Origin of the sequence: Hymenobacter sp. NBH84 (assembly GCF_014217645.1) — a bacterium.
GTDB classification, from domain to species: domain Bacteria; phylum Bacteroidota; class Bacteroidia; order Cytophagales; family Hymenobacteraceae; genus Hymenobacter; species Hymenobacter profundi.
This window is the reverse complement of record NZ_CP043644.1, coordinates 3,272,775-3,734,147: the sequence shown is the minus strand read 5'-3', so window position 1 is coordinate 3,734,147 and position 461,373 is coordinate 3,272,775. Positions and strand designations below refer to the sequence as shown.

Annotated in this window: 394 protein-coding genes, 7 tRNA genes, 4 pseudogenes and 3 riboswitches (2 of these 408 running past the window's edge); of the genes and pseudogenes, 223 read left to right on the top strand and 182 right to left on the bottom strand. The window is 55.8% G+C overall.

Annotated features, from left to right (window positions below; translation table 11 throughout):
- Positions 1–259, top strand: the end of a protein-coding gene (rfbC, locus tag F1C16_RS15635; protein WP_185281552.1) for a dTDP-4-dehydrorhamnose 3,5-epimerase. The gene continues 284 nt to the left of window position 1, outside the view; only the last 259 of its 543 coding nucleotides appear in the window; its start codon lies beyond the left edge, outside the window; its stop codon occupies positions 257–259.
- Positions 260–409: 150 nt separating this feature from the next.
- Here rfbC and F1C16_RS15630 read toward each other — a convergent pair whose 3' ends face one another.
- From F1C16_RS15630 to F1C16_RS15620, 3 genes are all read right to left on the bottom strand, one after another.
- Positions 410–1,150, bottom strand: a complete 741-nt coding sequence (locus F1C16_RS15630) for a ferredoxin reductase (protein WP_185281551.1) — start codon at positions 1,148–1,150, stop codon at positions 410–412.
- On the bottom strand, positions 1,143–1,757 hold the full coding sequence (locus F1C16_RS15625) for a sulfite oxidase-like oxidoreductase (protein ID WP_185281550.1): 615 nt from the start codon (positions 1,755–1,757) through the stop codon (positions 1,143–1,145). The genes F1C16_RS15630 and F1C16_RS15625 overlap by 8 nt, the downstream gene beginning before the upstream one ends.
- Positions 1,758–1,924: 167 nt before the next feature.
- Positions 1,925–2,623, bottom strand: a complete 699-nt coding sequence (locus F1C16_RS15620) for a DsbA family protein (protein ID WP_185281549.1) — start codon at positions 2,621–2,623, stop codon at positions 1,925–1,927.
- 138 nt (positions 2,624–2,761) lie between these two features.
- Here F1C16_RS15620 and F1C16_RS15615 point away from each other — a divergent pair, with 138 nt between their 5' ends.
- Positions 2,762–3,271 (top strand): YdeI/OmpD-associated family protein, encoded by a 510-nt coding sequence (locus F1C16_RS15615; RefSeq protein WP_185281548.1) that lies wholly within the window; start codon positions 2,762–2,764, stop codon positions 3,269–3,271.
- A gap of 162 nt (positions 3,272–3,433) precedes the next feature.
- On the opposite strand, the gene F1C16_RS15610 is transcribed toward F1C16_RS15615, so the two are convergent.
- Complete coding sequence (locus F1C16_RS15610; protein ID WP_185281547.1) at positions 3,434–6,325, bottom strand: hypothetical protein; 2,892 nt, start codon at positions 6,323–6,325, stop codon at positions 3,434–3,436.
- A gap of 277 nt (positions 6,326–6,602) precedes the next feature.
- Here F1C16_RS15610 and F1C16_RS15605 point away from each other — a divergent pair, with 277 nt between their 5' ends.
- Both F1C16_RS15605 and F1C16_RS15600 read left to right on the top strand, forming a co-directional pair.
- On the top strand, positions 6,603–7,061 hold the full coding sequence (locus F1C16_RS15605; RefSeq protein WP_185281546.1) for a hypothetical protein: 459 nt from the start codon (positions 6,603–6,605) through the stop codon (positions 7,059–7,061).
- A 173-nt stretch (positions 7,062–7,234) separates the two neighbouring features.
- Positions 7,235–8,233 (top strand): aldo/keto reductase, encoded by a 999-nt coding sequence (locus F1C16_RS15600; protein WP_185281545.1) that lies wholly within the window; start codon positions 7,235–7,237, stop codon positions 8,231–8,233.
- Between the two features lie 181 nt (positions 8,234–8,414).
- On the opposite strand, the gene F1C16_RS15595 is transcribed toward F1C16_RS15600, so the two are convergent.
- A complete protein-coding gene (locus tag F1C16_RS15595; protein WP_185281544.1) occupies positions 8,415–10,949 on the bottom strand; it encodes a TonB-dependent receptor plug domain-containing protein in 2,535 nt (844 codons plus the stop codon).
- A gap of 65 nt (positions 10,950–11,014) precedes the next feature.
- Positions 11,015–11,170, bottom strand: a complete 156-nt coding sequence (locus F1C16_RS15590; RefSeq protein WP_185281543.1) for a hypothetical protein — start codon at positions 11,168–11,170, stop codon at positions 11,015–11,017.
- 168 nt (positions 11,171–11,338) lie between these two features.
- Here F1C16_RS15590 and F1C16_RS15585 point away from each other — a divergent pair, with 168 nt between their 5' ends.
- Entirely contained in the window at positions 11,339–12,046 is a 708-nt protein-coding gene (locus F1C16_RS15585) for a hypothetical protein (RefSeq protein WP_185281542.1), read from the top strand.
- A 45-nt stretch (positions 12,047–12,091) separates the two neighbouring features.
- Here the strand turns inward: F1C16_RS15585 and F1C16_RS15580 are convergent, their stop codons facing one another.
- Entirely contained in the window at positions 12,092–13,075 is a 984-nt protein-coding gene (locus F1C16_RS15580) for a fatty acid desaturase (protein WP_185281541.1), read from the bottom strand.
- A 228-nt stretch (positions 13,076–13,303) separates the two neighbouring features.
- On the opposite strand from F1C16_RS15580, the gene xrtX reads away from it, so the two are divergent.
- Positions 13,304–13,846 carry an exosortase X gene (gene xrtX, locus F1C16_RS15575; protein ID WP_185281540.1) on the top strand — a complete coding sequence of 181 codons (543 nt, stop codon included), beginning with the start codon at positions 13,304–13,306 and terminating at the stop codon, positions 13,844–13,846.
- 84 nt (positions 13,847–13,930) lie between these two features.
- Here xrtX and F1C16_RS15570 read toward each other — a convergent pair whose 3' ends face one another.
- Entirely contained in the window at positions 13,931–14,509 is a 579-nt protein-coding gene (locus F1C16_RS15570; RefSeq protein WP_185281539.1) for a fasciclin domain-containing protein, read from the bottom strand.
- A gap of 230 nt (positions 14,510–14,739) precedes the next feature.
- Positions 14,740–15,345 carry a DUF4136 domain-containing protein gene (locus tag F1C16_RS15565; protein WP_185281538.1) on the bottom strand — a complete coding sequence of 202 codons (606 nt, stop codon included), beginning with the start codon at positions 15,343–15,345 and terminating at the stop codon, positions 14,740–14,742.
- 305 nt (positions 15,346–15,650) lie between these two features.
- Between F1C16_RS15565 and F1C16_RS15560 the strand changes: the two genes are divergently transcribed.
- Positions 15,651–16,103 (top strand): hypothetical protein, encoded by a 453-nt coding sequence (locus tag F1C16_RS15560; RefSeq protein WP_185281537.1) that lies wholly within the window; start codon positions 15,651–15,653, stop codon positions 16,101–16,103.
- A gap of 116 nt (positions 16,104–16,219) precedes the next feature.
- On the opposite strand, the gene F1C16_RS15555 is transcribed toward F1C16_RS15560, so the two are convergent.
- The gene (locus F1C16_RS15555) at positions 16,220–16,621 is read right to left on the bottom strand and encodes a hypothetical protein (RefSeq protein WP_185281536.1); all 402 of its coding nucleotides are present in this window, start codon (positions 16,619–16,621) and stop codon (positions 16,220–16,222) included.
- Between the two features lie 294 nt (positions 16,622–16,915).
- On the opposite strand from F1C16_RS15555, the gene F1C16_RS15550 reads away from it, so the two are divergent.
- From F1C16_RS15550 to F1C16_RS15540, 3 genes are all read left to right on the top strand, one after another.
- Positions 16,916–18,082: a methionine aminotransferase gene (locus F1C16_RS15550; RefSeq protein ID WP_185281535.1), complete on the top strand. Its 1,167-nt coding sequence runs from the start codon at positions 16,916–16,918 to the stop codon at positions 18,080–18,082.
- Positions 18,083–18,141: 59 nt separating this feature from the next.
- The gene (locus tag F1C16_RS15545) at positions 18,142–18,945 is read left to right on the top strand and encodes an amidohydrolase (RefSeq protein WP_185281534.1); all 804 of its coding nucleotides are present in this window, start codon (positions 18,142–18,144) and stop codon (positions 18,943–18,945) included.
- A 253-nt stretch (positions 18,946–19,198) separates the two neighbouring features.
- A complete protein-coding gene (locus F1C16_RS15540) occupies positions 19,199–19,663 on the top strand; it encodes a hypothetical protein (protein ID WP_185281533.1) in 465 nt (154 codons plus the stop codon).
- A 241-nt stretch (positions 19,664–19,904) separates the two neighbouring features.
- On the opposite strand, the gene F1C16_RS15535 is transcribed toward F1C16_RS15540, so the two are convergent.
- The 3 genes from F1C16_RS15535 to F1C16_RS15525 all read right to left on the bottom strand — a co-directional run bounded on the left by F1C16_RS15535 (position 19,905) and on the right by F1C16_RS15525 (position 28,995).
- Positions 19,905–20,876 (bottom strand): type IX secretion system membrane protein PorP/SprF, encoded by a 972-nt coding sequence (locus F1C16_RS15535; RefSeq protein WP_185281532.1) that lies wholly within the window; start codon positions 20,874–20,876, stop codon positions 19,905–19,907.
- A 145-nt stretch (positions 20,877–21,021) separates the two neighbouring features.
- Complete coding sequence (locus F1C16_RS23235) at positions 21,022–25,605, bottom strand: gliding motility-associated C-terminal domain-containing protein (protein ID WP_308461635.1); 4,584 nt, start codon at positions 25,603–25,605, stop codon at positions 21,022–21,024.
- Positions 25,606–26,694: 1,089 nt separating this feature from the next.
- Positions 26,695–28,995, bottom strand: a complete 2,301-nt coding sequence (locus tag F1C16_RS15525) for a T9SS type A sorting domain-containing protein (RefSeq protein ID WP_185281530.1) — start codon at positions 28,993–28,995, stop codon at positions 26,695–26,697.
- A gap of 60 nt (positions 28,996–29,055) precedes the next feature.
- On the opposite strand from F1C16_RS15525, the gene murF reads away from it, so the two are divergent.
- Positions 29,056–30,354: a UDP-N-acetylmuramoyl-tripeptide--D-alanyl-D-alanine ligase gene (murF, locus tag F1C16_RS15520; RefSeq protein WP_185281529.1), complete on the top strand. Its 1,299-nt coding sequence runs from the start codon at positions 29,056–29,058 to the stop codon at positions 30,352–30,354.
- A gap of 178 nt (positions 30,355–30,532) precedes the next feature.
- On the opposite strand, the gene F1C16_RS15515 is transcribed toward murF, so the two are convergent.
- Positions 30,533–31,615, bottom strand: coding sequence for an SMP-30/gluconolactonase/LRE family protein (locus F1C16_RS15515; protein ID WP_258048934.1), 1,083 nt, complete (start codon positions 31,613–31,615; stop codon positions 30,533–30,535).
- Positions 31,616–31,910: 295 nt separating this feature from the next.
- Here F1C16_RS15515 and F1C16_RS15510 point away from each other — a divergent pair, with 295 nt between their 5' ends.
- Complete coding sequence (locus tag F1C16_RS15510; protein WP_185281528.1) at positions 31,911–32,942, top strand: SMP-30/gluconolactonase/LRE family protein; 1,032 nt, start codon at positions 31,911–31,913, stop codon at positions 32,940–32,942.
- Between the two features lie 194 nt (positions 32,943–33,136).
- On the opposite strand, the gene F1C16_RS15505 is transcribed toward F1C16_RS15510, so the two are convergent.
- Together F1C16_RS15505 and F1C16_RS15500 are read right to left on the bottom strand one after the other, a co-directional pair.
- The gene (locus F1C16_RS15505; RefSeq protein ID WP_219733337.1) at positions 33,137–33,856 is read right to left on the bottom strand and encodes a copper homeostasis protein CutC; all 720 of its coding nucleotides are present in this window, start codon (positions 33,854–33,856) and stop codon (positions 33,137–33,139) included.
- Positions 33,853–34,881 carry an isoaspartyl peptidase/L-asparaginase family protein gene (locus F1C16_RS15500; protein ID WP_185281526.1) on the bottom strand — a complete coding sequence of 343 codons (1,029 nt, stop codon included), beginning with the start codon at positions 34,879–34,881 and terminating at the stop codon, positions 33,853–33,855. The genes F1C16_RS15505 and F1C16_RS15500 overlap by 4 nt, the downstream gene beginning before the upstream one ends.
- Before the next feature lie 316 nt (positions 34,882–35,197).
- Between F1C16_RS15500 and F1C16_RS15495 the strand changes: the two genes are divergently transcribed.
- A complete protein-coding gene (locus tag F1C16_RS15495; RefSeq protein ID WP_185281525.1) occupies positions 35,198–35,944 on the top strand; it encodes an energy transducer TonB in 747 nt (248 codons plus the stop codon).
- A 327-nt stretch (positions 35,945–36,271) separates the two neighbouring features.
- Here the strand turns inward: F1C16_RS15495 and F1C16_RS15490 are convergent, their stop codons facing one another.
- Positions 36,272–38,257 carry a hypothetical protein gene (locus tag F1C16_RS15490; protein ID WP_185281524.1) on the bottom strand — a complete coding sequence of 662 codons (1,986 nt, stop codon included), beginning with the start codon at positions 38,255–38,257 and terminating at the stop codon, positions 36,272–36,274.
- Positions 38,258–38,370: 113 nt separating this feature from the next.
- On the bottom strand, positions 38,371–41,865 hold the full coding sequence (gene mfd / locus F1C16_RS15485; protein WP_185281523.1) for a transcription-repair coupling factor: 3,495 nt from the start codon (positions 41,863–41,865) through the stop codon (positions 38,371–38,373).
- A 184-nt stretch (positions 41,866–42,049) separates the two neighbouring features.
- Between mfd and F1C16_RS15480 the strand changes: the two genes are divergently transcribed.
- From F1C16_RS15480 to F1C16_RS15470, 3 genes are all read left to right on the top strand, one after another.
- Positions 42,050–42,277, top strand: coding sequence for a hypothetical protein (locus F1C16_RS15480; RefSeq protein ID WP_185281522.1), 228 nt, complete (start codon positions 42,050–42,052; stop codon positions 42,275–42,277).
- Positions 42,278–42,378: 101 nt separating this feature from the next.
- Complete coding sequence (locus F1C16_RS15475) at positions 42,379–43,119, top strand: metal-dependent hydrolase (RefSeq protein WP_185281521.1); 741 nt, start codon at positions 42,379–42,381, stop codon at positions 43,117–43,119.
- A 599-nt stretch (positions 43,120–43,718) separates the two neighbouring features.
- On the top strand, positions 43,719–44,732 hold the full coding sequence (locus tag F1C16_RS15470; protein ID WP_185281520.1) for an NYN domain-containing protein: 1,014 nt from the start codon (positions 43,719–43,721) through the stop codon (positions 44,730–44,732).
- 144 nt (positions 44,733–44,876) lie between these two features.
- Here the strand turns inward: F1C16_RS15470 and F1C16_RS15465 are convergent, their stop codons facing one another.
- The 4 genes from F1C16_RS15465 to F1C16_RS15450 form a co-directional block, all read right to left on the bottom strand.
- Entirely contained in the window at positions 44,877–45,881 is a 1,005-nt protein-coding gene (locus F1C16_RS15465; RefSeq protein ID WP_185281519.1) for an EthD domain-containing protein, read from the bottom strand.
- 45 nt (positions 45,882–45,926) lie between these two features.
- Entirely contained in the window at positions 45,927–47,000 is a 1,074-nt protein-coding gene (locus tag F1C16_RS15460; protein WP_185281518.1) for an SDR family oxidoreductase, read from the bottom strand.
- Between the two features lie 146 nt (positions 47,001–47,146).
- On the bottom strand, positions 47,147–48,043 hold the full coding sequence (locus F1C16_RS15455) for an AraC family transcriptional regulator (protein ID WP_185281517.1): 897 nt from the start codon (positions 48,041–48,043) through the stop codon (positions 47,147–47,149).
- An 80-nt stretch (positions 48,044–48,123) separates the two neighbouring features.
- Entirely contained in the window at positions 48,124–48,570 is a 447-nt protein-coding gene (locus tag F1C16_RS15450) for a GNAT family N-acetyltransferase (protein WP_185281516.1), read from the bottom strand.
- Positions 48,571–48,700: 130 nt separating this feature from the next.
- On the opposite strand from F1C16_RS15450, the gene F1C16_RS15445 reads away from it, so the two are divergent.
- The 3 genes from F1C16_RS15445 to F1C16_RS15435 all read left to right on the top strand — a co-directional run bounded on the left by F1C16_RS15445 (position 48,701) and on the right by F1C16_RS15435 (position 52,756).
- On the top strand, positions 48,701–49,189 hold the full coding sequence (locus F1C16_RS15445; protein WP_185281515.1) for a YajQ family cyclic di-GMP-binding protein: 489 nt from the start codon (positions 48,701–48,703) through the stop codon (positions 49,187–49,189).
- 96 nt (positions 49,190–49,285) lie between these two features.
- A complete protein-coding gene (locus F1C16_RS15440) occupies positions 49,286–50,065 on the top strand; it encodes a TerC family protein (protein ID WP_258048933.1) in 780 nt (259 codons plus the stop codon).
- A 210-nt stretch (positions 50,066–50,275) separates the two neighbouring features.
- Positions 50,276–52,756 (top strand): T9SS type A sorting domain-containing protein, encoded by a 2,481-nt coding sequence (locus F1C16_RS15435; RefSeq protein ID WP_185281514.1) that lies wholly within the window; start codon positions 50,276–50,278, stop codon positions 52,754–52,756.
- 250 nt (positions 52,757–53,006) lie between these two features.
- Here the strand turns inward: F1C16_RS15435 and F1C16_RS15430 are convergent, their stop codons facing one another.
- Complete coding sequence (locus tag F1C16_RS15430; RefSeq protein WP_185281513.1) at positions 53,007–53,534, bottom strand: RNA methyltransferase; 528 nt, start codon at positions 53,532–53,534, stop codon at positions 53,007–53,009.
- 297 nt (positions 53,535–53,831) lie between these two features.
- On the opposite strand from F1C16_RS15430, the gene mutS reads away from it, so the two are divergent.
- The gene (mutS, locus tag F1C16_RS15425; RefSeq protein ID WP_185284358.1) at positions 53,832–56,507 is read left to right on the top strand and encodes a DNA mismatch repair protein MutS; all 2,676 of its coding nucleotides are present in this window, start codon (positions 53,832–53,834) and stop codon (positions 56,505–56,507) included.
- Positions 56,508–56,601: 94 nt separating this feature from the next.
- Here the strand turns inward: mutS and F1C16_RS23080 are convergent, their stop codons facing one another.
- The 5 genes from F1C16_RS23080 to F1C16_RS15405 all read right to left on the bottom strand — a co-directional run bounded on the left by F1C16_RS23080 (position 56,602) and on the right by F1C16_RS15405 (position 63,522).
- Positions 56,602–56,895, bottom strand: coding sequence for a RagB/SusD family nutrient uptake outer membrane protein (locus F1C16_RS23080; protein WP_258048932.1), 294 nt, complete (start codon positions 56,893–56,895; stop codon positions 56,602–56,604).
- Positions 56,882–58,309, bottom strand: coding sequence for a RagB/SusD family nutrient uptake outer membrane protein (locus F1C16_RS15420; protein ID WP_258048931.1), 1,428 nt, complete (start codon positions 58,307–58,309; stop codon positions 56,882–56,884). The genes F1C16_RS23080 and F1C16_RS15420 overlap by 14 nt, the downstream gene beginning before the upstream one ends.
- A gap of 19 nt (positions 58,310–58,328) precedes the next feature.
- The gene (locus F1C16_RS15415) at positions 58,329–61,508 is read right to left on the bottom strand and encodes a SusC/RagA family TonB-linked outer membrane protein (RefSeq protein ID WP_185281512.1); all 3,180 of its coding nucleotides are present in this window, start codon (positions 61,506–61,508) and stop codon (positions 58,329–58,331) included.
- Positions 61,509–61,747: 239 nt separating this feature from the next.
- On the bottom strand, positions 61,748–62,797 hold the full coding sequence (locus F1C16_RS15410; protein ID WP_185281511.1) for a FecR family protein: 1,050 nt from the start codon (positions 62,795–62,797) through the stop codon (positions 61,748–61,750).
- A 125-nt stretch (positions 62,798–62,922) separates the two neighbouring features.
- On the bottom strand, positions 62,923–63,522 hold the full coding sequence (locus F1C16_RS15405; protein ID WP_185281510.1) for an RNA polymerase sigma factor: 600 nt from the start codon (positions 63,520–63,522) through the stop codon (positions 62,923–62,925).
- 376 nt (positions 63,523–63,898) lie between these two features.
- Here F1C16_RS15405 and F1C16_RS15400 point away from each other — a divergent pair.
- Positions 63,899–63,974, top strand: a tRNA-Gly gene (locus F1C16_RS15400).
- An 82-nt stretch (positions 63,975–64,056) separates the two neighbouring features.
- A tRNA-Leu gene (locus F1C16_RS15395) sits at positions 64,057–64,139 on the top strand.
- A gap of 64 nt (positions 64,140–64,203) precedes the next feature.
- On the opposite strand, the gene F1C16_RS15390 is transcribed toward F1C16_RS15395, so the two are convergent.
- Positions 64,204–65,241 carry an LLM class flavin-dependent oxidoreductase gene (locus F1C16_RS15390; RefSeq protein WP_185281509.1) on the bottom strand — a complete coding sequence of 346 codons (1,038 nt, stop codon included), beginning with the start codon at positions 65,239–65,241 and terminating at the stop codon, positions 64,204–64,206.
- Positions 65,242–65,471: 230 nt separating this feature from the next.
- Here F1C16_RS15390 and F1C16_RS15385 point away from each other — a divergent pair, with 230 nt between their 5' ends.
- The 8 genes from F1C16_RS15385 (at position 65,472) to F1C16_RS15350 (ending at position 74,963) form a co-directional block, all read left to right on the top strand.
- On the top strand, positions 65,472–65,906 hold the full coding sequence (locus tag F1C16_RS15385; protein ID WP_185281508.1) for a hypothetical protein: 435 nt from the start codon (positions 65,472–65,474) through the stop codon (positions 65,904–65,906).
- Between the two features lie 151 nt (positions 65,907–66,057).
- Positions 66,058–66,306 (top strand): heavy metal-binding domain-containing protein, encoded by a 249-nt coding sequence (locus tag F1C16_RS23075; protein WP_185284420.1) that lies wholly within the window; start codon positions 66,058–66,060, stop codon positions 66,304–66,306.
- 87 nt (positions 66,307–66,393) lie between these two features.
- A complete protein-coding gene (locus F1C16_RS15375; protein WP_185281507.1) occupies positions 66,394–67,677 on the top strand; it encodes an efflux RND transporter permease subunit in 1,284 nt (427 codons plus the stop codon).
- A 175-nt stretch (positions 67,678–67,852) separates the two neighbouring features.
- Complete coding sequence (locus F1C16_RS15370; protein WP_185281506.1) at positions 67,853–69,742, top strand: efflux RND transporter permease subunit; 1,890 nt, start codon at positions 67,853–67,855, stop codon at positions 69,740–69,742.
- 158 nt (positions 69,743–69,900) lie between these two features.
- Positions 69,901–71,145: a TolC family protein gene (locus tag F1C16_RS15365; RefSeq protein ID WP_185281505.1), complete on the top strand. Its 1,245-nt coding sequence runs from the start codon at positions 69,901–69,903 to the stop codon at positions 71,143–71,145.
- A 46-nt stretch (positions 71,146–71,191) separates the two neighbouring features.
- Complete coding sequence (locus tag F1C16_RS15360; RefSeq protein ID WP_185281504.1) at positions 71,192–72,403, top strand: efflux RND transporter periplasmic adaptor subunit; 1,212 nt, start codon at positions 71,192–71,194, stop codon at positions 72,401–72,403.
- A gap of 126 nt (positions 72,404–72,529) precedes the next feature.
- A complete protein-coding gene (locus tag F1C16_RS15355; RefSeq protein ID WP_185281503.1) occupies positions 72,530–73,792 on the top strand; it encodes an efflux RND transporter periplasmic adaptor subunit in 1,263 nt (420 codons plus the stop codon).
- Between the two features lie 196 nt (positions 73,793–73,988).
- A complete protein-coding gene (locus tag F1C16_RS15350) occupies positions 73,989–74,963 on the top strand; it encodes a MoxR family ATPase (RefSeq protein WP_185281502.1) in 975 nt (324 codons plus the stop codon).
- 16 nt (positions 74,964–74,979) lie between these two features.
- On the opposite strand, the gene F1C16_RS15345 is transcribed toward F1C16_RS15350, so the two are convergent.
- Genes F1C16_RS15345 through F1C16_RS23070 form a run of 3 tightly spaced genes read right to left on the bottom strand, consistent with a single transcriptional unit; the run spans position 74,980 to position 77,449 of the window.
- Positions 74,980–76,266, bottom strand: a complete 1,287-nt coding sequence (locus F1C16_RS15345) for a lipopolysaccharide biosynthesis protein (protein WP_185281501.1) — start codon at positions 76,264–76,266, stop codon at positions 74,980–74,982.
- Positions 76,263–77,330 carry a glycosyltransferase gene (locus F1C16_RS15340; RefSeq protein ID WP_185281500.1) on the bottom strand — a complete coding sequence of 356 codons (1,068 nt, stop codon included), beginning with the start codon at positions 77,328–77,330 and terminating at the stop codon, positions 76,263–76,265. The genes F1C16_RS15345 and F1C16_RS15340 overlap by 4 nt, the downstream gene beginning before the upstream one ends.
- Positions 77,315–77,449: a hypothetical protein gene (locus F1C16_RS23070; protein WP_258048930.1), complete on the bottom strand. Its 135-nt coding sequence runs from the start codon at positions 77,447–77,449 to the stop codon at positions 77,315–77,317. Before F1C16_RS23070 ends, F1C16_RS15340 begins: the two co-directional genes overlap by 16 nt.
- Positions 77,450–77,573: 124 nt before the next feature.
- Between F1C16_RS23070 and F1C16_RS15335 the strand changes: the two genes are divergently transcribed.
- Positions 77,574–78,461: a YicC/YloC family endoribonuclease gene (locus tag F1C16_RS15335; protein ID WP_185281499.1), complete on the top strand. Its 888-nt coding sequence runs from the start codon at positions 77,574–77,576 to the stop codon at positions 78,459–78,461.
- Between the two features lie 376 nt (positions 78,462–78,837).
- The gene (locus tag F1C16_RS15330) at positions 78,838–79,332 is read left to right on the top strand and encodes a hypothetical protein (protein WP_185281498.1); all 495 of its coding nucleotides are present in this window, start codon (positions 78,838–78,840) and stop codon (positions 79,330–79,332) included.
- A gap of 153 nt (positions 79,333–79,485) precedes the next feature.
- On the opposite strand, the gene F1C16_RS15325 is transcribed toward F1C16_RS15330, so the two are convergent.
- The 11 genes from F1C16_RS15325 to F1C16_RS15275 all read right to left on the bottom strand — a co-directional run bounded on the left by F1C16_RS15325 (position 79,486) and on the right by F1C16_RS15275 (position 97,328).
- Positions 79,486–80,832, bottom strand: a complete 1,347-nt coding sequence (locus F1C16_RS15325) for a M28 family metallopeptidase (RefSeq protein WP_185281497.1) — start codon at positions 80,830–80,832, stop codon at positions 79,486–79,488.
- Positions 80,820–81,236, bottom strand: coding sequence for a VanZ family protein (locus F1C16_RS15320; protein ID WP_185281496.1), 417 nt, complete (start codon positions 81,234–81,236; stop codon positions 80,820–80,822). The genes F1C16_RS15325 and F1C16_RS15320 overlap by 13 nt, the downstream gene beginning before the upstream one ends.
- Before the next feature lies 1 nt (position 81,237).
- The gene (gene gcvH, locus F1C16_RS15315) at positions 81,238–81,618 is read right to left on the bottom strand and encodes a glycine cleavage system protein GcvH (protein WP_185281495.1); all 381 of its coding nucleotides are present in this window, start codon (positions 81,616–81,618) and stop codon (positions 81,238–81,240) included.
- A 263-nt stretch (positions 81,619–81,881) separates the two neighbouring features.
- Positions 81,882–89,330, bottom strand: coding sequence for a cell surface protein SprA (gene sprA / locus F1C16_RS15310; RefSeq protein ID WP_258048929.1), 7,449 nt, complete (start codon positions 89,328–89,330; stop codon positions 81,882–81,884).
- Between the two features lie 33 nt (positions 89,331–89,363).
- Positions 89,364–89,969, bottom strand: a complete 606-nt coding sequence (ruvA, locus tag F1C16_RS15305) for a Holliday junction branch migration protein RuvA (RefSeq protein ID WP_185281494.1) — start codon at positions 89,967–89,969, stop codon at positions 89,364–89,366.
- A gap of 133 nt (positions 89,970–90,102) precedes the next feature.
- Entirely contained in the window at positions 90,103–90,498 is a 396-nt protein-coding gene (locus F1C16_RS15300) for a hypothetical protein (RefSeq protein WP_185281493.1), read from the bottom strand.
- Between the two features lie 96 nt (positions 90,499–90,594).
- Positions 90,595–92,877 carry an NADP-dependent malic enzyme gene (locus F1C16_RS15295; protein WP_185281492.1) on the bottom strand — a complete coding sequence of 761 codons (2,283 nt, stop codon included), beginning with the start codon at positions 92,875–92,877 and terminating at the stop codon, positions 90,595–90,597.
- A 188-nt stretch (positions 92,878–93,065) separates the two neighbouring features.
- Positions 93,066–95,075: a LysM peptidoglycan-binding domain-containing protein gene (locus F1C16_RS15290; RefSeq protein ID WP_185281491.1), complete on the bottom strand. Its 2,010-nt coding sequence runs from the start codon at positions 95,073–95,075 to the stop codon at positions 93,066–93,068.
- Complete coding sequence (gene gatA, locus F1C16_RS15285; protein ID WP_185281490.1) at positions 95,075–96,514, bottom strand: Asp-tRNA(Asn)/Glu-tRNA(Gln) amidotransferase subunit GatA; 1,440 nt, start codon at positions 96,512–96,514, stop codon at positions 95,075–95,077. The genes F1C16_RS15290 and gatA overlap by 1 nt, the downstream gene beginning before the upstream one ends.
- Before the next feature lie 136 nt (positions 96,515–96,650).
- Positions 96,651–97,034 (bottom strand): twin-arginine translocase TatA/TatE family subunit, encoded by a 384-nt coding sequence (locus F1C16_RS23230; RefSeq protein WP_185281489.1) that lies wholly within the window; start codon positions 97,032–97,034, stop codon positions 96,651–96,653.
- 9 nt (positions 97,035–97,043) lie between these two features.
- On the bottom strand, positions 97,044–97,328 hold the full coding sequence (locus F1C16_RS15275) for a twin-arginine translocase TatA/TatE family subunit (protein ID WP_185281488.1): 285 nt from the start codon (positions 97,326–97,328) through the stop codon (positions 97,044–97,046).
- 322 nt (positions 97,329–97,650) lie between these two features.
- Here F1C16_RS15275 and F1C16_RS15270 point away from each other — a divergent pair, with 322 nt between their 5' ends.
- Positions 97,651–98,592: a GAF domain-containing DNA-binding protein gene (locus F1C16_RS15270; RefSeq protein ID WP_185281487.1), complete on the top strand. Its 942-nt coding sequence runs from the start codon at positions 97,651–97,653 to the stop codon at positions 98,590–98,592.
- Between the two features lie 267 nt (positions 98,593–98,859).
- Here F1C16_RS15270 and F1C16_RS15265 read toward each other — a convergent pair whose 3' ends face one another.
- The 7 genes from F1C16_RS15265 to F1C16_RS15235 all read right to left on the bottom strand — a co-directional run bounded on the left by F1C16_RS15265 (position 98,860) and on the right by F1C16_RS15235 (position 106,915).
- A complete protein-coding gene (locus tag F1C16_RS15265; RefSeq protein WP_258048928.1) occupies positions 98,860–100,083 on the bottom strand; it encodes a murein hydrolase activator EnvC in 1,224 nt (407 codons plus the stop codon).
- 127 nt (positions 100,084–100,210) lie between these two features.
- Positions 100,211–100,963, bottom strand: coding sequence for a DUF4292 domain-containing protein (locus tag F1C16_RS15260; RefSeq protein ID WP_185281486.1), 753 nt, complete (start codon positions 100,961–100,963; stop codon positions 100,211–100,213).
- A gap of 13 nt (positions 100,964–100,976) precedes the next feature.
- A complete protein-coding gene (locus F1C16_RS15255; RefSeq protein WP_185281485.1) occupies positions 100,977–102,788 on the bottom strand; it encodes a tetratricopeptide repeat protein in 1,812 nt (603 codons plus the stop codon).
- 111 nt (positions 102,789–102,899) lie between these two features.
- Positions 102,900–103,913, bottom strand: a complete 1,014-nt coding sequence (locus F1C16_RS15250) for a sugar phosphate nucleotidyltransferase (protein ID WP_185281484.1) — start codon at positions 103,911–103,913, stop codon at positions 102,900–102,902.
- 82 nt (positions 103,914–103,995) lie between these two features.
- Positions 103,996–104,430, bottom strand: coding sequence for a dUTP diphosphatase (dut, locus tag F1C16_RS15245; RefSeq protein WP_185281483.1), 435 nt, complete (start codon positions 104,428–104,430; stop codon positions 103,996–103,998).
- A 63-nt stretch (positions 104,431–104,493) separates the two neighbouring features.
- A complete protein-coding gene (locus F1C16_RS15240; RefSeq protein ID WP_185281482.1) occupies positions 104,494–105,996 on the bottom strand; it encodes an oligosaccharide flippase family protein in 1,503 nt (500 codons plus the stop codon).
- A 127-nt stretch (positions 105,997–106,123) separates the two neighbouring features.
- Positions 106,124–106,915 (bottom strand): enoyl-CoA hydratase/isomerase family protein, encoded by a 792-nt coding sequence (locus F1C16_RS15235; RefSeq protein ID WP_185281481.1) that lies wholly within the window; start codon positions 106,913–106,915, stop codon positions 106,124–106,126.
- A gap of 208 nt (positions 106,916–107,123) precedes the next feature.
- Between F1C16_RS15235 and mscL the strand changes: the two genes are divergently transcribed.
- The 3 genes from mscL to F1C16_RS15220 all read left to right on the top strand — a co-directional run bounded on the left by mscL (position 107,124) and on the right by F1C16_RS15220 (position 109,153).
- Positions 107,124–107,549, top strand: coding sequence for a large-conductance mechanosensitive channel protein MscL (mscL, locus tag F1C16_RS15230; protein ID WP_185281480.1), 426 nt, complete (start codon positions 107,124–107,126; stop codon positions 107,547–107,549).
- 133 nt (positions 107,550–107,682) lie between these two features.
- The gene (locus F1C16_RS15225; protein WP_185281478.1) at positions 107,683–108,612 is read left to right on the top strand and encodes a DUF3078 domain-containing protein; all 930 of its coding nucleotides are present in this window, start codon (positions 107,683–107,685) and stop codon (positions 108,610–108,612) included.
- Between the two features lie 94 nt (positions 108,613–108,706).
- Complete coding sequence (locus F1C16_RS15220; protein WP_185281477.1) at positions 108,707–109,153, top strand: hypothetical protein; 447 nt, start codon at positions 108,707–108,709, stop codon at positions 109,151–109,153.
- 451 nt (positions 109,154–109,604) lie between these two features.
- On the opposite strand, the gene infB is transcribed toward F1C16_RS15220, so the two are convergent.
- The 7 genes from infB to F1C16_RS15185 all read right to left on the bottom strand — a co-directional run bounded on the left by infB (position 109,605) and on the right by F1C16_RS15185 (position 119,104).
- Entirely contained in the window at positions 109,605–112,682 is a 3,078-nt protein-coding gene (gene infB, locus F1C16_RS15215; protein ID WP_185281475.1) for a translation initiation factor IF-2, read from the bottom strand.
- A gap of 121 nt (positions 112,683–112,803) precedes the next feature.
- Entirely contained in the window at positions 112,804–114,087 is a 1,284-nt protein-coding gene (nusA, locus tag F1C16_RS15210; protein WP_185281474.1) for a transcription termination factor NusA, read from the bottom strand.
- Positions 114,088–114,213: 126 nt separating this feature from the next.
- Positions 114,214–114,687: a ribosome maturation factor RimP gene (rimP, locus tag F1C16_RS15205; RefSeq protein ID WP_185281473.1), complete on the bottom strand. Its 474-nt coding sequence runs from the start codon at positions 114,685–114,687 to the stop codon at positions 114,214–114,216.
- A gap of 253 nt (positions 114,688–114,940) precedes the next feature.
- Positions 114,941–115,039, bottom strand: a complete 99-nt coding sequence (locus F1C16_RS23360) for a hypothetical protein (protein ID WP_374940582.1) — start codon at positions 115,037–115,039, stop codon at positions 114,941–114,943.
- Entirely contained in the window at positions 115,032–115,442 is a 411-nt protein-coding gene (locus F1C16_RS23060; protein ID WP_258048927.1) for a hypothetical protein, read from the bottom strand. The genes F1C16_RS23360 and F1C16_RS23060 overlap by 8 nt, the downstream gene beginning before the upstream one ends.
- On the bottom strand, positions 115,424–115,603 hold the full coding sequence (locus F1C16_RS15190) for a hypothetical protein (protein WP_185281470.1): 180 nt from the start codon (positions 115,601–115,603) through the stop codon (positions 115,424–115,426). The genes F1C16_RS23060 and F1C16_RS15190 overlap by 19 nt, the downstream gene beginning before the upstream one ends.
- A gap of 60 nt (positions 115,604–115,663) precedes the next feature.
- A complete protein-coding gene (locus tag F1C16_RS15185; protein WP_185281469.1) occupies positions 115,664–119,104 on the bottom strand; it encodes a gliding motility-associated C-terminal domain-containing protein in 3,441 nt (1,146 codons plus the stop codon).
- A gap of 63 nt (positions 119,105–119,167) precedes the next feature.
- Here F1C16_RS15185 and F1C16_RS15180 point away from each other — a divergent pair, with 63 nt between their 5' ends.
- The 3 genes from F1C16_RS15180 (at position 119,168) to F1C16_RS15170 (ending at position 123,290) form a co-directional block, all read left to right on the top strand.
- A complete protein-coding gene (locus F1C16_RS15180) occupies positions 119,168–120,427 on the top strand; it encodes an endonuclease/exonuclease/phosphatase family protein (RefSeq protein ID WP_185281468.1) in 1,260 nt (419 codons plus the stop codon).
- A 230-nt stretch (positions 120,428–120,657) separates the two neighbouring features.
- Positions 120,658–122,160 (top strand): cysteine--tRNA ligase, encoded by a 1,503-nt coding sequence (cysS, locus tag F1C16_RS15175; protein ID WP_185281467.1) that lies wholly within the window; start codon positions 120,658–120,660, stop codon positions 122,158–122,160.
- 107 nt (positions 122,161–122,267) lie between these two features.
- Positions 122,268–123,290, top strand: coding sequence for a M28 family peptidase (locus tag F1C16_RS15170; RefSeq protein WP_185281465.1), 1,023 nt, complete (start codon positions 122,268–122,270; stop codon positions 123,288–123,290).
- A 57-nt stretch (positions 123,291–123,347) separates the two neighbouring features.
- Here the strand turns inward: F1C16_RS15170 and F1C16_RS15165 are convergent, their stop codons facing one another.
- The 4 genes from F1C16_RS15165 to F1C16_RS15150 form a co-directional block, all read right to left on the bottom strand.
- Positions 123,348–124,250, bottom strand: a complete 903-nt coding sequence (locus tag F1C16_RS15165) for an LD-carboxypeptidase (RefSeq protein WP_185281464.1) — start codon at positions 124,248–124,250, stop codon at positions 123,348–123,350.
- 68 nt (positions 124,251–124,318) lie between these two features.
- Complete coding sequence (gene metX / locus F1C16_RS15160; protein ID WP_185281463.1) at positions 124,319–125,353, bottom strand: homoserine O-acetyltransferase; 1,035 nt, start codon at positions 125,351–125,353, stop codon at positions 124,319–124,321.
- Between the two features lie 237 nt (positions 125,354–125,590).
- A complete protein-coding gene (locus F1C16_RS15155) occupies positions 125,591–126,970 on the bottom strand; it encodes an O-acetylhomoserine aminocarboxypropyltransferase/cysteine synthase family protein (protein ID WP_185281462.1) in 1,380 nt (459 codons plus the stop codon).
- A 338-nt stretch (positions 126,971–127,308) separates the two neighbouring features.
- Positions 127,309–127,425: riboswitch (SAM riboswitch) on the bottom strand.
- A gap of 213 nt (positions 127,426–127,638) precedes the next feature.
- Positions 127,639–127,941, bottom strand: coding sequence for a LysM peptidoglycan-binding domain-containing protein (locus tag F1C16_RS15150; RefSeq protein ID WP_185281461.1), 303 nt, complete (start codon positions 127,939–127,941; stop codon positions 127,639–127,641).
- Between the two features lie 226 nt (positions 127,942–128,167).
- On the opposite strand from F1C16_RS15150, the gene F1C16_RS15145 reads away from it, so the two are divergent.
- Positions 128,168–128,575, top strand: coding sequence for a hypothetical protein (locus F1C16_RS15145; protein ID WP_185281460.1), 408 nt, complete (start codon positions 128,168–128,170; stop codon positions 128,573–128,575).
- Positions 128,576–128,685: 110 nt separating this feature from the next.
- Here the strand turns inward: F1C16_RS15145 and F1C16_RS23055 are convergent, their stop codons facing one another.
- Positions 128,686–129,069, bottom strand: a complete 384-nt coding sequence (locus F1C16_RS23055; RefSeq protein ID WP_258049142.1) for a hypothetical protein — start codon at positions 129,067–129,069, stop codon at positions 128,686–128,688.
- 109 nt (positions 129,070–129,178) lie between these two features.
- Positions 129,179–129,664 (bottom strand): annotated as a pseudogene (locus F1C16_RS23050) (lysylphosphatidylglycerol synthase domain-containing protein); the annotation flags it as partial.
- Positions 129,665–129,982: 318 nt separating this feature from the next.
- On the opposite strand from F1C16_RS23050, the pseudogene dxs reads away from it, so the two are divergent.
- Positions 129,983–131,927, top strand: a pseudogene (gene dxs, locus F1C16_RS15135) (1-deoxy-D-xylulose-5-phosphate synthase).
- A gap of 71 nt (positions 131,928–131,998) precedes the next feature.
- On the opposite strand, the gene F1C16_RS15130 reads toward dxs, so the two are convergent.
- On the bottom strand, positions 131,999–134,920 hold the full coding sequence (locus F1C16_RS15130; protein WP_185281459.1) for a PKD domain-containing protein: 2,922 nt from the start codon (positions 134,918–134,920) through the stop codon (positions 131,999–132,001).
- A gap of 137 nt (positions 134,921–135,057) precedes the next feature.
- Positions 135,058–138,732 (bottom strand): gliding motility-associated C-terminal domain-containing protein, encoded by a 3,675-nt coding sequence (locus tag F1C16_RS15125; RefSeq protein WP_185281458.1) that lies wholly within the window; start codon positions 138,730–138,732, stop codon positions 135,058–135,060.
- A 685-nt stretch (positions 138,733–139,417) separates the two neighbouring features.
- Here F1C16_RS15125 and F1C16_RS15120 point away from each other — a divergent pair.
- Positions 139,418–140,176, top strand: a complete 759-nt coding sequence (locus tag F1C16_RS15120; protein ID WP_185281457.1) for an alpha/beta fold hydrolase — start codon at positions 139,418–139,420, stop codon at positions 140,174–140,176.
- Positions 140,177–140,234: 58 nt separating this feature from the next.
- Here the strand turns inward: F1C16_RS15120 and F1C16_RS15115 are convergent, their stop codons facing one another.
- Positions 140,235–140,738, bottom strand: a complete 504-nt coding sequence (locus F1C16_RS15115; protein WP_185281456.1) for a hypothetical protein — start codon at positions 140,736–140,738, stop codon at positions 140,235–140,237.
- Between the two features lie 289 nt (positions 140,739–141,027).
- Positions 141,028–142,023, bottom strand: a complete 996-nt coding sequence (locus F1C16_RS15110; protein ID WP_185281455.1) for an aspartate-semialdehyde dehydrogenase — start codon at positions 142,021–142,023, stop codon at positions 141,028–141,030.
- A 153-nt stretch (positions 142,024–142,176) separates the two neighbouring features.
- Here F1C16_RS15110 and F1C16_RS15105 point away from each other — a divergent pair, with 153 nt between their 5' ends.
- The 3 genes from F1C16_RS15105 to F1C16_RS15095 are packed head-to-tail and all read left to right on the top strand — an operon-like array spanning position 142,177 to position 144,788.
- A complete protein-coding gene (locus F1C16_RS15105; protein WP_185281454.1) occupies positions 142,177–142,572 on the top strand; it encodes a hypothetical protein in 396 nt (131 codons plus the stop codon).
- A gap of 10 nt (positions 142,573–142,582) precedes the next feature.
- On the top strand, positions 142,583–144,031 hold the full coding sequence (locus tag F1C16_RS15100) for a lamin tail domain-containing protein (protein WP_185281453.1): 1,449 nt from the start codon (positions 142,583–142,585) through the stop codon (positions 144,029–144,031).
- Positions 143,964–144,788 carry a FlgD immunoglobulin-like domain containing protein gene (locus tag F1C16_RS15095; RefSeq protein WP_185281452.1) on the top strand — a complete coding sequence of 275 codons (825 nt, stop codon included), beginning with the start codon at positions 143,964–143,966 and terminating at the stop codon, positions 144,786–144,788. The genes F1C16_RS15100 and F1C16_RS15095 overlap by 68 nt, the downstream gene beginning before the upstream one ends.
- Positions 144,789–144,896: 108 nt before the next feature.
- On the opposite strand, the gene F1C16_RS15090 is transcribed toward F1C16_RS15095, so the two are convergent.
- The gene (locus tag F1C16_RS15090; protein WP_185281451.1) at positions 144,897–145,223 is read right to left on the bottom strand and encodes a hypothetical protein; all 327 of its coding nucleotides are present in this window, start codon (positions 145,221–145,223) and stop codon (positions 144,897–144,899) included.
- Positions 145,224–145,786: 563 nt separating this feature from the next.
- Here F1C16_RS15090 and F1C16_RS15085 point away from each other — a divergent pair.
- Positions 145,787–146,170, top strand: a complete 384-nt coding sequence (locus tag F1C16_RS15085) for a hypothetical protein (protein WP_185281450.1) — start codon at positions 145,787–145,789, stop codon at positions 146,168–146,170.
- A gap of 90 nt (positions 146,171–146,260) precedes the next feature.
- Here F1C16_RS15085 and F1C16_RS15080 read toward each other — a convergent pair whose 3' ends face one another.
- Complete coding sequence (locus tag F1C16_RS15080) at positions 146,261–147,121, bottom strand: transporter (protein ID WP_185281449.1); 861 nt, start codon at positions 147,119–147,121, stop codon at positions 146,261–146,263.
- A 306-nt stretch (positions 147,122–147,427) separates the two neighbouring features.
- Between F1C16_RS15080 and F1C16_RS22855 the strand changes: the two genes are divergently transcribed.
- The 4 genes from F1C16_RS22855 (at position 147,428) to F1C16_RS15070 (ending at position 149,620) form a co-directional block, all read left to right on the top strand.
- Positions 147,428–148,246, top strand: a complete 819-nt coding sequence (locus F1C16_RS22855; RefSeq protein WP_219733336.1) for a hypothetical protein — start codon at positions 147,428–147,430, stop codon at positions 148,244–148,246.
- Positions 148,206–148,655: a hypothetical protein gene (locus F1C16_RS22850; protein WP_219733517.1), complete on the top strand. Its 450-nt coding sequence runs from the start codon at positions 148,206–148,208 to the stop codon at positions 148,653–148,655. Before F1C16_RS22855 ends, F1C16_RS22850 begins: the two co-directional genes overlap by 41 nt.
- A complete protein-coding gene (locus F1C16_RS22845; RefSeq protein WP_258048926.1) occupies positions 148,624–148,902 on the top strand; it encodes a glycoside hydrolase family 30 beta sandwich domain-containing protein in 279 nt (92 codons plus the stop codon). Before F1C16_RS22850 ends, F1C16_RS22845 begins: the two co-directional genes overlap by 32 nt.
- A 91-nt stretch (positions 148,903–148,993) precedes the next feature.
- Positions 148,994–149,620, top strand: a complete 627-nt coding sequence (locus tag F1C16_RS15070) for a DUF1349 domain-containing protein (protein WP_185281448.1) — start codon at positions 148,994–148,996, stop codon at positions 149,618–149,620.
- Positions 149,621–149,692: 72 nt separating this feature from the next.
- Here F1C16_RS15070 and F1C16_RS15065 read toward each other — a convergent pair whose 3' ends face one another.
- Entirely contained in the window at positions 149,693–152,155 is a 2,463-nt protein-coding gene (locus F1C16_RS15065) for a TonB-dependent receptor (RefSeq protein WP_185281447.1), read from the bottom strand.
- Positions 152,156–152,253: 98 nt separating this feature from the next.
- Positions 152,254–153,639, bottom strand: coding sequence for an Nramp family divalent metal transporter (locus tag F1C16_RS15060; protein WP_185281446.1), 1,386 nt, complete (start codon positions 153,637–153,639; stop codon positions 152,254–152,256).
- Positions 153,640–153,810: 171 nt separating this feature from the next.
- On the opposite strand from F1C16_RS15060, the gene F1C16_RS15055 reads away from it, so the two are divergent.
- Positions 153,811–154,803, top strand: coding sequence for a cation diffusion facilitator family transporter (locus F1C16_RS15055; RefSeq protein WP_185281445.1), 993 nt, complete (start codon positions 153,811–153,813; stop codon positions 154,801–154,803).
- Between the two features lie 126 nt (positions 154,804–154,929).
- Here F1C16_RS15055 and F1C16_RS15050 read toward each other — a convergent pair whose 3' ends face one another.
- Entirely contained in the window at positions 154,930–155,952 is a 1,023-nt protein-coding gene (locus F1C16_RS15050; RefSeq protein WP_185281444.1) for an aldo/keto reductase, read from the bottom strand.
- Positions 155,953–156,296: 344 nt separating this feature from the next.
- Between F1C16_RS15050 and F1C16_RS15045 the strand changes: the two genes are divergently transcribed.
- The 4 genes from F1C16_RS15045 to F1C16_RS15030 all read left to right on the top strand — a co-directional run bounded on the left by F1C16_RS15045 (position 156,297) and on the right by F1C16_RS15030 (position 161,855).
- Complete coding sequence (locus tag F1C16_RS15045; protein ID WP_185281443.1) at positions 156,297–157,976, top strand: amidase; 1,680 nt, start codon at positions 156,297–156,299, stop codon at positions 157,974–157,976.
- Positions 157,977–158,158: 182 nt separating this feature from the next.
- On the top strand, positions 158,159–158,617 hold the full coding sequence (locus F1C16_RS15040; RefSeq protein WP_185281442.1) for a GNAT family N-acetyltransferase: 459 nt from the start codon (positions 158,159–158,161) through the stop codon (positions 158,615–158,617).
- A gap of 50 nt (positions 158,618–158,667) precedes the next feature.
- Positions 158,668–159,303, top strand: a complete 636-nt coding sequence (locus F1C16_RS15035; protein WP_185281441.1) for a metal-dependent phosphohydrolase — start codon at positions 158,668–158,670, stop codon at positions 159,301–159,303.
- 92 nt (positions 159,304–159,395) lie between these two features.
- Positions 159,396–161,855, top strand: a complete 2,460-nt coding sequence (locus F1C16_RS15030; protein WP_185281440.1) for a prolyl oligopeptidase family serine peptidase — start codon at positions 159,396–159,398, stop codon at positions 161,853–161,855.
- An 80-nt stretch (positions 161,856–161,935) separates the two neighbouring features.
- Here the strand turns inward: F1C16_RS15030 and F1C16_RS15025 are convergent, their stop codons facing one another.
- Positions 161,936–162,766, bottom strand: a complete 831-nt coding sequence (locus F1C16_RS15025) for a phosphatase PAP2 family protein (RefSeq protein ID WP_185281439.1) — start codon at positions 162,764–162,766, stop codon at positions 161,936–161,938.
- 192 nt (positions 162,767–162,958) lie between these two features.
- On the opposite strand from F1C16_RS15025, the gene metK reads away from it, so the two are divergent.
- Positions 162,959–164,212 carry a methionine adenosyltransferase gene (gene metK / locus F1C16_RS15020; RefSeq protein ID WP_185281438.1) on the top strand — a complete coding sequence of 418 codons (1,254 nt, stop codon included), beginning with the start codon at positions 162,959–162,961 and terminating at the stop codon, positions 164,210–164,212.
- Positions 164,213–164,294: 82 nt separating this feature from the next.
- On the opposite strand, the gene hpf is transcribed toward metK, so the two are convergent.
- The 4 genes from hpf to F1C16_RS15000 form a co-directional block, all read right to left on the bottom strand.
- The gene (gene hpf / locus F1C16_RS15015) at positions 164,295–164,594 is read right to left on the bottom strand and encodes a ribosome hibernation-promoting factor, HPF/YfiA family (protein ID WP_185281437.1); all 300 of its coding nucleotides are present in this window, start codon (positions 164,592–164,594) and stop codon (positions 164,295–164,297) included.
- A 31-nt stretch (positions 164,595–164,625) separates the two neighbouring features.
- A complete protein-coding gene (locus F1C16_RS15010; protein WP_185281436.1) occupies positions 164,626–165,513 on the bottom strand; it encodes a tyrosine-type recombinase/integrase in 888 nt (295 codons plus the stop codon).
- 133 nt (positions 165,514–165,646) lie between these two features.
- The gene (gene rpsU / locus F1C16_RS15005; RefSeq protein WP_185281435.1) at positions 165,647–165,841 is read right to left on the bottom strand and encodes a 30S ribosomal protein S21; all 195 of its coding nucleotides are present in this window, start codon (positions 165,839–165,841) and stop codon (positions 165,647–165,649) included.
- Positions 165,842–166,015: 174 nt separating this feature from the next.
- Entirely contained in the window at positions 166,016–167,158 is a 1,143-nt protein-coding gene (locus tag F1C16_RS15000; RefSeq protein ID WP_185281434.1) for an acyl-CoA dehydrogenase family protein, read from the bottom strand.
- Between the two features lie 113 nt (positions 167,159–167,271).
- On the opposite strand from F1C16_RS15000, the gene F1C16_RS14995 reads away from it, so the two are divergent.
- From F1C16_RS14995 to F1C16_RS14950, 12 genes and pseudogenes are all read left to right on the top strand, one after another.
- Complete coding sequence (locus tag F1C16_RS14995) at positions 167,272–167,949, top strand: IS1595 family transposase (protein WP_185281262.1); 678 nt, start codon at positions 167,272–167,274, stop codon at positions 167,947–167,949.
- 185 nt (positions 167,950–168,134) lie between these two features.
- Complete coding sequence (locus F1C16_RS14990) at positions 168,135–169,070, top strand: polysaccharide biosynthesis/export family protein (protein WP_185281433.1); 936 nt, start codon at positions 168,135–168,137, stop codon at positions 169,068–169,070.
- Positions 169,071–169,132: 62 nt separating this feature from the next.
- Positions 169,133–171,595: a polysaccharide biosynthesis tyrosine autokinase gene (locus F1C16_RS14985; protein WP_185281432.1), complete on the top strand. Its 2,463-nt coding sequence runs from the start codon at positions 169,133–169,135 to the stop codon at positions 171,593–171,595.
- 13 nt (positions 171,596–171,608) lie between these two features.
- The gene (locus F1C16_RS14980) at positions 171,609–172,373 is read left to right on the top strand and encodes a tyrosine-protein phosphatase (RefSeq protein WP_258048925.1); all 765 of its coding nucleotides are present in this window, start codon (positions 171,609–171,611) and stop codon (positions 172,371–172,373) included.
- A gap of 73 nt (positions 172,374–172,446) precedes the next feature.
- Positions 172,447–173,463 (top strand): NAD-dependent epimerase/dehydratase family protein, encoded by a 1,017-nt coding sequence (locus F1C16_RS14975; protein ID WP_185281431.1) that lies wholly within the window; start codon positions 172,447–172,449, stop codon positions 173,461–173,463.
- An 87-nt stretch (positions 173,464–173,550) separates the two neighbouring features.
- Positions 173,551–174,219, top strand: a complete 669-nt coding sequence (locus F1C16_RS23045) for a tetratricopeptide repeat protein (RefSeq protein WP_258048924.1) — start codon at positions 173,551–173,553, stop codon at positions 174,217–174,219.
- Positions 174,158–174,283: pseudogene (locus F1C16_RS23355) on the top strand (tetratricopeptide repeat protein); the annotation flags it as partial. The gene F1C16_RS23045 and the pseudogene F1C16_RS23355, both read left to right, overlap by 62 nt.
- 6 nt (positions 174,284–174,289) lie before the next feature.
- Positions 174,290–174,949 (top strand): tetratricopeptide repeat protein, encoded by a 660-nt coding sequence (locus F1C16_RS23040; protein WP_374940581.1) that lies wholly within the window; start codon positions 174,290–174,292, stop codon positions 174,947–174,949.
- A 188-nt stretch (positions 174,950–175,137) separates the two neighbouring features.
- A complete protein-coding gene (locus F1C16_RS14965) occupies positions 175,138–175,968 on the top strand; it encodes a phosphosulfolactate synthase (protein ID WP_185281430.1) in 831 nt (276 codons plus the stop codon).
- A 219-nt stretch (positions 175,969–176,187) separates the two neighbouring features.
- Complete coding sequence (locus tag F1C16_RS14960) at positions 176,188–177,555, top strand: sorbosone dehydrogenase family protein (RefSeq protein ID WP_185281429.1); 1,368 nt, start codon at positions 176,188–176,190, stop codon at positions 177,553–177,555.
- 109 nt (positions 177,556–177,664) lie between these two features.
- Complete coding sequence (locus F1C16_RS14955) at positions 177,665–178,315, top strand: DedA family protein (protein WP_185281428.1); 651 nt, start codon at positions 177,665–177,667, stop codon at positions 178,313–178,315.
- 167 nt (positions 178,316–178,482) lie between these two features.
- The gene (locus F1C16_RS14950) at positions 178,483–179,226 is read left to right on the top strand and encodes a shikimate dehydrogenase (RefSeq protein WP_185281427.1); all 744 of its coding nucleotides are present in this window, start codon (positions 178,483–178,485) and stop codon (positions 179,224–179,226) included.
- Between the two features lie 174 nt (positions 179,227–179,400).
- Here F1C16_RS14950 and F1C16_RS14945 read toward each other — a convergent pair whose 3' ends face one another.
- Positions 179,401–181,905 carry an outer membrane beta-barrel family protein gene (locus tag F1C16_RS14945; protein ID WP_185281426.1) on the bottom strand — a complete coding sequence of 835 codons (2,505 nt, stop codon included), beginning with the start codon at positions 181,903–181,905 and terminating at the stop codon, positions 179,401–179,403.
- A 330-nt stretch (positions 181,906–182,235) separates the two neighbouring features.
- On the opposite strand from F1C16_RS14945, the gene F1C16_RS14940 reads away from it, so the two are divergent.
- The gene (locus F1C16_RS14940) at positions 182,236–183,366 is read left to right on the top strand and encodes a sensor histidine kinase (protein ID WP_185281425.1); all 1,131 of its coding nucleotides are present in this window, start codon (positions 182,236–182,238) and stop codon (positions 183,364–183,366) included.
- Positions 183,367–183,370: 4 nt separating this feature from the next.
- Complete coding sequence (locus tag F1C16_RS14935) at positions 183,371–184,114, top strand: LytTR family DNA-binding domain-containing protein (protein ID WP_258048923.1); 744 nt, start codon at positions 183,371–183,373, stop codon at positions 184,112–184,114.
- Between the two features lie 90 nt (positions 184,115–184,204).
- On the opposite strand, the gene wrbA is transcribed toward F1C16_RS14935, so the two are convergent.
- Positions 184,205–184,816 (bottom strand): NAD(P)H:quinone oxidoreductase, encoded by a 612-nt coding sequence (gene wrbA, locus F1C16_RS14930; RefSeq protein WP_185281424.1) that lies wholly within the window; start codon positions 184,814–184,816, stop codon positions 184,205–184,207.
- A 344-nt stretch (positions 184,817–185,160) separates the two neighbouring features.
- On the opposite strand from wrbA, the gene F1C16_RS14925 reads away from it, so the two are divergent.
- Genes F1C16_RS14925 through F1C16_RS14915 form a run of 3 tightly spaced genes read left to right on the top strand, consistent with a single transcriptional unit; the run spans position 185,161 to position 187,853 of the window.
- Entirely contained in the window at positions 185,161–185,841 is a 681-nt protein-coding gene (locus tag F1C16_RS14925) for an RNA polymerase sigma factor (protein WP_185281423.1), read from the top strand.
- A complete protein-coding gene (locus tag F1C16_RS14920) occupies positions 185,822–187,483 on the top strand; it encodes a hypothetical protein (RefSeq protein WP_185281422.1) in 1,662 nt (553 codons plus the stop codon). The genes F1C16_RS14925 and F1C16_RS14920 overlap by 20 nt, the downstream gene beginning before the upstream one ends.
- A gap of 34 nt (positions 187,484–187,517) precedes the next feature.
- Positions 187,518–187,853, top strand: a complete 336-nt coding sequence (locus F1C16_RS14915; protein WP_258048922.1) for a DUF6970 domain-containing protein — start codon at positions 187,518–187,520, stop codon at positions 187,851–187,853.
- A gap of 276 nt (positions 187,854–188,129) precedes the next feature.
- Here F1C16_RS14915 and F1C16_RS14910 read toward each other — a convergent pair whose 3' ends face one another.
- The gene (locus F1C16_RS14910; protein WP_185281421.1) at positions 188,130–190,463 is read right to left on the bottom strand and encodes an amylo-alpha-1,6-glucosidase; all 2,334 of its coding nucleotides are present in this window, start codon (positions 190,461–190,463) and stop codon (positions 188,130–188,132) included.
- Between the two features lie 303 nt (positions 190,464–190,766).
- Between F1C16_RS14910 and F1C16_RS14905 the strand changes: the two genes are divergently transcribed.
- A complete protein-coding gene (locus tag F1C16_RS14905; RefSeq protein ID WP_185281420.1) occupies positions 190,767–193,508 on the top strand; it encodes a response regulator in 2,742 nt (913 codons plus the stop codon).
- Between the two features lie 150 nt (positions 193,509–193,658).
- Here the strand turns inward: F1C16_RS14905 and F1C16_RS14900 are convergent, their stop codons facing one another.
- Positions 193,659–194,720, bottom strand: a complete 1,062-nt coding sequence (locus tag F1C16_RS14900; RefSeq protein WP_185281419.1) for a phytase — start codon at positions 194,718–194,720, stop codon at positions 193,659–193,661.
- A gap of 182 nt (positions 194,721–194,902) precedes the next feature.
- Positions 194,903–197,635 (bottom strand): TonB-dependent receptor, encoded by a 2,733-nt coding sequence (locus F1C16_RS14895; protein WP_258048921.1) that lies wholly within the window; start codon positions 197,633–197,635, stop codon positions 194,903–194,905.
- A gap of 212 nt (positions 197,636–197,847) precedes the next feature.
- On the opposite strand from F1C16_RS14895, the gene F1C16_RS14890 reads away from it, so the two are divergent.
- Entirely contained in the window at positions 197,848–198,309 is a 462-nt protein-coding gene (locus F1C16_RS14890; RefSeq protein WP_185281417.1) for a hypothetical protein, read from the top strand.
- 141 nt (positions 198,310–198,450) lie between these two features.
- Entirely contained in the window at positions 198,451–200,487 is a 2,037-nt protein-coding gene (uvrB, locus tag F1C16_RS14885; RefSeq protein ID WP_185281416.1) for an excinuclease ABC subunit UvrB, read from the top strand.
- Between the two features lie 184 nt (positions 200,488–200,671).
- On the opposite strand, the gene F1C16_RS14880 is transcribed toward uvrB, so the two are convergent.
- The gene (locus F1C16_RS14880; protein WP_185281415.1) at positions 200,672–202,789 is read right to left on the bottom strand and encodes an alpha-glucuronidase family glycosyl hydrolase; all 2,118 of its coding nucleotides are present in this window, start codon (positions 202,787–202,789) and stop codon (positions 200,672–200,674) included.
- A 485-nt stretch (positions 202,790–203,274) separates the two neighbouring features.
- Between F1C16_RS14880 and F1C16_RS14875 the strand changes: the two genes are divergently transcribed.
- Entirely contained in the window at positions 203,275–203,532 is a 258-nt protein-coding gene (locus F1C16_RS14875; protein WP_185281414.1) for a hypothetical protein, read from the top strand.
- Here F1C16_RS14875 and F1C16_RS14870 read toward each other — a convergent pair.
- Positions 203,529–204,113 (bottom strand): HD domain-containing protein, encoded by a 585-nt coding sequence (locus F1C16_RS14870; RefSeq protein ID WP_185281413.1) that lies wholly within the window; start codon positions 204,111–204,113, stop codon positions 203,529–203,531. The genes F1C16_RS14875 and F1C16_RS14870 overlap by 4 nt on opposite strands.
- A gap of 184 nt (positions 204,114–204,297) precedes the next feature.
- On the opposite strand from F1C16_RS14870, the gene F1C16_RS14865 reads away from it, so the two are divergent.
- Positions 204,298–206,979 (top strand): cyclic nucleotide-binding domain-containing protein, encoded by a 2,682-nt coding sequence (locus F1C16_RS14865; RefSeq protein ID WP_185281412.1) that lies wholly within the window; start codon positions 204,298–204,300, stop codon positions 206,977–206,979.
- Positions 206,980–207,151: 172 nt separating this feature from the next.
- Here the strand turns inward: F1C16_RS14865 and F1C16_RS14860 are convergent, their stop codons facing one another.
- From F1C16_RS14860 to F1C16_RS14835, 6 genes are all read right to left on the bottom strand, one after another.
- A complete protein-coding gene (locus tag F1C16_RS14860; RefSeq protein WP_185281411.1) occupies positions 207,152–208,198 on the bottom strand; it encodes an adenylate/guanylate cyclase domain-containing protein in 1,047 nt (348 codons plus the stop codon).
- Positions 208,188–208,583: a response regulator gene (locus F1C16_RS14855; RefSeq protein WP_185281410.1), complete on the bottom strand. Its 396-nt coding sequence runs from the start codon at positions 208,581–208,583 to the stop codon at positions 208,188–208,190. Before F1C16_RS14855 ends, F1C16_RS14860 begins: the two co-directional genes overlap by 11 nt.
- A 125-nt stretch (positions 208,584–208,708) precedes the next feature.
- On the bottom strand, positions 208,709–210,088 hold the full coding sequence (locus tag F1C16_RS14850) for a sensor histidine kinase (RefSeq protein ID WP_185281409.1): 1,380 nt from the start codon (positions 210,086–210,088) through the stop codon (positions 208,709–208,711).
- A gap of 58 nt (positions 210,089–210,146) precedes the next feature.
- On the bottom strand, positions 210,147–210,455 hold the full coding sequence (locus F1C16_RS14845; protein ID WP_185281408.1) for a hypothetical protein: 309 nt from the start codon (positions 210,453–210,455) through the stop codon (positions 210,147–210,149).
- Between the two features lie 385 nt (positions 210,456–210,840).
- Entirely contained in the window at positions 210,841–212,340 is a 1,500-nt protein-coding gene (locus tag F1C16_RS14840; RefSeq protein WP_185281407.1) for a S8 family serine peptidase, read from the bottom strand.
- Between the two features lie 380 nt (positions 212,341–212,720).
- Positions 212,721–212,793, bottom strand: a tRNA-Gly gene (locus F1C16_RS14835).
- 126 nt (positions 212,794–212,919) lie between these two features.
- Between F1C16_RS14835 and F1C16_RS14830 the strand changes: the two genes are divergently transcribed.
- From F1C16_RS14830 to F1C16_RS14815, 4 genes are all read left to right on the top strand, one after another.
- Positions 212,920–213,147 (top strand): hypothetical protein, encoded by a 228-nt coding sequence (locus tag F1C16_RS14830; protein ID WP_185281406.1) that lies wholly within the window; start codon positions 212,920–212,922, stop codon positions 213,145–213,147.
- Positions 213,148–213,155: 8 nt separating this feature from the next.
- Positions 213,156–213,371, top strand: a complete 216-nt coding sequence (locus F1C16_RS14825; protein ID WP_185281405.1) for a hypothetical protein — start codon at positions 213,156–213,158, stop codon at positions 213,369–213,371.
- Positions 213,372–213,384: 13 nt separating this feature from the next.
- Positions 213,385–213,921, top strand: a complete 537-nt coding sequence (locus tag F1C16_RS14820; protein WP_185281404.1) for a GNAT family N-acetyltransferase — start codon at positions 213,385–213,387, stop codon at positions 213,919–213,921.
- Between the two features lie 184 nt (positions 213,922–214,105).
- The gene (locus F1C16_RS14815; RefSeq protein WP_185281403.1) at positions 214,106–215,104 is read left to right on the top strand and encodes a hypothetical protein; all 999 of its coding nucleotides are present in this window, start codon (positions 214,106–214,108) and stop codon (positions 215,102–215,104) included.
- A 10-nt stretch (positions 215,105–215,114) separates the two neighbouring features.
- Here F1C16_RS14815 and F1C16_RS14810 read toward each other — a convergent pair whose 3' ends face one another.
- The 5 genes from F1C16_RS14810 to F1C16_RS14790 form a co-directional block, all read right to left on the bottom strand.
- Positions 215,115–217,187 (bottom strand): glycoside hydrolase family 65 protein, encoded by a 2,073-nt coding sequence (locus tag F1C16_RS14810; protein ID WP_185281402.1) that lies wholly within the window; start codon positions 217,185–217,187, stop codon positions 215,115–215,117.
- Between the two features lie 31 nt (positions 217,188–217,218).
- A complete protein-coding gene (locus F1C16_RS14805) occupies positions 217,219–219,036 on the bottom strand; it encodes an alpha-glucosidase (protein ID WP_185281401.1) in 1,818 nt (605 codons plus the stop codon).
- 140 nt (positions 219,037–219,176) lie between these two features.
- Positions 219,177–220,742: a RagB/SusD family nutrient uptake outer membrane protein gene (locus F1C16_RS14800; RefSeq protein WP_185281400.1), complete on the bottom strand. Its 1,566-nt coding sequence runs from the start codon at positions 220,740–220,742 to the stop codon at positions 219,177–219,179.
- An 18-nt stretch (positions 220,743–220,760) separates the two neighbouring features.
- Positions 220,761–223,808: a SusC/RagA family TonB-linked outer membrane protein gene (locus F1C16_RS14795; RefSeq protein ID WP_219159033.1), complete on the bottom strand. Its 3,048-nt coding sequence runs from the start codon at positions 223,806–223,808 to the stop codon at positions 220,761–220,763.
- A 355-nt stretch (positions 223,809–224,163) separates the two neighbouring features.
- Positions 224,164–226,395 (bottom strand): radical SAM protein, encoded by a 2,232-nt coding sequence (locus F1C16_RS14790; protein WP_185281399.1) that lies wholly within the window; start codon positions 226,393–226,395, stop codon positions 224,164–224,166.
- 99 nt (positions 226,396–226,494) lie between these two features.
- Between F1C16_RS14790 and F1C16_RS14785 the strand changes: the two genes are divergently transcribed.
- Positions 226,495–227,064, top strand: coding sequence for a hypothetical protein (locus F1C16_RS14785; protein WP_185281398.1), 570 nt, complete (start codon positions 226,495–226,497; stop codon positions 227,062–227,064).
- Between the two features lie 138 nt (positions 227,065–227,202).
- On the opposite strand, the gene F1C16_RS14780 is transcribed toward F1C16_RS14785, so the two are convergent.
- Positions 227,203–227,775: an AraC family transcriptional regulator gene (locus tag F1C16_RS14780; protein ID WP_185281397.1), complete on the bottom strand. Its 573-nt coding sequence runs from the start codon at positions 227,773–227,775 to the stop codon at positions 227,203–227,205.
- A complete protein-coding gene (locus F1C16_RS14775; RefSeq protein WP_185281396.1) occupies positions 227,772–228,131 on the bottom strand; it encodes a hypothetical protein in 360 nt (119 codons plus the stop codon). The genes F1C16_RS14780 and F1C16_RS14775 overlap by 4 nt, the downstream gene beginning before the upstream one ends.
- 123 nt (positions 228,132–228,254) lie before the next feature.
- On the opposite strand from F1C16_RS14775, the gene F1C16_RS14770 reads away from it, so the two are divergent.
- Positions 228,255–228,536, top strand: a complete 282-nt coding sequence (locus F1C16_RS14770) for a hypothetical protein (protein WP_185281395.1) — start codon at positions 228,255–228,257, stop codon at positions 228,534–228,536.
- A gap of 104 nt (positions 228,537–228,640) precedes the next feature.
- Here the strand turns inward: F1C16_RS14770 and F1C16_RS14765 are convergent, their stop codons facing one another.
- Together F1C16_RS14765 and F1C16_RS14760 are read right to left on the bottom strand one after the other, a co-directional pair.
- Positions 228,641–229,762, bottom strand: coding sequence for a DUF5074 domain-containing protein (locus F1C16_RS14765; RefSeq protein ID WP_185281394.1), 1,122 nt, complete (start codon positions 229,760–229,762; stop codon positions 228,641–228,643).
- Positions 229,763–229,788: 26 nt separating this feature from the next.
- Positions 229,789–231,768, bottom strand: coding sequence for a TonB-dependent siderophore receptor (locus F1C16_RS14760; RefSeq protein ID WP_185281393.1), 1,980 nt, complete (start codon positions 231,766–231,768; stop codon positions 229,789–229,791).
- 140 nt (positions 231,769–231,908) lie between these two features.
- Positions 231,909–232,141: riboswitch (cobalamin riboswitch) on the bottom strand.
- Positions 232,142–232,291: 150 nt separating this feature from the next.
- Between F1C16_RS14760 and F1C16_RS14755 the strand changes: the two genes are divergently transcribed.
- Entirely contained in the window at positions 232,292–232,900 is a 609-nt protein-coding gene (locus F1C16_RS14755) for a DNA-3-methyladenine glycosylase (protein WP_258048918.1), read from the top strand.
- Positions 232,901–232,909: 9 nt separating this feature from the next.
- On the opposite strand, the gene F1C16_RS14750 is transcribed toward F1C16_RS14755, so the two are convergent.
- Together F1C16_RS14750 and F1C16_RS14745 are read right to left on the bottom strand one after the other, a co-directional pair.
- A complete protein-coding gene (locus tag F1C16_RS14750) occupies positions 232,910–234,145 on the bottom strand; it encodes a class I SAM-dependent methyltransferase (RefSeq protein WP_185281392.1) in 1,236 nt (411 codons plus the stop codon).
- 27 nt (positions 234,146–234,172) lie between these two features.
- A complete protein-coding gene (locus tag F1C16_RS14745; protein ID WP_185281391.1) occupies positions 234,173–234,781 on the bottom strand; it encodes a hypothetical protein in 609 nt (202 codons plus the stop codon).
- A 264-nt stretch (positions 234,782–235,045) separates the two neighbouring features.
- Between F1C16_RS14745 and F1C16_RS14740 the strand changes: the two genes are divergently transcribed.
- Positions 235,046–235,750 (top strand): DUF4397 domain-containing protein, encoded by a 705-nt coding sequence (locus F1C16_RS14740; protein WP_185281390.1) that lies wholly within the window; start codon positions 235,046–235,048, stop codon positions 235,748–235,750.
- Positions 235,751–235,820: 70 nt separating this feature from the next.
- The gene (gene ahcY / locus F1C16_RS14735) at positions 235,821–237,149 is read left to right on the top strand and encodes an adenosylhomocysteinase (protein WP_185281389.1); all 1,329 of its coding nucleotides are present in this window, start codon (positions 235,821–235,823) and stop codon (positions 237,147–237,149) included.
- Positions 237,150–237,250: 101 nt separating this feature from the next.
- On the opposite strand, the gene F1C16_RS14730 is transcribed toward ahcY, so the two are convergent.
- The 3 genes from F1C16_RS14730 to F1C16_RS14720 all read right to left on the bottom strand — a co-directional run bounded on the left by F1C16_RS14730 (position 237,251) and on the right by F1C16_RS14720 (position 239,705).
- On the bottom strand, positions 237,251–238,291 hold the full coding sequence (locus F1C16_RS14730; protein WP_185281388.1) for an LLM class flavin-dependent oxidoreductase: 1,041 nt from the start codon (positions 238,289–238,291) through the stop codon (positions 237,251–237,253).
- A gap of 76 nt (positions 238,292–238,367) precedes the next feature.
- Positions 238,368–239,237, bottom strand: coding sequence for an SDR family oxidoreductase (locus tag F1C16_RS14725; RefSeq protein WP_185281387.1), 870 nt, complete (start codon positions 239,235–239,237; stop codon positions 238,368–238,370).
- A gap of 141 nt (positions 239,238–239,378) precedes the next feature.
- Positions 239,379–239,705, bottom strand: a complete 327-nt coding sequence (locus F1C16_RS14720; RefSeq protein WP_185284350.1) for a DUF805 domain-containing protein — start codon at positions 239,703–239,705, stop codon at positions 239,379–239,381.
- 120 nt (positions 239,706–239,825) lie between these two features.
- Here F1C16_RS14720 and F1C16_RS14715 point away from each other — a divergent pair, with 120 nt between their 5' ends.
- The 7 genes from F1C16_RS14715 (at position 239,826) to nadD (ending at position 245,144) form a co-directional block, all read left to right on the top strand.
- Positions 239,826–240,605: a glycosyltransferase family 2 protein gene (locus F1C16_RS14715; RefSeq protein ID WP_185281386.1), complete on the top strand. Its 780-nt coding sequence runs from the start codon at positions 239,826–239,828 to the stop codon at positions 240,603–240,605.
- Complete coding sequence (locus F1C16_RS14710) at positions 240,586–241,632, top strand: glycosyltransferase family 9 protein (RefSeq protein ID WP_185281385.1); 1,047 nt, start codon at positions 240,586–240,588, stop codon at positions 241,630–241,632. The genes F1C16_RS14715 and F1C16_RS14710 overlap by 20 nt, the downstream gene beginning before the upstream one ends.
- Before the next feature lie 26 nt (positions 241,633–241,658).
- Positions 241,659–242,930 carry an O-antigen ligase family protein gene (locus F1C16_RS14705; protein WP_185281384.1) on the top strand — a complete coding sequence of 424 codons (1,272 nt, stop codon included), beginning with the start codon at positions 241,659–241,661 and terminating at the stop codon, positions 242,928–242,930.
- An 84-nt stretch (positions 242,931–243,014) separates the two neighbouring features.
- On the top strand, positions 243,015–243,662 hold the full coding sequence (locus F1C16_RS14700) for a sigma-70 family RNA polymerase sigma factor (RefSeq protein ID WP_185281383.1): 648 nt from the start codon (positions 243,015–243,017) through the stop codon (positions 243,660–243,662).
- 16 nt (positions 243,663–243,678) lie between these two features.
- Positions 243,679–243,963 (top strand): hypothetical protein, encoded by a 285-nt coding sequence (locus F1C16_RS14695; protein WP_185281382.1) that lies wholly within the window; start codon positions 243,679–243,681, stop codon positions 243,961–243,963.
- A gap of 9 nt (positions 243,964–243,972) precedes the next feature.
- On the top strand, positions 243,973–244,557 hold the full coding sequence (gmk, locus tag F1C16_RS14690; RefSeq protein ID WP_185281381.1) for a guanylate kinase: 585 nt from the start codon (positions 243,973–243,975) through the stop codon (positions 244,555–244,557).
- Positions 244,554–245,144 (top strand): nicotinate (nicotinamide) nucleotide adenylyltransferase, encoded by a 591-nt coding sequence (nadD, locus tag F1C16_RS14685; RefSeq protein ID WP_185281380.1) that lies wholly within the window; start codon positions 244,554–244,556, stop codon positions 245,142–245,144. Before gmk ends, nadD begins: the two co-directional genes overlap by 4 nt.
- Positions 245,145–245,230: 86 nt before the next feature.
- On the opposite strand, the gene frr is transcribed toward nadD, so the two are convergent.
- The 3 genes from frr to F1C16_RS14670 all read right to left on the bottom strand — a co-directional run bounded on the left by frr (position 245,231) and on the right by F1C16_RS14670 (position 247,222).
- Positions 245,231–245,794 carry a ribosome recycling factor gene (gene frr, locus F1C16_RS14680; RefSeq protein ID WP_185281379.1) on the bottom strand — a complete coding sequence of 188 codons (564 nt, stop codon included), beginning with the start codon at positions 245,792–245,794 and terminating at the stop codon, positions 245,231–245,233.
- Between the two features lie 100 nt (positions 245,795–245,894).
- Positions 245,895–246,656 carry a UMP kinase gene (pyrH, locus tag F1C16_RS14675; RefSeq protein ID WP_185281378.1) on the bottom strand — a complete coding sequence of 254 codons (762 nt, stop codon included), beginning with the start codon at positions 246,654–246,656 and terminating at the stop codon, positions 245,895–245,897.
- 62 nt (positions 246,657–246,718) lie between these two features.
- Complete coding sequence (locus F1C16_RS14670) at positions 246,719–247,222, bottom strand: biotin/lipoyl-containing protein (protein WP_185281377.1); 504 nt, start codon at positions 247,220–247,222, stop codon at positions 246,719–246,721.
- 88 nt (positions 247,223–247,310) lie between these two features.
- Here F1C16_RS14670 and F1C16_RS14665 point away from each other — a divergent pair, with 88 nt between their 5' ends.
- The 51 genes and pseudogenes from F1C16_RS14665 to F1C16_RS14415 all read left to right on the top strand — a co-directional run bounded on the left by F1C16_RS14665 (position 247,311) and on the right by F1C16_RS14415 (position 286,438).
- On the top strand, positions 247,311–249,917 hold the full coding sequence (locus tag F1C16_RS14665; protein WP_258048917.1) for a M1 family metallopeptidase: 2,607 nt from the start codon (positions 247,311–247,313) through the stop codon (positions 249,915–249,917).
- Between the two features lie 237 nt (positions 249,918–250,154).
- Positions 250,155–250,234 (top strand) — tRNA-Tyr (locus tag F1C16_RS14660).
- 66 nt (positions 250,235–250,300) lie between these two features.
- Positions 250,301–250,373: transfer RNA gene (locus F1C16_RS14655), tRNA-Gly, on the top strand.
- A gap of 88 nt (positions 250,374–250,461) precedes the next feature.
- Positions 250,462–250,533, top strand: a tRNA-Thr gene (locus tag F1C16_RS14650).
- Positions 250,534–250,698: 165 nt separating this feature from the next.
- Positions 250,699–251,886: an elongation factor Tu gene (tuf, locus tag F1C16_RS14645; protein WP_149069446.1), complete on the top strand. Its 1,188-nt coding sequence runs from the start codon at positions 250,699–250,701 to the stop codon at positions 251,884–251,886.
- Between the two features lie 114 nt (positions 251,887–252,000).
- A tRNA-Trp gene (locus F1C16_RS14640) sits at positions 252,001–252,071 on the top strand.
- A gap of 51 nt (positions 252,072–252,122) precedes the next feature.
- Entirely contained in the window at positions 252,123–252,317 is a 195-nt protein-coding gene (gene secE, locus F1C16_RS14635) for a preprotein translocase subunit SecE (RefSeq protein ID WP_185281376.1), read from the top strand.
- Positions 252,318–252,329: 12 nt separating this feature from the next.
- Positions 252,330–252,890, top strand: a complete 561-nt coding sequence (gene nusG, locus F1C16_RS14630) for a transcription termination/antitermination protein NusG (protein ID WP_185281375.1) — start codon at positions 252,330–252,332, stop codon at positions 252,888–252,890.
- A 123-nt stretch (positions 252,891–253,013) separates the two neighbouring features.
- Entirely contained in the window at positions 253,014–253,457 is a 444-nt protein-coding gene (rplK, locus tag F1C16_RS14625) for a 50S ribosomal protein L11 (RefSeq protein ID WP_185281374.1), read from the top strand.
- Positions 253,458–253,477: 20 nt separating this feature from the next.
- Positions 253,478–254,173, top strand: coding sequence for a 50S ribosomal protein L1 (rplA, locus tag F1C16_RS14620; RefSeq protein WP_185281373.1), 696 nt, complete (start codon positions 253,478–253,480; stop codon positions 254,171–254,173).
- Between the two features lie 17 nt (positions 254,174–254,190).
- Entirely contained in the window at positions 254,191–254,745 is a 555-nt protein-coding gene (gene rplJ, locus F1C16_RS14615) for a 50S ribosomal protein L10 (RefSeq protein ID WP_185281372.1), read from the top strand.
- 64 nt (positions 254,746–254,809) lie between these two features.
- Positions 254,810–255,187, top strand: a complete 378-nt coding sequence (gene rplL / locus F1C16_RS14610) for a 50S ribosomal protein L7/L12 (protein ID WP_185281371.1) — start codon at positions 254,810–254,812, stop codon at positions 255,185–255,187.
- A gap of 219 nt (positions 255,188–255,406) precedes the next feature.
- Positions 255,407–259,273: a DNA-directed RNA polymerase subunit beta gene (gene rpoB / locus F1C16_RS14605; RefSeq protein ID WP_185284348.1), complete on the top strand. Its 3,867-nt coding sequence runs from the start codon at positions 255,407–255,409 to the stop codon at positions 259,271–259,273.
- Between the two features lie 338 nt (positions 259,274–259,611).
- Positions 259,612–263,961: a DNA-directed RNA polymerase subunit beta' gene (gene rpoC / locus F1C16_RS14600; RefSeq protein WP_185281370.1), complete on the top strand. Its 4,350-nt coding sequence runs from the start codon at positions 259,612–259,614 to the stop codon at positions 263,959–263,961.
- A 302-nt stretch (positions 263,962–264,263) separates the two neighbouring features.
- Positions 264,264–264,605, top strand: coding sequence for a DUF3467 domain-containing protein (locus F1C16_RS14595; RefSeq protein ID WP_185281369.1), 342 nt, complete (start codon positions 264,264–264,266; stop codon positions 264,603–264,605).
- A 231-nt stretch (positions 264,606–264,836) separates the two neighbouring features.
- On the top strand, positions 264,837–265,265 hold the full coding sequence (gene rpsL / locus F1C16_RS14590) for a 30S ribosomal protein S12 (protein WP_185281368.1): 429 nt from the start codon (positions 264,837–264,839) through the stop codon (positions 265,263–265,265).
- A gap of 92 nt (positions 265,266–265,357) precedes the next feature.
- Positions 265,358–265,825 carry a 30S ribosomal protein S7 gene (gene rpsG / locus F1C16_RS14585; protein ID WP_044515484.1) on the top strand — a complete coding sequence of 156 codons (468 nt, stop codon included), beginning with the start codon at positions 265,358–265,360 and terminating at the stop codon, positions 265,823–265,825.
- Between the two features lie 99 nt (positions 265,826–265,924).
- The gene (gene fusA, locus F1C16_RS14580; protein ID WP_185281367.1) at positions 265,925–268,069 is read left to right on the top strand and encodes an elongation factor G; all 2,145 of its coding nucleotides are present in this window, start codon (positions 265,925–265,927) and stop codon (positions 268,067–268,069) included.
- A 21-nt stretch (positions 268,070–268,090) separates the two neighbouring features.
- Positions 268,091–268,396 carry a 30S ribosomal protein S10 gene (gene rpsJ, locus F1C16_RS14575; RefSeq protein WP_185281366.1) on the top strand — a complete coding sequence of 102 codons (306 nt, stop codon included), beginning with the start codon at positions 268,091–268,093 and terminating at the stop codon, positions 268,394–268,396.
- A 315-nt stretch (positions 268,397–268,711) separates the two neighbouring features.
- Positions 268,712–269,332, top strand: coding sequence for a 50S ribosomal protein L3 (rplC, locus tag F1C16_RS14570; RefSeq protein ID WP_185281365.1), 621 nt, complete (start codon positions 268,712–268,714; stop codon positions 269,330–269,332).
- Positions 269,333–269,338: 6 nt separating this feature from the next.
- A complete protein-coding gene (gene rplD / locus F1C16_RS14565) occupies positions 269,339–269,977 on the top strand; it encodes a 50S ribosomal protein L4 (protein WP_185281364.1) in 639 nt (212 codons plus the stop codon).
- Positions 269,977–270,264 (top strand): 50S ribosomal protein L23, encoded by a 288-nt coding sequence (rplW, locus tag F1C16_RS14560; RefSeq protein WP_185281363.1) that lies wholly within the window; start codon positions 269,977–269,979, stop codon positions 270,262–270,264. The genes rplD and rplW overlap by 1 nt, the downstream gene beginning before the upstream one ends.
- 30 nt (positions 270,265–270,294) lie before the next feature.
- Entirely contained in the window at positions 270,295–271,122 is an 828-nt protein-coding gene (gene rplB / locus F1C16_RS14555) for a 50S ribosomal protein L2 (RefSeq protein ID WP_185281362.1), read from the top strand.
- A 3-nt stretch (positions 271,123–271,125) separates the two neighbouring features.
- Positions 271,126–271,404, top strand: a complete 279-nt coding sequence (gene rpsS, locus F1C16_RS14550; RefSeq protein WP_185281361.1) for a 30S ribosomal protein S19 — start codon at positions 271,126–271,128, stop codon at positions 271,402–271,404.
- A gap of 1 nt (position 271,405) precedes the next feature.
- Positions 271,406–271,873 carry a 50S ribosomal protein L22 gene (rplV, locus tag F1C16_RS14545; protein ID WP_185281360.1) on the top strand — a complete coding sequence of 156 codons (468 nt, stop codon included), beginning with the start codon at positions 271,406–271,408 and terminating at the stop codon, positions 271,871–271,873.
- Between the two features lie 5 nt (positions 271,874–271,878).
- Positions 271,879–272,724 (top strand): 30S ribosomal protein S3, encoded by an 846-nt coding sequence (rpsC, locus tag F1C16_RS14540; RefSeq protein WP_185281359.1) that lies wholly within the window; start codon positions 271,879–271,881, stop codon positions 272,722–272,724.
- 39 nt (positions 272,725–272,763) lie between these two features.
- Positions 272,764–273,186: a 50S ribosomal protein L16 gene (gene rplP, locus F1C16_RS14535; protein ID WP_185281358.1), complete on the top strand. Its 423-nt coding sequence runs from the start codon at positions 272,764–272,766 to the stop codon at positions 273,184–273,186.
- 6 nt (positions 273,187–273,192) lie between these two features.
- Positions 273,193–273,405, top strand: coding sequence for a 50S ribosomal protein L29 (gene rpmC / locus F1C16_RS14530; RefSeq protein WP_185281357.1), 213 nt, complete (start codon positions 273,193–273,195; stop codon positions 273,403–273,405).
- Positions 273,406–273,408: 3 nt separating this feature from the next.
- Positions 273,409–273,702, top strand: a complete 294-nt coding sequence (gene rpsQ, locus F1C16_RS14525) for a 30S ribosomal protein S17 (protein ID WP_185281356.1) — start codon at positions 273,409–273,411, stop codon at positions 273,700–273,702.
- A 1-nt stretch (position 273,703) separates the two neighbouring features.
- Complete coding sequence (gene rplN, locus F1C16_RS14520; protein ID WP_185281355.1) at positions 273,704–274,072, top strand: 50S ribosomal protein L14; 369 nt, start codon at positions 273,704–273,706, stop codon at positions 274,070–274,072.
- A gap of 3 nt (positions 274,073–274,075) precedes the next feature.
- Positions 274,076–274,315: pseudogene (gene rplX, locus F1C16_RS14515) on the top strand (50S ribosomal protein L24); the annotation flags it as partial.
- 39 nt (positions 274,316–274,354) lie between these two features.
- Complete coding sequence (gene rplE / locus F1C16_RS14510; RefSeq protein WP_185281354.1) at positions 274,355–274,909, top strand: 50S ribosomal protein L5; 555 nt, start codon at positions 274,355–274,357, stop codon at positions 274,907–274,909.
- The gene (gene rpsN, locus F1C16_RS14505; protein ID WP_185281353.1) at positions 274,909–275,178 is read left to right on the top strand and encodes a 30S ribosomal protein S14; all 270 of its coding nucleotides are present in this window, start codon (positions 274,909–274,911) and stop codon (positions 275,176–275,178) included. Before rplE ends, rpsN begins: the two co-directional genes overlap by 1 nt.
- Before the next feature lie 180 nt (positions 275,179–275,358).
- Entirely contained in the window at positions 275,359–275,757 is a 399-nt protein-coding gene (rpsH, locus tag F1C16_RS14500) for a 30S ribosomal protein S8 (protein WP_185281352.1), read from the top strand.
- An 18-nt stretch (positions 275,758–275,775) separates the two neighbouring features.
- Positions 275,776–276,330 carry a 50S ribosomal protein L6 gene (rplF, locus tag F1C16_RS14495; protein WP_185281351.1) on the top strand — a complete coding sequence of 185 codons (555 nt, stop codon included), beginning with the start codon at positions 275,776–275,778 and terminating at the stop codon, positions 276,328–276,330.
- Between the two features lie 9 nt (positions 276,331–276,339).
- Positions 276,340–276,690, top strand: coding sequence for a 50S ribosomal protein L18 (rplR, locus tag F1C16_RS14490; protein ID WP_185281350.1), 351 nt, complete (start codon positions 276,340–276,342; stop codon positions 276,688–276,690).
- A 4-nt stretch (positions 276,691–276,694) separates the two neighbouring features.
- Complete coding sequence (gene rpsE, locus F1C16_RS14485) at positions 276,695–277,222, top strand: 30S ribosomal protein S5 (RefSeq protein WP_185281349.1); 528 nt, start codon at positions 276,695–276,697, stop codon at positions 277,220–277,222.
- Positions 277,223–277,228: 6 nt separating this feature from the next.
- Complete coding sequence (gene rpmD, locus F1C16_RS14480) at positions 277,229–277,408, top strand: 50S ribosomal protein L30 (RefSeq protein WP_185281348.1); 180 nt, start codon at positions 277,229–277,231, stop codon at positions 277,406–277,408.
- A gap of 14 nt (positions 277,409–277,422) precedes the next feature.
- Positions 277,423–277,872, top strand: coding sequence for a 50S ribosomal protein L15 (gene rplO, locus F1C16_RS14475; protein ID WP_185281347.1), 450 nt, complete (start codon positions 277,423–277,425; stop codon positions 277,870–277,872).
- 13 nt (positions 277,873–277,885) lie between these two features.
- Positions 277,886–279,202 carry a preprotein translocase subunit SecY gene (gene secY, locus F1C16_RS14470; protein WP_185281346.1) on the top strand — a complete coding sequence of 439 codons (1,317 nt, stop codon included), beginning with the start codon at positions 277,886–277,888 and terminating at the stop codon, positions 279,200–279,202.
- A 5-nt stretch (positions 279,203–279,207) separates the two neighbouring features.
- Positions 279,208–279,978 (top strand): type I methionyl aminopeptidase, encoded by a 771-nt coding sequence (gene map, locus F1C16_RS14465; RefSeq protein WP_185281345.1) that lies wholly within the window; start codon positions 279,208–279,210, stop codon positions 279,976–279,978.
- Between the two features lie 4 nt (positions 279,979–279,982).
- A complete protein-coding gene (infA, locus tag F1C16_RS14460) occupies positions 279,983–280,201 on the top strand; it encodes a translation initiation factor IF-1 (RefSeq protein ID WP_185281344.1) in 219 nt (72 codons plus the stop codon).
- A 110-nt stretch (positions 280,202–280,311) separates the two neighbouring features.
- A complete protein-coding gene (gene ykgO / locus F1C16_RS14455; RefSeq protein WP_034256541.1) occupies positions 280,312–280,428 on the top strand; it encodes a type B 50S ribosomal protein L36 in 117 nt (38 codons plus the stop codon).
- Positions 280,429–280,446: 18 nt separating this feature from the next.
- Positions 280,447–280,824, top strand: a complete 378-nt coding sequence (gene rpsM, locus F1C16_RS14450; RefSeq protein ID WP_185281343.1) for a 30S ribosomal protein S13 — start codon at positions 280,447–280,449, stop codon at positions 280,822–280,824.
- Between the two features lie 70 nt (positions 280,825–280,894).
- Positions 280,895–281,287 (top strand): 30S ribosomal protein S11, encoded by a 393-nt coding sequence (gene rpsK, locus F1C16_RS14445; protein WP_185281342.1) that lies wholly within the window; start codon positions 280,895–280,897, stop codon positions 281,285–281,287.
- A gap of 140 nt (positions 281,288–281,427) precedes the next feature.
- On the top strand, positions 281,428–282,033 hold the full coding sequence (gene rpsD / locus F1C16_RS14440; protein ID WP_185281341.1) for a 30S ribosomal protein S4: 606 nt from the start codon (positions 281,428–281,430) through the stop codon (positions 282,031–282,033).
- A gap of 151 nt (positions 282,034–282,184) precedes the next feature.
- A complete protein-coding gene (locus F1C16_RS14435; protein WP_185281340.1) occupies positions 282,185–283,174 on the top strand; it encodes a DNA-directed RNA polymerase subunit alpha in 990 nt (329 codons plus the stop codon).
- 204 nt (positions 283,175–283,378) lie between these two features.
- Complete coding sequence (gene rplQ / locus F1C16_RS14430; protein WP_185281339.1) at positions 283,379–283,978, top strand: 50S ribosomal protein L17; 600 nt, start codon at positions 283,379–283,381, stop codon at positions 283,976–283,978.
- 195 nt (positions 283,979–284,173) lie between these two features.
- Positions 284,174–285,445, top strand: a complete 1,272-nt coding sequence (gene eno, locus F1C16_RS14425) for a phosphopyruvate hydratase (protein WP_185284346.1) — start codon at positions 284,174–284,176, stop codon at positions 285,443–285,445.
- Positions 285,446–285,607: 162 nt separating this feature from the next.
- Positions 285,608–285,922, top strand: coding sequence for a septum formation initiator family protein (locus tag F1C16_RS14420; protein ID WP_185281338.1), 315 nt, complete (start codon positions 285,608–285,610; stop codon positions 285,920–285,922).
- 120 nt (positions 285,923–286,042) lie between these two features.
- Positions 286,043–286,438 carry a hypothetical protein gene (locus tag F1C16_RS14415; RefSeq protein WP_185281337.1) on the top strand — a complete coding sequence of 132 codons (396 nt, stop codon included), beginning with the start codon at positions 286,043–286,045 and terminating at the stop codon, positions 286,436–286,438.
- Positions 286,439–286,581: 143 nt separating this feature from the next.
- Here the strand turns inward: F1C16_RS14415 and hscA are convergent, their stop codons facing one another.
- Entirely contained in the window at positions 286,582–288,441 is a 1,860-nt protein-coding gene (gene hscA, locus F1C16_RS14410) for a Fe-S protein assembly chaperone HscA (RefSeq protein WP_185281336.1), read from the bottom strand.
- 611 nt (positions 288,442–289,052) lie between these two features.
- Between hscA and F1C16_RS14405 the strand changes: the two genes are divergently transcribed.
- Positions 289,053–289,892 (top strand): murein L,D-transpeptidase catalytic domain family protein, encoded by an 840-nt coding sequence (locus tag F1C16_RS14405; protein WP_185281335.1) that lies wholly within the window; start codon positions 289,053–289,055, stop codon positions 289,890–289,892.
- A 78-nt stretch (positions 289,893–289,970) separates the two neighbouring features.
- Here F1C16_RS14405 and F1C16_RS14400 read toward each other — a convergent pair whose 3' ends face one another.
- The 3 genes from F1C16_RS14400 to F1C16_RS14390 form a co-directional block, all read right to left on the bottom strand.
- Positions 289,971–291,032 (bottom strand): Ldh family oxidoreductase, encoded by a 1,062-nt coding sequence (locus F1C16_RS14400; RefSeq protein WP_185281334.1) that lies wholly within the window; start codon positions 291,030–291,032, stop codon positions 289,971–289,973.
- A 178-nt stretch (positions 291,033–291,210) separates the two neighbouring features.
- Positions 291,211–292,158, bottom strand: a complete 948-nt coding sequence (locus F1C16_RS14395) for a phosphatase (RefSeq protein ID WP_185281333.1) — start codon at positions 292,156–292,158, stop codon at positions 291,211–291,213.
- A 97-nt stretch (positions 292,159–292,255) separates the two neighbouring features.
- Positions 292,256–293,137, bottom strand: coding sequence for a class I SAM-dependent methyltransferase (locus F1C16_RS14390; protein WP_185281332.1), 882 nt, complete (start codon positions 293,135–293,137; stop codon positions 292,256–292,258).
- 50 nt (positions 293,138–293,187) lie between these two features.
- Between F1C16_RS14390 and dapF the strand changes: the two genes are divergently transcribed.
- From dapF to F1C16_RS14335, 11 genes are all read left to right on the top strand, one after another.
- The gene (dapF, locus tag F1C16_RS14385) at positions 293,188–293,997 is read left to right on the top strand and encodes a diaminopimelate epimerase (protein WP_185281331.1); all 810 of its coding nucleotides are present in this window, start codon (positions 293,188–293,190) and stop codon (positions 293,995–293,997) included.
- Between the two features lie 129 nt (positions 293,998–294,126).
- Positions 294,127–294,690: a GNAT family N-acetyltransferase gene (locus F1C16_RS14380; protein ID WP_185281330.1), complete on the top strand. Its 564-nt coding sequence runs from the start codon at positions 294,127–294,129 to the stop codon at positions 294,688–294,690.
- Positions 294,691–294,828: 138 nt separating this feature from the next.
- Positions 294,829–296,088: a glycosyltransferase family 1 protein gene (locus F1C16_RS14375; RefSeq protein WP_185281329.1), complete on the top strand. Its 1,260-nt coding sequence runs from the start codon at positions 294,829–294,831 to the stop codon at positions 296,086–296,088.
- Between the two features lie 53 nt (positions 296,089–296,141).
- Positions 296,142–297,323: a UDP-galactopyranose mutase gene (gene glf, locus F1C16_RS14370; RefSeq protein WP_185281328.1), complete on the top strand. Its 1,182-nt coding sequence runs from the start codon at positions 296,142–296,144 to the stop codon at positions 297,321–297,323.
- 304 nt (positions 297,324–297,627) lie between these two features.
- Positions 297,628–301,032, top strand: coding sequence for a preprotein translocase subunit SecA (secA, locus tag F1C16_RS14365; RefSeq protein WP_185281327.1), 3,405 nt, complete (start codon positions 297,628–297,630; stop codon positions 301,030–301,032).
- Positions 301,033–301,181: 149 nt separating this feature from the next.
- A complete protein-coding gene (gene deoC / locus F1C16_RS14360; protein ID WP_185281326.1) occupies positions 301,182–301,862 on the top strand; it encodes a deoxyribose-phosphate aldolase in 681 nt (226 codons plus the stop codon).
- Positions 301,840–302,379 (top strand): SPOR domain-containing protein, encoded by a 540-nt coding sequence (locus F1C16_RS14355; RefSeq protein ID WP_185281325.1) that lies wholly within the window; start codon positions 301,840–301,842, stop codon positions 302,377–302,379. Before deoC ends, F1C16_RS14355 begins: the two co-directional genes overlap by 23 nt.
- Positions 302,380–302,421: 42 nt before the next feature.
- Positions 302,422–303,621: a M20 family metallopeptidase gene (locus F1C16_RS14350; protein WP_185281324.1), complete on the top strand. Its 1,200-nt coding sequence runs from the start codon at positions 302,422–302,424 to the stop codon at positions 303,619–303,621.
- Positions 303,622–303,649: 28 nt separating this feature from the next.
- Positions 303,650–304,471 (top strand): hypothetical protein, encoded by an 822-nt coding sequence (locus F1C16_RS14345; RefSeq protein WP_185281323.1) that lies wholly within the window; start codon positions 303,650–303,652, stop codon positions 304,469–304,471.
- A 228-nt stretch (positions 304,472–304,699) separates the two neighbouring features.
- Positions 304,700–305,152 (top strand): Hsp20/alpha crystallin family protein, encoded by a 453-nt coding sequence (locus tag F1C16_RS14340; RefSeq protein ID WP_185281322.1) that lies wholly within the window; start codon positions 304,700–304,702, stop codon positions 305,150–305,152.
- A 186-nt stretch (positions 305,153–305,338) separates the two neighbouring features.
- Positions 305,339–306,844, top strand: coding sequence for a Do family serine endopeptidase (locus F1C16_RS14335; protein WP_185281321.1), 1,506 nt, complete (start codon positions 305,339–305,341; stop codon positions 306,842–306,844).
- Positions 306,845–307,090: 246 nt separating this feature from the next.
- On the opposite strand, the gene F1C16_RS14330 is transcribed toward F1C16_RS14335, so the two are convergent.
- Complete coding sequence (locus F1C16_RS14330) at positions 307,091–307,495, bottom strand: hypothetical protein (protein ID WP_185281320.1); 405 nt, start codon at positions 307,493–307,495, stop codon at positions 307,091–307,093.
- A 192-nt stretch (positions 307,496–307,687) separates the two neighbouring features.
- Here F1C16_RS14330 and F1C16_RS14325 point away from each other — a divergent pair, with 192 nt between their 5' ends.
- The 12 genes from F1C16_RS14325 (at position 307,688) to F1C16_RS14270 (ending at position 323,810) form a co-directional block, all read left to right on the top strand.
- Positions 307,688–308,983: a zinc dependent phospholipase C family protein gene (locus F1C16_RS14325; protein ID WP_185281319.1), complete on the top strand. Its 1,296-nt coding sequence runs from the start codon at positions 307,688–307,690 to the stop codon at positions 308,981–308,983.
- Positions 308,984–309,285: 302 nt separating this feature from the next.
- Complete coding sequence (locus F1C16_RS14320) at positions 309,286–310,884, top strand: aldehyde dehydrogenase family protein (protein ID WP_185281318.1); 1,599 nt, start codon at positions 309,286–309,288, stop codon at positions 310,882–310,884.
- A 300-nt stretch (positions 310,885–311,184) separates the two neighbouring features.
- Complete coding sequence (locus F1C16_RS14315) at positions 311,185–311,754, top strand: RNA polymerase sigma factor (RefSeq protein ID WP_185281317.1); 570 nt, start codon at positions 311,185–311,187, stop codon at positions 311,752–311,754.
- Positions 311,755–311,851: 97 nt separating this feature from the next.
- Complete coding sequence (locus tag F1C16_RS14310; RefSeq protein WP_185281316.1) at positions 311,852–312,604, top strand: hypothetical protein; 753 nt, start codon at positions 311,852–311,854, stop codon at positions 312,602–312,604.
- 68 nt (positions 312,605–312,672) lie between these two features.
- Entirely contained in the window at positions 312,673–313,854 is a 1,182-nt protein-coding gene (locus F1C16_RS14305) for a hypothetical protein (RefSeq protein WP_185281315.1), read from the top strand.
- A 259-nt stretch (positions 313,855–314,113) separates the two neighbouring features.
- Positions 314,114–317,431 (top strand): toxin-antitoxin system YwqK family antitoxin, encoded by a 3,318-nt coding sequence (locus F1C16_RS14300; RefSeq protein WP_185281314.1) that lies wholly within the window; start codon positions 314,114–314,116, stop codon positions 317,429–317,431.
- Complete coding sequence (locus F1C16_RS14295; RefSeq protein WP_185281313.1) at positions 317,418–319,373, top strand: DUF3857 domain-containing protein; 1,956 nt, start codon at positions 317,418–317,420, stop codon at positions 319,371–319,373. Before F1C16_RS14300 ends, F1C16_RS14295 begins: the two co-directional genes overlap by 14 nt.
- A gap of 81 nt (positions 319,374–319,454) precedes the next feature.
- A complete protein-coding gene (locus F1C16_RS14290; protein WP_185281312.1) occupies positions 319,455–320,909 on the top strand; it encodes a DUF3857 domain-containing protein in 1,455 nt (484 codons plus the stop codon).
- Between the two features lie 25 nt (positions 320,910–320,934).
- Positions 320,935–321,444 (top strand): hypothetical protein, encoded by a 510-nt coding sequence (locus tag F1C16_RS14285; protein WP_185281311.1) that lies wholly within the window; start codon positions 320,935–320,937, stop codon positions 321,442–321,444.
- Between the two features lie 162 nt (positions 321,445–321,606).
- A complete protein-coding gene (locus tag F1C16_RS14280; protein ID WP_185281310.1) occupies positions 321,607–322,053 on the top strand; it encodes a PPC domain-containing DNA-binding protein in 447 nt (148 codons plus the stop codon).
- Between the two features lie 26 nt (positions 322,054–322,079).
- On the top strand, positions 322,080–322,592 hold the full coding sequence (locus F1C16_RS14275) for a PaaI family thioesterase (RefSeq protein WP_185281309.1): 513 nt from the start codon (positions 322,080–322,082) through the stop codon (positions 322,590–322,592).
- Between the two features lie 126 nt (positions 322,593–322,718).
- On the top strand, positions 322,719–323,810 hold the full coding sequence (locus F1C16_RS14270; RefSeq protein ID WP_185281308.1) for a glycoside hydrolase family 43 protein: 1,092 nt from the start codon (positions 322,719–322,721) through the stop codon (positions 323,808–323,810).
- A gap of 174 nt (positions 323,811–323,984) precedes the next feature.
- Here the strand turns inward: F1C16_RS14270 and F1C16_RS14265 are convergent, their stop codons facing one another.
- Positions 323,985–325,547, bottom strand: a complete 1,563-nt coding sequence (locus F1C16_RS14265; protein ID WP_185281307.1) for a diadenylate cyclase — start codon at positions 325,545–325,547, stop codon at positions 323,985–323,987.
- 104 nt (positions 325,548–325,651) lie between these two features.
- Positions 325,652–326,428, bottom strand: coding sequence for an energy transducer TonB (locus tag F1C16_RS14260; protein ID WP_185281306.1), 777 nt, complete (start codon positions 326,426–326,428; stop codon positions 325,652–325,654).
- 99 nt (positions 326,429–326,527) lie between these two features.
- On the opposite strand from F1C16_RS14260, the gene F1C16_RS14255 reads away from it, so the two are divergent.
- From F1C16_RS14255 to F1C16_RS14235, 5 genes are all read left to right on the top strand, one after another.
- Positions 326,528–328,363: a DNA mismatch repair protein MutS gene (locus F1C16_RS14255; protein WP_185281305.1), complete on the top strand. Its 1,836-nt coding sequence runs from the start codon at positions 326,528–326,530 to the stop codon at positions 328,361–328,363.
- Positions 328,364–328,573: 210 nt separating this feature from the next.
- Positions 328,574–329,542 (top strand): bestrophin family protein, encoded by a 969-nt coding sequence (locus tag F1C16_RS14250; protein WP_185281304.1) that lies wholly within the window; start codon positions 328,574–328,576, stop codon positions 329,540–329,542.
- Between the two features lie 78 nt (positions 329,543–329,620).
- On the top strand, positions 329,621–331,873 hold the full coding sequence (locus F1C16_RS14245; protein ID WP_185281303.1) for an FUSC family membrane protein: 2,253 nt from the start codon (positions 329,621–329,623) through the stop codon (positions 331,871–331,873).
- Positions 331,874–331,951: 78 nt separating this feature from the next.
- On the top strand, positions 331,952–332,185 hold the full coding sequence (locus F1C16_RS14240; RefSeq protein ID WP_185281302.1) for a hypothetical protein: 234 nt from the start codon (positions 331,952–331,954) through the stop codon (positions 332,183–332,185).
- Positions 332,186–332,351: 166 nt separating this feature from the next.
- Entirely contained in the window at positions 332,352–332,873 is a 522-nt protein-coding gene (locus F1C16_RS14235; protein ID WP_185281301.1) for a gluconokinase, read from the top strand.
- 144 nt (positions 332,874–333,017) lie between these two features.
- On the opposite strand, the gene F1C16_RS14230 is transcribed toward F1C16_RS14235, so the two are convergent.
- On the bottom strand, positions 333,018–333,200 hold the full coding sequence (locus F1C16_RS14230) for a hypothetical protein (RefSeq protein ID WP_185281300.1): 183 nt from the start codon (positions 333,198–333,200) through the stop codon (positions 333,018–333,020).
- A 134-nt stretch (positions 333,201–333,334) separates the two neighbouring features.
- Here F1C16_RS14230 and F1C16_RS14225 point away from each other — a divergent pair, with 134 nt between their 5' ends.
- The 5 genes from F1C16_RS14225 to F1C16_RS14205 are packed head-to-tail and all read left to right on the top strand — an operon-like array spanning position 333,335 to position 336,510.
- On the top strand, positions 333,335–333,580 hold the full coding sequence (locus F1C16_RS14225) for a hypothetical protein (protein ID WP_185281299.1): 246 nt from the start codon (positions 333,335–333,337) through the stop codon (positions 333,578–333,580).
- 27 nt (positions 333,581–333,607) lie between these two features.
- Complete coding sequence (locus tag F1C16_RS14220) at positions 333,608–334,342, top strand: hypothetical protein (protein ID WP_185281298.1); 735 nt, start codon at positions 333,608–333,610, stop codon at positions 334,340–334,342.
- A gap of 43 nt (positions 334,343–334,385) precedes the next feature.
- Entirely contained in the window at positions 334,386–335,426 is a 1,041-nt protein-coding gene (locus F1C16_RS14215) for a hypothetical protein (RefSeq protein ID WP_185281297.1), read from the top strand.
- A gap of 21 nt (positions 335,427–335,447) precedes the next feature.
- Complete coding sequence (locus F1C16_RS14210; protein WP_185281296.1) at positions 335,448–335,873, top strand: DUF3089 domain-containing protein; 426 nt, start codon at positions 335,448–335,450, stop codon at positions 335,871–335,873.
- Positions 335,860–336,510 (top strand): DUF3089 domain-containing protein, encoded by a 651-nt coding sequence (locus F1C16_RS14205; RefSeq protein ID WP_185281295.1) that lies wholly within the window; start codon positions 335,860–335,862, stop codon positions 336,508–336,510. Before F1C16_RS14210 ends, F1C16_RS14205 begins: the two co-directional genes overlap by 14 nt.
- A 103-nt stretch (positions 336,511–336,613) precedes the next feature.
- Here the strand turns inward: F1C16_RS14205 and F1C16_RS14200 are convergent, their stop codons facing one another.
- From F1C16_RS14200 to recA, 12 genes are all read right to left on the bottom strand, one after another.
- Complete coding sequence (locus F1C16_RS14200) at positions 336,614–336,985, bottom strand: hypothetical protein (protein WP_185281294.1); 372 nt, start codon at positions 336,983–336,985, stop codon at positions 336,614–336,616.
- Between the two features lie 48 nt (positions 336,986–337,033).
- The gene (locus F1C16_RS14195) at positions 337,034–337,369 is read right to left on the bottom strand and encodes a hypothetical protein (RefSeq protein ID WP_185281293.1); all 336 of its coding nucleotides are present in this window, start codon (positions 337,367–337,369) and stop codon (positions 337,034–337,036) included.
- Between the two features lie 466 nt (positions 337,370–337,835).
- A complete protein-coding gene (locus F1C16_RS14190) occupies positions 337,836–338,528 on the bottom strand; it encodes a carboxypeptidase-like regulatory domain-containing protein (RefSeq protein WP_185281292.1) in 693 nt (230 codons plus the stop codon).
- A gap of 547 nt (positions 338,529–339,075) precedes the next feature.
- On the bottom strand, positions 339,076–339,912 hold the full coding sequence (gene tsf / locus F1C16_RS14185; protein ID WP_185281291.1) for a translation elongation factor Ts: 837 nt from the start codon (positions 339,910–339,912) through the stop codon (positions 339,076–339,078).
- 208 nt (positions 339,913–340,120) lie between these two features.
- Complete coding sequence (rpsB, locus tag F1C16_RS14180; RefSeq protein ID WP_185281290.1) at positions 340,121–340,888, bottom strand: 30S ribosomal protein S2; 768 nt, start codon at positions 340,886–340,888, stop codon at positions 340,121–340,123.
- Between the two features lie 21 nt (positions 340,889–340,909).
- The gene (rpsI, locus tag F1C16_RS14175; protein ID WP_185281289.1) at positions 340,910–341,296 is read right to left on the bottom strand and encodes a 30S ribosomal protein S9; all 387 of its coding nucleotides are present in this window, start codon (positions 341,294–341,296) and stop codon (positions 340,910–340,912) included.
- Between the two features lie 41 nt (positions 341,297–341,337).
- Positions 341,338–341,790, bottom strand: a complete 453-nt coding sequence (gene rplM, locus F1C16_RS14170) for a 50S ribosomal protein L13 (protein WP_185281288.1) — start codon at positions 341,788–341,790, stop codon at positions 341,338–341,340.
- Positions 341,791–341,967: 177 nt separating this feature from the next.
- Positions 341,968–342,681 (bottom strand): RluA family pseudouridine synthase, encoded by a 714-nt coding sequence (locus tag F1C16_RS14165; RefSeq protein ID WP_185281287.1) that lies wholly within the window; start codon positions 342,679–342,681, stop codon positions 341,968–341,970.
- A 37-nt stretch (positions 342,682–342,718) separates the two neighbouring features.
- The gene (locus F1C16_RS14160; RefSeq protein ID WP_185281286.1) at positions 342,719–343,801 is read right to left on the bottom strand and encodes a cell wall metabolism sensor histidine kinase WalK; all 1,083 of its coding nucleotides are present in this window, start codon (positions 343,799–343,801) and stop codon (positions 342,719–342,721) included.
- 182 nt (positions 343,802–343,983) lie between these two features.
- A complete protein-coding gene (locus F1C16_RS14155) occupies positions 343,984–344,682 on the bottom strand; it encodes a response regulator (RefSeq protein WP_185284345.1) in 699 nt (232 codons plus the stop codon).
- A 215-nt stretch (positions 344,683–344,897) separates the two neighbouring features.
- Positions 344,898–345,725, bottom strand: coding sequence for a DUF3108 domain-containing protein (locus tag F1C16_RS14150; protein ID WP_185281285.1), 828 nt, complete (start codon positions 345,723–345,725; stop codon positions 344,898–344,900).
- A gap of 194 nt (positions 345,726–345,919) precedes the next feature.
- Entirely contained in the window at positions 345,920–347,014 is a 1,095-nt protein-coding gene (recA, locus tag F1C16_RS14145; RefSeq protein ID WP_185281284.1) for a recombinase RecA, read from the bottom strand.
- Between the two features lie 224 nt (positions 347,015–347,238).
- Between recA and F1C16_RS14140 the strand changes: the two genes are divergently transcribed.
- A complete protein-coding gene (locus F1C16_RS14140; RefSeq protein WP_185281283.1) occupies positions 347,239–348,381 on the top strand; it encodes a hypothetical protein in 1,143 nt (380 codons plus the stop codon).
- A gap of 3 nt (positions 348,382–348,384) precedes the next feature.
- Here the strand turns inward: F1C16_RS14140 and F1C16_RS14135 are convergent, their stop codons facing one another.
- On the bottom strand, positions 348,385–348,978 hold the full coding sequence (locus F1C16_RS14135; RefSeq protein WP_185281282.1) for a GNAT family N-acetyltransferase: 594 nt from the start codon (positions 348,976–348,978) through the stop codon (positions 348,385–348,387).
- Between the two features lie 165 nt (positions 348,979–349,143).
- On the opposite strand from F1C16_RS14135, the gene F1C16_RS14130 reads away from it, so the two are divergent.
- Positions 349,144–350,034, top strand: a complete 891-nt coding sequence (locus F1C16_RS14130; RefSeq protein ID WP_185281281.1) for an SDR family NAD(P)-dependent oxidoreductase — start codon at positions 349,144–349,146, stop codon at positions 350,032–350,034.
- 135 nt (positions 350,035–350,169) lie between these two features.
- Here the strand turns inward: F1C16_RS14130 and F1C16_RS14125 are convergent, their stop codons facing one another.
- The 8 genes from F1C16_RS14125 to guaB all read right to left on the bottom strand — a co-directional run bounded on the left by F1C16_RS14125 (position 350,170) and on the right by guaB (position 360,599).
- The gene (locus F1C16_RS14125; RefSeq protein WP_185281280.1) at positions 350,170–350,589 is read right to left on the bottom strand and encodes a hypothetical protein; all 420 of its coding nucleotides are present in this window, start codon (positions 350,587–350,589) and stop codon (positions 350,170–350,172) included.
- A gap of 91 nt (positions 350,590–350,680) precedes the next feature.
- Positions 350,681–351,643: a MoxR family ATPase gene (locus F1C16_RS14120; RefSeq protein WP_185281279.1), complete on the bottom strand. Its 963-nt coding sequence runs from the start codon at positions 351,641–351,643 to the stop codon at positions 350,681–350,683.
- A gap of 127 nt (positions 351,644–351,770) precedes the next feature.
- Complete coding sequence (locus F1C16_RS14115; protein WP_243900406.1) at positions 351,771–353,159, bottom strand: peptidylprolyl isomerase; 1,389 nt, start codon at positions 353,157–353,159, stop codon at positions 351,771–351,773.
- 277 nt (positions 353,160–353,436) lie between these two features.
- Complete coding sequence (locus tag F1C16_RS14110; protein WP_185281278.1) at positions 353,437–355,734, bottom strand: peptidylprolyl isomerase; 2,298 nt, start codon at positions 355,732–355,734, stop codon at positions 353,437–353,439.
- Between the two features lie 167 nt (positions 355,735–355,901).
- A complete protein-coding gene (locus F1C16_RS14105) occupies positions 355,902–356,315 on the bottom strand; it encodes an ATP-binding protein (protein WP_185281277.1) in 414 nt (137 codons plus the stop codon).
- 27 nt (positions 356,316–356,342) lie between these two features.
- A complete protein-coding gene (locus tag F1C16_RS14100; protein WP_185281276.1) occupies positions 356,343–356,672 on the bottom strand; it encodes an STAS domain-containing protein in 330 nt (109 codons plus the stop codon).
- Positions 356,673–356,686: 14 nt separating this feature from the next.
- On the bottom strand, positions 356,687–358,783 hold the full coding sequence (locus F1C16_RS14095) for a GAF domain-containing SpoIIE family protein phosphatase (RefSeq protein ID WP_185281275.1): 2,097 nt from the start codon (positions 358,781–358,783) through the stop codon (positions 356,687–356,689).
- A 343-nt stretch (positions 358,784–359,126) separates the two neighbouring features.
- Entirely contained in the window at positions 359,127–360,599 is a 1,473-nt protein-coding gene (gene guaB / locus F1C16_RS14090) for an IMP dehydrogenase (RefSeq protein ID WP_185281274.1), read from the bottom strand.
- A 186-nt stretch (positions 360,600–360,785) separates the two neighbouring features.
- Here guaB and galB point away from each other — a divergent pair, with 186 nt between their 5' ends.
- Together galB and F1C16_RS14080 are read left to right on the top strand one after the other, a co-directional pair.
- Entirely contained in the window at positions 360,786–363,269 is a 2,484-nt protein-coding gene (gene galB, locus F1C16_RS14085; protein WP_185281273.1) for a beta-galactosidase GalB, read from the top strand.
- 114 nt (positions 363,270–363,383) lie between these two features.
- The gene (locus tag F1C16_RS14080) at positions 363,384–364,229 is read left to right on the top strand and encodes an oxidoreductase (protein WP_185281272.1); all 846 of its coding nucleotides are present in this window, start codon (positions 363,384–363,386) and stop codon (positions 364,227–364,229) included.
- A gap of 78 nt (positions 364,230–364,307) precedes the next feature.
- Here F1C16_RS14080 and F1C16_RS14075 read toward each other — a convergent pair whose 3' ends face one another.
- From F1C16_RS14075 to F1C16_RS14065, 3 genes are all read right to left on the bottom strand, one after another.
- Positions 364,308–365,009 (bottom strand): hypothetical protein, encoded by a 702-nt coding sequence (locus F1C16_RS14075; RefSeq protein WP_185281271.1) that lies wholly within the window; start codon positions 365,007–365,009, stop codon positions 364,308–364,310.
- Positions 365,010–365,315: 306 nt separating this feature from the next.
- The gene (hrpB, locus tag F1C16_RS14070; protein WP_185281270.1) at positions 365,316–367,853 is read right to left on the bottom strand and encodes an ATP-dependent helicase HrpB; all 2,538 of its coding nucleotides are present in this window, start codon (positions 367,851–367,853) and stop codon (positions 365,316–365,318) included.
- A gap of 200 nt (positions 367,854–368,053) precedes the next feature.
- Positions 368,054–368,377, bottom strand: coding sequence for a rhodanese-like domain-containing protein (locus F1C16_RS14065; RefSeq protein WP_185281269.1), 324 nt, complete (start codon positions 368,375–368,377; stop codon positions 368,054–368,056).
- 101 nt (positions 368,378–368,478) lie between these two features.
- On the opposite strand from F1C16_RS14065, the gene pnuC reads away from it, so the two are divergent.
- The 4 genes from pnuC to F1C16_RS14045 all read left to right on the top strand — a co-directional run bounded on the left by pnuC (position 368,479) and on the right by F1C16_RS14045 (position 371,245).
- Positions 368,479–369,111: a nicotinamide riboside transporter PnuC gene (gene pnuC, locus F1C16_RS14060; RefSeq protein WP_185281268.1), complete on the top strand. Its 633-nt coding sequence runs from the start codon at positions 368,479–368,481 to the stop codon at positions 369,109–369,111.
- On the top strand, positions 369,112–369,648 hold the full coding sequence (locus F1C16_RS14055; protein ID WP_185281267.1) for an AAA family ATPase: 537 nt from the start codon (positions 369,112–369,114) through the stop codon (positions 369,646–369,648).
- Between the two features lie 131 nt (positions 369,649–369,779).
- On the top strand, positions 369,780–370,670 hold the full coding sequence (locus tag F1C16_RS14050) for an aldose 1-epimerase family protein (RefSeq protein ID WP_185281266.1): 891 nt from the start codon (positions 369,780–369,782) through the stop codon (positions 370,668–370,670).
- Between the two features lie 164 nt (positions 370,671–370,834).
- Positions 370,835–371,245 carry a GNAT family N-acetyltransferase gene (locus tag F1C16_RS14045; RefSeq protein WP_185281265.1) on the top strand — a complete coding sequence of 137 codons (411 nt, stop codon included), beginning with the start codon at positions 370,835–370,837 and terminating at the stop codon, positions 371,243–371,245.
- A gap of 126 nt (positions 371,246–371,371) precedes the next feature.
- Here F1C16_RS14045 and F1C16_RS14040 read toward each other — a convergent pair whose 3' ends face one another.
- Positions 371,372–371,608, bottom strand: a complete 237-nt coding sequence (locus F1C16_RS14040; protein WP_185281264.1) for a hypothetical protein — start codon at positions 371,606–371,608, stop codon at positions 371,372–371,374.
- Positions 371,609–371,821: 213 nt separating this feature from the next.
- Positions 371,822–371,929: riboswitch (TPP riboswitch) on the top strand.
- A gap of 64 nt (positions 371,930–371,993) precedes the next feature.
- On the opposite strand from F1C16_RS14040, the gene F1C16_RS14035 reads away from it, so the two are divergent.
- On the top strand, positions 371,994–374,474 hold the full coding sequence (locus F1C16_RS14035; RefSeq protein ID WP_185281263.1) for a TonB-dependent receptor: 2,481 nt from the start codon (positions 371,994–371,996) through the stop codon (positions 374,472–374,474).
- A 191-nt stretch (positions 374,475–374,665) separates the two neighbouring features.
- Here F1C16_RS14035 and F1C16_RS23035 read toward each other — a convergent pair whose 3' ends face one another.
- The 3 genes from F1C16_RS23035 to F1C16_RS14025 form a co-directional block, all read right to left on the bottom strand.
- Positions 374,666–375,322, bottom strand: a complete 657-nt coding sequence (locus F1C16_RS23035; protein ID WP_258048912.1) for a hypothetical protein — start codon at positions 375,320–375,322, stop codon at positions 374,666–374,668.
- On the bottom strand, positions 375,315–376,403 hold the full coding sequence (locus F1C16_RS23030; RefSeq protein WP_258048911.1) for an APC family permease: 1,089 nt from the start codon (positions 376,401–376,403) through the stop codon (positions 375,315–375,317). The genes F1C16_RS23035 and F1C16_RS23030 overlap by 8 nt, the downstream gene beginning before the upstream one ends.
- Before the next feature lie 146 nt (positions 376,404–376,549).
- On the bottom strand, positions 376,550–377,227 hold the full coding sequence (locus F1C16_RS14025) for an IS1595 family transposase (RefSeq protein ID WP_185281262.1): 678 nt from the start codon (positions 377,225–377,227) through the stop codon (positions 376,550–376,552).
- An 85-nt stretch (positions 377,228–377,312) separates the two neighbouring features.
- On the opposite strand from F1C16_RS14025, the gene F1C16_RS14020 reads away from it, so the two are divergent.
- Both F1C16_RS14020 and F1C16_RS14015 read left to right on the top strand, forming a co-directional pair.
- Positions 377,313–378,545 (top strand): acyl-CoA dehydrogenase family protein, encoded by a 1,233-nt coding sequence (locus tag F1C16_RS14020; RefSeq protein ID WP_219733335.1) that lies wholly within the window; start codon positions 377,313–377,315, stop codon positions 378,543–378,545.
- A gap of 88 nt (positions 378,546–378,633) precedes the next feature.
- Positions 378,634–378,984 (top strand): HIRAN domain-containing protein, encoded by a 351-nt coding sequence (locus F1C16_RS14015; protein WP_185281261.1) that lies wholly within the window; start codon positions 378,634–378,636, stop codon positions 378,982–378,984.
- Positions 378,985–378,988: 4 nt separating this feature from the next.
- On the opposite strand, the gene F1C16_RS14010 is transcribed toward F1C16_RS14015, so the two are convergent.
- Together F1C16_RS14010 and F1C16_RS14005 are read right to left on the bottom strand one after the other, a co-directional pair.
- Positions 378,989–379,450: a DUF4268 domain-containing protein gene (locus F1C16_RS14010; protein WP_185281260.1), complete on the bottom strand. Its 462-nt coding sequence runs from the start codon at positions 379,448–379,450 to the stop codon at positions 378,989–378,991.
- On the bottom strand, positions 379,434–381,122 hold the full coding sequence (locus tag F1C16_RS14005) for a glycosyltransferase family 39 protein (RefSeq protein WP_185281259.1): 1,689 nt from the start codon (positions 381,120–381,122) through the stop codon (positions 379,434–379,436). Before F1C16_RS14005 ends, F1C16_RS14010 begins: the two co-directional genes overlap by 17 nt.
- A gap of 329 nt (positions 381,123–381,451) precedes the next feature.
- Here F1C16_RS14005 and F1C16_RS14000 point away from each other — a divergent pair, with 329 nt between their 5' ends.
- Both F1C16_RS14000 and F1C16_RS13995 read left to right on the top strand, forming a co-directional pair.
- Positions 381,452–382,111, top strand: coding sequence for an HAD family hydrolase (locus F1C16_RS14000; protein WP_185281258.1), 660 nt, complete (start codon positions 381,452–381,454; stop codon positions 382,109–382,111).
- 4 nt (positions 382,112–382,115) lie between these two features.
- The gene (locus F1C16_RS13995; protein ID WP_185281257.1) at positions 382,116–383,147 is read left to right on the top strand and encodes a UbiA family prenyltransferase; all 1,032 of its coding nucleotides are present in this window, start codon (positions 382,116–382,118) and stop codon (positions 383,145–383,147) included.
- Positions 383,148–383,252: 105 nt separating this feature from the next.
- Here F1C16_RS13995 and F1C16_RS13990 read toward each other — a convergent pair whose 3' ends face one another.
- Positions 383,253–384,248, bottom strand: a complete 996-nt coding sequence (locus tag F1C16_RS13990; protein WP_185281256.1) for a hypothetical protein — start codon at positions 384,246–384,248, stop codon at positions 383,253–383,255.
- Positions 384,249–384,550: 302 nt separating this feature from the next.
- Here F1C16_RS13990 and F1C16_RS13985 point away from each other — a divergent pair, with 302 nt between their 5' ends.
- The 4 genes from F1C16_RS13985 (at position 384,551) to queG (ending at position 387,871) form a co-directional block, all read left to right on the top strand.
- Entirely contained in the window at positions 384,551–384,961 is a 411-nt protein-coding gene (locus tag F1C16_RS13985; protein ID WP_185281255.1) for a DUF4332 domain-containing protein, read from the top strand.
- A gap of 207 nt (positions 384,962–385,168) precedes the next feature.
- A complete protein-coding gene (gene ruvB, locus F1C16_RS13980) occupies positions 385,169–386,215 on the top strand; it encodes a Holliday junction branch migration DNA helicase RuvB (protein ID WP_185281254.1) in 1,047 nt (348 codons plus the stop codon).
- A gap of 221 nt (positions 386,216–386,436) precedes the next feature.
- The gene (locus F1C16_RS13975) at positions 386,437–386,784 is read left to right on the top strand and encodes a nuclear transport factor 2 family protein (RefSeq protein WP_185284342.1); all 348 of its coding nucleotides are present in this window, start codon (positions 386,437–386,439) and stop codon (positions 386,782–386,784) included.
- 100 nt (positions 386,785–386,884) lie between these two features.
- Positions 386,885–387,871, top strand: a complete 987-nt coding sequence (queG, locus tag F1C16_RS13970) for a tRNA epoxyqueuosine(34) reductase QueG (protein ID WP_185281253.1) — start codon at positions 386,885–386,887, stop codon at positions 387,869–387,871.
- Here queG and F1C16_RS13965 read toward each other — a convergent pair.
- The 7 genes from F1C16_RS13965 to F1C16_RS13935 all read right to left on the bottom strand — a co-directional run bounded on the left by F1C16_RS13965 (position 387,860) and on the right by F1C16_RS13935 (position 393,630).
- A complete protein-coding gene (locus F1C16_RS13965; protein ID WP_185281252.1) occupies positions 387,860–388,051 on the bottom strand; it encodes a hypothetical protein in 192 nt (63 codons plus the stop codon). The genes queG and F1C16_RS13965 overlap by 12 nt on opposite strands.
- A 208-nt stretch (positions 388,052–388,259) precedes the next feature.
- Positions 388,260–389,150 (bottom strand): ferritin-like domain-containing protein, encoded by an 891-nt coding sequence (locus F1C16_RS13960; protein WP_185281251.1) that lies wholly within the window; start codon positions 389,148–389,150, stop codon positions 388,260–388,262.
- Positions 389,151–389,170: 20 nt separating this feature from the next.
- Positions 389,171–389,914 carry a ferritin-like domain-containing protein gene (locus F1C16_RS13955; protein WP_185281250.1) on the bottom strand — a complete coding sequence of 248 codons (744 nt, stop codon included), beginning with the start codon at positions 389,912–389,914 and terminating at the stop codon, positions 389,171–389,173.
- Between the two features lie 163 nt (positions 389,915–390,077).
- Positions 390,078–390,908: a ferritin-like domain-containing protein gene (locus F1C16_RS13950; protein WP_185281249.1), complete on the bottom strand. Its 831-nt coding sequence runs from the start codon at positions 390,906–390,908 to the stop codon at positions 390,078–390,080.
- 22 nt (positions 390,909–390,930) lie between these two features.
- Positions 390,931–391,653, bottom strand: coding sequence for a ferritin-like domain-containing protein (locus F1C16_RS13945; RefSeq protein WP_185281248.1), 723 nt, complete (start codon positions 391,651–391,653; stop codon positions 390,931–390,933).
- A 262-nt stretch (positions 391,654–391,915) separates the two neighbouring features.
- Positions 391,916–392,848, bottom strand: a complete 933-nt coding sequence (locus tag F1C16_RS13940; protein WP_185281247.1) for a ferritin-like domain-containing protein — start codon at positions 392,846–392,848, stop codon at positions 391,916–391,918.
- 44 nt (positions 392,849–392,892) lie between these two features.
- Positions 392,893–393,630 carry a ferritin-like domain-containing protein gene (locus F1C16_RS13935; protein WP_185281246.1) on the bottom strand — a complete coding sequence of 246 codons (738 nt, stop codon included), beginning with the start codon at positions 393,628–393,630 and terminating at the stop codon, positions 392,893–392,895.
- A gap of 249 nt (positions 393,631–393,879) precedes the next feature.
- On the opposite strand from F1C16_RS13935, the gene F1C16_RS13930 reads away from it, so the two are divergent.
- The gene (locus F1C16_RS13930; RefSeq protein WP_185281245.1) at positions 393,880–395,388 is read left to right on the top strand and encodes a BatD family protein; all 1,509 of its coding nucleotides are present in this window, start codon (positions 393,880–393,882) and stop codon (positions 395,386–395,388) included.
- A gap of 109 nt (positions 395,389–395,497) precedes the next feature.
- Complete coding sequence (gene aroC, locus F1C16_RS13925; RefSeq protein WP_185281244.1) at positions 395,498–396,589, top strand: chorismate synthase; 1,092 nt, start codon at positions 395,498–395,500, stop codon at positions 396,587–396,589.
- A gap of 184 nt (positions 396,590–396,773) precedes the next feature.
- Here the strand turns inward: aroC and F1C16_RS13920 are convergent, their stop codons facing one another.
- Positions 396,774–398,102, bottom strand: coding sequence for an HTTM domain-containing protein (locus F1C16_RS13920; RefSeq protein WP_185281243.1), 1,329 nt, complete (start codon positions 398,100–398,102; stop codon positions 396,774–396,776).
- Between the two features lie 36 nt (positions 398,103–398,138).
- Complete coding sequence (locus F1C16_RS13915; RefSeq protein WP_185281242.1) at positions 398,139–399,479, bottom strand: sodium:proton antiporter; 1,341 nt, start codon at positions 399,477–399,479, stop codon at positions 398,139–398,141.
- A 242-nt stretch (positions 399,480–399,721) separates the two neighbouring features.
- Between F1C16_RS13915 and F1C16_RS13910 the strand changes: the two genes are divergently transcribed.
- Positions 399,722–400,342 (top strand): NifU family protein, encoded by a 621-nt coding sequence (locus F1C16_RS13910; protein ID WP_185281241.1) that lies wholly within the window; start codon positions 399,722–399,724, stop codon positions 400,340–400,342.
- A gap of 235 nt (positions 400,343–400,577) precedes the next feature.
- On the opposite strand, the gene secDF is transcribed toward F1C16_RS13910, so the two are convergent.
- The 4 genes from secDF to rdgB form a co-directional block, all read right to left on the bottom strand.
- Complete coding sequence (secDF, locus tag F1C16_RS13905; RefSeq protein ID WP_185281240.1) at positions 400,578–403,568, bottom strand: protein translocase subunit SecDF; 2,991 nt, start codon at positions 403,566–403,568, stop codon at positions 400,578–400,580.
- Positions 403,569–403,700: 132 nt separating this feature from the next.
- The gene (locus F1C16_RS13900) at positions 403,701–404,027 is read right to left on the bottom strand and encodes a hypothetical protein (RefSeq protein ID WP_185281239.1); all 327 of its coding nucleotides are present in this window, start codon (positions 404,025–404,027) and stop codon (positions 403,701–403,703) included.
- 273 nt (positions 404,028–404,300) lie between these two features.
- Positions 404,301–404,921 (bottom strand): uridine kinase, encoded by a 621-nt coding sequence (locus F1C16_RS13895; protein ID WP_185281238.1) that lies wholly within the window; start codon positions 404,919–404,921, stop codon positions 404,301–404,303.
- A 98-nt stretch (positions 404,922–405,019) separates the two neighbouring features.
- A complete protein-coding gene (gene rdgB / locus F1C16_RS13890) occupies positions 405,020–405,604 on the bottom strand; it encodes an RdgB/HAM1 family non-canonical purine NTP pyrophosphatase (protein WP_185281237.1) in 585 nt (194 codons plus the stop codon).
- Between the two features lie 241 nt (positions 405,605–405,845).
- Here rdgB and F1C16_RS13885 point away from each other — a divergent pair, with 241 nt between their 5' ends.
- From F1C16_RS13885 to F1C16_RS13860, 6 genes are all read left to right on the top strand, one after another.
- Positions 405,846–406,091: a type B 50S ribosomal protein L31 gene (locus F1C16_RS13885; protein WP_185281236.1), complete on the top strand. Its 246-nt coding sequence runs from the start codon at positions 405,846–405,848 to the stop codon at positions 406,089–406,091.
- A 285-nt stretch (positions 406,092–406,376) separates the two neighbouring features.
- A complete protein-coding gene (locus F1C16_RS13880) occupies positions 406,377–407,612 on the top strand; it encodes a GlmU family protein (protein WP_185281235.1) in 1,236 nt (411 codons plus the stop codon).
- 73 nt (positions 407,613–407,685) lie between these two features.
- Entirely contained in the window at positions 407,686–408,822 is a 1,137-nt protein-coding gene (locus tag F1C16_RS13875; protein WP_185281234.1) for an ATP-binding protein, read from the top strand.
- A gap of 210 nt (positions 408,823–409,032) precedes the next feature.
- Positions 409,033–409,968, top strand: a complete 936-nt coding sequence (gene hemC / locus F1C16_RS13870) for a hydroxymethylbilane synthase (protein ID WP_185281233.1) — start codon at positions 409,033–409,035, stop codon at positions 409,966–409,968.
- 34 nt (positions 409,969–410,002) lie between these two features.
- Positions 410,003–410,659 (top strand): peptidylprolyl isomerase, encoded by a 657-nt coding sequence (locus F1C16_RS13865; RefSeq protein WP_185281232.1) that lies wholly within the window; start codon positions 410,003–410,005, stop codon positions 410,657–410,659.
- Positions 410,660–410,674: 15 nt separating this feature from the next.
- Entirely contained in the window at positions 410,675–411,592 is a 918-nt protein-coding gene (locus tag F1C16_RS13860; RefSeq protein WP_185281231.1) for an SDR family oxidoreductase, read from the top strand.
- 528 nt (positions 411,593–412,120) lie between these two features.
- Here the strand turns inward: F1C16_RS13860 and F1C16_RS13855 are convergent.
- The 4 genes from F1C16_RS13855 to F1C16_RS13840 form a co-directional block, all read right to left on the bottom strand.
- Positions 412,121–412,783: an ABC transporter permease gene (locus F1C16_RS13855; protein WP_185281230.1), complete on the bottom strand. Its 663-nt coding sequence runs from the start codon at positions 412,781–412,783 to the stop codon at positions 412,121–412,123.
- A gap of 134 nt (positions 412,784–412,917) precedes the next feature.
- Entirely contained in the window at positions 412,918–413,961 is a 1,044-nt protein-coding gene (locus tag F1C16_RS13850) for an ABC transporter permease (RefSeq protein ID WP_185281229.1), read from the bottom strand.
- Between the two features lie 16 nt (positions 413,962–413,977).
- On the bottom strand, positions 413,978–415,690 hold the full coding sequence (locus tag F1C16_RS13845; RefSeq protein WP_185281228.1) for an ABC transporter substrate-binding protein: 1,713 nt from the start codon (positions 415,688–415,690) through the stop codon (positions 413,978–413,980).
- Between the two features lie 74 nt (positions 415,691–415,764).
- Positions 415,765–416,244 carry a hypothetical protein gene (locus tag F1C16_RS13840; protein ID WP_185281227.1) on the bottom strand — a complete coding sequence of 160 codons (480 nt, stop codon included), beginning with the start codon at positions 416,242–416,244 and terminating at the stop codon, positions 415,765–415,767.
- Between the two features lie 403 nt (positions 416,245–416,647).
- Between F1C16_RS13840 and F1C16_RS13835 the strand changes: the two genes are divergently transcribed.
- Entirely contained in the window at positions 416,648–418,171 is a 1,524-nt protein-coding gene (locus tag F1C16_RS13835; protein WP_185281226.1) for a hypothetical protein, read from the top strand.
- A gap of 34 nt (positions 418,172–418,205) precedes the next feature.
- Here F1C16_RS13835 and F1C16_RS13830 read toward each other — a convergent pair whose 3' ends face one another.
- The 3 genes from F1C16_RS13830 to F1C16_RS13820 all read right to left on the bottom strand — a co-directional run bounded on the left by F1C16_RS13830 (position 418,206) and on the right by F1C16_RS13820 (position 421,820).
- Positions 418,206–420,293, bottom strand: coding sequence for an OmpA family protein (locus F1C16_RS13830; protein WP_185281225.1), 2,088 nt, complete (start codon positions 420,291–420,293; stop codon positions 418,206–418,208).
- 26 nt (positions 420,294–420,319) lie between these two features.
- Positions 420,320–421,378, bottom strand: coding sequence for a tetratricopeptide repeat protein (locus F1C16_RS13825; RefSeq protein WP_185281224.1), 1,059 nt, complete (start codon positions 421,376–421,378; stop codon positions 420,320–420,322).
- 148 nt (positions 421,379–421,526) lie between these two features.
- Positions 421,527–421,820 carry a hypothetical protein gene (locus tag F1C16_RS13820; protein WP_185281223.1) on the bottom strand — a complete coding sequence of 98 codons (294 nt, stop codon included), beginning with the start codon at positions 421,818–421,820 and terminating at the stop codon, positions 421,527–421,529.
- A gap of 200 nt (positions 421,821–422,020) precedes the next feature.
- On the opposite strand from F1C16_RS13820, the gene F1C16_RS13815 reads away from it, so the two are divergent.
- On the top strand, positions 422,021–422,422 hold the full coding sequence (locus F1C16_RS13815; protein WP_308461634.1) for a BrxA/BrxB family bacilliredoxin: 402 nt from the start codon (positions 422,021–422,023) through the stop codon (positions 422,420–422,422).
- A gap of 164 nt (positions 422,423–422,586) precedes the next feature.
- Here F1C16_RS13815 and recQ read toward each other — a convergent pair whose 3' ends face one another.
- Complete coding sequence (recQ, locus tag F1C16_RS13810) at positions 422,587–424,785, bottom strand: DNA helicase RecQ (protein WP_185281221.1); 2,199 nt, start codon at positions 424,783–424,785, stop codon at positions 422,587–422,589.
- Between the two features lie 174 nt (positions 424,786–424,959).
- On the opposite strand from recQ, the gene F1C16_RS13805 reads away from it, so the two are divergent.
- Both F1C16_RS13805 and F1C16_RS13800 read left to right on the top strand, forming a co-directional pair.
- The gene (locus tag F1C16_RS13805; protein ID WP_185281220.1) at positions 424,960–425,937 is read left to right on the top strand and encodes an SIS domain-containing protein; all 978 of its coding nucleotides are present in this window, start codon (positions 424,960–424,962) and stop codon (positions 425,935–425,937) included.
- A 130-nt stretch (positions 425,938–426,067) separates the two neighbouring features.
- Entirely contained in the window at positions 426,068–427,156 is a 1,089-nt protein-coding gene (locus tag F1C16_RS13800; RefSeq protein ID WP_185281219.1) for a mannose-1-phosphate guanylyltransferase, read from the top strand.
- A gap of 68 nt (positions 427,157–427,224) precedes the next feature.
- Here the strand turns inward: F1C16_RS13800 and rlmB are convergent, their stop codons facing one another.
- The 5 genes from rlmB to F1C16_RS13775 form a co-directional block, all read right to left on the bottom strand.
- On the bottom strand, positions 427,225–428,139 hold the full coding sequence (rlmB, locus tag F1C16_RS13795; RefSeq protein ID WP_185281218.1) for a 23S rRNA (guanosine(2251)-2'-O)-methyltransferase RlmB: 915 nt from the start codon (positions 428,137–428,139) through the stop codon (positions 427,225–427,227).
- Complete coding sequence (locus tag F1C16_RS13790; RefSeq protein WP_185281217.1) at positions 428,103–429,308, bottom strand: GWxTD domain-containing protein; 1,206 nt, start codon at positions 429,306–429,308, stop codon at positions 428,103–428,105. The genes rlmB and F1C16_RS13790 overlap by 37 nt, the downstream gene beginning before the upstream one ends.
- 159 nt (positions 429,309–429,467) lie before the next feature.
- Positions 429,468–432,461 (bottom strand): DUF2723 domain-containing protein, encoded by a 2,994-nt coding sequence (locus F1C16_RS13785; protein ID WP_185281216.1) that lies wholly within the window; start codon positions 432,459–432,461, stop codon positions 429,468–429,470.
- 214 nt (positions 432,462–432,675) lie between these two features.
- Positions 432,676–433,074: a T9SS type A sorting domain-containing protein gene (locus tag F1C16_RS13780; protein ID WP_185281215.1), complete on the bottom strand. Its 399-nt coding sequence runs from the start codon at positions 433,072–433,074 to the stop codon at positions 432,676–432,678.
- A 326-nt stretch (positions 433,075–433,400) separates the two neighbouring features.
- On the bottom strand, positions 433,401–434,162 hold the full coding sequence (locus F1C16_RS13775; protein ID WP_185281214.1) for a biotin--[acetyl-CoA-carboxylase] ligase: 762 nt from the start codon (positions 434,160–434,162) through the stop codon (positions 433,401–433,403).
- A gap of 44 nt (positions 434,163–434,206) precedes the next feature.
- On the opposite strand from F1C16_RS13775, the gene rsfS reads away from it, so the two are divergent.
- The 8 genes from rsfS (at position 434,207) to F1C16_RS13735 (ending at position 444,286) form a co-directional block, all read left to right on the top strand.
- On the top strand, positions 434,207–434,593 hold the full coding sequence (gene rsfS, locus F1C16_RS13770; RefSeq protein WP_185281213.1) for a ribosome silencing factor: 387 nt from the start codon (positions 434,207–434,209) through the stop codon (positions 434,591–434,593).
- Between the two features lie 77 nt (positions 434,594–434,670).
- Positions 434,671–436,794, top strand: coding sequence for an ATP-dependent zinc metalloprotease FtsH (ftsH, locus tag F1C16_RS13765; RefSeq protein ID WP_185281212.1), 2,124 nt, complete (start codon positions 434,671–434,673; stop codon positions 436,792–436,794).
- A 243-nt stretch (positions 436,795–437,037) separates the two neighbouring features.
- Positions 437,038–437,691, top strand: a complete 654-nt coding sequence (locus tag F1C16_RS13760; RefSeq protein ID WP_185281211.1) for an LUD domain-containing protein — start codon at positions 437,038–437,040, stop codon at positions 437,689–437,691.
- Entirely contained in the window at positions 437,669–438,454 is a 786-nt protein-coding gene (locus F1C16_RS13755; RefSeq protein ID WP_185281210.1) for a UDP-2,3-diacylglucosamine diphosphatase, read from the top strand. Before F1C16_RS13760 ends, F1C16_RS13755 begins: the two co-directional genes overlap by 23 nt.
- The gene (locus F1C16_RS13750; protein WP_185281209.1) at positions 438,408–439,355 is read left to right on the top strand and encodes a hypothetical protein; all 948 of its coding nucleotides are present in this window, start codon (positions 438,408–438,410) and stop codon (positions 439,353–439,355) included. Before F1C16_RS13755 ends, F1C16_RS13750 begins: the two co-directional genes overlap by 47 nt.
- Before the next feature lie 125 nt (positions 439,356–439,480).
- On the top strand, positions 439,481–440,734 hold the full coding sequence (locus F1C16_RS13745; protein ID WP_185281208.1) for a DUF6600 domain-containing protein: 1,254 nt from the start codon (positions 439,481–439,483) through the stop codon (positions 440,732–440,734).
- 323 nt (positions 440,735–441,057) lie between these two features.
- Complete coding sequence (pta, locus tag F1C16_RS13740) at positions 441,058–443,151, top strand: phosphate acetyltransferase (protein WP_185281207.1); 2,094 nt, start codon at positions 441,058–441,060, stop codon at positions 443,149–443,151.
- 193 nt (positions 443,152–443,344) lie between these two features.
- The gene (locus F1C16_RS13735; protein WP_185281206.1) at positions 443,345–444,286 is read left to right on the top strand and encodes a DUF808 domain-containing protein; all 942 of its coding nucleotides are present in this window, start codon (positions 443,345–443,347) and stop codon (positions 444,284–444,286) included.
- A 3-nt stretch (positions 444,287–444,289) separates the two neighbouring features.
- Here F1C16_RS13735 and F1C16_RS13730 read toward each other — a convergent pair whose 3' ends face one another.
- Positions 444,290–444,802, bottom strand: a complete 513-nt coding sequence (locus F1C16_RS13730) for a hypothetical protein (protein WP_219733334.1) — start codon at positions 444,800–444,802, stop codon at positions 444,290–444,292.
- A gap of 163 nt (positions 444,803–444,965) precedes the next feature.
- Between F1C16_RS13730 and F1C16_RS13725 the strand changes: the two genes are divergently transcribed.
- Entirely contained in the window at positions 444,966–446,168 is a 1,203-nt protein-coding gene (locus tag F1C16_RS13725; protein WP_185281205.1) for an acetate/propionate family kinase, read from the top strand.
- Positions 446,169–446,296: 128 nt separating this feature from the next.
- On the opposite strand, the gene F1C16_RS13720 is transcribed toward F1C16_RS13725, so the two are convergent.
- A complete protein-coding gene (locus F1C16_RS13720; RefSeq protein WP_185281204.1) occupies positions 446,297–446,761 on the bottom strand; it encodes a MaoC family dehydratase in 465 nt (154 codons plus the stop codon).
- Positions 446,762–446,981: 220 nt separating this feature from the next.
- Between F1C16_RS13720 and ricT the strand changes: the two genes are divergently transcribed.
- Both ricT and F1C16_RS13710 read left to right on the top strand, forming a co-directional pair.
- Positions 446,982–448,652 carry a regulatory iron-sulfur-containing complex subunit RicT gene (ricT, locus tag F1C16_RS13715; protein ID WP_185281203.1) on the top strand — a complete coding sequence of 557 codons (1,671 nt, stop codon included), beginning with the start codon at positions 446,982–446,984 and terminating at the stop codon, positions 448,650–448,652.
- Positions 448,653–448,659: 7 nt separating this feature from the next.
- Positions 448,660–449,142 carry a gliding motility lipoprotein GldH gene (locus F1C16_RS13710; protein WP_185281202.1) on the top strand — a complete coding sequence of 161 codons (483 nt, stop codon included), beginning with the start codon at positions 448,660–448,662 and terminating at the stop codon, positions 449,140–449,142.
- 97 nt (positions 449,143–449,239) lie between these two features.
- Here F1C16_RS13710 and F1C16_RS13705 read toward each other — a convergent pair whose 3' ends face one another.
- Positions 449,240–449,431 (bottom strand): cold-shock protein, encoded by a 192-nt coding sequence (locus F1C16_RS13705; protein WP_185281201.1) that lies wholly within the window; start codon positions 449,429–449,431, stop codon positions 449,240–449,242.
- 268 nt (positions 449,432–449,699) lie between these two features.
- Here F1C16_RS13705 and F1C16_RS13700 point away from each other — a divergent pair, with 268 nt between their 5' ends.
- Positions 449,700–451,319 (top strand): hypothetical protein, encoded by a 1,620-nt coding sequence (locus F1C16_RS13700; RefSeq protein ID WP_185281200.1) that lies wholly within the window; start codon positions 449,700–449,702, stop codon positions 451,317–451,319.
- An 88-nt stretch (positions 451,320–451,407) separates the two neighbouring features.
- Here the strand turns inward: F1C16_RS13700 and F1C16_RS13695 are convergent, their stop codons facing one another.
- The 7 genes from F1C16_RS13695 to F1C16_RS13665 all read right to left on the bottom strand — a co-directional run bounded on the left by F1C16_RS13695 (position 451,408) and on the right by F1C16_RS13665 (position 459,325).
- Positions 451,408–452,685: a hybrid sensor histidine kinase/response regulator gene (locus F1C16_RS13695; protein ID WP_185281199.1), complete on the bottom strand. Its 1,278-nt coding sequence runs from the start codon at positions 452,683–452,685 to the stop codon at positions 451,408–451,410.
- A gap of 10 nt (positions 452,686–452,695) precedes the next feature.
- Positions 452,696–453,142 (bottom strand): response regulator, encoded by a 447-nt coding sequence (locus F1C16_RS13690; RefSeq protein ID WP_185281198.1) that lies wholly within the window; start codon positions 453,140–453,142, stop codon positions 452,696–452,698.
- On the bottom strand, positions 453,139–455,454 hold the full coding sequence (locus tag F1C16_RS13685; protein ID WP_185281197.1) for an ATP-binding protein: 2,316 nt from the start codon (positions 455,452–455,454) through the stop codon (positions 453,139–453,141). Before F1C16_RS13685 ends, F1C16_RS13690 begins: the two co-directional genes overlap by 4 nt.
- Positions 455,436–456,014 (bottom strand): biliverdin-producing heme oxygenase, encoded by a 579-nt coding sequence (locus F1C16_RS13680; RefSeq protein ID WP_185281196.1) that lies wholly within the window; start codon positions 456,012–456,014, stop codon positions 455,436–455,438. The genes F1C16_RS13685 and F1C16_RS13680 overlap by 19 nt, the downstream gene beginning before the upstream one ends.
- Positions 456,015–456,222: 208 nt before the next feature.
- A complete protein-coding gene (locus F1C16_RS13675) occupies positions 456,223–457,104 on the bottom strand; it encodes an SDR family oxidoreductase (protein WP_185281195.1) in 882 nt (293 codons plus the stop codon).
- A 263-nt stretch (positions 457,105–457,367) separates the two neighbouring features.
- A complete protein-coding gene (locus tag F1C16_RS13670) occupies positions 457,368–458,231 on the bottom strand; it encodes a hypothetical protein (RefSeq protein ID WP_185281194.1) in 864 nt (287 codons plus the stop codon).
- A 77-nt stretch (positions 458,232–458,308) separates the two neighbouring features.
- On the bottom strand, positions 458,309–459,325 hold the full coding sequence (locus F1C16_RS13665; protein WP_185281193.1) for a helix-hairpin-helix domain-containing protein: 1,017 nt from the start codon (positions 459,323–459,325) through the stop codon (positions 458,309–458,311).
- 145 nt (positions 459,326–459,470) lie between these two features.
- Between F1C16_RS13665 and F1C16_RS13660 the strand changes: the two genes are divergently transcribed.
- Both F1C16_RS13660 and F1C16_RS13655 read left to right on the top strand, forming a co-directional pair.
- Positions 459,471–460,082: a DinB family protein gene (locus tag F1C16_RS13660; protein ID WP_185281192.1), complete on the top strand. Its 612-nt coding sequence runs from the start codon at positions 459,471–459,473 to the stop codon at positions 460,080–460,082.
- 130 nt (positions 460,083–460,212) lie between these two features.
- Positions 460,213–461,373: the beginning of an alpha-2-macroglobulin gene (locus F1C16_RS13655; RefSeq protein WP_185281191.1), read on the top strand. Its footprint extends 5,127 nt past the window's final position; only the first 1,161 of its 6,288 coding nucleotides appear in the window; it begins with the start codon at positions 460,213–460,215; the stop codon falls past the right edge of the window.

The following is a 461,373-nucleotide window of genomic DNA, read 5'->3' as shown; positions in this document are numbered from 1 at the left end:
CCAGCACGTAGCCGTGGAGCTGGATGCCGAGCGCTACAATATGTTTTACGTGCCGGTAGGCTTCGCCCACGGCTTCACAGCGCTGGAAGACAATACGTTGTTTCTCTATAAGTGCACCAACTACTATGCCCCGCAAGCAGAAGGTGGCCTACGTTGGAACGACCCCGCACTAGGTATTGACTGGGGCGTGACAGATGCTACAGTGTCGGTCAAAGACCAGGTGCTGCCGCTGCTGAAGGATTTTGTAAGTCCCTTCTGAAGCTGTCATCCTGAACATTCCGCGCATCGAGCGGCGACGAAGGACCTTCTCACGTGAGTACGAGTCGTTGATACGCCTGTTGTTCTAGCGGGAGAAGGACCTTCGCCGCCGCTTGATGCGCGGAATGTTCAGGATGACAGGCAATTGTTATTACCTGCCCGTCGGCCCAAACCGCTCGGTTCTGATGTCCTCGGCGGGTAGGCCTAGATCCTGCAAGCCGGTAGCGACGCTTTCCACCAATCCCGTAGGGCCGCACACGTAGCATTCGGGCGAGGCAGCAAATCGCTTTACCACCTCTGTCAGCAGCGCCGTATCGATGCGGCGGTGGTAGCCCGACCAGCCGCTGGGGGCTTGGCGGGTATAGTCCAGTAGCAGGGTGAAGGTAGCGTCGGTGGCAGCCATTGCTTCCAGTTCCTGTTGATAAATAACCTCTTCCGGCGTGCGGATGCTAAACAGCAGCACCGTGGGGTTGCGCAACATCGCACGCTGGCGGTGGCGCAGCATGGCCATCAGCGGGACTATGCCTGAGCCGCCAGCAACAAGGAGCAGCGGCCGGGCCGCGGCCGTTGCGCGCCACACGAAGTAGCCACCAATCGGGCCGCGCACCTCTAGCTGGTCGCCTACCCCTACACCTTCGAAGAGGTAGCCCGATACTTCGCCTTCCTCCACGGCTTCTACCGTCAGCTCAATCTCGTCGGGTTGCTCGGGCGGGGAGGCTATGGAGTAGCTGCGCTCGGCCTGGTAGCCGTCGGGGGCGGTGAGGCGCAGGGTGTAGTGCTGGCCGGGTAGGTGGGGCGTCCAGTGGGGTAGGCTGAGCGTGAAGGTTTTCACGCGGGGCGTTTCGGCGTGAATGGCCGTGACGGTGGCCAGCTGCCAGTCCAACCTACTCATCGTCGTCGGCGTAGCGCTGGGCCTTCCACGGGTCGCCGTACATGCTGTAGCCGGCGCGTTCCCAGAAGCCTGGCTCATCTTCGGCCATAAAGCGTAGGCTGGTAATCCACTTGGCACTTTTCCAGAAATAGAGGTGCGGCACCACCAGGCGGGCCGGGCCGCCGTGCTCGGGCGTTAGGGGCTGGCCGTCGTAAGTGAGGCCGATGAAGGCCTTTTCCTCGCGTAAATCAGCCAAGGGTAGGTTGGTGGTGTAACCGCCGTACGACGTGGCCATTACGTAGCGGGCTTCCGGCCGTAGCTGCACGTGCTCCAACAGCGAGTCCAGGCTTACGCCGCCCCATTTAGTATCAAACTTTGACCACTGCGTTACGCAGTGAATATCGGGGTTGAAGTCCTGCTGGGGTAGGGCATTGAACTCCTGCCAGCCCCATTTTTTGGGTTCTTCCACCAAGCCTTCCAGCATGAAAGTCCACTTTTCCAGCGCAATGCGCGGGGTAGGCCCGGCCGACAGCACCGGAAAATCCTGGGTTTCGTACTGGCCGGGCGGCAGCTTGTGGTTGCTGGGCCGCTTACGCTGAAAGCCTTGGTTGAAGAAGGTAGGAGCCATGACGGTCTAAGAGGCTATTTAAGTTAGCTAAAAGGTAGTTAGAATGATGTAGAGACGCATACTTGCGTCTCGTCGTTGAACGACAGCTACCCGTATCGTTCAATGACGAGACGCAAGTATGCGTCTCGTCATTGTGCAGTGGTTACTCTAAACAGTTGCTTAGAAACCTAACAGTTTCCGTCCACATCGCACGCCGCGCCGTCCTGACCAGCTACCAGGGTAGGGGCAGGATGGTTTTCCTCCCACACTTTCTCCAATACTTCCTGAAACAGCTCGGCCGGCTGGGCGCCCGACACGGCGTATTTATCATCGAAAACGAAGTAGGGCACGCCGCGTACGTTGATTTGCTGGGCTTGGTACTCGTCGTAGCGCACTTGCTGGGCGTAGGCGTCGGTTTGGAGCGTGGCTTTCACTTCAGCGGCGTCCAGGCCGAGGTCGGCGCCCAGTTGGGCCAGCGTGTCGAGGTCGCCCACGTCTTTGCCCTCCGTGAAGTAGGCCGCAAATACGCGTTCTTCGGCTTCGTTGCCCTTGCCCTGAGCGGCAGCTAGGTGTAGGAAGCGGTGGGCTAGGAACGTGTTGGTGGGGATAACGCGGTCGAAATCGTACTGTAGTCCTACCTCGGCGGCGATGCCAGCCATGTGGTCGTTCATTTGCTTGCCTTGGGCCACCGATACGCCCTTGCGCTCGGCCAGCAGCTCATGAATGGTTTGGCCGGGCGTGTGCTGCATGTTGGGGTCCAGCTCGAAGCTGTGCCACTGTACTTCCACCGCGTCGGCGTGGGCAAACTCAGCCAGACCGGCTTCAAACTTCCGCTTGCCGATGTAGCAAAACGGACACATGATATCAGACCAAATTTCTACTTTCATATTCGTGTGCTTTCTTTCCGATGAATAAGTAGTTTGAAGGCGAAAAGTTTGCCTGCTGAAGCAGCGCGGCCGACCAAAGCCGGAGCGGTGGGCTTTCTCACGCTTACCTATTTACCCCATCTGCTACCCCCATCACCGATGGCTACGCCTATTACCTTCCGCGCCGTAATGCAACCCGGCGGCCCCAGCTTCATGCCGATGCAAGTGCTTGTTGTGCCCGTGGAGGTGATAGAGGCACTGGGCGGCAAAGCAGTGAAGCGCGTGGTGGTAGCACTACGGGACCATACCGTGCGTTTGGGCCTGCACCCGTTGAAATCGGGCGAGCGGTACCTGATGCTGAACCAAGCCCTGCTAACAGAACTAAGTCTGCGCTCCGGCGACGAAGTAACCGTCAGTATCAGCCCCGACCCTACCCCCAACCAGGTAGACCTGCCTGAGGAGTTAGCCGAAGGCCTAAGCAGTTGGCCCGAAGCCGAAGCTGCCTTCGAGCGCCTGACGCCCGGCACCAAACGCGCCTTAGCCTACCACATCGAAAGTGCCAAACGCCCCGAAACCCGCAGCAAGCGCGTGATTAGCGTGTTGCATCAGCTGGCTACCGGCGGTCATCCTTTTAAACCGTGGGAGGGGTGGGTGAGGGTAGGAAGGTAGAGGGTGTGAGGGTAAAAGGGTAGGAAGTGTGTCATCCTGAGCGCAGCGAAGGACCTTCTCACGCGTGAACGAGTCGTTGGTAAGTCAATCGTTCTACCGTGAGAAGGTCCTTCGCTACGCTCAGGATGACACACTTCCTACCCTTCTATCCTTTTACCTCTCTCATATCTGAATATTGAAGACCAGCGGAGAGAAGGACGCCTGGCGAGTGCGCGGATTGTATACAAAACGAGCGCCCAGCTCGAACGGCGTGCGTAGGTGCAACGCATTAAATAGCACAGCCCCATCGACGCCTACCGTGCGGTAGTCGCGTTGGATGAGTGCACCGGTGGTGAGAGAGCGGCTTTCGCCGTGGGCTACATCCATAAAGGCAGTCGTGCGCAGGCGCTGCACGTAGAGCACCCGGCCCACCGACCAGTGCACAAATGCCAGAGGTAGGGCATACTCGGTGGTGCCTACCCATAGGCGGTCGAAGCTCACGTAGCCGATACCACGCGGAAAGAAGATGCTGGGGCTGAATTGGTACTCGCGTTGCTGCTGCCACTGGTAGCCGCCGCGCAGCCGGATAGCGTGGTGCCGCCCGATGCCGGGCAAATACACGCTGGCCTGCGTGCCGAACTGCGCCGCATTCAGACCCGCGCCAAACGGTGTGGTGCGCCAGGTAGCCAACAACGAGCCGCCCCAGCGCGGGGCCACATCGCGGGCCGAGAGCTTGAGCTGGCGGACGTAGCTGAAGGAGGTTTGCACGGCATTTACAGGCCGGTCAGATGCGGGGTCGGTGCGGTAGCGCAGGGGCAGGTCGTAGCCGTTCACCTGCTCGCGGAGGTAGTAGGCGCTGAGCGTGAGGGCTTGCAGGTACTTGGAGCGCGTGAGCGTGAGGGGTAGGCGGCCGCCCACCGTGAGGCGGGTGTAGTTCCACCGGTCGCGTACGAGGCTGTCGAGGGGCGTGCGGCGGTCGACGTACACGCCGGTGTTGCGGCCGCCGTGCTCCACGCTCAGGTCGAGCACGGGGTAACGACCCTGGTAGCTGAGGCCGCCGAACACGTTGGCCGTGCGCTCGGCCTGGTTGTAGCCTACCCCCACCTGGGCCTGGGTGGTGTTCAGCAAGTCCTGGGAGCGCACGCCCACGTTCACGCTGTTGCCGGTAGGGCTTTGCACCACGCCCCAGCCAAACACATTAAACGCGTGCCGCAGCGGCGAATACGGCCGCACCGGGTAAGGCGTGGTGGCCGAGTCGGGCCTTACCAGCAATGGCCGAACTAATGCAGCGGCCGGCTCCTGGGCGCTTAGCTGCGCCGCGTAAGGGTCCGAAAGTACAGCCGTAGTTGCGGGTGCGGGTAGGGCACGCCAGGCCGTGGTATCTAGCGGTATTTCCAGTACGCGGCTGCCCGTGGCCTGGAATTCTTGGAAGGCCAAACGCTGACCATCCGGCGAAACCGCGGCGTGGTAGGCACCTACGGGCCGCGAAGTCACTTGCCAGGTCTGGCCCGAGCGTTGGCTCACAGCATATATATTATCAATCCCCGACTGCGGCGAGTTGTAAAACACAAACTCGCCCCAAGGCTGCGGGTTGGTGAGGTTGATGTTGGCAACGGGCAACAAATCCTGCTCTTGGCCGGTGGCGGGGTCCAGCACCGTGAGGGTTTTGCCGGCGCGGCGCAGGGCCACGGCCACCACCCGGCCATCGGGGAGCCAGCGGGGCTGCTGGTAGAAATCGTTGCGCGGGTTGGGCAAGATGCGCACCTCGCGGCCGGTGGCTACGTCCACAATCCGCAGGGAATGATGGTAGGACGAGTCGGTGAGCGTTACCACCAGCTGCCGGCCATCGGGCGAGAGGGCGGCGGCCGTGTAGCGGCGCTTGGTGAGGTGCGTGAGCCGGCCGGTGCTCAGGTCCAAGATGCGTAGCTCGGAATACACGCGCTGCCGCCAGCGCGGGTCGTAGCGGTACTCGGGCCACACGACCTTGCCGCCGCCTACTGATAGCATCTCGGGTAGGTTGGTCAGGCCCTGCACAAACACCTTTTGCTCGGGCGCGTGGCGGCGCAGCAGCACCAGCTGGGCAATAGTGCCCAAGCCAGTTTTCATGGCCAGCACGCTGCTGTCGGTTACGTACTGCGGATATTCGTACTGCGTAAACACGCGCTCCTCGGCCTTCACCCGAAACTCCCTGCCCGGCGTAATAGCCAGATTTTGCTGGCCAGCTTGCCAGGTAGAGTCCAGCTCGTGCATGGTGCGCTGGTAGAGGTCTTCCACACGCAGGCCCGTAGTGCGCCGGATGCTGTTGGAGAATGAAAACGGGTAAAAGGGAAACTGGTAGTACTTGTCTAGCACCGAGGCCCATACGTTGGGGCCGTAGTGCGTTTTCAGGTAGGAGGTCATGTAGTAGCCCAGCACGTACCAGTTGGGCACGTTGTCGCGGAAGGAGCCGTTTACGGCCTTTTGGTAACCAAAGTGGCGGCCGGCCAGGCGGTTAGCGCGCATCCCTACCCCAAAATACGGTACGCGGCCCCGGCCACTACGGCTAAGGGCGGTTTCACTGCCTACGGCATCGCCCTCAAAAAACCACTGCGGTACACCCACCGCGCCCACGCCCAGGCCCTGGTCGCCGAGCAGGGGCACCAGCAGGCGCCCTATTCCCTGTCGGGCTTTGTCGAATTGTCCCACATGGCGGTATTCGTGCAGCACTAGGCCATCCAGCCAGTCCATGGTGCCCAGGGCCTGGCCCTGTTCGGGTGTGGTGAAGAATTCGGCGTGCCGGGGCAGAAACGTGACGAAGGCGTTGCTGATGGTCGTCTGATTTTGCAACACAATAGGCAGGTGCCGGGGTACCACACCCAACGAGGCTGTGCCGGGCTGCTGCACCTGCTCCAGCCGGTGTGCGGTGCGCTGGGCGGCCGAGTCGAGGCCGCGGGGGTAGAGCAGCCGGAAATGCGGGGTGCGCACCTCCTGCCAGCGCAAATCGGGCGGGTTTTGGTCGAGCACGGGCAGGCTCTGGCTTGCGCCGGGTAGGGCGGGGAGCAGGCAACATACCAGGAAGCAAAGAAGCAGGCGCATGGGCAGGGGCTAGGGTTCTGCAAGAAACCGGTTGCCCAGGCGAAAAGCAATGGCTGCCGCGGCGTCTATCAGAGATTAAATTATGCAATTGGAGCCCAACAGCAGCTGTACTAACTCACAGTAGTAGTGGTAGTTCACCGCGATAATTGCCTGATATAGATAAATATAGATTCTTATAAGCACTAAATTATATTCAGTCATCTGCTGTGCGCTACGCGTAAGAGCCTGAACACGAGATTATAGTATCTCTACCATCCTTTCCTCAAAACAGATTCTTATGAAACGCGTCATTCTTTTTGCAGCAGCTCTTCTTGGTGGTATCTCGGTAGCCTCGGCTCAAACGACCACTGGCGGTATGACCACCGGCACCATGACCACCGGCGGCACCACGGCAGGTACTACCGCAGGCACCACCACGGGTACCACAGGTACAACTACCTCGGCCACTACAGGCACCACTACCTACGGCACCACCGCTGGTACCACTAGCGGCACCATGGGCACTACGGCCGGCACTACCACCACGGGCCGTCGCCGCACGGGCACTACGGCTGGTACGATGAGCACCACCACGGGCACGACCACCACGGGCCGTCGTCGTACGGGCACCACGAGCGGCACCATGCGTACTACCTCAGGTACCACCAGCGGTACCATGCGCACCACGTCCGGCACTACGAGCGGTACGATGCGCACTACCTCGGGTACCACGAGCGGCACCACTACTATGCGCTAATCGCGCTGGCTTACTTGCTTTCTTAATCAGCGCTGGGCTTTGGTCTGGCGCTGATTTTTTGTGAGGTAGGCCATTGCTTTTTCGCGAGACGGGCGGAAATCAGGCAGTCCACAACGCAGTGGAGGCCGTGCCCGTCAGCCTTTGTTCATAAAATCAACTATAGAATTTTAAAAATGGAATACCGGGAATTAGGTGACAGCGGGCTACATGTGTCGGCCATTACGTTTGGCAGTTGGGCTGCCGGGGGCTGGATGTGGGGTGGTACCGAGCAAAACGATGCCGTGGGGGCCATTCATGCAGCCTACGAGCATGGCGTTACCAGCATCGACACGGCCCCTATTTATGGGCAGGGCCTAAGCGAGCAGATTGTGGGTGAAGCCATCAAGAGCCTGCCTCGCGACAAAGTGCAGATCCTGACCAAGTTTGGCATGCGCTGGGACTTGAAAGAGCCCAAAGGCGACTTCGCTATGAAAACCAAAAACAACGAGGGCCAGGACATTGACGTGTATAAATACGCCGCTCCCGAAAGCATCATCAAGGAGTGCGAGGACAGCCTCCGCCGCCTCGGTACGGATTACATCGACCTGTACCAGATTCACTGGCCCGACGTAACTACGCCCATCCACGACACCATGGAGGCCGTGGCCAAGCTAGTGGAGCAGGGCAAAGTGCGCGCCGTAGGCGTGAGCAACTACTCGGTGGAGCAGATGCGCGAAGCGGAGAAAACAATAAAGCTGGCTTCCAACCAGGTGCCGTACAGCATGTTGCGACGTGGTATCGAGCAGGAGTTGGTGCCGTATTGCCAGGAGCACAACAAGGCTATTCTGGCCTATAGCCCTATGCAGTTAGGCTTGCTAACCGGCAAGTTCAAGCCCGGGCAGAAGTTCGAGGACAGCGACTTGCGCTCCACCAACAAGCTATTCACGCCCGACAACATCGAGAAGGTAAACGCCTTCCTGCACACGCTACAGCCCCTGGCCGACGACAAAAACGCCACATTGGCCCAACTCGTCATTGCCTGGACCATTGCGCAGCCGGGCATCACAGTGGCCCTGGTAGGTGCCCGCAACCCCGACCAAGCCACCCAAAACGCCAAAGCTGGCGATGTAAAGCTTTCTGGTGAAGATATTTCCTTCATCAACGATGAGTTGGCCAAGGTGCAGATAGGGTAGGAGGTAGAGGAGTGAGGTAGAAAAAACGGAGGTTGTCATCCTGAGCTTGCGAAGGACCTTATCACGCCAGAACGACAAGCGTAACAACGACTCGTTCAACGGGCATAAGGTCCTTCGCTCCGCTCAGGATGACAACCTCCGTTTTTTCTACCTCACTCCTCTACCTTCCTACACTCACACCCTATTTCCCCGTTACCACCAGGGTGCCGTAGCCGGTGCCGGGTAGGCCGTTGTTGGTCAGGCCTTCTAAGGAGAGGCGGTATTCGCCACCAATGTCGGAGGTATAGAAGGTGATGGTGGCCTGACCGTTGGCGTCTGTCACGATCTGAGGTGCCCAAAACAGCGTGGCGCTACGAGTATCATCGGGCGGGAGCTGGGCACCGGGTTTCTGGTAGGGCGGCTGGTAGAACTCGCGCGTGGGGTAATAGCGCGGCAGCGCGTAGGTAGCCATGCCGATGGGCGACGCCGCGTAGGGGTCGTTTGCAGGGTCGTAGTTGGGGTTGCCGCGCTTGGTGAAGATGGCAATGACCCCATTGCCGCCCCGCGAGCCATAAATAGCCGCCGACGCCCCTTTCAGGATTTCCACGCTTTCCACGTCCTGCACCGGAATGGAATTGACAATGCTGGCGTCTGTCTGCACGCCATCAATGATAAACAGCGGCGAGTTGTTACCCGAAAAGGAATTAACCCCCCGAATGACTACACTCATATTCGTTGGGCTACCCGTCACCTGCACGCCCGCCACCCGGCCCTGAATGAGTTGCAGGATATTGGTGTAGCTATTGGCCGCCGGAATATCGGCGGTGCGGACCACCGCATCGGCGCGGGAGTAGAGGCGCCGGCCGTCGGCAACCTCGCGGCGGCCCCGTACATCCACGTTTTGGAGCAAAATGCGCTTGCCATCGGGGCTGTACTGGCGCTCCATCACCTGCTGCCGCTTGCTGCTTCGCAGGTAGGCCACTTCCTCCGCCGACCCCACCTCCAACGGGATGGTAGGCAGATCTTTGGTGCCCTCGGCCACCTTCTGGTCTAGCCTGACGATGGGGTTGCGCAGGCCTTTCTGGGGCTGCACACGCACCAGCAGGCGGCTGGTGTCCTGCTCCGCAAACCCACTGAAAAAGAAGCGACCCGCCGAGTCGGTGGTGGTGGTCATCAGTTGGTTTTCACCCCCGAAGCGCAGCAACAGCACGGTGGCGTTGGCGGCCGGGGTTTCTTTGCTACCCAGTAGCTGCCCATTCATCACCTGTCCACTCACGCTCAGACTCTGTTCCAGGGGGTAGGGATAGTTGCCGAGGCGGTTGGCCAGCAGCTCCTTCCACACAAACCGCCGCCAGCCCTGGGTCAGCATCAGGTTGTCGAGAGCCAGGTTGGTATCGTAGGTAGGGTTGGTGAAATAATAGCCGGGTTCTTCCACGGTGCCGCGCAGCTCCGAGGTGAGCAATAGGTAGGAGCGAATGGTGCGCTGTTCCATAGAGGCGGGTACCAGCTGGGCATTATTCACAGCCAAGGAAAACTGCCCGGCCATGGGTTTGCCTTCGGCATCGGCCACGGCCACGCGCAGGGTCACTTTCTCGCGAGGAGCGTAGCGGGCTTTATCGGGTTGCAGCGTGATGCGCAGGTCGGGCGTGGTGGCGCCCACAAACGCCAGCCGCTCGCAACGCGCCTGGTTTTGACTATCAAACAAGGTGAAGTGGGCCACACCGGTCTGAAAGCGGCTTTTAGGAATGCGGGCGCTGAACGTGGTGCCCGCACCTACCTGCCCCTGCCCGGCGTAGGCCACTTGCCCGCGCACGTGCGCCACCAGCGTAATGGCCTCGGCAGCAGCAGCGCCCGTACCAGCCTGGCGCTGAATGTACACCTGTATCTGGTCTTTCAGCTCCATCACCTTCATGGTGAAGCCTGTAGGCAGTGCGGTGGGTAGGGGCGTAGTGAGGAAAGCGCCGCCCGACTGCCGCACCGTGGCCTGGTACGTCTGTCCCGGCTCGGGCTTCAACTGAAACCGACCCATGCCCGCGTGTTGGCTTTTGAAGGCCACCACATCGCGCCCGCGTCCGTCTTTAATAGTACCCGTTACGTCTACCCCTTGGCCGTTAGCATCCACGGCCTTGAAGCCAATCGTGCTTTCCAGGCCACTTACCAGGTTGCCGCCTTCCGGGAAAAACTGCACCGTGAGGCGCGCTGCCGCTGTTTTGCCCGATACGCGCGTGCGCCGTTCTCCAATGGCGGGCGCCACCGCATCTAGCGGCGTGTGCCACACCATAATCTGCTGATTGTAAAAGTAATCGGGACTGGTGTTGCGCATCCAGTTGGTGTAGGCGCGCACCGTGTAGCGGCCCTGCACCAGGGTGTCGGGGAGCAGAATGTCGCCGGTGGCGGTGCCGTTGCGCAGGCGCAGGAGCTGCTGGCGCACCAGCACTTGGTCGGGCGAGAGCAGGTCTACGTACAGTACCCGGCTCAGGGTGTCGGGGCGGTGGTTGCCGGCCTGCACCACGTAGGCTTTCAGCCACACGGTTTCGCCGGCGGCATACACGGTTTTATCGAGGTGCAGGTAGCTTTTCTCGGGGAAGGTGGCAGCGTAGAACCGGTTGAGCTGGCGCACCAGCTGCTGAAGAAAGCCATCGGCCTGGGGCGCCACCTGAAAGCCCACGAATAGCAGCACCACAGCTAGTAGGCCCGCTACTAGGCCCGCCCGCCGTTGTGTGAAGGAAGGTATCATAAGAAGTATAGTGAGTCAACAAGAGATACGGCCAACGCGGCCAGTTATTCTTTCAACGACGATTGTTACTGCATCCGTTCCTGTTCCTGCTTCACCTTCAGCGTGAGGTAGGTATGCAGCACCAACAGTACCCGCACCGCCAGTACAAATAGCACCAATCCGGCTATCAGGTAGAAAATGGGAATAAGAAACGCGAGTTGAAAAATCAGACCACTGTCCATAACGCGAAACAAAGTGAATAGAGAGAGAATAAAGAAAATTAGCTGCTTCTAATATAAGTAAACGCACAAGTAGTCATCACGTTGACAACTTTTGCCGTAATTTCCATTCTGCTTGCTCAATCTGCCCCCGGTTAGAGGTGAAGCTTTTCCGGGTAAGAACTCACAGGTATGTCGAAACTATATATCCTGCTGCTCAGCAGCTTGTTGCTGAGTGGGTGTGGCGCCCGCACCTACGCCACCCGCGACGTAAACCAGCCGGTGCTGGCCACGCACCGCACGGTGGCCATTCTGCCCTTCGAGGTGGAACTGGACCGCCTGCGTACGCAGGACATTCTATACCACGGCACCAGCGACCCTACCCCCGAGCAAATAGCGCAGCGCCAGCAGCAGTGGACCGAAAGTCAGCGGCAGGCGCGGGAAGCCCTGGCCTACGAACTACAACGCTGCCTGCACAACCAAGTGCAGACCATGCGGGGGCAAGGTAGTCGCTCCGTAGCGTTTCAGCCAGTGCGCGAAACCAACCAGCGTCTGCGCGCCGCCGGCATCACCTATGATAATCTGTTTGAGCACTCTATGACGGAGTTGCAGCAGGCGCTGGGCGTCGACGCAGTGCTGTCGGGGGCGGCTACGCTCTACCAGCCCATGCCCAACGGGGTAGCCGTGGCCGCGCATTTGCTCAGCAATACGCCTTTGCTGTTGGGCGGGCCGCTCACCGGCAACGTCACCACGGCCAACCTCACGGTGCACGACTGTCGCAGTGGGGAAATGGTCTGGCGCTTCAATTACGAGCGCACGGGCAGCACCACCGTGCCTACCGCCGATGCGCTGGTAAAGCAACTCCTGCGCCCTGCCGCCAAAACCTTTCCCTATCGGTAACAAGGTATTGCCGGGGTTGCGCAACGAAGTAGGGTAGGGCCAGTACTACACCTGCTCCGCTACCGAACCGGTGCGGGAGGTGCGGCCACGCTCTTTGCGCACCAAGCGTGCGTATAGGCTGATTTCCTGATCAAATAGAAAGCGGAAAAACAGCTTGGTGTAGGACGTGTGGTGCAGCAGCGGCTCGTAGAACTCGGGGGCTACCTGCTTCAGCTTGGGTAGGTTGTTCCACGGAATGCTGGGCAAATCGTGGTGCTCGTTGTGGAACCCTACGTTCAGGTTCACGCCGTTCAGGCGGCCGTAGTAGCTATAGGTTTCCTGGTTGGCATCCAGGGTGAGGTAGTGCTCCTGAATCCAGCGCGCCCCCAGCGGGTGCAGCCCCACCGAAAACCAGAAGCTGAGGGCCAGGTAGAGCAGCGCCGTCCACCCCAGAAAGTACACTACCGCCACATCAAATGCCAGCTGGCACACAACGTTGGCCACCACGTAGCGGTCTACGGCTGCCACTTCGCGGCAACGGAACGTGCGAATCACCTGAAAAACCGGGAAGAAAAACAGCCACACCGCTTTGCCTAGCGCGTAGTTGCGAATCAGCTTGGCCTCGTACCAATCGGGCAAGTCGGCATCCAACTCGTGCACGCCCTGAAACACATGGTGTTTGATATGGAAGTTTTTGAAGGAAATAGCTGTGGGCACCACCGAAGGAAAATTGGCAACAATACCTACCGCCACGTTTTGCCACAGCTTCTTGAACACCAGATTGTGCGCCGCTTCGTGAATAACGACAAACAGCGTATGCGAGAAAAAAGCCCCTACCAAGTAGGCCACCGGCACTACCCAGTACCACGCCTGCTGGCGTAGCAGGTAGGCCAGCCCCACCTGCGCCCCCACACAGGCCAGCGCTACCAACAGGGTAGCCGGCGTGCGGGTCATGAGGTGTTTCACCTCAGGATGCGCGTGTACAATCTGTCGGCCCCGGCCCCGGTGCGGTTCGGGAGTGGTGGTGGTGGTGAAGGATGTGGCGCTCATAGGTGCAAAATCAGCAGGAAAAGCCGCATGGTGAATGCCATCCGTAGAGCAAGGTAAGCCTATTTACCTGAGGCTAAGATGAAGAATACAGGCGGAATGACCGGAGCTATAAAAAATGCAAAAATCTTGTTTGACTCCAATTTAACCTAGGGCCTGATTCGATCTGGCGGGGCTTTTGCATTCAGGCAATGCCAACCGGCTTTTTCCGGGCGTGCATTCCTGCCAATTATGCTTTTTCCTGCTCCCAAGTTTAATTCCGGCATCTGGCGCCGCTTTCTGCTGCTGGCGGCTGGGCTCTATTTACTCTGGTTTTTTGGCTACGAGCAATGGCTGGGCCCCGATGGCCGCCTCGATGCCCTGCTCACGGCCAACATGGCCGGCAGTAGTGCTGTGCTGTTGCGCGTGGCGGGCTTTGCGGCTACGGTGGGCGCCAATCCCATGCTGGTGCTCATGGACACGCGGCCCTTTGTGTACATCGGTTCGCCCTACAACGGCTTGGCTATCTACGCGCTGTTTGCGGGCTTTATCTTGGCCTACCCTGGCCCTACCCGCACGCGGCTATGGCTGATTCCGGTGGGCATTGCCGGGCTCTACCTGCTCAACCTGCTGCGCGTGGGCGTGTTGGTCGTGAATCAATATTATGCTTACCACGCCGTAGCGTTCAACTATTATTATGGCATCCTCACGGTGCTGGTCTACGGCTGCATCTTTAGCCTGTGGCTGTACTGGATTCGGCAACAGCCCCAGCACCCGCCCACAGCCGAGGGCTAAGGCGCTGTGCTGCGTATCACTCTAACGCCAACGGCCCGCTGTGCACTGCACAGCGGGCCGTTGTGGTAAAAGGTGGGGCCGTTATTATTTCGGCATCAGCACCTTGTCGATTACGTGAATCACGCCGTTGCTTTGCAGCACGTCGTAGGTAGAGATGCTGGCCACGTTGCCGGCTTCATCCACCAGCACCACGTTTTTGGGGCCGTTCATCATGGCCATCAGCGTGCCGCCGCTCACGGTCTTCAGCGAAGCTTTGCCTTTGCCGGCTTTGATAGCGGCCATAATTTTGTCGGCCGTCATGTTGCCGGCTACCACGTGGTAGGTCAGCACTTTGGTGAGGGTAGCCTTATTCTCGGGCTTTAGCAGCGTTTCTACGGTGCCGGCGGGCAGGTTCTCAAACGCATCGTTCACCGGGGCAAACACCGTGAAAGGACCTTTGCCTTGCAGGGTTTCTACCAGGCCAGCGGCCTTCACAGCGGCTACCAGCGTGGTGTGGTCGGCTGAGTTCACAGCGTTGGCCACAATGTTCTTGGAGGGTAGCATGGCTTGGCCGCCTACCATCACGCTAGTAGGCGAAAGCTGGGCTTGCTGGGCCAAAGCAGAAGTAGCGGAAGCAGTGCCCAGCAGGGCCACGAAGGCGAGGGAAAACAACTGTTTTTTCATCACGAAGGGGGTAGGAAAATGAGGGTGAAGGAGAGAGTCTAAATTGGAAGAGTACCACTTGCAAGTCTGGTCTCACCTACGACGCCTTCCTACGCACCGGATTTAACGGCTTACCTAATTTCTTTTTCAAAAGCTCCGTGCGCGCCACTCAAGCGGCTATTTCGCAAATACAAAAAAGCCCCTTTCAACAAGTGAAAGAGGCTTTTACGGCGGAGGTTACTCTTGGAAAATTATGATTTTTGCGCCGGAAATTTATCCAGAATATCACGTGCCGATTCGGAGAACTGTTTGCCAAAGCTGCCTGGGTTGTTCACAGGGTCGGCAATGGAGCCGCGCCATACTAGGTCGTTGGTGCTGGCGTCGATGATGTCCACAATCATCGTCCCTTCCTTGTACTGCTCGGTGCGGTAGCCGGTGTTGTTGAAGTAAGCCGGCGAGTACCAATAGCCGTAATTGATGGGCAGGAAGCCCCCGCGGTACGACACAGCGTAGGGGTAGGCGAAGCCCGCGGCGGGCGGATTAGAAACCGTGCGCTCGGCGTCTTCCACATAGAGGTGGTAGGTGATGTAGAAATCCGGCTTGGCATTGCCGCTCACCTGCCGGATACCCCGATTGTTCAGCTCCTGGCTGATGGCGCCCTGAATCATCTCGTCGGCTAGGCTGCTTTTGTAGATGGGGTTGGCATCGCCAGTAGTTTTCACGTCGGTCTTGGCCCAGTCGTAGGTGCGGAAACGGCTGAAGTTGACGCCCTGCTTTTCCTGCACGTTCACGGAAGAGCAGCTGCTCAGCCAGCCAACCAGCAGTAGCAAGCACAAGGTACTTATGGAAATTTTCATGGTTTTCAGAGGGAATAGAATGAGAAAGAGTTACTTACCCAATACTCTTTTCAGCAAATGAGGTTACGTTGAGCTACCAAGCGTAGCTTTCAGAATAAACTAGTGCCGGACTATCCGCGTATGATAGCGCGCAGGGTAGTGTGCATTACCGCTTTGGTGGAGACGGCTCAGGGGCTGCCAGCGGGCGAGACAATTTTTTGAGTTGGAAACCAGTCGGTTACTACTGTTTACGCCTAGCCCTGCAACCATTGGCCTACAGCAGGGCTCTTGTTCATGGAAAATATTCAGTCTTACTATTTATTTCTATGATTATACCGTCGCGTCTACTGTTGTGTGCCTGCTCCTTCCTGGGAGTTGGGCTGTTTTGGACGGGCGACCAAGTGGCCCCTACCTTTACGGGGAAGCCCACTCCCGTGCAATGGGAGCTGCGTATGCTGGACGGGAAGCCCGTGGCCCGGCACCATCGCTACCTCGATAAAGCTCTGCTCCCTGCCTTGCCTACTGACACCGCACCGGCCAAGGCCAAGCTCCGCACAGGCACCTGCCTGCCCTCGTTCGGTACGCAGCTAGCCGGTACCATGCGCCTGATTGTGACGATGCTAGAAGCCGATAACTCAACCCTTGATTTTGGTCTGCGCTACCTCAGCCTACTCCAAGACGTCCGGACGTACGAGTTGCGCGGCAACCGGCTGTGCCTATATGATACCGACAACCCAGCTCCCCGGCTGATTTTTGTAGCCGCCTCCCCCTCGTCTTAGAAGGGTGTAGAGACGCTTCGTTGCGTCTCATTGAACTCAAACATCTTCTTAACCAAAACAAGAAGCGCCGGTACGAATTATTTCGCGCCGGCGCTTCTTGTTTATGTATTTGATTTCTAGTTGCTTTCGCCGGCCCAGCGGCGGGCGTCGTCCACGCTGGCAAAATACCTCGTGTCGAAGGGCACGTGAGCCGAGGCACGAGTCAGGATGTTGTCGATGCCCATTTGGTTGAGCGCATCGTTGGATACCACCACTGCCAGGCGGTCAACGCCCAACTTGGTGAACTCCGGAAACCACTCTTGATTCATCCAATCCTGATCGGTAGGCCGAATAGTCCGCATCTTGGCGTTGTTGCCGATCCAACCCCGCACCCGATGGTGCCGCCCCAGGCGTAAGGCTTCCATCAACGAGGAACGAAGCTGCTGGCTATTGGCAAAATCCAGCCATTCTGTTTCGAGCACCCGCGTCCGCTCATCCAACAGAATATTGAGGTAGGGGACAGCAAACAACACTTTCATAGAAGCAAAGCAAGCAAAAATAGATGCGAAAACAGGGTAGGCCAGCAGCCGTTGACGGCCGTACGCCGAAGCATGTACAAAGATGCACCCGCCTTTGTTGGAAAAAAACGGTTGTGTCAAGCCGAATGCAAATAGCGTGTCAAATAGGATAAGACGTGCTCAGTGGGCAAAAATAATGGTCTGTTGAGCGCGCTGAGGCGTCTATTCTAAGAACATGTGCCTACCCCAACTTCAGTCGCATCAGGTCAGGTTACGTATCTGATGCGGTCCGCAAAACGGCCCTACCTTACCGGCATGAAATTTTCGTCGAAGCTGCCCGATGTGGGCACCAGTATTTTCTCGGTGATGACCCAGCTGGCGCAGGAGCATGGCGCCATCAACCTGGCCCAGGGCTTCCCCGATTTCGACCCACCCGCCAACCTCACCGAGGCCCTGGTGCGCCACGCTGCTGCCACCGGACAGCAACAATATGCGCCCATGCCCGGCCTGTTGCGCCTGCGCGAGCTGATCAGCCAGAAAACCGCCGCGCTCTACCACGTACCCGCCCCCAACCCAGCCACCGACATCACCATCACCAGCGGAGCCACCGAGGGGCTGTACGCGGTGCTGGCAGCCACCGTGCGCCCCGGCGACGAAGTGCTGGTGCTAGAGCCAGCCTACGACCTCTACGGCCCTGCTATCCGGTTGCAGGGCGGCACGCCCGTGTACGTACCCCTGCTGCTCCCCAGCTTCCGCCCCGACTGGGACAGAGTAGCGGTCAGCCTCACACCGCGCACGCGCCTTGTCCTGCTCAACACGCCCCACAACCCCAGCGGCGCCGTGCTCACCACCCAGGATTTCGACACGCTGGCCGGGCTGCTGGAAAACACAGACACGCTGGTGCTGAGCGATGAAGTATATGAGCATTTGGTATTTGATGGGCAGGCGCACCGCAGCGTATTGCAGCACCCTGCCCTGGCAGAGCGGGCGTTTGTGCTGTCGTCGTTTGGCAAAACCTACCACGCCACGGGCTGGAAGGTAGGGTATTGCATTGCGCCGGCGCTGCTCACGGCCGAGGTGCGCCGGGTGCACCAGTTCCTGACCTTTAGTGTGAGCACGCCCACCCAACACGCCCTGGCCGACGTGCTAGCCCACGCCGACCACTACCGCGAGCTACCAGCCTTCTACCAGCAAAAGCGCGACCTGTTTGTGGACCTATTGCGCGGCACAGGCTTCGAGTTGCTACCCGCTGCTGGCGCCTACTTTCTGCTGGCGCGCTACGCGGCCCTAGCGCCGCACGAGTCGGATACTGAGTTTGCCCGTCGTCTTACCCGCGAGGCGGGCGTGGCTGTGGTGCCCGTGTCGGCTTTCTACCACGATGGGCGAGATGAAGGGCTAGTACGGTTTTGCTTTGCCAAAAAGGCCGAAACGTTGCAGGAGGCAACTGCACGGCTGCATGCTTTCAGCAAACGATACGTATAGGTATATATTCTTTATTATTGCATAATTTATCATAAATTAATACCAAAAAAAGATACTGTATGGCTGATTTCACATTATCGTTTGTGCAGACGGCGTTGCACTGGCACCAGCCCGCCACCAACCGGGCCTTGCTGGAGCATCATATCGACACAATTTCTCTATCCATTGACCTGATTGTGCTGCCGGAAATGTTTGCCACGGGCTTCACGATGGAGGCGGCTGCTTTAGCCGAAGACATGGATGGTCCTACTGTGCAATGGATGCAGCGTATGGCCGCGGCTCGCAATGCCGTCGTCACGGGTAGCCTCATCATCCGCGACAACGGCCAGCACTACAACCGCCTGCTCTGGGTGCGCCCCGACGGTACCCTGAGCTACTACGATAAGCGCCATCGCTTTGGCATGGCCGGCGAAACCAACGTGTATGCTGCCGGGCAGGCGCGGCTGCTGGAGGAGTGGCGTGGGTGGCGCATCTGCCCGCTGGTGTGCTACGATTTGCGCTTCCCGGTATGGAGCCGCAACGCCGCAACAGCCCCTTACGACCTGCTGCTGTACGTGGCCAACTGGCCCGCCGCCCGCCGCGACGCCTGGATGGCGCTGCTCCGCGCCCGCGCCATCGAGAACGTTGCGTATACCCTGGGCGTCAACCGGGTAGGCACCGACGGTAACAACCTGGAATACGCCGGCGACTCGGCGCTACTAGATATGCGCGGCGACTATTTGGTGGAAGTCGGTAACCAAGAAACCAGCATCACCCGTACCCTGCGCCGCAACGACCTAGACGCGTTTCGGGAGCAGTTCCCCGCCCTCTACGACGCCGATACATTCGAGGTGCGCCCTGATGACCCGGCGTCGCGCTGGTAGGGGTAGGGGTGTAGTTTAGTAAGCACAATCTGAATAATAAGTATTGAAAATATCGTGAGTTAAAAGAATAGGTTAGCAGCATTGGATCAATTATTTATAAAATTGATTCTTATGGGAGCTCTTGTAAATTTTCAATCGTAGTAGAGTTCTTAAACTCACCCTAAAGCGTAGGGAATAAGTGGCCATTAGGTGTGGAAAATATACACAAGTTGCCAAGCTACTATAGGTCAGAAAATAATATTGCCTTAACCTGATGCTAAAAGTAGACGCTTACTTTTATGTAAAAAAAGTGCAGATGATGAAAAATGGTATAGTGCTTTTTATGCTCTGCGCAGCGTTAGCTGGCTGTAAGAAATCCTCTGAGGAAGATGTCGCTCCAGATATCGCGGGGGTTTACGCCATCAGCACTCTGGAGAATCAGAACGGGGAGACCCTCACCTTTCCGAAGCGTTCCGCCGATGGGCAAGTGCTGATCACCTCTGAAGTAGAGATCATTAAGATGGACGACTATCAGATTAAGGTTTTACGAAAAGGTATCGGCTACGGGAAACCCTACACGGATCCACTCGGATTTTTTGAGATTCGCCGAGATGATAAAGGATACATGGTGTACCAAAACGATCTGTATGTGGGTAGCGTGCGCAGTCGAGAAGTCTACTTTCATTTTGATGGCAAAAGCAATAATACAATGATTGTGTCTCTCCGAGCTCAGCGATGAAAGGCGTCAAAACTGTATGTTTAGAAATGATGAGGCCTCGCTACTTCCATTAGTAGCGAGGCCTCATTCTAATTCTATAATAATAGCACTAGGACATATCTTCAACAGTTAAGTTATATGAAAAACCTGTTTTGCTTACTTAAGCAATAACTATAATAAGAAGCGGTTTCAACCTCTCTTATTTACGTATACCCTGGCAACAAGCCTGAATAGTGGTTGGTAAAAGCAGGATTGAAAAGCCTTACCAGAACCTGTTCGTACACACCACCTGCGCCTTTTTCTTCAGCCGCAAGCCCAGCAGTATCTCGTGGCTGCCGTAGTGGTAGTTGTTGAGCTTGGAAAGGCCAGCATCGTAGGAGTAGCCGATGGTGAACTGCTCGTAGCTGAGGCCTGCCAGCGCTATCACCGAATCGAAGGCGCGCCAGGAGGCGCCTACCCATAGCAGGTCGCGGTACTTGAGCTTAGCGTTGACGTCGACGGAGAGCGGGGCTGGGTTCACGGTCTTCACCAGCACCGACGGCACCAATGACCAGTCCTGGCTGAGCGGCACCCGCACCCCACCCGTGAAGAAGTAGTGCCGCTTTAGGGCGTTGCCGGGTGCGCCCGCACTCACTTGGTCGGGGCCGTAGGAGAAGTCGAGCTTGTTGCCCAGCAGCTGCGTGCTGGACACGCCCACGTAAAAATTGGAGCTGTATACCCACAGACCCACCGAGCCATCGAGCACCCGCGAGGCGGCACTGGCGGCCACGGTGGTAGGGTCGTAGAACTGGAGCTGGTTGCCATCTACGGCAAACTGCTGCATGCCTATGGATGCCCCCAGCGCCGCCCGGATTTTGGGCGTCAGCACTAGGTTGTAGGCGTAGGAAGCGTAGGCGCTGGTGCGGCTGGTAGGGCCAGTCACGTCGCGGTACACTAGGCCCCCGATGGCGTGGAACGGCCGGCGCCGGTCGTTCAGGGTACGTTTGCTGGTGCTGCGCCATTTGCCCAGCGAAGAGCTACCGCTGAGGTAGAACGTCTTGGGCGCACCTTCCAGCCCTACCCATTGGGTGCGGTAGCTGGCTTTGATATCAATGTAGTCCTCTACCCCAGTAGCGCCAGGGTTGAGGAGGTAGTTGTTGTTCATGTACTGGCTGTACTGCGCTTCCTGCTGGGCCAGCGCGGGCACAGCGGCTAGTAGCAGTGGAAGCAACAATAGAAGTAAAGCTCTTTTCATACCTGTGGGAGTTATTCAGTTGTAGTTCTGAGCGTCATGCTGAGCATGGCCGAAGCATCTCTACCGCTCCATTGCAGCAACGAAAAATTACTCACGGTAGAGATGCTTCGGCTGCGCTCAACATGACGTTCTAATTCTATCAAACTCAATACAAAATCGTAATCGAACCGCTGTACGACCGGCCCAGGGGGCCTTTCGTGACGACGACGTAGTAGTAGGTACCAACCGGAGCGGGCTGGCCGTTAATGTCGCCGCGCCACTCATTGGATCGGCCGTAGTTTTCGGCGGAGAAAATCTTGGTGCCCCAGCGGTTGTACACCGTCACGGTGTTGTCGGGGAATTGCTCGATGAACTCAATCTGCCAGGTATCGTCGCGGCCGTCGCCGTTGGGCGTAAAGGCGTTGGGAATGCGGATGGGTGGGCGCACGGTCACGGTTACCTCGTCCGAATCGGCGCAGCCACCGGAGCCGGCCGAAAGCGTGTAGGTAGTAGTGACGGTAGGCGAAGCCGTGGGGTGCAGCGGGTCGGCAGGCGATATGAAGAGACCGGCTGCTGGGGTCCAGGTGACGGGGTAGGTGCCATCGGCGCGGCCTTCCAGCGTCACCGAGCTACCAGCCAAAATCTCCTTGTCGGGACCGGCATCTACATCTACCGGCGGCTGAATCCGCACTGGTACGCCGTTGGAGGTCACCGTGACGGGTTGGCCGCAGCTATTAACGGTGCTCAAGCGTAGCGTTACAACCTGTCCCTCGCGCAACGTACTGCTTGTGAAGACCGGGCCCGCAGCCACGACGTTGCCATCTACCAGCCACTGATACGTGGGGGTAGGCCCGGCCTCCGTGACACTGGCAATACTGAACGTGATGGGTTCACCCACACAAACCGGCCCGCCCGGTTGCGCGGCAATGGCCAGGGTAGGTGTGGGGATAGGCGTGCGCGTAACCGTGACGGTTGCTACAGCAGGTCCAGTGCTGCACAGCCCTGCGGTGGGCGTCACCTCCACCCGCACCTGGTCGCCGGTGACGAGGGTGCTGCTGGTGAAGGTAGGGCCGCTGGCTACAGCTGTACCGTTCACGAACCACTGGAAGGTAGGCGCAGCACCGGCGTTGGTAGCTACTGCCGTGAAGGTCAGCGGCGTGCCGGGGCACAGCACGGGTGGCGTGGCTACAGTGACGGTCGGCGTTACAAGGGGCTGCACCTGGATGGTTACCACGTTGGATACCACCGTGGAGCAAGTGCCCGTGCCGGAAGTCACCCGGCGGCGGAAGTAGGTAGTAGCCGTAAGTGCGCCGGGGGCATAGGCCTCCCCGGTGGCACCGGCCACAGCCGTCCAGTTCGTGTTATCAGCAGAGGCTTCCCACTGGTAAGCAAACGTGCCCGTGCCGCCCACAGGAGCGCCTGTGCTGGTAAGCGGCGCAGGCGTGGCATTCGTGCAAATCGTTTGGTTGGCAGCAATGCTACCCGCGGTCAGAGTCGGTAGTACAGTCAGCGTCACCACATTGGATACTACTGGCCCGCACGCGCCCGACGTCACCTGGCGCCGAAAATAGGTAGTGGCCGTGAGTGCGCCGGGAGCGAAGGTCTCACCTGTAGCACCGGCAATAGCCATCCAGGTGGCATTATTGGCTGAAGATTCCCACTGATAGGCAAACGTGCCCGTGCCACCACCAACGGCGGTAGCGCTGATGAGTGGGGTAGGCGTAGCGCCTGGGCAGAGAGTCTGATCGGCAGCAATAGTGCCGGCCGTCAGCGCTGGCGTTACGGTGATGGTCACCACGTTGGATGCCACCGGCCCGCATGGCCCCGAGGTGGCCCGGCGACGGAAGTAGGTAGTGGCAGCTAGAGTGCCCGGCGTATAGGTGGCGCTGGTGGCCCCGCCTATGGCCGCCCAGGTGGCATTATCAGACGAAGATTCCCACTGATACTCGATAGTACCATTGCCACCCGTGGCCGCGCCAGCACTGGTGAGTGGAGCGGGCGTGCTGCCGGCACACAGCGTCTGGCTGGCGGCAATGGTACCGGCCGTGAGGGCTGGCGTGACGGTGATGGTCACCACGTTGGAAGTCACGGCAGCACACGCCCCGGAGCTTACTTGGCGGCGGAAGTAGGTGGTGCTGGTAAGCGTGCCAGGGGCGTACTCGGCGCCGGTAGCGCCGGGTATGGCCGTCCAGGTGGTATTGTTGGGGGAAGATTCCCATTGGTACGCAAACTGCCCGGTGCCGCCCGTAGGGGCAGCGCTACTGGTAAGCGGAGCCACGGCACTACCCGCGCACACCGCCTGATCGGCCGCAATGGTACCAGCAATCAGCGCTGGCGTGACGGTGATGGTCACGACATTAGAAGTCACGGCAGCACACGACCCGGAGCTTACCTGACGGCGGAAGTAGGTAGTAGCACTCAACACACCCGGCGCGAAGGTTTCGTTAGTAGCACCAGCAATGGCTGTCCAGGTGGTGTTGCCAGTGGAAGATTCCCACTGGTAGGCAAACGTGCCGGTGCCGCCCGTAGCTGCGGTGCCGGTGAGGGCAGCAGGCGTGCTACCCGCGCACACGGTTTGATCGGTGGCAATAGTGCCGGCCGTGAGGGCTGGCGTTACCGTGATGGTCACCACGTTAGACGTTACCGGTCCGCAGGCCCCCGCTGTTACTCGTCGCCGGAAGGAGGTAGTAACCGTGAGGGCGCCCGGCGCGAACGTCTCGTCCGTGGCCCCAGTAACCCCAATCCAAGTAGTGTTATCCGTTGAGTATTCCCATTGATACGCAAATGTGCCCGTGCCGCCCGTAGCCGCGCCGGTGCTGGTGAGCGGTGCCGGCGTGCTACCCGCGCAAATAGCCTGGCTGGCCGCAATACCGCCGGCTACCAACTCGGGCAGCACGGTCAGCGTCACCACGTTGGATACCACTGGCGCGCAGGAAGCAGACGTGGCCTGGCGACGGAAATAGGTGGTAACCGGCAGAACGCCGGGCGCAAACGTAGCGCCGGTAGCATTCGGTATGGCGGTCCAGATGTTGTTGTCAGTCGAGGATTCCCACTGATAACTCACCGCACCCGCGCCGCCACTGGCGTCGGTGGTGCTGGTGAGCGGGGCGGGGGTAGCACCGGCGCACAGCGTCTGGTCGGCGCCAATGGTACCAGCTACTAGCGCCGGTGCCACCGTGATAGTCACCACGTTGGACACAGCCGGGGCGCAGGCCGTGCCCGCATTCGCCTGCCTACGGAAGGAGGTAGTAGCTGTCAGGGCACCCGGTGCGAAGGTCTCGCCGGTAGCGCCGGGTAGGGCCGTCCAGGTAGTGTTGTCAATAGAGGATTCCCACTGGTAGGTTACTTGCACGTTGCCGCCCGTAGCCGGCGCAACGCTGGTGAGTGGCGCCGGGGTGGCACCCGCGCAAATGCTCTGCTCGGCCGCAATGCTACCCGCCACCAAGGCCGGTGTTACGGTGATGGTGATGGGGTTGGACGGCGCGTTGCAGGGACCGGAAATAGCCTGGCGGCGGTACAGGGTAGTAATCGTAGCCGGACCGGGCGTGAACGTTTCGCTGGTAGCGCCAGCAACGGGAGCCCAGGTAGTGCCGTTGTCGGTGGAGGATTCCCACTGGTAGGTGAACGTGCCCGTGCCACCCGTGGCGGCGCCGGTGCTGGTGAGCGGGGCGGGCGTGCTGCCCGCGCACACGGTTTGGTCGGCAGCAATGGTGCCGGCAGTTAGGGCCGGTATCACGGTGACGGCTACCGAGGCCGTGAACGTAGGCGTGCAATAAGGGCCTGAGCCGCTGGGCAGCAGCAACTGCACCCGCCGCCGGAAGTAGGTAGTAGTACCAGGCTGCAAACCGGTAGGCGTGTAGCTGGCACCAGTGGCTCCGCTAATTTCAGTGAAAGGGCCATTGCTATTGGCCGACGTTTCCCACTGGTATCTACCCGGCAAACCGGCGTCGCTGGTGGCATCGGTGGCGGTAATGGCAGCCGGCGCACTATCTGCGCACACGGTTTGGGGGCCGGCAATGGTGCCCGGCACGGGTAGGTTCGGCACCAGAATAGAACCCGAACTTTCGCGACAAAAGCATTCGGTTGTGATGCGTAACGTTACGGTGTAGGTGCCGGGAGTCGCATACACGTGCACAGGGTTTTCTTCTGCTGAAGTACCGCCGTCACCAAACTGCCAGGCGTAGGTTTTCCCGTCAAAGTCAATGTTCGGGGCCGTAAAAGTAATTTCACGGCAACCCGTTATCTCCGCACTAGGCCCCACACGCAGTAAGGTGCTTTGGTTGAAGTTAGGAAGACCCAATCCGCTACGGCCTGTTTTCAGTTGCAGGCTGTCTTCGACGTAGCCAATGGCCGCGCCCACCGAGTCGGCTGGGTAGGCAATAAAGCCCAACGCAGTCTGGTCGTTGCGGGCCACATAGATCTTCCCGTCTGGGGCGGCCTGCATAGAGCCCAAATCGGCGGATGTGGTCAGCGGTATGTCCTGTTTGTTAAGCGGATTGCGAGGAGTTATATCAAACTGTAGCAGCTTGGGTGGATTCATCACCGTGGCGTATAGCCTACTACCCGGTACAAATTCTACACCGTAGTATTTGCCTTCGCCGCTGTCGATGATAAACGGAATGTTCGGATTTTCACTCACATCGCCAGTAGCCGTATCAAAGTCGAACAACTCCACGGTGCTGCTGTTGTCGCCACTCCTCTCACTGTAGCGAGCTAAGGCCAACTGGTCTCCTTGAGGAGTTATTTTCATCTGGCCTTTGTAGCCCTGTTTTGCGATTCTTGAGGCGTGTAAGCTTCCGATAGTGGAAATCTTTGGAGATTCTATGCCGGTGGTCGTTACTTCGTAAGCAAGGAAGGAGTCACCACGGTTGTCGTTGCCGGACTTCGCATCACCCCAACCGTGCACAATAATCCAGATATGACAACCATTTTTGTGAAATACGCCCGTCATTTTTTCGGCTGTACCACGAGCCAAAAGATTATTTTTAGAAACTACTGTACCTTGCCCCCCACCAGCAGGAATCTCAATTTCTGAGTAGCTGAGGCCTATAGTATCATTCAGTGTGAAGATGAGGTAGCGCGTTGGCTTATCTGATGTGATGAAGCCGCTACCTGGTTTCTTAATAGCTAAAGGGCCGTCGGTTGTACTTCCACTACCGCCCAAGCCCGTGCCCATCACACTATGGTCTCCGTTCCAGATAGTATCGCCGTCGCTGTAGAAAAGAATCTTGCCGCTAGGATCAGACATTACCCCAGAACCAGCTGGTGCTGTCATCTTGCCATCAGTCAGCACGTTAGGTGGGATGGAATCGGTAGCTTGATTGAAGTCTAACCCCGCTTTATATCCGAAATACCAAATGTTGGCAAACTTCTCGTCCTGACTGCATGTAGGTGGCTCTGCTGGCGTGGGGTTAGTTGGTTGCGCCAGGGATTTGGTAGTTGCGCCGCTCAGTAACAGGAGCAACAATGTCAGAAGCCAGCCAACTGCCAATTGTCGCCTACCTATTCTACAGGGCTTGGCGCTGGGTAGTAAAGCAGGCGTAGGGCGGAGGGTAGAAGACAGTAGAGTTAGGGGCATAGTAGGGCGGGTAAGTAGGCGGACAGGTAACGTGCACTTTCAGAGAAAAGTACCTCGTGCCGCCTGCAAGGAGCAAAACCTGCTGGCAAGTTGCTTCGCTACCGCAAAACGCTGCCAGCCAGTCTCAGTAAAGCTACGCACTGCCCGCCAGGTTTGCGCAACGCAGGCGGCGAATAGTGGGGCGCTGAATACAATTTATTACTGCCAAAGGCCAACCCTGGCAGGGCTCCTAGTTCTTTCAGAGTTCAAAGGGAACCGCGCCTACTGCATCACCAGCCGCCGGGTGGTGCGCTGACCAGCCGCGGTTTCGGCTTGCACCACGTACACACCGGCGGCGCGGTCGTGCAGGTCGAGGTGGTGGGTACGGGCGGCGGTGGCGGAACGGTAGAGCAGGCGGCCGGTCACGTCGAACACTGCTACGCGCACGGGGTCGGGAGCTTCGAGGGTAGCCGTGCCGCGGGCGGGGTTGGGGTAGAGCTGCACGGCCGTGAGCAGGGTAGGGGCCATGGGCGCGTCCGTGACCACGATGCCGCGCACGCCGTAGGCCACCATGCCGCCGCTTTCGAGGCCAATGAACAATTCAGGGCGTTGGTCGCCGTTGAGGTCGGCCACGGCGAGTATCAGCTGGTTGATGCGGCCTTGTCCCAACCACACAGGCTGGTAGCGACCCAGCAACTCGTTGTAAAACGTTTCAGGAAGCGGCGTAAACGCGCCTTGTTGCGCCCGGAAATTGGGAAAGAGCTGGATCCGACCTTCACTATCGGTCACCAGTAAATCAGGCTGACCATCACCATCGAAATCGGCTACGGCGGGGTTCAGGTTGTAGGCGCGGTTGTCTGGCGCCGGTACGTTCTTGCTGTTCCGTATCTGCCCAAAATCGGCATTGGCCAGCACAAACGCCTGGCTGAGAGTGGCCGCGCCGTTGTTGCGGTAGTAGCGCAGGCTGGTAGCGGCTTGGTCGTTGATGTTGGTGCCGAGCAGCAAATCCAGGCGGCCGTCGCCGTCTATATCAGCAAAGCACGGCGCGTCGTCGATGTAGTTGGGTAGGTTCTGAATCACCTGCGCCGTGGCCGGGTTGAACACGGCCGGCTGCCCGGCCGGCGCGGTGTTCAGCAGCACCCGCAGCTGGCTGGTAGGCGCGGCCGTGCCGTTGACTCTCATCGGAATCACCATCAGGGCCAGATCGGGGCGGCCGTCTTGGTTGAGGTCCGCGAGCTGGGGCCGGATGCCGGCGTACCGCTGCGTGGAAAGGTTGAGGTAATCCTTGGTCATCAACTGAAACGCCGGCTGCGTGGCCGAGCCCACGTTGCGGTAGTAGGTCAGCGAAGCCCGGAAAAAGCCTTTGGCGTTGTTGCGGTTGGTGCTACCTACCAGCATGTCCACCAGCCCGTCGCCATCAATGTCAGCGAAGGTAGGGGCAGCACTCTCGCCGGTGTCAATCATGCCGCGCTGCAAAAAGTCGTTCTGACGGTAGGCAAAATTGGGCACCGCGCTGGCGCTAGTATTCTCGTAAAACATCACCGACTGCGTGGTATTAATCGTGTCCTGATTATCGAATACGCTAGGCGTCACCACCAAATCGGGGCGGCCATCGAAGTTTACATCGAGGTGGTAGGCGGTAGGGAAGTTGGCGATGCGCACGGGCGTGGTACCGCTGGGGAAGCTGGCGTTGAGGCCGGCACTGCTCATCAGGGCTTCCGACTTATTGCCGTCGTTGCGCAGGCTCACCAGCTCGGGGCAGTAGTCGCGGCCGATAAGCGCATCCTGGTCGCCGTCGCCGTCGAGGTCGAGCAGCGTGATGTTGTGGCCGCCGGTATGCGCCGTGCCCGCCGGGCGGCAATTGACATTGTTGAAGGAGAACGAAGTGCACGAAGTAGCACACGAAGCAAAGCCGCCCCACTGCTGGGTTACCAGCTCAAACTGCAACCCGCCGCAAGATTCGGGGCTGCTGTTGCGGTAGTATTGCACTACCGAGCTGTTATTGAAATCAAACGTGACGATATCCAGGCGCCCGTCGCCGTCCACATCGTGCAACGCGGGCATGTTGTAGCCGCCAGGGTATATATTGCCTTGCGAGGTGGGATTGTTAAAGTAACTGAGATGGTCTTTCACTAATTGAAAATCGGGCCGGCCACCACTGCCGGCCACGTTGCGGTACACGGCTATATCGCCGCCCGCCAGTGTAAACAAATCGGGCCGCCCATCGCAGTCGTAGTCACGCAAGAGTGCCCAGTTCAATAACGTACTGGGAAACAGCGCCTCGTACTCGGGGGCGTATCGGTACATGCGGCCACCGTTGGGGGAGGCCACGTTCAGAAACGTAAGCGAGCGGTTCGCGACGCGGTCGAACAGGTAGAGGTCCTGCTGTTGGTCGCCGTTGAGGTCGATGGCCGAAAATTGAGGCGAGTTCAGGCCGCCCGCCCAGGGGTTGGGTAGGGTTTCAGTGCCGTGCACTACTTTTACGAGGTCAGGCCTGCTGACCAGGCCAAACGGCACGCTGGTTTGAGCCGCGGCCACCAATGGACCCGCTATTCCGAATAAGAAAAGTAAAAAACGGTTCATTGGCAGCTGGTTTGGTAGTTGCAACGCACAATCACGTCACGAAAGTACTTCACTAGGTTCATGGTAGATACAGCGGCTCTTTATGCCCGGTTCCTTCAGTGCACCGCCGTCAGCACCGACTCGCGCCAAGCGCAGGACAATACCTTGTTTTTTGCGTTGAATGGTCCCAGTTTCTGGGGACGCGATTTCGCCCCGCAGGCCCTCGCCCAGGGCGCCCGTCACGCCGTGGTAGACGATGCCGCGCTGGCCGCCCAGGACCCCGACCGCTATACCTACGCGCCCGACCCGCTCGTGGCTTTACAGGAACTGGCACACTATCACCGCCAGCAGCTACAGATTCCGGTATTGGCCATCACCGGCTCCAACGGCAAAACCACCACCAAGGAACTGATAAATGCCGTGCTGAGCCGGCGCTATCGGGTGCAATACACGCGCGGCAACCTCAACAACCACATCGGCGTGCCGCTCACGCTGCTCAGCATCCGGCCGCAGGAGCACGAGTTGGCCATTGTGGAGATGGGCGCCAACCACCAAGGCGAGATTGCGCAGCTCTGCGAGCAGGCCGCGCCTACCCACGGCCTGCTCACCAACATCGGCCGCGCCCACCTCGAAGGGTTTGGTGGCGCCGAAGGGGTAGCCAAAGGCAAAGGCGAGCTGCTACTGTACCTGGCAGCGCACCACGGCACAGCCTTCGTGAACACCGCCGACGCCAAAATTGCCGAGCGGGCCGGAACTATATCGCAGCGCGTTTCCTACCCCGGCCCCGAGGATACCTACCCCGCCACGCTGCTCCCCGCCCCCGATTCTACCGTGCGCCTTCGCCTGTTCGACGGCACCGAGGTAACTGCCCAAATCACCGGCGACTACAACTTCCCCAACCTAGCCGCCGCCGCCGCCGTGGGGGCGTATTTCGAGGTGCCTACCCCAGAAATTGCCGCCGCTCTGGCCACCTATGCGCCCACCAACAACCGCTCCCAACTGGTGCAAACCGCTCGCAACGAGGTGGTGCTGGACGCCTACAACGCCAACCCCAGCAGCATGGCCGCCGCCCTGCGTAGCTTTGCGGCCCGCCCTACCCAGGCTAGCGGTAAGGTGGTTATCCTAGGCGATATGTTTGAGTTGGGTGAGGAGAGCGAAGCCGAGCACCGCGCCCTGGGTGAACTGCTGGCGGCTTTATCCATTGATACGGTGTTGGTTATTGGGCAGGAAATGCGCCACGCCGCGCAACCAGGCTTCCACTACTTCCCTACCAAAGCCGAAGCCGCCGACTGGCTGAAACAGCAGCCGCTTCAGAACCAGTTAATTCTGATAAAAGGCTCACGTGGTATGGGGTTGGAAACGTTGCTGGAGTTGGTATAAATTTATAGTTAGCCGTTGGCTATTGGCTGATAGCAATCCAAGAGTGTGTTTGTGTTACTACTGAACGGTGTAGAGACGCATACTTGCGTCTCATCGCCTGCGCCGCTAGGAATCGTTTAGGCGCCAGTCGTTCAACGATGAGACGCAAGTATGCGTCTCTACACCGCTCAGCTAATAGCTACTTCCCAATCTTCATCTTATACAGCCGGAACGGGTACTGCACCTTGTCCTCGCCGTTGTTCCACTTGGGTAGGAGGTTGATTTGGGCGGCGGTGAGGTAGAGGTAGCCGTCGGGGCCGAGGGCGAAGGTGTCGGGCCATTCTAGGCGCGGGTCTTGCGTTACGGTTTCGAGGTGGCCGGCAGGCGTTACGTGGCGCACGGCGTGGTTGGGCGAGTCGGTGAGGTAGACGTTGCCGGCCGCGTCGGCAAGCATGCCGTGCGAAATGCCGGTTTCGCCTACCGTTTCCACATGCTGCGCCACTTGCTGTGGGCTCAGGCTGGCGTCACGTAGGTACTCGGTTTTGATGCGGTAGAGCTTGGTTTGGTTGATGGCGCGGAAGTAGAAATACTCGAAATTGTGGGTCAGGGCAATGCCGTTGACGTTGCTGCTGAACGGCTTACCCGTTTTGTCCTTCACCTCTTTGCCATCAATGCGCAGTACAAAACCGGGCTCCGCCATTGTCGATTTATCACCTTGCAGTACCAGGCGGCTTTTGCCGCTTTTTAGGTCCAGCACCACAATGGCGGCCAGCTTGGGGTCAGAGAGGTAGGCCACCTGCCGGCGCGTGTCGATGCGCACGTCGTTGAGGCCGCTTCGTTCGCGCGGGATGTCCTCGAAACGGTAGATGCGTTCTACTTGGTTGGTCTTCAAGTTGATTTTCAGAAGTTTAATGCCGGCAATCAACGGGGCATCGTCACCGGGATTCGACGGATCCAGCACCCATAGGTTATCCTCCTGATCTACAAAAACCGTCTGCACGCTCACAAAGCGGTTGCGCGCTTGCAGGGAGTCCCACTGGTTCCACTCGGCGTTGGGGTAGGGGCGGCGCTGCCCGTTTACGATTTCTGCCACGGCGTAGTCGTAGTTCTTGTCCTTCTTCGGAAACGTTACGAAAATGCGGCCCTGCTGCGACACCGCCACGCCAATGGGCTGGTGCTTGCCAAACTCCGCCACTTGCAGCAACGGCGCGCCAGTCGTCTGGGCCGCGGTGGGTAGGGTAGACATAGCAAGGAGCAGCAGGAAAAGGAGCGTTGATTTCATGTAGGGGAAGGTCAGGAGAAGCAGTTTTGTAGCGTTATTATACTTTACTCTCTGTCATCCTGAGCTTGCGAAGGACCTTCTCACCCTAGAACGACAGGCGTACTAACGACTCGTTCACGCGTGAGAAGGTCCTTCGCAAGCTCAGGATGACAGGAAAAACGTGACAGTAACAGCCTTCTTCCTACGGCTGCCCTTTCCCTCAGGTTGATACAAGCTACGTTGCGCAACCTTCAGCGTAGTAGCAGGGTAGGGAAGAAGCGCCCCTCCTTCTACTGTTCTGCTAACTCTGTACCTAATGCGCTTCCTTCTTCTACTGTTACTCTGGCTGCCGCTGTTACCCGTAGCAGCCACGGCCCAGTCCTCCCCTAAGCTCACCAAAGGCCGCATCATCCGGCAAGACCCCGCCCTCGATCAGCTCCTCGGCCCCGACGCTCAACTTGAAATCGTAGGCTCCGGCTTTGCGCACATCGAAGGGCCGCTGTGGGTGGCTGATAGTAGTATGTTGCTGTTTTCGGATACAAAATCGCGCACCATCTACCGCTGGTCGGAGCAGAAGGGCTTGTCGAAGTTTCTGGAAAACAGCGGCTACACCGGCCGTATGCCCTACGGCGAGGAGCCTGGCAGCAATGGCCTCGCCCTGGACGGAAAAGGCAACCTGCTACTCTGTCAGCACGGCGACCGGCGCATTGCTATGCTACCCCTCGCCCAGAAAAGCGGGCTGCTCACCGTGACGGACCGCTACGACGGCAAGCGTTACAACAGCCCCAACGACGTGCTACCCCACCCCACCAACGGCGCCCTCTACTTCACTGATCCGCCCTTCGGCCTACCCCAAAAGGAAAAGGACCCCCTGCGCGAGCTGTCCGTGTGCGGCGTTTACCGGCGCGACGCGAAGGGAAAAATAACCCAGGAAATCATGGATCTGTCGCGGCCCAATGGGCTGGCTTTCACCGCCGATGGCCGCACGCTCTACGTGTCCAACTCCGACTCGCTCCGCCCCGTGATTATGCAGTACGATGTGCGCAGCAGCGGCAAGCTCCTCAATGGCCGCGTGTTTTTCGACATGAGCGCCCTACCCAAAGTGCGTCCCAAGGAGCTGCCCGATGGCCTGAAGGTGGACCAGGCCGGCAACGTGTACGCCACCGGTCCCGGCGGCATCTCCATCCTCTCGCCCGCCGGCAAGCTGCTCGGCACCCTCGACCCCGGCGAAGTAGCCGCCAACTGCGCCTGGGGCGACGACGGCCGCACGCTCTACATCACCGCCAACACGTTTTTGTGCCGCGTGAAAACGAAAGCGCAAGGGGTAGTGATGCGGAAGAAAAACTAGAGCTAGAAGCTAAAGGTTAATTCCCCTCCTTTTTTAAGGAGGGGTGCCCGCAGGGCGGGGTGGTAAACTCGTTGAACGATGCTAGTCCTAATTGTCTAATATTTAGATTTTTAGTTCTAGAAATCGCCCAGACGGTTTTACCACCCCGCCCTGCGGGCACCCCTCCTTAAAAAAGGAGGGGAGTTAGAATAGCTCTAGTCACTACCCTCCGCCAACAACTCCACCAACTCCCGCACCAGCCCGGCATCCGTCTGCCAGTGGGTCACATCAAATTGATTGGGCTGCGAGGGTAGGGAAATCAACTTTTTGGCGCTGGTGTGAAACTCCGTAGCACCCGTTGCTGCGGCCACGGGCAGCAGATTCTCAGCGTTGATGCCCGCGCCTGGCTGTATGCTGATGCGGCCGGCAGCCTGGGCTACCAGTGCCGCTAACTGCTGCTGGCCAGCCTCGGCGGAAGTGGCGCCACCCGAGGTCAGGATACGGGTACAGCCTAGCTGGATAACTTCCTCTAGGGCCTGCGCTTGGTCCTGGCACACGTCGAAGGCGCGGTGAAAGGTGACTTGCATGGAACCGGCCAGCGCTATCAGCGTACGGCAGCGGGCCATGTCCACGCGGCCAGCTTCGTTCAGAATGCCCAGCACTACCCCATCGCAGCCCAGTTCGCGGCAGGCTAGCACGTCGGTTTGCATGAGGGCAAATTCCTCGTTGTCGTACACGAAATTGCCCGGCCGGGGACGAATCAAGACAAATACCTGAATGCTGAGCAGCGCCCGCACGCGCCGGATAAGGCCGTAGGAGGGCGTGATGCCGCCCTGCTCTAGGTTCTGGCACAGCTCGATGCGGCCGGCCCCACCTGCCTGCGCCGCTTGGGCCGACTGCACCGAGTTGGCGCAAATTTCCAGGGTGTAGCTCACTTCAGCAGGTACTCGCAGTTGATGAGCTGCTTCTGGTCTTTGGCATCGCATACGGCGTAGCTGAAACCTTTTTGCAGGGCAAACGCGCCTACCTCGCCCTTGCTGCTTACGGCAATAAAGCCCACCTGAATGTCGCGGGCGGCCTTGTCGCCTTTGATCTTGAGGACACGCTCTACGGCGGCTTTGCAGGCCGCTTTCGGGGACATTCCCTGGCGCATCAGCTCCACCACCGTGTGCGAGCCCACCATCCGAATCACGTCCTCGCCCTGGCCGGTGGCGGCGGCGGCGCCTACCTCGTTATCCACGTACAGCCCGGCCCCAATGATGGGCGAGTCGCCCACGCGGCCGCGCATCTTGAAGCCCATGCCGCTGGTGGTGCAGCTGCCGCTAAGGTTTCCCTGCGCGTCCATAGCCAGCATGGCAATGGTGTCGTGGTTTTGGGGGCCGCCCACAGGGCCTACCTTCTTCTGGTTGCCCGAGTTTTCGATGTTGACGACGGGCTTGTACTCGCTGGTTTTCAGCCACTCTTTGTAGGCGTTGGCTGCATCGGCGCTGAGTGTTTGGGGTTCTAGCGGGAAGCCTTGGGCCACGGCAAACTGCTGGGCGCCTTCGCCTACCAGCATCACGTGGGGCGTTTTCTCCATCACGGCCCGCGCCACGCTGATGGGGTGCTTGATGCGCTCCAGCGCCGCCACGCTACCACAGTTGAACTTGTCGTCCATGATGCAGGCGTCGAGCGTCACGATGCCGTCGCGGTCGGGATTGCCGCCCAGGCCCACGCAGCAGTTCTGCGAGTCCTCCGTCACGCGCACGCCGGCTTCCACGGCATCCAGGGCACGGCCGCCTTTGCTGAGCACCTGCCAGGCGGCCTGGTTGGCGGGCACACCGTCGTTCCAGGTGGCAATGGCCACGGGTTTGTTCTTTACTTTGCCGGCGGGGAGTAGGGCCGTTGCGGCTACGGGTTTGGTTGCCAGCAGGGCCAATCCGGCCGCTGACGCTTTGATGAATTTTCTACGATTGGACATGCACAAGCAAAATGCGTTCGGCTAAAGAAACGCAAGATTTAGGCATTTCTGCGCGATTTGGATGCAGGCCACGCAGCACTAGCGCGAGCTTGCAGCTCGTGCCTATAGTATCGTGAGGCTGTGCCTCACCCGTAGGAACGAATACGTGTGGCCCGTTTCCGGCTTGCCGCGCTACGGCAGATGAGGTACAACCTCATCATCAAAGCAGACACGAGCTGCAAGCTCGCGCCAGAATTAGGATAACTATGCCAGTGAAGTCGTACTTTTCGCAGCGTCATTCTACTACATTACTTTTTACCGTTTTATCTCTACCCTTATGCGTACAGCCTCTACCCTAGTACTACCTCTCTTACTCCTTGGTGCGCCATTAAGCGGCTGGGCACAGGCCACGCAACCAATGACCGTCAGCCAGAAGAACCCTGCGGGTCGGGAAGAATTCAACGTATTAACAACTGACACCCAAACGAAGCAGGGTGCCTACCGGCACTATGGCGGCCGCAAAGGCAACGTGCTGCTCGCAGAAGGCTTCTACGCGGCCGGGCAGAAAGACAGCCTATGGACGGAGTACTTCGACCTGAGCAGCCAGCCGAAAGCCAAAGGCCGCTACCATAGCGGCCAGAAGGTAGACGAGTGGGAGTACTATACCCCCGAAGGCACCCTGGCCACCCGCTACGACCACACCACCAATCAATTACTATTTCGCTCACCCAGCAAGTGGCCAAACAAGCTGGTTATTCGCCCTTTGTCCAAAGATGTGGTGATTACCGAGCCCCCCATCGCGCTGGCCGGCAACGATGCCTTGGCGCGGTCCGTGGGCATGAGCGTGCGCTACCCAGTTATGGCGTTGCGCAATAGGGTAGGGGGCGAGGTGTGCGTTGCCTTCACCATCGACAGCAACGGCAACACCTCGAATCACCGCGTCGTGCGCGGCATTGGCTACGGCTGCGACGAAGAAGCCCTACGCGCGGTACAGAGCCTCAACGCCGAATGGATTCCGGCCTCCGCCAATGGACAGCCCGTAGCATCGGAATGTGAGATGCCGGTGGTTTTTGCGGTTAGGTAGAGAGTGCGTTTGGCTAAGATCTGTAAAGAAACTTCCTGACTGGTCTAACTGGCGCGAGCTTGCAGCTCGTGCCTGCATTGCCGTGAGGCTGTGCCTCACCCGTAAGCACGAACACGCGTGGCTCGGATCCACTTTGCCGCGTTGCGGCAGATGAGGTGCAACCTCATCATCAAAGCCCGGCACGAGCTGCAAGCTCGCGCCAGTAGGACCCGTGGCGTCGGAATGCGAGATGCCAGTTAGTTTTGAAATTGCAGGAAATTGATTCTTTGTAATATATGTAGGGGATTTCCTGACTACCAATAACTATAAGTTCACGCTGAAAAATTTCTAGTTGAGAACAATTTGCATGGCTTTGCTTACACCTGTTTTGAAGTATAAATATTCTTCGTTACTAACAATGAGTGCTTGCTTAGTATCTGAACCTGGGTGCGAAAACGGATTGTTATTTCTTCTGTCAAATAATGTTCTGATTTGATCTCTTAGGCTTGAATCCACTCCTTTACTCTTTAAAAATTCTATAACGTTAGCTGATGCATATTTATTTATGTCTTTGTATTTTTCTAAATGAAAACATACAAAATGTATTTCATTTAATAACAAATTTAAGCATATTGAAAAATTATCAATCATTTCATAATGTGTTCGTAGTCTAATTTGTTCTATAAGTGGAACACAGTTTTTTAATTTTTTAAGGCTTGAGAAGGATAAGTCATGGTAATTTGTAGATGGATAAACTACTCTCTGATTGTCATACATATTTATGATGGCAGATATAGTAGTATCTTTTCTTAATGCTTTAAATAAAGGATCAGATATAATAAATTTGTTATGGCATAAAAAATTTATTATATTATTTCTAGTTGGTATATTTATGGATTTTTCTTTTGATAAAAATGATATAAACTTTTTAGATATAATGTCATGCTGACTTATTAATAAAGTAATTGCTTTTGGAGATATATGTATTTTATTGAAATTTAGTTTATTAAGTTGCTTGATGATTATTGCTTTGTTAGAAGGTATTTTTATAAAATCTGGCATTTTTTGATTGAAAACACATTTAACTAATTCTTGAATAGTTTTGATGCTAGGGTCGTCGTTTAGTGTCTTGTTTAAGGCTAATTCGTTTAGCATCTTGATTCCTAAAGTCAATTTTTTAAATGATTCCTTTACGTCTCCATCATCAAAGGGACTTATCTCTTCATGCGAGAGTAAGGCTCTATTTAAAAATCTGGCTTTTTCAGAATCGCCTAATAAGTGAAATATTTTTGTTTTATTATTAACAGAAAGCCCCAATTGAATATAAAATTGGTTGGCAACATTGTTTAAAAGCTGATAAGGTATTTCAGATACCAATAAAGCTTCTTTGTCTGTATTAACGTGATTTATATCTGTAAATTGTTTTTCCGTTGTCGTTGTTGGTATATCTAAAAAGATATGAATATCATCTACATATCTAATTATTCTATAATTAGATATTCTACCTTTTGTCTCCTTGTTGATATTGTTAATTAAGTCTTCTATTATTAAATCTCCAAAGAATAAATATAAGTGACTGAGATATGCAGAAGCTATATTATTGTCTGCTTGAGGTATTCCGTTTTTACCATAAGCTAAATATTTAAAAAAGAATATAATCTGTTCTTTTGTAAAGTTGTCAAATTTATGATAGTCGCGGACTGATTTTTTTGTTCTTGTATCTATTAATGTTAATAGTTTGGAAATATCAATGTTATCGAAATAGTCTTTTATGTCTATTTTTATAGCCCATTTGCTTGGCCCAGTAACACAATTATCATCTATATTTTTCACAAAGTCTTTGTAATGCTTGTAATATGATGTGTTAGCTGGATTCAATAACAGATTGTAATTGGTGTCTCTTTCAAAAATAATTTCACCGCCATATCTAGAAATTATATTCTTAGAATGATTATCAATTAATAGTTGATTTGTTAATTTAGCTATATACAAGCTTACGCTCTGGTATAACGCCATCATAGGATAGCTTAAAAATGTAAAATTTCTAACACTTACACCGCTTTTAGGCACAGGGTATTTTGTAAAGGAGAATTCATTGCCTAAAGCATAAAATAGATTGTTTGCGACTTTGTCGCTGTAATACCTGTTACTCTTAATATTTTTGGTTTTAGTAAAAATTCTTTCTAAATAATAAAAATTAAAAGTGTTATAATATTTCTTGCCTTTTATTTTCTCATTTATTTGATAATCAACGAAGTTTATACCTGCTAACCAAATTTCGTAAGTTAGAAAATGGCTTAATAACAATTGTGAGGAACTAGATTTTTTTGGCATTTTATAAAAAATAAAGGTTTGTAAATGTAAATATATTTATATTGATACGAATAGCAATTCTCTAAGAATATATTCTTAGAGAATTGCTATTCGTAAACAAATTGGTCAATATTCTAAACCTCTACCTTCTCCTCACTTCCCAACTCACTCAATACCCGCTTCGCCGCTTGCACGTTCTTCACATCGTCAATCGTAATGATGAGCTGTTCTTTGCGCTCCTTCATGGTGGCGGTGCGGGGGTGGGTTTGCACGTAGTTGAGCACCGTGCCGAACTGGTCGCCTTGGAAGTAGGCCTCGTTGTTGGTGGCGGGCACGTAAGCTTTCAGCACGTTCTTCTTCAGCGTCACCTTCTCGAAGCCCACACGGCAGGCCTGCCAGCGTAGCTTCACGATGTCGGCCAGCTGCTCTACCTCGGCGGGTAGGGGGCCAAAGCGGTCCACGATGCTGGCCACCAGCTTGCGCAGGGCCTCGGGGTCCTTCACGCGGTCGAGCTTGCTGTAGAGTTGCAGGCGTTCCGACACGCTGCTCACGTAGCTGTCCGGAATCAGGATTTGCAGGTCGGTTTCCACGTTGCACTCCTTAGGGCCTTTGGCGCCGGCGGCTTCCTGGAGGCGGCCGGTGGTGTCGCCCAAAAACAGGTCGCGGAACTCGGTTTCCTTCAGCTCCTGCACCGCGTCGTCCAGGATCTGGTGGTAGGTTTCAAAGCCCAGATCGTTGATAAAGCCCGACTGCTCGCCGCCCAGCAGGTTGCCCGCCCCCCGAATGTCGAGGTCGCGCATGGCCACGTTGAAGCCCGCGCCCAGGTCCGAGAATTCTTCCAGCGTGCTCAGGCGCTTGCGGGCGTCGGAGGGTAGGCCGGCCACGGGCGGCGTGAGCAAGTAGCAGTACGCCTTCTTGTTGGAGCGCCCTACCCGGCCGCGCATCTGGTGCAGGTCGGAGAGGCCGTGCATGTGGGCGCGGTTGATGATGATGGTGTTGGCGTTGGGAATATCCAGGCCCGACTCAATGAGCGTGGTGCTCACCAGCACGTCGTACTCGCCGTCCACAAACTTCATCATGCGCTTTTCCAGCGAGTCGCCGTCCATCTGGCCGTGCACGTAGGTCACGCGGGCGTCGGGCACCAGGCGCAGGATCATAGCGGCCTGTTCCTCAATGTCTTTCACGCGGTTGTGCACGTAAAACACCTGCCCGCCGCGCTTCAGCTCCCGCGAAATGGCGTCGCGTACCAGCACCTCGTCAAACACGTGCAGCTCCGTTTGCACCGGCTGGCGGTTGGGCGGCGGGGTAGCAATAACAGACAGGTCGCGGGCACCCATCAGGGAGAAGTGCAGCGTGCGCGGAATGGGCGTGGCCGAGAGCGTGAGCGTGTCCACGTTCACCTTCAGCTCCTTCAGCTTGTCTTTGGTTTTCACCCCAAACTTCTGCTCCTCGTCAATCACCAGCAGGCCCAAGTCCTTGAACTGCACGTCTTTGTTGGTGAGGCGGTGCGTGCCGATGAGAATATCGGTTTTGCCCTCCGCCACCCTACCCAGCGTTTCCTTGATCTGCTTGGTGCTCTTAAAACGGTTCACGTACTCCACCGTCACGGGCAAATCGGCGAGCCGGTCGCGGAAGGTTTTGTAGTGCTGCATGGCCAGGATGGTAGTAGGCACTAGAATGGCCACCTGCTTGCCATCAGCCACGGCCTTGAAGGCGGCCCGAATGGCTACCTCGGTCTTGCCGAAGCCCACGTCGCCGCACACCAGGCGGTCCATGGGGTGGGGCTGCTCCATGTCGTGCTTCACGTCTTCGGTGGCCTTGCCCTGGTCGGGCGTGTCCTCGTAGATAAAGCTCGATTCCAGCTCGGCCTGCATAAACGAGTCCTTGGCGAAGGCGAAGCCCGGCGCAGTCTTGCGCTTGGCGTACAGCCGAATCAGCTCGGCCGCAATGTCCTTCACCTTCTTCTTAACGGCCTTTTTCTTGTTTTCCCACTCCGGCGAGCCCAGCTTGCTCATGGTAGGCGGCGTGCCCTCGGCCCCGCTGTACTTGGCAATCTTGTGCAGGGCGTGAATGCTCACGGTCAGCACGTCGTCGTCGCGGTACACCAGCCGGATGGCCTCCTGCAACTGCCCGTTGATATCTACCTGCATCAGCCCCGCAAAGCGCGCAATGCCGTGGTCTTGGTGCACCACGTAGTCGCCGGGTTGCAAGGTGCGCAGCTCCTTGAGGGTCAGCGCCTTCTTCTTGCTGAACTTGCGCGTTTCCTGGGCGCGGTAGTAGCGCTCAAACAGTTGGTGGTCGGTGTACACGGTCAGCTTCAGCGTATCGTCCACGTAGCCCTCGCGCAGGGCCAGCAGCAGGTGCTGAAACTGCACGTTGTTGTCCAGCTCGTCGAAAATGGTGCGGAGCCGGTCGGCCTGCCGCACCGAGTCGGCCGCGATGATGCTGGTATAGCCCTGCTGCTGGTAGTCGCGCAGGTTCTTGAGCAGGCGCGGAAACTCCTTGTTGAAGCTGGGCTGGGGCTTGGCCGTGAAGGCAAATTCCTCGGCCCCGGTCTTGAAGTGAAACCGCTTGCCAAACTCCACCACCGCAAAGTTCTCCAACTGCTTGCGGAAGGTCTTGGCCGTCTCAAACAAGTCGGCCGGCTTGCTCACAATCTGCGTGCCGCCCGCCGACTCTAGCAGCCGCTGAAAGCCCGCGTCGGCCTTATCGAACGACTCGTCTACCACGTCCAGGGTCAGGCGCACGTCCTTGGCCCACACCGTCAGGTTGCGGGGTAGGAAATCCAGGAAGGCCTCGCGGGTTTCTTGCAGCAGCTTGGTCTGCACGTTGGGGATGATGCTGATCTGCGCCTTGCGCTCCACCGAGAGCTGCGTTTCGGGGTTGAACGTGCGGATGCTCTCCACCTCGTCCCCAAACAGCTCGATGCGGTAGGGCAGCTCGTTGGCGTAGCTGAAGATGTCCACAATGCCCCCGCGCACGGCGTACTGCCCGGCCTCGTACACAAAATCCGTCCGCTCGAAGTCGTACTCGCCCAGCATCTCCCCGATGAAGTTCACGTCCAGCTTCTCGCCCGTCTGGATGGAAAACGTATTCGCCACCAGACTTTTGCGGTTGATGACCTTCTCGAACAGTGCCTCGGGGTAGGTAACGATGAGAGCACCGGTTGCTTCGGCATCTGGCTTCTTTTCCTCGACTTCCGGGGTAGGCTCCACCGGTTTCTGGCCTTTGCTACCCTTGCTGCCGCTGAGGCGGTTGAGCACCTCGGCGCGCATGAGCACGTTGGCGTTTTCTGTCTCGTCGAACTCGTATGGGCGCTTGTAGGAGCTGGGGAATAGCAACGGCTCCTGACCCGGAAGCAGGTGCTGCAAATCAGCCAGGAAGTACGATGCTTCCTCCTTGTCGTGCAGAATGAACAGGTGGTGCTGCTCGGGGTAGAGCGTGTGCAAGGTAGCGGCCAGCACCGCGTCCTGGCTGCCTACCAGCCCGCGCAGGTGCAGGCGGGGTAGGGGCGTGTCGGCGGCCTCGGCTTTCTTGAGGGAGCGAAGCGTGGCCGGATTCAGGCGGGCGCCTACCGTCAGCACGGTCGGGTCGAGGCGGTAGAGCTGGAGGAAATCAGTGACCTTCAAAACAGGATATAGCTAGGAGGGAGGGCAAAGGTAGAAGCCCGGCCGGAAGGATTTTCCGGTCGGGCGCGCTTAGCAAATGGTAGTAGCAATACCACAACCGCGCGCCGAAAGTTTCCGATATAGCCGATGGGCGCCGCCCCCGCAAATGCCGTATCTTAGCAGAACCGATTATCTGTATTCTACAATGGCTGATAATAACGAAAACCTTCCGCTGGGGGCAGCCGAAATCCTGGTCGAAATGCGGGCAATGCGGCGGGAGAATCAGGAAAACAACGACCGCCTACTCACGACCATGAGCCAACTCATCGGCACCCTGGCGGAGCACGTTGTTGACATTCGTCAGAGCGTCCAGCGCATAAACCAACGGCTGGAGAAAATAGTAAGGAAACTAGACGAGTTTACCGATTTCTAGCGCCGCCTGCGCACGCTCGAAGATATTGTGCTGCGCAAAGCCTCGTAATCAACTGCCACGCCGATATCTTCGTGGTTTATTTATAATAGTAGTATCTCTCCTTGCGCGGATCTTCTCACCTGGCCATTGGCCTGATTACCGGCGTGGCCGTCGCCGGACTTGTCCCCCACGTGCCCTTCTCGGTGGCCGGCATTGCGCTGGCGGGCTTCTCCTCCCTCGCCCCCGACCTCGACCACCCCAACTCCCGTCTCAGTAAGCGCCTGGGGTTTGTGCAGCAGTATGTGCGCTGGGCGTTTGTGCTGGCTGGCGCGGCGCTGGCTGTTTACACCCACTTTCTCCTACCCCTTGGCCCCGACCGGCGCATGGGCTTCACGGCGGCGCTGGCGTTTGGTCTGCTGGGTGCCGCCATGCAGGGCGGGTCGGCGCGGCGGTTAGCCCTGCTGTTCACAGGCCTGTGCACGGTGGTGGCGGGCTTCTACACCGAGTTTCTGTGGCTGAGCATGCTGGGGGCGTTCATTGCCGTGGCGCCCTTCACTAGCCACCGCTCCTGGACGCACACTATTTGGGCTGCGGGCCTCTGGACCTATATCGGGCACTTGGCCAACTACACGCTAGGCTGGCACGGCGTGGCGTGGTTTGCGGGGGCGGGATACGTCTCGCACCTCGTAGCCGATTCGCTCACCAAAGCCGGCGTGAAATGGTTGATGCCGCTCACCGATATCTGCTTTAGAGTTCCCCTAATTCGGACGGGCTCCGCGAGTGGCAACGCGCTGGAAGTGGCTATCTGCCTGGGCTATGCTGCGCTAGTATTAAGCATAGTAGTGGGCAATATGTCTTTTTAAACTGCGTTTGAGGCCTGTGCTAATCGGGTTAAGACACTTAATGCACACATAGCTTAGTGGAGCTGGAGTATGTGGAGTAAGCAGAATAAAGCAGAAAGGAGGGAACGGTTGTGTTGGAAACTGGATTTATACTGGAAAAGCTAAAAATATATTACTATAATAATACAGGAACCAGCTAGCTTTGTGGCCGATAGTGTAAAGAGAAGTCACGTGAAGTAAATTTATATATAACTAATAACATATACAGAATAGGTTGGAATTTGCTTTAATTTGCAGATTGCTAAGTGAATATACCTAGGGTAGTTATGAGACTGAATTTATGCGTGCTCTTTCATTCTTCATCCACGCATCATCTCGTATAGTACTCCTTACTATAGCATATCACTTCTGCTAGATATTTCAGACGACAAGCTGCAACGCAAGTAGGTAGCGTAGCTTGATATTTTACAGTAATTATTTAGTAATCAATATGAATAATTTTACACAATCGAACTTGTATATTTGACCTGGTACTTCCGCAACAAAAGTACCTTCTGTTGTTTGCCCGTTCTCTTTTTCTTACTCACACCTCATTTTGCGCACACACATTTTTTTGCTTTATGAATCAGATCAATAGCCCTCTGGTTAGGATAGGCGTCTTTTACGATGGCAATTATTTCCTTAAAATCAGTGATTACTACTACTTCCAGCATGACCGCAAGGCCCGCATTAGCCTGGAAGGATTGCATGAGTTTATCCGGCAGCAAGTAGCCGAAGAAGAAGACGTAGACGTACGCCTGAGTCAAATTATCGATTCGCACTTTTTCCGTGGCCGCCTGAGCGCCACCGAAGCCCGCGACAAGGACCGCCTGTTCCACGACCGGCTGTTCGACGATATCCTCATGAACCTGGGGATTAATACGCACTACATGCCCCTGAAAACCCGCGACGGCCGGTTGCAGGAAAAAGGCATCGACGTGTGGCTCTCGCTGGAGGCCTACGAACTGGCTATGTACAAGAGCTTCGACGTGGTAGTACTCATTGCCGGCGACAGCGACTACGCCCCCCTCATCAAGAAGCTGAATACCCTGGGCACCCGCGTGATGCTGCTGAACTGGGATTTCAAATACACCGATTACAAAGGCGAAAACCGCGTAACGCGCGCTTCGCAGCAGTTGCTTAGCAGTGCTACCTACCCAGTAGACATGCACGACATCATCGACCAAGGCCTGTCGACCAACGAGGAGCTGATCGAGAATATGTTTGTGGCTCAGTCGGAGCCCACAACCTACCCTACCTCTACCCTGAAGCCCGTACGCCCTACGGGCCCGACGGCAGCTGGTCCGGTAGGCACGGTGGGCATCAGCACCATCAAAAACCTGAAAAACGGTTTCGGCTTTGTCGTGATGCCGCCCAACAACCTGTTCTTCAGCTACGCTGATATGGCCGAGGGTGACTTCAACGACCTGAATGAAGGCGACTGGGTGGAATTCACCGTAGGCCGCAATCACCGCGACGAGGACTGCGCCCGCAACGTGCGCAAAGTGCAGCCCCCGCAAATGGAAGATGGCGACGAGTACGAAGATGACGAGGAGCAGGAGCACGAATCTGCCGGCTCGCCCGACCGCCTGTAAACATGTATTGGCTTTTAGCTGATGGCTTCTAGCTTCCAGCTTTCGTTATTCAGTTAAGAGCTAAAAAAAGCGCCGGCTTCCTAATGGAGGCCGGCGCTTTTGTGTATGAAGGCTTTGCATCTTTCTCGTTTGTTGGGTAGGAAGCTACAAGCTAGTTGCCAGCTCGGGTAGTAGTCGGTTGATAACGCTGTACGTAAGACCCGTCCAGAATTCCGATTGCTCAATGTCCGTGATGGAAGCCTCATCGACTTCAATTACGCGGTAGCCGTCACTGCTAAGATAGTCTTCTACATCATTCATGCTAGCAAAGGCTAGCACCGAAATGGCATCCATACGGCTGCCTTCGGGGTCGAACTGCGTGGAGCCGATATTGTGCAGCTGGGCGTAGCGCCGTACGTAGGCGTGCGTGGCAGGCTGTGCCAGTACCACCGCGGCGTGCTCCGTCAGCAAGCGCTGCTGAAACGCCTCACGGGAAAGGCTGGGGTGCCGGTAGTGAATCTTAACCAGGGTGATAGGGTCGCGATGTGAGGGGCTGGGCAGTAGGATGTACTCGCGGGTAATGGAGCGCGTAACCATGCGGAAGACCGTTTGCTCGTCGGCTACAATGCGCTTATCATACTGCGGCTGCTTCAGCACCTTGTCAATGTCGGCCTCTGTGGCGTAGGCAATGTAGGCAAACCCGTCCCAGCGCGGGCGCTGGTAGGTGGGCACCTGCGCGTGGGGGTCGCCTACCAGCTTGGCGTCGGCTGTAGTCATGGCGAGGTAGGGCGGCCGGAAGTACGACGATGGCCCGGCCGCTACGCGGTGAATTTGGTCATAGCGTAGCACCGGCTCGTTGTCGGTGCCGGGCTCCTCGTAGGCAAACTTAGGGCCGTGCACCTTGCGCCAATACTCATCCCAATGCTCATACGCCAGGTTAGCGTTGGCTTCCAAGGCAATTTTCGCCGGTTCGGCGGCAGGGTTGTCCAACGCCTGACCATCGCGGCTGCGCGTGAAGCCTTCGTCCTGCGGGCGCTCGGTGGGTTGCGTCCGGTCAGCGCGGGTCAGGAAGGTAGGCGTCACAATCAGCGGCGCGGTAGTGGTCTGGTAGGTGGCGCGGTACGGCGGCCGATGGCGGTTATCGGCCGAAGAATCAATGGAAGTAGCCATAAGAATAGAGTTTAGCGAGGAAAGAACAGGCTAGGCTGATAGCAACTACGGAATGATCTGATCGTCGCGGAGTTGCGCGAACAGATCGAAGAACGATGCTTCGGTGGGCTGATACACGTGAAAGCCCAGCTTGCGGCTTTTACTCATGTCAGTCATCACTTCCAAGGGGCGGCCCAGGTCGAGGTCGGTGTGCCAGGGCGAGGCTAGCTTGTCCAGTTCCGGTACGGTGAGCTGGTAGCGGGCGGCCATCGTGCGCCAGAGGTCGGCATCGTCGGCCATCTGCGCTTCCAGCGGGCGTACGGTGCCATCGTAGCCGGCGGCTTCTACCCCAAACCATGCAGCCAGCCGCGGCCACAACCAGCTCCAGCGAAAATAGTCGCCGTTCACAATGTTAAAGGCTTCGTTGCGGGCAGCCTCGGTGGTGGCGGCCCAGGCTAGCTGCTTGGCAATCACGCGGGCGTCGGTCACATCAGACAGGCCATGCCACTGCGCTTCGGAGCCGGGCCACTGAAACGGCCGGCCGGTTTCTTTGCAAATGCTGGCGTACACGGCCAGCGTGGTGCCCATGTTCATTAGGTTGCCCACGGCCTTGCCAATGATGGTGTGGGGACGGTGAATGCTCCAGGTAAACCCGTCGCGCTCGGCGGCGGCGTATACTTCGTCTTCCTGGGCATAATAGAAGTTGGCAATGTCGAGGCGGGGTTGCTCCTCCCGGAAGGGTGTAGCCGGCAGTGTGCCGCTCTTGGCATAGGCATCAAATGGCCCCAGGTAGTGCTTCAGGCCCGTTACCAGCGCCACGTGCTGCACGGTGCCCTTGGGCGAAAGCACCGCCAGGATGTTGCGCACTAGCGCACTGTTCACGCGGATATTTTCGGCCTCCGTGTCCTGCCGCATCCAGGTGGTAATGAAGACGTGGGTAGGATTCACGTCGGCTAAGGCAGCTTCCAGAGCGGCGGGCTCCAGTAGGTCGGCGGCTACGGGGTGCAGGCCGTCGAGGTGCTGCGGCGGGCGGCGGGCTAGGCCGTATACGGTCCAATTGGTGGCGAGTAGCTCGGTTGCCAGATTGCTGCCGATGATGCCGCTTGCGCCCACAATCAGGGCAATTTTATTGGTGCTCATAAGTAGAAAGTTGATGTTTGGTAAGTTGCTTTACGTAATACCACCGGTATTTTTAACGTGCCGGAACACGCAAGCATCGGGACCTCGCATAGCGAGTCAGCAAAGCTAGCAGCCTCACTTCCTGCCTCTTTGCACAGATTGCCTTACTATTTGTACGCTAGGGCCTGCAAGCGGTAAGCGGACGGCGTTTGGCCAGCGGCCTGCCGAAACCACCGCGAAAAATGTGCAACGTCGTAGAAACCCAAGCGGTAGCTCAGGTCGCCTATGGATAGGTGGGTGCCGGAAAGGAGTACTTTGGCTTCCGTCAGAATCTTCTCTCGAAGCAGGCTACCGGCGTTCTGGCCAGTGGCTTGGCGGCACAGGTCGCTGAGGTGTTTTGGGGTGAGGGCTAGGGCGTCGGCGTAAAACTCCAGACTAAGCGCGGGTTCGCCGGCTGCGAGGCGGGCTTCTGCCAGATGCAGGAATTGCTGTACTATAGTGGCGGGTTGGCCACGAGTAGCAGGCGGTGCTTGCCACTCGCGGAGGTCTGTGAGCAGCAGGCGTAGGTAGAGGCGGGCCTTTTCCAGGTGGTCTTGCTGGTGGTAGAGCTGTTCGCCGCTTTGCCGGAGTGTCGCGTATTCGGCTGGGGTGCAGGCGTGGTATACGTAGGGCGGCTGGCTAGCGAGTACCGCGTGTAGCTGATAGCCAGGCAGCAAGCCAGCATTGTAAAAATCAGCAGAGAAAAAGCAATATAGACCGGTTTGGGAGCCATCGGACAGCTGCCAGCGTAGCGCGGTGCCGGGCATCACCAGCAGCACGGAATAGGGCGCTACCGTTACGAGTTCGTCGTTGAGATAAAAAGTGCCGCCGCCTTCTTCCACCAACGAGAGCTTGAAAAACTGCCGGCGGTGCTGCTCCATATGCTGCCGACAGGTAGCAAACCGTTCCTCTCGTCGGTACATCACTACCTGTTCCAGTGCCTCAGGAGCAGCACCAGGTGGCGCCGGTTCCGTTGCCTGCGGGTAGTTGTCGAACCGAAAAACCGGAATCAGCGGAGTAGCCATACTTCCTACAACTGCTAGCGGTAGGAATGGTTACGCCAACGCCTGCCAGCGCCCGCACTGCCGCCGCTGGCAGGCGTTGCTTAGTGCAACGCCTTACGCATGAGAAAGTGCGGCACGTTGCCGAACAGCGTGTGCGAGGGCGCTACCACGGCGTAGCCGGCGGCTTCGTAAAACGGTACCGCCGTGGCGCGGGCGTGCAGAATGCACTCCGTAAGGCCCTGCTGCCGGGCGCCGGCTTCCAGAAACGCCAGTACCTGCCGGCCTAGCCCCCTACCCTGGTAGGCCGGATCGACGGCCATGAAGCGTACTTGCGCCTGCCCTGGGGCCGAGGGGTGCACCCTACCCACTGCTACCACGGGGCCATTGGGGGTAGCGTAGCGTAGCAGGGCGTGCAGGGTAGTAGGGTCGTCATCGTCGGGGGCGCGCTCCGAGCCGGGCGGCTGTTGCCAGGGCGCCCGCAACACGGTGTAGCGCAGCTGGTAGTAGGCGGCAAAATCGGCGGCGGTGCGGGGCGAGGAAACGGACATGGCAGCGAAGATAAAAATTACGTACAACGCATCATTCAGCCTACAGGCGGCCTGCGGGCAAACGCCTACCTTTGGCGCCCGTATGTAGCCTGTAGGCGCTTTTTCTTACCCTTCTAGTACCCATTTACTTATGCCTTCTTTCGACATTGTGAGCAAAGTAGATCCGCAAACACTCGAAAACGCGGTGAACACGGCCAAAAAAGAACTGCAAACGCGCTACGACCTGCGCGATACCAAAGGCGGTATCGAGCTGGACAAAAAAGCCAATACCATCCAGCTCAGCTCCGAAAACTCCATGCGCGTGAAGTCGCTGGAAGACATCTTGCTGGCTCGCGTGGTGAAGCAGGGAATCGACGGCACGTCCCTCGACTTTTCGGAAGAGGAACAGGCCAGCGGCGCGCTGGTAAAAAAAACCGTGAAGGTGCGTGCTGGCATCGACAAAGAAGCCGGCCGTAAAATCACGAAGGCCATTAAAGACGCCAAGCTGAAGGTAGAAGTGCAGATGCAGGACGACCAAGTGCGCGTATCAGGCAAGAAAATCGACGACCTGCAAGCCGTCATTGCCCTGCTGCGCCGCACTGATATTGGCCAGCCCCTGCAATTTGTGAACATGAAGTAGATAGGTTGATTAGAACGCCCTGCTAAGCGCAGCGCAGTCGAAGCAGGACGTTCTAATCAACCCATCGCCACATCAACTCATCAGCACATCATCCCCGTGTTTGACCTCTCCACCTTCGCCGAAGCCCACACCTGGGTCAGCCTGCTCACGCTGACGTTCATGGAAATCGTACTGGGCATCGACAATATTATCTTCATCTCTATTGTCGTGAACCGGCTGCCACGCGAGCAGCAAGCTCGCGGCCGCACCATCGGGCTACTGCTGGCGCTGGTGTTCCGTATTGGACTGCTGCTCAGTATTTCGTGGATTGTGGGGCTGAAAACGCCTTTGTTCCATTTGGATCTGCCGTTCCAAGAGCCTGACTTCGGGGTGTCGGGTAGGGACATTATTCTGTTCTTCGGTGGCCTTTTCCTGTTGGCCAAGAGCACCACCGAGATTCATGGCAAGTTGCAGGGCGAGGAAGAGGAACACGGCACGGGCAAGTACAACACCCTGTCGCGCGTGATTTTCCAGATCATCGTCATCGACATTGTATTCTCGTTCGACTCCATCCTGACAGCTGTGGGCCTGGTGAACAATGTATTGGTGATGATCCTGGCCGTGATTCTGGCCATGGGCGTGATGCTGGCCTTCTCTGGCTACGTGGCCGATTTCGTGAACCAGAACCCCACCATCAAAATACTGGCCCTGTCGTTTCTGATCATGATTGGGGCCATGCTGATCATGGAAGCCTTCCACCAGGAAGTACCCAAGGGCTACGTGTATTTCGCCATGGCCTTCTCGCTGGGGGTAGAGCTGCTGAACATGCGTGTCCGCAAGAAAGTACCGCCCGTAGAATTGCGCGACGTAGAAGCACAGTCGGCTAAACAGCCGTAAGCCATTCCTACCATACATAACACCCCTACTCTCCAAGTGGCCGGAGGGTAGGGGTGTTGTGTATATACGCCGTTGGCTAACAGACTTCTCGGACAATCAACTTGGCAGTACAAGACTAGATTTCATCCAAAATAAATCACGTAATACAGCCGGAGATTCCTAAATTTAGGAACTCCGTTGTGGTATCGAGCACTCCTCTTATCTGTGTTAATGAAAAAACTCTTACTCCTTTCTTTCCTGGCCGTGGCAACTGTGGCGCCTTCCTTTGGGCAGCAGCTGGTAAAATATGCGGGCCCCGGTATTCCTGATACCTGCTACGCCAGTTCCAAGGTTGTGCGTACGCGGGTGCTCCCGCCGGCAGCTTTTCTGGCAAATCGGCCATCGGCCACCAAGGCTACTATTATCGTTACCTATTCCGGCTTTACACCCGAGGCCCAGGCCGCTTTCCAATATGCAGTTGATATCTGGCAGTCGTTGCTGGTATCCAGTGTGCCCATTCGGATTAGTGCCACCTGGGAGCCACTAGAAGAAGGTGTATTAGGGTCTGCCGGTCCCAGCAGCTTATATACAATCAATGGCGGCGGTGAGCGGATTAGCAACTCGGTGTATCCTACCGCTTTAGCGGAAAAGATAGTAGGGGGAAACATTAATGGTGAGGCAGCTGACATCAACGCCAGCTTTGGCAGCACCTTCAACTGGTATCTGGGCACGGATGGCAATACGCCTGCCGGGCAGTATGATCTGGTATCGGTAGTGCTGCACGAACTGGGGCATGGCTTGGGCTTTCTGACCTCGAAAGGCTATGATGTGACTAGTAAACAAGGCGCTTTATCAACGCCGCCTAGTATCTATGCCGATTTCATGAAAACCGGTGCCGGACTGAGCGTAGCCGACACCCGCATCTTTGCCAATCCTTCGGTGGAATTGGGCACAGCCTTCACTACCAATGATTTGTATTTTGATAGTCCCCTGACGCGGGCCGCTAACAGTGGAGAGCGGGCGCGTTTGTATGCTCCTGCTCCGGACTTATACAGACCAGGTTCCAGCATATCGCACCTCGACGAAAATACCTATAGCTCCGGCGACCCCAACTCGCTGATGTCGCCGGAGTTTGCCTCGGGTGAAGCTATTCACTCGCCCGGCCCCATTGTGCTGGGTATGTTCAATGACATGGGGTGGTTTAATACTGCCGTGCGCCACACGCCTTACACCGACACGGAGACGCCCAGCACCTTCCCCGTCACGGTTCGGGTGGATAGCGACGGCACTATCACGCCCGGCTCGGTGAAGCTGAACTACTCCTTCAACGATGGTGCTCTCACCACGGTGACGATGACGCCCAACGGCAGCGCCAACCAATACACTGCCACTATTCCCAATCCTGGCCTCAACGTGCGGGTGAGCTACTACATAGAAGCTTCCGACAACGAAACCCGACGCATCTACACCGCCCCCGGCCGCAACGCCTTTTCCACGGTGTCTAACCGCTACTCGTTCTTCGTGGGTCCCGATGTGGTAGCGCCTACGCTCACGCACACGCCGCCTACTTACCTGTTTACCAGCAATCTGCCATATACCATCACGGCGCAGGCTGCGGACAACATCGGGGTAGCATCCGTTACGTTGGAATACAACGTGAATGGTACGGCCCGTCCTGCTATCCTTATGACCAGGGGCACCGGCAATAGAGCCAACACCTACACCGCCGCGCTCAGCACCGTTGCCGGCCCCATTGCAGCCGGCGACGTTATCAACTACCGCTTGGTGGTGCAGGATAACTCCTCCAAGTCTAACCGCACTACCCTACCCACTACTGGCTTCTTTGCGGTGCCGGTGGTAGAAGTACGCCCGCCCGCCGATATGTACGCCAACGAGTTTGAGCGTACCACGCCTATCGACTTTGTGGGCTTGGGCTTCTCCATTGCTACGCCCACGGATTTTACCAACGGCGCCATTCACTCCACGCACCCCTACGCCAACAACGTAGACTACACGTACCAGTTGCTGGTACCTATTCGGGTGAAGGCCGATCCGCAGATTGCACGGGTGCGTTTTGATGAGATTGTGCTGGTGGAGCCCGGCGAAACCGGCTCGGTGTTCCCCAACGAGGACTTTTACGACTATGTGGTGGTAGAAGGCAGCCTGAATGGCACCACCTGGACGCCACTGGCCCCCGGCTACGATGCCCGCGACAATGCCAACTGGCTCGATTTGTACAACCGTTCGAAAAGTGGCAGCAACTCGGCCGCTGTGGGTACACCGTCCCTTTATGCTTCCCGCACCATCAGCCTGCTGGATAAATATAAGGCCGGCGACGTGGTGCAGCTCCGCTTTCACCTGCACGCCGATGCAGGTGCCTACGGCTGGGGTTGGGCCATCGACAACCTGCATATTCAGGACAACACCGTGACGCCCACAGCCCAAGCGCTGCAAGGTGCCGGCGTAAGTCTGTTCCCGAACCCTACGGCCGGCCAGTTTACGCTGCAAACCCGCTTCGATAAGCCGGTGGCTACTCTGGAAGTAGTGGTGCGCAACGTGCTGGGCCAAGAGGTGTTGCGCAAGTCGCAAACTTCCGTGAAGGGCCAGCTCACCCTACCCCTCGACCTGACCAGCTACGCCAACGGCTTCTACAGCGTCAGCCTAACGGCCGACGGCGAAACCGCCACCCGCAAGGTGATGTTGAGCAAATAGAGGCGCGTTGCACGCGCCCGTCGTTGCTCCGAATGACAAACAGAATCGGCTGCTCCAAAAGGGCAGCCGATTCTGTTTGTCATTACTTCAGTTCTGTCATCCTGAGCGGAGCGAAGGACCTTATACCAGTTGAACGAGTCGTTAGTACAGCTGTCGTGCAAACGATTCGTTCTGACGTGAGAAGGTCCTTCGCTCCGCTCAGGATGACAAACCCTTTTTCAACTCACCATCTCACTACTCACAACTTCACCTACCTCATCTTCGAAATAAAATCCCACAACACCACTCCCGCCGCCACGCTCACGTTCAGGGAATGTTTGGTACCGAATTGTGGGATTTCCACGGCCGCATCGCAGAGGGCCAGCACTTCGTCGTCTACCCCAAAGACTTCGTTGCCCATCACCAGCGCATAGCCCTGGCCGGGGGTAGGGTGGAAGGCGGGTAGGGGCTGGCTTTCGGTGGTTTGCTCCACGGCTACTACCTGGTAGCCAGCAGCCTTTAGCTGCTCCACGGCCGCCACGGTGGTAGGCGCATATTCCCACGTCACCGACTCGGTGGAGCCCAGCGCCGTTTTGGTGATTTCGCGCTGGGGCGGGCGGCCTGTGATGCCGCAAAGCCAGATTTTCTCCACGGCAAAGGCATCGGCCGTGCGGAAGGCCGCGCCCACGTTGTGCAAGCTGCGCACGTTGTCGAGCACCAGGACGAGGGGGAATTTTTGCGTATTTTTGAAGTCTGCCACCGTCAGTCGGTTCAGCTCTTCCATTGAAAGTTTGCGCATTCGGCAAAGGTAGGAACACGCCGCCGGCTGGCGCGTGTTTGCTGAGTTATTGACAGAAAGGTCGTCATGCTGAGCTTGCCGAAGCATCTCGCTCGCATCGTTGAGTCACTTGCGCAACATCAGCACGCGAGATGCTTCGACAAGCTCAGCATGACGGTCTGATTGCCTGCCCCGCCTACCCCTATTACCCTCGTACTACCCCGCACACCCGTGAAAACGAAATCCGCCGACTCTACTAAGAAGCCTGTCCGCACGCACGGCTCACTTGGGCCCGCGCCCGTGGCCGATACGCCGCTGATGAAGCAGTATTACCAGCTCAAGCAGCAGCACCCCGGCGCGCTGATTCTCTTCCGGGTAGGTGACTTCTATGAAACATTCGGCGACGATGCCGTGAATGCCTCGCGCATTCTGGACATCGTGCTGACCAAGCGTGGCGCCGGCACGCCCTCGGAGGTGCCACTAGCCGGTTTCCCTCACCACTCCCTCGATACCTACCTGCCCAAGCTGGTGCGCGCCGGCCAGCGCGTGGCCATCTGCGACCAGCTAGAAGACCCCAAGCAAGCCAAGGGACTTGTTAAGCGCGGTATCACGGAGGTAGTAACGCCTGGCGTAAGCATGCACGACAACGTGCTGGAGCGTCGCCGCAACAACTACCTCTGCGCTATTCACTTCGGCAAGCAAGAGGCCGGCATCAGCTTTCTGGACGTAAGCACCGGCGAGTTTTTGGTGGCCCAGGGCGATGCAGCCTACCTCGGCAAGCTGCTGCAAAACTTCACGCCCGCCGAGGTGCTGTTCTGCAAGAAAAGCCGCCGCGAGTTCGAGGAAAACTTCGGCCCCGACTACTGTCACTTCGCCTTGGATGAATGGGTGTTTGGTTTCGACTATGCCCACGACACGCTCACGCGCCACTTCAACACGGCCTCGCTCAAGGGCTATGGTATTGATAATCTGAAAGAAGGCATCACGGCGGCGGGCTGCATTCTGCACTACCTCGCCGAAACCAAACACACCGACATCGGCCACATCGGCAGCATCGGGCGCTTGGAGGAAGACAAGTACGTGTGGCTCGACCGCTTCACGGTGCGCAATCTGGAGTTGGTGCATGCTCAGCACCCCGGCGGCGTGCCTCTCATCGACATCCTCGACCAGACCGTGACGCCCATGGGCGCCCGTCTGCTGCGCAAGTGGGTAGTCCTACCGCTAAAGGAGCCCGCCCAAATCCAGCGCCGCCTCGATACGGTGGATGGTCTCTTGCAAAACCCTGATCTGCTGGCCGAGTTAGACCAATACCTACGTCAGATCAACGACTTGGAGCGCTTGATTTCCAAGGTAGCCGTGCGCCGCATCAACCCGCGCGAGCTGGTACAACTGGCCCGCGCCTTGGAGGCCATCGAGCCGATACGGGAACTACTGGCCGTTTCGGGGCTGCGCGCCCTTCAAAAGTTGGCCGATCAGCTGAACCCCTGCGCGGCCCTGCGCGACGAAATCAAAGCCAAAATCAAAGTTGATGCGCCCTTGCTCATCAACCAGGGCAACGTACTCAACGATGGGGTAGACCCAGAGCTTGACCGTCTGCGCCGCATTGCGTTTTCGGGCAAGGATGAGCTGCTGAACATTCAGCAGCGCGAGCAGCGCAACACGGGTATTTCGTCGCTGAAAGTGGCGTATAACAAGGTGTTTGGCTACTACCTCGAAGTCTCGAACGCGCACAAAAGTAAGGTGCCCACGGAGTGGATTCGCAAGCAAACTCTGGTGAATGCCGAGCGCTATATTACGGAGGAGCTGAAAACCTACGAGGAAACCATTCTGAACGCCGAGGAAAAGCTGTTTTCCCTAGAAATGCAGCTCTACAATGACCTGGTGCTATCAGCGGCTGAGTCGGTGTCCCAAATTCAGCAAAATGCCCGCGCTATTGGCGTCACCGACTGCCTGTCTTCCTTCGCCAACACAGCCCGCCAGCATCGCTACGTGAAGCCCGTGGTGAACGACGGTACCGTGCTCGACATACGCGCCGGCCGCCACCCCGTAATTGAGCGCCAACTACCGGTAGGCGAAGCCTACATCCCCAACGACATCTGCCTCGACCAGGACGACCAGCAAATTGTGGTGATTACCGGCCCCAACATGGCCGGCAAATCGGCCCTGCTGCGCCAAACGGCCCTCATTGTGCTGCTGGCGCAAATTGGCTCTTTTGTGCCCGCCGATGCGGCCACTGTCGGTATCATCGACAAGATTTTTACGAGGGTAGGGGCTTCCGACAACCTGAGCAAGGGCGAAAGCACCTTCATGGTGGAGATGACCGAAACCGCGTCCATTCTCAATAATCTATCGGACAGAAGTTTGGTGCTGATGGACGAAATTGGGCGCGGCACCAGCACCTACGATGGCATCAGCATTGCCTGGGCCATTGTGGAACACCTACACAACTCGCCCAAAGCGCGGGCCAAAACGCTGTTTGCTACCCACTACCACGAGCTGAACCAACTGGCCGACGACTGCCCCCGCGTGCGCAATTACAATGTGGCCGTGAAAGAAGCCGACGGCCGCATTCTGTTTCTGCGGAAGCTGCAAGAAGGGGGTTCCGAGCACTCGTTCGGCATTCACGTGGCTCGTATGGCGGGTATGCCCACGGCCGTAGTACTGCGCGCCAACGAAATCATGCACCACCTGGAACAGGAGCGCGCCGGCACCGGCCTGGACACGGACGCACCCACCGAGTTCGATGAGGTGCTGGCCGGCCTGGACATCGAGCCGCCTACCGCCGAAACGGGCCGCCGTGCCCCCAAGGCCCAACCCGCCGCGGCCGTGCACAACGCCCCGCGCCCCAGCCTCCAACTCAGCATGTTCGAGCCCGCCGACCCGGCGCTGGAACGCCTGCGCGAACTGCTGGAGAAGCTCGATGTGAACACGCTCACACCCATTGAAGCGCTGCTAAAGCTGAATGAGCTGAAGCTGGCGGCAGGTAGTAAGTAAATAGACGCAAAAAAGCCCCTCGTACGATGTGCAGTACGAGGGGCTTTTGCTTGCTACCCGCTAAGGGGGTAGGCTACCAGATTAGAAAGAAAACCTAGTAGCCAGGGTTTTGCTTGAGTTGCGGCGACACGTTCAGCGCATTCAGCGGAATAGGGTAAATCTTGGTATGATCGTCGCCATCTGGCGATTTGTCCCACCATGCACTGTTGTTGAATTTGCCGAAGCGAATGAGGTCAATGCGCCGGCGACCTTCTCCGATAAACTCACGGCCCCATTCGTCCAGTAGCTCTTGCTCCGTAAGAACAGCCCCACCGGAACCGTACAGGCTGGCTGAGCCGGCAGGGTAATTCCGGCGCCGCACGTTGTTCAGCAGCTCAGCCGCCGCCATTGGGTCGCCCCGCCCGGAACTTACACTCGGCCAGCATGTAGTAGATTTCCGCTAGACGTATTTCGGCGTAGTCTGCTTCAATCTTGTTGGGGTCGGTGGAAGGATAGAAAGGGTACTTTACCATGAAGATGCCCGAATTTTGGTCGGCATTGTTCATGTTCGACGTTTTATCGGCTGGTACCTGGCCCGGCTTCGTGTATTTGAACAGGCCTACTTGGTCGCGCAAGTACAGTGTGTAGCCGCGGGTACTTTTGATAGTGTCCTTGCCGTCGTTATACAGCAGGTAGCCTTTTAAAAACATGCCCTCACGAGTGCTATTGCCCAGGTTCATGTAGTTTTTCAGGCGCACATCATCGGCGTACTTCTGAAACTTTACGAATGGCTTTCCCTGCACAAAGGGATATTCCTTGTTTTCAACATCGTGACCCGGCTGCAAAGCATATCGCGGATTGCCCCCACCGAAGTCAGTGAACTTAAAGTAGTTGATGGGCACATTGTAGGGAAGCCCCCAGAAGTACATACCGCCTTCGTATTGCCAGTGTGAGCGGCCGAAAGAGCCCGGAAAAGCAAAGATGGTTCCCGAAGATTGGTCGTTATTCCAGTCGAACGGGGCATCCCAGCGGCTCTCGATGGCATAAGGGCCGTACTTACCACTTATAATGTCCTGACACACAGTTGCGCAATCGGCATAGCGGTCTTGACCAATGTACACGTTAGCATTCAGGTAGAGGCGACCGAGTAGGGCAGCCGCGGCCGCCTTGGTCCAGCGTCCCTGAAACTGCGCGGTGCCAGGGTCTCCCTTCGCCAGCAAGGCTGGCATTGCTTCCTTCAACTCTGTTTCGATGAAGGTAAATGTTTCTTGGGGTGTTGACTGCGGTGGGCTCGCTAATTCCCCCTGGACCTTTTTGGTAATCTGAACATTACGGAACAGATCAAGCAAGCGTATATTATACCAAGCACGCATGACACGCAACTCTGCAATGAGCTGCTTTTGCTCTGCCTCAGTCATATTAAACCGAGATGGGTCAAGCGCTTGAATATCCTCGAGAGAGTTTGTACCCAAAACCACACCCTGATTAAGCAGATTCCATGTGTCGTTAATGTATCCTTCTTGTATCGTCCAAGTGTGGTAGTGCGCCCGTGCATACTGCCCGCCATCAAACCAGTCTCCCTCCCGGTTAGGCGTCATAAGCTGATCGGCACTCAATTCCTGTAATTGAAAGGGCGAACCTTGTATTGTGTTGTACCCGTGCTCAAACGTGCGTAGAAAATCACGGTACACGTCATTCTTAGTTTGCAGAAAGTTGGCCGGCGTAATACGGTCGTACAGGGTTTCATCCAGGTCCGTGCAGCCGCTCAACCCAGCAGCCACTAGCGCGAGCGAAAGGCCAGCGTATGTTTTGAAGTAGTTCATGGAATGCGAAAAGATGAGTTTAGAGGCCGAACTGAAGGCCAAACAAGACTTGCGTGGTGGCAGGGTAGTAGTTGCGGTTGCTATTAATGCCCGGATATAGCCCGTTAATGGGTAAGATATCAGGGTCGCCGCCGGTGTAGCCTGTTATCGTCAGGACGTTTTTGGCCGCGGCATACAGACGCAATGAGCGCGCATACTTCGAGGTGAATTGGAAAGTATAACCTACACTCACATTGTCAAGCTTCACAAAATCGCCCTTTTCCAAAAAGTAATCTGATAGCACATTGGTGGTAGCAGAGTTAGTGAGCTTAGAGTATTTGCTGCCATCGTAGGCAGACGTCAATACGTTGGCGTTGGACTGCGTGGATGGCGTACCTATGTAAAAAGCTCTGGTATTAAAAGCATCAAAACCCAGGACGCTCCGAATGAAAATAGAAGCGTCAAAGTTCTTGTAAGTGAATGTATTACCTAGGCTCAATGTGTATTTTGGTAAGCCATTGCCTACCACTTGTCGGTCGTCCAGAGTTGCCTGGTTGCCCGGAATAATAGTGCCATCCTTGGAATACACCAATAGGCGCCCATCCTCGTCAACACCAGCCGACTTCAACATGTAGAACGAGCCAATACGCTGTCCTTCCTGTAAACGCTGTGCGTTGCCAGGTGTGCCGGGGGAAGGTAGACCTACTACATCAATAAAGGGTTGTCCCTGGTAGGTATCGTTGGAGAAAGAAACGAACTGGTTGCCATTTGTTGCCCCAGCAAAGGAAATGGCATATTGAAAGTTCGGTTTGCTGATAATCGGGGCGTTTAGCTGCACTTCTACACCCGAGTTATCTAAGGTGCCTACGTTGGCATATGTTTCGTTCTGCGTACTAGGCGGTGTTGGTACCCTGTAGTAGCCCAACAGGTTTTTGTTTCGGCGGGTGTAGTAGTTTACGCTACCAGTAAGCTTGCTATTAAATAAGGCAAAATCCAACCCAACGTTAAAACTTTGTGCCTCCTCCCAGCGCAAATTAGCATTGAGATTTTGGTTCGGTCCATACACTTGGTAGTACGTGCCATTGAGCAGATAATAACCGTAGCCAGAGTAAGTATTGAGCGAAAGATAGTTGCCGAAATCTTGGTTGCCAGTCACTCCGTAGTCAGCCCGCAGCTTCAAATCGTTTATCCATTCCTGACCATCCAGAAAAGACTCTTCCCCAATGCGCCAACCCACAGACACGGCTGGGAAATTGCCCCACTTGTTGCTAGCACCGAACTTCGACGAACCCTCGCGACGCAAGCTAGCAGAGAAAAGGTATTTGTCTTTGAAGGAGTAATTGATACGACCGAAAAAGGCAATCAGCTTGGAGTCGTTTTTATAGCTGCTACCATCAGTACGTCCGGCTACCTGCCCATAAAGCCCGGAGCCAATGTTATTATATGTGAAGGCATCGGACGGAAAATCACGGTTGTAGATGGCATTGCCTTCTGAAACGAAGTACTGATAAGAATACCCTGCCAAGGCCTGCAAAGAATGATCCTGTACTGTAAGGGCATAATTCCCAATCCACTCAAGGCTGCGCTGGTCACTACGGTTGTAGTTGCGCCGAGCAGAGTTCATGCCCCCTTCGTTCTGTAAAGCGAACGTGGAAGTAGAAGGCCGGAAGAAGAAGTCGAAATAGTCGCTAGTGAACTGCCCATATGTTACCTGCGTGTTTAATGTAGGTAAGATGTTGAGCTTAAAGGTGGCATCGTAGTTCAGGATTTTACCTTCCGTACCGGCTAATTCCGTTTGTAGACGCTCCGCCGGGTTGAAACGGCCATCGAACCCGCTTTGAATGTTGTAGTACCGCGTCGGGTCGTCGGGGTTCCGTACCGGAATGGTAGGGTTCAGCGTGAGGGATTGCTCATAACTGCCATAGTCAGTATTGCGGGAGTTAATATAGCGAGGCGCAAAGTTTAGCCCGATGGAGTAGAGCTTGCTGGGCGCATTGTGATTCAGGGAAAGACGCGCACCATACTCCTGCCGGCCCGAACGCACGTCTATGCCCTCCGCATCGCGATAGTCCATCGTAGCACGATAGTTACTATTGTCGGATCCACCCGAAGCAGTAAGAGAATGTTTATGCGCGAAGGCATAGTTGCGGGATATTTCGTTCAGCCAGTTCGTTTGCCCGCCATAATCCGTGCCGCGTTCTTGCGCTAAAAACTCTTCAGGAGAAAGTACTTTGGGCTGTAAGGTAGCGTAGTCAAACGTTGTGTAAGTGTTGTACTCAAGCAAGTTGTTCTTCGTGCCCTTCTTTGTAGTGACCACAATTACACCATTGCTGCCGCGTGTACCATAAATAGCAGAAGCGGCGCCACCCTTCAGTACATCAATGGATTCAATATCGTTTTGGTTGATGTTTTCCAGATTACCGCCTGGCACGCCATTGATTACAATGAGTGGTCCCAGACCGGCATTACGCGACGATACCCCACGCAATTGAATACTTGGCTGCGTGTTTGGATCGGCGGCCGAAGTATTGGCGATGGTAAGACCTGCTACTTTGCCTTGCAGCGCCGTAAGCGGGTTGGTCGAGCCTACAGTCAGCAACTCCTTGCTGTCGATGTGGGTGACCGTGCTGGTTACTTCTTTTTTATCGAGGGTGCCGTAGCCCACTACTACCACGTTGTCAAGCGACTGGCTATTTTCCTGCAAGGAAACGCGCAAGGTTGTAGTGGCCTCCTGCACCGTCACTTCCTGCGGGTTATAGCCGATAAAGCTGAAGGAGAGCACACTACCCTGCGGCACCGTCAGCGAGAAGTTGCCGTCGGCATCGGTGGTGGTTCCAGTGGTGGTTCCTTTCACTACCACCGTTACGCCGGGTAGGCCCTGGCCGTTAGGCTGCGTTACGCGGCCCGATACGGGTACGTCGGCGACGCTGGCGCTAGTCTCAAGTGGTGCGTGGCTTAGAATCACGCGGCCTTTGCGCACCTCAAATTGCGCCTTGCGCGGAGCAAGCAACTCATTCAGGACCTTCTCTAATGGCTCGTCTGTCACCCGCAGGGTTACCCGCCGGCTAGAGCCGATAAGCTGTGGGCTATAGACGAAGTGTACGTCTAGTTGCTTTTCAAGCTGTTTCAGCACCGATTCAATCGTTTGCGATTCCGCTTGAAACGAAACGTGACGTTCCAGAACCACTTGCTGCGCCACAGCTGGGCGAGCAGTGGCCATAGTAGTCAGCGGAAAAGCTAAGGCAGATTGAATCGCTAGTATCCGGAGAGGATATCCAAAACGCTTCGAAAGAGGTAAGCGATTTTTCATAGATAGAAAACGATTGCGGTGGAGAGGTAAAAAAAAATTATTGTAGTAGTTGTGGGAGTGAGCGCGCTATTGTGCTGCTTAGCAGATAAGCATAGCAGTAATCAGAGGCAACAGAGAAGTGAAGGTCCATTGCGAGTTGTGTCGAAAACTTAAAGCGTGCAGCCATCACTGTGGAATAAAATTCGAGCATTGTCAGCAGGAGAATAGCTAGCGCCGAGCGCCTTGCTGAGCACATCCAATCTATCGTAGAGCGATTCTGACTCCTGATAGAAAGTAATGGTGATGGTGCAGTTAACTAGCTTGGCTTCATCATATATAATCTCAACTCCGTACGCCTTCTCCAACGCCTGCAATACTTTGCTCACAGGCTGTTTATCAAAGGTGAAGGTCTGTGGAGTAAGGATTGCAGGGTTTTGTACAAGCTGCTTACGCAGCGGGCGCGGCGTTAAAGCCGAATATGCTACCCGCTGGTTGGGCAGCAGTATGATGCCCTCAGCAGCGGGTTGCGCAGGCGTGGCACTCAGGTCGGCACCGCGGCGTAGTTGCACGGATACGCGGCCCTCGTGCACTGCTACCTCATTCTTATGCCCTGCATAGGCTTTCACCCGGAAGCTGGTACCCAGCACAGTCGTCACTAGCTGATCGGTATAGACCAGAAAGGGCGCATCAGGATTTTTGGCAACCTGAAAAAAAGCTTCGCCCTGCAACCGAACCTCGCGGCGCGGACCCGCTAAACCAGCCCTGTATTGCAGGCCACTGCCTGGGGATAGTGTAACGCGGCTGCCGTCCGCCAGCGTAAGTAGCTCAATGTTTTTTCCCTTGTTGTGGTGCTGCGTCCACTCAACGGCCATTGTAGAAGGTACAGGCGCCGATTCCCATTTCTGAGGCAATACGATTGCCAGCGCTACCCCAACTACTAGTAAGGCTGCCGCTACCCAACGCATTACTGGCAGGCGCCAAAGGGAGGTTGAAGGGTGGAGTTCTTTAACCGGAGGCGTATTACTGAGGCTGTCCTGCGTGAGGTGCTCAATCTGTTGCCATATAGCGGCACGCACTTGTTCATGTTGCGTGGGTGGCAAGACCAGATTCTCCGGCTCCCCAAGCTGGTTGCTCCACTGCTCTATCAACGCTCGTTCGCCGGGCCGGCTGGTGCCGTCGAGGTAGCGTTGGAGCAACTCTTCAAATTCAGCTTCAGTCATAAGAATAAGCCCGAGGTAAGCGTCTAAAAAGTAAGACGCCTATCTCGGGCTTACCCCTAAAGAGTAGGCAAACTTTTTTCAAGCAACTACGCCAGGTAGTATGGGCTTGTATACACAATTGCTTTTCAGCGAATAAAAAACAGGAGGGGCGCCAGCATAACCATGAACTCCCGCAAGTATAGGCGTAACAGCTTCAACGACTTAGTCAAATGATACTCTACTGTTTTAGACGTAACCCCCAAATGCGTTGCTATTTCCTCCACGGATTGGTGCTCCAATCGGCTCAGTTGGAACACTTGCTTTGATTTTTCGGGCAGGAGTTCTACACCTCGCAGGAAAGCGGCCGTTAAATCACTGGCAGCCAGCGCTTCTTCAGTTTCGTGCGTCGTCTCAATTTGTACGGTATGGCAGTAGGCTGCGTAGTGCGTTCGGACTCGATAAGCTCGAATGTAGCTTAGTACCCGATGGTTGATGGCTGCCAGCAAATAATGGTCTAGCTGTGCAATGGTCTGTTCGGCTCGCTTGTGCCAGAGGGCGGCAAACAACTCCTGTACTAATTCCTCTGCCGTTTCCCGCGATTTTAACTTTCGGTAAGCCAATGAGAATACCCGGTACCAGTACCGTTCATACACTTCAGCAAAAGCTCCCCGGTTGTCTAAGGCTACTGCTTGCAATAAAGCAGCATCGGTCCAAGAAGCATAAAACCGGATAGGTGGAGAACTCACAAATAGAGATGAGGAAGAGAAAAGTACGGAGAGAGAGATAAGGTGGTATGATAAATATACTGATTTATAATAAAATAGTAATAATGTTAAATGCAGCTTAGACACTGTAAATACTGGCTATTCGGAAAGCATAGAATACATAAACTCAATACATATCTATAACGATATGTATTGGCGACGTGTGGATACGCAGATAGTAGGAGAGAATTTTCAAGCACTTCTTTACATTTTTGGAAAATTTTTCTGCTTGAAAATCAGCTGAAAACAGCTTTTTTGCAGTGAAATAGAAGGCTTTTTTACAGCAGGCGCTTGACTTCAGAAATTCTTCTTCTACCTTTGTCACATCAAAACGCCGGTAACGGTGTTGAGACTAAAAGCGAGAGTAGCTCAGTTGGTAGAGCGCGACCTTGCCAAGGTCGAGGTCGCGAGTTCGAACCTCGTCTCCCGCTCCAAACAAAAAGACGTTGCTTTACCAGCAGCGTCTTTTTTGTTTGCACGTAGTAAGTATTGTTGCTGGTAGGTATAACTACTTGAGCCAGAGTGGTGTAATGGTAGCCACGAGGGACTTAAAATCCCTTGTCTTCACGGACGTACGGGTTCGAGTCCCGTCTCTGGTACTAGTAAAAAAGCCCTTTCATTGAAAAATGAAAGGGCTTTTTTGTGTCGCTTCTTCTACTGTTCCTAACCTGCTACTGCGTCAAGCGGCTGGCGAGTCACTATCTGAAGCGCATCGGCAAGCAACTGGTAGGAGTACACGCGCGCTTCATGGTCGAAGATATTGGAGACGGCCATCAGCTCGTTGACTTGCGTGCGGTCAACGAATTCTTGGAGCTTTGCTTGTAGCGTAGCTTTGCCGCCAATGAAGGAGTAGGCCAACATCTGCTCGACCATATGCTGCTGGGCCGGTGACCAGAAGGGCTGCATGTTTTTCACGGGTGGTTGTAGCGGGGCGGGATGGCCGGCTACCACGCTCAGCATAAAGCGCTGCAAGGAAGTAGATAGCCACTGGGCCTGGTCATCGGTGTCGGCGGCTATTATGTTCACGCAGGCAATAACGTAGGGTGCGGCCAGCGTAGCAGAAGGTCGGAACTGCTGTCGGTAGATTTCCAGGGCGGGCAGTAGCTGTGCCGGTGCAAAGTGGCTGGCAAAGGCGTAGGGTAGGCCCAACTCTGCTGCTAGGTAGGCGCTATCGGTGCTGGAGCCTAAGATGTAGATCGGGATGTCGAGGCCTTCGCCGGGCATGGCACGCACGGGGCTGGAGCTATTGGAAGCAGAGAAATAGGTTTGTAGCTGCTGGATATCGCGCGGAAAATCCTGCACGGCCCCAAAGCGGCTGCCCCGAATGGCTTGGGCCGTGCGTTGGTCGGTGCCGGGGGCGCGGCCCAGGCCCAGATCGATGCGGCCCGGATACAGCGAGGCCAGCGTACCCATTTGCTCGGCCACTACCAGCGGCGCATGGTTGGGTAGCATAATGCCGCCCGAGCCTACCCGTAGGGAGGTAGTACCCCCGGCAATATGACCTATCAGAATGGGCGGGGCGGAACTGGCCACGCTCACCATATTATGGTGCTCGGAAAGCCAGTAGCGGGTATACCCCATGGCCTCTACCTGCTGGGCCAGGTGCAGGCTATTGCGGAATGTGTCGGTAGGCGTGCTTCCGGCAAGGATGGGCGCCAGATCCAGCACGGAAAAAGCAACGGAAGAAGCATCGGCTGTCATAATTCGGAAGGAAAAGGAGGCTGGCGGACGGCATCCGAATAGGACCGCAGGCAAAGCCTCATGAAGGTTGTACCTGCTCAACAAAAAAGAGGCGCTACCGGTTGCCGGAAACGTTACGGGGCCAGATGTGGCCAAAGAGCTATACCACGTCAGCACAATTCCATACCCGCACAACCGGAACTGCTTACCTATCTTTGCGGTTGAGTACCGGGCACTGCCCCGCACACCCTATGTTCCAACTCTCAGCCCTTACGCGACGCCTGACGGCGGCTACTTTTCTGGTAGCCTTCCTCAGCATGTTCGCGGGGCGGTGTTTCTGTGCGCCGATAGGCAGTGAGGTGAAAGCGCCTAAGATGACGTGCTGCACCAAGATGGCCGGCAAGCAGTGCGAGGGGATGAGCAAGACAGGTCATCCGTCTGGCAGCACCGACAAGTCGGATTGCGAGACACCGGTGAAAGCCTTTTTTGCCGCGCTAGCCGGCCCGCCCAGCCACGATGTGAGCGTGGATGCGCCGCTGTGGATGGTGCTGCCACCTACCTTCAACTTCGAATTTGCGCGCTACGTGCGCTGGGAGCAGGCCCGGCCGGTAGCCTTGGTGCCCCGGCGGCACCTGAAGCCGAAGATTCCGGATATCCGGGTCTTTACCCATTCCTTGACTATTTAAGGTCGATTTCGCACGCGCTGCCGCCGTGGGTTTAGCTCTGCTATGCCCGCGGCGGCAGCGCGTTTTTGTGCGCTAAGACGCTGTAGTAGCAAGTAGGCGCTGTACGGCCTCCCTTTTCACATTTCTCATTCACTTTCAACCTTTTTCACTTATGCTGATAAAATCTGCATTCCTTTCTTTCGTGGCCGCTGGCCTATTCCTCGTGAGCAGCTGCGGCGCTGATAACAAGCCTGTAACGGTAGGCGCCGAAGGCCCTGGCGACAACATGGAAACCACCACAACCGATACCACGGCTACCCCCGCCACCGCCGGAACCTACGTGTGCCCCATGCACCCCGAAGTGACCAGCGAAAAACCCGGCGACTGCCCCAAGTGCGGTATGGCCTTAGTGAAACAATAAGATAGCCACTGGCTGATGGCTGCTAGCTATTGGCTTCTGTTCAACAAAAAGCTGATAGCTAATAGCTATCAGCCAACAGCTTAAAACATGGTAGAAAAGCTGATTTCGCTTTCGTTGCGCAACCGGGTGCTGGTGCTGCTGCTGGCAGCAGGGCTGTTTGGGTGGGGCGTATACGCCCTGCGCCGCAACCCCATCGACGCCATTCCGGACCTCTCCGAAAACCAGGTGATTGTGTTTACGGAGTGGAGCGGGCGTAGTCCGCAGGTGCTGGAGGACCAGGTGACCTACCCGTTGGTGTCAAACCTTCAGGGGATTCCGAAGGTGCGGAATATCCGGGGCACGTCGATGTTTGGGATGAGCTTTGTGTACCTGATTTTTGAGGATGAGGTAGACCTATACTGGGCCCGCTCGCGGGTGCTGGAGCGCCTCAATTACGCCCAGCGCTTACTGCCCCAGGGCGTGACGCCTACCCTCGGCCCCGATGGGACGGGGGTAGGGCACGTGCTCTGGTACACCCTGAAAGCGAAGGGTATGGACCTGGGCGAGCAGCGTGCCTTACAGGATTGGTACGTGAAGTTTGCCCTGCAAACGGTGCCTGGCGTGAGCGAAGTGGCCTCGTTTGGCGGCTTCCAGAAGCAGTACCAAATCACCCTCGACCCCACCAAGCTCAACTACTACCGCATTCCGTTGCCCGATGTGCTGCGGGCCGTGAAATCGAACAATAACGACGTGGGCGGGCGCAAGTTTGAGATGAGCGATATGGGCTACATCGTGCGGGGGCTGGGCTACATCGAGAATATCCAGGACGTGGAGAATATGCCTGTGGGCACCTACCGGTCTACCCCTATTCGCATCAAAGACGTGGCCACTGTGCAAATGGGCGGCGACCTGCGCCTGGGCATCTTCGATGTGAATGGCGAGGGCGAAGCTGTTGGCGGCATTGTAGTGATGCGCTACGGCGAGAATGCCGATAATGTCATTCAAGCTGTGAAAGCCAAGATGCAGGAAGTAGAAAAAGGCCTGCCGCCGGGCGTGACCTTCGACATTGCCTACGACCGGAGTACGCTCATTGAGCGGGCCATTGCCTCGGTGCGCGGCACGCTGGTGGAGGAAATGGTGACGGTGTCCTTGATTGTGCTGCTGTTTCTCTTTCATGCCCGCAGCGCGCTCATCATCCTCATCCAAGTGCCGCTGTCTATTGCCATTGCCTTCATTTTGCTGGAAGCGTTTGGCGTGTCGTCCAACATCATGTCGCTCACTGGCATAGCCCTGGCCATTGGAGTGATTGTGGACGATGGCATTGTGGTGGTTGAGAATGCCTACCGGCATTTGTCGGAAGCGCAGCAGACAGAAGAAGCTGCAAGCGGCTAGAGTTAGAAAACTAGAACTAGCTCCCCTCCTTTTTTAAGGAGGGGGTAGGGGGTGGTAAAAGTCGTTGAATCATTCAAATACAAACTAGCTCTAGCAACGTGCAAACCAGTTTTACCACCCCCTACCCCCTCCTTAAAAAAGGAGGGGAGCTAGCACTAGTTTTAGCTCTAATAACATGACCACCGAAGAACGCAACCGAATTATTGAGCGGGCCTGCCAGCAGGTAGGGCCGGGCGTGTTCTACTCGTCCATTATTATCGTGGTGTCGTTTCTGCCGGTGTTTTTGCTCACGGGGCAGGAGGGCAAGCTGTTCGCGCCGCTGGCTTGGACCAAGACCTTTATCCTGCTCGTTGATGCCTTTATTGCCATTACGGTAGGGCCGGTGCTGGTGAGCTTCTTGCTGAAAGGCAAGCTGAAGCCGGAGGGTAGCAACCCGGTAGGGCGGACGCTGGAGCGCGTGTACACGCCGGTACTGGCTTGGTGCCTGCGCTGGCGCAAAACCACGCTGGGCATCAACATCGTGGCCCTGCTCATCAGCATTCCGATGCTCCTGAGCCTGGGCACGGAGTTCATGCCGCCGCTCGACGAGGGGAGCATCCTGTTCATGCCCGTGACCCTGCCCGACGTGTCGAACCAGGAGGTGAAGCGCATTTTGCAGGTACAGGACCGCATCATCAAGCAAACGCCGGAGGTGGCGCACGTGCTGGGCAAGGCGGGTAGGGCCAACACGGCCACCGACAACTCGCCGCTGTCGATGATTGAAACCATCATTCTGCTCAAGCCCCGCGACGAGTGGCGCGCTGGCATGACCAAGGCCAAAATCGTAGACGAGCTGAACCAGAAACTCCAGATTCCGGGCGTGGTGAACGGCTGGACGCAGCCCATCATCAACCGCATCAACATGCTCTCTACCGGCATCCGTACCGATGTGGGCGTGAAAGTGTACGGCCAAAACCTGGATTCTATTTACCGGCTTTCCACCCAAATTCGGCAGCACTTGGCTGGTATTGAGGGGGTGAAAGACCTATATGTGGAACCCATCACAGGCGGCAAGTATCTTGACATTAAAGTGAAGCGTGATGAAATAGGGCGCTATGGACTGAGTGTGGACGACGTGAACCTGCTGGTAGAGTCGGCGCTGGGTGGCATGGAGTTGACCACCACCATTGAGGGTAGGCAGCGCTTCAGCGTGAATGCCCGCTTTGCCCAGGACTTCCGCAACAGCCTACCTGCCTTGCAGCGCCTGCAAGTGCAAACGGCCAGCGGCCCCATCCCGCTGTCATCGGTGGCCGATATCCGCATTGCGGAAGGTCCGCCCATGATCAACTCCGAAAACGCCCTGCTACGCGGTACCGTGTTATTCAACGTGCGCGACCGGGACCTGGGGGGCACCGTGGCCGAAGCCCGCCAGCGCCTAGAAACCATGATGGGCAAGCTGCCGAAAGGCTACTTCCTCGATTGGAGCGGGCAGTACGAAAACCAGCTCCGCGCCACCCAAACCCTCAAGCTGATTCTGCCGCTGGTGCTGGCCATCATCTTCGGGGTGCTCTATTTCACGTTCGGCTCGCTGAAGGAAGCCTTTTTTAACCTCGTTACGGTGCCGTTTGCGCTGATTGGCGGCGTGTTCATCGTGTATTTCTACGGCATAAATCTGTCGGTAGCGGTGGCGGTGGGCTTTATCGCGCTATTCGGGTTGGCCGTGGAAACCAGCATCCTGATGGTCATTTACCTCAACGAAGCCATGCAGAAGCTGGTAGCCGAAAAAGGCAACTCCCGCGACACTATCACGCCCGCCGACATCCGCAGGGCCGTGATGGCCGGCGCCGCCCAGCGCCTACGCCCCAAAATCATGACGGTTTCGGTGTCCTTATTCGGGCTGGTGCCGGTGCTGTGGTCCACGGGGGTAGGGTCTGATGTGATGCTGCCCATTGTACTCCCGCTGATTGGCGGCGTGTTCACGTCGTCCATTCACATTCTGCTGGTCACGCCAGTGGTGTTCGAGATGACCAAGGAATACGAATTGCGCAAACATGGCCGCATGGAAATCCCAGTGGCCCGGCATTGATGGAAAGAAGTAAGAACGTCATGCTGAGCGCAGCGGAGCCGAAGCATCTCGCGTGCTGATGGCAGATAGTAATTACCAGGAGCACGCGAGATGCTTCGGCTCCGCTGCGCTGCGCTCAGCATGACCGCCTTTTTTCTGCATTTCAGACGATTGTATATATGAAACGCTTCCTGCTTTTCTTGCTTTTCCTACCTCTCGCCACCCAGGCCCAACTGCCGGAGGTGTTGCCATTGGACACTATCCTGGCCAGGGTAGAGCGCGTGCACCCGCGCCTGCGCCAGTACGACGCCCAAGCTAAAGCCGCCGACGCATACGCCGCCGGCGCGCGGGTGTGGATGGCGCCCAGGGTAGGGGCCGGCCCCTTTATGGTGCCGTATAGTGCCAACCGCCGCGGCGAGGATATGGGTATGCAGTCGGGAGGCTCGGTGATGGTGATGGCCGAGCAAGGCCTACCCAACCGTGCCCGTCAGCGCGCTAACGAAAGCTACCTGCGCAGCCAGGCCAACGTGGACCGCGAAACCCGCGCTTACACGCGCAACCAGCTCCGCGCCGACGTGAAGCAGAACTATTACGACTGGCTGATGCTACAAAAGAAGCTGCACGTGCTGGAAAAAACCGAGCGCCTGATGGAGTTTGCGCTTCGTAGCATCGAGCTGCGGTACAAATACGGCGGCGAAAAACTTAGCGACGCCTACCGCGCCCAGGCCGCGCTTCAGTTGCACCACGTGGAGGAAATGGAGCTGGAAGGTCAACTGAAAGAGCGCCGCGCCAACCTGAACACCCTGCTGGTGCGCGACCCGCAAACCCTGTTCTACATCGACACCACCTACCACCTGCGCGCCCTCGACCGCAGCCTCGACACCACCGAGCTGGCCCAGGCCCGCAGCGACGTGCGCGCCCTGGATCAGTCGCTGGTACGTAACCAGTTGCAGCAGCAGTTGGAGCGCACCGCCGCCCGGCCCGAGTTTGCCGTACAGGCCCAGCACATGCAGGGGCTGGGCAGCATGCCCAACCAGTACACGGTGCTGGGTACCATGTCGGTGCCGTTTGTGCCGTGGGCCTTGCGCCAGTACAAGGCCAATGTGGCGGGCATGCAGCTGGAGGCCCAGGCCCTGCGCGAGCAACGCGCCGATTTGCTAAACCAAGCGGCCGGCAAAGTAGAAGCGCTGAACGCCCGCCGCCGCGCCCAGTACGAGCAGGTACTCTTATATAAGGAGAATGTGCTGCCGGCCGTGCTCAAAAGCTACCGCGCTACCCTGCTCGCCTATGAGCAAAACACCGAAACCTTCTCGGCGGTGCTGCAAGCCTGGGAAACCCTGCGCAACACCCGCCTCGCCGCCGTGGACCAGGAGCAGCAATTGTTGCAGCTACAGGTGGAGTTTGAGCGCGAACAGGAACAGTAGGGGCGCGTCGCACGCGCCCATCGTTGCACGATTTTGATTGAAAAAAATGGTCTATCTAGTTGATTTTCTGATGCGAACGGGTAGGCACGCGCAACGCGTTTCTACCGCCTTGCTCCTGTTGCTACTGGTTGCCGGCTGCTCTACCAAACAGCCCCATGAGCACACCCACGCCACGGCTGAAGAATATTACACCTGCCCCATGCACCCCGAGGTGGTTCAGGACAGCCCCGGCAAGTGCCCGGTATGCGGCATGTTTCTGGTGAAGAAAACCACCGGTCCGGCCGTTGATGCCGATACCAGTGCCCTCCCTACCCCCGCTAGTAGTGCTGCTACCCCCACCGACGTGCAACTGGTGCACCCTACCACCAGCGCAGAAACCACGACCATCACCGCCCCCGGCGTCATCAGCTACGACCCGCGCCAGTTCGAGCGGGTGTCGGCGAGGGTAGGGGGGCGCATCGAGCGGCTGTACGTGCGCTACCGCTTTCAACCCGTGAAAAAAGGGCAGAAGCTCTACGACATCTATAGTCCGGAACTGCTAACGGAGCAACAGAACTTGCTTTTCATCCTGAAAAACAAGCCCGTTGACGAGACACTGCTGACGTCCTCACGGCGCAAATTGGAGCTACTAGGCCTAACAACCGGACAAGTAAGGGCCGTTGAGAAAAGCGGCCGGCCGCAACTGCGCATCAGCGTATATAGTCCAGCTAGTGGCTACGTAACGGAAGTAGGACCAGCGGCTGAAGCTGACGGTGCATTGGAGCAAGCCGGTCCGCTGGGCATCCAAGAGGGCGACTACGTGCAAACCGGCCAGCCCGTGTTGCAACTCATCAATACCACTACGGTGTGGGCGTTGCTGCAAGTGTATGCCGCCGATTTGGCTCGTGTGCAACCGGGCCAGGCCGTGGAAATTACGCTGAATGATGCGCCCCAAGCCGCGTCGCGCCAGGGCAACGTAGCGCTGGTAGAACCACTCATTACCAGCAGCGCACCTACAGCTACGGCCCGTGTCTACCTATCAAACAGCGAGCAACAGCTCAAAATCGGGCAGCTTGTAACGGGCCGGATTCAACCCGCCACGCAAGCTACAGGACTATGGGTGCCCGCCGCGGCCCGTCCTCGACCTGGGTACCCGGCAGGTTGTGTTCCGGCAACAAGGCAATCAGCTACAGCCCGTAGCGGTGGTAACGGGTGCCCGCACCGGCAACCAAGTACAAATCACGCGTGGCCTGACTGCTCAGGACCAAATAGCCGCTAACGCGCAGTACCTAACAGATAGTGAGAGTTTTATCGAACCGGTTCTATAACTGAATTTCTGCAAGACCTTTTCGTCAGAACACTGCGAACCTCTGCGCCTACCTCCGCGAACCTCTGCGAGAAAAACATGAAATACACGCTGCTTCTACTGCTATTCTTCGTGGCCTGCCGTCAAGCCACGCCAGAGGCCGATTCTGCTACAGTGCCCGAAGCTGACCCCACGCCCAACCCAGCGCTGGCCGCCACGGCGGAGTCGTATTACACCTGCTCCATGCACCCGCAAATTCACGAGGACGAGCCCGGCGACTGTCCTATCTGCGGCATGGACCTCATCAAAGTGCAGCACCAGTCGGGCACTACCACGGCGCGCACCATCCGGCTCAGCGCCGAGCAGGTGCGCCTGGGCGGCATCAAGGTGAGAAAGGTAGGCGAGCAGCCAATGGCTACTGCGGCGGCCGGTACCGGCTTGGCACTCACAGGCCGCGTGGTGCCCAACCCCGAAAATACCACCCAGGTAAGCGCCCGCGTGCCCGGCCGCATCGAGCGGCTCTACGTGCGCAACCCCGGCGAAACCGTGCGCGCCGGCGCGCCGCTGTTTGCGCTCTACAGCGAAGAATTGCAGAAAGCGCAGCTGGATTTCCTGCTCGCCACCGCCCAGCAGCGCGAGCTGTCCGGCGCCGATAACATTGACTACGCCCCGCTGGTAGCCGCTGCCCGCAACCGGTTGCAGCTTTGGGGTTTCACGTCGAATCAGCTGCGGCAATTACTTCGGGCTGGCAAGCCGCTAAACCCGGTGCCATACTTCAGTTCAAAAAGTGGCGTAGTGCAGGAAGTAGCCTTGCGTGAGGGCGACTACGTGCAGGAAGGCACGCCCATCTTCTCTCTCGTCGACCTGAGTACAGTATGGGTGGAAGCGCAGCTTTACGCCACCGATGCCGCCGTGCGCGCCGGGCAGCCGGTTACAGTCACGTTTCCGTCGTTGCCGGGTAGGGAGGTGACGGGGCGCGTGAGCTTTGTGAATCCTGAGCTGGCCGATAGCAAAGTAACCTTGGTGCGCGTGGTCCTACCCAACCCGCAACGCGCCTACACGCCAGGCTTGCAAGCCGTGGTGCGCATGGCCCCTACCTCACCCCAAGCCCCAGCGGCGGTAGGCGCACTACGCGTGCCTATGGCTGCCGTGTTGCAGGAGCAAGCCGGTAACAGTCTGTGGGTGCGCCTACCCAACGGCAGCTACGAGAACCGCGAAGTAGAACTTGGTAAGCAGACAGGCAGGCAAGTCGAAATTCTCTCGCACCTGACAGCCGGGGAAGAGGTAGTGGTAGATGGGGCCTACCTACTGCACAGCGAGTATATCTTGCAGAAGGGTGCTTCCCCACTGACAAGGCAGTAAAGACACAAAATAGCGTGTCTAGTCGTTAGCTCCATTGTTGCGCATCTTCCGCTGAACCCTGACAGGGTTAGCTACCGCTGCCGTTCAACAACGAGACAGAAAATGTTGTGTCTCTACCAGCAATAGCGCAACTTTCTGCGTTACACGTTCTGCTGCCGTATCTTTCGCGCCTTCTTATTCCTGCCCTTCACCGCCTATGTCTACCCCAGATCCCGAATACTACCGCCAGAAAATTCAACAGGTTTTTGCCGAAGTGGGCAATGTGGTGGTAGGCCAGCAATACATGGTCAACCGGCTACTGATTGGCTTGTTTACCGGCGGCCATATTCTGCTGGAAGGCGTGCCGGGTTTGGCCAAGACGCTTACCATCAGTACACTATCAAAAGTGCTGCACCTGCACTTTCAGCGCGTGCAGTTCACGCCCGACTTGCTGCCTTCCGACCTCATCGGCACGATGATTTACAATCAGAATCAGTCGGAGTTTGAGGTAAAGAAGGGGCCTATTTTCGCCAACCTAGTGCTGGCCGACGAAGTGAACCGCTCGCCCGCCAAGGTGCAGAGCGCCCTGCTAGAAGCCATGCAGGAAAAGCAGGTGACCATCGGCGAAACCACCTACCCCATCGATCTGCCGTTTCTGGTGCTAGCCACGCAAAACCCAGTGGAACAAGAAGGTACTTACCCGTTGCCCGAGGCCCAGCTCGACCGTTTCATGCTGAAAGTGTACGTCGACTATCTTAAAAAGGCCGACGAGCTGGAGGTGATGCGCCGGATGGCCAACATGAGCTACGTGGAAGCCGTGCAGCCGGTGCTCACTAAAGAGGACATCTTCGCCATTCGGACGCTCATCAATCAGGTGCAGATTTCCGAGACATTGGAGAAGTACATCATCGAACTAGTGTTTGCCACCCGTAAGCCCGCCGAGTACGACCTGGCCGAATATGCCCAATACGTGCATTTTGGGGTGAGTCCGCGGGCCAGCATTGCCCTGCACCGCGCCGCCAAGGCCGTAGCTTTCCTCAACGAGCGCGACTACGTGCTGCCCGAAGACATCAAAGACGTGGCCACCGACGTGCTCAACCACCGCATCCTACTCAACTACGAAGCCGAAGCCGACGGCATTCGCACCCAGGATTTCATCGAAGCCATCCTGCGCAAAGTGCCGATCAGCTAACAGCAGTTCACTTTTTCTAAACCTTCGTACCGCGCTGCGCCAGAAGCCACTTGCGCCAGAGCGCCACGCCATACGCGGCGTCGGCGGGCCCGGGCAGTAGGTGGCGCAGGCCGGTGCCAGTATCGCGCAGAAACTGCCAGAGTAGGTAGAGAGCCGATACCGAATAAGAAAGCGACATCGCCAGTGCCGCTCCCCGAATCCCGTAGCGCGGAATCAGCCAGAAGCAAGCCGCCAGGGTCACCAGCACGCCTAACCCCGCCGCCACGTTGTTGACGCGGTAGCGCTCTAGGCCGCTGAAGTAGGTGCTGCACATAATATTACTAGCCACCGCTAGTATGCCCGGTGTGAGATACCAGAGCACGAGCCGCGCGGCCCCAAACTCGGGACCAAACAGGCGTGTAAGTACCACCGTGGGCAGCGCGCATAGCGCCAGCAAACCCGCGCCGGTTGCTAGCAGCGTGAGCCGTGTTGTGCGAAGGGTAGGGGCCAGTTGCGCCTGCTTATCGGTAGCGTGCACTAGGTCAACGTATTGAATAAGAGCAGTGCTGCGCGGAATCAACCACAACGCCTCGGCCAGCGACACGCCTACGCTTAGAACCCCTAAGGATCGTACGTTGGCATAATGCGCCACAAAGTAGTAAGCTAGGCGGTAGTTGATAAACGTGAGAATGTTGGAGAAATGCGCGCCGCGGCTATGATACGCCAACTCCCGCACCACCTGCCGTAGCGACTGTCCCGTGCGCCAGCGGTCAGGAAGTTGCCACAAAGCTCCAAAGCTGAGCAGTAAGGGTAGGCCATATGCCAGGTAGGCGGCATAGTAATAAGCATCTACTGTGCGTTGCCAGTTACCTACAAAAGCTATCAGCAGGCCACCAGCCAGGAGCAGCACTTGCCCGATAGTCAAGAGATTATATGCGGTTTCGCGCTTGCGCCCGAGCAGTAGAGAGGTGTTTGTTGATAATAGCGCCTGGCATATCGTCACTACTAATAAATGCGTTAAGTAGGCAGATGATACCGGTCGAAACAACCCTACGGCCAGGGTGCCCACGCCGCAAACTGCCACTGCCCAGCCATAAGCCGGTACCAACAGCTTCCAGCTACTATAGCGCGGCGAAAGGTAGATAAGCGAAGAGCCGCCCAACAGCCCAATAAACAACAACACCGCAGCACAGTCCGTCACAAACAAACTCACAGCCCCGCGTCCGGCCGCGCCCAGGTAGCGAGCCGTGAGCCATACCACCCCAAAGCTGAGCAATGCCGTCAGCAGGCGCGTCAGGAAATGGTAGGCGATGCGGCGGATCATGTGGGTAGTATGGCACGGTAAAGTAGTGCAAATTGCTGTCCTACGGCTCCATAGCTGAACTTTTCTTCTGCACGAGCCCGCATCAGGTCAGAGGAGAACTGTGTTGGGTTTTCTAGGGCCGAGAGAAGGGCGTCGGCCAAAGCAGCTTCGTCGCCGGGCGGTACTAGCAGGCCGAAGCGGCCGTCGGCGGGTAGTAGCTCGGGCACCCCGCCTACCCTTGTGGCCACGGCAGGCAACCCACTGGCCTGCGCTTCAATCAGCACACAAGGCAAATTCTCATAGTTGCTGAATAAAACCAGACAGTCGGCCTGCTGCATTTCGTGGGCGACGGCAGCGGAGGGAAGCTTCCCTAAAAACTCTACTGTGCCTTCCAGCAAGCCAAGCTGTTGCGCCGTCTGCAACATGTGCGCTTCATCGGGTCCGTAGCCCGCCACGCGTAAGCTGATATCTGGCTGCTCCTTCAGGCGCGCCAGTACTCGCAGCAAGCCAGTCAGGTTTTTGGCTGCTTCGTTGAAGGCTGCTACATGCAAAAGGCGTCGCCCGGCACGCCTGGGGTAGGGTAGGGACGGACGAAACAGCTGCGTGTCCACCACATTCGGAATCACAACGGTATGCGGATTCGAAATGCCCAACGCCTGCATCGCCTGACGTAGGTTATTGGATACCGTGTGCAGCGTCGCCGCCTGCGCTACTACTTGGCGGGTAAGCCACTTGCGGAGCTTGCCTATGCTTGCTGCCTTAGCCGGCAAGTACAGCGTCCAGTGCTCGGTGATGAGATAGGGAATACCATGTCGCGCCCGTAGCCACCACGCAAACAGACCCGTACGCAACAACACATGCACGTGCACCAGTTGTGGGCGTTGTCCGTTCCAGTGTTGCACAGCTTTTCGGTAGCCCTGCCCCACGCACCAGTAATATAGAATCAGCTTCAATAGCTTATCTATCAAACCCAAGCCTGTTGGCCGGGCGCGGTAGTAGTAGCGCCAGGTAGGGGTAGGGCCTGCCATATCGACTTCGCCGACAACGAGGTGGGGTAGGGGACCACGGGCTACGGCGGCAAACACCACGGCGGTCTGCGCGTGGGGGCAATGGCCGCCACGTGCCGCGCTACAAAATCACCGTCCTGGTCGTCGTAGCGGTGCGGGTACCACTTGGGTAGCATCAGCACGCGAAGTTTGGTCATATGCTGCAAGCTACAGGGTTTTAAACAGCCAAGGCAAGCCCACAGGACCCAGAAAAGACCAGCCCGGCGTAGTTAGAAGCGCCGCAGTACTTTTGCACCGTTTCACTCTAACTGTCTTCCTACCATGCTCCTGTCCATGACCGGCTACGGCATCGCCCACCGCGAAACCGACCGTTACACCGCCACCGTTGAAATTAAGTCGCTCAATTCCAAAACTTTGGACCTGAGCCTGCGCCTACCCCGCTTCCTGCAAGACCGCGAGTTGGAGGTGCGTAACTTGTTGGCTAAGAGTTTAATTCGTGGGAAAGTCAACCTGAATTTCGAAGTGAGCCGTACCGCCGGCGCCCGCGCTGCTACCATCTTCAACCGCGAAGCGCTACTGGCGGCCTATAAGGAGGTGAAAACCATAGCGGAAGAACTAGGCCTGCCTGCCAGCGAGGAAACCCTGTTGGCGGCTCTGCGCCTACCCGGCGTGCTGGCCGGCCCCGATCAACTGGCTGAGCCGGAAGTGGAAATCACTTGGGACGAGCTATTGCCGCTAGTGCACGAGGCGCTGGAGCGCATCAACCAGTTTCGCCGCGACGAAGGCCAGGCCCTGACCACCGAAATTCTGGGCTATATTGACCACATTCGCGTAGCCCTGGCCGACGTAGAGCGCCACGACCCGACGCGCATTACCCAGGTGCGGCAACGCCTGCAAAACCATCTGAGTGAGCTAGCTGCGACGGAAAATTTCAACGCCAGCCGCTTCGAGCAGGAGGTGCTGTACTACATCGAGAAGCTCGACATTGCTGAAGAAAAGGTGCGCCTCATCAACCACCTGCACTACTTCACCGAAACGGTGTATTTGCCCGAACCTACAGGCAAAAAACTCGCCTTCATTTCTCAGGAAATCGGCCGCGAAATCAACACCATTGGCTCGAAAGCCAATGATTCCACCATTCAGCATCTAGTGGTGAGTATGAAGGAGGAGCTAGAAAAAATCAAAGAGCAAATAAATAATATCCTATAAACTATAGGTTCTCTTGCACGGTTTAGATTGATTTTTATAGTACTTTTAAATGATAACAAGTTTATATTTTGATGCGTGTTTACAGTACTTTATTAATGTTGTCTACTATCTGTGTATAATTAACGTAAAGATTTATGTGCTTATGATTGACGTTTTTAGATGAAATTGGCAGGATTTTAGGAGATGAGGTGCAATAGCATAAAAATATTTCTTTTGGACAAAACTTGTCTTTAAGATTATTCGTAGTAAATTGTGCTAATCAAGCAGGAGTCGTTTTTATAACAGACCCATTATTCTTTTGAAATTCATCTTTTTTCAAGTAAACGTTATGAAAAAAGCTTTACTACTTCCGTTTCTCTGCCTGTCTATGCTTTTGATGGCAGCTCGCCCGTTCGCCGAGGTGGAGCTTATTAAGAAGCGCGTACTAAGCGAGCGGGTTGAAATTCTCATTCCCAAAGGCTTCGAGGTGATGAGCGAGCAGCAAATGGATTTCAACTACGGAAGTGCCCAAAGCCGCCCGAGTGTTATCTACACCAACAGCAAGGAAGCCAGCGTTGCCTTCACCTACACCGACAACGCAGCTGATCAGGACATGATCGACATGTACGCTGAAACGTTTTACAAGACATATACCAAGCAGTTCAAGAACGCTAAGTGGTTTTCAAACGGCGTGCGCGAAATCAATGGCCGTAAGATGGGCTACATGGAGCTGATGAAGCCGGAGCTGGGCCACGAGGTATATACGCTGGTGTTCTTCACCGATGTGGAGGGCAAGCTGCTCATGTGCACCTTCACCTGCGCCGACCGCCAAAAGCCCGAGTGGGAAACGGTAGCCAAGCAGATTATGGGTTCCCTGCGTACCAACGGCTAAGACTAAGCACGTCAGCCGAAGAGTGTAAAAACCACTAGCACGTCACCAATCGGTGATATGCTAGTGGTTTTTGTGCGTATCAGCATGACCGTAGCGCGTTTCGGCAGCTGCTTCAAATGATAAATCAATACGCTCTTGGGTTCGCCTGCTTACTTAAAATGAAGCCAGAAACCGAGTAATCAACCTGAACACGCCGGAAAAAGCCGTTAGGGGTAGGGCAGCAGCCTGGTCGTGCACATCGTGGTAGGCAGTAGGGCCGCCACGGGTGTAGAGGAAAAAGGCAGGCACACCGCTTTCGGTGAAATAATAATGGTCAGAATTGGCTGCCTTGCCGCGGGCTGCTACGGAAGGCACAAAATGCTCGGCCTCGTTGAGCTGTTGCAAGCGCTGAAAAGCATCGGGCAAAACACGGCCATTCACCACGGTAATGCCTTCTTCACCAGTACCCAACAAGTCTAGGTTGAGCAAGAACCGGATGCGGGTTAGGGGCACCAACGGGTGCTGCACGAAGTAGCGTGAACCAACTAAACCAGCTTCTTCACCACCAAAGGCAATGAATAATACGGAGTAAGCCGGCCGGTTTTCGGGTCGAGCATAGTAGGTGGCCAACTCCAGCAGCATGGCTGTGCCGCTCGCATTGTCGTTGGCGCCGGGAAAGTAGGCGCGGCGGCCCATTGTGCCCAGGTGGTCGTAGTGCGCCGTAACAACCAAGAACGAATCGGGCTGGGTGGTGCCGGGCAGCATCCCAATCAGGTTTTGGGTTTGGTAGTCGTGTTTCAGTTCTGCATCTACCCGCACAGCTACCTGCGCTGCTAGGTCATCTTGTTTAGCAGCATACTTCTGCCAAACTGATTCCAAAATATCTAGGCGTACTTGGCCAGCCTGCGTGGGAGCCAGTGAGGCCGTGAGCTTAGGTACTAGCGTGAAGCGTAACGCCGCCGAGTCGAGGTGCTGCTGTAGGGGTAGGGGAAGGGTAGCCAAGCGAGGTACGTCGGCGCTACGGATTGCCACGCCGCCCCCGTACCAGGGGCGTTTCAATAGGCGCTGCTGGGCCGCGGCATCTGTGAAAACCAGCGTATCGAGGCGAATAACGGGTGCCGCTGAAAACGGTCCGCCTATTTTGCCTGACCCTGATTCGGGAGCGGCAATAAACTCCTTGCCCGGCTGCAACTGGCGGGAGCGGCCCAGCATCGGAAACCGCAGCATGCCGAAACGAAGCTCCAGTTGCAGCTTCCCCGGAAAGGTATTTACATCCAGCGGAAACGACTGGGTATAGTCAGGTGCTAAGGGCTGCAAACCCAGCTGCTGGAACCGCTGCTGCAGATAGGCAGCGGCGCGCCGGTCGCCGCCTCGGACGTAACCGCGGCCGTGCATCTGGGGCGCGGCGAGGGTAGCAATGGTTTGGCGCGCGCGGGCCATGTCCTGCGCCAGTGCTCCAAAGGGTAGGAACCCTACCCCCAGCAGCAGCCAACGGCGCCCGGTAGCCATTAGGCCTGCCACCAGCGCCGCAGTAGCCAAGCCGCGCCCAAGCCCGCCACGGTACCCAGTGTGTCGCTAATGAGGTCGGACCATTCGCCGTGGCGGCCTAGGTTCATAGTCATTTGGAGCACCTCAATCAGCGCTCCAAATACAGTACAGCCAATACCCACCCACCACATTGCTTGCCTATGCAGTGTAGGGAAACGGCGCTGCCGCCGGGCCGAGATATAGCTGGTGAAAGACAGTACCGCGAAAACGCCTGCATGGGCAGCCGTGTCAAACGACAGCAACTCCCAGTGCGGCGTGTCGGGCATTTCTTGGGCTGGTGTGAGGGTCAGCACCAACACCAACGCCGCCCACGCGGCCGGCACGCCAGCAAAGGCGCGCGGCGACGCGGACGGCGTTATGCTTGTAGAAGCCGTCAACTTAAGCGCCTACGATTTCGCCATAGGACTCAGCCGTCAGCAGCTCGTCCAGTTCAGCGGCATTGCCTACCGACATTTTGATCATCCAGCCATCGCCATAGGGGTCGGAGTTCACCAACTCGGGGCTACCGTCGAGGGCGGGGTTGATTTCCAGCACGGTGCCGGTGAGGGGGCTAAATAGGTCCGAAACCGTCTTCACGGCCTCTACCGTCCCGAATACATCGTTTTGGGCTACGTCCTTGTCCAAGGTATCAATGTCCACATACACGATGTCGCCCAGCTCTTTCTGCGCGTGGTCGGTGATGCCTACATACGCTACGTCGCCTTCAACGCGCACCCATTCGTGCTCTTTGGTATACTTCAGTTCAGCGGGGAGATTCATGCAAAGCCAGGTTAAAATGAACAGCCCTCAAAAGTACGGGAAAAGGCGAAGAGTGAAATGGTGAAAGGGGGAGTTTGTGAAGTTGTGAAATAGTGAGTTTTGAAATGGTGAATGAAAAAGCGTCTGTCATCCTGAGCGCAGCGAAGGACCTTATGCCCGGAGAACGAGTCGTTGGTACGTCTGTCGTTCCCACGTGAGAAGGTCCTTCGCTACGCTCAGGATGACAGACGCTTTTTCATTCACCATTTCACAAAATCACCTCTTTACTGCGACAAGCTGTAGCGAAGCTGAATGCCGCCCTCGGTAGCTGCGTTGCGGAAGGAGTTCTGCACGCGCGGGGCCGTAACGGTGCGCGTGAAGTAGAATTGCAGGTTCAGGCGCTGGTTGAGGGTGTAGTCGATGGTAGGGCGTAGCAGCACCTGGCGGGTACCGCTAGTGACCAGGCTAAAGGGCGTGCCCACATCCGACCCGTCTACCACATCCTCGATAGTGCGCTGGATGATGGTATTGTCCCGAATAGACATATCCAGGCGGGCGTTGAGTTGGTTGCGCAGCACTTTTTGCTCGCCCCCAATGCGGAAAGGCAGTTTCAGGCGGTCCGTTACGTAGCCAAAGCCTATCACCATCTCGGTGGTGTGCAGCTCCGTTACCTGGGCGTTGATGGTGTTCAAGCCCACGTTGCGCGTTACGCGGTACTCCAGGTTGCCGGATACTTTTTGCAGGGTCTGGAAATTGATACCGATCAGCGGGGCCAGCTGCTCCGAAATCGTCACCTGTCCTAAGATATAGTAGGGAACAAACAGGTTGTTATTGTTGGTGACGGTCGAAAAATCATTGTCGTCAGGTGCAGCCTTATACAGAGTAGAGGTAGTATAGCTATTGATGCTGTACACCGAAGTATAGGCGTGCTTGAGCGTAACAGAGCGGAAGTAGCGCTGCACGAAGGGCAGTTGTGCCAGGCCGTTGTACTGAATAGTCCAGTTGGGCAGCGGAACGTTGAACTGCTTGGTAGGATTGAATCCCTTCGCCTCGTAACCATCCGACGACTTACCGCGGTAGGCATCCAGGAAAGCGGGTAGCAGCACGTCCTGCGAGTTGTAGCTGTACACGCCGGGGGCAGTATTGGCAGCAGTCAGACGGTCGTACACGAACGCCCGGTTCTGCACGAAGCGGTTGAAGGCCTTGGAAATCGTGCCCTCAGCAGATCGGTCACCAAATAGCGTTTGGATGGAGATGAACGAGGTGCTGAATGACCCCGACCCCAACGGGTTACTTGCTGTAGCTACAGCGCCTGGCACGGGCAGCAACGTTTCTTCATCAATAGCCCGACGGTAGAAGACCTCCCGGTTGCGGACGCGCTGCTGGCGGGCATCCAACTGAATGTTGAAGTCGCGGAAGGGTTGCAGGGAGGTGCGCAGTGTCAGATTATCGGTGAGCAGGGAGCTGAGCGGCGTATTCAGCAGGTCGCTGCGCTCGGTGTACCACCCGTTGCTGGCGGCGCGCTGGTACAGCATATCCAGTTCTGTAAACTTACTGTACTGCTTGCCCAGGATGAACGGAATACCCGGCGCATCAAACGAGTTGTTCATTCCAAAAAACTGCGTGCTGGGCAGGTAGCCCGGCAGCAGCGTACCGTTGCTGCGGGTGTAGGTGAAGTCCAGGGAGCGGGCCGTCATCAAGGAACGCAGTACCGCTTTCAGCGCCCGGAACTCGGGGGCTTTGCGGGTGGTATCGGCGGGGGCACCGGCCACACCAGGGGCACCGGGTGGGGTAGGCTTGGGTTTAATGATGCGGCCCTTTTCGTCGCGCTGCACGGGCGGTGGCGGTGGGGCGTTGTTGATGATGTTGAGGAAGCGCACCTTGTTGTAGAGCTTCACCAAATCAATCTTGCCCGTACCGCTCAGCTCGCCGTTGTTCTGAATGGTGTTGCCGAGGGTAGTGCTGTCGGAGGTCAGCGGAGCATAGGGGTCGCGCAGCACGCGCAGGGCCGTGGAAGCCGCTTGCCAAGTGTAGTTGGCCGAGTAGCGCGCATTGATAGATACCCAGTCGGTGAGCGGGAATTTATCCAGCGGCACGCGCCACGTTACGGCTACTAGTTGGGTGAAGTTGGTGGTGCGGCCCCCGCGCAAAAGGTTGTCGCGAATCAGGTCGCGGTTCTGCTGGGCCTGATCGGAGCCACCCACGGCTCGGCCTACCCCTTCATCCACGATAGCGCGGTTGTTGGCCGTGTAATCTAGGATCAAGGATTTGGTCAGGTCCCACTTCAGGTCGTAGATGCGGTTGAAGTAGAAGCTTTTCTGGAAAATACCTGCGCCCGTTGAAACAGGAAGGGTACCAGGCTCCAGCACACGCTGCAAAAACCGCTCGTTGTAGCGCCGGTCCAGGTCAGCCCGGAACGAGAAGCGCGAGGGTAGGGGCGTGAAGTTCACCTCTTGCAAAAACTTCAGGTAGGGCGAGTCCAGCGCCTTTAATCCTGCTAGCGGCGTGTAGTTCTTGGGCGTGGTTTGGTACACGTAGGCCAGCGCCCCCGTGAAGGTACGAGTGTAGTCTTTGTCGGTATTGATGTCGGTGTGCGTGCGCTCGGTAATGGCATAGCTCACCGCAAAGTTCTCAATATCATAGGGGCGCACCGGCTTCTGCGGGTCGGTGCGCTCCTTATGCGCGTTTAGAACACTGATGCTGCGCTGGCTGGTTTGCGAAACGACTTCCTTCTCGTACTCGCGGCGCAGTTCTCTATCAGAGCCAAATTTTTGCAGCGACTGGCTGAGCTTGGTATCAGGATCCAGCGGGTCGTACTCGGGCTTGCTGACCTCGGAGCCCGCCTGCACCAACACAGGCAGCCGTAGGCCCAGCTTCTCGGGCAGGAACCTGTCGGCCGCGATGGTGGCATTCACGTCACCGCGCATAATGTCGCTGGTCGTGCGCTGCTGGAGCTTATCCTGCAAGCCACCGAAGCCCGAGGTAACATAGCTGCCCGTAGCCGTCACGTTGGCCACGTCGGCTAGCTGAGTGTTAAAGCGGGCTGTGGCGGCCCAGGCACTCTTACGGTCGAACTCAAACACCCGGAACTCATCGGCCCACACCGTCACCGACTTGCTCACGCCGTTGTCCAGGGGGTTGAAAACGCCAATCATGGCACCCTGCACCTGTGAGAAGTCGGGGTTGCCTACTACCGTGATGGTAGCCCCAGTGGGCAAGTTTTCAGTATAAGTAAAGGGAGTAAAATAAAACTCTGACCCCAGATTATTCTGAACGGCAACGGCATTACGGGCCGCTTTGGCATTGATAAAATCCTGGAACGCCACCTGAATCTGGTTGGCATCAGGCCAGATTTCGGAGGTAGTGGAGGCGCCGGGGCGGGTGAGTTGCAGGGGCAGCGAGTACTCGTAGTAGTTCTGGGTATAGTCGGTGCCGATGCGGATAAAGGCGCGTACGTCGCCATCGTTCACGTTGGCTTCCTGCGTTTCGGCGTGCAGGAACATCCGCAGTTGCTTGTACCGCAACAGGCTGATCTGGATGTTTTTGTAGGCAGCCTTGCCGTAGCCGTCGCGTAGGCCGTCCACTGTCAGGCGTAGGCTTTGCTCGTTTTGCCGGCGGTTCACGGTGCTGGAACCATACTCTTGGTCGCGCTGAATGCCGGGCGGCAGTACGTACGGAATGGCACCCGACGTATTGGCCGAGGCGCCGTTTTCCTCCAAGCTCACCGTTGAAATAGCAAAGCCCTCAGCATCGGTATCGTTGTTGAGTACGGGCTGGCCGGGGGTAGCAATGGTGCTCAGGAAGCGGCGCCACTGGTTGGCCACAAACTGCGGCTGCACCAGGCGTAGCACCACCGGCTGCTGCCACTGCGTGAGGTAGAGGCGCACAAACCGGATGGATTTGAAACCAAACGGCTGCCCATTAGGCGTGCCGCGCACAGCCGAATACTGCCGCACCGGCACCCGGAACTGGTACCACGACACCGACTCGCCATTGGAACCGGCAATGGAGCGCGTCACCTTGTCCACAATGTAGTTTTGGCCCACCACCATGTTGTTGGGGCGGATTTGCAGGCGGTACTCGTAGTAGCGCTCCAAATCCGTCACCACGTTGTCGCGGTTCAGGTCTTCCTTGTCGGGGTAGGCAGTGGAGCTTTGGTTGGTATCGGAGGTAGAATTGCCCTCCATCCCGTTGTACTGCTTGTAGCGGCCCAAGATGTGGTTGCCGGCCGGGTTGCCATCGTACTGGCCCGAGAGGTGGTGCAGGAAGTCGTCGCCGGCTGGGTCGTCTAGGCCCGAGAACGGACCGGGTACCCCCAGCGCTTTTTCGGCGGTATTGTTTACCCCGTCCAGCCCCACATCCTGCAGCGCCCGCGCGCCATTGGCCGCCGAGAAGGCATCGGTCAAAAACTGCTGGGTGGTAGCCCGGCCCCACACAGTATTCTGCGTTAGATTGGGTGCATTATTAACGCCGTCGGGTAGGCCGTTCTCAAACTCGTTGATGTTGTTATTGCGCAGCACATCTTCCGACACCGAGCCCAGATTGATATAAAAATCACCGCCAGGGTTGGCAGAGGCTACCGTCTCGTTCACCCCATCGCGGATGACGTTATTGCCGTTGTTGCTCTGAATGAATGGGTCCATCATCCAGAACTCGATATACTCTACGTTGGCATTGTCGAAGTCCGTATCGAAGGTGATTTCGCGGCTGATGGCGCCATAGTTGCCCTGGGCTAGGCCGAGGGGTAGGGAACGGCCATCGGGGCCTACCTGCGGGTTGTAGTTATACTGCCCGCGCTCTGTTGGGAAGTAGGCCAGGTCCAGGGGCAGCTCAAAGCCGTTGCCGGTAGCACCCACATCGCGGGCCGGGAAAATCTCGGTGCGCGGAATGCCCCGCACGTAGTGGTTGCGCAGCTCCTGCGCCCCAATGCTAGAAGGTTTGCTGGGGCCGTTGGAGTAATAGGTCTGGTCTACGGTGTACCAGGCCAGCTTGGCGCGGCGGTAGGCAAAGGGCAGTCCTTGCGCTTGCGAGCCCTGGATGGGTAGGGGCGTCGTGCCCAGGCGCCACACCGTGGCCGAGTTTAGGCCGGCCAGCGTGTAGGGCGTGCGCGCATTCTCAAAGTCATCAAGATAGGACACGCCGTTTTCGCCGCGGCCCAGCTCCGTTTTGCCCGGCAGTAGTTGGGCAAACTCCCCACTAAAGGCCACCGACGAAGGCGCCTTGGTGCTGAGGCCCGGTAGCATATCCAGGTACTTGGTGAGGGCCCGCGACTCGCGGCGCATGTTCACGTCGAAGCCGTAGATGGTGTTGTTGTTGGGCTCGTCGCCGATGGCTACGCGGTTGATGCCGGGGGCCTGGTTTTCAATCAGCTTCAGCATGGTAGCGCCAAAGTTGATGTCGGGGCTGAGGCGGTAGTCGAGACGAGTGCCAATAAGGCGGCGCGGCTGCACCTGCACCACTGCGTTTTTCTCGAAGGTAATGCGCAGCTCGTTGGCCGAATTGAGGTAGCTTGGGTTCAGGATTTTCACCTGCGCCTGATCGTAGAACACCTGGTAGTCGACGCCTTCCTGCAACAAGGTGCTACCCGCGTACACCCGCACCGAACCCTGCGCAATGCCAAAGCCAGGTAGGCTAATCACATCGGTAGATGTGGCCTGGTAGCGCCCGCGTAGGAAAAACTTGTCCTTGTCCTGCACCTGTTGGGCATCGCTCTGCACTTGATTATACAGGGCCGAGTACACGTACTTGTCGATCAGTCCCTGCTCAGTACCGGCCACAAACTGGTTCTGCAAGTAATTGCCAAACGGCTCTACCTCCGGGAAATAGATGCGCCCCAGGGTAGGGTCGATGGTGATACCCGAGATAAAGTCGAAGTTGCCGTCGGCGTTTCGGTCGTTGTTGGGATTCAGGTTGTCGAGGTTCAGCACCTGAATAAGCGGCACGTTCTGCACGTTCTGCCCTTCCTTCAGCGAAATCAAATCCACACCCGTCACATCGTCCTTGTACACCACTTGCAGCTGGAAGTTCTCGCGGTTGAGCTGCGTAGCATTCAGCGAGTACACGTTCTTCATCAGCAAATCCCAGGTAGGGAGGTTGCGCGTGAGCAGGTTGGGGTTCTGCGGATTCACGTTGGGGTCGGCCAGGCCCACGCCGGGGTTGGTGGCCTTCAGCATCTTCAGGAAAATCACCTGATCGGCATTCACGCTGGCGTAGTCGTCCACCAGCTCGCCTACCTTGTATACCTGGCCGTTGTAGAGGTATTCGTAGCTCACGCCCAGCACCTGCTCGGGTAGCAGCTGCGTGTTCAGCGAAAGGTAGCCCAGCTGGGCGTTGAAGGTGTACTCGGTGGGCGCCAGCTTGCGGGCACGAACCCGCTCGAAGTCAGTCGCTTTCACCAGCCCCAACGCGTTCAAAGAGTTGTCTACGGTGAGGTTGCCACGGTCCCGGCGTACCTGCTCATATTCGGTATTCTGCCCGTTGCCGGGGGGCGTATTCGTCGTGCGGTTGCCTTGCAGGAACTGCGGGCGGTATACCCGGAACGGTTCGGCCAGGTCCATCAGCGTCACCACGTTGCGCAGGTCGGTGGCGGTGCGGTTGTCGTTGGTCACATACACCTCCAGGCGGCGGATTTCGATGCCGCTCTGCACGGTGGGCAGGTTGCGCAGGGCCGCGTTGTACCGGTCGCGGAAAAACTGCGACAGGAAGAAGTGCCGGTTGTTTTCGTACTGACTGGCCTTGATTTCAAAGTTGCGGCTCTGCCCGCCGTTCTGCACCGTCACGGCGTCTTGCTGGCCGCGCAGGGTACTGGCTACGGCCGTTACGCCCAGGCGCCCGAATTGCAGCTGGGCTTTCACCCCAAACAGGTTCTGGCCGCCTGTAATTAAGGAGTTGTTCAGGGGTAGGCTCACGTTGCCCAGCTCCACCTTCCGAATAATCTCCGTTTCGTAGCCCGTATAGTCGAGCTTCATGTTGTTCTCGAACTCGAAGGCGGCCTTCGTGTCGTAGTTGAACGTTACCCGCATCTTCTCCCCGATCTGGCCGGTGAGGTTCAGGTTCATGTTCTGCTCGTAGTTGAAGTCGCCGGTGCGCTGCTGGCGGAGCGTGAGGGTAGGGTTTTCGTTGCGGTTGAAGCGCGCGCCCATGCGCAGCGTCACGGCGCCCTGGGGCCGGATGTCCACGTAGCTACCCCCGAAGATGCGGTCGGCCATTGGGCCGAGGTAGATTTTCGGAATCAGGCGCTGGGCCGTAGCGGGCGTGTTGGCGCCGCCAGTTACACCGCCAGCGGCCTTTTCGCGGTAATAATCGCGCACAGCCTGCTGTTGCCGAAACCGCGAATACTCCTCAAACGTCATCCGACTCGGATTCCGATAGTCGATATCCGAACCTATTTTCTCGTTTAAGTCGTAGTAGTCTAAACTGTCGCTCGCCACTACCTCGGGTTTCACGTTGGCGGGCTGGTCGAGCAGCAGGGGCGAACGGCGCCGGGTAGGCGACGTAATACCCTGCCGGTCTGCGGGCGCCACTTTGGGGCGCGAGCTGGGCCGGTAGCGGCTGGTATCGGGCAGCACCACGCGCGGGGTATCGGGCAGCAGCTGCGCCACCACGGGTAGGTGTGTCAGGAGCTGGTGCAACCGAGTAGCGTTGGTACTCAACGGCTTCGCCTGCGACCACCAGGTCACCAGCAACGCACACAGAACCAGCGAGGAGGAGAGGTGTTTCTTATCGAAGCTCAAGGAAGTGAAACGGCCGCACGGCCGGGAAGAACGCTAATGGGTCTTAAGAGCAAACTTAATCAATTCCTCTATGCTCAGCTCGTTGCCGTGCTTGTGCTGGATAGTATCCAACGCCTTTTCTGCCGCCGTCCGCGCAAAGCCCAGAGTCACCAAAGCCGCTAACGCTTCGGAGCGGTTGGTATTGTGTGCCTTGGCCAGCGGCACGGTATCCACGCCGGCTTTGGCCAACAACTCATCCTTCCGCAACCGGTCTTTCAGCTCCAGCACCACCCGCTGGGCAGTTTTCGGGCCAACTCCCTTGATACTCTGGATGGAACGCACGTCCTCGCTCACAATGGCGTGCCGAATTTCGCCCACGCTCATGCTGCTCACCATCACAATGCCCGTGCCCGGCCCAATGCCCGACACCGAAATTAAGTGCATAAATAGCGCCTTTTCGTTGGGGTCCAGAAAGCCGTAGAGTGTGTTGGCGTCTTCCTTGATGTGCTGATAAGTATACAATTTTGCCTTTTCGTTCTCGGTGGGCAGCTTGGAGTAAGTAGCCAGCGAAATCTTCACTTCGTAGCCAATGCCGTGCACGTCGAGAATGGCGAGGGTAGGGTCTTTATAGGCAAGCGTGCCGTCGATATAGGCAATCATAGCAGAGGGTAGGATGAGCTAGAAACAGAAAGTGCTTCTCTGTGAGTGGAAAGCTACGGATAAACACGTTTGGACACGTAATCTATCCCCGGCGAAAGGAAATGAGGGCCCTGGGTTGTGCCGAGTGCATTCTTTAATTCTCGCTTACTTCCGCGTGCCAGATGGCCCAGGTTTCTTGTTTGGTGAGGTAAAAAGTAGCTACTACGCCCTGCACTGGCATTCGGAGTAAAATAGCCGCCTGCTTGTCGTCAATGGAAAAAGCTTCTATGGATAACAACGGCTCAGTAGGGGGCACATTCAACCACCGCACCGGGTAGCGCCCTGGCAGCTCGAAATTGTCGATTGGGATAAACCGGCGGTTGTAGACTACAGGATTCGAAAATCGAACGGAAATGAAGCCTTGCTGCTCAGCATGAGGCCGCGCGAAATTCCAGAGCTGCGGATTGGTCACTACCGCGCCGATAATGGCCCGTACATCGGCCTGCGGATCGGCGAGAGCTTGCCGGCAGCTGTTCAGGCATAGCAGCAATAAGCAGCAAACAGCGAAACCTCTTATAAAAGGCACCGGCTTATCAATTTTTATCAAGCTATCGAAAAATTAATAAGCCGGTGCCTGTGCTGCTACCTATAGCTGCTGCCTACCCTTCGCCAGCTGCTGTGCATCGGCCACGGCTATGGCCGTGATGTTCACAATCTCGCGCACCGAGGCGCCCAATTGCAGAATGTGCACCGGTTTGCGCATACCCATCAGCACCGGCCCAATTACCTCGGCGCCGCCCAGCTCCTGCATTACCTTATAAGCAATGTTGCCGGCTAGTACCGTCGGGAAGATCAGTGTGTTGGCTCCCCCATACTTAGCCAGTTCCGAGAACGGGTACTGCTCCTGCAACAACTGCGGATTCAGGGCAGTATTGGCCTGCATCTCACCATCCAGGATCAGGTCGGGGTAGCGCTGCTTGGCCAACTCTGTTGCCCGGCGCGACTTATCGGGAATGGGGCCAGGGTTGGAGCCGAAGTTGGAGTAGCTGAGCACCGCAATGTGGGGCTCGTTGTCGAAGAAGCGCACCGTGCGCGCCGCTAGGCCAATGATGTCTACCATTTCTTCGGCCGTGGGGTCGATGTTCACGGTGGTATCGGCGAAGAAGAACGGCCCGCGCTTGTGCTGGATGATGTACATACCAGCCACGCGCTTCACGCTCTCATCCACCCCAATCACGCGCAACGCAGGTTGAATCGACTTGCTGTAGTCCTTAGTCAAACCCGTAATAAACGCGTCGGCTTGGCCGGTTTCCAGCATCATCGAGCCGTAGTAGTTCCGTTCGCGCATCAGGCGCTGCGACTCGTAGAGCGTGATGCCCTTGCGCTGGCGCTTCTGAAACAACAGCTGCGCAAACTCCTCGCGGGTCGCCTTTTCCTGGATGTTGTCGATGATTTCGCAGCCGGCAAGGTCCAGGTTGTTGGCGCGGGCAATTTCTTCCAGCTTCTGGCGGTTGCCCAGCAAAACGGGCTTGGCAATGCCCTCATCCACCAGCGTTTGGGCGGCTTTGAGGATTTTGTAGTTGTCGCCCTCGGCAAACACCACCCGCTTGGGGTTGGATTTGGCCGCCGACGTCACGCGGTTCAGTAGCTTCTGGCTCACGCCTAAGCGGCCGCGCAGCTCGTCTTCGTAGACAAACCAATCCGTAATCTGGCGGCGGGCCACGCCGCTTTCCATGGCGGCTTTTGCTACGGCCGGCGATACAGTGGTAATCAGGCGTGGATCTAGTGGCTTGGGAATCAGGTAGGTGCGTCCGAAGGCCAACGTGTTGTCGCCGTAGGCTTTGTTCACGAGGTCGGGCACTACGTCCTTCGCCAGGTCGGCCAGGGCGCGTACGGCAGCCAGCTTCATGGCTTCGTTGATTTCCGTGGCCCGCACGTCCAGCGCCCCCCGGAAAATGTAGGGGAAGCCCAATACGTTGTTCACCTGGTTGGGATGGTCGGAGCGGCCCGTGGCCATAATGATGTCCGGCCGAGTAGCCATGGCCAAGTCGTAGTCGATTTCCGGGTTCGGATTAGCCAGGGCAAACACAATGGGATTGTCGGCCATTGTCAGCAGCAGCTCAGCCGGCAGCACGTTGGCCGCCGATAGGCCCAGGAACACATCGGCGCCGCGCATGGCCTCGGCCAGCGTCGTGACGGGCCGCTGGGTAGCAAAGCGCATCTGCATATCAGCCAGATCGGTGCGCTGGGGATTGATAACGCCGTCTTTGTCGAACACTACCACGTTCTCCAACTTCACACCCAACTCCAAGTACAGCCGTAGGCATGACACAGCGGCCGCGCCGGCGCCGCTCACCACCAGTTGTACTTCGTCGATTTTCTTTCCTACCAACTCCAACGCATTCAGCAGGGCGGCCGAGGTGATGATGGCCGTACCGTGCTGGTCGTCGTGCATCAGCGGGATGTTCATCTGCTCACGCAGGGCCATTTCGATGCGGAAGCATTCGGGCGCCTTAATGTCCTCTAGGTTGATGCCGCCGAAGGTAGGCTCCAGGGCCTTCACAATGCGAATGAATTCGTCGGGGTCCGTGGCATCAATCTCAATATCGAAGCAATCAATACCCGCGAACTTTTTGAACAACACGCCCTTACCCTCCATCACTGGCTTGCTGGCCTCAGGGCCAATGTTGCCCAGGCCCAGCACCGCCGTGCCGTTGCTGATAACGGCCACCAGATTGCCCTTCGCGGTGTATTTATACACATCATCGGGGTTGGCGGCAATGGCCAAACACGGTTCGGCTACCCCCGGCGAGTAGGCCAGCGCCAAGTCAGACTGCGTACTAACGGGCTTGGTGGGCACTACCTCAATCTTACCGGCAGGCTCCTGGGAGTGGTAGTTGAGGGCGTCTTGTTTGTTGATTTTCAGCATGAGGTAAGAAAGGTGGGTGGCAAAAGTCGTGGGTGCGACTGAGGGGCAAAGGTAAGCTAGTGGCCGGCAAAGGTAGGCGCCACCGGAAAGAAAAGCGCCCCAGGCGGTAGGCCCGGGGCGTAGGGTAGGGTAATGCCTGGCATTTCCAACATTCTGCGCATCAAGCAGAATGTTGGAAATGACGTGCTTTAACTGGTTTCCACAATCAGCTTCTGGCCCGGCTTCACGGCATCCGATTTCAGATGGTTCAACCGGCGTAGTTGCTCCACCGTCACGCCTTGGTAGCGGCGCGAAATGTTATAGAGCGTGTCGCCGGGCTGTACCAGGTAGGTACGGGGCGGCAAAAGGGTGGGAGCAGCGGGCTTTGAGCGGGGCACTGGCTTATGAGCCGCAGCGGTTAGCACCGGAGCTGCCGGAGTTTCTTCATCGGCCTGCGCCACGTAGAGCGTCAGCTTTTGCCCCGGCATCAAGTGGCTGGAAGCCGATGGGTTCCAATCCATCAACTGTGCCACCGTCACATCGTGGCGCTGGGCAATCTTGCTAAGATTGTCGCCGCGCCGTACAGTGTACAAGGTAGCAGCCGTGTCCGCAGGCGCTATTGATGCTACTGCTACTGGGGACGTTTCGGGTACTGCGGTAGGGTGTTCCTGATGGGTAGGGGTAGGGGCCTCCGTGCGTCGGGCAGCGGACCGGGTAGGAGTTACCGTTGCGGTGGCAATAGCTGCCGCTGGCGCAACTGGTTTCATTACCGCTACCGGCGTCACGACCGTGCCGTCTGCCCGCCGCGCCGATGCTACGGTGGGTAGGGCCTCCGGTACCTGGGCCGCTACCTTTGCATAAGTTGGGGTAGGAGTAGGCTGTTTTTCGGCGGGTGTTGGCACAAATAGCACTAATTTCTGCTGCGTCCGCAACGTCTGCTGGCGGCTGCTCAGCTTGTTCCAGCGTCGCAATTGGCTTTGTGAGACACCGTAGTTGCGGGCCACAGTAGCAATAGTCTGGCCCCGGCGCACCGTGTGCACCTTGCGTTGCAGGCGCGGGGCTTCAGGTGGTGGCGCGGCGGCAGCCAGCATAGCCGGGGTAGCAGGCGCGCCGGCCATGTGCGGTGGTAGGGGCACTAAGGGCTGCGGCAACTCTCGCAGCGGCTGGCAGTAGGCAAACAGCGTAGACCGATCAACGTTAACTAGCTGGGCCCGGAGCGCCGAGGGTACCTGAATAACGTAGGAACGATACCCCGACGGCAAATACGCCCGCTTGATTTCCGGGTTATACCGCAGCAACGCCAACGAATCGGACAAGCCCACTGCTTGGCTGAGGCGGCGCAGGTCGAAGGCTTTACCGCGCAAGTGCAGCGTGTCGAGCGGCTCAGCGTACTGGTAGCGAAGCTCGGACGAGTGCAGCTGGTGCTCCCGCGCGTACTTCATGGTATACATGATGGCCGTGAAGGTAGGAACGTAGTTGCGCGTTTCCTTCGGCATGTAGGGGTATAGGTCCCAGAAGTTCTTCTTGCCCGTGCGGCGTATCACGCGCTGCACGTTGCCTACCCCCCAGTTATACGAAGCCAACACCAACTCCCAGTCGTGAAAGACGCCGTAGAGGGCGCGCAGATATTTGCAGGCTGCTTCGGTGGCCTTCTCGGGGCTCATGCGCTCGTCTACCCATTCGTCGCGCACGAGGCGCCAGTCGCTGGCGGTAGGGCCCATAAACTGCCACAAGCCGGTAGCGCCTACCCTGGATTTGGCCGTCGGAATCAAGGCAGATTCGACGACAGCCAGGTATTTCAGGTCGTTGGGTAAGTCGTATTTCGCCAAGTACTTCTCAAAAATCGGGAAGTACATATTCTCCCGTTCCAGCACGCGTTGCGTGTAAGCGCGGTTGCGTTGGGTGAAAAAGTTGACGTAGGCTAGCACCGAGTTGTTGAACACGTGCGGCATGTCGGTTTCAATGCAGCCTACCCGGTCGCCCACCAGGTCGCGCAGCTCAGGGGGCGTTTGGGCCCACAGCAGCTTCACGGAGTCGACGGGCGCCGCTACCAGCGAATCGGGGGGTAGGGCCAGCAGGTTCACCTGCACGGTATCATCGGGAAGCGGGAGCGAGCCAATGGGCGGGGCGGGCAGCGTTTGTGCCGTTCCCATCCTTCCAAAAGCCAGAAATAACAACCCCGGTGCGGCTACCCGCTTCCACAACGACAGCTTCTTCATCAGGGCAACGCGGGTGTTAAAGACTCAGTAATCGAATTGGCAAAAGCCAGCAGGTGTTCCTCGCGGAATGCCCCAGCCAACAGTTGCAAACCAATGGGTAGCCCCTCGCTGTCGGTGCCCGCCGGTACTGAAATAGCCGGTACCCCAGCCAACGACGCCTGCACCGTGAAAATGTCGGCCAAGTACATCGCCAACGTATCCTTATTCACGTCGCCAATGTGGAACGCCGTGGTAGGGGTAGTAGGCAGCACCAGGAAATCGTACTGGCGTAGCAGTTCATCGGTCTTCTCCTTGATCAGGCGACGCACCTGCTGGGCTTTGGTGTAGTACGCATCGTAGTAGTCAGCCGACAACACAAAGGTGCCCAACAGAATCCGGCGCTGCACTTCTGGGCCAAAGCCCTGGGCGCGGGTTTTCTTGTAAAGCGATTCCAGATCCGTAGCGTCCGGGGCACGGTAGCCAAACTTCACGCCATCGTATCGGCTCAGGTTGGAGCTGGCCTCAGCAGTGGTCAGGATGTAGTAGGTAGGAACAATGTAATCGAGGTAGGGAAAGTCCACGGCTTCTACCACGTGGCCCTGGCTGCGGAGCAAGTCCAGCGCTTCTTCCGTGGCCGCCTTAATTTCCTCGTTCAAGCCCGGCCGCTCCAGACAGTCCTTGATGTAGCCGATGCGGTATTGCGCCGCCGGCTCCAGCTGCTGGCTGTACGTTGGCACCGGGTGGTGGCTCACGGTGCTGTCAAAATTGTCGGCTCCGGCCATCACTTCCAACAGCAGCGCCGCATCTTCCACGGAGCGCGTGAGCGTACCAATCTGGTCGAACGAGGAAGCGTAGGCAATCAGTCCATAGCGCGAGATGCGCGAGTAAGTAGGCTTGAAACCCACCACACCGCAAAACGCCGCCGGCTGCCGCACTGAGCCGCCCGTGTCGGAGCCAATAGAGGCTAGACACAAATCGGCCTGTACTGCCACCGCCGACCCGCCCGACGACCCACCGGACACCCGGTCAGTGTCTAGTTCATTGCGCACGGGGCCAAAGTAGGATGTCTCGTTGGAGGCGCCCATAGCAAACTCGTCGCAGTTCTGGCGACCAATCAGAATAGCGTCTTCATCCAGCAAACGCTGTACGGCCGTGCCAGTGAACAAGGAGCGGAACCCATCCAGAATGTGGCTGCTGCTCTGCAACGCGTGGTCTTTGTAGGCCAGCACGTCTTTCAGGCCAATTACCATACCGGCCAGCTTGCCAGCCGTGCCAGCTTGCAGCTTGGCGTCCACGGCATCGGCCTGAGCGCGGGCCTCTTCGGGCCACACTTCCAGGAAGGCGTTCAGGTGTTGCTTTTGCTGGATGTTATCCAAATAATACTCGACGAGCTGACGACAGGTGGTAGTGCCTGCCGTCAGCTCGCGACGAACTTCCGTGAGGGAGTTAAAACGTTTCAAATCGCTGGGTCAGTGAAGTGAAAAAAGAAATTGTCAGGAAATAACGGTCTGTTGCTGGCGAGCTTTGTAGGCTTGCATAAAGAACAGACCGCTACTTCCTGACAACTAAAGTACGGTTTTACTTTGAAACGACGACTTAGGAAGTCTGATCGAGGCGGTTAGATGTATGCTCTGGCTGCGGAGCCGGCATAGCCACACCACCATCCATGGGCGGTGCTACCGTGGTAGGAGGCACTGGCACCGAGTCGGTATGAGCTGGAGCGCCAGGAGCTGAAGCATAAGGCTGTTGGTACGGCTGCTGTGGCTGCTGGTACGATTGATTATGGTTGGGACGGCCGGAATTCTCGATTTCGTTGCGAATCTCCGACGAAGCGTCTTTGAACTCCCGAATGCCTTTGCCCAGGCCCCGCGCCAACTCAGGAATCTTATTGGCGCCGAAGAAAATGAGGATAACCACCATGATGAGCATTATCTCACCACCTCCCAGGTCTCCCAGGAATAAGAAAAGAGGCGTATTCATTGCAGTAGGTTAGTAACGGGGTTGAGTTGGATTCTGATTGGTAGGCGGCGCTGGCTGGTCGCGGTAGGGCGGCTGAGTAGGCTGCTGGTTACCGTAGTGAGGCTGCTGGGGTTGCTGCTGGTCGCGGTACTCGGGACGCTCCTCCTTCGAAGCATCCTTAAATTCCTTCACTCCCTGACCTAGGCCACGGAACAATTCAGGAATGCGTTTTGCACCAAAAAAGATGACAAGCACGAAGATAATGAATATGATCGTGCGGGGGGCAATAGCCAGAAACAGCGCGGTTAAGAGCATGGGCGAGGCCGCAAGGCCAGTTTGGGGTGGTAAAACTATAGCTACGCAACTGGCTATGGTTTAGGATTGGTAAAGGTACCCGATAATTCGCAAATCAGTTCCGATAACCAGTAGTTTTCCTGTTGGAGTCGATGCAGGCTAATCCTGTTCGGTAGAAAGTAAGGTAAAAAGTTGAGCGCTAAAAATCCAGCTTCTGCCGTGCTAATATCATAGTTCAACGATTACCGCCCGGCAATCCATTGATCAACTGATATCTTCGTTGCCCCTCTATCTTACTAATCTTTTACCAGCGCATGCAATTCAGTAGTTTATCTGCACGCTAATGACAAAAAAATCATATAAGAGTCAATCCTCACTGATTTCAAATGACTCTGGCAGCCGGGAGGCTACGCGGTTAGAAATACTGCGCAACTATCAAATTCTGGATACGCCCAAAGAACAGGCTTTCGACGACTTGGCAAAGCTCACGGCCTATATCTGTGATACGCCAATCGCTCTCATATCGTTCATTGGCGCCGATCGGCAGAGTGTGAAGGCGGAGGTAGGAGGGGAGGGCCTGCACAATCTGCCGCGCGACATTGCCTTCTGCAACTATGTGATGCTGTCAGAAGATTTGCTGGAGGTAGAAGATGCCGCGAATGACGTTGATTTTCAATACAACCCGCTAGTAGTTGGCAAGCAGAAAGTGCGCTTTTATGTAGGCGCTCCTTTGCTTTCGCCCGAGGGCTACCCCTTGGGTAGTCTATGCGCCATCGATATGGTACCGCGCCGGCTGAACGAGCAGCAGCGCGAAGCGCTACGCATATTAGCCCGCGAGGTAGTAGCGCACCTAGAGCTGCGCAGGGCCCGGCTGCAATTAGAAAAGGAAAAAACGCAGCTGTTTGAACTGCTACGCCCAAGTACCAATAAGCCCGATACAGCGGCGGCGGAAGAGCAGTACACAGAAATATTCGTGCGGCAGGAGCAAAAGCTGGTGCGCGTGGTTACAGCCGACATCACCTACGTAGAGGCCCTGGGCGATTACGTGAATATTTATACTGATCGAGAGCGACTTACGGTATACAGCACGATGAAAGAACTGGAAAGCCGGCTGCCTAATCGGGACTTTGCCCGTATTCACCGCAAGTACATTGTGTGTCTAGGCCGCATTATTGCCATTGAAACCGACACCGCTTTGTTTGAGACCAGCAAGACCACTACGTTGTCGTTGCCCATCGGCAACTCTTACAAGGCGGCACTTCTCAACCGGCTGAACTTGATATAGTACCGTTTCTGAATAGCATAGCTTTTATTCAGCGGCCGTAATTCGTGACTTTACCGAGCGAAACTGTTGCTTCAGCGAAAAAGAAAGATATACTTATTGAGAATTAGATAACTTTCCGGTAGTTATCTAAGACTTAACAAAGGAGCAGGCTATGTTCTGGAGTTGGAATATTGATAGCTAAGTTTGTTTTCATAGCTCGGAAAGACACCGTATTGTATACGGTGTTTTTTTTGTTCTGTAGGTTTTGCTGCGCTACTTCACCTAGCACTATTTGCGGCCCAGCCAATTTTCTGGGTTGAGATTGGCACTGTTGCGCCACAGCTGAAATTGCACTTCCGAGGTGCCCTCCGAGTTGGTTTGTACGGTGCCAATAGTTGCACGGGCCTTCACTACCTGGCCTTCTTGTACGCTCACGGAGCGTAGCTTGGCATACACGGTGAAATATTCGCCATGCTGGATCATGACAATGTTGTTCATGCCTGGCACGCTGGATACCGTGAGTACTTTACCGTCGAAAATAGCCCGCACTGGCTCACCGGCATTCGTCTGGATATCTACGCCGCGGTTTTCTACTACTACGTTTTTGAGCACCGGGTGCGCGTGGCGGCCAAAGTGCTGGGAGATGAAGCCGCGTGCCACAGGCCACAGCAGGCGGCCTTGGTTGTCGGCAAAGGAAGAGGAGAGGGCGGCCGTTTCGGGGGTAAGCGTCACGCGGTTTACCCGGCTGGCGGCGGCATCTTCCTCGGCGGCACTGGTGCGCGAGGTGCCACCCGCACCACCTCGCACCCCGCTACGGGCCGCATTGGCTCGGGCGGCACGAGCAGCGGCAGCGGCGCGGGCCGCCCGGGCAATTTCTTCGCGTACCCGTTGGGCAATCAGGTTGTCGAGGCGCTGCACGGCTTGCTGGCGGCGGGCCAGCTCTTGGCCCAGCTTTTCTTCTTGCTGGCTGAGCTTGGTTACTACCTGATCCTGCTGCGTTTTAAGACTAATAAGGTTCTTTTTCTCCGTGAGCTGATTGGAAAGTAGTGTACTTTTCTGCTGACGCTGCTCATTAAGGTTCGTCAACTGGCGGCTGAGCTTCTGCTGAGTGGCACTGATCTGGGCGGCCTGGGCCTGCCGCACTTCAGAATACTGCCGCACGTAGCGCAGGCGGCGCAAAAAGCTATTGAACGAATCGGCCGCAAACAGGAGCATGATGCGGTTGTAGCTATTCGCCGTTTTGGAGGCCGCGTAAATCATGCGGGCGTATTCGGCGCGCAACTGCTCCAGGCTTTGCTGGGTTTGCTGCACTTGGCCTTCAGTCTGGCGCACGTCCATTTCCACGGTTTTCAGCTCCGTGGAAATGTTGCGAATTACGCCCTGCTGTACGGTGAGCTTTTCCTTCAGCGCATTCAGTTGCCCAATAGAAGCCTGCTTTTTCTCTTGAGTTTGAGCCAGGATGCGGCTGGTTTCTTTGATGCGCCGCAGCGTAGTGCGTCGTTCCCGTTCCAACTGCGCTTTGCTTTTGGTACGAGTGGTAGGACGCTTACGCTGTTGTGCCTGAGTAAAAGGTCCACTCAGGAGTAACAGGAAGGCAGTACAGAGTAAAATGTAAAAACGCAACGTTCCCTTCACGCTGTTAATTTTTTCGCGTGTAGCCCGAAGGTACGGAGAAGGGGAAAGACAGGCGCTCTTTGTCCAGGTCCACGTTGCGGTAATTGATGGATAGCGTAGAAGCGCCACTACCCTGCTTCACCTGCACCAGTGTGGAGTAGGCGAACTGTTGCTGCGTACCGGCTAGGGCCTGAAAATCGGTGTAGTTCACCATGTAGCTGTTCTGCGAGTTGGGGTCGGTCACTGTTAGCTCCTTCACGCGTTGCCGGCTCAGCTCAATCAGTTGCTTAAGCAGCAGGCCCGATTGGGCATACTCTACCCGCTGCTGCGGGCCTTCGGTAACGACGGTAGGCGTTACGCCGGCCGGTGCGGGCAGGTAGTTACCCAGCAGCAGCGCCTGTAGCTGCTCGAAGGTTACCTCTACATTAAACTGCTGCTTCAGGTAGGCAAAGTTGCCGGCGTAATACTCCCGCTGCAACTTGTTCATAATCTGAATAGAATCGCGGGTGATGCGGGCGCGTACGCCCTCAAAGCCAGCTAGGCCCAACGACATCCAGATAATGCTGTCCTTGCGCATGCGCACGTTGATATTCACCGTCTGCTTCAGCGAAGGCATGTCTACCTGGGCCTTGCCTTTGGCAGCGAGGTAGCGGAAATCGATATTCTCTACCTTGATTTCTGGGTTGATTGGCGTGGCCGTGGTAGCCGGATTGTTGGTAGCAGTAGGCGTTAGCTTGCGCTGACAGCTGCCCAACACAAGCAGAACAAGGAGCAGCAAAACGCCGGGGTACTTACTCATAAAGCTTCTTTTCTTTGATCTTACGGTCAATCAGGGCCGAGGCGTCGCCGGCTTGTTTGGCGCGCTCCCAGGCCGCTACGGCCTGCGTAGGCTGCTGTAGCTGAAACAGCACGTCGCCGTAATGTTCTAGCAGCGTACCATCGGAACTGTGTTTCAGGGCGTTTTCTAGCGCTTGGCGGGCGCCGGTGTAGTCTTTCAGCTTATACAGCACCCAAGCGTACGTGTCGAGGTAGGTAGGGTTATCGGGAGACTGCTTTACCAACCGGCCAGCCATTTGCTTAGCCTTGTCCAGCTTCTCGCCTCGTAGGGAGAGATAGTAGCTGTAATTGTTCAGGGCCTGGGCATTGTTGGCGTCAACGCTGAGCGCTGCCTCATACGCGGCATCCGACTTGGGGTAGTCTTTCAGCTCGTGGTATACATCGCCCAACTGCGTATTGAACTGCGCCTGTAGCTCGGGGTTGTCGGTCGTAAGCTTACGGCCATACTCCAGCGACTTGATAGCCTGGGCGGGCTGCTTTTTCAGCACGTGCCCTACCCCATTGTAGAACCAGAGCGGTGCTTGGTTAGGAAACAGTTCCAGCGCCTGCTCGGTGTGCACCAGCAACGAATCGGACTGGTTTAGCTCAGCATCCAGCAACACCACTTGCTGCCAAATCTGAAACTTGGAGTTGTCAAGCTGAATAGCGCGCAGGTAGGAAGCGCGGGCATCCTGCCTGTGCTCAATAATGGTCTGTACATCGCCAGCCATGGCAAAGGCCTTGGCTTCCTGAGGGTGCGCTTTCGTGGTTAGCTCCGCCAGGTCCAGCACTATTTGGGTGAGGTCTGGATTAGGCAACTGTCGAACGTATTCAATCAGGATGCGGACTTTTGAGTCTATGTCCATCGCCGGATTACCGAACGCTAGCTTCAGTTGCTCCACCGACTCGGCCTTTTTGCCCTGCAAGCGGTACACATCGGCCAAGATCATGCGGGCCTGTGGGTTGTCGGGGGCTTGGCGCAACGCCTGTTGGGTAACGCGCAATGCGTCGGGTAGGCGGTTGTTGGTCACATACATCTGGGCCTGCGCCAGCACGTACCGAATGTCTTCGGGGTTGGAGGCAATCAGCGTTTCGCCTTCCTGCAACGCCTTATCCAGATTGTTCTGCTTCAGATAAATCTGCTGCTTCTTGAACGCTACCTCATCTGTGGAGCCAAATTCCTTCTCGGCTTGGTCGTAGGTAGTCAGCGCTTCTTGCAGCTTACCCTGCGCCAAGTACAAGTCGGCTAGGTTGAACAGGTAATAGTTTGAATCGGGTACATCCCGAATTAGGCTGGTATACACCTTTGCTGCCTGGTCATACTGCTTTTGGGTGGTGTACGTCTGAGCCAGCAATAGGTAATAATAGGTGTTTTTGGGGTCGAGGCGCACGGCGGCCTGCGCAAAGTTGGTGGCCTCCTTGAGGTTGCCCGTAAGCATATTCACCTCAGCAATTTTATAGCTAATGGCCGCATTGTTGGGGCTGAGCGCATACGCTTTCAGCAGCCGCTCCATGGCCTTGGAGTAGTCTTCGAGCAAGGCGTAGCGCACCCCGTCCACAAAGTATGCCTCGCTTTGCTCCCGTTCCCGCGACGAAGGCTCACGCGAGTTCTGCTGGGCATTTTCTAGGGCCACCCGGTGGGCCAACTCCTTCCGCTCGCGGCGGCTGAGCTTGCGCTCCTTGGCCGGCGTCAGGCCAGTGTCTGTCTCCGTGGATTGTTGTGCCATGGTGCTGCCGGCCACTAGTAGCCCCAGCATCAGCAGCAAGAAAGCGGATAGTTGAGGCATACAGAGAGGAAATAAACCGGCCGGACTGCCCGGCGCATCAACAAAATAACAAAAGAAATAGCACGGCCCGTCAGGACCGCGCTATTGCTAACGTCAAAACGCAGAAAAATATCACACCCGCAGGGTGTTAAAGTCACCTAGGCTCAAATCGGCGGGGGCGCTTACGACGGTGGCGTTGTTGCCTACCATCGAGTTGGTGATATTGGCGTGCAGTACCGAGGCTGATTTCTGCACGATAGAGTTGGTCAGCACCGAGTTGCGCACGTTGCTACCCTCACCCAACGATACGTGTGGACCCACCACCGAGTCGGTCACCACAGCGTTTTCGCCAATGTACACGGGCTCAATTATCACCGAGTTCGTGATTTTGGCCGAGTCGGCTACCAGTTTCTCGCCGCGCTCCTGCAAGTATTCGAGGTAGCGCTGGTTGGTGAAGACGGTTGCATCCTTGTTGCCGCAGTCAAGCCACTCGGTTACGCGGCCGGGCACAAACTTGGTACCCTTGTTTTTCATATTTTCGAGGGCATTGGTGAGTTGGTACTCGCCTTTGTCCTTGATGTCGTTGTCGAGCAGGTATTGTAGTTCCTCGCGCAGGTAGGCGCCGTCCTGGAAGTAGTAGATGCCGATGATGGCCAGGTCAGAAACGAATTCCTCAGGCTTCTCCACGAAGTCGGTAATCTCACCACTGTCGTCCAGCTTCACCACGCCAAAGGGCTTGGGGTCGTCTACCTTTTGCACCCAGATGGTACCAGCAGCCGACGAGTCCAACTTGAAATCAGCCTTAAACAGCGTATCAGCAAAGGCCACTACCAGCGGGCCGGTCAGCGACTCCTTAGCGCACAGAATAGCGTGGGCAGTTCCTAGGGCCTCATCCTGATACACGATAGTTGCTTTTGCACCTACCGACTCAGCAATTTTTTGCAGGTTGCTCTCCACCTCTTTGCCGAAAGCCCGGCCAATAATGAAGGCTACTTCGTCCACCGGCTCGTTGCACACCTGGGCAATGTCCTCCACGAGGCGCTGCACAATGGGCTTGCCCGCAATCGGAATTAGGGGTTTAGGAACAGTGAGGGTGTGGGGGCGCATGCGTTTGCCCATGCCAGCCATCGGGACGATGATTTTCATATCCTTCCTGAGTAGGAGTGTTAAAAGTGGGTAATAAGTGCTCTATATTATATAGAAACGGGGAAAAGCTTGTTGCGGTTGGTTAATGACTGCCAGTACTGCCGTAGCCGCCCGTGCCGCGGGCTGTTTCGCTTAGCTCTTCGGTAGGTTCCCAGTCAATTACCTCATGGCGGGCTACTACTAGCTGTGCAATTCGCTCGCCGTCCTGCACTACGAAATCCGCGTCGGAGAGATTCACCAGTAGCACCTGAATTTCGCCCCGGTAGTCGGCATCAATGGTGCCGGGGCTGTTCACGATGCCAATGCCGTGCTTGTAGGCCAGGCCACTGCGGGGCCGCACCTGCATTTCGTAGCCCACGGGTAGGGCCACAAACAAGCCAGTCGGGATAAGGGCGCGTTGCAAAGGTCGTAGCGTCACGGGTTCCGTAAGATTAGCCCGCACGTCGAGGCCAGCGGCGTGTGCTGTTTGGTAGGCAGGTAGAGGATGGTGAGAGCGGTTGATAACGGGAATCTGCATCGGGCAAAGGTAGGAGGGTAGGGGCAAGAAGCCAGAACCTCATCCCGAAAGAACATTTAACAGTTACCTACCTAGTGCGCGTTGCGGTTTCTCAATCAGCACAATCAGCCCAATGAAGGCTAGCGTGAGTAGCGCGTGAAAAGCATGTCCACTCCAGGTACCCGATAAGGGTAGCCACCAACTAACAGCTACTACCCCGCAAGCCACCAGCAACCACGTAAGCAGCCGCACCACAGGGTAGGGCACCGGAAAGTGCCGTTCGCCGAGCCACCAGCATAGCGCCGCCATCATAAAATAACAGGCCAGCGTGGCAATGGCCGAGCCCATATACCCCAGCACCGGAATGAGTAGGAAGTTGAGGACGATGGTAAGTACAGCGCCAGCAAATCCTATATAGGTGCCGTAGTAGGTTTTGTCGGTGAGTTTGAACCACACCGAGAGGTTCCAGTATACGCCCAAAAACAGGTTGGCCAGCAGCAGCACCGGCACCACGCTCAAGCCTTGCAGGTATTCGGGACTGCGCAGAAACACCCGCGCTACTAAGTCCACGTTCACGCTTACGGCAACGAACAGCACGGCGCAGCACAGCGTGAACCACTTGAGCACCAAGGCAAACGTGCGGGGTGAGTTTTTTTCGGTGCTCTGCGCAAAGAAAAAGGGCTCGGCCGCGTATTTAAACGCCTGAATAACCAAGCTCATCAAAACAGCAATTTTATAGCAGGCGCCGTAGATACCTACTGCTGCCAAGCTATCCTGGCCGGGGTAGAAGCCTTCTGGAAGCCACTTAGGCAGCAGAATGCGGTCCAGCGTTTCGTTCACCATACCAGCCAGGCCCATCAGCATAATGGGGTAGGCGTAGCGGAGCAACGGCCGCAACGGCTCCAGGTTCAGGCGTGGGCGAATATCGAGCAGCTCCCGGTACAGCAATACCAGCGTGAAAGCGCTGGCTGCCAGGTTGGAAATGAACACGTATCCTACCCCCACCGTGGGGTCGTAGAGGCGGGCCACCAACGGCTGCAAGGCCGTTAGGTATTTCCCGGCCAGCACATCGGGGCAGAACACAATGAAAAACAGGTTCAACCCGATGTTCAACAGGATGTTAGCCAATCGGATAGCCGCAAACTTCTTCGCCTTGTTCTCCAACCGTAGCCTGGCAAATGGAATGGCCGCTACGGCATCCAGGCCCAGAATACAGGCTATCCAGATGGCGTACCGCTCGTGGCCGGGGGGGAGGGAAAGCAGGCTCATCAGGGGCCGGGCCAGCAAAGCCAACCCTACCGTAAATACGGCGCTGGTGAGCAGTAGCAGCGTCATCACACGGTCGTACAGCTCTTGGCGGTCGGTGCCGGGGCGGTTGGCAAACCGGAAAAACGTGGTTTCCATGCCGTAGGTGAATACCACATTCAGGAACGATACGTAGGCAAACAACCCCGTGACAATGCCATACTGCGCTGCCACAAACCGGGCTGTATACACGGGTACCAGCAGCGTATTCAGTACCCGCCCTACAATACTACTCACGCCGTACACGGCCGTCTGGCCCGCCAGCTTTTTAGCTATACTCACGGAGTGAAATGGTAAATGATGAAATAGAGAGCAAATAGTGAGATGGTGAATTTGACGTATTATCTGCGCAACTTGCGCGCACTGCGCCAGTAGTACTCGCAGAACGTCGAGCTCACCATCTCACTACTTACTCACCCGTGAATGCTGCCGGGCGCTTTTCCAGAAAGGCCTGGGTACCCTCGCGGAAATCGGCGGAGCCGCAGCAACGGCCAAAGAGGTTGGCCTCCGTCTGGTAGCCGTGGCGCTCTTGGTCGTAGGCCGCATTCACGCAGTCGATGATCATGCCGATGGCCAGCGGCGCTTTGCTCAGAATCTTGCCCAGCAACTGCTCGCAGAAGGGTAGCAGCTCCGCCAGCGGCACCACATGGTTCACGAGACCCAGTCGTAGCGCTTCATCGGCTTTTACTTGGTCGGTGGTCATCAGCAATTCCAGCGCTTTGCCTTTGCCGATGAGCTGGGCCAGCCGTTGCGTACCACCGTACCCCGGAATCAGGCCCAGGTTGGCTTCGGGCTGCCCGAAGCGGGCGTTTTCGGAGGCCACACGCAGATGGCAGGCCATGGCCAGCTCGCAGCCGCCACCCAGCGCAAAGCCATTCACAGCGGCAATAACCGGCTTGGAGCTTTCCTCAATCAGGCAAAATACCTCCTGGCCCTTCTCGGCCATACGGCGCCCTACTATCTCGTTCAACTCGGCCAACTCGGCAATATCGGCGCCGGCCACAAAGGCTTTGTCGCCGCTACCCGTCAGAATGATGCCGCGCACTGCTTGCGCATCCAGGGCATACTGCATGGCTTGGCGGATTTCCTCAATAGTAGCCGCGTTCAGCGCGTTCAGCTTGGTAGGGCGGTTCAAAGTAATGCGCAGGATGCCGGAAACGGAATCCTGTTGCAGCAACAGATTATGAAAAAGAGGAACCATAGAGCCGTAACAAAATAGAAGATCAAAAGTCGAGCGGGCAAAGATAAAGTAAAAGCGCGGGGCCTGTTTCGTCCGGCCTGCGGGTCCGCAATAACCCGAAATCGGTTAGGCAACCAATTGATACTGAATTATAAATGAAAAGATATATTGAAAATTATATTTACTTTGTGCTATTCCTGTTCATTTATTCACCAAAACAATAGGCTACATGGGTTTCTTCTCTGAGTTTAAAACGTTCGTAGCGAAAGGCAACGTGCTGGATCTGGCAGTCGGTGTCATCATTGGCGCCGCCTTCGGTAAGATCGTCACTTCACTGACCGAGGACATCATCATGCCGATTATCAGTCTGGCTACGGGCGATATAGATTTCAAGGAGTGGTACATTCCGTTGGATGGGAAAAGCTACGCCAATCTGGAAGCAGCTAAGGCAGCCAAGGCGGCTACCGTAAATGTGGGCCTGTTTTTGAATGCCGTTATCTACTTTTTTATCATTGCGTTCTGCGTGTTTCTGATTGTCCGCTTTGCCAATCGATTTAAAGCACCCACTGTGGTAGAAGTGAAGCCGGACCCAACGCCGAGCAAAGAAGAAATATTACTTACCGAAATTCGCGACGCCTTGCGTAGCCGCGCATAGCGGCGAGAGTGGTCTACTGAGCAGCCGGTTACCAAGCTCGTAAGGCTTGTACACCGGCTGCTTTGTGTATATGATAGTTTGTTTCCGTCCTGTTTTGTCCTTTGTCCTCCGAGTTGTCCTCTTACTGCTGCTTTTGTTACCGACTATCGGCCAGGCGCAGACCATGCCGCGCCGCATTGCCCTTGAACCCTACAAGCTGGCCACTGAAATCGACACGGCCCGCGGCTGGCGGCGCGGTGGCGCCGGTTCCATTAATCTCAGCCAGGTAAGTCTCAACAATTGGGCGGCCGGTGGGCAAAGCTCCCTGTCATTGTTGGGCATTGGCAACGTGTACGCGCATTTTCGGGGTGAGAAACACACCTTCGCCGCAGCTGTCGATTTGGTGTATGGATTGTTGAAGGCTGGCCCGGCCAAGATGCGCAAAAGCGACGACCGGCTGGAAATGAACATTCGCTACGCCCGGCAGTATTCCAACAAGTGGTCGTATGCTACGCAAGTCAATATCAAAACTCAACTCACTCCTACCAAGTCCAATGAAATTCGTGATTCGCTGACTTCCCGATTTTTCGCGCCCGCGTACATTCTGGCGTCGGCAGGCTGGGAGTACAAGCCGGTTGAGTACATCTCCGTCCTATTATCGCCCGCTACCGGCAAGTTTACGGTGGTCAATAGCCAGCGCCTGGCTGATTACGGCGCCTTTGGGGTGCAGGGTGCGCGCCGCGACGCCGATGGACGCCTGGTGCGCGGAACCGGCAAGCTGTTTCGGGCCGAGGTGGGGGGGTATATGAATGCCCGAATGGTGAAAACCATTCTACCCAACGTTTCCTACCAAACCCGGCTGGAACTATTCAGTAACTACTTCCACAACCCGCAAAACGTTGATGTATACTGGACCAATCTGCTTGATTGCAAAGTCAACAAGTTTATCAGCGCCAACGTAGCCACTATTCTGATGTACGACGACGATATTCCCGTACCCATTGGTGATGGCACTACGGGCGAAAAAGGGCGTCGTATTCAGTTCAAAGAAACCTTAGGTATTGGCCTGACTTACAAGTTCTAGGGCTGAACTAAAGTGAGAAGGTAGGGGTTGTCGTACCAATCAAAAAGCGGTATCTTAGTTGCTTGCCGCCCATAGTCCCTTAATACGCTGCTGCATGAAGCACTTTTTTGTCTGCCTAAGCTTGTTGCTCCTCACGTCCTTGGCTCAGCAAGCCATTGCTCAGGCCACACTGGCTACCCGCAAATCGTTGGTTAGCGATGAGCCCGCTACCCGGCGTAGTGGCAAAAAGAAGGCTTCCGATGCAGAGATTGCCCGTATGCAGCAACGTATGAGCATGAATTCCGATGAGGCCAAGCGCGATAAACAGATGGAAATTCTGGAAGCTCGTTCGGGTATGGGTTCCAATACCAGCTTCAGCCGTGGCAGTAGCTCTGCCCGCCAATACGATTCGCGCAACGGTGGTTTTACCGTCAAAAAATTCAAAACCAAAAACGTAGGCTCGCTACGCCAGAAACGCGGCCAGACCCACGCTGCTCCCGGCATCGACCCCAAAGGCAAACCGCTGAAGCACAAGCATAAGAAAAGATTTTTGTTCTTTTAATTAGGAGCAGAAACACCCTAATTGAAAGCCCCTACCACACAGAAGTGGTAGGGGCTTTTTTGGCAAAAAAAACAGGGATATGGAGTATGAAATATCAACGTTATTAACGCAAAGCCAATGAAGCTGTTCATCAGGCCGTCATGCTGAGCCTGTTGAAGTATCTCGCGTGCTGATGTGGGATACTATCCTTTGTCAGCACGCGAGATGCTTCGATAGGTTCAGCATGACCGTCAATCTCTTGACTTCCTGAATAGATTCAATAGTGGCTTAGTGTATAGTGGATATGCTACTACAGCATTTCGTGTACAGTTGTTACTGATACTAGCTGTTCAACGAGTAAGTGACCACAAACTGTTGCTTTCTTTTTGCTCAGGAGAAGCTAAACGCGAAACGCCCCCGGCTCTTAAGGAACCAGGGGCGTTTCGCGTTTGCTGAAAATTCCAGCGGCTGCTTACAGCGTCCGCTTGATTTCCTTCTCCTCGAAGCCTTCAATGATGTCGCCTTCTTGCAAATCATTGTAGCCTTTGATGCTGATACCGCACTCGTAGCCTTGGCGCACTTCCGACACGTCGTCTTTGAAGCGTTTCAGGGCCTGCACGTCGCCAGTATACTGCACGATGCCGTCGCGCACCACGCGCACTCTGGTGTTCCGGTTGACAGAGCCTTCCGTCACCATACAGCCGGCAATAGTGCCTACCTTGGTGATGTTGAACACCTGACGTACTTCCAGCGTAGCTACCGTCACCTCCTGCACCGTTGGGGCCAGCATGCCTTCCATGGCATCCTTCACCTCGTTGATGGCATTGTAGATGATAGAGTACAGACGGATATCGATCTGCTCCTGCTCGGCCAAGCGGCGGGCACTCTGCGAGGGCCGCACCTGGAAGCCGATGATGATAGCGTCGGAAGCCGATGCCAGCAACACGTCCGATTCGGAAATCGCGCCTACCCCTTTGTTCAGGATATTCACGGCTACCTCCGGCGTGCTGAGTTTCAGCAGGGAGTCGGCCAGTGCTTCCACCGAGCCGTCCACGTCGCCTTTCACAATCACGTTCAGTTCTTTAAACGAACCGATAGCCAAACGACGACCAATCTCATCCAGCGTGATATGCTTCTTGGTACGCATGCTCTGCTCGCGAGCCAGTTGCTGACGCTGCGTAGCTAGTTCACGAGCGTCGCGCTCTGTGTCCATCACTACAATTTTGTCACCAGCTTGCGGGGCACCAGTCAGACCAAGCACCTGCACCGGAGTAGCTGGGCCAGCTTTTTTCATCTTCTTGCCGCGGTGGTCCGTCATGGCCTTCACGCGGCCGTAGTGCGGACCGGCCAGCACGATGTCGCCTACCTGCAACGTACCGGTTTGCACCAGCACGGTGGTTACGTAGCCACGGCCTTTGTCCAGCGAGGCTTCGATAACCGTACCCACAGCATTACGGTCAGGGTTGGCTTTCAATTCCAGCAGTTCCGCTTCGAGCAGTACTTTCTCCAGCAGATCGTCGATACCGATACCGGTTTTGGCCGATACTTCCTGCGACTGGTACTTACCACCCCATTCTTCTACCAAGATATTGATAGCTGACAGCTCCTCCCGTACTTTCTCGGGATTGGCGCCGGGCTTGTCAATCTTGTTGAGCGCGATGATGATCGGTACACCTGCCGCCTGGGCGTGGTTGATAGCTTCCTTCGTCTGCGGCATCACCGAATCGTCGGCAGCTACCACGATGATGGCGATGTCCGTTACCTTGGCACCGCGGGCACGCATGGCCGTAAAGGCTTCGTGACCCGGCGTATCAAGGAACGTAACTGGCTTGCCCGACTGCGTTTTCACCTCATAGGCACCAATGTGCTGGGTGATACCACCGGCTTCGCCCTTGGCTACACTCGCATCGCGGATATAGTCCAGTAGCGACGTCTTGCCATGGTCGACGTGACCCATGATGGTAACAATCGGAGCACGGTCGCGGAGGTCTTCCGGATCGTCCACAATCTCCATCTCGGTCTCCTCTTCCTCCGCCGACAGGAATTCCACGTCATAACCGAACTCGTCGGCAATAACGGTAATGGCTTCCGCGTCGAGACGCTGGTTGATGGATACGAACATGCCCATGCTCAGGCACACCTTAATTACGTCGTTAACCGACGCGTCCATCAGCGAGGCTAGGTCGTTGGCCGAGATGAACTCGGTAACTTTCAGTGTCTTCGAGTCCAGCTCGTTTTGCTGACGCTGCAACTCGGTAGCTTCGGCCACACCGGCCCGCTTGTCGCGGCGGTATTTGGCGCGGTTACCGCGGCTGTTATTGTTGCTGTTGCCGCTAAGCTTCGCCAGGGTTGCTTTAATCTGCTCCTGAATCTGCTTATCGTTCTGCTCGGGCGTATTGGCTACGGCCGGACGAGCTGGCTGATTGCGGTTACCTTGGCCAGGACGGTTGTTGCCGCGCTGTTGATCGGGACGACCTCCACCGGTGCGGTTGCCTCCTTGTTGGCCTTGCTGGCCGGGCTGATTCTGCCCGACAGTTCCACCACCAGGGGTAGGAATGCGCTGCCGCTTCTTTTTGTCCGCACCGATGCCGCTTTTCCGCACATCAGATGAAGCCACAGGCCGCCGGCCACCGCGTCGCGATGAGTCTACGGGTAGCTCAATTTTGCCCAGTACCGTGAGGCCTTTCAACTGATCGGCCTTCGCTACGATGGTTGAATCTTCCTCGGCTGGAGCCGTTGGAGCTGCGGGGGGCGTTTCCGGAGCTTTTGCTGAAGCAGCAGGAGTAACCGTAGCCGCTGGCGCAGCCGGGGCCGCGGGTGGAACCGGAGCAGGGGTAGCAGTAGGTGCCGCGGGTGTCGGAGTTGGAGCCGGAGCAACTGGACGCGTTGGCGTAGTTGCTACTGGTGCCGGTGCCGATGCCGGTGTCGCCGGAGCGGGAGTAGGCGCAGCCGCTACAGGAACTGGTGCTGGCTGCGGAGCGGCCGGTGTTTTTTCCTGGGCGGATTGTGCTGGCGCTGGTGCAAGAGCAGCTGTCGGCTTGGAAGCCGGGGCTGGGACCGGCGTAGCGGCGGCGGGAGCAGGTGTCGGCGCAGCAGGTCGGGGTGGCACGGGGCGACCCTTGGCATCCAGCTCAATCTTACCCAACACCTTTAGCCCAGGCACGCGGGGTGCTTCGGGCTGGGCGGGAGCAGCAGGAGCCGATGGTGTAGCAGCCACCGGTACAGCCGCTGCGGGAGCAGGCTGCTCAGCGGGTTTGGGCGCGGCGGGTTGCTCGCTGGCCTTAGGAGCCGGAGCTGGCTCGGGTTTGGGCTGGACGGTTTCTTGCTCCGTCTGGCGCTTGGCCTGGCTGAGCTTGGCCGCCTCGATTTTATCCTGCACCGACGATTCAAAGGCCTTATTGAGCATGCGTACTTGCTCGGCCGTCAATTTCGTGGTCGGTTTATTATCGATATCAATGCCTTTTTCCGACAGAAAGTCCACAATCGTGGAAATTCCGACGTTCAGGTCTTTGGCCGCCTGATTCAGCCGTTTGGTTGCTGCTTCCGCCATTCTATGCTCGCGAACGATACTCTTATCCAGTTGCAAAGTTACTATATTAAATCTTGTCAGCCGACGCTAAGTCGCGCCACTGGCGTGATTTAGCGTCTTTGCCGTACCGGCCGCCGCGCCCTCATTGCGCGTCGTCGGAAATGGTTGGTTCTGTTTGCTCTTCGTCGGCTTCAAATTCCTGGCGGATGATGCGGAAAACATCTTGTACCGTTTCCTCCTCCAGCTCCGTGCGCCGTACGATATCCTCTTTGCTGACCGCTAATACGGCGCGGCCAGTATCGAGACCGATTTTCTTGAATTCATTGAGGATCCACTCCTCAATTTCGTCGCGGAACTCGTCGAGGGCAATGTCCTCTTCGTAATCGCCCGCGTCGCGGAACACGTCGATTTCCATGCCCACCAGCCGCGAAGCCAACTTGATGTTGGCACCGCCCCGGCCAATGGCCAGACTCACTTGATCTGGCTTCAAGAACACCGAAACCCGACCAGTTTGTTCGTTTATTTTCATCGAAGTCAACTTCGCGGGCGACAAAGCCCGGGCGATGTATAGCTCCAGGTTGTCGGTGTAGTTGATGACGTCGATATTTTCGTTTTCCAGCTCCCGCACCACGGCGTGAATACGCGAGCCTTTCATGCCCACGCAAGCACCTACTGGGTCGATACGGTCATCGTAGCTTTCAACAGCTACCTTGGCCCGCTCGCCAGGCTCGCGCACGATGTTCTTGATGGTGATAAGGCCATCATAAATCTCAGGCACTTCCAACTCAAACAAGCGCTCCAGGAACGCCGGTGCTGCCCGCGACAGGATGATCTTGGGCGTACCGTTTAGTACATCCACGCGGTGCACTACGGCCCGGATAGTGTCACCTTTGCGGTAGCGGTCCTTGGGGATCTGCTCTACTTTGGGCAATACCAACTCGTTTTCTTCTTTATCCAGAATCAGGGCCTCGCGGCTCCAAACCTGGTAGACCTCGCCGGTGATAATTTCACCCACCATGTCTTTGTATTGCTGGTAGAGATTGTCACGCTCCAAGTCTTTCACGCGTTGAATCAGCGTCTGACGGGCCATCAGCACAGCACGACGACCGAAATCCTCGAGCTTCACATCTTCGGCTACTTCCTCGCCTACCTCAAAGTCAGCCTCAATCTTGCGGGCTTCGGCCAACGGAATCTTGTCGAAATCCCAGATATCCTCGGAGTTATCGTCTACAATTTCCCGGTTGCGCCAGATTTCCAAGTCGCCCTGGTCCACGTTGATAATGACGTCGAAGTTCTCGTCGGTCGTATACTTCTTGCGGATCATGGTACGGAACACGTCCTCCAGGATGCTCATCATCGTGGGGCGGTCGATGTTCTTGGATCGGGCAAACTCGGCAAACGATTCGATCAGGACGTTGCTGTTCATCGAATTTGAAGATTAAATTGTTGAATTGTTAAATGGCTGCTTATTGAATGATAAACGGTCGGTGAGTTCAGCTAGAGCAAACAACCATTCAGCAATTCAACCTGTCAGTACTTAACTATTAACCAGTTATTTAAACGAAATAACCACTTTGGCCTCCGCAATATCCGCAAACGGAATGTGCGCGGCGGGTAGGGTTTTCTTTTTGTTCTTTTCTTTCACTACCTCCGCCAGCTGAATGCCCTCGGGGGTGGTTTCTTCCAATACACCAGTTTTCTCGGTGCCATCGGTGAGCTTCAGATCCAAGGAGCGGCCCACGTGCCGGGTGTATTGGCGTGGGTCGGTGAGGGGTTGGTCGGCGCCAGGCGAGGTGACTTCCAGCGTATAGCTGGCTTCCTCACCGTACTCCTCTTCGATGCGGCGGGCCAGCCGGCGGCTCACCTGCGCGCATTCGTCAATCCCTACTCCTTGTTCGCCATCCAGCGTGACGGTGACTTTGGGCCGAATGGCATCCGATACCGTCAGGCCTACCACAAACAGGTTGGCGTCATCGGGCAGGCTGGCTTGCAACAGCTCGGCAATGCGGTCACGATCAAACTTCATAGGCAGAAAAACAGGGGGCAAAAGAAAGAGGGGACTGCGCGTCCCCTCTTCACGATAGCTAATAAGTAGGGCAAAGGTACGAAATAAGAATGCAATTCGCAACCTGTGGCCCTCTTACTGTTGCATGGTAGAGAAGAGTAGCAGTACTATAATAGCGTAACACTATGTTAGGGCCACTTAGTTCATGTTGTGTAACTCTCTGCTGGGGCAGTCTACCTACGTATTTCCACCCATCCCTTGATCGCACGACCATCTACCAGTCGCAGCAAATAGTAGTAGATAAATAGTAGTAGATACCATCGGGCTGAATGCCGCCGTCCCAATCGTTCTGGTAGGCCGCCGACTCATACACTTTGGCTCCCCAGCGTGAGAAAACTTGCAGCTGCGGTGGGCAACTGGCTGTTACCTCGAAAGTCGTATTCCAGCTGCTGCTGGGCGTTTTCGTAGAAATGCGCATCTATGCCCGACCACAGTTGCTGGTAGCGTACCTGCCGGAAGCTAGGAACCTTGCTGGCCCAGTGGGTAGGGTCGGCGCCGTGGAGGTAGTTGCGTACTTCGCCAGTTGCCTCCTCGCCGCGGAGCTGTACTTGCGCGTTGGCGCCGGCAAAACGCACGTGCAGGGCGTGCGCGGCGAGTTGGTCGGTGGCAGCCGTGGGAGCGAGGGTAGGGCGCTGAGCAGTAAGCTTGGAGTCGTCGTGCGCGTGCGCCAGCGGGTTGCGGGCAAACAAGGCGTACGTTAGTCCGTCGCTCTCCAAAAATAGCCGCCCTGGTGCAGGTTGGCAGCATAGCGGACACGAGAATCCCACTGCCCACGATTCTCAATAAAATCTAAACTTTTTGTTGGTTGCGCCGCCAGTGCCGCAGCCATAGAGAGCCAGCCCACAAGCACGCAGACGACCATTCTTTTTAAAAACATAAAAAAGGTAGTAGAAGTACCGCCAAGATAGAAGCAGGATTGATTATCCTCGCAACATACTCAACGTCTGACTTCTACCCAACCTTTAACCGTGCGGCCGGCCGTGTCGCGGAGGTGATAATAGTACACCCCATCCGGCAGATTGTCGGCGTGCCAGTCGTTGCGGTACGTCTCGGTTTCATACACTTTCGTGCCCCAGCGGTTGAACATTTTCAGTGCGGCTGGCTGGCAGCTGAAGCGCGGCACAAAGGTTTCGTTTTTGGTGTCGTGGTTGGGCGTAAAAATATTAGGCACGAACACGTCGCCTACCTCCACGGGGGCAAATTGCGTCACGACCACGCAATTGGCGTAGCGGGCCGTTAGCTGCACGCGGTAGCTGCCGCCTTTGGTGTACTCGTGGCTGGGGTTGGCGTCGGTGGATTTCGTGTTGTCGCCGAAGTCCCACTCATAGCTGCCGCCGGGTAGTACCGGCTCAAACTGCACGGTGAACGGGGCTAGCCCCGCGTACTGTGGGGCGGCGGTGCATTCGGGTACGTTCAGGACCACGTTGGAGGCAGAAACGGGGGCTAGCACTACCTGTTGGGTGCCGGTGTTTTCGCAGCCATCAAGGGTAGCGTAGCGGTAGGTGAGCGTGATATTAGCGCCTTTGCCCTTGGTATCGGGTGGCGTGAACATGCCGCTAGACGACACGCCCGTACCGGACCACGTGCCCCCGGCCGGAGAAGCCGCCGGCAGCTGAAAGGCTTGCGGCTGATCGGCGCAGAGCGTGATGACTGGGTTGGTGGTAATGATAGGGAGCGGCTGCACCGTGACGGCCATCGTAGACACCGTGCAGCTCACCGTGTCGGCGAGCGAATACGTGAGCGTGTGCGTGCCCGCACCAGCCCGGCTGGGGGTGAAACTGTTGTTTGCAACGCCAGGACCACTCCAGGTGCCACCGGCTACGGCGGCCGCAAGGGGTAGGGCCGCCGTGCTGCTGACGCATAGGGTAGGCATGGCTGTAAGAGCAACGGGCAACGTACCCGTTATCACGTAGCGCACGGTGGTGCTGCTCACGCAGGTGCCCGTAACGGGGGCGGAGTAGGTAAGGAAGTAGGAGCCTGCACTCAGGTTGGCCGGCGAGAATTGGTAGGAGCCCGAAGCGGTTCGGGTCACGCCGGGGCCGCTCCAAGTGCCACCGGCGGGCGTGCCGCCCAACGTCATAGGAGACGCGCTGGCGCACACGTAGCGCACCGGGCCGGGGTTGGAGCGCACCGGCAGGAAGTCAATCTTGAACGCGGCATTGTTGCAGTTGCTGCTGCGGTTGGTGCTGGAATACGTGCTGGCGCCAGGTGGTATAGGGAAACTGGAATTGCCCCCGCAACCACCGCACACAGCCTGGTACACCACGCCCCGCTTATCGAAGCGCGAGGTACCACCATCCACGTGTTCCCCAGAGCGGCCGGTGCCACCAAAGAAGGTAGCGTACTCCAGCCGCACCATGCCCGGCGTAAACTGGGCCAGGTAGAAGTCGGAGCCGTCGGTTTCTTTTTGAATGGCGTTGGCCGTAGTGGGCAGGCTGTTGGTGTTGCCGCTGTAGTTGGTGTTGCCGCCCCAACCGCTGATATAAATCCGCTCACACTCGTCTACCAGAAAAGCCGTGGGCGAAATGTTGGGGTCGGCGGCGCCCGAGCCGAAGGTGCTGATGTATTCGCTGCGCGTGAGGTTGTGGTCGAGCTTCTGCACAAACTGATGGCCGTTCGGGACGCCATACACGCCCGCGGTAGCCGTCATCCGGCCACGTGTCTGACCCAGAATATAGACGTTCTCATCCCCATCAAGCTGCAAAAAATACGCTTGGTCGGTGGCGCTGGTACCCAGGTAGGTGAGGTGCTCCAAAGTAGCGCCATCGGCGCTGATGCGGGCCGCAAACCCATCGATGCCACCTTGGCGGGTAGGGCGGTAGCTGCCGGTGGTGCCGGGCAGGTTGCTGCTGACAGTACCACCGCAAATAAAGACTTCGTGCGCTTTATCTACTTGAATGGAGTAGGCCGCGTCGTTGCCGGCACCGCCCAAATACGTACTCCACGCCAGCGTGCGCAGATCAGCCGAGAACTTGCAGATAACCGCATCGGAAATACCGCCCCCCATACGGCGCTGGAAGCCCGTGGCCGGAAAGTTGTTGCCAGTAGTGGAAGAAGCCAGGTATACATTGCCCTCGGCATCGGTGGTGACATCGCCTCGAAACTGGTCGCCGTAGTTCTGCACCAGGTCATCACCAATGCGCTCCAGGATGCCGTCGTTGGCGGAGCTGCCCAGGTAGGTAGAGGCCATCAGGGCGCTGCCGTTGGCGCTGAGCTTGCTGATGATGATGTCGGAACCGCCGGGGTAGTCCAGGCCCGGATCGGGGGTGAAGGTGGTGCCGCCGTTGTAGGTGCGGTCGTAGGCGCCGGCGCTGGTTGGGTAATTGCCGGAACTAGTAGAACCCAGTATCACCAGCTCACCCTGCGGATTCACTACTAGGCTCTGCGGCACCTCGGCGCCGCTACCTCCTATGTAAGTGGCGTATAGCCGGGCGGCGGTGCCGCTCGCCTTGGTATTGTATTTAATGATGCCAATGTCGGTGTTGCCGCTCCAGCTGGTGCTGTACGCCCCACGCGACACTGGGAAGCCGAGGGCGAATACCGTACCGCCCGAATACATGTTGCCCTGGGCATCGTAGGTAGCCGTGAAGCCCCAGTTGTCGGCCGTGGAGCCGGTGAACGACGAAAATTCCAGGGTAGGGTCGATGACAAGCGGCAGGCGGTGGTCGTACTTGCCCAGCTGAAACGTGAGCGTGTTGCCGGTGAGCACAAAGGCCACTGGTACGGCCACCCGCCGGCCGTTACGCTCCTGCCAGGCCTGCGGTGCCTGCTCCGTTACGTGGCCCACGCTGGTGGTAATTACCAGGTTGCCGTGGTCGAGGCGCAGCTGGGCACCGTCGTAGCGCAGGGTGATTTGCTCGGGCTGGGCGCCGGGCTGCACCGTGAAATCGTACTCCAGTAGCTGCCGGCTGTTTTCATACAGTCGCATCCCAATGCCAGGGTAAAGCTTGTCGTAGCGTACCGTGTGGTAGCCCTGCGCGGCGCTGGCCCAACGCTCTTCCTGGTTGCCCAGGAAATAGTTGCGCTGCCCGGCAGTGGGCTCTTCTCCTTGCAGCACGGCATCGGGGTTGGCTCCCACAAACTCCACGCTGTAAGCATGCGCGCGTACTTGGTCGGTGATTTCCGCCGCCACGTGGTCGTGGTGGGCGCGCAGGACCGCCGGGTCTACGAAGGCGTAGGTGAAGCGGGTAGGGCTCAGAAACAGGCGGCCAGCGGGTAGCTCGGCCGCAAAAGCGGCTTGGTCGTTCCACTGCCCGCGGTTCTCCACAAACTCCAGCGTGCGCGCATCCGGCGTAGCAGACGCAAACGCCGGTAGGGTGCTGGTAATCAAACTAGTAATCAAAGCGCACAAGCCAGTGCGTAGGGTAGAAATAAGCATAGGCGGATAAAGTAAAAACGCAGGTAATGTACGGACAAAAAACTGTTTCCTGCCCTGCCAAAGTTGCCAAAAGATCAGGCTTGTAGTGCTTCCGCTGTCGCCAATCCGCCCCGAAATCCTACCTTTGCCAGCGGACCCGCGTTGCCGGCGCAGGCCTGCTTTTCCGCCGATTTTCGTGGCCTGTGCCACGCCGTAGTGCCTGTGCGTCGTTCCTTTGCTTTTAAGTCTACCCTGCTCATCATCCTGTGGGTGCTGGTGGCCATTGCCTGCATGCAAGTGCCGGCCCGCACGTTCTGGCCTGCGGCGTTTGGCGCTCTTACCCTGCCGGTGGCGTTGGGCTTCAACGTGGGCGCCCTGTTCTACTGGCTGCTGCGTAGCTGGCGGGTAGCAGCGTTGCCGCTGTTGGTGGCGGTGCTCACGTGGCCGCATTTTCAGCGGGGGCTGGCCCTGCACCCCTTGCACGTGGTGCCGCCTACCAGCGCGCCTGGCCAGCTGGTGCGAGTGCTCAGCGCCAACGTGCGCATTTTCAATGTATACCCACAGCTACGCGATGCGGGCCTCACTTCCTCTCGCCGGCTAATTGAGTGGGTTGCCACTAACCCGGCCGATATCATCTGCCTGCAAGAGTTCTACAACGAGCCCAAAGCCACTCAGGATGGCGACGTGTTCAATGCTGTACGACGCATTGGGCCGGCGCAGGGTAGGGAAGTGTTCGTGTCGAAATCATTGACAAACAGTATAGGAGCGGAATTTGGGTTAGCCATTTTCTCGCGGTTCCCGATTGTCAACCGCGGCACCATTTCCTTTGGCAAGCTCACGCAGAACCACGCCATGTTTGCCGACCTACGTCTACCCTCCGGCGACACAGTGCGGGTGTTCAACTTTCACCTGCAAAGCATGAGCATGGAGGAGCGCGACATTGTGGACAGCTACTCCAGCAAGGCCGGGTTCAAGCAGAAAGGCCGTGGGCTGCTGGCGCGGTTCCGGCGCGGCATGGTGGCGCGCAGCGTGCAGATCGACTCGCTCACGCGCCGATTCGACCGTAGCCCCTACCCACTACTACTCTGCGCCGACCTTAACGACCTGCCCTATAGCTACAGCTACGACCAACTAGCCGACCGCTACCAAAACGCCTGGGCCAGCATCGGCAACGGGGTAGGGGCCACCTACAACGGCCGCATACCCTTCGTGCGCATCGACAATCAATTTGTGAGCGATGAGTGGACCATCGACGACGTGCAGGTGCACCGCGAAATTCCGTATTCCGACCATTTTCCACTCACGGCGCGCTACCGTTTGCACGTGTCAACACCGGCAAAGTAGTGTTATGTACTGGCAATTGAACTTTATATACTGTTGAGCTTCGACTTTATACTACGCAAACTGACTTTTGTACTTAGTTGCGTCATAAAACAAGAAAAAACAGGACGCCGGAAACGAAACGGCCTCGAACTAGTTAGCTGTTCTTACTCGCTAATTGTTTGTCTGACGGCCGCACACAAAATCAGTGCAAGCCGCTGAATCAGCAATATCTGCGATTTACCTTTGCCTTCATGGAGCACCCGCTTTCCCTCTACAATACCCTCACGCGCCGCAAGGCCCCGTTCGAACCTCTACACGCGCCGTTTGTGGGTGTGTATCTGTGCGGCCCTACCGTCTACAGCGAGGCGCACCTAGGCAATGCCCGTGGCCCGGTGGTGTTTGATGTGCTGACGCGCTACCTGCGCTACCTTGGCTACACCGTGCGCTACGTGCGCAACATCACCGACGTAGGCCACCTCGAAAGCGACGCCGACGAGGGTGAGGACAAACTGGCAAAGAAGGCCCGCGCCCAGCAGCTGGAGCCCATGCAAGTGGCCGAAACCTACGCCCACCGCTACCACCACCACATGGCGCAGTTGGGCAACTTGCCGCCCGACATCGAGCCTCGTGCCTCTGGCCACATCACCGAGCAAATCACGATGATCGAGGAAATCATCGCCAACGGCTTTGCCTACGAGGTGAACGGCTCAGTGTATTTCGATGTGCCTACCTACAACGAGAGCCACAACTACGGCAAGCTCTCCAACCGCAACATCGACGAGCTGTTGGCCGGCACCCGCGACAACTTGGCGGGCCAGAGCGAGAAACGCTCCCCGCTGGACTTTGCGTTGTGGAAAAACGCGTCGCCCGAGCACATTATGCGCTGGCCCTCACCCTGGGGCGAAGGCTTTCCGGGCTGGCACCTGGAGTGCTCGGCCATGAGCCGCAAGTACCTGGGCAAGGAGTTCGACATCCACGGCGGTGGACTGGACCTGATGTTTCCGCACCACGAGTGCGAAATTGCCCAGAGCCAAGCCAGTCACTCGCACACCGACGAGTCGCAGGTATGGATGCACAACAACATGATTACGGTGAACGGCACGAAGATGAGCAAGTCGACGGGCAACTTCATCACCCTCACCGACTTGTTTGCCGGCACCACCGAGGCGCTGTCGCAGGTGTTTTCGCCCATGGTGGTGCGCTTCTTCCTGCTGCAAGCCCACTACCGCTCGCCCATAGATGTGACGGAGGAAGGCTTGCAAGCCGCCCGCAAAGGCTACCGTAAGCTCATGAACGGCCTGCGCCTACTCGACAAGCTGGCCCTACCCGAAGGTACCGAGCGCGCCCCCGACACTGAAAAGGCCGATGCTGAGCTGCGCAAGCTGACGGCCGACTGCTTCGTGGGCCTCAACGACGACCTGAACACGGCCCGCTGCGTGGCCAGCCTGTTCAACCTGCTGCGCAAGCTGAACGGCTACGGAGCCAATCTGGCTACCCTCGCCAACGTGAGCGAGGCTGCGTTGCAGGAAACTACCGCTGCCTACCGTGCGTTGGTGACCGACATTCTGGGCCTGGCCGACGAGCCTCGCGCCGACGCCGAGCAACTGCTGCACCTCACGCTGCACTTCTACCAAGAAGCCAAAGCTGCCAAAGACTACGCAAAAGTGGACGAAATCCGGGCCGCGCTTAAAGAGCAGGGCATTGTGGTGAAAGACACCAAAGCAGGTGTTGATTGGGCGTACAGCGAAGAGTAGGTTTGTCGTTAACGCAATACGTTTTGACGTAGAAAATCACTTCGTCTGACCGTCATTCTGGGCTTGTCGAGGAATGACGTTCTTAGCGCGCTATTTATTTCAATAAAATGACCCAAAAATTCTCCTGGCTGGCTCCTGCGCTGGCGTTGCTGCTGCTCGTAACGGGTTGTAAGAAAGACAACCAGGCCGAAACCACCGCCACCGCACCCGAAACGCCTGCCCTACCCAAAGCCCCCGCTTTCAACGCCGACTCGGCCTATGCCTACACAGCTAAGCAGGTAGCGTTTGGGCCGCGTGTGCCCAACTCCAAGGCCCACGTAGCCACCGGCAACTGGATTGTAGACAAGTTTAAAAGCTTTGGGCTAAGTGTGCGCGAGCAGCCGTTTGAGGCGATGGCGTTTGATGGTAAGATGCTGCGCAGCCGCAACATCATTGCGCAGTTCAACCCGCAGGCGGGGCGGCGCGTGGCGGTGTTTGCCCACTGGGACACGCGCCCGTTTGCTGATAAAGACAAAGAGAACAAAAACGCCCCGCTCGATGGGGCCAGCGACGGCGCCAGCGGCGTGGGCATTGCCTTGGAAATGGCCCGCCAGCTCAGCATGCAGCCCGATAGCCTGGAGCCCAACGTGGGCATCGACTTCATCCTGTTTGACTCCGAAGACTACGGTTACGACGAATCAACCCAAGGCGAGTTGAAAAACCGTATTACCGACGGCACCGACAGCTGGTGCTTGGGCTCACAGTATTGGGCCAAAAACAAAGTGCCGGCCAACTACAACCCCAGCTTCGGGATTTTGCTGGATATGGTAGGCGCCCAGAATGCCAAATTCAGCCGCGAGGAACTGTCGGTACAGAATGCCAAGGACGTGGTAGACAAGGTGTGGAACAACGCCTCCAACCTCGGCTACTCCGATTATTTCCTGTTCCAGAGTGCGCCCGGCATTGACGACGACCACGTGTACACCAACCAGGCCGGCGTGCGCACCATCGACATCATCGACCACCTACCCGTTGGCGACGAGTACTTCCCCGCCTACCACCACACCACCCTCGATAACATGGACATCATCGACAAGCGCACGCTCAAAGCCGTGGGCCAAACGGTGCTGACGACGATTTACGGAGAGTAAACAAGTTATCTATAAAAGCAAAGGGCCACCGCGTTACAACGCGGTGGCCCTTTGCTTTTATAAGTACTGTAGTTGTGTACCGTCCTCACCTACTACCAACCGTGCCCGGCGGCCCACCACCAGCGCCATATTCTCGGGCTCGTGGCCTACCGGAAAACCGTATGCTACCGGAAACTCATACTTGCTGGCGTAGGTGGCAATAATTTCCTCCGGCGTTTGCCCGAAAGGCACTGTATTGTCCTGTGGGGCCGAGAAATGACCGGCCACTAGCCCCGCCAGGTTACGCAGCTTGTCGGTGCGGTCGAGGTGCACCAGCATCCGGTCGATGCTGTAGAGATATTCTTCTACGTCTTCCAAAAATAAGATGCGCCCGGCCGTAGACACATCGGAAGCAGTGCCGGTGATTGTTTGGAGTAGGCTAAGGTTGCCGCCTACCAGTTCACCTTCGGCCGTGCCTATGCGATTGAGCGGGTGCGCCGGCACAGCATACGAAACCGGCTCCCCAAACAGCACCTGTCGCAGGCTTTCCAATGATGCCTCGCCGCCCGCCTGGTGAAACAGCAGCGGCATGACGCCGTGGATGCTGGCGTGACCCAGGGCCAGCAAATGACAGTTGAGGGCCGTGATGTCGCTGAAGCCGGCTACCCATTTAGGGTTGGCAGCGAAGCCAGAAAAGTCTACCTGGTCGAGGATGCGGGTGGTGCCGTAGCCACCCCGCGCCACCAGAATCGCGCGGATATCGGAGCGGTCCAGCATTTGCTGCAAATCCTGCCGGCGTACCTCATCGGAGCCGCCAAACTGATGCTGCGCTACGTTGGTGGACGCACCCAGTACTACCTCTAGGCCCCATACAGTGAGGGTAGCAACGGCGGCGACAAGCTCTTCGTGCGAGGCTTTGCGGGCGGTGCAAACAATGGCAACCCGGTCGCCGGGTCGGAGGGTCGGAGGGAGGGTAGGCATAACGTAGCAGCTTGTTCGGCGCAAACCTACTCAACAAACACACTACTTATATAGGTGAGCAAGTGTAGCTACTGGGCTAGCGCAGTAGCATAGAACTGCGCCAAGTGGTGCGCAATCTGCTCTACCTCAATCAAAAAGCCATCGTGCCCGTAGCAGGAGTCCATTTCGGCGTAGGTGGCGCCGAGAATGTGCTGCGCTAGGAATTGCTGCTCGCTGGGCGGAAACAGCACATCGGAAGAAATACCCAGAACCAGCGTATGCGCCCGGATGCGGGCCAGTGCTTCTGCTGCGCCTCCTCGTTCCCTACCCAAATTGTGCGAGTCCATAGCCCTCGATAGCGTTACGTAAGAATACGCATCGAAACGAGCCGCGAGCTTTTGGCCCTGGTAGCGCTGGTAGGCGCTGGCGCGGAAATCAGTGAGCTTCTCGTCGGTGTCTTCCTGCTGCGTTTGGCCGTAGGCATCGTAGGTGCGGTAGCTGAGGAGCGCTACGGCCCGAGCTGCTTGCAAGCCAGCCTGGCCGCCGTCGGGTGTGGCCGCGTGGTAGGTAGGGTCAGCCAGAATGGCCATGCGTTGGGCTTCGTTGAAGGCAATGCCCCAGGGCGAATGCTGGGCGCTGGTAGCCAGCACCACCAAATGCTCGAATAAAGCAGGCTGCTGCACGGCCCACTCCAAGGCTTGTTGCCCGCCTAGCGAGCCACCTATCAGCGTGTGAATTTGTGTGATGCCCAGGTGCTGGCACAACAACTCGTGGGCGGCCACCTGGTCGCGGATGGTGACCAGGGGAAACGCCTGGTAGGGCGCCGGTGCGCCGGGCGCGGCTGGCGTGAGTGGCCCCGTGGAGCCGTAGCAGGAGCCCAGCACATTGGCGCACACGATAAACCAGTCGGCCGGATCGTAGTAAAAGCCCGCACCAAACAAGCCGGGCCACCACGTCAGCACGTCGGCGTTGGCCGTGAGTGCGTGGCACACCCATATCACATTGGTGCCAGCGGCATTCAGCGTACCCCAGGTGCAGTAAGACACATGCATCTGGGGTAGGGAGGTGCCACTCTCCAGCGGAAAGGGCTCAGGTGATACAAAAAGGTGAGTTGAATCCTCCATAAAACGCGAAAAGCAGGCAGTGGTACCGGCCGCCATCGTGCGCCCGGTACGCACTTCCTGCGCATAGAATATACCTCAAATTGGAGCCGGTGCCGAGGGAACGTTTAAAAGTCCCACCCCAAAAACAAAACCCAGTCGGCACCGGACCAATTAGATTGTCATTTCGAACGCAGTGAGAAATCTGAGTAAAACCTGGGGTCTTCACTCAGATTTCTCACTGCGTTCCAAATGACAGGCTTATACTTCCAGCGGCTGCACGTGCTCCTTGGCTGGCTTTTGCAGCGCCTCCTCCGACTCGTCGGGGGTAGCGAGGTTTTTCACCGCATCAAAAGCTTGTTGCAGGTCACCTTTGATGTCTTCAAAGTGCTCAATGCCTACTGAGAGGCGCAGGGAGGTAGGCATCACGCCCGAGGCTAGCTGCTCTGCTTCCGACAACTGCTGGTGCGTGGTAGCCGAAGGCTGGATGATGAGCGTTTTGGCATCGCCTACGTTGGCCAAGTGGCTCACTAGCTTCAGGTTGTCGATGAACTGAGTAGCCGTTTCCTTCGAGCCTTTGATGCTGAATGTAAGCACGCCGCCTGCGCCTTTGGGCAGGTATTTCTGCGCCAGGGGGTAGTAGGGGCTGCTTTGTAGACCAGGGTAGTTCACCGATTCCACTTGCGGATGCTGCTCCAGCCAGTTCGCAATTTTCAGGGTGTTTTCTACCGTGCGCTCCACGCGCAACGAGAGCGTTTCCAGGCCAATCAGTAGCTGCCAGGAGTTGAAGGGGCTGATGGCGGGACCGAAGTCGCGCAGGCCCTCTACCCGTGCCCGAATGGCAAAAGCGATGTTGCCAAATGGCCCGCCTACCCCAAATACGTCGTTGAACACCAGACCATGGTAGCCATCCGATGGCTCCGTGAACTGCGGGAACTTGCCGTTGCCGAAGTCATACTTGCCGCCGTCTACAATCACGCCGCCCACGCTGGTGCCGTGGCCGCCAATCCACTTCGTGGCCGATTCTACCACGATGTGCGCGCCGTGCTCCAGGGGACGGAACAGGTAGCCGCCCGCCCCAAAGGTGTTGTCTACTACCACCGGCAGGTCGTGCTTTTTGGCAATAGCCGTAATCTTCTCGAAGTCTGGAATACTGAAGCTGGGGTTGCCGATGGTTTCCAGGTAGATAGCCTTGGTTTTGTCGTCAATCAGCTTCTCAAATTCCTCGGGCTTGTCGCCATCGGCGAAACGCACTTCAATGCCCAGCCGCTTAAATGCTACCTTAAACTGGTTGTAGGTGCCACCATAGAGGTAGGTGGTGCTCACGAAGTTGTCGCCGGCCTGCAAGATGTTGTTGAGGGCGATGAACTGCGCCGCCTGGCCCGAGCCTACTGCCACAGCCGCTACCCCGCCTTCCAGAGCCGCCACGCGCTGCTCAAACACGTCGGTGGTGGGGTTCATTAGGCGGGTGTAGATGTTGCCAAACTCCTTCAGTGCAAACAGGTTAGCACCGTGCTCCGCGTTTTTGAACACGTAGGAAGTAGTTTGGTACAACGGTACGGCACGGGCACCCGTGGTAGGGTCGGGTTGTTGGCCGGCGTGGAGTTGGAGGGTTTCGAAGTGGAGGTTCTGCGTAGACATATGGAAAACGAAAAAAACGAGTCAGAGAAGAAGAAAAAAGTAGAATTAGGAAACTCTAGGGGCTGTCGGAGCCGGGCCAGGGACGCAGCAGGGCATGCGTCGGAGGAGAGGGCCGCTTGTGCGCAGGGCAACAAGTGGCGTGCTGGCAAGGAAAAGAAGCGATGCGCGCTACGGCAGCATCAAAGAGCTACATCCGACAACCCCAACACATTCGCATTCGCATCGGCGCAGCAGCCAGCGAAATGCAAGAACCCGCAAAACTTTCGGAGCGCGACGAGGCGGCCGGAGTGTGCGGGTGGGTAGGGATGAAGTCGGATGAAAGCAACATGTGGTACTCAAGGTTATAGTTCCCACCGGCAATACGCCAAGCGGGCAGGAATTGGCACCTGTCGCGCTTCTGCGGATGGTTGCCAGTGGGTCACGGAGCCTGTTCTCTCGCCACTTCTGTATAAATCTCAAAAAAACTACCCCAGCGTGTTGGGGGAGTACCGGGTTGGTGGTTGCAAATGTAAAGGCAGGATTTTAAAATCCAAACTTTAACGAAAATATTTTTTCGACACGACGGCCGGAAATGCAATGGGGCTGCGAGGGCCGTAGGAGAGAGGTATATACAAGAAAAAAAGCCGCTTTCTGTAGCAGAAAGCGGCTTTTTGATATATTGGGTTAGCTTAGAGCTTAGGCAATTGTAACACTTGGCCCACCTCGATCTTGTCGGGGTTGCTGCCAATAGTGCCTTTGTTGGCGTCGTAAATCTGGTGCCACTTGCTGGCGTCGCCGTAGTGGTTTTTAGCAATTTTGGAGAGCGAGTCGCCGCTTACTACCGTGTAGGTTTCGCTCGTGGTAGCTGCTGCGGTAGTGGTATCGGCTTTGCTGTTGCCGAAGAAATCGGTGTCGGCATTGGCGTTGGGCGTCCCGGCGGCGGGGGCAACAGGTTTTTCTTCGCCTTTATTCAGAAAATCAAAGAGTCCCATGATATATCAAATGCTAGGAGGTGAGGGAACTAGGAAAAACCGCATGTGGCTGAGCCTCATACGGTCTTGCGTAACTTACGCTTGCCGGGCATTTTGGTTGTGCGGAGCACGGTAGCGCTTGCGTGTGGTAAACTCTTTCGAGCTAGGGGCGTAGAAGTCGCAATATCGGCGCAGTGCTATACCGTATTGTGCGATTTGCTTTATTCACCCCATTTCACTCCTCCCTATGAAACGTTCTCCTCTTTCTTACCTAGCCAGCCTGTTGGTACTAGTGTCTCTGTTCATGGCTAGCTGTAGCTCAGAAAACAAAGTAGGCGAAACCAACCTGCTCTATGGCACCGACAGCAAAACCTGGACAACTGACAAAGAAACCAATGCCGCCGGCGAAAAAGTGGCCCAAACCAGCGCCGACAAGAAAACAGAGCTAAAATTCTACTCCAATGGTTCGTTCAATATGTCGTCGCCCGCGCAGAGCATGCAGGGCAACTACACCTTCGACCAAACGGCCAAGAAAATTACCCTCACGCCTACTGGCGCGCCCAATTCTATGACGTTCGACGTGGTGAACCTGACCAAGGATGAAATCACGCTGAAAGCTCCCGACGGCTCGCAGATGATGCTGGAAGCTCAATAGAAATATTGGTTGGGTTTTAAGTGTCGAATGAGCTTTGACACACAACACAAAAGGCCCGCTGACGAAGATAGTCAGCGGGCCTTTTGTGTTGTGTAGGAGGGGTAGGCTCGTTACGACGCCATAACCTCGGCCGCTGCTCGCCGGCCAAACACCCGGCCTACCCACCGCGGCAGGAAAATGGCGCCGAATACCAGGTACAGGTAGTAGGTAGTGATGCGATAGAGTAGCACAATGAAATTGGTCATGGTGGGCGTGCCGATGAACTTGCCGAAGAAGGTAGGGAAAGCACCTTCGGCAATACCTGCGCCACCGGGCGTAATAGCCAGCAACAGAATTACTTTGTAGGTAAGGTTGCGGGCGAAAATCATGGCAAAATCGTGGCCCGTAACCTGAATGAAAGCGGCAATAATGCAGCCGATAACCGCGTAGCGGGCCGTCCAGACGAAAAATGGTAGAGAAGATGGCGCGCAGCCAGTAGCCCGCGCCGTTGCCACGCAGCTGGGCCGAGGCCGCTACCATCTCGGCGCCGTGCTGGTAGGCGCTGCCACGCCACCGCCGCAGCAGCTGCCACGAAAAGAACCGCACCAGAAACCGTCGCACCGATATGGGGTTGATAAACAGCGCGTACAACATCAGCCCAGAGTAAAGCGACACCATCACGTAGCTCAGCACAAAGGCAATTTGCAAGGTAGTGATGAGGCCGCTGTGCAGGGTTTCGTCGGGGTAGAGGCCCTCGCCGGCCAGCAGCACCACTAGCGGAACCAGCACCACATAGTACATATTATCCAGCAGGGCTGTCACCATCACATAGGCCAGCGATTTGCCTAACGTAATGCCTTCTTTATTCAGCAGAAAGGGTGCTACCGAGGTGCCGCCTACCGCCGAGGGTAGAACACAGGAGGCAAATTCCCAGACCATAATTACCTCCATGCTAGCCCGCCAGCTTAATACTTTCTCCGAAATGTGCCGGATGCGGTACATATAGCCCGCATCGCGGGCAATAAGCACGAGTAGAGTAATAAATAACCAGTGCAATTTTGCATTGGCCAGTGGGGCAAGGTCGCCGGGCTTGTAGCTGCGCCAGAACATGAAGCCCACTACACTCAGCCCCAGCAGCACTGGCAGCACGATGCGCGAAGGGCGCAGTTTGTGAAGCAGTTGCTGTTCCTGAGAGTCTTCAATAGGTGGCATATGCAGGTAGGGTAGGGAAAACAAAAGTAGGTATTAATCAGGCTGGCCCGGAATTGGTTGCTAGGCAGTAAGTCAGGAGCAAGGTATCGTACAACCGCGCCTTCGGAAAAGTCGTACCTTTGTCTAGTGTACGGCGTGTAACGTATGGTTGGGTTCGAGCAACGTCATCCGGCCCATTAACCGACACTATTTCTAGCTTATTCTGCTCTCTCTACGATGATTGTTGAACCTGGTCCCCTGCTGGCGGCAATAGACTCGCCCGACGACTTAAAAAAGCTCAGCCCCGAGCAGCTCGTACAGCTCAGCCAGGAACTTCGACAATTCATTATTGATTCCGTTTCGATTTATGGCGGCCACTTTGGCGCCTCGCTGGGTGTGGTGGAGCTAACGGTAGCATTGCACTACGTTTTCAATACCCCTTACGACCAATTGGTGTGGGATGTGGGCCACCAGGCCTATGGTCACAAAATCTTAACGGGCCGCCGCAACCAGTTTCCTACCAACCGCCGCTACCACGGGATGTCGGGCTTCCCAAAACGCACCGAGAGTGAGTACGACGCCTTTGGGGTAGGGCACAGCAGTACCAGCATTGGCGCTGCGCTGGGCATGGCCGTGGCCAGCGAGTACAAAGGTGAGCACGACCGCCAGCACATTGCCGTGATTGGCGACGGCGCCATGACGGCCGGTATGGCTTTTGAAGCCCTTAACCACGCCGGGGTAGAAAACTCCAACCTACTGGTGGTGCTCAACGACAACTGCATGAGCATCGACCCCAACGTGGGCGCACTCAAAGAATACCTCACCGACATCACTACCTCCCGCACCTACAATAAAGTGCGCGACGAGCTGTGGAATGTGCTGGGTAAGCTCTCCAAATTTGGCCCAAACCCCCAGCAAATTGCCCGCCGAGTAGAGCAGGCCATGAAGGCTACCTTGCTGAAGCAAGGCAACCTGTTCGAGGCATTGAAGTTCCGTTACTTCGGCCCAGTAGATGGACATGATGTGCAGCACCTTGTCACCATCATGCGCGACCTCAAGAATATTCCCGGCCCCAAACTACTGCACTGTGTGACAGTGAAGGGCAAAGGTTACGCACTGGCTGAGAAGGACCAGACGCTGTGGCACGCGCCGGGCTTGTTCGACAAGATTACGGGCGAGATCTACAAGAAAAACTCCCGACAAGCCCCAGCCGCCTAAGTATCAGGATGTATTTGGGCATACGCTGGTAGAACTGGCCGAGCAAAACGACAAAGTGATGGGCGTGACGCCCGCCATGCCGTCGGGCTCGTCGATGAATATTATGATGAAGGCCATGCCCGACCGCGCCTTCGACGTGGGTATTGCCGAGCAGCACGCCGTTACGTTTTCGGCCGGGCTAGCTACCCAGGGGTTGGTGCCGTTCTGCAACATCTACTCGTCGTTTATGCAGCGCGCCTACGACCAAGTGGTGCACGACGTGGCCCTGCAAAACCTGCACGTCGTATTCTGCCTTGACCGCGCCGGGTTTGCCGGCGCCGATGGCCCTACCCATCATGGCGCCTACGACCTGTCGTACATGCGCTCGATTCCGAATATGGTGGTAGCCGCTCCCATGAACGAGGAAGAGCTGCGCAACCTGATGTACACGGCCCAACTACCCGAAAACGCAGGTCCATTCACCATTCGCTACCCCCGCGGCGAGGGCGTGATGCCGGAGTGGCGTACGCCGCTCAAGAAGTTGACGGTAGGCACGGGTCGCTTGGTGCGCAAGGGCCAAGGCGTGGCCATCCTGACCATCGGCCACATTGGCAACTACGCCGTGCGCGCCACCAAGGAACTAGCCGCCGAAGGCCTCAGCACTGGCCACTACGACATGCGCTTCTGCAAGCCGCTGGATGAGGAAATGCTACACGACGTATTCAGTCGCTACCGCGCCATCGTGACGGTAGAAGACGGCTGCCTACCCGGCGGCTTCGGCTCGGCGGTGCTGGAGTTCATGGCCGACCACGGCTACTCCCTACCCGTGCGCCGCCTCGGCATCCCCGACCGGGTGGTGGAACACGGCACCCAAGACGAGCTATACAAGGAGTGCGGCTTCGACGCAGCCGGTATCGCCGCCGCCGTGCGCGAGATGAGCGGGAAGATAGAAGCTCTAGCGCCGGTGGAAAAGGTGTTGCTGTAAGCTTGCTGGTTCTGACACGAAAAGGCCCCGCCGGACGCAACGTCCGGCGGGGCCTTTTGGCTTATGTGGCATTAGTAAAGACTGATACGCTGTGTTGGCAGCGCCTCATGGGCTAGTCGTAGAAAATAAATTCCTTTCGGTAGATAACTTAAATTAGCCTCAGTGGTACCCCTAGCTCCTACGACTAGTGGGAGCGTTTGCACCAAGCGGCCAGTGGCGTCCCATATTTCCGCGCTGTGGCTGCCCGCCATATGCGTTGGAAGTTGCATCTGCACGTAGCCCGTAGAGGGGTTGGGGTAGATACTCCAGGCAGCCGAAGACAGCTGGCTGGGACGAGTGGCTGTAACGGCACCCGCATCTACTATCACCGCAAAATCACGCACCATCTCGTACTCTTCATTGCGGGTACAGGGCCTAGGTTGACTAGCAAATTGCCGGTAATAATCAAACTGCTGCTGGTATGCCAGCCGTAAACGTAGCGGCCGGCCGGTGGGGGCATTGGACGGTGGTGTAATGGTGCCAGTGCGGGTAAACATAACGGGCTCTTTGGTAGAGTTAAATAGTAACTCATCCGGCGTAAACTCCCCGTCGTCGTTGCTATCCAGCCACATGTATAGGGTATGATAGTAAATATTCTGGCCGATTAGGGTAAAGGGTTGCGCCTGTCCCTGAGCCAGTCGAATGGTGGTTGCAGTGCAGGTATTATCGAGGTAGCCGGGCGCACGAAGCGTGTCTCCGTAAACCAGATTGCCTACTTTCAGTTGAGCTATCCGGTAGTCGTAGGTGAATGCTCCTGAACGCGGAACACACGCGGCCGGGCGCACGCCGGGCGCAGTGCCGGTCACGATTACGGCCTTGGTCTGCGTGGTCGTATGGCTACCGTAGCGGTTCGTCGCCCGCAACGACACAGTGTAGGTGCCGGGAGCGGCGTAGGTATGCTGCGGGTGCTGCTCGTTGGCAGTAGTGCCGTCGCCAAAGCTCCACTGCCACGCCGTTGGTACTGACTCGCTCTGGTCTCGGAACTGTACTGTACCCGTGCAGGATTTGGGCCAGTCTACCGCAAAGCCGGCACGGGGAGGTGCGGCGTCCGGCAGCAGCAGTACAGTGTAGTCTTCCGTAGAAGTATTAAAAGAAAAGGGTGTACAGGAGTCGGAAGCCAATTGATCTTGTCCATAAATCAGTAAGCGCAGGCGTGTGGCCCCAAGCCGAGCGTTGCGGGGCACTGTAAACGTGAGCCGGTACGGGCTGTAGCTATTAGTAGCTTGAGGCGTCACTAACTCGGAGGGTCCCATCTGTCCATCCTGATTGTAGTCAATCCAGGCTACCACGTGCGCCCACACGTCGGCCGAGGCAAAGGTTCGCTCCAGTGACTCAGTCCGTAGTTCATAGGTTTTTCCCAGTTGCAAGGTGGCCGTTAGCTGGGTGAAGTCGCGGTAGCCCACGCCCCAGGCGCGAGGTGCGACGTTGTCTAGATCAGCCAACTGCACGCGGGTGAAATAGAACGGAATATCGGGGGTGCCGCCGTATCCTTCCGGGGTACAATAGCTGGGGCAGGCGCCGGCCACCACTACGGTCTGACGAGCAGTAGTGCTGCCAAATGTATTTTGGGCTGTAAGCTGCACATCGTATGTGCCGGGTTGAGTGTAGGTGTGTGCGGGGGGCTGCGCTAGGGTAGAGGTGGTGCCATCGCCAAAGTTCCACTGATAAGCGGTGACAGTACCAATGGTAGTATTATCGAACTGTACGCGCACCGGGCCACAAAATTGTTGGTAGTGCATGGCTATACTGGCCGTAGGCGGCACTGTATTGGGTAGCACCGTTATGCCATAATCTTCTACCTGACCGCTGGTAACGTCGCGGCAGGGACTAGCCGCCGCGCCACTGGCAAAATCCGCTACTACGCGTAGCCGCAGCACTTTATTATATACCATACCTGTAGGAAGCGAAGGGACGGTCAGCGCTATAGTAGGGCTTTGCACACCCAAGCCTTCGTAGAGCAACTCGGTGGATGAAAACTGCCCATCATCGTTGCGGTCCAGATAAATGCGCACGTCGTGGCCGTTGGCGCCCGTGGTGAGGCGGAGCTGGTAAGGCTGATCGACCGTAAGTGTGGCTTGAGAACGGCAGCTAAAATCCTGGTACCCCTCGGCCCCGTCGCCCGAGCGTTGATCAATGTCGAGGAGTTGCAGCCGCGTGATGCCAAATCCGCAGCAATAAGCGAGTGTGCGCGGCTGGCAAGTGGCCGGCCGCGGCGCCGCGGCTCGTACTACTACATAGTTTGTTTTAGTTAGCGCATCGCAGCCTGTGGCGTTGCACACCCGTAGGCGAACGGAGTAGCGACCAGGGGCAGCATATTGGTGCTGTGGGTGTTGCGCGGTAGAGGTGGTGCCGTCGCCAAAGTCCCATTCCCAACTGGTAGGCGTGTTGCGCGAGCGGTCCTGCCACTGTACCAAGCCGCTACAGGAGAGGCTGTCGGGCGTGCTGAAAGCTGCTTGTGGCAACAACGTGCCACTGGTTAATACCACACCATAGTCTTCGGTCTGCGAGTACTCGGGGGAGGAGCAGGGGGTAGGGAAGGGAGCGTTGGCATTATCGGCCGCGATGCGTAGGCGCAGGGGCTGCTGAAGCACGGCATTGGCGGGCACCGTGAAGGTAGCACTATGCTTGCGGGCATCATTGGAAAGCAGCACCAGCTCCTTAACGGGGTCAAAAACACCGTTGTTATCGAAGTCAATCCATGCCCGCACATTCTCGTCGACGTTGGGGTTGGTTTGCACGGTGAGCGTATAGCTGCCCTGACGAACTAGGGTAGTAGTTTTGGTGCAGCTATAGTTCTGGTAGCCATCAGTACCGCCTAGCGTGGTATGATCGAGTTGGCCCAATTGTACCCGGTAGATGCCCATGCCAAAAATGGCATTTGCGGCGGGTGCTGCGCCGGGCGTGCAACTGGCGGGTGCCGGACACTGCGCCGCTGCATGAGCCGCATTCCACACTAACAGACAGCCAACTAAAAAACGTCGTAATGAGTATCTCGCTTTCACGGGTAATCGTAGCCTTAAATTTCAATCAATAGTTGAAGGGCTGACCGAAGTCGTGTACAGCCCTGTTTTCTTGCAAGCGTTTAACGCTGCTAATACATAATCTGGAACCAGCCCTTGTAGGAAGTCCCATCGGGGAGCTTAAACAAATAGTAGTGCACGCCGCTACTAGTGCCCTCGCCCCCGTAAGTGTTGCGGTAATTAGTTGTGCGGTACACCTCCTTGCCCCAGCGGTCAAATACCGTAAGCGTATTATTAGGATAAAGCGCTACGTTGTCGATGAAGAGCACGTCGTTTTTGCCGTCGTTGTTGGGCGTAATAATATTGTAGAAGCCCAGCTTATTCTCGAAGGCCACGCACGCGTCGTTGGAGTACGCCAGTAGCGGCTGCGCGTCTCCACTCACAGCCTGCACCCGGAAGCACTGGCTGAAGCCTGCTGCACCAGTAGCCAATTCAGTGCGGAGCGTATTGCCGGGTACAGTCGCTACTAATTCGGGCGGTGCATTATCAGTGGCGCGGTACACGCGGTATTCCTGCACGGCGAAACCCTGGTAGGCCGTCCAACTAATCTGGGTAGTGCCGACCGCGCGGCCCCCGGTGCTTTCGGTGGCGGTTGCCGTAGCCAAGATGGTGGTATGCGGGGTGCTAAGCAGAACGGTGCCACAGCTGTTGAGAAGTTGTAGCTGGTATTCGTAGCTGTTGCGGTCTGCATCCACGTCTGGGTCGGTGTAGGTAGTGGCCGTAGTTGGCAGGGTAGCTATCGGTTGAAAAGCACTAGTGCTACCCGGTACCCGCCGTGCTACACGCACCTGACCAGTAGAAGCTACAGGATTGGTTACTCGGAAAGTCAGCGTGGTATGATGGTCATCGGTGGGGCCCACTGAGGCCGTATACAAGGCTACCTGAACATTGTCGGGCGCGACAGTGAGCGAGGCCGTGCAGCTAGCACTGGTGGTCTCCGCCACCTGAAGGGAAGCCGTAGTTGCGCCGGCTGGGATATCTACCTGCACCGTAGCCGTGCCTTGACCACGCACGATAGTGCCCCCAATTACTACCCAGTCGTATACACCATTCGGCAACGTGGTGGCAGTGTACGTGAGAGCCGTACGGGCTTCGGGGCAATAAAAGCGTGGCCCCGTAATAGCTAGTGGGGGTGTTACCAACAGCTGCTTCGTATAAAGCGGTCCTTGGCAGCCATTGCTGTTGGTTTCCTGCGCCGTAAGCGTATAGGGTGTCGTGCTGGCGGCGGGGGTAGGGAGCGTAATAGTCGTTCCGGCAGCACCCCGCAGCACCATGCCGTTCAGCCTAAACTCATAGCGCGAGGTAGGCGCGCCAGGTAGAGAGAAGGAAACAGTAGTGACTGCTGCGCACACTCGTTCGGGTCCGCTGATGGCTAAATCGGTAGCGGGGGTAGGCAGCACGCGCACATAGAGTGTGTCGCTCTGCCCGCGGCAAATACCTCCCGTTGGATTGCTCATTTCTGTTACGATGAGCTTGCCTATGCCCGGCCGGGTCCACTGCACCCGCACTGTGCCCTGGTTGGTGCTCACCTGGGTGCCGCCTATAATTTGCCAGCCATACACTGAACCATTGGTGTAGGGCGTTTGGTAGGTTAGCACACCATCGGAAAGGCATGCTTGGACAGGACCGCTGGGCGTTACCGTTGCTAGTTGCGGATGAACACGCACGGGCAGTACCACGGCCTCAGAGGCACACCCCGCAGTGTTGAGCGTAACGGCCCGCACACTACCGTCCGTAGTGGCGGCGCCCCAATCGACGAGAATACTACTCGTGCCCTGCCCCGCGCTGATGGTGCCGCCGCGTACCTCCCATTGGTAGGCTCCCGCCCGTGGGTTGCGAATTGAGTAAACAATACCCCGAACCGTGGGGCAAACCGATTGGCTACCCTGAATACTATCAGGTACCGGACGGGGATTGACGGTGATGCGAACCGTATCGTGGGCGACGCAGCCCGTGGGAGCCGTAGCCAGCACTGCGTAGGTGAGAACGACAGGTGCAGACGTAGCATTGGTAGGCGTCAGAGTCGGCTGGGCAGATGTGGTGCTGCTCAAGCCAATAGCTGGGCTCCACTGGTAGGAGTAGCCTGGTAAGGCCGCCGTACCCAACTGAGTTTGCGCAGCGGCGCATGTTACCCGGTCGGAGCCGGCGTTTACTGTGGCCGGCGGTTGCACCGTTACCTGCACGCTGCTGGTGGCCGTGCAGCCAGTAGCGGTTGTGACGGTGAGAGTAAAGGTGTAGGTTTGAGCTACACCAGTAGGCGGTCTAAAGGTCGGCTGGGCAGATGTGGTGTTGCTCAGGCCGATAGCCGGGCTCCATTGGTAGGAGTAGTTCGGCAAGGCCGCCGTACCCAGCATAGTAATACTACCCGGACAAAGTGCTACGTTGCCGCCAGCATTGGCTACGGGTGCGGGCGCTACGGTCACGGTTACCTGCCGGCTGATTGTGCAATTACCCGTTGTGGCAGTAAGCGTGTAGGTAGTTGTGCGCGTTGGCGACACTGTGACCATAGCCCCACGAAAGGTCTGACCATCGCCGGTCCACGTATAGTCCTGCCCACCCGAGGCCGTGAGGGTAGTGCTTGCGCCAGGGCATATACTCGCGGCTGGGCTGACAGCCACTGCATTGCCCGGTCGCAGATCTACCACCTTTGAAACAGAGTCAGCCAAGCAGCCCTGAGCTTTATACACGGTGACGCGTCCCGTTGGGCCAGTACCCCAAAGCACTTGCACGGTATTACCAGTGGTAGCACCCTGCAAGGTGCCGCCACTTACAAGCCATTGGTAACCAGTGGTGCTAGAAGAAGCTGTAGCGTACGTAACAGGTTGCGACCGGTCGCAGATGCTGGCCTCGCCCGTAATAGGAGCTAGTGGTGCTGCTTTGGTTACCATGATGCGGTAAATTTCCGCAATGCTTTTGCTGCCACACGCGTCGTCCGTCACTGTTATAATTACATCGTAGGGTGTAGCGCGCGCGTCGCCGCAACCAGCAGTATATACAAAGCTGCCGTTGATGGTGCCCACGGCCGTGCTGCTGGCCGAGCCCGTGGCACTTCCCGTAGCTATCGTCCCGGGATTATTATTGAAAGTAGCGTTAAAAGGCCCAGCACCATCCAGCAGCGCACTATTAAGCTTCATCGTGAGCTTTTGCTGCTCTGGGTCAGATGCCATTACCGTAAAACGCACCGTTTGGCCTTCCTCAATGGCATATTCTTTTACAGCAACAGAGGATGGCGTAAATACTGGTGGTAGGTTGGAGGGACAAGGGCGCACTACCAGTTGCACATCTCGGCGGGTGGTACCGACCAGTACTTCCCGCCCGTTTAGCTTGCGGTATTCTTTCACATCTACGGCCACCACAAAGTTGCCCACGGCAGGAGAGGCGTACCGACTCAAGCCTGTAGTGGCGTTAAGCGCCGCAAAACCATTCTTGCCGAAAGGTTGATTGACCGTATACCCCGGTGCGTACAGCACCGATCCCGGCGGTGGGGCAAAAACGGTACTGCCCAATGGCGCGCCCTGGTAAGGGGTGCCAAACGAATAAATTAGCCGGTCGCCATCGGCATCGTAGGCATTATTGAGAATCAGGCTGGTATCTCCCTGACAAATAACAGCCACGGCCGTGTCCGAAAAGACCGGAGACGTATTGGGGAGCAGTGGTGGCGCCATCTCGGTGTACAACAGCATGTTGGTATCACCGGAATTTACCAGATTGATAATGCCCACATTGCGCGTGTTGTCCGCAAACACAGCGTAATAACCGTCAAACGAAAGAGGGAGATTGACGGTAGTCTTGTATGTAGCCAGCGTTACGCGGGGCGGCCTGTTAGGGAGGGCGCAAGTTCCGGAAACAGGTGGGGTTACCTCTGCAAAGCTATTGCGCGGTACCTCTAGACTCAGGATGCGAGCACCAGCTTGAGATTTATTGTAAATATTAAGTGTGATGTAAGGTCTGCCATCCGGAATTTGGGAGGAGGGTTCCTTATTAAGATACGCTAATACGGTTACCTGGTACCGAAACGGAGCTGCCGTCGGCCCGTTCGCATCAAGGTACTTATAGTGCATTTCGCCGCCCAACAAGTGAGAGGCCGTGGCTGGCAGAACAGCGAGTAGTAATAACCATAAGATGCTAAAACTAGTGCGTAGTAGTGGAAACATAGGCAGAAAATATATAGCGCATTTCGTGGCTCGAAGGTAAGAGAATAGGCTATTTTTAAATTTGAAAAAAATTGTATTTTTTTAATTTATTTATTTAAAAGTAAAAGCAATAAGCATGTAAAATGTACCAAAGTTTTACATTGTAAATAATTGATAATAAATAGTAAATTGAGGAATATAAAGAGGGTAATTCTTAGTTAAAAAACATAAAAAAATACAGCCAGGTTGAGTAGGCTAGTCGTAAGTATAGACTACTACAATTTTGCGTTACTCAACCATGCACCAACATCAACACCCTACTCTCGTCTTCCTCCACGGCTTCATCGAAAGCCGCGAAATCTGGACGGATTTCACCCGTGACTTTCCCAACGACTACCCCATCTTCGCACCCGATCTATTAGGCCATGGCGATAATACGGCGCCCGTAGCCAACTACTCCATGCGTGCCCAGGCCGATTATGTGGCCAAGCAACTACAGCAGCAAAACATTGAAAAAGCTGTGCTGATAGGCCACAGCATGGGCGGCTACGTAGCGCTGGCTCTGGCCGAAAAGCACCCAGAGCTGGTAGCAGGGTTGTGCCTGCTCAACTCCTCGGCGCTGGCTGATACGGACGAGAAAAAGCAGAACCGTGAGAAGAACATTGATTTTATCGAGCGGCACGGGGTAGAGAAGTTCATGAACTCCTTCGTGCGCCCCCTGTTCGCGCCCGCCCACCGCGACTCGATGCCCGAGCAGCTACGGATGCTGGAGAATATCGGTAAGGCCACGCCCAAGGAAACCTTCATCGGTGGGCTGCGGGCCATGGCCGCCCGCGCCGACCGCACGCAGGTGCTACGCGAGGCGCAGTTTCCGGTGCTCGTTATTGCCGGTAAAGAGGATTTGGCGGTACCCTTCGAGCAGTCGATAGAAGTGACGCAACTGGCGCCGGTTACATACGCGCTGTTTTTGGCGGAGGTAGGGCACTTGGCCTACCTAGAGGCGCCGGAGCGCACGCGACAGGCAGTGCTTGATTTCGCGGCGGTGACGTTTGCATAAAAAATGGTCTGATGAAGCTCGCTTCATCAGACCATTTTCAGATTCTAACTTAAGGGGATTACTTCTCGATTGGCACCATTTTGTCGCGTAGATCGGCCGGTACATCTTCCGTTGAAATGATGCTAAGGCCATCATTTTTGAAGAGGATAGAACCCTGTGCACTTTCAGCCATTACACCTTGCACATCGCGCTGTGCAATGCGGTACATGGCGCCAGTAGCCGGGTCTACAATCAGCATCCCGATAAGGCCTCCAAAAACGATGTTGCCAAAATACCAGCCGTTTAAATTGGCTTCCAAGGTCATTTGGCGGTCGTCATAGCCTGCCTTTTTAAAGGTGAGAGTGTAGATTTCCTTTTTAAAGAAGCCGGCACCCGATTTTAGCATAACGGCGGTGGGCACCTTGCCCGCAAATACTTCCTTACCGGCACGATTGGTCACGGTAACATCGGCACCGACTGGCACACTATTGATGGCGACAGGGTAGCGACTTTTGCTAACAATGGAGGCGCAGCTGCCTAGTGCCAATGTAGCAGCCAAAGCGAAGGGTAAAGTTACTTTCATGTAATAATGAGTATGATTAAAAAAAGAAAAAAGATCAAATAATTTTCTATTCCGGAAAGGATTTTAGAAGAAGTATGCGAATATAGAAATGGCCAATATCATTTGTATGCAAGGTGATTCATTATTTTTTTCCTTAACCTTATAATAGAATGACAAATACTTATTATATAATAATTCTTATAATTTGGGTTGCCTGTAATTCTCGTAAATACCACAGTGCCCCGATCGGATAAGTCCGACCGGGGCACTGTGGTATTTGCTGCTATAACTCTGCGGTAGCCTCACTGGCCTACCCAATCAACCCCATTTTCATCATGGCCTCAGCAATTTGCACGGCGTTGGTGGCGGCGCCTTTGCGCAGGTTGTCGGCCACTACCCACATATTGAGGGTGCGGGGCTGGGTTTCGTCGCGGCGGAGGCGGCCGACGAGCACGGCGTCTTTGCCGTGGGCGTCTTTGGGCATGGGGTAGACGTTATTTTTTACGTCGTCTACCACTTCCACGCCTTCGGTCTGGCACAGCAGTTCGCGCACCTCGTCGAGGTCAAATTCCTCGGCAAACTCCACGTTCACCGACTCCGAGTGGCCACCCATCACGGGAATGCGCACGGTGGTGGCCGTCACGCGGATGCTGTCGTCGCCGAAGATCTTCTTGGTTTCCTTTACCATTTTCATCTCCTCCTTGGTGTAGCCGTTGTCCTCGAACACGTCGATGTGGGGTAGCACGTTCAGGTCGATGCGGTGGGGGTAGGCGGGGTTGCTGGCATCCTGGCCGGCGCGCTCCTCCAGGAGCTGATCTACAGCTTTTTTGCCGGTGCCTGTTACGCTCTGGTAGGTGCTTACTACAATGCGCTGCACCTTGTATTTTTCGTGTAGCTTGTTGAGGGCCACCACCATTTGGATGGTAGAGCAGTTGGGGTTGGCAATGATTTTATCATCGGCAGTCAACTCTTTGGCGTTGATTTCGGGCACTACCAACTTCTTGGTGGGGTCCATGCGCCAAGCCGAGGAGTTGTCAATTACTACGGTGCCTACCTCGGCAAAGCGTGGGGCCTCCTCCTTGCTGGTGGTGCCGCCGGCCGAGAAAATGGCTACATCGGGGCGAGCCGCTACGGCGTCGTCCATGCTCACCACCTTGTATTTTTTGCCCTGAAACTCAATTTCCTGGCCCACCGATTTGGCAGAGGCCACGGGTAGAAGCTCGGTGACCGGGAAATTCCGCTCGGCCAACACTTTCAGCATTTCGCCCCCGACTAGGCCGGTGGCACCTACTACGGCTACTTTCATGGTTGTTTAAAAATGAGTAGAACAGTAAAGGTACACGCTGCTGCTCTTTTTTGTAGTAGAACTTGGATTTCCTGATACAATGCGCAAAGGTTGGCGCGTATTCTGCGTGAGAATACAACGCGCACTGCGCCGGAAATTACTAGTTCGATCCTCGTGAAACTCTATTTGCTATTGGCAGCCCTGCTGCTCACGCTGTCCGCACACGCCCAGCTCAGCGACTCGTTTACCGATGGTGACTTCACCCAAAACCCACCCTGGACCGGCGACGCGGCCGGCTTTACCATCAACGCGCAGAAGCAGCTGCAAACCAACGGCCCCGCGGTGACGGGCACCCAACTGCAACTCGTAACGCCCTGCCAGGCCGTAACGGGCACCACCTGGGAGTGTTGGGTCAACATCAAAAACACGGTGAGCAGCGGCAACTACGCCGACGTGTGGCTGCTGGCCGACCGTGCCGACCTAAAAACCAGTGGCACGCAGGGCTACTTTGTGCGCCTCGGCGGCACACCGAAGGAAGTAGCGCTATTTCGCAAAAAACGCCACGGGTAGCCCAACGTACGTGGTGGATGGGCGGGATAACACGCTGAATTCGACCACCAATAATCTGGTGCGGGTGCGCGTGACGCGCTCCGTGCAGAACGTCTGGACGCTGGAGCGCGACCTGACCGGCGGCTCCAACTTCACCACGGAAGGAACCGGTACCGATGCCACGCACCAGCACGGCGGCTACGTGGGGGTAGTCGTCACGTACTCATCGGCCAACAGCCAGAAGTATTCCTTCACTGATTTTCGGGTGACAGACACCGCACCGCCTACCCCAGTGAAAGCCACGGCCACGGCTGCCCGGCAGCTCGATGTGACGTTCAACGAGCCCGTGGCAACTGGCGTTAGTGCCGCCAGTTTCCGATTGGTGGCGGCCGGGGCGCTGCCAATCCTGAGCGCCGAGCGCGACGCAGCGGACCCTGCCGTAGTGCATCTCACCTACGCGGCCAATCTGCCATTGGGCAGCAATACGGTGGAGGTACGCAACGTGGCCGATCTGTACGGCAATGTAGCAGCCGGGCCGCTTACGGTGGGCTTTGTCAACAATGGCTTTGCCGTGGCGCCAGGCTTCAACCAAGTGCTTATCACTGAAATACTAGCCAACGAAATGCCCGTTGTAGGGCTACCCGCGTCGGAATACGTAGAGGTGCACAACCCTAGTGCCACAGCTGTGCTGGACCTAGCGGGCGTGCGCCTGCTGAAACCTAGCAGCACCGGTAATCCGGCGGTGTTTCCGACTGGGGCAGTGCTGTTACCGGGCGAGTACGCCGTGGTGTGCGGCAGCACGCGGGCTGCGCAGTTTGCCGGCTTCGGGAAAGTATTTGGCCTAACGAATTTCCCTACACTCACCAATGCCGGCGACCAACTAGTATTGCGCAGCCGCACGGGGCAGACGTTGTTTGAAATCAGCTATTCCGATACGTGGTACAAGGACAGCAAGAAAAAAAACGGCGGTTGGGCGCTGGAAATGGTGGATATGGCCAACCCCTGTGCCGGCCTCGCTAATTGGACCGCCAGCCAGGATGGGAGCGGTGGCACGCCCGGCCGTGCCAACTCTGTGCACGCTACCAACCCCGACCAAACGCCACCGGCGCTACTGCGGGCACTGGCCACTAACCCCACCACCGTGCGGCTATTTTTCGGGGAGAAGCTGGATAGTGCCGCTGTGGCGAACGTAGCGCTGTATGCGCTTACTACGGGTATCATCACGCGGGCCACTGCCATAGCTCCCGATTTCCGGGCGGTGGACCTCACGCTGGGCGCGGCTCTGCAAGCCAATCAGCCCCTCACGGTAACCGTACAACGCGCCGTAGACTGTGTGGGGAATACTATCGGCGCCGCGGCTACGGCTACGTTTGCCCTACCCGGCACCCCTGCCGCGGGCGACGTGGTTATCAATGAAATTCTGTTCAACCCGCGCCACGTATGCGGTGGATTTTGTAGAGCTATTGAATCGCTCCGATAAGTACCTGGATGTGCAAAGCTGGACGCTCAGCAACCAAAAGCCTGACGGCACTCTGGATACAAAATCCGTAACGGCCGCGCCCTATGTGCTGGCTCCGCGCCAACTGGTGGTCCTGACGGAGCGCCCCGATATCGTGCAAGCGCAGTACCCGACGTCTCACGATGCGGCCGCGTTCCTACCCGTTTCTGCCCTACCCACCTATCCCGATGATGCCGGTATAGTAAGCGTCAGCTCGGCCGCTGGGGTGCTGCTCGACCGCTACGCCTACGATAAAGCGCAGCATCTGGCTCTGCTCAGCGACCTGGATGGGGTGTCGTTGGAGCGCATTCGGGCTGATGGGCCGAGCGCGGCGGGCAACTTTCACTCGGCGGCCAGCGCGGTGGGTTATGCCACGCCGGGTAGGCCCAACTCGCAGTACCAGGAGGATCCTGGCGGTGATAAGCTGTTTCGGCTGGAGCCCGAGATATTCACGCCCGACGAAGATGGGCAGCAAGATTTCACTACCCTGAATTACCAACTCGATCAACCAGGGTATGCTGCCACCGTTACTATCTACGATGCTCAGGGCCGGCTCATACGCCGCCTCGTGCGCAACGAAACCCTACCCCTCAGCGGCTTCGTGCAGTGGGACGGCCTCAACGACCAAGGCCGCAAAGTGCCCGTAGGGGCCTACGTACTGCTGATTGAACTCCTGCACCCAGCCAGTGGCAACCAACGGCAGTACAAAAAGACAGTGGTAGTAGGCGCCCGGTTTTAGGTAGCGTTTCGGGCAGAGTGGGTAGATAATCAAATAAAAACCGTCCTACCGAATACAGCTGAAGGCTGTATTCGGTAGGACGGTTTTTATTTGATTATGGACAGTTACTTAATTGCTGCCCGTAGTACTGCCGCCCGTGGTGGTACCCATGCTACCTGTAGTGCCCGTGGTGCTACCTGTGGTGCCGCCTGTGTTACCTGTGGTACCACCGCTTGTGCTACCCGTAGTACCTGCACCGCTGGCATTACCGGCGCTATCCGCCATGCCTGCGTTGTTGGGCGCATCTATGCGGGGTGAGAGTTGCTCTTGTTGGGCTGTGGTTTCGGGGTTGCCGTTGCCTGCCTGGTACGTTTCGTCGGTGGTGTGGCTACGGCAAGAGCCCAGCGTAGCGGTGAGTAGTGCAGCAGCGGCGGCTATGGAAAGGAGACGTTTCATGGGAAAAGAATAAGGAAGGTGTGGTTTTCTGATGTTACCGCGGAAAGTCAGACAAGGTTGTCCTCTAGCTGAAAATCAAATGCCAGCCCCGCCGTAGATGGTTGAACCTTCAGGATGGGTAGGCATCCAACGGCCGTCACGAATCGAGGGTGTTATGACGCAGCAGCAACTCCAGCATTCGTACTGACCTTCTCGGACTTTGGCCGGTGCATAAGTCAAAACGCCAGCAACGGTACCGACCACGGCACCACCAGCAGGTTTCAAGAAGCAAGGCATCCTCAACGACGCGCCCAACCTGCACGACCTCGACGCCGGCGACCTGAAGTATCACTTCGTTCTTCGCGCCACCTACGCCACCGTGCTCCGCAACTGGCTTCAGGCCGATGACACTACCATTTTGGGTAGCCAATTTGAAGGCCTGAGCGGGGTGACGTAAAGGTGAGCGCCAAAGCTGAAGCATAGGCAAAGAATGCGGCTAAAAAATAGCAGCTCGACAATATCTATTGAGTATCAGGTACGTAGAAGGCGGGGTACGCTGTTTCTCTCACCAAACACTTCTCCTCATGAAAATTCTGTCTCCGTCTGCACATGGCATCCTCGATTACCTGACCGTTGCCTTTTTCGCGTTGGCCCCCACCGTATTTGGGTTCACGGGCACTTACGCCACGGTATGCTACGTACTGGCCGCGGGCTACCTGCTCATTACCCTGCTCACAGCCTTCCCCATGGGCGTGCTCAAGGTTATTCCGTTTCTGGTGCACGGCCGGCTGGAACTGGTAAGCGGACTGGTGTTTCTGGTTTCGCCCTGGCTGTTTGGCTTCGCCGACGACAACCTGACCGCCCGCAACCTCTTTATGGCCTCGGGGGTAGTGTTTCTGCTGGTGTGGTTCATCACCGACTGGCACGCCGAAACCCGCAGCGTCGCAACGGATACGCCTAGAGTGTAACACTCGGTATACCTAATACGGTTATAAGAAAGCCCTGTCAGACACTGCTGACAGGGCTTTTTGTGGTTTTTAACGGCTTGTACTCAGCGTCTACAGCCGGAAGCTGAACCCCACGAAATACTCGTGGTCTGTTTGGCGGTTGAGGGCAATGTGCGTACCGATGTCGAATTGTAGATTGTCGCTAACGTCGAACTGCGGCCCCAGATTCACGCCGGCTTGCCAGCGGTTTTTGCTTGTATCCCAGTGCCCTACCACTTCTGCAAAGCCTTCCAGCCAATGCGTAAAAACCTTATCGATGGTGAAGGTAGGCGTGAGTAACACAAAATGCGAAGTACTTTCGCGGTCGTACATCCACTCGGCGGCGGTTTGGGCGCCTATGTTCCAGTCGTGGGGTAACATGTAAATTACTGGCACCAGAAGTCCATATTCCACGGCCCCGTCGCCTACCTCTTTGCCGGTGGGCAGGCGTACGTAGCCGATGGCCGCCAAGGCAAAGCCTTTGTTGTCGTCGCCAATAAGGTTGCGTTTGAGGCGCACCACCATATCGCCCATGCGGGCTTGCCGCTCCGGCTCCATCGTTCCTTTATCTTCCCAATGTTTGTTGATGGTATAGGAATTCAGGCCTACCTGCAAATCGGTCCGGTTGGTAAGGCCTATTTTCATTAGGACATGGTTGAGGTAAAGCGACCGGTCGCGGGCGTCTCCATCACGGGAGTTGAGCAGGCGCAGTCCATCATTTTCTAGCTGAAAGTGGCCCGCATCCACTGTGTAAGGGCTTTCAGTAATGCCAGGGCGGTCGGGCACCATCGGGCGCATGTACTTGCGCGGGGTAGGGTGGAACAAGTCGTAATGACTTTTATCGACCGAAATGGTGTCGTTGGTCTGGGCACGGGCGCTCAAGCCAACTAGCAGTAGAATTGCCAGTAGCAACGAGGGGTAGGGGAGGGACATAGCGCGAAGGTAGGCGGAAGGAATATAGGTCGCATCGCCCTGGGCTGAGCAAGCCCCTGCGTAGGCTTTCGGTATAACTATTAAGATAAGGCCAAAATCCACCCTGTTGTGCTTCACTATCTGTATACTGCCTCTGCTGTGAATAAAATAGAGAATGGATACACAATCTATTGTATGCCAATGTTTTATTGTGGCGCACAGGTATTGGTTGTGATTTTGAGCAATTTGCACGCAGCCGAAAGCAATAGGATGCAGACTTTTGTAGCCAATTGTTTTCAGCGCTGCTGTTCATCCCCACTCCTACCCATGCGTAATATTTTTCTATCAATTCTAGCTGCTGGTATACTAAGCGCGCCGAGCGCTACAGCTCAGAAAGCCACCGCCCCAGCTGCCAAAGCCTACTCCGCCGCCGGCAAAAAAGTGCAGGTATACACCACGGCTGCCAATACCCAAATGCGCCTCGCCAAAGCGGATAACGACCTCAGCTTCCAGCAGATGGGGCAGCCACTGGAGACGCAGGTGTGCCTGTTTGTAGACCCTACCCACACGTTTCAGTCGCTCACGGGTATTGGTGGCGCCCTCACCGATGCCTCAGCCGAAGTATTTGCTAAGCTGCCTAAAGCCCAGCAAAAGGAGTTGCTGGACGCCTACTATAGCCCTACCAAGGGCATTGGCTACACGTTGGCCCGCACCAACATTGCCAGCTGCGACTTCTCCAGCGCCAGCTACACCTACGTGGCCGACAACGACAAGGAGCTGAAAACCTTCAGCGTGAAGCACGACGAGCAGTATCGCATTCCGTTCATTAAGCAGGCCACGGCGGCGGCGGGCGGCAAGCTGCCGCTGTTTGTGAGCCCCTGGTCGCCGCCCGCCTGGATGAAGGACAACAACAGCCTGGTGAAAGGCGGTAAGCTCCTACCCGAGTACCGCCAGGCCTGGGCCAACCACTACGTGAAGTTTATCAAAGAGTATGAGCGTCAAGGGATTCCAATTTGGGGCCTCACGGTGCAAAACGAGCCCATGGCCAAGCAAACCTGGGAATCGTGCGTGTATTCGGCCGAGGAGGAGCGCGACTTTGTGAAGAATTTCCTGGGCCCCACGCTCAAGAAAAAACGGCCTAAGTGACAAAAAACTCATCGGCTGGGACCACAACCGCGACCAGATCTTCCAACGGGCCACCACCTTGTTCGACGACCCCGAGGCCAGCCAGTACTTCTGGGGTATCGGCTTTCACTGGTACGAAACCTGGACCGGCAGCGGCCAGCTGTTCGACAATCTGCGCCGCGTGCACGAAACCTACCCCAGCAAAAACCTAGTGTTCACGGAAGGCTGCGTGGAGCAGTTCAAGCTCGACAACATTGGCGATTGGAAGCTGGGCGAACGGTACGGCCGCTCCATGATAAACGACTTCAACGCCGGCACCGTGGCTTGGACCGACTGGAACATCCTGCTCGACGAAAAACGGCGGCCCCAACCACGTGGGCAACTTCTGCTACGCCCCCGTGCACGCCGATACGCGCACTGGCAAGCTTAACTACACCAACTCGTTCTACTACATCGGGCACTTCTCCAAGTTCGTGCGCCCCGGTGCCAAACGCATTGCCGTGGCCTCTACCCGCGACTGGCTTTCCGCCACGGCCTTCGTAAACCCAGACGGCAAAGTGGCCGTGGTGGTGATGAACGACAGCGACAAACAGCAGGAGTTCAGCCTCTGGATTAAAGGCCAGGCCGCACCTACCGTCAGCCTACCCCACTCCATGATGACGCTGGTAGTGAACTAAATAGCTGCGTATAAACGAAATCTAAGATAGAACGTCATGCTGAGCGGAGCCGAAGCATGGCGTTCTTTTGTATCCTACCCTACCTCAACCCATGAAAACCCTTCTTCTCGCTACCCTTTCGCTTTTTCTAACGTTCACGGCGGCTGCCCAATCCTTCTCTACCATGCGCTGGCAAAACGCTCCCAAAAAATCGACCATCACTGCCAACAGCGTGCAGGTACAGGTAGACGGCGGCACCGATTTCTGGCGCGTGACGCACTACGGCTTCATCCGCGACAACGGCCATTTCTTCTTTCAGGAGCAGGAAGGCGATTTTCTGGCGAAAGTGAAGGTAGTAGGCCAGTACAAAGAACTCTATGACCAAGCCGGCCTTATGATTCGGTTGGATGAAAAGAACTGGATCAAGACCGGTATTGAGTACGTGAAAGGCGTACAAAACGTCAGCGCCGTCGTAACCCGCGAGGTGTCCGACTGGTCGGTGGTGCCGCGGCAGGATAGTCCGAAAGCCATGTGGCTTACGCTCCTACGTAAAGGTGACTACGTGGAAATTCAGTATTCCTTCGACAACAAGGAGTTCAAGATGCTGCGCTTAGCCTACTTTCCGCCCACGCCGGGCAAGAAAGTGCAGATTGGCCTGATGTGCGCCGCCCCCGATGGCAAAGGCTTCCCGGTGGCGTTCGAGGATTTTTCGGTAAAGCCGGTAGCGAGCGGAAAGTAATTCCTCATCATTAAGACCAATAGCACGGCTTTCGTAAACGGAAACGCCGTGCTATTCTTTTTTCAGCATTTTTTAAAACGGCACGACCACCTTCACGCTCACATTCCTACCCTGATTATAGATACCTGAGCGGCCATTGGGCGAGGCGGTGTAGTATTCAAAGTATTTCAGCCGGTTCAAGTGCGATTGATACGCCATATTAAACACGTTATCAACCTGCACAAACAGCTGCGCTACCTCACGCTGTCCGGCGCGTAGGGTAGTGCCCGCGCCCAGACCCAGCAGCGTGTAGCCCGCGGTGCGGGTTTCGGTGTTATCAACAGCGTAGAAGCGGTTTTGAGCTGCGTTGATATCCACCGTGGCGCGCACGTAGGTAGCGTGCAAGGGGCCGAGCGGGCGCGGCATAGTGTAGCGTGCTTCGAAGCGGGCGTGCAGGGGCGGAATGAACGGTAGATACTTGGCCGCGTTGCCCTCTGTGGCGCGCAGAGCGTTGTTCTGATTCAGCCCTACCACATAGGCCAGGCTGTTGTTGAGTAGGAAGCCGGGTAGGGAGGTGGGGTGCAGATTGGCCGTGAATTCGGCACCGTAGAGGCGCGCGCCGCTTTGCTGGTACTGGTAGGTAGCGTTGCCGGGCACCAGTTCCACAGGCTGGCCGTTGGCGTCGGTGAGGCGGGCCTGGTAGATGTAGCCCGTGATGCGGTTGTGAAAGGCATCCACGCTCAGGTCGGCCCAGGGGAGGCGGGCGGCCAGGCCCAGGTCTTGTTGCAGGCTGAACTCGGGGTTGAAGGTGCGGTTGCCGAGGTACACGATATGGGCGCCGGGGTCGAGGCCGTTGGAGCCTACCTCCGTGATGTTGGGCGCCCGGTAGCCCCGCGCCACGTTGGCGCGCAGCACGTACCGTTCATTCAGCGCATACGTGCCCCCCACGCTAGCCGATACGCCCCGGTACCACCGACCAAACGCCGCAAACTGTGGCTCCCTACCCGGCGCGGCCGGCACCTGCTGCTCGAAGCCCGTGGCCGGGTTCGGCCCCACGTAGAAGTCGTTCCATGTGAGGTGGCGAGTGTCGTAGCGGAGGCCGCCGGCCAGGTCGAGGCGGCCGAAGGTTTTCTTGAGATGCAGATAACCGCCAATGTCGAACAAGTTGTAGTCGGGAATGGGGAAGTCGGTGGCGTCCTGATTCCGGTTGCGCTGGGCCATGCCGTTCAGGCCCGCGGTAGCCTCCACCCCCAGCAGGGTAGGAGCGGCGTAGCGGAGGTCGTAGTTATAGGTAGTGAGTTGCACGCTCAGGCCCGGCTGCTCGGGTAGGGTAGGGTGGTTGTACTCGCGGCGGCGGTTTTGCTGCACGCCCAGCAGCGCATGCAACTCGCCCGTACCCAGCCGGAAGCGATTGCGCGTGAGCAAGCGGTAGTGCTGAATACGCTGGTACAGCGGGTTGAGGCGGTAGGTGGAAAGCTCGGCGGTGGGCACCAGCGGCCGGTTGCGGATATCGTCGCCACCATCTAGCACCTGCCGCGTAAAGCGCCGGCTCAGCGAATCGCGGCTGCCGTCGGGGATTTCCTGGTGGTTGTCGTAGAGCGTCGCCGACCAGTCGGAGCTACCCCAGGTTTTGTCTACCCCGGCCGTGGCCGTGGCGTTTAGCTCCCGGAAGGCGGTGCCGTACACGCGGCCATCCACCGGGTTGCGGTAGTTCTGAGCCAGACGGTAGGAGGCGCGGCCACCGTAGTGCCAGCCGGCGCGGTGGTAGCGCAACCCCACCGACGCGCCCAACAGGTTGTTGTTGGTCTGATACTCCGTGAGGGCGTCGCCGTGGAGCTGGCCCTCGGGGCCGTCGTCGGGGCGGCGGGGTAGGAGGTTCACTACCCCGGCCACGGCATCGGAGCCGTAGATGAGGCTGGCGGGGCCTTTCACCACTTCAATACGCTCAATATCATACTGATCTACCTCAATGCCGTGCTCGTCGCCCCACTGCTGGCCCTCCTGGCGCAGGCCGTTGTACATCGTCAGCACGCGGTTGTAGCCCAGCCCCCGAATGAACGGTTTGCTGATGTTGGGGCCCGTAGTAACGGCGCTCAGGCCGGGCACGCCCCGCACGGCCGCGTCAATCACGTTGCCATTGGCGTTCAAGTTGATGTCGCGGCGGTTGAGGGCCGCCACGGGCACAGGGCTGCGGCGTAGCTCCGTCGCGCGCGACACGCCTGTAACCACCACTTCTTCCAGTGCCGCAGGCGTGGCTACCAGGGTAGCGTCCAGCACCAGGGTTTGGGCCGCTGCTACCGTCACGCGCCGCCGCACTGGCTGGTAGCCCACAAACGAAAACACGATTTCCGCAGGGCCGGCGGGCACGTTGCGTAGCTCGTATCGTCCTTGCGCATTAGTGGTGCAGCCCTCCGCGGTGCCTACCATCGCCACCGTCACCTGCTCCAAGGGCTGGCCCGCCGCCCGCACCTGCCCCCGGATGGTAGCCGTAGCATACTGTGCCGTTGCCTCACTTCCTACCAACAGCACCAAAAGAAGAAAGAAAAGCTGCTTCATATTTAAAGCGTATGAAAAATATATTTAGATTAATCTAAACCTGTTGACCCAAAAAAGCGCCGTGGCGGACTTACCCACCACAGCGCTTTCGTATTTATTTATCCTATAAACGTCTGCACCAGCAGGTACACGTTCAGTACCACGATGATGGCCGATACACTCCAGGCCGTGGCTTGCATCCAGGGCTTGTTCACGAATACGCCCATTTTGAGCTTGCTACCCGTGAAGAGCACCAAGGGTATCACAGCAAAGCTGAGTTGAAACGACAGGATAACCTGGCTGAGCACCAGCAGCTCGCTGGTGCCGTGCTCCCCGTACATCACCGTGACCACAAAGGCCGGCACCACCGCAATGCTGCGCGTAATCAGGCGACGCATCCAGGGCTTCAGCTTCAAATCCAGAAAGCCTTCCATCACGATTTGACCTGCGAGGGTGCCCGTAAGGGTAGAGTTTTGACCCGACGCCAGCAGCGCCACCGCAAACAGTACACTGGCCGCGCCGGCACCCAGCACTGGCGCCAGCAGCTTGTGCGCGTCGGTAATGTCGGCCACGTCGCGGTAGCCGTTGTAGTGGAAGGCCGCGGCTGACGTGACCAGAATGGCTCCGTTCACGAAAAACGCCAGCAGGAGCGACACCGTGCTGTCGATGGTGGCAAACTTGATGGCCATGCGCTTGCCGGGCTCCGTCTGCTCGATCTGCCGCGTCTGCACAATGCTGGAGTGCAAGTACAGGTTGTGCGGCATCACGGTAGCACCCAAAATGCCAATGGCAATGTAGAGCATGTGCGGATTGGTAACAATCTGGGGCTGAGGTACCAGGCCTTGCGCCAACGCGAAGTAATTGGGGTGCGACACGACTACTTCGTAGATAAAGCACACAAAAATTACCACCATCAGGCCTGCCACAAAGCTTTCCAGCGCCCGGAAGCCTTTGTTCTGGAACAGTAGCACCACCATCACGTCCAGGATGGTGAGGGCCACGCCCCAGGTGAGAGGCAGGCCAAAGAGCAGGTTGAGCGCAATGGCGGAGCCGATGACCTCGGCTAAATCGCAGGCGGCAATGGCAATTTCGCAGAGTACCCACAGCACTAGGCTTACCGGCCGGGAGTAGTGGTCGCGGCAGGCCTGAGCCAGGTCGCGCCCGGTTACGATGCCGAGCTTGGCCGCCAGGTGCTGCAAGAGCATGGCGAAAAAGTTGGAAATCAGAATCACCGACAGCAGTGTGTAGCCGTAGCGGGCACCGCCTTCAATGTCGGTGGCCCAGTTGCCGGGGTCCATGTAGCCCACGGCCACCATCAGGCCGGGCCCGCCAAAGGCCAGCAGCTTGCGCCAAAAAGAGGCGTTAGCGCCGGGTACTTTAATGGAACCGTGTACCTCGGGTAGGGAATTGGCGCGCCGAGCGTGCCGCCAGCCGGCATCGGGTGCATGGGCGGGGGTAGGGGCAGAAGCGAGTGGGGTAGGCGAATCCTGTACGGGTAGAGGCATAAGTAACTTGTAGCGAAAGAACTGCGAAAGCTAGTTTAATTTTTAGATAAACCTAAAAATTAATTTAAGCGTCTATAAATACGTAGACAAGCAGGGTAAAAGTTTCGCTGAAAACAGAAGTGGTTTTTTTCGCGGAATTTTGTGGCCCTTTTTGCCGTTGCTCCCCTCCCTATGCTTGATAAGAAAACCAAAAACCGTCTGGGCCTGCTATCGTTGGTGGTGAGCGTAGCGCTGGTGGCGCTGAAGTTCTACGCCTACTTCATGACCCGCTCGCAGGTGGTGCTGACGGATGCGCTGGAGTCGATTATCAACGTCTTTACGAGCGGTTTTGCGTTCTACAGCATCTACTTGGCCAGCCTACCCAAGGACGAAAACCACCCCTATGGCCACGGAAAAATCGAGCATCTATCGGTAGGATTCGAAGGCGGACTGATTCTGTTTGCCGGCCTCTATATCTTCTACAGCGCCACGCGCACGCTGTTTGAGCCGCACGCCGTGGCCGCGCCCGATCTGGGCGTGTGGCTGCTGGCGGTAGCGGGTGTCATCAACTTAGGGGTAGGCTACCTGCTGGTGCGCGAGGGCAAGCGCCTGAAATCGGCCGCGTTGGTCGGAGATGGACAGCACTTATATATTGATGCGTTGACGTCGCTGGTATCATGCGCGGCGCTGCTGCTGGTGTTTCTCACTGGCATTGTGCTGTTCGATACGCTGGCGGCGCTGCTGCTGGGCATTGTGATTGTGGTGAATGGCTACAAGATGCTGCGCAGCTCCGCCTCGGCCCTAATGGATGAATCGGACGCGGCCACGGTGGCCGAGGTAGTGGCCGAGCTACAACGCCACCGCCAACCCGCTTGGATTGACGTGCACAACCTGCGCGTGCAGCGCTACGGCGCCAACCTGCACATCGACTGCCACATGCAGATGCCATATTATTTCAGCCTTGAAGCCATTCATAATGAGCTGAATAAGATTGAAACCCTCATGCGCCAGCACGCCGACGCCGAGGTGGAAATGTTTGTGCATGCCGACCCCTGTACCTTCCGCGCCTGCTCCCTATGCCATATGGCCGACTGCCCCGTCCGCCAACACGCCTTCGCGCACGAGGTAGAGTGGAACCTCGCCAACGCCGTCCGCAACGAGCGACATCAGTTGGCGGAAGGGTAGGAAAATTGACAAAACCTGTCATCCTGAACGCAGTGAAGGACCTTATCACGTTGAACGACCATCGTACCAACGACTCGTGCCAACGTGAGAAGGTCCTTCGTTGCGCTCAGGATGACAAATGAAAACCTACTTCTGTCGGTCCTGGCCGGTCATGTCCAGCATCCAGCCGGGGTACTCGGCGGGTAAGGCGCTGGCTTCGGCCAGCTGCTTCAACTCTTCTTCGGAGAACTTAACATCTACCGATTTCAGGTTGTCTTCGAGCTGCGACATTTTGCTGGCGCCAATGATAATACTGGTCACGACGGGCTGGTGCAGCAGCCACGCCAGCGACAGTTGGGCTACGGAAGCGCCTTTTTGCTTGGCTAGTGGGTGCAGAATGTCCAGAATGTCGAAGGCCCGGTCGCGGTTCACGGGTGGGAAGTCGAAGTTAACGCGGCGGCCGTCTTCGCCTTCCTGCTTCTTGCGGCTGTACTTGCCGCTGAGCAAACCGCCGGCCAGCGGGCTCCAAACCATCAGCCCTACCTTCTGGTCTTGCAGCAGCGGAATCAACTCGCGCTCCAGTTCGCGCCCAGCCACGGTGTAGTAGGCTTGCAGCGACACAAATTTCTCCAGGTGCAGGCGCTCGGAGGTGCCCAGCGCCTTCATCAGCTGCCAGGCGGCCACGTTGCTGGCTCCAATGTAGCGCACCTTGCCGCTACGCACCAGGTCATCAAACGCCCGCAGGGTTTCCTCGAAGGGCGTCAGCGGGTCGTAGCTATGCATTTGGTAAAGGTCGATGTAGTCGGTGCCGAGGCGCTTGAGGCTGGCTTCGGCCTGATCCATGATATGCTTGCGGGTGAGGCCTACCTGGTTGGGGCCGTCGCCCATTTTGCCGCGCACTTTGGTGGCAACGATCAGTTCGCTGCGGCTCAGACCCAAGTTGCGGATGGCCTGACCGGTCATCTCTTCTGATTGGCCTTCGGAATACACGTTGGCCGTGTCAAGGAAGTTGATGCCCGCGTCTACAGAGCGCTTCAGCAGCTCATCGGCGCCGGCCTGGTCTACCTTGGCAATTTCCTTGAAGCGACCTTCGGTCTGGCCAAACGTCATGGTGCCCAGGCACAGCTCGGATACTTTCAGGCCGGTGTTGCCTAACAGATTGTATTTCATGTTGGGGAGGGGTAGGTGGTTGTGGAAAGGGTATGCTTACCTTAACTACAAGGCAGTTGTGGCTGATGTTTCCCTGACCTTTCACTTTCTCAGTAGCTGAGTGGCTACTTGAACGGTGTAGAGACGCATACTTGCGTCTCATCGTTGAACGATTTCGGCCATCTGGCGCGAGCGAGGAGACGCAAGTATGCGTCTCTACACCGTTCAAGTAGCCTGGGAAATCAACGCAAACAACTTCCAGATAACAACTTGGATTCCTCGCTTTGCTCGGAATGACAAGAAGTTACTTGCGTAAGTGGGTAGTCCGAGTAGCTTTGCTGTGCACCTGCTGTCCCTACTCTTTCATGCTAAGAAAAGCCCTACCCTACCTAGCCGTGGGCCTGACCTGCTTCGGTGCGGGCGCTTTCGCCACGCGCCCCGTCGAGCTGCCGCCCATCACGCTGGCTACCGTACAAGCTGCCCAGGACCTGCTGGGCCTGCATTTCACCGATGCTCAGCTCGACTCTACCCTCAGCAACCTGCGGCAGAATCGCGCCAGCTACGAGGCTCTGCGTCAGTTGAATATGCCCAACAGCGTAGCGCCCGCCGAAACCTTCGACCCGCGCCCACTCCGCATCCGCCAGGCTATGCAGCCAGCACGCGTAGCGGACGCCGGCAAGCTGCCCAAAATGGGCAAGGTGAAGCTGCCCACCAACCGCGACGACTTGGCCTACTACACCGTGCGCCAGTTAGGCGAGCTGCTGCGCACCAAGCAGCTTTCGTCAGAAGAGCTAACGCAGTTTTGCCTGGCCCGCCTCAAAAAGTACGACCCGCAGTTGCATTGCGTCATCAGCTTCACCGAGGAGCTGGCGTTGCAGCAAGCGCGCCAAGCCGACAAGGAAATTAAAGCCGGTAAGTACCTCGGACCGCTGCACGGTATTCCGTGCGGGGTGAAGGATTTGTTCAGCGCCAAGGGCTACAAAACCACCTGGGGAGCCATGCCCTACAAAGACCAGATGCTGGATGAAAACTCGGCCGTGGTGGAGCGCCTGGAGCAGGCCGGGGCGGTACTGGTGGCCAAGTTTACGCTGGGCGCGCTAGCTCAGGGCGACGTGTGGTTTGGTGGCAAAACCCGCTCGCCGTGGAAGCTGAGCGAGGGTAGCAGTGGCTCGTCGGCGGGCTCAGCATCGGCAGTGGCGGCGGGGCTAGTGCCGTTTGCTATCGGCACTGAGACATTGGGTTCGATTGTGAGTCCCAGCACAGCTTGCGGTACCACCGGCCTGCGCCCTACCTACGGGCGCATCAGCAGGGCCGGAGCGATGGCCCTGAGCTGGACTATGGACAAAGCTGGTCCGCTTACCCGCTCGGCCGAGGATTGCGCCCTGGTGCTGGCCGCCCTGGCCGGCCCCGACCCGCGCGACCCGGCTACCCTGCAAGCGCCCGCGCCGTTCCGCTACGCCTTCGACACCAATATTAAAAAGCTACGGGTAGGCTACCTGAAAGCGGAGTTTGACCGCGACTACCCCACCAAAGCCAACGACCAGGCCAGCCTGGACGTACTGCGCAAGCTGGGCGTGGAGCTGGTGCCGCTGGAATTGCCTACCCTACCCGCCGGGGCCATGCGCTTCGGCCTCTCGGTGGAGGGCGCCGCCGCCTTCGACGACCTCACCCGCTCGGGTCGCGACGGGCTGCTGGTGCAGCAGCACCGCTACGCCTGGCCCAACACGTTCCGGTCGTCGCGCTTTGTGCCGGCCGTGGAGTACATCCAGGCCCAGCGCGCCCGCACGTTGCTGATTGAAGCCATGGACCAGAAGCTGCAAAACTTGGACCTCTACCTGGCGCCCACCAGCAGCGCCAGCCTCACCATCACCAACCTCACCGGCCACCCGGCTGTGGCTGTGCCCAACGGCTTCCGCGCCAGCGGCCTACCCAGCACCATCACCTTCACCGGCCAGCTCTACGAAGAGGGCAAGCTGCTGGCTCTGGTGAAAGCCTATCAAGACGCCACGGACTTCGACGAGAAGCACCCGCCGCTGTTTCAATAATATAACTTAACGCTCACCCCCCCATCCCCCTCCCCTCCGGGAGAGGGGGAGCCAGACGATTAGGCTGTTAGCTATTGGCTGATAGCTTCTGTTGAACGAGGCTAACGGCTAACAGCTTTCCTCTCGGCTCCCCCTCTCCCGGAGGGGAGGGGGATGGGGGGTGGGGTCAAACTACAGAACTCATGTACTCCCAAACCAACCCCGACGGCTTCCGCATCAGCACCAACCCGGCCGAGCTGGACGTAGCCGCCATTCACCGCTACCTGGCTGAAGACTCGTATTGGGCCACAAATATGCCGCTGGAAATCCTGGAGCGCGCCATTGCCAACTCGCTCAACTTTGGGCTGTTTGCGCCCGATGGCCAACAGGCGGGCTTTGCGCGTGTCATCACGGACAGGGCCACGTTTGCTTGGCTCTGCGACGTGTTTGTGCTGCCCGAATTCCGGGGTAGGGGCTTGTCGAAGTGGCTGATGGAGGTGATATGGACGCACCCGGAGCTGAAAGATCAGCGCCGGCACATGCTGGCTACCGTAGATGCGCACGGCCTGTATCAACAGTTTGGCTTCACTCCGCTCACTGCGCCTGATAGATTCTTGGAAAAAAAGAAGCTAAATCCGTACGGAGTGGCTACTAAGAACTAATCAGGCATCATTTTTTGTAGAAAGCAGACTTCCTGTTGAAGTTGATTGATGTGACGAATTCTACCTTATCCAACCGTTGGCACCAGCTGACGGCCCCCATGCTATCCGATGAGGCAGCTCGCGCCGCGGCGTACGAGCAGCTCAGCGCCGCCTACTCCGCCTCCGACCGCCATTATCATACCCTGCACCACGTGCGGACGCTGCTGGACGCCGCCGAGCGTTATGCCTCTACCCTGCAAGACCCCGCGGTGGTGCAGCTGGCTATCTGGTTTCATGATGCCGTGTACAGTGCCCGTCGCTCCAACAATGAGGAACGCAGTGCCACGCTGGCGCTGAAGTTCTTGGAGCAGACTACCTTGTCTGCCGCCCGTCGGCAGCGCGTGACCTACCTCATCGAGCGCACCAAAGACCACACCCAGCCGCTTTCTGCGCCGGATGCTGATTTGGCGTTTTTCCTGGATGCCGATCTGCAAATCCTGGGCGCGCCGGAAGCCGATTACTGGCAATACGCCCGCCAGATCCGGCAGGAGTACCGCCTGATTCCGGATATGCTGTACCGTCCCGGCCGACGTAAAGTATTGGAAAAGATGCTGGCCGCGCCAACCCTGTATCGCACGCCCGAGTTTCGGCAGCGGCTGGAAGATGCCGCCCGCCGCAACCTGCGCCTGGAGCTGGCCGATTTGTAGATAGGCTGCTAATAGAGCCGTTGCAACGCCGGGCGGCGGTTGGCGTCCTTGGGTGGAACTGCGTAAGTTGCGGTTCATCCTTCCGCCTATCTATGCGAAAACTCTCCGCTCTGCTTGTTTTTGCCAGCGTGTTGCCACTGGCTGCTACTGCGCAAACGCCTACCTCTTCCCTGGCTCCGCTGACGGTGGAGAAAATCATGCGCGACCCTACCCAATGGCTGGGCACGGCGCCCAGCAACGTGTTCTGGAGCGAGGATGGCAAGCGCATCTATTTCAGTTGGAATCCCGATAAAAACCGCCAGGACTCGCTGTACTACGTGACTCCCGGCGGTGGTTCTGCCCGGAAGGTAAGCTTCCGGGAACAGCAGGCCCTACCCGCCGGCAGCGGCACCTACGACGAGCGGTACACCCGTAAGGTGTATGAGAAAGAGGGTGACATCTTTTTATTGGATCTGAAATCGGGCAAGGTTCGGCAGGTGACCAACACCGCCGAGCGCGAATCCAACCCCGATTTCGCCCTGCAAGGCCAGCTCGTCAGCTACGCCCGCGGCGGCAACCTGTTCACCTGGAACCCCGCCACCGGCGAAACGGTCCAGCGCACCGACTTCCGCAAGGGCGCCAAGCCCAAGAACAGCCTCACCGACCCCGAAGAGAAATTTCTGAAGGCACAGCAGCTGGCCTTGTTCGACATCATCCGGCAGCGCGACCAAGACGCCAAGGCCCGCGAGCGGGCGCAGAAGGCACTCAACAAGCTCCGCCCCAAGCCTATTTACTTGGGCCAACAGAGTGTGCGTAATCTCCAACTCTCTCCCGATGGCCGCTACGCGACCTACTCCCTGGTGCAGGAGCCGGCCAGCGAGAAGGTGGCCGTGGTGCCGGCCTTCGTCACGGCCTCGGGCTTCACCGAGGACATTTCGACCCGTACCAAGGTAGGCGCCCCGCAAACGGCTTTGCAGCTGGGCATCTACGATATTGGTCGTGATACCACCTTTGTGCTGGGCTATAGGGAGTTGCAGGGCCTCGACGAGCAGCCAGCCTACCGCAAAGAATATCAGCTGAAAGCCAAAGCGCCTACCCCCGCCGACTCAGCCAAAGCCGCTACGGCCGCTAAAAAGAAAAAGCCAGCCACCGAACTGCGCCGCGTGCAGCCCTACGGCCCCGTGTGGAGCCCAGATGGTAAGCACGCTTTCGTGGTCATCCGCTCGGCCGACAACAAGGACCGCTGGATTGTGGGCCTCGACCCCGCTACCCAGAAAATCAAGCTTCTCGACCGTCAGCACGACGATGCTTGGATCAACGGGCCTGGCATTGGCTATGGCACCGGCAACGTAGGCTGGCTGCCCGACAATCGGCGCATGTGGTTTCAGAGCGAAGCCACCGGCTACTCCCACCTCTACACCATCGACGTTACGAACGGCCAGAAAAAGGCCCTCACCAGCGGCAAATTCGAAATTCTGAACGCCCAGCTCAGCCGCGATAAAAAGACGTGGTATCTCACGGCCAACAAGCCCGAGCCCGGCCAGCAGCAATTCTACCGCATGCCAGTAGAGGGCGGTACGATGACGCAGATTACCAGCAAGGTAGGCGCCAACGAAGTCACGCTCTCACCCGACGAGAAAACGTTGGCTGTGCGCTACAGCTATTCCAACAAGCCCTGGGAGCTATACGTGATGGACAACAAGCCCGGCGCCAAAATGCGTCAGCTCACGCACTCCACTACCCCCGAGTTTGAAAGCTACCCCTGGCGCGAACCGGAAATTGTAACCTTCAAGGCCCGCGACGGCGCCGATGTGTACGCCCGTCTCTACCGCCCCGCCAACCCCGCGGCGCAAGGCCCCGCCGTGATTTTTGTGCACGGCGCTGGCTACCTCCAAAACGCGCATAAGTGGTGGAGCAGCTACTTCCGCGAGTACATGTTCCATAACCTGTTGGTAGACAAAGGCTACACGGTGCTGGACATGGACTACCGCGGCTCGGCTGGCTACGGCCGCGATGTGCGCACCGGCATCTACCGCTACATGGGCGGCAAAGACCTCACCGACCACGTAGACGGCGCCAAAATGCTGGCTGAAAAATACGGTGTCAGCCCTCAGCGCATCGGAATTTACGGCGGCAGCTACGGCGGCTTCATCACGCTCATGGCTATGTTCACCCAGCCTGAGGTGTTCAAGGCTGGGGCCGCCCTGCGCTCCGTCACAGATTGGGCGCACTACAACCATGGCTACACCGATAACATCCTCAACGAGCCCTACAACGACAGCATCGCCTACGCTCGCTCGTCACCCATCTACTACGCCGATGGCCTGAAAGGTGCCCTACTGATGTGCCACGGTATGGTGGACACCAACGTGCACTTTCAGGACATTGTACGCCTCACGCAGCGGCTCATCGAGCTGCACAAGGAGAATTGGGAGCTGGCTGTCTACCCCGTCGAGAACCACGGCTTCGAGGAACCTGCTTCCTGGACCGACGAGTACAAGCGGATTCTGAAGCTGTTTGAAACGAATCTGAAGCCGGCCGGGGTAGGGGGGAGCGGTGGTACTGGGCAGTAGGTTGTTCTTCTTACAAACTGGAATGGCCTTGCCCTTTTGATGAAGGAGCAAGGCCATTCCAGTTTGTCAATTTAGGGCTATTACAGACGCTTCGTAATAGCTAATCCGCTGTACCCATATCCATTAATATTAATTCCCTGTACTGGTGTCAGGGAAAGGCCCGTACGGTCAGCGGTTTTATGTAGTTGGGGTACCACAATGCCCGTAGCTGCACCTATCACATATCCTACAATATTATCAGAGAGGAAATGCTTACCAGCTTTGATGCGGGTATAGGCCGTAGCAGCTGGTACCAGGGCTGCCGCCGTCCACACAAATGGCTCGGCAGCCGAGCCGGGGTTGAAGTCGTGATAGACCTTAGCAGCGAAGAAAGTAGCCACCGCTGTGTTGGCCGTATGGCCAGCGTAGAACGAGTTGGTAGAAATATGGCTATTCCGGTCACCGCTACCCTCAGTACCATACAGGAAAGGCCGGTAGCGCGTGGTGGTTCCTATCGTCATCGTGAATATAGCGTTCTGCGCTGCCAGCGTTTGTAAGTACAGCCCCAATACTTGCCCATAGCGCCCACGTACATCAGAGTCCAATGCTAGCAAACCGGGGGCAATAAGTAGGGTAGGATATACAATAAAGTCCCCTACTGTTTGCGCAGTTTGGCTGTAATTGCCTGCTACAAAGCGGTCAAACTTAGGTACATCATTCTTGTTGAGCGCAGCTAGCTGCGTGTCGTTCAAACCGTCTTTCTGCGAAACCAAGTATAATCCTACCCCACTTAGCGCACCCAAGCCTGCTGTAATAGGTGCATCTACAGCAAAACGGGTTTTATAAGGTGAGGGTGCTTTTTGGGCACTTGCTGTTGGGGTAGTGGCAGCTGACAGTGAGCCAGCCAACATTAAAGTGTAAATGTACTTCATAGAAGAAAATTGAATGATAGACATACAACGCAGAATATACTGTGGAGGTTAAGACCTGCACTTTTTTCATTGTGAATGACACCATTCAACAACCACACATAAAACTCGTAGCTTTGCGGCCTTGCCTGGCCTTACTGCCGGTGCGAGGCAGGGGCTGCCGGCCCCTTGCGTACCTTATATGCTTCTACGCTGATGCCGTACTTGTTCACCTCCGAATCGGTTTCGGAAGGCCACCCCGATAAAATCGCCGACCAGATTTCGGACGCTATCCTCGACGAATTCCTGCGCCAGGATCCTACATCCAAAGTAGCCTGCGAAACCCTCGTCACCACCGACTATGTGCTGTTGGCCGGTGAAATTAAGTCGACCGCGCAGGTAGACGTAGAGCAGATTGCCCGCGACGTAATTCGCCGCATTGGCTACAACAATCCCGAGTATAAGTTCGACGGCAATACCTGCCAGGTAGAAAATCGTCTTCACGCGCAGTCGCCCGACATCAACCAAGGCGTAGAGCGCCAGAACCCCGAAGACCAAGGCGCCGGCGACCAAGGCATGATGTTCGGCTACGCTACCCGCGAGACGGATAACTACATGCCCCTGGCCCTCGACCTCTCGCACCGCCTGTTACGCGAGCTAGCTGCCATCCGCAAAGAAGGTAAGGAAATGCCTTACCTACGGCCCGATGCCAAGGCGCAAGTAACCATTCGCTACGCCGACGACAACACGCCCGAGGCCATCGAAACCATCGTGGTAAGCACCCAGCACGACGAGTTCGATGAGTCGGAGGAGAAGATGCTGGCGCAGATTGCCACCGACATCAAAACCATTCTGGTTCCGCGCGTAAAGGCCGGTTTGCACGCCGATGTGCAGCAACTCTTCACCGACCAGATCACCTACCACATCAACCCCACGGGCAAGTTCGTGATTGGTGGTCCTCACGGCGACTCCGGCCTCACGGGCCGCAAAATTATTGTAGATACCTACGGCGGCAAAGGCGCCCACGGCGGTGGCGCTTTCTCTGGCAAGGACTCCTCTAAGGTAGACCGCTCGGCTGCCTACGCGGCGCGCCACATTGCCAAAAACCTAGTAGCAGCGGGCGTAGCCGACCAAGTGCTGGTGCAGGTAGCCTACGCTATTGGCGTGGCCAAGCCGGTAGGTGTGTACGTAACGACTTACGGCACTACCAAAGCCACCAACGCCAGCGGCCAGCTACTCACCGATGGTGAAATCTCGGCCAAGGTGCAGGAGCTGTTTGATATGCGTCCGTATGCCATTGTGCAGCGCCTGGGCCTGCAAAACCCCATCTTCGGTGCTACCGCCGCGTATGGGCACATGGGCCGTCAGCCCGGTCAGGTATCGTTGAATGGCAATGGCCAAACTGCCGAGACCTTTACCTGGGAAAAGCTTGATTATGTGAATCAGATTAAAGCGGCTTTCGAGCTATAAGGCGGAATTGAACCTCATAAGAAGGCCCTACCTGCGACAAGCCGGTAGGGCCTTCTTTTATATATCGTGAAAGGCAGAGGCCTTAGTGCGACATGTGCTTTTCCTTATACTTCACAATTTGTCGGCGCAGGCATTCATACGCCGCATCAGCTGCCGACTCGAAGGTAGGAGCTTCTTCCTGACAAAAGATAGTGGAGCCGGGGACCAATAATTTCACTTCCAAGGTTTTATTGCTAATGCCGTCTTTGTTATTCAGCTTCAGAATAACCTCGCCTTCCGTCACACGGTCGTAGAAGGTTTCCAGTTTGTCGAGGCGCTTCTGGATGAAGTCGAGCAAGGATTGGTCGGCAGTGAAGTGCACCGAATGCATCTGTACTTTCATCGGGTAAGGGGTTAAGGGTAAAAGAAATAGCTTAGGCTTTTGGATGAGCCTGCTCAAAAACCGCTTTCAGCTTGTCAATCGATAAGTGTGTGTACACTTGGGTAGCGGCCAGATTAGCATGCCCCAACAACTCCTTAATAGCGTTGAGGTCGGCCCCTTTGCCGAGCAGGTGCGTGGCAAACGAGTGCCGCAGCACGTGCGGATGCTGCTGCGACGACGCCGTGGTTATCTGGCTCAAATAGTGCTTCACGGTACGATAAACAAACTTTTCGTAGAGCGGGTCTCCCTTATCCGTAACGAGGAGCGCCCGCCGGACGTTGTCAGCCGTACTGAATTCCTGCTGCTTTTGCGCTAAGTACTTGTCCAACACGCCCAATAATGTGGGATTGAGCGGGACGATGCGCTGCTTGTTGCCCTTACCTGTCACGCGCACCGTGCGGCCAGGTAGGCTCACGTCATCGGGCCGGATGCCAATTAGCTCCGACAAACGAATACCGGTGCCATAGAGTAACTCTAGCACTAACTGGTCGCGCACGCCGGCAAAAGTCTCCGGAAACTCAAAGGAATTTAACAGCCCGTTCAGTGAGTCTTCGGGCACAAAGTCGGGCAGCTTCTTCGCTGCCTTCGGCGACTTAATGCGCAACATGGGGTTGCGCGTGGCAGAGCCCGTTTGGAGCAGAAACTTGTAGTAGGAGCGCAGGCAGGCTATTTTCCGGTTCACGGTGCGCGGGTCCAGTTCCTGCTGCATCAGACTTACTACCCAGCCACGAATAAGTGTATGGTCGGCCTGAGCTGGTTCTGCCAGCTCATACTCAACTTGCAAATAATCAGCAAACTGCCGCAAATCGGTTTGATACGACAGCAAAGTGTGCGGACTGTAACGCTTCTCGAAGCGCAGGTATTCAAAAAACAATTCCATACAAAAGCACCAGCCGGGTAGGGGCTGGGTTACCAATGTATGGAATTCCACAGAAAAGTACGCACGCGAAAAACCGGCTGACTCGCTTCAAAAAGCAAATCAGCCGGTTTTGTCAACTCAAAGAGAGGTTAGACTAGTCGTTGCCTGTGCCGTAAGTGGCTTGCTTGTAGATAGCCTTCTCTTTCTGCTTGCGGTTGGTTACCGACGGCTTCTGGAAGAACGTGCGACGACGCAGTTCTTTCAGCACACCCGTGCGCTCAAATTTCTTCTTGAAGCGCTTCAGCGCGCGGTCTACCGACTCGTTCTCCTTGATTTGGACGATGATCATATGTTCAGTTAGCTTGAAAACTTCTGCTTTGGTAAAGGGCTGCAAAGATAACCATAGTTTCTGATGATTTCAAAGCGAGCATATTAGGTTTCAGGTGATAAAGCGTTTTTACAGGCCCGCAAATCGCTTTCTCAAAACACGAGGAAGCGAAAATAACGTTAGCAGGGCCTATTTTTAGGTGTTAAGCAGACTGCGGGCAATGACCAGTTTCTGAATTTCGGAAGTACCCTCACCAATGGTACAAAGTTTGGCGTCGCGGTAATATTTCTCCGCAGGGTAGTCTTTAGTGTAACCGTAGCCGCCAAAAATCTGCACCCCTTCGTTGGCTACGCGCACCGCTACTTCCGATGCGTAAAGCTTCGCCATCGCCGATTCGCGATTTACGTTCAAACCACGCTGCTTCATATCGGCGGCGCGATAGGTGAGCAATAAAGCAGCCTCAATTTCCGTCGCCATATCCGCTAACTTAAAAGAAATCCCCTGGAAGTTGCTGATGGGCTGATTGAATTGATGGCGTTCCTGCGAATAATTTAGTGCAGCTTCCATCGCGCCCTGCGCTATGCCTAGGCTCAGTGCCGCAATGCTAATGCGGCCGCCATCCAGCACCTTCAGCGACTGTATAAAGCCGTCTCCTACCTTACCAATCACGTTTTCCTGCGGTATGCGGCAGTCTGTGAAAATCATTTCGGTGGTTTCGGAGGCGCGCATGCCTAGCTTATCTTCTTTGCGGCCACCTGCAAAGCCGGGCGTACCACGCTCCACGATAAATGCTGTCATGCCGTGTGAGTCGCCTACCTCACCGGTACGCGCAATCACTACTGCCACATGGCCAGATTTGCCGTGGGTAATAAAGTTTTTGGCGCCATTGAGCACGTATTCATTGCCGTCTAGCACAGCGGTAGTACGCATGTTGCCAGCATCCGACCCGGTATTCGGTTCGGTTAGGCCCCAGGCACCAATCCACTCGCCGGAAGATAGTTTGGGAAGATACTTCTGCTTCTGCTCCTCAGAAGCATGTTGGAGAATATGGCCGGTGCAAAGCGAGTTATGCGCCGCCATAGAGAGGCCGATGCTACCATCAATTTTGGCCAACTCGGCAATAGCCGTCACGTATTCTGGGTAGCCGAAGCCCGAACCGCCATACTGTTGCGGTACTAACACGCCCATTAGGCCTAATTCGCCTAGCTGATGGAACACGTCAATGGGAAATTCCTGGCTTTCATCCCAACGCATCATGTGCGGCTTGATATAGGTGGCGCCAAAATCACGCACTATTTGCGCAATCAGTGTCTGATTTTCAACTTCTTCTATTAGCATGGATGGGGTGGGAAAGGGCTTTATACTAACAAACGTAAGTTATTAGTTATGTGTTGATATTAAAAATGGGGCTTAGGAAGCAAAAAGCGAGGAATGGGGCATAACTTCCTGTTATGCAGCAAACTAACCGCTATTATAAGTGCAGCAAAATTTCCGAGGTCAAATTTCGCTACTTGTTGCGTCTTTTCGCGCTGGATTTGACGGCTTCGGACGCGGCCCGGCTGACGGGTCTGAGCGTACGCGCGGTCAACGACATATACCTGCGCCTGCGCCACCGGCTGCTAGCTTGCAGCCCGGTGCCGGCTGACCTGGACGGGGCCGTCGAACTGGACGAGAGCTACTTCGGCCCGCGGCGCGTACGCGGCAAACGGGGCCGGGGAGCGGGGGGTAAAACCATTGTCTTTGGCCTGTTCAAACGCGGGGCTCAGGTATACACGGAAATCGTCCCGGATTGCTCGAAAAAGACCCTGCAAGCTATTATTCGGGGTAAGATTGATGTCACGGCGATGGTCAACACCGATGGCTGGCGCGGCTATGATGGCTTGGTGGACGTGGGCTACGACCGTCATTTTCGGGTGCATCATGGGCAGAACGAGTTTGTCCAGGGAGCCTCGCATATCAACGGGATTGAATCATTTTGGAGCTTTGCCAAAGCCCATCTGCAACGCTTCAAGGGCGTGCCCAACCATACGTTTTTACTACACTTGAAAGAGGCCGAGTTTCGCTTCAATCATCGCCACGAAGACCTGTACAAACTCTTACTTAAATTGCTTCGTCAACAGCCCCTCTAATTAGTTTTGCTTCCTAAGCCCCTAAAAATAAAGTAAACAAGTATCTGGTCAGGCACAGAGCTGTAGTGGTGCGAATTTTGAAAGGGACGGCCAATTTGGTTACTTTGAAGGTTTCCAGATAGGCAAACCAGCGCTAAGGTGCTGTCAGTCTGTATCCTAGATCTGATCCGGCTTGTCCGGCCTGCATGCAACAACTACCCGTTCTTCGTCGCCTCTTGCGTTTCTGGCTGCTCTGCCTACCATTTTCGCTAGTAGTATTGCTTTCTTCCTGCACCACCTCACGTGTACGGCAGCAGAACACTATGTTCCGCCTCGATGGTACGATGGCTGATACATCTAAACTGCGTCGTGCTGTAAATCGTGCTGAGCGCAACTACGTCATTCAGCCTAACGACTACCTCGCTATCCGGGTGTATACTAACGAGGGAGAATCTATAATTGACCCAAACGGCGAACTATCGTTTGGCGCCCCTACCGGAGGTGGTAGTCGGCAGGCCGTAGGAGTTGGTCGGCAACAGGCTGGCGCTAGTCGCGGAGGTGGTGCCCAGAATGGTGGTGCCGAGTTTTTAGTGCAAAATGACGGTATCGTGCGCCTACCCATGGTAGGCGATGTGAAGCTGAGCGGTTATACCTTACTAGAAGTAGATAGTGTACTCAGAGGCAGATACAATGAGTTCTATCAGCAACCCTTTGTGACGACGCAGGTCAGCAACAACCGTATTATCGTTCTAGGGGCTGTAGGTGGTAGCAGTGGTCAGATCATTCCTTTGGCCAATGATAACATGAATCTAATTGAAGTCTTGGCATTAGCAGGAGGCATCGATGGTGGTGCTATTACGGGAGCAGGAACCGGGCGCATAGGCCGGGCCGATAATATTCGCTTGATTCGGGGTGATCTAAAGAACCCGCGCGTGCAGGTCATCGACCTCACCTCCTTTGCTGGCATGCGTAAAGCCAATCTGCAGGTGGAACCCAACGACATAATTTATGTTGAGCCTGTACGACGACCGTTTTTTGAGGCAGTAGGGGATATTGCTCCGTTATTTACTATTGTTAGCGGATTAGCGGGGTTAGCTACTACTATTATCTATCTGACAATTACGTTAAGGCGTGATAATTAACAAACAATTATACTTATCACTGTCGTTAAACAGTACCATCAAATCAACAGCAAAGCGCCCCTATGGCTGCGAAAGAAGAAGTTGAATTAGAAGAGCTGATCCGCAACGCGGGTGGTGGCGAGGCCGAGTCGGAGGAAGATGAAGGCACTGGCTTAGATTTGACTACACTCCTTATGGTAGCGCGCAAGAGCCTGCCGTGGGTAATATTATTAATTGGCTTAGGTCTGACAGCCTCTTGGCTGTTTTTGCGTTATACGCCCTCTATCTACCGATCATCATCGGTCTTGAAAATAGATGAGAAGACGGAGGCGGGAGTGTTGGGCTTAGGTGGGGTTGGTGAAGGTATGGAGAAAAAGCAAAGCCTGAACAACCTTTCAGGAGAGGTGGAACTGATCAAGTCTGATTTAATTTACCGCCGCCTGAAGGATTCACTAATGCTTGATGTAAATTATTATGCAGAAGGCACAGTACTCGAGCGCGAATTGTACCAGATTTCACCGTTCAAGGTCAGTTACACAGTGCAAGATGGTTCTCAGTTCAATACCCGTTTTGCTGTTGATTTCTTAGATGAACAGCGCTTCACACTTTCCTACGAAGTGCAGGGCAAAGAACAAGGGCAGGAGTACCAGGTTGGACAACCTATTGAAACGCCTGGCTTCATATTGACTGTTTCTAAGACTGATTTTTTTGGGTCAGAAACGATAGATGGTAACTATCATTTTGTAATTAATGATAATAGTGCCATTAATAATTATTTAAATGCCAATCTAAGTGTGGCAATTGAAAATCCAGACGCAAGTACTATTAATATTTCATTCACAGATAATACACCGCTCAAAGCTCAGGACATCGTTAATAAAGTAGATACAGTTTACTTAATTGAAAAGGTATTAAAGAAGCAAGAGCAAGCTGCTAGAACGCTTCAGTTTATTGATTCTGAATTAGATAAAAGCAAAGCTGGCTTAAATAAAGCTGAGGGAGATATTCAATCCTTTGCTGAACGCAATCAAGCTTTTGATGTAAAAGGTGAGCTAACTACTATTGCTTCTGCTATTGCTGATCAGGAAGTAGAACGCCAGAAGCTGCTAGAGAAGGTGAAGCTGCTTACAGAACTGCGTAGTACAGTAGATAATGACCAGATAATAGGTAGAGGAGATGTAGATGTAGCGCAGGCTATTCCAGCGTTGGGAGATCTAGGCGATTCACAACTGCCGCAGCTCCTGCAACAGTTCAACGACCAGCAACTAGAGCTACAGCAGGTGTTGAAATCGTATAAATCTACTACCACTGCTGTGCAGTTGCGACAGGAAGCTATGGCTTTCACCAAAAAAACGGTACAAGACTTACTATTGCAAAACCAAACAGTATTGCAAAAACAGCTGGCGCTAATGAACCAACAACGCCAGCAGATGGAAGCCCGTTTACAAGCCCTACCCCAAAAATTTACAGAGCAGGAACGCCTACGCCGGCCATTCGAGCTATTGGAGCGAACAAACGGAATGCTGATGGACCGAAAAATGTCGTATGGCATTGCGATGGCCGGAACTACCCCCGACTTCCAAATTCTGTCCCCTGCTTCTGCTCCAAGTACCCCCATCTCACCCGTGCGTGCTATGGTGTACGCTATTGGTTTAGCAGGCGGTATTGTGTTGGGTATTGGGCTAATTGCGGTGCGCTACCTCATGCACAACACTGTAACCAATATTCGGGAATTGGAGCGGAATAGTGCAGCTACTGTATTAGGCGTAATCCCTACCTACGACCGCGAGAAAATGGCCGTGTCGAAGTTAGTGGTGGACAAGAATCCGAAGTCGGCTATTTCAGAGGCTATTCGCTCTATTCGGACCAATCTAGAGTTTATGGCGTCTTCCAAGAAGAAGCGTCTAATTTCGGTGACGTCTACAGTCAGTGGTGAGGGCAAAACCTTCGTGACGGTGAACTTGGCGGCTATTATTGCTTCTTCTGAGCAGCGGGTAGTAGTGCTGGATCTGGACATGCGCAAGCCCAAGGTGAATTTGGCGTTCGATGCCCCTAATGTGAAGGGTATCAGTACGATTCTTATTGAGCGGCATGCTTGGGAAGAATGCATTCAGCATACCTCTATTCCTACCCTCGACTTCATTTCGGCTGGCCCTACGCCACCCAACCCATCGGAGCTGATTCTAAATCCGAAGTTTGATGAGCTGTTGGCTGAGTTATATCAGCACTACGATGTAGTGATGATTGACACGCCGCCGGTAGGGCTAGTAACGGATGGTATTCTAATTATGCGCAAAGCCGATGTACCGATCTACATCGTGCGGGCCAACTACTCGAAAAAAGCCTTCCTCAAAAACATCAACAAACTGATTCGTGCCAATGGCTTTACCAAGCTGACTACCATCCTGAACGATGCCAAAGCAAACGGCATGTATGGTTACGGCTACGGCTATGGCTATGGCTACGGCTATGGGCAAGGATATTATGAGGAGCCAACTGCACCACAGGGACTGGTTGGACGTTTGCGGAAGCGTATGTCCTCCTAGCTTTTAATACGAAATGTCTTCTTTTCTGCAAAAAATATTTGGTAGCATGGCGCCGGCTACGGCTCCCGCGTCGTTGCAGGAACTGGTGGTAGACATGCATTCGCACTTGCTGCCAGGCATCGACGACGGGGCAGCCACGGTGGAGCATTCGGTGGAGCTGTTGCGGGAAATGCAGGAATTAGGCTACCGTAAGCTGATTATGACGCCCCATGTGATGGGGGATTTTTTTCGGAATACGCCTGCTACCATTAGGGCCGCGCTGACACAATTGCGAACAGCCGCTTCCGCAGCGGGTATTACGGATATAGAGTTGGAATGCGCTGCCGAATACTACCTAGATGAGTGGTTTGGGCGTAAGCTGGAAACGAACGAGGAACTGCTAACATTTGGTGGCGACCGGCACTATCTGCTTTTTGAAACATCTTATATCAACGAGCCTTTCAACTTAGCTGAAACCGTATTTAATCTGCGGGCAGCAGGTTACCAACCGGTACTGGCGCATCCTGAGCGCTATACCTACCTCTACGGCCGGTTTGAGGAGTTGGAGCGTATTCGTGAGAGTGGCGTGCTATTGCAGGTTAATTTGAATTCGCTGGCGGGTTACTACTCATCAGGAGCACAGCGCGTAGCTGAAAAGCTCATTGATGCGGGTTTGGTAGATATGCTGGGAACAGATACCCACAATGTGAAGCACACGGCTACCCTACGCAATAAGGTGCTCACCACCAATTACCTGCGCAAAGCATTAGAATTGCCTCTGCTGAATAATACCCTGTAAGCGGCCGCGGACCCGCAATTTTTCCTACATTCGATTACGAACGGTCCGCCTTCTTTACGCTTACTTCTTTCCTATGATTTTCGTCACCGGTGGTAGCGGCCTGCTGGGCAGTTTCCTGATTGATGCGCTGGTGACGCGTGGGTACGCGGTGCGGGCTATGTATAGGCAAGCTCCGCCAACCGGCTCAATTGCACAACAGGTGGAGTGGGTAGAGGGCGATATCCGGGACACGGATTTGCTGCAAGCCTCTTTGGCCGACGTTACGCATGTGTTTCACTGCGCGGGGCTGGTTTCCTACGCTCCTCAAGCCGAAACGGCTCTACTACAAGTGAATGTAGAAGGAACAGCGGCTGTAGTAGATGCTTGTTTACAATATCCTAGCGTACGGCTGTGCCACGTGTCGTCGGTGGCGGCGCTGGGCGGAGCGGCTGCCACACCGGAAACACCCGCTGGCCCGCTGACGCTGGACGAAACCGCGAAGTGGGACCTGGGCGCCGAGCACCCGGCCTACGCTACGTCGAAGTACTTGGCGGAGCTGGAGGTATGGCGCGGTGTGGCCGAGGGGTTGAATGCCGTGATGGTAAACCCCTCCGTAATATTAGGACCGGCCGATTGGGACCGGAGCAGCACCCGCCTCTTTCGGTACGCCTACCAGCAGCACGCTTTTTACACGGCCGGCAGCATCAATTTTGTAGATGTGCGCGATGTAGTGGCCATGATGCTGCATCTCGCCTTCGAGACCAGCCTGACGGGCCAGCGCTACGTGCTGAACGCGGGTGCCATGCCCCTGCGCGAATTTCTGGCGGAAGCAGCGCAGTGTTTTCAAAAGAAGCCGCCTACCCTGCAAGTGCCAGAGTGGGCCGCCGAGGCAATTTGGCGACTGGAACACGTGCGCTCTATTATGACCGGGGCGCGGCCGCTCATCACCAAAGACACTGCCCGCGCTGGCCGCCGAGCCACTACTTATCAAGCCAAAAAAGTGCAGCAGGCCACGGGTATAGCCTTTCGACCGCTGGCCGAAACCATTGCTTGGTGCTGCGCGGGCCTACGACAGAACTTGCCGGCATCCGGTGCGGTTGTTGTAACTTAGAAACAGTAGCGCCACGCTGGTGGCCTACCCTCCCTTAGCCGGCAGAGTCTGCCTTTTTGACGGTCCTTTGCTTTTTGCAGTATGAGAATGAACGAGAATTTTGAGGAACGGGACGAAGTGCAGGCCACCGTACGCCGTTTTGAACAGATGGTGGCCAGCAATGAGTCCGTCTTTTTTGATCTGGCCGAGTTCGAAAGCATCATCGACCACTATACCAGTAACACCGAATATGCCAAGGCCTTGCAGGCCTGCGAAGCCGCTATTGCGCAATATCCATTTAGCACGGAGCTGTTGATTGACCGCGCGCAGGTGTTGGCCATGAAAGGCGAGTATGCCGAAGCTGCTACCCAAATTGAGGCCGTAGCCCTACTCGACCCCGATAACCCCGACGTGGCCGTGACGCGTGGCATTATCGCTACCCAGCGCGGCGACTTCTCGACAGCTGTAGAATTTTTTCTAGGCGCCGTAGAGCGTGCGCCCGACCGTGACGACATCTTTTTCAATCTGGGGCTGGCGTACCAGAGCTGGCAGAAATACAAGAGTGCCGCCAAGTACTACAAGCAGAGCCTGCGCCTGAACTCCGACAACGACGTGGCGGTGCAGGAGTTGCTGTACTGCCTAGAGGTGAGCGAACGGCTGGAAGCCAACCTGGAATTTTTTTCGCCGCTTCACCGACGAAGACCCTTACTCCGCTATTGCCTGGTACAACCTGGGGCAGGCCTACTACCGCGTAGCCGACTACGAGAAAGCCGTTAGCGCGTTCGAATACGCCATTCTCATCGACAACAAATTCTACGATGCCCACGGCTACCTGGCCAGCACCTATGTGAGCCAGGAGAAATACCAGGCGGCTATCGAGGAGTTTACGTTGAGCTACGAGAAAGACCAGCCCACGGCCGAGGCACTGTGCAACATTGGAGAGTGCTACGAGAAGCTGGAAAACTGGGCCGAAGCTCGCCGCAACTACCAGCATTCCATCGACATCAACCCGGAGATGGATGAGGCATGGTTTGGTATTGGTATCATTTTGAACGCGCAGGAGCGGTGGATGGAAGCCATTCACTTCTTCCGCAAAGCCACGGCTTTGTACGATGAAAGCGTGGAGTATTGGTTGGCGCTGGCTGCGGCCGAATACCAGTTAGGCAACGTAGTATCGTCGGTGGAGGCGTATGACCGTGCTACCCAAGTAGCACCCGATAACAAAGAGGGCTGGCTGAATTGGAGCATCATCCTCTATGAACAGGGCAACTTTGATGGGGCCATCGACTTGATGCGCAATGCCGTGGAAGTGCAGCCCGCCGAAGCAGAACTGTACTACCGCCTGTGTGCCTATCTGCTGGCTGCCGGCCGCTACCGCGAGGCGTATGAGGTGCTGGAAAACGCTCTTACCCTGGATTTCAGCAAGCACCGGCTGCTGTTCGATTACTTCCCGGAGCTAGAGTCGCAGCGTGCCCTGGCCCGCCTGATTGACCAGTATCGAAAATAGGTAGGAGATTTTAGAGGGCTGGGTTGACGTTTAGCAATTGTTCTTTTGAACGTCAACCCAGTCCTTCAGTCCCTACCTTCTCGGGTGCTCACTCTACTTATAAAATTCGGGCGTACTTTTACGCCCGTTCTTTTTTTCGGGGCTACCCTTATTATACCGGCCAAGCCCCCAAGACCCAAGACCCTCATATGAATTACCACCTCGATCAACTTCCCGAACGCACTGAGAAACCCCGCGAGCAAGGCTATACCATGGTTATGGACAAAGGCTTGAGCGTACGCGAAACGGAAGACTTTCTGGAAGTAGGCGCGCCGTACGCTGACATTGTGAAACTGGGCTGGGCCACATCCTTTGTGACGCCCAACCTGAAGCGCAAGCTGGCCGTGTACAAAGAAGCGGGCATTCCGGTGTATTTTGGTGGTACGTTGTTCGAGGCGTTTATCATTCGCAATCAGTTTGACGATTACCGTCGCCTGCTGGCGGAGTTCGATATGGAGTACGCCGAGGTATCGGATGGCTCGCTGGACATGCCCCACGACAAGAAGTGTGAGTACATCCGCACGCTGTCGAAGGAGGTGAAGGTGCTGTCGGAGGTAGGCTCCAAGGACGCGGAAAAGATTATTCCGCCCTACAAGTGGATTTCGCAGATGCAGACGGAGCTGGAAGCCGGTTCTATTAAAGTAATTGGCGAAGCTCGCGAGGCTGGCAACGTAGGCTTGTTCCGGAGCACTGGCGAGGTGCGCTCGGGTCTGGTAGAGGAAATCCTGACCAAAGTGCCAGTGGAGAAAATCCTGTGGGAAGCCCCGCAGAAGGCACAGCAGGTGTGGTTTATCAAGTTACTGGGTGCCAACGTGAACCTAGGAAATATCGCCCCCAATGAAATCGTGAGTCTGGAAACCATCCGTCTGGGTCTGCGCGGCGACACGTTCACGCACTTCCTCGACATGGACAACGTGGATGAGATGTTCAAGCCAGCCAAGCCTACCGGCCGCCCTGGCACTTCCATGCCACGCGGGTAGTTCCTATCTAGCGACTCGCCTATTTAATAAAACGTCATTTCGCGTTGGTCGAGAAATTTCGCGTGCTGATGGTGGATAGTATCTTCCATCAGCACGCGAAATTTCTCGACCAACGCGAAATGACGTTCTGCTTTCCTGCTTTACTATTCCTACCCTCCAAGGGTAAGAACATTGCATGTAGCTGATGCGTAAGGGAGTATCCATTGTGTACTACCCATCATGAAGCGTCAACATCTTTCTATATTCCTGACTTCCTTGCTGTTAGCAGGTGCGTGCAGCGGCCCTTCGAAAGAAGATAAACAGGAAGCGCAAGCTACTACCCCTACCGATACGGTAGCCACTGCCGTGCAGCCTCTGAAACTGCCAGCACCTTATAAAACGGAGTCGGTGACGCACCGCGTGAAGGTGATTGGCTGGCCAGCCAGCAAAACGCCGGTGGTACCTGCGGGCTTCACCATCAGCGAGTACGCGGGCAATTTCGACAGCCCGCGCTGGGCCTATGTGCTGCCCAACGGCGACGTGCTGGTAGCCGAGGCCAATACGGTGCCCAACAAAACCATCAAAAAGAAGGTAGCGGCCGCCCTAGACCTGGACCCCTCTAAATCGTTGCAGGCTACCAGCGCCAACCGCATTACGCTGCTGCGCGATACCAATAAAGACGGTAAGCCCGATGTGCGCGAGACGTTTCTAAGCGACCTGAATCAGCCGTTTGGGATGCTGGTGCTGGGCAATAATTTCTATGTAGCCAACACCGACGGCGTGTTGCGCTATGCCTACAAGCCAGACCAAACCAAAATCACCGGGCAGGGTCAGAAGATTCTGAGCCTACCTAAAGGGGGATATAACAACCACTGGACGCGCAACCTGTTGGCCTCGCCCGATGGCTCCAAGATTTACGTGACGGTGGGTTCCGGCTCCAACGTGATGGAGCACGGCCCCGAAAACGAGGAGCGCCGCGCCAACATCTTGCAAATCAACCCCGACGGCTCGGGTGAAAAGATCTATGCCAGCGGCTTGCGCAACCCCGTGGGAATGGATTGGCAGCCTACCTCCGGCAAGCTCTGGACCGCCGTGAATGAGCGCGACGAGCTGGGCGACGAGTTGGTACCCGACTACCTAACCAGCGTGCAGGAAGGCGGTTTCTACGGCTGGCCCTACTCGTATTACGGTCAGAACGTGGACCCGCGCCGCAAGGACGAGCGGCCCGATCTGGTGAAAAAAGCCATTATGCCTGAGGTACCGCTTGGCCCGCATACGGCTTCGTTGGGGCTGGCTTTTTACGATCAGCAGGCTTTTCCCTCGCGCTACCAGAATGGTGCGTTCATTGGGCAGCACGGTTCCTGGAACCGCTCTACCTTCTCGGGGTACAAAGTGGTGTTTGTGCCGTTTGAAGGCGGCCGCCCCACAGGTAAGTACGAAGATTTTGTGACGGGTTTCTTGGTAGGCAACGGCGACGAAGCATACGGTCGCCCGGTGGGCGTGACGGTGATGCCCGACGGTTCGATGCTGGTAACCGACGATGCTGGCAACAAAGTATGGCGGGTGGCCGCTGCCTCGGCTGAGGCGCGGGGGATGGCCAAACTATAGAATTGGTTGTCAACGAAGCCGAGAATTCGACAGCAAAAGTCTGCCGGATTCTCGGCTTCATTCGGAATGACGGCTGCACGTGCTTTCTTTGTGATCTAAACCCCGCTTCATGGAAATTCTACACCAAGCGCTGGACTTCGTTCTGCACCTCGATAAGCACCTCACCGCCATCATTGCCGACTACGGCACATGGACCTACGCCATCCTATTCCTGATTATTTTCGTGGAAACGGGTGTAGTGGTGCTACCCTTCCTACCCGGCGACTCCCTGTTGTTCGCAGCTGGCTCGCTGGCCGCACTGGATGGTAGCCCCCTGAACGTGGCTGTATTGATGGTGTTGCTAATTGCCGCAGCCGTATTGGGCGACACACTCAACTACCACATTGGCGACTACTTAGGGCCGCGGGTGTTTACGGATAAATCCCGCTTTTTGAAACGGGAACACCTGCTGAAAACGCAGGACTTCTACGTGAAGCACGGCGCTAAGACTCTGATCCTGGCCCGCTTCATTCCTATCATTCGCACGTTTGCGCCTTTTGTGGCGGGCATGGGCACCATGAGCTACGCTCGGTTTTTGGCATACAATGTCATTGGTGGTATCCTGTGGGTGATTTTGCTGGTAGGTACCGGCTATCTGTTTGGGCAAGTGCCTATTGTGCAGAAAAACTTTTCGCTAGTCGTAGTGGCCATTATCGTGCTGTCCATTTTGCCGGCGGTATTCGAGTTCTTCCGGTCACGCGGCCAGAAATCAGCCGTGTAGCTTAAGGGGCTGGTTGCAAAATAAGAAAATACGGCTGTCCCCCTGAGCGGAGCGAAGGACCTTATCACGGTAGAACGACCATCGTAACAACGACTCGTTCAACCGGCAGAAGGTCTTTCGCACGCGCAGGAGGACAGCCGTATTTCACTGACAACTCACAACGCACAATGAAGGAATTTGGACTGATTGGCCGCACGCTGAAACACTCGTTTTCGCAGACCTATTTCACCCAAAAATTTCAAGACTTGGGCCTCGAAGACTATCGGTATGAGTTGTTCGAGCTACCCGAGGCCGCCGATCTGGCGCAGCTGCTGGCGGCGCGCCCGAACCTGGCCGGCCTCAACGTTACGATTCCGTACAAGGAACAGATCTGGCCTTACCTTGACGAGCTGGCTTCTTCATCTGCTAGGGTAGGGGCCGTGAATGTGGTGGAGTTTACAGCCGATGGTCGCCGTGTGGGCCACAATACTGACGTTACAGGCTTCCAAGAGTCGCTGCGGCGCTTCTACCCTCGCCGCGATGCGCCCGACCGCGCCCTGGTGCTGGGCACCGGCGGCGCCTCCAAAGCGGTGGAGGTAGCACTGCGCGACCTGGGTATTGGTTACTGGCTGGTGTCGCGCAATCCCTTGGCCAACGGCCTCACCTACGACGACCTCACGCCCGAGCTGGTAGCAGCGCATCCGCTCATCATCAATGCTACGCCCCTGGGCACTTTTCCCAACGTAGACGACTGCCCGCCGCTACCCTACCACGCCCTTACACCCCAACACTACCTCTTCGACCTCATCTATAACCCCGCCGAAACCAAGTTCATGCAGCACGGCCTCGCCGCCGGCGCCCACGTCCTCAACGGCTTCGAAATGCTCTGCCTGCAAGCAGAAGCTGCATGGGAGATTTGGAACAAAGAGTGACTGAGTGAGAGAGTGGCTGAGTGAAAAAGCGTCTGTCATCCTGAGCGCAGCGAAGGACCTTATCACGGTAGAACGACCATCATAACAACGACTCGCTCAACTGGTAGAAGGTCCTTCGCAAGCTCAGGATGACAGACGCTTTTTCACTCAGTCACTCTCGCATTCTCTCACTCCCTACCCTCCCTGCTGGCCGCTGCTGCCGCTTTTGCTGTCGTTGTTTTGGATGCTGCGACGGCGGCGTTGTGGTGCGCCTGAGTCTACCTTGCCAAAGCGGTAGCTGAACGACAGCCGCACGCTGCGCTGGTAGCTGAAGAAGTTGCTGCGGCTGACGAAGTTGGGGGTGGTGGTGGTATTGCGGAAGTTGATGCCGCTTTGCAGGAACGTATTGGCGTTCAGGGTCAGGTCGGCTTTGTCGTTGAGGAAGGTGCGCTTTAGACCCAGCGAGTAGTAGTAATAACCCGAGTTGCGTGACTGGAGCTGTACCCAGCCGGCATAGTAACCGGCGTAGAACTGCGCCGTGTACTTCTCCTTGAACTTGTACGAAGAGTTGGCGCTGACATTATAGAGAAAACGGCTGCTAGTGCGGTTCAAGGCCACGCTTTTCAGATGCACGTAATTCACATCCACGTTGCCACCTATCTGTAGACCTTTCACAGGCCGCACCGAGGCATAGAGGTTGGAGCCGATGGTGCTGCTGTTAGCAATGTTCTGGAAGGTAGATTCGCTACGAGCAAGGGTATCATTGTACGTCAGCACCGACTCGATGGAGTTGTTGGTGCGCCGCCCGTAGAGCGAGAGCGTAAGCGACGACTTCTCGGAATACGTGTTGTAGGAAACATCCAAGTTCTGGGTCAGCTCGGGGCGCAGCTCGGGGTTGCCGTAGGAAATGTTGCGCGGGTCGGTCTGGTTGACGTAGGGACTCAGGAAGTAAATCTGGGGGCGCTGGATGCGGCGGGCATACGTAAGGCCCAGCGTCTGCCCATCCTTTTTCAGGTTGCGGGTGGCGCTTAGGGTAGGCAGCACATTCAGGTAGTCGTTGCGAAACCGACCATTCTCACCCACAAACTCGCCTTTTATATCCGTGTACTCAGCCCGCGTGCCCAGCGTAAAGCTGTACTTTTTGCCCAGGCTGAAGCCCAGGCTACCGTACGTCGCCAACACGTTCTGCCGGTAGTCAAAAGCATTGGAACGAAGGTCATTTCGGGCGAAATTCGCTTGCTGGCCCGTGCGCAGCGTATCCAAGTCGTAGTCGCTATTCACCTGACGCAGAATAGCTTTGGCACCGGTTTCCAACGTGGTCTTGCCCTTGAAGGGGTGCACGTAGTCGGTCTGGATGGTGGTTTCACGGTTCAGGGCCAGGTTTTCGCTTCGCTCCTGGTATTCCAGCGGGTTGCCGTTTTCCACTAATTCGGGAGCACGAAACTGATCGAGCGTATAGTTTTGGCGCGAGCGGCTCACGGAGTGCTGCCCCAGCACGCTCCACTCGCGGCGGGGCTGGTCCTTGAACGTGCGTGTGTAGCCAGCACTCACATCGTAGTTGCGCGAGGGCGTGCGCTGCTGAATGTCGCGGGTGTACCGGGTATTCAGGTTGTTGTATTGCGACAATTGAGGCAGTACCCGGTACTCATTGAACAGGTCCTGGTCATTTACAGAGTGATAGGCGTTGCCGGTGAAGTCCAGCGTGAAGCCGCTCTGCTCGGTGGGGTCGAAGGTGAGTCCTACCTTGCCAAAGCCTCCACCGCCGCGCGACTTGTTTTCCGTATTCTGGGTGAGTTGGCCAATGGCCCCATCCAGGTAGTCGGTGCGGGAGCTATTGCTGCGGCCGGGGTATTGGTTGTAAAAACCGCTGAGGCTGCTGGTGAAGCCTACCTTGCCACGGCGGGCATTCAGGGCGCCGTTCAGGTTCTGGTTGCGGTTGCCTACTGCGACACCCACGCGCCCGTTCACGCCCTGCAACGAGTTCTTCTTCAATACAATATTTACCACCCCGCCTGTGCCCTCGGCATCGTACTTGGCCGATGGGGTAGTGAGCACCTCCACGGCTTTGATCTGATCGGCCGGAATCTGCTTGAGCGCTTCGGCCAAGTTGCCAGCCAGGATGGCCGAGGGCTTGTTGTTGATAAGCACGCGCAGGTTGCTGGAACCGCGTAGCTGCACGTTGCCGTCGGCGTCCACGTTCAGCAGGGGCGTTTTGCGTAGTACATCGGAGGCGGTGCCGCCGGTGTTGGTAGCGTCGGCCTCGGCATTGTATACAATGCGGTCGGGACGGGCTTCTACGAGCGGCTTTTCGCCTACCACCGTTACCTCGCCTAATTTCTGCGAGGTGGCCGCCAGCGTTAGTTGGCCCATGTCCTTGGCGGTGGCACCTAGCGTCACGGTTTCGGTGCGGCTGGTGTAGCCCACAAAGCTGACCACCAGCCGGTAGGTGCCAGCCGGAGCCGTCAGCACAAAGCTGCCTTTCTCGTCGCAGGCCGCGCCGGCTACGGGTTTATCGCCGGTAGGGGGTAGGAGGGCCACCGTGGCAAACGGCACGGGCTGCTTATTCGCCTCGTCGAGCACGGTGCCTGTGAGGCGAGTAGAGGTGCTCTGGGCCGTAGATGTCGGCGCCGATTGGGCCTGTACGGTATGGCCGTAGCCAAGTGCGCTGGCAAGCAGCAAATAGGTAATGTAATGCTTCATACAACTATAAAAAGGAAGGCGATAAAGAGCACGATAAGGAGCAACCGGGCCAAGGATTCAGAAAGGATAAACAAGGTTGCACCGGCTAGCCAACGCCAAACATAGATCAATTGTGATATAGACGATGTTAAATTTCTATAAACTCCTTACGCGGGCTTATCAAAGTGCTAATTGCTTCAACAAAAGGCCGTAAAGTCCTACTAATTAGGCCTGTTAATTTCGTTGAAGAAAGCAAGCCGTCTGGTACGGCGTGGGCTTGATTCGTTGAAAACTAACCGGACATAAAGTGCTAGTTTGTTATTTGTGACGGCCTACCCCTGCACTTCTCTTATGTCTCTTTCGCTTTCTACTACTGCGGCCGTGCACCAGCGGCTGCGGCCCTGGCTGCCCGCGTGGCTGCCGCTTCGGCCGTGGCCCCATGTGGTGTGGCTGGCGCTGCTGCTGTTCACCGATTTTCAGCTGTGGTACGGCCAATTTGGCCTGTACTACCAGGAAACTGAAACCGGCTGGCATTTTCTGCTGAAAGCGCTGTGGGTGGATGTGGTGGATTGCGCGCTGTTTTACTTTAACTGGATCGTATTGTCGCGCCTGCTCCCGGCGCGCCGGCTGGTGCTGTATGCCGGCGCGGTGGTAGGGGGCGTGCTGGTGTTTGCCGCGTTGCGCATCGGCCTCAGCGTATTCTATGCTGAGGGGGTGCAGCAGTTCAAGCTTGCTGAACACGTGCGAATGCTCAGCAACTACCATTTGGGGCTAGGGCTACTGATTATAATTCTCAGCGGCAGCCTGCGCCTGGCCGTCGACTACCTAGAGGAGCGCGACAACCGCCGCGAGTTGCAGGCCCAACATCTGGTCACGGAGTTGTCGTTGCTGAAAGCGCAGGTAAATCCGCATTTCCTGTTCAATACCCTCAACAACATCTACGCCCTCACACTGCAACACTCGCCCCGCGCTCCTGAGGCCGTCTTGCGTCTGTCTGAAATCATGCGCTACGTGCTCTACGAAAGCGGTGCTGATACCGTACCGCTGGCGCGGGAACTGACGCACTTGCACGGCTTCCTGGAATTGCAGCGCCTGCGTCTGCCCAGTCACGCCGCCGCTACCGTGCAGTTCTGCACCACCCTAGCGCCCGGTGCCGACTACGTGTTTCCAATAGCACCCATGCTGCTGTTGCCGCTAGTCGAGAATGCCTTCAAGCACGGCCACTTGTTGGCGCCGGCGCCCGCTATCCAGCTGAATCTGGAGGTAGATGCGGCTGGCGCGTTGTGTTTTACGGTGCGCAATGCAGTGGCCGCGTCGCAAGCTGCTTCGCTGGAAGCGCCCGGTGGGGTAGGGCTACCCAACCTGCGGCGGCGGCTGGCGCTACTGTATCCGCAGCGCCACACGTTAACCATCAGCACCACGGAGCAAGAGTATTGCGCTACCCTCATGGTGCAACTCCGCCCTACGGCCGTTATCTTATAAGTCTATGGAAAGCTCTTCTGCGCTGCGTGTACTGTCCTGCGTCCTCATCGACGACGAGCCACTGGCCCTGGATGTGCTGGCTAGCTATTGCGCCCAGCTGCCCTTTCTGGCAGTGCAGGCGCAATTTCACGATGCCGCGGCGGCATTGGCCTTTCTGCGCACGCACCCCGTCGACGTGGTTTTTCTGGATATTCAGATGCCCGGCCTCAACGGGCTGCACCTGGCGCAATTGCTACCCACGCCTGCTCCACGCATCATCTTCACCACCGCCTACGACCAATACGCCGTGCGTAGCTACGAGCTGAATGCTACGGACTATCTGCTGAAACCCGTGGGGTTCGAGCGGTTTGTGCAGGCCGTGAGCAAAGTATACAGTGGCGCAGAGCGCACTGAGCCAGCACTGCCCGCGTTGCCAGTAGAGCCGCCGCCCGAGGCTATACTGGTGCGGCACGATGGCCAGCTCCGCCGGGTGGCCTTCTCCGAAATTCAGTACATAGAAGGCCGCAAGGAATACCTGCTGCTGCATACCACCCAGGGTAGGCTGCTCACGTTGCAGTCGTTTCGACGGGCTGAGGAAGTGCTGCCGCCCGCCCGCTTCGTGCGCATTCACCGCTCCTACCTTATTGCCCTGGCGCATGTGGAGTACCTGGAGCGCGGCCGGGTGCGGGTAGCCGGCCAGCTCCTCCCCATCGGCGACACCTACCGCGAAGTGCTGCTAGAGCGGTTGCGGGGATATCAGCAGTTGTGAGGATAGGGAAGTTTGAAAGCAGCAAAAGGCCGTCCTGCTCAGCAGGACGGCCTTTTTATTGGAGGCTCCCACGCCTCGAAAAACACTGGCTTACGAAGCCAGTTTCTTGGCAATCTGGGCAGTGTGCTTGCCCTGGAAGCGGGCGCCTTCCAACTCGTTTTCGCTGGGCTGCCGCTCGCCCTGGCCACCGGCCACGGTGCTGGCGCCATAAGGCGTGCCGCCAGTTACTTCTTCGTGGCCCATCTGGCCCTGCCAGGCGTAGGGTAGGCCCACCAGAATAATGCCGTGGTGCAGCAGCGCCGTGTGCATGGCCCGGATGGTGGTTTCCTGACCGCCGTGCTGGGTAGCTGTGCTTACAAAAGCGCCGCCCACTTTGCCTACCAGTGCACCTTTCGCCCACAGGCCGCCGGTGCTATCGAGATAGGCTTGTATCTGGCCGCACATGTTGCCGTAGCGGGTAGGGGTACCCAGGATGATGGCATCGTACTCCGTCAATTCGTCGGGGGTGGCTACTGGTACGTGGGCAAAAGCTTTCTGCGCTTCGGTGGCGCCTATTTTATCGAGCACTTCCTGAGGTAGGGTTTCGGGAACGCGCTTTATCACTACTTCATTGCCGTCTACTTCGCGGGCGCCTTCGGCAATAGCTTCAGCCAGTTTATACACGTGGCCATACGTGGAGTAGAATAGGATGAGCGTTTTCATGGGCAGAATAAAAAGTGAAGAAAAGGACAGTTGAACCGGCAGCCACCGGCAAGGCAATATATGTACATACATTAAATAGTGCTATATAGTTGTGCTACTTGAATTTAGTTTATTTTTAAAATTCTGATAATGAAAGAGTTGATAAATAAAATACCGTAACTATATTATCGTTTGCAACCTTGCCCAGGGTAGGTAGCATCTACTACACACAATCGTTAGCCACGCCCTTTATCTGCTTCCTATTTTACTGTTCCGCGTTGTATGTTGCATCCGTACTGCTGCCCCTGCGCCTTTCAAGCTATTTCTGTAAACTCTATTGCTGCCTGCCCTGGTAGCCTGGCCCGATGAGTGCGCTAGCTAGTGCTTTTGGGGTTTCGGGGGCGTTGCGCGGACTGCTCAGCCGACAAACGGCCGAAGAGCTACCTGCACCAACCGCCGCCGTGCGCCGCCTGACGCCCCCCGCCCAACTCACCGAAGCCGAGCTGATTGACGGTTGCCTGAATGGTAGCCGGCTGATGCAAAAGCACCTCTACGAGCGGTTTGCGGCGCGCATGATGGCCGTATGCCTGCGCTACGCCCAAACCACCTTCGAGGCTGAAGATGTATTGCAGGAAGGCTTTCTGACGGTATTTAAGAACCTGGGTAGTTTCCGGCGGGAGTGTCCGCTGGAGTTCTGGATCCGGCGCATTATGGTGAATGCGGCCTTGCGCCAGCATCGCCGCAACATGCCCCTAGTAGCTGTAAGCGACGGGGGCGACTACCCCGAGGACCTGGCCGGGGAAGAATTTGTACTAGCTAACTATGCCTTTGAAGACCTACTGAGCATCGTGCAAGATTTGGCCCCACGCTACCGTATGGTGTTCAACCTGTTTGCCATCGAAGGCTACAGCCACAAAGAAATTGGGGAGATGCTGGGCATCTCCGAGGGCACCAGCAAATCGCAATACTCGCGGGCCCGCGTTATTTTGAAGACTAAACTTGAGCGCCTCGACGCGCAACATTCTCATGGGCACCTCCGCAAATAAAGCCGCCCCCACCTCTCCGGACCCCCGGCCTACCGGCGACCTGGAGTACCTGTTCCGGCAAAAGCTGGGCGAGGCCGAAGTCGCGCCCCGCTTCCAGTTGTGGGAGCAGCTCGACCACGATCTACTGGTTCAACAAAACGAAACCTACCGCAAGCGGCTGCTGATGCACCGCTGGGTAGCGGCCGCCTGCGTGCTGCTGTTACTAAGCGTAGGTGGTTGGCTAAGCGTACAGCAACTGCAACCCTCTACCTCCCCAGAACTAGCCGGCACCACCACCGCCAGCCGTACTGCCGCCGATTACTCCGCTACCACCGCTGGGCGCCGGGCCGCCGCAGCACAAACCGGCTCTTTAGCAAAAGCCGGAGCCGTACCTGCAGCGCAAGAAGAAGAGGAGTTGAACCTGACCACTGGGCTTGGTAAAACAGCTGCTGGTAATCAGCTGCTGGCCGCGTTGTCGCAGCCGGAAGGGGGCTTGATGGGGGAGGGCGCTTCTTATACTAAGGGGCAACAAGTTGGAGGGCAACTGGCTGGCGCTGGTAGTGGCACTTCTGCTGGGTTTGCTAATACGTTCTCGCGCAACGGCTCGCCGGTGTTTGCCGCGTATACGCCCGCTACTACCGAGGCTAACTACAGTATCAAAGCAGGTGCTAGCACCTGGGATTTACTTACAGCGCGGGCAGCGCGGTTGGGCTCGGCCCTGGGCCGCTTCACTCACCCCGATACGCTGAAACCTTCCTTGCTGGCCGCGCCACCCATGCTGGCTGCCGTGATGCCACCGATAGAGAAGGAAGAAGAGAAAAAGAAGAGAGCGTTGGGTGGCTGGCGTTTCGGCGGCTCGCACGCCGTATCGGCTTTCAACCCCAACATTAACTTCGCGCAGGCCAGTACGCAAAGCACTGTTTCGGCCATCAATAACCTGGCAATGCTGGATAGCCGGGGCGTGCAGAAGGTAGCGTACGAAACCGGTGCTGCTGAGTACCGTCAAAACCTGCGCGCCGGGGTAGGGCAGCGCGTGGCCCTCACAGCAGCTCGCCCAGCCGGCAAGCACTGGGTGCTGCTGGCCGGCGTAGAAGCCGCCGAGTACCGTGCTTCCTCCGAAACGTCGTTTTCGTCGGTGGCGCAGAGCGAAACGGCCTATGCGGGCCGCGCTACGGTCGCGTATCAGGCTGCGTCTAATTCGTTCTCGAACAGTGCCGCGTATGCCCGCGATGCAGTAGGCTACACGGCCGCGCCGCGCGCCACTTCCTACCGCTACCGCACGGTGGGCGTGCCCGTGGCCGCTCGCTATGGTTCGCAAAAAACGGGGGTGTCGCTCTACGCGAAGGTAGGCGCTGCTGTAGACCTGCTGCTGGGTAGCCGGGTAGAAGTAGCCGACGAAGCCGCCGCCACGCAGGAATACTCGCTAAGCACTGCCAACTCGCCTTACCGCCAGGTGATTGCTACGGTGCGCGGCGGTGGCGGGGTGCAGTACCGTCCGGCTGGCGCTACCTGGGCCATCTTGGCTGGCCCTACCGCCGAAGCCGGCCTCACTACCCTCAACCGCGACCCCGCCCAGGCGCTGCTGCGCCGCTCGCGGCCGTACATGGTAGGGGTAGAAGCCAGCGTAGAGTTTGGCGGCGGCAAGGCCGTGACCGTGCATTAGTAACTCAGTCTTCGCATAGCGCCTCTATTGACCTATGAAATCCATGCTGGCTTTGCTGAGCTTGAGTCTATTGCTGGTAGAATGTAGTAAAGATGACAGCGTGCCCAGTGCTATTCAGGCTAAGATTGCCGAATTGAAGAAGAACCCCAAGCAGAATCCGCCCGCCGTGGTATACAGCTACCTTTACCACGGGCAGGTTGTCTACACAATCTCCAGCGACTGCTGCGACCAGTTCAACTACCTGTACGATAAAGACCTGAATATCATTTGCGCCCCCAGTGGTGGCCTCACTGGCCGCGGCGACGGCCGCTGTCCCGACTTTGCTGCCGCTGCCACCCAGGAGCACTTACTATGGCGTGACCCCCGCTAAAAAGCTGGTTGCGTTATACCGGTGGGCCGTTGAAAGGGTGTAGAGACGCATACTTGCGTCTCATCGTTGAACGAGATGGCGCATGCAACGAGACGCAAGTATGCGTCTCTACACGTTCATAGACGAGACTCAAACAGCCTCTAAGGTATCAGATTCTCTCAATCTATTATATCTATCTTTAGTAGCGTATTGCTAGTTTAGTATCAATAAGAAGCCCCACGTAGTGTACTACGTGGGGCTTCTTGTGTTCAGGCGAATTTCGCCTGGGTAGACTATTCAGTAGCTGATGGCTTGCTCATGATAGGTGCTGAGGCTCTTTAAATTAGGTTGCAGATAGGGCACAGCAAAGTGCGTACCTTCAAAAAAGGCGTTCTGCTTTTGCAGTTGCGCTTGCAGGGTAGGGCTGGCGGTGCGTATAAGCTGCTGAGTGGTTTTACCACGTTGGTCAACTACGGTTACTTCTAGTGTTGCGCCCGTGTGTCGCGCTTGCAGCGTGGCACCGGCCGGCAGCGACACCGCAACCTCCTCAAAGCCGGGCAGCGAAAACCGCATGGTAGGCGCCACGCCCACCGCCTGCACGGAGTACGTACTGGTAGCCCCGGTTTGATAGTGCGCCCGCAACTGCCCCGCGCCTACAGCCACGGCAAAGGCTACATCCGTCAACGCGGAGGGTAAGCACGGCCGAACAACGACTTCATTGCGCAGCATATCGGGCCGTATGCCCAGGAAATACTGGTACCACACGCGTAGCTGCTCAGCATTAGACCACGCCTGCAAGAACGTGCCCGAGGGCTTGCCCCGCGTTTGGCCGGGGCGGGGTAGGGCATCGGCGTTTTCGCTGAGGCTACCCACGGCGCCCTCGGCCAGCGCCTGGTGGTTCATGCGCTCAAACAGCTGGTAGGCAATGTCGGGCTGATTTTCTTCCAGCATCCGCTGCATGGCCATACCGTTGTTCCAGAGCCAGACGGTGCCGTTGTGGTAGGCCGCGTCTTTGTGGTAGTAGTGCCAGTTTTCGTGGTAGGGGTGAAAATCCGGGTCGTGCTGACTGAGCGAGGCCACGCCCCACGGGTACACCAGCTCCTGCCACACCAGCTTAGTGAGTTGCATCCGGCGTACCGGGTCGGGCACCAGGGAGTAGGCATAGAGCTGGTTGGGCCGCAGTTGAAAGTCACGCTGGCCGGCGACGGTGAGGCGGTCGGCCATGTAGGGGTGCTGGGCATCGAAAAAATCCTGCGGAAACTGCTGCTTCACCTTGGCCGCCACGGCGCGCCACTGGCGGGCGCTGGCGTCGTCGTGCAGGTAGTCGGCTAGTTGGGCGCTGGCTTGCAACTGCTCGTACCACAGCGCCTGAATATCGTTGGCGCGGTTGCCGCGAGGCGAAAGCGGCGTTACGTTCTTGATTTTGGCGTCCATCCACGTATCGGCATCGTCGTGGGTGAGGTAGCCTTTGGCGTCTACCCAATACTTCAGCGAGCCTTCGGCGGCACGCTTCACGGCCGGGTAAAACTCCCGGATGGCGGCCGTGTCGCCGGAGTAGCGCAGGTAATCGAGCATTTCGATAACGAAGCGCGGCGTGCCATCAGTGGTATTGTAGATGATGTCGTCAGGACGGGCACGGTTGGGCACACGGCCGTAGTCTTTCGAGGTAGGATCGAGGTTCTGGAACTTAGCAAACGACAGCAGAATCTTCTTAGCCGTCTCAAACTGCCCCGTTACGAGGCAGGCGCCGGGTAGGGAAATGAACAGGTCGCGGCCCCAGTAATCGTTGAACCACGGCAGGCCCGCGTAGATGCCCCAGCCCTGCTGGTTGGTCACCAGCTCGTCGGTGGTCAGCAGCAGCCAGGGTAGGGCTTTGTCGAGCTGGGGGCTGTTGCTGGCAATGGGGCTCGTGTTGGCTACCAACGTGTTCATCCGTCGCCGGCGCTGCTGTAGCCACGCCTCGTGGTGCGCCCGAAACTGCCCTAGCAATGCCCGCGCTTCGTCTTTGGAATGACCATACACCAACACGAATCCGCCGCTGGCGGCCGCAGTGCTCAAGGCACCGTTTTGCACCGTTATAGCCGCAGGCTGCCACGGCGCCACCAGAATGCGGTGGGTAGGCGCTTCTTTTGGAATCAGCCACAAGCCCTCGGGTGCGTCTGCTTCAACTGTCGTCAGGTCGCCGGCGGGGCGCCAGGTGAGCTGCTGCCCGTTTAAGTTCGTAAGCTTAATGCCTATTACGGGTTGATTATCATAAAGATATAGCTCTTCGGTGACAGCGGCGAAGGTGCGTTGCAGCTTGTAGGGGTACACGCGTACGCGGGCCGACTGGCGGTCCAGTGGGGTGCCATCCAGTAGCAGTTCGTAGTCGTGTAGTACGCGGTGAGTGGCAATGTTCCAGCCGGCGTGCCAGGCCGGCTGCTCGTTGGCGTGGGTGGTGGCGTAGTAGTAGCCCGACTGCTTATCGGTAAACGAAAACTCGCGGTTCTCGGCGGGCGTCACGTCGATGGCTAGCTGATCGAGGAGCATGGAGGGAGTAGGGGCAAGAGTGGCTACACGCGAATGGGTAGGGCTGCACGTGGTCAGCAGCAACCCCGCTAATACGGTGGCTAGGTAGGCAAGTGTTTTCATGAAAGGCACGTGGCAAAAGGTAGCGCAAAGATCAGCTGTGGGCGTCGTATGCACAGAAAGCCGAGGAAAATGGCAAAGCAACAGGAGAAAGTTAACGAGTAATTACAAGCGAGCTTTTTCGCGTAAGAAGACAGGTCTAATGCTATAATTAGCAACTTTTATACATATAAAATAATGTAATAATTATAATTATATGAAATCGTAAATTTTTATTAATTAATGATTTAGGGTAAGATTATTGACTTATTTATGTTTTAAGCTATGCTTATATTTGTGGCCACTTTCCTTTGTAATTTATATTCTATGACCAGTGCTTCTAAGCATGTTACAGTGCCAACAGAGTCGTCTTTTTCGCCGGAAAGCGAACAGCTGTGGCGTGGATGGGCCGAGAAGCATATCATAGAATTGGAGCAAGCAGTGGCAGCCGCGCAGGCGCAGGCGCAGGCGCAGGAAGCTCGCTTTCAGGCACTCCTACAAGCGCTGCCGGGGCACGCTATAGTAGCCACAGCCAGCGGCGAAGTAGTGGCCACTAACGACCAGAGCCGTGCGTTGCTGGCATCAACCCAGGACCAATTGCCCGAGCAGTTGCTCCATGTGCTACGTACTGCACCACATACGGCCGCGCAGCCACTTGCAATAGCCGATAGCCACTACGAAGCGACAGCCCAGCCAGCCGGCGCCGAAACGGTGCTGTACCTGCACGATACCACCGCCTTGCGCTGCGCCGAGGCGGCCCTGGCTACGCAGCAAGAGTTTTACGAAACCATTTTGCATGCGCTACCGGTACAGGTAGCCGTATTCGATGCCGCATACCGGTTTTCCTTCGTAAACGTAGCGAGTATGGCATCGCCAGAGGTGCGGGCTTGGGTTATCGGGAAGGATAACTTTGCTTACTGCGCGCACCGGCAGCGGCCCCGTGAGGTGGCCGTACGCAGGCAGGAGCATTTCGACCATGTGGTGGGCACCCGGAAGGCGGCTATGTGGGAAGAAGTAGAGGGCATAACCGGCGAAAAACGATACCTGCAACGGCAATACCTGCCCGTATTTGCCTCCGATGGCTCCCTGCGCATGGTCGTGGGCATGGGGGTAGACGTGACGGAGCAGCGCCGGATGGAAAAACAATTGGTCGATCAGCGGACCTTCTACGAATTTGTGCTGGACCATTTGCCTACCGATGTAGGCGTATTTGACAGCCAGTTTCGCTATCTGTTTGTGAATGCCCGCGGCATTAAAGACCCGGAGATGCGCAAATGGGTGATAGGCAAAGACAATCTCGCGTATTTCAAGCGCACCGGCCGTCCAGATGAAATGGGCCACGAGCGGCAGGCTCAGCTGGAGCACGCGGCCCGCACCCGCGAGCTGGTTACCTATGAAGAAACCTTCACGCGGCCCGACGGCGACCGGCACCTGCTGCGCTGCCTGCAACCCGTTTTTCATGCCGATGGCTCCCTGAACCTAATTCTGGGCTACGGCCTGGATGTGACGGAGCGCGTGGCCACGGAGCGCGCCCTGCGCCACGCCAAAATCACGGCCGAGTCGGCGGTGCGGGCACGGGAACTGTTTCTGGCCAACATGAGCCACGAGATTCGCACGCCCATGAACGCCATTCTGGGCATGAGTCAGCTGCTGGCCAAAACGCCGCTTACTCCCAGCCAGAGCAGTTACCGGGAAGCCATTACCACCTCAGCCGAAAACCTGCTTGTCATCATCAACGACATTCTGGACCTCTCGAAGCTGGAAGCGGGCAAAATGACGCTGGAGCAGGTAGGGTTTGGTCCCACGTTGCTGCTAGACCAGGTAGAGCAAACCCTACGCTACAAAGCTGCCGAGAAAGGCCTGCGTCTGCGCACAGAGCTGGATGAGCGCCTACCCCAGGTATTGCTCGGCGACCCATACCGCATCACACAAGTGCTGCTGAACCTGGCCGGCAACGCTATCAAGTTCACGGAGCGCGGGGAGGTGGTAGTAGCCTGCCAGGTGCTAACTACCCTGCCATCGGCCACTGGGGTAGAGATACTGTTTCGGGTGACGGATACGGGTGTGGGCATCGAGCCGGAGTTTCTGGCGCGTATTTTCCAGGAGTTCAGCCAGGAAGACGCCTCTGTGACGCGCAAGTTTGGTGGCACTGGCCTGGGCCTGTCTATCTGCCGCAACCTGGTAAAGCTGATGGGCGGCGATGTGCGGGTGAGCAGTCAGAAAAACCAGGGTACGGTGGTGGAGTTTTCGCTATGCCTACCCGTTGGCACTACCACCGACCTGCTACCTCAAACGATACTGCCCGAAGACAGCTCGATCCGCCAGAACCTGCGCTACAAGCACGTGCTGTTGGTGGAAGACAACCGCTTCAACCGTCAGATTGCCCGCACGTTCCTGCAACAAGCCCAGGTGCAGGTAACCGAAGCCGAAAATGGCGAGCAGGCCGTGGAGCTGGCCCTAGCACAGCCCTTCGACCTGATTCTGATGGATATTCAGATGCCGGTGCTGGATGGCTACGGGGCCACCGCCGCGCTACGCCAGCAACTCCAGATTACTACCCCCATCATCGCCCTCACGGCCAACGCCATTAAGGGAGAGCGGGAAAAGTGCTTGGCGGCGGGCATGAATGGCTACCTGGCCAAGCCCTTCCAGGAAACAGCTTTGTTGCAGGTGGTGAGCGAGTGGATGGCTCCGCACCATGCGGCGCCCATACCGGTGCCCGCGCCGCCCCTGTTCCGGGTAGACGAGCTGCTCAGGCTTGGACAGGGCGACCAGGAGTTTGTGACGTTTATGCTGGAAACCTTCCTGGAAAGCAGCGAGGAAATTCTGTTGGAGCTGACCCAGGGTTTGCAAGAAGGCAACCTGACCCGCTTGAAAACGGCTGCTCACACGCTCAAGCCCGGCCTGACGCACCTCGGGGTAGACCACCTGATACCGCCTGTGGCAGAGCTGGACCAGTGGCAGGAAGAGTTCCAGCGCGACGCCCTCACAGCGCTGGTTATGGCCATTGCCCCACCCCTGCGCGAAGTGCTGGACGCCATGCGGGCCTACCTGGTCATGCCGGAGTAGGTAGGCGTTATAAGCAAACCCACCTGTCATCCTGAGTGCAGCGAAGGACCTTATCATGCTAGAACGGTGAGCGTACCAACGACTCGTTTAGGCGTGATAAGGACCTTCGCTGCACTCAGGATGACAGATGGGTTTGCTTACAACGCCTACCTACTTCAACTCCCTACCCGCCACGTCTTCCCAGCGGTAGTAATGAAAGTAGCGCCCTTCCGACATCACCACAAACAAGCCCTTCGGAAACTGCTTATTAAGCGCTATGCTCGTTACGTCGGAGCCGTCGCTGTGCAGCGCCTCTACCTTAATGACTTTTACCAGCTCATGCGAATGGTTTTTGCTTTCCTCGCGGCGGTAGATGTGAAACTGGTTGGCACCTTGGTCTGATACCAGGAGGTAGCCTTTCTTTTTGCTGGTTTTGTAGATGCTGATGCCCTCGTGGTCTTCCGTGAAGCCTTGGGTAGCAAATAGACTGAGCTGCTCGTCGCCGCGGGTAGGGTCGGCGTAGTACTGGCGCATGCCCACGCCTTCGTCGGAGTAGTAGATGTAGCCCAGCTCATTGTCTACGGCAATCGACTCAATTTCCTTGCGGCCGCTGTAGGTGCCAAACTTGCGCACCAGCGTCATTTTTACGTGGCCCGTGCCATCGTCCTCTAGCCGATACTGCCATAGGTAGCCGGTGGTAGGACCATCTTTGCGGCCCACTATCGCAAACGTCGCCTTATCGAAAGGGCGGGTGTAGAGGGCAATGCCCATGGGCAGGTTTTGCGCTTCGCCTGTAAATACAGAGAGGCCGCCGTTGTCTAGCGGCTGCATGTCGGGTAGGCGGAAGATGCGCAGACGCTGCCGCTCGCGCTCCGTGGTCACGACAATATCGGTGGGCTGGCCGCCGAGGGGTAGGCCGTAGGCTACGTCCACGTTGTTGGGGCGCTGGAGGCCGTGCACCGTGCGGCCGGGCACTTCCTTACCCTGCAAATTGAACACGTAGAGGGCACCGTCAGAATTCTTATCAGTGCCGATAATCAGGCTCTGGCTGGGGTCTTTCGGGTTGATCCAGATAGCGGGGTCGTCGGTGTCGTACCGTACCGGATCAGTGATAATAGCAGGCTTGAGAGTAGGACCCATAGCCACGCCGGGCGTAACGAGGGGTAGGGTAGTACGCTGACAGCCAACGGCCAGCAACAAAACGGCTACGCAAATACTAGATAAACGGCACATTCGGGAAGCGGAAGGTAGAACAGAAGTAGCCTGCAAGCAGTTGATTTTCTGGTTAGTGTAGCATGATGTAGAGACGCCTACTTGCGTCTCGCCGCTGAACGATTTGGGCGATGTACGTTCAACGGCTAGACGCAAGTAGGCGTCTCTACATTATTCTACACGAACCAGAACAACCTCTTACCTCACAAGTCGAACTTCAAGCCAGCGTTGAAGCGGGCGTTGTAGTACTCGCTCTGCAACGTGCGGCTGCGGCTGCCTTGGTAATAGCGTAAGGGCTGGTTGGTGAGGTTGTTGGCCTCCACAAAAAAGCGCAGCTTGGGCGTGAAAGCGTAGCCCGCGTTGGCATCCAGTTGCAGTTGGTGGTCGAGGTGGCGGAAGGTGGTGCTGCCGTCGGAGAGGGTAAGGGTCGATTCCTCGGGGTCGATGAAGCCGCTGTGGCGGTTGACGGACACGCGCAGGGTCAGGCGCTTGCTCTCATAGGAAAGCGACGTATTCCAGTTGTGCTTGGCGGTGCCGGGTAGGGAGGTGCGCTCGGCCAAGCCGTTGGCGCGGGAGCTGGTGTAGGTGTAGTTGGCGTAGATGCCCAGCCCGCGCAGCACGCCAGGTAGGAAATCGAGCTGGCGCTGCACGGCTATTTCGGCCCCGCGCAGGGTAGCAGAGTTGCCATTTAGCGGACGGCTGTAACGCAGAAACGTGTTGCTGGTTACGGGGTCGGTGTAGTTCAGCTCCGTGGTCGTGAACACAAAGTTCTCGATGTCCTTATAAAAGACGCCGCCCGAAATCAGCCCCACCGACGTGAAATAATGCTCGGCCATCAGGTCGAAATTGGTGGACGTGGTGGCTTTCAGGTTGGGATTGCCCTCGGTCAGCTCGTTTTCCGAAGCATCGATGGTGCGGGTAGGCGCCAGGGCCGCGTAGTCGGGGCGGGCTAGGGAGTTGGTATAGGCAGCCCGTAGAATGGTGTTGTCGGTCAGGTTATATTTCAGGTGCAGGGCAGGCAGGAAATTGGTGTAGCTGTTGATGCCCGTGGCCTCTGTGGTCGGACCTTCGCCAGTTGCATCGGCCGGAATAGTAGCCTGATAGCGGATATACGTGTGCTCGACCCGCAGGCCGGCAATAGCCGAGAACCGATTGCCCAACTGCTGGTTCAGCATGGCATAGCCCCCCGAAATGCGCTCATCGGCCCGGAAGCTCGCCGAAAGGTTATCGTACGTATCATCCTCGTAGGTGGCATTGAACTGCTGCTGAAAGGTAGGCAGCGCCGAGTTTTGCGGAGCCGGTCCTACCCGGTAACGCGTGCCGCCGCCGTTGGCCAGGAAGTTATTATCAGAGTAATCGGCGGTAGGAATAGCGCCCCAGGTCACGTCCTCGTCCGTCACCAGCTCGCCCCGGCTGCGGGCTACCTCCTTGTGCTTGTCGCGGTAGCGGCCGCCTACCTTCAGGCTGTTCATAAACGGCCCCTCGGTTTGCAGGGGTAGCAGCAGGTCGATGCGGCCGTTCAGGTCGCGCTCGTGGGTGTTGTCGTTGCGCAGCTGGTAGCGGCGGAAGGGAATGGTGGCGTAGTTGATGGGAGCAGCCGGCTCTACGCTGGGGTGTTCCTCATCCACTGTGTTGGGGCGCAGCGAAATGTTGCCCGTCCGGAAGCTGATGTAGCTTTCCTGCGGCCGGTCTTCCGAAGCGTAGGCGTAGGTGCCAGCCCACGTGAGGCGGGCGCGGCTGGCAATTAGGTGCTCACCGGAAAGCGTATTGCTGAAGGTTTTCTGGCGCTCCAGGCGGGCATTGTGCTTGCCATTGCCGCCTTTGGTCTCAATTTCGTAGCGGCCTGTGGTCAAGCCATTGCTGCCGGGCGCCTTCAGGCCGGAGTAGGTAGCGCGGTAGCGGTTCTCGAAATCGTCGCGCACATTGTAGAGGCTGCGTAGGGTAATAGTGGAGTTGGGTGACACGCGATAATCCACCGAAACGGAGCCGCTACGCCGGATGCGCTGCACGTCATACTTGCGAATTTCCTGCTGCGTGAGGTAGTCTCGTCCGCCTTCGGTCCGGTCCCAAGCGGCCTCCACATTGTCGGAGCCAAAGCGGTGGTTGAAGTAGGAACCGCTGGCGATGATGCCCAGCTTGCCATCCAGGAAGCGGTTGCCCACTACCAAAGAACCGAGGTAGGGTACCTTCTGCGACAGGAAGTTGTAGCCCGCGCCCGCCGTGCCCGACACGCGCAGGCCGTTGGGCGCGGCGCGCGTCACCAGGTTGGCGGTGCCGCCAATGGCGTCGGCGTCCATGTCTGGCGTCAGGGTTTTGCTCACTTCAATGGCCTGCACCATGTCCGACGGAATCAAATCCAGCTGCACGCTGCGGGTGCCGGATTCGGCCGAGGGTAGGCGCTCCCCGTTCACCGTCACGGAGTTGAAGCGCGGCTCCGTGCCCCGAATCAGGCCGAAGCGGGCCTCACCCTGGTCATTGAGCACCGTGATGCCGGGCACGCGCTTGAGGGCGTCGCCCACGTTGGCATCGGGGAAGCGGCCGATTTGGTCGGCGGCTACCACGTTGGTGATGTTGGCATTGGTGCGCTGCTCGTTCAGAGCCTTGGCCTGGCCTTGCAAGCGGGCGCCCAGCACCTGCACCTCGCCCATTTGGTTGAGGCCTGCGCTCAGCTCAATGGGTAGGGTAGTGGTAGCGCGGTCCGTCACCGTTACGGTAGTCGAAAACTCTTGGTAGCCGAGGTAGGAAACCAGTAGCTGGTGCGTGCCCACCGGCACATCGGTCAGCAGGTAGCCGCCATCCTCATCCGACACGGCCCCGCGTCCCAGCGTCGGCAGCCGCACCGAAGCACCCGGCAACGACAGGCGCGTACCATCCAACACCTTTCCCTGGATAGCACCTGTTTGAGCCAGCAAAGCGGGCGATAAGAACAGACTCAAGAAGCTCAACAAGAGTAATCGATGTAGAAAATAGGGCATATGCCAGTCAAAAGATGAAGATTCGATGAAATCGACTGCAAAGCTCTTGGTGGTATATTGCTTTAGTTTGTTGAGACGGTTACGCTTGTGTTAAGAGTAGGGGGTAGAGGCGATATGCAACCTTTACAATCATTTCAATCCTCTACGAGAAGAATCCTTATGAGTAGAAAGCAATGGCACGTCTTGTTCCCTCTAATTTCTGCTTGCTTATTTCTGCTGTTACACTTATCAGCTGCAATCAGTGTGAAGACTATGACCGGCCAAGCGATGCATTCAACGCCTTTGTGCTTTCTCCAAATGGACAAAATTTGATCGGAAATGCATCTACCCAGTATTCACCGGATTCAATAGAAATCACCCGTGACACAGAACGTGTAGACTTTAGAGTGCTGTATGAGTCACTTGATAATAGAGGGGCTTTGATGCAGCTGTTTCCGGTGAAACCTCACTCTAAAAACTCGGGAACCGTCCGACTATTCTTACGACTGTCGCATACCGATGTAGATACGCTGGATGTGACGTACGAAACAGACCACGGTAAGTGCTTTGATTTGTTGCGCTGCAATAGCGTCTTTTATAATGGGCAGCGCATGGAACAAAACAGGTATAATACCTACCAACTGATTAAGCAATAAGGCATATTGTTCTGCGTCTTGCTATTTCCTCGCAAATTGGTTAATCGACGTCATCAATTCCCAAATCACCTCGATTATTTAGCTTCCGAGGAAACCTCTGCCCAGCGAAACAAGTTATCCTAGGCTACCTTTCCTCGTCAGATGCAATACCAACTTACCTCGGAATTCGAGCCGACCGGCGACCAGCCCAAAGCCATTGCCCAGCTGGTGCAGGGCATCAACAACGGCGAGCCGGCGCAGGTGCTGCTGGGCGCCACCGGCACGGGCAAAACCTTCACGATGGCCAACGTTATTGCCGAAACCGGCAAGCCGGCTCTCGTGCTCTGCCACAACAAAACCCTGGCCGCGCAGCTCTACGGCGAGTTCAAGACGTTCTTCCCCAACAACGCCGTCGAGTACTACATCAGCTACTACGACTACTACCAGCCGGAGGCCTACATCGCCAGCACCGACGTGTTTATAGAGAAAGACCTGGCTATTAACCAGGAAATCGAGAAGCTGCGGCTGCACTGCACCTCCACGCTGCTCTCGGGTAGGCGCGACGTGATTGTGGTGGCGTCGGTGTCGTGCATCTATGGTATCGGCAACCCCGAGGAGTTCGGCAAAAACGTCATTTACATGGCGCCGGGGCTGAAATTCTCGCGCAATAACCTGCTCTACCAGTTCGTGCAGATTCTGTACTCGCGCACCGAGGCCGAGTTTACGCGCGGTTCGTTCCGGGTGAAGGGCGACACCGTGGATGTATTTCCGGCCTACGCCGACTACGCCTACCGCATCTTTTTCTTCGGGGATGAAATCGAGGCCATTCACCGCATCGACCCGATCAGCGGCAAGAAGCTGGCCGACGAGAAATCGGCGACACTCTACCCCGCCAACCTGTTCGTGACGGGTAAGGACACGTTGAACGAGGCCATCAAGCAGATTCAGTTTGACTTGGTGCAGCAGCACGCCTACTTCGAGAAGGAGGGTAGGGACTCGGAGGCTAAGCGCATTATGGAGCGCACGGAGTTCGATCTGGAGATGATTCGGGAACTGGGCTACTGCTCCGGCATCGAGAACTACTCGCGCTACTTCGACGGCCGCCAGCCCGGCAGCCGCCCCTTCTGCCTGCTCGATTATTTCCCCGACGACTTCCTCTTGGTAGTGGACGAGAGCCACGCCACTATGCCCCAGATCCGGGCCATGTGGGGCGGCGACCGGAGCCGCAAAACGGCCCTCATCGAGTATGGCTTCCGCCTACCCTCGGCCTTTGATAACCGCCCGCTCACGTTCAACGAGTTCGAGAGCATGTACCGCCAGGCCGTGTTCGTGTCGGCCACGCCGGCTGACTACGAGCTGGCCCAGGCCGACGGCGTGGTGGTGGAGCAGATCATCCGTCCCACCGGCCTGCTCGACCCCGAAATTGACATTCGCCCCAGCATCAACCAGATCGACGACCTGCTGGACGAGGTGGATGAGCGTGTGAAGATGGGCGACCGGGTGCTGGTGACCACCCTTACCAAGCGCATGGCTGAGGAACTGCAAAAATATATGGAGCGCTTGGGCATCAAGTCGCAGTACGTGCACTCCGATGTGAAGTCGCTGGATAGGGTAGAGATTCTGCGGCAGCTGCGCCTAGGCGAAATCGACGTGCTCATCGGTGTGAACCTACTCCGCGAAGGCCTCGACCTACCCGAAGTGAGCCTGGTAGCCATCCTGGATGCCGACAAGGAAGGCTTCCTGCGCGACCAACGCAGCCTGATTCAGACCATGGGCCGTGCCGCCCGTAACGACCATGGCAAAGTCATCATGTATGCCGACCGCATGACGGGCTCCATGCAGCGCGCCATCGACGAAACCAACCGCCGCCGCGCCACCCAGATAGCCTACAACGAGGAGCACGGCATCACGCCGCGCACCGTGAAGAAGTCGCGCGAGGCCATTATGGGCCAAACCTCCGTGGCCGACTACCGCATTGCCGAGCCCAAAGCCTACGTAGGCCCCAGCGAGGAAAGTGCCTTGGCCCTAGCCGCCGAGCCCATCGTGGCCATGATGAACCGCACCGATCTGGAAAAGCTCATCAAAACCACCGAGAAGCAGATGGAAGCCGCTGCTAAAGAACTGGACTTCCTGCAAGCCGCTAAATTCCGCGACGAGCTGGCCCAGCTCAAGCAAATGCTGAAAAGCAAGCGGGAGTAGGTCGAAAGTGAATTTTGAAGTAGAGACGCATACTTGCGTCTCGTCGTTGAATGAGTGTCGTTGCGCTTCAGCAGTTATACTGGTGTAGCGTCTCGTTACTGAATGCCTGTTGTCCCAACCTCAGCAACGACGAGACGCAAGTATGCGTCTCTACATCGTTATAGAAAGCCGGAGTGCCTTCCAACTACTTCAACTGATACACCTCCGCCAACTCCTTCACTTGATCTAGCGTGCGAGTAGGAGGCACGAAGGGCGCCGGGATGGGCTGGCGGGCGAACGTCTGGAAGTAGAGCACGCAGGCGTCGCGCCACCAGAGGGCTTCTTTGTGCTGGGTTTGCAGACGGGCCTGCACGTTGGCAAACACGGTAGGGTCGAGGGCGGGTTGCACCTGCTGCCACTGCTGCTGGAGCCACAGCACCGAGTCGGCGCCGGTGTAGTAGCGGTAGCACAGCTCATTCCAGAGCGTTTTGCCGGTGCGCAGGGGCTGCGACCAGCCCACGTGTTGGAACCACATTAGGTAGTCCAAGGGGCATGTTTGGGGGTTACCCCACTGCTGCTGTATCTGCGGGGCGTATTGGCCCAGGGCGTTGCTGCCGCTGGCTGTGCGGTCGAAGCCCAGGCCTTGGGCGTCGGCGCTGTGGTAGAACGCGGCCGTCCAGCGGTTGCGGGGGGTAGACGGCAGCCACGGCTCGGGACCAAAATGGACGCCGTGCCCCATGATGTGGTGCAGACCCAATGGCGTAGTGTAGCGCACGTAAATATCTCGCGACTTCACCATCATATCTGTGATAGTAGCCACGGCTTTAGGCTCGGCGGTAAGCGTCATGCGCGTCCATTCCTGCGCAATGGCTTCCGAAGTCAGCTCATAATCCCAGGCCAAGCGGCCGAACGCGTACCAATTGGCCTGCGCGATGGGATGGCCGGTCCAGTTGCGGTCGGAGCCTATGTTGGCCACGCCCGCAATGGCACTGCTGGCGTGGTGGTCGAGGCTGCCGTCTACTACCTTCGCCACCGTCGAACCGGGGCCTTTGGCGTAGGTATCAGAGTCCAGGCACTCTTTGAACAGTGGCGCTAGATACACCAGGTGGGTAGCGAAGCCCAGGTATTCCTGCGTAATCTGTACTTCCAGCACCAGCGGCGTTTGGGGCATCTTGCCGAAGAGCGGGTGAAACGGCTCCCGCGCCTGAAAATCCAACGGGCCGTTCTTCACCTGCACCAGCACCTTATCGGCAAACTGGCCGTCGAAGGGCTTGAACTCGTCGTAGGAAGCCCGAAACCGGTCGTTGTTGACGTCGGCCTTATACACAAAGGCGCGCCACATCACCAAGCCGTCGTGGTTGCCCAGGGCGGCGGCGAGCATGTTGGCCCCGTCGGCGTGGGTGCGGTTGTAGTCCTGGGGTCCGGGCTGGCCTTCGGAGTTGGCTTTCACCAGAAAACCGCCAAAGTCGGGAATGGTGCGGTAAATCTCGTCGGTTTTATTCTTCCACCACTGCTGCACCCGCGGGTCGAGCGGGTCGGCAGTGGGTAGACCGCCCAGCACCTTGGGCGCCGCCCAAAAGACTGACAAATACACCCGAATACCATAGGGGCGCATCACGCTGGCCAGGGCCGCTATTTTGCCCAGATATTCCGTAGTAAGATAGCGTGGGCTGGCATTCACATTGTTGAGCACCACGCTGTTGATGCCGATAGAGGCATTGGCGCGGGCGTAGTCGGTGTAGCGTGGGTCGAGACGCTCGGGTAGCTCGTACCACTGCCAGATGCTGGCGCCCGCGTAGCCGCGCTCGATGGTGCCGTTCTGGTTGTCCCAGTGGTTGAGGAAGCGGTACTGAATTTTGGGTGCGCTGCTCAGGCTGATGCCCGCTAACGGCTGACCGGTTTGCAGGTGGCGCAACAAGGCAAAAGCCCCATAAAGCACGCCCGCGTCCGTCTGCCCCGTCACCACTAAGTTGCCCTTCTCTGTGGTAATGCGGTAGCCTTCTTTCGTCAACGCGGCAGCCGTGGCACCCAAACCCGCATCGATACGCACGTTCGGATCGACGCGCAACACAATACCGCCCTTCTTGCCCGAAGCCCTACCTACCACCGGCACCGATTGGCCCAGTAGCCCGTTCAATCCTCGTTGCAGCTCGGCAGTGGCCGCCTGTAGGGTAGGGTTGGTGCGTTCTTCGGTAGCAATAAAGCGAAGGTTTCGTTGGTAGGCTTTGCGCTGGGCGGCATCGGGTAGCAAGTCGTACTTCAGCCACAGGCGGTAGCCGTCGTCGGCCACGGCGTGGTGCGTACCCACGGCGAGCAAGAGCATTAGCAAAAGGCAGCGCAAAGAAAGGGTAGGCGTTTTCATGGATAGGGCAGGTAAAGGAAGGCTGCCAGCATAAAAGCAACCGGTAAATAGTACAGGCATGTCCTGCATAAGAAACGGAAAACTACTCGCTCTAACGCTGGATACGGGCGGCTTCGGTAGATAAATCAGCGGAAACGTTTTCGTAAATAGGAGTTTACAGCCGTCTTGTAGTCAGTGCTGGCGTGACCCCACCCCCAGCCCCTCCCCTCCCGGAGGGGCTGGGGGTGGGGTCACGCTAGCACTGACTACGAAATGGCTATAGGAGTGCCCGTTGCAAGGATTGGCCGCGAGCTGGAAGTAAGCGCCAGCGCGTACTTTAGCCGCTCTACTTACTTTATCTGTTGATTATGCAATACACTGTGAGACGCGCGGCCATACTACTTGGGCTGCTGCTACTAATATGGGCGCACACAGCCACTGCCCAGACACGGTACCACTTCATGCAAATGACAGTGATAGGACGAGTGCCTGGTATCGTCTACTTTACCCCTACGTTTAATGGGCAGTCGTATGTGGAGTTGGAACGTCGCTTCACCTTATCGAAAGACAAGGCAAAAGAGGTTATTCAGAGCAATGAGGGCTTTGTAATGCAGAAGCTAGACGAATTGTCGGCCGCCGGTTGGGAACTGGTAACGACGACCAGCCAAACCGGCGGGAAAGACGAAACGGACTACGTGCGCTACCTTTTTCGAAAGGCGTATTAGGTATTCAGCACCGCCCGCGCCGCGGCCAAGTGCGCTTGCTTGCCGGCTTCGCGGCGTTGCAGGGCCGTGCGCGTCCAGTAGCAATGCTCATTCAAGAACTTCACTTGTAGTTCTTGCCAGGCGCGTAGGTCCTGCATTTTGCCGCGGGCTTGCAGCTCTTGCAGCAGGGTGTTGCTGATGGGTAGGAAATCGGGGCGGCCGAGGTAGTCGAGGTCAGCATCGCAGAGGATTTGGGCCAGGTGCGAGGTGCCGGGGTTTTGAGGCATCTGCGTGGCCATAATCAACTGGCAGATGCTCACAATCTGCTCGGGCGTGTAGCCCATATCGGGTAGTACTTGGCGAGCCAGCGCGCAGCCGGCTTCCTCGTGGCCCTGGTAGGTAGTCAGAAAACCCGTATCATGAAAAAACGCCGCCGTGCGCAGCAGAATCCGCTCCTGCGCGTCGGTAAAGCCTTCAGCATCAGCCAGCGACTCGGCTTGCGCCACCACATCCAGGGTATGGTGCAGGCCGTGGTAGTAGAGGGTAGGGGAGAGGTGCTGCAACTGGTGCAGCACGTAGGTTTCGGCGCGTTGGCAGTCCATATGATGTCGGCAAACGAAAAGAAGCAGGCGTAAGTACAGGAAAATTACGCTGTCAGCCACTTTATGCTCCTATCTTGCGGAGATGATTTTAGCTGCTGGCTAATGGCTATTAGCTGCTAGCTTTCGACAGCTATTCCAGAATGGGAGCTAATAGCCAACAGCTATCAGCTAACAGCTACCTACTATGACACTACTCGCACGCTGGCAACAACTGGTGGGGATTCGCGCCGAGGAAGGCCGCACCGTTGGGCTGTTCTTTTTGCACAACTTCTTGCTGGGCATCGGCACCATTCTGGTGTACGTGTCGGCCAACGTTATCCTGCTCGAAAACCACCCCGAGCGCAACTTGCCGCTGGCCTACGGCGTGTCCGCGCTGGCGATGCTGGCCGCCGGCCGAATCTACGCCCACTACGAGCACCACCTGGGGTTGCAGCGCGTGGCGGTGCGGGTGCTGCTGGCTGTGGTGGTGCTCACGGGCGTGCTGGGCGTGTTGGTCTATGCGGGGCACTCGGTGGCGGCGGCCGTAGCCATTATGGCGGGCTATAGGGTTATCTATTTGCTGACTAATCTGGAGTTTTGGGGCGTGTCGGCAGTGGTGTTTGATGTGCGTCAGAGCCGGCGCCTGTTCAGCGTCATCAGCTCCGGCGACATGCCCGCCAAGGCTCTGGGCGCCGTGCTGGCTATTCTGATTCACCATCACACCGAGCTGCTGTGGCTGTTGCTCACGGCATTTGGCGCCTACCTGGCCGCCTTGCTTACGCTGCGCGCTACCTCGCGCCGGCATGAAGTAGCGGTGCAACCCGCCCGCCGGGCCACGCGCCAGGAGGCGGTAGCGCCGGGCTTGCAACGCTGGTTCGGTAGCAGCCGTCTGGTGCTTTCTATGTGCCTGAGCATGTTGGCTATTGCCATCGTGACAACGGGCGTGGAATACTCGTTTTTCGTGAACGTGAAGCACCGCTTCCACGATCAGGCCCTGGTAATGCGCTACGTGGGCGGCGTGTTGGTGCTCACCTACTTGGTGGCGTTGCTGATGAAGCTCCTCCTCACCGGCCAAGCGCTGGACAGGGTAGGGATGCGCCGCGTGCTACTGGCCCTACCCGTAGTGATGCTGGGCGCGCTGGCGTTGTTTGGCAGCTTGCATCTGGGCGGCGTCGCCAACACGATGCTGTATTTCTGCGGCTTGTTTCTGACGCTGGAAGTGCTGCGCCGCGCCGTGTTCGATCCAGTGTTTCTGGTGCTGTTTCAGCCCCTTTCGCCGCCCGAGCGTCTGGAGGCGCACACACTAGCTAAGGGCGTGTACGAGCCGCTGGGCATGGGTCTGGCGGGCGTGGCGCTGTTTCTGCTGTCCAGCGGACAGGGACTAACCCAGGGTATGATGTTCGCGTGGCTGGGGGTATTTCTGCTGGTGGTGCTGTTCTACCTGCACCGCACCTACGGGCACTACCTGGCCGAGCTGCAACACGCCGTGCGCCGCCGCTTCGCCGATGACGCTGTGCCCGCTCCTACCTCCGAAGTCGAAAATACACCCGCTGCGCCGGCTGAAATCCGCCAGCTTATTGCCACCCTACCCGACAAAGCCCGCCGTGCTGCTGCCTCGGCCCGCTTGTCTCGGCTGGGCACCACGGCTCTACCCTTGCTCACGGAAGCCCTACGCACCAGCACCGACGAGCACATTATTCGGCGGGTGGCGCAGCTTTGCGGGCGACTGCCGGTAGCAGCCAGCCGGCAGGCGCTGGTGGAGCTGGTGCGCCAGCCCAACCTGTTCCGGCGCGAAGCCGGACTGCGGGCACTCCGGTCATTTGACCCAGCCGTCGCCGACGAGCCGGTGTTTCAGGACCTGGTGCAGGAGGAGCTGCGCTTGGGCCAAGAACTGCTGCACGGCCAAGCCGCCGCCGCCGATATGACCCTGCGCGACAGCCTGGAATATGAGCTGACGCGCCTGCAACAACGGGTGTTTGGCCTGCTGCTCCAGCTCTACCCGCCCCAGCTCATTGCCGATGCCCAGCGCGGCGTAGCCCACGCCGCCCGCGAGCGGCAGGCCAACGCCCTCGAAATGCTCGATAATCTGATTGCGCGTCCGGTGTACCAAGCCCTGCAAACCTTGCTGGACGTAGCCCCACCTGCTGCCAAGGCCCGCCGCTTCGAGAATCTGCTAGGACCAACGGTTGCATCTACCCCTCTCACCGAAACCATCATCCGGCGCGGCAGCGCGGCCTTCTCCGACTGGACCATTGCGGTGGCGTTGCGCCAGTGGCACCCTACCCCCTACACCATCGATGCGCTGCTGCCGCACCTGAACAGCGCCAGCCCGCTGGTGCAGGAAAGCGCCTTGGCTGTGCTGGACCGCTTCGCCCACGACGCGCCCGAGGGCTTTCAGTATCTTCTTACCGCTCACCCTACCCTAGCTTCCCTGCGCATGCACCACGCCGCTTCCGCCTCTCGTATCTCGGCCGCCGAACGGGTAGCCTTGCTGAAAAACACCGCGCTGTTTGCTGCTACTCCCGAAAACGTGCTCAGCAGCATTGTGCCCATTATGAAGGAAGTGACCTTCGAGAGCGGCCACCAGATTTTCGCCAAGGGCGACCTGGGTACGTCGTTGTTTATTGTGTACGAAGGGGAGGTAGGCATTTTCACCGGCGCCCAACAGCTCGCCACCTTCCAAGCCGGCGACTTCTTCGGCGAACTAGCCCTACTCGACGCTGAACCGCGCTCTGCCTCAGCCATAGCGCAAAGTCCCGTCACCGCCTTCCGCCTCGATCAGGAAGATTTCTACGACGTGATGGAGGAACGCGGCGAGGTGTTGCGGAACATCCTGCGCGTACTCTGCCAGCGCCTGCGGCGGCAGAATGAGGCGGTGAAGTTATGAGGCGGTAGCGAGTGACTGAGTGAAAAATGCGTCTGTCATCCTGAGCGCAGCGAAGGACCTTCTACCAGTTGAACGAATCGTTGCTACGATGGTCGTTCTAGCGTGATAAGGTCCTTCGCTGCGCTCAGGATGACAGACGCATTTTTCAATTCACCACTTTACAATCTCACCTCTAGCTCACTACCTCATAAATCATCATCGGTTGAGCCTTGTTCTTCAGGCTGACTTCCTGCAACGGTTGGCAGTGAAAAGACTCTTTCACCTGCTGATAGGTAGCCTCTGTAATGATGATTTGGCCGGGCTGGGCGGCTGATTGGAGGCGCTGGCTGGTATTTACAGTGTCGCCGATAACAGTGTAGTCGAGGCGCTTGAGGGAGGCCGAGCCGATATTGCCTGACACCATTTCGCCGGTGTTTATGCCAATGCTGACCTGTGGCCGGTAGATACGACCGTCGGGTAGGGTAAACTCGTTGGCCTGCACCACGGCCCGCGCCGCCAGCGAGGCGTCGATGGCACGGTCCAGGTGGAACTCGTCGCGGAACACGGCCATCACGGCGTCGCCCATAAACTTGTCAATGTAGCCGCCCTGCGCAATCACCTCCTTCACCATCTGGTCGAAATAGGTGTTGAGCATGGTCACGATATCGGCCGGGGGTAGCACTTCGGAAAGCGACGTGAAACCGCAAATGTCGATAAAGACCACGGTAGCGTCCACCGTTTCGCTCACCATCAGCGTCTTCTCGAAATCGGGTCTACCCATGAGGTTGAGTACCGTGCCATCCACGTACATGCGCAGGATGTTGTTTTCCTGAATGGCCTTCAGCGTCTCGCGCATCTGCCGCACCTGCTGGGCGGTCTTTTCCACGGTTACCTCCAAATCGTTGAAATCTACAGGCTTGCAGATGAAGTCGAACGCGCCGCGGTTCATGGCCAGCCGGATGTTCTCCATATCCCCGTAGGCCGACACGATAACGGCCTTGGCCATCGGGTTGGCCTCGGGGAGCTTGCCTAACAGCGTCAGCCCGTCCATCACCGGCATGTTGATGTCGCTGAGGATGATATCCATATCCGGGTGCTCCCGAATGCAGTCTAGGGCCTCCTGGCCGTTGCTGGCAAACACAAACTCGTAGACGTTTTCCCGGATTTTGCGCCGGAACTTCTGCTTGATGAGCAGCTCCAGGTCGGCCTCGTCGTCTACTACCAGTATCTTAGTTTTCATGGCTCGCTAGCACAGTCAGTTTCTCTTTCAGCGCGACAAAATCTACGGGCTTGGTCAGGAAGTCGTTGGCTCCCAGTTGCATGGCTTGTTGGCGGGTAGGGTCGTCGCCGTAGGCCGTCAGCATCATCACCTGTGGTGGGGTAGGGGGCGGGGCGGCGTAGGTCTGCTTGATGTGACGCAGCAACTCCAAGCCACTCATGCCGGGCATATTGATGTCGGATAAAATCAGCACCACTTCCGAGGCATGATCGTGCAAATACGTCAGGGCTTCCTCGCCCGAGTAGGCAAAGGAAAAGGTGAACAACCCACTGCGGATTTCGCGTCGGAAGCGCTGCTCAAATAGCACGCGTACATCGGCTTCATCGTCTACTACCAGTATTTTCATCACAAACAAAGCTATGCGTTTAATTTAGCTAGTAGCTGCCGGCTGTTAGCTATTGGTTCTTCTCAAACGAGAACAAGCAATTCACGAAAGCCATCAGCTACTAGCAAATGACTAACAGCTAAAAATCACCCAGGTAGCCTGATAATAAACTCTGTGCCTTCGCCTTCCTCGGTTTCCACCGTCAAGGTGCCGCCGTGGCCCTTCGTGATGATATCGTAACTCAGCGACAAACCCAGCCCGGTGCCCTCGCCGGTGGGCTTGGTGGTGAAAAATGGCTGAAAAATCTTGTCTTTCACGCTCTCCGGGATGCCCGTGCCATTGTCGCGCACCCGAATCTCCACCTCCCCCGACGAGCGGTGCAGCGTGTTTACGCTCACCGTAGGCACGTAGCCGGGCGTGTTACCGTCCTTTTGCTTTTTCTGCACCGCGTAGAACGCATTGGTAAACAGATTCAGCAGCACCCTACCCAAATCCTGCGATACAGCACTAATATGCCCCAGCGACGGGTCGAAAAAGGTGGTGATGGTGGCGTTGAAAGTCTTGTCTTTGGCGCGCAGACCGTGGTAGGCGAGGCGCAGGTATTCGTCGGCTAGCTTGTTGAGGTCGGTGGGCTGCCGCTCGCCATTGTTGGCGCGGGAGTGCTCCAGCATGGCCCGCACAATGCTGGCGGCGCGCTGCCCGTGGTGCGTGATCTTCTGAAGATTCTGCTTGAGGTCGGTCAGGATTTCGGCTTCCAGCTCTGGGTCGCGGTCGGGCTTTTGCTGCTCCTCTTCTAGCTCTGTGAGCAGCTCGGTACTTACGTCGGAGAAGTTGGTAACGAAGTTCAGCGGGTTCTGAATCTCGTGGGCAATACCGGCCGTCAGCTCCCCCAAGCTCGCCATCTTCTCGCTCTGAATCAGTTGATTCTGTGTGATGCGTAGCTCCGTGAGAGCGTAGCGCAGCTCCTCGGCCTGCTGTGTGAGGGTAGCGGTGCGCTCGGCCACCAAGCGCTCCAACTCTACATTCTGGGCCGAAATGCGCTGCTTGGCCTTCTCTTCTTCCTCGCGCAGCAGCCGGTCCTTTTCCAGCTGGTTTTTTTGATTGCGGGCAATGAGCGCAAAGGTGAATAGCCAGATGAAAGTGAAGGCCTGCGCTACCTCAAAGCTGTCGTCATACTCTTTCAGCATAGCTGGCGCAACCAGCGCCAGTACCAGTTCAAAGGCTGAATATGCAACGAAGGGTAGGGCGGCCAGCAGCAGCAACCGCGCTGGCCGGTACGTGCGCAAGCGCAGCAACACCCAAACGCCTACCCCAAATACAAAGAGCAGATACAGCTCATCTAACTGATCGGATTTCCAGTGAATGAGCGAAGAAAGCGCAAACAGCACCACGCCTGGCACCCAGATGTAGTCCAGCAGCCGGTTGATGCGGGGCAGGCGCGTGGGTAAATCCAGGAACTTCCGGATGACACGCACCAGCCCTACGGCTATTAGAATACTGAAAAAGATAGTCGTATTGACGCTCATAAACGGGTAGAAACAGCAGGATTAATGGCAAAGAAGGGCGTGTTACCGAGGTAGGCAATTACGGACTGGCTTCTTTCTCTTTCTTCGTGCCCCAGCCTTTGGGCAGCGGCAGCGTGAAAACAATGACCGGATTGCTGGTGCGCAGCTGTTTAGGAGCAGTGAGCGTTTTGAGTTTGTCTTTCTGCTTGGAGAATAGCGTACTAGCGTAGTCGCTCAGCGTCGCTATGGCGGTAGGCACCGTCACGCGCACCACTAGATCCTGCTGCTCTTTAGGGGGCGCCACAGAGTGGGGTGCACTCTGTGCCTGACTGCCGCCGGCTGCCAGCAAAAGCCCAATAAGCAGAAGAGGTATGCGAAAGGCAGCCATAGGAAGTGTATTAGCGCCTTAAATATGCCACGAATAAAAGAGGATACCCAATGCAGAGAAGAGGAAAAACATTGCTGTGCGCTTGCTAAACCCAGCAAGTAAGTGCCGAATCGTGTATTGCAAAACGTGTAGCTGTAATTTGATTTAAATTCTGATAGTCAAGCGTTTATTTGTCTTATTGCTAGAATAATAACGAGTGTGCTTTTCGTGATAAGAGTACCTATACTAAGGAAAACTAGTACAGAATGCTTCAGAAAAAGCAGGTAAGTTGGGCAGTCTTAAAGTGGGGTTAGGTTCTGAGGTAATCAGGCTAGTCAACAAAAAGCCCCGCCGGCAAATACCGACAGGGCTTTTCTTCGTTGCGTATTTGCGCGGTGCAGCAGGGCTATAGTGCCTGAGATACTGCACGGAAGGCATTTACGCGGCCGTGGCCATAGGCGGCATCGCGGCCGGGCTTGCCTAAATCATCAGCAGAGGCGCGCAGAACGGCTTTCACGCGTGCCGGGTCCATCTGGCCACCATTTTTACCAATGATGAGGGCAGCTACCCCAGTAGCGTGAGGAGCGGCCATGCTGGTGCCAGCCATCCAAGTGTACCCACCGTTTTTGGCCGTGCTCAGTACCATATCAAGCGCCCATACGTACTGGCGTACGCCTCTGAAGACTACTATCTCGCTGCCAGGGTAGGCAAAATCGCCGCCGGGAGCTGCAAAGTCGATAGCCGACGTGCCGTAGTTGGAGTACGAAGCCAACCGATCCAGATTCGTCGTGAGCGGATTTAGCGCCCAGCCCATGGGGCCAGTGGCCGAAATAGAGATAACGCCCGTAGCATCGGCCGGAATGTGCACCAACGACTGATCCTTGTTGCCGTCGTTGGCATCGTTGCCCGCCGATGCAATGATGGTAACGCCCTGCTTGGCAGCATAGCTGGTTACCTTGCTGATAGCTACCAGTAGCTCCTGCGTGCCTTTGGCATCGTGCTCGATGAAGTCATCCGATGGATCGTTCGGCGTACCGTTGTTATTCAGAAACTTACCATTGCGTAGAATGGCCGCACCCAAGCTCAGGTTGATGACCTTGGCATTGTTCTGCACAGCATACACAATGCCGCTCATCATCCAAGAAAACGAACCTGATCCGCTGTCACGCAGTACTTTAACTAACAAAAGCTTGGATTTGGGTGCTACCCCAATAACACCAATGTTGTTGTCGGCCGCGGCAATGGTACCGGCCGTGTGGGTGCCGTGGCTAGAGCCCGCGCCACGAAACTGAGCATCCTCGCCGGGTACAAATGAAACGCTACCCACGATGTTAGACTGTAGGTCGGGGTGGGTCAGATCGAAGCCGCTGTCTAAGTCGGCTACTACTACCCCCTCGCCTTGCGCGCCCGTGTTCCAGGCCTGGGGTGCCTGAATGGCCGTGTGGCCCCATTGCAGCGGGAAGTAGGGGTTACTGTCGCCAGTGCTGGGTGGGTTTACGTTGTTGGCAGCCACATCGGCTGAGCGCTCTTTTTGCGGATCGAATGCCTGGTAGGTGAAGTCGCGCACCACGGAGCGCACGCCGGTAATTTGAGAAGCCTTAGCAGCAAATTGGGGGTCGTCGGAGGTAGCAACGGCAATGCCCGCTTCGCTAAGTAGCGAGGTAATGGTGCCGTTGGCTGATTCAGCCCGAGCGGTAATGTCGCTAGGCAACTGGTCGCCAGAAGCAATGATAATGTACCGTTTGGAGTCTAGCGTAACGGTGGGGCCATCCTGCGTGGCTTGCTGGGCAGTAGTAGCGCTAAAGTCCTCGGTGGGAGATAAGTCTTCTTTAGCGCAGCCAAACGTGAAAAGTAGGCCCAAGCTGAAAAGAGGAAGGATTTTGTGGGTAAGAGGTTTGGTATACATGAAAGGAAGTAAGAGTGGATAAGAATGCTTTGTAGCTTCTTGTTAACAAGCAGTTACAAAGCGTAATAGAGCCATTTTCCTCCTGTATACCTAATTAATCGAGGATAAAATATAACATTGTTTATATAATATAAATTAAAAAGGTACTATGTTTAGTAATACGTTGGCAATAAAAATCATATCAGTCAATACGTTATGCGCATAAGCGCTCATGATTGGATAATACATAGCTGCCAGACGGCAACGAATAATCATATAGCATAGTAGTGCGCCGGGGAATAGCCAAAAACCGGTAACAAGCTGGCTTTCTGCGAACATGCGCCGAGTTGCATGAAAAAAGCCACTTACCCGCGTTGGGATAAGTGGCTTTTAAACAACTGAGCGAGAAACGAGGCTCGAACTCGCGACCCTCAGCTTGGGAAGCTGATGCTCTACCAACTGAGCTACTCTCGCTGAACTACTTGGTAAGGCAAAAATACACCGCAGAAACCAATTTTCAATACTTGTGCGTATGGGTTTCTACAGGTTGCTTGCAAGGGCAACGCTTCTTTGGTTTCTGACCGCTTCTCCTTTTCAATTATGGCTGCAACGCCCAATTCCCGCTCCGGCGGTACTATTCATTTGCTGGTTGGTGGCGTGCTGCTACTGGTGGAGCTGTACTTGTTGTTTGGCCGCTATACCGAGTGGCAATCGGGTAACTTCAATACCTTCGGCTTCGTCATCAACATTGCCTTGCTGATTCTGGCGGGCTACTTTCTGCGGGCCGGTTGGGCAATGCGGCGCGGCAAAAATAACTTGCTGGATTGAGCCCTTTTGTGCCAAAACTGCTAGGCGTATTGGCGCTGCTACTGAGCGTCGCGCTACTGGTGCGCGTGTTGGTAAGCACCAGTACGTACCTAATGGCGCCCCCGGCAGCGCCTACCGCTAGCTTGGCCACTGGCAACACCATTGGCTATCTGCTGGCGTTGGCACTGGCCATACTGGTATCTTTGTGGCTCGGAAGATGGGGCATTCGTCGCCTTCGTCGTTGATTTCACAAAAGTTATGTCCTCACCCCTTCGCATACTGGTAGCAAAGTGCACCCCCGAAACAGCCGCGAAACTCGCCGCTTTGGGTCGCCAGACGTTTCATGAGACGTTTGCTGCCGATAATACCCCTACCGACATGGACGCCTACCTGGCGGCTACCTTCGGGCCGGAGCAGCAGTTGAGCGAGTTGCAAGATCCTAATGTCATTTTCTTGCTGGCCCAAATGCAGCAGGAGTTGGTAGGCTATGCCATGCTCCGGCTGAAATCGGACCTAGGCCTAGAGTCGGGTAAACCAGTGGATAACCGCCTGGAAATAGCGCGCCTCTATGTGCGCGAGGACTGGGTAGGCACCGGCCTGGGCGCTACCCTAATGCGCCGGACGCTGGAAGAAGCCCGGGTGCACAAGTGCCGCACGGTGGTGCTAGGCGTGTGGGAGCGAAATACGCGCGCTATTGGCTTCTACCAGCGGTTCGGCTTCAAAGAAATTGGCCAGCATGCTTTCACGCTGGGTTCCGATGTGCAGACGGATTTGATTCTGCGCAAAGGGCTATGAGGTCGGCCGGATACGATGCGTTCGGTGGCAACGTTACCTTTGCAGCGTGAATAATCTTGCTAGAAGTATATCTGTACTGAGAATAACCATGCCGGCTACCGGGCTAGAGGCGCTAGGCTGGGTAGGGTGGCTAGGCATGGTGCTGCTGCTGAGCGCGTGTTCAAGTCAACCTGAAAAAGCGACTATGCCTGTTCTGACTGGTCATTTTGAAGGACCGGTTACGTATCAGGGTACCGATTTGCGCGTGACGTTGGACGTGCGCGAAACAACACCGGGCCAGCTCCAGGCCGACATGCACTTCCCCGAAATTCCTGGTATCAGCTTTCCCGTGGCCAACCTGAGCTACCGGGAGCCGCAACTACACTTCGAGCAGCAACCGGGGCAGCCGGGTAGCATCACGGTAAATGCCGTGCGCGAGGGCGACTTCCTACGTGGTATTTTCACCTGGGACACCATCCAAACGCAGTTTGTGTGGGTGCGGCGCGGGCAAGCGGCCACGCGGCCCTACCGCGAGCAGTCGGTACGGCTGCCGGGGCTAGCGGCCAACAGCATGGCCTCGCTGCTGATTCCGCAGGATACGGCGCAGCGCTACCCGGCGGTGGTGATACTACCCGACCAGATTACGGCGGGCGCCGCCGCTACCCGCGCCGACTTGCTGGCCCGCCACGGCTTCGTGGTGCTACTCTTACCAGCCGTAGCCGCCGACTCAGCCAGCGCGGCCGATTCGGTGGCCTACCATACCGCCAGTGCCGGACTGGCCGCCTGCCGCACCGAAAGCAGCATCGATACGGCTCACGTGGGCTTGTGGGTGCGTGGTGCCAATGCGGCGCTGGCTACGCAAGCGGCGTTGCAAGCCCAATCCAAATGCCGGTTTGCGGTGTTGGAAGGCGTGCCCGTCGCGTCGCGTACCCAGGCGCAGCCGTTCCAGCTACTGGCCCGGCAGTTACCCGTGTTGGGCCTCTACGGCGCAGCCGACACTACCCTGAACGTACGGGAGAGCGTCCGGTACCTGCGCCCAGCGCTGAAGGGTAGGGCCAGCGCCGTACGACTCTACCCCAATGCCAATCGCAACCTGACGGTAGTAGGCTACACCAACGCCCAGGGCCAGTGGCAGTGGCCCCAACCGGCTCCCGGCTACGTGAGCGACTTATTGACCTGGCTGCGGCAGCAAACCGTACGGTAGGCTGGCAATATCAGCGGGTAACGGAATACGTTTTGCGCTGCGGGCCTACCCCCGTTATCCTCACCGACTGCCAGCCCGTAGGCAACGTGGTTTTGCGTTGCACAATGCCAGTAGGCGTAATGTCAAGCCCGCCGAATCCCATCAGCACGGCTTGCAGCACCCCACCCGCTCCGGTAGCGAAGTAGGGGTTCGTGCCACCCTTGGTCTCGGCAATAACCCGAAATGGCGGCAGCAGATTGGGCTCATATGCATCCCGGAAAAACTGCCGGGCCTTTGCGCCATCGCCCAGGCGAGCGTAGAGCAAGGCAAAAATGGCCTGGGTCATGGCGGGAGTGCCTTCGTTGGGCACGCGGGTTTCGTAGTACTCCAGGTCTTTTCTGATTTGCGCTGGGTCTGTAATCACCTTTAGCGGGTAGGCCAGCAGATTGACATCGCCCTGCTTGATGCCCTCGCCCTGGTAGGTGGCGTGTTCCTGCGTCACGCCGTTGGGTAGGCGCAGGATGGGAATGTTTTGGGCAACCAGCGCCCAGTCGGAGTTGGCGGGTAGGCCCAGCAGCTTAGCGGCAGCCGCGGCGTTTTGCAGATTTACTTTGGCCGCGGCGTTGGTGAAGGCATTATTGTCTACGTTTTCGGCCCACTCATCGGCAGCTACCACGTTCTTGATGTCATAGTGGCCCGGGCCGTTGCGCTCTACCCGGCTGGCCCAAAAATCGGCGGTGGCTTGTAGGATGGGCCAGCCCTTCTCGCGCAGCCACGCTTTGTCCTGGGTCACGCAGTAGTACTGCCAGGCGGCCAGCGCCACATCGGCCGAAATGTGGTGCTCAAATGGTCCGCTCAGCGCCCACACCGGTGTTTCCTCTACTCCCGTATCGGAGCTTTCCCACGGAAACATGGCGCCTTGGTAGCCGTGTGCAAAGGCATTGCGCCGGGCTGCTTCCAGCCGGTTGAACCGGTATTCAACCAACGACTTCGCAATTTCGGGGTGCAAGACCAGCAGGGCCGGGTACATCCACAAGTCGGTATCCCAGAATACATGCCCGTTGTAGCCCAGACCCGAAAGGCCCATGGGCGAAGGCGAAAAATCGGTACCGGCCCGCGAAAAGCTGTAGAGGTGGTAAAGCATACTATGCACGTCTTGCTGGGCCTGCGCATCGCCGGTAATCTGAATGTCGCTCTGCCACAAGTCCTGCCACGCTTTTTGGTGGAAAGCCAGTAGGCGCTCCTTGCCTTCGAGCCGGGCAAATACCGTGAGGCGCTCTACTTGGTTCAGCGGGTCGGCATCGTGGGCGGAGGTGAGGGTAGCGCCCGTCACGCCGTAGGTATAAGCTTGCCCAGCCTTCAGCGTCTTGCTGAACTTCATCAGGTGCATGTTGCTGTCCCACATCTCGTGAATGACGCGCGGCTCCTGCCCGTGCGGCTCCGAGAACAAAAAACTGGTGCTGGCACACAGTTGCAGCTTGCCAGTAGGGCTGCGGGCCGTGGAGGTAAGCAGGCTGATGGTGACGTGCGGCCGGTCGATTTCGTTGTAGTAGTTCTGCACGTCGCGCAACGCATCGGGCGCTTCCATCACACTGGCAGCCGTTAGGGCAAGGTCTTTTTTGGCGGTGATGGTTACGTCCATCAGCACGCAGTAGGGGAGGTGGCGCAGCGCACGGTAGGTGTAGCTAATGGTCGCTTTATCACCGTAGTCGAAGGTAGTGGTGAGCGAGGCGCCCCGCATATCGAGTTGCTGCCGGAAGTTGCGGGCATCAGCCGGGCCCAGCCGCCGACCGTCAATTTCCAGATACATATTCAACAGATTGAAACCGTTGAGAAAGTTGCTGACTCTGCCTCGTCCATACTGGTCGTAGGCCCCGGCCAACACCACGCTCTTCACCTTAAACGGCTCGGGCGACGACACCACGCCCAGCATGCCGTTGGCCACCGTCACACCGTAGTAGGCAGCGGGGTCCACTTTGTCGGCCGATAGCACCCAGGGGTCGGGAGTGGTTTGGGCGGTGGCAAGCAAAGGCATCAGCCCGAAAATAAACAGCGTTGCGGCACCCAGCGCACGCGACAGAAAAGCAAGTAGGGAAAGCAGCATAGAAAGAAAAAAGGGTAGAGGCAAGCATAGGCTACTGCGCCAAAGGTAGTACCACGGCTTGCCAGGGCTGGAGCATGAGAGTGGGCTCCATGGTAAAACCAGAGTAGTTGTTGAGCCAGGGCTGATCACTCGACTTCAGCCCTGCTGGCATAGGCCACCGCCGCACTTCCGATGAGAAATTGAGTATCACCAGCACCTTGTCTGGGCCCTGCGTGCGCGTATAGGCGTAGATGTGGGGGTTAGCGGCGTCGAGCAGCTGGTACTGACCATATACCAGCACGCGGTGCTGTTGTCGCATAGCAGTTGCCCGCCGGAAATGGGTTAGCACCGAGGTGGCATCCTGGTTCTCGGCGGCTTCATTAACGGTGTGGTAATTAGGGTTGACGGGTAGCCAGGGTGTGCCGGTGGTGAAGCCTGCGTGCGCCGTGCTGTCCCACTGCATCGGCGTACGGCTGTGGTCGCGCGAGAAGCGGCGGAGGTTTTTGAGGTAGGCAGCCAAGTCGCCGCCCTGGCTTTTCACCAACTGGTAGCCGTTGCGAGCAGCCACGTCGCGGTAATCTTCAATCTTGGCCAGTTTGGGGTTGTTGGTCATGCCCAGCTCGTCGCCATAGTAGCAGTAGGGCGTGCCGCGCATCGTCAGCAAGAAGGTGTTCAGGAGCTTGGCCGAGGCGGCCCGGAAAGCCGGCCGGTCGTCACCAAATTTACTCACCATCCGGGGCTGGTCATGGTTGCCTAGGTCGAGTGCCTGCCAGCCTTTGTGGGCAAAGGTGCTGTCCCATTTCGTGAACACGCGCTTCAGCTCAGTGAGTTGATAGGTATCGGAGTTGCTGCCCACGCCTGTGCCCTCAAAATGGTAGGTCATGCCCAACTCCTTGCGGGCAGGGTCCACGAACAGCATGGCCTCGGTGGGGTTGCGGCCGGCGCCCTCGGTCACGGTCATCAAGTTGTAGTGGCCAAGCACTTCGCGGTTCATTTCCTGCAAGTAGTCGTGCAGGTGAGGGCCATGATTGTACGCGTTGGCGTAGTTCTGCTCCGTTAGGCCCGGCATGGGCGGGAAGGTAGGATCCTTCGCCACAAACTGAAACGCATCCAGCCGAAAGCCATCAATGCCTTTATCGGCCCAAAACCGCATGATGTTGTACACTTCCTGGCGCAGCTTGGGGTTGTTCCAGTTCAGATCGGGCTGCTTGCGCGAAAAAATGTGCAGGTAGTAGGAGTTCGTGAGCGAGTCGTAAGCCCAGGCGTTTTTCTTCACGTCGAAGGTGCTGTAGCGCGCCGGGGGCGTGCCCTTCTCAGCGGGCCACCAATAGTAATAGTTGCGGTAAGGATTGGTGCGGGAGCTACGAGCCTGCTGAAACCACTGGTGCTCATCGGAGCTATGGTTGACTACTAGGTCCATCACTAGTTTGAGGCCACGCCGGTGCATTTCGCGAAGTAGTTCGTCAAAGTCCTGCATGGTCCCAAACTCGGGCATAATCTGGCGGTAGTTGCTGATGTCGTAGCCGTTGTCATCGTTGGGCGAGGCATAGATGGGGTTCAGCCATACGGTGCCTACCCCTAGGCTTTTGAGGTAGTCCAACCGCGAGATGATACCGCGCAGGTCGCCTACCCCGTCGCCATTGCTGTCCTGAAAGCTGCGCGGGTAGAGCTGGTATACCACGGTTTCCTTCCACCAGTCAGGGTTTTTGGTAAGGACTGTGGTATCTGCGGCGGCAGTGGCCGTAGCCTCTGTGCCGACTGCGGATTCCTGCTTGGAGTTCTGGTTGCAGGCTGTAGCTCCGGTCAGGAGTAGCAGGCCACTCAGCAGGCTACAAAAACTTCTCTTGTGCAGAAAAACAGGAAAGAGCATAAAAATCAGACAAGGAGCGAGGCATTCCGACTAAAAGCTTGGCTATTAGACTTTACATTCTGGCCACGGGGTAGGGTAGGGGCCAGAAAAAGCCCCCGACGTTTGGCACCGCGCCAAGCATCGGGGGCTTTTCTAGACGGTTAGTAGCCAGGATTCTGGGTGATATTAGAATTTACATCTACCTGGCTTTGCGGAATAGGATAGACTAGGCGAGTAGGGTCACTCACGGGCTTGTCTTTGCGTGCCAGTAGAAACTTGCCAAAGCGAATCATATCCTGTCGGCGCCACGACTCGCCATATAATTCCCGGCCGCGCTCCGCGAGCAACATATCCAGCGTGAGTGAGGTGAAGGCGCTGGCGCCGCGCCCGGGATCTGTGCGAATGGAGTTAACGATGGCCAGCGCGGTATTGCCATATTGGCCGGCACTGGTAGGCGTGCCGCCGCGCATAATAGCTTCGGCCTTCATCAGCAACACATCGGCCAAACGGAAGGTCACGTGGTCGTTCTCGCAGCCGTTGCCGCCTTTGGCCTCACTGACGTAGTCTACAGGGTACTTCAGCGGCCGGGCACCCTTCGATTCTAGGTCGGGGCCGGTTTCAAAGAGGTTGACTTCTTTTGTAAAGACCAATGGAGCGCCAGCGCGAGTTTTCACCTGCGCATCGTTGGTAAGGTCGTATTGTTGCCCAATGTAGAAGCCCACGTTGACGCGGTTGCCGGGGTTGGCTGGGCCGCCTTCGGTTTTGTAGGCCACGCCGCGGCGCTTGTCGGTCGCTTCAAACAGGTCATAGAATTCGGCCGTAGTAGCCGGGCCATTATAGCCATTGACGGGCAGCAGATTATAGTGAAAAACAAACTTCCAGAAGTCGCGGGTAGGGCCGGCGTTGCCGAACGTATTCTCCTGGGTAAAGATGTTTTCTCTGCCAATGGCCGTGTTGTTGGGGGCAAAGTTGTCGAAGACGCTAGGCGCAAATGAGTATTTGCCGCTGTTAATCACTTCATCGGCCAGCTTGATCACCTGGTTCATGTCGGCCGGGTCGAAAGTAGGGGCCTGGCGGTTGGCATATACGCCTTTGTTGAGGTAGCACTTCATCAACAGCACCCGAGCGGCATCCTTGTTGGCACGACCTGCGGGGCCGTCGGGTAGGTTGGGCTGCACGGTATTGATTTCGCTCACAATGTAATTGAGCAACTCGGTGCCGGTGCGCACGCGGGCCTTCATGCCCAGGTTCTCACCCGGGTCGCGGTACAGGGCTTGGTCGTAGAGGTCGAGGAGTAGATACATGGCCCAGGCGCGAATAAATCTCGATTCGGCCTCCTGTTGGGCGCTAGGACTAAAGCGCAGTAAATCGGTGGAAGAGTATACGATGCCCTCAAGCTGGGTGAAGGTCTCGCGCACCCGTTCGTTGTTGGGCGTCCAGGTATGGTTAAACAGCTCCCGCCACTTGCCGTTGTCATCCCAGTCAGGCCCACGAGTGGGCATGATCCGGGCATCGGTCGATACTTCTTCGAGGGCAAATACGCTCACGCAACCCTGAATAGGGTTTCGCTGGGCCTGATATACCCCAGTCAATAGGGCCGCGGGGTCGCCCGCCGGAATCTGAGAATCGCTTATTTGACCAGCTAGCTTTTCGCTAACGTCGCAGCTATTGGCCAATTGCAGCACGGCCAGGAGGACGGCTGCGCGGGTGAACTTATAATAAGCCATGGGAAGTAGAATGGAAGATTACAGCGAGAAATTAATGCCGAACGTAAAGGTCCGGGCGCTCGGGTAGGCCAAGTAATCAATACCCACAGAAGGCACTTGATTGGCGCCGCGCTTAACAGTGTTCACTTCTGGGTCGAAGCCGTCGTAGTTGGTCAGCACGAACAGGTTCTGAGCCGTGGCATAAATACGGCCCCCCTTAAACACCGGGCCGATATCGCCGAAGGCGTAGGCCAGCGTGAGGTTAGACATCTTCAGGTAGTTGCCCTTTTCAAGGTAGCGCGTGGTAGCGGCCGAGGGGTTGCCAACAGCTTCTTTCACCGGATTCTCGAAGGTAGAGAGGGCAATGTTCTTACTGGCCCCTATCTGGCCCACGTTGCCTACTGCGTTAAGCGTGTTGTTATAGATATACTGCCCGAACGCGCCGGTCATGTTGGCCGTCAGCGAAAGTTTGCCATACTGAACATTAGCACTCAGACCCAGCAACGTTTTGGGGTTGGGGCTACCCGAGTAGGCAATCGGGCCCGGCGTATTCGACAGTCCTTGCTCGTTGAGGCCTGTGTATTGAGGGAGGAAGAAAGAGTTGATAGGATAGCCATTGGTGATGAGCTCCGCCAGCACACCCGACAAGCCTTGTCCGTTGATGGCCCCAGTCGTAATAGCCGCACCTTCAAGGTCTTTTACCTCGTTGCGGATAAAAGTAGCGTTGGCATTTAAGCCCACGTTCACCTTATCGTTGTTAACAATGATAGTACCCAGCGCTAGCTCTACCCCTTTGTTGATGATTTTACCGTCGAGGTTAGTCCAGCGAATAGCTTGTACTGGTGGCGCGGGCTGGCCAGGCAACGTGGGGAAAAGTAAGTCAGAGGTAGTCTTGTAGAAGTAGTCAGCTGTAAGCGTAAGGCGGTTGTTGAATATGCCTACGTCAATGCCAGCATTGTACTGTGCGTCCGACTGCCACTTCAAATCCGGGTTTGCGTCGTTCAGAGGCGACTGTGCCCCGTTGTTATCGAATGAGTAGCGACCCTGCGAAGAGCCAGCCGGAAACTCTTGGTTGCCGGTGCGGCCGTAGCCGGCTCGCAGCTTCAACTGGGTGAGGCGCTCACTCGGGAAGAAGGACTCCTGGCTCAGGTCCCAGGCAGCGGCGAAGGACGGGAAGTAGCCTACCCGGTTGTTCGGCCCGAACTTGCTGCTTTCATCTCGGCGCAAGGTTCCCGTCAGCACGTAGCGGTCTTTATAGTTCAAGATTGCCCGGCCAAACAATGATTGTAATTGAGAGGAAGGGTCAATGAAAGAGGACACTGAGCGGTTACCAGCGGCCGAGTACTGAATGTAGTTGGTATAATCAACACCGAAATTACCGAATCCCCCCTGGTCGGGGTTACCGAAAGCATTCATGTTGGAGCCCTGGTTGGCAAACTTCGTGTATTCGTAGCCCAGGAGGGCATTGACGTTTACACCATCAACAACTTGCTTGTTGAAGGTTAGCGTATGCGCCATTTGCTGCGTCGTCAGCTCATTCTGGCCGATGCCGGCAAAGCCTTTGTTTTGTATATCACTGTAATTGATCAAGCGCTGGTCAATAGAGGTTCGCCGTTCGCCAGTATTGTAATTGACGCTCAGGAGCGCTCGGTACTGAAGCCAGTCGGTGAACTTATAATAAGGTGCTGCGCTAGCCAAAATGGTGGTTACGCGGGAGTTATCGTTGAAATACTCCTGCGCGGCCAGTGGGTTTACCACCTCGCCGGGCTGCACAAAGAGGGAGCCGTCGGCGTTGCGTAGCGGTTGAGTAGGGTTCCACTGCAAGGCCTGCCCAATAAGGCTTCCTTGAGAACCAGCGTCGGTGCTGATTGGGGCCAGCTGCTCACGGAACTGGCTAGTCGCAATGTTCACGTCGAGTCCTAGCTTCTTGCTTTCTAAAAATTGAAAATTGGTCGAGAGGTTGGCGCTGTACTTCTTGAAACCCGTTTTGTCCACGATACCGTTTTGGTCGAGGTAACCAATAGAAAGGCGGTAGCGGCCGGTTTCGTTACCCCCACTCATGGCTACGTTGTAGTTTTGCAAGTATCCGGTACGCAGAATGGCATCGAGGGCATTCACATCACCGCCCTTATCGTTAGCGGCTGGGGCGCCGTAGTAGGCTATGGCCTCCCGGTACTGGCTGGCATTCAGGAAAGCGGGCCGGCGCAGCAGCGAGGAGAAGCCGTTCGATATGCCTACGTTCAGTTGCGGTGCCCCCGATTTGCCCCGCTTGGTCGTGATAAGCACTACCCCGTAGGCCGCCCGCGAACCGTAGATGGCCGTGGCTGAGGCATCTTTAAGCACCGTCATTGACTCTATGTCGTTAGGGTTCAAGAAGTTGAGTGGATTGCTATCCGCGCCGGCGCCTAGCGCGCCCGTCGAGAGACCAGGACGAGCGGAGCGGCCATCGAGTGGTACGCCGTCCACCACATACAGCGGCTGACCAGTGCCCGTTACGGCCGAGTTTCCGCGAATACGAACAGTAGCTGGTCCGCCGGGCTGGCCGCTGTTGTTGCTCACCTGCACCCCCGATACCCGTCCTTGAATGAGTTGATCGGGCGAGGTGAAGGTACCTCTGTTGAATTCCTTCTCCGTTACGGTCGTCACGGAGCCGGTCACATCTTCTTTACGGGCTGTGCCATAGCCTACCACCACCACGTCGCCCAAAGCCTTGGAGTCTTCTTGCAAGCTGATTTGCACGGTAGACTTGCCCGTGATGTCAACACGCTGCGACGTGTAACCTACCGACGAAACCGCCAGGGTAGTGGTAGCGGCGGGCACCTGTAGCTCAAACGAGCCATCGGAGCCAGAACTGGTACCCACGGTAGTGCCGGGAATAATAATTGTAACACCTGGCAGACCGCTGGAATTGGTGTCTGTTACTCTACCCGAAATAGACCGAGTGGCTTGGGCCAGACCGGAAAAAGGGAGAGAGACAAGCAAGGCCGCCAGAACCATCAGCAAAGTTACGTGCCAGGTTTGGCGGCTACTCGTTTGCCGGGCCGTAGCTGGCACAGACGAGTGATACCACATGTAATTGTTGTTCATACGCTGAAAGAATGAAGTGTGGGAATTTTTTAGAAATCGTTTGAAATATATCGAAATCGTTTGCAGAAATCCTTTTCATAGCTGTATATTTTTTTGATATTCCTAGATAGCGAAGAATGATACTCGTTCCATAATTAGTTGATTAGGAGCAACAACTAGATGGTTTAGAAGCATCTGGCTTCGGAATATATAGCCTAGAAGCAAGGAAATAGCCCTGTTGAGCTTGCGTAGCCTGTGTATAAGGTGGCTTTGGGCTAACCAGAATAGTAGTAAAGCGTCGAATGTCGCGGCTAGGCACGTGCGGCTAGGTCCGGAATATCTTCCGGGCAAACCTCGGGCGTACTAATGCAAGTGCTTAGATCAGCAGCAGGCCCTTCTCCCGTAGCAGTTGCCAGGTAGGCGACTGTAAAAAAGCCTCAAACGACTGACCAGCTTCTACTGGGAAGGTAGCCGCCACCTCTTTGAGTAGCTGCTTAGTATCATAATCAGTAGTGAGGCGAGTGAGCAGCGCGTGCAGCCAGGTACCGAGGGTGGGACTAGTCTTCAATTCAAAGTCCTCAGCCTGCTCGTAGAATGTGAGCACAGCCCGGGAGCCTTTTTTACCGGCTTCCTGACGTAGTTCGGGTGCGTTGCCCAGCCAGAATAGCCGGTTGTTTTGCCGGGCAAAGTCGGGTTTGCCCGGCTCTTGCAACGCCTGCTGAATAAGGTGGCGCGTTACGGTAGGGCGGGGCGTCTTGAAATCAAACCAAAACTGCAATGGCTCGTGTAAGGCCACGCCGTGCATATAATTATAAAGCGCCTTAGCCAAGCCGGGGCCAAACTGTTCGTGGTCGGTACCGGTAGGGTCGTCGTGCCAAAGGTCATTCCACGCAAAAGGGCCGGGCTCGGGGCCAATGGCCTCTACCTGATACTTTGCCGGATTTTTGCCCACAGGCGAGTGCGCCGTCATGGAAAAGCGGTGCCAATAACCGCTTTGCACAATACCCGCTCCAAACAGCTGCCGCACCACTTCCAGCGAATCCACCGTTTCCTGCGCCGACTGGGTAGGGAAACCATACATCAAATAGGCGTGCACCATGATGCCGGCCTGCGTGAAGCCGTCCGTCACGCGGGCTACTTGGGCAATGGTCACGCCCTTTTCCATAAGGGCCAAGAGGCGGTCGGAAGCCACTTCCAGGCCGCCGCTCACGGCAATACAGCCTGAGGCAGCCAGTAGCCGGCATAAATCGGGCGAGAAGGTCTTCTCGAAACGGATATTGCCCCACCACGTAATGCTCACGCGTCGGCGCAACAGTTCCACGGCCAGGTCGCGCAGGGCCAGGGGCGGGGCGGCTTCGTCTACAAAGTGAAAACCCGTTTGGCCCGTCTGGGCAATAATTTGCTCAATGCGGTCTACCAATAAGGTAGCGGGTGCCGTCTCGTAGCGCGAGATGTAGTCGAGCGTTACATCGCAGAAGGAGCAGCGCTTCCAGTAACAGCCGTGGGCAATGGTGAGCTTGTTCCAGCGGCCGTCACTCCAGAGCCGGTGCATGGGGTTCAGCACTTCAATCACCGAGAGATACTCAGCGAGCGGCAAATCGGAGTAGTCGGGGGTGCCTACCTCGGGGTGCGGAATGTCGGGGAAAGGCTGATTGACGTATTCGACTTCACCAGCCGCATTACGCAGGAAAGTGCGCTGGAAGGGTAGGGGGAGCGATGCTTCGGCAGGCTCAGCATGGCTGTCTTGTTGACCTATTTCTTTACCCAAATACTCCAGCAGCCGTAGCCACGGCCCCTCGCCATCGTCCAGTGTGAGGTAGTCGATGTAATCGAAAAAGCGTGGTTCCTTCAACTGGCGTAGTTCGGTATTAGGGTAGCCGCCGCCCATCAGGGTTTTGATGCGTGGGCGCAGATGTTTGGCTCGGCCTGCCAGCCGCAATGCCCCGTATAAGTTGCCCGGAAACGGCACCGAGAAGCCCACCACATCTGGCTCCACGCGGGTCACCAGCGCATCCAGCAACTCTTCCAGCATTTGATCCAGCAAGTTGGGCGCAGCTTGCAGTGCTTCGTGCAGCGGATCGAACGAAGTAGCCGACATGCCCAGCTTCTCGGCGTAGCGCGAAAAACCAAATTGCGGCCCTACTGTCTCTTTTATCAGGTCGCCAAGGTCTTCGAGGTAGAGCGTGGCCAAATGGCGAGCCTGATCAGTGAGGCCCATCGTGCCGAAAGCGCTTTCCAAATCGGCCACGTTATCGAAGCGGCTGGCTTCGGGCAAGTAGCGGGCGTGGCAGATGCGCGGCGCTAGGGTAGTATCCTTATTTTGCAGAAAGCGGATGACCGGCCCAATAGTAGTGAGGTAGCTGCGTTGCAGGCGCACCATACGGCGAGCGTTGTCGCTCAGCTCAAAACTACCCTGCTCTATAGCCGCAAAAACCCGCTTCAACCCTTCCTGCGAAAACAGCTTCAACACTAGTTCCAGCCCTAGGTCGGCCTGCGTAACCTGGTAGCCGCGCCCCACCAGAAAGCCTTTGATATAGGCCGTAGCCGGGTAGGGCGTGTTCAGCTGCGTAAGCGGCGGGGTAATAAGGAGAATGCGAGGACTAGACACGGCGGCAATAACCACCAAGCGGCGGTAAAGGTGCCCACAAAGATACGGCGCGGTCTATTGTTCTTACTTTAGAGTGCGTCAAATCAACTCAGTATTACTGTGTTCAATTTCCCCCAACTTCTGACCGCTTTACCTGCTGATGTGGCATTGGAGAAGCTGCGAAACGGCGAATCGCTCCAATACTATCATATTATAGGAAAGCTGGATCTGCTGCAATTATCAACCGACAATACTTATTGCTTCCACTCCATTATCATATTACACTGTGAGGTAGACGACTTATCTGGCGTAGTGCTTTCATATGAGCGACCGATGATACTGAGCTACTGCCATTTTCACCGGGCCGATTTCATATTTGCTTACTTTGTGGGTGGCTTACTTATTGAAGAATGTGTGTTTTATAGCTACCTGAATTTCTCGAGCGGCGGTCATAACAAGCCTGGTTTTCCAGTACGCCTGTTGCGTAACCTATTTAAAGGATTCGTGAATTTCTTCGACTGTTGGTACGAAGGTGAAGTACATGTGGAGTACAACATAATTAAGCAGGGTACCAATTTGCTTGGTGCGCCTCACAATATTCCGGTAACGTTTGATATACAGCCAATTATTCAAAAAAATGTTGGAAATTTATATTGTGCAGATGAAGGCTCATCCTTTAGCGATAGGTGAGACAGAGCCTAATCTGTAGAGTATTATAGATACAATACACGGAAGCCAAGATTCATATTAGATAGCCATCAAAATAAAACCGGCGGGATAGGAGAGCACAGCTCCTACCCCGCCGGTTTTATTTTGGACAGTTCCGTGTTACCCTACCTTGTCTAGCGACAAACGCTTGGGCATCAGATCACGGCGGAATTCGCTCACGGAGCGGCCCGTTACCTGGCGGAATTGGTTGCTCAGGTGCTGGCCCGAGCTATAGCGCATTTGGTCAGCAATTTCGCTTAGGGTCATTTCGCCGTAGCTCAGCATCTCCTTCACGCGTTCAATCTTGAGGCGGATCAGGTATTTCTCGATGGTGAGGTTGGCGGTGCGCGAAAATACCTTGCTCAGGTGCGAGTAGGTAGCCGCAAAACGCTCCGTCAGAAAGGCCGAGGTGGTGAGGGGCATCCGGGCGGTGCGCAGGTGCTCCAGGTACTCGGTCAAGGACGTTTTAATTTGCTCGGTGAGCTGTTCAGCCCGCCCAGTGAGCACGTCAAACCCCGCTTCTTGCAGGATAGGTGCCACGGCGGTAGGGTCGGCCGGGGTAGTACGGTCAAGCTGAGCCTGGCCCAGGGTTACTTCGGTGGGCCGGTAGCCGGCTTGTTCCAACACAGTGCGTACGGCGTCGATGCACCGGGGGCACACCATGTTCTTGATGTGTAAGAGTGTAGTTTTCACGGGTGTCGTTTTTGGCTGGATCGAGAGGCAGTTCGGGTAGGTGTACGCGCAGACGATGGTGAGGTTGAGGCAGATGAACGACGAGCAGCAGTTTTTGTGAAGGAGTCGGAAGTCCACTCCTTGCCAAACCAACTACGGGCAGCCCAGTTCACAAACGGTACGATGCCCAAAAAAGTGACTGCCAACAACCAGAAAAATACGAAAAAGGCGGAAAATAGTCTAGCAAAAAAATGATTCTCTACGCCAAAGGTGTAGCCAATCAGCAGCAGGGCCAGCAACAGGCTCACGCCAGCCAGGATGCCAGCTTGCCGTCGCAAACGCAGATAAGGAATAGAAGAAGTGAGTGTACGGGCCATAAGTGCAAAGCAACGGACTACAAATATATCATTACCTGGCACTTCGGAAAGAGAACGAAAACCGCGGCGGCCTTCCGCCGTACCATTACTTTCTCCTCGCTGATTTTTTGCTTTCCCTACCTCATGAAAACTCTTTCGACCCTGCGCCTGCTGGCCGCCACGTTGTTTATTTCCTCTGCTACTCTGCTGGGCGCGTGCAGCACCGGCACCGATAATGCTGATACGGACGTAGAGCGCGGCGCCGCCAAAGACTTCGGTCAGTCCGACGCTACTCCCGGCCGCGACTTGGACTCTATGCCCTCCACCCGCGCCATTCCCGACACGGCTGGTCAAAAAACCATCGAGCAGCAGTACGATCAAACCCTGCAAGCCACCGACCACAACCACGACGGTAAAGCCGATTAAGCATACTTCGTGACCATTTTATAAACTACGACGGCCCCGTACAAACCTGTACGGGGCCGTTTTAGCGATAGGCCACCTAGGATAGGGTGGGTAGGATAGCGCTCCTAATTATAAAACACGAAGCTGTTGGCGCTGGTACCAATAGTGAAGGAGTCGATAACCTGGCCAGTGGTCTGGTAGCGGAAGAAACGAGCCGTGCCCGTGAAGTTTTCCGGCGAGCCATATATTAGGCCCGTGCGCGGGTCTACATCAAGCCCGTAGAAACCACCCCGGCGCTGAAACAGCGGCGCAGTAGGTAGGGCGGTATCCGTAATGCTCATGCGGTACACGCCGCTTTGGCGACGGAAAAATAGCTGGTCTTTCGCGCCATTAATACGCAGGCCGCCGGCCTGCTGGCCCGCCGCAAAGCGCAGGGTAGCCGTCACAGCGTTGGTAGCCGGGTCTATCCGTACCAAGCTGCCCGGTACTGTTACGATGGGTGCGTAGGGAGGGGTAGAGCTGTAGGTGCTCTGACCGGAGCACATCACCCACAGAGCATTGTTCTTATCTACTACCATGCTAGCCGGGCTATCGGCTACGGTAATGGTGGCTTCCACTGAATCGGTTAGAGTGTTGATGACACTAACGGTATTGCTGCCGTTGTTCGACACAAACAGCTTGTTGCCTACCACAGCCATTTGCTCGGGTTGTTTTCCTACCGGAATAGTTTTGGTTACTTGATTGGTAGCCAGGTCAATCACACTCACGCGGCCGTTCGGTACATCGTAATTTACCGTTTGCGACACATATCCTTTTTTGTTGCTGGCAGCGAAGTAGCGGGGTAGGATGAGGCGTGTAACGGTATCGGGAGCTACGGGGGCTTTGGCAAAGATGTCAATCGTCGCCTGATCATTGAAATCAGGTAGAGATACTACTTCAACCTTATTGCTGTTATTCACCACAATGTAGCCTAAGTTGCCAACTACTGTCATCGACTGCGCCACATCACCCAGAATACGGTTGTTCACGGAGCGGAACAAAGCGGCATTGGTAATAGCACTTACACTACTGTTGAAGCCCACTATCTCGGAATTAGACCGCGTGAAGTTGCCTTCCTGCACGATAAACACATTGCTACCGGCCGGCGAGGCGTCATTGTCGTTGTCTGGGTCGCAGCTCCAGAGAGTCAGGCCGCTGGCCAGTATGAAGGCCGTGCGGGCACTGAGGGAAAGAAAACGTTGTGTCATATAAAAGAAAAGTGTGAAAATTAGAATCAGCGCCAGCTCACGCGCAGGCTCAGCACGCCATTGCGCGGGGGCATGGCGCGGGCTTCGTAGCTGTTATAGGTGAGGTTAGTAAGGTTGAAGCCCTGCACCAGCGCGGTAAGGCTCCAGGTGCTGCGGGTAGTGAAGGTGTAGCCCAACGACCCACTTAGCAGAAAGTAGGAGGGTAGGAAACTAGTAGCCGAAGCATCGGTGTAGCGGAAGCTGGTGAAGGTGCTCTGCGTGAGCAGTTGCCACCCGCGCCAACTCTGGCGCGTGGTGAACGCCACCGTGTGTAAGGGCACATAGGGCAATTGCACACCCACTGGGTCAGGGTCGAATGTGTAGCCACTCACCTTCTGCGACTGGGTATAGGCGTAGGCCGCCCGCGCCGTGAGGGTGTAGCGCCCCGGCTGCCAGCCCAGTTCCGAACTCAGCTCTATCCCCTGCGCTCGCACCCGGCGTAGGTTGCGCGGCGACCAGTAGCTTACCGTGTCGCTGGGCAGCCACTGCACCCAGTTGCGCACCTGTTGGCGGTAGGCCGTCAGTTCCGTCACCAGCGAGAGGGTAGGAATAGGCTTGAAAGTGTGCTGCACGCCGGCCTCGTAGCCCAGGCTGGTTTCAGGCAGCAGGTTGGGGTTGCCGCCGGGGCGCCAGTATCGCTCGTTGAGGGTCGGCACACGGTAGCTGCGGGCTGCGCTGCCTTTCAGCACCAACGTATGGGTGTCGTGTTGCCACACCTGCCACTCGCCGCCCAGGGTAGGAGCCAGTGGCGGCCGCCTACCCGGAATAAACGCTTGTCGGATATTGGCCGTGAGGCGGAGGGTAGACATAGGGTCGTATCGCACGAGAGCGTAGCCCGAGAAGCGGTTTTCGGTGAGGTCTTGGCCGTAGCCATCTACCCGTGCGGCAAAGTGCTGCGCCTCGCCGCCTACCCGCACGCTCAGGTTGGAGCGGAGTTGTAGGCTGTGGTCGACCTGTATTTGGCTGGTGCGCACCCGCGAGTTGCTCTGCGCCACGGTGTTGCTTCGGTAGTTCAGAATATCCTCAAACCACGCCATGCGCACGCCCGTTTCGTGGCGGCCGGCCACGTGGCGGTAGCCGGCAAACAACCGACGGCTCTGGTCGCGCTCCTGGGCATTGTCGTTAGCGGCCCCAATAGCGGGCTGAATGCGGCGGTCGGCGTCTGTCAGCCACACGGCGCCCATCAGCTCTCCGTGCTGGCCCAGGCGCATGGTAGCATCTTGGGTGAGGCTCCATTGCCGGTAGGCGGCGTTGGTCTGCCGGCGTTCCACCAAGCCGTCAATCGTGCGCTCCTGGTAGGGAAAGTCGTTTTGTCCTTCGCGGTAAGAAGCAGCCGTGCGCAAGGCCAGCTTCTCGTTGCTGAAGCTGTTCTCAACGCTACCCGCCCGCATTCCATAGTTGCCCACATCGGCCTGCGCCTGCCCGCGCCACCCCGCTCCCCACTGCACCGGCGACGACAGCAGCACTGTGCCCCCCAAAGCGCCATTGCCGTACACCGCGCTGGCCGGCCCGGGCTGCACCGTAATGCGGGTAGCCCCATTCACGGGTAGCAGGGCAAAATCGGCTTCGCCCAGGGTAGGCAGGTTGATGTTGAAGCCGTTCCAGAGCACGGCCGTGTGGCGAGCCGAGGTGCCGCGCAGCGTGATGGACGACAGCTGCCCCGGCCCGTAATTCTTCAGATAAATGGGGGTAAGCCGGCTCAGCGCCTCGGCCAGCGTGCCCGCTGGCAGCTGGTTAACAGCCACCGAATCGAGGGTAGTGCGGCGGCTGCCCACAGCATAGCGGCTCAAGCGGGCGGCCTCTACTACAGCCGTGGGTAGCAAATGGGGTGTGGCAGCGCTGGTATCAATGGGTGCGCGCTGGGCCTGCACTGCTGCGGTTGGCAACAGGCTTGCTGCCACCGCCAGCACGCGTAACGTGCGGGTAGGGGTGGAAGAAGTAGCGCGTAAAAAACGTATCCGAACCAAAATTTCCGGGGTAGGAAAAGTCAGTTCAAAACTCCGCTGCGAGCCGAAACCCGCCACGTAGCCGAGGCCGAAAACAGAAAAAACCGGGAGGCCGAGGCCGCCCGCTGCATTCGTTCTCCGCCCTTCCACCGAAGGCGCTGAACATGGGGAAACGTAGTGGCAGGTCTCCTGGCTTGCTTCGGGCACATCGCCTTCCCATTTCTCCGGCTAAGTTTCGTGATCGAAACCTGGCGTTCTGCGAAACAGTGGCAGCTGCGTGATGCGCCCACTCTCGAAGCGTACAGTTGCGGGGACAGCTCCGGCCTTGAACCGGATTCCCTTTTCAGCCTCGCCCCGCATTTAGGGTCCGGCCACCGCTACGCCACAAAGATACTGTCTGAACCACGGATTCGCTCGGATTTTTCGGATTACACGGATTTCGTGGATGGGGCTGTTAGAAAGCTCAGGATGACAGGGTAGGCGATGGGCGAAAAAAACTCTCGTTCACAAAAATTCGTGTAACCCTCAATATCCAAACGAATCCGTGGCCAATATAATTTCAGCCGCTTTCTTCCAGCGCCCCGACCCTACCCTAATTGCCCGCGAACTTCTGGGGAAGTACGTCTTCTCCCGCATTGATGGCGAGCTAACCGGCGGCCGCATCGTCGAAACGGAAGCCTACTCTCACGAGGGCGACAACTCCCTCACAATGCACCTGAAGCGGCGCGGCCAGCACGGACAGGCGCTATACGAGCCGGGCGGCCGCGCCTACCTCTACACAGTATATCAGCGGCACACGCTGTTCAACATCGTCAGCAACGCCGCCGATATTCCTAATACTGTCCTGATTCGCGCCATTGAGCCTACCGTGGGCATTGATACGATGCTCCGCCGGCGCGGTCTAGCGGCCATAGCCCGCAACCTGACGGCCGGCCCTGGCTTGCTCACGCAGGCGCTAGGCGTCACACCCGCCCTCACCGGCACCGATCTGCAGGGCGAGGTGCTTTGGCTGGAAGACCACGGCGAGGACGTGCCCGACACGCAGGTACGCGCTAGCGCCAGAGTAGGGCTGGCCTACGCTGGCGCGGAGGCGGCTGGCCTACCTTGGCGCTTCCGCATCAAGGATAGCCAGTGGACCAGCCCGGCCAAATAGTACGGTATACTAAGCCAATTGGGTAGCCGCTACTAGCTCTCCACTCCAACGCTTCACCTTTTCGCACACCAATACCATTAGGCGGCCCCGCAAATCGGTGGTAGCAAACAAATAGATGTGGCCGCCCTCCCGGATGCCGGTGCGTTGCCGGAACACGGCTACCGTATCTGGGAAATTGCGGGTAGTAACGTGTGCGCGCGCTTCGGAGCCAAGGTAGGGTAGGAGAGCATCGGCATCGTAACGCTCCACCGCCTGAATGCGGAAGATTCGACCCGGAAAGTCCGCACGCAGGTCGTCGGCCATATACAAGTGGCTGTGCTGGTGCAGTTTCAGTAGCTCGAAGGCATTGCCGATGCTACGGAACGCTCCTGCTTTCAGGATGGCCGCGTTGGGTTCGTAGAGGTACTGCCCCGTCTGCGGCTCGGCGTAGCGCGATATGGCGCGGGCTTCCCGGGCGCGGTTCAGGCGGAACTCCTGCTGCTCGCCGGCGCGGGTCAGGTTCACGGCGTAGCGCTCGGGGTCTACGGCGGGTTCTTCACCTAGCTCATACAGCACCTCCTTACACTCGTTATCCACAGCCAGTACCCACAGCCGACGCACATGCTTCAATTCCTGAATGGCTAGCTCAATATCGAGCATGGGTGAGGTTTTGAGCAGGATGCGCGGTGCCTTGTGCAGCAGTAAGGGTAGGATACGTAGCACATCCGGCTCGCAGTCCTGCAACCGGAAAATCTTGCGCGAGGCGGTGTCGCGGCGGGCCGGATCGAGGTAGAGCCAGTCAAACGTATCCGGTGTGCTTTTTAAAAATGACAGGGCATCAGTGGTGTGGTAGTGCACATTGCGCACACCTAGCAGACCCAAATTGTACTGCACCACCTCGGCTAACTGCGGATTTCGCTCCACATAGTGCACCTCGGCTACGTGGCTGGCAAAGTAGCAGGTATCTACACCGAAGCCGCCCGTGAGGTCGGCTAAGCGTTGCCCGCCAACCAACTCGGCCTTAAAAGCTGCCGTGCGGTCCGACGAAGCCTGCTCCACCGACAGGGCCGGCGGAAAAATCAATTCGGGGTTTTCGGCCCAGGCGGGCAGCTTGGTGCGCGCCTTTTGGCGGGCCTGAATCTGGCGAACCAGCTCGGGGACGGGGAGTCCCGGAAAGCGGCGGGCCTGCAACGCCAGCTGGGCCGGGTCGTGGTGCAGGTGGTCGGCTACATACTGCCGGGCCGCCGCGGGCAACGGATATTCCATGCCCCTATCTACGCAAAAACGGGCAAATTAGTGCAACTGCCAGCTCAACGCCAGCAAAGGCCGGCCCGTAGCAGTGGCGCTCATGCCTACTGTAGTGGGGCGGTAGCGCTGCCAGAGGGCACCGTGCCGCGCTGCGGGGAACATGCTGTTGTGTGTTTCTACTGCCCGCAGCAAGTGGGTGTTGGTGTTACGCGAGATGAGCACATTAGCTATCAAGCTGAAAACGGCCACGCCTGCGGCCACCTTTTGGGTGTTGTTGAAGTACTGCCGCTCGTCGCCGGCTAACACTTGCTGACCATATAGCGCCACAGAGCCAACAAACACCAGTCGCTCGGCCAAATGCAACGACTTCTGTCGGCGGTAATCGTTAAGAAATTCCAGCGCCTCGGAATTGTCGGCCAAGTAGGGGCGAAGCTTCTGCCCGAAATAGCCCGCGTTGCGGTAATTGGTGCTGGTATCGGTGGCAAAGTAAAAATTGGTCTGCGGCCCGTTCAGACCTCGGTTTTTATCCTCGGGGCTCAAGCGAATATATTGCCCCATAGGGGTAGGCTGCTGCGCATACGCCTGAGAAAACCCCAGTAGAAAAAAGAACAGCAGAGCAATGCGACGGCAGATCGTCGTAACAGAGAAGCGCATAGATGCGACAATAAAAAGTACCTAGACAGAACTAATTTGGCTTGTTAGCAAAAAAGAGTCCTATTTTTTTGTCGAACACTATTCCGGACTGATTCGTTCTGTACGCGGCGACGACGACTGTCTACACTCGCTTTAAATAGCTTTGCAGAGGCCGTTTACCGCACTGTATGGTTTTGCAGAAGACAGTAGTTTAGTACGCATATGCGACTATTTGCTAGTAATCTGTTTTCTTTAGGAATTTATATCCTTATAAAAACAATAAGCATGACACATATTCTATTTCCTGCATCACGTTGCGGGGCACTGTTGGCACCGGTTCTACTGATTTTGGCTGGCTGTAACGATGCGGAAAACACGCCAGCTGCTGGTAAGCTCAACATTGTACACGTGGCTTCTGCTGTACCAACTTCCGTGAATGCGCGGGTGGATGATCAGACTGCAAAGTCTCTCTATTATGGTCAGAGTACCGGATATACTGAGCTAAGCGCCGGGGCGCATACATTGGAAGTTGAAGCTGCTTCTACCCCATCCAACCTAGTGAGCGTGCCGCTCACGATTAACAGTCGGAAATTTCACTCAGTGTATATCTACAATAGCAGCCCTACCCAGGTAGCGGCCTTGAGCCTAACGGATGATCTGACGATTCCTTCGGCTGGCAAAGCGCACTTGCGTTTTATTAATCTGGGATATGAAGCGCCGCGTATTACGCTGACTAATAGCAAAGCAGGTACTTCCCCCTATGCCCCGGACGTTGCTTTCCGTAACAATACCGGCTTTTTGGTAGTTGATCCTGATACTGTAACGTTGCGTGCCGTGCAACCTGGAGGCTCTGTAGTGGCTACTACCTCCCAGCCTTCCATTTTGCGGGCGGGCAAGCTATACAATGTAGTGTTGCGTGGGGCCGCGGCTACGGCTACCACGCCCGGCTCGCTGGCGCTGAGTGTAGAGGAACTGCAACCCGCAAACTAGCAGAACGTCATCTCGAAATTCCCCAACAACTTGGCTACCTTTGTGGTTGAAACGCCAAATTACCTGCATCATGCTTGATACAAACCCAACCACGGCGACGACCTACGTCCCCTATAAAGTAAAAGACATTTCTTTGGCCGAGTGGGGCCGCAAGGAAATTCGCTTGGCTGAGGCTGAGATGCCAGGCCTGATGGCGCTACGTGAGGAGTATGGCCCCTCGCAGCCGCTGAAAGGCGCCCGCATTGCCGGCTGCCTGCACATGACTATCCAAACGGCCGTTCTCATCGAAACCCTGATTGCTTTGGGCGCCGATGTTACGTGGTCGTCGTGCAACATCTTCTCTACCCAGGACCACGCTGCTGCAGCCATTGCGGCCGCTGGCATTCCGGTGTATGCCTGGAAGGGCATGAATGAGGAGGAGTTCAACTGGTGCATCGAGCAGACGTTATACTTCGGCGAAGAGCGTCAGCCCCTGAACATGATTCTGGACGACGGCGGCGACCTGACCAACATGGTGCTGAACCAGTACCCCGAGTTGGCCGCTGGCATCAAGGGTATTTCGGAAGAAACTACCACGGGCGTGCTGCGCCTGCTGGACCGCGTGAAAGCCGGTACCCTACCCATCCCCGCCTTTAATATTAACGACTCCGTTACCAAGTCGAAATTCGATAATAAGTACGGCTGCAAAGAGTCGGCTGTGGATGCTATCCGCCGCGCTACCGACGTGATGATGGCCGGTAAGGTAGCCGTAGTGGCCGGCTACGGCGACGTAGGAAAAGGTACCGCTGCCTCGCTGCGCGGCGCTGGCGCTCGCGTTATCGTGACGGAAATTGACCCTATCTGCGCCCTGCAAGCCGCCATGGATGGCTACGCGGTGAAGAAAATGGTAGACGCCGCCCCCCAGGCCGACATCATCGTGACGGCTACCGGCAACTGCGACATCATCACGGAGGAAATCTTCCGCTCGCTGAAAGATAAAGCCATCGTCTGCAACATCGGCCACTTCGATGATGAAATCGACATGGCGTGGCTTAACAAGACCTACGGCAGCACCAAAGACACCGTAAAGCCGCAGGTAGACCTATACAACATCGACGGCAAAGAGGTGATTATCCTGGCCGAAGGTCGTTTGGTGAACCTGGGTTGTGCCACCGGCCACCCCTCGTTTGTAATGTCGAACTCATTCACTAACCAGACGCTGGCCCAGATTGAGCTGTGGACCAATGCTGAGGCGTACGAGAACCAGGTGTACACCCTCCCCAAGCACCTCGACGAGAAAGTAGCCCGCCTGCACCTCGCTAAGATTGGGGTAGAACTGGACGAACTGCGTCCCAAGCAAGCCCAGTACATCGGCGTAGATGTGGAAGGCCCGTTCAAGTCGGATCTGTACCGTTACTAGAAAATAACCAGTGCTCAAACAAAACCCCGCCCGGTGCTATACCGGGCGGGGTTTTGTTTGTATGATATGTTAAGAAGCGGTTCGGCAACCAGGAAAGTAATTTATACCATTACTCCCAGCCGCTCACGCACTACTGGTGCTACCTCCTTACCAAACAACTCGGTGGAGCGCATCACTTGTCCGTGCGGCATTCCCTCCAGCATCAGCTGTCCGATAAAGCGAGTGTTGTTGAAAAGTTGACTGATATACAGCAGCTTGTCGATGATTTCCTGCGGACTGCCTACCAGCAATGGTCCCTGCGGACCACGCAAGTGGTCGAACTGCGCCCGCGACATGGGCGACCAACCCCGCTCACGGCCGATGCGGTTCATCACGGTAGCGTAAGCCGGAAAAAACTCGTCGGCAGCCTGTCGGGAGTTTTCGGCTACGTGAAAGTGGCAGTTGAGGCATAACGGTAGGGTAGCCGGGTCGTGGCCGGCCTGCTGAGCCGCTTGGCGGTAGAGGTCGGCAAAGGCCACATACTGCGCTGGTGCGCCGCCCAAAATAGCAATGGTGAGGCCTAGGCCCAGCGCGCCGGCCCGTTGGGCGGAAGCCGGCGTGCCGCCTACCCCAATCCAGATGGGTAGGCGCGGTTGCACCGGGCGCGGATACACGCCTTTTTGCGCGAAGCTAGGCCGGTGCTTGCCCTGCCAGCTCACAATCTCCTGCTCGTTGATCTTCAATAGAAGCTCTAGCTTTTCAGCATACAGCGCGTCGTAGTGCTTCAAGTCGTAACCAAAAAGCGGAAACGACTCAATGAAAGAACCACGTCCTGCAATAATCTCAGCCCGACCATTCGAGATAAGGTCGACAGTAGCAAAGTTCTGGAACGTGCGCACCGGATCGGCCGAGCTAAGCACGGTAACGGCGCTGGCCAACCGGATGCGTTGAGTAGTGGCGGCCACGGCCGCCAGCACCACCTCCGGCGCCGACACCACATAATCGGAACGGTGATGCTCACCGATAGCCAGCACATCTAGCCCTACCTCATCAGCTTGGCGACCCAGGGCCAATATTTCCTGCATGCGTTGTTGGGCGGCGTAGTCTTGGCCAGCTACGTGGGCTGGTGCTACTTCGCCAAAAGAGCTAATGCCTAATTCCATGAGTTCAAATAAACAAGTGAATGTAGAAGCAAGCGACTAGCCGCCCCAAATGTTTCGAGGGGTAAACGCTTGCTGCCTACTCCAAAAAGTGCGTACTCGTCAGCTCCTCGCTGATTTCCCACAGTCGTCGGGCGTTCTCCGGGGTGTTGAAGGAGTGCTTCACTGCTTTGGTCTGCTTCGAATCGTAGTAGCCGCCGCTGATGTCGGCCACCGATGGATCGGAGGCCAGAAAGATGCTGGTTTGCGCGCCCTGCTCCGGCGAAATCATGAAAGGCCGCGCTACCAGCATGGCCACGGCCATTAGTCCGGTGCTGTCGCCGCCGAAGCTGCTGGCTACGGCGCCGGGGTGCAGTGCATTGGTGGTCACGTTACGGATGCCGTGGCTACGTAATCGCCGCGCCAGTTCCTGCGTGAACATAATATTGTAAAGCTTGGTATTGCTGTACACGCGCAATGCGCTGAAGTTCTGTTCCGACTGAAAGTCAGCCAGATTAGGCTTGGCAAAGTGGTAGGCCTCCGATGCTACGTTCACAATACGTGCGGCGGAGCTTTCCTGGAGCATAGGCAGCAACAAGCTAGTTAGCAGAAATGGCCCTAAGTGGTTTACTACCATGCCCATTTCGTAGCCTTGGGCGGAGGTTTCGCGCTCTTTCTTGGGCAATAATCCTGCATTATTTACCAGTACATCTAGGCGAGGGTAGGTGGCTTTGAACTGGGAAGCGGCTTTGCGCACTTGGGTCAAGTCGGATAGGTCGGCCAACAGAATGCCTACCCGGTCGTGGCCGGCGGCGGCCACAATGTCGCGGCGGGCTTGCTCGGCTTTTTCAGGATTGCGAGCTAGCAGTATTACGTAGGCGCCTTGTTTAGCGAGTTCCTGCGCCGTAATCTGCCCAATACCGGAGGTAGCCCCCGTCACGAGTATGGTTTTGTCTTGTAGAATAGGCATGAGCATTTAAGCTAGGTTAGAATTCTTCATATACGCATCACAGCATGAAATGCTGAGTAATAAATGGAAACCGCTAGCCCTACTAAACCACAAGACCAACCCAGAAAGGTTGGTCTTGTGGTTTAGTAGAGTATTAGATAGCTAGATAAGATGCATCTCCATAGCTGTTTGCTTGGGGTCAGGACCAAAACGATTCGGACCATTATCGCCCGGTGCAAAAAACATCCAAATACTATAAAAAGGAATGATCTGAAAGAAACCAGTATTATCCCGGTCATGGCATCTTTTAGCTCCTTGTGCCAAGCTAAACCAAGCCAAAGGCAAGAAAAGGAAGCCTACTATTGGCATATCGGCTTCACTGACAAGGAAGGAGATAATCAGTAAGCCAACGTAGTAAAGTAACTGACTAACAATATATTCTTTACGGCGGATGCGGCCATTAAAGGAAAAGCATCTTTGAACATACAGGAAATGATTAGGTTGATTATATAAAATAAGTGCAATTAAGCTAAAGCCCTCAAATCCTGCAATTGCTGATGAAGTACGGTAGAAGGTGGTAAAGAAGTAATCCGGATATTTGCCGTGCTTATGTCCATTACGCTCTCGGTTGTCATCATTACCTTCAACGAGGAAGCCAACATTGCTCGCTGCCTAGAAGCCGTACAAGGCGTGGCCGATGAGGTAGTGGTGGTCGATTCTTACTCCACCGACCGCACGGTAGCTATCTGCGAGGAGTACGGAGCCCGGGTTATACAACACGCGTTTGCCGGCTACGTGGAGCAGAAAAACTACGCTACCGGCCAGGCCCAGTATGATCACGTGCTGCAACTGGATGCCGACGAGGTATTGACCGACGAGCTGCGCCAGAGCATTCTACAAGTGAAAGCCAGTTGGCCGCCCGTGGCAGGCTTCACCCTCAAGCGCCTCACCAACTACTGCGGCACTTGGGTGCGCCACGGCGGCTGGTACCCCGACCGCAAGCTACGTCTCTACGACCGGCGCCTGGGTAGCTGGCAGGGTTTGTTGCTGCACGAGCAGTTCATTGAAAAACCGTTTCAGTCGGTAGGGGACCTGGCGGGCGACCTGCTGCACTACTCGTACGACTCGGTAGAGCAGCATGTGGCGCAGCTGAACCGTTTCACCAGCATAGCAGCCGAGGAACTGGCCCTACGTGGCAAAACCCGCGTTACGCCCTTTCAGTTGGTGCTGAAGCCTATCTGGAAATTTGTGCACGGCTATGTACTGCGGTTGGGTTTTCTGGATGGCTTTGCCGGCTTGAGCATCGCCACTATCTCGGCCTGGGGTGTATTTTTAAAATTTGCCAAGCTGCGTACCCGTGCCTCTACCCATGAAAACCTTCCTCATTAGCCGCACCGATGCCATTGGCGATGTAGTGCTCACGCTACCCGTAGCAGGTTGGCTGAAGCAGACGTTTCCAGAGTGCCGAGTGGTACTGCTGGGGCGTACCTACACGCTACCCGTAGCAGATGCCTGCCCTTGGGTGGATGCGTTCCTCAACTTCGACGAGCTATTGACGCTTTCAGTGGCCGAACAAGTACAGCAACTCCGGCAGGTGCAGGCCGATCTGGTAGTACACGTTTTCCCAAATAAGACAATAGCCCGATTGGCCCGGCTAGCTAATATTCCTGTGCGGATAGGCACCCGCAACCGTTGGTTTCATTGGTTAACATGTACGAAGCTGGTGGCTCTGAGCCGCCGTAACTCGGTATTGCACGAGGCACAGCTCAATCTGCACCTGCTAACCCCCCTGGGCTACTTTCCCGATTTGCCGTTGAGCAGGGTAGGGGAGTGGGTACGCTTGCAACCGCAGGTAGCGCTGCCCGAGCCCATACAAAAATCGTTACGCGAACGTCGGCCAGGTCAACTCAACGTTATCCTACACCCGCGCAGCCGTGGAAGCGCCCGCGAATGGGGATTGCCTCACTTCGGTGAGCTGGCTCGACTGCTCCACGCAGCGGGGCATCGCGTATGGGTAACGGGCACCGCCGCCGAAGGTGCGGAGCTGGCTGATTGGCTACAAGAACATCAATCCTACCTAGCCGCCGACCTCACAGGCCAGCTTAGCTTGCCGCAGCTTATTGCCTTCATCGCCGCCGCTGATGGACTGGTGGCGGGTAGTACGGGCCCGCTGCACCTAGCCGCCGCCCTAGGCCGCCATGCGTTGGGTCTCTACCCACCCATCCGGCCCATGCACCCCAGCCGCTGGGCTCCCTTGGGCCCCCACGCCGGCTATATGGTCTTCAACCGCCCCGATTGCTCGGACTGCCGCAGCCAACCTGCTGCCTGCACCTGCATCAAAGCCTTGCTACCTATGCAGGCACTAGAGCGGGTAGCAGATTGGCAGCCATTGCCAATAGCTGATAAAGTTTTGTAAGCATTTGCTGCGTTATTTGCGGTCCTATGCGCGTATTGGCAATGCAGCGGTTGAAATACCTCTATCAGCAAGGACTCCTTTCTCAATATGTATTACTGTTGGCATGTTTTGCTGGCGTAGTTGGTTTGCTAACATCCCGTGCACTGGTTGCTATCAGCCCGATAGTGGGCGTTGTGGCAGTTCTAATGAACCCCAACCTGCGGGCAGCCGTGCCGGGCTGGCTACGCAACCAAAGCGCTTGGTGGCTAGCCTTGCTATATGCGTTGTTGCTATTCAGCGGGCTATACACGAGTGCCTGGACCGTTTGGCGCCACGAGTTGTATCGCAAATTGCCTTTCTTAGCCATTCCGCTGGCTTTTGCGCTGGCTGTACCCCTTCGCTCGCGGCAACGCTATTGGGTAGGGGTAGCGTTTACAATAGGCGTCACAGCCATTGGGCTGGCTACAGCCGGACGCTACTGGCTTTCTCCCAGCAGCACTAATGAGGAATTACGCGAAGCAACCAACCTGCAATCTGTAACAGGTATTTTTCACATCCATTTTGGAGTGATGCTAGCAATGGCGAGTGTTTTCGGCTTTTTGCTGGGGCAAAATGCTCGCACCTTGGGGGGCCGTTGGCTACTGTGGATAAGTGGTTTTTTAAGTGCCTTGGTTCTGCACGCTTTGGTGTACCGTACTGGTCTACTAGCCTTCTACGTCATGCTATCTTTCAACACCCTGCGTTTGCTGATGAGTCGCCGCTGGTGGAAGATAGGATTGCTATTGCTCGTAACATTAGTGGCTGCGCCACTAGTGGCTTATCATACTGTGCCGTCTGTATCACGTCAAATAGTGAGCAGCCAGTACGATATTGAGCAGTTTGATTGGGGGCAAGACATAAACAACTACTCTTTAGCGAAACGCTTGGCTGCTTGGCACACAGCTATAACGATAGCGCAAGCAAATCCGTGGCTAGGGGTAGGCGCTGCCGATGCCACCGACGAAATGATGGCGCAATACAGTTGGCGCTCTTTCGGCTTGCTTCCTCTCAACCGTGTTATGGTGCATAACCAATATTTACACTTCTTATTGGCTGGGGGCTTGGTGGGCTTGGCGCTATGGCTACTGGTACTATTGGGGCCATTAGCACAACCTGCCCTACGTCGTAATCCGTACGTGTATAACTTCCTGCTAATTCAAGGTGCAGCCATGTTGGTCGATTCTTTGCTGGAAATTCAGATCAGCTTCAATCTCTTCGTGTTCTGCTATGGTTTCTTATTGGTGGCTATAGAGCGCCAGAGTGCAGATTTAACAAAATAATGACCTACACGGGAAGGTTATTCCATCCATTTGTTTTCTGTCTGCGTACTTTTTTTGCATTTTAAGCCGTAATTTTTCAGTCTAATGAGCGATTCTCCCGAACGGGTACCCAAATTGAGCAAAGAAGAGAAGGACCGCCGGTTTCAGGCTGAACTGATGCCGGTAATCGACTCTTTGTACAATTTCGCCTACCGCCTTACGCTTGACGAAGACGATGCCAACGACCTCGTCCAGGAGACCTATTTGAAGGCCTACCGCTTCTTCGAGTACTTCGAGCAGGGAACCAACGCCAAAGCGTGGCTGTTCCGCATCCTGAAAAACTCGTTCATCAACGACTTCCGAAAAAGGAGTAAGCAGCCCGCCAAGGTCGACTACAACGAAATTGAGAGCTATTACAATTCGGAAGACGTAGAGGCCGAGGGCGACGCGGGTAGCACCTCGTCGGACATGCGGCAACAAGCCGTGCGTGACCTCATCGGCGATGAGGTAGCCCGCGCGCTCAACTCGTTGCCCGTGGATTTTCGAACCGTTATTATCCTTTGCGACCTAGAAGGGTTCACGTACGAGGAGATGGCGAAAGTACTGGACATTCCTATCGGAACGGTTCGGTCGCGTTTGCACCGCGCCCGAAATTTTTTGAAGGAAAAACTTGAAAAATACGCCAAAACAATGGGCTATGGCAACTCCAACGATGCGGCAGATGAAGACATTGAAGACAACCCCTCTGAATAACCTTTTTAGCACTGTTATGAAACCAACTGCTACGCCCCTAAGCCCCCAGACTGCCGCTACGGATGGCCCCGATTGTGAACGTGTAAACACGATTCTCGACCAAATTATTGTGGGCAACGACCCTAGCTTGGAAGATGAGGAGTACTTCATCAGCCACGCCGAAGATTGCTCGCCCTGCTTCGATAGCATCGATAAGCAACACATCTTCATTGATTTTCTGGCGCAGCATGTAGGCCGCAAAGGTGCTCCTTCTTCGCTACCAGAAGCTATTATGAACCGTTTGCAAGTGAAAATGGCCTAATTTTGCCCGATGCAGGGTAAAATTATTGTCTTTTCAGCGCCTTCCGGAGCCGGTAAAACCACGATTGTTCACCGGCTCATGGATAGGATTCCGGAGCTAAGCTTCTCTATTTCAGCGTGCACCCGTGACCGACGCGGTCGAACCGAAGCCAATGGCAAGGACTACCACTTCATTTCCGTGACGGAGTTTCAGGAGAAAATCCGTCATGATGAATTTGTGGAGTGGGAGGAGGTGTACGAAGGTGCGTTTTATGGCACTCTGAAATCTGAAATAGAGCGAATATGGTCTACCGGCCGTCACGCCATTTTGGATGTGGACGTAAAGGGTGGTCTTAGCATCAAGGAGTTCTATAAGGATCGGGCACTAGCCATTTTTGTGAAACCACCTTCCGTGGAGGCTTTAGAAGCTCGTTTGCGAGGTCGCGCTACCGATTCAGCTGCCAGCATTTCCAGCCGTTTGTATAAGGCTGAATTTGAGTTGACGTTCGAAGACCGGTTCGATGTAACCGTTGTCAACGACAACTTGGATGAGGCTACGGACGAAGCTGAACAACTGGTGCGCAATTTCATCGCTACCACCCCTAACGTGCTGTGAGTGCCGTTGATCCGAAGGTAGGCTTGTTGTTTGGTTCTTTCAACCCTATCCACACCGGGCACCTTATTCTGGCGCATTTCATGGCCACACACACCGACCTCGATGCGGTGTGGCTGATTGTGTCGCCTCAGAGCCCATTTAAGGTAGGGCAGGAGCTGCTGCCAGAACGTGCTCGGTACGAGCTGGTAGAAGCAGCCATTGCAGGCAACGACCAGCTAAGAGTTTCAGACGTAGAATTTTCTATGTCTAAGCCGAACTATACCATCGATACGTTGGAGGAGTTGCATCAGCACTATCCCCATCATCGGTTTGTGTTGCTGATGGGGGAAGACAACCTACCCGGCCTACCCCGCTGGAAAGCTGCTGACCGTATCATGGCCGAATATGAAATCTACGTGTATCCACGGCCGGGTATTGAGGCTACCTCAATAGCTAGCCCGGCAAATGTGCGCATCGTAGATGCACCGCTACTGGATATATCGGCCACTTTTGTGCGCGATTGTGTACGTGCGGGTAAATCTATTCGCTACTTAGTGCCTGCCGGAGTGGAGAAGCGCATTCAAGAACAGCGCTATTGGCAAGAATAAAGTAGCAAAAAATCAAAAAAAATTTTTAATGAAAAAGCCCCCGCATTATTCGGTGCGGGGGCTTTTTCATTGACGTAAAAGCGTCCTCAGATAGTCATAATTTCTGCTTCCTTCTTGCTAACGAGTTCATCTACTCGCACAATGTAAGAATCAGTAGCCTTTTGCACTTTGGCTTCGGCATCTTTAACAGCATCCTCAGAAGCGCCTTCTTTCAGCAGTTTGCGCAACGAGTCATTTACATCCTTGCGAATACCCCGGATGCGCACTTTGCCGCTTTCCGATTCGGTTTTCACTTGCTTCACTAAGTCGCGACGACGCTCTTGCGTCATGGGCGGAATATTGAGCCGTACGCCTTCCGCATCGGATTGTGGATTGAGGCCCAGGTCGCTATTCTTAATAGCTTTGGCTACCTCGCTAATCATGTTTTTCTCCCAGGGCTTGATGAAAAGCGTGCGGGCATCCGGCGTCGAAATGTTGGCCACCTGCGCCATGGGGGTAGGCGTGCCATAATAGTCTACCCGTAGCGAATCGAGCATGGCTGGGCTGGCTTTACCCGCCCGAATGCGGCTTAGTTCCACGCCAGTGTGTTCTAGGGCTTTACCCATCGATTCTTCGGCTTCGCTTAGGTAAAACTGAATTTCTTCGTCCATTGGTTAAGAGGGTTAGGTTGAGAAGTTAAAACAGGCGGCTCGTTACGCATGAAAGCTATAAAAAGAGGTGGCCGTCCGTTTTCAACGGAAATGTATGGAGTTACAGAATGGGCTGCAATTCACTATCACCCGGATTCTGTACGGTACTAGGGCCTTTCATGGTTACCAGCGTACCTATTGTATCACCTTCAATGAGGCGTTGTAGGTTGCCGGTTTTGTTCATGTCAAACACGATAATGGGCAGGTTGTTCTCCTTGCACAGCGTGAAGGCTGTCATATCCATTACGTTAAGGTTTTTGGCCATTACCTCATCGAAAGTAATTTCTGGGTAGCGCACCGCCGTAGGATCTTTCTCCGGATCGGCCGTATAAATGCCATCTACGCGGGTGCCTTTCAAGACTACATCGGCTTCTATTTCAATCGCACGCAACGAGGCCGCCGAGTCCGTGGTGAAGTAGGGCGAACCAATGCCCGCGCCGAAAATCACAACCCGACCTTTTTCTAGGTGCCGCAACGCCCGCCGCCGAAGGTAAGGCTCACACACTTGCTGGATGGTAAGGCCAGAGAGTAGACGCGTACTTACATCCAGTTTCTCCAGCGCGCTTTGCAGGGCCATTGAATTAATAACAGTGGCCAACATCCCCATATAGTCGCCTTGCACCCGGTCGAGGCCGAAAGCAGCAGCCTGCACTCCCCGAAAAATGTTGCCCCCACCAATCACCACGGCTACCTGTGTGCCCGTGGCTGCTACGGCTTTTATCTCTTCGGCATACTGCATGAGGCGCACGGCGTCAATGCCGTACTGTTGCTCCCCCATCAGGGCCTCGCCACTCAGTTTCAGCAGGATTCGGTTGTACTTCAAAACGAGGAAATATTAAGATTAAAAAACGAGTGGCCGATAGAATAAATCCACCGGCCACTGCATTACGAAAATTGAATCAATACTTGTCCCTTCGTGACGTTATCGCGCAGCTTCACCTTAATGGCCGCTATGGTGCCATCGCCGGGAGCCTTCAGAATGTTTTCCATCTTCATAGCTTCCAGCACCAGCAGCGGGTCGCCTTTCTGGACAGATTGTCCCGGAGTTACACGCACGTCTACAATCAGGCCCGGCATGGGTGCCTTCAGCTCATTTATTTTTTGACTGGCAGCAGCGCTCATTCCTAGCTTATCCAATAGCAGATCGAAGCGGTCTTTTGCCTGTATCTCTACTATTTGGCCATTGAGTTGCAAGCGAATTGTCTTGGTAGCATAGTCTGCCTCCAACACTTCCGCAACAAAAGAACTACCCCGATACAAAATGTGGTATCGTTGTTGGCCGAGTGCTACAATGTCCCATGCAAAAGGCTCACCGTTCAGCAGAATGTTGTCGTTGGCACGGAAATCAACTTCCCAATTTTGGGCCGGACCGGTCTGTACCTGTAGCATAAAAGAAGGAAGAAATAGGACGAGCTAAAGGGGCTTAAAGATAGGTCAAATTTGAAATAAATTCAGAAATTGAGGGTTCATTCCCTCGTTGATTAGTTACATGAAGTACCGAGTTCTTGGCTTGCTTAGCGTAATGCTGCTTCATAGTGGTCTTACTTTAGCCCAGACGGGCAAAGCCGGAAAACCAGATACCGATAAGAACGGCACGCGCCATAAAACACCGGCCGCCAACGAGGTTCCGGTAGCCGCGCCGAAGCAGGACATTGTTATCATTCCTTCGTGGCTCCCGCCAGATAATCCGGTGCAACCAGCGGCCACAGTTGTTACCAATGTGCTGGACACTAAGCTAGATGTGCGTTTCGACTGGGCAAAGCAGTGGCTGCTGGGCACAGCCACGCTTACGTTACGGCCGCACTTCTACCCCCAAAGCCAGGTAGTGCTTGATGCAAAGGGCTTCGAAGTCAAATCGGTGCGGCTATTGGTAAACGGTAAGGAAAAAAACCTCACCTACGCCTATGACAAGCAAAAGCTGACGATAACATTGGATCGTAGCTACCCCCGCACGGAGGCCTACCAAGTACGGGTCAGCTACGTTGCCAAGCCCAACGAATTACCAGCAAGCGGCAGCGCAGCTATTACCAGCAACAAGGGGCTGTACTTCATCAACCCGCTCGGTACGGATAATACCAAGCCTCGACAAATCTGGACCCAGGGTGAAACGGAGGCGAATTCAGCCTGGTTTCCTACCATCGACAAGCCCAATCAACGCATGACCCAGGAGATTGCGCTGACGGTGGAGGATAAGTTTCGTACCATATCCAATGGTTTGCTGATTTCATCTCGCAAAAACGCAGATGGCACCCGCACAGACGTTTGGAAGCAAGTCCTACCCGCTGCTCCCTACCTTACTATGTTGGCTGTGGGTGAATTTGCTGTTGTTAGTGATACGTGGCGAGGCAAAGCCGTTGAGTACTTCGTTGACTCACCCTACAGCACCACGGCGAAAGCAGTATTCGGCCATACGCCTGAGATGCTGGAGTTTTTTTCAACCAAGCTGGGGGTAGAGTTTCCTTGGGAGAAATATGCGCAGGTAGCAGTACATGATTTCGTATCGGGGGCGATGGAAAACACGACTGCTTCTACATTTCAGGATAAGCTTACTCAGTTTACAACGCGCGAACTACTAGATATTACTTACGAGCCAGAGTCTGTGGTAGCACATGAGTTGTTCCACCAGTGGTTTGGCGATTACGTAACCAGTGAGTCTTGGTCCAACCTGCCACTCAATGAGGCTTTCGCTGACTATTCTGAGTTCCTGTGGGCTGAACACAAATATGGTTCGGCTGAAGCAGCTTTGGTACAACAAAAAGCGCTAACGGCCTACCTGGAAGAGTCCCAGACCAAACGCGAGCCTCTCATTCGCTACCATTATGCCGACCGGGAGGACATGTTTGACCGGCATTCCTACAGCAAAGGGGGGCGGGTGCTCCACATGCTACGGCAATACGTAGGCGACGAAGCATTCTTCGCCTCGCTCAACCGTTACTTAACCCGCAACAAGCTTTCGTCTGTAGAAATAGCGGAGCTTCGGCTTGCTTTTGAGGAAGTGACGGGCGAAGATTTGATGTGGTTCTTTGACCAATGGTTTCTAAAGCGGGGACACCCTGAGTTGCAGATTACGCATTCCTATGCCGGGAATCAAGTAGCGTTGCGGGTGCGACAGGTACAGGATTCTACCTTCTCGCCCATCTACCAATTGCCAGTTACGGTTACCACATGGGTTAATAATCAACCGGTCAATCATCGTATCATAGTCACTAAAGCGGATCAAACATTCGCTTTGCCAGTCAGTCAACGACCTGCTTTAGTAAAGTTTGATGCTACTGGACAATTGTTGGCTGAAATAGAGGAAGAGCGCTCCACGGAGGAGCTACTGTATCAATTCTACCATGCGCAAAACTTCCTACAGAAGTACGAAGCTATTACCCTTCTGCGCGGCAAGACGATGGAGTTGCCCGTAAGTGCCATGCTACGCAACGCGCTGAGCGACGACTTTTGGGCCGTGCGACAAACAGCAGTAGAGGCATTGCGACGCTATAAAGGCTCAGAAGGGACTGCCATACGGAAAGATCTACAAAAGGTGGCTGCCAAAGACCCTAAAACTCAAGTGCGAGCTGCCGCTATCAACTCTCTGGCTTCCTTCCAAAACGAAGACTACGGCCAATTGTATACCGCAGCTCTTACGGACAGTTCTTACACGGTAACAAGTGCTGCTATTAATGCCTTAGCTAAAGCTCCTACCGTCACTTCACTGAAGGAAATTACGGCGCTTCAGGAAACAAAAAATGCAGCGCTCATAGATGCTATATCCAATTACTTCGCTCTCAACGGCACCGCAGATCAATATGAATGGTTCTTACGGCGAAGCAACGACGTACGTAATGAAGCACTATATCAATTCCTGCAAAACTTCGCTACGCTAATGTTACGCATGCCGCCAGTAGAGCGCGATAAAGGCATTGCCCGCCTCGAAATAATTGCGCGTTCCTACCCCAATCAATACGCTCGACTTGGGGCATACAAGGGATTAAGCATGCTGGTGCCAAGCAGCCCCAGTGTAAAACTTACCCTGCAAGACATCCGAAGCCGCGAAAAGGATAAGAATCTAGCTACCATCTATACGATGCTGCAATAATTTTTTCAGATTGTTAGGCCGGGCAAAACGATACAGCATCTAAAACAGAATCAAAGTCTTATCGCTTACATAAAGGCAAGTAAGGATACGATAGCAAAAAAAAATATTAGCTCTTTCTGGAGGTAGGGCTTGACTTACATCAGAAACCCGTTAATTTTGCAACTCCTTTTGAAAGCTACCGCACAACGATAGAATCAAAAGGGTAAAAAAGACAGCTCGGATGGAGCGTTTTTAACTGGGGGTATCGCATAGCGGCAATTGCGGGTGACTGTAACTCACCTCCTTCGGGTTCATAGGTTCGAGTCCTGTTACCCCCACAGTGAAATAATGATTTAGTGCCTGAGTGATTTCACTCAGGCACTAAATCATTAAATTACTTCTACGCGGGAGTAGCTCAGTTGGTAGAGCGGCAGCCTTCCAAGCTGCAGGTCGCGGGTTCGAACCTCGTCTCCCGCTCTTTATTTTCACACTGTGAAAGTGAAATCAAACGATCAAGCAGGTTGCTGCCGTTTTCTGTGAGACGTTTAGGTTTCAAACAATATTAGCCGTTTTAGCTCAGTGGTAGAGCACTTCCTTGGTAAGGAAGAGGTCATGGGTTCAAATCCCATAAATGGCTCAGAATGACGAGTACCAACCTACACAACAATTGAGTAGTTGGCGCTATGGATAGAGTAAAGCGACGTGCAGTCCCTACTAAACGGAGCTGTGTTTCGCTTTCTTTGAGTATAGCTTCACCGCGTTTTTCCCCACTTTACTACAAAATTCCTCTAATCTCTTTACAATGGCTAAAGAAAATTTTGATCGTTCCAAACCGCACGTGAACATCGGTACGATCGGGCACGTCGACCACGGCAAAACCACCCTGACTGCTGCTATCACGACGGTACTGGCGAACAAAGGTCTGGCCGCTAAGCGTGACTTCTCGTCGATCGACAACGCTCCTGAAGAAAAAGAGCGTGGTATCACGATTAACACTGCCCACGTAGAGTACGCTACCGAAAATCGTCACTACGCACACGTTGACTGCCCTGGTCACGCTGACTACGTGAAGAACATGGTAACGGGTGCTGCCCAGATGGACGGTGCTATCCTCGTGGTAGCTGCCACCGATGGTCCGATGCCTCAAACCCGTGAGCACATCCTGCTGGCTCGCCAGGTAGGTGTTCCTCAGCTGGTAGTATTCATGAACAAAGTAGACATGGTGGATGACCCCGAGCTCCTCGAGCTGGTGGAAATGGAAATCCGTGAACTGCTGTCGTTCTATGACTTCGACGGTGATAACATTCCTGTAATCCAAGGCTCTGCTCTGGGTGGCCTGAACGGCGACGCTAACTGGGTTCCTAAGATCGAGGAACTGATGGCTGCTGTTGACTCGTACATTCCAATCCCAGCTCGTCTGACCGACCTGCCCTTCCTGATGCCCGTAGAGGACGTATTCTCTATCACGGGTCGCGGTACGGTTGCTACTGGTCGTATCGAGCGTGGTATCATCAACTCGGGTGAGCAAGTTGACATCCTCGGCATGGGTGCTGAAGGTCTGAAGTCGACTGTGACTGGTGTTGAGATGTTCCGCAAGATTCTGGACCGTGGCGAAGCCGGTGACAACGTAGGTCTATTGCTCCGTGGTATTGAGAAAGAAGCCATCCGTCGTGGTATGGTTATCTGCAAGCCCGGCTCGGTAACTCCTCACAAAAAGTTCAAGGCTGAGGTATACGTTCTGTCGAAAGAAGAAGGCGGTCGTCACACCCCGTTCTTCAACAACTACCGTCCCCAGTTCTACCTGCGCACCACTGACGTAACGGGTATCATTACGCTGCCCGAAGGTGTTGAAATGGTAATGCCTGGCGACAACATCACTATCACGGTTGAACTGATCAACAAGGTAGCGATGGAGAAAGGCCTGCGTTTCGCTATCCGCGAAGGTGGCCGTACGGTAGGTGCCGGTCAGGTGACCGAAATCCTCGACTAATCTCTGAATTAAGACAATCCGCCTCCGATTTTTTCGGGGGCGGATTTGTTTTGTCTATAGATTGCTGTACATTTGCACTCCCAATTAAAACGAAAGTTTGCTGGGAAATATTCTACGGGCGTAGTTCAAGGGTAGAATAGAGGTCTCCAAAACCTTTGATGGGAGTTCGAATCTCTCCGCCCGTGCTTTACTTGGTCATTAGACCGCATCTATTTCAGCCAAACCCGGTCCTAACCATGAGCAAGCTGACGAAATATTTTAGCGATACCACGGAGGAAATGCGTTACAAAGTAACGTGGCCAACTTCGTCGGAATTACAGAAGAGTGCTGGTTTGGTGCTTATTGGTTCGCTGGTATTTGCTGCTGTCGTTGGTATCATGGATATCATTTTTAAAACGGGTCTGGAAGCATTTTACAACTCATTCCGTTAACAAGCAGAAGAGATGGGAGAGTTGAAGTGGTACGTAGTACGCTCCGTAAGTGGGCAAGAAAAGAAAGCCAAAACGTATCTTGAGACAGAGATAGGACGCCATGGGCTTTCTGATCTGGTACCTGAAGTGCTGATTCCAGCAGAGAAGGTTTACGAGATGCGTAACGGTAAGAAGCGTGTACGTGAGCGTAATTTCTTCCCTGGCTATATTCTGATCCATGCTGACTTATCGCATGGTGAAGTGGACCACATCATCACAAGTACGCCCGGTGTGATTGGTTTCCTGAGTGAGAATGAGGGGAAGAATACAGCTGGCAAACCAGTACCGCTTCGTATGTCAGAGGTAAACCGTATTCTGGGTATCGTGGACGAGACGGAAGAGCAGACAGCTACGCTGGAAACTCCATTCATCGTAGGAGACTTGGTGAAAATCATAGATACCAATTTCAACGGCTTCTCTGGTACGGTTTCCGAGGTATTCGAAGAGCGGAAGAAGCTCAACGTTATCGTGAAGATATTTGGCCGAAGCACTCCCATGGAGTTGAGTTACACCCAGGTAGAGAAAGAGTCTTAAGACTGTATATACAATACGTCGCTGGTTATTCGCTCCGACCGGCGGGGCTTCCACACAGGAGCACTTTTCAACTGACGTTTCGCGTGTGTTACCACGCAAGGAACGGAAGCCTTTTTAAACCAAATGGCCAAGGAAATTAGAGGTTATCTGAAGCTTCAGATAAAGGGAGGCGCTGCAAACCCTGCACCGCCGGTAGGACCTGCACTTGGTAGCAAAGGCCTTAACATCATGGAGTTCTGCAAGCAGTTCAATGCGCGGACCCAGGATAAGGCTGGCCAAGTTTGTCCGGTACTGATTACCATGTACACCGATAAGTCGTTCGACTTCGTGGTGAAGACACCACCGGTGCCCGTACTGCTGATGGACGCTGCAAAGCTCCAGAGCGGTTCGAAAGAGCCCAACCGCAACAAGGTAGGCTCGGTATCGTGGGACCAGGTTCGCACCATTGCCGAAACTAAAATGCCTGACCTGAATGCTTTCGAAGTGGAAGCAGCTATGCGCCAGGTAGCCGGCACGGCTCGCAGCATGGGTATCACCATCAAAGGGGATTCTCCTTTCGCTAACTAATTAAACGAAGCAGAATCAACATGGCACAAGTTAGCAAAAAGCGCAAGGAAGCCCTTGCTAAGCACGACCTGACGCAGGTTCGTAATCTGGTAGAAGCTGCTAAAGTGGTAAAGGATATCACCTATACCAAATTCGACGCTTCTGTTGATATCGATGTTCGTCTGGGCGTTGACCCCCGTAAAGCCGACCAAATGGTGCGTGGCGTAGCTACGTTGCCCCACGGTACTGGTAAAACTGTTCGTGTACTGGCTCTAGTAACTCCCGATAAGGAAGCTGAAGCTACGGCTGCTGGTGCTGATTTCGTTGGTCTGGACGACTACATATCGAAAATCGAGAAAGGTTGGACGGATATCGACGTTATCATCACGATGCCTGCTGTAATGGCTAAGGTTGGCCGTTTGGGCCGGGTATTGGGTCCTCGTGGTCTAATGCCAAACCCTAAGTCGGGTACGGTAACGACTGATGTAGCGAAAGCAGTACAAGAAGTGAAAGCTGGTAAAATCGACTTTAAAGTTGACAAAACCGGTATCATTCACTGCTCAGTAGGTAAGGTGTCTTTTGATGACCAAAAGCTAGCTGAAAATGCTATCGAGGTTATTCAAACGCTGCAGCGCCTGAAGCCCTCTTCGGCTAAAGGAACTTACATCAAGAGCATCACGCTGTCGAGCACGATGAGCCCAGCCGTTCCGGTTGATACTTCGGTTACTTCCGCTTAAACTACAATCAAAACGATATGACCCGGGAAGAAAAACAAGCCCTCGTCGACGAGTTGAGCGAGAAGTTTCAATCGCACAACGCGTTCTACATTGCCGATGCTTCGGGAATGTCGGTGGCAAAAATCAACGAGTTCCGTCGCCTGTGCTTCACGCGCGGTCTGGAATATAAGGTCTATAAGAATACGTTCATCCGCAAAGCCCTCGATACTCTCGGCGGTGACACTGCAGAAATGGACGTAGCTCTGAAAGGCCAGTCGGGCGTACTGTTCTCGAAAGAGGCTGGTAATGCTCCTGGCAAATTGCTAAAGGATTTCTACAAGGCGCAGAACTACGGCAAGAACGTAGAGCCAAAGCCCGCATTTAAAGGTGCTTACATTGATGCAAGCATCTACATCGGCGCTAATCAACTGGATACGCTCTCGACGCTGAAAGGCAAAAACGAGCTTATTGGTGAGGTTATTGGCCTTCTGCAGTCGCCCGCCAAAAATGTTATTTCTGCTCTGTCGAGCGGTGGCAACATTCTGGCTGGTCTCCTCAAAACGCTTTCCGAAAAAGAAGAGGTTGCAGGCTAACCGCTGCTCATCTTTTTCACTTTCAATTTATAATTCAACAACTCTTTTTTAACAATCTACAGAAATGGCAGATTTGAAAGCATTCGCTGAGCAGCTCGTTAGCCTGACGGTGAAAGAAGTAAACGAACTGGCTACTATCCTGAAAGACGAGTACGGCATCGAGCCGGCTGCTGCTGCTCCTGTAGCTGCTGCTGGTGGTGGCGCTGCTGCTGCTGAGGCTCCTGAGGAGAAAACGTCGTTCGATGTAATCCTGAAGGCTGCTGGTGGTCAGAAACTGGCTGTTGTTAAGCTGGTGAAAGACCTTACCGGTCTGGGTCTGAAAGAAGCCAAAGAACTGGTTGACGGTGCTCCTAAGCCTCTGAAAGAAGGCGTGGCTAAAGACGAAGCCGATTCGCTGAAGAAGCAACTGGAAGAAGCTGGCGCTGAAGTAGAAGTTAAGTAATTCTGCTGCCTAGCATCTTACCTCACAAATAAGGATAGGCCTGGCAACTAAGCCAGGTCTTTTCCTGTTTGTAGGTAATAAACTTTACGAAAGTCCTTTTACGCGCCGCTTTGCGGCTTTTCGTGGCTAAACGCATAGGGCTGTAGTTGAGTTATCAAGTGCCCTCTCAGTGTCCATTTTATAAACCCCTACCCATTGGCTACACCGAAAGAAACGGCTTTGCAGAAAGCCTACGAGCGGATCAACTTCGCCAAGATTAAAAAGGTTATTGAGTATCCGGATTTCCTGGACGTGCAGTTGCAGTCGTTCCAGGATTTCTTCCAGTTGGAGACGGCCGCCGAGAACCGCACCGATGAAGGGTTGTTCAAGGTGTTCGCGGAGAACTTCCCCATTTCGGACTCGCGCGAAAACTTCGTTCTGGAGTTTATCGATTATCACATTGACCCACCGAAATATTCGGTAGATGAATGTATTGACCGTGGCCTGACTTATTCGGTGCCACTTAAAGCAAAGTTGCGCCTTATCTGTAATGATACGGACAACGAAGATTTTGAGACAATTGAGCAGGAAGTGTTTTTGGGAAATATCCCATACATGACCGAAAAAGGCTCTTTTGTCATTAACGGAGCAGAACGTGTAATTGTATCTCAGTTGCACCGTTCGCCGGGTGTATTCTTCGCGCAAAGCAAGCATACCAACGGTACGAAGCTGTATTCTGCTCGTATCATTCCGTTCAAAGGTTCGTGGATTGAATTTGCTACGGACGTGAACAACGTGATGTATGCATACATTGACCGGAAGAAGAAATTCCCGGTTACTACCCTATTGCGTGCTATCGGTTATGGTACCGACAAAGACATTTTGGATCTGTTCGGATTGTCGGAAGAGGTAAAGGCCGATAAGAAGATCCTGAAGAAGGCAGTAGGCCGTAAGCTGGCAGCTCGGGTACTCCGTACTTGGACTGAAGACTTCGTAGACGAAGATACCGGTGAGGTAGTTTCTATCGACCGGAATGAGGTGTTGCTAGAGCGTGACTCAACCATTGAGGAAGAGGATATAGATACCATCATTAACTCGGGTACGAAGTCCGTTATTCTGCACCGCGAGAACGTGAATATTGCGGACTACGCAATTATTTACAATACGCTGCAGAAAGACAACTCGAACTCGGAGAAGGAAGCTGTAGAGCAAATCTATCGTCAGCTCCGCAATACGGAAGCACCTGACGAAGAGACGGCTCGCGACATCATCCAAAAACTGTTCTTCTCGGATAAGCGCTACGACCTTGGCGACGTAGGTCGCTACCGTATCAATAAGAAGCTGGGTATCGATACCAACTGGGAAGCTCGTGTGCTGACCAACGAGGATATCGTACTCATCGTGAAATACCTGATCGGGTTGATCAACTCGAAGGCCATTGTCGATGACATTGACCACTTGAGCAACCGCCGGGTACGCACAGTAGGGGAGCAGCTCTATGCCCAATTTGGGGTAGGCCTTGCTCGTATGGCGCGTACTATCAAGGAGCGCATGAACGTGCGTGATAACGAAGACTTCAAACCGGTTGATCTGATCAACGCCCGGACTTTGTCGTCGGTTATCAACTCGTTCTTCGGCACTAACCAACTGTCGCAGTTTATGGACCAAACCAACCCACTGGCCGAGGTGACGCACAAGCGTCGCGTATCGGCACTGGGGCCAGGAGGTCTGTCGCGGGAGCGTGCTGGTTTCGAAGTACGTGACGTACACTATACCCACTACGGTCGTTTGTGCACTATCGAGACGCCTGAAGGTCCGAATATCGGTCTAATTTCGTCGCTGTGTGTGCACGCTCGCGTAAACTCGATGGGCTTCATTGAGACGCCTTACCGTACAGTAGAAAGCGGTAAGGTCGACATGACCGAGAACGTGAAGTATCTGACGGCTGAGGAAGAAGATACCCACCATATCGCGCAGGCAAACGCTCGTTTGGATGATTCGGGTAACTTCGTAAACGAGCTGGTGAAAGGCCGTTTCGAGGGTGACTTCCCGGTAGTAGGTCCTGACGAGTATAGCTACATGGACGTAGCACCGAACCAGATTGTATCGGTAGCTGCTTCGCTGATTCCTTTCCTCGAACACGACGATGCTAACCGTGCCCTGATGGGTTCGAACATGCAACGTCAGGCTGTACCGTTGCTGAAAGCGACTGCACCTATCGTTGGTACAGGCCTGGAAGGCCGTGTGGCAATCGATTCGCGGACGTTGGTAGTAGCTGAAGGTAACGGGGTAATCGATTATGTAGATGCCAACAAGATCATTGTGAAATATGATCTGACGGCTGATGACATCCTCGTGAGCTTTGATGCGGAGCGTATCACCTACGATCTGATCAAGTTCCGTCGCACGAACCAAGATACTTGCATCAACCTTTCACCTATTGTGAAGCGCGGTCAGCGCGTGAGCAAAGGAGAGCCGCTGTGTGAAGGCTACGGCACTAACAACGGCGAGTTAGCACTTGGACGCAACATGCAGGTGGCCTTTATGCCATGGCAGGGTTATAACTTTGAGGATGCTATTGTCATCTCGGAGCGGGTAGTGCGCGACGATATCTTCACTTCTATTCACATTGAGGAGTTTGAATTGGAAGTGCGTGAGACTAAGCGCGGCGAAGAAGAGCTGACGTCGGAGATTCCGAACGTAAGTGAAGAAGCTGTGCGCAATCTTGACGATAACGGTATCATCCGTTTGGGTGCTGAAGTTCGTGAAGGCGACATTCTCATCGGTAAGATTACACCGAAAGGTGAAACGGATCCTACCCCGGAAGAGAAGCTACTCCGCGCCATCTTTGGTGACAAAGCCGGCGATGTGAAAGATGCCTCGCTTAAGGCGCCGCCATCTTTGAATGGGGTAGTAATTGGCACTAAGCTGTTCTCGCGTCCGAAAAAGGATAAGAATCTACGTGCCAAGTCGAAGAAGGAAGTGGAAGAGTTGAAGGACTCTTACGCTAAAGAGCTTCGTGGCGTGAAAGCTGTGATGATCGACAAACTGGTGCAATTGCTCGACGGCAAAACGTCGCAGGGCGTGAAGCACAAGTTTGGCGACGAGATCCTGACGAAAGGTGCCAAGTTTGGCAAGAAGAACATCACCGATGCTCTCTTCCCTGACAAGAATCCTTATAAGGACGAAAGCAACTACGCTGTGCCAGAAGAGGTGAACATGTTCAAAGACCTTATCTTGGAAGGCTGGACAGCCGACGAGAAGGTGAATAGCATGTTGGCTGAGCTAGTGAAAAACTATGCGAAGCGTCGCAATACTATCACAGCCCGCTTCAAGCGCGACCGATTCACGTTGGAGGTAGGCGACGAGTTGCCTGCTGGTATCGTGCAGTTGGCCAAGGTATACATCGCCAAAAAGCGTAAGCTGAAGGTAGGGGATAAGATGGCTGGTCGTCACGGTAATAAGGGTGTAGTAGCCCGTATTGTACGCGACGAGGACATGCCTTTCCTACCCGATGGCACGCCGATGGACATTGTGCTGAACCCGCTAGGTGTACCAAGCCGCATGAACATCGGTCAGATCTACGAGACCGTTCTTGGCTGGGCCGGGTTGAAAATGGGTCGCACTTATGCTACCCCAATTTTCGACGGTGCTACCGAAGATGAAGTAGCGAAAGAACTGACCGAAGCTGGCCTGCCTGATTGGGGTCGTGCTTATCTCCACGATGGCTTATCGGGTGACCGGTTTGACCAGCCTGTAACGGTCGGTGTGATCTACATGCTGAAGCTGGGTCACTTGGTTGACGATAAGATGCACGCTCGTTCTATCGGGCCGTACTCCCTCATCACGCAGCAGCCGCTGGGTGGTAAGGCGCAGTTTGGTGGTCAGCGCTTCGGTGAGATGGAAGTGTGGGCGTTGGAGGCCTTCGGTGCATCCAATGTGCTACAGGAAATCCTCACAGTGAAGTCGGATGACGTGATTGGCCGTGCCAAGGCGTATGAAGCAATTGTAAAAGGCGACGTACTGCCCAAGCCGAATATCCCCGAGTCCTTCAACGTACTCATTCATGAGTTGCGCGGTCTGGCTTTGGAAATCACGCTTGACTAAAGTTTGAAAGCGGTGGCTGCTGATATTTCGGTATCGGCAGCCACTTTTCAAGTCAGTTAGAATACCCGCGGTTCGGGAAACCGATAACAGCCGCTGCCGGCGTTGTTCCGAGATATGGTCAGAACAGCATTCATCCTCGGTGGTAGTTGGCCGCAATTCGATTCAGCTTTTGAATCAACCAACTAGTAAGACCTGGCGGAAAACTACTGCGCGGCGTACCTATCCGACCCTCAGAGCACTTTTCGCAGAGTCGAACTGTTATGTTCTTTCCGACCTGTCTTAAGACTAGCGGAACCAACAAACAGATACAAGCCAACAGCTAACAACAGCTACCCTACATGGCGTTTGCAAAAAACAAGAAACTGGTACAGGACTTCTCGAAAGTTACCATTTCGCTGGCTTCGCCCGAATCCATTTTGGAGCGGTCGAACGGTGAAGTAGTGAAACCTGAGACGATCAACTACCGGACGTACAAGCCCGAAATGGGCGGTCTATTCTGCGAGCGAATCTTCGGTCCGGTGAAGGACTGGGAATGCCACTGCGGCAAATACAAGCGGATTCGCTACAAGGGTATCATCTGCGACCGTTGCGGTGTGGAGGTAACCGAGAAGAAAGTACGCCGGGAGCGGATGGGCCACATCGAATTGGTGGTGCCCGTTGCGCATATCTGGTACTTTAAGTCCTTACCTAATAAGATCGGCTATCTGCTGGGCCTACCCACTAAGAAGCTCGACCAGATTATCTATTACGAGCGTTACGCTGTCGTGCAGCCAGGTATTCTGGCTGAAGAAGGCGTACAGCAACTTGACTTCCTCACGGAAGACGAGTACCTGGACATCATCGACCGTCTCCCCCGCGAGAACCAGATGCTGCCTAACGAAGATCCAAACAAATTCATCGCCAAGATGGGTGCCGATGCGCTGCAAATGCTGCTCGAGCGTACCAACTTGGATGAGCTGTCTTACTCTCTGCGTGACTCAGCTGCCCACGAAACATCGCAGCAGCGGAAGGCTGAGGCTCTGAAGCGTCTGCGCGTAGTGGAAGCGTTCCGTGATGCCGCTACCCGCATTGAGAACAAGCCCGAGTGGATGGTAATCCGCATGGTGCCGGTGATTCCGCCGGAGTTGCGTCCACTCGTGCCGTTGGATGGTGGCCGTTTTGCTACCTCTGACTTGAATGACCTGTACCGCCGCGTTATCATCCGCAACAACCGTCTCAAGCGCCTGATTGAAATCAAGGCTCCTGAGGTGATTCTGCGGAACGAGAAGCGCATGCTCCAGGAAGCTGTAGACTCGCTGTTCGACAACTCACGTAAAGTGAATGCCGTGCGTGCTGAGGGTAACCGTGCGCTGAAGTCGCTGTCTGATATGCTGAAAGGCAAGCAGGGCCGCTTCCGCCAAAACTTGCTCGGTAAGCGCGTCGACTACTCTGGTCGTTCGGTTATTGTGGTAGGACCTGAGTTGAAGCTGCACGAGTGCGGTCTACCCAAGAACATGGCTGCTGAGCTGTTCAAACCATTCATCATCCGCAAGCTTATTGAGCGCGGCATTGTGAAAACGGTAAAATCAGCGAAGAAGATTGTAGACCGTAAGGACGCTGTGGTATGGGATATTCTGGAGAATGTGCTGAAAGGCCACCCTGTTCTCCTGAACCGTGCTCCTACCTTGCACCGTCTGGGTATCCAAGCGTTCCAGCCGCGTCTCATCGAGGGTAAGGCTATCCAGCTGCACCCACTTGTTTGTACAGCCTTCAACGCTGACTTTGACGGTGACCAGATGGCTGTGCACGTTCCTTTGGGACCTGCTGCTATCTTGGAAGCCTCTATGCTCATGCTGGCTTCGCATAACATCCTGAACCCAGCCAACGGCGCGCCTATCGCGGTACCGTCGCAGGACATGGTTCTGGGTCTGTACTATGTGACCAAAGGCAAGCGCTCAACTGACGAAGAGAAAATCCAAGGCGAAGGCCGGATGTTCTATTCGGATGAAGAGGTAGTAATTGCCATCAACGAAAAGCAGCTTTCGAAGCACGCCTATATCAAGGTGCGCACGAAGGTTCGTGATGAAGAAGATAACCTCGTTACCAAAATCATCGAAACCGTTGCTGGTCGCGTGCTGTTCAACCAGCTTGTGCCTGAGGAGGTAGGTTTCGTAGACGAGTTGCTGACTAAGAAGAAGCTTCAGCAGATCATCTCGCTGGTGTTCAAGCGGACCGGTATGGCCCGTACCGCGCAGTTCCTCGACGACATCAAGACGCTGGGTTTCCAGTCGGCTTACAAAGGTGGTCTGTCGATGGGTCTGGGTGATATCCAGATTCCACAGGAGAAGGACGAACTGATTCTGCAAGCTCAGAACGACGTGAAGGCCGTAACCCAGAACTACCAGATGGGTCTGATTACGGACAACGAGCGTTACAACCAAGTTATCGACATCTGGACGCGCATCAACAACCAAATCACTGAAACCCTCATGGGTCGCCTCGAAAAGGAGAACCAGGGCTTCAACTCGATTTACATGATGATGCACTCCGGTGCCCGTGGCTCGCGCGAGCAAATTCGTCAGCTCGGCGGTATGCGGGGTCTGATGGCCAAGCCGCAGAAGTCGTTGCAGGGTTCGGTAGGGGAGATTATCGAAAACCCGATTCTGTCTAACTTCAAAGAAGGTTTAGATGTAATCGAGTACTTCATCTCTACCCACGGTGCTCGTAAGGGTCTAGCCGATACTGCTCTGAAAACGGCTGACGCCGGTTACCTGACGCGTCGTCTAGTAGACGTATCGCAGGACGTTATCGTAAATGAAGTAGACTGCGGCACACTGCGTGGCATCGAGACTTTCGCATTGAAAGACAACGAGGACATCGTAGAGTCATTGGCTGAGCGTATCTTGGGTCGGGTAGCAGTGCACGACATCATCGATCCGCTATCCGACGAAGTAATCCTGACAGCTGGCGACGAAATCACCGAAGAGGTGACGCGTCGCATCGATCAGACCAGCATCGAATCGGTGGAAATCCGTTCGGTACTGACCTGCGAATCGAAGCGTGGTATTTGCGCTAAGTGCTACGGCCGTAACCTGTCGTCGGGCCGTATGGTCCAAAAGGGTGAAGCGGTAGGTGTTATTGCTGCTCAGTCAATCGGTGAGCCTGGTACCCAGTTGACGCTGCGTACCTTCCACGTAGGTGGTACGGCTTCTAACATTGCGGTAGAAGCTAGCACACGTGCTAAGTTCAATGGTGTTATCGAATTCGAAGATGTTCGCACAGTAGACACTGCCAACGCCGAAGGCGAGTCAGTGAAAGTTGTGATGGGCCGTTCGGGCGAGATTCGTATTGTGGAGCCAGGTACTGGTAAAGTGTTTATCTCGCACCACATCCCATATGGCTCTTTCCTGCTCGTCGACGAAGGTCAGCAGGTAGAAAAAGGCCAAGAGCTCAATAACTGGGATCCGTATAACGCGGTAATTCTGGCTGAGTTTGACGGTACGATTCAGTACGATTCGATTACGGAAGGCGTAACCTACCGTGAAGAATCGGACGAGCAGACAGGTCACCGTGAGAAGGTAATCATCGAGTCACGCGACAAGACCCAGAACCCGTCTATCATCGTTAAGTCGGGCAAGAAGGACGCTGACGAGTCTCAGAAAGGCTACAGTGTACCAGTAGGCTCTCACTTGAACGTGGAGAATGGTCAGAAAATCAAAGCAGGTTACATCCTCGCTAAGATTCCGCGTGCCGTGGGTAAGACCCGCGACATTACCGGTGGTCTACCTCGCGTTACGGAACTATTCGAAGCTCGTAACCCCTCAAACCCGGCCGTTGTATCGGAAATTGATGGTGTAGTGAGCTACGGTACGGTGAAGCGTGGTAACCGTGAAATCTTCGTTGAGTCGAAAGACGGCGTGAAGAAGAAATACATGGTGCCGCTGTCGAAGCACATTCTAGTGCAGGACAACGACTTTATCCGGGCCGGTATGCCGCTTTCCGATGGTGCTATCACTCCGAACGACATTCTGAGCATTCAGGGTCCAGGCGCAGTGCAAGAGTACCTCGTGAACGAGATTCAGGAAGTGTACCGTTTGCAGGGTGTAAAAATCAACGATAAGCACATTGAGGTGGTAGTGCGCCAGATGATGCAGAAAGTTGTGATTCTCGATGCAGGCGACACTAGCTTCTTGGAGCACCAAGTAATAGACAAGGTGATTTTCATGGAGGAGAACGATACCATCATCGACATGAAGGTGGTAACGGAAGCCGGCGATTCGACCAATATGCGCCCCGGCCAGATTGTATCGGCTCGTAAGCTGCGCGATGAAAACTCGTCGCTCCGTCGTCGTGACTTGAAACTGGTGGAGGTACGGGAGGCTCAGCCCGCTGTATCGCGTCCTACCCTCCAGGGTATCACACAGGCTTCGCTAGGTACACAGTCATTCATCTCGGCTGCTTCCTTCCAAGAAACGACTAAAGTGCTGTCGGAAGCTGCCATCCGTGGCAAGGCCGACGAACTGCTGGGCTTGAAGGAGAACGTAATCGTAGGTCACCTCATTCCGGCCGGTACTGGCTTGCGCGAATACACGCGCCAGGTAGTAGGCTCGAAGGAGGAACTCGAAGCGTTGCAGAACGCTCGGGCAACTGAAGAAGTCGTAGCTCCCAAGCGGGCGTCACGTGCCAAGCGTGAGTCGGTATCGGAATAATCCGGTTAAAGCTTACATAAGAAACGGCCGGTTGGAGTAATCCGACCGGCCGTTTTGTTTTCTTTGCATTATGACGCATATACTCTACTTCTGCGATAGAATATTCCACTTTTTTATAACTCTATGTCTGGCAAGCGTCTGTGTATTCTGCTTGTTCAGCTTACTTTTATCATTCGTGGAAAGCGTAATAGGAAGTGAACAAGTGCATTTATCAGTTTACATAGCAGTTCTGATAATATTTGGTCCCGCTACCTATGCGAGTATAAAAGATGTTATGAGCAAAAACATCCCAATAGAGAGCAATGGCAAACCATCAGAACCAACCAGATCCTAACGTCCCCCAAGACCCCAACGCCATCAACATAGAGCTACCGGAAGATATTGCAGAAGGGCAGTATGCCAACCTAGCAATGATTGCGCACAGCAGTAGCGAGTTCGTAATTGACTTCATTCGGTTGATGCCAGGCTTACCCAAAGCCAAAGTGAAAGCTCGTATTGTCATCACGCCAGAGCATGCTAAGCGTTTGCTTGCTGCACTGGCCGATAACGTGGAGCGCTTTGAGCAGACATTTGGCCCCATCAACTCGCAACCCGAGATGCCAAGTTTCCCGATGAATTTCGGAGGGACAATGGGGGAAGCATAGCCAGCAGACAGTCACGCAGTGGGGGATAAATTCCTCGTTACTCGGAAGCTGTAACGCTGCTTTTCGTGTGATAGGGTAGGGGTAAGGAAAGAATGAAAGATTATGAGGAGATATTCTCGTGATTTCTCTAAGACAAACTATTTCAACCTGTTTGCTATTTCAAAACACTTTCTCTACCTTTGCAAGCCTAATTTTTTGGGAGAAGACCCTCCTGGACAAACCATTCCGTAGATGCCTACCATTAACCAATTAGTACGTAAAGGCCGCGAGAAGCTGACGACGAAGTCAAAGTCGCCGGCCCTTGATGCGTGCCCGCAGCGCCGCGGCGTTTGCACCCGTGTATACACCACTACGCCTAAGAAGCCGAACTCGGCTATGCGTAAAGTTGCCCGTGTGCGCCTGACCAACGGCAAAGAAGTTAACGCCTACATTCCCGGTGAAGGCCACAACCTGCAGGAGCACAGCATCGTGCTGATCCGTGGTGGCCGTGTGAAAGACTTGCCAGGTGTGCGTTACCACATCATCCGTGGCGCTCTCGATACCGCTGGTGTAAACGGCCGTTTGCAGCGTCGTTCGAAGTATGGTGCTAAGCGTCCGAAGCCAGGCCAAGCTCCCGCAGCCGGCAAAGGCGGCAAACCAGCACCAGGTAAGAAAAAGTAAATACTAAGAGATGAGTAGTTGGAAGTGAGAGGTGAGTGCCAAACTATGGCTCTTATCTCACTTCTCACTTCTCTTTACTCACTTCTGATACTATGAGAAAGTCAAAACCGAAGAAGCGCATTCTCCTGCCTGATCCCAAATACAAGGAGACGCTGGTAACCCGTTTCGTCAACTACATGATGTATGACGGAAAGAAAAACCTAGCCTACACTATTTTCTACGATGCCTGCGAGCTAGTTGAGCAGCGTACGAAGGAAAGTGGTCTGGAAATGTGGCGTAAAGCCCTGAACAACGTGATGCCAACTGTAGAAGTGAAGAGTCGCCGTGTAGGCGGTGCTACCTTCCAAGTGCCGATCGAAGTTCGCGCTGACCGTCGCATTGCTGTTGGTTCGAAGTGGTTGATCCAGTATGCTCGTCGTCGTGGTGAGAAAACCATGAAAGACAAGCTGGCTGGTGAAATTATTGCTGCCGCTAAAGGCGAAGGTGCTGCTGTCAAGAAAAAAGATGACACCCACCGTATGGCTGAAGCCAACAAAGCCTTCTCGCACTTCCGATTCTAAATCGTTGTTAAGGACTTAGGGTCTTAGGAACTTAGTTTTCTCTTTGAAGCTTACTAGGTGCCCAAGACCCTAAGCCCTTAAATAACACTTAATAAAGCAATGGCTGTTAATAAAGACCTGCAATTCCTCCGGAACATCGGGATTATGGCGCACATCGACGCCGGTAAGACCACGACTTCGGAGCGCATTCTCTACTATACCGGCAAAACCCATAAAATCGGGGAAGTGCACGAAGGTGCTGCCACGATGGACTGGATGGAGCAGGAGCAGGAGCGCGGTATCACCATTACCTCGGCCGCAACTACTACGTTCTGGAACTATCCTACGAACGAGCAAGGCGACCCAACTCCTGATACCAAACAATACAAAATCAACCTCATCGATACCCCGGGTCACGTTGACTTTACGGTAGAGGTAGAGCGCTCGTTGCGCGTGTTAGACGGTGCTGTAGCATTGTTTTGCGCTGTGTCGGGTGTAGAGCCACAGTCGGAAACAGTATGGCGTCAGGCTGACAAGTATAAAGTACCTCGCATCTGTTTCGTTAACAAGATGGACCGCGCTGGTGCTGACTTCTTCAAGGCAGTTAACGAAATTAAGGAGAAGCTAGGTGCTACCCCAGTACCATTGCAAATCCCGATTGGTGCTGAGGACACGTTCAAGGGCGTAGTTGACCTGCTAACTGGTAAAGCTATCGTGTGGGATGACGCTACTCAAGGCAAATCCTATCATGAGATTCCGGTTCCTGAGGATTTGGTAGATACCGTAGCTGAATGGCGTCAAAAGCTGATTGAAAGCGTAGCTGAATACGACGACCGTCTATTGGAGAAGTTCTTCGAAGATCCGGAGAGCATTACCCGTGAAGAAATGATGGTTGTTATCCGTCAGGCGGTTATTGATATGAAGTTCTCGCCCGTAATGTGCGGTTCAGCTTTCAAAAACAAAGGTGTGCAGTCGATGCTGGATGGCGTAATGGCCTATCTTCCATCTCCACTAGATATGCCTGCTGTTATCGGTACAAACCCTGATACCGGTGAAGAGGTAGAGCGTCACCCTGATAATGATGAGCCTTTCACTGCACTAGCATTTAAGATTGCTACTGACCCTTTCGTAGGACGTCTATGCTTCTTCCGTTGCTACAGCGGTCAACTTGATGCTGGCTCGTACGTGTTCAACAACCGTACGCAGAAGAAAGAGCGCATCTCGCGTCTGATGCAGATGCACTCCAATAAGCAGAACCCAATAGAAAAAATTCAGGCGGGTGATATTGCTGCTGGTGTAGGCTTCAAAGACATTAAGACTGGTGATACGCTGACTGCTGAAGGTAAGCCTTTAGTACTAGAGTCGATGTCGTTCCCTGAGCCCGTTATCGGTTACGCTATTGAGCCAAAAACTCAGGCTGACGTTGACAAAATGGGTATGGCTATTGCCAAACTTGTAGAAGAAGATCCTACCCTGTCGGTACAAACTGACCCTGAAACGGGACAGACTGTATTGCGTGGTATGGGTGAGCTACACCTTGAGATTATCATTGACCGTATGCGTCGTGAGTTCAAGGTTGAAATCAACCAAGGTGCTCCACAGGTTGCATATAAGGAGGTTCTAACTAAGAAAGTAGAACATCGCGAAACGTATAAGAAACAGACAGGTGGCCGTGGTAAGTTCGGCGACATTGTATTCGAACTCGGTCCGAAAGAAACCGATCCGGAGAAACCTGGCCTAGAGTTCGTGAACGATATCACGGGTGGTGTAATCCCCCGCGAATTTATCGCACCGGTACAAAAGGGTTTTGAAGAAGCTATGAAAAACGGCCCATTGGCTGGCTTCCCCTTAGATAACATGAAGGTGCGTTTGTTCTACGGTTCGTATCACGATGTAGACTCCGATGCTCTCTCGTTTGAACTTGCTGCGCGTGGTGGATTCCGCGATGCTGCTCGTCAAGCTGGACCTAAGTTGCTTGAGCCAATTATGGCGGTAGAAGTGGTAACACCAGACGAGTACACCGGCTCCGTAACGGGTGACCTGAACCGCCGTCGTGGCATTATGAAGGGTATGGATACCAAAGGCGGTGCTAACGTAGTGAAAGCTGACGTTCCTCTGTCAGAGCTTTTCGGTTACGTAACCTCATTGCGTACTATCACGTCAGGTCGTGCTTCAGCCTCACTAACCTTTTCGCACTACGATCAGGTACCTAACAACTTGGCTGATGGTATCATCGCCAAGCAAAAAGGTAATGCCATTCGTTAATTCCGCTTTCACATCACAGAAATGAACCAGAAAATTCGCATCAAACTCAAATCCTACGACCACAACTTGGTGGACAAATCGTCGGAGAAGATTGTGAAGGCGGTAAAGGCGACGGGCGCTGTTGTTAGCGGCCCTATCCCACTGCCTACAAACAAGGAGAAGTTCACTGTACTTCGCTCGCCCCACGTGAACAAGAAGTCACGCGAGCAGTTCCAGCTCTGCACCTACAAGCGTCTTGTAGACATTTACTCGACCTCATCGAAGACAGTGGATGCTCTCATGAAGCTAGAGTTACCTAGCGGTGTCGACGTTGAAATCAAAGTCTGAGAATTTAATTTCTCCGACTAATTAGGAAGGGAAGTCCGATCAACTATTACAGTTGATCGGACTTCCTTTTTTATGCAAATTTTCACATAATATGAGTTACTCTCTTGATGGTATTATCATGAGATCAAGAAGAGAATAAGACAGTTTCTGGCATAGTAAAGTATTTGATTGTTAGTGATAAACTGACAGGTTAAGTATAGAAATATTTTAGAGACATGCTGGCTTCTTACAAAAACTTTCCCTATCTTTGCACTCCCATTACGAAAACGCTATTTGGGCGTTTTCACTGTGTCTTTTTCATAAACATCCAATAGAATGCCTGGCATCATCGGTAAAAAAATCGGTATGACAAGCCTCTTCACTCCGGACGGGAAGAATGTTCCCTGCACCCTCATTGAGGCGGGTCCGTGCGTAGTGACGCAGGTGAAAACGCTAGAGAACGACGGTTATACCGCTGTTCAACTCGGCTACGGCGAGAAAAAAGCGAAAAATACCACAAAAGCGCTGGCTGGCCACTTCGCCAAAGCCGGTACTACTCCCAAGAAGAAGCTCGTCGAGTTTCGCGTTGATGACGTAACTAGCTATTCGGCTGGCAGCGAGTTGAAAGCTGATCTATTCGAAGAAGGTGAGTTCGTAGACGTAGTAGGCACCTCAAAAGGTAAAGGTTTTCAAGGCGTTGTGAAGCGCTACAACTTTGCCGGTGTAGGTGGTCAAACGCACGGCCAGCACAACCGCGGCCGTCACCCCGGTTCCATCGGTGCCTGCTCTTGGCCTTCTCGCGTTTTCAAAGGAATGCGCATGGGTGGCCGTATGGGTAACGACCGTGTGAAAGTGCAGAACCTGAAGGTGATGCGCATCGTGGCCGACAAAAACCTGATTGTGGTGAGCGGCTCGATTCCCGGCGCGAAGAACTCTTACGTAGTCCTGGAAAAATAACGCGAGATGGAACTGTCAGTATATAACATTAAAGGCGAAGACACTGGTCGCAAAGTGACCCTGTCGGACGCTATTTTCGGTCTTGAGCCGAATGAGCACGTCATGTATCTCGACGTGAAGCAGTACTTGGCTAACCAACGTCAAGGAACGCATAAAGCGAAGCAGCGCAACGAAGTAAGCGGCACGACCAAGAAGCTGAAGAAGCAGAAGGGTACGGGCGGTGCTCGTGCTGGTAGCATGAAGTCGCCTGTATTCATCGGTGGTGGCCGTGTTTTCGGTCCACAGCCACGCGATTACGGCTTCAAACTTAACAAGAAAACCAAACGTCTAGCTCGTCTGTCTGCTCTCAGCTCACTGGCGAAAGATGGCAAAATTTCTCTTGTAGAGAACATCACGCTGTCGGCTCCGAAGACGAAAGATTTCGCGAACATCTTAGCTGGTCTGAAGCTGGATAATGGCAAGAAGACCTTGTTAGTAACTGGTGAAGTTGACAAGAACGTTGTTCTGTCGGCTCGCAATCTTCAGAAAGTAAGCGTGGCTACTCCAGTAGCTTTAAATACGCACGACTTACTGAATACTGACACCCTGCTGTTGTCAGAAGATGGTCTGAAGTCTTTAGAACAACTTTATACCTCTGCTGAATAATGAGCACGCTGAAAAAACCGGTTGTAACCGAAAAGGCTACTAGCCTGAACGAAAAAGGCCAGTACGTGTTTGAAGTGACCCGTACGGCTAACAAGGTTCAAATCAAGAAGGACATCGAGCAATTTTACGGCGTGACGGTTACGGGCATTAGCACCATCCGCACGAATGGTAAAGTAAAATCGAAGTTCACGAAAGGCGGTGCCGTAAGCGGCCGTCGTCCTCATGGCAAAAAGGCTATTGTAACGGTGAAAGAAGGCGACGTAATCGACTTCTACAGCGGTATCTAAGCCTTCTGATCGAGCAAACCAGCTATAGTAATGGCACTCAAAAAACTAAGACCAACATCACCGGGTCAGCGCTTCCGCATCGCCCCGGCATTCGACGAGATTACGACGTCGACGCCGGAGAAGTCGCTGTTGGCACCCCTCAAAAACTCTGGTGGCCGTAACAATTCGGGTAAGATGTCGAACCGCTATATTGGCGGTGGACACAAAGCGAAGTATCGTGTTATCGACTTCAAACGTGACAAAGCTGGTGTTCCAGCCACGGTGAAGACGATTGAGTACGATCCGAACCGCACTGCCCGTATCGCACTCGTAAACTACGCTGACGGTGAAAAGCGCTATATTATCGCGCCCGCCGGTTTGACAGTAGGTGCTACGATTGTTTCGGGCCCTGGTGTAGCACCTGAAGTAGGCAACACGCTCCCTCTGCGTGAAATGCCACTCGGTACGATTGTACACAATATTGAACTGATGCCTGGTAACGGTGCTGCTATGGCCCGTTCAGCAGGTACTTACGCGCAGCTTGTAGCTCGCGAAGACAAGTATGCTACTTTGAAATTGCCCTCTGGTGAAATGCGCATGGTACTGGTTACCTGCATGGCTACAGTAGGCACTGTTTCGAATGGTGACCACATGAATGTGCGTCTAGGCAAGGCTGGTCGTAATCGTTGGTTAGGCCGTCGTCCTCGCGTTCGTGGTGTAGCTATGAACCCTGTCGATCACCCAATGGGTGGTGGTGAAGGCAAGTCGTCGGGTGGTCACCCACGCAGCCGTAACGGTATCTTCTCAAAAGGACAGAAGACCCGTAACAAGAACAAGTATTCCGAGCAGCTCATCGTTAACCGTAAAGGCAAGAAATAACCAATGGCACGTTCGCTAAAAAAAGGGCCGTACATTGATTTTCGGCTCGAGAAGAAAGTAACGGCAATGGATGAAGCCGGTAAGAAATCAGTGGTGAAGACTTGGTCGCGCCGCTCTATGATTTCTCCGGATTTCGTTGGCCACACATTCGCCGTACACAACGGCAATAAATTTATTCCGGTATACGTGACCGAAAACATGGTCGGTCATAAGCTCGGTGAGTTTGCGCCTACGCGTAACTTCCGTGGCCACGTAGCCAAGAAAGATAAAGGCAAGCGCTAAGATGGAAGCAGTAGCTAAACTCCGTAATGTGCCTACCTCGCCGCGCAAAATGCGCTTGGTAGCCGACATGGTTCGTGGTCAGAAAGTGACTCGTGCCTTAGGCCTGCTGAAGTTTGAAGCTAATTCGGGCGCCGCAAAAATCGAAAAATTGCTCTTGTCAGCTCTAGCTAACTGGCAGCAAAAGAACGAAGACGAGCGTATCGAAGATGCTAATCTTTATATCAAGACAATCTTCGTTGACGAAGGTCGCCAGCTGAAGCGTCTACGCCCTGCCCCTCAAGGTCGCGGTCACCGTATTCGTAAGCGTAGCAACCACGTAACGTTGATTATTGATACGAAAGTTGAGCCTTTAGGCAGCAAAGCTGCCGCTAAGCAGGCTGCTGAAACGACTGGTAACGCGGGTGACGCAAAAGCTACCCGTCGTTCGTCTAAGAAATCGACCGCAAATCAAGCTGAGGTTACCGCATAAGCACTATGGGACAGAAAGTAAATCCAACCGGCTTCCGTCTGGGAGTCATCAAAGGATGGGACTCGAACTGGTACGGCGGTAAAGATTTTGCCGATAAGCTGGTTGAGGACGAAAAAATCCGTAAATATATTCTTGCTCGTATTCCGAAAGGTGGCATTTCCCGTATCGTAATCGAGCGTACGCTGAAGCGTATTACCATTACAATTAATACGGCTCGTCCGGGTGTTGTAATTGGTAAAGGGGGTCAGGAGGTTGATAAGATTAAGGACGAGCTGAAGCAAATTACCAGCAAAGACGTTCAAATCAACATCTTCGAAATTAAGCGTCCTGAACTTGATGCGAAGCTGGTAGGAGAAAGCATTGCACAGCAATTGCAGGCTCGTATCTCCTTCCGTCGCGCCATGAAGATGTCTATCCAAGCTGCTATGCGGGTTGGTGCTGAAGGCATCAAAATTCAATGTGGCGGTCGTTTAGGTGGCGCTGAAATTGCTCGCTCTGAGCAGTACAAAGAAGGTCGTACGCCTCTGCACACTTTGCGTGCAGATATCGATTACGCTTTGTCAGAAGCTCAAACGGTTTACGGCAAGATCGGTATCAAAGTGTGGATCATGCGTGGCGAAGTTTTCGGCAAGCCTGATTTGTCGCCTAACCAACAGCCAACTAACCCTGGTAATGGTGAAAGCCGCAACGACCGTGGCCCACGTGGTGACCGTGGTGACCGTGGCCCTCGTCGTGAGCGTGGCGACCGTAATGACCGTGGTGGTGAAAACCGTGGTGGCCAAGGCGGTAACCGTCGTGGAGGCCAAGCTGGTGGAAACCGTGGTGGTCAGGGTGGCGGCCCTCGTCGCTAGGCCCTTTTTCTCATCTCGAATCTTTTTTTCGTATAACTCATGTTACAGCCGAAAAGAACTAAGTATCGGAAGATGCAGAAGGGTCGCATCCACGGCCTCGCCCATCGCGGCAGCACTATCGATTTCGGTTCATTCGCTATCAAGTCTTTGGAGCAGGCTTGGATTACGGCACGCCAGATTGAGGCTGCTCGTATTGCTATGACCCGCGCAATGAAGCGTGAAGGTCAGGTTTGGATCCGTATTTTCCCCGATAAGCCTATTACGAAGAAGCCTGCTGAGGTACGTATGGGTAAGGGTAAAGGCTCACCTGAATATTGGGTAGCTGTAGTTAAACCCGGCACCATCATGTTCGAATCGGACGGGGTGTCATTAGAAGTAGCGCAGGAGTCGCTGCGTCTGGCCGCGCAGAAGCTGCCGGTTAAGACTAAGTTTGTTGTTCGTCGCGACTACGTAGAAAGCTAAGACAAGATGAAGAACGCAGATATCCGCGCCCTTTCGCTGGAAGAGCTGAAAGAGCAAATCAAAACCGAACAGACCAACGGGCAGTCATTGCGCTTTGCGCATGCTATCTCTCCTTTGGAAAACCCGGTTCGCCTGAAGCACAGCCGCAAAAACGTAGCCCGTCTGCTGACGGAGCTGACCCGTCGCGAGAACGAGCAGGCTAACCAAACTGCTAAATAAACGATGGAAAGCAACGCAGCACAGCAGCCGGTAACCGGCGCACCTGAGCGCAATATGCGCAAGGAAATCATCGGGCGCGTTTCCAGCTCCAAGATGGACAAGTCCATTACGGTAGTTGTGGAAATCAAACAGAAGCACCCGATCTATGGTAAGTTTGTGTCCAAAACCACTAAGTTCATGGCACACGATGAAAACAACGAATGTGGTGAAGGGGACACGGTTCGCATTATGTCGACCCGTCCGCTTAGCAAGAACAAGCGTTGGAGATTGGTAGAAATTCTAGAGCGCGCTAAGTAAGATGATCCAGCAAGAATCCCGTCTGACCGTCGCCGATAATAGCGGCGCTAAAGAAGTGCTCTGCATCCGTGTCTTAGGTGGTACGGGTAAAAAATATGCTAGCGTTGGCGACAAGATCGTAGTAGCTATTAAGTCAGCTATTCCTTCTGGCAACGCAAAAAAAGGCACTGTATCCAAGGCAGTAGTGGTACGCACAAAGAAAGAGATACGTCGCAAGGACGGTTCGTATATTCGCTTTGATGACAATGCTGCTGTATTGCTCAATAATAATAATGAGCCTCGTGGCACCCGCATCTTCGGCCCCGTGGCCCGCGAACTGCGTGAGAAGCAGTTTATGAAGATTGTTTCACTGGCTCCTGAAGTTCTCTAAGCAATGGCAACGAAAACGAAAGCAAAGCCTGTTAAACTGCACGTTAAAACCGGTGATACCGTCAAGGTGATTGCTGGTGATGAGCGCGGCAAAACCGGTGTGATTAAATCGGTGAACCGTTCTACGCAACGTGTAATCGTTGAAGGCCTAAATTTGGTAACTAAGCATAATAAGCCTAGTGCAAAAAACCCTCAAGGGGGTATTACCAAAATTGAGGCACCGATTCACGTGAGCAACGTGCAGCCAATTGCAACGACAAACGCCTAATTTGGCTTTACGACAATGGCTCGACTCAAAGAAAAATATCAAGCAGAAGTAGTACCCGCGCTCCAGGAGAAATTCCAATTCAAGAGCATTATGCAGGTGCCACGTATCACTAAAATCTGCATTAACCGCGGTATTGGCGCAGCAGTAGCTGACAAGAAGCTAGTAGATAACGGTGTGGAAGAGCTGACGACTATTGCTGGTCAGAAAGCAGTACCTACTATCGCGAAGCGTTCAGTTTCTAACTTTAAACTCCGCGAGGGAATGCCTATTGGTGCTCGCGTAACCCTGCGTGGTGAGCGGATGTATGAATTCCTGGACCGTCTGTTGACTGTTGCACTACCCCGCGTACGTGACTTCAAAGGTATTAATGACAAAGGCTTCGATGGCCGCGGTAATTATACCTTGGGCATAAAGGAGCAAATCATTTTTCCTGAAATCTCTATTGATAAGATCAAATCGATTTCAGGTATGGATATCACCTTCGTAACGACAGCTGAAAATGATGAGCAGAGCTATGAGCTGCTCAAAGCTTTCGGTATGCCGTTTACAAACGCCAAGAAACAAAACTAATGGCTAAAGAATCCGCAAAAGCAAGAGCGCGTAAGCGCATCGCCACTGTTGCTCGCTACGCTGAGAAACGTGCTGCCCTCAAAGCTGCTGGCGATTACGAAGGGCTAGATAAACTTCCCCGTGATGCTTCTCCTGTTCGTTTACATAACCGCGATATGATTGACGGCCGTCCGCGTGGCTACATGCGGAAATTCGGTATCAGTCGTGTTCGCTTCCGTGAAATGGCTCTTGATGGTAAAATTCCCGGCGTAACCAAATCGAGCTGGTAAATAGAAAGGCTGGGTAGTTTTATAGCTATCCAGCCTTCTTTGCCTAAGAAACCATTGGCCGAGTCCAGACAGCCGAGCCAAGCAGTCTTAACCTGAAAATTTCGGAGTTGCCTTGAGCAATGATGAAATTTTCTTATCTTTGCGGCTCTCTAAAAAACAGGGACTCGCTCTAATAGTCAAATGAATACAGATCCAATTGCCGACTACCTGACCCGGTTGCGCAATGCCATCAAGGCAAATCACCGGGTAGTAGAGATTCCGGCCAGCAACATCAAAAAGGAGATTACGAAAGTACTCTACCACAAAGGGTATATTCAGAGCTACCGTTTTGATGATTCGTCGGTGCAGGGTACGATTAAAATCGCTCTGAAATACAACCCAACTACAAAGCAGCCTGCAATTACTAAGTTGCAGCGCGTAAGCACGCCAGGTCTACGGACTTATGCACACGTAGAGAATTTGCCTCGTGTGTTGAGCGGTTTGGGTATTGCTATTCTGTCGACCTCGAAAGGTGTAATGACGGAAAAAGAAGCTAAGAACGAGAATGTGGGCGGCGAGGTGCTGTGCTACGTTTACTAACCGAAAGGAGCCGAGACTATGTCACGTATTGGTAAACTGCCTATTAGCCTGCCCACTGGTGTTCAGGTTGATGTAAACAACGAAAACCAGGTAACCGTGAAAGGCCCCAAAGGCACACTGGTAACACCGGTTGATCAAGATATTACGGTTTCTACTGTTGATGGCCAATTGGTCGTGGAGCGTCCCACCGAGCAGAAGCGTCACAAAGCGCTGCACGGTTTGTACCGCTCACTCATCAACAACGCTATCCAAGGTGTTAGTAATGGGTTCGAGGAGAAGCTAGAACTGGTAGGTGTTGGTTACAAAGCCACTGTTGCTGGTAATACGTTAGAACTTGCCTTAGGATATTCGCATAATATCTTCTTGGCTTTGCCGAAAGAAGTAACTGCTACTGCTGTTACGGAAAAAGGTAAGAACCCCATTGTTACACTGAACAGCATTGATAAGCAATTGCTTGGTCAGGTAGCTGCTAAAATACGTTCGCTGCGCAAAGTTGAGCCCTACAAAGGCAAAGGTGTGCGCTTCGTGGGCGAGCAAATTCGTCGTAAGGCTGGTAAAACGGCTTCGAAATAATTTCACATCATGGCTTTCGATAAAGCATCTAGAAGAAAACGGATCCAGCGCATCATCCGCACAAAGGTTGCTGGCACGTCCGAGCGTCCACGCTTATCAGTATTTCGTAGTAATACAGGCATTTATGCTCAAATTATCGACGACACTACTGGTCATACGTTGGCGTCTGCTTCCTCGAAGCACGTTTCGGTGGAAGGGGGCAACGGAGTCGCCCTTGCTGCCGCAGTAGGCAAAGAGCTTGCCTCCCGTGCTCAAGGTAAAGGCATTACGAAAGTGGTATTCGACCGTTCCGGTTATCTCTACCACGGCCGCGTAAAATCACTGGCAGATGGCGCGCGTGAAGGCGGGCTGAATTTCTAAGACAATGTCCAAAGAGAATAGAGATAACAACAAGGTTGTTCGTGCTAACGAAACCGACCTTAAGGAGAAAGTGGTTGCAATCAACCGCGTCGCCAAAGTAGTAAAAGGTGGTCGCCGCTTCAGCTTTTCAGCTATTGTAGTAGTAGGCGATGGCAACGGAGTAGTAGGTTACGGTCTTGGCAAAGCCAATGAGGTAACTGACGCTATTGCCAAAGGCATCGACGACGCTAAGAAAAATCTTGTAAAGGTGCCGCTGTATAAGCATACTGTACCGCACGTAATGGAAGGTAAGTATTCGGGTGGTTTCGTGTTAGTACAGCCTGCTGCTGCAGGTACTGGCGTAATTGCTGGTGGTGCTATGCGTGCTGTATTTGAAAGCGCTGGCATCAAAGACGTGCTAGCAAAGTCAAAAGGCTCTTCAAATCCGCATAACGTAGTGAAGGCTACCTTCGATGCATTGGCTAAAATGCGGGACCCGTTGCAGATTGCACAACAGCGTGGAATCAGCCTTCAGCAAGTATTTAACGGCTAAGCAGAGATGGCACAGATTAAAATCACCTTGGTGAAAAGCGTTATTGACCGCCCTGAGCGTCAGAAGCGCACTGTTCAGGCTCTTGGTCTGGGCAAAATTGGCAGTACAAAGGAAGTTGAAAATACTCCTCAAATTGCTGGTATGGTAGCTGCAGTGCAGCACCTTGTAGAAGTAACAGAACTTTAGGCAATAAGTCGGATATGAATCTCAGCAATCTAAAACCCGCCGTTGGTGCTACCCGCAATGAAAAGCGTGTAGGTCGTGGTACGGGTTCCGGCCGCGGCGGCACGTCGACGCGTGGTCATAAAGGTGCCAAGTCCCGTTCGGGTTATTCCAAAAAGTCGGGTTTTGAAGGTGGTCAAATGCCCCTTCAGCGCCGGGTACCTAAGTTTGGTTTTAAGAATATCAACCGTGTGGAATACAAGAGCATCAACCTTGATGTTCTGGCTTCACTCACTGAGAAAGATAGCACTGCCTCTACTTTAGATGCTGCCTATTTCGTGAATGCTGGTTTGGTATCTAAAAACGCCAAAGTAAAAATTCTAGGTCGTGGTGAAATCACCAAAGCCGTAGAAGTTCATGCTCATGCTTTCTCAAAATCGGCTGTTGAAGCTATTGAAAAGGCTGGGGGCAAAGCTGTGACGCTGTAAAGCATACTAAGCAATGAAAAAGTTTATCGAGACGATAAAGAATATTTTCAAAATTGAGGATCTGAGAACTCGGATCCTCAATACTGTTTTTTTCATTGCTATCTACCGGCTTGGCTCTTATGTAGTTTTGCCAGGGGTAGACCCAACCCAATTGAAACAAGGTGCTCAAGGCCTTTTTGGCATTTTGGACACCTTGTTAGGAGGAGCGTTTAGTCATGCTTCCATCTTTGCATTAGGTATCATGCCGTATATCTCGGCATCTATCGTACTGCAACTTCTGACTATTGCTGTCCCTTATTTCCAGAAGCTACAGAAAGAAGGAGAGTCTGGACGGAAGAAGATAAACCAGTATACGCGTTTTCTAACAATACCAATTGTAATGGCCCAATCAGTTGGGTTCATTGCAACTATCAACGCAGAAGCGATAATTAATCCTGGGTTACTATTCACTATTACTACAATGGTAGTAATCACAGCTGGCACTTTATTTTGCATGTGGCTGGGTGAAAAGATTACCGATAAAGGTATCGGCAACGGTATTTCCATGATTATTATGATCGGGATTGTATCGCGTCTGCCAGGTGCTTTAATTGGAGAAGCAGCAGCCAAGCGTATGCAAGGTTCTCTTATTTTCTTAATTGAGTTGGTTGTTTTGTTCCTGGTGGTAATGGCTGTCATTGTATTGACTCAGGCTGTTCGTCGTATTCCGGTTCAGTACGCTAAACAAATTGGTGGTACATCGCAGTTAAATGCACAACGCCAGTTCATCCCAATGAAGGTGAATGCAGCTGGTGTAATGCCTATCATTTTTGCGCAATCACTAATGTTTGTTCCTGCTATTGTGGCATCAGTCTGGCAAAATGAGAGTGATACTGCAAGTTATATTGGACTAAAGTTTTCAGATTACACCTCTTGGCAATATAATCTAGTTTTCGCTACCCTCATCATCGTTTTCACCTACTTCTACACTGCTATCAGCGTTAATCCTAATCAAATTGCGGACGATCTGAAGCGTAGTGGAGGCTTTGTACCTGGTGTGAAGCCTGGACGAGATACTTCAGAGTATATTGATGAAGTACTAACGCGGATTACATTGCCTGGTGCAGTAGCTCTTGCATTGATTGCCATTTTCCCTGCTTTCGCTTTATTACTCGGTGTAACAAGGCCCTTTTCAGCTTTCTATGGTGGTACTTCCCTTATTATTATGGTAGGGGTAGTATTGGATACATTGAATCAGATAGAAAGCTACTTACTCATGCAACGATACGATGGCATGATGAAAAGCGGTAAAGTAAGAGGCCGTTCGCAGAATATCGCTCTGGCTTCATAGTTCTAATGATAATTTACAAAACAGAAGAAGAGATAGAGTTGATGAGAGCCAGTGCGAAAGTACTGGCTCAAGCTCATGGGGAGGTAGCTAAGATTATCAAAGAAGGAGTGACTACACGGCAACTGGACCAGCGTGCCGAGGAGTTCATCCGTGATAATGGTGGAGTACCTTCCTTTAAGGGCTATAACGATTTCCCTTTCAGTCTCTGTATATCACCCAACTCAGTCGTAGTACACGGCTTCCCTAGTGACTATACGCTAAAGGACGGAGATATAATTTCTGTAGATGGCGGCGTTTTTCTTAACGGTTACCATTCCGATAGCGCTTACACCTACCCTGTAGGCAATGTTACTCCTGAGATATTGGCGTTGTTGCAGCGAACCAAGGAATCACTTTATCTTGGTATCGAACAAGCAGTAGCTGGTAACCGCATGGGTGACATAAGCTACGCTGTACAGCAGCATGTTGAGAAACAGGGCTATGGCGTAGTTAGAGAACTTGTGGGGCATGGTGTGGGTAAAAAGCTACACGAACGTCCTGAGGTCCCTAATTATGGTAAGCGTGGTTCTGGCCTTAAGTTACAGACAGGTTTAGTTATTGCCATTGAACCAATGGTCAATTTAGGTACTAAGCAAATTGTGCAAGAAAAGGATGGCTGGACTATCCGTACGAAGGATAAAATGCCTTCAGCGCACTTTGAGCACACAGTTGTTGTTAGAAAAGACAAAGCAGAGGTATTGACCTCCTTTGAGTACATAGAAAAAGCTTTACAATAGCCACATGGCAAAACAATCCTCCATTGAGCAGGACGGAGTCATTCTGGAAGCACTGTCCAACGCCATGTTCCGCGTGGAATTGGAAAACGGTCACCAGCTAATTGCCCATATATCGGGTAAGATGCGGATGCACTACATTAAGATTCTGCCAGGGGATAAGGTGAAGTTGGAAATGTCTCCTTACGACCTGTCGAAAGGTAGAATCGTTTACCGTTATAAATAAGGGTCTTAGAGACTCAGAATTTCAGGAAGTTGTGTACTTTTGCACCACTTTTCTAGAATTCGGGGTCTTTCTAAGGCCTCATGTCTCATAGACCCTAAGTTTCCACACTCATGAAAGTCAAAGCGTCCGTAAAGAAGCGTAGCGCTGACTGTAAAGTGATTCGCCGCAAAGGCAAGCTTTACGTCATCAACAAGAAAAACCCGCGTTATAAGCAGCGGCAAGGTTAAGCACTCAGATACTACAACATGGCTCGTATTGCAGGGGTAGATATCCCGGACAACAAGCGGGGCGAAATCGCCCTGACGTATATTTTCGGCATCGGCCGTTCTTCTGCCCAGAAGATCCTTACCAAAGCTGGCATTTCGCTGGACAAGAAGGTGAAAGATTGGACTGAAGATGAAGCTGGTGAAATCCGTAGCATTATTGCTTCCGAACACAAAACGGAAGGTGTACTGCGTTCGGAAGTGCAGCTGAACATCAAACGCTTGATGGATATTGGTTGCTACCGTGGTCTGCGTCACCGTAAAGGCTTGCCGGTTCGTGGTCAGCGTACCAAGAACAACTCGCGCACCCGTAAGGGTAAGCGTAAGACGGTTGCCAACAAGAAAAAGGCTACTAAATAACCAGTAGCGGAAATCGGAGCTAGCAGTAATATATAGCTTCAACAACTTCCGCATATTTTGCGATAACCAAATGGCACAAAAGAGAAAAGACAAAGCCAAGAAGCGCGTTGTCCAGGTTGAACAGACCGGCCAAGTACATATCAAGGCTTCGTTCAATAACATCATCATCTCCATCACCAACAACAATGGCCAGGTAATCTCTTGGGCATCGGCTGGTAAGATGGGATTCCGTGGTTCGAAGAAGAACACTCCCTACGCTGCTCAAATGGCAGCTACGGATTGCGGCAAAGTAGCGCATGACTTAGGTATGCGCAAAGCCGAAGTATTCGTAAAAGGTCCGGGTTCGGGCCGGGAGTCGGCTATTCGTACTATCCAGAACGTGGGTATTGAGGTGACGACCATCCGCGACGTGACGCCGCTGCCCCATAACGGCTGCCGTCCTCCTAAACGTCGTCGCGTCTGATATAATGAACTGGCAGCTGACGCTTGGCGTTGGTTTGCCCTCCGTGTCGGGTTTCTGATGCAGCCTTTCACCCCTGCAAGGCACATTCGAGAGGCCCGACACACGCGGTTCAACCCCCAGTAAAACTCAATAACCCCGAAATGGCACGTTATACCGGTCCTAAAACCAAAGTTGCCCGTCGCTTCAATGAGCCGATTTTCGGCCCGAGCAAGGCACTCAATAAAAAGAACTATCCCCCCGGCCAGCATGGTCGTGGCCGCCGTAAGAAGCAATCGGAATACGCTATCCAGTTGATGGAGAAGCAGAAGGTGAAATACCTCTACGGCGTGTTGGAGAAGCAATTCGAAAACCTATTCCACAAGGCTGCTACTCTTCCCGGCATTACAGGTGATAACCTGTTGGCCCTGCTGGAATCGCGTCTTGATAATACAGTGTATCGCTTCGGCATTGCACCTACCCGTCGTGCTGCTCGTCAATTGGTATTGCACAAGCACATTACGGTAAATGGTGAAATCGTGAATATCGCTTCTTACAAGCTGCGTGCTGGTGACGTAGTGGGTGTTCGTGAAAAATCGAAGTCGTTGGAAACCATCACCGATAGCTTGAGCGTGCGTAACTCGCGTCAGTTCTCGTGGCTGGAGTGGGATGGCAAAGAGATGGTAGGCAAGTTCCTGAATGCTCCTTCCCGCGAACTGATTCCGGAGAAAATCACTGAGCAGCTCATTGTCGAGCTGTACTCGAAGTAGTAACTGCCCTGGCTATGGCTGGGGCGTTCATTCGATTTTCTTCGTTGTATTTAATGGATTTGAGTACTGAGTAGTAGGTAGCAGGACGTAAACAATTTGTTTGTGGTCTTGCTACCTACTACTCATACACACTACATATAAAGCCCCACTTATGTCAATCTTAGCTTTTCAAATGCCGGAAAAGGTCGTGATGGAGAAATCAGACGACTTTTACGGAACGTTTGAATTCAAACCGCTGGAGAAAGGCTACGGCGTCACGATCGGCAACGCTCTGCGCCGCATCCTGCTGTCGTCGCTGGAGGGCTACGCCATCACGTCGGTACGCACCAGCAGCGTTCTGCACGAGTTTATGACTATTGAAGGTGTGATTGAGGACATGTCCGAAATCATTCTGAACCTGAAGCAGGTTCGCTTCAAGAAGGTGAGCGACGCCATTGAGGATAAAATCACGGTGCGCATCAAAGGTCAGGAAACTTTCTCGGCGGGCGATATTAACAACTTCACCAGCGGTTTTCAGGTATTGAATCCGGATTTGGTGATTTGTCACGTTGACCCAGGTACGGAACTCGAGTTCGAGTTCACAATTCAGAAAGGCCGTGGTTACGTGCCAGCTGAAGAGAACAAGCCGACTGATCAGGTTTTCGGCCAGATTGCTATTGATGCGATTTTCACGCCTATCAAAAACGTGAAATACAGCATTGAAAATACCCGCGTAGAGCAGAAGACGGATTATGAGCGTTTGTTGGTTGAGATTCAAACCGACGGCTCAATCCATCCGGAGGAAGCACTGAAAGGTGCCGCCAACATTCTGATTCAGCATTTCATGTTATTCTCTGATAACACAATGACTTTCGAATCGGCTAAGCCCGAGGAAGAGGAAACTGTGGATGAAGAGACGCTGCACATGCGCAAGGTTCTGAAGACGCCATTGGCAGATATGGACTTGAGCGTACGCGCTTACAATTGCCTCAAGGCTGCCGACATCAAAACGCTGGGCGATTTGGTGCAGCTAGACATGAGCGACATGATGAAGTTCCGCAACTTCGGTAAGAAGTCGTTGACGGAACTTGAAAACCTCGTGGAGGAAAAAGGTTTGACCTTCGGGATGGATCTAGGCAAATATCGCCTCGACGAAGACTAGTATTGAATAGCCGAATGGCTGGACTGTTAAGAGGTTGCTCGATGAGTATACCGCCAGCGGTTCGGCCATTCGGCTATTTACTTGTTACAAAACACTCACTTTTTTCAATCAGTAAGCCCTGAGGGGCGTCGGTACTAATGTGGAGGCAGCTAGGCTGCTTACCCGCCGTGGCCGGCATCCGCAAGCTTACATTTTCTCTTTTTTATGCGTCACGGTAAATCTATCAACCACTTGGGTCGTACTACGTCCCACCGCAATGCGATGCTGTCGAACATGGCAATTTCGCTGATTCAGTACAAGCGTCTGACCACGACGGTAGCAAAAGCTAAAGCCCTGCGCCAGTTTGTAGAGCCACTGCTGACCAAGGCGAAGAATGATACTACGCACTCGCGTCGTACCGTATTTGCTACCCTGCAAAGCAAAGAAGCCATCAAAGAACTGTTTGGCGACGTAGCGGCTAAAATTGCTGGCCGTCCGGGTGGTTACACCCGCATCATCAAATTGAGTCAGAACCGTCTGGGCGACAACGCTGAAGTGTGCATCATTGAGCTTGTAGACTACAATGAAACGCTACTAGAGGCGAAGAACGCCGGTGAAGCTAAGACGACTACCCGCCGTTCGCGTCGTGGTGGTAAGAAAGCTACCGACGATACCACTACCAGCGCCACTGAAGTAAGCGGTGAAGCTATTGCTCCGAATGCTACTGTGGAAGTTTCGGCTCCCGAAGATACCCCTACCACCACTGTGCAAGAAGGTGAAAGCCGCGAAGAAGCACAGGAGCGTGACGAAGAAGCTGCTTCGTAAGCAACTGCTCTGAAACGAAAAGGACTGGCCGCAAGCCAGTCCTTTTTTGTTGTTTGCCTACACGGCATGGATAAGAAGAGTACAGCTTCCCTGTCGAATTTCTTACCTTGGCCCACCGAAACACCCCGTTTGCTGCTGTTTCGCTCAACAGCTGGCGGCTACCCTACCACTTTTCAACCTCTCATACTTTTCAACATGAGCATTATCACCTCCATTCACGCCCGGCAGATTTTTGACTCTCGCGGCAATCCTACCGTGGAAGTAGACGTGACGACAGATTCTGGCGCTACTGGTCGGGCTGCTGTGCCTTCGGGTGCCAGCACGGGTAAGCACGAAGCCGTAGAACTGCGCGACGACGATAAGTCGAAGTACATGGGCAAAGGCGTGCTGAAGGCTGTGGACAACGTGAATACCAAGATTGCAGAAGAACTGATTGGCTTCTCGGTGTATGAACAGGCGTTGCTCGACAAAATAATGCGCGAGCTGGATGGCACACCGAATAAGGCAAACCTGGGTGCCAACGCCATTTTGGGCGTATCGCTGGCTGCTGCTCGTGCGGCGGCGCAGGATGCCGGTATGCCACTCTACCGCTACGTAGGTGGGGTAGGGGCTAATACGCTGCCCGTGCCCATGATGAATATCCTGAACGGCGGCTCGCACGCCGATAACTCCATCGACTTTCAAGAGTTCATGATCATGCCAGTCGGTGCGCCTTCGTTCTCGGAAGCGCTGCGCTGGGGCACTGAAATCTTCCACAACCTCAAAAACGTGCTGAAAAAGCAGGGGCTGAGCACGAACGTGGGTGACGAAGGTGGTTTTGCGCCGAACATCAAATCCAACGAAGACGCTATTAAAGTAGTGTTGCAGGCCATTGAGGCGGCTGGCTACAAGCCAGGCGACGATGTGATGATTGCCATGGACGCCGCGGCATCCGAATTCTACTCGGATGGGCATTATCACTTCAAGAAGAGCACCGGTGATAAGCTGACTTCTTCGGAGATGGTAGCTTACTGGACTGATTGGACCAAGAAATACCCTATCATCAGCATTGAGGATGGTATGGACGAGGACGATTGGAGCGGCTGGAAGAGCCTGACCGACAGCATCGGCTCGACTACCCAGTTGGTAGGCGACGACTTGTTTGTGACCAACGTAGAGCGCTTGCAGCGTGGTATCGACGAGAAGATTGCCAACTCCATTCTCATCAAGGTAAACCAGATTGGTACCCTCACCGAGACGATTGATGCCGTGAACCTGGGCCGTCGCAATGGCTACAAGAGCATCATGTCGCACCGCTCGGGTGAGACGGAGGACAGCACTATTGCTGACCTGGCTGTAGCGCTGAACACAGGTCAGATTAAGACGGGCTCCGCTTCGCGCTCCGACCGTATGGCTAAGTACAACCAGTTGCTTCGCATTGAGGAAGAACTAGGCGAAACTGCTTACTTCCCCGGCAAAAAAATGTAAATCACGGGTTCTGCTACTTAGCAGGATTCCACTGATTTCATAAGAACGGCACCGTTGCTTTCGAGCGGCGGTGCCGTTTTTGTTGTGAGCGGTATCAACTGAAATCTTGATATTTGTGGTAGGCGCCTGCTTTGGTGCGTTTCCTACCTTGTTATACTTGCTATGAGCCTGCTCGACGTATTTCACCGTGTGCCCCGCTTTTTGCGCAGTTTCTACTTCTTGGCGGGAATGGGATTTTTGGTGTGGATGTTCGTCTTCGATGCCAATGACTTGGTGAAGCAATACGATATGTACGCCAAATGGCGCGATTTGCAAACCGAGCGTGATTACTACCTTAAAAATATTGAGCAGGTGAAGCAGGACCGCGCCGAACTATTGAGTAGCCCTGAACTGCTAGAAAAATTTGCCCGCGAAAAGTACATCATGAAACGGCCGGGAGAAGACGTATTCATTCTAGTGCCGCAGGAGGAAGAATAAGCCGCAAAAGCCGGTGCCAGCCAACGCAGCACCGGCTTTTGCAGTAACAGGGACATGATCTATTCTACCCAGTTGTTGCGAAAGGTTCTTTTTACCTGTCTATTGTTCGTTTGCAGCGGTTTGCTTCTGGCAGCGGAGCTACCTCCTAAAAAAGCGTCGCAAGTGCAGCTGACGCGGAAGTTCTTGCTGACGGTGTTGCAAGGCAAGTACCGCGACGCCTACCCCCTCCTGACGCCCGAAACCCGCCAACGCCTGACTACCGCTCAGTTCCGTACGGATAGCCGCGTACTGTATGAGCAAGGAAAGCGGTTTGGGCCGCGCATCACGCTCTACAAGCTAGGGTTTCGCATTGGCGACGATCAGAAGGCGCATCCGTTCTACCAATTCCACTTTGCCAGCGACACGCTTCGGCCAAAGCCGCAGGTGCTGTTAGACGTTAGCTTCCGAGATTCGACCGCTACTCAGGTGCTGACGTTTGGGATGGTGCCGGCGCCGCAGAAACAGAAAAGAAAATAGAGTAGGAAACTTCTTGTCATCCTGAACGCAGCGGAGCGCAGTGAAAGACCTTATCACGTCAGGACGAGTCGTTGGCACGTCAGTCGTTCTAGCGTGATAAGGTCCTTCATTACGCTCCGCTGCGTTCAGGATGACAGTGTTCCCTACTCTATTTTCTTGCCCGACATAGCTTGTTTGATAGAAATGTTCATCACGCGCTCGGCGAAGGGGCGGGTGTACTCTTCCAGCGTGTCCATGGCCTTTAGGATGGTATCCTTGTCGTTGGTGGCGAGGCTTTCGCGCAGGACTTCGGTGAGGGCCGCCGTTTGGGTGATTTCCGTTTCCTCGAGGTACTGCGAATTCTTGTTGACAAACCGCTCTACCTGATACAGCAGCTGGTCGGCGGCGGTGCGGGCCTCAATCACCATGCGGGCCGATACATCGTCGCGGGCATAGGTGAGCGAGTCTATAAGCATTTTCTCTACCTGCTCGTCGGTGAGGCCGTACTGGGGCTTGATTTCGACTTGTTGGCTGACGCCTGAGCGTAGTTCAATAGCTTCTACCTTCAGAATACCGTCGGCGTTCAAGATGAAGTTGACATCTACCTTGGGTAGGCCGGCGGGCATAGCCGGGATGCCGCTCAGCACGAACTCTCCCAGCTTGCGGTTTTCCTTCACCAAATCTCGCTCGCCCTGGTACACAGATACCTTGAGGTTGACTTGCCCATCCACAGAAGTGGTATACTGGCGGCCAGCCTTGGTCGGAATCTTGGAGTTGCGCGGGATGATGGAGTCCATCAAACCGCCCATGGTTTCGATGCCCAGCGTGAGGGGCGTTACGTCGAGTAGCAGCACGTCGCGGCGGTTGCCGGCCAAGATGTCGGCTTGAATGGCGGCCCCTAAGGCTACCACTTCATCGGGGTGCAGCGAATTATTGGCGGGCTGTTGGAAAAAGGCCGATACAGAATCGTATACCAAGGGCACACGGGTAGAGCCGCCTACCAGCAACACCGCATCCAGGTCTTTGGGGGTGAGTTTCGCGTCGGATAAGGCCTGCTGACAAGCATCCATTGTTCGGCGCACCAGAGGTGTGATTAGCTCATTGAACTTCGCCTTGCTTAAGGGTAGGCGCACCTCATCAAATATCACCTCAAACTCGTCGTTTTGACTGAGGTGGCGTTTGGCCTGCTCGGCCAACAGGCGAAGTTGCTGCTGAGCCGTTACGTTTTGGAACAACAGGGGAGAGAGCTGGTACTCGGTAGCCCAGTAGTGGTAGATGGCCTGATCGAGGTCGTCGCCACCGAGGTAGGTGTCGCCGTTGGTGCTTAGCACTTCGAAAATGCCTTGCTGAATGCGCAGAATTGAGATATCAAACGTGCCACCTCCCAGATCATAAACGGCCACAGTTTTTTCCTCGTCGGGCGAGAGACCGATGCCGTAAGCCAGTGCGGCGGCGGTAGGCTCGTTTACGATACGTAGCACCTCCAAGCCTGCCAAACGGCCCGCGTCGCGGGTAGCTTGGCGCTGCGAGTCGTTGAAATACGCCGGCACGGTGATAACAGCGCGGTTAACGGGCGTTTTCAGAGCGTGCTCGGCGCGCTGGCGCAACTCCTTCAGAATCTCCGCCGATAACTCGATGGGCGAGTAGAACTGTTCACCTACCCGTACCTGTACTAATCCTTCCGAATTATCATCGATAATCTTGTAGCCCAGCTGGTCGGCGTGGTTGCCTAGGTCTTGATAGGCTTTTCCTAGCAGGCGCTTTACCGAGTAAATCGTGTTCTGCGGGTCGGTAAGCAAATATTGCTTGGCCTCGGTACCCACAATAGGCGCGGTACCATCGGTCGGGAAGTGCACCACCGACGGCACAATAGTGCCTCGGCCCTGGTCGTTGATGGCCACGGGCTGGCGGGTTTCCGGGTGGATGTAGGCCACCAGCGAATTGGTAGTACCCAGATCAATTCCAACAATAATTTCTTCCTGTTGCAGGCTCCCGGTGGAGAGGTTGATTGCGACTTTAGCCATAAGATGCGAAAAGCAGCGCGCCAAGCGCGCGATGAGGCGAACGGTAGGAGTATAGGTGTTTGATTACCTATACGAATAAAAGAACCGGTGCGGGCGCGCAAAAGTAACGAAGAAACAACGCCGGGGTAGTTGGGCAGTTGGTCAATCTCGGGGTGATATTCCCAAAGGGAAGCATTTTCCTTGTGCTTACCCTACCATGAAACAGAAGGTGCCAGATTACTTAATGATTAGAATTTCAGAAGTAGTGCTGAGCTATACTGCGCCGCTTTCAAGTAGGGGCCTGGGTCGCGAACTTGTTCAATAGCAAGTGGAACCAGGCATGGTTCGAGACTAAAGGCCAGCTATGCGGCAAAATTGCCCCTGTGTGGGAGCTGCATCGTATGGTGGGTGGCCGTTTTACATGAAGCTGAATACAGGCGCGTCTTTCTAAATTTTTTGGTGGCGAAGCTAGTCGAAAAGGCCTCTGGAAGATGCCATGACAATATAGTGTCGTCCTAATAAAATGAAGTAGGCGGAAACTGAATCATCCATTAACATTGTTCGTATAGGAGCAGATAAGCACCAGGCAAATGTGTTGGTGCTTTTTTCTTCCAGTAAGAACCTTACTCCCAATGGAAAAGCCGAGTGTAGTACATCGTCAGCGACTGAAGCGCCGGGCCAAGCGGCTCACGCGTCGAATTATGCCTTTTGTGGCCGCCTTGTTTCTGGCCACGCCGGTAGCGGCACCCGTCAGCAAAACGCTGGCGCGCGCTCGTACGCACCAAACCCTACCCACGGCCGAGGAGATGCGCGCCACTTTCCTGAATCAGCGGTTCGACAAGCTGTATCAGGATATGAACTTGGAAGCGCAGGGTATGCAATTCGGTGTGTTTGAGAAAGCTATGACCGGCTACCTCAACCTAAAAAAAGCCGATAAGCTGGGTGAGAAAGACCGCCTGACGGTTATCGATTTCAGCCTACCCTCCACCGAAAAGCGCCTGTGGGTGTTGGACCTGGACAGCAAACAAGTACTTTTCCACACGCTGGTAGCGCACGGCCACAACTCTGGCGAAAACATGGCGACCAACTTTTCCAACGAAAACGAGTCGAACATGAGCAGCTTGGGTTTCTATGTGACGCAGGCTGAGTACATGGGTAAACATGGCCGCTCTCTGAAGCTGGTAGGCCTCGATGAAGGCTACAACGACAATGCACTGAAGCGCTCCGTCGTGATGCACGGCGCTGATTATGTGAGCGAAGACTTTATCCGGCAGTATGGCCGTTTGGGTCGCAGCCTGGGTTGCCCGGCCCTACCCATGGACCAATACGCACAGATTATTGATGCAGTAGGCGGGCATACGTGCTTGTTTTTGAACGGCAACGATGCTTCCTACAGTTCGCACTACCTTGATCAAAACGTAGCCGCACAGGCCCTGGCCGCTGCAAATTCTAATACAGGACAACTGATTTAATTTCAGACTACTCCTAATCGTAAACAGCCGCTGCGAAAAATTCGCGGCGGCTGTTTGCGTTGGTAGCACAGGTTGTTTTTACAAAGTAATCCCAAACTTCTGCCCTACAGTTTCCAAGTCTTTCACCACGGGGTCGAGAAGCGGAATGCCTTCCAGCAGCCGCTTGGTCGACGATTCGCGCTCTGGGTCGCCAGGAATAAGCACTTGCTGGCCAGGCACGGCGCGGGCGTTGCGGAAGGTGGAAATCCAATTGTCCATGTGTGCTTTGAACTCGTCGGCGGGGCGGAAGGCGTCTACGCGCATCGCCCCGAAAAAGTGCCCAATGCCCTGGCCCACCGGATCGGCAGGCGGTTGCAGAAACGCCACGAAGGGCGGCACCCACGGCCCGTAATTGGCTCCGCTGAGCACTGCCGAAAAAATATCGACCACGCTACCCAGGCAGTAGCCCTTGTGTGAGCCGGTTTCGCCGCCCAGCGGTTGCAGGGCACCACCATCCTTTAGCTCATTCGGGTTGGTTGATACGTTGCCGTCCTTGTCCTGAATCCAGCCGGTAGGGGCGGGTTGGTTCTTGCGTTGCAGAATTTCCAGCTTGCCGTTGGCAGCAGTAGTGGTAGCAAAGTCCGCCACGAAGTCGGGCTGCTCGGCGGCTGGAATGGCTACGGCAATGGGGTTAGTGCCCAGCAGTCGGTCGAGGGAGTGGGTAGGAGCCACCAGGGGCGAGGCGTTGGTCATGGCTAGGCCAATCATATCGTGCGCCAGCGCCTTCATGGCGTGGTAGCCCGCAATGCCAAAGTGGTTGGAGTTGCGCACCGATACCCAGCCCGTGCCCGCCACGCGTGCTTTCTCAATAGCCACCTCCATGGCCTTGGGCGCTACCACTAGGCCCAGGCCTCCGTCGCCATCCACCACGGCCGTACTGGGCGTTTCGTAGGTGACTCCCACGCGGGGGGTAGGGTTGATGCGGCCGGCTTCCCAAAGTCGCACATAGCCAATCAGCCGCGCCACACCATGCGAGTCTACCCCGCGCAAGTCGGCCGCCAGCAGGCTTTCGGTGGCTAGGGTCGCATCGGCCTCCGGGCAGCCCATGCTGCGGAACACGTTTTCGGTGAAGGTGAAAAGATGGTTGTAGGAGAAGGTCATGTGGTTGTGAAGCTATTTCTGTGAAAGAACGTCATGCTAAGCGGAGTCGAAGCATCTCTACCGCTTCGTTGATATCGATTAGGATTACTCATGGTAGAGGTGCTTCGACAAGCTCAGCATGACGGTCTGTCTGACGTGGATTCTCAGATTCCTCGCTGCGCTCGGAATGACAAAGTTGCTACGACGCCAACATCTCCGCCAGCATGCCTTCTTTCAAAGCGTAAGCCGAGGCAATAATCTGCGTGAGACTATAGGTTTGCAGCACGTAGTCGATGAGGACGCTGGCCACCACAATCATATCGGCGCGCATAGGCAGCATACCAGGTAGGGCACGACGGCCGGCGTTATCCAGGGTGCGGAATAGGCGGTAGCTTTCGTAGAAACTTTCCGACGAGAGGGTAGTAGCCGGCGGTGGGGTAGGACGCGGCTCGCCCACACGGGCGGCGTGCATGTCGGCCAGCGTATCGAAGGTGCCCGAGGAACCCACCAGCACCGTGGGCTGGTTCTGCTGCACGGCCGCCGTGAGGGGCGCCAGCGCGGTAGCCAAGTAGGCCTGCTCGTCGGCAATATCAGAGGGTAGGAGGGGGTCGTGGCGGAAAAACTGGTCCAGCAGCCGTTGCCCGCCAATCTCGAAGCTCTGCTTCCAGAAAATGGTGTCAGCATCGGCAATGATAAACTCCACCGAGCCGCCGCCAATGTCCATCAGCAAATGGCGAGTACTACCCAGTGGCACGGCCTGCCGGATGCCGTAAGCAATCAGCTCGGCCTCGCGGGCGCCGTCTATAACGTCTACCTGAATGCCCGTTTCCTCGAACACACGCTGCACAAACTCGCGGCCGTTGCGGGCCACGCGCACGGCGCTGGTAGCCGTGGCGCGCACTTCGGTTACTTGGTGCAGTTCTATTTCCTCTTTGAAGCCTTGTAGCGTATGCAGGGCACGGTCCATGGCGGCGGGCTGCAACTCGCCCTTGCTCACCCCGCCTTCGCCCAGCTTCACGCCGGCTTTGGTGCTCAGCAAGGTTTTGGGCGCTATATGCGCAGCCTCGGGCAGCTCCACAATCAGCAGGTGAAAGGTATTAGTGCCCATATCAATCAGGGCAAGGCGACGGTGGCGGGTTGGGTGCATAGGTAGGGGCACGTTACGCACCCATTGTTTTTGGGTGCGTTTTGGCTAGGGACAGGACAAAGTAACAGTTGTTCAACGAGGGGCGCGCAACGTGCTCCTAGGTAGCAAATCGGCAGAAGGTGCCCAGCGGCAGCTTGCGCTGGCCTTGGTCGTGCAGGTATATTTCCCCGATTTCGCGCTGCCCAGCCGATACGCCGAAGATGGCGGTGGTCAGATTGTCCAAAATCAACGCCGAAAAGCCCAGCGAATACAGGTTAATCAGAAAGAAATGATCTTGTGGGTCTAGCAACTCGCGGCAGAGCTTGAGCATCTCGTTCAGTTCGTCTTCCAGCTGCCATTTTTCGCCGTTGGGGCCGCGGCCGTAGGCGGGCGGGTCCAAGATCAGGCCTTGGTATTTATTGCCCCGCTTCACTTCGCGACGCACGTACTTCATGGCATCTTCCACCAGCCAGCGCACACCGTCAATGCCCGATGCTTCCATGTTGTCGCGGGCCCAGAAATTCACTTGCTTCACCGAGTCCAGGTGCGTCACGTCGGCACCGGCGGCGCGGGCGGCCAGGGTAGCGGCACCCGTGTAGGCAAACAGGTTCAGCACCCGCGGGGTAGGAGTGCGGCGTTTTTGAGTTTGCTCGAAAATGAAGCGCCAGTTGGGGTCCTGCTCCGGAAATAGCCCTACGTGCTTAAACGACGACAGCCCCAGCCGGAACCGCAGCCGCAAATCGCCCTGATCGTAATTGATAACCCACTGCTCGGGCATGCTGGGCTTCAGCTTCCACTGGCCGCGCTCCTGGCTGCCTTTCTCGCGGGTGAAGGTAGCGTGGGCGCGCTGCCACTCCGAGGCCGGCAGGTGCGGGTCCCAGATGGCCTGCGGCTCGGGGCGGGCCAGAATGTATTGGCCGAAGCGCTCCAGTTTCTCGAAGTTGCCTGCGTCCAGCAGTTCGTAGTCAGGCCAGGTGCCGGTGGTAAGGAAAGAGTACATAGCCACAAAGGTAGGGAGTAGGGTAGAACGCCGCGCCGTATCTTTGCAACATGACGACCACGCAGCTTTCCTTCTTCAAGTACCAAGGCACCGGCAACGACTTCGTGATGGTAGATGACCGGGCCAATCAGTTCGACGCCGCCAACCACCAACTCGTGCACCGCCTCTGCGACCGGCGCCGCGGCATTGGGGCGGATGGCTTGATTTTGCTGCGTCTGCATCCCGAGTACGATTTCGAGATGGTGTACTTCAATGCCGACGGGCACCTGGGCTCTATGTGCGGCAACGGCGGACGCTGCACCGTAGCCTTTGCCCGCCAGGTAGGCGTAATTGATACCACCACCCGTTTCCTGGCCGCCGACGGACCCCACGAGGCCAGTATCGACGCCGACGGCACCGTGCACCTGCGCATGCAGGACGTAGCCGGACAAGAAGAAGTAGCGGCTCACGACGGTGTATTTCTGAACACCGGTTCGCCTCATCTCGTACGGTTCTTACCCGCTGAGTCATTGGCTGCCTTCAATGTGTTTGCTGAGGGTAGGGCCGTGCGCTATGGCGCGCTCTACGCCGATAAAGGCACCAACGTCAACTTCGTGGAAGAACCTAGCGCGCCTGATGCGCCCTGGCAGGTACGCACCTACGAGCGGGGGGTAGAAGACGAAACCCAAAGCTGCGGCACTGGCGTAACGGCCGTAGCGCTAGCCGCCTCGCGGCGCGGTGCCAGCAGCCCCGTGCACCTGCGCACACCCGGTGGCGACCTGCGCGTGGGCTTCAAGTCGCACCCCGATGGCTCGTTTACCGATATCTACCTCAGTGGCCCCGCTACCCGCGTGTTCGATGGAACCATCGAAATAGCGTAGCTTGGCTTGTTTGAATAGAACGTCATTTCGACCATGTTGCGCATTAAGCAAAGAGAAGAAATGACGTTCTTTTGGCTCGTCTTATTACCAGTAGTTTAGTCTCTATTCGCGAATTTCTATTTTGAGTTGATGCTGCGTTGTCCATTAGTAAGCTTGCGGGCGCTGGAAAAATCGGATTTAGACTTTCTCTATCAACTCGAAAACGACCCCGTGATTTGGGGCGTGTCTGACACGCTGGCACCGGTGTCGCGCTACATGCTGCGCCGCTACCTCGACCACGCCGCCGCCGATTGGCACGAGGTGCGCCAGCTACGCCTGGTGATTTGTGCCACCGAAGATGAGCGGCCCATTGGTACGCTCGATTTTTTCAACTACGACCCCTTGCACCAACGCGCGGGGGTAGGCATCACCATCCTGGCTACCGAGCGGCGGCAGGGTTTTGCGCTGGCGGCCCTGGAGCTAGTGCTCGACTACGCCTACCATACCCTGCGCCTGCACCAGTTGTACTGCACCGTATCGGCGCGCAACACGGCCAGTTTGCGCCTGTTTCGGGCGGCGGGTTTCCGGCGCGTGGGCGTCCGGCGCGATTGGCTACGCACGCCCACTAGCTGGGACGATGCCGTAGAATTTCAGCGGGTGCTCACGGCACCCGCATCCCCCGAAGCAGCATTTGAGGAAAAAGCTAAACAGTAGCGGAAAAAGCCCACGGAATTGCCCTAGCTCAACAATATCTTTTTGTTGGCAACTCCGTATGTCAGAAATACTACGCTACAGGTAAGTGTGAGATCTGCTGTACGTGGGCCATCCTCTACTTTTTTACTGCTTTTGTACATGCCGTCTCCGCCTTCGGCCAAAGAACCTGCGCGCGATACTGTAGCTGCCGCTTCCGTTCCTGTTTTACATCCTCTTCCCGCTACCAACGATACCACCGTGCCTGATTTGGTGTGTTTTGCGCACCTGCACTGGGATTTTGTATGGCAGCGTCCCCAGCACTTGTTGTCGCGGTTCGCGCAGCAAGGCCGCGTGTTCTACGTCGAAGATGCCTTTGTTCACCCCGATCAGGTGGAGCCGCACCTCGAAATCAAGGACCGGCAGAATGGGCTGAAGGTAGTAGTAGCGCACCTACCCCACGGCCTCGATGAGGCACACAGCAACCAAGTACAATACGAACTGCTGGCCCGCTTTTTTGGCGAAAACAGCATCGAAAATTATATTTTTTGGTACTACACGCCCATGGCGCTGGACAAGTCGCGCCAGTTTAAGCCCCTGCTGACCGTGTACGACTGCATGGACGAGCTGGCCGCGTTTAAGTTTGCGCCGCCTGCCTTGCGTGAGCGGGAACAGGAGCTGTTTGGCAAAGCCGATTTGGTGTTTACCGGTGGGCATACGCTCTACGAAGCCAAAAGTCAGCAGCACCGCGACGCGCACCCTTTTCCGAGTAGCATCGATAAAGACCACTTCGGCCAAGCCCGCCAGGAGATGCCCGAGCCAGCCGACCAGGCTGGCATTGCGCACCCACGCATTGGTTTTTTTGGGGTAGTAGACGAGCGCCTGGACATTGAACTGCTGGGTGCATTGGCCGAAGCCCATCCCGAATGGCAATTTGTCATTATCGGGCCCGTGGTGAAAATCGACCCGGCTAGCCTGCCGCGCACCGCCAATATTCATTATCTCGGCGGCAAAGATTATCAGGAACTACCCGCCTACCTACGGGGTTGGGATGTAGCAACGCTCCTGTTTGCCGACAACGAAAGCACCAAGTTTATTTCGCCTACCAAAACGCCCGAATACTTGGCTGCTGGTCGCCCGGTGGTGAGCACACCCATCCGCGATGTGGTGCGGCCCTACGGCGACCTGAACCTAGTGCACATTGCGTCCACTGCCGACGAATTTACTCAAGGCATTGAAAAAGCCTTGCAGCAACACCAGGATGCCGACTGGCGTCAGCGCACCGACGAGTACCTCGGTACCATTTCCTGGGATTTAACCTGGGAGCAAATGGTGAAGCTCATGCAGGACCGCATAGGGCGCAAAACAAATCCGACCTCAGAAGATTCGGCTGCCAGCCCTACCCCCGACGAGCGTTTATAAGCACCTGCTTCTACACTAACATTTCTACATACAACCCAAAACACCCCTCTATTATGTTTGACTATCTCATCGTCGGGGCCGGGTTTGCCGGCAGCGTGCTGGCCGAGCGGCTAGCCACTCGTTCCAACAAGAAAGTACTCATCATCGATAAGCGTAGTCATATTGCCGGCAACGCCTATGATCATTACAACGAAGAAGGTATCCTGATCCACAAGTACGGTCCGCACATCTTCCACACCAATTCCAAGGACGTATTCGACTATCTGGGCAACTTTACGGAGTGGCGTCCCTACGAGCACCGCGTGCTGGCGTCGGTAGACGGGCAGTTTGTACCGATGCCGATTAACCTGGACACTATTAACAAACTGTATGGTCTGAACCTAACCAGCTTCCAGGTAGAGGAGTTTTTTGCCTCGGTGGCCGAGCCGGTAGCCAACATTAAGACCTCCGAAGATGTGGTGGTGAGCAAGGTAGGGCGCGAGCTGTACAACAAGTTTTTCAAGAACTACACCAACAAGCAGTGGGGCCTCGACCCTTCGCAGTTGGATAAGTCGGTAACAAGCCGTGTGCCTACCCGCACCAACCGCGACGACCGGTATTTCACCGATACCTACCAGGCCATGCCCCTGCACGGCTACACACGCATGTTTGAGAAGATGCTGGACCACCCCAACATCAAGATCATGCTGAACACGGATTACCACGAGGTCATCGACTTCATCCCGTTCAAAGAAATGATTTTTACGGGTCCGGTAGACGAGTATTTCGACCACAAGTTTGGCAAGCTTCCCTACCGCTCACTAGAGTTCAAGCACGAAACGCTGAGCAAAGAAAAGCACTTGGCCGCGCCCGTCGTGAACTATCCCAACGATAACCTCTACACACGCATCACCGAGTTCAAGGCCCTAACGGGTCAGGAGCACCCCAAAACGGCGCTGGTGTACGAGTACCCACAAGCTGAGGGCGACCCATACTACCCCATTCCAATGGCCGAAAACGCGGAGCTGTACAACAAGTACAAGAAGCTGGCCGAGGAAACGCCCAACGTGCACTTCGTAGGCCGCTTGGCTACCTACAAGTACTACAATATGGACCAAGTAGTAGCTCAAGCTTTGACCTTGTACAAGAAGCTGACGGAAAAATCAGATGAGGCAATCAAGAAGCCTGCTATTTCGGGTTCGACCTCGCTGGTTGAAAAGTTGGTATCTCGCGACCCAGCCAAGCCGAAAGCCTAGGTTGCGTTAAGAGCCGGCTGTCATCCTGAGCAGAGCGAAGGACCTTCTCACGTTTGAACGATTATCATAACAATAACTCGTTCTGGCGTGAGAAGGTCCTTCGCTCTGCTCAGGATGACAGATCTTTTACAACTTCATCATCGTCTCTCCACCTGACACCTTTTCAGCAAACGAAAACCCCGCACACTCTTTGAAGTGTCGGGGTTTTAGCGTTTTGAGGAACAGGGCCGCGCTTGGTCGGGTTTTACTCGAAAATCTGTAAATTTGAGGTGCGCCCCGGCGTTTCATTTTCTATACTACCAGCATGTTTGACTTTCTAGGGAAGACCGTCGCCAAGCTTTTCGGAACCAAATCGGACCGGGACTTGAAGGAGATTATCCCATACGTGGCACTCGTGAACGACGAGTATGCCAAACTGGCACCGCTCTCCGACGACCAGCTGCGCCAGCGCACCAACGAGGTGCGCGCTAAAATTGATGAGCGCCTGAGCGCCATTGATGGCCAACTGGGCACCCTGCACCAGCGCATCACCGACGAGCCTAACCTAGACGCCGCCCAAAAGGAAGTCATCTTCGACCAGATTGATGATCTGGAAAAGCAGCGCAACAAAGATCTGGAAGTGGTGCTGTTGGAAGTTCTACCCGAGGCGTTTGCCATCGTGAAGGAAACCGCCCGGCGCTACAAGGAAAACGGCCAGCTAGTCGTAACGGCTACTGATTTTGACCGCGAAATTTCCCAACGCAAAAAGAACGTTACGATTTCAGGTGACAAGGCTACCTGGTCGAACAAGTGGATGGCCGCCGGTGCCGAAATCACCTGGGACATGGTGCACTACGATGTGCAGCTGATTGGCGGCGTGGTGCTGCACCAGGGCAAAATTGCCGAAATGGCAACGGGCGAAGGCAAAACGCTGGTATCGACCCTACCTTCTTTCCTGAACGCGCTGGCTCGCCGTGGTGTGCACTTGGTAACGGTGAACGACTACTTGGCTAAGCGTGACTCGGAGTGGAATGCACCATTGTTCGAGTTCCACGGTATCACTGTGGATTGCATCGACAAGCACCAACCCAACACCGACGCCCGCCGGCAGGCCTACCTGGCCGATATCACCTACGGTACCAATAACGAGTTTGGCTTCGACTACCTGCGCGACAACATGGCCCGCGACCCGCAGGAGCTGGTGCAGCGCAAGCACCACTTCGCGATTGTGGACGAAGTAGACTCCGTACTGATTGACGATGCTCGTACGCCGCTCATCATCTCTGGCCCCGTGCCTCGCGGCGATGTGCACGAGTTCTATCAACTCAAACCCCGCATTCAGATGTTAGTGGATGCCCAGCGCAAGTTGGTGCAGAACTACCTGGTGCAGGCCCGCAAGCTCATCAAGGAAGGCAACACCGGCCCCGAGGAGGAGCAGGGCGGCTTGATGCTGTTCCGTGCTCACCGCGGCCTACCCAAGAGCAAGCCACTGATTAAGTTCTTGTCGGAAACCGGCATGCGTGCTGTGATGCAGAAGACAGAGAACTTCTATTTGCAAGACAACGCCCGGCAAATGCCGAAGGCTGACGAGCCGCTGTACTTCACCATCGACGAGAAAAACAACCAGATTGAGCTAACCGAAAAAGGCATTGACCTGATTACGGCCCAGGGCGAAGATCCGCACTTGTTCATCATGCCCGATATCGGCTCCGAAATTGCCGCCATCGAGCAAAACAAAACCCTCGGCGACGAGGATAAGCTGCACCAGAAAGACCAACTGATGCAGGACTACCAGGACAAATCGGAGCGGGTGCACACCGTGAACCAGCTGCTGAAAGCCTACACCCTGTTTGAGCGCGACGACCAGTACATCCTGACCGACGACGGCAAGGTGAAAATCGTAGACGAGCAGACTGGCCGTGTTATGGAAGGTCGCCGCTACTCCGACGGTTTGCACCAGGCCATTGAGGCCAAGGAAAACGTGCGCGTGGAAGACGCCACCCAAACCTACGCTACTGTTACGCTCCAGAACTACTTCCGCATGTACCACAAGCTGGGCGGCATGACGGGTACGGCCGAAACCGAGGCCGGCGAGTTCTGGGAAATCTACAAGCTCGACGTGGTGGTGATTCCGACCAACCGCGGCATTGCCCGCCACGATGAGCACGACAAAGTTTATAAAACGGTACGCGAGAAGTACAACGCCGTAGCCGAGGAGATTCAAATGCTGGTGCAGGCCGGCCGGCCGGTGCTGGTGGGTACTACCTCCGTTGAAATTTCGGAGTTGGTAAGCCGCATGCTGAAGCTGCGCGGTATTCCGCACCAGGTACTGAACGCCAAGCAAAACCAGCGCGAGGCCGAGATTGTGGCCGCCGCCGGCAACCCCGGCACCGTGACCATCGCTACCAACATGGCCGGCCGCGGTACCGACATCAAGCTGCGCGGCACCGCCAAGGAGTCGGGTGGCCTGGCCATCATCGGCACCGAGCGGCACGAGTCGCGGCGGGTAGACCGCCAGCTGCGCGGTCGTGCTGGTCGTCAGGGCGACCCAGGTTCTTCGCAGTTCTTCGTGTCGCTGGAAGACAATCTGATGCGCCTGTTCGGCTCCGACCGCATCGCCAAGCTCATGGACCGCATGGGTCTGGAGGAAGGTGAAGTGATTCAGCACTCCATGATTACCTCTTCTATTGAACGCGCGCAGAAGAAGGTAGAAGAAAACAACTTCGGCACCCGCAAGCGCTTGCTGGAGTACGACGACGTGATGAATGCCCAGCGTGAAGTGGTGTACAAGCGCCGCCGCAACGCCCTGTTCGGCGAGCGTCTGGAGCTGGACATCTGGAACATGATTTACGACGTTTGCGACGACGTAGTAACCAGCCACAAAGTCACCAACGACTTCGAGGACTTCAAGCTGGCCATCATCCGCGTGTTCGGCTACGACACGCACCTGACGGCCCAGCAACTCAGCGGCATGCAGGCGAACCAGCTCGCGCAGGCCCTCTACGACGAAGCCCTAGGCTACTATCAGAGCAAGAACGATTTCATCGCGTCGCACAACCTGCCCCTGATCAACGACCTGATCAACCAGAATGCGCCGTTTGAGAACATCGCCATTCCCTTCACGGATGGCCGCAAGCAGGTAAACGCCGTGGCTAACCTGCGCCGCAGCCAGGCCACCCAGGGCCACGAAATCATTCGGGGTATGGAGAAGGTAGTGGTGCTGGCCGTGATTGACGACGCCTGGACCAAGCACCTACGCGCCATGGACGACCTGAAGCAGGTGGTGCAGAACGCCGTGTACGAGCAGAAAGACCCGCTTTTGGTGTATAAGTTTGAGTCGTTTGAGCTGTTCAAGCAGATGATTGGTAAGGTGAACGAGGAAACCGTCACGTTCCTGTTCCACGCCGACGTGCCCAACCAGCAGAACGGCCAGGCTGAGGAGCCCGAGTTCTATGTCGAAGACGAGTTGCCAGCACCTGCGCCCGCGCCCAAGCTGAAAGCGCAGAAAGAAGTGTCGTCTATCTCGCTGGGCGCTGGGCCGGAAGACATGGGTCCCGACGAGCCGGTAGTACTGGAAAAACAGCAACCCGTGCGGGTGCAGAAAATCGCGAATCGCAACGAGAAGGTGAGCGTGCAGTACATGGACGGCCGCATTGTAAGCGACGTGAAATATAAGACTGTAGAGGACGATCTGGCCAGCGGTCGGTGCGTATTAGTAGAGGAAGCGTAAGCGATTCTACCTGCATAAATTACTCAGTGGCAGTTGGATTTATTCCTTCTGCCACTGTTTGTTTTCGGAAGGACCAACGCCCTGCGTATTCTTTGCACAGTTATTGAGTATAGCCCCCCTGTTAACCGAATGCTAACCTGTTCGCCCTCATGGAAGTGACTACCACGCTTGCGCACCGTATCGACCATACGCTCCTCCGGCCCGACGCCACGCAGGCTGATATCGATAAGCTTTGCACTGAAGCCGCCCATTATGGGTTCGCCTCGGTTTGCGTGCCACCGTGCTTTGTGCGCCGGGCTACCGGCAAGCTGGCCGGCTCGGGGGTGGCCGTGTGCACAGTGGTAGGTTTTCCGCTGGGGTATCAGTTGGCGAAGGTGAAATTCTTCGAAACGCATCAGGCCCTGAACGATGGCGCCAAGGAAATTGACATGGTGATGAACCTGGCGGCTTTCCATTCGGGGCAGTACACGGAGGTAGAGGAGGAAATCGGGGAAATAGCAGAACTTTGCCACCTGCGCGGTGCCAAGCTGAAAGTCATTATCGAAACCGCTCTGCTCTCCGACGAGGAAATAGTGCTGGCTTGCCAGCTCTGCGCCGAGGCAGAGGTAGATTTCGTGAAGACTTCTACTGGCTATGCCAACCGAGGGGCTACGGTAGCAGATATCCGATTGATGCGTCGTCATTTGCCGGGCTCTATCCGTATTAAAGCCTCCGGGGGCATTCGTACCCGCGCGGCGGCGCTGGCCTTAGTTGCGGCCGGTGCCGACCGTATTGGCTCCTCTAACAGCATTGCCCTGCTGGACCTGCATGATGAAACGCCTATTCCGTAACGTGCTCCTGCTGCCGACTTTGTTCGTGGTGGCAGCTTGTGCCACCAATTCTCCCTCGGCACCCACTGCCTCTCGTTCCGATACCACCCGGCGCACGCCGGCCGAGGACCTAAGCAAGTACCGCCCCGTATTTGAAGCGCCTGCTACCACAGCTGCTACCCCAGCCTCGGCACCCAAAAAGCCGGTAGTGCCTACCAACCAAGTGAATACGCAGATTGAGCAGCGCTTGCGCGACCAAGCTGCTGCCAACCTGAACGTGAAGTATGCGCAAGGTTACCGCATTTTGGCCTACGCAGGCCTAGAGCGTGACCAGGCTATGGCCGTGCGGCGGTCCGTTATCAGCCGCTATCCTGAGGAAACAGATTACTTGACCTTCAAACAGCCGGTGTACCGGCTGTATATTGGCGACTACCTTACCCGCCTGGAAGCCGAGCAGGCGTTGTTGCGCCTCAAACCATTGGCTCCCAAAGCAGAGTTGCAGGCGGCGCAGGTGCTGTTGAGTAAAGGGGGGCAATAGGCGAGGTAGGGCAAAGCCAAACTTCGCCCTACTTTTGTACATATGATTCAGCCCGAGAAAATTCAGCAACTGGCCGCCGCGTACGCTGCCGACGTCGTAGCCGTGCGGGAGCACCTGCACGCTCACCCCGAGCTTTCTTTCCAGGAAACCAATACGGTAGCCTACGTGGCGGAGCAACTGCGCCAGTTGGGCATAGAGCCGCAGCCGGTAGCGGGAACTGGCTTGGTGGCCCTTATCGAAGGTCGCAACCCCGAAAGCCGGGTGGTAGCCCTACGGGCCGATATGGACGCCCTACCCATCCAGGAGCAGAACGAGGTGCCCTACAAATCGACTAACCCCGGTGTGATGCATGCCTGCGGGCACGACGTGCACACGGCCTCTTTGTTAGGCGCGGCTCGCATTCTAACGCAGGTACGCGATGAGTTTGAGGGTACCATCAAACTGTTGTTTCAACCCGGCGAGGAATTACTACCCGGTGGCGCTTCGCTGATGATCAAGGATGGCGTGTTGGAAAACCCGCGGCCGCAGAGTGTGCTGGGCCAGCACGTGTTTCCGCATTTGCCAGCTGGCAAAATTGGGCTTCGGGCTGGGCGCTACATGGCCAGTACCGACGAGCTCTACCTGACCGTGCGCGGCAAGGGCGGCCACGGCGCCATGCCCGAGCAAAACATCGACCCGGTGGTGGTAGCGGCCCACATTATTGTGGCGGCCCAGCAGATTGTGAGTCGGCGGGCCAGTCCTAAGCTGCCCTCGGTGCTGTCGTTTGGGAAGGTGATTGCCAACGGCGCTACCAACGTCATTCCCAATGAGGTGTATATCGAGGGAACGTTCCGGACCCTGAACGAAGAGTGGCGCAATGAGGCGCACCAGCACCTGCGTACGCTTTGCGAAGGCTTGGCTGCCAGCATGGGTGCCACCTGCGAGTTGGAAATCCGCCGCGGCTACCCCTACCTCGAAAACGAACCCCGCCTCACGGCCCGCACCCGCCAAGCCGCCGAAGCCTACCTCGGCGCCGACAACGTGGTGGAACTGGACCAGTGGATGGCCGCCGAAGATTTTGCTTACTATTCACAGGTATCCGATGCCTGCTTCTACCGCCTGGGCACCCGCGCTGCCGACGGGCGCTACGCGGCCTCCGTACACACGCCAACCTTCGACATCGACAAGCAGGCTTTAGAGGTAGGGCCTGGCCTGATGGCGTGGCTGGCGCTACACGAGTTGGCCGCGCTGCCAGCCAAATAAGTCGCTGCTGTTATATCCACCGTGTTTTATGAAATTCGCTATCCCCTTTGCCCTGCTGACCGGGCTATTTCTACTGGCTACTAGCGCCATTGCTCAGTATCGTACTGTGAACGATATACGCTTATTGCCACAGCTACAAGCTGAGTATGCACTGCATGGTGACGATTACCTGCTAGTGAGTCTGCGTAATTCTATCAATCCCACTAGCGATGATGATGGATTGGAGCGGTTGGGTGTTTTATTGGGGTATGAGAAATTCTGGAATGCGCAATGGAGTGGCGGCGCTACATTGGGCGTGGATGCGTATTCTGTTTATCGTAACGGCAGTGATGTAAGCAGAGTCTATGCTGACCTTACGCCGGAGCTATTTGTGCGGCACTGGAATACGTTCGGCGGGTTTAATTTCCGGCAGCGTCTAGGCGTGACGTACGAAGTACTTGGTACACCGGGCAGCGAGAGCCGCGCTCAGACGAGCCTGCGCCTCGACTTGGATCGACTGGTGCCGGTAGGAGAACAGATAGTGCTGCGGCCACGTCTTGCATATCAGGCTACTGCTTACCTACGTTTCCAGCGTGACGAAGCTACTCAACTGAAAGAGCGGTTTATTGACTTCGGTTATGCCCGTGCGGAGGTAGGCATACGCCTCTCCAACCGCTTCGACTTTACCCCATGGTTTGGATATCAAACCACCTATATTTTTGCGTTAGCACGTTTAGATAATGATGGGAACATTATCCGAGCGGCTGGAGCTAGTAACCTTATAACGCCCGTGCTAGGGCTGGATGCGCGCTTCACACTATTCCGGGGTGGTAGCATGTTTGAGCGGCGCCAGTTACCTACCCAACACTAGATAGGATAGTGACATTATGGCGTGCGCTAGATTTTGATGAAAGTGCGTATATGAGTAGTATTGCTATTATACACTGAAAATATTTCATACTTATGACCGCTATATTATTTGTAATGAGACAAAAAGTCATTAAAATATAGCGCAGATAGCCGTTGGTATAGAATTTATAGAATAGGGGTAGGAACACGATGTAGTTCCTCCTTAAACCTTAACTTCTACAGTACCAATATGGCAACTCTGCTTTATAACAACCTGCCCGCCCGCCGTCCGGCGCGCCCCTTCAATACGGTCTTCAACGAGCTGCTGCGCGAAACGCTGCCGGCTGCTACTGAGCCCGCCACTTCGTTTGTACCGAGCACTGATGTGCTGGAGTCGAAAGATGGTTATGAACTGGTGCTGGCAGTGCCCGGCGTGGCCAAAGACAGCCTGAGCCTCGATGTGGAGGAAGGCAAGCTCACCATCAAAGGAGAGCGCAAAGCTCTGGTGGCCGCCGAGGGCGAGGACAACGCCCCACGCTTCCGTCGGGTAGAAACCAGCTACGGCACCTTCACTCGCAGCTTCCGCCTACCCGACACGGTGAATACCAAGGCCATTGTGGCTGATTTGACCGACGGCTTGCTGCACGTGCAACTGCCCTTCGACACCGACAAAGTGACCAAGCACCACATCGAAGTACGCTAGTTATTTGACTCAAGAAAAAGGCTCCGCACGGAGCTTTTTTCTTTGATATAGCGTTGTTTTAATGCAACCTATACCAAGCGGCTGGGCTCCTCCGTTAGCCAACCAAAACGGCTAGTCGTTCATGGTTTTGTCATTTAGAATTTCTACTTTAAGACTGTTTTCAATTTCCAACCCTCTTTCTATCCCATGCAAGCAAGACAAATGATGCTCGGCCTCGTAGGCTCCGCTATCCTGGGCGGGGGCGTGGCCGTGGGTGGTTACAAACTGCTGGAACCCACCGTGGACACCCCGCAGCAAGTGGTAGCCGCCGACCCCAATGTTCGTTATACCAGCGCACTGCGCTCTTCTAACTATGCCGTGCCCGAAGGCCTGAACTTCGTGGCTGCTGCCGCTTCCGTGACGCCCGCTGTGGTGCACGTGATGACAGAATACGCTCCGAAAATAAGCCAGGAACAAGGCGAGTCGGGTATGGACCCGTTCCTGCGTCAGTTCTTTGGTGAAGATATGCGGGGCTACCACCAGCAGCGCGGCCCGCAGATGGGCTCGGGCTCCGGAGTTATCATTGCCGCCAACGGCTACATCGTCACGAACAACCACGTGATTGAGAAGGCCGATAAGATTGAGGTGGTGATGGACGATAAGCGCAAGTTCAAAGCTAAGCTGGTAGGCGCCGACCCCACTACGGACATTGCTGTGCTGAAGGTGGAAGCCGACAACCTACCCTTCGTGCGCTACGGCAACTCCGACGACGTGAAGATTGGCGAGTGGGTACTGGCCGTGGGCAACCCCTTCAACCTGAATTCCACCGTCACAGCCGGTATTATCTCCGCCAAAGGCCGCAACATCAACATCCTGCGCCGCGAGGACAACATGGGCATCGAGTCGTTTTTGCAGACCGACGCCGTGGTGAATCCCGGTAACTCGGGCGGTGCGCTTGTGAATCTGAAAGGCGACTTGGTTGGCATTAACTCGGCCATTGCCTCGCACTCGGGTGCGTTTGAAGGCTATTCATTTGCCGTGCCTAGTTCTATTGTGAGCAAGGTGGTAGACGACCTGCTGAAGTACAAAGTGGTGCAACGCGCCCTGTTAGGTGTGAATATCCAGGAGGTGAATGCCCAGCTGGCCGCCGAGAAGAAGTTGAGCAGCCTCAACGGGGTATATGTAGCCGGTGCCAACAAAGGAAGCGCCGCCGCCGCCGCGGGCTTGCAAGAGGGCGACATCATCACCTCTATCAACGGAGTAAGCGTGAATACCTCCTCGCAACTGCAAGAGCAGGTGGCCCGCTTCCGCCCCGGCGACAAGATAAAGGTAAGCTACCTGCGCGGCTCCGACACCCGCACTGCTACCGCTACCCTACATAACGCCACCGGCACCACCGATATCGTGCGCGAGGAAGTGGCTGCTGCCAGTGTGAAGTATGAAGGTGCTACCCTCAGTGCCGTATCGCGCCAGGAGGCCAGCAAGCTGGACCTGCAAGGTGGTGTGAAAATCACCGGCATTCGGAGCAGCAACTTCCGCCGCACGGGCATCGCCGATGGTTTCATCATCACGGAGATTGACAAGCACAAAGTATCCAAACCGCAAGATGTGCAACGCTACCTCGAAGCGGCCAAAGACAGCGAAGGCGTACTCCTGAAAGGCGTGTACCCCGACGGCCGCGAAGCCTACTACCCCATTGGGCAGGCCGGCTAAACAATGTCTTGCTTGTAACAAAACAGAAAGCTCCCAACCGCATGGTTAGGAGCTTTTTTTTGTGACGGCGGGACTTCCGCACGAGTCGTTTGCCACGTTCGCAGATCATTCGTGCAACGTCAGCAGACGGCAACCAGTTAGACGCTTCTGGCGTTGGACCGGCAGACGATTCGTGCGGAAGTCCCGAAAGAAATAGATAGCGGGAGAGGCTTGATAGTAGCGGGATATTCTTCAATCAGGTGCTGCCTATTCCAATAGCCATTCCATGGCCTTACCTTCGTCGCACACTAGGTGCATCTGATACGCCTGGTGGGCAATGCCGTGGGCCAGGTAGCTCTGCTGCTCCGCGCTGGCCGCATACACCGCCATGCGTGCCGGAGAGCACAGCACCGACAGGCGCAGCGCCTGCGGAGCCAGCCGGGCGGCCGCGTGCGGGAAGAAGATACGGGTGGTCCAGTCGCCGAGCTGTGGGTCGAGGTGGGCACGACGGCGCACGTCGAGCAGCCAGCGAGCCGTGCCGTTCTGCTCGGCTACGGCCAGAATGGCCTCAAAGTCGGCTTGCAGGGTAGGGAAGGGCGCATCGTCGGGCCAGCGCACGATGAGGGACCCCAAGTCGGGGCGGTAGGCGAGGGAGCAGGTGGGGGCGTGCATAGGGGGTAAAAAAGAGGTGGGTTAGGTAATCTACGCATTTTGTTGAATATATTATTTCCCCTATTCTACTGCTCTGATGGACTTCTTGGCAGACAAATTAGCGCTTCGACCATTGAGCAGAAGCGCAAAACACAACCGTTGCGTGGCTTTATTGGTTAAGCACAGTTCAAGTTCAGCTGCCTACCTTCCCACATGTTTTCCCGCCTCTTGTTGCTCTTGTTGCTGACCTTGCCGGCCGCGCCGGCCGCTGCCTACTCGGTACTTACTCACCAGGCCGTTATCGATTCCACCTGGGACCAGCGCCTGGTGCCGCTGCTGCGCCAGCGCTACCCCGGTGCTGACTCCGTACAGCTCGCCGAAGCCAAAAGCTACGCCTATGGCGGCGCCATCATTCAGGACATGGGGTACTACCCGCTGGGCGTGGAGTTTTTTACCGACCTCACGCACTACGTACGCAGCGGCGACTTTGTGCGCAACCTCTTGCGGCAGGCCCGGACCCGCAACGAGTATGCCTTTGCCCTAGGCGCCCTCTCGCACTACGCCGCCGACAACGTGGGCCACCCCGAGGGCACCAACCAGATTATGCCCACCGTGTATGAGGACCTGCGCACCAGGTACGGCCCCGTAGTGACTTACGAAAACGCACCTATCCGCCACACCGAGTTGGAGTTTTCGTTTGATGTAGTACAAGTGGCTGCCGGCCGCTACCGCACCCAGGACTACCACAAGGCCATCGGGTTTCGGGTGAGCAAAGACGTGCTGGAACGGGCCTTTCAGCAGACGTATGGGCTGGAACTGGGGCAGGTGTTTCCAAACGTGGATGTGAGCGTGGCGTCGTTTCGGTTTGCCGTGAACCAGTTGTTGCCAGCGGCGGCGCGGGCAGCGTGGCATAGTCAGCGCAAGGAAATCCGACGGGTAAGCCCCCGGGCGCGCCGCCGCGAGTACCTCTACAAGACCAACCGCCGCAAGTTTGAGCGCGAGTTTGGTACCGAGTACAAGAAGCCCGGTTTCGGGGCGCGGGTGGTGGCCAAGCTGATTAACCTGCTTCCCAAAATAGGTCCGTTGCAAACGTACGCCTTTGAGCTGCCCAGCCCGGCCGGCGAGCAGAAGTTTCGGCAAAGCTACCGTGTGGTATTAAGGGAGTACGGCGCCCTTACCGCCGCACTTCCCCGCGACACGGCCGCCCTCGACCCGCACCTGCTCAACACCAACCTCGACACCGGCCAGCCCATGCGCCCTACCATCTACCATCTGGCCGATGCCACGTATGGCGAGCTGCTGCGCGAGCTACATAAGCATCACTTCGAGCACCTTTCACCTAGTCTGCGCTCCGAGTTACTCACCTACTTCGTCCAGGGCGTGCCCACCCTGGCCCAACAAACCGACCAGCTCGGCGGCCACGACGCCGACGAAGACCAGCGCGAGTACCAGAAAGAGCGCAAGGAAACCGAAGAAGCGCTAGCGGCGCTACGGGCGCTGGCACCGTGAGAGGGGTAGGGTAGGGTGACGCAAAAGGCGGCTGTTCTCCTGCGCTTGCGAAGAACCTTCTCACAGGAGAACGAGTCGTTGTTACGAGCATTATTCTTGCGTGAGAGAGGCTTTCGCAAGCGCAGAATGACAGGTAATTGTCAAGTAGTGTTACCTGCTTTTGTTATCGCCTATTCAGGTAGGAAAGCTAACAGATAGCCTTACGTCGCGCCGATGTTTGTTAGCTTTGTTATACTACGTAAGACGTCCAGCGCAAGCAACGGCGTTTGTTCTCCCACCCCAACACCTCTACCCTTTCTGACATGAAACAAGCCCTCGAAGAAGCTGCCGCCACCGGCGCGGCCCCCGCACCCGAAGATCCGCATGGCATCCAAACGGTATTGCAGGAACTGGGCGTGCAGCCCGAAAACGCTGCCTATTCTACCGGCCGCTACTGGAGCAAGGTAGGCAACGGGCCACAGCGGGCCATCCACTCGCCTGCCGATGGGCAACTGATTGCGCAGGTGCAGCTGGCTACCCCCGAGGACTACGAGCAGGTAGTGAAAGCCGCTCAGGAAGCCTTCACGGCCTGGCGCCTGGTGCCTGCGCCCAAGCGCGGCGACGTGGTGCGACAAATCGGCAACAAGCTGCGCGAATACAAAGCGCCGCTAGGAAAGCTGGTGAGCTACGAGATGGGTAAGATTGAGCAGGAAGGCTTGGGCGAAGTGCAGGAAATGATTGATATCTGCGACTTTGCTGTGGGTCTTTCGCGGCAGTTGCACGGCTTCACGATGCACTCCGAGCGCCCCGCCCACCGCATGTATGACCAGTACCACCCGCTGGGCGTGGTAGGCATCATCTCGGCCTTCAACTTTCCGGTGGCCGTGTGGAGTTGGAACGCTATGCTGGCCGCTGTGTGCGGCGACGTGTGTATCTGGAAACCCTCCGAAAAAACACCCCTGGTGGCGGTAGCCGTGCAGCATCTGGTAGCACAGGTGCTCAAGGAAAACGACCTGCCCGAGGGCATCTTCAACCTGATTATCGGCGATGCGGGGGTAGGGGCAGCCATGGCCGCCGACGAGCGGATTCCGCTGGTGTCGGCTACGGGTAGCACCCGCATGGGCAAGCAGGTAGGCGCGGCGGTGGGCGCCCGCTTGGGCAAGTCGCTGCTGGAGCTGGGCGGCAACAACGCCATTATCCTCACCGAGCATGCTGACCTGGATATTGCCATGCGCGCCGTGGTATTTGGGGCGGTAGGTACGGCTGGGCAGCGCTGCACCACCACGCGCCGGCTCATCATCCACGACTCTATTTTTGAGGACGTGCAGGCGCGCCTGCTCAAAATCTACCCCAACCTACCCATTGGTCATCCCCTGGCCAACGGCACGTTGGTAGGTCCGCTCATCGACAAGCCAGCCGTGGAGGCCTTTACCAAGGCTCTGGCCAGCTTGCAACAGGAAGGCGGCACGGTGCTGGCCGGCGGCGACGTGCTGAGCGGCCCCGGCTACGAAACCGGTACCTATGTGCGCCCCGCGGTGGTATTGGCCGAAAACCACTACCACACGGTGCAGGAAGAAACCTTTGCCCCGATTCTCTACCTGATCCGGTACAGTGGCGACGTGCAGGAGGCCATTGCCCTGCAAAATGGCGTGCGTCAGGGTCTGTCGTCCAGCATTTTCACCCTCAACCTACGCGAAGCTGAAGCCTACCTGGCCGCCACCGGCTCCGACTGTGGCATTGCCAACGTAAACATTGGCACCTCGGGCGCTGAAATTGGGGGGGCCTTTGGCGGCGAAAAAGACACCGGCGGCGGCCGCGAGTCCGGCTCCGACGCCTGGAAAGTGTATATGCGCCGCCAGACCAACACCATTAACTACTCCCGCGAGCTGCCCTTGGCGCAGGGCATACGATTTGATGTATGAGGGTAGGGGCGGCTTGTAGCTGCCCGTGGTTGGGTGCAATAGCTTGTAAGCCAGCTGAAAAGTGGTGGTAGAGCAGTATTCCTACCCTCGCACTCTATTTTATACTGAATAGGAAACAACATTACTCCCCGTCGTGTATTCGGCGGGGATTTTGCCTGTTAGAAGGAAAGTGTCGGCCCTTGCAACCTTCCTCCTCAATCACTTGTCTTTCTCCTGCTTACCCGCTGAAACTAGCAGCTTAGCCCAGAATTTCGGATATTGGACAGCTAACCTGATTCCGAAACCCTGAACGTCTTTTGCATGGAAGCTTTCGCGTATACCGACATCAATGCCCCGCTTGTAGAACGCTGCCGCCTCGGCGACCGGCGTGCGCAGGCGGAGATTTATAAACGCTACTCGAAAGCCATGTTCAACGCTTCTTTGCGCATCACCGGCGACTTTGCCGAGGCCGAGGACGTGTTGCAGGAGGCGTTTCTGAGTGCGTTCCGGGAGCTGCACAGCTACAAGGGCGATTCGTCGTTTGGCTCCTGGCTGAAGCGCATCGTGATCAACAAAAGTATCAACTGCCTACGCAACCGTCGGCTGCAAGTGGTGCCTTTAGGAGAGCAGCACGACGCGGCCGGCAGCGACGCCGACAGCCACTTCTCGGAGGCCGATGCGCAGGAGCTGCACTGGCGCGCCGACGTGGTGCGCCGCTGCGTGCAGGAACTTCCCGACGGGTATCGGGTTGTACTCTCGCTGTACCTGCTCGAAGGCTACGACCACGCCGAAATAGCCGGTATTCTCGACATCACCGAATCAACTTCCAAATCACAGTATAGCCGGGCGCGTAAGAAGCTGTTAGAACTTGCCCGGCAACACGGATTGTAAAACCCCCGCGGCCCCAGACGCGTTATTCCACCACCCATCGTATACACAGCGGACAGTTGACCGTGGCCAGATGTGGCTGTGTATAGCTCTATTGAGTATGAACAAGAACCCCAACGGACTAGAGGCTTTCGTGGAGCGGCATCGCGCCGACTTCGACGCGTTTGAGCCCCGCCCCGACTTATGGGACGACTTAGACCAAGCCCTGGATGCTCCGGCAACTCCAGCGCCTGCTCCCTTGCGCATTGTGGCAGATGATGCCCCGACGCAACCAGTTGCTACCCCTACCCATATTCCTGTAGCCGAAACACAGCCCATGCGTCGTCGCTATGCCTGGGCTGCTGCTTGCGCGGCTTTACTGCTAGCTGGCAGTGGCTATTTCTGGCAGACTACCACCCAAAATAACTCCGGCTGGGCTACCCAGTCAACAACTTCAAGTGCCTCTTCGGCAACAGCTGCTACCTCTAATTTGCCGCTTTATCTGGGCGGCGAGCCGATGGCGGTAGAAGCTTCTAATGCGCCGGCCCAGCGCCTAGCCACGGCCGTGCAGCGCATGGAAGCCTACTACGCTACCCAGATTCGGGAGCGCCAAGCTGATTTGCATGAGCTGGAAACAGCCACCATCGCTACCCCCGACGCCGACTGGCGCCAGGAATTAACTGCGCTGGACTCCACCTACCGGCAGCTACGTGTGGAGCTGTACCGCAACCCCGAGCCCGATGTGGTGCTGGACGCCATGAACCGTAACCTGCAAATCCGGCTGGATATTCTGAACCAACAATTGCGCACACACGAGCAGGTACAAGCATACGAAGAGCCCTTTGCGCTGGCCGATAATCATCGTCGCAAATGAGCCACTGGTTTACACGTGCAGGCTGGGGTAGAACCCTGTGGACAGCGTTTTTGTGCGCAGGCGCCTCTTTGAGCTACGCCCAAACTGCGGAAACGACCGGGGAGTTCTACCGGCAGCCGGCTGCGGCCGAAGCAGCTACGGCCGCGCACCAGCAAACGGTTCCTGCCCAAGGCACCACTACTGCCGTGCAAGGCGAAGCCCCGGCACAAGGTGAAATGCCTGCACAAGACCCCGGTGCTATTGCCGTAGAAAAGTCTCGCAAGCTGAGCCGCACGTTTGCTGCTGTGCCGGGCAAAAGCTATGCCCTGGAAACTCGCTACGGCCGCGTGCAGATCAATACATGGAGCCGCAAGGAAATCCGGACGGATGTGGAAGTGATTACGCGTGCTTCGACGGATGAGAAAGCCCAGCAGCTCCAGGACATGATTCAGGTGCAGCTGTTGGCCAACGACCCGGCCACGGGCGGCGTGTCGGCCCGCTCGCGCTTTGGACTGATGCCCAAGGAATGCTGGAGCAAGCGCCGCATCTACGAAGTAAACTACACCATCTGGCTACCCAAAAACACGCCGCTGAAGCTCCAGAACACCTTCGGCGAAATCAGCATCAACGGTGACCTGACCGGCAGCACCGACCTGGCCGTGCACTACGGGCAACTGCGTGCTGGCCGTCTGGATGGCGCGCAAAATGCCGTGCGCGTGAGCAACGGCCAGGCCACTGTAGCCTACGCCCGCGCCGCTACCATCGACGCCTGCTACTCCCGCCTGCGCTTGAACGCCGGTAAGACCATTGAACTGCGCAACAACTACTCGGATATCGACATGGGTACGGTGCAGGACCTGACCGTGCACAGTAAGTACGGCGACGTAGTGCTGGGTACCGTGCATAGCCTCAGCGGCTCGTCGGGCTTCTCCAAGTTCAGCATCGACAAGCTCGACAACAAGCTGGACATGAAAGTGCAGTACTGCCCGGCTTTTGAGGTGCGTAACACGGGCAAGAACTTCCGCCAGATCAACCTCGACGGTGGCTATAGCACCTTCCTACTCAACTTTGCCGCCGATGCGGGCTTCAACTTCGATGTGAATACCGACCACGGCAAGCTGTTGGTTGACAAGGAGATGGTGAAAGTAGCCTCCGAAGAAAGCAACGAGGCCTCCAGCGATACGCAGGGTAGCTTTGGGGCGGTGCAGGCCCGCAACGCCAGCAACGTAAACATCAAAGTGCGCTACGGCAACGTGAGTTTCAACCGCTAAGGCGGTGTGCAATAGCAATACTAAGAACAAGAGAAAGGCCGGCTGTGAAGTCGGCCTTTTTTGTGTGACCTATAAGGTAGTACATGCGGCTGTGCTTTAATGATGCGCAGAGCAGATGCACTACCCCAAAATTTCATCTAAAACGCACGAACGGTTCAGGTTAGATGCAACAATAGTGATATTATTGTGGCAGTGATAATAGCCTTCGGGTTGATCCTGGTGCTTTATCAAGTAATTATAGTTCTATTCAGTTAGTTGAATGCGTAAGTTTACCCGTCCGGCCCTGGTGGCCCTATTGGTAGCGGCCGGTAGTGCGGCCCAGGCACAACAAACCTCGCTGCCTACCCTTCCCAACTCCACACAAATTCTCCGCGACGCCGTAGCCCTGCACGACAAGGGCGACTATGCCGGCGCCATTGCCCAATACCGCACCGTGCCCTCTAGCGACACAGCCTACGTGCGGGTGCTGGGCGAGTTGAGCCTGTCGTACCTCTCCAACAAGCAGTATAAAGAGGCCGCCGATGTCAGCCGCCGGGCTATTGCCCTGCACACCAACGATGCGGAGCCCTACGTTGTCCTGGCTGAGGCAGAAGAGCAGCAGAACCATATACCCGAAGCGTTGCAGGCCTACACCGAGGGCCTGCGCCGGTTTCCGTACAGCCAAACGCTGTGGTATAATCAGGGCGTCACGCAGAAAAATAATGGCCGCTACGCCGAGGCGCTGGCCAGCTTGCAGCGTAGCCTGGAGCTGAATCCTACCCACGCCAACAGTCACTTTCTACTGGGTGGTTTGGCAGCACAGCAAGGGCAGACAGCGCGGGCTATGCTTAGCCTGATGACTTACCTGGCGATTCGGCCCGATACAGAGCAGAGCAATGGTGTGCTGGTGTCGCTGGAGCAGCTGGCTTCGGGTACACTGGAAGTGGAGGAGAAAGAGCGCGTGAAGCCCTTTGTGCCAAACGAGAATTTTCAGGAGCTGGATTTGCTGCTGAACTCCAAAGTTGCCCTGCGCAACGACTACACCTCTAAGGTGAAGTTTAATGCGAACGTGGTGAAGCAGTTGCAGCTGCTGGTAGAGAAGTTTCCGGCGGCTACCGGCGCGGCGGCCGAGTCGGATTTCTGGCTGCGCACGTATGGGCCGCTGGTAGCTACCCTGCGCAAGAACGACAACCTCACGGCCTTCACCTACCTTATTCTTATGTCAGCCGATGATAAGAAGCCGGCACAGTGGGTGAAGTCGAACAAGAAAAAGGTGGAAGCCGTGGGCAGCGCCGGCGCCGACGCGCTCAACGAGCTGCGGGCCTACCAAGTGGTGCAGCGCCAGGGCAAGCCCGTTCGGATGAAAGCCTGGTACGACAGCGAAGGCAGCCTCGATGGGTTTGGGGAAGGCGAAGTAGGCAAAGACGGCAAAATGCACCTGCGCGGCGACTGGATGATGGTGCAGGCGCCCGGTTACGTAGTGTCGGAGGGTGCTTTTTCGCCGAATGGGGAGCGCACAGGCACGTGGCACGAGTATTACGACAACGGCCAGCTGCACAAGGTACTGGACTACGCGGCGGGCAAGCAGGAGGGCTCGTACAAAGAATATTTCGACAACGGCGAGCTATCAATTGAGGGAGCCTACCGCAATGGGGAGCCCGAGGGCGACGCCAAACTATACTATTACTGCGGCATTGTGCGCGAGGTGCGGCCCTACCGCAATGGCGCCATCAACGGCGAAGCGGTGTTTTATTACGCCGATGGTAAGGTAAGACGCCGCGAGCAGTACAAAGCCGACAAGCAGGACGGCCCTGAAACCGCCTACTACCCCGACGGCACCGTGGAGTACCGGTACGCCTACCTCAACGGGGAGTTGAACGGGGCCTTTGAGGTGTTTGGTCCTACTAAAAACCTGGAAAAGAAAGGCACTTATGAAAAGGGCGAGTTGCACGGCGCCTACACCGATTACTACCCCAACGGGCAGGTGCACAACGCCGGCACGTTTGCCCAGGGCAAGCGCACGGGCACGTGGCGCGAGTTCTACGCCGATGGCAAGCCCAGCACCGAAATCAGCTACGACAACTCGGGCGAGCTGCACGGGTCCTACCGCGACTTCGACGAGGTCGGCAAACTGTTCGCGGAGTTCACCTACGACCACGGCCGCGTAACGCGCACCGCCTACCTCGACAAAGCCGGCAAGACCATCAACCAGACCGACGTGGCCCGGAAAGGCAAAACCACCATCCAGGGCTTTCGCCCCGACGGCACGCCCTACCTGACCGGCACCTACACCGATGGTCTGATGGAAGGCGAGTGGCGCTGGCTGCACCGCAGCGGTACCCCCTCCAAGGTGCGCCACTACACCCAGGGCAAGCAGGAGGGTTTGGAGGAAAGCTACTTCGTGAATGGCCGGGTGCAGGCCCGCCAGCAGTACCACAATGACGAGGCCGACGGCTACTACGAAACGTTTTACATGGACGGGCAGCCCCGCCGCAACGGCTTCTACCAGCGCGGGCAGCAGCAAGGGCCGTGGCACGACTACTACGCCGACGGCCGCCTGAGCGAAACCTACAACTTCCTCAACGGCGACCTGAATGGCCTGTCGCAGAGCTACGCGCCTACCGGGCAGCTCACCAAAGAAAAGCAGTATGAGCAGGACCGCCTGGTGCAGATAACCGCCTACGACTCTACCGGGCAAGTGCTGAGCCACGTGGCGCTGACGCCCAAAACCAAGAGCTATACGCTGGCCTACCCCGGTGGCAAGCCCTTGTTCAAAACCGACATCAACTGCTTTACCGAGACGGGCCAGGCCGTGTGGTACACGCCCACGGGCCAGGTGCAGTACGCCACCACCCGCGACCGAGACCAGAATGCCGGCCCCCACCGCGCCTACCACCCCAACGGCAAGCTGGCCGCCGAGGGCCAGTTCCACCACGGCGTGCGGGTAGGACCGTGGAAAATGTACTACCCCTCCGGCGCCCTGCTTAGCACCGGCACCTACGAGAATGGCGACTTGATGGGGGAGTGGCTTACGTATTTTGAAGACGGCAAAGTGGAGTACCGCACCACCTACGCCGGGGGCGAGCGGCACGGCCCCACGCTCAGCTACAACCGCCTGGGCGAGCTGATGCTGGAGAAAGTATACGAGAACGGCCTACCCGTGCGCTACCGCGGCCCCGGCCCCGACGGCCGCCCAACCGGCGAGTACAAGCCCGTGCCGGTAACCGGCTCCTTGAAAACAACCTTCGCCAACGGCAAAACGGCCGCCGAGGAAACCTACCGCCAGGGCGATACGGAAGGCGCCCGCACCTACTATTACAGCACCGGGCAGGTGTACCGCCGAATTCAGCATAAAGATGGCGTATTAAGCGGGTTGCTCACCACGTACTACCCCACTGGCAAGCCTTTTGAAGAGGAGCAGTATCAGCACGATGAGCTGCACGGCCGGAGCCGCTACTACCGCCCCGACGGCACGCCGGAGCGCGAAGAAACCTACCGTTGCGGCGAAAAATGCGGTCCAACTATTTACTATAACACTCAGGGGAAGCCCACCAAAACGGACGTCTACTGGGATACTTATGTGTATGGCAGCAAGTGATTATTACCGTCGGGGCAGCCTGTGGGCGCTGCTGGCGCTGGGCCTGGTAACCGGCGCCCGCGCCCAGCAGCCCTTGCAGCTGCTAACCCAGATGAAGGAGCAGTATCCCACCGAAAAAGCGGTGTATCTAGAGTATCGGCAGGACCTGAACGTGACGCTGAAGGGCGACTCGGTGCAGGTGCTCACGCGCCACCACTATGATATGCTGCACCTGGGGGCGCAGTCGAGCATGTACGCCAACGACAAGGTATACAGCTCGCACTTCAGCCGGTTGCAGAAGCTGGAAGCCCAAACCATGGTGCCCGTTGGCAACGGCTATAAGGCCATGAAGGTGACCAGCTTCAAGGAGAAGTTTGAGATGCAGCCGGGCATTTTCTTCGACGATACGCGGGCCACTACCTTCAGCTTTCCGGCCGTGGCGCCCGGCGTGCGCACCGTGAGCGACTACACCGTGCGCCAGCCCGACGCCCGGTTTATGATGCCATTCTACGTGGGCTCCTACGTGCCTACCCGCCACGCCGAGCTGACCATCACGGCACCCAAAGCGGTGAAAATCAACTACAAGGTTTTTCACGCCGAGCAAACGCCCATTCAGTTCACCCGCCAGGAGAAAGGCGGCAATGTTATCTACCGCTGGACGGCCGACAACCTGCCCAGCCCACCCCGCGACGAGGATGGTCCGGCGGCGGCGTACTACCTGCCGCACATTGTATACTATATTGAAGAAGCACCCGCTGCCGGGCAGCCGCGCAAAGTGCTGGGTGGGGTAGAGGACCTGTACGCCATGTACTCCGGCTTCACGGCCAACGTGGACAAGCAGGAAAGCCCCGCCCTGCGCCACATCGTTGACTCGCTGGTGGTAGGGGCCAAGACCGAGCAGGAGCGCGTGCGCCGCGTGTACTACTGGGTGCAGGACAATGTGCGCTACGTGGCCTTCGAGAACGGCATGAGCGGCTTTATCCCGCGCGATGCCGGGCTGGTATGCGGCAAGCGCTATGGCGACTGCAAGGACATGGCCAACCTCACGCACGAGATGCTACGCATGGCCGGCGTGAAGTCCTACCTCACCTGGATTGGCACCCGCGACCTACCCTACCGCTACTCCGAACTGGCCACGCCCGGCGTCGACAACCACATGATTGCGGCATACGAGCCGAAGCCGGGGCAGTACGTGTTTCTGGATGCCACCAGCAAATACACGCCCTTTGGGATGCCTTCGGCCTTTATTCAGGGTAAGGAAGCCCTGCTGGCTGTGGACGCCAAGCAGTGCAAAGTGGCCACCGTGCCCGTGATGCCCAAGGAGCGCAACCTCGTCAGCGACGTGTCGCAGGTGGTGCTGGAGGGCAACGGGCTGCGCGGCAAAGGCAAGCTGGCGCTGGATGGCTACCCCAAGGTAGAGCGCTCCTACGCCCTCGACGGCACCAACAAAACCGACGAGGCCAAGTACGTGAAGGCGCTGCTGGAGCGCGGCAACAACAAGTTTTTCGTGGATAAATACGCCGTCGGCAACCTCGATACCCGCGAGCAGCCGCTCACTATCGACTACGAGTACCGCTTGCAGGACTACGTGCAGCAGCTCGACGACGAAATCTACGTGAACCTGAACCTGGAGCAGCCCTACGCCGCCGACCGCATCGACCCGGCCACGCGCCGCCTGCCCCGCGTGAACGAGTACGCGCACACCAACCACACCCGCACCGAGTTTGAAATTCCAGCCGGCTACGAGGTGGAATACCTGCCTACCAACGCTGAGGCCACCGACCCGGTGCTAGGCTTCAAGATTCGCTACGAGCGCCAGGGCAACAAAATTGTGCAGGAAAAGGACGTGTATGTGGACTACCTCATGCTCCAGCCCAGCCAGTTTGCGCAGTGGAACGCCGTCATCGACAAACTCAACGCCGCCTACCGCGACGCCCTGATTATCAAGAAGAAAAAAGCCTAAGAGTGATGAGTTACCAGTTGTGGGTTGCCAGTACACTCGCAATCCACAACTGGTAACTCGTGACTCACAATTCGTAACGCTATGTATTCTCGTCCGATTCGCTCCTTTGTACTTTTTCTAACCGTATTGCTACCGGCTGCGGCGCAGGCGCAAAGCCTACCAGCTTCGCTCACGTATGCTACCTATAACTGGGAAACGCAGCGCAAGCGCCTACCCGTGAGCAGCGACGATGCCCAGCTGCCCGCCCTTGTGTTGCGGGAGTTCAGCGCCAACGAGTTTGCCTATACTGATGCGCAGCGCAAAAACCTGCGGCTGTTTTCTATCGACCACCGGATTATCCGGGTGAACACGTCGGAGGGAATCGAGCAATTCAACAAAATCTACGTGCCGGTGCAGGACGGTGCACGCATCGTGACCTTGAAGGCCCGCACCATCAGTCCCCGCGGCGAGGTGGTGGAAGTGAGCGAGGGCAACATGAAAGAGCTGAAGGACGACGATGGCACCCGCAACTACAAAATTTTCGCGCTGGATGGGGTAGAGAAGGGCAGCGAAATCGAGTACATTTTTATGCGGGAGCGGCCCGGCACGTTCTTCGGGCGCGAGTACCTGCAATCGGGTATTCCGGCCCGCGATGTCACGTTTGAGCTGATTTCGCCCGCCACACTCACCTTTGAAACCCGGCTCTACCACGTCCCGGCCGGTGCCCAGCACGATACCGTGCGCCAGGAAAAACGCATCACGCATGTGCACCTACCCGCCGTGGTAGCCAGCCACGACGAAACCTTTGCCGCGCCCAAAGCCGAGCTGATGCGCGCCGAGTACAAGCTGGCCTACAACGCTACCCGCGGCAATGCCCGCCTGTTCACCTGGGCCGATGCCAGCCAGTACATCCACGGCACGACCTACACCCTGAGCAAGGACGAGAATAAGGCTCTGGACAAGCTGATGAAGCAGTTGCCCGTGCCGGCTGGCGCCGACGTAGCCGTAAAAATCACGGCCGCCGAGCAGTACCTGAAAAGTAATTTCAACCTCGATCCGGCCGCCGAGCCTTCGCTGACGCGCATTATCACCACGCGCAACGCCTCGGAGGTGGGCTTCACGCGGTTGTTTGCGGCCGTGCTGCGCCGCTTATACGTAGAGCATGAGTTGGTGCTGACCTCGGACCGTAGCGACGCGCCCTTCGACGAAGGCTTCGACAGCTGGAATTACCTCAGCAACTACGCCTTCTATTTTCCTGCCACCAAGCAGTACCTGGCTCCGGCCCGCCCCGACTATCGCTACGGCATGATTCCGGCCGAGTGGACGGCCAACAAGGGCTTGTTTGTGAAGACCGTGAAGCTGGGCACTACCGAGTCGGCCGTGGGTATGGTGCGCGACATCCCTACCCTCACCGCCGACGAGAGCCCCAACGATCTGGCCATGACCGTGCGTTTTTTCGCCGGCGCTGGACAAGACGCTTATCGACTTTCACGAAACGCTGGGCGGCTATCAGGCGCAGCCTATCCAGCCGTTCTACAGCTTTATTCCGGAAGATAAGCGGACGGAAGTATTGCAGGAGCTGGTGAAAAGCAACGTGCCCAACGCCAGCTTCACCTCGGTGAAAGTAACCAACGGCGAAGCCGGCCTGAGCGCCTTGACGAAACCTTTCGTGGTAGACGCGCAGGTGGAATCGGCGGATTTGCTGGACCGGGCCGGACCGAAGTACCTGTTCAAAATTGGGACGCTGCTGGGGCCGCAGTCGGAGCTGTACCAGGCCGAAGCCCGGCAGTACGACGTAGAAAACGACTTCAACCGCCGCTACAACCGCGTAATTACCGTGGAGCTGCCGGCCGGCTATGCCGTGCGCAACCTGCAAGACCTGAACGTGGACGTGAAAACCGGCCCTACGGCCGCGCCATCCTACCTGTTTCGCTCGCAGTACGAGCAGAAAGGCCAAACGGTCACCATCAACATCATGGAGTATTACCGCGAAATCCGGTGGCCAAAAAAGGATTTTGAAGCGTTCCGGGACGTGGTAAACGCCGCCGCCAACTTCAACAAAGTGGTGTTGGTACTGGAAAAGAAAGGCTGATTCTCACGGCTCATTACAGACTCGCTCGGCTCTGCCGAGTGAGCTTTTTGCTTCGGGCTTACGCCCCGAAACCGACGTAGTGGGCGTTCTGGTTCGTGCAGTATATTGGAAAGCCGGCGCACTCGCTAGCTTTCTGTTTTTCGTCATGCCGAAGTTAAACCAATGCCCATATCATTGTTGTCACCTTCCCTGCTCACCGCTTATGCCCTGCGTCTGCGCCCCGGCGACGACCTGCGTCAGCAACTAACCACCACCGTGCGGGCGCTGGGTATGCAGGCCGGGGCGGTGCTTACCTGTGTGGGCAGTCTCACCACGGTGGTGCTGCGCCTAGCCAATCAGGACGTAGCTACCACCTATCACGGTCACTTCGAGATAGTATCGCTGGTGGGTACGCTGGCCGAGAGCGGCAGCCACTTGCACCTGGCTGTGGCCGATAGTACGGGCCGCATGATAGGTGGACATTTGCTGGATGGCAACATCATATACACCACCGCCGAGCTGGTGCTGGGCGTGCTGCCGGCGCTGGTCTTTCGGCGGGAGCCAGACGTGATTTCCTCCTATCACGAACTGGCGATTTACCCAGCCGGAGCGGCTCCCGAAAAGCCGTAACTTCCCAGCTTTCTCTCACTTTGCTCATGGCTGATTCCTCGCATAGTTCGGCCCCAGTGCTCTCAGTGGCCCAGCAAGCTTTCAAGCGCAACATTCTGAATCCGTGGAAGCTGCGGTTGTTTCTGTTACGCAGCCTGCCCATGGCCTACCTGGCCGGGCTGCGGGTGCTGAGCCTCACAGAGGAGCAGGCTATCGTCACGGTGCCCTTCAAATATCTCACGCAGAATCCGTTCCGGAGCATCTACTTTGCTTGCTTGAGCATGGCCGCTGAGCTGGCCAGCGGGGTGCAAGCTATGTTGCACATCCAGGGGGCGGGTAGGGTGTCGATGCTGGTGGTGGGGCTGGAAGCGGAGTTCACCAAGAAAGCCATCGGCCTCATCACTTTCACGTGCCCCGATGGCGCGGCCATTGCCCAGGCCATTGCCGACAGCCGCGCTACCGGCGAAGGCCGTACGGTGGTGTGCACCAGCACCGGCCACGATGCGGCCGGCGACGTGGTAGCCGTGTTCCGGGTACGGTGGTCGTTCCGGGCGAAGTAGTCCTTTGTAAGAAAATGTGGGGAGGCAAACGATACCGATAGGTTATGATGCCCCGCAAGGGTAGGGAAGGGTAGTAAAGCTGCGCGGTTTCTGCGTATTTGCTGCTTTCCACCTCTATTGCTCTCTATGCGTTTCTCTCATTCCTACTTGCTACTCGGCGCCATACTTGGCCTGACCGCCTGCGAATCGAACAGCACCAAGCAACCCGAAACCGCTGCCGCCACCCCGACGGCGGCTGCCGATTCTACCAAGTACCTGTCGCAGCCGCTGGTGCGCGACATCTATACGGCCGACCCATCGGCGCACGTGTTCAACGGCAAAATCTACGTGTATCCCTCGCACGATATCGAGACGGGCATGCCGGAAAACGACAACGGCGACCATTTCGCCATGCGCGACTACCACATTCTGTCGATGGACAGCGTGGGCGGGAAGGTGACCGACCACGGCGTGGCCCTCGACATCAAGGATATTCCCTGGGCCAAGCGCCAGTTGTGGGCGCCCGATGCGGCCTTCAAAAACGGCACCTACTACCTGTACTTCCCGGTGAAGGACAAGCAGGATATTTTCCGTATTGGCGTAGCTACTAGCACCTCGCCCACCGGCCCCTTTAAGGCCGAGCCGCAGCCCATCAAAGGCAGCTACAGCATCGACCCGGCCGTGTTTACGGACACTGACGGCAAGACCTACATGTACTTCGGTGGCATTTGGGGCGGGCAGCTCCAGCGGTGGCGCACTGCGCAGTACGACTCGACGGTAGCGCCCAGCCAGCCAGCGCAAGAGGTGGCCATTGGCCCCCGCGTGGCTACGATGAGTGCCGATATGAAGGAGTTTGCCGGCCCCGTAAAAGAAATCCAGATCCTAGGTAAAGACGGCAAGCCGCTTTTGGCTGGCGACAATGAAAAACGCTTCTTTGAGGGCATCTGGATGCACAAGTACAACGGCAAGTACTATCTGTCGTACTCCACCGGTGACACGCACTTGTTGGTGTATGCCACCAGCGACTCGCCTATCGGCCCCTTCACCTACCAGGGTGTAATTATGGAGCCGGTACAAGGTTGGACCACTCACCACTCCATCATCGAAAAAGACGGCAAGTGGTATATTTTCTACCACGATACCCAACTCTCTGATAAAACCTGGCTGCGCAACGTGAAAGTAACCGAGCTGAAGCGTAATGCTGATGGCAGCATCCAGACTATCAAGCCGATGAAGTAAAGGGTGGAGTTGTGAATGCGCAGTGAAAAAGCGTCTGTCATCCTGAGCGCAGCGAAGGACCTTATGCCAGTTGAACGACCATCGTAGCAACGACTCGTTCTGACGTGATAAGGTCCTTCGCTCCGCTCAGGATGACAGACGCTTTTTTTACCTCACACTCACAACTTCACCATTTCACTCCTCTTCCAAGCTCTCCTTGGTTAACACATCCACTAACCCATCCTCACTGACCACAATAGCCATGCAGGGGTAGGGGGAGCTTTGCACGTAGCGGATGGCGGAATTGTAGCGGGCACCGCGGGTGCTGTTGCCGCGCCCGGTGGCCGTGCCGTCCAGAATCACACCAATGGAATAACAGTATGACTCGGGGTCGAGGAGTACGGCGCCGTCGATGGCCGTGACCAGGCGGGTGATGAGGGGCGTGAGCGGCACCGGCTCGATGAGCGTGCATTGCAGCTTCAGGCGGTCGGCCTCGGCTAAGGCTTCAGTGGTAATAACGAGCAGCGTGCCGTGCTTCTGGCGGCTGGCTTCGGCGGCTACCTCCCACAGGCGCTCTACCTTCTCGGGGTTGGTAAGGTCGAAAGTGCGGCGCAGCTCCTTGCGGAAGCTGCTGCGGTTGAGGCGTGCCCGCGCCAGGCTGGGCTGCCCGTAGTGCGTACGCATCAGCACCTTGCCGGCGTGCTGAAACTCCCAGGCATAGTGCGTCACGAAGCTGATAACGAACAAATCTTCGCGGCTGGCGTCGTAGTGGCCGATTTGGCGACCCAGGGCGTACACGTTTTCGCCGTCGGCGAGCAGGCTCACATCGGGCGTAGTCATTTCCAAGAGCTTACGCACAGCCCGGTAGTCGCTGAGCGGGGTAGGGCAGGTGAGAGCAAAAACCTCTTCCAGGTTGGGGTGATGCCGGGCCGCCAACATCATTTTGCCTACTCCTTCCATGCCCTCGTAGCGGAGCGAGGAAATAGTGTTGAGAGTAGCGTACAGCTTGGCCTCAGCCTTGCTGATGCCTAGATCTTGGGCGGGCGTCTGCATAAACAGCGTACCGGCAGCGCGCACCAGTTCGTCGGTTTCGCGGGGGCGCACCAACAGGCCAGCGCCGGGCTCTGGCTCGCTCAGCGACTTGGCGCATTCCTCGTGAAAACGAATAATAGCCGCCTGAATCAGCGACGGTATCACAGGCCGGCCTGTGGTATAGAAACGATCAGAACGTAGAGTAGGGTGGCGGCGCACTGTTTTGCGGTCGAGCTGAAGCACCGGCATCACATGGTAGCCGTTGATAAGCACCGACCACCCGGCAAACGACAGTCGGGTATAATGCGCTTTATCATGCTCATCCAGAATTTCCTGAATGGCGAGGCGTAGTATGTAGCCCTCGTAGCGCCGTCGCACGGGCTCCTCAGGCGTCTGCTCGGTGCGCTCAGTCAGAATCCAGTTGCCGCGGTCGTGTAGGTGCTGGCAACGCGTGTGCACATCGGCGAAAGTAGTCGGATCGTACTCCGATACATTAGAGCCTAACAGCGAGGCCAGTCCAGTAGCATTGTCGATGGCTGGCACGGCCAGGAGCTGCACGCGCGGCTGCAAGTCTTCATCCAGGGCGTCGAATACGCCATCGGCCATTGTCTGAGCGGCCTGGCGGAAATGCGCCTGGTAGGGCCAGATCAGGGTAGGGTCGGGGCTAGGGATAGGTAGTCCCGGCGCAACGGGCGGTGCGGCGAGCAAGGGGAGGGTCGTCAGCATACAACAGCGGGATAAAAGCGCCGCCGGATGCGTACCAGGCAGCGCCCACCGCAGGGAAGCGCGGCGGTTAGATAGCAACCGCCGACTGTCCCTTCTGGTTGCGCCTACAGCTGAAATACTATAGGCAGTACCATTTTTTGCCGCACGGGCTTTCCCTGAAACCGGGCCGGGTCCCACTTGGGCGCGGCCTTAATCAGGCGGATAGCTTCCTCATCTAGCCCCGAGCCCAGGCGCTTGGGCACCTTCACATCGGTGAGCGAGCCGTCGGGCTGAATCAGAAACTCCACCATCACCCTGCCCTGAATCTTGCGCTGCCGAGCCAGGGCGGGGTAGCGTTGATTTTGCTGTACCCACTCAAAAAACGCATCCGTACCGCCCACGGGCCGAGCCGGCGAGTCGGCTTTCACGGTAATAGGGCTACCGTTAGGGTTGGGGGTAGGAGCAGCGGCACCAGTAGCATCTGCTGGAATCTGGAATGTGACGGGCACTGTAACGCGCTGACGTACTTTCTGGCCTTTGTGCTGGGCAGGCGTCCAGCGCGGGGCGGCAGAAATCAGCCGGATGGCTTCGGCATCCAGCGCGGGATCTAGGGGGTTCTCCACCTTCACCTGCGAGATGCTGCCGGTTCTTTCAATCACAAACGATACCGGCACCGTGCCTTGCTTGCCGGCCTGCAAGGCCTGGGTAGGGTATTGCTGATGCTCGGCCAAATATTGCGCGTAGGTCTCCACGCCTCCAGCCGGAATGGCCGGCTTCTCTACTTCCTGGTAGATTTCCTGCGGATCAGCTTTCGGATATTTCAGCTTCTGTTGCGCCTGAGCAATAAGGCTGGCGGTGCTAAGCGCGAATAAGAAAGCAAGGCGGGGTAGGAGACGTGGCATGAGATAAGCAGTGAGAAACCAGGTAGGCGGGGCAACAACCGCACCAGCCATTCGGTGCGGCGCACCCCGTATCTTTGAACAAAATCTGTTTCCATTACCGTGCCCGAAACCAGCTTCCGCCCGCTTACCGTTGCTCCCGTTGATGTGTTCACCGAGAGCGTGACCACCCACGCCGCCCGCGAAACCTACTTTGCTGGTCGGCACCGGGTGGTGGCGTGGGTACGGGTAGCGGCCTTTGCCGCTGCCGGGGTAGGGGCGTATTATTTTCTTTCCGCAGGAATGTTGGTGCCGGCACTGGCGGTGCTGTTTGCGCTGTATCTGGTATTTCTGGGTCTGGTGCGCTGGCACGATACAATAGGCTACCAACGCGAGCAGCACCGCCTGCTGGCCCAGCTCAACCGCGACGAGCTGGCCCGATTGGAAGGCAAGCTCACTACATTCGACGCGGGCCTGCGCTACCTCGATGCCACGCACCCCTACGCCGCCGACCTCGACGTGTTCGGCGCGCACTCGCTTTACCAGTTGCTCAACCGTGCTACCTCCCGCCTGGGCCACGATTGGCTGGCCGGCTGGCTGCTCGCGCCCACGTCCGCCGCGGCGGTAGTAGGCCGGCAGCAAGCCGTGGCTGAGCTGGCCCCCGATGTGGCCTGGCAGCAGGAGTGGCAGGCGCGGGCGCGCCACTTCCCCCAGCAGGAGTCCGACCCGCGCACTTTCACAGCCTGGCTTCGGCAGCCTGATTTCTTCGCTGGCAAAAGCTGGTTGAAGCCGTTGCTCGTGGTGCTGCCCGTACTAGCCGTAGGTAGCGTAGCCGGCTGGCTGCTAGACTACTGGGCCATCTGGCCGCCGGTGGTCATGATCGGCCTGATTAGCTTATTGAACGCGCAGTTTCGTGCTGCCCGCGACGACTACTACCAGCACAGCGCCACCGTGCGCGATGCCTTGCGCGCCACCCGCGACCAACTGCCGCTGTTTGAGCAGCGCACCTGGCAGGCACCCCGGCTGCGGGCGCTGCACGCTACTCTGCACGCCGGCGGCACCGCGGCTTCGGCGCAGATTGGGCAGCTGGCGCGCATTGCCGGGCTGTTCTCGGCCCGGCAAACGCCCTTCGGTAACCTGTTTATGAACAGCTTGTTTGCCTGGGACTTGCAGTGCATGTGGCGGCTGGAAAGCTGGAAAGCTCAAGCTGCTACCAACCTCGATGCGGTGCTGGAAGCGGGTGCCGAGCTGGAAGCGCTGGTGAGCCTAGCAGGTTTCGCCTTCGCCAACCCTACCTACGTGGTGCCCGAACTAAGCCCGGCCGAACTGGAATGCACGGCCACACAACTAGGGCACCCACTCATCTTCTCGCGCCAGCGCATCACGAATGATTTCAGCATGAAGGGGGTAGGGCACACGGGCGTGATTACCGGCTCCAATATGTCAGGCAAAAGCACATTCCTGCGCACCGTGGGCTTGAACATGGTGCTGGCCCAGGCGGGAGGTGTGGTATGCGCCGCCAGCATGCGCCTGAGTTCGGCGCAGGTATACACGGCCATGCGTACGCAAGACAATCTGGCCGAAAGCACTTCCTCTTTCTACGCCGAGCTGAAGCGTTTGCGCCTGCTGCTGGAGTTGACCAGCACCGGCCAGCCCGTGTTCTACTTACTCGACGAGATTTTGCGCGGCACCAATTCGCTGGACCGGCACCGGGGTGCGCACGCTCTTATTCACCAACTACACCAGCGTCAGGCCAGCGGCCTCATCAGCACCCACGACCTGGAGCTGGCTGCTCTGGCCGACGAGCTGCCCGGCGCCGTACAGAACTTCAGCTTCAACAGCACCATTGAGGGCGACGAGATTCGCTTCGATTACCAACTGACGCCGGGCGTGTGCCGGGCCTTCAATGCCAGTAAGCTCATGCAACTCATGGGTATAGCTATTGAGGAAGAAGGGTAGGGGATTAAAATGATTTTAATCAGGAGATTAAATCGTTTTAATGTGTGAACCTACGTTGTGTGGTTTGCTTTTATACGTGCAACTTTCGAGAATAATACTGGTAGAAGACGACGGCATGGGTGTTACCGCTCTGTTTTCTTCTACTAAATTGTCGCACTTCAACGAGGGTGTGCCCACAACCCAACCCGCACCCTCGTAGCATTCCTACCTATGTACATTCGTGAAAATCTGCGCTGGCGTGTTATCTGGAAATACGCCTGGAAAAGTTTGTTGATCTTTTTGATTTACGATACGATTGTCTGCTACCTGTACGGCCCGCTCGGCTTTCGGTCATTGGATATTCCGTGGCAGCCAGTGGGCACGTTGGGCGTGGCGGTGGCTTTTTACGTGGGCTTCAAAAACAACGGCTCCTACGACCGTTTCTGGGAGGGCCGCAAGCTGTGGGGCGGCATCGTGAACTACAGCCGCACCTGGGCTATGGAGGCGCTGGAATTTGTGACGTCGGTGGTGGATGCGCCCGATGTGCAGGCGGCGCCCGCCTCGGCCGAGGAACTGACCCAGCGGCACCGCCGCATGGTGTACCGTCAGATTGCCTGGATAAATGCGTTGCGCCTGAACCTGCGTCGCCAGCCTGAGCTGTGGGACGAGGCCGTGGCGCCCTTCCTAGAGCCAGCCGAGTCGGAGCAGTTGCGCGGGTTTGCCAACCCGCCCGCCCAGATTTTGCGGGCCCAAGCCGCCGAAATGCGCGTGCTGCGCGAAAGCCGCGGCCTGCTCAATGACTTTCAGCACGTGACCATGATGCGGGTGCTGGAAGAGCTGTTCAACCTGCAAGGCGCCTGCGAGCGAATTAAGAATACACCCTTCCCGCGCCAGTATGCTTACTTTAGCTGGGTGTTTGTGTGGATGTTTGCGGCGCTGCTGCCGCTGGGCCTCATCGGCGAATTCGAAAATATGGGTCCTGGCCACTTCTGGCTCACGGTGCCGTTTTCGGTGCTGGTGTCGTGGGTGTACTACACCATCGAGTGGGTAGGGCACCACAGCGAAGACCCTTTCGAGAATGAGATGAACGACGTGCCGATGACGGCTCTCTGCCGCAACATCGAAATAGACCTGCGCCAAATGCTGGGCGAAACCAATATGCCGCCCAAGATTGAGCCTGTGAACGATATCCTGTACTAAGCCACGTTGACTGTGGTGAACCACCAAAACGTCATGCCGCACGCCGCGGCATGACGTTTTGCTTTTTAGGCCCCGACTTTGCAGGTCGCCGTTGCGTATAGGCAACGCGCTGCTTGTGCTACCGCTCTATGGCTACCTTTTTTTCGCAATTTACAGTACTTCTTTGCCAGCCAGGATTTCTCTGATGGACTGCGCACCACTGTGGGCATCCTGACGCCGGCGCTGGTGTGTTCACTCTTGGGGCACCTCGAAATGGGCATGACGCTCTCGCTGGGCGCAGTGGGCGTGAGCGTGACCGACACGCCCGGTCCCGTGAAGCACAAGCGCAACGGCATGCTCTACGGGGCGCTGTTCGTATTCGTGACTACCCTGCTCACGGGGTTTGCCCGCCTGTACCCGTTCGCGCTGGGGGTAGAAATTACTGTGCTGAGCTTCTTTTTTTCGATGCTGCTGGTGTATGGTGCCCGCGCCGGCGCCGTGGGCACGGCCGCGCTGCTGCTCATGATCTTGCAGATGGACAAGCCCCTGACACCCGCGCAGGTGCTACCCAATGCCCTGCTGGTGCTGGCCGGCGGGCTATGGTACATGGCGCTGGCGCTGGCCTTTTTCCGGGTGCTGCCCTATCGGGCGGCCCAACAGGCATTGGGCGAAAACATTCACGCCGTAGCCGATTTCTTGCGCATTAAGGCCGAGTTCTACCGCACCACCACCAACCTCGATGATGACTACCGTCGCTTGGTAGCGCAACAGGTGACGGTGAGTGAAAAGCAGGATGCCACCCGCGAAATCATGTTCAAAACCCGCCGGCTGGTGCAGGAATCGACGCGCACGAGCCGCCGATTGGTGCTCACCTTCGTGGACATGGTGGACCTCTACGACCACATCACGGCCACCTATTTCGATAATGCGGCCCTTCGGGAGAAGTTCGGCCCCACGGGTATTTTAGAGGAAATAGCGGTGGTGATTGAGCGCCTGGCCGACGAGTTGGATGCCATCAGCTTTGCCATCCAGACCAACCGTACCCATCGTGGCACTACCGACCTCACTGCCCAGCTGGAACAACTCAAAACCCGCATTGACGCCCTCACTGGCGACGAGCAGGTAGGCAGTACGCTGGTGCTGAAAAAGGTGCTAGTCAGCCTGCGCAACCTCACGCAGCGAGTGAAGGATATTGTAAAATACTTTCAGGCCGATGCTGAGCTACCCAAGGTGGCGCGGGCAGCCAACGCCCGCGAATACGCGCGCTTTGTGTCGCCGCTGCGCTTTAGTTGGGAGGCTCTGCGCGACAACCTCACGCTCAGTTCCTCGCATTTCCGCCACGCGGCCCGCGTGATGCTGGCCTGCGTGTTCGGCCTTCTGGTTTCCAAGCTGTTCTTCACCGGCCATCACAGCTACTGGGTCCTGATGACTAGTACGCTGATGCTCAAGCCCTCCTTCAGCCTGACCAAGCAGCGCAACTACCAGCGCATTATGGGCACGCTTATCGGCGGGCTAATTGGGGTGGCCGTGCTGTTGCTGTTGCCTACCCACCCGCGGGTGCAATTTGGGCTATTGGTAGTGTTTATGCTCACGGCCTACAGCTTCCAGCGCCGCAATTACGTGGTGATGGTCATTTTCCTGACGCCCTACCTGCTCATTCTCTTTAGCTTCATGGGCCTGGCCTATTTTAATGTGATTGAGGAGCGCGTGACCGATACGGCCGTGGGCTGTGCCATTGCGCTGGCAGCGTCCTACCTGCTGTTTCCCAACTGGGAGTCAGACCAATTGCGCAGCTACATGCGTGCTGTATTGCAGGCCAACATGGCCTACCTCCAACAAATTGCCCAACGCCTGAGCGGCCAGCCGCCCTCTCTCACGGACTATAAGCTGGCGCGCAAAGACGTGTACATCAGCTCGGCCAACCTGGGTGCCGCTTTCCAACGGATGCTCTCGGAACCCAAAAGCAAGCAGCGCCATAACTCCGACGTGCATCGCTTTGTGGTGCTCAATCATATCCTGTCATCCAACATGGCCACGGTGGCAGCCTCCTTGGAAAATGGTGTGCCCCAGCACGCCCGCGACGGCCTGCGCCCAGTGAAGCAAGCGCTATCGGCGCTGCAACGAAGCGCGCAGCAACTGACTCCGGCTGCCCCGGCTCCTTCACCGCCTATCCCGGCCGCTTCTCCAGCTTCAGCCACCACCGCCACCCTCACTGCCGACGACCGGCTGCTACTCGATCAACTGGAGTTCTTGCAGAAAGTCAGCAGCGACATTGGCCGCACCACCGAGCAAGTACTGGCCGAGAACGAGGCTCCAGCTCATAAAAAGAGTCCGATAGTGGCCGGAAGCTAAGCCAATTTGGAGTGCCTTCCAGAACCTACCCTCTGTCAAATACTCTGTGAAGCATCTGGTTATCCACAAAAGCAAGGCTTGCGGTATTTCACCTTTTTCTACCTGTATGTGATGCAGGGCATCCCGGCGGGCTTTGGGCTCACGGGCTTAGTAAAATACTTGATTGTCAAAGTGATAATCGCCGAAACCGTAGCCTCGTTTGGCGTCATCATAGGCCTGCCCTGGGCCATTCAGTTCGCGTGGGAACCCCTCATCGACAAACATCAATACTCCGTGATTGGGCACCACAAGCAGTGGGTAGTGCTCACGTAGTTCGTGGCTTTTCTGGCTTCGCTGGGGCTGCTGTTGGTGCTCCGGCGACAACAGCCACTGGTGCCCAACCTAGCGGTGTTGAACACCGAGTGATTTTGTGCGTTGTTCTCCTAAAGCTGGTGTATTCCGTATAGCCGGAGATAGTCTTTCCTTAGCACTTTCCTGAATGCAAATCAGTTCAATCTACATTGTAATGGGCGTGTCGGGCAGCGGCAAAACCACGGTAGGCAAATTGTTAGCCGAGCGGTTGGAGCTGCCTTTCCATGACGCCGATGATTTTCACCCTGCCGCCAACATCGAGAAGATGAGCAACGGCATTCCGCTCGACGATGACGACCGGGCCGGCTGGTTGGCCGATATGGCCAAAGCCATTACTAAATGGGAAACTACCGGCGGTGCCGTGCTAGCGTGTTCTGCGCTGAAAGAAGCTTACCGCCAAACATTGCAGGGCGGTGCCCGCCAGTCCCTGCGATGGGTATTTCTAGACGGCTCCCGTGAACTATTGAGCGACCGAATCGAACACCGAAAAGGCCACTACATGGCCGTCGATATGCTGGATTCGCAGCTTGAAACATTGGAAAAGCCGGCGTATGGTCTGCACATCGAGCTGCGCAAAGAGGAAACGCCCAAGCAGGTGACCGATAAAATCATGCAGGCAGATATTGCGTCGGAAACCAAGCCTGCGTAGGTAGGCTGTCGCTTCATCAAGCTTTGGACTAGCTGAATAGGGTAGCCTTTGCGTTTATTCTATTATTCTATAGCCAAGAAACACAACCACCCTACTGCGTTGCGTAGTAGGGTGGTTGTGTTTCTTGGCTATAGAATATCCAGATTACTCCGATTTTTTCCGGCCGGAGCCGCTTTTCTTACCGCCGCCGTCTTGCTTATTGACAGTGGCCCAGGCGCGTTTTTCGGCTTCTTCTTCCGATACGCCGCGTTTCTCGTAGCTTTCTTCAATGTGTTCGGCCTGCCGCTTCTGCTTGTCGGTGTAGGCCGATTTATCTCCTTGTGGCATGATATAAAGTGTGTTAGGTGAAAGGTAAACGAACAGTTTTCCTATACGCGTTACCTACGCGTGCGTTATAGCTGGGCTTCCATCGGGCTTGAAACACACTGCGTATCTTCGCGCCTCATTTTACGCAAGCTGCTATGCGCCAACTCGCCGTCGTTCCGCACCCCGAAGTCAAAATCACACTTTTCGCCTGGAATGGCAAATACCTGATTAAGCTAGAAAAAGGCATGTTTGAACAAACCTACAAGGTGAGCGAAATGGACATCACCAGCGAAGACGACGTGCACGCCATGCTCGACCAGGAATTTCTACAAGCGGCCATTTCCCGCTTCGCGGGCATGCGCACCGATTTGCAAGCTGCTTTCGACCGGCACGATCTGTAGGCGTTGGAAATGGAATACAGCTTTTGCATGACTAAAAAGCCTATTATCATCCTGCTGTTGCTCGGTAGCCTTCTGGCAGTGCTACCTCTGTCTGCTGCTGCCCAGCTCTACGAAGCACATAACGGCTCTGTGAATGTGGAGCGCCAGGCGCGCGACGCGGTGCAGGTACAGACCGACGGCTCGGCGCAATGGCTGCGCGACTTTTGGCAATCCTGGCTGAAAGACACCTATAACATCCGACTGAAGGGCAACGGTATGTTGGGGGTAGGGAAGAAGGATGTGCTGGAAGCGCAGCAAGTGCCCGTGTCAAGCGTGTCGGGTAAGCTGCTGAATTTCTACTCCATCATCGTAGCACCTACTGATTCCACTGCCCAGCTAAGTGTCTACGCCGCTTTCGATAAAACTTCCTACCTCAGTGCCACCAGTACACCCAGCGAATACGCGGCGTTGCGCAACATCGCGCAGAGCTTTGCGGCCGCTGCCCGGCAAAAAGCCTACCGCGAGCAACTGGTAGCCGCAGAAGAACAGCTGCGCGCCTCCGAGAAGGAAAAGGAACGCCTCGCCAAAGACGTAACGAATCTGCAAACCAATACGGCTGCCAACCTCCTCAAGATTGCTACCCTGCAAAAGCAAAACGAAGCCAACGTATTGCAAGCCCGTCAAGATTCTGTAAAGCTCGTACGTAATGCCCAGGAGTTGGAGCTATACAAGCAGCGCGTGCAGCGCCGCCGCGACCAACTATCAGCCCTCGACCGTAAATAGCTGCTAGCGTAGCCGTCACAAATAGTTTTTCGTACTGTCTTTTATGGAAAAAGACCCCTCGCCGCTCGATACGCTCCGCCAGCTCAAAGAATGGCTGGACGCCGGTGCCATCACGCCTCAGGAGTTTGAAGCGCTGAAAACCAAACTGGTTTTCAACCAAGGAGTCCACCGCGAAGGTCTACCCCTACCCGGTACGCCATCCGTGGAGCCCACCACCGAGCCAGAGCCCCTCGCGCCAACTGCCCAGCCGCCGTACTTGGCGCCGGGCGCGGCTGCGGGGCCGGCAGTACCATTGGCTCCCTCCGCTATTCCTGACCCAGAGCCCACGTCGGCCGGGCTCGATCCGCTGGCACCTGGTGTGGGGCCTGTGCCAAGTGAGGCCGAATCGCGTAGCCCCTTGGGCATTCTTCTGATTGTAGGGGGCATTGTACTGCTTTTGGGTCTGATGGCCTACTTGGTATTCGGTGGGCGCGAGTCGGAGCGCCTAACCAGCACCTCCCAAACTGCTGCCGATACGGTAGCCGTGCAGCCAGAGGTAGGCCCCCAGGCCGAGCAAATTGAGCTACCGCCCGCCGCTGCCCCCGAAACCGTACGGGTAGCGCCGGCAGTGCTACCCGCAGCTCCTATTCCAACCACCGATTCAGGATCAACGGCTGCTACGGCAGTCCCTTCTGCCGCCGATGAAAAAGCGGTGCGCACCCGGGTGCAGCAGGCACTTGCTGCGTATTATACTGATCTGCAAGCTGCCCCTATCAACGCCGAAGACCACTTTGCTCCGAGTGTAGAGCGGTTCTACACCCTGCAAAATACCACGCCTGAAGCCATTAGTGCCGACCTCGCTGCGTCACATTTTCCGGAGTTTACGGAGGAGCAGACACAGATAGTGCCAGGCAGCCTGAAGGTAGAACCCGCCGCCGAAGATGGGACCCGTACTGCTACCTACCTCGAAACCAGTACTGCTTTCCGGCAGTCGCGCCAGCAGCACCAGCAAACCAAAGCGCAAGTGCGGGTACGCTTCGACCCAGATTACAAAATCGTGTATCTGCGCCAGGAGCGTTTGCTGGAAAATAAATTTACGGAGTAGCCCCGTGCTACTTGCTTTCCTATGACAGCCTACAGAAACCTGCGCTGGACAAGTAAGGTAGGCCTGCTGTTGCTGATGGGCTTGCTTTCATCTTGTCTGAAGCTACTGAAGCCGGGACATCCAATCAGCAAGGAAATGCCTCCCCTCGCTCCTGATTACAGCAACGCGGCCAACTGGGCGGCTTTGCCTACCCGCCTCGACTCAGCCGATACTGTACCCTACGGCTCCAACCTGCGCGACCAGCAGCAAAACGCCAGCGCCGATGTATTCTTTGTGCATCCCACGACGTACTATCGTCGCAAAACCTGGAATGCCGCGTTGGACGACGAATTGGTGAATAAGATTACCGATCGGGAAGTCATCCGTAAGCAGGCCAGCGTGTTCAATGCAGCGGGGCAGATCTATGCTCCCCGCTACCGGCAAGCTACTTTATATGCGTTTTTTTGAGAACAAGCGAAAGCACAACGGGGAGAAAGCGCTAGACTTGGCATATACCGATGTGAAGGCTGCTTTCACATACTATCTGACTTACTACAACCAAAACCGGCCGATTATTTTGGCCAGTCATAGCCAAGGCACTGTATTGGCTGCTCGCTTGTTGCGCGAGTTTTTTGACCAAGACCCGGCTCTGCGCCGCCGGTTGGTAGCGGCCTACCTTATCGGCTACAAAGTGCCCGCCACCACGTACCAAGTGCTGCAACCGTGCACCGACTCCACTCAAACTGGCTGCTACGTGAGTTGGAATTCCGTCAACTGGCGGAAACCGTTTCCGCGTTTTGAAGGCGGCGTGGCCGTTAACCCCCTTACCTGGACTACTGATACCACGTACGCGCCCGCGACCCTCAACCAAGGTAGCGTGCCCCAGTCTTTCGACCGTATCGACCGCGGCGTGGCAGACGCTAAGGTGCACAATGGCCTCGTCTGGCTCCACGACCCAGATGCCAACGGCTATACAAGGGTCCGAATTTTCGGACACCACAAGCTACACTATTCCTTTCATTTAGTAGACTATGGCTTGTACTACATAAACCTGCGCCGTAATGCACAAACGCGGTTGCAAGCTTGGCACTCAACTCACCAGTAGCCCTATTTTCAGGTAGGAAGTAGGCTCCCGCTTATATAAGTGTACAACAAAAAGCCCTGGTATCTATACAAGATACCAGGGCTTTTTTGCCATAAGCAGCGTATTAGCTCAATACGTCGGTATGCGATTTCAATACCTGACGGGCAACAGCCAGGTTCGTGTCGCGGGAGTTCACAGCTAGATAGATGAACTTTTGACCGTTAGGCGACAATTTCAGCAAGTGCAACTGATCTGTCAGCGTTAGCAGAATGTCTTGGATAGTCTGGTTCAGCTTCAGGGCCGAAATAGCCTTCAGCTTCTGCTTTACTACCTCTGTGTTGTAAGCGGCAGCCGTTTCGATATCGAAGCTGGCTACGTTTGAATGAGCAGCCAAAGGCATACCCGTTTCAGTTTCAACTACTGCTACCGCTACTAGCGAGGGCAGTTCTTTTAAAATTTCTTGAACCGTTTGGTTGGGAGCAACAGTAACGCTCATGGCAATAAGTAAATATGAAAGTGAGAAAACAAGGTGAAGTGTAGTTTACTAACTGGAGTGCTTGCGCAGTACTTCGCGTGCCAAAGCCAGGTTGGTATCGTGCGTATATACTAGTAGCAAGCAGCCCCATTGTTGGTCTGCCGTTAGGCGAAGCACGTGGAACTGTTCGTCTAGTACTAGTACCAGATCTTCCAACTGCTGCGTAGCCAGCCCTGGCTGGGCCGATAGGCGCGCTAGATGCCGCGCCGTAGCTACTGCATGCGTAGTTACTTTATAAGGGTCTGATTGAGCCTGTTTGGTGTAAGCCGCCAACAACCGTCCAGAACTCAGATCGACAACGGTAGCTAGAAGCAGTTCGGGTAATTCCTGAAGTATTCCTTCCAATATCTCAGTTGCCCGTTCGCGAGAGGCGCCAGTGACATCACTCGTAATTTTCCGAACGGCAACTTTTTGCAGGAATGGAATTCTCATTTGAGTAGAACTCTATCTGGTTCCAACAGCTAGAGGTAGTAAGAATATCAGTGAAGTAAACTGCTAAGCAGAGGGGAGCAAAAACACTCCCTACTCACAGCAGCTGACGGCCAATTAAACGAATAAAGAAGCCAAGTTCGATGTCTTCTGTTTATCCTGTTCAGAAAGCCTTCATGATAATCACAGGCCAAATAGAATGCCAAAAATACAATTACTGATTTCCATGGATAAAAAATATGCGGTGATATAAGGAGCAGTAAAGTATTCCTTTGAATTGTAGTATAAAGCCACTTTATAGAGCAGCTTATACACTACAATGTAATATCAATGGGAAGTCATACACTCCATATACCACCGCCACAGCCTTCTGCGCTAGCAATTAAAAGAAGAGCCAGTGACGCTTAGGCTTCTTCGCTTTTTCCATGTTAGGTACGAGGGTCATATTTTCTACAGCACCACCTTTCACCTGAATTTCGTCGTCGCTGTAACCTGCATAGCCGTATTGAAGCGTGGTTGGGCGGCCAGCCGGAACGCGTAGCGAATAGTTACCTTGTGCATCGGTGCTTACGCCCCGGCTTGTGCCTTTCTGCAGAACAGTGGCGCCTATCAATGGCCGACCGTTCTCGTCCAGAATGCGGCCACGCACAACTACTGTTGCTGCATTGATTGAAGCTACTGAAGCTACTTCAGCTACCGAGGTTTCAGATGCTACTGCGGTAACAGGTGCAATAGCGGTATTCTCGATTGTGCGGCCAGAGTTGGCGAATACGGCACCACCGACCAATACGCTACCTACTAACATAGAGGCAGCACGGCGACGAAAACGTTGGGGCTCCGTCCGAATCAAATCAAACTGCCGTTGCACCCAGCCTACAGGCTGCACTTGGTGGCCTTGCTGCTTCATTTCGTAGAAGCGGCGTAAAGTAGCATCAGCATGTGCACTGTTCGCTTTGATGTAAGCATCAACAAGCGTAGTGTTTTCAGTCGATAGGTCGCCGCGGAGGTAAGCGTCGCGGTATACCGAGAGTAATTCTCCCGAAATGGGATGAAATGGGTTGGCGCTGAGTTTCATAATGAGCTGTGTTGTTGTAAAAGTGACATTGATTTTGACAACACAAAATTCAATAAAAAAATGGACATAATCTATTCGTAAAATGATGTTAGTAAAGGGTTTGAACCTACTGTATCTTCGATAAATTCAGTTCTATACACGGTAAATAGCGCAATTTGCCAACTGAGTTGTATTTGAAAGCATTTGGATATTTATTTTAATAGTACAATTATATTAGATTATTTATAAATTTTGTTATATAAATGAAATGAAATTTCTATTTTATAGAATTCGCTTTTCAATTTTGGGAATAAAGTAAATCTATTTAGATCCAGTTTACGTACGCGAAGATCCAAAATTTAGATTAGCTGATTTAATTAGATGAATTTGTATAATATTCATATTTAATATGTATAATATGATAAAAATATATTATATTATATAATTTAAGTGCAATTATTTTGTCATGATGCTGCTCTTTATGACCAGTATGAGTAAAAAGAAAGAGCCCGCTACCAATAGGTAGCGGGCTCTTTCTTTTGAACGAGAACTTTATACTCAGGCGTGGTTATGCAATAGCAACACGCTTGAAGTCAGTTACAGTCATGCCTTTGCTGGTTTTGTCAAGCAACTGAGCGATAGTAACAGAGTTGTCTTTCACGAACTCTTGGTTGAGCAAGGTGTTCTCCTTATAGAACTTGTTGAGTTTACCTTGAGCAATTTTCTCCAACATAGCCTCAGGCTTGCCTTCAGCACGAGCCTGCTCCTTGCCAATCTCAATTTCGCGCTCTACAGTAGCAGAGTCTACACCGTCTTTATCAACGGCAACAGGTTTCATGGCTACAATCTGCATAGCTACGTCGCGACCTACTTCGTTGGTATTGGCGTCGCCTACGTTCTTCAGGCCTACCAATACGCCCTTCTTATTATCGGAGTGGATGTAAGAAGCAACTTTCTCAGCAGTCAGCGTTTCGTAAGCCACGATGTCCAGCTTCTCACCAATTTTGCCCATTAGGTCGGTGATATGCTCTTGCAGGGAGCGGCCATCGTCTTGCTTTGCGGCTAGCAGGTCTTCCTTGGTACCAGCATCCGACTTCACAGCGGCATCTAATACTTGCTGGGCCAGCTTGCGGAAGTCTTCTACCTTGGCAACTGGCTCAGTTTCGCAAGCCAAAGCTACCAACTTGCCAGTGGTACCATCTTCGCTTACGCTTACCATTACCATACCTTCAGCGGTAGCATTTTCAGCCCGCTTATCTGCAATTTTCTGACCCTGCTTACGCAGAATGTCGCGGGCAGCTTCAAAGTCGCCGTCTGCCTCGGTCAGTGCTTTTTTGCAATCCATCATGCCCGCGCCAGTCATAGCGCGCAGCTTGTTCACGTCTTGGGCGGTAATTGCTGCCATTCTTCGTGTATGTTTAGGAGTTGGGTGATACTATTGTAAATGAACTGCACTTTGGGTGCGTGTTCTAAGTAGGTAGTGCAAAAGTCTTGCAAAGCACCCGGAGTCTGCCATATCGACACATGCAACAGGCTGCCTACCCAAAAGAAAGAGGGAACACCGGAGCCGAGTGCTTCGCATGTTCCCTCTCACTCAATCAATGGGCCAGAGCCTATTCGTCGGCAGCTTGTTTTTCCTGGATGCCTTCGTCTTCCGACTGCTTCCGGTCAGACTCTTCTTTGTCTACCTTCCGTTCCGACAAGCCATCTTCGATGGCCTTGCCGATAACACCGATAATCAGCGATACTGATTTCGAGGCGTCGTCGTTAGCTGGGATAGGGAATTCTACCAACTCGGGGTTGGAGTTGGTATCCACGATAGCAAATACCGGAATGTTCAGCTTTTGAGCTTCCTTCACAGCAATGTGCTCACGCTTCACGTCAACTACGAACAGCGCAGCGGGTAGGCGGCTCAGGTCGGCGATGCCACCCAATACACGCTCCAGCTTCTCGCGCTCGCGCGACATCATCAGCTTCTCACGCTTAGCAAGTGCTGCGTAAGCCGTGTTTTCCTTCACCATCTTGTCGATGGTGCTCATTTTCTTCAGCGACTTGCGAACAGTAGCGAAGTTGGTGAGCATACCACCCAGCCAACGGTCGGTTACGTACGGCATTTTGAGGCGCTTAGCCTCTTCCGTTACGATTTCCTGCGCTTGCTTCTTAGTAGCTACGAACAGTACTTTCCGGCCCGACTTAGAGATCTGACGTATAGCAGCAGCTGCCTGATCCAACGAAACGAGGGTCTTGTTCAGGTCGATAATATGGATGCCGTTCTTCTCCATGAAGATGTACGGCGCCATTTTCGGGTCCCACTTGCGCGTAAGGTGACCAAAGTGGGCACCTGCGTCAAGCAGTTCTTTATATGTGGTGGTCTGAGCCATGATAGGAATTCCTCTGGAAGATTAGCGTTTCGAGAACTGGAACGAACGACGAGCTTTGCGCTTACCGAATTTCTTGCGTTCCACCATGCGCGGGTCGCGGGTCAGGAAGCCTTCTTTCTTCAACGCCGGACGAACCTCTGCGTTGTCGCCTACGAGGGCTTTCGAGATGGCCAGACGGATAGCCTCAGCCTGAGCCGAGATGCCGCCGCCGCGCACGTTCACCTTAATGTCGTACTGGCCGACTTGCTCGACCGTCGCCAAAGGCTGGTTCACGATATTTTCCAGGAGCTCGTTACCGAAGTACGCTTTCATGTCCCGGCCATTGATAGTGATATTCCCTTGCCCGGCTTGCATATAAATGCGCGCCACCGAGGTTTTTCTTCTACCAGAGGTGTTGGAAATTTCCATTAATAGAATACGATTAGAGAAAAAGGAAAGCCTTGTATGGCTTACAGGTGCTTAAGATCAACAGCTTTAGGCTGTTGTGCTGCGTGGGGATGCTCGGCGCCGGCATACACGAACAGGTTGCGGAATTGCTCCGAACCCAAACGGTTGCCTTGCAGCATACCTTTCACGGCGTGCTCGATTACGCGAGTCGAGTCTTTGGCTTTCTTATCGCGCAGGTTGATGCGCTTCTGACCGCCGGGGTAGCCCGAGTGCGTGATGTAGATTTTGTCGGTCAGCTTCTTGCCCGTAACGCGCAGCTTGTCAGCGTTAACAACAATAACGTTGTCGCCGCAGTCCGAGTTGGGCGTGAACGAGGGCTTGTGCTTGCCGCGTAGGATGTTGGCAACTTGGCTGGCCAAACGGCCCAGCGTAGCGTCACCAGCATCAATCACGACCCAGCCCTTATTGGCGTTGGCTTTGTTGACGGAAATCGTCTTGAAGCTCAGATGATCCATTGATGAGTTGAGTAAACGTTTGAAAATGAGGCATGAACCGAATACGGCTCGGGAAAAACGGACACAAAGTTACCGTTTTTCGGGCAGGAAGCAAACGATGCTATAAAGTTTTGTGTGTGAAAGCCATAGCGCTGCACACAGGAGCACTTTTTAAGCAGTTCGCTAAGCCGCTGATGGCTACTGATACTGCCGTAGCGTATCCACCAATACCCGGAAATCTTTAGGGTAGGGGGCCTCAAGAGTTACACGTTCGCCGTCCATTTTGGCAAAGGTGAGCTGCCGGGCGTGCAAGGCAAAGCGCTTAATAAATGGCTGTTCTTCCTCACCTTCTTTCACGTTGAACTTGCGCTTGAGTGAAGACAGATAGAAGTCTTCGCCGCCATACAAGCCGTCGCCTATAATGGGAGCCTGCAAAAACATCAGGTGCAGACGAATCTGGTGCATTCGGCCGGTGACGGGTACGCACTGCACCAGCGTATGGCGGGCAAAGGCTTCGAGGGTAGTGAAATAGGTTTCGGCAGGCTTGCCTTTGAATGCGAGGCGGGCTTTGCCCTTCGAAGTGGTTTCGATTTTACGATCTACTAGTAGATTATCGAAGTGATGCACACCCCAGGCCACGGCATGGTAGAGCTTGTCCACCTCCCGGTTTTCAAACTGCATGGAAAGGTGGCGGTAGGCGGCTGGGTTCTTGGCCAGCGCCAGTGCACCCGAGGTTTCTTTGTCGAGGCGGTGGCAGGCCTGCACATCATTGGCATACTCGCGGGCCATGCGCAGAATGTTGTTGGCACCGCCAAACCGCTCGTCGAGGGTAGCCAGAAACGGCGGCTTGTTGATGACGATGTAGTCCTCGTCCTCAAACAGAATCAGGTCTTGAAAATCAATATGCTTCATTACACTACGAAGGTAGCGGGAAGCGCGCATATCCGTGTTAGTCTACCTGCTCCGGCTGTTTTACGGGGCGTCGCAACTTGGGCTTTGGTAGCTTGAATTCGAAGGTGGTGCCCTGGCCCGGCTCGCTGTGTAGGCGCAACACCGACTTATGGCCTTCCACAATGTGCTTGCTGATAGCCAAGCCTAAGCCCGTGCCACCCGAGTTGCGCGAACGACTTTTCTCGATGCGGTAGAATCGCTCGAAAACCCGGTGATGGTGCTGCTTGGCAATGCCCTCCCCATCGTTGTGCACGGCAATACGCACTGTTTTGGCGGTTTCTGAGAGGTGTACGGATACGTGGCCTCTCTCCTGCCCGTACTTAATGCCGTTGTCGATAAGGTTGATGAGCACTTGGCGGATGCGGTTGCGGTCGGCTAGCACCAGTAGCTCGGCATCGGCGAGGGTAGGGGGGAGTAGCTCCAGCGTTACGCTCCGTTGAGCGGCCGTTAGCTCTAGCTGCTCAAAGATGTCGAGCACCAGCTGTACTACGTTGAAACGCTGGCGGCGCATCTGCACCACGCCTTTCTCCAGCTGTGAAATTGTGACTAGGTCCTGCACCAGGTCGTTGAGGGCATCGAGGCTGCTGGCGGCTTTGGAGAGAAATTTTCGCTGGGTTACTTCGTCTATTTCGTCGTCGTCCAGAATCGTGTGCACAAAGCCCTGCGCGGCAAAAATGGGCGTTTTCAGCTCGTGCGATACATCGGCTAGGAACTCGCGGCGCAGCACTTGCAAGCGTTTTAGCTCGTCGATTTCTTGCTGCTTGCGAGCAGCCATTTGCAAAATCTCGTCGCGCAGGCGCTTCAGGGGCTCGGGCCGAAACAGAAATTTATTGGAGAGTTTGCGCAATTCCTTGCGCTTGATCATCTCCAAACCTGAATAAATGGTATTGATTTCCCGGAAGATCAGCGCTTCAAACGATAAGTAAACCAGCAGAAAACAAGCTGCTACTGTAATGCCCGCCGTTAAGAATGCTTCCCGAAACTCCATCTGTGGCGCGTAAACGGCCAAGGCCGTAAGCACACCAGCCACGAGCATCGAAATGAGGATAGCAATAGTACGTGAGGACAGATTGAGTTTCAAAGGAAAAGATATAGGATAGGTAGTGGTTGAAAATGGGTCATGCTGAACGCGGCGCACCGGAGGCAAAGCATCTGTACTTAAGATAATAATTCCTGTGACTTGAACTACTATCAAGAAAGATGCTCCGACTCCGCTACGCTGCGCTCAGCATGACGTTCTAGCAAAAGGCTTTGCGGGAGGCGCTAATCAGCGTTGAATTTGTACCCTACCCCTTTGATGGTTTGAATATGGTGGTCGCCTACCTTCTCACGCACTTTACGCACGTGCACATCCACGGTGCGGGCCAGCACAAATACGTCGTTACCCCAAATATTCTGGAGAAGTTCGTCGCGGTTGAACACTTTGTGGGGCGAAGCAGCTAGGAACGCCAGCAACTCAAATTCCTTCTTAGGCAGAATGATTTTGCGACCATCCTGGTACACGGCAAAGCCCGTGCGGTCAATAGTCAGGCCGTTGATTTCGATGGTGGCGCTAACCTGCTGCGGATCCTGGTCGCGGCGCACGAAGGCGGCCAGACGGCTCATGAGGGCACGCGGCTTGATGGGCTTGTTGATGAAGTCGTCGGCGCCGGCCTCAAATGCAGCCACTTCCGAAAACTCCTCGGCGCGAGCCGTCAGGAAGATAATATAGGCATCCTTGAAGCGCGGCTGCTCGCGTAGCTGGCGGCATGCGGCAATGCCATCCAGATGGGGCATCATGACGTCGAGCAGAATGATGTCAGGACCAAAATCGGTGGCGATTTCCAGCGCTTGGCGGCCATCAGCGGCCGAAGCTACTTCGTACCCTTCTTTGCGTAGGTTGTACTCCAGTAGCTCAACAATGTCTGGGTCGTCGTCAACAACGAGAATGCGATAGGCGTTGGAAGCAGAAGTAGCGTGCACAGGGCGAGGCGGTTTGGGGTAGAACAGAACGCGGGCCGACAGGCCAACGCGGCGGTGGGAGGTAGGAGGAGAAAGGACGTTTTTGCGAGCTGGCAGTGTCTTAACCGTTGATGCCAAGGGAGGGGAGCATTAAAAAGTGAAACAGACTCGACGGGCCGTTTGCGCCGCCGAGCTACAAAAAAAGCGACCCCCAACGGAGTCGCTTTTCCTTACAATCAATTAGAGGCCACTAAGTTCAATCGATTTTTGAGGCCTTGGTATTTATACATATCCACTTTCACAGAGCCAACAAACATTTCGGCCTGAATCAGAACCGGAATTTTATTGCGGTCGTCGGAGAGGTACACCGAAATGGCGTTTTCGCCGCGAAAAAGTTTATTGCTGGGCATCTTGGGCACCAGCCGAAGCGCCCGCACAATGCCTGCTTTGGTTTCCACCGTTTCGCGCCCTTTGTAGATAACGTCCATGCTAAACACTTCGTCGTCGAAAAAGCCCTGCACCCGGATAACCTCACCGGGTCGGTGCTGGTCAAAATTAATAGTTCGCAGGAAATAAACCCCGCTCACAATATCCTGCACATTGCTTGGCACCTTAAAGGTACCGCGTTTTACATCATTCTTATCTTTTTTATACGATTCGACGGAAGCTACGGCGCGGGTATGGTCGAAGTCCACGGTTTCGCGCTTGCGGTAGTGGTTTTCCTCGATGTTGCGGAAAAAGCGCTGCGGCCGGATGGAAGCCGTGTCGATGTAGGAGCGCCAGGTGTCCCGGATGCGCAGGAAAAAATCGAAGGAGCCCAGCGTGCGTCCCGTAACAGTAGCCTGGTAGCACGGCCGGTTGTTCACGCGGTGAATGTTATCGGCTACCTCAATAGTGGCCTCGGCAGCGTTAATCAGACCATAGTGTACCTTGTAGCTGAGCACTTCGCCATGAGTGAAGCTGCTATTGGATACGATACGGGTAGCCTCCGTTGGTTGAAAAGCCGAAAGGCCTACACCAGCGAAAAGAAGCAGACAAACGTAGTAAAACCAGCGACGGGACATACGGAACGGCGGGGTTGTTTCAGCTGGTACGTATTCAAAAGCGGTGCCAGCAAAGCTACACAACATACGAACGCGCCGCCAGCTAAGTACACCTGAGCTTGAGGAGCATAGTAGTAAAATGCGGCAGAATACGAAAAAGCCCCATAACCAACGGCTATGGGGCTTTGCAATTCAAGCTAGGGTAGGAACAATGCCTACTCGGCCAGTACTTCGTCGTCCTCGTCCACCGTGCGGTCTTCGGGGATGGCAGCCAGAGCGGCCTCGGGCTCACCCTTCACCATCTGACGAATCTTGTTCTCGATTTCGTTGGCCAGCTCCTCGTTGTCGTGCAAAATGGTCTTCACGCCTTCGCGGCCCTGACCGAGACGGTCGCCGTTGTAGGAGAACCACGAGCCCGACTTGGCGATGATGCCCATATCTACGCCTAGGTCCAGAATCTCACCGATTTTGGAGATGCCTTCGCCATAGATAATATCGAACTCAATCACCTTGAAGGGTGGTGCTACCTTGTTCTTCACCACCTTCACCTTGGTGCGGTTGCCGGTGATGTTGTCTTTGTCTTCCTTGATCTGGCCGATGCGACGGATATCAAGGCGCACAGAAGCGTAGAATTTCAGGGCGTTACCACCAGTGGTGGTTTCGGGGTTACCGAACATCACACCGATTTTCTCGCGCAACTGGTTGATGAAAATGCAGCAGCAGCCAGTTTTGTTGATGGTACCAGTGAGCTTCCGCAGGGCCTGTGACATCAGACGCGCGTGCAGACCCATTTTCGAGTCACCCATATCACCTTCTAGTTCACCTTTCGGCACCAGGGCAGCTACGGAGTCAATTACAATAATGTCGATGGCGCCGGAGGAAATCAACTGGTCGGCAATTTCCAAGGCTTGCTCGCCATTGTCGGGCTGGGCGATGAGCAGGTTTTCGGTGTCAATGCCTAGCTTTTCGGCGTAGCCTTTGTCAAAGGCGTGCTCGGCGTCGATGAAAGCCGCGATGCCGCCTTTCTTCTGTGCCTCCGCAATGCAGTGCATCGTGAGGGTAGTCTTACCCGACGATTCAGGGCCGTAAATCTCAACAATACGACCTTTAGGCAGGCCGCCAATGCCCAGTGCAATATCCAAGCCCAAGGAGCCAGTGCTGATAGCCGGAATGTCGACAACTTTATTGTCGCTGAGCTTCATCACGGTGCCTTTGCCGAACGACTTGTCCAGCTTTTCCATCGTGAGTTGCAGGGCCTTTCTTTTTTCAGCGGCCGGATCGGCGACGACTTTCTCTGTGGTTGCAGCCATGTGAGGGTAGGTTATAAAAAGTACTTACGTTTGGTGAAAATTATGCTTTTTCCGGCTGCCCAGCAAGCTCAGCGCTGCACGGTGAAACCCGTGACGGCGCTTATTTGGGGCAGCTTTTTCTAACACCCGACCCTGGCTTTTCGTGCCGTTGTGCCGATAAATATATGAGAAATTATTTACTAAATATATTAGCTGTTGGCGGTCTGCTAGTTAGCACGCATGCGGTGCAAGCGCAGCTAGATAATCGGGCATTCACAAATACTGAACCAGGCAAAAAAAGCGAGTTAACTTTCAATCAGCAGGCTTCTTCCAGCGAAGAAGAAAACACCGCCGGCGACCTGCAACTATCCGTGCGCTCCTTCACGTTTTTCAAGGATAACGAGTATTTCAACCGCATTATCGAGGGATATACGCTATTTGGCACGCAGTTGAACCCACAGCTCGTGTATTATCCTACAGCTAATTTGCGGCTGGAAGGCGGTGTATTTCTGTGGAAAGACTTTGGTAACGCCCGGCTGCGACAGGTGCGTCCTACTTTTCGGGCTACTTATACCAAGGGCAACAGCGAGTTTATTTTTGGAAACATTCGGCCGCATTTGAACCACGGCTACATCGAGCCGCTGTTCAATTTTGAGCGCGTAATCCTAAAACCGTTGGAGGAAGGATTGCAGTATCGCTATGTTTCTGATAGGGTAGGGCTAGACGTGTGGGTGGACTGGCAACGGCAGCAGTATCGGTACAGCAATTATCAGGAAGAAATTGCGGGCGGCCTCAGTGGCTCGGTGCGCCTCACCGGCGCCAGTAGCCCCGTGACGGTGTCCCTACCTCTGCAATTCACCGCCACCCACCGGGGCGGGCAAATCGACACCATTGACCGGCCGTTGCAGACGCTGTTCAACGGAGCTACAGGGGTAGAGGCGCGTTATCAGCTTCCTACCCACCCTACCACGGCATTTCGGGTGCAGGCCTACGGCACAGGCTATTACGACAAGTCGTTTACGTACCAGCTGCCCTACCGGCGTGGCAATGGGCTCTACCTCAATGCCACCGCCGAGACGCGCTACCTCAACGTGATGCTGAGCTACTGGCAGGGCCAGCGGTTTCTATCGCCGCTGGGTGGCGATTTGTACCAGTCGGCTTCCCGCTCAGTGGGCAGCCCAACGTATATCGAGCCGCACCGTCGTATTCTGATTTTGCGCTTGATGCGGGATTTTTCGTTGGGCGAAGCGGCGGCTATTACCGTGCGCGTAGAGCCAGTGCATGATTTCAAGGAAAAAAAGACGGACTTCGCGGCGGGTATTTATTTGAATTTCCGGCAGGAATGGCTGCTGGGCAATATCAGCCGCCGCGAACGGGTAGGCAAGTAGCAACTACCGGGTAGGAGCGGTAGCCTGAGATAAGCTATAGTATAAAATCTCTCCCTCCGCATCGTGCTTGCGCAAAGGCCACAGTCGTGTGCGGGTAGGCAACTGCCGAAATCCTGCCGCCTGGGCCACGGCGCAGCTACGCGAGTTGTTTGCCCGGCACCGAATGGAAAAAGTACCCACTTGCAGGTCGTCGAAGCCAAACTGCACGGCAGCGGCCAGGGCCTCGCGGGCGTACCCGTGGCCCTCGGCCGACTGGGCAAGGTAGTAGCCAATTTCGGCGGTGCGGGTGCGGCCCGTTTGCGGGCGCAGGCTGATATCACCCAGGTAAGCAGCGGTGGCCGTATGCCAGATACCGAGCACATACAGCAGGTCGGAGTGCCAGTCGCTCAGGAAAGTGGCTAGTACCCGGGCCGCATCAGTAGGAGTGGTGGTAGCAGCTACGCGGGCCGGGAAAGCAGGGCGCAGGCGGTTGCGCTCCTGGTCGAGCAGCGCAAAAAAGTCCGCTTCGTCGGTAGGAGCATACGGACGGAGCGTGAGGCGCGCAGTGGTGACCGTAGTGAGGGGTGGCGCAACAAACAGCGTGGCAGCAACAGGCATACAAGGAAGTAAAACGCTGATGAGCTTACGTAAAAGCAGGCAATGGGATGACAAAATGTTTTGCCTGACTGCCTTAACCTCGCGTAGAGTAGGGCGTTTCTAGAAAGGCAAATAACTCATTTATACACCTGCTGGTAGCAGTGCTTATCAGCTTTATTTACGGACATGACAGGAAGACTTGCAGGCAAAGTGGCCATCATAACGGGCGGTGGCGCTGGGATTGGTGAAGCCATTGCTAAAAAATTTGCGAAAGAAGGTGCTGCTGTGGTGGTAGCAGGCTTTGCGGAAGATCCAGTGTGCGAGGTAGCGGAAGAGATTATTCGCACCGGTGGCCGTGCCATTACCTTCACTGGCGACTTATCGAACCCTCAAACGGCAGAGGCCTGCGTGCAGGCAGCGCTGGCAGAGTATCAGGAGCTACACATTCTGGTAAACAACGCCGGGGTGTTTCCGGCCACTTCTACCATCGATAAATACCCAACGGAGGCGTTTGAGTACATGATCAAAAACAACATCTACTCAAACTTTATGATGACCCGGGCTGCTATTCCGCACCTGCAAAAAACGCGGGGCAATATCGTATCGGCAGGCTCGGAGGCGGGACACATGGGCGAACCACAGAACACGCCCTACGGCGGTACTAAGGGCTTCATACACGCCTTTCAAAAAGGCGTAGCCGTGGAGCAGGCCAAATTTGGGGTGCGCTCCAATATTGTAGGTCCCGGCCCCATCGACACCGCCTGGACACACAAAGAAACCGGCCCGATGAATGCTAAAATGGAAAAGCTCACCGTACAAGGCGTGCCCATGGGTCGGCGCGGCACCACCGAGGAGGTAGCCAATGTGTATGCTTTTCTGGCATCAGATGAGGCTAGCTACGTTACCGGCGCCATTTATTTCGTGGATGGCGGCGTTACCGTCTCTAAAGGCCCCCACGGCGACGAGGTGCCTAGCGACTTGGCTAAGGAGCCTATCGGTGTCCTACCCGTCGAACATACCAAAGATGGCAACACCGAAGTGCGTCCGCAAGACGCAGCTAGCATGATTACGGATTAACACTGATTTTAGCGGATTTCACGGATTTTGTAGCCGATTGACGCTCACAGTTTCTTAAAGCAAAAAGGCTTGCCATTGGCAAGCCTTTTTGCTTTTGTACCTTATCGAATTGAGTCTTTACAAAGACAATCCTTACTAATCCGCAATTTTGTATTGTGCGGGGCTGCCCAGGGCGTGCTGCGTGCGCATGATGTTCACTTGGCGGGCGGCTTCGTTGAAGTATTCCAGCCGGCGAATCAGCATTTCTTTGAGCAGCACACGGCCTTCGGGTGTGGCCATATAGGCTTTCTTGTCCTCTAGGAGGCGACGCATGGTGGCTTCCGTCTGGTCTTCGTGCTGCATGTATTGCTGCTGAAACTCGGCTAGGCGGCCTACTCCATCGGTAGTGAGGCGGTACTGCGTGCCACCCTGGTTCAGCACTTCGCAGAGCACGTATACTTCCAGCGGGAGAGAGGTAGCCAGCGCCGTAGTGCGCAGATCGAGACCCGCAGCCAGAGCATCTAGAATAATATTGACGTTACGCTCGAACTGCTGGTAGTACGCAGAAACTTCCATGGTAGAAGTATTGAATGGTAAATGGTGGCTGTTGAGAATTGGCCTATAATCAGAGCTTAGCTGACCACTGATGCCCTAAACTTCAACAATGCTACAGAATTTCCTTGATGATTTGCTCGATGCTGATGCCTTCGGCTTCGGCTTTGAAGTTGCGCACCAAACGGTGGCGCAGGATGGGTAGGGCCACCGCCTGCACATCCTCGATATCGGGCGAGTATTTTCCGTTGAGCAAGGCATTACACTTAGCACCCACAATCAGGTGCTGCGAAGCACGTGGACCGGCGCCCCACTCCAGTAGCTGATTCACACGGGCTGCGGCGCGGCTGGTATTTGGGCGGGTCTTGTGCACCAGACTCACAGCATATTCCACCACGTTATCGGCCACGGGTACACGGCGCACAAGCTGCTGATAGGCTTGGATTTCACTGGCGTGTAGTACCTTGCTTACGGTAGCTTTCCGGTCGCTGGTGGTATTTTTTACTACCTGCAACTCTTCCTCGTAGCTAGGGTAGCCCAACTCGATGTTAAACATGAAACGGTCGAGCTGCGCCTCGGGTAGGGGGTAGGTGCCTTCCTGTTCAATCGGGTTTTGGGTAGCTAGCACGAAGAACGGACGGTCGAGGGCGTAACGCTTGCCGGCCACCGTCACGGCGTATTCCTGCATGCTTTCCAGCAACGCCGCCTGGGTCTTAGGCGGCGTGCGGTTGATTTCATCGGCCAGCACAATGTTGGCGAAAATCGGACCCTGCACGAAATGAAAATCCCGCTGCTGGTTCATTGTTTCCGAACCTACAATGTCGGAGGGCATCAAGTCGGGCGTGAACTGGATGCGATTGAACGACAGGTCCAGCGACTCAGCAATGGTGTGAATGAGCAGCGTTTTGGCGAGGCCCGGCACGCCCACTAAGAGACAGTGTCCCTGGGCAAACACGGCAGTCAGCACCAGCCGCACCACCTCATCCTGCCCAATAATTACCTTACCGATTTCCTGCCGCAGCTTATGGTACGATTGCGCCAGCGCATCGGCGGCTTCTTTATCGGAGGCGAAAGGCATAGGTCGATTTGCTGATGTAGGGATTATGGATAGGCTGAGCTTTGCTTGATATACTGATGCTTGATGCGCTACTATGCCGAGTATATACTTCAATCAGCACGTTAACGCATCAGGCATTCACGCATCACTATAGCGTTCTTTGCAGCAGCCGGCACTCGTCGTACTGTGGGTCTACGTCGATAAAGACGGTGGTGCGGTTCTTCTCAAACCACTCGTCTAGTGCCTTATTTTTCTTTTCATTGAGAGCAGCCTGCGCAATTTTCTGGTAGTCGTCGCGGAGGTTAGCTTGGTGAGGCGGCGTGTTCGACTTCAGCCAGATCAGGCGCATGGCGTCCTTGCCATCTTCGGTGCGGTAGGGTAGGGGCTGCGAAATACTACCTACCTTCATCGTATCAATGGTGAAGAAGATAGCGGGGTCAATTTTATCCAACGGGATATAAGTGCTGGCGTTCTGTTGGTTCTGGATCAGGCCGCCGCTGGTGCTAGTGGCTTTATCGTCTGATTCATCTTTGGCAGCTTTGGCAAACGTAAGGCTGTCGGCTAGAATACGGGTGCGTAACTTGTTTAGCTGCACCGCTGCCACGCTCACGTCCTTCGAGCCGGTTTCGGGCTTTAGCAGGATGTGGCGCGTGCTGTAGCTGTCGCCCTTGCGCTCAATTAACTGAATGAGGTGAAAGCCGAACTGCGATTCCACCACCGGCGACAACTGCCCTGGCTCCATGCGCAAGGCGGCCGCTTCGTACTCAGGTACTAGCTCCTTGCGCTTGAAAAAGCCCAGATACCCTCCCTGCACCGCCGAGCCAGGATCTTGCGAATACTGCTTGGCCAGCTCCTCGAAACTCTCGCCGCCCTGGATGCGGGCACGCAGATCGTTTAGCTTGGCCATAGCTTCCTGCTTGGCCTTGTCGTTCACTTGGGCCAGTTTCACAATCTGCCCTACCTCCACCTCGGTAGAGAAATAAGGTAGGCTGTCTTTGGGAATGCGGTTGAAATACTGCTTCACCTCGCGGGGCGTCACAGTTACTTTGCCCACAATCCGCTCCTGCATTTCCTGTTGCGTCAACTGGTCTTTCACCTGTTGGCGCAGGTCGTCCTTGAGAGCTTTCAGGGGCTTGTTGTAATACTCTTCCAGCTTTTTCTCAGAGCCAATTTGCTGCACGAAGTAGGCCATACGGCGATTCAACTCGCCGTTGACCTTGGCCTCTTCTACCACTACCGAGTCGGTTTCGGCCTTGGCTAGCATCAGCTTGTTCATCACAATCTGTTGCAGGATTTTGCAGCGCAAGTCAAGCGGTAAGGCCTTACCCTCGGCGCGGGCTTCCTCCTGCGCATATACTATATCCAGATCTGATTTCAGGATAATCTGGTTGTCCACCTTTACGATAATACCATCCACTATCGTGCGACCTACGGGTCGGCCGATGCCTAATTGGGCCGAAGCAGAGGTGACGATGCCCGTCAGTAAACCGAGGCTAAGCAGCGCTACGCGCATCGGCAAACGAAAAAAATAAGTCATGCAGCAAGAAAATAGGTCCGGTGTTGGCACCTGCCAGTCGGACAGCACTACCCAGCAACGCAAAAAGCAGCGCGTAAATTTCAACATAAATCACGGATTTTTTGGATGAAAGCGGATTTTGTGGGCGGAGTGGGGCAGCGCCTCACAGCTGTGCCAGCTCATTGGGGCTACCCTACTTGCTGCGGATACCGCAAAGACCTATTAGCGTTGCATACGCTAGCCCCAACGTCCTCTACAAAATTCGTGAAATCCGTTAAAACCTGCGCTCATCCGAAGTCTATTTGGTCACCAGCTTATCGACTTCCGATTGGTTGAGCTGCACCGGATATTGCGTCCGCAACTGCTCAATCCACTGTTGCTCCAGGTAATTCTGGTAGTCGGAAGTGGCTTGGCCGCGGGCTTCGCTCAGCTTCTTGGGGCCGGCCGGTAGTTGTTCTTTGATGATAACGGAGTAGTAGCGGCCATCTAACTGCACGGGATAGGTGCCAGGACCGCGCTGCGCTACCTGGTCCACGGCTTTGCTGTCGCCCTGTTGGAACGTGCGCTGCTGAATCTTTACCCCCAATGGGTTTTTCTGATTGAGGATAGCTTCCAGCATAGCGGGGTTGTTGCTGCTTTGAGCAAATGCAACAGTTGCTGTCGCTGGTTTTGAATTGGCTGTGGCACGTAGGCGGCTGGCAGGTACTTCTCGGGAGGTGAGGTAGGCAACAACTTGCTCAGCGCGCCGGCGAGCTAGCGCAGACTTTTCACCGCGCTTTATATGGCCCACTACTTCAGTGGATACCAAAGTAGTGTCAGTCAGCAACCGATCAGCTAGCTGATTAAGGCTTGCTTGAGCCATTGAAGTGAGCTCTGCCGAACCGGCTTTAAAATCAACCGCTTTCGGCAGCTTGTCAGTCATGATTTGGTAGCGACCTACTTGCAGCGACTGCTGGGCCTCTTTCAAGACTTCCGGTGAGGCGGCGTTGATAACCGTTGCCTGCACGCGCGGCGCCCACTGGTAGTCCTGCTGGTGCTCGGTGAAAAACTTTTGTAGGCCTACGGAATCGTCAATGGCCTTGGACCATACTTTCTCGTCCATTAGCTGGAACAGCAGGATACCGTCACGGTATTCTTTTACCAGCATGCGGTAGTCCTCGTACTTGCTTTCCAGGTTGTCGCGCTCGTAGTTGGTCAGGCTCTGGTCTACGTACTGGTCGTAGAGCACCTGCATGGCGTGCTGGGGCTCATCGCCGGGGCGGGGGCGCTGGCTCTGCTCCACGTAGGCCAAGAAGTCGGTGGCGGGGTAGGCTTTGCCATTAATGGTGAATAGGGTAGGGTTAGTAGATGGCTTACCTTTTCCCTTCGTTACGGGCATGCTCACGTGTTTGAAGCGGCCATTCGCCAAGGCTGTATCAGCCTTTGCAAAAGCGTATTCTTTTCCAGCCTTATTCTCGTCAAACTTATTCTCAGTTTTCACACGCTTCAAGAAAGCCGCGTGGTTCAACTCGGAGCGCGAGTCTTTGGCTACCTTGCTCTTGAGGGTAGGCTGCATGGCTTCAAACGAAGGCACCGGCATTTTCTCAATCAGCTTGATAACGTGCCAGCCGTAAGGCGTTTGCACGGGCCGCGACAGGTCGCCTGGCTTCTGCAATTTGAAGGCAACCTCCTCGAAGCTCGGAATCATGCGGCCCGCGCCAAAGGCGGGAATCTCGCCACCGTTGGGTGCCGAGCCGGCGTCTTCCGAAAACTGCGCTACTAGCTTGTCCCAGTTCTCGCCGCGTTGCAGGCGGCTATACAGCTCGTCGATTTTCTTTTTGGCCGTGGCCGAATCAGCGGCGGGCATGTTGGGCGTGGCCCGAATCATGAGGTGGGCTACTTTGATTTCGCCCTGCGCCGTCCGGGTGTCGTTCACCTTGATGAGGTGGTAGCCAAAGCGCGTGCGCACCGGCTCCGATACCTGCCCTACCGGCGTTTTGTACGCCGCCGACTCGAAGGGGTACACCATCTGCATCGAGGTGAAATACCCCAGACGGCCACCGTTCTCGCGGGCCGAAGGGTCTTCCGAAGTCTGGCGGGCCACCGTTTCAAAGTCCTCGCCGCCGCTGGTCACGCGCTGGCGTAGGGCCTGCGTTTTCTGGTAAGCTGCCAGCGTATCCTTGGGCGCGGCATCGGGTGCTACTCTGATGAGGATGTGCGACGCGTTGATTTCCTTGCTCAGGCGGTCGTAGGCCTCGCGCACGAGCTGGTCGGTCACGCTTTTCTCGGTGAGGTAGGGCTGGGCCAGCTGTTGCCGGTAGCCATCCAACTCACGCCGGAACGCCTGGGTGGTATCCAGGCCGCGCTGCTCGGCATCGAGCACCTTCAGCTTGAAATTAGTGTACAGCTTCAGATACTCATCCACACCCGCACGGGTACCAAAATCGGGGGCTGTGCTGTTGTTTTTGCGGTATACGTAGGCAAACTCCGAGGCGGGTACCGGGTGCGTTCCCAGCGTTTCAACAACGGGTTGTTTGGTTGCCGACGTGGTTTTGGTAGACTGGCAGCCGGCCAGTAGTGCTAAGGCAGCGCCGGCGTACAGAATGCGTTTAGGCATAAAAGCAATAAATCTAAAACAGACACCCTACGCCATTGCGCAGGAAAGGACCGATGCAATTTTACGGATTTTTTCCTGCCCAGCCCGTGGAGGGCAGCACCCGCGGGCGCAAAACAAAAGGCACCCCGCGAAAGGTGCCTTCTTATGCTAAACTCGACTGTTTTTCTTCAGGAAACGCGCTTGTGCAGCCGGCAAACGTTGTATGTACCGGAGGTAGTGAACTCCACACTGTCCATAATCCGGTTGACCAGTGCCATGCCTACCCCGCCTTTTTTGCCCAGGCGCACATGCTCGTTCATGTCCGGCTCGCGGAACGTAGAAGGCCGGTAAGATATCGGGCTACTGTCCTCAATAGAAATATCCACAGCATGGTTTACGAAGTTGATACTCAGGCACAACGAGCGGGATTCATCTTCCCCATTGGCATGAATAATCAGATTTGCTACTACCTCGTCGACAGCCAGTATAATCTGGTTTAGCTGTAATTCCGACAAGTTGTAGGTAGCCAGATAGTCGTTCACGAAGTCGCGCACAACCTTCAGGTTTTCTCTACTACAACTAATGCGGATATCTTTTTTCATGAAAGCAGCGTCCGTCGACAAAACAAGTTAAATAGCAACGGCTTCTGCCTGTGTGGGTACAATCGTCATCAGCGAGTCGAGGCCCAGAATCTCGAATACGTTATGCACTTTTTCCTGCATGTTGTAGAAAATGAGCTTCACGTTGGCATCTTGCAGCCGTTGCAAGTGGGATATAAAAACGCCCAGCCCTGCCGAAGAGATATAATTGAGTCGTTGGCAGTCGATTAATATTTTTTGATAGTCCAGAACTTCCGATTTCGACAGCTCCGTATCCAGAATCACAGACGAGCTAGCGTCCAGCTCACCGTCGAGATTCAGGGTGAGCGATGTATCAGTGGCTTGTTGCGTTATTTTCATGCCTCGGCTCTACGTTAGGAGTGCGGATCAGGTTGAACAGCTTTGAATTTAATCACCAGCAACGTCTGATCGTCGTGCACGGGCTGACCATAGCTGAACTCAGCTAAGTCGCTCAAAATATGTTGTTTAATCTCCTCCGCTTCCAGGTAGTATGTGCGCTCCAGTACGCGCTGTAACCGCTCTTCCCCATATTCCTCCTTATTCTCCCCACGCGCCTCCACGATACCATCCGTATATACTACCATTACGTCGCCGGGGTTGTAATCGTAGAACTGATTTTTGATGTGTTTCTCGTAAGAGTCGTTACGGATAATACCCAAGCCCAGGCCCGCCGTGCGGAAGTAGGAAACCTCTTCCTTGATAGAGTGATAATAGAGCGTGTGGCAGTGGCCAGCGCGCGCAAATACAAATCCACCGTGCTCATAATCAATAATATAGAGCGAAGCAGTGATAAAAGATGACTTTTCCAGGCAGTGGATCAGGGCGGTGTTGGCCTGAGACATGAAACGGCTGGGCACCGGGAATTTTTCCCGGTCGTTGCGAGCCAGAGGGTTTTCCTGCATCAGCGCGTGGAAGATACCCTTCATCTGCGCCACGTGAAAGGCCGCCGTGACGCCCTTTCCCGATACGTCGCCTACCAAAATGGCTAGGCGCCTACCTGGCAGGTGTAAGAAGTCGTAAAAGTCGCCGCCTACCTCTTTGGCTGCCAAGGCAAAGGAGCTGATTTCAAACCAGTTGTCGGTAGGTAGGGTCTTCGGAATCAGGCTGTCCTGTACGGCCGAGGCAATCTTTAGCTCCTCTTGTACCCGCTCGTTTTCAATAGACGCCTGGAGCAGTTGCAGGTTTTCGATACTGAGTACCGTTTGACTGGTGAAAGTTTGTAGGATGCCCAGATTCTCGCGGTCGAAGCCGTGGCGCTGGTCCTTCAGCATATACAGGGAGCCATAGCGGCGCTTGGTAGAGCGCAACGGCATCACAATCATAGACGAAAACGGCAGCTTCAGGCTACGAAAGCCGCTGCTATTGTCCAGATCGTTGTTGAGATACTCAATGTGGCCTAGGTTGTAATCGGTGAGCAGGCTGTGAATGGCAGCGCTTTGCTCCTGCTCAATATTGAAATATTTGCCTGAGTAGCCATCTGTGGGGGTATCCAGGGTCAACCAAGCGGCATCGGCGCCCACCGTTTGCACTGCCGAGTCGAACAAGGTGCTGTAGATTTCTTTTTCGGTTTGGCCTTTCTGGATCAGCTGCGTGAGGCGTTGCAGGCTCAGGATTTCCTCGCGTTTCTGCTCAAACACACCCGCTGTAGGCAGGTTGAAAAACGTGACCAGTAGCCCTACCAGCGAATAGAACGCGGCGAAGAAAACGGTGAGCATCAAAAACGCGTGCTGGGGCGCGGGCGCTACCAGCTTGGGGTCGTGCTCGATGCGCAGGAAGTACACTACAAACACCCCCATGCACAGCAGCAAGCCTGCCTGCAACAGCACCACTTCCCATTTCTGGCGACGGTTGAGGTAGGCTACCCACTTCTGGTTGCCGCTGAGGTAGATGCCAAACAAAGCCAAGCCACCCATCACGGGGTAGGCAAGCAGGCCCGTGGGCGCCCAGTTCAGTAGACGAAACAACAGTGTACCGCCCAATAACAGCTCAAACCACAGCCACTCGCGCCGCAAGTGGGTAGGCGCCCGAAACAGGACCAACGACCGCCATGTGTAGTTGGTACTGGCCAGAAAGACGATGAACAGCGCTAGGTTAATGGTATAGATAACCGCGAAAAAGACCCGGTCATTGGTAGGCGCTTCGGCCTGAATGAAGCGCTCCAGCAGGTGCAATCCCACACAAACGCTGGCCAGGATGCCGGGCCCCAACAACAGCCGCCGCAGCAGCCCCGTGAAATCGGTGCCGCGGAGCGGGTCGGGACGATTGCGCTGGTAGAGAAACACGCCCGCTGCAAAAAGCGCCTGCGACATCAGCGTGAGCCAGGGCGCCGGGCGCCCTAACTGGGTAGCCAGCTCTGGGCTGGCGGTCAGGAGCGTGCAGTACAGCAGCACCAACCAACTCAGAATAGTGAGGGGTAGGATGACAGCTTGCAGCTTCTGGCGAAGAGACATACAGTGAAAACAAGGTAGAACTACGCCGTGCGCCGCAGCGGAGTGGCAATAGCGAAAGGGCCGACAAGATACGCAGCGCGCCGAAATCGGACGCGGGATGCTACCGGGCTGCTAAACTAATGAGCGATTTGCTAGTGCAAGTATAGACGCTATATCGCGAAAGTGGAAGCTCAACCGCAAGAGTGCAATTGGCAGGTGGTAGACACTTGCAATACAACATTATTTCGACCAGCGGGAGAAATCTCGCGTGCTCCCACTAATTTTCTGATGATTGAATTAGTACGGCACGCGAGATTTCTCCCGCTGGTCGAAATAATGTTGTAACGCAGCGTACTGCTTTTGCTTACCGGCTGCTATAGTTCGGTGCTTCGCGGGTGATCTGCACGTCGTGGGGGTGCGACTCGCGTAGGCCTGCGCCCGTGATGCGGGTGAAGCGAGCCTGTTGCAGAGTAGCAATATCGGGGGCACCGCAGTAGCCCATACCGGCCCGCAGGCCACCGGCCAGCTGGTAGAGCACCTCGGCGGCCAGACCTTTGTAGGGCACGCGGCCCACAATGCCCTCGGGCACCAGCTTTTTCACGTCGGCCTCGGCATCCTGGAAGTAACGGTCTTTCGAGCCGTCTTCCATGGCCTCTACCGAGCCCATGCCGCGGTAGCTCTTGTACTTACGGCCTTCAAACAGCGTCACTTCGCCGGGTGCCTCCTCGGTGCCGGCTAGCAGGGAGCCTACCATGATGGTAGAGGCGCCAGCTGCCAGGGCCTTCACCACATCCCCCGAAAACTTGATGCCGCCATCGGCAATCAGCGGGACGCCGGTGCCTTCCAGGCCACGGGCCGCTTCCAATACTGCTGAGAGCTGCGGCACGCCAATACCGGCAATAATGCGGGTGGTGCAGATGGAGCCGGGACCTACGCCTACCTTCACGGCATCGGCACCAGCATCGGCTAGGGCGCGGGCACCTTCGGCGGTAGCCACGTTGCCGGCAATGACTTCGAGGGTAGGAAACTGCTGCTTGATGTTGCGCACGGCGTCCAGCACGCCTTTGCTGTGGCCGTGGGCGGTGTCCACGCTCACCACGTCTACGCCGGCTTCTACTAGGGCCGCAATGCGGTCCAGCAAATCAGCCGTCACGCCCACAGCGGCGCCTACCCGCAGGCGGCCGAACTCATCTTTGCAGGCGTTAGGCGAACGGCGGCGCTTGCGAATGTCGCGGTAGGTAATCAAGCCCACCAGCTTGCCGTCCTTGTCTACCACGGGCAGCTTCTCCACTTTTGAATCCTGGAGGATTTCTTCGGCAATACTGAGGGCAGTGCCGGCGGCGGCCGTTACGAGACTTTCGCGGGTCATTACCTCCGACACCGGGCGGTTCATATCCTTTTCAAAGCGCAGGTCGCGGTTGGTGAGGATGCCTTTGAGGCGGCGCTGATCGTCCACAATCGGAATGCCGCCAATCTTGTTGTCGCGCATCATCTGCTTGGCGTCGCCGAGGGTAGCGGTGTCTTCCAGCGTGAAGGGGTCGAGGATGATGCCGCTTTCCGAGCGTTTCACGCGGCGCACCAGCTCAGCCTGCGCCTTGATGCTCATGTTTTTGTGCACCATGCCAATGCCGCCTTCCTGGGCCATGGCAACAGCCATATCGGCTTCGGTCACGGTGTCCATCGCCGCCGAAACAAAGGGCAGGTTTAAGCGAATGTTGCGGGTGAGCTGGGAGCTGGTGTCGGCGTCGCGGGGCAGTACTTCGGAGTAGGCCGGAAGTAGCAGGACGTCATCGTAGGTAAGGGCCTCGAAGGCAATTTTGGCAGCGTAGTCGGCCATGGCAACAAGAAGGTTAGGTGCTACTTATTGCCGGACAAAGCTACGACGAAAAGTTGGCTTGCGTGTTATCAAACTATGAAAGATGCGCTGCAAATCCATTCTAGCAAGAGGCATTGGTGCAAACGGACCGCCCGATTTCCCCTACCTTGCGCTACGCAAACGTTTGTCTAAACTGACCTAGTCCATATGCCTCGTTTCCATTACCCCGCTTTCGCAGCGGGTTTTCTGTTGCTGTTTGCTTCTGCGTCCGTCCCTGGCTTTGCTCAAAAACACCACGACTACCTCCTGACCGATAACTGGAAGTTTACAAAAGGCGAGGTCGCCAACGCCGCCGCCCCAGCCTTCCGCGACGCGAAGTGGCAGACCGTCAGTGTACCGCACGACTGGGCCATCTACGGCCCGTTCGGCGCCGACAACGATAAGCAGCAAGTGAAGATTGAGCAGAACAAAGAGGAGCAGGCTACGGTGAAAACCGGCCGCACGGGCGGCCTACCCTTTGTGGGGGTAGGGTGGTACCGTCGTCAACTGGAGGTGCCGGGCTTTGGGGCCGGCAAGCGGGCGGTGCTACTGTTTGATGGGGCAATGAGCAATGCCCAGGTATTCATAAACGGCAAGGAGGTTGGCCGCTGGCCTTATGGCTACAACTCGTTCTATTTCGACATCACCGACTACCTGCAAACTGGCGGCAACAACACGCTGGCCGTGCGCCTGGAAAATCAGCCGGAGTCGTCGCGCTGGTACCCAGGGGCGGGGCTGTACCGCAACGTGCACCTTATCGTGAGCAACGACGTGCACATTCCGGTGTGGGGCACCTACCTCACCACGCCCGAAATCAACACGGAGTTTGCCAAAGTCAAGCTGAAAACCAAGGTAGAAACGCCGGGCAACACCTTCCAGCCGCTGCGCCTGGAAACCGAAGTGCGCGACGCCACCGGGCAGGTGGTGGCTACTACCTCGTCTACCCTGGCGGCCACTGACCAGCAGGAGTTCGAACAAAACTTGGTGGTGAAAGCGCCTAAGCTCTGGTCGCCGGAAACGCCTACCCTCTACACAGCTACCTCCAAGCTGTATGCGGGTGATGTGCTGAAAGACGAGTACAAGACGCCGTTTGGCATTCGGTCATTTAAGTTTGAGGCCGGTAAAGGCTTCTCCCTGAACGGGCAGCCGCGCAAGTTTAAGGGCGTGTGCAACCACCACGACCTGGGCCCACTGGGCACAGCCGTAAACACGGCCGCTCTGCGCCGGCAGCTGGTGCTGCTGAAAGATTTGGGCTGCGATGCCATCCGGACCACCCACAACATGCCCGCGCCGGAACTGGTGCAGCTCTGCGACGAAATGGGCTTCATGCTGATGGTAGAGTCCTTTGATGAGTGGAAAACGCCCAAGGTGAAAAACGGCTACAGTCAGTATTTCGACGAGTGGGCCGAGAAGGACCTTGTGAATATGGTGCACCAATACCGTAGCAACCCTTCGGTGATTATGTGGAGCATCGGCAACGAGGTGCCCGACCAGAGCGCGCCCGGCGGCAACAAGATTGCCAAGCGTCTGCAAGACATTGTGCACCGCGAGGACCCTACCCGCCCCGTCACGGCCGGCATGGACCGCATCGACGATGCCATCAAAAACAACTTCGCCTCGGTGCTCGATGTACCGGGCTTCAACTACAAGCCCCACCGCTACCCCGAGGCCAACAGCAAGCTGCCGCAGGGATACCTGCTGGGCTCCGAAACCGCTTCTACCGTTAGCTCGCGGGGCGAGTACAAGTTTCCGGTGGAGCTGGCGAAACAGAAGAAATACCCCGATAACCAGTCGTCGTCCTACGACGTGGAATACTGCGTGTGGTCGCAAATTCCGGACATCGAGTTTGCCGCCCAGGACACGTTACCCTATGTGGCCGGTGAGTTTGTGTGGACGGGCTTCGACTACCTGGGCGAGCCCACGCCTTACGACGAGTCGTGGCCTTCGCACAGCTCCTACTTCGGTATTCTGGACCTAGCGGGCATGCCCAAAGACCGGTACTACCTCTATCGCGCCCGCTGGAACACCCAAGCGCCTACCCTGCATGTGCTGCCGCACTGGACCTGGCCCGGCCGCGAAGGCCAGACCACGCCCGTGTATTGCTACACCAATTCGCCCTCGGCCGAGCTATTTGTGAACGGCAAGAGCATGGGCCGCCAAACCAAATCCAATACCGCCGACCTGCGCACCCGCAACCGCTTGATGTGGAACGACGTGCAGTACCAGCCCGGCAGCATCAAAGTGGTAGCCTACGATGCCCAGGGCAAAGCCATAGCCGAAGAAACCGTACGCACCGCCGGCAAACCCCACCACATCCGCCTAGTAGCCGACCGCACCCAGCTCATCGCCGACGGCCAGGACCAGGCCTACATCACCGCCCGGGTAGAAGATGCCCAGGGCAACCTCTGCCCCGATGCCACCGAACAGCTGCGTTTCAAAGTAAGCGGCGCGGGCAGCTTCCGGGCCATCGGCAACGGCGACCCTACCTCGCTGGAGTCGTTCCAGGCGCCGCAGATGCACGCGTTTCATGGACAGCTGGTCGCCATTGTGCAAACGACAGGCAAGCCTGGTACCGTGCGCGTGCAGGCTACCGCCAAAGGGGTGAAGAATGGGGAAGTGACGTTGCAGACGGCCGCGGGGAAAGCGCGGTAGTTGGTTTTTTTAACGGGGCCCGGCCCAACCTTCTGCTGAGCTTTGGAGTTGAAAAGTCAGTCGGGCGCGATACAATAGCGTCTAGCTGACTTCTTACTTATAACTCCACCCCTCATGGCAACTACAAAAAACTGGTTTATAACCGGCGTTAGCACCGGCTTCGGTGCGTCGCTAGCCGATTTACTCCTCAAAAAAGGTGATAAAGTAGCCGCTACCTTCCGCAAACAGGAACAAGTAGACGAATTCACGAAGAAAGCCGGCGAGCAAGGCCTGGGCGTACTGTGCGACGTGTCGGACGAGGCGCAGGTGCAGCAGGCAATTCAGCAGTCCATCGACGCGCTGGGCCACATAGATGTCGTAGTGAACAACGCAGGCTACGGCTCATTGGGCAGCATCGAAGAAATTGATGACAAAGAAGTACAGCGCCAATTCGACGTGAACGTGTTTGGTCCGCTACGTGTGCTGCGCGCCGTGCTGCCCCACCTGCGCGAGCAGAAAAGCGGCCACGTGCTCAACATTACCAGCGTAGGCGGTTTGAAAACCTTCCCGGGGGTAGGTATCTACAACGCGTCAAAATTTGCGCTCGAAGCTATTGGCGAAAGCCTGGCCCAGCAAGTGAAACCGCTTGGTATCAAAGTTACCAATATTGAGCCCAGCGGCTTTCGTACAGAGTGGGCCGGTGGCTCAGCTACCTACGTGGATACCAACATTGAGGACTACCGCTCTACGGTAGGCGAAAACCTGAAAGGCATTCAGAGCTACAGTGGTAAGCAGCCCGGCGACCCCGACCGCGCCGCGCAAATCATGTACGATTTGGTGCGTGAGGAAAATCCACCCCTGCACCTGCCCATTGGCAAAGCTGCTGTGAAAGGTGCCCGCGACAAGTTCACGGAGCTGGTAAAAGAGCTGGCGCAAGTGGAAGAGCTAGGAAACTCAGCTGATTTCCCGGAGGATAAATAATGTTGCTAGTACGTCGAAAAAAGCCCCGTAGCGTTTAGCTGCGGGGCTTTTCGGTTTTTCAGCAACGAAAAATTGTAGCTAGAACTTTGCACCAACGCTTAGCTGAAACTCCCGGATGCGGTACTCCGCATCGTATGTATAAGGACCATTAAGCTCACCTTCGAAGCGCGAGGCACCCGGAATCAGCACGTTGTAGGGCGTGTCAGAAACCGTGGCGGACAGCAGCAGCCAGTCGTTGGTGAAATAGAGGCCGGGTTGAATGAAGGTATAGCTGTAGCCGTTGTGGCTGAGGTTGACCATTTGCCCTACCGCCACGCCGGGCATCAGGTGGGCCGAGGTGCCCAAGTTGAACCGGTAGTAGATGCCCCAGTCGGCGCGGGCGCGGGCGAGCAGGCGGCTGATATGCTGATTTTCATAGGCCGTAATGATGTCGTTGACCACCGTTTGGGTGTAGCCGGTTTTGTAGTTCAGGTGCTGCATGTCCAGCCCCAGCGTGGCCGCCAGCACCACACGCTCCGACAGTGGCTTGAAGGCCTTCACCTGCATAAAGCCCGAAAACGTGTTGCGTATCGTTATTTTACGCTGATCCTCCGGGAACACGAGCGAGGCTGACCGCGGGCTATACGTTCCCCCGTACGACATAGCGCGAAAGTCACTGATTTTGGGGCCGGCTTCGAAGTAAAATGCCCATTTGGTAGGGGTGTACTGGGCCACGCTCGGGCGACTCAGCAAGGCCCCGGTTACTGTTAGTAAAAGGGCAGGCACGTAAGATTTAAGCATACAAGGCAACAGTGGAAAGTGGATAGATCAAATAAGGCCCGCTTATTCAAGTGTAATGCCAAAATATCTTACTTTATTAATATTAATTGACATAAGTTGTAGAATAGCCGCGTAGCGGCTATAGGTTTGTAGAAAAATATCGATTCTAACGCGCCGCGCATCCCTTATTCGTGGCGTACTACAAAACTGGAGCCGCTACGCAGCTACTCCATTACTTGTGTAAATAGCATTATCTCCAATGCTTCTAGGAAGATCATATAAAGACTCTGCATCAGGGTAGCAAAACCGCAAAAAGATGCTGCCTGCCTACAACCCGTTCTGCTTTTTGGTGCCTCGAATAGCCTGTGCTTCCAATGGGTTTTCGGGCCAGTAGTGCTTGGGATAGCGGCCGCGTAGTTCCTTGCGCACCTCGAAGTAGCTGCTGGTCCAGAAACTGCGTAGGTCGCGGGTCACCTGGGCGGGGCGGTAGCCGGGCGAGAGCAGGTGTAGGGTGAGCGGCACCGCGCCGCCGCCTACCATGGGTGTGTCGAGCAGGCCAAAGACCTCCTGTAAGCGCACGGCCAGCACAGGCGCGGTGGGGTCGTGGTAGTCGAGGCGGATGCGCGAGCCGGTGGGGACTTCCAGGTGGGTAGGGGCGAGGCGGTCCAGCTCTTGGCGCTGTGCCCAGCCGTCGGGCAGCCAGTTCAGCAAGGTCTCGCCTAGGTCTAGCTTGTTGATGTCGGCGGTGGAGCGCACGCCATCCAGGAACGGCCCCAGCCACTCAGGTAGCGCCTCCAGCAACGCTGCATCCGATACCTCGGGCCACTGCTGGGGCCGCAGGTGGTGCAGAAACGCCAGCCGCTCCCGCACCTGCGTAGCCGCCTCCGTCCACGGCAACCGACTGATGCCATCGGCCCGCAGATGGTCGAGCACTACGGTAGCCACCGTTTCTGGCGTGGGCTGAGGTAGGGCAGATTCAGCTAGAACCAGTGCACCCAACCGTTGCGTGCGGCGGGCCACCACGCGGCCAGCGATATCGTCCCAACGCACCTGCTCCTGTGCTTCGATGAGGTAGGCGAAGTGCTGTTCGAGCTCGGCGCGACTAACGGGCGCGGCCAGTCCGGCTCGTGGCTGCGCGGCCACGCCATCCAGCGTAGCTACGGCAAAAAACGTGTCGCTGGCGCTGAAAAACTCCGCCGGCAACGTCGCCCGCTGGCCCGATACCAAGCGCACGCGTTCGGGCGTTTCGCGCTGGGCGAGGCGGTCGGGGTAGGCGAGGGCCGTGAGTAGGCCGGCCGCGTCGGGTTCCAAGGAAGTAGCTTCTACCCCGGCCCGGCGGCGCAGGACTGTAGCAGCTTCGCGTACGCGGCGCAGCGTGTCCTGGTCGGGGTGCAGGCCGGGTAGGGGCGCCCGGCCGGTTTCCAGCGCTTCCAGGCGCAGGCGCACATCGGGCGGCCCAAAGGAGCCGTCGGTGGGGCGCAGCAGGTCGCGCTCAGTGAGAAGGGCGGCCAGGGCGCAGGCTGTGGGGCCTTGCCCTACCTCTTTGCCTCGCACCACTAAGTGCGCCAGGCGCGGTGCTAGCCCAAGCCCTGCCAGTGCCCGGCCGTGGGGGGTAGGGCGGCCATCGGGTTGGAGGGCATGAAGCCGCACCAATAGTTCGCGGGCCAAAGCCAGCGCGGCGGTGGGCGGCGCATCGAGCCAACGCAGGGCCTGGGCATCGTAGGCACCCCAAAGTGCCAGCTCCAGGGCCAGGGCGCTCAGGTCGGCCGTCAGGATTTCGGGTGCGAGGTAGGCGGGTAGCTGGTGATGGTCGGCGGCGGTCCAGAGGCGGTAGCAGGTGCCGGGACCAAGGCGGCCGGCGCGGCCCCGGCGCTGGTCGGCAGCGGCTTGGCTTACGGGCTGGGTAGTGAGGGTAGAAAGACCAGTGCGCGGCTCAAATTGCGGCACGCGGGCATAGCCGCCGTCTACCACAATCGTCACGCCCTCAATGGTTAAGCTGGTTTCGGCGATGCTGGTGGCCAATACCACTTTGCGCCGGCCGGCTGACGCTGGCCGCAGGGCAGCATCCTGCTGTTCCAAAGGTAGTTCGCCGTGTAGCACGTGCAGGTCGGTGGTGGGAGCGAGGGTAGGGGCCAGGCGCTCGGCCACGCGGCGCTGATCGGCTAGGCCGGGCAGAAAGGCCAGCACGTCGCCGGTGGCGTGGGTGGTCAGGGCTTCGCGGATAACGGCGGGCATCAGGTCTTGCAGCCGCTCGTGGGGCCGGCGGCTGGCGCTGCCCGCCCGCGCTGGCGTGAGGTAGTGCGTCTCGATGGGGTAGCTAAGACCAGCGCTACGCACCACCGGCGCGCTCAGCCAAGCACCCAACCGCTCGGCCTCCAGCGTAGCCGACATCACTAGCAACCGCAAATCGGGGCGGAGTACGGCCTGTGCGTCTAGTGCCAGGGCCAAGCCAAGGTCAGCCTGCAAGCTCCGCTCGTGAAACTCATCAAACAGCACGGCTGCCACGCCTTCCAGCGCGGGGTCGTCCTGAAGTTGGCGCGTCAGAATCACTTCCGTGACTACCTCAATCCGCGTTTTCGCGGAGACTTTGCTTTCCAGGCGCATGCGGTAGCCCACGGTTTGGCCGACTGGTTCACCCAGCAACTGCGCCATGCGCGTGGCCGCCGCCCGCGCCGCCAGCCGCCGCGGCTCCAGTACAATAATGCGCCCGCCGGACGGCATCCAGTCGGCTTCGAGCAGGGCCAACGGCACCAGCGTGGTTTTGCCCGCGCCAGGCGGGGCCTGTAACACCGCGCAGGCGTTGTGGCCGAGGGTAGCAAGCAACTCGGGTAGGGCAGCGCGGATGGGGAGGTCGGGGAGATGCACGGGTGGCTAGTGGAGTAGTTACTGTAATACGTTTGTCATTCTGAGCCTGCGAAGAACCTTCTCACAGCTGGAACACTACCACACGAAGTCGTTCTCGTCATTTAGTATCAACTACCAATGACTCGTTCTGCCGTGAGAAGGTCCTTCGCAGGCTCAGGATGATAGACGTATTTCAATTCAATTTTTAGCAATCAACACTGCTAATACACCGCTACCTCAGGGTCTACATCGCGGCTCCAAGCGTCGATGCCGCCTTTCAGATTGAGCAAATTGGTGAGGCCGTGGCGATGCTGCAAAAACGCCAGGGCCTGCATAGAGCGCACACCGTGGTGGCAAATGAGCACTACGGGCCGGTCGGTGGCTATTTCCTCGGTGCGGCGCGGCAACTCGCCTAGCGGAATCAGGTGGCTGCCCTCGATGCGGCAGTAGTCGTACTCCATGGGCTCACGCACGTCGATGAGCTGGAAAGTTTCGCCGCGTTGCTGGCGGGCGTGCAGGTCGGAGGGCGTGAGGTCAGGCAGCATAGGTAGCGAGGAAAGGTAGGTTGCAAAAATACGGCGCGGCTCGGTAGGTTTGGGTAGCTTTGGCCGCACCCGGTTGGGTGCTCACTCAAACACGCGTTGTTTTGCTGCATTCTCTGTACGAATTCTGGACGGCCGCCGTGGGCAACACGCCGCTGGAATGGGTAGCCGTTGTCACGGGGTTTTTGTGCGTGTGGCTGGCCGCCCGCGAATCGCTGTGGAACTTCCCGGTAGCCATTGTGAGCTGTACGCTCTACATTCTGGTTTACCACGACAGCAAGCTCTACGCCGACCGCAACCTGCAAGTCGTATTCATCCTGTTGAGCCTGTACGGTTGGTACGAATGGCTCTACGGCGGCGCCCGCCGCACCGAGCTAACGGTGTCGCGCACGCGCCCTCAGGAGTGGCTGCTGCTCGCGCTGGGCGCGGCCGCTTTCACGGGTGGCTTCGGCTACTACCTGCAACACTACACCGACGACACCATTCCCTACCTCGACAGCCTGACCACGGCCATAAGCCTGGCCGCGCAGTATCTGATGATGCGTAAGCGCCTGGAAAACTGGTTGCTGTGGATTGGTGTCGATGCCTTGTATGTGCCTATTCTGTGGCACAAACAGCTCTACCCTACCAGCGGCCTTTACGCATTGTACCTCGTGCTGGCCGTGTATGGCTACGTGGAGTGGAAACGCGCTGCTCAGGTAGCGCAAGCTACTGGCACCTCCAATTCAGCCATCTAAATGCTACGCGTTTCCCTCACCGGCCCCGAATCGACGGGCAAAAGCACGCTGAGCCGCCTGCTGGCCGCGCACTACGGCACCGCCCACGCGCCCGAGTATGCTCGCGCCTACCTCGATCAACGCGGCCCTGCCTACACCCTGCCCGACCTAGAGGCCATTGCCCGCGGCCAACTTGCCGCCGAAGCTCAAGCCACGGCCGAAGCGGCGGCGGCCGGCAAACCGGTGGTATTTTTTGATACCGATTTGTTGGTGATAAAAATCTGGGCCGAGCACGCTTTCGGGCAGTGTCCTACCTGGATTACCGACCACCTGCACCAACATCCCCACGACTTGACCTTACTGCTCGACGTGGACCTGCCCTGGGAGCCCGACCCCCTGCGCGAACACCCGGACCCCGCGCAGCGTCAGTATTTCTATGAGTGGTACCGGCGGGAATTGCAGGGCATACCCAGCCAATTTGTGGAAGTAGGTGGGCCGCCGACTGAGCGGCTGGCACGGGCTGTAGCGGCAGTGGATGCGTTGCTGCGGAATAGTTAGTAAGCGCCGATCTGCGTATACATTACTACGGCTATACTAATGAGAACGTCATTTCTCGACAAGCTCGAAATGACGTTCTGGATACAAACGTTCTTTCGAAAGCCCCATAGCTCATATCCCTACCCCAACCCATGCAACACACGCTCATCAACGACCACTGCCGCGTCACGATCAACACCAAAGGAGCCGAGCTGGCTAGCTTCGTCCGTACCGATTCGCAACAGAACCCGCCTGAGCTGGAATATATGTGGCAGGCCGACCCGGCCGTGTGGGGCCGCCACGCGCCGGTGCTGTTCCCTATCGTTGGCAAGCTGCCGCAGGACACTTACCTGCATCAGAGCAAAGAGTATAAATTGCCCCAACACGGCTTCGCCCGTGACCGGGAATTTGCCTTGGTACAGCAAACGGAAACCGAACTGACATTTGAGTTACACGCCGACGAACAGAGCAAGCAGGTATACCCCTTCGATTTTGTGCTGCGGATTTCCTACCACCTGCACGAGCTAACCCTGGACGTGCGCTGGCAAGTGCTGAACCCCGCCACCAATCAGGAGCTGCTGTTCAGCATCGGGGCACACCCGGCGTTCCGGTGCCCGCTGCTGCCTGGCGAAACGTTTGAGGACTACACTTTCCATTTCGACCACCCCGTTACGTTCGAGCGGTACTTGCTGCAAGGCGGCCTACTCTCCGGCGAAACGGAGCCAGTGCTAAATCAGCAAACCGAGCTGCCGCTGACGTACGACTTGTTCAAAGACGATGCGCTGGTGCTCAAGCATTTCGACTTTTCTACCATTACGCTGCGCAATTCCCGCTCCGACCGCGCCGTGCGTCTGCGCTTCGACGGCTTTCCCTACCTCGGCCTCTGGACCAAAGGCCCCGGCGCCGAGTTTGTGTGTGTAGAGCCCTGGCAAGGCATTGCCAGCACAGTAGGTACCCCCGTGGAACTAGCTGATAAGGAAGGTATTCTGACCTTGGCTCCCGGCCAGGAGTTCAATGCCGCGTATTCTATTGCTGTGCAGTAAATTCATTTCTCTGTCATCCTCTTTTTCCCTGTCATCCTGAGCTTGCGAAGGACCTTCTCACGCTAGAACAACCGACATAACAATGACTCGTTCTCACGTAAGAAAGTCCTTCGCTTCACTCAGGATGACAGAGAAAAAACATTCAACTACCTAGTAGCTCGCGCATGCATATCCAACCTATCACCCCCGAGCAAACCCACGCCCTGCGCCACCAGGTACTGTGGCCCGACAAACCGTTGGCATACGTGCAACTGCCGGAAGATGCTGATGGACACCATTTTGGGGTGTTTGAAGGAGAGAACCTGGTAGCGGTGATTTCGTTGTTTGTGGATGCGCGGGGCGAGGCGCGGTTTCGCAAGTTTGCTACCCAACCCGATTTCCAGGGGCAGGGCATTGGCACGGCGCTGCTCACGCACGTGCTAGGCGAGGCCATTCGCTTGGGCGCACACGTCATTTGGTGCAACTCGCGCCAGTCGGCCGCTGATTTTTACCGGCGTTTTGGGATGGAGCCGGAAAGGGAGGTATTCTATAAAGGTCCGATTCCGTACGTGCGGATGCAGCGCCGCTTGCCGTAGCGTCCGCCCTGAGGGGCTTACACGCAAAGAACCCCTTTTGAGGGTAGGCTCTCTCTTTCAGCCACGAATTGAGAGAAAGCCAGCCCACTAGAAGGGGTTCTTGTTTTTTGAGGGGAAAGCCAGCGGCTACACCAGCGGTGCGGCCGGGCGCGTGGGTACGCCCCGGTTGTAATCGGGCTCCCAATCGTTGATGGGGCGGGTGATGCCGGGCGGCAAATCTAGGTCGGGTAGGCCGTCGTCGAGGGGCTCGCCGCCTTCGTCGTCGTTATCGGGGTAGGGGGGACGTAGGAAACGCCGCTTGGGCATCACCAGGAAATACGCCAGTACGGCAAAGACCAGAAGGGTATAGATCAGACTGATCATGGCGGAAGCAGGTGGGTGAATCGACGAGGGAAAGGACGACGAAAGACTACTGTCAGTCAGTTAACTAACGGCAGTCGGGGCCGAGTTGTTTTCGGAAAAAGTCACTTTTTCAACCCCTCCGCCCGCGTCTACCCAAGATACGAAGTTCTGGCGCGAAAGAAAAATAGCCGCGTGCTTCTGCTTGTAACTGGCCGGTGCAGCGCCTACTTTTGCTGCATAGTTTAGGGGTGCTACCCCGCCTATTGGCGGCCAGTGGCTGAGATCATACCCATTGAACCTGATCCGGATAATGCCGGCGAAGGGAACAGACGATCCGCGAACGTGAAAACCCGAGTGGTGCCGACCCCTGGCACCGGGCCCGTTCCACTTTTCTGCTTTTGCATTCTTGAAAAATGTACTGGTTTTGGGCACCGCGCTGTTGGCGCTGCCCGTAGCGGCCTGGGCGCAAGGTCCCGTGTCCGGCATCATCACCGATGCCCGCACAGGCACGCCGCTACCCGGCGCTACCGTACTGCTCGACGGCGCTACCGGCGTGGTAACCGACGCGGCCGGCGGCTTCTCCCTACCCGCTGTGCCAGCTGGCGCACACACGCTCCGCATCACGTTTGTGGGCTACGACCCCATCACGCGCACCGTGCAGGGGCAAGCCACCGCGCAGCGCCTCACAGTGCCGTTGCAGACCGGCGGTGTGCTCACCGGCGAGGCCCTCGTAACGGCCCAACGCGCCAACGAGCGCACGGCCACCGCCTACACCAACCTGGGCAAGGAAGACCTAGCCAAGCGCAACTTCGGCCAAGACCTGCCCTACCTGCTCGACCAAACGCCTTCGGTGGTGGTCAATTCCGATGCCGGGGCGGGCGTGGGCTACACCGATATCCGTATTCGGGGCACCAGCAACACGGGTATCAACATGACCATCAACGGGGTGCCGCTGAACGATGCGGAGTCGCACGGGTCGTTTTTGGTGAATTTGCCGGATCTGGCGTCTTCCGTTAATTCCTTGCAGGTGCAGCGGGGGGTAGGTACCAGTCAGAACGGCGGCGCGGCCTTCGGAGCCAGCATCAACATCTCTACCCTGGATGTGCGCCGCGAGGCCTACGCCGAAACGCAAAACACCTACGGCTCTTTTAACACCTGGAAAAACAACGTGCAGTTTGGCACCGGCCTGATTAATGGCCACTTCACGGTAGATGGCCGCCTGTCGCGCATTGCCACGGATGGCTATATGAATCGAGCGTCGTCGGATTTGAAGTCGTACTACTTTGCGGCGGGCTACCAGGGCAAGAATACCATGCTGAAGTTCATTACCTTCTCGGGCCGCGAGAAAACCTACCAGGCCTGGAACGGTGTGCCCGAACCGGCCATTACTGGCAACCAGACTCTGCTTCAGAACTACATCGACAACGGCGAGCTGAGCGAAGCTGATGCCGAGCGCGTGCGCCGCGAGGGTAGGCGCTACAGCTACTACACCTACGACAACCAAACCGACAACTACCAGCAAAACCACTATCAACTGCACCTTTCCCAGCAGTTGGGTCCCGACTGGAACGTGGGCGCGGCCCTGCACCTTACGCGCGGTTTTGGCTACTACGAGAGCTACCGCGCCCGCCGCCGCTTCACCGATTATGGCTTGCAAAACGTGATTATCGGCGGCGATACCATCACGCGCACCAACCTAGTAGACCGCAAATGGCTGGATAATTACTTCTACGGCGGCACCTTCGCGCTCAACTACCAGCCCCGCGATGGCAAGCTGCAAGCCAACATAGGCGGCGCCTGGAATCAGTTTGATAACGACCACTACGGCGAAGTGATTTGGGCGCAGTACGCTTCCAACAGCACCATTCGCCAGCGCTACTACTTCAACAACGCCCGCAAAACCGACTACAACGCCTACGCCCGCGCCACCTGGCAAGTGCTACCCAAGTTGGGCGTGTACGGCGACATGCAGGTGCGCCACATCACGTATACTATTGATGGCGTGGAGGATGAGCAGAACGACGTGCGCACCCGCGCCCGCTACACGTTCTTCAACCCCAAAGCCGGCGCTACCTTCGCCCTGGCCGAAGGGCAGCAGCTCTACGCCAGCTTTGCCGTGGGCCAACGCGAGCCCGTACGCTCCGACTTCACCGACCGTCCTGCCGGCGATGTAGGCGCTAAAGCCGAGCGCCTCAACGACTGGGAGGGCGGCTACCGCTTCACTCGCGCCAATGGTCGATTGTTAGGCTTTCCAGCCACCGTGCGCGTTGAGATTAACGGGTTTTATATGAGCTACCGCAACCAGTTGGTAGCCACCGGCCAGCTCAACGATGTGGGCACGCCTCTGCGGACTAATGTAGCTCGTAGCTACCGGCGTGGGGTAGAGCTAACGGAGTTTGCCTCTATCAATGATAAGCTAAGCCTGAGCAGCACGCTCACGGTCAGCCAAAACCGCATTCTGAATTATCAGGGCATCAGTTACGACGCTGATTACAACCCCGTGACGGAAGCGCCGCGCACGAGCACCATTTCCTACTCGCCTTCGGTAGTATCGGCGCACACGCTGGAGGGGCAGCCGCTGCCGGGCCTGCGCCTGGCGCTGCTCTACAAAACCGTGAGCCGCCAGTACCTCGACAACACCACCAACGAGGACCGGCGCATCAAGCCCTACCAAGTGCTCGATTTCCGGGCGCGCTACACCATCCGGCCAAAGTTTGTGAAGGAAATTGAGTTGGGTTTGCTAGTAAATAACGTGCTAAACCGTCGCTACGTAGCCAACGGCTACACCTACAGCTACCTCGGCGCCAGCGGCGGCCTCGACACGTTCAACTGGTACTTCCCGCAGGCTACGCGTAATTTCCTAGCGTCGGTAGGCGTCAATTTCTAGACCACGGATTCGCTCGGATTTATCGGATGACACGAATTTCGTGGACGGTTTTCCTTTCCGAAAAAGCGCCCATTATCAACAAAAAAGCCTCGCAGTTTGCGAGGCTTTTTTGTTGTCTCCTGTACGGTGATAAGTTGGAGGAATCGTCCACAAAATCCGTGTCATCCAATAAATCCGAGCGAATCCGTGGTTCAGATAATCAAGCGCACGCCACCCAACTCAGAAATCTGGTAGGGGAACCGGTCGCCGGGAGAGCCGATGAACATGAAGTTTTTGGGGATGTTCCACTCCTGCGAGAGCTGGTCGATGAGGGCGGGTCCGAACTGGCCTTTGAGCGGTACAAAGTCAATCACGATTTCCTCGTAGGCACGGTCTAATACTTTAATATCTCGGAGCAAATCCTGGGAAAACGTTTCGCCCTCACGTAGCAGCGTCACAATTTTAAGACGGTTGGTAAACTCGTTTTCGACCACGTAGGACATGACTTTATTGAGGTTCGATACGTTGTCACCCTTGGTGAAGAATACGAATTCCTGGCGATTCAGCTCGTGTAGCTGCCGCTTAATGGTAACCTGCGTAAGGCGCGAAACGCGGGGCGAGTGTTTGGCAAACGACTCTGCGCCAGCTAGAATAAGGTTTAGAATGGCCGTGCGATTCAGCATGGCCGCCACCACTAGCATGGATGGCACGAAGTATTGCAGGAAAACCACTAAGTAATCGGGCCGGATGCGGATGTTGCCGTACAGCGCCGTGACAACGCCCACCAGCGCCAACGCCACCGTAACGACACCTGCGTACACCGGCCGGGGTAGGTTGGGCCGCTTGCGCTTGAGCAGGAAGTTACCCAACGCGAAAAAAGGCCATTACCGACAGAAACGAAATGGTATACACGCCCGCCAACGGCCCCAGCTCGCCGTTCGTAATCAGCAGAACCGATATACACAGCAGAAAGAAGGTAATGAGGATGATGTAGTTGCTTTGGCGCTTATTTTCTTTCAGAAAGAACTGGGGTAGGATGCGGTCCAGGGCCATGCGCTTCATCAGCCCGCTCACGCCCACAAAACTGGTGAGCACGGCACCGCTGAGCACCGCCACGGCATCCACCGAAATAAGGGTAGCCAGCCAAGGACCGCCAGTAGTGGTGCCGAGGTAGGAAAGCAAAGTTTCAGTGTGCTCACCCACCTCGCCTAGCGGCAGCGCAGCCACGGCCAGCAACGCCAGCAGGGGGTTGAACACCGTAACCACCACCCACATATTGCGCAGCGTTTTCTGAAATACGCCCTCAGCTTGCTCCTCCACAAAGTTGGCCGAGCTTTCAAAGCCCGAAATGCCCAGCATAGCCGCGCTGAAACCCAGGAAAAGCGCCGATGAGAGGCTCCCTTGCAACGGCATGTGCCAGTTTTCGACTAAAGTGCTCAGCCCATGCGTAAACAAATACCACCCTGTGACGCCCACCAGTAAGGTGAGTGAGAACAAATGCAGCACGAAAATGCCCACAGCCACCACCGCCGACTCAGAAATGCCTAGGATGGTGAGTAGTAGAAAAAAACCCAACAGCAGCACCGTGGCCGTGATGATAGGTAGGCCGTGCCAAAGCGTGTGCAGGTAGTGCATGGCCTCGGAGGCCGAAATAACGGCCGTAGCCATATAAGACAAGATAGTGAGGCAGGCGGCCACGGCCGCGTTGCGCTTGCTGGTAGTGTTCAAGAGCACGTTGTAGGCGCCCCCATTGAGGGGTAGGGCGCCCACGACCTCGCCATAAATGCGACGGAATAAGAACAGCACGCCTCCCACAATCAGCAGAGCTACCCACGCGTATTGGCCCGCATACGCAATAGCCAGTGCCGACACGTATAGGCAGGAAGAGGATATGTCGTTGCCACAGATAGCAGTGGCTTCCAATTCGTTTAGTTTTTTCTCGTGGCTCATCGGGTATAGCGTAGGAGGGGATAGAAGGTGTACGGGGGTAGTCGGGTAAAAGGTGGGAAAAGCTCGGCCGGCACTTGCTTCCTGCTTGGTTTACGGGAACAATTTGCCCCTTCGCAATTGCTTAGGGGCTTAGGAAGCAAAACTAATTAGAGGGGCTGTTGACGAAGCAATTTAAGTAAGAGTTTGTACAGGTCTTCGTGGCGATGATTGAAGCGAAACTCGGCCTCTTTCAAGTGTAGTAAAAACGTATGGTTGGGCACGCCCTTGAAGCGTTGCAGATGGGCTTTGGCAAAGCTCCAAAATGATTCAATCCCGTTGATATGCGAGGCTCCCTGGACAAACTCGTTCTGCCCATGATGCACCCGAAAATGACGGTCGTAGCCCACGTCCACCAAGCCATCATAGCCGCGCCAGCCATCGGTGTTGACCATCGCCGTGACATCAATCTTACCCCGAATAATAGCTTGCAGGGTCTTTTTCGAGCAATCCGGGACGATTTCCGTGTATACCTGAGCCCCGCGTTTGAACAGGCCAAAGACAATGGTTTTACCCCCCGCTCCCCGGCCCCGTTTGCCGCGTACGCGCCGCGGGCCGAAGTAGCTCTCGTCCAGTTCGACGGCCCCGTCCAGGTCAGCCGGCACCGGGCTGCAAGCTAGCAGCCGGTGGCGCAGGCGCAGGTATATGTCGTTGACCGCGCGTACGCTCAGACCCGTCAGCCGGGCCGCGTCCGAAGCCGTCAAATCCAGCGCGAAAAGACGCAACAAGTAGCGAAATTTGACCTCGGAAATTTTGCTGCACTTATAATAGCGGTTAGTTTGCTGCATAACAGGAAGTTATGCCCCATTCCTCGCTTTTTGCTTCCTAAGCCCCTTGCTTATATTTGACAACCAAACCCCACCCCGCTAGTCTATGTCTTCCCAAGCCGATATCCTCTCGCCCCAAAAGAAAGCCGACCGCGCCCACGGCTCCACCAATGCTGCTGGCTTCACCGACTATTTCGACCTCGACGGCCTGCTCACGGAGGAGCACAAGCTCATCCGCCAGACCATTCGGGACTTTGTGAAGCGGGAGATTTCGCCCAATATCGAGCGTTGGGCGCAGGAGGCGCATTTCCCCTCCGAAATCGTACGCAAGTTTGGTGAGGTAGGTGCCTTCGGTCCTACCATCCCCACAGAGTACGGCGGCGGTGGCCTCGATTATATCAGCTACGGCCTGATTATGCAGGAAATCGAGCGCGGCGACTCGGGTATGCGCTCCACGGCCTCGGTGCAGGGCTCGTTGGTGATGTTCCCGATTTACCAATACGGTTCGGAAGAGCAGAAGCAGAAGTTCCTACCCAAACTGGCCTCGGGCGAATGGCTGGGCTGCTTCGGCCTGACGGAACCCGACCACGGCTCTAACCCCGGCGGCATGGTCACGAAGTTGGAAGACAAAGGCGACTACTACCTGCTAAACGGGGCCAAGCTCTGGATCAGCAACTCGCCAGAGTGCCAGGTGGCCGTGGTGTGGGCCAAAAACGAGGAAGGCCGCATCAAAGGCGTGATTGTGGAGCGCGGCATGGAAGGCTTCACTACCCCCGAAATCCACAACAAATGGAGCCTGCGCGCCTCCTGCACCGGCGAGCTGGTGTTCGATAACGTGCGCATACCCAAAGAAAACGTGCTGCCGAACGTGGAAGGCCTCAAAGGCCCGCTCTCCTGCCTCGACTCGGCCCGTTTCGGTATTGCCTGGGGCGCCATCGGTGCGGCTATTGATTGCTACGAGTCGGCCTTGAAGTATTCGTTGGAGCGCGAGCAGTTTGGCAAACCCATCGGCGGCTTCCAGCTGCAGCAGCGCAAGCTGGCCGAAATGCTCACGGAGATTACCAAAGCCCAATTGATGGCCTGGCGCCTGGGCGTGCTCAAAAACGAAGGCAAGGCCACGTCAGCCCAAATCAGTATGGCCAAGCGCAACTCGGTGCACATGGCCTTAGAGGTAGCCCGCGAGGCCCGCCAGATTCACGGCGGCATGGGCATCACGGGCGAGTACCCCATCATGCGCCACATGATGAACCTGGAATCGGTGATTACTTATGAGGGTACACACGATATTCACCTGCTGATTACGGGGGCGGATATTACGGGGATTCAGGCGTTTAAATAATCCCTGAATTGGGTTTGGGGAGACGGGCACGGCCGTACTTCCCAGCATCCGCCTATATTAGCCCATCCATTTATTTGATCTGACCTCTATGGCTGCCGCACCTGCTCCTTCTGCTTCGCCCTTGGTTTTGCTTGAATGCCTGATTGCCGGCACCTCCCACCGCGAGGGCCTGAAGGCCTACGAGCCGCAGCTACAGCTAGGCCAGGCCCTGACGCTGGAGCGCGAGGCCGATAGCTCCTACGACGATTGGGCCGTGCGCGTGTACACGGCCGGCCCCGAGCCGATGTGGCTCGGCTACCTCCCCGAAGGCCGCAACGAAACCGTAGCCCGCCTCCTCGACGCCGATTTCGCATTGGCTGGCCGCCTCACCCACAAAGCCTGGGAAGACGAGTGGCTGTACCTGGAAATGGAAGTAGTCCTACCCATTCAGGAGGTATAACGCTTCAGCGCAAGTCGTCGAAGGCATATTGCGCAGTGCTCCAGAACTCGTCTAGGGCTACCAGACGCGGTTTGAAGAAGGAAATCAGTCGGGGCCAGTCGTCGCGGTTGAACAGGTTGACGGGCGCCAGCTCCTGGTAGATGCGCGCTATGGGCTGGCCGTTGGCGTCGTGCGTTTCGGGCTCCCAGGTCCAGGCTTCGCCTGTGGCTTCCTCCAGCCACCGGCGCACCTCCTTGAATTGCTCGAAGAACAACTCCCGGATGCCGGCATCTGGGTGGGTAAGCTCAATGCCAATGCTGGCCCGGCGCCCATCGGCGTGCATGCGGAAGTAGACGTGCTTCAGGCCGGTTTTGTAGTTGATCCAGTTGGTAGGCAGCCCTTCGGCCGACGGAACCGGGGCCATGTATTGCCCAAAGGTGGTCCAGAAAGCCTGCCGTAGCTGCGTGACTTCAGTTTTGCTGTACATGAGGGGTAGAGCGGCGGCGGGGTAGGCCAAACAGGTTTGCGTGCGTAGTACGCATCTGGTAGGAGGCCTGCCGCGGCCGGTGAGTGGTCGTCATGATACGGCGGTTGAGCCGCTGAAACAGTACGGTGTCGCTTTCTAGGTAGTACCAGGCGGGCTTGCCATCGTAGTCGCCAATAGTACCCTTGTACAGCTCATCGTACACCAGCCAACCCCGGTGGCCCTGGGTGGCAGCGGCAAACTCATCAGCTGTTTTATCGATGTAGGTAGGAATGCTGCGCGAAGCCGGCCGGTAGTCGTGACCCAGTACGGCGTTATATTTCAAAGGGTAGGCGAGCTTATAATAGCGGTAAGGCGGCACGTGGTTCCAGTTCAAGTACACCACATCGCCGGGCTGATACCGGTCATTTATGAACTGAAAAGCCTCCCGGAAGTACGATTTCTTATAGCCGCCAAACAATCCTGGGTCGGCTAGCTGGCGGGCCGAAGCCGCTAATGGCGGCAACAGCAGCAGCAGGGGTAGCACCCACTGCCAACTCGCTTTCACACGATTCCCAATAGCCGCGCAGCCACTGGCAATAAACAGAATAAACACTGGCGCCAGAAACACAATCAGACGCTCATACACCGGATACTTGCGTAGCGCCGAGGCAACCACCGTGAGCAGAATGGCAAATAGCAACACCAGAAACAGTTGCCGCTGCCGCCGAAAAAGCACAAAAGCACCCACCGCCAAACACCCCAGCGGCACGAGGCGCAGCACCAGGCGCGGCAGCGTGCTGCCAAGGGTGCGCAGGTCTAGCAGAAGACCAAGGGGATAGTCCAGCGCCATGTAGAGCTGGTAGAAAGGCCACCGCACAGCAGCCCGCGTAGCGGCTACGGGCATAAAGGCGTCCAGCGTTTCAAACCAATACACCAGCCAGCCCGACTCAGTATAGCGGCCCGTGAAGAGCAAATAGTTGAGCGCGAAGCTGAGCAGCCAAACGGTAAATGGCACCAACTGTCGCCAGAAGCGCGGCCAGTCGCGGTGCCACAAGTGCCATAGGCTTAGGGCACCAGCAATGGCCATCAGTATAAAGATGCTGGCGTAGGAAAACCACACCAGCGCCGCCCCACCCACGGCCCACAGCAGCAATGGCCGCCATTGCTGCGCTGTATAAAAACGGAGATAGAGATACAACGCTACCACAGTAGCCAGCAGCTCGGCGCTGTACTGCTTGATTTCGACACTATGATATACCAGCGGTGGCGCCAGTGCCAGTATGCCCATGGCCACAGCCGCACCCAGCGGCGACAGTACCCGGCGGCTAACCGGTACAAACAGCGCCAAAGCACCCAGCGAACAGAGCAGCGGAACCAGTCGCAACGCCATTTCCTGCTTACCAAAGAGCAGCACCGACAAGCGGCAGAGCCACAGAAACAGAATGGGGGCTTTCTGTTCGTACTCTAGAGCAGGCTGCGCCAACTGCTCAAAATCCATCCGAATCAGGCTATTGGCTACGTACACTTCATCAATCCACAGCGAGCGGTTGTCGAAGAAGTGAAACAGCCGAAGAGCTACACCAAAGCTCAACAGCAGTCCGAAAACGATTTGCCAACTGAGTACGCCGTGGGTGAGCCGCTGACGGATGAAATAAACATTAGCAATAGGAGAAAAAGTAGTGCTTATAGCCATGCAGCGACGCTTAAGGGATGCGGTTGTAAATATTTTCACTTAAAACGAGTAATATTTTATATGGGTTATATGCAAAAAAAATACAGATGAACTAATGATTTACCGTTCATTGAAAGATGTAAAAATGATTGTTTGCAGTCGATAGATGTAGAATACATGATCAAATATGCGTCGGTTAAACTCATTAATAGTGACTTTGAAATATACAAAACAGTATTAATGTTGTTATTTTTATATTGAACTGTATTATGACAATAACCGTAACTTGTTCGCGATTCATACAAACAGCATTTTCGTTGTCTTCAACTCTACTACCTGCGTTATCCACAATGAAGGCCGTTATATTCGATGTAGATGGGACGCTCTATGATCAGTCCCGTCTGCGTCGCAAGATGCTATATGCACTGTTGGGCTACTATGCACTGCGTCCTTGGCGGGCGCAAGAACTGTTAATTCTAAGCAAGTTTCGGGCAGAGCGGGAAAAGCGCTCTGGTGCTGTTGGCCCCGATCTGGAAAACGCTCAGTATACGTGGTGCGCCGAAAAAGGCGGGTATTCTATTCCTAAAATTAAGCGCACAGTAGAGCAGTGGATATTCCGCAGCCCCAATCGGTATTTGGCGCAGTGCGTGTATCCGGGCACGCAGACCTTTTTTGAGACCCTACGGCAGCGCGGGATTAAAATCGGTATCTACTCCGATTACGCCGCGCACGACAAGCTGGTAGCAATGGGCTTGCAGGCTGACATCGTGGTAAGCTCCACCGACCCCTTCATTGACCGCATGAAGCCGAACCCAGAAGGCCTGCTCTACATTGCTCAGCAACTAGAGGTAGCACCGGAAGAATGCCTGTTCATTGGCGACCGGCAGGAATTAGATGGCGTGTGTGCAGAACGCGCCAACATGCCCTACCGCATCGTGGACAAACAGCCGTTTGCCCAATTCGATTTCTATCACACTCTGAAAAATCAGTTGTTCCCCTCCACCAACTAGACTTATGGAAAACACTTTTATCCTTTCTGACACTGACAGTCAGGAGACAACTACGTTGCAGCCAGCGGGCCTACGCGACTACATCGCCATTGCGCGTCCCGACAATTGGGCCAAGAACGTCTTTATGATGCCGGGTGTCCTTTTCGCCCTGCTCGTCTACCGTTTAGATCTCGACTCATTCTTCGTACTAAAGCTGCTGATGGGAATAGCAAGTACTTGCCTGATAGCATCGGCCAACTACGTTATCAATGAATACTTGGATGCTGAATTCGATAAGTTTCACCCACTGAAGAAGAAGCGCACATCCGTGGTGCGCGTTGTCAACCCAACGATAGTATATCTAGAATGGGCGTTGCTAGCTACTGTGGGTCTGACGCTGGGCTACCTGATTTCCGTACAGTTTCTGTTAGTATCGGCTTTCTTGCTATTCATGGGCGTAATGTACAACGTGCGTCCTTTTCGTACGAAGGAAAGAGTATTTCTAGATGTATTGTCGGAATCAGTTAATAACCCAATCAGATTCGCTCTAGGCTGGTTTATTGTAGCACCTGCCCTTCATTTGTCAACCTTTAAAGGAGCTGATCTTTTCTGGAGCCTACCATCATCCAGCATTCTGATTGCCTATTGGATGGGCGGCGCTTTCCTGATGGCTACCAAGCGTTTCGCAGAGTACCGCCTCATCGGCAACTCCGAGCTGGCCGGCCTGTACCGTCGCTCCTTTAAGTTCTACACCGAGCACAGTCTGCTGATTTCGATGTTCTTCTATGCCCTCACATCGGCTTTCTTCCTAGGTATTTTTCTGATCAAAAACCGGGTAGAGCTGCTAATTAGCTTCCCGTTCTTTGCGCTGCTATTTGCCTGGTACCTCCGCCTCGGGCTATTGCAGAATTCGCCGGTGCAAGGCTCCGAAAAGCTCTACACTCGGAAGTGGTTTATGCTGTACGTTGTTTTGTTCTGCATTTTACTCACAGCGCTTATGTTTATAGACATTCCGTGGTTGCATTTATTCCTGCAGGAAACGTACTCGCTTAATTAATTCTGAAATTGCGGTAGTCAGGTTATTAAAATAAATGACCTGTATATAGTCAACCGATACAACATACTGGCGTCCCGTTAAGCTTAACGGAGCGCCAGTATGTTTTTACCCCAATAGCTCAGCCAGCGCCGCTATTTCCTGCCGTGCCTGCTGCACGGTGGGCTCTTGGCCAAATTCCCGGTCAACCCAACCAATAAAACCCGTTGCCAGGGCGGCCACGGCCTGGCGGCTGGTGCCAGGGGTAGCCGCCACAGGGTAGTCGGCGAGGGGTAGGGCATCCTCTAGGCCCAGTGTGCCCAGCACATCCGATACAAAAGCCAGCGCGCACACGTGCAGTACCTGGTAAAGCAGCACCAGCTCCGGTAAGCTTAGCGGGAGCCGTTCACCGGCTTCCACTGCGCTCAGCCGCGTGGTAATGGCTTCTATGGCCGAGTCGGATAACGTGGTAAGTGAGGGTAGGGCTTTTAGTAAAGGGTGAGCTGAGGCCGCCGTGGTATGACGCAATTCCTGCGTGAGTAGCAGCGCCAAGCGCAACAATTGCAAACGCCCCTCATCGAAACCCAGGGTAGCCGCTGGTGGCAACGCTGGGCGTAAACTAGCTTCGTGCTGCTCGAAAACCGCCTCTATCTGCTGCTGGCGGCGGCGCAGCGGTGCCAGGGCCGCCGCGCCACTCGGGCCGGCCAGAAACTGCTCTAGCGCATTTTCCAACTCAGCGCTAAGCTGTAGGCAATACGTGAAAAGGCTTTCCAATTCCTCATCCGAGAGTTGCATGTGCTGCCGCAGGTAGGCGCGCACTGCCGCGCCTAGCGGGCTGATTAGGGCCGCCCTACCCAGTAGTACATAGTCGTAGAGGCGGAGCGGCCGGGTGGCTATTGTTTCTTCCAGCTCGGCAGTGGAGGCCAGCCCCGCCAGTTGGGCTACGGTAGGGGCATCAAGACGAGTGAGTGCGGTAATGGCTTCCTGAGCCGTTGCTGCCGCAGGCACTTGGAAAAAGTGCTGCGTAGCCATGCCCAGCGCAGATAAGGCTGGCGCTAGTTGGGCATAGGTAGTAGGTGGCAAAGGCCGCAGAGAGTGGTCAGGCGAGTGCGTGAAGGAAAGCATGTGCAAAGGTGGCGAAGAAGACTGAATTGTTGCTTCAGTATATCTTTTTAATAAATAAAAAAATGGGTTATATATTTATTATTTGCTCTGCTGTAATTAAAGCATAATATAAAATTGTAAAAATAAATTATAGTGAATAATATGAATTTATAGTGCTTTGTAACAGTTATTTATAATGATAAAAAAAGCTGTGATGTGTAGTTTTTATTTGGCAATACAGTCTATTTAAATTGCATTTATATATTATTTTTTGTATCTTTGTATTATCAATTTTAAATAAATCATTCACCTAATTCATACACATGCACTATCAAATCAATTCTATCAAAAGTATTTCGGCTAAACAAGCAGCTACCCTCGAGCAGGAAGGCATTATGACGTCAGACGCGCTACTGCGCGCAGCACGTACACCCGCCGACCGCCGCGAGCTGGCTCGCAACACGGGTATCGAGGAAATGAAGATCTTTAAATGGGTAAACTACGCTGACTTGTCGCGTATCGACGGGCTGGAGCCTGGCCTGACCGCTCTCTTAGAGCAAGCCGGCATCACCACCATGCTCGATCTGCGGGGCCGCTCGCCGTTCAGCCTGCACAGCAAGCTCGTAGCCCTCAATAAGGAACACCAAGTAGTAAATGCTGTGCCTGATATGCTGCAAATGGCTGATATTGTGAATCATGCCAAGAGCCTGGAGCCAGAAGTTTCCTATCAATAAGTAATACGGGCACAGCTGTTGCCCTAGATCCCACTCAGCAGAAAACCGCGTTGGCGCTTCATATTCGAAACGCCAGCGCGGTTTTTTGTTTCATTTATACTATTGGTATTAGTAATGTCTGTGCCAGTTGAAAAAATGCTAATGTAATGGGACAAATTGCGAAATGGTGCTGTTCTATAGCCAACCACAATCCGCTTACCTTTGCATATGCGTGAACCCTTCCTTACTGGCGGCGACGAGCACTACGACGCCACGGACAAAGATATTGACAAGGCCCTGCGCCCGCTTAGCTTCGACGACTTTGCCGGACAGGACAAGGTAGTCGAGAACCTGAAAATCTTTGTGGCCGCCGCCAAACGCCGCGGCGATGCCCTCGACCATGTGCTGTTGCACGGACCTCCCGGCCTGGGCAAAACCACGCTGTCGCACATCATTGCCAACGAGTTGGGCGCGGGCATCAAAATGACCAGCGGCCCGGTACTCGACAAGCCCAGCGACCTGGCCGGCTTGCTCACCAACCTCGACCCGCACGACGTACTCTTCATTGACGAGATTCACCGCCTTAACCCGGTGGTAGAAGAATACCTGTACTCGGCTATGGAGGACTACCGCATCGACATCATGCTCGATTCGGGTCCGAATGCGCGCTCGGTGCAGATTTCGCTGTCGCCCTTCACGCTCATTGGTGCTACTACCCGCTCGGGCCTGCTTACGTCGCCGTTGCGGGCGCGTTTCGGCATCAATTCGCGCCTGGAGTACTACGATGCCAAACTGCTGACCAGCATTGTGCAGCGTTCTGCTGAAATCCTGGGCACGCCGATTTACGAGGATGCTGCCTACGAAATTGCGCGCCGCTCGCGCGGTACGCCCCGTATTGCCAACAACTTGCTGCGTCGCACCCGCGACTTCGCCCAGATTAAGGGAACAGGCACCATCACGGTGGAAATAGCCCAGTTTGCCCTCAACGCTCTTGACGTAGACGCCCGTGGCCTCGACGACATGGACAAACGTATCCTGAGCACCATCATCGATAAGTTCAAAGGTGGCCCAGTGGGCATCAGCACCATTGCTACGGCTTGCGGTGAAGAAGGCGAAACAATTGAGGAAGTGTACGAACCGTTCCTGATTCAGGAAGGCTACATCAAGCGCACTTCCCGCGGCCGCGAGGCCACCGAAGCTGCCTACTTGCATTTAGGTAGGCAAATGCCTCAGCATTTGCGCGGCAATACGAGTACGGGGGAGTTGTTTAGTTGATTTGCACGCTCAGGTACTAGTCAAAAAGCGCTCTAAGATAGTATGACAAGCTATTTTAGAGCGCTTTTATGTGTTAAGGATGTTAATTAGCACAGATACCCCGTGTCGAATACAGTTATATACGTCAGTGACTTGCAAGCTAAAATTCGGATCATACGCAGACTATCTTGTCGCTAAGAAGAACACCTGTAAACTGGTATCGTAAAATCAAAAACATAGCGATGCAAAACCAAGAATTAATCACTAAAGCGTACGCTGCCTTCAATGCCCGGGATATTGACGCGGCGCTTACAACCATGCATCCTGAGATTCAGTGGCCTAAGGCATTTGAAGGAGGCTACGTGAGTGACCATGCGGCTATTCGGGATTATTGGACACGTCAATGGTCGGAAATAAACCCTAGGGTTGAGCCAGTTGAATGCACAGCTAGACAAGATGGAACTCTGGAAGTTACCGTTCATCAGGTAGTCAGGGACTTGCAGGACAAGCTGCTATTCGATGGAGTAGTGAAGCATATATACACGTTGCAGCAGGGTCTACTACGTCGCATGGACATCGAACTAACCTAAGGTAGATGTTGCTGACCGGAACGGGAAAACTGGTTTTACTTTTGGAACGCTTCACCACTGGTGGGGCGTTTCGGCTTTTCAGCCGACCTTTGTTATCCTCATGCTTCCCACTGCTCAGTATACTGCCTTCATTAAACGCCGCGCTGCCGAATTGGGCTTTATGTACTGCGGTATCTCGAAGGCGGAGTTTCTGGAAGAGGAAGCGCCGCGGCTGGAAAACTGGCTCAACCGCAATGCCCACGGCAAAATGGCCTACATGGCCAACCACTTCGACAAGCGCCTCGACCCGCGCCTGTTGGTAGAGGGTGCCAAATCAGTCGTTTCGCTGCTGCTGAACTACTACCCTGCCGAGGAGGACCAACAGCCCGATGGCCCGGACGCGCTCAAAATCAGCAAGTACGCCTACGGCCGTGATTATCATTTTGTCATCAAAGACAAGCTGAAAACCTTGCTCGCTGATATCCAGCAGGAGGTAGGGGAGGTAGGCGGGCGCGTGTTCGTGGATTCGGCGCCGGTGATGGATAAGGTGTGGGCCAAAAAAAGCGGCTTGGGGTGGGTAGGAAAAAGCAGTAATCTAATCAGACCTGGCACCGGCAGCTTTTTCTTTATTGCTGAGTTGATTTTGGACTTAGAACTGGACTATGACGGCCCCATCAAAGACTACTGCGGCACCTGCACCAAGTGCGTGGATGCCTGCCCGACGGGTGCCATCACGGAGCCCTACGTGGTAGATGGCAGCAAGTGCATCAGCTACTTCACCATCGAGCTAAAAGACCAGATACCGCAGGAAGTAGCCGGTAAATTTGGCAATTGGGTGTTTGGCTGCGACATCTGCCAGGATGTGTGCCCCTGGAACCGTTTCGCCCAGGCGCACAACGAGCCTCAGTTTCAGGCGCACCCGCAGTTCAAGCACCTACGCGCTACTGACTGGCAGGAAATCACGCATGAGCTGTTTTCGGAGCTGTTTCGGCAATCGGCAGTGAAGCGCACGGGCTATGCGGGCTTGCAGCGCAACATCCTGTTTGTAACGCAAACCGCCGATGCTGGGGCATCGGCGGGTAGGGGGGTGGCGGAATCAGATGGCTAGTTGACCAAAGGCGCGATTTAGAATAACGCGGTAGACTTTGGCAAACTGGGCGTAGCACCATTCCTTGAACTGGGCTACTTCTTCGGGTAGTATCGTGCGAAGCGCTTTGCGTAGCTCCTTTTCAAATAAAAACTTGTCGAAACTAACCTTGGATAGGATGGTTTTGGTGTACTCTAACATGGTGGGTGGTTTTCAATAGCGGGTGGATTACTGGGTGGGGAGGGCGAACCGTTATACGAACAAGCGTTAGGTAGAGTGGTAATTTACGAAAGGCTAATTGCTAACCATCAGACAATCCGGAAATTAAATTTTAAAGCCACAAAAAAGGAACGTGTATGGCGTCCCTTTTTTGTGGCTTTATCTTGAAAAACCGCCTTTTTGCTATATTCTAGTATATAAATAGGTCTGCTAAATTGCTGGCGGTAGTGGCCGTCATGGGCTCATCGAAAGCGGCTTGCACTTTCTGTAAGGCGGTCTGCCCTACCCCCGCTGCATCAATGGGTAATTGATCGAACGGAATGGTTTGACCGGCTACGCGCTGGGTGGTGTTTTCCTCGCCCGCATACACGGCATCGGTCAGGCCAGCCGTTGTGATGGATTGGTCTGTGGGGCTGACCCAAGGCTTTACGGTGGCGTTGCGGTTGCGGCGCAGGGTCCGGATGTGGGCCGCGTGCCGGGCCTCTACCGAGTGAATTCGAGCGGCCGCAGTTAGAAACACCCGGTCGCTTTGCACAGTGGCAAGTTGGCCTTTGTAGGCGCGAACTCCGGTGTCTTCCAACAATTGAGCTACTTGCAAGAACGTGTCGAAGTTGCTGAATACGTCGGCAAACGGTGCGGTCTGCGTACCGTTTTTACTACCCGTAAAATCGAAGTTAAGGTTGGTAGGTATATCAGCGCCGGATGCCTGGAGCGCCCGCGTGAGGAAGGCAACGTGCTGCTGCTCGTGCTGCTGCACCGTAACAATACCCGGCCGCAAATCAGCAGGAATAAACCCGGCAGGCACGGCGGGCGTGTTGGGTACTAAACCCAGCGCCCGCGAATAAAAGTTGTTTTCGAGCAGCTCCAGGGTAAGCGCTAGCGAAAGCGAGTCGGTAATGGTTTGTGCTCCACGCCCGTAGGCCTGGCGCAGCGCCGAGCCCAGCACTAGAGGCGCCGTGGCTACGGCCGCCTTGCCGGTGAGGGAGCCCAAGCGGGTAAGGGCTTCGCGGCGCGAGCCCAGCCGAGCAAGCAGTTCCGGATCGGCTTCGGTCAGGTTGACCAGTAGTTTTAAAATATTCATACGCGAAAGGGCGGGCGAGACTAAGCTAAAGCGGCTGTATCGGAAGTAACAACGGTTACTTTGAAGTAGGGGACCAGTTCCGTAACCACGGCCGATGGAGCCAGCATGGTATCAAGTCCAGCCAAGTCGCCGCTATTGCTTACTACATCGGTACCGGCAAAAGAGCCAGATACCTCCAGGTCGCGCACGTAGGCGGCGTGGCGGGCCTTCACGGAGGCAATCTTACCCGCAAATAGCAAGTACTCCTTACCAGTATTATCCGTGGAGAATCGCACGACAACGTCGTTATAGGCCGCTACGGTCAAATCCTCGAATTTTTTAGCCGCAGCCAGCACGCCGGCACGAGTAGTAAGAGTAAGGGTAGCAAACGTGAAGTCTAGTGGGGCAATTCCGTTGGCGCCTAACAGATACTTGTACGACTCTGTATAGATCAACTCATGGTCGCGCAGATCGGTGAAGCCGGCCTGTTCCGCTGTCGTCATACCCGTAGGGAAAGCGGCTACCACTGCCTGATAAAAAGCCAACGTTAACTGGTGTAGGCTATACAAATAGTTGAATACAACATTGTTGGCAGTGATGCCCTGTACACGATTGGTATAGGACAGTTGAGGCGTGACAGGCGTAACAGGCGTGTTCTCATCATCATCGTCACTGCAACCCGCCAATACCAGCGTAGAGGTAGCAACCGTTGCGCCTGCCGCCCGCAAAAATGTACGGCGTGGCAGGGGAGTAGATGTGAAGAAAGGAGTAAGCTTATCGGACATACACAAAGGCGAAACAGGCTTTCAACGCAGATTCACTATAAATCTGATATAGGCGCTGGTAAAGTTACTTAGTTCCGACTGAATAGCGGATGGAACCCACAAAAAGCACAAAAGGGTACGCCACGCGGCGTACCCTTTTGTTGAATTGCTACATAGAGCGAGCCTAGTTCTTGATGAACGGCCCTACTACTGTGCGTACAGAGGTATCATCCAGTGCTTCATCGAAAGCTTCGCTAGCCAAGGCCTTAGTGTAGCTTGGGTCGAGGGTAGTTAAATCTACGCCGGCCTGTATTATGTTCCCTTCAGCAGGGAAAGTAGTATCAGGTTTACCTGCACCGTAAATAGCGTCCACTGCACCATTTGCCTCAGCATTGGTAATCCAAGGAGCATTGTTGGCAGTACCGTTAGCTTTGCGCATCGAGCGAATATGCGCTGCGTGACGAGCTTCTACCGAGTGAATTTGCAACGCAATAGTCAAGTAGTCATTAGGGTTACCAGCACCTTTAATTACGCCTGCCTGACCCTTGTAAGCGCGTACGCCACCATCTTCTAACGATTGAGCGTACGCTAAAAAGTTAGCATAATTATCGAATGCCGGACCAAAATCGAAGCTTTTTGGCTTTGGGTTAGCATCATTTTTTAATGCACCCACCAACAAATTCACGTGCGCCGTTTCATGCTTCATGATTTGCTGAATGGCTGCGGTAGGAGCGCCACTCGGAATCAAACCAGTTTTAGCTAAAGCTTGCTTATAAAAGTCTTCTTCTAGGTATTCCAGCAACAGTGCGTAGTTCAGTACGGCATTCGCGCTATTCAGCGTTTGCTGGCCCACTGCTTTATTGAATACAGAGCCGAGTGCAATAGGAGCGGCTGCCAAAGCAGCTTTTTTGCTCATGTTGCCAAGTGCAGCGAATACATCGCGACGCGAGTTGAGCTTGTCCAGAATTTCTGGATCAGCCTTCTCGATTTCTGAAATGATATTGAACAAGTTCATGATGAAGTCTGCTATCTGTGAATTATTTACCTACGTTGGCACCGCTGATGGTTTCCTTGATGAATGGCTGAGCGGCCGCCAGGACAGTAGCCACATCGTTGGCTTTATCCAATCCATTGGCATCTACGATGTCGTCGGCTGCGAAGGAACCATTGTTAATCAAATCGCGGATGTAAGCTGCATGGCGTGCTTCTACTGATACAATCTTGCCAGCAATGAGCAGGTAATTGGTATCCTTAATAAGCTTGCCGGCTCCGTTATAAGCTGACACGCCAAGATCTTCGAACGTTCTAGCAGTGGTCAGTACCGAGTTGCGGTCCAAAAAGTTGATTTTGGAGAAGTCTGGCGTCAAACCAGGAATGGCTTTACCGGCAGCGGCTGTATCAATAGCTTTCTTAAAGAAATCACGGTGAATGGCTTCGTGCTTCGCAATAGCCGTCAGATAGGTTTTCTCATCGGCATTCATGTTGGCATAAGGAGTAGCAATCACTTGGGCATAAAAAGCAGCCTCTAATTGCTCCAATGCATACGCATAGTTTAATACGCCTACGTCACCCGAACCTAAGTCCACCATGCCGGGCATAGAGGGCGAATTATCCTCGTCGTCGTTGCAGCCAGCCAGTGCCAGCGCTGTTACGCCAGCTGTAGCACCGGCATACATAAAGAAAGAACGGCGCTTAATGGGAGCGTACAAGGGCTTGGTGAAGCCCGCTTCGTCTTCGCCTGGTTTGATGATGTTGGACATAAAAAAAGGAAGTTTAAATGAAACAGGAAAGCAAGGGCAATACAGAGTCAGGACAGCTTTTTTCTGTCTTTTTCAAATATTGAATACCCCGGAAGCTTGTTGTTTGATGTGACTTACGGCTGACGTTGTAAAATGGATTGGGTAGTAGTACTTTTTTTTGTTCAGCTTCTTTCTGCAAGACTACCTTCTAAAACTAACAGGCAACAAAAAAGCCGCTCTCAGAGCGGCTTTTTTGTTGCCTGTTAGTTTGTTACACAAAGTTCTAGCTGAACAAGCCAGCCGTTACGCCAACCGCCGAGCGGAAATTGCGAGCAATGTCTTTTACTGCATTGGCATCTAGTGGCTCATCGAAAGCTTCGGAAGCTGCGGCTGCCGTGATAGTAAGGCCTGCTGGAGCTGTAGAGGTATTCTGCACGTCAATATTTGCCTGTATGACGTTGCTCTCCGCTGGATGATTAGCATCAGAACCCTTATCATATACTGGTGTCGTAACAGCCGGTACCGGACCGCCGTTGTCGATGCCCGAAATCCAGCTTTTGGGCTTAGCACTCAAATTGTTGATGTCTGCCGTAGCCGTTACACCGCCCCGGCGCAGCAAACGTAAGTGCGAAGAGTGGCGTGCTTCAACTGAATGGATGTTCAAAGCAGCCGTCAAAATTGCCTTATTGCCCATTAAGCTAGGAGCGCCGCCTTTATAGGCACGTACTCCCGTATCTACGAATGCTTGGCCAGTGCCATAGAAAGTGGCTGAGTTGGCAAAAGGATCAGGCAATTTACCACCAGCTGTATAGTCAAAAGCGGCTCTGGTAGGATCATTCGGGCTGAATGCCTGGCTACCTAACACTGCACGTAGCGCATTAATATGACCTAACTCATCATCCCGAATAATAGTAATACCCGGAACATCAGCATTAGGAATCAACCCACTAGTTTGCAGGCCAGTATTATAATAATGGTACTCCAAGTATTCCAGCTGTAGCGCTAAGTTTAGCGTCTGCACAATACCACTGGGTAAGGAACCAGTTTGGCCGTATGCTTTATTGAACATAGTGCCTAGCAAACCAGGAAGAGTAGCTGCCGTTACGGCTTTGCCCATACCTGAAATGTGCTTAAATACACGCCGACGGGTGTCAAAACGGTCGTAAACCTCGGGGTCTACTTTTTCAATGTCGGAGATAATCTTAAATAAATCCATGATGGAAAGACAACGTGTGAAAGGGTAGGAAAGGGATGGAGAGTTTAGCCTAGGCTACTAGCGCGCAGCTTGGAGCCATCGGCTAAGTACATGTTAGCTGTCTCAAGTACCTGAGAAGGTAACTTGGACTTTTCCTGTCGGGCGGTAGCTCCTGTGGTGCTAAAGTCAACTACGTCGTCTCCCACAAAAGAATTGAATGTAATCAGGTCGCGAATCAACGCAGCGTGGCGCGCTTCTACCGACACAATTTTACCTGCTATGGTTAGATAGGCTGCATCTTGGATATACTGGCCGGCACCATTGTAGGCGGCAACCCCCAAATCCTCGAATGCTTTTGCAGCATTCAATACACTGGCGCGTTCACCGAAATTGATAGTTGAAAAATCAGGTGTTAAGTTTGGCAGTGGTGTGGCATTTGCAGCGGCAATAGCCTGGCGGAAAAAATCAACGTGAATTTTTTCGTGCAACGCCAAATCCTGGAATATCTGCTTTTCTGCGGCGTTTGCATTGTTCATATAATAGCCACCAGCTATTACTTGGGCATAGAAAGCTGCTTCTAATTGCTCCAGCGCATACGCATAGTTCAATACGCCTACATCGCCCGCCCCCACGTCAAGTAAAGAGGAACTGTCTTCACTATCGTCGCTGCAGCCAGCCAGTGCTAACGCAGTTACGCCAGCGGTAGCACCGGCATACATAAAGAAAGAACGGCGCTTAATGGGAGCGTACAGTGGTTTGGTAAGAGCGTTGTCGGTTTCGTCGGGTTTGATGATGTTGGACATAAAAAGGAAGTTTGGGTGAGGGCTGAAGTAGATGAAACTTCTCGTATTAGCTGAATTCTGCTGTTTTTACGGGACTTGTGCAGGTGTGATTAATCCTGCCTACAGCCCCTTGTCGGTGTACAAAGCATTACAGATAAGAGTATCAGTATAAACTACCAGGCAAAAACAGCGCACAGCGCATTCTGCCTCAATTGACTACGTACAAACCCTTATTTGACAACAGGCTGTCAGTTTTGCCTAAATTTGCGCGTGATACGACTCCAAGCTCTTCTCTGCTTTCTGCTGTTGCTGCTCGCAGAAACAAGCCGTGCGCAAGCTGTTCCGCCTGCCACTAATACAGGCCAGGCGGTGGTGGTGCTGGGCCGCACGGAGTTTCCGATCAACGAATACTTCACCATCAGCTTCACCCTAAGGGGGGCACCGCTAGACCGCTATTCGGCTTTTCCGGATATCGAGGGATTCAAGAAAAGCGGTAAGCTGAACACCACGACCACGCGCACGGTAGGCGGGCAGAGTTCGATTGAGCTGACCATTACGCAGCGGTACGCCGCCTACCAGGAAGGAGAGTTTGAACTACCGCCCTTCACAATTACCGTGAACGGCAACCCCATCCGCTCGCCCGGCGCTACCCTGGAGGTAGGGCCACAACAAACAGCCCCTACCCCGCCCGCCACCGGTGCCAACCCCAATAACCAGCCCCTGCAAGGTATTGGGTTGCTGGATGAACTGTTCGGAAAGCCCAAGCCCGACGCGTACGTGGAGCCGAAAGACCACGCGTTTCTGGCGCTGGTAGCCGATAAGAGCAGCGTGTACGTAGGCGAAGGCGTGCACGTGAGCATGTACTTCTACCTCACGCCAGCCGACCAGGGCCTGCTAGACTTCTATAATTTTGCCGGTCAGCTGCCGGGCATCATGCAGCAATTGCAGCAGCGCACGGCCTGGGAAGAGCATTTCGAGGATCAGGAAATAACTCCCGAAACCATAACGGTAGGAGGTAAAAGCTACCTGCGCTACCGCCTTTACGAAACGGAACTGTATCCTCTGACGGCTGAAGCGTTGCGGTTCCCCATTATTTCGCTGCAGATGGTGAAATACAAAGTAGCAAAGGACCCCACTGCCGACCCCACTGACCGCCTAGAAGGCTACAAAACCTACTTCACTGAACCGTTGACCATAGCGGTAAAGCCCCTACCGCCCCACCCCCTGCGCGATCAGGTAGCTGTGGGCCGCTATCAGTTGCGCGAGGCCATCGACCGCACTACGTTTCAGGTAGGGCAGACCTTTACGTATACATTCTCGGTAGAAGGAGAGGGAAATCTGGCCACGTTATCGGCGCCTACCCTGCGGCCTCAGCCTGGGGTAGAGCTCTACGGGCCGGATATTCAGCAAGATCTGACGCGCCAGAGTGGGCGGGTAGGCGGGCGCAAACGGTTTACGTATCGGCTGGTGCCCCGCCAGCCGGGCCCGCTGCTGCTCGATAGTCTGCTCACGCTGGTGTACTTCAACTTGGCTACGGCGCGCTACGATACGTTGCGTCCGCAACTGGTTGTATCCGTGCAGGATGCGCCCCAGAAAGCTGCGTTTCGCCCTCGTCCCGACGACCCTTTCTACACGGAAGCCCTGCAAGCGGCCGACAACACGTTGCAGCCCCTGGATGCCTACCGTGATGTGCGTCGCTACGCCAATATAGTGCTTGTGCTGTTGCTGGGCCTGGCGGGTTTTGGCTGGTGGCGGGGAGGCCAACAAGGGGCAGCGTAGCAGGATTAATAGGGAATTGCGTGCGCTAATGAGGGCTTTTGCTGACCTTTACGGTTAACAGAACTGCGTATTGCTCATTCCTTACCTGCTTACTACTCACTGCTACCCTATGGCTAATTCCTTCGGCACCCTCTTCCGCATCACCACCTTCGGCGAATCGCACGGCGTGGGTATTGGCGTTACCATCGACGGCTGTCCGGCCGGTTTGGCAGTGGATGTAGCGGAAATTCAGGCGGCGCTAGACCGGCGCCGGCCCGGCCAGTCGGACCTAACGACCCCGCGCAAGGAGGCTGACCAGGTAGAGGTGCTTTCGGGGCTGTTTGGCGGTATGACGACGGGCACGCCCATCGGCCTGCTCATCCGCAACCAGGACCAAGCCAGCCACGACTACTCCCACATCGAGCATGCCTACCGCCCTTCGCACGCCGATTATACCTACGACCAGAAGTACGGTCGGCGCGACTACCGGGGCGGCGGCCGCAGTTCGGCCCGCGAAACGGCCGCCCGCGTGGCGGCTGGAGTAATAGCGCAGAAATTCCTGGCGCACTATGGTATCGAGGTGGCTAGCTATGTGTCGCAGGTAGGGGCCGTGGCCGTGCCTGTGAGCTACGAGGAGCTGGATTTGGGTTTAATTGACTCCAACCCCGTACGCTGCCCGCACCCCGAAACGGCCGAGCGCATGGCCACGCTCATCCGCCAAACCCGCGACCGACACGATACGGTAGGCGGCATCGTGACGGGGGTAGTGCGCCACGTACCCACAGGCTTGGGCGAGCCGGTATTCGACAAGCTGCACGCCGAGCTAGGAAAAGCTATGCTGAGCATCAACGCCGTGAAGGGCTTTGAGTACGGCTCGGGCTTCGCTGGTACGCTGCTGTTCGGCTCCGAGCACAACGACCAGTTTTACACCAATGAAGCTGATGAAGTGCGCACTCGCACCAACCACTCGGGCGGCATCCAGGGCGGTATCAGCAACGGGCAGGATATTTACTTCCGGGTGGCTTTCAAGCCCGTCGCTACCATTCTGCAACCGCAGCAAACCATCAACGACCAAGGCGAGGAAATCAGCCTGGCCGGCAAAGGCCGCCACGACCCTTGCGTACTACCCCGCGCCGTACCCATCGTAGATGCCATGACTAGCCTTGTGCTAGCCGATATGATTTTGCGGGCACGGGCAAATAAGGTAGGTGAGGTGTCTTAAAGTAGGAGGGTTTTGAGGGAAGGAGGGTGTGAGGTAAGAAGAAAAGCGCCTGTCATCCTGCGCTTGCGAAGGACCTTGTCACGGTAGAACGACCATCGTAGCAACGACTCGTTCAACTGGTAAATCGCAAGCTCAGGATGACACATTTGCTGCCGCTCCTACCTTCTTACCCCTAAAGATACCCTCACTCACTAATCCACTTATATGGTGCAACCTGCCGGGGTAGGGCGGCCATATTCACATCCGGTGATACCAACGGCCGCGGTGCCCGCCCGTTGAGTCGTACCAGTGATATGGCGTGCACTGCCACCGGCCCGAGGCCGCGCTGCTGGTAGTCGCGGGCCAGGAAATGGGCGAACTGCAACAGCGCATCGGGGTTGCTGAGCAGGTAGTGCTGCTGTCGGGGCGTGAGGTAACGAAGAGGGTCTACAATATCGAGCTGGCCATTGGAATGACGCACGTGGTAGTACACGCTGCCGGTTTTGCTGCGCAGCATCATGTGCCACGCAAACTGATGGCCTTCTTCGGTCCAGTGCACATCGCCGGGGTAGAGCAGGTAGCGCAATGGTACCAGCAGCTGTACGGCAATATAGAAGGCCAAAAAAGTAAGCAATACGGGCGCCGTACGTGGGATAATTGGCTTGGCCGAAAGCGCGGGCAATGGCACGCGGGCGGCCAGCCAACTACGAAGCTTTGGGGTTTGGCGAGGCCAATTGGGAGGTAGGAAGAGGCACACCGTCAGTCCCAGCGAAAACCACGGAAACGTGCCGAGCCCAAACACCAGCACATTGGACAGGTGAAAAAATGCCGCCGCCACCAAGGCTAGCAGCCGGGTGCGGCGCCATAGCAGCAGCGGCACCAGCAGCAGATCGAAGGCCAGACCGGCGCGGCTCATCCAGACCGGCAACCACGGTTGCGCCAGCAGCGGCCCGATGAGGAAATAATGCGCTTTGGGAGCCAGCCAGATGCGGAGCGATGCCCCCGCCCACCAGTCAGGATTCAGCTTAGCCAGGCCAGCAAAGAAATACACCAGCCCTAGTTGCAGTTGCAGCAGCCAGCGCGTCCAAGCGGGCGTGGTGGTAGAAGCGGTAGTGCGGCCGGCGCGCACATCGGCAGACGCGGCGCGGTGGGCCGGCGTGAGAGCCAGCAGCCCCGCCAGCAAGGAATAGAGGTAGAAATGATTGATATAGCGCGTTTGCTCGGCCAGAAACAGCCAGGTAAAGGCCAGGCACAACGCAGGCGCCGTAAACTGAAAACGCCAACCGGCCGCCACCGCTACGCCCAGCCCAATAATGAGCAAGTGCAGCCCTATCATACCGACTGGGGGTAGGGCGGGCAGCCAGGTGAAAAAGAGGTAGGAAAAGTGAAAAGCCGGCTCGGTGTACTCGCGGATGTAGCCCAGCGCTAAGCTGCCTGCCACCTCCAGCGCCAACGAGGACCCAATTAGCACGCGAGCTACTACCAGCCAGGCAATATCAATGGGGCGAAATAGGGCGGCAGTCCAGGAACGCATTCAACCAAACGCTAGAACAGTAAGTAGGCTACTAGGCTACATCCAATACAACAACACGCTCACCAGGGCTAGCACCGGCAGCAGGTAGACCAGGGAGTAGCGGAAAATATACTGGAAAAACGCCGGCATATCGATTCCCTCGTCACGAGCAATGGAGCGCACCAAGAAGTTGGGGCCATTGCCGATGTAGGTAAGACCGCCAAACAGCACCGCCCCACTGGAAATAGCGCGCAGCAGCGGCATGGTAGCGGGGTCGTAGGCGAAGGCGGCCACGGAGGCTACCTTGTTGAATTCCAGCTCGTGCCCGGCCATACTCAACGATACCAGGCTGGCATAGGTAGGGGCGTTGTCGAGGAAGGCAGAGAGCAGGCCGGTCACCCAGTACAGTACGGCTGGCGTGAGGCGCGTGGCGATGGCCGGGTCGGAAGCTACACGGGATGCCAGTTGGAGGGCGGGCATCATGGTCAGGAAAATGCCGAAAAACAGAAACCCTACCTCATAAATAGGCCCAAACGTGAAATGGTTGCCCGTGAGCGCACGGCCGGTAGCTGTGCGGTAGCAGCCCCAGGCAGCCAGCAGCTGCACCGTTTCCCGCACAAACGACACGTTCACCCCAGCAATGCTCAGGGTAGGAATCCAAGGAAATTGTTGCGGATCTATGAATACGCTAATCAGTACAACGACCAGCCAGATCAGGTTGTAGCGCCCATGAAACTCCAGCAGCGGCAGTCCGCCCTCGCGCCGGATCTGCTCCTGCTCCTCGCGCGAGAAGCGGCTTGGGTAGGGGATACGGCGGTCAATCAACCAAAAAATCAGCAGCAGTGCGCTGTTGGCTACCACCCACGGTAGGGCTAGGTGCAAGGACGTCCAGATAAACGGGACGCCGCGCAGAAAGCCAATGAACAAAGGTGGGTCGCCGAGTGGAGTGAGTAGCCCGCCTACATTGCTGACAATGAAGATAAAGAAGACGATATGGTAGGGCTTGATGCGTTCGTCGTTGAGACGGATAAACGGCCTGATAAGCACCAGCGAAGCACCAGTAGTACCAATCAAGCTGGCCAGCACCGCACCAATGATTAGCAGAATAACGTTGCGTTGAGGAGTTCCCTGCAAACCGATGTTCAGGTACATCGTGCCGCCCACCACGTACAACGACGCCAGCAACGTTACGAAGGAGAAATATTCAGCGAGGGTTTCAACGGCCATGTGCCAGTCGTGGCGGGCAAAGCCATAGTAAAGCAGCATCAGCAGGCCCAGCGCCACGGCAATGCGGGCATAGTTACGTTCCCAGAAATGCGGAAACAACAAGGGGCCAGAGGCAATAAGCCCAAGCAAACTAACAAAAGGTATCAGCAGCCAAGGAGCAACGGCTGGCATGTGCACGGCGAGTAGGAGAGAGGCAGAGAAAAAAGGCAATAGTGAAAACGCTAGGTGAAAGACAAAAGTAGCCCACCGGCCATCGGCAAGCGCAAGATGGTCGGTGGGGAGCTAAAAGAGGAGGGGAGTTGTTACCTTTATAACATCTACGGCTCCGATTGGTTGTAGATGCAATGGATTTGGCGAAATTAGCCAAAAGACATTCTTTTTTACTTCGCAACGCCTTACGTATCAATTGCCTTATGAATACCACTCCTGCCGCCTCGCCGGTTTCCATCTACGCCGAAGCCAGCCCCAATCCTGAGTCCATGAAGTTTGTGCTCAACGCCACGCTGCTTAGCGATGGCGTGAGTGTGGACTACCCCAACGTGGAAGCTGCTGCCAATTCGCCGCTGGCTCAGGAGCTGTTCAACTTCGACTATGTAGGCCGCGTGTTTATTGCTGCCAACTTCGTCACCATCACCAAAACCACCGAACACCAGTGGACTCAGCTCATTCCCGAGCTGCGCACCTTCCTGAAGTCGTACGTGGAGGCAAATGGCCCCATCTTCACGGTAGATCCCGCCGAGGAGCAGCGCGCCGCCCAGCAAGCCGCCGCCACCGGCGACCACTCGGAGCAAGACCAGCAAACCAGTCAGAAAATTATCGACCTGCTGGACAATTACGTGCGCCCCGCTGTAGAGCAGGATGGTGGCAACATCACCTTCAAGAGCTACAACCAAGGTGTAGTGACCGTGAATCTGCAAGGCTCGTGCTCGGGCTGCCCCTCGGCTACTGTTACGCTGAAATCGGGTATCGAGAACCTGCTCAAGCGCATGGTGCCTGAGGTAACGGAGGTAGTAGCCGAAGGCGTTACCGTATAATACTTGCGAATAACCGGATTTCGCAGAAGTAACCGTTGCCTTATAAGAGGGTGGCGTTACATTCACCAAAAAGGAAAGGCCCGACTATCAGTCGGGCCTTTCCTTTTTGATAGGCTTGCGATAAGAGGCAGGAACACAAAAACGCCCGGCCAATCGGCCGGGCATTTTTGTGGATACTGAATTGGTTAGCTCAATTCAGTGCAATCCAATCAATCTGCAGCATCTGGGATAATGCTTACACGTTGGAGGTCGACAGCTTGGGTGCGCCTGTATCGCCAATGTGCGTGGAGATGTCGGTGCCCCGCTCGCGGGCTTCTTTGCGGCCGTAGGTGTCTAGGATAATGGGGGTAGCAATGAACAGCGACGAGTACGTACCGAACACAATGCCTACCAGCATAGCAAACGAGAACGAGCGTAGCGTTTCACCCCCGAAGATATAGAGTACCAGCACCACCAAGAACACGGTAGTGGAAGTAATCATGGTGCGGGAGAACGTGCTATTTAGGGCTGGATTGGCCACCTGAGCAAACGTGAGGTGCGGGTTTTCGCGCAGGTATTCACGAATACGGTCGAAGATTACCACCGTATCGTTCATCGAGAAGCCCAGCACCGTAAGCACGGCCGCCACGAAAATCTGGTCCATCTCATAGTTCAGACCAAACAGGCGAGCGATAGGGTAGCAGGCAATAACCAGCAGCGCATCGTGGAACAAAGCAATAACTGCAGCCATCGAGTACTGCCAGCGCGAGAAGCGCAGCAACACGTACACGAAGATGCCTAGCAGCGTTAGGCCCAAGCTGAGCACCGAGGTCTTCTTAATGTCGTCGGCAATGGTAGCGCCTACTTTAGAAGTAGACTTAATAACGGGTGCGTCGCCGCTGAAATCCTTCTTCAAGCCATTCAACAAGGTGGTTTCCACCTTTTTGTCGGCAGTTACGCTTTCATCATCGGCTAGGTAGCCAGTAGTGATACGCAGGCGGTTGGGCGTACCGAAGGTTTTCACCTCCGTGCCGCTGCCACCAAAGTCGGCCACCAGTGCATCGTGCACTTTAGAAGCGTCCATGGCTTTGTTGAAGTCTACCACGTAGGCGCGGCCACCGCGGAAGTCTACACCCAGGTTGGGGCCGCCCTGAATAGCCATCAGCACGAAGCCTACTACAATCACCACCGTCGAGAAAGCGTAGGCGATTTTGCGCTTGCCCACGATATCGAAGTTCACGTTGGTGAACAGCTTGCGCGAGAGGAAGGTAGAGAAGGTGATTTTGCTCGTCTCTTTGCCTTTCACCAGCCACTCAATAATGAGGCGTGACACGTACACGGCCGACAGGAACGAGGTGAAAATACCGATCAGCAGCGTAACGGCGAAGTTCTGCACCGGACCCGTACCGAAGATGAACAGCGTGAGGGCGATGATGAGCGTGGTTACGTTGGAGTCGAAGATGGCCGAGAAAGCGCGCGAATAGCCCGCGTTGATGGCATCCTTCAGCAAATGGCCGTGGTCAAGTTCTTCCCGAATACGCTCGAAAATCAGCACGTTGGCGTCAATCGACGAGGCGAATACCAGGATCAGACCAGCAATACCCGGCAGCGTAAGGGCAAATTGGAACTGAGCCAAAATACCCAAAATCAGGAAGATGTTGAACAGCAGCGAGGCATCGGCTACCAGACCAGCACGGCCGTAGTACAGCGCCATAAAGCCCATGATAATCAGCAAACCAGCCACCGACGAGTACAGACCCTGATTGATGGCTTCCTGACCCAGCGACGGACCTACTACAGCTTCTTCCACAATGCGGGTAGGAGCGGGCAGCTTACCGGCTTTCAGTACGTTAGCCAAATCCTGGGCTTCCTCGATGGTGAAGTTGCCCGAAATGCTGGTGTTGCCGCCAGCAATTTCGGCCTGCACCACGGGGTCGGAATACACGTTGTCGTCGAGCACAATGGCTACCTGACGGCCGATGTTGTTGCTGGTCAGCTTCTGCCACTTCTTGGCGCCGGTGGGCGTCATGCTCATGCTTACCTCAGCACCGCCACGTTGCGGGTCAATGTCGCCGCGCGCGTCGGCTACTACGTCGCCTTCCAGCGGAGCCGTAGCACCCGAAGCTTTACGTACAGCCACCAGGCTCAGGTATTCCTGACCACCCAACTCCTGCGGCTTCACATTCCACATGAACGTGAGGTTGGGAGGGAGAGCCGCACGGGCCTCCTGCGAGCGAAGCATCTGGTTTACACGGGCCGTGTCGCGGATGTTGGCACCCAACTGGCCGGGCATCGTAAACAAGCGGGCCAGCACCGAGCCTTGTGGGCCTTTAGCCGAATCGGCAGCGGCAGTAGCGGTGTTTTTCTTAGCCAACTGGCTAGCCAACGACGACGTGTCGCCAGGAGCAGTGGTGGTAGTAGCGGCAGCAGTAGGAGAAGCAGCTTTTTCAGCAGTTTCCTTAGCTACCAGCGCTTGGTCGAGTTGCTGGAGGTAGGGGCCGAACTCATCCTGACGCCACACTTCCCAGAACTCCAGCTTAGCCTGGCCTTGCAGCAGCTTACGTACACGGTCGGGGTTGTCTACACCGGGTAGCTCTACCTGAATGCGGCCGGTACCCTTCACGCGCTGAATGTTGGGCTGGCTGGTGCCGAACTTGTCGATACGCGTGCGCAGAATGTTGAACGAGCGGTCGATGGCATCCTCAATCTCGGTGTCAATAGCACCAATCACCTTGGCGTCCGACGAGTTGATATCGATTTTGCGGCTCTTGTTGGTGGTGTTGGCAAAAATGCGCGCCAGGTTATCGTTGGGCGCTACGTTGCGGTAGGCTTGCAGGAACAGCGTGGTGAAAGGAGCCGAAGGATTAGCCTTCTGGGCTTGTTGCGCCTGCTCCAGCGCCTGGTTGAACTTAGGGTCTTTGGAGTTGCCGCTCATGGCGCGCACAATCTCCACCGGCGACACTTCCAGCGTCACGTGCATACCGCCCTTCAAGTCGAGGCCCAGGCCCAGCTCCGAGGCGCGCACATCGCGGTAGGTGTAATCAACACCCAAAATGCTGGTTACAGGCGCACGCCACACCGAGTCGAGGTAGCGCTGGCGGGCCTGTTGGTTCACAACGCCATTCTTGGTGGCGTAGCTCACCGCGTCGGACTGTACCCGGCGCGAGATGAACGTGAACGTGAGAAAGTAGATACACAGGGCCGATACCACGATGGTCAGCCCAATGATGAGTCCTTTATTACGCATCAGAAAAGATTTTTTGGAAAGGCAACAAGCAATTAAAAATCAATCGTCGGGAAGCGTACGCAGCGAAAAGGCTGATAGTCAATTGCTAGAAAAACAACCGCACTATTTTGATTCCCGAAACTTCGATTTTTTCTAGGGCGCCTGCGGCGAAAGCGCCGCTACCAACAGCCGCACCCGAAAGATGCTGCTGGGCAAAATGCCCGCCAGGAGGCGTGGCACCGCCAACGCCCAACGCACGGCAGGCAGCCAATGCTGTGGGGTAGGGAAGGGGAGCCAGGCATCGGCATCGGGTGCCACGTGCAGCACCAGCGGCCCCACGGCCTCCAGATTTACTTTTTGCTTGATGACGGCCGCCTTGGGCCGCACGCCTACCCGCGTAGTCTTGCCCGGCGCCACCCGAAAGGTCGTCACCGTCTGGTGGTTCAGGCCCAGCACAAACAGCACCGTAGCTGTGAGCAAGGCGAACCGCAAACGAGATAAAAACCGGGTACTCAGCAAAAACATAGGTAGGGCAATGGCTACAAATATACTAAAAGGTGAAGTTGTGAGAAGTGAAGTTGTGAATTTCTGAAAATTGACTGTAAAAGGGACTGTCATCCAGCTTGCAAAGGATCTTCTCACGCGTGAACGAATGACGTAATAACGACTCGTTCACGCGTGAGAAGGTCCTTCGCAAGCTCAGGATGACAGACATTTTGCATTCACAACTTCACAAAATCACAACTTCACCTCTTACGCCTTCACCTTTGCTTTCAGGAAAGACACCAGCACTTCCAGGCCCATATCGAAGCGGCTGTTGTTGGGGATGATGATGTCGGCGTCGTTGCGGTAGGGCTTGATGAACTTGTCGTAGGTAGGGGCCACGTGGTTGATGTAGCGGTAGAGCACGTCTTCCAGATCATAGCCCCGCTCGTCCCGGTCGCGCACAATGCGGCGCAGCACTTTCACGTGTTCCTGGGCGTCGATAAACACTTTCAGGTTGAGCAAGCGCGCCACTTCCTCGAAGTGAAACACGAAAATGCCCTCTACCACTACAATCGGGGCCGGACGAAACACCAGCTCCTGCACCGGCGCATCGGGATTGTTGAAGGTGTACTCCGGCCGACGCACTTCCTTGCCCTGGCTGATGCTGAGCACATCGGCGGCATAGGAGGCCGAGTCAATGGAGGTAGGTAGGTCGAAATTAGTAACGCCTTGCGCGTCTACCAGCTGGGTTTCGCGCGGGTGGTAGTAGTTGTCCTGCGAAATCAGACAGATTTCTTCTTCGGGAAACGAAGCCAGCAGGCGGCGCAAAAAAGTGGTTTTGCCCGAGGCGCTGCCCCCCGTAATGCCGACGATGAAAGGTTGTTGCATGGGTAGAAAAGTGGCCCGTACCGGCGGGGCCAACCCTGCAAAAGTAAGCACTTCGCAGGTTTGGCGGCGGCAAAACCAAAATTTTGGCCGAAAACGGTTTATTTTTCTCTGGATTCAAAAAAAGCTACCAACTGCTGCACGGCGCGGGCGCGGTGGCTGAGTGTGTTTTTCTGCGCCAAGGGCATCTCGGCAAATGTCTCCTGAAAGCCAACGGGCTGAAAAATGGGGTCGTAGCCGAAACCGGCGTCCCCACGGGGCTCCGTCGTAATTAGCCCTTCTACTACCCCGTTGAAGGTATGTTTCTCCGAATCGGACAGGATAAGAGCAATGACGGTACGAAACTGGGCCGTGCGGGAGGGAGCATCCGCCAGCTCGTCTAATACTTTGGCCACGTTGTCGGCGGCGAGGCGCTGGGGCCCGGCATAGCGGGCCGAGTACACGCCGGGTGCCCCATTCAGCGCATCGATTTCCAGGCCGGTATCGTCGGCGAAGCAGGCCACGCCGAAGTGGTCCCACACGTACTGCGCTTTCTGGTGGGCGTTGCCGGCCAGCGTGTCCTGGGTTTCGGGTAGGTCGTCGGGACCACCAATATCAGCCAGACTCACTAACTCAATGGAACTGGGTAGGATGGCCCGGATTTCATCGAGTTTATGGGCATTGTTGGAAGCAAAGCAAAGGCGCATAGGTTGAAGAAGTGAAAGGATTGATGGTTGATTCGGTGGGCAACGAATGATGCTGCCAGAACCGTGAGGAAGCAAGCGTAGAAAGTTTATTCAAAGGTAATCCAGCAATACAACTAGCGTAGCCACCCAACCATTCAGCAGAAAAACCGGGCTAGGCTTTTGAATGTCAGCCCGAAAACGTACTTTTGCAATCCCTTCCGCAAAATCGGCAGGGCCAGAAGGTTTTAACGGCATCCCGACCATGAAAAAAGACATTCACCCCGAGTACCGCGAAGTGGTATTCCAGGACACGTCCAGCGACTTCAAATTCATCACCCGTTCGACGATGAACTCGAGCGAGACCATCACGATGGAAGACGGCAAGACGTACCCCGTTATCAAAGTAGAAGTGAGCAGTGCCTCGCATCCCTTCTACACCGGCAAAAACGTGTTCATCGACACCGCCGGCCGTGTGGAGAAATTCCGCAACCGCTACCAGAAGAAATAACGGCCTTCAGCCCTTGGCTGCCGGCTTTTCTGAAAGCTCCTTCTGCTCGCGGAAGGAGCTTTTTTGTTGTGGGGTAGGGTAGAATAAAAAAGACCGTCATGCTGAGCGCAACGGAGTGGAGCCGCAGCATCTCTAACGCTTCGACAGGTGATAAAGGAATTACTCACGGTAGAGATGCTGCGGCTCCACTCCGTTGCGCTCAGCATGACGGGCGGGGAAGTCAGTAGAACGCCCACGCGCCCCGCACCGGCAAAAGCCGTAGTTTCGCGGTAGAATTCTACCGCTATGCATATTCTACTGTTCGACGACCCGGCTATTCAGCCTAATCTACTACCCTTTACCTTCACCCGGCCCGTAGCTGCCCTACGCTGCGGCATCCTGACCATTGCCGAAAAGTGGCAGCACCACTTGCAACAGCCGGTACACTACCTCACGCAGCCCCACTTGCGCGAAAAATTCCCGGCCGGTCCCACCGAAGGGCCGGCGCTGGTTATCAACGGCGCCGTGTGCCCCGATGAAAAGCTGATAGAGCAAGTACAGGCCTTGCAGCCCGGCGAAGCCTTGCTGAGTGAAGAACTGTTGGTAGCGGCCTACCTGCCGGATGCGTCTGAAGTGGCCGAGCTAATTCAGGATGGCTACCGCGATGTACGGCAGGCAAAAGGTAGCCTTACGATCATCAGTCAGCCTTGGCACCTGTTTCAACAAAACGGCGCCCAGATTCGGCAGGATTTTGCGCTGCTGACCAAAGGACGGCAGTCGCAACCCGTGAACGACGCGCATACCATTGTGTACGGTGCAGAAAATATCTTTATAGAAGAGGGCGTGAAAATCCGGGCGGCCATCCTCAATGCAGAAGACGGCCCCATCTACCTGGGCAAAGACGTGCAGGTGCACGAGGGCGCCATTCTGAAAGGTCCGCTGGCTGTTTGTGAAGCGGCACATGTGAACGTAGGTGCCAAGCTGCGCGGCGACAATACGGTAGGCCCGTACTGTCGGGTAGGCGGCGAAATGGCCAATAGCATTCTGATGGCCTATTCCAACAAAGGCCATGAAGGCTACCTCGGCAACTCGGTGGTAGGTCAGTGGTGCAACCTGGGCGCCGATACCAACACGTCGAACCTCAAGAACAACTACGCCCCCGTTAAGATCTGGAGCCACGCCGCCGGGCGTTTCGTGAATACTGGATTGCAATTTTGTGGCCTGATGATGGGCGACCATAGCAAGTGCGCCATCAACACCATGTTTAATACCGGTACCGTGGTAGGGGTAGGGGCCAATATCTTCGGAGCAGGTTTTCCGCGCAACTTCGTGCCATCGTTTAGCTGGGGTGGCTCGTCGGGCTTTGAAACCTTCCGCCTACCCAAAGCCGGCGAAGTAGCCGAGCGGGTGATGAGCCGCCGCAATCTGCCCTACGACCAGACGGAGCAAGACATCATGGCCTATGTGTACGAAGCCACGGCCAAGGACCGCGTGTGGGAACGGGCAGCAGGCAATAGCACCGCGCCAATAGTAATAGAGTAAATATTTGATCGGTACGTGCTGGCTAGCGCTAAATAGTTTGCGCTTGCCACGCAAGTAGAAGGAAGTCAACGGTATGCGTTTTGCGGATATTCCGGGTAATGAGGAGGTGAAGCGGGTGCTGGTGCAGTCGGTACAGAGGCAGCACGTGGCGCACGCGCAGCTATTTCGCGGGGCAGAGGGTTCGGCGGCGCTGGCGTTGGCGCTGGCGTATGCGGCCTACCTCAACTGCGAGGGTCGCGTACCGCAGGCTGCCGATTCGTGTGGGCACTGCGCTAGCTGTCAAAAAATCGACAAGCTGATTCACCCCGACCTCAACTTCATCCTACCCGTTACGACCACCAAAGCGGTACCGAAAGATGCGGTAAGCAGCAAATTTGCCGGTGAGTGGCGCCAATTCGTGCTCGAAAATCCCTACCAGGGCCTCAACGACTGGATGCAGCACATTGGGGCCGACAACAAGCAGGGGAGTATTTCCAAGGAAGAAAGCCTGCAACTGCTGCGGCTGGTGTCGCTCACGGCATTCGAGGCGCGCTACAAAACCGTGGTTATTTGGCTGCCCGAACTAATGCATCCCGCCGCCGCCAACGCCGTGCTAAAACTGCTGGAAGAGCCGCCACCTGCTACCGTGTTTCTATTGGTCAGCAATGCGCCCGAGCAGTTACTACCCACCATCATTAGTCGGGTGCAGCCTATTGTGGTGCGCCCCTTGCCCGAGGCGGAGCTAACCGCCTACCTCCGCGACCAACGGCATCTGCCCGAGGCCAAAGCACATCAGGTGGCGCAGCTAGCTGAAGGCAGCCTAGGGGCAGCCTTGGCAGCGGCCACGGCTTCGGGGCAGGACCACGACTACCTTACGTTTTTTATCGACTGGATGCGGCAGTGCTACGGCTATAAGGTAGACAAGCTGCTGGGCAAAAGCGACGAGTTTCAGAAGCTGGGCCGCGAAAACCAAAAAGAACTGCTGCACTACTCGCTGGGCGTGCTGCGTAAGGTGCTGCTCTTCGGCCTCGATGCGCAACTGGTGCCTCACCTAGCCGCCGGCGAGCAGCAATTTGTAACCGGCTTCAGCAAGTTTGTGACGCCTCGCAATGCCGACCCGCTCACCCGCGAGCTAAACGACGCGCACTATCACATTGAGCGCAACGCCAACCCGCGCATGGTGTTCGTGGATACATCGCTACGCGTGGCAGAGCTACTTCGGCAAGCTTGATAAAGGCCCACAAAACTCGCTCTACAGGCTATAAAGGCATTAAATACACTTTGGTAAATTGATATAGCTAGTGCTAAAAGTGCTATAGCTAGTATCGCCGGGGCTGGCTTTCGTACCTTTGCAGGGCACAAGAAACACGATTTACGCAAGCTCTCCAAGAGCGCCGGTACGGCCCTTTAGTGCTTGACTTACTTATTTAATTCTCGAAGGATGAAGCCTATTCGCATCGGTACCAGGGGGAGCAAGCTGGCACTGTGGCAGGCCAACCACGTAGCCGACCGCTTACAGCAGCGCGGCTTGGCCACGGAAATTGTCATCATCACCACCAAGGGGGACGTGGTACTGGACCGCTCGCTCGATAAGATTGGGGCCAAGGGCGTGTTCACGGAGGAGCTGGAAATCAGCCTCCGTACGGGTCATATTGACTTGGCCGTGCACAGCGCCAAAGACGTGCAGAGCACCATTCCCGACGACTTGGAACTGCTGGCCTTTATGGAGCGCGAGCAAGTGAACGACGTGGTGGTGAGCTTCGACCCTAACCTAGACCTCACGCGCCCCGACCTTGTGTTGGGCACCAGCAGCACCCGCCGCAAGGCCATGTTGCAGCGCTATTACCCCAACGCCCGCACCGCCGAGGCCCGTGGCAACCTGCAAACGCGCCTGCGCAAACTGGAAGAAGGACAATACCACGCCCTGGTGCTGGCCTACGCCGGTGTGCACCGCATGGAATACGACGACCTGATTCGGCATGTGTTACCCGCCACACAATTTGTTCCGGCCGCCGGGCAGGGTAGCGTCGCCATTGAGTGCGCCCGAAACTTGCAGCCAGAGCTGAAAGAGACGTTGCACCAGGCTCTCGACCACTTGCCTACCCACACGGCCTTGCTGGCCGAGCGGGCTTTCCTCCGCACGATGGAGGGCGGGTGCAGTATTCCGTCGTTTGCGCTGGCAACCTACACTCCCGAGGGGGCCTTGAAGCTCCATGGCGGCCTCATCAGCCTCAACGGGCAGCAGTACATTGAGGAAACGAAGTCGATTACCAATCAGGCAGAGGCTGAAGCGCTAGGTGTTCAGATTGCCGAAAGCGTACTGCAACGCGGCGGGCAGGAAATTCTGGATGATATCCGGGCGCACCGCGTAGCGTAGCGTATCTTCTATTGTTGGGTTGAAAACAAAGTATATGATTCATCTGAAATCGTGGGGCGCATGTTGGCTAGTGCTGCTATTGCTAAGCGCCGGCTGCGCTTCTACCCGTTCCGTAGCGCCAACTGCATCAACCAAAACCAGCAAGAAAGACCAGGTCGTGATCATCAGCACGCCGCAGGGCGATATTCGGCTGATTCTGTTTGATCAGACGCCCCGGCACAAGGCCAATTTCTTGAAGCTGGCGAAGAAAGGTTTCTACAATGGCACCACCTTTCACCGGGTCATTCCCGACTTCATGATTCAGGGTGGCGACCCAAATTCCAAGGACGACAACCCCAACAACGACGGGGCTGGCCAACGGAATGAGAAACTAATTCCGGCTGAAATCCGGCCTGAGTTGCACCACCGTTACGGAGCCGTGGCCGCTGCTCGCACCGGCGACGCCGTGAATCCGCGCCGGGCCAGCAGCGCTTCACAATTCTACATCGTAGAAAATCGGCAGGGCGTACCCCGCCTCGATGGTGCCTACACCGTGTTCGGCCAGGTAATCAGCGGTATGGATGTGGTGGAGAAAATAGCTGCCGTGCCCAAAGACATCCGCGACCGGCCCATTACGGACGTGAAAATGAAGATGAAGGTAGACAAGCTGAGCAAGCAAAAAATAGCGGAGCAATACAACTATCAGTACTAAGCCTGAATTACTGCCATGGCCAAACGCATCCTGATTACCGGTTCCAACGGCTTGCTCGGCCAGAAGCTGGTAGCACTACTCCGCACGCAGCCCGAAATAGAGGTAGTAGCTTCATCGCGGGGCGCCAATAAACTGGCTGCTCTATATCCGGATGTGCGGTTCGTGCCACTCGACGTGACCAATGCCACGCAGGTGGCAAAGGTGTTAGCCGACGTGAGCCCATCTCACCTCATCCACACAGCTGCCATGACCAATGTGGACGAGTGCGAGGTGAATCGCGCGGCCTGTTGGCAGCAAAATGTGACGGCCGTAGAGAATCTAGTAGCCGTGTGCGAGGTTCTAGCAGTGCATCTTATCCACGTCAGCACCGATTTTGTGTTCAGTGGGGAAGCCGGACCACTGACCGAAGAAGCCCTACCCGCACCCGTTAATTACTACGGGGAAAGTAAAATGGCCGCTGAGCAGGTTGTGCAGGTGGCTACCTGCCCCTGGAGCATTGTGCGCACAGTGCTGGTGTACGGTACCGCCCACGACTACAGCCGCACCAACATCGTGCTATGGGTGCGCGACTCGCTCCGGTCCCATACCCCCATAAAAGTGGTAGACGACCAGCTCCGAACGCCTACCCTGGCCGAGGACCTAGCCCAGGGTTGCTGGCTAGTAGCTCAACAAAACGCCACCGGTATCTTTCATATTAGCGGCGATGAACTACTTACACCGTATGACATGGCGCTACGCGTGGCAGATTTTTTTGCTTTAGATAAGCAATTGATTACCAGTGTTAATAGTAGCACGTTTTCGCAGCCTGCTCGTCGGCCGCCGCGCACAGGATTCATTATCACCAAAGCGCGGAAAATACTGGGGTATCAGCCACACTCCTTTGCAGACGGAATACGTCTGTTGGCTCAACAAACAGCCGAAACCACCCAGTAGAATCTTGAAATGCAAAAAAAAACCGCAGACAGCATCTGCGGTTTTTTTGTACACCTAATTTATTGCAACAATCCTAAATCCTCGACCAACGCCGCTCGCAACATATTTCACGGCGAAGTAAGATTCATTAAGCTCTATAAAGCCTCGACCTGCGTATAGGGTAGGCTGTGAAAAAGGTCTCGGACGTAAATCAATCAAACGAGTAGTATCTTTATAAACAGCGCTTTAATGGCCGCTAAAAGAGATGAACAAGCTTGTTTTTATATGATATCTCGTTAGTAAGACGCTTTCCTTTTAGCAAAGCTATAGGGAAAGAGTGGTCTCAAAAAGGACAGTATTGTCTAAATAATGACTTGATATATTTTGAAGAATATTTGTATAATTCTAAGTGTATTTGATTGAGTTCAGGTAGATAATGACGAAAAGTGTCCTAATCTTGTAAAAAAGTACACATATAGGGCGAGCTTGGTGATGCTGATATTATAAGATTTTGTGACATTTCACCTGCAATCGAACCAGAGGTAATAATCACTTACTGAGCTGACGTAGGGCTAACGAAGTAATGAATAGAATAGCGGCCGGATAGAGCAAGAGCCACCAAGCACTAGGGTCAATACTGAAAGCAGCCAACAAACGGCCCCAGCTCGCTATTTCGGGTGGCAGCCCTACGCCCAAAAAGGATAGCGTAGTTTCGAGCGCGATGAGGGACGCAACACTGAGCGGAAAAACGGCTAGTGCTGGCTGCCAAGTGTTAGGCAGTGCGTGACGTATTAGTATACGATGGGTAGGAATGCCGGCAGCCCGAGCTGCTTCTATGAAAGGTAATTCTCGGGTCCGGAGCATTTCAGCACGTACCAGCCGGGCCGGACCAATCCAATACGTACATAAGAACAGCATCAACAACGTATTGATGGAAGGGGGCTGCACTGCTGCCAGTGCTAAGACCAAGATAAGCCGCGGGATGGAGGAAATAACGGCCATCAGCCCCGTAACAAGACTGTCGATAGGGAGAGGTCGGTTACGATAGAAGCCGGCTGTGGCACCCAGCAGCGTGCCTAATATTGTTGTCAGGATGGCGGCTGGTAGGCTGAGACGCAAGGCAGTACGCGCCCCAAATAGTAGCAGCGCCAGTACATCGCGGCCATACGGGTCAGTGCCTAACCAGTGGCCATCCGTACCGGGCGGTTGCATTGTGGCAGATAAATTCAACTGATCGGGTGCAAAAGGGAGGGGTAGCCAAGGGGCAGCCACAGCACTTACCAGCAAAAGGCAAAGCCACCCAATCGCCATTCGTCGGCGCCAGCTAGCAAAGTAGAAAGATACACTCATGCACGCAGCCTGATTCGAGGGTCAGCCAACAGGTACAGGCCATCCGTGAGAAACTGCGCCAGCAACCGTACCAGTGCTGTAAGCAACACTCCCCCTACTATCACCGGATAGTCGTGCGTGGCTGCCGCCTCGGCAAGTAGGCGGCCTACCCCCGGCAAAGCAAAAATAACCTCCACCACCACCGCGCCTGCTACCAAAGCTGGTAATAAATCGGTGAGTTGGGCTAAGCTAGGTAGTAGTGCATTTCGTAGAGTATGGTGCTGTATGACCTGCTTTTCGGGGGCACCCTTGGCGCGAGCAGTAGCTGCGTAGGCGGTGAGGCGCTCCTGTTGCAGCGCCGCATCCATCTGTATTACTAGATGAGGCAAATTCACAAGAATCAGAGAAATTAACGGGAGCGCGAGGTAGTAAAGCAAAATGCCAATGCGCTCCAGCGCAGAGGTATTCACTAGCTCTGCCTCTTCCCCCAGACCATATGCTGGAAACCATGTCAGCATATCCGGGTTGGCAAACAGCAACAGCAGCAGTAGGGCAAGTACGAACAGCGGCAATGCATCCAGCGCATACAAGAGCCGAAGAGCAAACAAACGAATCTGATGATGCACTACCAAACGTGTAGCCAGCCACAGCGCCAGTAGAACAGACATCGTAGCGGCCAGCGTGGTGAGCGGCAACGTGTAAGTCAGAGCCGCTGCTAATAAGGTCGTCACGGGTTGGCCGTCGCGGTAAGAACGGCCCAGGTTGCCATGGAGCAGCTGCTGTATCCACCGGTGGTATTGGTTGCGTCGGCCGTGCCACTGCCATTGCTGATGTGTGGCGGCGGTAGGTAGGGAGAAATAAAATAGTGGGATATCCAAGCCCAACCGATGCCGAAAGCGCTGCTCCGCAATACGTTGCTGCTGCAGGCTGGATGCAGTAGCACTTATCTCATCCACGGACAGCCGCTGTAGAATAATATCAGCGGGTAGGGAGCGGCTTAGTAAAAAAACGCCGGATGCTGTCAGCCAAAGAGCAAACAGTAGCCGGAGTAGACGAAACAACAGGTAGCGCACCATATCAACTGCCCTTTCGGAGGCGCACGGTCGATACGTTATAGCCGGGCTTTAAAGGGGAGAGTTCCAAACCGGTTAGCTTCGCATTAGCAGCCGTTTGATAGCGCAGAAAATAAAGCACTACCTCTGGGCTTTCTTCTTGCATCATCTGCTGAAATTCTTTCACCAACTCGATTTTTTGCGTCTGGCTTTCAGCGGCCGCCAGTTCCTCAATTAGCTTATCACTCGTCGGAGTCCCGAAACCACTATAGTTGCCTGCGTTAGTGTATTGCGAGTGAAAAAGCGGAGCAAAGTTAAACGCCGTCGGGTTGCCAGATAATGAATGTAAGAACACATCCGATTCACCATTGCGCAGTTGCGCTATAAATATAGAGCGCTCGGCAGGGCGTAGTGTTACCGGAATATTCAGCGTAGCAGCAGCACTCCGAAACTGGAGGGCAGCTGCTTCATAAGCGGGGTCGCCGGTTCGATATGAGATGGTAAGTTTTAAGTGTTGAGTTGCGGCCCCTACTGTTGCTCGGTGCCAGCCCGTAGCCGTCTGACGCCAGCCCGCCTGCCTTAATAATACAGTGGCTTCGGGTAAGCTATAAGGTATAAAGGGTAAAGTGCTGTTATAGTAGGGTTTTGTTTGAGGAGCTATTATACCTACACTGCGATAAGCTAAGCCCTGCTGTGTACCAGCAATAAGAGCTGGCACATTAAACAAGCGGCTGAGGGCTTGGCGAGTCAGCCGATCATGCAGCATAGGACGGCGCGTATTGAACCCTACCGTAACCATTTCGTACGAACCGGTTGAGTAAAACGACAGCCACTTGGCCGCCGCCGACTCTTTCAGGCGTATGTAGTCCTTTGCGGGTAGGCGAGGATAGATATCGAGTTGATGGCGGCGTAGGGCCAATACAGCCGTATTCTCATCCGGTATAATATCAAAGACTATTTTTTTTGGATAAGCCTGTAATTGTGTTGGTGCAGACTGCACCTTATCACCCCACCACATAGGCTTGCGCTGAAGAGAGAGGTAGCGCCCGCTTTGCCACTGGTGCAAACGGTAAGGGCCACACCCTGGTAGGTTACCAGGGTGCCGGTTGAGTTGAGCGCCCACATAACGTTGTACAAAGCGCGTAACGGCGGGTAGCTTAGCGGCCTCAGACATGCGCAATGTGCGCAATGAAAGAGCCGCCAGGCTACCGGTTGGGTCAAGAGCGTATTCTGGTAAAATCGGAAAATCACCCGAGGCAGAATAGAACTCGGGTGACCTACCCCGGCACACAAACGTGAAGCGCCGCTGATCAGTGGAATCGTATTTTATTTTTTCGATGAAGTCAAATTGTGCTTCCGCCGCTTCGTTTGGAAGACCAGGGCAGTTCATCACAGCCAGCGTAAACGCTACATCGCGGGCCAACACTGGGCGGCCGTTATCCCACGTAGCCGCCGGATGTATTCTATAGGTAATAAACGTTAATGAATCAGTGTAACGAACACTAGGCAGAGCTTCGGCTAATAGTGGAACTGTTTCCTGTCCGTTGTCTAATAAGCTGAAGTACAATAAATTGATAGTCTGAGTTGTATTAACTGAATTAAGATAAAGCAAAGGATCCAACGTCTCCAGATCAGCCGCCCAACGAACGCGTATCGTATCCGGGTTAGGAGCCGAAGAAGAACAGGCTCCTAACCCGAGGGCAACAAGAAGAAGAAGTCCGTGTAGAAATTGCCTCATCAACTAACAGTCACATAAGCATACTGTCAGGCAAGGTAGCAAAGTAAACACACTCGTTTTTGAGCGGAGGGGTTTTAGCATACGTCGCTATTGCCCCAGCCACCGCTGCCAGTGCGTGCTACGTCGCTATTGCCCCAGCCACCGCTGCCAGTGCGTGCTACGTCGCTGTTGCCCCAGCCACCACGACCTGAAAAGGCTACGTCGCTGTTGCCCCAGCCACCGCTGCCAGTGCGTGCTACGTCGCTATTGCCCCAGCCACCGCTGCCAGTGCGTGCTACGTCGCTATTGCCCCAGCCACCGCTGCCAGTGCGTGCTACGTCGCTATTGCCCCAGCCACCGCTGCCAGTGCGTGCTACGTCGCTATTGCCCCAGCCACCGCTGCCAGTGCGTGCTACGTCGCTATTGCCCCAGCCACCGCTGCCAGTGCGTGCTACGTCGCTATTGCCCCAGCCACCGCTGCCAGTGCGTGCTACGTCGCTGTTGCCCCAGCCACCGCTGCCAGTAATTCTGCTCTCTGATTTAACCAATGAATTATCACTAGTATGAAACGTCATGCTAGTGAAAGAAGCAACCTGAAAAAGAGCGATAGCGAGGAGCTGGAACATGGCTATTGTTTGTTTTGTGTGTGACTCAAGTAATTGAACGACACAAAGTTGTAGCGATTTCCACCCCTGATAAAGGAAGGGTATAGTCTTATTAGGACTAGCTATTTTATTAGTATTTTTTGCATTATTTATATGAAATATTGATTTTTATATTTTTTTCTTAAATAAGACGTGATTTGCAATCGCAGAAATGTGACATTATTGATATATATAGAATATAGATTACAACCTCGTAAAAAAAGATACGGTTAAGTTAGCTTGAAAGGTTATAATTGATTTAATTGTGACTAATTTTATATTGCTTGATTGTATTATTTTTCTTATATAATACATCGTAAGATGCGTTTTTGTAATGGATGACTTGAATAATCTTGTTAAAATTGTGACAGATAGAAAAATATCTATGTCACCTCTATTGAACTTAGCAGATAGGAAGGGAAGTAAGGAGAGTGCTCTTGTTTATTTGCTAGAAAAAGAACCAGAAGCAACCTCTTCAAGAATTATAAAGGAGTTATATGGTAATGCGACAGAAAGCACTTACGCCTCTTATCGTAAACTCAAATCGCGTGTTCAGCAAAAATTACTGAATAATCTATACTTTCTTGACCATAACGATCCGCGTTTTCCAGTTTCTAGGAATTACGAAACGCAATGTATTCAGCTTTTTCACCAAGCAAATATTCTTAAGCTGGAGGGAGAGTATACGCTATCTGAGAAGATGATGCGCAAATGCTTGCGTATTGCTGTGGAGGCTGAGTTTACAACATATAGTATACTCAGTGCGCGGGCATTACGTACGCTATATGTAGATAGGCGTCAGCCTACGCGTTTTGCTTCGATTTCGGTGAAGTTGAAGAGGCTTCAGGAAATTTCTGATTTAGAAGAACTCGCAGAACATATCTACTGGGATATTAGGATGTCATCGGCGCATAATGTGCAAACACGCCGGGTCCTATTAGAGAAAATGTCCAGATATATAGCTGAGCTTGAAGGTTTATATAAGAAAGCCAAAAGCTTTAATACATTTAATTCATTGTATTTCAGTAAAATAAGTGAGTACGAATTAACCGGTGACTACAACAACATCATCAAGTATACAGCCGAAGTAAACCGGCAATGGGAGCGGGGAAAGATCAATCAGAAGCGCTTTGATAAGCGGTTTAATAATTTCATGAGTGTATATGCACATCTGCGAAGCCGACAGGTGCATAAAGGGTTGAAGCTGGCGGAGAAGTTTTTGCTTGATATTCACTATTCTTCGGGCAACTGGTTTTATTTCATGGAGCACTACTTCCTGCTGGCCATGCACGCAGGAAAGTACTCCCAGGCGCGGGAGTTGCTGGCTGCTGCACACAAAAACCCTTACTACCGCAAACAGCGAGTAGCAGCTCAGCAGCGCTGGGACTTGTTTGAAGCCTATCTGCACTTTGTTTTTCCGGAAAGCTCGCCTTTACGGGCTATGCACTTCGCCCGGTTTGTACAATCGGTACCTGATTTCAGTCGAGATAAGCAGGGATACAACATTGCTATCCTAATTCTGCAGTTTCTGTACTATCTGCGCAATCATGAAACTGATGCGCTGCTTGCTCGACTGGAGGGGCTACGAAAGTACCAGCAGCGTCACCTGCGTGATGCGGCTACCCTACGCAGCCAGCTTTTCCTGCGGATGCTGTTGTTAGTGGTAAAAGAAGACTTCAGCTTGAAGAATAGTACTAAAAAAGGGCAATCCTTATTAGAGCGCTTGCGCGAAGTAGCGCAGCCCGGCGAGGCCTTCTCAGAGATTGAGGTAATTCCCTACGAAGACTTGTGGCTACTCACATTGGACATTCTGCGCCAATGGTATGATGTAGATCCGCAACGAAAACTGAAAAAATAAAAAAGGTGGGCCTGCTTAAGCAGGCCCACCTTTTTTATTTTCCTGTTATTTTAAATTCGGTGCGACGGTTGAGCTGCCGGCCGGCATCCGTTGTATTAGGAGCTACGGGCTGGGTATCGCCGTAGCCGGCGGCGGTGAGGCGGGTGGCAGCTACACCATGTTGAGTAAGGTAGTCTACCACGGCTTTGGCGCGGCGCTGGCTCAGGTCCTGGTTATATTCGGCTTTGCCTACGTTGTCAGTATGACCGGATATTTCCAAGCGAAGGGTAGGGGCTTCGGCCAGCAGCTTTTGCAGACGCTCCAGCTCCGCAGTGCTTTCGGGACGGAGTGTGGCTTTGTTGAAATCGAAGAAAATATTATTCAGCACCACCTTCACGCCAAGGTCTGCCTTTTTGAGAGCAATGTCTTTTACAACCTCGGCGTAAGCAGCACCAGCTGGCACATCAAAGTTTTCGGAATGGAATAGGTAGCCATCCTGGCGAACCACAATACCGTAGTTCACGCCCGAAGGTAACGACACCAAATAGCGGCCCGACTGCGCATTGGCCCGGAAGGCGGCAATGGTCTGATTGAGTACGTTATCTACTACCTCAATCGTAGCCTCAACAGGCTGGTGAGTCATATCATCCGTTACGGTACCTTTTAGAATGGTAACCTGTGCTGTGGCAATGGGTACGGCCGCGGCCAGTAGCGTTTCCTTTACCGGCTGAGCCCGCGAAGCCAGCAGCTGGTCCTCCTGGTTAAGCACAGGTGCCTTTTCTGGGCCGAGAAATGTAATTTGATAGATGTCTTTGGAGCCTAGTCCATCTTCCCGGAAAGAAGAGTAGTAACCGTGGCGCCCGGAAGCGGAAATTACGAAAAACACGTCATCGTCGGGCGTATTAATCGGCCAGCCCAAGTTTTCGGGCTTGCTCCACTGCCCTTTTTCGTATACCGATTTAAAGATGTCGTAGCCGCCCATCGAGTTGTGACCCTCAGAGGAAAAGTACATGGTCTTGCCATCGGGGTGTAGGTAGACGCCCTCTTCGCCATAGGGCGTATTAATATTAGGGCCGAGATTTTGCGCGGGGCCACGGCCTTCGGGCTGAATGCGGTAAATATCGCGCCCACCTAGTCCGCCTTCCTTGTCTGTTACGAAATAGAGCGTGCGACCATCGGGCGAGTAGGCCGCCGACGATTCGTGCCCACGGCTGTTAATGCGCGTGCCCAGCGTTTGCGGCTTGCGCCACTCGGTACCGTGCAACTCGCTTTCGTGTAGGTCACCACCATTGTCCTCTACATATACCAGCAGGCGCTGCCCATCGGGAGCAAGTCCCACGGTCGCATCATGACCATCGGTGTTAATAGGTGCACTCAGGTTCATGGCCTGACTCCATTGACCATCGGGTAGGCGTGTGCTTTGGTAAATATCTTCGAAGAAACCACCTGTTTCGGGGTCCTTCTGGCCACCTGTAGAGGTAGCGCGGCGCGACGTGAACAGAATAACCGATTCATCGGCCGAAATCACCGGACCGTAGTCGGGGTAAGGCGAGTTGACGCCGGCGCCGGCATTATCAATAAACACGCGTGCGGGCTTGCGTAAGAATTGCTGCCCGTTTTCGCACTCTTTTATTTTCTTCTGAATATCTGCTGCCCAAGCTGCCTTGTCCTTGCTACTGGCATTGGGCTGAGCTGCTTTATATTCTTTAATGGCCTCCGGCCAACGCGCATTCAGGTGCAGGCCCCGCCCAAGTAGGTAGTGGATGGTAGGGTCCACATCAGGATTGAGCTTATACGCCTTCTGCAAATAGGCCAGTGCCTTCGGCTTGAAGCCTGAATGCAGGTAGCAGTCCCCAATTTTTAGGTTGAGCTGAGCATTATCAGGGTTGAACTTCTGGGCAGCAAGGTAGTGTGGCAGGGCTAGCTCGTAGCGGGAAGGGTCCATATCGTACCATTCGTCGCCTTCCTTCAACTCGCGTTGGGCGGCCTTCAATCCTTCCTTGTCGTTCCCGAAACGGTCTTTACTGAATTCTACGCTTTGCGCTTGCGTAGTCAGCGTGAATAGAAAGCCACAAAAAGCCAGCGCTAGTTTTCCCCAGCGGTTTGCGGAAGTAGGTGCATGAAAGCGTAAAGGTTGTTGCATCGTCACTAAAATCAGCCGTTCACTTATTAATCACCGTTGCAGCCCGAGTTGGCCGCGTATGTCTTGCCAATTTCCAAGCCTAATTCAGCGGCCTTGCGCCAATCCTGGCAAGCGCCGCCGGCATCGCGCAGCATTTCGCGGGCGTGGCCACGGTTGAGGTAGGCTTCGGCATATTGCGGATTCAGCGAAATGGCCTTGTTGGCGTCATCCGCAGCCTTTTTATACTCTTCTAGCTTGAGGTAGGCGGCGGCACGGTTGTTCCAGGCAAATGCATAGTCGGCCTGCAACGCCACGGCCTTGCTGAAGTCGTCGGCAGCGCCTTGGTAGTCGCCGGCCTCGTAGCGGGTTGCGCCGCGGTTGGAGTAGGCCACGGCGTTATCCGTTTTTTTATTCAGATACTCATTATAATCAACCAATGCGCTTTTCAAGTCGCCAGCGCGGCGACGGGTAGCCGCACGGTTGAGCAAGGCCGGCAGCAAATCAGGCTGAAGTGTTAAGGCTTTGGTGTAGTCCTGAATGGCGGCCGGATAATTTCCGAGCTGGCGCTGGGTGCTACCCCGATCATGGTACGCATAGGCGTAGGTAGGATCGGCCTTGATAGCTTGATCAAAATCGGCACGGGCAGCTTGATAATCAGCTTTTTCGAAGCGCAAGGCGCCCCGGTAGTACCAAGCGGGCGCATAGCCAGCTTGCAGTTCCGTTGCTTTCGTATAGTCCTGCTCGGCTTCGTCGCGTAGCTTTAGCGCCTCACGAGCCTGCGCCCGCCCGAAGTAGGAGGTGCCGGTTGGCTCCAGCTGAATAGCGTGGTCGTAGTCCTGCACAGCAGGCTGATACTCTTGCAACTCGTAGCGTGTAGTGGCGCGGTTGTAATACGCCTTGGCAAACTCCGGCTTTGCGGCCAGTGCCTTGTCAAAATCGAGTAGGGCGGCGCGGTAGCTTTTCTGGTTGTACTTGGCTACACCGCTATTGTAGAGCTTCTCCGCCAGTTGGTCGGGCGGGAGGGTAGTGGCTCGTACAGTGTCTACCTGTGCATGAGCCGCGCCGGCACACAACAGGGTAAAGGTGAACGCAACTATCTTTCGCATACTTTTCCGCCGGACCGTACCAACGCGGAATAAATATAACTTCTATTGCGTAGCGTTGCGCTAACTGCCTGAAGATTCGTTTATTAGTATAATTTATTCGAGGCAGAACAAAATTACTAGACCAAATTTGCGGGCAAAGCCAGGTCAGTTATTGGGGCAGTTGCGTGCGTACCAGTTCCTCCCACTCAGCCCGCAACGAACCCGTATGCACCGGCCGCCCAGCCCGGCGGTACCAATAGGCAGCGTTTGTCTGGTCGCCTTCTTGGCGGTGGAGGCAGGCGTGGAGCCAGTTGTATGTTGGGTCATCCTCGTGGTCTTGCGCAATGGCGTGGGCGCGGTGCCACTCATCTCGCCCGGCATACCACAGGGCTTCAAGCAAAGGGGTAAGGCCAGCAGGCGGCTCCGATTGGGTAAGGGTAGCAGTGAATTGCGTGCGATTCATACGGGAGGAGAGCTGTAGTTTTTTCTTGTTTACGCAGAAAAAACAGGTTTGGTAAACCGTGGCGTCTTCTTTGTGGTTGTGACAGCAAATGTCTCTTGCATAGCGGAGTTTCCGTATTTTTTGCGGTACTCTGCTGAGAGTCAATCGTTGATTTTATTTCATTTAGCCCATTTCACGCAATGGCAACGTATCCTGAATACATGGTAGCTCCTATCCGCCAAGACCTCGTAGAGGCTGGCTTCGAGCAACTGATGACCCCCGAAGAAGTAGATGCCGCCCTCAATCCCGACCAAGGCACTGTGCTGGTGGCCGTGAACTCGGTGTGCGGTTGCGCCGCTGGCAAAGCCCGCCCAGCCCTGAAGCTCGCCGTAGCCAGCGCCGATAAAAAGCCTAACCGCTTGGTAACCGTATTTGCTGGTATGGAAGGTGACGCAGTGAATAAAGTGCGCGAGCACCTGTTGCCCTACCCTCCCTCGTCGCCCTGCATCGCCCTATTCAAAGATGGCGAACTGGTGCACATGATTGAGCGCTACCACATCGAAGGCAACGACATGATGCGCATCGCCAACAACCTGCAAGGCGCTTTCGAGGAGTACTGCTAATCACGGATTTTTTCGGATTAGACGGATTGGTCGGATTTTGTAGACATTCCTGTAAAAACAAAAGGACTTGCCATGTTGGCAAGTCCTTTTGTTTTTAAGAGAGTACGGTTGGTAATTAGGAAAATCATCTACATAATCTGACTAATCCGAAAAAATCCGTGAGCTTAGTTGGCTACCTCGCTCAAGAACTTAATCCGCATCAGGCGTAGGTCCTCTTCGGTGTAGTCGTCGGTGCCGAGTTCTTTGAGCGCTACGGCAATGTTGTCGGTGTTCGACTGCATGAAGTAGTCGTAAATCTCGTCCTGACGCTCCTCGTCCAATACATTATTAATATAGTAGTCGAGGTTGAGCTTGGTGCCGGAGTAGCAGATGTGCTCAATTTCCTCCATCAGCTCACGCATATCGAGGCCCTTGGAGGCGGCAATTTCCTCCAGGTCCATCTTTTTATCGATTTGCTGAATGATGTAAATCTTGATTTTCGACTTGTTAACGGCCGATTTCACCACCACATCGGCAGCCGTTTCAATATCGTTTTCCTCTACATACTTCTTGATGAGGGCCAGGAACGGCGCACCAAACTTCTGCGCTTTGCCCATGCCTACCCCGCCAATGTGGGCCAAGTCGTCCATCTTGGTTGGGAAGGTGGTAGCCATCTCCTTCAACGATGGGTCCTGGAATAGCACGTAGGGCGGCAGGTTTTTCTGCTGGGCAGTCTTCTTCCGCAATGCTTTCAGCATGTCAAACAGCGTCTCGTCGTGGCCGGCGGCCTGCTGTTCCCCTTCTTTTTCTTCTTCCTGCTGCACCTCTTCCTCGTAGTTGTGGTCTTTGGTGAGCTTAATAGCGTAAGGATTTTCGATAAAGTCAAGTCCTTTGGCTGTAATTTTTACAACACCAAAGCTCTCGATGTCCTTCTGTAAGAAGCCGTTAAGTAGCGCTTGCCGCAACAAGGAGTGCCAAAACTGCGCATCGTGGTCTTTACCCTGACCATACACGGGCAGCTTATTGTGGCCGTAGCTCTCTATGTGGGCGTTTTTCATGCCCATCAGTACCGTACCGATGTGGTCGATGCCAAACCGCTCGTTGGTTTGCACCACGGCTTTCAAGGCCATCAGCATTTCGTCCTTGGCTTCGAAACGCTCTTTGGGGTGGCGGCAGTTGTCGCAAAAGCCACAGTCTTTGTCGTACACCTCCCCAAAGTAGTGCAGCAACTGCCGGCGGCGGCACACAGCCGAGTCGGCGTAGTTGGCCATTTCCTGGAGCAGCAGCTTGCCGTTGTCGCGCTCCGTCACGGGCTTGTCCTTGTTGAACTTCTCCAGCTTCACGATATCGTCGTAGCTGTAGAACATCAAGCAGTTGCCTTCCAGTCCGTCGCGGCCGCCGCGGCCGGTTTCCTGGTAGTAGCCTTCAATGCTCTTGGGCGTGTCGTAGTGAATCACGAAACGCACGTCGGGCTTATCGATGCCCATGCCGAAGGCGATGGTCGCTACAATCACGTCGGCTTCTTCGTTCAGGAAAGCATCCTGGTTGGCCATACGCACATGTGGGTCGAGGCCGGCGTGGTAGGGTAGGGCCTTCACGTCGTTCACTTTCAGCAGCTCAGCAATTTCCTCTACCTTCTTACGGCTCAAGCAATACACAATGCCGGCTTTGCCCTTGTGCTGCTTCACGTACTGAATCAGCTGCTTTTTGGTGTTATGCTTGGGCCGCACCTCGTAATAGAGGTTGGTGCGGTTGAACGACGTCTTGAACACCGAAGCATCGTCCATTTGCAGGTTCTTCTGGATGTCCAGCTGCACCTTGGGCGTGGCCGTGGCCGTGAGGGCAATAATGGGCACATTGGCGCCCAGGTTATCAATGATACCGCGAATCTTGCGGTACTCGGGGCGGAAGTCATGGCCCCATTCCGAGATGCAGTGCGCCTCGTCAATAGCCACGAAGGAGATGGTGGCTTTATTCAGGAACTCAATAGTTTCGTCCTTGGTCAGCGACTCAGGCGCCACGTACAGCAGGCGCACGTCACCGGTAATCACATCCTTCTTCACCCGGTTCATTTCCGATTTAGAAAGCGTCGAGTTCAGAAAGGCTGCATTTACGCCAAACGCGTTCAGCTGATCCACCTGATTTTTCATCAGGGCGATAAGCGGCGAAATAACAATAGCCGTGCCCGGTAACACCAGCGCGGGGAGCTGATAGCACAGGCTTTTGCCCGCGCCGGTAGGCATAATCACAAAGGTATTCTTACCCTCAATGACATTCTGGATAACCGCTTCCTGGGTGCCACGGAACTGTCCGTACCCAAAAACTTCCTTTAACTTGCCTTTCAGATCAGCCTCCGGCAGAGGAATTTGTTTAACGGCTGGCATAGACTTCCTCACTTCTCGATTTGGGGATGGTAGATGAGAGCCTCACCTCACACTAGGTTGAACTCTCAATCTAAGGAATTTTGCAATAGCGGTTGGAGATGCTGAAGCGAAAGGAAAACGTATTTCCAACTACTGCCAGCGGCTTCTTAACCGTTACGTAATATCAAATTTAGATTGAAAGCGCAGAACGATATCAACTCCGTTGCAAAAAAAGTGCTGTTGCAAGAAGCAGAAGCTATCCGCCGGGTAGCCGATAGCCTGACAACTGCTCCCGATTTTGCACAATGCGTAGCCGCTATACTTGTCTCGCCCGGTAGGGTAGTAGTAACGGGTATTGGCAAGAGTGCCCACATTGCCAGCAAAATAGTGGCTACCCTAAATTCGACGGGTACTCCTGCCTTATTCATGCACGCCGCCGATGCCATTCACGGCGACCTAGGCATGATTCAGCCGCAGGATTTTGTGGTGGCCATCAGCAAAAGCGGCGACACACCCGAGATAAAAGTGCTGGTGCCACTACTCAAGCGCCGAGGCGTGCCATTGGTGGCACTAGTAAGCAATGCCGACTCCTACCTAGCCCAGCAGGCCGATTATGTGTTGCACGCGCCCATAGAGCGCGAGGCCTGCCCGCTGAACCTAGCACCTACCACTAGTACTACCGTAGCGCTTGCCGTTGGCGATGCGCTGGCCATGTGTCTGCTGGATGGTAGGCAATTCACCTCTCAAGATTTTGCCACCTTACACCCTGGGGGGACGCTAGGCAAGAAGTTGTATCTGAAGGTAGGCGACATTTCCGTGCAAAACGCCAAGCCACGCGTGAGCACAGAAGCGCCGCTCAAGGAAATTATTCTGGAAATTTCAGGCAAACGTTTGGGCGCAACCGCCGTACTACACCCCGCTACCGACGAGTTGCAAGGTATTATCACTGACGGCGATTTGCGCCGGATGCTGACCAACTTTGATGATCTGGATGCTATTCGTGCCCGGGATATTATGACGCTCAACCCGGTAACCGTGGATGTAGAGGACTTTGCAGTGGAAGCACTCAACCGTATGCAACAACGTAATATCACGCAACTGGTAGTCCTGAATAGAGAGCAGTTCAGCGGATTTATCCATTTGCACGATTTACTGCGGGAGGGTTTGGTATAACTATGTTTTGTGCTCTATCATTATTAAAGTATAATTAATTTGGTATTGTGTAGTACTTGATAAATAAAATAGGATATTTGCACCTCTACGTTTGAACTTTTCTTATCTACGACACTCCGCATCAGATTATATGGCGCAGAATACTTACCTCGTTGTAATGGCCGGCGGCATTGGCAGCCGGTTTTGGCCATTTAGCCGCACGCACCACCCCAAGCAATTTCATGATGTGATGGGCATCGGGCGCTCCATGCTGCAACTCACCATCGACCGTTTCGCTGAAATATGCCCAATTGAAAACGTATTTGTGGTAACCAACCGGGACTATCACGACTTAGTGCAGGAGCATTTGCCTCAGTTGCCTTCCGACCAGATCCTTGGCGAGCCAATTGGCCGGAATACGGCCCCGTGCATTGCCTACGCCAGCTACCGCATTGCCCAGCGCGACCCCCAAGCAACGATTATAGTATCTCCGGCCGACCATGCCGTGGTGAATGAGGAGGAGTTTCGACGCGTCATTCGCCAAGCCGTAGACGCGGCCCGCTCTAACGATGTTCTGATTACGCTGGGTATTCAACCCTCGCGCCCCGACACGGGCTATGGCTACATCCAGTACATGGACGATGCTGCAAACTCCCTGCCCGGCGGCTTGTTCAAGGTGAAAACCTTCACCGAAAAGCCTAATCTGGAGCTAGCGCAGATGTTTGTAAGCAGCGGTGATTTCCTCTGGAACTCCGGTCTCTTTGTGTGGCGCGCCGACGTTATTCTACACGCCTTCCGGCAATATCTGAGTGATATTTCGGAAGTGTTTGATGAGGGCGCTACCCAGTTGGGTACTGGTCAGGAAGAAGACTTCATTTCGGAAGCATATTCTCGCTGCCGCAACATCAGCATCGACTATGGCGTGATGGAAAAGGCAGACAATGTGTACGTCCTACCCGCCGACTTTGGCTGGAGCGACCTGGGTACTTGGGATTCGCTGCACCGCATTGGCAAGCGCGACGAGTGCAACAACGTTATCGACGGCGACGTGATTCTGTATGATACCTGCGAATGTGTCATCAAAACTCCCTCCGACCGCCTAGTAGTGGTGCAGGGCCTGGATGGCTATATCGTAGCCGAATACGACAACGTGCTACTCATCTGCAAGCGCACTGAGGAGCAGCGTGTGAAAGACTTCGTAGCTGACGTGAAATCGAAAAAAGGGGTAGGCTATAATTAATCAACCTTGTACAAATAAAGAGCGGCCACCTGTGCATTACAGGTGGCCGCTCTTTATTTGGCATTACTTTAACTTTTAACTGCCAACCGTTGCCGTAGCACTTCAAATAACATAATACCGCTGGCAACAGACACATTGAGGGAGCTGATTTGCCCAGCCATCGGAATACGGATGGTATGATCGGCGAGGCGCAGGTACTCGGGCGAGATGCCGTCTTCTTCGCTACCCATCAGAATAGCTACGGGGCCGGTGAGGTCTACGGCGCCGGTTTCCAGGCTGTCTTCGGCCTTTTCGGTGCAGCCTACTACCTGAATGCCCGAATCGTGAAGGAAACGGATGGTGTCCTTTAGGTTTGGCTCGCGGCACACCGGAATCAGGTTGAGGGCACCGGCCGAGGTTTTGAGCGCATCGCCGTTGATCTGGGCAGCGCCGCGGCTAGGCACTACAATGGCGTGGGCACCCATACACTCGGCATTGCGGGCGATGGAGCCGAAGTTGCGCACATCGGTAATGCGGTCTAGAATCAGTAGCAGCGGGGTTTTGCCTTCCTCAAACAGCCGCGCCACAATATTATCCAGCGGGGCATAGTCAATAGGCGAAACAAAGGCCACGGCGCCCTGGTGATTTTTGCGCGTCAGGCCGTCGAGCTTTTCCAGCGGCACCATGGCCACCGGAATATTTGCGGCCTTAGCCAAAGCCGAAATATCCTGCGTGATGCTGTTTTTGGTGGTGCGCAGCAAGAAGATTTTCTCCAGCGTGCGACCGGCGTTTAGCGCCTCCAAAATAGGACGCAAGCCAAATAGCATCTCAATGCTACGGTCGGCAGCCGGACGGTGAGGGTAGCGAGGATTATCGCCATCGGCGCGGGGCTCACGGGGGCGTTCGTCGCGGTTGTCGCGGCGGGGTACGGGACGGTTATTTTCGTCGTAGAAGGTGCGGCGCTCGGTTACCGGGCGGCTTGGGCGGTCAGTCCTTTTCTCCATTGGTCCACGGCGGCGTACCAAAGCATTTCATACTCAGGGCGGCGCACCAAATCATAGTTGTCGGGAGCAAAGGTACTGGGTTTGGCGCGGAACACATATGTGCCGCTGGCAATTGCTGGCGCGTGGTACACCCAACGCTCCTCCGTGCCCGCCCGATACACGGCATCTGGCGGCCCCAATACCAGATACAGCATCCCGCGGTCAGTCATCCAGCCAGCTTTGTGCGCTGAAAAAAGGCGGTTTGCTTCCGCTACCCTACCGTAATAGGTACGAATCATCTGCCTAGCCGTATTTTGATTATTGCCCGCAATGTTCAGCCAGAATAAATCGGTGGCCCGTTTCGGATCGGTGGCCGCGTAGAGCTGCCTGCGTTCAGCCGAAGTAGTGAGGTAGATAAGCGGCTCGATCAACTCTGGCGCGGTAGTAATTTCCGGATACGCGTTATTTTCGGCCAGCAGGCCCAGCATTGGCTCCTGTGAATCACCTTGCAAGGCATAAATGCCTTGTCGGGCTAGTCGTACCAATTGGCCCGGCCGAAGATTCACCGTGTCACTGATAGTGAGCGTGCGGGGCTGTGTAGGTTTTGATGCAGGATTGGTCATGGGCGGAAGAGCCGCCGCAAATGTTGCGTCATATTGCTTGATCTTGAACGGGCGCTCCAACCCATAATAAGCTAAACCGAATGTTTCGCTTGTGCGCACGTAGCGCCTCAGGAGCGGGTCGCCCAGCGAGTCTACCAGTACATAAGGTCGCGTTAAACGACTGGCAGTGAGCAGCAGCCATGCCTCGTTGCTGGCATCGGGGGAGGGTGTAGGAGCTGGCTGCACGCTGATAACCTGATTGGCCTGCAAACGCGCCACCGGTAGGCTTACTTCTAGCAAAGTGCCGTTGGGACGCTGGCGCAGCTGCCGGGCCAAATGCCGCACCGAGTCCCGCCATAGAGGCTGTTTGGCATCGTAGCTGGCCCACACCGCTACGTACAGCGACTGACCAGCAGGCAGCGTCCCCCCCGGAAATCGGACGTATAGCCGCAGGCTGTCCGCCTCGCGTCGGGTATCAGCCTGCGGACAGTTGGGGCGGTACTGGCCGCTGAAATCGTGGCGCGGTGGAAGAACGGCCTGCGTGCAAATTGGTAGCAGACTCAGCAGACAAAGCAGAAAGAGCTTCACACTAAACGGATTATAGAACGGCGATAAACTACTGGATACGTAAGAAGCGGCGGTAAAGGCATCCTCTGCTGTATTAGCACAATCAGTAAAAACGCAGACAGCCGGCTTCTGCAAGAGAAACCGGCTGTCTGCGTTTTTACTGGTCAAGCAATCAGCATACTACCTGCCGCCTTGCAGATATGGCCCTAGGGTTTGCATGGCTTTGCTGGCGCGTTGCTGGTCACCTACCTGCTGGGCCGCGAAGTAGATGCTTTGCAGCGTAATCAAGGCCTGGCTTACTTCCTGATCAAACAGGGCGCTGTTGTGCGTGGTGTAATACGCTACGCTCCGCTCCGCCCGACTGGTCATAACGTCCATAATCTGGTTGGCCTTGGGCCGCTCGCCTACTGCTACCAGCGCGGGCACCAGCTGCGGCGTGTAGTAGTCGTACGGAATCGCCTTATCGGGCATCACTGCCAAGCATTTGTCTACTACCTTCTTAGCAGTAGCCGTATCGCCATTGGCGAGGTAGGCATTGGCGAGGCGCACAAACTTGTCGCGGTAGTTGGCCGGGAAACGCAGATTGTTTTCGTCGTAGAAAATACTAGCGTTGTCGAGGCCTCGGTACTGAAACTGGTTCATCAGCTTGTTGTACATCAGCGTTTTCTCTACGTAGCCATCATCATTGCTCTTCGGCGAATAGTTAGGGTCGCGTAGAGGTAGGATGCGATAAGCCATGCCCTCTAATTGGAAATACGGCTGCAAGCCCAGCATATCCGACGGCACTACGGTGCTGGAGAAATAGATAGGCCGCTTCCAGTTGTTGGTAGCGAGCATGTCCAGAATCACCAGACTTTTCTTTTCGATAGCCCGCTTGCCGACAGTGAATTCCATTTTTTCCACCAGCTGATTGCGGCGGTCGGCGGGGATAATGCCGCTTTGCAGCACTGCCGTCGTGTCTACGGGTAGGTAGAAAGTAGGTGAGGGGAAGGACAGTAGGGTAGGCCCGCCCTCGCCGTAGCTGACCTTCAGCAAGTCACTGTTTTGCCCTACTAGCTGGATGAAATCTTTTAAGTTGACTTCCCCTACGCTTGGGTTCTCGGCGTACGGCAGGTAGTCGTTGGTGCCCTGGGCGTAGCGCGAGCTATCCAGCGAGATGGGTAGGGGCTGGCTCAGATAGCTGCGGCGCTTCATCTGGGCAATGTACCAGTCCGTGTTCAGGTAGCTGAGTACGGCCACGCGCACGTCGGTACGGACGCCCTCTACCTCCTGGGCGTACCACAGCGGGAAGGTGTCGTTGTCGCCGTTGGTGAACAAAATGGCGTTCGGCGCGCAGCTGTTGAGCAGGTTCCGGGCCGAGTCCACGGAGTTGTAGCGGCCCGAGCGGTCGTGGTCGTCCCAGCCCTGGGCCAGCAAGAGGCCCGGCGCCAGCAGCCCCAGCAGCGTCACCACGCCGGCGCGGGCCGTATCGGCCTTCACCACTTTGCCCAGCAGGTCGGCTAGGGCCAGCACGCCCAGCCCGATCCAGATGGCAAAGGCATAGGTCGCGCCCGTGAAGGTGTAGTCCCGCTCGCGGGGCTCAATGGGCGGCTGGTTCAGGTAGACCACGATAGCCAGGCCCGTGAAGACGAACAGCAGGCCCACGATCAAGGCGTTCTTGCCGTCGCGGCGGGCCTGGTAGAACAGGCCCAGCAACCCTAAGATGAGCGGAATGGCGAAGAACTGGTTGCGCGCTTTGCTCTCGGCTACGCGCTCGGGCAGGCCCTGGCTCGTTTCGGTGGGCCACAAGGTGCCGGCCTGCTGCACGTCGCTCTCGCGGCCGGCGTAGTTCCACAGGAAGTAGCGCCAGAACATATGCCCCATCTGGTAGCGAAACAAAAACGACAGGTTCTGGCCCATCGTGGGCTTCACGCCTTCGCGTAGATCCACCCACTTCTGGTATTCCTGAATATGGCGCGGGTCGTTGCTATAGAGGCGCGGCAGCAGCATCTTGTCCTCGTCGCGGTAGATCAGTTCCTGCCGGTGCTCGGCTACCACGTACTTATCGCCCTGACGCACGTAGCGCGGGGCGCCATCCTGCTGGCTAACTGCCTGCGCATTGAACTGTGGGCCGTAGAGCAGGGGCCGGTCGCCGTACTGCTCGCGCTTGAGGTAGCTCACGAAGCTGAGCACGTCCTCGGGGTCGTTCTCGTTGATGGTGGGGTGGTAGGAACTGCGAATCGGCACGATCAGGTAAGACGAGTAGCCGATCAGAATGAACACGAAGCAGAGCATGAACGTGTTCAGCAGCTGACTGCGGCGCACGAAGCTCTGGCGAAAACCCACCCAGATCAGCCCCACCAGCAGCAGCATGAACAGCACGATGCCCGAGTTGAACGGTAGCCCCAGGGTGTTGATGAAGAATACCTCGAAGTTGCCCGCCAGCGTGGGCAAGCCCGGAATGATGCCCACCAGAATGGCGCCCACCAGTACGAAGCTGATAACCAGCGTGGCAATACCCCCAGCCCAGGTGGGGGTTGGCTGCCGGCGGAAATAGTAGAGAAAGCCCAGAGCGGGGATGGCCAGCAGGTTCAACAGGTGCACGCCGATGCTCAGGCCGATGACATAGGCCAGCAGCACCAGCCACTTGTCACTATCGGCCTCGTCGGCGCGGTTTTCCCACTTGAGCATCAGCCACACCACCGTGGCCGTGCCCAGCGCCGACATGGCGTAGACCTCAGCTTCCTCGGCGTTGAACCAGAACGAGTCGGAGAAGGCAAACGAGAGGGCGCCCACGGCCCCGGCGCCCAGGATGAGCAGCGTCTGGCCCAGGGTCGGCTCCAGGCCGCGGTCGTCGTGCAGGCCGGGGCGGCGCAGCACGAGCTTTTTGGCCAGCAGCGTGATGGACCAGAACAGAAACAGGATGGTGAAGGCGCTGCTCAGGGCCGAGAGGCCGTTGACGAGCACGGCGACTTTGGTCACGTCGCCGAAGCTGAGCAGCGAGACGAGGCGGCCCAGCAGCAGGAAGGTAGGGGCGCCGGGGGGGTGGGGCACGAGCAGCTTGTAGGAGCAGGCGATGAACTCGCCGCAGTCCCAGAACGAGGCCGTGGGCTCTAAGGTGAGCAGGTACACCAGCAGCGAGAGGCCAAACACCACCCAGCCGGCTACATTATTCAATCGAGAATAGGAACGCATACAGAAGTAAAAGTAAGATGGAGGTGACCCCCCATCCGCCACAGCACTAAAAAGGTTAAGCTAAAGGAGTCAGCGTAGCGAAGCGCCAAAAATAGACAATAAATCGGGCCGTGTGTTGGCTAACGTTCGGAGAGAGCCTTAGAATGTGTAGGGCATAAAAAAAGCAGTCGGGGTGCCGACTGCTTTTTAAATATGTAGAAGAAAGGATAGTAACTTAGTTTTGAAGAACTAATCGCTTGGTGCTCACTACTTTCTCGTTCATCAGCAAGCTGTAAAAATACATGCCGGCGGGTAGGTCCGACAGGTTTACGGGCATTGAAATCTCGCCGGGCGCAGGCTGCAACGCAACTGTGCGTACCTCACGGCCTAGAATGTTGCTCAAACGTAGCTTATATTCCTGACCAGCTTTTTGCGTGATGGAAACCATCACCATGCCGCGAGCCGGGTTGGGGTAGAGGCTAAGGGTAGAAGTCAGGGAACGGGCGCTTTCGTTGGCGCTAGTAGTAGCGGCAGGCGGCGTCACCGACGACTGCGCGGTAACGGGCATCGCTAGCAGCGTTAGCCGCACGCTCATAAACAAGCCAACCAAAAAAAGTCGTGTAAAAGTGTTCATGGCATCGGGCAGGGTTAAAACCGACGGGTAGGAATTGTCGGTTGAAATGAAAAAGATGGATTTTACTAGAATGGGTAGTACAACAAGCACGCCAGACCAGCGTTACGCCTTATTCAGTAGGCTTGTTACTGTCTTAGATGCTAATTGTAGCCGAAAGGTTGCGCATTATGACAGATAAAATCTAAATTTTAGATGAACTCCCTAAAATAATCGACAATTCAGATATAAACACCGCAAATGTGCGGTAGTGCTTCACAATTTTTGGAATAGAATAAAGTATTTTCTACCCTACCACGTCAACTACTCTATCAGAAGCACACAGTACTTTATCGATAGACAATTTCCTGTAACCCAAACGCTCGCAGCTCGTGGTCGATGCGAACCAATAGGCGACCGGTAGGGTCGACTCCTTCAATCTGGCCGCTTACTGCTTGTCCTGCCACCTCATATAAGGCTGGTTGCTGGTAACGATACAGCACATGCAGGTAGTCCTGCTGTTGTTGTGCTACGTGCCCGGCGCGTAGTTGCAGGTAGCGTGCTTCCAGGCTTTCCAAGAGCCGGGCAGCCAGCGCGGGCCGTGCGTGTGGCCTACCCGTAAGCAAGGCCATTGAGGTAGCAGTAGGCACTGCAAAATGCTGTTGATTGATATTTAAGCCAATTCCTATAATACTATGCTGAATCTTTGCGCCGCTGAGCGTGTTCTCAATCAGTATCCCCCCCAGCTTTTGCGTACCGAAATACAGATCGTTTGGCCACTTCAGCCGTAGGGCTGGGTCTGGCCCGAGCAGGGTAGCAGCCCAGTCGTGCACGGCAAGGGCCACGGCCCGGCTCAGCTGAAACTGATCGGTAGCGGCCAGAAACGTGGGGCGCCAGACCACCGAAAGCGTCAGGTTTTCGCCGGCCGCCGCCTCCCAGCGGTTGCCGCGTTGTCCCCGGCCAGCGGTCTGATTGTCGGTAATGATAGTACAGCCGTCGGTGGCGCTGTTTTTGACTACAAGATTATGGGCTTCCGTGTTTGTGGATGCGCATTCGGGCAGCCAAAGCAGCTGTTGACCCGTGAAAAGCGTTTGGGGGGCAAGTTCCTCCACGTCTTTATTCGTATGTTGTGACGTTCAAACCTAATAATACCTTGATGAAAAGTACCCCGGTTCGGCAGGATTCGGACATATTGGCAGATATTGTAGTGCGCGGCATGCAGGACAAGAAAGGCGTCGACATCGTCGTGCTCAACCTGCAAGAGTTGAAGAATGCCGTAGCTGATTATTTCGTGATTTGCTCCGCTTCGTCTGACACGCAACTAGACGCGCTGGCGCGTTCAGTAGAAGAGGAAGTAGAGAAAGTAACTGGCCAGCAGCCCTGGCAAATGGAAGGCCGTACCAACCGTGAGTGGGTGCTGCTGGATTACGTAGACGTAGTAGTACACATTTTCCTGCGCGACCGGCGCCAGTTCTACGCGCTGGAAGAGTTGTGGGGCGACGCCGAAATTACCTACGTGGAGGAAGAAGCCGCCGCTCAGTAAGTTACGTGCTGCTACCCCGAACATTTAGCGCTGGCGGCGTGTTCCGCCTATGTTTTTCGCTTTAGCATTTCTAGTTCATGCCTGATCCAACGCCCAAAAAGAAAAAACCTACGCTTCCTTCCCCCGCGCCGCGGCCGGGAATGCAGTTGTGGGTGTTGCTGGGGCTGGTGGTGTTCATCCTTGGGGTGGTCTACTTCACCGGCACCAATTCCGCTACCAAAATCAATCAACAACGCTTCGAGCAGCTGTTGGCAGCTGGCGAAGTAAGTAAAATTACCCTGCTCAACGACAAGCTGGTGCAGGTGACGCTAACGCGCGAGGCTGCCCAGAAGAATGTGGCCAACCGCGATTCGCGTAGTCGGCCGGGACTGGGTGCCTCTAGTGCCAACGCGCCGCAGTACTACTTTCCAGTAGTGGACGGCAAGTCGTTTAAAGACGATTTGGACAAACTACAGGCTGACTTGCCGGCCGGTCAGAAAAAAATCGGGCTGGACATTGAGACCGATCAGGGCTATGGACAGTACATCAGCACCTGGGGTGTTTTGATTCTGCTTTTCGTGGGTTTCTGGTTCCTAATGCGCCGCATGAGCGGAGCTGGTGGTCCCGGTGGTCAGATTTTCAACATTGGTAAATCTCGTGCAGCCCTGTTTGAAGGCGGCGACAAGGTGAAAGTGACGTTTAAAGACGTGGCTGGCCTAGAGGAAGCCAAGGAAGAAGTAGAGGAAATCGTAGAATTTCTGCGCAACCCTTCCAAGTTCACAGTGCTTGGTGGTAAGATTCCGAAAGGCGCGCTGCTAGTAGGTCCTCCTGGTACGGGTAAAACCCTGTTGGCCAAAGCTGTAGCCGGTGAAGCCGACGTGCCTTTCTTCTCCCTGTCAGGTTCCGACTTTGTGGAGATGTTTGTAGGGGTAGGCGCTGCCCGTGTGCGCGACCTATTTAAGCAAGCCAAAGCCAAAGCGCCCTGTATCATCTTCATCGACGAGATTGACGCCATTGGCCGTAGCCGCTCGCGTGGCAACGTACCCGGCGGCAACGACGAGCGCGAAAACACGCTTAACTCGCTGCTGGTAGAGATGGACGGCTTCGGTACTGACTCAGGTGTTATTATCCTGGCAGCCACCAACCGGCCCGATACGTTGGACTCGGCTCTGCTACGTCCCGGTCGTTTCGACCGTCAAATCAGCATTGACAAGCCAGATATTAACGGCCGCACGCAGATTTTCAATGTGCACTTGAAGCCGATTACGTTGAATGACGACGTAGAAGCGAAGAAGCTGGCCGCCCAGACGCCTGGTTTTGCCGGTGCCGAAATTGCCAACGTCTGCAACGAAGCTGCCCTTATTGCCGCCCGCCGCGACAAGAAGAATGTAGGCATGCAGGACTTCACCGACGCCATCGACCGCGTGATTGGTGGCTTGGAGAAGAGAAATAAAATTATATCGCCCGATGAGAAGCGTATCGTGGCCTACCATGAGGCCGGCCATGCTGTTGCCGGCTGGTTTCTGGAGCACGCTGACCCATTGGTGAAGGTGAGTATTGTGCCCCGTGGGGTAGCAGCTTTGGGTTACGCCCAATACCTGCCCCGCGAGCAGTTCCTATACAACACCGAGCAGCTGACCGACGAAATGTGCATGGCCTTAGGCGGCCGCGCCGCCGAAGAGTTGATCTTCGGTAAAATTTCGACCGGCGCGCTCAGCGACTTGGAACGCATCACGAAGATGGCTTACTCCATCGTGACGATGTATGGCATGAACCCCAAGCTGGGCAACATTTCCTACTACGACTCGAAGGGGCAGAACGAGTACGGTTTCTCGAAACCCTACTCGGAGGCTACCTCGCAGATGATTGACGAGGAAGTACGCAGCATTATTGAAGCCGCCTACGCCCGCACCAAGAACCTGCTGACCGAGCGCAACACGGAATTGGAAACCATTGCCCAGGAGCTGTTGGCTAAGGAAGTGCTGTTGCAGGACGACTTGGAGCGTTTGGTTGGTCCGCGCCCTTATGGCGCCCAGACCAGCTACCAAGCGCACATGGCCGGCACCGACCGCAGCGAAACGCTAAGTGAGTTGAAAGACGAGCACCCCATAGCCCTCGGCGACGACCTGCCCGACATGAACCTACCCGGCATCGACGACAAGACCGACAACGGTCCACGCTCCGCCGATATTCCTAGTGGTGGCGCTGTAACGCCCGTGTAGCGTATCAGTATATTTGTAAATGCAGAAAACCAGTGTCTTGTAGAAGGCACTGGTTTTTTTGTGTTCATGTGCCCACTTAAAGCACACTGTCATCCTGAGCAGCGCGAAGGACCTTATCACGTGAAAACGACAAGCGTGCGAACGACTCGTTCAACGGGGATAAGGTCCTTCGCGCTGCGCAGGATGACAGACAAATTGCTTCACGCTGACAGAACACTATACAGAAGCCCTTACCTTTGTTGCATGGCTGAGTCGTCTCGTGATATTCTGTTGCGCCGCATTCGGGAGGCAGTGCAAAAGCCGGCCCCACAGCCGCCCGCGCCCGATTTTGGGATGCCGTTGCACCCGCGCGTACCCGCCGAGGAACTGGATATTGCCTTCGTGGAGAGTTTCCGGCGCATAGGGGGCGAGTTCTACTACTGCGAATCGGAGGAGCATTTCTTCGATCAGCTTTTCATCTACAAAAAGGAGAAAGAGCTGAACAACCTGTTTGTGTGGGAGCCGGAGCTGAAAAAGCTGCTGCACCAAGGCGGCATCGTCTTCACGGGCGACGAAACCGACTTCATCAGCAACGCCGACGCGGGCCTGACCACTTGCGAGGCGCTGATAGCCCGCACGGGTAGCATTCTGGTGAGTGCCGCCACAGCCAGCGGCCGCCGCCTCAGCATCTATCCCGATCAGCACTTGGTGCTGGCCCGTACTTCGCAGGTAGTAGCCGATATTGGCGACGGCCTGGCGCGGGTGCGCGAGCAGCACGGCGACAAGCTACCTTCCATGATTTCCTTAACTACCGGCCCCAGCCGCACGGCCGATATTGAAAAAACGCTGGTGCTCGGTGCCCACGGCCCGCGCAGCCTCGTGCTGTTCTTACTGGATGACGCCACCTCGCCTGCCTGATCTGGCCCTACCTCCCGGCCGCCGGGTGTACTTTGCTTCCGATTTTCACTTGGGCACGCCTACCGTAGCTAGCTCTCTGGCGCGGGAACGCAAGATTGTGCGTTGGCTGGATAAGGTAGCTCCCGATGCCGCCGCCATCTACCTGCTAGGCGACATCTTCGACTTCTGGTTTGAGTATCGCCATGCCATTCCGCGTGGGTTTATCCGGTTGCAGGGCAAGCTGGCCGAGCTGACGGATGCAGGCATCCCTATCATCTTCTTCACCGGTAACCACGACATGTGGATGTTCGATTATTTTACGGAGGAGTTGGGTATTCCCATTCACCGCCACCCGGTGAGCCAGCGCATTGGTGGGCACGAGTTTCATATGGGCCACGGCGACGGGCTTGGGCCGAAGGATTACGTGTATAAGGTGCTGAAGCGCGTGTTTGCTTCGCCCATATCGCAGTGGCTGTTTGCGCGTGTCCACCCCAATCTGGGTATCGGTATTGCCAATGGCTGGAGCCGTCGGAGCCGCATTCAGAATACCAAGGTAGAAGAGGTGTACCAGGGCGATGAGGAGTGGCTGCTGCAATACTGCCGGGAGCTGGAGCACCACCACCACCACGAGTATTATATTTTCGGCCACCGCCATCTGCCGCTCGACGTAGAAGTAGCCCCCGGCAGCCGCTATATTAATCTTGGTGAGTGGGTCAATTATTGCTCCTACGCGGTATATGATGGCGAAACCCTGGCTTTGCGATACTTCGAACAAGCTGATTAGCTGCCTTTTAACGGCTATTGTCCTGGTGCTGCCGCTGCTAGGGGTAGGGCAAACCACCGTACCCACGGCTGGGTCGGTGGCGCCGCCCAGTAAGCCGGTGCCGGTGCCTACTACTACGGCCGTGCCTACCCCCATTGCCTCGGCGGCCGAGGGCTGGGCGCTGGTGCGCACCATCAAACTGGCCACCACCGGCGTGGCCTCTCTCGACAGGCGCGGCACGCTCTACGTGGTAGACCGGCAGAACAACATTGTGCAGCTAGGGGCCGAAGGCCAGGTACTGAATACCTACTCGCCGGCCCTACCGGGGCACATTGCCCAGCTCGAAGCTTGGAATACCACCAAGATTCTGGCGTTCTACGACGACCGCCAACAACTACTGCTGCTCAACCGGTTTCTGGCGCCGCTCACCCAAATCCGCACCGCCGATTTTCTGGATGGCACCATCCGCGCCGCTACCATCGCGCCCGATGAGCGCCTGTGGCTATTTGATGAAAGTAACATTGCCCTAGAGCAGTTCGACCTCAATCAGCAGCGCCCTATCATCACCACGCCTATGGACTTGCTAGTGGGTAGGAGCAAGCCGGATTTTCGTTTCCTGCGGCAGTACCAGAACAACGTATATCTGGTGGATAGGGTGGGGGGCATTTTGGTGTTTGATAACCTAGGCAACTACCGCAAAAAACTGCCCTTCACAGGATTAAGCTATGTAGGGTTTCTGGGAGATGAACTGTATTACGTGGCCGACAACGCCCTGCACTTCTTCCACCTCTACAACTTCACAGACCGCGCCCTACCCTTGCCAACGACCGATGTGCAGCAGGTATTGGTGAGCGAACAATACGCTTACGTGCTGCTGCCAAAAGAAATTCGGGTGTATACACTAGCGGGCGCTCCGAAGTAAGTGGAATAGCAATTAAACGGTACAGGATTTGAGTTGTCTAAGAAATAAGCGCTTACTAGGGTAGGAGACAGGACGTACGGCCTGCCCCCGGCCAAGCTGCTCTCACGCTTTAACTTCTTATTTCCATGATAACCTTACTAAAAAGAAGCGGTCTGGTTTGGGCGCTGGGGTTGGTGCTGAGTGCGCTGACTCCTCGGCTGGCTGCGGCGCAGCCCAGCGTCAGCGTCACGTACCAAACCTTCTACGACGAGCTGAGTCCCTACGGCCGCTGGGTGCAAGACCCCGATTATGGTTACGTGTGGCTGCCCAACGTCGGTCCCGACTTCCAACCCTATAGCACCAACGGCTACTGGGCCATGACGGAGTACGGCAACACCTGGGTGTCGAATTACGATTGGGGGTGGGCGCCATTCCACTACGGCCGCTGGCGCTATTCCGATTACTACGGCTGGAGCTGGCTGCCCGGCACCGAATGGGGACCAGCCTGGGTAAGCTGGCGCAGCGGCGGCGGCTACTACGGCTGGGCGCCGTTGGGACCCAGCGTAAACATCAACGTATCTTTTGGGCCGCGTTATGTGGTGCCTAATACGGCCTGGGTGTTTGTACCGCAGCAGTACGTGGTGAGCCCGCGCTGGCATGACTATTACGTGCGGCCCGCCCGCAACATCACCATCATCAACAATACCACCATCATCAACAACACGTACGTGCAGAACAACCGCACGTATGTGACTGGCCCGCGCCGGAGCGAGCTGGAGGCCGTGACCCGCAACCGCGTGAACGTCTACAACGTGAGCAACGTGAACCGCCCAGGCCGCGTGGCGATGCAGCAAAACTCTCTCGGCTTTTATCGACCCGATGTTCGCGCCGGCCGCGCCGATGCACCGCGCAACGTGGAGCGTCGCTTTGACAATGGCGCAGACAACCGCGGCGACTACCGCAGCCGTGAACGAGGTAGGGTAGTGAGTGCCGGCGCCGACAACCGCCCCGAGTACGGCGCCACGCGGGACTCGCGGGACAGAAGCAGCTACAACCAGCCGCGTACCCTGGCCGATGCTGGCCGCACCTACCCCGCGCAACGGCCAGAGCGTCAGGAGCGTTTTGGGGAGGCCGCTACTGGTAGCCCTGAGCGCTCCGCGTGGGGCGGCTACGGCGGCCGTGGTCGGGTAGGGCAAAGCAGTGGTATGCAGCCGGAGCGTCAGCCCGTCCGGCAGCGCGAAAGCCAAGGTCAGTGGCAGCGGACAGATCAAGTGCCGCAACGCCAGCAGGCAGCGCCCCAGCGCCAGCAGATGCAGGAGCTGCCAGCCGGCCGTAGCGAGCAAAACGAGGGTGGCCGCTCGTTTGGGCAAGGCGGCGGTAGCCGCGGTCGGGTGCGGTAGTTTGAGTACACTGTTTTTCTAGCCTATAAGCCCTACCCAGTGCAATGCTGGGTAGGGCTTTTTGGTGTTCTAGTGGGTTAGGGTGGGGTCTACGGGCTATGGCGTATATTGAAGTTGACAAACAGCGTTTGAAGTAACACTGCTGCACAAAGGTGCTTCATAGCCTGGCGCTTCAGTCCTAACACATCTAAGCCGCTACCACGCCGTACCCTTGACTTGGTCGGTTGCGTAAGAGAGGCTGCCATACCTTCGGGCGCTACCTGATCGGTGCAGTCCTATCTGGCACTACCCTTTCCTGCTCACACTTTCATGCTGTCTTGTTCATGACCAAAACTGTCTTCATTGCCACGGCCGAACCGTATAGCGGCAAGTCTCTGATAGCCTTGGGCTTAGTGAATATGCTACTCAGCAAAGCACAGAAAGTGGGCTACTTCAAGCCCATTATTGATGCAAGCCCGCGCGAAAAGAAGGACATACGCCTGCAAACGGTGCTGCAACATTTCAAGCTGCCCATTGCCTACGAAGACACCTATGCCTATACCCGCCCGGAGGTATTGCGGCTGATTGAAACCAACGGCCAAGGCGAAATTATCGACACCATTATCCATAAATTCAAGCAGATAGAAGAGAACTACGACTTCACGGTGGTGGAGGGTAGCGACTTTGTGGGACCAGGTACGGCGTTTGAGTTTGGCTACAATGCCCAGATTGCTAAAAACCTGGGCGCCCCGGTTATCCTAGTGCTTTCGGGCGACGACAAACCAACCGCCCAGATCATCAACACCGTACTCACTACCCTCCGCAGCTTCGAAACCAACGAGGTGCAGGTGCTGATGGTGGTCGTAAACAAAGTAGCGCCTGCTCAGCTAGACGACGTGCGCCAGCTGCTGCAAACGCAGCTGCCCGCCGAACTGATTCTGGCCGTGATACCGGCTGAGAAAGAGTTGTCGCAGCCCACCATGCGCGAGATTTACGAAGGGCTGGGCGCCAAGCTGCTGTTCGGGGAAGAGTCGCTGACCAACCAAGTCGACAACTTCGTGACGGGCGCTATGCAAGTGCCCAACTTCCTGAACTTCCTCAAGCCCAACGTGCTGATTGTGACGCCCGGCGACCGAGGCGACATCATTATCTGTGCGTTGCAGGCCAACCTATCGGCCAGCTACCCGCGGGTGGCGGGCATTGTGCTCACGGCCGGCTCGGAGCCGGAAGCGCCCGTATTGCGGCTGATTGAGGGTTTGCAAACGGTAGTGCCGATTATAGCCGTCTCCACGGGTACCTTCGAAACTAGCACGCGCGTGGCGGCCGTTAAGTCGCGCATCACGCCCGATAACACCCGCAAGATTCGGTTGGCTATCAACACCTTCGAGCGCTACGTGAATAGGGAGGCGCTGGAGGAAAAGATGGTGAGCTTCCGCTCCGAGGGTATCACGCCGCACATGTTTCAGTACCGCTTGTTGCAATGGGCCAAGCGCCAGCGCAAGCACATTGTGCTACCCGAAGGCAACGACGACCGTATCCTACGGGCTGCCGCACACCTGCTGCGCCAGGAGGTGGTAGACCTTACCATCTTGGGCAACCCCGACGAGGTAGCCGCCTCCGTGAAGCGCCTGGGCCTAAACCTGCCGCTGGGCCACGTGCAGGTAGTAGACCCAGCGCAGTCGCCGCACTACCCCGAGTACGTGGAGACGTTCTACGAGCTGCGCAAGGCTAAGGGCGTGAACCAGGATATGGCCCGCGACCTGCTCCGCGACGTGTCCTACTTCGGCTCGATGATGGTATACAAGGGCCACGCCGACGGCATGGTGTCGGGGGCGGTGCACACCACCCAGCACACCATTCGGCCGGCCTTGCAGTTCATCAAGACCAAGCCGGGCATGTCGGTGGTGTCGTCGGTGTTCTTTATGTGCCTACCCGACCGCGTGGCCGTATTCGGCGACTGTGCCGTGAACCCCAACCCCACCGCCGAGCAGTTGGCTGAAATTGCCATGGCCTCCGCCGACAGCAGCAAGGCCTTCGGTATCGAGCCGCGGGTAGCCATGCTGTCGTACTCCTCGGGCACGTCCGGCGAGGGCGCCGATGTAGACAAAGTGCGCAAGGCCACCCAATTGGTCCGCGAAAAACGGCCCGACCTGAAAGTGGAAGGCCCCATCCAATACGACGCCGCCGTAGACCCTTTGGTGGGCCGCCAGAAGCTTCCCGGCTCCGAGGTGGCTGGCCAGGCCAGCGTCCTCATCTTCCCCGACCTCAACACCGGCAACAACACCTACAAAGCCGTGCAGCGCGAAACCGGCGCCCTGGCCATTGGCCCCGTGTTGCAGGGCCTCAACAAACCCGTAAACGACCTCAGCCGCGGCTGCACCGTAGATGATATTCTGAATACCGTGATTATTACGGCTATTCAGGCGCAGCAGGGGTAAGTGCTGATGAAGGCCTCGCGCAGAAAGGAATAGCTGTAATGCTGCCGTTCCCTGTAACTTGCTGCTGCTTGTGCAAGCACAAAGCAAACGAACGTCATGCTTCGGCTACGCTCAGCATGACGTTCTAGAAAATTCAATTGAGAATACTACCGCCGTTCTCAAAACATACCTACAACCCCTCCATCAACACTGTATGCCCTCCGGATTTTTTGCCTTACTAGATGATATATCGGCCTTGGTGAAGGCCAGTGCAGCCAGTTTGGATGATGTGCCTACCCAGATAGCCAAGACAACCGGCAAAGTATCCGGCATCGTGATTGACGATACGGCCGTTACGCCCAAGTATGTGGTAGGGCTCGACCCATCCCGCGAGCTGTCTATTATCTTTCAGATTGCCAAGAAGTCACTGATTAACAAGCTGCTGATTTTAAGCCCAGCGGCTTTGCTACTCGGCTATTTCGCTCCGTGGGCCATTACGCCCATTCTAATGGTAGGCGGCGCGTATCTGTGCTTCGAAGGATACGAAAAGGTGCATTCCATGTTCAGCAAAAGCCACGGGGCCGATCCTGAAAGCGAAGACGTAAAAGTTATTACGCCCGAGGAGCTGGAAAAGCAGCGGGTAGCCAGCGCCGTACGCACCGATATTATTCTGTCTGCCGAAATTATGGCCATTGCCTACAGCCAGGTAACCGGCCAGCCCATCACAAACCAGATTCTGGTGATGTTGGCCGTAGCCGTATTTATTACGGTAGGGGTATATGGCTTCGTGGGCCTCATCGTGAAAATGGATGATATCGGCGTGCACTTTGCCAAAGGCGACTACAGCCCTACCGTCCAAAGCATCGGGCGCGGCATGGTAAAGTTTATGCCGAAGTTTCTACTCATCCTGGGGTACGTGGGCACCGCCGCCATGCTGTGGGTAGGCGCCGAAATCATTGCCCACGGCATTCCGTTCACCGCCCATTTGCTGCACGAACTAGAACATTCTTTAGCCAACATACCAGCAATAGCTTGGCTGGCGAAGGTACTGGCATGCGGTATTTTCGGGTTGGCTGTTGGGTTTATTATTGAGAAGATAGTAGGGGTAGTGAAGAAGGTAGTGCCTGGTAAGGATAAGAAAGAATCGACAATATGATAGTTAAATAAATGTATTACTATTATCAGAGTAAGTATTTTGTTGCTTTAAAGATAGTAGCCTTGATTTATCAATTCTTCTTTTGTTTTGCTGTTGTAACAGAGAAGGGTATAAGTTCATGAGTGTATTTACAATCATGAGGATTGTAGCAAATAAGTATTGCTGATTGAATATTTTAAAAAGGACAAAAGGTAAAACGAATACGAAGGCAATCAAATGATCTATTTCGGATTTGGTCATTTCGTAACGTAAAATCTTTAGTTCTGAAGCAGTAAATCTTCCGTTAAGCTTTAGCTTTTGGTTAAAAAATTTAAAAAATGTGTTCTTTATAATCCACTTGATAATGTAGAGTCCAATATTTCTGTTTGTGTCTTCATCTCTGATAAAATTTAGATTTGATAATTTGTTTTTATAAAAATACGTTTCTTTTATAAAGGCACTGATAATAAGTCCAATAATCCAAGAAATAAATATTATAGAAATACTAGATGTTAAATAACCGAGCGCTAGTTTCATTGGTCTGTTCTCTCAAGCTGGAAGAAATAGTGCTGATTGAAATTCAAGGTGAACAGTAGTACTTCTATTCAATAGTTAGCAAGATAAAGATTGCAAGGTAGTTGTCGTTATTAGATTAGCGTTGCACAGCGACAGATACACTTTAAGAGTGATTTTACCACCCATGAACATCTTCGTTATCAACTGCGGCAGCAGCTCCATCAAGTATCAACTGTTTCGCTGGCCTACCGAGCAGCCGGTGTGCAGCGGGCTGGTAGAGCGCATCGGGGCCGACAATGCCACCATCACCCACAAGGTTTTCAACGAAGCCAACGACCCCACCACCCAGCAGCTCACCCTAGCCCTACCCGACCACGAGGCCGGCCTGCGTGAAGTGGTGCGCTTGCTGACGGACCCTACCGCCGGCGTGCTCCGCGACCCTACTGAAATTGGGGTAGTAGGCCACCGCGTGGTACACGGCGGGGAAAGCTTTGCCGCTACTACATTTATTGATGAGGAGGTGAAGGCAGAAATTCGGCGGCTGTTTGCGCTGGCGCCCCTGCACAACCCGGCCAACTATCTGGGCATTGAGGTAGCCGAGCGCATCTTCCCGCAGGCCCGGCAAGTGGCGGTGTTCGATACGGCTTTTCACCAAACCCTACCCGAATATGCTTTCCGCTACGCCTTACCCGAAGCCTTGTACACTGAGCAACGTATCCGGGTGTACGGCTTCCACGGCACCAGCCACAAATACGTGGCCGAGCAAGCTACCGCCTACCTAGGCAAGCCCGATGCCCGCCTCATCACCATTCACCTGGGCAACGGGTGCAGCATGGCCGCCGTGCGGGGCAATCAATCGTTGGATACCAGCATGGGCTTCGGGCCGCTGGCAGGCCTGGTGATGGGTACCCGCTCCGGCGACCTGGACCCCTCGGTGGTGTTCCATTTGTTGCAGGAACTGCACTACACGCCCGCGCAAGTCAGCAATTTGCTGAACAAGGAAAGTGGCATGCTGGGTCTCACCGGCTTCAGCGACATGCGCGACATCACGGCGGCCCTCAACCAAGGCGACGCCCGCGCCCAACTAGCCTACGACCTCTACGCCTACCGCATCCGCAAATACATTGGTGCCTATGCGGCCGTGCTCAACGGCCTCGACGCGCTGGTGTTCACGGCCGGGGTAGGCGAAAACGACGCACTGGTGCGCCAACTGGCTTGCCAGCATCTGGAGTTCTTCGGCGTTCAGCTCGACGAAGTCAAGAATCAAACCCGGGCGCCCGGTCTGCGCGAAATCAATCTGCCTGAGTCGCGGGTGAAGGTGTTGGTGGTGCCCACCAACGAGGAGCTGGAAATAGCGCAGCAGTGTGCGGCGTTGCTGGAAGGGTAGCCATCCTTTTTCGTGTCATCCTGAGCGTAGCGAAGGACCTTATCACGTGAGAACGATAGACGTAACAACGACTCGTTCATGCGTGATAAGGTCCTTCGCTACGCTCAGGATGACACGAAAAAGGATGGCTACATGAAATGATACAAAAACGTAATCACGCCGTTGTACGCGGGTTTCTTCTGGCCTTTGATTTCCATCTTTACCTCAATGCGGGCTTTGGCGACGCCGCGCAAATCTTTCACGGATAGCAATTTGGCATACAAACGCACTTCGCTGTTCACGAGTACGGGCTGGTTGAAGCGCAGCTGCTCTATTTCGTAGTTCACCTGGAGCTTCAGGTTTTCAATGGCGATAATCTGGTTCCAGAAGTAGGGTAGGAGCGAGACGGTAAGGTAGCCGTGCGCGATGGGCGCCCCAAACGGCGACTCCGTTTTGGCCCGCTCGGCATCCACGTGAATCCACTGGTGGTCGAGGGTAGCAGCGGCAAACTGGTTGATCTGCTCTTGGGTGATGGTGAAGTAGTCCGAAATGCCCAGCTCCTGCCCTTCGTGTTGCAGGAGTTCGGCGAGGCTACGGATGGTGAGTTGGCTCATGGTGCGAGAAAGAGTAGTGTAGGTTGGTGCTGCAAGTATAGGCAGTTGTGCACAGTTGCCGTGCGTACGGGGTAGGGCAGGCTGCTGGTTACAAGATGACTTTTCGGCGTAGTTCACCCCAAAATAGACGGCTTACCCCCGTACCCTCTAATTCTGTATCTTTGTTGAAACCCGATTTCGTGCGGCTTTAGGCCGCCTCATCATAGATAGATTATTAGCCGTGGCTTGCACTTCCTGTTCCTCCGGGGGCGGCTGCTCTACTACGTCCGTTGGGGGCTGTGGCTCCAAAGGGAGCTGTAGTTCTGGCGGCTGCAACCGACTAAACGTATTCGACTGGCTCCAGGACGTAGACCTGCCCAGTGATTTTAAAGGGTTCGACATTGTCGAAATCCGTTTCAAAGGTGGTCGTAAAGACTTCTACCGCAACGCTTCCTGCCTCCCGCTCACCACAGGTGATGCCGTGGTGATAGAAGCGGCCGGCAATGGCTGGCACCTGGGCCACGTGTCGCTGAAAGGCGAGCTGGTGCGCCTGCAAATGAAGAAGAAAAAGGTGCCCACCGACAGCAAGGAAATCCGCAACATCCTGCGCATTGCCTCGCCCGAAGATGTGGAGCGCTGGGAAGCCGTGCGCGACCTGGAAACCGGTACCATGTTCCGGGCCCGCTCGGTGGTGGAAGAATTGCGCCTGAAAATGAAGCTCTCCGACGTGGAGTACCAGGCCGACCGCACCCGCGCCACCTTCTTCTACTCCGCCGACGACCGGGTGGACTTCCGCGACCTGATCAAGCGTCTGGCCGACGAGTTTCGGGTGCGGGTGGAGATGCGCCAGATTTCGCTGCGCCACGAGGCCGGCCGCCTGGGCGGTATCGGTTCGTGCGGGCGGGAGCTGTGCTGCTCCACCTGGCTCACCGATTTCAAGAGCGTGAGCACTACTGCGGCCCGCTACCAAAACCTCAGCCTAAACCCCGCCAAGCTCTCGGGCCAGTGTGGGCGCCTGAAGTGCTGCCTGAACTACGAGTTGGACACCTACCTCGATGCCTTGAAGGACATTCCGCAGGTGCAGCGCCCCTTGCAAACCGAGCGCGGCGACGCGTTTTTGCAGAAGACCGACATCTTCAAGAAGCGCATGTGGTTTGCCTTCCGCGGCGACAACAACTGGGTGATGCTACCCACCGAGCGCGTGCGCGAAGTGCAGGAGATGAACAAGCGCGGCGAAAAGCCCGAAAACCTGCTGCCGCCCGTGCGCGAGGAAGACAAAGCACCTGACCTCTCGGCCATCGTAGAGGGTAGCCTCGACCGCCTCGACGATAAGATTGCCGCCTCCAAACGCGGCAAGCGCAAACGCAAAGGCGGCATCGGCGAAGTGGACAATACGGCCCGCCCGGCGCGTCCGCCCCGGTCGGCTACCTCAGAGCGCCCCGAAAGAGCAGAGCGTACTGAACGGCCCGAACGAACGGAGCGACCAGAACGCTCTGAGCGCACCCGTGGCGCCCGGCTGGCCGCACCCGATACTGAGGCGCCTACCCCCTCAGCTGGCGAGGCAGCCGGAGCATCGGAAGAAAGCCGCCGGCCGCGTGGCGCGGCTGCCAAGCCCCTGAACCGCCGCAACAACCGCGGCCGCGGCGAAAAAGGCGAAAAAACAGAACGTCCTCAGAACCCCGATGGACGCCCTAGCCCAGAAGGTGGTGCCCCCCGCGAGGAACGTCCGCCCCGCTCCAACAACGACCGGCGCCCGCCCCGTGCAGCCTCGCCCGACGGCGGTGAAGCCTCCGCCCGTCCCAACGGCAACCCCCGCCACCGCGACGACCGCAACCGTCGGCGCGGCGACCGGCCCGGCCGCACAGGCGGCGGCGATGCGCCCACACCTCCTACCCCTCCTGCGGCTTCCTAATTCTTGTATGCATCGTTATTTTCGTTTTCCATCGTTGCTATTGGGGCTAGTGCTGGCAGCCTGTAACCCCGATCAGGTGTTTGAGAAAAACCTCGATTTTGATGACCGCACGTGGGCGGTGCAGGAAAAGCCCACGTTCGAGTTTCAAATTGAGGACACCACTCAGCGGTACGATGTGTACTTCAACGTGCGCAACACGTCTTCGTATGGCTACTACAACCTGTATGTGCGGCACACGCTGACGGGCCCCGACGGCAAGCAGATTTCGCGGCTCCTGCACCAGATGATTCTGATGGACCCGCAAACAGGCGAGCCACTGGGTAGCGGCGCCGGCGACATCTTCGACCACCAGTTTCTGGCGCTGCCCCGGCAGCAGTTCCACCAGCCGGGTACTTACAAGGTGATGCTGGAGCAGTATATGCGCCAGGATCAACTGCCCGATATTATGGCGGTAGGCGTGCGCGTAGTAAAAAGCCCTACCGCTCAGTAGTACGCTTCTAACTACCTACCCTGCATAAATGAAAAGCGCCCCGGCTCACGTGAGCCGGGGCGCTTTTTTGTTGGCACTCAGCCAAAAAGTGAGCCGCTTAGATGCGCTCTACCTTCACGGCGTTCAGGCCTTTCTTGCCGTCGATGACATCGAAAGAAACTCGGTCGTTCTCTTGGATTTCGTGAATCAGACCGGTTTGGTGTACAAAAATTTCCTGGTTGGTATCATCCTGCACGATGAAGCCGTAGCCTTTGGCTTCGTTGAAGAATTTTACGGTACCCGTTTTCATGGGATGCAATGGTAATGGTTGAGTTAGCGAATCGAGGGTAAATCTACGGGTATTTCTGTATTCGCTGCTGCACCAGAAGCAGACGAAATCGTGGCCGGAATATGATGCAGCTTGGCTGTAGCGAGGTAGGCTACAACACTGGAATTTGCTGTTCGTGAAGAGGATAAGCCAAGATTTTTCTAGGCCTAAACTTAACTCAGAGAGAGACCGGCGCGTATAAAAATATACATCCACCCACCTATTTTCTCACCAAACCCACCCCCACACCATGGAAACGAAAGAGAAAAACCAGAACAACCAGGATAATAATTCGTCGAACGATACTTCCCTTACCAACAAAACGGGGCAGGATGCCAAGATGGGTGCCGACGCCAGCCAGACATTGGCGAACAATCCCAATCAGCCAGAAACTCCCGGCATGAAATCCGGCGACGATAAAGAGAAGAATGCCGTGTCTAGCCAGTCGCTGGCTAACTCGGAAATGAGCGTAGGCAAAGGCGCTGTAACGGGCGAGAAAGGCAACCAGCAAAATAAGGAAGCTAATCCGGCCGATATGAAGGCGTCATCGTCGAAGAACAACGCTAAGTCTTCGACGGACAAAGACAAGAAGCAGCCTACCATGGCACAAGCCAGCGGCAAAGACAAAGACAAGAAATCGGACAGCAGCAAGCAGGCATTAACCAATGTAGCTGGCAACAGCAATGTGGACGATGCCAGCAACAGCACCACCGATATGTACCGCGACCATGAGCGCCGCGAGAATGAAGACAGCGGCGCCGGCCGCGGCGAGTTTGGCAGCCAGGGCTACGGCGGTACAAATGGTGGCTATGGAAACCAGTACCGCGAGCCCCAAACCCGCGGCAACTACTACAACGATGAACAAGACCGGCGCTATGGTGGCAACTACGGCTCCGGCGGCTATCATCCCCAAGACGACCACAACCGCGACCGACGCAATGCCCCGCACTACGGCAGTGACTACGACCGTAGCTACCAGGGAGCCTATAACCGGTCGTATTCTTCCACCCAAAATTCTAATGCTATGAACAACGAAAATCAACGTCGTGATTCGTACGATAATCAGAATCGCGGTAATCAGAATCGCTATAACGACGACAACAACCGCAACAACCAGCGCGGTTATGATGATAATCGCGGCAACTCGCAAGGCTGGATGAACAATTCATCCAACCAGCAAGGCAACTATCGCAACGATAATCGCAACGATAACAACTACCAGGGCGGTTTCCAGAACGACAATGGCTCGCGCCAAGGCCGCGGTGGCTATAGCAACGACTACGGCAACTCGTCGACGAACAACGGCGGCAACTACGGCGAAAACCGGGGCTATGATGCCAACCGTAGCAGCTACGGCAACGAGTACCGCAACCAAGATGAAGACTACCGCTCGTCGCGCGGCGGCTACGACAATCAAGGCTCGCAGCAAGGCCCCGACCGTAGTAACTACGGCAGCGGCTATGGCCGCTCGAACAACTACGGCGACCAGCAGCGTGGCGGCCGCCAAAACGATGAGCAATACGGCGGCAACTCGCGCAACGACAGCTACCGCAACGACTACAACCGCTCGGATGAGCGAGACCGGGGCGGCTACGGCAACGGCCGCAACAGCTATGGCGGCAACAGCAACAGCGGCTATGGCTCGCAGGGCGGTTCCTACAACGATGAGTACGGCTCCGCGAACCGCAACCAGAACGGCAGCTGGCAGGGTTCGCCCGACCGTGGCGACTACCGCTCCGAGGACCGCAACCAGCAGAACTACGGGGAGCAGCGCCGCGACCAATACCGCAACCAGCGTAACGACTCGGACTACGGTTCGGCCCCCCGCCGCAACCGTGGCCGTGACAACGATGATGAAAACCGCAACTAAGCGCGCCTCATTTGAACACCACTAAAAAAGGCCTCCCCACAATGGGGAGGCCTTTTTGTTGCTACGAGGATAGGAGAATAGGAAAGCCCTACACTTCTTGTTCGGAATGCTGATGCTTTTGCAGGTAGATGCGGAAGGTAGTGCCTTGCCCTACTTCGCTTTCTACCTCAATATGCCCTCCGTGCGACTGCACCAAGCGGTTTACCAGAAATAAGCCAAGTCCAGTGCCTTCGCCCGCATCGGGGTGGAAGCGTCGGAACAGCTGAAACAACTCGGCGCCGTGGCGCTTTAGGTCGATGCCCAAGCCGTTGTCCCGCACTTCGAGCACGGAGGCGTCGTGGAGTACCTGGGTGCGCAAGTGAATGGTAGGCCGCCGGTCGGGGTGGTGGTACTTGAGCGCATTGGCCAGCAGGTTGAGTAGGATGGTGCGCAGGTTGCTGCGCACGTACTGCAACGAGGGTAGGGCGTCGAAATCGGTGGAAACCGTGGCCTGTTCGGCTAGCAGTTGCGGGCGCAAGGTTTGTAGCACATCGGCCATGAGCGAAGGCAAATCCAACTCCTCCTGCACGTGCGTGCCGGGTAGGCGTTCTACCTGCACGGCCGCCGCCAGATCGGTGATGGTAGAGGTAAGATTCTGCAACGATTCGTCAATCAGGCGGAGCAGAACTCCTTCCTCGGGGTCGTGGAAGGTAGCGGCGCGGCGTAGCTCGTCGAACAGGCCACGCAGGTTATTCACGGGCTGCCGCAAATCGTGCGAGGCCGCGTATACAAAGTTGTCGAGGTCGGCGTTGGTGCGGGCTAGCTGTTGGTTGGCAGTGGCCAACTCCTGGTTGCGCAGGCGCACCTCCTCATTGGCGGCTAGCAGTTGGGCGTTGGTGTCGTCTACCTGCTGGCGGGCGGCCGTGAGCTCGGCTAGTGAATCGCGCAGGTCCTGGTTGACGGCCTGCAACTGGCCGTGATACTGGGCTTGGTACTGGCGCCACTCGTTTTTCTCAATGGCGTGGATAACCGTTTTATATAGCAGCTCGGGGTCGAATTGCTGTTTCACTAGGTAGTCCAAAGCGCCGCTGCTGAGGGCGCGCACGGCCAGGGTTTCGCTGCCGCCGCCCGTAATCATCACTACGCACAGCGTATTAAGCGGCGTGCGCTGCTTCAACTCGGCCAGCACTTCCAGCCCATCAGTATCCAATAAATTGTAGTCCAGCAGAACACAATCGGGGCGGTGAGTTTCAAATAGCTCCACGCCTGTTTCCCCCGAATCGGCCTCATAAATGGTCATACGCTCCTGCCCGGCCTGTTTGTCGAGGTAGCGTTTGTAGAGCATCCGGTCCTGCTCATTATCATCAATGAGTAAAATCTTTTTCAAGGGTAGGAGCTTAAATAGAAAGCGGCAGCTGAGACGACTGTAGCCAATATTGGATAATTAATTCAACTTTTTCTTCGAGCACAGTGTACTCAATCGGCTTGGTGAGGTAACTATTGGCACCCAGGCGGTAGCACTCTTCCACGTCGCGACGGTTGGCGGAAGTGGTGAATACGATAACCGGAATAGACAGCAAGCGGGGGTCGTGCTTGAGTACATCGAGCACATCCCGGCCATCGGTGCCGGGCATGTTCAGATCAAGCAAGATGAAAGCCGGCAGATGGGCAGGCCAATCGGGGTGCTTGCCGTAGCCCTGCAAGTACTCCAGCGCCTGGTCGCCGTCTTCGCAGCGCAGCAGTTGGTTGGGGAGGGCATGTTTGCGAAAGGCCCGTCCCAGCGCCGTAAAATCTTCCAGACTATCTTCCACCACCAGGATGGGTTGGGTGAAGGGAACTATCATAGAGCTTTGGGAAGAGAGAAATAAAAGGTGGCGCCTTGTCCAAGTACGGATTCAACCCACAATTTACCACCATGTTTTTCAATCATTTTTTTGGCGATGGCGAGGCCGGCACCCGTGCCGCCGCCATATTTGTCCTGTGAGTGCAACCGCTTGAAAATCTTGAAGATGTTTTCGTGGTGCTTTGGGTCGATGCCAATGCCTTGGTCGCGCACGTAAAACACATCAAACTGCTCCGGTGACGGAAAATCTGCTACAGAAGAGGCATTGGCCGCGGCTACCCCAATGGTGACGTACTTCTCCGGGTCGTTGCTGTAGCGCATGGCATTGGTAATCAAATTATTGAAAACCTCGCCCAGGCGAATGGGGTCAGCCAGTATGGTAGGGAGCGGGCCAGCCACCGTAACGGTGGTGTGGGTTTGTTCCAGGCGAGGAGCCAGTAGCTCCAGCACGCCGCTTACCAGCTCGTTCATATCCGTCGGGATGGGTACGAGGTCCAGGCGGCCTACCCGCGAAATTTGCAGCAGCGACTCAATAAGCGCTTCCATGCGCTGGCTGAGCCGCACCAGCGTTTGGAGCTTGCTTACGCCTTCCGCATCGAGGCGGTCGGCGTAGTCTTCGAGCAGAAAAATAGAATAGTTGTGAATGCCGCGCAAAGGCTCTTTCAAATCGTGCGAGGCCACGTAGGCGAAGGAGTCCAGCTCGTCGTTGCTGCGTTCCAGCTCGGCATTGAGGCGGCTGAGGCTGGTGGCACGGGCTTGCAGCTCATTGAAAATCTTGAGGCGGATATCGGCAATGTGTAGACGCAGTTCCTGGGCTGCTTCTATTTCCAGCGGTAGCCAGGCCGCGGCCGTATTTTCTACCGTTTGCTTCCAAGCCTCAAACGACTGGCGTGGCGACAGAAAAATCTGGCCGTCGGCCTTGGTTTCCACCTTCTGCGTGCGGCCAGCCCACGTAACGGTCTGGAGTTGCTCGGGCCGAAACCACAGGATATAGTCGTTGGCCGCCTGGGCCAGCGTGATGGCCAGAATGCCACTGGCCGTGCTCCGAATAGCTACCCCACCGGGATTGAGCTGGGCGTAGGAATCGGTATGGAAAACATCTTCCGGCGCATGCTGGCGCAGCCACGCTACTACACCCTGTATCTGGTCGGGGGTAGGGGTAGTGCCCAGCGTAACAATCTCGTCCTCAAAGCAAATAGCAGCGCCACCACACGCAAATACATCCAGCAGCGTGGCTGTTTGCTGATACAAGCCCTTGATGAAATCGGCCGAACTGTTCATCTGCTCAAACAGCCGTGCCCGGGTTTTCTGAATGTGCAGCTGATAGGCCTGCTGGTCCTGCTGTTCTTTGGTAGGAAGCAGGACCGAGAAGGTTTTGCCGATAAATAAACACAGCTCCCGCAGCTCGTAGCTCACCAAATGCGGCGTGAGGTGGTGGCAGGTAATCATGCCCCACAGCTTGCCCTCCCGAATGACGGAAATGGTCATGGTGGCCGCCGAGCCCAGGTTGTGCAGGTACTCCAGGTGGATGGGCGACACGCTGCGCAGCACAGCGTGCGTCATATCGGGGGAGCGGCCCGTGGTGGGGTTGCGCACCGGCACCAGTGGGGCCGGCCGGTAAGAAGCATCCGGAATGAAGCGCAGCCAGTTTTTGAGGTACATGGCCCGCGCCTGCTGCGGAATATCGGTGGCGGGGTAGTGCAGGCCCAGCCACGGGTCTAGGTCGGGGCGAATGGCTTCGGCTACTACCTCGCCGCTCTCGTCGGCCGCAAAGCGGTACATGGCCACCCGGTCGAACCCCGTGATGCTGCGTACCTGCTCCACGGCGTGCTGGCAGAAGTCGAGCACGGTGGCGGCACCTAGCATCTGGCCCAGGGCCGTGTTCAGGGTAGCCAAATCCACCACGCCGGGGCTGTTGGAATCGACCGGCTCGAACTCGGCCCACAGCAGGCCATCGTAGCGATGCACGATGAGCTTGTAGAACGGCTGCTCAGGCGTGTGGTGCAGCTGGACCCCTAGCAGCTTGGGCGTATCCGTGAGGGTAGGCCAAAGGGCATCTAGCTCTGCCAGTTGCGCGGGGGGTAGCAGCCGCTCCAGGCCCGCGCCTAGCAACTCCTCAGCTGGAATGCCGAGCAGAGACTGCGTGTTTGCGCTGGCCTGCACCACCCGCTGCGTCTGCTCATCCAGGCAGAGCAGGAACCCGTACGGCTGCACCGCGCCCGGAATATGAATCGGCTCCCGGTCGCAGTTGGTGAGGGTAGTCGGCATGTCCGACAAAAGCTCGCTGGTATGGCTTACGGTTGACTGATCCACGCGTGTAAGTGTTGAAAGGTAAGCACGGCCGACTGCACAATTTCTGTCTGCTCCTCGGCGGTAGCCGCTGCCGTCAGCAGCTGACAAAAACTTTTCCACATTAGCCCTGTGCGCTCTGCGTAGCCTGTGAAATAGGCTTGCAGCGGAATGTCGGCCTTGGCCAATTGCCGCTGAATCACTTGTCCGCCCAGGGTAGAGCCTTCCAGCACATACATAGCGCCCAGCAATTGCGCACGGGTATGCAGCGGTGGCAAGGTAGGGCAAAGCACTGGCTCCGATGGGTTGTTGGTCTGCGCCATATCCTCCAGAATCAGATGGGCGCGGTAGCGTTGGTCAAGCTGCCATTCTGGCCCAAACGCGGCGGCGTGTGCCCGCAACTGGGTTTCGTAGGGCTGCAAAAAGCCATACATCCGGCGTAGAAAATGCGCCGTAGCCGCCTGCGAAACCGTCCCTGCCGTCAGCTCTTGATTGAACGTGTTTTGCTCCAGCGCATCATGGTACGGCCGGGTTTCAACACGCAATCGGGACAAAATAGCAGGCTGCTCGGCAGTAGCGGACATAAGCGGATGGGATGGAAAAGAACAGTAAAAGTAACCGCTCAGCTGAAAAGTTTCCGGTTGCGAGTTGTCAAGGCGCGTGTCATCCTGAGCAGCGCGAAGGACCTTGTCACAGTAGAGCAAGTCGTTGCAACGTCTGTTGTTCGCACGTGATAAGGTCCTTCGCGCTACTCAGGATGACACGCGCCTTGACACTCCTATTTAAAACCAACTAGTCTTCCGGCTGAAACTGGGCCTTGTAATCATTAGCAAACTGCTGAATAGTATGGGGCGCGTGGCCGGCAAGGGATGCTACCTCATCGGTGACAGTAGCCGCGTGGCCGGCGCGGTAGTCGGCGTATAAGGCTAGTAATTCCTTTACCCGCTCGGCGGGTAGCTCCTGCATGGCCGTGCGGGCATCCTCCTCCGAAACTGGCACATAGGTTACTTCTCGACCAGTACCTTGGCTAAGCGCCTCGGCTACTTGCTGGCCGGTGAGAGCCGCCGGGCCGGTGAGGTGGTAGGCCTGGCCGGCATGGGTAGCGGGGTCGGAGGTGAGTAGGGTAGCGGCGGCGGCGGCAATGTCGCGCACATCAATGTAGGCCACTTGGGCTTCTGCGAGAGGCATATAGAACTTGCCCTCGTCGCGGATGGTAGCACAGTGCTGCTCCACAAAGTTTTGCATGAAGCCTTCGGGGCGCAGTGTGGCGTACGTCAGGCCGCTAGCGGCTACCAGTTGCTCTATCTCGTGGTGGCGGCGGTCAATTTCGATTTGCGCGTCGCGGCCAGCGCCGGCGGCCGAAAGCTGCACCAGCTGCCGCACGCCGGCTTTTTGGGCCGCGTCTATGAAGAGTCGGGCCAGTTCCACTTGGTCGGAGGTAGGCGGGGGAAGCAGGAACACCCGCTCGGCCCCGGTCAGCGCCACGGCCAGCGTTTCGGGCTTGTGGTAATCTATTTCCACTAGCTGCACATCGGGGTTGAGGTGCTTCAGCCGGTCACCTTTAATAATTGAGTGTACGCCCGCCCGAACCGTGACGCCACGGTTGGCCAGTGCTTTTACCAGTTCAGTGCCAATGGTGCCCGTAGCGCCGGTAACCAGAATGGTAGATGCCATGATATAGGAATTATGAGTTGCGAGTTTGTGAAGCTGATGGATGTCAGACGGAATACGCATGTCATCCTGAGCATGTGGCACATCAAGCCAGTGCCAAAGGACCTTATGCTAGTTGAACGAGCCGTTGGTACGTCAGTCGTTCTGGCGTGAGAAGGTCCTTTGGCACTGGCTTGATGCGCCACATGCTCAGGATGACAGATGCTTTGACAGCGCATACCTGTTTCTTACGGCAACAGGCGCAAAACAGCCAACCGGGGCAGGTGCTACCGCTGCGTTACTTGGTAGAGCCGGCCTTTCTCGCTGCTGATGATAAAATCATGATTGTTGAGAAACGACAGGGCTTCCACTTGGTTGTCAATGGGTAGGCGCAGCATTTGCTTGGCACCGTCAAACAAGCGTTTGCCGTGCTCTCGCTGAAACAGAAACACCCGACCTTGCCCCAGCAGGGCCACCGTGCGGCCATTGGGGCTGAGGTCGGCGGCCGTAATCCACGTATCGAGCAATAGGCTATCGGCCAAGCGGGCCACGTAGGTGCCGGGGTTTGCAGGCAGCACGTATTGCTTCACCCACAGGTCCTCAGGGCTGCGGTTTTTGGTGAACAAGTAGAGGCTATCCTGCGAGTAATAAAAGGCTTCGCAATCGAAGTTGCGCTGGCTTTTCTTGGGCGGAAACGCCCGCTGATCGGAGTAGGCAAACCGGATGGTATCGACTTGCCGAAAAGTAGGGCCGCTGAGCCGGTAGATAGCCAGGTTGCGGCGCTTGTTCTGGTTGTTGCCGAAGTCGCCGAGGTAGAGGCGCTGCTCATCGTCGTGGGCCAGGTCTTCCCAGTCGATGTTGGTGAGCGGGGCCAGGTCCAGGGTTTTCAGCAAGTCGCCCTGGCGGGTAATCTGGTAGAGGCGGGAGCTGTTGCCGCCGTCGCTGTGGGTCCACAGGTCGCCTACCTTGTTGGCCGGCGCTAGGCCCGAATTTTCCATCACCTTGCTTTTCGGCAGTCGCCCTACCTGCTCTACGGTATAGCGCTGGCTCACATCCACAAACTCGCCGCGAGTTGATGTTTCACCGCACCCGCTTAGTAGTATACAGGATAGCCCTAGGGAAAATAAAGCGTTGCGAGGAAGGTCGCGCATGGCGTGGTGAGGTACAGAAAGGCAGAATAGTTGCCCCGCATACGTAGACCGTGCCAGCGCAGATGCTCCCATTGCACCTAGAGACGCAGGTAAGGCAAGAGCTTCTCATACGTGGCCTCGTCCAAAATGCGAATCTGGCGCAGGTCGGTGGCCTGGCGGAAGGGGCCGTGCTGCTGGCGGTAAGCCACTACTACCCGCGCCAGGCGCTTGCCCACGTAGGGGTGCGCCTGTAGCAGCTCAAAAGGGGCATTGTTGATATCGATGGGGGTAGGGGCGAAGCTGCCCGTCACGAAGGTGTATTTGCGCAGGCTATCTACCAAGTCAGGCGCGTCGCGCAGGCTATAGATTTCGGCCAACTGCCCGGCCCGCACAAAGCCACCCAGCCGCGCCCGGTACTCCACCACTCGCGCCGACAGTCCCCGCCCGATGCCGCGAATCTGCATGAGCTGGGTGGTATCGGCCGTGTTCAGATCGAAGGCCGCCAGGTGGGTAGGCTTGCGCGGAAACTTGCTGGCGGGGTAGGGCGTCCGCTCCGGAAATTTCCGGTCGAAGGCTTTTCCCCGGTTGGCGTAGGCACCGCGGGCGGGCAGCGTTTCGGGTAGCTGCATGTAGGGCGCCAACCGCTGGTACACCGAATCGGGCAGGCCGTAGGTGCGCTGGATTTGCTCCTTGGCTTTGAATCCGCCTATTACGTCGCGAAAATGCACCAAGCGCTCGGCTAGAAAGTGGCGCAGGCCGCGGGCTTCCCAGTCGCGGGCCGTCAGGGCATTAGGATCGAAGGGGGCCAGCGCCACCTGGGGCACTACGGGGTAGCGGCTGGGGTAGGCGCGGCGGGCGTAGCGGGCGGCTTCGGGCTGGCGCCGGGCGGCCAGCTCAGTGGTCAGTTGATCGAGTTGGCGTTGGTCGGCCGCTGGGTTGTAGTGGGGTAGGGCGGGCCGTAGCAGCATCGGCACAAACAACCATGCCAGCAGGAGCAATAGCAGGACCAGAAAGCCAGAGGTTTCGCGGCGCGAAAAGCCAAAGTAGCGCCGCACGAGTGTAGGCAGCCAGGCAGCACGTTTGCGTGGGGTAGGAGCGGGCTTAAGGCCGGGCATAGAGTTGTAGCTTAGCGATAGAGCATAAAGGCAATAGCCAGAGAATGATTATCTAAAATCGGGCCGCGGCAACTATGTAGGCGCGGAAACCCGCCCGCATAGTTGCCTCTACGCCCCCGCTGCCGTATCATTACTGTTTCTTCCGATGTTCCTTCCCGGAGCCAGCCTCCGGCCACCGCCCGCTATGAGCCAGCCCGCTACCCGCACCACCGACTTCCTCGACCAGCTCACGGCCGATCTGCGCGCCTTACAGGACACCGTAGCGCAGGATTTTCGGCCCCTCACCGACGACCAGCTGAACCGTCGGCCCGGCCCTGGCAAGTGGAGCGTGGGGCAGTGTCTGGAGCATCTCAACATCATTGGAGGCCTCTACCTACCTGTGATAGCGCACAAGCTGCAACAGGCCCAAACCCGCACCTCCCGCCCCGCCGACACCGTGAAGCGCGGCCTGGTAGGACGCCGCCTCACCGAGGCCATGCGCGTGCCGGCCAGCGAAAAAGCCACCAAAACGCCCCAGCAGTACGCGCCCAGCGGCTCCCGCCTGCCGCGCACGGTAATAGAAGTGTTCAACCGGCAGGCCGATGAGCTGCTGACGCTGCTGCAACAGGCGCGCGAAGTCAACATCAACTCCATCCGCATCCCCAACGTAGTAATCCCGTTGCTGCGCCTGCGTCTCACCGACCAACTGGAGCTGCTGGTGGTGCACGCCCAACGCCACATTGCCCAGGCCGAGCGCGTGCTAGAAGGCGGCAAATAGGGTACAGTAGAACGGCAAACCCAGCATGCCGTTCTACTGTATCAAAAACAAAATGAGTAGCGCCGTATGGAATCCGATCAGGTTCTGCATCTGAAATGCATAAACTTGTTCCGCTTTCCGTTTCTGCCTTATGCGCTACTTTCTGCTGCTCACGCTTGGCCTGTTGCTGATGTTTACTGCCGGCTCCTCCGCCCTCATGTCGCCTCCCGATGGCCCTAACCCAAAGAAGTGGCAGCAGATTGATGCGCTGCTGAAGAAAGACCAAACCACCTCGGCTGGTAAGCTGGTAGAGGAAATTTATCAGCAAGCCCGCCGCCAACAAGACACGCCCGAGTATCTGCGCTCCCTGCTCTACAAGCTGCGCATCCTGGAAGAAAAAGAGGAAAACGCCGAAGAAAAGGCCATTGCCTTAGTCGAAAAAGACCTGGAAACGGCTAAGTTTCCAGCCCGGCCTATTTTGCACTCCTTGCTGGCTCAGCTCTACGCCAGCTACTACCAGGAGCACCGCTACCAGCTATACGACCGCACGCCCGGCGCCGCTCAAACCGACAGCCTCACCACCTGGGACGCCGCCCGCCTCGGCAGCGCCATCATCACGCACTACCGGGCTTCTGTTGAAGATGAGCCGCAACGTCAGCAGCAATTACAGCTTGCCAAGCTCGGCTACGCCATTCGCGGCGGCGACATCGAAGGCCGTGCCCTACGCCCTACCCTCTACGACTTACTGGCCCACCGCGCCGTAGATGGCCTCGAGAACGACGAGTTCTACGTAACGCGTCCCGCCGAGCAGTTCGAGTTGAAGAACCCGGCCCTGCTCAGCCCTGCCGCCGATTTTGCCCGCCTACCCCTGCAAGCACCCAAAGCCGACTCGCTCAACGGCCAGTTTCACGCGCTACGGGTGTTGCAGCAGCTCACGCAGTTCCGCCTCACCGATACCAAAAACCAAGCGGCCTTGGCCGATGTGGATTTGCAGCGCCTGCGCTTCGTGTGGCAGCACGCCGCGTTTGCTGCCAAAGATTCGCTTTACCGGACAGCCTTGCTACGCGACGCTGAAGCGCACCGGGCGCTGCCCATTAGCACGGAATTCCTGGTAACTGCGGCCGATAACTTGGAAGAAACCCAGCCGGCGCAAGCCCGCGAGCTAGCATTGCAGGCCGAAAAGCAATTTCCAAAGTCACGCGGGGGGCAACGGGCGCGGGCGTTGCGGCAGCGGATTGAGCAGATAACGGTAGGATTCACCACCGAAGAAGTAGTGCTTCCCAACCAGCCTTGGCTGCTGAAACTGGATGTG

Bases quoted from the DNA above. Each gene is read 5' to 3' on its own strand.
- F1C16_RS15610 (WP_185281547.1), bottom strand. From the start codon at position 6,325: ATGCGCCTGCTTCTTTGCTTCCTGGTATGTTGCCTGCTCCCCGCCCTA.
- F1C16_RS14135 (WP_185281282.1), bottom strand. From the start codon at position 348,978: ATGCCTGTTGCTGCCACGCTGTTTGTTGCGCCACCCCTCACTACGGTC.
- F1C16_RS15040 (WP_185281442.1), top strand. From the start codon at position 158,159: ATGTACTCCCAAACCAACCCCGACGGCTTCCGCATCAGCACCAACCCG.
- F1C16_RS15550 (WP_185281535.1), top strand. From the start codon at position 16,916: ATGAAATTTTCGTCGAAGCTGCCCGATGTGGGCACCAGTATTTTCTCG.
- F1C16_RS13680 (WP_185281196.1), bottom strand. From the start codon at position 456,014: ATGTCCGCTACTGCCGAGCAGCCTGCTATTTTGTCCCGATTGCGTGTT.
- uvrB (WP_185281416.1), top strand. From the start codon at position 198,451: ATGCAATACCAACTTACCTCGGAATTCGAGCCGACCGGCGACCAGCCC.
- F1C16_RS14325 (WP_185281319.1), top strand. From the start codon at position 307,688: ATGTTTTCCCGCCTCTTGTTGCTCTTGTTGCTGACCTTGCCGGCCGCG.
- fusA (WP_185281367.1), top strand. From the start codon at position 265,925: ATGGCTGTTAATAAAGACCTGCAATTCCTCCGGAACATCGGGATTATG.
- secY (WP_185281346.1), top strand. From the start codon at position 277,886: ATGAAAAAGTTTATCGAGACGATAAAGAATATTTTCAAAATTGAGGAT.
- rpmC (WP_185281357.1), top strand. From the start codon at position 273,193: ATGAAGAACGCAGATATCCGCGCCCTTTCGCTGGAAGAGCTGAAAGAG.
- F1C16_RS14115 (WP_243900406.1), bottom strand. From the start codon at position 353,159: ATGACTTATTTTTTTCGTTTGCCGATGCGCGTAGCGCTGCTTAGCCTC.
- secDF (WP_185281240.1), bottom strand. From the start codon at position 403,568: ATGCGTAATAAAGGACTCATCATTGGGCTGACCATCGTGGTATCGGCC.
- F1C16_RS15435 (WP_185281514.1), top strand. From the start codon at position 50,276: ATGAAAAAACTCTTACTCCTTTCTTTCCTGGCCGTGGCAACTGTGGCG.
- F1C16_RS14775 (WP_185281396.1), bottom strand. From the start codon at position 228,131: ATGGCCCGTACACTCACTTCTTCTATTCCTTATCTGCGTTTGCGACGG.
- map (WP_185281345.1), top strand. From the start codon at position 279,208: ATGATAATTTACAAAACAGAAGAAGAGATAGAGTTGATGAGAGCCAGT.
- dapF (WP_185281331.1), top strand. From the start codon at position 293,188: ATGACGACCACGCAGCTTTCCTTCTTCAAGTACCAAGGCACCGGCAAC.
- F1C16_RS13935 (WP_185281246.1), bottom strand. From the start codon at position 393,630: ATGTCCAACATCATCAAACCCGACGAAACCGACAACGCTCTTACCAAA.
- F1C16_RS14710 (WP_185281385.1), top strand. From the start codon at position 240,586: ATGAAAACCTTCCTCATTAGCCGCACCGATGCCATTGGCGATGTAGTG.
- xrtX (WP_185281540.1), top strand. From the start codon at position 13,304: ATGCTTTTTCCTGCTCCCAAGTTTAATTCCGGCATCTGGCGCCGCTTT.
- F1C16_RS13780 (WP_185281215.1), bottom strand. From the start codon at position 433,074: ATGAACACTTTTACACGACTTTTTTTGGTTGGCTTGTTTATGAGCGTG.
- F1C16_RS15385 (WP_185281508.1), top strand. From the start codon at position 65,472: ATGTTCCAACTCTCAGCCCTTACGCGACGCCTGACGGCGGCTACTTTT.
- F1C16_RS14015 (WP_185281261.1), top strand. From the start codon at position 378,634: ATGGCTGCCGCACCTGCTCCTTCTGCTTCGCCCTTGGTTTTGCTTGAA.
- rplW (WP_185281363.1), top strand. From the start codon at position 269,977: ATGAGCACGCTGAAAAAACCGGTTGTAACCGAAAAGGCTACTAGCCTG.
- F1C16_RS14770 (WP_185281395.1), top strand. From the start codon at position 228,255: ATGAAAACTCTTTCGACCCTGCGCCTGCTGGCCGCCACGTTGTTTATT.
- F1C16_RS15270 (WP_185281487.1), top strand. From the start codon at position 97,651: ATGACAAAAAAATCATATAAGAGTCAATCCTCACTGATTTCAAATGAC.
- F1C16_RS15055 (WP_185281445.1), top strand. From the start codon at position 153,811: ATGCTTGATAAGAAAACCAAAAACCGTCTGGGCCTGCTATCGTTGGTG.
- F1C16_RS13950 (WP_185281249.1), bottom strand. From the start codon at position 390,908: ATGAACTTGTTCAATATCATTTCAGAAATCGAGAAGGCTGATCCAGAA.
- rplN (WP_185281355.1), top strand. From the start codon at position 273,704: ATGATCCAGCAAGAATCCCGTCTGACCGTCGCCGATAATAGCGGCGCT.
- F1C16_RS14855 (WP_185281410.1), bottom strand. From the start codon at position 208,583: ATGAAAATACTGGTAGTAGACGATGAAGCCGATGTACGCGTGCTATTT.
- F1C16_RS15070 (WP_185281448.1), top strand. From the start codon at position 148,994: ATGAAAACCCTTCTTCTCGCTACCCTTTCGCTTTTTCTAACGTTCACG.
- F1C16_RS15535 (WP_185281532.1), bottom strand. From the start codon at position 20,876: ATGAAAAGAGCTTTACTTCTATTGTTGCTTCCACTGCTACTAGCCGCT.
- rpsE (WP_185281349.1), top strand. From the start codon at position 276,695: ATGTCCAAAGAGAATAGAGATAACAACAAGGTTGTTCGTGCTAACGAA.
- F1C16_RS13895 (WP_185281238.1), bottom strand. From the start codon at position 404,921: ATGCAACAACCTTTCATCGTCGGCATTACGGGGGGCAGCGCCTCGGGC.
- F1C16_RS14990 (WP_185281433.1), top strand. From the start codon at position 168,135: ATGCAACAACTACCCGTTCTTCGTCGCCTCTTGCGTTTCTGGCTGCTC.
- F1C16_RS15010 (WP_185281436.1), bottom strand. From the start codon at position 165,513: ATGGAATTGTTTTTTGAATACCTGCGCTTCGAGAAGCGTTACAGTCCG.
- F1C16_RS14065 (WP_185281269.1), bottom strand. From the start codon at position 368,377: ATGCTGCCTGACCTCACGCCCTCCGACCTGCACGCCCGCCAGCAACGC.
- rplD (WP_185281364.1), top strand. From the start codon at position 269,339: ATGGAACTGTCAGTATATAACATTAAAGGCGAAGACACTGGTCGCAAA.
- F1C16_RS14860 (WP_185281411.1), bottom strand. From the start codon at position 208,198: ATGAAAACTAAGATACTGGTAGTAGACGACGAGGCCGACCTGGAGCTG.
- F1C16_RS14875 (WP_185281414.1), top strand. From the start codon at position 203,275: ATGACAGTGATAGGACGAGTGCCTGGTATCGTCTACTTTACCCCTACG.
- F1C16_RS13815 (WP_308461634.1), top strand. From the start codon at position 422,021: ATGGTAGCTCCTATCCGCCAAGACCTCGTAGAGGCTGGCTTCGAGCAA.
- F1C16_RS15090 (WP_185281451.1), bottom strand. From the start codon at position 145,223: ATGAAACGTCTCCTTTCCATAGCCGCCGCTGCTGCACTACTCACCGCT.
- infA (WP_185281344.1), top strand. From the start codon at position 279,983: ATGGCAAAACAATCCTCCATTGAGCAGGACGGAGTCATTCTGGAAGCA.
- hpf (WP_185281437.1), bottom strand. From the start codon at position 164,594: ATGAAAGTACAGATGCATTCGGTGCACTTCACTGCCGACCAATCCTTG.
- F1C16_RS13750 (WP_185281209.1), top strand. From the start codon at position 438,408: ATGATGGCGAAACCCTGGCTTTGCGATACTTCGAACAAGCTGATTAGC.
- F1C16_RS14280 (WP_185281310.1), top strand. From the start codon at position 321,607: ATGCCCATATCATTGTTGTCACCTTCCCTGCTCACCGCTTATGCCCTG.
- F1C16_RS14200 (WP_185281294.1), bottom strand. From the start codon at position 336,985: ATGAGCGTTACTGTTGCTCCCAACCAAACGGTTCAAGAAATTTTAAAA.
- F1C16_RS13835 (WP_185281226.1), top strand. From the start codon at position 416,648: ATGGATGACTTGAATAATCTTGTTAAAATTGTGACAGATAGAAAAATA.
- F1C16_RS14045 (WP_185281265.1), top strand. From the start codon at position 370,835: ATGCATATCCAACCTATCACCCCCGAGCAAACCCACGCCCTGCGCCAC.
- rlmB (WP_185281218.1), bottom strand. From the start codon at position 428,139: ATGGAGAAAAGGACTGACCGCCCAAGCCGCCCGGTAACCGAGCGCCGC.
- F1C16_RS14295 (WP_185281313.1), top strand. From the start codon at position 317,418: ATGGCAGCAAGTGATTATTACCGTCGGGGCAGCCTGTGGGCGCTGCTG.
- F1C16_RS15000 (WP_185281434.1), bottom strand. From the start codon at position 167,158: ATGCTAATAGAAGAAGTTGAAAATCAGACACTGATTGCGCAAATAGTG.
- F1C16_RS15110 (WP_185281455.1), bottom strand. From the start codon at position 142,023: ATGAAAGTAGCCGTAGTAGGTGCCACCGGCCTAGTCGGGGGCGAAATG.
- tuf (WP_149069446.1), top strand. From the start codon at position 250,699: ATGGCTAAAGAAAATTTTGATCGTTCCAAACCGCACGTGAACATCGGT.
- F1C16_RS14925 (WP_185281423.1), top strand. From the start codon at position 185,161: ATGAGTGCGCTAGCTAGTGCTTTTGGGGTTTCGGGGGCGTTGCGCGGA.
- F1C16_RS13730 (WP_219733334.1), bottom strand. From the start codon at position 444,802: ATGAAACTAGCGCTCGGTTATTTAACATCTAGTATTTCTATAATATTT.
- F1C16_RS14900 (WP_185281419.1), bottom strand. From the start codon at position 194,720: ATGTGCCGTTTATCTAGTATTTGCGTAGCCGTTTTGTTGCTGGCCGTT.
- F1C16_RS23235 (WP_308461635.1), bottom strand. From the start codon at position 25,605: ATGAAAATAACTCCTCAAGGAGACCAGTTGGCCTTAGCTCGCTACAGT.
- F1C16_RS15525 (WP_185281530.1), bottom strand. From the start codon at position 28,995: ATGAACCGTTTTTTACTTTTCTTATTCGGAATAGCGGGTCCATTGGTG.
- F1C16_RS14905 (WP_185281420.1), top strand. From the start codon at position 190,767: ATGACCAGTGCTTCTAAGCATGTTACAGTGCCAACAGAGTCGTCTTTT.
- rpsQ (WP_185281356.1), top strand. From the start codon at position 273,409: ATGGAAAGCAACGCAGCACAGCAGCCGGTAACCGGCGCACCTGAGCGC.
- F1C16_RS15060 (WP_185281446.1), bottom strand. From the start codon at position 153,639: ATGCCTCTACCCGTACAGGATTCGCCTACCCCACTCGCTTCTGCCCCT.
- F1C16_RS15370 (WP_185281506.1), top strand. From the start codon at position 67,853: ATGACCACCGAAGAACGCAACCGAATTATTGAGCGGGCCTGCCAGCAG.
- F1C16_RS13705 (WP_185281201.1), bottom strand. From the start codon at position 449,431: ATGAAAACGGGTACCGTAAAATTCTTCAACGAAGCCAAAGGCTACGGC.
- rpsI (WP_185281289.1), bottom strand. From the start codon at position 341,296: ATGGAAATTTCCAACACCTCTGGTAGAAGAAAAACCTCGGTGGCGCGC.
- F1C16_RS15615 (WP_185281548.1), top strand. From the start codon at position 2,762: ATGGCTACGCCTATTACCTTCCGCGCCGTAATGCAACCCGGCGGCCCC.
- pta (WP_185281207.1), top strand. From the start codon at position 441,058: ATGACCAAAACTGTCTTCATTGCCACGGCCGAACCGTATAGCGGCAAG.
- murF (WP_185281529.1), top strand. From the start codon at position 29,056: ATGGTAGATACAGCGGCTCTTTATGCCCGGTTCCTTCAGTGCACCGCC.
- F1C16_RS14745 (WP_185281391.1), bottom strand. From the start codon at position 234,781: ATGCGCTTCTCTGTTACGACGATCTGCCGTCGCATTGCTCTGCTGTTC.
- secE (WP_185281376.1), top strand. From the start codon at position 252,123: ATGAGCAAGCTGACGAAATATTTTAGCGATACCACGGAGGAAATGCGT.
- F1C16_RS14820 (WP_185281404.1), top strand. From the start codon at position 213,385: ATGTCCTCACCCCTTCGCATACTGGTAGCAAAGTGCACCCCCGAAACA.
- F1C16_RS14105 (WP_185281277.1), bottom strand. From the start codon at position 356,315: ATGAAAAAAGATATCCGCATTAGTTGTAGTAGAGAAAACCTGAAGGTT.
- F1C16_RS15095 (WP_185281452.1), top strand. From the start codon at position 143,964: ATGAAATTCTGTTCAACCCGCGCCACGTATGCGGTGGATTTTGTAGAG.
- F1C16_RS23075 (WP_185284420.1), top strand. From the start codon at position 66,058: ATGCTGATAAAATCTGCATTCCTTTCTTTCGTGGCCGCTGGCCTATTC.
- F1C16_RS15410 (WP_185281511.1), bottom strand. From the start codon at position 62,797: ATGACTGAAGCTGAATTTGAAGAGTTGCTCCAACGCTACCTCGACGGC.
- rpmD (WP_185281348.1), top strand. From the start codon at position 277,229: ATGGCACAGATTAAAATCACCTTGGTGAAAAGCGTTATTGACCGCCCT.
- F1C16_RS14190 (WP_185281292.1), bottom strand. From the start codon at position 338,528: ATGAAACTCAGCGCCAACCCATTTCATCCCATTTCGGGAGAATTACTC.
- F1C16_RS14945 (WP_185281426.1), bottom strand. From the start codon at position 181,905: ATGAAGCATTACATTACCTATTTGCTGCTTGCCAGCGCACTTGGCTAC.
- rpoC (WP_185281370.1), top strand. From the start codon at position 259,612: ATGGCGTTTGCAAAAAACAAGAAACTGGTACAGGACTTCTCGAAAGTT.
- deoC (WP_185281326.1), top strand. From the start codon at position 301,182: ATGGAAGTGACTACCACGCTTGCGCACCGTATCGACCATACGCTCCTC.
- rimP (WP_185281473.1), bottom strand. From the start codon at position 114,687: ATGAAGTTTGATCGTGACCGCATTGCCGAGCTGTTGCAAGCCAGCCTG.
- F1C16_RS14260 (WP_185281306.1), bottom strand. From the start codon at position 326,428: ATGCCACGTCTCCTACCCCGCCTTGCTTTCTTATTCGCGCTTAGCACC.
- rpsM (WP_185281343.1), top strand. From the start codon at position 280,447: ATGGCTCGTATTGCAGGGGTAGATATCCCGGACAACAAGCGGGGCGAA.
- F1C16_RS15570 (WP_185281539.1), bottom strand. From the start codon at position 14,509: ATGAAAAAACAGTTGTTTTCCCTCGCCTTCGTGGCCCTGCTGGGCACT.
- F1C16_RS14150 (WP_185281285.1), bottom strand. From the start codon at position 345,725: ATGTCCCGTCGCTGGTTTTACTACGTTTGTCTGCTTCTTTTCGCTGGT.
- F1C16_RS15430 (WP_185281513.1), bottom strand. From the start codon at position 53,534: ATGCGCAAACTTTCAATGGAAGAGCTGAACCGACTGACGGTGGCAGAC.
- F1C16_RS14005 (WP_185281259.1), bottom strand. From the start codon at position 381,122: ATGGCTATAAGCACTACTTTTTCTCCTATTGCTAATGTTTATTTCATC.
- F1C16_RS14880 (WP_185281415.1), bottom strand. From the start codon at position 202,789: ATGCTCTTGCTCGCCGTGGGTACGCACCACGCCGTGGCCGACGACGGC.
- F1C16_RS15460 (WP_185281518.1), bottom strand. From the start codon at position 47,000: ATGAGCACCAATAAAATTGCCCTGATTGTGGGCGCAAGCGGCATCATC.
- F1C16_RS14670 (WP_185281377.1), bottom strand. From the start codon at position 247,222: ATGCTACAGGTACAGACCGGTCCGGCCCAAAATTGGGAAGTTGATTTC.
- F1C16_RS15290 (WP_185281491.1), bottom strand. From the start codon at position 95,075: ATGAAGAAGCTGTCGTTGTGGAAGCGGGTAGCCGCACCGGGGTTGTTA.
- F1C16_RS13785 (WP_185281216.1), bottom strand. From the start codon at position 432,461: ATGCGTTCCTATTCTCGATTGAATAATGTAGCCGGCTGGGTGGTGTTT.
- F1C16_RS14040 (WP_185281264.1), bottom strand. From the start codon at position 371,608: ATGATCAGTCTGATCTATACCCTTCTGGTCTTTGCCGTACTGGCGTAT.
- metX (WP_185281463.1), bottom strand. From the start codon at position 125,353: ATGGAGGATTCAACTCACCTTTTTGTATCACCTGAGCCCTTTCCGCTG.
- F1C16_RS15155 (WP_185281462.1), bottom strand. From the start codon at position 126,970: ATGTCTACGCAGAACCTCCACTTCGAAACCCTCCAACTCCACGCCGGC.
- F1C16_RS14740 (WP_185281390.1), top strand. From the start codon at position 235,046: ATGACACATATTCTATTTCCTGCATCACGTTGCGGGGCACTGTTGGCA.
- F1C16_RS15120 (WP_185281457.1), top strand. From the start codon at position 139,418: ATGCACCAACATCAACACCCTACTCTCGTCTTCCTCCACGGCTTCATC.
- rplB (WP_185281362.1), top strand. From the start codon at position 270,295: ATGGCACTCAAAAAACTAAGACCAACATCACCGGGTCAGCGCTTCCGC.
- rpsJ (WP_185281366.1), top strand. From the start codon at position 268,091: ATGAACCAGAAAATTCGCATCAAACTCAAATCCTACGACCACAACTTG.
- F1C16_RS15350 (WP_185281502.1), top strand. From the start codon at position 73,989: ATGTCTACCCCAGATCCCGAATACTACCGCCAGAAAATTCAACAGGTT.
- F1C16_RS15565 (WP_185281538.1), bottom strand. From the start codon at position 15,345: ATGAAAATTTCCATAAGTACCTTGTGCTTGCTACTGCTGGTTGGCTGG.
- secA (WP_185281327.1), top strand. From the start codon at position 297,628: ATGTTTGACTTTCTAGGGAAGACCGTCGCCAAGCTTTTCGGAACCAAA.
- F1C16_RS14250 (WP_185281304.1), top strand. From the start codon at position 328,574: ATGTACATTCGTGAAAATCTGCGCTGGCGTGTTATCTGGAAATACGCC.
- F1C16_RS14330 (WP_185281320.1), bottom strand. From the start codon at position 307,495: ATGCACGCCCCCACCTGCTCCCTCGCCTACCGCCCCGACTTGGGGTCC.
- F1C16_RS13745 (WP_185281208.1), top strand. From the start codon at position 439,481: ATGATAACCTTACTAAAAAGAAGCGGTCTGGTTTGGGCGCTGGGGTTG.
- F1C16_RS13820 (WP_185281223.1), bottom strand. From the start codon at position 421,820: ATGAATCGCACGCAATTCACTGCTACCCTTACCCAATCGGAGCCGCCT.
- F1C16_RS13945 (WP_185281248.1), bottom strand. From the start codon at position 391,653: ATGTCCAACATCATCAAACCAGGCGAAGACGAAGCGGGCTTCACCAAG.
- F1C16_RS13915 (WP_185281242.1), bottom strand. From the start codon at position 399,479: ATGCCAGCCGTTGCTCCTTGGCTGCTGATACCTTTTGTTAGTTTGCTT.
- F1C16_RS13660 (WP_185281192.1), top strand. From the start codon at position 459,471: ATGTTCCTTCCCGGAGCCAGCCTCCGGCCACCGCCCGCTATGAGCCAG.
- rplM (WP_185281288.1), bottom strand. From the start codon at position 341,790: ATGGATCATCTGAGCTTCAAGACGATTTCCGTCAACAAAGCCAACGCC.
- hemC (WP_185281233.1), top strand. From the start codon at position 409,033: ATGAAGCCTATTCGCATCGGTACCAGGGGGAGCAAGCTGGCACTGTGG.
- F1C16_RS14210 (WP_185281296.1), top strand. From the start codon at position 335,448: ATGACAGCCTACAGAAACCTGCGCTGGACAAGTAAGGTAGGCCTGCTG.
- F1C16_RS15455 (WP_185281517.1), bottom strand. From the start codon at position 48,043: ATGGCTACTCCGCTGATTCCGGTTTTTCGGTTCGACAACTACCCGCAG.
- F1C16_RS14050 (WP_185281266.1), top strand. From the start codon at position 369,780: ATGCAACACACGCTCATCAACGACCACTGCCGCGTCACGATCAACACC.
- dut (WP_185281483.1), bottom strand. From the start codon at position 104,430: ATGCAGATTCCCGTTATCAACCGCTCTCACCATCCTCTACCTGCCTAC.
- F1C16_RS14230 (WP_185281300.1), bottom strand. From the start codon at position 333,200: ATGCCACAAGGAGATAAATCGGCCTACACCGACAAGCAGAAGCGGCAG.
- F1C16_RS14095 (WP_185281275.1), bottom strand. From the start codon at position 358,783: ATGTCTCTTCGCCAGAAGCTGCAAGCTGTCATCCTACCCCTCACTATT.
- F1C16_RS13830 (WP_185281225.1), bottom strand. From the start codon at position 420,293: ATGCAACAACCTTTACGCTTTCATGCACCTACTTCCGCAAACCGCTGG.
- F1C16_RS13855 (WP_185281230.1), bottom strand. From the start codon at position 412,783: ATGCAACCGCCCGGTACGGATGGCCACTGGTTAGGCACTGACCCGTAT.
- F1C16_RS13760 (WP_185281211.1), top strand. From the start codon at position 437,038: ATGGCTGAGTCGTCTCGTGATATTCTGTTGCGCCGCATTCGGGAGGCA.
- hscA (WP_185281336.1), bottom strand. From the start codon at position 288,441: ATGGCTAAAGTCGCAATCAACCTCTCCACCGGGAGCCTGCAACAGGAA.
- F1C16_RS14220 (WP_185281298.1), top strand. From the start codon at position 333,608: ATGACTAAAAAGCCTATTATCATCCTGCTGTTGCTCGGTAGCCTTCTG.
- F1C16_RS13755 (WP_185281210.1), top strand. From the start codon at position 437,669: ATGACGCCACCTCGCCTGCCTGATCTGGCCCTACCTCCCGGCCGCCGG.
- F1C16_RS14265 (WP_185281307.1), bottom strand. From the start codon at position 325,547: ATGCTGACGACCCTCCCCTTGCTCGCCGCACCGCCCGTTGCGCCGGGA.
- rpsB (WP_185281290.1), bottom strand. From the start codon at position 340,888: ATGGCTCAGACCACCACATATAAAGAACTGCTTGACGCAGGTGCCCAC.
- rplF (WP_185281351.1), top strand. From the start codon at position 275,776: ATGTCACGTATTGGTAAACTGCCTATTAGCCTGCCCACTGGTGTTCAG.
- F1C16_RS15465 (WP_185281519.1), bottom strand. From the start codon at position 45,881: ATGGCTACTTCCATTGATTCTTCGGCCGATAACCGCCATCGGCCGCCG.
- F1C16_RS13920 (WP_185281243.1), bottom strand. From the start codon at position 398,102: ATGCGTTCCTGGACTGCCGCCCTATTTCGCCCCATTGATATTGCCTGG.
- F1C16_RS15470 (WP_185281520.1), top strand. From the start codon at position 43,719: ATGAATCAGATCAATAGCCCTCTGGTTAGGATAGGCGTCTTTTACGAT.
- F1C16_RS14390 (WP_185281332.1), bottom strand. From the start codon at position 293,137: ATGTACTCTTTCCTTACCACCGGCACCTGGCCTGACTACGAACTGCTG.
- F1C16_RS13875 (WP_185281234.1), top strand. From the start codon at position 407,686: ATGCGTTTTGCGGATATTCCGGGTAATGAGGAGGTGAAGCGGGTGCTG.
- F1C16_RS22855 (WP_219733336.1), top strand. From the start codon at position 147,428: ATGCGTAATATTTTTCTATCAATTCTAGCTGCTGGTATACTAAGCGCG.
- F1C16_RS15585 (WP_185281542.1), top strand. From the start codon at position 11,339: ATGTCGAAACTATATATCCTGCTGCTCAGCAGCTTGTTGCTGAGTGGG.
- cysS (WP_185281467.1), top strand. From the start codon at position 120,658: ATGGAGCACCCGCTTTCCCTCTACAATACCCTCACGCGCCGCAAGGCC.
- F1C16_RS14435 (WP_185281340.1), top strand. From the start codon at position 282,185: ATGTCAATCTTAGCTTTTCAAATGCCGGAAAAGGTCGTGATGGAGAAA.
- F1C16_RS15620 (WP_185281549.1), bottom strand. From the start codon at position 2,623: ATGAAAGTAGAAATTTGGTCTGATATCATGTGTCCGTTTTGCTACATC.
- tsf (WP_185281291.1), bottom strand. From the start codon at position 339,912: ATGGCAGCAATTACCGCCCAAGACGTGAACAAGCTGCGCGCTATGACT.
- F1C16_RS13955 (WP_185281250.1), bottom strand. From the start codon at position 389,914: ATGTCCGATAAGCTTACTCCTTTCTTCACATCTACTCCCCTGCCACGC.
- F1C16_RS15335 (WP_185281499.1), top strand. From the start codon at position 77,574: ATGCTCCTGTCCATGACCGGCTACGGCATCGCCCACCGCGAAACCGAC.
- rpsU (WP_185281435.1), bottom strand. From the start codon at position 165,841: ATGATCATCGTCCAAATCAAGGAGAACGAGTCGGTAGACCGCGCGCTG.
- F1C16_RS15250 (WP_185281484.1), bottom strand. From the start codon at position 103,913: ATGAAAATCATCGTCCCGATGGCTGGCATGGGCAAACGCATGCGCCCC.
- gmk (WP_185281381.1), top strand. From the start codon at position 243,973: ATGCAGGGTAAAATTATTGTCTTTTCAGCGCCTTCCGGAGCCGGTAAA.
- F1C16_RS15360 (WP_185281504.1), top strand. From the start codon at position 71,192: ATGGTCTATCTAGTTGATTTTCTGATGCGAACGGGTAGGCACGCGCAA.
- F1C16_RS14915 (WP_258048922.1), top strand. From the start codon at position 187,518: ATGAAATCCATGCTGGCTTTGCTGAGCTTGAGTCTATTGCTGGTAGAA.
- F1C16_RS14700 (WP_185281383.1), top strand. From the start codon at position 243,015: ATGAGCGATTCTCCCGAACGGGTACCCAAATTGAGCAAAGAAGAGAAG.
- F1C16_RS14010 (WP_185281260.1), bottom strand. From the start codon at position 379,450: ATGTACAGCAAAACTGAAGTCACGCAGCTACGGCAGGCTTTCTGGACC.
- F1C16_RS14215 (WP_185281297.1), top strand. From the start codon at position 334,386: ATGGAAAAAGACCCCTCGCCGCTCGATACGCTCCGCCAGCTCAAAGAA.
- F1C16_RS13675 (WP_185281195.1), bottom strand. From the start codon at position 457,104: ATGGCATCTACCATTCTGGTTACCGGCGCTACGGGCACCATTGGCACT.
- F1C16_RS15145 (WP_185281460.1), top strand. From the start codon at position 128,168: ATGAAACGTTCTCCTCTTTCTTACCTAGCCAGCCTGTTGGTACTAGTG.
- F1C16_RS15500 (WP_185281526.1), bottom strand. From the start codon at position 34,881: ATGTCCAATCGTAGAAAATTCATCAAAGCGTCAGCGGCCGGATTGGCC.
- rplL (WP_185281371.1), top strand. From the start codon at position 254,810: ATGGCAGATTTGAAAGCATTCGCTGAGCAGCTCGTTAGCCTGACGGTG.
- F1C16_RS14795 (WP_219159033.1), bottom strand. From the start codon at position 223,808: ATGAACAACAATTACATGTGGTATCACTCGTCTGTGCCAGCTACGGCC.
- F1C16_RS14965 (WP_185281430.1), top strand. From the start codon at position 175,138: ATGAATTACCACCTCGATCAACTTCCCGAACGCACTGAGAAACCCCGC.
- F1C16_RS15295 (WP_185281492.1), bottom strand. From the start codon at position 92,877: ATGCTGAAAATCAACAAACAAGACGCCCTCAACTACCACTCCCAGGAG.
- ftsH (WP_185281212.1), top strand. From the start codon at position 434,671: ATGCCTGATCCAACGCCCAAAAAGAAAAAACCTACGCTTCCTTCCCCC.
- F1C16_RS15495 (WP_185281525.1), top strand. From the start codon at position 35,198: ATGCGTACAGCCTCTACCCTAGTACTACCTCTCTTACTCCTTGGTGCG.
- F1C16_RS15600 (WP_185281545.1), top strand. From the start codon at position 7,235: ATGGAATACCGGGAATTAGGTGACAGCGGGCTACATGTGTCGGCCATT.
- F1C16_RS14225 (WP_185281299.1), top strand. From the start codon at position 333,335: ATGCGCCAACTCGCCGTCGTTCCGCACCCCGAAGTCAAAATCACACTT.
- mutS (WP_185284358.1), top strand. From the start codon at position 53,832: ATGAAGCAGTATTACCAGCTCAAGCAGCAGCACCCCGGCGCGCTGATT.
- rplE (WP_185281354.1), top strand. From the start codon at position 274,355: ATGGCTCGACTCAAAGAAAAATATCAAGCAGAAGTAGTACCCGCGCTC.
- F1C16_RS14375 (WP_185281329.1), top strand. From the start codon at position 294,829: ATGCCGTCTCCGCCTTCGGCCAAAGAACCTGCGCGCGATACTGTAGCT.
- F1C16_RS14730 (WP_185281388.1), bottom strand. From the start codon at position 238,291: ATGGAATTAGGCATTAGCTCTTTTGGCGAAGTAGCACCAGCCCACGTA.
- F1C16_RS14750 (WP_185281392.1), bottom strand. From the start codon at position 234,145: ATGGAATATCCGTTGCCCGCGGCGGCCCGGCAGTATGTAGCCGACCAC.
- F1C16_RS14845 (WP_185281408.1), bottom strand. From the start codon at position 210,455: ATGGCTGCCTTTCGCATACCTCTTCTGCTTATTGGGCTTTTGCTGGCA.
- F1C16_RS15165 (WP_185281464.1), bottom strand. From the start codon at position 124,250: ATGCCTACCCTCCCTCCGACCCTCCGACCCGGCGACCGGGTTGCCATT.
- F1C16_RS23230 (WP_185281489.1), bottom strand. From the start codon at position 97,034: ATGAATACGCCTCTTTTCTTATTCCTGGGAGACCTGGGAGGTGGTGAG.
- F1C16_RS14400 (WP_185281334.1), bottom strand. From the start codon at position 291,032: ATGACCTTCTCCTACAACCATCTTTTCACCTTCACCGAAAACGTGTTC.
- F1C16_RS14000 (WP_185281258.1), top strand. From the start codon at position 381,452: ATGAAGGCCGTTATATTCGATGTAGATGGGACGCTCTATGATCAGTCC.
- eno (WP_185284346.1), top strand. From the start codon at position 284,174: ATGAGCATTATCACCTCCATTCACGCCCGGCAGATTTTTGACTCTCGC.
- F1C16_RS14765 (WP_185281394.1), bottom strand. From the start codon at position 229,762: ATGACACAACGTTTTCTTTCCCTCAGTGCCCGCACGGCCTTCATACTG.
- F1C16_RS14935 (WP_258048923.1), top strand. From the start codon at position 183,371: ATGGAAAGCTCTTCTGCGCTGCGTGTACTGTCCTGCGTCCTCATCGAC.
- F1C16_RS13825 (WP_185281224.1), bottom strand. From the start codon at position 421,378: ATGCGAAAGATAGTTGCGTTCACCTTTACCCTGTTGTGTGCCGGCGCG.
- F1C16_RS14805 (WP_185281401.1), bottom strand. From the start codon at position 219,036: ATGCTCTTTCCTGTTTTTCTGCACAAGAGAAGTTTTTGTAGCCTGCTG.
- F1C16_RS14075 (WP_185281271.1), bottom strand. From the start codon at position 365,009: ATGCTTAAATCTTACGTGCCTGCCCTTTTACTAACAGTAACCGGGGCC.
- F1C16_RS15255 (WP_185281485.1), bottom strand. From the start codon at position 102,788: ATGCCTCAACTATCCGCTTTCTTGCTGCTGATGCTGGGGCTACTAGTG.
- galB (WP_185281273.1), top strand. From the start codon at position 360,786: ATGCCTCGTTTCCATTACCCCGCTTTCGCAGCGGGTTTTCTGTTGCTG.
- F1C16_RS14130 (WP_185281281.1), top strand. From the start codon at position 349,144: ATGACAGGAAGACTTGCAGGCAAAGTGGCCATCATAACGGGCGGTGGC.
- F1C16_RS14960 (WP_185281429.1), top strand. From the start codon at position 176,188: ATGAAGCGTCAACATCTTTCTATATTCCTGACTTCCTTGCTGTTAGCA.
- F1C16_RS14300 (WP_185281314.1), top strand. From the start codon at position 314,114: ATGCGTAAGTTTACCCGTCCGGCCCTGGTGGCCCTATTGGTAGCGGCC.
- F1C16_RS14310 (WP_185281316.1), top strand. From the start codon at position 311,852: ATGAACAAGAACCCCAACGGACTAGAGGCTTTCGTGGAGCGGCATCGC.
- F1C16_RS15540 (WP_185281533.1), top strand. From the start codon at position 19,199: ATGCTAAAAGTAGACGCTTACTTTTATGTAAAAAAAGTGCAGATGATG.
- recQ (WP_185281221.1), bottom strand. From the start codon at position 424,785: ATGCCAGCCGTTAAACAAATTCCTCTGCCGGAGGCTGATCTGAAAGGC.
- F1C16_RS15025 (WP_185281439.1), bottom strand. From the start codon at position 162,766: ATGAAGTACATTTACACTTTAATGTTGGCTGGCTCACTGTCAGCTGCC.
- F1C16_RS14725 (WP_185281387.1), bottom strand. From the start codon at position 239,237: ATGCCTATTCTACAAGACAAAACCATACTCGTGACGGGGGCTACCTCC.
- mscL (WP_185281480.1), top strand. From the start codon at position 107,124: ATGGGTTTCTTCTCTGAGTTTAAAACGTTCGTAGCGAAAGGCAACGTG.
- F1C16_RS15490 (WP_185281524.1), bottom strand. From the start codon at position 38,257: ATGCCAAAAAAATCTAGTTCCTCACAATTGTTATTAAGCCATTTTCTA.
- F1C16_RS15030 (WP_185281440.1), top strand. From the start codon at position 159,396: ATGCGAAAACTCTCCGCTCTGCTTGTTTTTGCCAGCGTGTTGCCACTG.
- F1C16_RS13985 (WP_185281255.1), top strand. From the start codon at position 384,551: ATGCACTATCAAATCAATTCTATCAAAAGTATTTCGGCTAAACAAGCA.
- F1C16_RS23080 (WP_258048932.1), bottom strand. From the start codon at position 56,895: ATGGCGGCGGCTGAGCTGCTGAACAACGTGCGGCGCCGGAATTACCCT.
- F1C16_RS13670 (WP_185281194.1), bottom strand. From the start codon at position 458,231: ATGCGCGACCTTCCTCGCAACGCTTTATTTTCCCTAGGGCTATCCTGT.
- F1C16_RS13910 (WP_185281241.1), top strand. From the start codon at position 399,722: ATGAATACCACTCCTGCCGCCTCGCCGGTTTCCATCTACGCCGAAGCC.
- F1C16_RS13725 (WP_185281205.1), top strand. From the start codon at position 444,966: ATGAACATCTTCGTTATCAACTGCGGCAGCAGCTCCATCAAGTATCAA.
- F1C16_RS14810 (WP_185281402.1), bottom strand. From the start codon at position 217,187: ATGCTGCTTTCCCTACTTGCTTTTCTGTCGCGTGCGCTGGGTGCCGCA.
- F1C16_RS14275 (WP_185281309.1), top strand. From the start codon at position 322,080: ATGGCTGATTCCTCGCATAGTTCGGCCCCAGTGCTCTCAGTGGCCCAG.
- F1C16_RS15115 (WP_185281456.1), bottom strand. From the start codon at position 140,738: ATGAAAGTAACTTTACCCTTCGCTTTGGCTGCTACATTGGCACTAGGC.
- F1C16_RS14420 (WP_185281338.1), top strand. From the start codon at position 285,608: ATGAGCCTGCTCGACGTATTTCACCGTGTGCCCCGCTTTTTGCGCAGT.
- F1C16_RS13710 (WP_185281202.1), top strand. From the start codon at position 448,660: ATGCATCGTTATTTTCGTTTTCCATCGTTGCTATTGGGGCTAGTGCTG.
- F1C16_RS15190 (WP_185281470.1), bottom strand. From the start codon at position 115,603: ATGTTTTTAAAAAGAATGGTCGTCTGCGTGCTTGTGGGCTGGCTCTCT.
- F1C16_RS14405 (WP_185281335.1), top strand. From the start codon at position 289,053: ATGGAAAAGCCGAGTGTAGTACATCGTCAGCGACTGAAGCGCCGGGCC.
- F1C16_RS13700 (WP_185281200.1), top strand. From the start codon at position 449,700: ATGGAAACGAAAGAGAAAAACCAGAACAACCAGGATAATAATTCGTCG.
- gcvH (WP_185281495.1), bottom strand. From the start codon at position 81,618: ATGAATCTCCCCGCTGAACTGAAGTATACCAAAGAGCACGAATGGGTG.
- recA (WP_185281284.1), bottom strand. From the start codon at position 347,014: ATGGCTGCAACCACAGAGAAAGTCGTCGCCGATCCGGCCGCTGAAAAA.
- F1C16_RS13800 (WP_185281219.1), top strand. From the start codon at position 426,068: ATGGCGCAGAATACTTACCTCGTTGTAATGGCCGGCGGCATTGGCAGC.
- rpsK (WP_185281342.1), top strand. From the start codon at position 280,895: ATGGCACAAAAGAGAAAAGACAAAGCCAAGAAGCGCGTTGTCCAGGTT.
- F1C16_RS15220 (WP_185281477.1), top strand. From the start codon at position 108,707: ATGAAGCACTTTTTTGTCTGCCTAAGCTTGTTGCTCCTCACGTCCTTG.
- rdgB (WP_185281237.1), bottom strand. From the start codon at position 405,604: ATGCGCCTTTGCTTTGCTTCCAACAATGCCCATAAACTCGATGAAATC.
- rplQ (WP_185281339.1), top strand. From the start codon at position 283,379: ATGCGTCACGGTAAATCTATCAACCACTTGGGTCGTACTACGTCCCAC.
- F1C16_RS15555 (WP_185281536.1), bottom strand. From the start codon at position 16,621: ATGAAAGTGTTGTTTGCTGTCCCCTACCTCAATATTCTGTTGGATGAG.
- F1C16_RS15510 (WP_185281528.1), top strand. From the start codon at position 31,911: ATGCGCTTCCTTCTTCTACTGTTACTCTGGCTGCCGCTGTTACCCGTA.
- F1C16_RS15625 (WP_185281550.1), bottom strand. From the start codon at position 1,757: ATGGCTCCTACCTTCTTCAACCAAGGCTTTCAGCGTAAGCGGCCCAGC.
- F1C16_RS15480 (WP_185281522.1), top strand. From the start codon at position 42,050: ATGGCTGATAATAACGAAAACCTTCCGCTGGGGGCAGCCGAAATCCTG.
- F1C16_RS13690 (WP_185281198.1), bottom strand. From the start codon at position 453,142: ATGATAGTTCCCTTCACCCAACCCATCCTGGTGGTGGAAGATAGTCTG.
- F1C16_RS23030 (WP_258048911.1), bottom strand. From the start codon at position 376,403: ATGAGCCACGAGAAAAAACTAAACGAATTGGAAGCCACTGCTATCTGT.
- F1C16_RS14940 (WP_185281425.1), top strand. From the start codon at position 182,236: ATGTCTCTTTCGCTTTCTACTACTGCGGCCGTGCACCAGCGGCTGCGG.
- F1C16_RS15375 (WP_185281507.1), top strand. From the start codon at position 66,394: ATGGTAGAAAAGCTGATTTCGCTTTCGTTGCGCAACCGGGTGCTGGTG.
- frr (WP_185281379.1), bottom strand. From the start codon at position 245,794: ATGGACGAAGAAATTCAGTTTTACCTAAGCGAAGCCGAAGAATCGATG.
- F1C16_RS14865 (WP_185281412.1), top strand. From the start codon at position 204,298: ATGACACTACTCGCACGCTGGCAACAACTGGTGGGGATTCGCGCCGAG.
- F1C16_RS15235 (WP_185281481.1), bottom strand. From the start codon at position 106,915: ATGGTTCCTCTTTTTCATAATCTGTTGCTGCAACAGGATTCCGTTTCC.
- rpsC (WP_185281359.1), top strand. From the start codon at position 271,879: ATGGGACAGAAAGTAAATCCAACCGGCTTCCGTCTGGGAGTCATCAAA.
- F1C16_RS14335 (WP_185281321.1), top strand. From the start codon at position 305,339: ATGCAAGCAAGACAAATGATGCTCGGCCTCGTAGGCTCCGCTATCCTG.
- F1C16_RS23045 (WP_258048924.1), top strand. From the start codon at position 173,551: ATGAACGAGAATTTTGAGGAACGGGACGAAGTGCAGGCCACCGTACGC.
- queG (WP_185281253.1), top strand. From the start codon at position 386,885: ATGCTTCCCACTGCTCAGTATACTGCCTTCATTAAACGCCGCGCTGCC.
- F1C16_RS14380 (WP_185281330.1), top strand. From the start codon at position 294,127: ATGCTGCGTTGTCCATTAGTAAGCTTGCGGGCGCTGGAAAAATCGGAT.
- F1C16_RS14205 (WP_185281295.1), top strand. From the start codon at position 335,860: ATGCGTTTTTTTGAGAACAAGCGAAAGCACAACGGGGAGAAAGCGCTA.
- F1C16_RS14290 (WP_185281312.1), top strand. From the start codon at position 319,455: ATGTATTCTCGTCCGATTCGCTCCTTTGTACTTTTTCTAACCGTATTG.
- infB (WP_185281475.1), bottom strand. From the start codon at position 112,682: ATGGCGGAAGCAGCAACCAAACGGCTGAATCAGGCGGCCAAAGACCTG.
- F1C16_RS13665 (WP_185281193.1), bottom strand. From the start codon at position 459,325: ATGCCCGGCCTTAAGCCCGCTCCTACCCCACGCAAACGTGCTGCCTGG.
- guaB (WP_185281274.1), bottom strand. From the start codon at position 360,599: ATGGCCGACTACGCTGCCAAAATTGCCTTCGAGGCCCTTACCTACGAT.
- F1C16_RS15080 (WP_185281449.1), bottom strand. From the start codon at position 147,121: ATGTCCCTCCCCTACCCCTCGTTGCTACTGGCAATTCTACTGCTAGTT.
- F1C16_RS14800 (WP_185281400.1), bottom strand. From the start codon at position 220,742: ATGGCTTATTATAAGTTCACCCGCGCAGCCGTCCTCCTGGCCGTGCTG.
- rplR (WP_185281350.1), top strand. From the start codon at position 276,340: ATGGCTTTCGATAAAGCATCTAGAAGAAAACGGATCCAGCGCATCATC.
- F1C16_RS14595 (WP_185281369.1), top strand. From the start codon at position 264,264: ATGGCAAACCATCAGAACCAACCAGATCCTAACGTCCCCCAAGACCCC.
- nusG (WP_185281375.1), top strand. From the start codon at position 252,330: ATGGGAGAGTTGAAGTGGTACGTAGTACGCTCCGTAAGTGGGCAAGAA.
- F1C16_RS15085 (WP_185281450.1), top strand. From the start codon at position 145,787: ATGAAAATTCTGTCTCCGTCTGCACATGGCATCCTCGATTACCTGACC.
- rpsS (WP_185281361.1), top strand. From the start codon at position 271,126: ATGGCACGTTCGCTAAAAAAAGGGCCGTACATTGATTTTCGGCTCGAG.
- F1C16_RS13965 (WP_185281252.1), bottom strand. From the start codon at position 388,051: ATGTTAGAGTACACCAAAACCATCCTATCCAAGGTTAGTTTCGACAAG.
- F1C16_RS15170 (WP_185281465.1), top strand. From the start codon at position 122,268: ATGACCCAAAAATTCTCCTGGCTGGCTCCTGCGCTGGCGTTGCTGCTG.
- F1C16_RS14975 (WP_185281431.1), top strand. From the start codon at position 172,447: ATGATTTTCGTCACCGGTGGTAGCGGCCTGCTGGGCAGTTTCCTGATT.
- F1C16_RS13995 (WP_185281257.1), top strand. From the start codon at position 382,116: ATGGAAAACACTTTTATCCTTTCTGACACTGACAGTCAGGAGACAACT.
- ykgO (WP_034256541.1), top strand. From the start codon at position 280,312: ATGAAAGTCAAAGCGTCCGTAAAGAAGCGTAGCGCTGACTGTAAAGTG.
- F1C16_RS14110 (WP_185281278.1), bottom strand. From the start codon at position 355,734: ATGCCTAAACGCATTCTGTACGCCGGCGCTGCCTTAGCACTACTGGCC.
- F1C16_RS14235 (WP_185281301.1), top strand. From the start codon at position 332,352: ATGCAAATCAGTTCAATCTACATTGTAATGGGCGTGTCGGGCAGCGGC.
- F1C16_RS14340 (WP_185281322.1), top strand. From the start codon at position 304,700: ATGGCAACTCTGCTTTATAACAACCTGCCCGCCCGCCGTCCGGCGCGC.
- F1C16_RS13840 (WP_185281227.1), bottom strand. From the start codon at position 416,244: ATGACGTTTCATACTAGTGATAATTCATTGGTTAAATCAGAGAGCAGA.
- F1C16_RS13990 (WP_185281256.1), bottom strand. From the start codon at position 384,248: ATGCTTTCCTTCACGCACTCGCCTGACCACTCTCTGCGGCCTTTGCCA.
- F1C16_RS14985 (WP_185281432.1), top strand. From the start codon at position 169,133: ATGGCTGCGAAAGAAGAAGTTGAATTAGAAGAGCTGATCCGCAACGCG.
- F1C16_RS14890 (WP_185281417.1), top strand. From the start codon at position 197,848: ATGGCACGTCTTGTTCCCTCTAATTTCTGCTTGCTTATTTCTGCTGTT.
- F1C16_RS15345 (WP_185281501.1), bottom strand. From the start codon at position 76,266: ATGATCCGCCGCATCGCCTACCATTTCCTGACGCGCCTGCTGACGGCA.
- F1C16_RS15365 (WP_185281505.1), top strand. From the start codon at position 69,901: ATGAAACGCTTCCTGCTTTTCTTGCTTTTCCTACCTCTCGCCACCCAG.
- F1C16_RS13885 (WP_185281236.1), top strand. From the start codon at position 405,846: ATGAAAAAAGACATTCACCCCGAGTACCGCGAAGTGGTATTCCAGGAC.
- F1C16_RS14980 (WP_258048925.1), top strand. From the start codon at position 171,609: ATGTCTTCTTTTCTGCAAAAAATATTTGGTAGCATGGCGCCGGCTACG.
- F1C16_RS14840 (WP_185281407.1), bottom strand. From the start codon at position 212,340: ATGTATACCAAACCTCTTACCCACAAAATCCTTCCTCTTTTCAGCTTG.
- F1C16_RS15545 (WP_185281534.1), top strand. From the start codon at position 18,142: ATGGCTGATTTCACATTATCGTTTGTGCAGACGGCGTTGCACTGGCAC.
- rpsG (WP_044515484.1), top strand. From the start codon at position 265,358: ATGAGAAAGTCAAAACCGAAGAAGCGCATTCTCCTGCCTGATCCCAAA.
- F1C16_RS15560 (WP_185281537.1), top strand. From the start codon at position 15,651: ATGATTATACCGTCGCGTCTACTGTTGTGTGCCTGCTCCTTCCTGGGA.
- rpsL (WP_185281368.1), top strand. From the start codon at position 264,837: ATGCCTACCATTAACCAATTAGTACGTAAAGGCCGCGAGAAGCTGACG.
- F1C16_RS15415 (WP_185281512.1), bottom strand. From the start codon at position 61,508: ATGGCCACTGCTCGCCCAGCTGTGGCGCAGCAAGTGGTTCTGGAACGT.
- F1C16_RS14350 (WP_185281324.1), top strand. From the start codon at position 302,422: ATGATTCAGCCCGAGAAAATTCAGCAACTGGCCGCCGCGTACGCTGCC.
- F1C16_RS15630 (WP_185281551.1), bottom strand. From the start codon at position 1,150: ATGAGTAGGTTGGACTGGCAGCTGGCCACCGTCACGGCCATTCACGCC.
- F1C16_RS15450 (WP_185281516.1), bottom strand. From the start codon at position 48,570: ATGTCCGTTTCCTCGCCCCGCACCGCCGCCGATTTTGCCGCCTACTAC.
- F1C16_RS14815 (WP_185281403.1), top strand. From the start codon at position 214,106: ATGCCTGTTCTGACTGGTCATTTTGAAGGACCGGTTACGTATCAGGGT.
- F1C16_RS13735 (WP_185281206.1), top strand. From the start codon at position 443,345: ATGCCCTCCGGATTTTTTGCCTTACTAGATGATATATCGGCCTTGGTG.
- rplP (WP_185281358.1), top strand. From the start codon at position 272,764: ATGTTACAGCCGAAAAGAACTAAGTATCGGAAGATGCAGAAGGGTCGC.
- F1C16_RS14100 (WP_185281276.1), bottom strand. From the start codon at position 356,672: ATGAAAATAACGCAACAAGCCACTGATACATCGCTCACCCTGAATCTC.
- F1C16_RS13865 (WP_185281232.1), top strand. From the start codon at position 410,003: ATGATTCATCTGAAATCGTGGGGCGCATGTTGGCTAGTGCTGCTATTG.
- rplC (WP_185281365.1), top strand. From the start codon at position 268,712: ATGCCTGGCATCATCGGTAAAAAAATCGGTATGACAAGCCTCTTCACT.
- F1C16_RS15045 (WP_185281443.1), top strand. From the start codon at position 156,297: ATGCTAAGAAAAGCCCTACCCTACCTAGCCGTGGGCCTGACCTGCTTC.
- rplV (WP_185281360.1), top strand. From the start codon at position 271,406: ATGGAAGCAGTAGCTAAACTCCGTAATGTGCCTACCTCGCCGCGCAAA.
- F1C16_RS14395 (WP_185281333.1), bottom strand. From the start codon at position 292,158: ATGCACCCAACCCGCCACCGTCGCCTTGCCCTGATTGATATGGGCACT.
- F1C16_RS14320 (WP_185281318.1), top strand. From the start codon at position 309,286: ATGAAACAAGCCCTCGAAGAAGCTGCCGCCACCGGCGCGGCCCCCGCA.
- rplJ (WP_185281372.1), top strand. From the start codon at position 254,191: ATGACCCGGGAAGAAAAACAAGCCCTCGTCGACGAGTTGAGCGAGAAG.
- F1C16_RS14695 (WP_185281382.1), top strand. From the start codon at position 243,679: ATGAAACCAACTGCTACGCCCCTAAGCCCCCAGACTGCCGCTACGGAT.
- wrbA (WP_185281424.1), bottom strand. From the start codon at position 184,816: ATGAAAACGCTCATCCTATTCTACTCCACGTATGGCCACGTGTATAAA.
- F1C16_RS14055 (WP_185281267.1), top strand. From the start codon at position 369,112: ATGCTACGCGTTTCCCTCACCGGCCCCGAATCGACGGGCAAAAGCACG.
- ruvA (WP_185281494.1), bottom strand. From the start codon at position 89,969: ATGATTGCCTATATCGACGGCACGCTTGCCTATAAAGACCCTACCCTC.
- F1C16_RS15330 (WP_185281498.1), top strand. From the start codon at position 78,838: ATGGCAGCTCGCCCGTTCGCCGAGGTGGAGCTTATTAAGAAGCGCGTA.
- rpsN (WP_185281353.1), top strand. From the start codon at position 274,909: ATGGCTAAAGAATCCGCAAAAGCAAGAGCGCGTAAGCGCATCGCCACT.
- F1C16_RS14020 (WP_219733335.1), top strand. From the start codon at position 377,313: ATGTCTTCCCAAGCCGATATCCTCTCGCCCCAAAAGAAAGCCGACCGC.
- F1C16_RS14870 (WP_185281413.1), bottom strand. From the start codon at position 204,113: ATGGACTGCCAACGCGCCGAAACCTACGTGCTGCACCAGTTGCAGCAC.
- F1C16_RS13720 (WP_185281204.1), bottom strand. From the start codon at position 446,761: ATGAGCCAACTCACCATCCGTAGCCTCGCCGAACTCCTGCAACACGAA.
- F1C16_RS14355 (WP_185281325.1), top strand. From the start codon at position 301,840: ATGATGAAACGCCTATTCCGTAACGTGCTCCTGCTGCCGACTTTGTTC.
- F1C16_RS14910 (WP_185281421.1), bottom strand. From the start codon at position 190,463: ATGAAAACACTTGCCTACCTAGCCACCGTATTAGCGGGGTTGCTGCTG.
- F1C16_RS14715 (WP_185281386.1), top strand. From the start codon at position 239,826: ATGTCCATTACGCTCTCGGTTGTCATCATTACCTTCAACGAGGAAGCC.
- F1C16_RS14830 (WP_185281406.1), top strand. From the start codon at position 212,920: ATGGCTGCAACGCCCAATTCCCGCTCCGGCGGTACTATTCATTTGCTG.
- F1C16_RS14995 (WP_185281262.1), top strand. From the start codon at position 167,272: ATGCAGCAAACTAACCGCTATTATAAGTGCAGCAAAATTTCCGAGGTC.
- F1C16_RS23070 (WP_258048930.1), bottom strand. From the start codon at position 77,449: ATGACCAAACTTCGCGTGCTGATGCTACCCAAGTGGTACCCGCACCGC.
- F1C16_RS14850 (WP_185281409.1), bottom strand. From the start codon at position 210,088: ATGAGCGTCAATACGACTATCTTTTTCAGTATTCTAATAGCCGTAGGG.
- F1C16_RS13960 (WP_185281251.1), bottom strand. From the start codon at position 389,150: ATGAATATTTTAAAACTACTGGTCAACCTGACCGAAGCCGATCCGGAA.
- F1C16_RS15580 (WP_185281541.1), bottom strand. From the start codon at position 13,075: ATGAGCGCCACATCCTTCACCACCACCACCACTCCCGAACCGCACCGG.
- F1C16_RS13880 (WP_185281235.1), top strand. From the start codon at position 406,377: ATGCATATTCTACTGTTCGACGACCCGGCTATTCAGCCTAATCTACTA.
- F1C16_RS13975 (WP_185284342.1), top strand. From the start codon at position 386,437: ATGCAAAACCAAGAATTAATCACTAAAGCGTACGCTGCCTTCAATGCC.
- F1C16_RS14345 (WP_185281323.1), top strand. From the start codon at position 303,650: ATGAAATTCGCTATCCCCTTTGCCCTGCTGACCGGGCTATTTCTACTG.
- F1C16_RS14920 (WP_185281422.1), top strand. From the start codon at position 185,822: ATGGGCACCTCCGCAAATAAAGCCGCCCCCACCTCTCCGGACCCCCGG.
- F1C16_RS15420 (WP_258048931.1), bottom strand. From the start codon at position 58,309: ATGAACTACTTCAAAACATACGCTGGCCTTTCGCTCGCGCTAGTGGCT.
- F1C16_RS15445 (WP_185281515.1), top strand. From the start codon at position 48,701: ATGCCTTCTTTCGACATTGTGAGCAAAGTAGATCCGCAAACACTCGAA.
- F1C16_RS15185 (WP_185281469.1), bottom strand. From the start codon at position 119,104: ATGCTTATTTCTACCCTACGCACTGGCTTGTGCGCTTTGATTACTAGT.
- F1C16_RS15065 (WP_185281447.1), bottom strand. From the start codon at position 152,155: ATGAAGCAGCTTTTCTTTCTTCTTTTGGTGCTGTTGGTAGGAAGTGAG.
- F1C16_RS14120 (WP_185281279.1), bottom strand. From the start codon at position 351,643: ATGCCTTTCGCCTCCGATAAAGAAGCCGCCGATGCGCTGGCGCAATCG.
- aroC (WP_185281244.1), top strand. From the start codon at position 395,498: ATGGCTAATTCCTTCGGCACCCTCTTCCGCATCACCACCTTCGGCGAA.
- F1C16_RS15595 (WP_185281544.1), bottom strand. From the start codon at position 10,949: ATGATACCTTCCTTCACACAACGGCGGGCGGGCCTAGTAGCGGGCCTA.
- metK (WP_185281438.1), top strand. From the start codon at position 162,959: ATGCCGTACTTGTTCACCTCCGAATCGGTTTCGGAAGGCCACCCCGAT.
- F1C16_RS14315 (WP_185281317.1), top strand. From the start codon at position 311,185: ATGGAAGCTTTCGCGTATACCGACATCAATGCCCCGCTTGTAGAACGC.
- rpsD (WP_185281341.1), top strand. From the start codon at position 281,428: ATGGCACGTTATACCGGTCCTAAAACCAAAGTTGCCCGTCGCTTCAAT.
- F1C16_RS14025 (WP_185281262.1), bottom strand. From the start codon at position 377,227: ATGCAGCAAACTAACCGCTATTATAAGTGCAGCAAAATTTCCGAGGTC.
- rplO (WP_185281347.1), top strand. From the start codon at position 277,423: ATGAATCTCAGCAATCTAAAACCCGCCGTTGGTGCTACCCGCAATGAA.
- ruvB (WP_185281254.1), top strand. From the start codon at position 385,169: ATGCGTGAACCCTTCCTTACTGGCGGCGACGAGCACTACGACGCCACG.
- F1C16_RS14165 (WP_185281287.1), bottom strand. From the start codon at position 342,681: ATGAAGCATATTGATTTTCAAGACCTGATTCTGTTTGAGGACGAGGAC.
- rplK (WP_185281374.1), top strand. From the start codon at position 253,014: ATGGCCAAGGAAATTAGAGGTTATCTGAAGCTTCAGATAAAGGGAGGC.
- F1C16_RS14705 (WP_185281384.1), top strand. From the start codon at position 241,659: ATGCGCGTATTGGCAATGCAGCGGTTGAAATACCTCTATCAGCAAGGA.
- nusA (WP_185281474.1), bottom strand. From the start codon at position 114,087: ATGAACAGCAACGTCCTGATCGAATCGTTTGCCGAGTTTGCCCGATCC.
- ahcY (WP_185281389.1), top strand. From the start codon at position 235,821: ATGCTTGATACAAACCCAACCACGGCGACGACCTACGTCCCCTATAAA.
- glf (WP_185281328.1), top strand. From the start codon at position 296,142: ATGTTTGACTATCTCATCGTCGGGGCCGGGTTTGCCGGCAGCGTGCTG.
- F1C16_RS14270 (WP_185281308.1), top strand. From the start codon at position 322,719: ATGCGTTTCTCTCATTCCTACTTGCTACTCGGCGCCATACTTGGCCTG.
- F1C16_RS15605 (WP_185281546.1), top strand. From the start codon at position 6,603: ATGAAACGCGTCATTCTTTTTGCAGCAGCTCTTCTTGGTGGTATCTCG.
- rsfS (WP_185281213.1), top strand. From the start codon at position 434,207: ATGAAAAGTACCCCGGTTCGGCAGGATTCGGACATATTGGCAGATATT.
- F1C16_RS15590 (WP_185281543.1), bottom strand. From the start codon at position 11,170: ATGGACAGTGGTCTGATTTTTCAACTCGCGTTTCTTATTCCCATTTTC.
- rpsH (WP_185281352.1), top strand. From the start codon at position 275,359: ATGAATACAGATCCAATTGCCGACTACCTGACCCGGTTGCGCAATGCC.
- F1C16_RS14125 (WP_185281280.1), bottom strand. From the start codon at position 350,589: ATGGAAGTTTCTGCGTACTACCAGCAGTTCGAGCGTAACGTCAATATT.
- F1C16_RS14080 (WP_185281272.1), top strand. From the start codon at position 363,384: ATGGCAACTACAAAAAACTGGTTTATAACCGGCGTTAGCACCGGCTTC.
- F1C16_RS13940 (WP_185281247.1), bottom strand. From the start codon at position 392,848: ATGGATTTATTTAAGATTATCTCCGACATTGAAAAAGTAGACCCCGAG.
- F1C16_RS14950 (WP_185281427.1), top strand. From the start codon at position 178,483: ATGAAGGAATTTGGACTGATTGGCCGCACGCTGAAACACTCGTTTTCG.
- F1C16_RS13845 (WP_185281228.1), bottom strand. From the start codon at position 415,690: ATGAGGCAATTTCTACACGGACTTCTTCTTCTTGTTGCCCTCGGGTTA.
- F1C16_RS15150 (WP_185281461.1), bottom strand. From the start codon at position 127,941: ATGGGACTCTTTGATTTTCTGAATAAAGGCGAAGAAAAACCTGTTGCC.
- F1C16_RS15050 (WP_185281444.1), bottom strand. From the start codon at position 155,952: ATGAAATACAATCTGTTAGGCAACACCGGCCTGAAAGTATCCGAGCTG.
- rplA (WP_185281373.1), top strand. From the start codon at position 253,478: ATGGCACAAGTTAGCAAAAAGCGCAAGGAAGCCCTTGCTAAGCACGAC.
- F1C16_RS15275 (WP_185281488.1), bottom strand. From the start codon at position 97,328: ATGCTCTTAACCGCGCTGTTTCTGGCTATTGCCCCCCGCACGATCATA.
- F1C16_RS13860 (WP_185281231.1), top strand. From the start codon at position 410,675: ATGGCCAAACGCATCCTGATTACCGGTTCCAACGGCTTGCTCGGCCAG.
- F1C16_RS14955 (WP_185281428.1), top strand. From the start codon at position 177,665: ATGGAAATTCTACACCAAGCGCTGGACTTCGTTCTGCACCTCGATAAG.
- F1C16_RS15515 (WP_258048934.1), bottom strand. From the start codon at position 31,615: ATGAAATCAACGCTCCTTTTCCTGCTGCTCCTTGCTATGTCTACCCTA.
- F1C16_RS15355 (WP_185281503.1), top strand. From the start codon at position 72,530: ATGAAATACACGCTGCTTCTACTGCTATTCTTCGTGGCCTGCCGTCAA.
- F1C16_RS15390 (WP_185281509.1), bottom strand. From the start codon at position 65,241: ATGACAGCCGATGCTTCTTCCGTTGCTTTTTCCGTGCTGGATCTGGCG.